The 438,005-nt window shown below is 68.6% G+C and carries 416 protein-coding genes, 1 tRNA gene, 6 pseudogenes and 1 riboswitch; of the genes and pseudogenes, 233 read left to right on the plus strand and 190 right to left on the minus strand.

All coding sequences use genetic code 11. The features are described 5' to 3' along the window. Window positions 1-559: transposase (locus tag ACFYTS_RS13335; protein ID WP_387303842.1), on the plus strand; the 559-nt coding region annotated here is incomplete at its 5' end. A gap of 75 nt (window positions 560-634) precedes the next feature. Then, window positions 635-766 (plus strand): annotated as a pseudogene (locus ACFYTS_RS13340) (transposase); the annotation flags it as partial. A 389-nt stretch (window positions 767-1,155) separates the two neighbouring features. Here ACFYTS_RS13340 and ACFYTS_RS13345 read toward each other — a convergent pair. Continuing rightward, the gene (locus ACFYTS_RS13345; protein ID WP_387304655.1) at window positions 1,156-1,386 is read right to left on the minus strand and encodes a hypothetical protein; all 231 of its coding nucleotides are present in this window, start codon (window positions 1,384-1,386) and stop codon (window positions 1,156-1,158) included. Window positions 1,387-1,504: 118 nt separating this feature from the next. Next, window positions 1,505-1,828, minus strand: a complete 324-nt coding sequence (locus ACFYTS_RS13350; RefSeq protein ID WP_357289035.1) for a hypothetical protein — start codon at window positions 1,826-1,828, stop codon at window positions 1,505-1,507. Window positions 1,829-2,535: 707 nt separating this feature from the next. Here ACFYTS_RS13350 and ACFYTS_RS13355 point away from each other — a divergent pair. Beyond that, window positions 2,536-5,817, plus strand: coding sequence for a protein kinase (locus tag ACFYTS_RS13355; RefSeq protein ID WP_387303845.1), 3,282 nt, complete (start codon window positions 2,536-2,538; stop codon window positions 5,815-5,817). A gap of 240 nt (window positions 5,818-6,057) precedes the next feature. Here the strand turns inward: ACFYTS_RS13355 and ACFYTS_RS13360 are convergent. From ACFYTS_RS13360 to ACFYTS_RS13375, 4 genes and pseudogenes are all read right to left on the minus strand, one after another. After that, a pseudogene (locus ACFYTS_RS13360) lies at window positions 6,058-6,816 on the minus strand (LysR family transcriptional regulator); the annotation flags it as partial. A 445-nt stretch (window positions 6,817-7,261) separates the two neighbouring features. Continuing rightward, complete coding sequence (locus tag ACFYTS_RS13365) at window positions 7,262-7,891, minus strand: AAA family ATPase (RefSeq protein ID WP_387303848.1); 630 nt, start codon at window positions 7,889-7,891, stop codon at window positions 7,262-7,264. Window positions 7,892-7,972: 81 nt separating this feature from the next. Then, window positions 7,973-8,785 (minus strand): inositol monophosphatase family protein, encoded by an 813-nt coding sequence (locus ACFYTS_RS13370; RefSeq protein WP_387303850.1) that lies wholly within the window; start codon window positions 8,783-8,785, stop codon window positions 7,973-7,975. Next, window positions 8,782-9,642, minus strand: coding sequence for a DUF5919 domain-containing protein (locus ACFYTS_RS13375; protein ID WP_387303852.1), 861 nt, complete (start codon window positions 9,640-9,642; stop codon window positions 8,782-8,784). The genes ACFYTS_RS13370 and ACFYTS_RS13375 overlap by 4 nt, the downstream gene beginning before the upstream one ends. 188 nt (window positions 9,643-9,830) lie before the next feature. On the opposite strand from ACFYTS_RS13375, the gene ACFYTS_RS13380 reads away from it, so the two are divergent. From ACFYTS_RS13380 to ACFYTS_RS13475, 20 genes are all read left to right on the plus strand, one after another. Next, entirely contained in the window at window positions 9,831-10,061 is a 231-nt protein-coding gene (locus ACFYTS_RS13380) for a helix-turn-helix domain-containing protein (RefSeq protein WP_387303855.1), read from the plus strand. 145 nt (window positions 10,062-10,206) lie between these two features. Further along, on the plus strand, window positions 10,207-10,506 hold the full coding sequence (locus tag ACFYTS_RS13385; protein ID WP_387303858.1) for a hypothetical protein: 300 nt from the start codon (window positions 10,207-10,209) through the stop codon (window positions 10,504-10,506). Window positions 10,507-10,900: 394 nt separating this feature from the next. Further along, the gene (locus tag ACFYTS_RS13390) at window positions 10,901-11,545 is read left to right on the plus strand and encodes a hypothetical protein (protein ID WP_387303860.1); all 645 of its coding nucleotides are present in this window, start codon (window positions 10,901-10,903) and stop codon (window positions 11,543-11,545) included. A 3-nt stretch (window positions 11,546-11,548) separates the two neighbouring features. After that, complete coding sequence (locus ACFYTS_RS13395) at window positions 11,549-12,406, plus strand: hypothetical protein (RefSeq protein ID WP_387303863.1); 858 nt, start codon at window positions 11,549-11,551, stop codon at window positions 12,404-12,406. Then, complete coding sequence (locus ACFYTS_RS13400; RefSeq protein ID WP_387303866.1) at window positions 12,403-12,699, plus strand: hypothetical protein; 297 nt, start codon at window positions 12,403-12,405, stop codon at window positions 12,697-12,699. The genes ACFYTS_RS13395 and ACFYTS_RS13400 overlap by 4 nt, the downstream gene beginning before the upstream one ends. After that, window positions 12,696-13,094: a hypothetical protein gene (locus ACFYTS_RS13405; protein ID WP_387303867.1), complete on the plus strand. Its 399-nt coding sequence runs from the start codon at window positions 12,696-12,698 to the stop codon at window positions 13,092-13,094. The genes ACFYTS_RS13400 and ACFYTS_RS13405 overlap by 4 nt, the downstream gene beginning before the upstream one ends. Then, window positions 13,091-14,038: a hypothetical protein gene (locus tag ACFYTS_RS13410; protein WP_387303871.1), complete on the plus strand. Its 948-nt coding sequence runs from the start codon at window positions 13,091-13,093 to the stop codon at window positions 14,036-14,038. Before ACFYTS_RS13405 ends, ACFYTS_RS13410 begins: the two co-directional genes overlap by 4 nt. Further along, entirely contained in the window at window positions 14,035-15,105 is a 1,071-nt protein-coding gene (locus ACFYTS_RS13415) for a hypothetical protein (protein WP_387303874.1), read from the plus strand. Before ACFYTS_RS13410 ends, ACFYTS_RS13415 begins: the two co-directional genes overlap by 4 nt. Continuing rightward, entirely contained in the window at window positions 15,102-17,117 is a 2,016-nt protein-coding gene (locus ACFYTS_RS13420; RefSeq protein WP_387303876.1) for a hypothetical protein, read from the plus strand. Before ACFYTS_RS13415 ends, ACFYTS_RS13420 begins: the two co-directional genes overlap by 4 nt. Window positions 17,118-17,158: 41 nt before the next feature. Beyond that, window positions 17,159-17,668 carry a hypothetical protein gene (locus tag ACFYTS_RS13425; RefSeq protein WP_387303879.1) on the plus strand — a complete coding sequence of 170 codons (510 nt, stop codon included), beginning with the start codon at window positions 17,159-17,161 and terminating at the stop codon, window positions 17,666-17,668. A gap of 35 nt (window positions 17,669-17,703) precedes the next feature. Further along, entirely contained in the window at window positions 17,704-18,072 is a 369-nt protein-coding gene (locus ACFYTS_RS13430; protein WP_387303881.1) for a hypothetical protein, read from the plus strand. A gap of 37 nt (window positions 18,073-18,109) precedes the next feature. After that, window positions 18,110-19,570: a hypothetical protein gene (locus ACFYTS_RS13435; RefSeq protein ID WP_387303884.1), complete on the plus strand. Its 1,461-nt coding sequence runs from the start codon at window positions 18,110-18,112 to the stop codon at window positions 19,568-19,570. Between the two features lie 3 nt (window positions 19,571-19,573). Continuing rightward, a complete protein-coding gene (locus tag ACFYTS_RS13440; RefSeq protein ID WP_387303886.1) occupies window positions 19,574-19,966 on the plus strand; it encodes a hypothetical protein in 393 nt (130 codons plus the stop codon). 6 nt (window positions 19,967-19,972) lie between these two features. Then, window positions 19,973-20,341, plus strand: a complete 369-nt coding sequence (locus ACFYTS_RS13445; RefSeq protein ID WP_387303889.1) for a hypothetical protein — start codon at window positions 19,973-19,975, stop codon at window positions 20,339-20,341. Between the two features lie 56 nt (window positions 20,342-20,397). Next, window positions 20,398-21,354, plus strand: a complete 957-nt coding sequence (locus ACFYTS_RS13450; RefSeq protein WP_387303891.1) for a toprim domain-containing protein — start codon at window positions 20,398-20,400, stop codon at window positions 21,352-21,354. 41 nt (window positions 21,355-21,395) lie between these two features. Continuing rightward, window positions 21,396-21,812 carry a hypothetical protein gene (locus ACFYTS_RS13455; RefSeq protein ID WP_387303894.1) on the plus strand — a complete coding sequence of 139 codons (417 nt, stop codon included), beginning with the start codon at window positions 21,396-21,398 and terminating at the stop codon, window positions 21,810-21,812. A 176-nt stretch (window positions 21,813-21,988) separates the two neighbouring features. Continuing rightward, on the plus strand, window positions 21,989-22,945 hold the full coding sequence (locus ACFYTS_RS13460) for a helix-turn-helix domain-containing protein (protein WP_387303897.1): 957 nt from the start codon (window positions 21,989-21,991) through the stop codon (window positions 22,943-22,945). Next, entirely contained in the window at window positions 22,942-23,736 is a 795-nt protein-coding gene (locus tag ACFYTS_RS13465; RefSeq protein ID WP_387303899.1) for a DUF5131 family protein, read from the plus strand. Before ACFYTS_RS13460 ends, ACFYTS_RS13465 begins: the two co-directional genes overlap by 4 nt. After that, a complete protein-coding gene (locus ACFYTS_RS13470) occupies window positions 23,733-23,960 on the plus strand; it encodes a helix-turn-helix transcriptional regulator (RefSeq protein WP_387303902.1) in 228 nt (75 codons plus the stop codon). Before ACFYTS_RS13465 ends, ACFYTS_RS13470 begins: the two co-directional genes overlap by 4 nt. A gap of 32 nt (window positions 23,961-23,992) precedes the next feature. After that, the gene (locus tag ACFYTS_RS13475; RefSeq protein WP_387303904.1) at window positions 23,993-25,291 is read left to right on the plus strand and encodes a tyrosine-type recombinase/integrase; all 1,299 of its coding nucleotides are present in this window, start codon (window positions 23,993-23,995) and stop codon (window positions 25,289-25,291) included. A gap of 43 nt (window positions 25,292-25,334) precedes the next feature. On the opposite strand, the gene ACFYTS_RS13480 is transcribed toward ACFYTS_RS13475, so the two are convergent. Then, window positions 25,335-25,408, minus strand: a tRNA-Pro gene (locus ACFYTS_RS13480). 160 nt (window positions 25,409-25,568) lie between these two features. Then, window positions 25,569-26,246, minus strand: coding sequence for a TetR family transcriptional regulator (locus ACFYTS_RS13485; protein ID WP_387303907.1), 678 nt, complete (start codon window positions 26,244-26,246; stop codon window positions 25,569-25,571). A gap of 71 nt (window positions 26,247-26,317) precedes the next feature. Between ACFYTS_RS13485 and ACFYTS_RS13490 the strand changes: the two genes are divergently transcribed. The 3 genes from ACFYTS_RS13490 (at window position 26,318) to ACFYTS_RS13500 (ending at window position 29,820) form a co-directional block, all read left to right on the plus strand. After that, window positions 26,318-27,646 carry a lipase family protein gene (locus ACFYTS_RS13490; protein WP_387303910.1) on the plus strand — a complete coding sequence of 443 codons (1,329 nt, stop codon included), beginning with the start codon at window positions 26,318-26,320 and terminating at the stop codon, window positions 27,644-27,646. Window positions 27,647-27,691: 45 nt separating this feature from the next. Next, the gene (locus ACFYTS_RS13495; RefSeq protein WP_387303912.1) at window positions 27,692-29,281 is read left to right on the plus strand and encodes a GMC oxidoreductase; all 1,590 of its coding nucleotides are present in this window, start codon (window positions 27,692-27,694) and stop codon (window positions 29,279-29,281) included. A 380-nt stretch (window positions 29,282-29,661) separates the two neighbouring features. Then, a complete protein-coding gene (locus ACFYTS_RS13500; protein ID WP_357084279.1) occupies window positions 29,662-29,820 on the plus strand; it encodes a hypothetical protein in 159 nt (52 codons plus the stop codon). Window positions 29,821-29,955: 135 nt separating this feature from the next. Here the strand turns inward: ACFYTS_RS13500 and ACFYTS_RS13505 are convergent, their stop codons facing one another. Continuing rightward, on the minus strand, window positions 29,956-32,160 hold the full coding sequence (locus tag ACFYTS_RS13505; RefSeq protein ID WP_387303916.1) for a protein kinase: 2,205 nt from the start codon (window positions 32,158-32,160) through the stop codon (window positions 29,956-29,958). 219 nt (window positions 32,161-32,379) lie between these two features. On the opposite strand from ACFYTS_RS13505, the gene ACFYTS_RS13510 reads away from it, so the two are divergent. Then, complete coding sequence (locus ACFYTS_RS13510; protein ID WP_357278036.1) at window positions 32,380-32,877, plus strand: hypothetical protein; 498 nt, start codon at window positions 32,380-32,382, stop codon at window positions 32,875-32,877. A 45-nt stretch (window positions 32,878-32,922) separates the two neighbouring features. Here ACFYTS_RS13510 and ACFYTS_RS13515 read toward each other — a convergent pair whose 3' ends face one another. Then, window positions 32,923-33,522, minus strand: coding sequence for a TetR/AcrR family transcriptional regulator (locus tag ACFYTS_RS13515; RefSeq protein ID WP_357084294.1), 600 nt, complete (start codon window positions 33,520-33,522; stop codon window positions 32,923-32,925). Window positions 33,523-33,674: 152 nt separating this feature from the next. Between ACFYTS_RS13515 and ACFYTS_RS13520 the strand changes: the two genes are divergently transcribed. The 6 genes from ACFYTS_RS13520 to ACFYTS_RS13545 all read left to right on the plus strand — a co-directional run bounded on the left by ACFYTS_RS13520 (window position 33,675) and on the right by ACFYTS_RS13545 (window position 40,637). Further along, complete coding sequence (locus tag ACFYTS_RS13520; protein WP_387303919.1) at window positions 33,675-34,517, plus strand: alpha/beta fold hydrolase; 843 nt, start codon at window positions 33,675-33,677, stop codon at window positions 34,515-34,517. Further along, the gene (locus ACFYTS_RS13525) at window positions 34,514-36,889 is read left to right on the plus strand and encodes a glycoside hydrolase family 3 C-terminal domain-containing protein (protein ID WP_357278030.1); all 2,376 of its coding nucleotides are present in this window, start codon (window positions 34,514-34,516) and stop codon (window positions 36,887-36,889) included. Before ACFYTS_RS13520 ends, ACFYTS_RS13525 begins: the two co-directional genes overlap by 4 nt. Before the next feature lie 349 nt (window positions 36,890-37,238). Then, a complete protein-coding gene (locus tag ACFYTS_RS13530) occupies window positions 37,239-38,105 on the plus strand; it encodes a hypothetical protein (RefSeq protein ID WP_357278028.1) in 867 nt (288 codons plus the stop codon). 70 nt (window positions 38,106-38,175) lie between these two features. Beyond that, window positions 38,176-39,195 carry an AraC family transcriptional regulator gene (locus ACFYTS_RS13535; protein WP_387303922.1) on the plus strand — a complete coding sequence of 340 codons (1,020 nt, stop codon included), beginning with the start codon at window positions 38,176-38,178 and terminating at the stop codon, window positions 39,193-39,195. 414 nt (window positions 39,196-39,609) lie between these two features. Further along, window positions 39,610-40,227, plus strand: coding sequence for a hypothetical protein (locus tag ACFYTS_RS13540; RefSeq protein ID WP_387303924.1), 618 nt, complete (start codon window positions 39,610-39,612; stop codon window positions 40,225-40,227). Between the two features lie 185 nt (window positions 40,228-40,412). Beyond that, window positions 40,413-40,637, plus strand: coding sequence for a hypothetical protein (locus tag ACFYTS_RS13545; RefSeq protein ID WP_387303926.1), 225 nt, complete (start codon window positions 40,413-40,415; stop codon window positions 40,635-40,637). Between the two features lie 78 nt (window positions 40,638-40,715). On the opposite strand, the gene ACFYTS_RS13550 is transcribed toward ACFYTS_RS13545, so the two are convergent. The 9 genes from ACFYTS_RS13550 to ACFYTS_RS13590 form a co-directional block, all read right to left on the minus strand. Continuing rightward, window positions 40,716-41,714: a phosphatidylinositol-specific phospholipase C gene (locus tag ACFYTS_RS13550; protein ID WP_357278020.1), complete on the minus strand. Its 999-nt coding sequence runs from the start codon at window positions 41,712-41,714 to the stop codon at window positions 40,716-40,718. A gap of 61 nt (window positions 41,715-41,775) precedes the next feature. Continuing rightward, on the minus strand, window positions 41,776-42,480 hold the full coding sequence (locus ACFYTS_RS13555; protein ID WP_387303929.1) for an FHA domain-containing protein: 705 nt from the start codon (window positions 42,478-42,480) through the stop codon (window positions 41,776-41,778). Next, a complete protein-coding gene (locus tag ACFYTS_RS13560; RefSeq protein ID WP_387303932.1) occupies window positions 42,480-43,769 on the minus strand; it encodes a VWA domain-containing protein in 1,290 nt (429 codons plus the stop codon). The genes ACFYTS_RS13555 and ACFYTS_RS13560 overlap by 1 nt, the downstream gene beginning before the upstream one ends. Further along, on the minus strand, window positions 43,766-44,869 hold the full coding sequence (locus ACFYTS_RS13565) for a PP2C family serine/threonine-protein phosphatase (protein ID WP_387303934.1): 1,104 nt from the start codon (window positions 44,867-44,869) through the stop codon (window positions 43,766-43,768). Before ACFYTS_RS13565 ends, ACFYTS_RS13560 begins: the two co-directional genes overlap by 4 nt. Then, entirely contained in the window at window positions 44,866-47,346 is a 2,481-nt protein-coding gene (locus ACFYTS_RS13570; protein WP_387303937.1) for a tetratricopeptide repeat protein, read from the minus strand. Before ACFYTS_RS13570 ends, ACFYTS_RS13565 begins: the two co-directional genes overlap by 4 nt. Further along, window positions 47,343-48,524 carry a hypothetical protein gene (locus ACFYTS_RS13575; protein WP_387303940.1) on the minus strand — a complete coding sequence of 394 codons (1,182 nt, stop codon included), beginning with the start codon at window positions 48,522-48,524 and terminating at the stop codon, window positions 47,343-47,345. Before ACFYTS_RS13575 ends, ACFYTS_RS13570 begins: the two co-directional genes overlap by 4 nt. An 8-nt stretch (window positions 48,525-48,532) precedes the next feature. Further along, entirely contained in the window at window positions 48,533-49,492 is a 960-nt protein-coding gene (locus ACFYTS_RS13580) for a glutamate ABC transporter substrate-binding protein (protein ID WP_357278174.1), read from the minus strand. A 5-nt stretch (window positions 49,493-49,497) separates the two neighbouring features. Beyond that, complete coding sequence (locus tag ACFYTS_RS13585) at window positions 49,498-50,760, minus strand: hypothetical protein (RefSeq protein WP_387303943.1); 1,263 nt, start codon at window positions 50,758-50,760, stop codon at window positions 49,498-49,500. Between the two features lie 386 nt (window positions 50,761-51,146). Further along, the gene (locus tag ACFYTS_RS13590; RefSeq protein ID WP_387303945.1) at window positions 51,147-51,842 is read right to left on the minus strand and encodes a TetR/AcrR family transcriptional regulator; all 696 of its coding nucleotides are present in this window, start codon (window positions 51,840-51,842) and stop codon (window positions 51,147-51,149) included. A 96-nt stretch (window positions 51,843-51,938) separates the two neighbouring features. Between ACFYTS_RS13590 and ACFYTS_RS13595 the strand changes: the two genes are divergently transcribed. Beyond that, the gene (locus ACFYTS_RS13595) at window positions 51,939-54,119 is read left to right on the plus strand and encodes an MMPL family transporter (RefSeq protein ID WP_387303948.1); all 2,181 of its coding nucleotides are present in this window, start codon (window positions 51,939-51,941) and stop codon (window positions 54,117-54,119) included. A 135-nt stretch (window positions 54,120-54,254) separates the two neighbouring features. Here the strand turns inward: ACFYTS_RS13595 and ACFYTS_RS13600 are convergent, their stop codons facing one another. From ACFYTS_RS13600 to ACFYTS_RS13615, 4 genes are read right to left on the minus strand one after another with little or no spacing between them, the layout of a single operon-like run. Next, window positions 54,255-54,833 (minus strand): hydrolase, encoded by a 579-nt coding sequence (locus tag ACFYTS_RS13600; RefSeq protein WP_387303951.1) that lies wholly within the window; start codon window positions 54,831-54,833, stop codon window positions 54,255-54,257. A 33-nt stretch (window positions 54,834-54,866) separates the two neighbouring features. Then, window positions 54,867-55,313 carry a MarR family winged helix-turn-helix transcriptional regulator gene (locus ACFYTS_RS13605; protein ID WP_387303954.1) on the minus strand — a complete coding sequence of 149 codons (447 nt, stop codon included), beginning with the start codon at window positions 55,311-55,313 and terminating at the stop codon, window positions 54,867-54,869. Window positions 55,314-55,350: 37 nt separating this feature from the next. Then, on the minus strand, window positions 55,351-56,379 hold the full coding sequence (locus ACFYTS_RS13610; protein WP_387303957.1) for an alpha/beta hydrolase: 1,029 nt from the start codon (window positions 56,377-56,379) through the stop codon (window positions 55,351-55,353). Continuing rightward, window positions 56,268-57,272: a helix-turn-helix domain-containing protein gene (locus tag ACFYTS_RS13615; protein ID WP_387303959.1), complete on the minus strand. Its 1,005-nt coding sequence runs from the start codon at window positions 57,270-57,272 to the stop codon at window positions 56,268-56,270. Before ACFYTS_RS13615 ends, ACFYTS_RS13610 begins: the two co-directional genes overlap by 112 nt. A 124-nt stretch (window positions 57,273-57,396) precedes the next feature. On the opposite strand from ACFYTS_RS13615, the gene ACFYTS_RS13620 reads away from it, so the two are divergent. The 6 genes from ACFYTS_RS13620 (at window position 57,397) to ACFYTS_RS13645 (ending at window position 62,256) form a co-directional block, all read left to right on the plus strand. After that, window positions 57,397-57,882: a methylated-DNA--[protein]-cysteine S-methyltransferase gene (locus ACFYTS_RS13620; protein ID WP_357277990.1), complete on the plus strand. Its 486-nt coding sequence runs from the start codon at window positions 57,397-57,399 to the stop codon at window positions 57,880-57,882. After that, complete coding sequence (locus tag ACFYTS_RS13625; RefSeq protein WP_387303962.1) at window positions 57,882-58,601, plus strand: 2OG-Fe(II) oxygenase; 720 nt, start codon at window positions 57,882-57,884, stop codon at window positions 58,599-58,601. Before ACFYTS_RS13620 ends, ACFYTS_RS13625 begins: the two co-directional genes overlap by 1 nt. A 2-nt stretch (window positions 58,602-58,603) precedes the next feature. Continuing rightward, window positions 58,604-58,882, plus strand: coding sequence for an Ada metal-binding domain-containing protein (locus ACFYTS_RS13630; RefSeq protein ID WP_387303964.1), 279 nt, complete (start codon window positions 58,604-58,606; stop codon window positions 58,880-58,882). 154 nt (window positions 58,883-59,036) lie between these two features. Then, complete coding sequence (locus tag ACFYTS_RS13635; protein WP_387303966.1) at window positions 59,037-59,693, plus strand: TetR/AcrR family transcriptional regulator; 657 nt, start codon at window positions 59,037-59,039, stop codon at window positions 59,691-59,693. Window positions 59,694-59,843: 150 nt separating this feature from the next. Then, complete coding sequence (locus tag ACFYTS_RS13640; RefSeq protein ID WP_357277981.1) at window positions 59,844-60,905, plus strand: alpha/beta fold hydrolase; 1,062 nt, start codon at window positions 59,844-59,846, stop codon at window positions 60,903-60,905. A gap of 25 nt (window positions 60,906-60,930) precedes the next feature. Next, a complete protein-coding gene (locus tag ACFYTS_RS13645; protein WP_387303967.1) occupies window positions 60,931-62,256 on the plus strand; it encodes a lipase family protein in 1,326 nt (441 codons plus the stop codon). Here ACFYTS_RS13645 and ACFYTS_RS13650 read toward each other — a convergent pair. Further along, window positions 62,187-63,446, minus strand: a complete 1,260-nt coding sequence (locus ACFYTS_RS13650) for a PucR family transcriptional regulator (protein ID WP_387303970.1) — start codon at window positions 63,444-63,446, stop codon at window positions 62,187-62,189. The genes ACFYTS_RS13645 and ACFYTS_RS13650 overlap by 70 nt on opposite strands. Before the next feature lie 186 nt (window positions 63,447-63,632). Beyond that, window positions 63,633-64,802 (minus strand): epoxide hydrolase family protein, encoded by a 1,170-nt coding sequence (locus ACFYTS_RS13655; RefSeq protein WP_357277974.1) that lies wholly within the window; start codon window positions 64,800-64,802, stop codon window positions 63,633-63,635. Window positions 64,803-64,902: 100 nt separating this feature from the next. Between ACFYTS_RS13655 and ACFYTS_RS13660 the strand changes: the two genes are divergently transcribed. Then, entirely contained in the window at window positions 64,903-68,202 is a 3,300-nt protein-coding gene (locus tag ACFYTS_RS13660) for an AAA family ATPase (RefSeq protein WP_387303972.1), read from the plus strand. Between the two features lie 3 nt (window positions 68,203-68,205). On the opposite strand, the pseudogene ACFYTS_RS13665 reads toward ACFYTS_RS13660, so the two are convergent. Then, window positions 68,206-69,156, minus strand: a pseudogene (locus tag ACFYTS_RS13665) (sigma-70 family RNA polymerase sigma factor); the annotation flags it as partial. Window positions 69,157-69,297: 141 nt separating this feature from the next. Here ACFYTS_RS13665 and ACFYTS_RS13670 point away from each other — a divergent pair. Continuing rightward, window positions 69,298-69,702 (plus strand): SgcJ/EcaC family oxidoreductase, encoded by a 405-nt coding sequence (locus tag ACFYTS_RS13670; RefSeq protein WP_387303975.1) that lies wholly within the window; start codon window positions 69,298-69,300, stop codon window positions 69,700-69,702. A 72-nt stretch (window positions 69,703-69,774) separates the two neighbouring features. On the opposite strand, the gene ACFYTS_RS13675 is transcribed toward ACFYTS_RS13670, so the two are convergent. The 6 genes from ACFYTS_RS13675 to ACFYTS_RS13700 all read right to left on the minus strand — a co-directional run bounded on the left by ACFYTS_RS13675 (window position 69,775) and on the right by ACFYTS_RS13700 (window position 76,199). Next, window positions 69,775-70,293 carry a L,D-transpeptidase gene (locus ACFYTS_RS13675; protein ID WP_357277967.1) on the minus strand — a complete coding sequence of 173 codons (519 nt, stop codon included), beginning with the start codon at window positions 70,291-70,293 and terminating at the stop codon, window positions 69,775-69,777. A 225-nt stretch (window positions 70,294-70,518) separates the two neighbouring features. Further along, window positions 70,519-71,682, minus strand: coding sequence for an MlaD family protein (locus ACFYTS_RS13680; RefSeq protein WP_387304617.1), 1,164 nt, complete (start codon window positions 71,680-71,682; stop codon window positions 70,519-70,521). A 146-nt stretch (window positions 71,683-71,828) separates the two neighbouring features. Then, complete coding sequence (locus tag ACFYTS_RS13685) at window positions 71,829-73,079, minus strand: glycosyltransferase (RefSeq protein WP_387303977.1); 1,251 nt, start codon at window positions 73,077-73,079, stop codon at window positions 71,829-71,831. After that, the gene (locus tag ACFYTS_RS13690; protein WP_387303980.1) at window positions 73,076-74,347 is read right to left on the minus strand and encodes a condensation domain-containing protein; all 1,272 of its coding nucleotides are present in this window, start codon (window positions 74,345-74,347) and stop codon (window positions 73,076-73,078) included. Before ACFYTS_RS13690 ends, ACFYTS_RS13685 begins: the two co-directional genes overlap by 4 nt. 25 nt (window positions 74,348-74,372) lie before the next feature. Next, window positions 74,373-75,359, minus strand: a complete 987-nt coding sequence (locus tag ACFYTS_RS13695) for an LLM class flavin-dependent oxidoreductase (protein WP_387303983.1) — start codon at window positions 75,357-75,359, stop codon at window positions 74,373-74,375. Between the two features lie 141 nt (window positions 75,360-75,500). Further along, window positions 75,501-76,199: a hypothetical protein gene (locus tag ACFYTS_RS13700; RefSeq protein ID WP_387303986.1), complete on the minus strand. Its 699-nt coding sequence runs from the start codon at window positions 76,197-76,199 to the stop codon at window positions 75,501-75,503. A gap of 97 nt (window positions 76,200-76,296) precedes the next feature. Between ACFYTS_RS13700 and ACFYTS_RS13705 the strand changes: the two genes are divergently transcribed. Continuing rightward, entirely contained in the window at window positions 76,297-77,481 is a 1,185-nt protein-coding gene (locus ACFYTS_RS13705; protein ID WP_387303989.1) for an acyl-CoA dehydrogenase family protein, read from the plus strand. Window positions 77,482-77,502: 21 nt separating this feature from the next. Then, on the plus strand, window positions 77,503-78,579 hold the full coding sequence (locus ACFYTS_RS13710) for an acyl-CoA dehydrogenase family protein (RefSeq protein ID WP_387303991.1): 1,077 nt from the start codon (window positions 77,503-77,505) through the stop codon (window positions 78,577-78,579). Between the two features lie 190 nt (window positions 78,580-78,769). Here ACFYTS_RS13710 and ACFYTS_RS13715 read toward each other — a convergent pair whose 3' ends face one another. Further along, a complete protein-coding gene (locus tag ACFYTS_RS13715) occupies window positions 78,770-81,661 on the minus strand; it encodes a BTAD domain-containing putative transcriptional regulator (RefSeq protein ID WP_387303994.1) in 2,892 nt (963 codons plus the stop codon). Between the two features lie 230 nt (window positions 81,662-81,891). Here ACFYTS_RS13715 and ACFYTS_RS13720 point away from each other — a divergent pair, with 230 nt between their 5' ends. The 5 genes and pseudogenes from ACFYTS_RS13720 to ACFYTS_RS13740 all read left to right on the plus strand — a co-directional run bounded on the left by ACFYTS_RS13720 (window position 81,892) and on the right by ACFYTS_RS13740 (window position 88,179). After that, the gene (locus ACFYTS_RS13720; RefSeq protein WP_357277944.1) at window positions 81,892-82,044 is read left to right on the plus strand and encodes a hypothetical protein; all 153 of its coding nucleotides are present in this window, start codon (window positions 81,892-81,894) and stop codon (window positions 82,042-82,044) included. Window positions 82,045-82,383: 339 nt separating this feature from the next. Then, the gene (locus ACFYTS_RS13725; protein WP_387303997.1) at window positions 82,384-83,928 is read left to right on the plus strand and encodes an MFS transporter; all 1,545 of its coding nucleotides are present in this window, start codon (window positions 82,384-82,386) and stop codon (window positions 83,926-83,928) included. Window positions 83,929-84,165: 237 nt separating this feature from the next. Continuing rightward, window positions 84,166-85,341, plus strand: a complete 1,176-nt coding sequence (gene tuf / locus ACFYTS_RS13730; protein ID WP_387304000.1) for an elongation factor Tu — start codon at window positions 84,166-84,168, stop codon at window positions 85,339-85,341. 127 nt (window positions 85,342-85,468) lie between these two features. Further along, window positions 85,469-86,625: pseudogene (locus ACFYTS_RS13735) on the plus strand (acyl-CoA dehydrogenase family protein). 120 nt (window positions 86,626-86,745) lie between these two features. Further along, window positions 86,746-88,179, plus strand: a complete 1,434-nt coding sequence (locus ACFYTS_RS13740; protein ID WP_387304003.1) for a DUF222 domain-containing protein — start codon at window positions 86,746-86,748, stop codon at window positions 88,177-88,179. A gap of 343 nt (window positions 88,180-88,522) precedes the next feature. Here the strand turns inward: ACFYTS_RS13740 and ACFYTS_RS13745 are convergent, their stop codons facing one another. Further along, window positions 88,523-89,338 (minus strand): SDR family oxidoreductase, encoded by an 816-nt coding sequence (locus ACFYTS_RS13745; protein ID WP_387304006.1) that lies wholly within the window; start codon window positions 89,336-89,338, stop codon window positions 88,523-88,525. A gap of 10 nt (window positions 89,339-89,348) precedes the next feature. Then, window positions 89,349-89,486: a hypothetical protein gene (locus tag ACFYTS_RS13750; protein ID WP_387304009.1), complete on the minus strand. Its 138-nt coding sequence runs from the start codon at window positions 89,484-89,486 to the stop codon at window positions 89,349-89,351. A gap of 300 nt (window positions 89,487-89,786) precedes the next feature. Here ACFYTS_RS13750 and ACFYTS_RS13755 point away from each other — a divergent pair, with 300 nt between their 5' ends. Beyond that, entirely contained in the window at window positions 89,787-90,743 is a 957-nt protein-coding gene (locus tag ACFYTS_RS13755; protein WP_387304012.1) for an AraC family transcriptional regulator, read from the plus strand. 4 nt (window positions 90,744-90,747) lie between these two features. Here ACFYTS_RS13755 and ACFYTS_RS13760 read toward each other — a convergent pair whose 3' ends face one another. The 3 genes from ACFYTS_RS13760 to ACFYTS_RS13770 all read right to left on the minus strand — a co-directional run bounded on the left by ACFYTS_RS13760 (window position 90,748) and on the right by ACFYTS_RS13770 (window position 94,457). Further along, on the minus strand, window positions 90,748-92,475 hold the full coding sequence (locus ACFYTS_RS13760) for an amidohydrolase family protein (protein WP_387304014.1): 1,728 nt from the start codon (window positions 92,473-92,475) through the stop codon (window positions 90,748-90,750). 177 nt (window positions 92,476-92,652) lie between these two features. Beyond that, window positions 92,653-94,065 (minus strand): DUF1254 domain-containing protein, encoded by a 1,413-nt coding sequence (locus ACFYTS_RS13765; RefSeq protein WP_387304016.1) that lies wholly within the window; start codon window positions 94,063-94,065, stop codon window positions 92,653-92,655. 116 nt (window positions 94,066-94,181) lie between these two features. After that, a complete protein-coding gene (locus tag ACFYTS_RS13770; RefSeq protein ID WP_357277923.1) occupies window positions 94,182-94,457 on the minus strand; it encodes a hypothetical protein in 276 nt (91 codons plus the stop codon). A 200-nt stretch (window positions 94,458-94,657) separates the two neighbouring features. Here ACFYTS_RS13770 and ACFYTS_RS13775 point away from each other — a divergent pair, with 200 nt between their 5' ends. Continuing rightward, on the plus strand, window positions 94,658-95,314 hold the full coding sequence (locus ACFYTS_RS13775) for a lysophospholipid acyltransferase family protein (protein WP_387304019.1): 657 nt from the start codon (window positions 94,658-94,660) through the stop codon (window positions 95,312-95,314). A 12-nt stretch (window positions 95,315-95,326) separates the two neighbouring features. Here ACFYTS_RS13775 and ACFYTS_RS13780 read toward each other — a convergent pair whose 3' ends face one another. The 6 genes from ACFYTS_RS13780 to ACFYTS_RS13805 all read right to left on the minus strand — a co-directional run bounded on the left by ACFYTS_RS13780 (window position 95,327) and on the right by ACFYTS_RS13805 (window position 102,681). Further along, the gene (locus ACFYTS_RS13780) at window positions 95,327-95,734 is read right to left on the minus strand and encodes a RidA family protein (RefSeq protein WP_387304022.1); all 408 of its coding nucleotides are present in this window, start codon (window positions 95,732-95,734) and stop codon (window positions 95,327-95,329) included. Then, complete coding sequence (locus ACFYTS_RS13785; protein WP_387304025.1) at window positions 95,722-98,274, minus strand: SDR family NAD(P)-dependent oxidoreductase; 2,553 nt, start codon at window positions 98,272-98,274, stop codon at window positions 95,722-95,724. The genes ACFYTS_RS13780 and ACFYTS_RS13785 overlap by 13 nt, the downstream gene beginning before the upstream one ends. Window positions 98,275-98,302: 28 nt before the next feature. Next, complete coding sequence (locus tag ACFYTS_RS13790) at window positions 98,303-99,838, minus strand: flavin-containing monooxygenase (protein WP_387304028.1); 1,536 nt, start codon at window positions 99,836-99,838, stop codon at window positions 98,303-98,305. 31 nt (window positions 99,839-99,869) lie between these two features. Beyond that, window positions 99,870-101,234, minus strand: a complete 1,365-nt coding sequence (locus tag ACFYTS_RS13795; RefSeq protein WP_387304032.1) for an ABC1 kinase family protein — start codon at window positions 101,232-101,234, stop codon at window positions 99,870-99,872. Window positions 101,235-101,382: 148 nt separating this feature from the next. Then, on the minus strand, window positions 101,383-102,189 hold the full coding sequence (locus tag ACFYTS_RS13800) for an amino acid-binding protein (protein WP_387304035.1): 807 nt from the start codon (window positions 102,187-102,189) through the stop codon (window positions 101,383-101,385). A 156-nt stretch (window positions 102,190-102,345) separates the two neighbouring features. Further along, complete coding sequence (locus tag ACFYTS_RS13805) at window positions 102,346-102,681, minus strand: TfoX/Sxy family protein (RefSeq protein WP_357084480.1); 336 nt, start codon at window positions 102,679-102,681, stop codon at window positions 102,346-102,348. A 116-nt stretch (window positions 102,682-102,797) separates the two neighbouring features. On the opposite strand from ACFYTS_RS13805, the gene ACFYTS_RS13810 reads away from it, so the two are divergent. Beyond that, window positions 102,798-103,886 carry a glutamate--cysteine ligase gene (locus tag ACFYTS_RS13810; protein WP_387304038.1) on the plus strand — a complete coding sequence of 363 codons (1,089 nt, stop codon included), beginning with the start codon at window positions 102,798-102,800 and terminating at the stop codon, window positions 103,884-103,886. Window positions 103,887-103,944: 58 nt separating this feature from the next. Here ACFYTS_RS13810 and ACFYTS_RS13815 read toward each other — a convergent pair whose 3' ends face one another. From ACFYTS_RS13815 to ACFYTS_RS13830, 4 genes are all read right to left on the minus strand, one after another. Beyond that, window positions 103,945-104,487 (minus strand): DUF4333 domain-containing protein, encoded by a 543-nt coding sequence (locus ACFYTS_RS13815; protein ID WP_387304041.1) that lies wholly within the window; start codon window positions 104,485-104,487, stop codon window positions 103,945-103,947. 137 nt (window positions 104,488-104,624) lie between these two features. Then, window positions 104,625-105,251, minus strand: coding sequence for an MBL fold metallo-hydrolase (locus tag ACFYTS_RS13820; RefSeq protein ID WP_387304044.1), 627 nt, complete (start codon window positions 105,249-105,251; stop codon window positions 104,625-104,627). After that, window positions 105,251-106,336, minus strand: a complete 1,086-nt coding sequence (locus ACFYTS_RS13825) for an S-(hydroxymethyl)mycothiol dehydrogenase (RefSeq protein ID WP_357277906.1) — start codon at window positions 106,334-106,336, stop codon at window positions 105,251-105,253. The genes ACFYTS_RS13820 and ACFYTS_RS13825 overlap by 1 nt, the downstream gene beginning before the upstream one ends. Before the next feature lie 124 nt (window positions 106,337-106,460). Next, on the minus strand, window positions 106,461-107,357 hold the full coding sequence (locus ACFYTS_RS13830; RefSeq protein WP_387304046.1) for a LysR family transcriptional regulator ArgP: 897 nt from the start codon (window positions 107,355-107,357) through the stop codon (window positions 106,461-106,463). A 134-nt stretch (window positions 107,358-107,491) separates the two neighbouring features. Here ACFYTS_RS13830 and ACFYTS_RS13835 point away from each other — a divergent pair, with 134 nt between their 5' ends. Beyond that, entirely contained in the window at window positions 107,492-108,046 is a 555-nt protein-coding gene (locus ACFYTS_RS13835) for a LysE/ArgO family amino acid transporter (RefSeq protein ID WP_387304620.1), read from the plus strand. A 10-nt stretch (window positions 108,047-108,056) separates the two neighbouring features. Here the strand turns inward: ACFYTS_RS13835 and ACFYTS_RS13840 are convergent, their stop codons facing one another. The 3 genes from ACFYTS_RS13840 to ACFYTS_RS13850 all read right to left on the minus strand — a co-directional run bounded on the left by ACFYTS_RS13840 (window position 108,057) and on the right by ACFYTS_RS13850 (window position 111,047). Continuing rightward, window positions 108,057-108,896, minus strand: coding sequence for a hypothetical protein (locus ACFYTS_RS13840; RefSeq protein ID WP_357277901.1), 840 nt, complete (start codon window positions 108,894-108,896; stop codon window positions 108,057-108,059). A 105-nt stretch (window positions 108,897-109,001) separates the two neighbouring features. Further along, entirely contained in the window at window positions 109,002-110,012 is a 1,011-nt protein-coding gene (locus ACFYTS_RS13845; protein WP_387304048.1) for a Gfo/Idh/MocA family oxidoreductase, read from the minus strand. A gap of 30 nt (window positions 110,013-110,042) precedes the next feature. Beyond that, a complete protein-coding gene (locus ACFYTS_RS13850) occupies window positions 110,043-111,047 on the minus strand; it encodes a LacI family DNA-binding transcriptional regulator (protein WP_357277895.1) in 1,005 nt (334 codons plus the stop codon). A 229-nt stretch (window positions 111,048-111,276) separates the two neighbouring features. Here ACFYTS_RS13850 and ACFYTS_RS13855 point away from each other — a divergent pair, with 229 nt between their 5' ends. The 10 genes from ACFYTS_RS13855 (at window position 111,277) to ACFYTS_RS13900 (ending at window position 121,792) form a co-directional block, all read left to right on the plus strand. Then, on the plus strand, window positions 111,277-112,188 hold the full coding sequence (locus ACFYTS_RS13855) for a TIM barrel protein (protein WP_387304051.1): 912 nt from the start codon (window positions 111,277-111,279) through the stop codon (window positions 112,186-112,188). A gap of 16 nt (window positions 112,189-112,204) precedes the next feature. Beyond that, window positions 112,205-113,200, plus strand: coding sequence for a sugar ABC transporter substrate-binding protein (locus tag ACFYTS_RS13860; protein WP_387304054.1), 996 nt, complete (start codon window positions 112,205-112,207; stop codon window positions 113,198-113,200). A 20-nt stretch (window positions 113,201-113,220) separates the two neighbouring features. Next, on the plus strand, window positions 113,221-114,279 hold the full coding sequence (locus tag ACFYTS_RS13865) for an ABC transporter permease (RefSeq protein ID WP_387304056.1): 1,059 nt from the start codon (window positions 113,221-113,223) through the stop codon (window positions 114,277-114,279). Further along, a complete protein-coding gene (locus ACFYTS_RS13870; RefSeq protein ID WP_387304059.1) occupies window positions 114,276-115,058 on the plus strand; it encodes an ATP-binding cassette domain-containing protein in 783 nt (260 codons plus the stop codon). Before ACFYTS_RS13865 ends, ACFYTS_RS13870 begins: the two co-directional genes overlap by 4 nt. After that, complete coding sequence (gene iolC / locus ACFYTS_RS13875; protein WP_387304062.1) at window positions 115,055-115,993, plus strand: 5-dehydro-2-deoxygluconokinase; 939 nt, start codon at window positions 115,055-115,057, stop codon at window positions 115,991-115,993. Before ACFYTS_RS13870 ends, iolC begins: the two co-directional genes overlap by 4 nt. Next, on the plus strand, window positions 115,984-116,877 hold the full coding sequence (locus ACFYTS_RS13880) for an aldolase (RefSeq protein WP_357277880.1): 894 nt from the start codon (window positions 115,984-115,986) through the stop codon (window positions 116,875-116,877). Before iolC ends, ACFYTS_RS13880 begins: the two co-directional genes overlap by 10 nt. An 85-nt stretch (window positions 116,878-116,962) precedes the next feature. Further along, complete coding sequence (gene iolB / locus ACFYTS_RS13885) at window positions 116,963-117,853, plus strand: 5-deoxy-glucuronate isomerase (RefSeq protein ID WP_387304065.1); 891 nt, start codon at window positions 116,963-116,965, stop codon at window positions 117,851-117,853. Next, window positions 117,850-119,700 carry a 3D-(3,5/4)-trihydroxycyclohexane-1,2-dione acylhydrolase (decyclizing) gene (gene iolD, locus ACFYTS_RS13890; protein WP_387304068.1) on the plus strand — a complete coding sequence of 617 codons (1,851 nt, stop codon included), beginning with the start codon at window positions 117,850-117,852 and terminating at the stop codon, window positions 119,698-119,700. Before iolB ends, iolD begins: the two co-directional genes overlap by 4 nt. A 164-nt stretch (window positions 119,701-119,864) precedes the next feature. After that, window positions 119,865-121,370 carry a hypothetical protein gene (locus ACFYTS_RS13895; RefSeq protein ID WP_357277872.1) on the plus strand — a complete coding sequence of 502 codons (1,506 nt, stop codon included), beginning with the start codon at window positions 119,865-119,867 and terminating at the stop codon, window positions 121,368-121,370. Next, a complete protein-coding gene (locus tag ACFYTS_RS13900; RefSeq protein WP_387304071.1) occupies window positions 121,367-121,792 on the plus strand; it encodes a GNAT family N-acetyltransferase in 426 nt (141 codons plus the stop codon). Before ACFYTS_RS13895 ends, ACFYTS_RS13900 begins: the two co-directional genes overlap by 4 nt. Window positions 121,793-122,219: 427 nt before the next feature. On the opposite strand, the gene ACFYTS_RS13905 is transcribed toward ACFYTS_RS13900, so the two are convergent. Together ACFYTS_RS13905 and ACFYTS_RS13910 are read right to left on the minus strand one after the other, a co-directional pair. Beyond that, window positions 122,220-122,567: a hypothetical protein gene (locus ACFYTS_RS13905; protein ID WP_357277867.1), complete on the minus strand. Its 348-nt coding sequence runs from the start codon at window positions 122,565-122,567 to the stop codon at window positions 122,220-122,222. 2 nt (window positions 122,568-122,569) lie between these two features. Then, the gene (locus tag ACFYTS_RS13910; protein ID WP_387304074.1) at window positions 122,570-122,743 is read right to left on the minus strand and encodes a hypothetical protein; all 174 of its coding nucleotides are present in this window, start codon (window positions 122,741-122,743) and stop codon (window positions 122,570-122,572) included. Between the two features lie 141 nt (window positions 122,744-122,884). Here ACFYTS_RS13910 and ACFYTS_RS13915 point away from each other — a divergent pair, with 141 nt between their 5' ends. From ACFYTS_RS13915 to ACFYTS_RS13925, 3 genes are all read left to right on the plus strand, one after another. Beyond that, the gene (locus tag ACFYTS_RS13915) at window positions 122,885-124,288 is read left to right on the plus strand and encodes a helix-turn-helix domain-containing protein (protein WP_387304077.1); all 1,404 of its coding nucleotides are present in this window, start codon (window positions 122,885-122,887) and stop codon (window positions 124,286-124,288) included. A gap of 7 nt (window positions 124,289-124,295) precedes the next feature. Then, on the plus strand, window positions 124,296-124,778 hold the full coding sequence (locus ACFYTS_RS13920) for a hypothetical protein (RefSeq protein ID WP_387304079.1): 483 nt from the start codon (window positions 124,296-124,298) through the stop codon (window positions 124,776-124,778). A gap of 210 nt (window positions 124,779-124,988) precedes the next feature. After that, a complete protein-coding gene (locus ACFYTS_RS13925; protein ID WP_387304081.1) occupies window positions 124,989-125,276 on the plus strand; it encodes a hypothetical protein in 288 nt (95 codons plus the stop codon). A gap of 59 nt (window positions 125,277-125,335) precedes the next feature. Here ACFYTS_RS13925 and ACFYTS_RS13930 read toward each other — a convergent pair whose 3' ends face one another. Then, a complete protein-coding gene (locus ACFYTS_RS13930) occupies window positions 125,336-125,581 on the minus strand; it encodes a hypothetical protein (protein WP_387304084.1) in 246 nt (81 codons plus the stop codon). 172 nt (window positions 125,582-125,753) lie between these two features. Between ACFYTS_RS13930 and ACFYTS_RS13935 the strand changes: the two genes are divergently transcribed. From ACFYTS_RS13935 to ACFYTS_RS13970, 8 genes are all read left to right on the plus strand, one after another. Then, on the plus strand, window positions 125,754-126,563 hold the full coding sequence (locus ACFYTS_RS13935) for a DUF4184 family protein (RefSeq protein WP_387304087.1): 810 nt from the start codon (window positions 125,754-125,756) through the stop codon (window positions 126,561-126,563). Window positions 126,564-126,717: 154 nt separating this feature from the next. Then, window positions 126,718-127,029, plus strand: a complete 312-nt coding sequence (locus ACFYTS_RS13940; RefSeq protein ID WP_387304090.1) for a hypothetical protein — start codon at window positions 126,718-126,720, stop codon at window positions 127,027-127,029. A gap of 262 nt (window positions 127,030-127,291) precedes the next feature. Next, window positions 127,292-128,611: a glycosyltransferase 87 family protein gene (locus tag ACFYTS_RS13945; protein WP_387304093.1), complete on the plus strand. Its 1,320-nt coding sequence runs from the start codon at window positions 127,292-127,294 to the stop codon at window positions 128,609-128,611. Window positions 128,612-129,019: 408 nt separating this feature from the next. Next, on the plus strand, window positions 129,020-129,613 hold the full coding sequence (locus ACFYTS_RS13950) for a hypothetical protein (protein ID WP_387304096.1): 594 nt from the start codon (window positions 129,020-129,022) through the stop codon (window positions 129,611-129,613). Window positions 129,614-129,717: 104 nt separating this feature from the next. Next, complete coding sequence (locus ACFYTS_RS13955; RefSeq protein ID WP_387304098.1) at window positions 129,718-129,933, plus strand: hypothetical protein; 216 nt, start codon at window positions 129,718-129,720, stop codon at window positions 129,931-129,933. 20 nt (window positions 129,934-129,953) lie between these two features. Next, a complete protein-coding gene (locus tag ACFYTS_RS13960; RefSeq protein WP_357278161.1) occupies window positions 129,954-130,529 on the plus strand; it encodes a VOC family protein in 576 nt (191 codons plus the stop codon). Window positions 130,530-130,555: 26 nt separating this feature from the next. Next, window positions 130,556-131,416 (plus strand): alpha/beta fold hydrolase, encoded by an 861-nt coding sequence (locus ACFYTS_RS13965; RefSeq protein ID WP_357277843.1) that lies wholly within the window; start codon window positions 130,556-130,558, stop codon window positions 131,414-131,416. A gap of 142 nt (window positions 131,417-131,558) precedes the next feature. Next, window positions 131,559-131,915 (plus strand): hypothetical protein, encoded by a 357-nt coding sequence (locus tag ACFYTS_RS13970; protein WP_357277840.1) that lies wholly within the window; start codon window positions 131,559-131,561, stop codon window positions 131,913-131,915. Between the two features lie 15 nt (window positions 131,916-131,930). Here ACFYTS_RS13970 and ACFYTS_RS13975 read toward each other — a convergent pair whose 3' ends face one another. The 4 genes from ACFYTS_RS13975 to ACFYTS_RS13990 form a co-directional block, all read right to left on the minus strand. Then, entirely contained in the window at window positions 131,931-132,605 is a 675-nt protein-coding gene (locus tag ACFYTS_RS13975) for a response regulator transcription factor (RefSeq protein ID WP_357277838.1), read from the minus strand. Continuing rightward, window positions 132,602-133,831, minus strand: coding sequence for a sensor histidine kinase (locus ACFYTS_RS13980; protein ID WP_387304103.1), 1,230 nt, complete (start codon window positions 133,829-133,831; stop codon window positions 132,602-132,604). Before ACFYTS_RS13980 ends, ACFYTS_RS13975 begins: the two co-directional genes overlap by 4 nt. Before the next feature lie 109 nt (window positions 133,832-133,940). Next, the gene (locus tag ACFYTS_RS13985) at window positions 133,941-136,151 is read right to left on the minus strand and encodes an MMPL family transporter (RefSeq protein WP_387304106.1); all 2,211 of its coding nucleotides are present in this window, start codon (window positions 136,149-136,151) and stop codon (window positions 133,941-133,943) included. A 125-nt stretch (window positions 136,152-136,276) separates the two neighbouring features. Then, the gene (locus tag ACFYTS_RS13990; RefSeq protein ID WP_357277828.1) at window positions 136,277-137,077 is read right to left on the minus strand and encodes a hypothetical protein; all 801 of its coding nucleotides are present in this window, start codon (window positions 137,075-137,077) and stop codon (window positions 136,277-136,279) included. 270 nt (window positions 137,078-137,347) lie between these two features. Here ACFYTS_RS13990 and ACFYTS_RS13995 point away from each other — a divergent pair, with 270 nt between their 5' ends. Both ACFYTS_RS13995 and ACFYTS_RS14000 read left to right on the plus strand, forming a co-directional pair. Beyond that, entirely contained in the window at window positions 137,348-138,457 is a 1,110-nt protein-coding gene (locus tag ACFYTS_RS13995) for a serine hydrolase domain-containing protein (protein ID WP_387304109.1), read from the plus strand. Window positions 138,458-138,576: 119 nt separating this feature from the next. Continuing rightward, complete coding sequence (locus ACFYTS_RS14000) at window positions 138,577-138,903, plus strand: hypothetical protein (RefSeq protein WP_357277823.1); 327 nt, start codon at window positions 138,577-138,579, stop codon at window positions 138,901-138,903. Window positions 138,904-138,967: 64 nt separating this feature from the next. Here ACFYTS_RS14000 and ACFYTS_RS14005 read toward each other — a convergent pair whose 3' ends face one another. Beyond that, window positions 138,968-140,023 carry a ParB/Srx family N-terminal domain-containing protein gene (locus ACFYTS_RS14005; protein WP_387304112.1) on the minus strand — a complete coding sequence of 352 codons (1,056 nt, stop codon included), beginning with the start codon at window positions 140,021-140,023 and terminating at the stop codon, window positions 138,968-138,970. Window positions 140,024-140,286: 263 nt separating this feature from the next. Between ACFYTS_RS14005 and ACFYTS_RS14010 the strand changes: the two genes are divergently transcribed. Then, window positions 140,287-142,239 (plus strand): MFS transporter, encoded by a 1,953-nt coding sequence (locus ACFYTS_RS14010; protein WP_387304114.1) that lies wholly within the window; start codon window positions 140,287-140,289, stop codon window positions 142,237-142,239. A gap of 4 nt (window positions 142,240-142,243) precedes the next feature. Here ACFYTS_RS14010 and ilvD read toward each other — a convergent pair whose 3' ends face one another. Further along, the gene (ilvD, locus tag ACFYTS_RS14015; RefSeq protein ID WP_387304117.1) at window positions 142,244-144,097 is read right to left on the minus strand and encodes a dihydroxy-acid dehydratase; all 1,854 of its coding nucleotides are present in this window, start codon (window positions 144,095-144,097) and stop codon (window positions 142,244-142,246) included. A gap of 113 nt (window positions 144,098-144,210) precedes the next feature. On the opposite strand from ilvD, the gene ACFYTS_RS14020 reads away from it, so the two are divergent. Continuing rightward, the gene (locus tag ACFYTS_RS14020) at window positions 144,211-144,807 is read left to right on the plus strand and encodes a TetR family transcriptional regulator (protein ID WP_357277814.1); all 597 of its coding nucleotides are present in this window, start codon (window positions 144,211-144,213) and stop codon (window positions 144,805-144,807) included. Here the strand turns inward: ACFYTS_RS14020 and ACFYTS_RS14025 are convergent. Both ACFYTS_RS14025 and ACFYTS_RS14030 read right to left on the minus strand, forming a co-directional pair. Then, the gene (locus tag ACFYTS_RS14025) at window positions 144,804-145,001 is read right to left on the minus strand and encodes a hypothetical protein (protein WP_387304119.1); all 198 of its coding nucleotides are present in this window, start codon (window positions 144,999-145,001) and stop codon (window positions 144,804-144,806) included. The genes ACFYTS_RS14020 and ACFYTS_RS14025 overlap by 4 nt on opposite strands. Next, window positions 144,980-145,858, minus strand: coding sequence for an NAD-dependent protein deacetylase (locus tag ACFYTS_RS14030; RefSeq protein WP_387304122.1), 879 nt, complete (start codon window positions 145,856-145,858; stop codon window positions 144,980-144,982). Before ACFYTS_RS14030 ends, ACFYTS_RS14025 begins: the two co-directional genes overlap by 22 nt. Before the next feature lie 125 nt (window positions 145,859-145,983). Between ACFYTS_RS14030 and ACFYTS_RS14035 the strand changes: the two genes are divergently transcribed. After that, window positions 145,984-146,775 carry an SDR family oxidoreductase gene (locus tag ACFYTS_RS14035; protein ID WP_387304124.1) on the plus strand — a complete coding sequence of 264 codons (792 nt, stop codon included), beginning with the start codon at window positions 145,984-145,986 and terminating at the stop codon, window positions 146,773-146,775. An 18-nt stretch (window positions 146,776-146,793) separates the two neighbouring features. Here the strand turns inward: ACFYTS_RS14035 and ACFYTS_RS14040 are convergent, their stop codons facing one another. Then, on the minus strand, window positions 146,794-147,798 hold the full coding sequence (locus ACFYTS_RS14040; protein WP_357277806.1) for a pyridoxal-phosphate dependent enzyme: 1,005 nt from the start codon (window positions 147,796-147,798) through the stop codon (window positions 146,794-146,796). A gap of 115 nt (window positions 147,799-147,913) precedes the next feature. On the opposite strand from ACFYTS_RS14040, the gene ACFYTS_RS14045 reads away from it, so the two are divergent. Further along, entirely contained in the window at window positions 147,914-148,777 is an 864-nt protein-coding gene (locus ACFYTS_RS14045; protein WP_387304127.1) for an SDR family oxidoreductase, read from the plus strand. A gap of 22 nt (window positions 148,778-148,799) precedes the next feature. Continuing rightward, window positions 148,800-150,104, plus strand: coding sequence for a phytoene desaturase family protein (locus ACFYTS_RS14050; protein WP_387304129.1), 1,305 nt, complete (start codon window positions 148,800-148,802; stop codon window positions 150,102-150,104). 18 nt (window positions 150,105-150,122) lie between these two features. Here ACFYTS_RS14050 and ACFYTS_RS14055 read toward each other — a convergent pair whose 3' ends face one another. After that, on the minus strand, window positions 150,123-150,788 hold the full coding sequence (locus ACFYTS_RS14055) for a TetR/AcrR family transcriptional regulator (protein ID WP_357277799.1): 666 nt from the start codon (window positions 150,786-150,788) through the stop codon (window positions 150,123-150,125). A gap of 70 nt (window positions 150,789-150,858) precedes the next feature. On the opposite strand from ACFYTS_RS14055, the gene ACFYTS_RS14060 reads away from it, so the two are divergent. Beyond that, window positions 150,859-152,277 carry a cytochrome P450 gene (locus ACFYTS_RS14060; protein WP_387304134.1) on the plus strand — a complete coding sequence of 473 codons (1,419 nt, stop codon included), beginning with the start codon at window positions 150,859-150,861 and terminating at the stop codon, window positions 152,275-152,277. A gap of 4 nt (window positions 152,278-152,281) precedes the next feature. On the opposite strand, the gene ACFYTS_RS14065 is transcribed toward ACFYTS_RS14060, so the two are convergent. Continuing rightward, entirely contained in the window at window positions 152,282-153,286 is a 1,005-nt protein-coding gene (locus ACFYTS_RS14065) for a hypothetical protein (protein ID WP_357277794.1), read from the minus strand. A 123-nt stretch (window positions 153,287-153,409) separates the two neighbouring features. On the opposite strand from ACFYTS_RS14065, the gene ACFYTS_RS14070 reads away from it, so the two are divergent. Further along, window positions 153,410-154,201, plus strand: a complete 792-nt coding sequence (locus tag ACFYTS_RS14070) for a 3-oxo-5-alpha-steroid 4-dehydrogenase (RefSeq protein ID WP_357277792.1) — start codon at window positions 153,410-153,412, stop codon at window positions 154,199-154,201. Here ACFYTS_RS14070 and ACFYTS_RS14075 read toward each other — a convergent pair. The 3 genes from ACFYTS_RS14075 to ACFYTS_RS14085 form a co-directional block, all read right to left on the minus strand. Then, window positions 154,198-155,469 carry a sensor domain-containing diguanylate cyclase gene (locus ACFYTS_RS14075; protein WP_357277790.1) on the minus strand — a complete coding sequence of 424 codons (1,272 nt, stop codon included), beginning with the start codon at window positions 155,467-155,469 and terminating at the stop codon, window positions 154,198-154,200. The genes ACFYTS_RS14070 and ACFYTS_RS14075 overlap by 4 nt on opposite strands. A 33-nt stretch (window positions 155,470-155,502) precedes the next feature. Continuing rightward, entirely contained in the window at window positions 155,503-156,312 is an 810-nt protein-coding gene (locus ACFYTS_RS14080) for an SAM-dependent methyltransferase (protein ID WP_357277787.1), read from the minus strand. Between the two features lie 170 nt (window positions 156,313-156,482). Next, window positions 156,483-157,262, minus strand: a complete 780-nt coding sequence (locus tag ACFYTS_RS14085) for a M50 family metallopeptidase (RefSeq protein WP_387304139.1) — start codon at window positions 157,260-157,262, stop codon at window positions 156,483-156,485. 115 nt (window positions 157,263-157,377) lie between these two features. Here ACFYTS_RS14085 and ACFYTS_RS14090 point away from each other — a divergent pair, with 115 nt between their 5' ends. Then, window positions 157,378-158,211 carry an SAM-dependent methyltransferase gene (locus ACFYTS_RS14090; protein WP_357277783.1) on the plus strand — a complete coding sequence of 278 codons (834 nt, stop codon included), beginning with the start codon at window positions 157,378-157,380 and terminating at the stop codon, window positions 158,209-158,211. Here the strand turns inward: ACFYTS_RS14090 and ACFYTS_RS14095 are convergent. Further along, window positions 158,208-158,633 (minus strand): SRPBCC family protein, encoded by a 426-nt coding sequence (locus tag ACFYTS_RS14095; protein ID WP_357277780.1) that lies wholly within the window; start codon window positions 158,631-158,633, stop codon window positions 158,208-158,210. The two genes, ACFYTS_RS14090 and ACFYTS_RS14095, sit on opposite strands and share 4 nt — an antisense overlap. 59 nt (window positions 158,634-158,692) lie before the next feature. Further along, the gene (locus ACFYTS_RS14100; RefSeq protein WP_387304142.1) at window positions 158,693-159,373 is read right to left on the minus strand and encodes a TetR/AcrR family transcriptional regulator; all 681 of its coding nucleotides are present in this window, start codon (window positions 159,371-159,373) and stop codon (window positions 158,693-158,695) included. 114 nt (window positions 159,374-159,487) lie between these two features. On the opposite strand from ACFYTS_RS14100, the gene ACFYTS_RS14105 reads away from it, so the two are divergent. Together ACFYTS_RS14105 and ACFYTS_RS14110 are read left to right on the plus strand one after the other, a co-directional pair. Further along, window positions 159,488-160,639, plus strand: a complete 1,152-nt coding sequence (locus tag ACFYTS_RS14105; RefSeq protein ID WP_387304145.1) for a lipase family protein — start codon at window positions 159,488-159,490, stop codon at window positions 160,637-160,639. A gap of 205 nt (window positions 160,640-160,844) precedes the next feature. After that, entirely contained in the window at window positions 160,845-161,231 is a 387-nt protein-coding gene (locus ACFYTS_RS14110; RefSeq protein ID WP_387304148.1) for an anti-sigma factor, read from the plus strand. Here ACFYTS_RS14110 and ACFYTS_RS14115 read toward each other — a convergent pair. Continuing rightward, window positions 161,200-162,669 (minus strand): bifunctional phosphatase PAP2/diacylglycerol kinase family protein, encoded by a 1,470-nt coding sequence (locus ACFYTS_RS14115; protein WP_387304151.1) that lies wholly within the window; start codon window positions 162,667-162,669, stop codon window positions 161,200-161,202. The genes ACFYTS_RS14110 and ACFYTS_RS14115 overlap by 32 nt on opposite strands. Before the next feature lie 131 nt (window positions 162,670-162,800). Then, on the minus strand, window positions 162,801-162,956 hold the full coding sequence (locus ACFYTS_RS14120; RefSeq protein WP_357277768.1) for a hypothetical protein: 156 nt from the start codon (window positions 162,954-162,956) through the stop codon (window positions 162,801-162,803). A 234-nt stretch (window positions 162,957-163,190) separates the two neighbouring features. Between ACFYTS_RS14120 and ACFYTS_RS14125 the strand changes: the two genes are divergently transcribed. After that, complete coding sequence (locus tag ACFYTS_RS14125; RefSeq protein ID WP_357277765.1) at window positions 163,191-163,961, plus strand: RNA polymerase sigma factor SigF; 771 nt, start codon at window positions 163,191-163,193, stop codon at window positions 163,959-163,961. Window positions 163,962-163,984: 23 nt separating this feature from the next. Here the strand turns inward: ACFYTS_RS14125 and ACFYTS_RS14130 are convergent, their stop codons facing one another. The 4 genes from ACFYTS_RS14130 to ACFYTS_RS14145 are packed head-to-tail and all read right to left on the minus strand — an operon-like array spanning window position 163,985 to window position 167,682. Next, a complete protein-coding gene (locus tag ACFYTS_RS14130; RefSeq protein ID WP_357277763.1) occupies window positions 163,985-164,407 on the minus strand; it encodes a hypothetical protein in 423 nt (140 codons plus the stop codon). A gap of 34 nt (window positions 164,408-164,441) precedes the next feature. Next, the gene (locus ACFYTS_RS14135) at window positions 164,442-165,356 is read right to left on the minus strand and encodes a DoxX family protein (protein WP_387304155.1); all 915 of its coding nucleotides are present in this window, start codon (window positions 165,354-165,356) and stop codon (window positions 164,442-164,444) included. 25 nt (window positions 165,357-165,381) lie between these two features. Beyond that, entirely contained in the window at window positions 165,382-167,382 is a 2,001-nt protein-coding gene (locus tag ACFYTS_RS14140) for an aconitate hydratase (RefSeq protein WP_387304158.1), read from the minus strand. 9 nt (window positions 167,383-167,391) lie between these two features. Next, window positions 167,392-167,682 (minus strand): hypothetical protein, encoded by a 291-nt coding sequence (locus ACFYTS_RS14145; RefSeq protein WP_357277755.1) that lies wholly within the window; start codon window positions 167,680-167,682, stop codon window positions 167,392-167,394. A 434-nt stretch (window positions 167,683-168,116) separates the two neighbouring features. Between ACFYTS_RS14145 and ACFYTS_RS14150 the strand changes: the two genes are divergently transcribed. Both ACFYTS_RS14150 and ACFYTS_RS14155 read left to right on the plus strand, forming a co-directional pair. Continuing rightward, a complete protein-coding gene (locus ACFYTS_RS14150; RefSeq protein ID WP_387304161.1) occupies window positions 168,117-168,920 on the plus strand; it encodes a hypothetical protein in 804 nt (267 codons plus the stop codon). A gap of 157 nt (window positions 168,921-169,077) precedes the next feature. After that, window positions 169,078-169,290 (plus strand): hypothetical protein, encoded by a 213-nt coding sequence (locus tag ACFYTS_RS14155; RefSeq protein ID WP_357277751.1) that lies wholly within the window; start codon window positions 169,078-169,080, stop codon window positions 169,288-169,290. A 22-nt stretch (window positions 169,291-169,312) separates the two neighbouring features. On the opposite strand, the gene ACFYTS_RS14160 is transcribed toward ACFYTS_RS14155, so the two are convergent. From ACFYTS_RS14160 to ACFYTS_RS14175, 4 genes are all read right to left on the minus strand, one after another. Next, window positions 169,313-170,071: a lytic transglycosylase domain-containing protein gene (locus tag ACFYTS_RS14160; RefSeq protein ID WP_387304163.1), complete on the minus strand. Its 759-nt coding sequence runs from the start codon at window positions 170,069-170,071 to the stop codon at window positions 169,313-169,315. A 5-nt stretch (window positions 170,072-170,076) separates the two neighbouring features. Then, window positions 170,077-171,036 (minus strand): hypothetical protein, encoded by a 960-nt coding sequence (locus ACFYTS_RS14165; RefSeq protein ID WP_387304166.1) that lies wholly within the window; start codon window positions 171,034-171,036, stop codon window positions 170,077-170,079. A 267-nt stretch (window positions 171,037-171,303) separates the two neighbouring features. Beyond that, window positions 171,304-171,576: a hypothetical protein gene (locus tag ACFYTS_RS14170; protein WP_357277744.1), complete on the minus strand. Its 273-nt coding sequence runs from the start codon at window positions 171,574-171,576 to the stop codon at window positions 171,304-171,306. A gap of 178 nt (window positions 171,577-171,754) precedes the next feature. Then, a complete protein-coding gene (locus ACFYTS_RS14175; protein WP_357277742.1) occupies window positions 171,755-172,378 on the minus strand; it encodes a carbonic anhydrase in 624 nt (207 codons plus the stop codon). A gap of 129 nt (window positions 172,379-172,507) precedes the next feature. Between ACFYTS_RS14175 and ACFYTS_RS14180 the strand changes: the two genes are divergently transcribed. Continuing rightward, a complete protein-coding gene (locus ACFYTS_RS14180) occupies window positions 172,508-173,836 on the plus strand; it encodes a cryptochrome/photolyase family protein (RefSeq protein ID WP_387304169.1) in 1,329 nt (442 codons plus the stop codon). Between the two features lie 27 nt (window positions 173,837-173,863). On the opposite strand, the gene ACFYTS_RS14185 is transcribed toward ACFYTS_RS14180, so the two are convergent. Then, window positions 173,864-174,532, minus strand: a complete 669-nt coding sequence (locus ACFYTS_RS14185) for a PAS and ANTAR domain-containing protein (protein ID WP_387304172.1) — start codon at window positions 174,530-174,532, stop codon at window positions 173,864-173,866. A gap of 189 nt (window positions 174,533-174,721) precedes the next feature. Between ACFYTS_RS14185 and ACFYTS_RS14190 the strand changes: the two genes are divergently transcribed. The 6 genes from ACFYTS_RS14190 to ACFYTS_RS14215 all read left to right on the plus strand — a co-directional run bounded on the left by ACFYTS_RS14190 (window position 174,722) and on the right by ACFYTS_RS14215 (window position 181,264). Further along, window positions 174,722-174,967 (plus strand): CsbD family protein, encoded by a 246-nt coding sequence (locus ACFYTS_RS14190; RefSeq protein ID WP_387304174.1) that lies wholly within the window; start codon window positions 174,722-174,724, stop codon window positions 174,965-174,967. 218 nt (window positions 174,968-175,185) lie between these two features. Continuing rightward, on the plus strand, window positions 175,186-175,386 hold the full coding sequence (locus ACFYTS_RS14195; RefSeq protein ID WP_387304177.1) for a hypothetical protein: 201 nt from the start codon (window positions 175,186-175,188) through the stop codon (window positions 175,384-175,386). Continuing rightward, window positions 175,383-175,847: a DUF6328 family protein gene (locus ACFYTS_RS14200; RefSeq protein ID WP_387304180.1), complete on the plus strand. Its 465-nt coding sequence runs from the start codon at window positions 175,383-175,385 to the stop codon at window positions 175,845-175,847. The genes ACFYTS_RS14195 and ACFYTS_RS14200 overlap by 4 nt, the downstream gene beginning before the upstream one ends. Before the next feature lie 30 nt (window positions 175,848-175,877). Then, window positions 175,878-176,996 carry a glycoside hydrolase family 15 protein gene (locus ACFYTS_RS14205; protein ID WP_387304183.1) on the plus strand — a complete coding sequence of 373 codons (1,119 nt, stop codon included), beginning with the start codon at window positions 175,878-175,880 and terminating at the stop codon, window positions 176,994-176,996. A 164-nt stretch (window positions 176,997-177,160) separates the two neighbouring features. Further along, window positions 177,161-179,053, plus strand: coding sequence for a potassium transporter Kup (locus ACFYTS_RS14210; RefSeq protein WP_387304623.1), 1,893 nt, complete (start codon window positions 177,161-177,163; stop codon window positions 179,051-179,053). Window positions 179,054-179,167: 114 nt separating this feature from the next. Further along, window positions 179,168-181,264, plus strand: coding sequence for a catalase (locus ACFYTS_RS14215; protein ID WP_387304185.1), 2,097 nt, complete (start codon window positions 179,168-179,170; stop codon window positions 181,262-181,264). A 24-nt stretch (window positions 181,265-181,288) separates the two neighbouring features. On the opposite strand, the gene ACFYTS_RS14220 is transcribed toward ACFYTS_RS14215, so the two are convergent. Both ACFYTS_RS14220 and ACFYTS_RS14225 read right to left on the minus strand, forming a co-directional pair. Further along, window positions 181,289-181,612 (minus strand): hypothetical protein, encoded by a 324-nt coding sequence (locus tag ACFYTS_RS14220; protein ID WP_387304186.1) that lies wholly within the window; start codon window positions 181,610-181,612, stop codon window positions 181,289-181,291. 206 nt (window positions 181,613-181,818) lie between these two features. Continuing rightward, entirely contained in the window at window positions 181,819-181,974 is a 156-nt protein-coding gene (locus ACFYTS_RS14225; protein WP_387304188.1) for a hypothetical protein, read from the minus strand. Window positions 181,975-182,292: 318 nt separating this feature from the next. Between ACFYTS_RS14225 and ACFYTS_RS14230 the strand changes: the two genes are divergently transcribed. Both ACFYTS_RS14230 and ACFYTS_RS14235 read left to right on the plus strand, forming a co-directional pair. Beyond that, window positions 182,293-182,859 (plus strand): type 1 glutamine amidotransferase domain-containing protein, encoded by a 567-nt coding sequence (locus ACFYTS_RS14230; protein ID WP_387304190.1) that lies wholly within the window; start codon window positions 182,293-182,295, stop codon window positions 182,857-182,859. A gap of 84 nt (window positions 182,860-182,943) precedes the next feature. Continuing rightward, a complete protein-coding gene (locus tag ACFYTS_RS14235) occupies window positions 182,944-183,330 on the plus strand; it encodes a hypothetical protein (protein WP_387304192.1) in 387 nt (128 codons plus the stop codon). A 5-nt stretch (window positions 183,331-183,335) separates the two neighbouring features. On the opposite strand, the gene ACFYTS_RS14240 is transcribed toward ACFYTS_RS14235, so the two are convergent. After that, entirely contained in the window at window positions 183,336-183,785 is a 450-nt protein-coding gene (locus ACFYTS_RS14240; RefSeq protein ID WP_387304194.1) for an STAS domain-containing protein, read from the minus strand. Window positions 183,786-184,148: 363 nt separating this feature from the next. On the opposite strand from ACFYTS_RS14240, the gene ACFYTS_RS14245 reads away from it, so the two are divergent. From ACFYTS_RS14245 to ACFYTS_RS14295, 11 genes and pseudogenes are all read left to right on the plus strand, one after another. Beyond that, entirely contained in the window at window positions 184,149-184,319 is a 171-nt protein-coding gene (locus tag ACFYTS_RS14245) for a hypothetical protein (RefSeq protein ID WP_357277676.1), read from the plus strand. Between the two features lie 147 nt (window positions 184,320-184,466). Continuing rightward, the gene (locus ACFYTS_RS14250) at window positions 184,467-185,333 is read left to right on the plus strand and encodes a lysophospholipid acyltransferase family protein (protein ID WP_387304196.1); all 867 of its coding nucleotides are present in this window, start codon (window positions 184,467-184,469) and stop codon (window positions 185,331-185,333) included. Window positions 185,334-185,712: 379 nt separating this feature from the next. Beyond that, on the plus strand, window positions 185,713-187,452 hold the full coding sequence (locus ACFYTS_RS14255; protein ID WP_387304198.1) for a fatty acyl-AMP ligase: 1,740 nt from the start codon (window positions 185,713-185,715) through the stop codon (window positions 187,450-187,452). A gap of 35 nt (window positions 187,453-187,487) precedes the next feature. Further along, window positions 187,488-187,769, plus strand: a complete 282-nt coding sequence (locus ACFYTS_RS14260) for an acyl carrier protein (RefSeq protein WP_357277669.1) — start codon at window positions 187,488-187,490, stop codon at window positions 187,767-187,769. Continuing rightward, window positions 187,766-190,153, plus strand: a pseudogene (locus ACFYTS_RS14265) (type I polyketide synthase); the annotation flags it as partial. The gene ACFYTS_RS14260 and the pseudogene ACFYTS_RS14265, both read left to right, overlap by 4 nt. Before the next feature lie 253 nt (window positions 190,154-190,406). Beyond that, a pseudogene (locus ACFYTS_RS14270) lies at window positions 190,407-190,694 on the plus strand (phosphopantetheine-binding protein); the annotation flags it as partial. A 99-nt stretch (window positions 190,695-190,793) separates the two neighbouring features. Continuing rightward, window positions 190,794-192,032 (plus strand): aminotransferase class I/II-fold pyridoxal phosphate-dependent enzyme, encoded by a 1,239-nt coding sequence (locus tag ACFYTS_RS14275; RefSeq protein ID WP_387304626.1) that lies wholly within the window; start codon window positions 190,794-190,796, stop codon window positions 192,030-192,032. Next, window positions 192,029-192,796, plus strand: a complete 768-nt coding sequence (locus tag ACFYTS_RS14280; protein WP_387304200.1) for a thioesterase II family protein — start codon at window positions 192,029-192,031, stop codon at window positions 192,794-192,796. Before ACFYTS_RS14275 ends, ACFYTS_RS14280 begins: the two co-directional genes overlap by 4 nt. A 178-nt stretch (window positions 192,797-192,974) precedes the next feature. Beyond that, the gene (locus ACFYTS_RS14285) at window positions 192,975-193,382 is read left to right on the plus strand and encodes an STAS domain-containing protein (RefSeq protein WP_387304202.1); all 408 of its coding nucleotides are present in this window, start codon (window positions 192,975-192,977) and stop codon (window positions 193,380-193,382) included. After that, on the plus strand, window positions 193,370-193,669 hold the full coding sequence (locus ACFYTS_RS14290; RefSeq protein ID WP_387304204.1) for a DJ-1/PfpI family protein: 300 nt from the start codon (window positions 193,370-193,372) through the stop codon (window positions 193,667-193,669). The genes ACFYTS_RS14285 and ACFYTS_RS14290 overlap by 13 nt, the downstream gene beginning before the upstream one ends. Beyond that, window positions 193,666-193,959 carry a DUF1330 domain-containing protein gene (locus ACFYTS_RS14295; protein WP_357277660.1) on the plus strand — a complete coding sequence of 98 codons (294 nt, stop codon included), beginning with the start codon at window positions 193,666-193,668 and terminating at the stop codon, window positions 193,957-193,959. Before ACFYTS_RS14290 ends, ACFYTS_RS14295 begins: the two co-directional genes overlap by 4 nt. Here ACFYTS_RS14295 and ACFYTS_RS14300 read toward each other — a convergent pair. After that, window positions 193,936-195,288, minus strand: a complete 1,353-nt coding sequence (locus tag ACFYTS_RS14300; RefSeq protein ID WP_387304206.1) for an MFS transporter — start codon at window positions 195,286-195,288, stop codon at window positions 193,936-193,938. The two genes, ACFYTS_RS14295 and ACFYTS_RS14300, sit on opposite strands and share 24 nt — an antisense overlap. Window positions 195,289-195,455: 167 nt before the next feature. Between ACFYTS_RS14300 and ACFYTS_RS14305 the strand changes: the two genes are divergently transcribed. Then, on the plus strand, window positions 195,456-195,989 hold the full coding sequence (locus ACFYTS_RS14305; protein WP_357277656.1) for a hypothetical protein: 534 nt from the start codon (window positions 195,456-195,458) through the stop codon (window positions 195,987-195,989). A 33-nt stretch (window positions 195,990-196,022) separates the two neighbouring features. Here ACFYTS_RS14305 and ACFYTS_RS14310 read toward each other — a convergent pair whose 3' ends face one another. The 3 genes from ACFYTS_RS14310 to ACFYTS_RS14320 all read right to left on the minus strand — a co-directional run bounded on the left by ACFYTS_RS14310 (window position 196,023) and on the right by ACFYTS_RS14320 (window position 197,686). After that, entirely contained in the window at window positions 196,023-196,940 is a 918-nt protein-coding gene (locus ACFYTS_RS14310) for a 2-hydroxyacid dehydrogenase (protein WP_387304208.1), read from the minus strand. Window positions 196,941-197,048: 108 nt separating this feature from the next. Next, a complete protein-coding gene (locus ACFYTS_RS14315; RefSeq protein WP_357277651.1) occupies window positions 197,049-197,201 on the minus strand; it encodes a hypothetical protein in 153 nt (50 codons plus the stop codon). Between the two features lie 11 nt (window positions 197,202-197,212). Beyond that, window positions 197,213-197,686 (minus strand): hypothetical protein, encoded by a 474-nt coding sequence (locus ACFYTS_RS14320; protein WP_387304210.1) that lies wholly within the window; start codon window positions 197,684-197,686, stop codon window positions 197,213-197,215. A 135-nt stretch (window positions 197,687-197,821) separates the two neighbouring features. On the opposite strand from ACFYTS_RS14320, the gene ACFYTS_RS14325 reads away from it, so the two are divergent. Beyond that, entirely contained in the window at window positions 197,822-198,013 is a 192-nt protein-coding gene (locus tag ACFYTS_RS14325) for a hypothetical protein (protein ID WP_357277647.1), read from the plus strand. Between the two features lie 15 nt (window positions 198,014-198,028). Here the strand turns inward: ACFYTS_RS14325 and ACFYTS_RS14330 are convergent, their stop codons facing one another. Beyond that, window positions 198,029-199,048: a zinc-binding dehydrogenase gene (locus tag ACFYTS_RS14330; protein WP_387304213.1), complete on the minus strand. Its 1,020-nt coding sequence runs from the start codon at window positions 199,046-199,048 to the stop codon at window positions 198,029-198,031. 54 nt (window positions 199,049-199,102) lie between these two features. On the opposite strand from ACFYTS_RS14330, the gene ACFYTS_RS14335 reads away from it, so the two are divergent. After that, entirely contained in the window at window positions 199,103-199,684 is a 582-nt protein-coding gene (locus tag ACFYTS_RS14335; protein ID WP_357277642.1) for a TetR/AcrR family transcriptional regulator, read from the plus strand. A 212-nt stretch (window positions 199,685-199,896) separates the two neighbouring features. Here ACFYTS_RS14335 and ACFYTS_RS14340 read toward each other — a convergent pair whose 3' ends face one another. Continuing rightward, complete coding sequence (locus ACFYTS_RS14340) at window positions 199,897-201,228, minus strand: PLP-dependent aminotransferase family protein (RefSeq protein WP_387304216.1); 1,332 nt, start codon at window positions 201,226-201,228, stop codon at window positions 199,897-199,899. 63 nt (window positions 201,229-201,291) lie between these two features. On the opposite strand from ACFYTS_RS14340, the gene ACFYTS_RS14345 reads away from it, so the two are divergent. From ACFYTS_RS14345 to ACFYTS_RS14370, 6 genes are all read left to right on the plus strand, one after another. Continuing rightward, the gene (locus tag ACFYTS_RS14345) at window positions 201,292-201,777 is read left to right on the plus strand and encodes a PaaI family thioesterase (protein ID WP_357277637.1); all 486 of its coding nucleotides are present in this window, start codon (window positions 201,292-201,294) and stop codon (window positions 201,775-201,777) included. Window positions 201,778-201,954: 177 nt separating this feature from the next. After that, complete coding sequence (gene ligD, locus ACFYTS_RS14350; RefSeq protein ID WP_387304221.1) at window positions 201,955-202,926, plus strand: non-homologous end-joining DNA ligase; 972 nt, start codon at window positions 201,955-201,957, stop codon at window positions 202,924-202,926. Window positions 202,927-202,996: 70 nt separating this feature from the next. Further along, window positions 202,997-203,440 carry a pyridoxamine 5'-phosphate oxidase family protein gene (locus ACFYTS_RS14355; RefSeq protein WP_357277632.1) on the plus strand — a complete coding sequence of 148 codons (444 nt, stop codon included), beginning with the start codon at window positions 202,997-202,999 and terminating at the stop codon, window positions 203,438-203,440. A 193-nt stretch (window positions 203,441-203,633) separates the two neighbouring features. Continuing rightward, a complete protein-coding gene (locus ACFYTS_RS14360) occupies window positions 203,634-205,040 on the plus strand; it encodes an amino acid permease (protein ID WP_387304223.1) in 1,407 nt (468 codons plus the stop codon). A gap of 165 nt (window positions 205,041-205,205) precedes the next feature. Continuing rightward, window positions 205,206-206,597 (plus strand): FAD-dependent oxidoreductase, encoded by a 1,392-nt coding sequence (locus ACFYTS_RS14365; RefSeq protein ID WP_387304225.1) that lies wholly within the window; start codon window positions 205,206-205,208, stop codon window positions 206,595-206,597. Window positions 206,598-206,887: 290 nt separating this feature from the next. Continuing rightward, on the plus strand, window positions 206,888-207,058 hold the full coding sequence (locus ACFYTS_RS14370; protein WP_357277623.1) for a hypothetical protein: 171 nt from the start codon (window positions 206,888-206,890) through the stop codon (window positions 207,056-207,058). 4 nt (window positions 207,059-207,062) lie between these two features. Here the strand turns inward: ACFYTS_RS14370 and ACFYTS_RS14375 are convergent, their stop codons facing one another. Continuing rightward, window positions 207,063-207,413 (minus strand): hypothetical protein, encoded by a 351-nt coding sequence (locus tag ACFYTS_RS14375; RefSeq protein WP_357277620.1) that lies wholly within the window; start codon window positions 207,411-207,413, stop codon window positions 207,063-207,065. Between the two features lie 409 nt (window positions 207,414-207,822). On the opposite strand from ACFYTS_RS14375, the gene ACFYTS_RS14380 reads away from it, so the two are divergent. Continuing rightward, window positions 207,823-208,482: a LysE family translocator gene (locus tag ACFYTS_RS14380; protein ID WP_357277618.1), complete on the plus strand. Its 660-nt coding sequence runs from the start codon at window positions 207,823-207,825 to the stop codon at window positions 208,480-208,482. A gap of 205 nt (window positions 208,483-208,687) precedes the next feature. Here ACFYTS_RS14380 and ACFYTS_RS14385 read toward each other — a convergent pair whose 3' ends face one another. Next, the gene (locus tag ACFYTS_RS14385) at window positions 208,688-209,464 is read right to left on the minus strand and encodes an SDR family oxidoreductase (RefSeq protein WP_387304228.1); all 777 of its coding nucleotides are present in this window, start codon (window positions 209,462-209,464) and stop codon (window positions 208,688-208,690) included. A gap of 59 nt (window positions 209,465-209,523) precedes the next feature. Here ACFYTS_RS14385 and ACFYTS_RS14390 point away from each other — a divergent pair, with 59 nt between their 5' ends. After that, the gene (locus ACFYTS_RS14390; RefSeq protein WP_387304231.1) at window positions 209,524-209,883 is read left to right on the plus strand and encodes a winged helix-turn-helix transcriptional regulator; all 360 of its coding nucleotides are present in this window, start codon (window positions 209,524-209,526) and stop codon (window positions 209,881-209,883) included. 37 nt (window positions 209,884-209,920) lie between these two features. On the opposite strand, the gene ACFYTS_RS14395 is transcribed toward ACFYTS_RS14390, so the two are convergent. Then, window positions 209,921-211,927 carry an APC family permease gene (locus ACFYTS_RS14395; RefSeq protein WP_357277611.1) on the minus strand — a complete coding sequence of 669 codons (2,007 nt, stop codon included), beginning with the start codon at window positions 211,925-211,927 and terminating at the stop codon, window positions 209,921-209,923. Window positions 211,928-212,101: 174 nt separating this feature from the next. Here ACFYTS_RS14395 and ACFYTS_RS14400 point away from each other — a divergent pair, with 174 nt between their 5' ends. Continuing rightward, on the plus strand, window positions 212,102-212,878 hold the full coding sequence (locus ACFYTS_RS14400) for a GntR family transcriptional regulator (protein WP_357277609.1): 777 nt from the start codon (window positions 212,102-212,104) through the stop codon (window positions 212,876-212,878). Window positions 212,879-212,959: 81 nt separating this feature from the next. Here the strand turns inward: ACFYTS_RS14400 and ACFYTS_RS14405 are convergent, their stop codons facing one another. Next, window positions 212,960-213,253 carry a hypothetical protein gene (locus ACFYTS_RS14405; RefSeq protein WP_357278156.1) on the minus strand — a complete coding sequence of 98 codons (294 nt, stop codon included), beginning with the start codon at window positions 213,251-213,253 and terminating at the stop codon, window positions 212,960-212,962. A 133-nt stretch (window positions 213,254-213,386) separates the two neighbouring features. Continuing rightward, window positions 213,387-213,578, minus strand: a complete 192-nt coding sequence (locus ACFYTS_RS14410) for a hypothetical protein (RefSeq protein WP_357277606.1) — start codon at window positions 213,576-213,578, stop codon at window positions 213,387-213,389. 386 nt (window positions 213,579-213,964) lie between these two features. Here ACFYTS_RS14410 and ACFYTS_RS14415 point away from each other — a divergent pair, with 386 nt between their 5' ends. After that, on the plus strand, window positions 213,965-214,195 hold the full coding sequence (locus ACFYTS_RS14415) for a DUF397 domain-containing protein (RefSeq protein ID WP_357277604.1): 231 nt from the start codon (window positions 213,965-213,967) through the stop codon (window positions 214,193-214,195). Window positions 214,196-214,281: 86 nt separating this feature from the next. Next, window positions 214,282-215,169 carry a helix-turn-helix transcriptional regulator gene (locus tag ACFYTS_RS14420; RefSeq protein ID WP_357277601.1) on the plus strand — a complete coding sequence of 296 codons (888 nt, stop codon included), beginning with the start codon at window positions 214,282-214,284 and terminating at the stop codon, window positions 215,167-215,169. 130 nt (window positions 215,170-215,299) lie between these two features. Here the strand turns inward: ACFYTS_RS14420 and ACFYTS_RS14425 are convergent, their stop codons facing one another. The 3 genes from ACFYTS_RS14425 to ACFYTS_RS14435 form a co-directional block, all read right to left on the minus strand. After that, window positions 215,300-215,548 (minus strand): hypothetical protein, encoded by a 249-nt coding sequence (locus ACFYTS_RS14425; RefSeq protein WP_213554958.1) that lies wholly within the window; start codon window positions 215,546-215,548, stop codon window positions 215,300-215,302. Window positions 215,549-215,859: 311 nt separating this feature from the next. Continuing rightward, window positions 215,860-216,213, minus strand: coding sequence for a hypothetical protein (locus ACFYTS_RS14430; RefSeq protein ID WP_387304238.1), 354 nt, complete (start codon window positions 216,211-216,213; stop codon window positions 215,860-215,862). A 114-nt stretch (window positions 216,214-216,327) separates the two neighbouring features. After that, complete coding sequence (locus ACFYTS_RS14435) at window positions 216,328-216,984, minus strand: hypothetical protein (RefSeq protein WP_387304240.1); 657 nt, start codon at window positions 216,982-216,984, stop codon at window positions 216,328-216,330. A 94-nt stretch (window positions 216,985-217,078) separates the two neighbouring features. On the opposite strand from ACFYTS_RS14435, the gene ACFYTS_RS14440 reads away from it, so the two are divergent. Both ACFYTS_RS14440 and ACFYTS_RS14445 read left to right on the plus strand, forming a co-directional pair. Beyond that, window positions 217,079-217,912, plus strand: coding sequence for an acyl-CoA thioesterase domain-containing protein (locus ACFYTS_RS14440; RefSeq protein ID WP_357277594.1), 834 nt, complete (start codon window positions 217,079-217,081; stop codon window positions 217,910-217,912). Window positions 217,913-218,148: 236 nt separating this feature from the next. Continuing rightward, window positions 218,149-219,498, plus strand: a complete 1,350-nt coding sequence (locus ACFYTS_RS14445; protein ID WP_387304242.1) for a lipase family protein — start codon at window positions 218,149-218,151, stop codon at window positions 219,496-219,498. A 116-nt stretch (window positions 219,499-219,614) separates the two neighbouring features. On the opposite strand, the gene ACFYTS_RS14450 is transcribed toward ACFYTS_RS14445, so the two are convergent. Continuing rightward, on the minus strand, window positions 219,615-221,165 hold the full coding sequence (locus ACFYTS_RS14450; protein ID WP_357278154.1) for an acyl-CoA carboxylase subunit beta: 1,551 nt from the start codon (window positions 221,163-221,165) through the stop codon (window positions 219,615-219,617). Between the two features lie 221 nt (window positions 221,166-221,386). Here ACFYTS_RS14450 and ACFYTS_RS14455 point away from each other — a divergent pair, with 221 nt between their 5' ends. The 3 genes from ACFYTS_RS14455 to ACFYTS_RS14465 all read left to right on the plus strand — a co-directional run bounded on the left by ACFYTS_RS14455 (window position 221,387) and on the right by ACFYTS_RS14465 (window position 223,577). Further along, a complete protein-coding gene (locus ACFYTS_RS14455) occupies window positions 221,387-222,766 on the plus strand; it encodes an AarF/ABC1/UbiB kinase family protein (RefSeq protein WP_357277589.1) in 1,380 nt (459 codons plus the stop codon). Window positions 222,767-222,878: 112 nt separating this feature from the next. Beyond that, a complete protein-coding gene (locus ACFYTS_RS14460; protein WP_357277587.1) occupies window positions 222,879-223,115 on the plus strand; it encodes a hypothetical protein in 237 nt (78 codons plus the stop codon). 111 nt (window positions 223,116-223,226) lie between these two features. Continuing rightward, window positions 223,227-223,577, plus strand: coding sequence for a hypothetical protein (locus ACFYTS_RS14465; protein WP_357084789.1), 351 nt, complete (start codon window positions 223,227-223,229; stop codon window positions 223,575-223,577). Between the two features lie 105 nt (window positions 223,578-223,682). Here ACFYTS_RS14465 and ACFYTS_RS14470 read toward each other — a convergent pair whose 3' ends face one another. Beyond that, window positions 223,683-223,913: a hypothetical protein gene (locus tag ACFYTS_RS14470; protein ID WP_357277582.1), complete on the minus strand. Its 231-nt coding sequence runs from the start codon at window positions 223,911-223,913 to the stop codon at window positions 223,683-223,685. 260 nt (window positions 223,914-224,173) lie between these two features. On the opposite strand from ACFYTS_RS14470, the gene ACFYTS_RS14475 reads away from it, so the two are divergent. After that, complete coding sequence (locus ACFYTS_RS14475) at window positions 224,174-224,605, plus strand: hypothetical protein (RefSeq protein ID WP_357277580.1); 432 nt, start codon at window positions 224,174-224,176, stop codon at window positions 224,603-224,605. Window positions 224,606-224,626: 21 nt separating this feature from the next. Here the strand turns inward: ACFYTS_RS14475 and ACFYTS_RS14480 are convergent, their stop codons facing one another. From ACFYTS_RS14480 to ACFYTS_RS14500, 5 genes are all read right to left on the minus strand, one after another. After that, window positions 224,627-227,635, minus strand: a complete 3,009-nt coding sequence (locus ACFYTS_RS14480; protein ID WP_387304246.1) for an alpha-mannosidase — start codon at window positions 227,633-227,635, stop codon at window positions 224,627-224,629. 142 nt (window positions 227,636-227,777) lie between these two features. After that, window positions 227,778-228,662: a DUF4231 domain-containing protein gene (locus ACFYTS_RS14485; RefSeq protein ID WP_387304249.1), complete on the minus strand. Its 885-nt coding sequence runs from the start codon at window positions 228,660-228,662 to the stop codon at window positions 227,778-227,780. Beyond that, a complete protein-coding gene (locus tag ACFYTS_RS14490; RefSeq protein ID WP_387304252.1) occupies window positions 228,659-232,963 on the minus strand; it encodes a TIR domain-containing protein in 4,305 nt (1,434 codons plus the stop codon). Before ACFYTS_RS14490 ends, ACFYTS_RS14485 begins: the two co-directional genes overlap by 4 nt. A 160-nt stretch (window positions 232,964-233,123) precedes the next feature. Next, window positions 233,124-233,789: a respiratory nitrate reductase subunit gamma gene (locus ACFYTS_RS14495; RefSeq protein ID WP_357277572.1), complete on the minus strand. Its 666-nt coding sequence runs from the start codon at window positions 233,787-233,789 to the stop codon at window positions 233,124-233,126. 114 nt (window positions 233,790-233,903) lie between these two features. Then, window positions 233,904-234,383, minus strand: a complete 480-nt coding sequence (locus ACFYTS_RS14500) for a pyridoxamine 5'-phosphate oxidase family protein (RefSeq protein ID WP_387304255.1) — start codon at window positions 234,381-234,383, stop codon at window positions 233,904-233,906. Window positions 234,384-234,508: 125 nt separating this feature from the next. Between ACFYTS_RS14500 and ACFYTS_RS14505 the strand changes: the two genes are divergently transcribed. Next, entirely contained in the window at window positions 234,509-236,458 is a 1,950-nt protein-coding gene (locus tag ACFYTS_RS14505) for a GMC family oxidoreductase (protein ID WP_387304258.1), read from the plus strand. A gap of 45 nt (window positions 236,459-236,503) precedes the next feature. Here ACFYTS_RS14505 and ACFYTS_RS14510 read toward each other — a convergent pair whose 3' ends face one another. Further along, window positions 236,504-237,109, minus strand: a complete 606-nt coding sequence (locus tag ACFYTS_RS14510; RefSeq protein WP_357277564.1) for a TetR family transcriptional regulator — start codon at window positions 237,107-237,109, stop codon at window positions 236,504-236,506. Between the two features lie 108 nt (window positions 237,110-237,217). Here ACFYTS_RS14510 and ACFYTS_RS14515 point away from each other — a divergent pair, with 108 nt between their 5' ends. The 16 genes from ACFYTS_RS14515 (at window position 237,218) to ACFYTS_RS14590 (ending at window position 250,968) form a co-directional block, all read left to right on the plus strand. Beyond that, a complete protein-coding gene (locus tag ACFYTS_RS14515; protein WP_387304261.1) occupies window positions 237,218-238,459 on the plus strand; it encodes an alkane 1-monooxygenase in 1,242 nt (413 codons plus the stop codon). Continuing rightward, window positions 238,459-238,638, plus strand: coding sequence for a rubredoxin (locus ACFYTS_RS14520; RefSeq protein WP_357278151.1), 180 nt, complete (start codon window positions 238,459-238,461; stop codon window positions 238,636-238,638). Before ACFYTS_RS14515 ends, ACFYTS_RS14520 begins: the two co-directional genes overlap by 1 nt. A gap of 1 nt (window position 238,639) precedes the next feature. Then, window positions 238,640-238,825 carry a rubredoxin gene (locus ACFYTS_RS14525; protein WP_357084824.1) on the plus strand — a complete coding sequence of 62 codons (186 nt, stop codon included), beginning with the start codon at window positions 238,640-238,642 and terminating at the stop codon, window positions 238,823-238,825. Beyond that, a complete protein-coding gene (locus ACFYTS_RS14530; RefSeq protein ID WP_387304265.1) occupies window positions 238,822-240,072 on the plus strand; it encodes an NAD(P)/FAD-dependent oxidoreductase in 1,251 nt (416 codons plus the stop codon). The genes ACFYTS_RS14525 and ACFYTS_RS14530 overlap by 4 nt, the downstream gene beginning before the upstream one ends. A 302-nt stretch (window positions 240,073-240,374) precedes the next feature. Further along, on the plus strand, window positions 240,375-241,202 hold the full coding sequence (locus tag ACFYTS_RS14535) for an MlaE family ABC transporter permease (RefSeq protein ID WP_387304268.1): 828 nt from the start codon (window positions 240,375-240,377) through the stop codon (window positions 241,200-241,202). Then, window positions 241,202-242,071, plus strand: a complete 870-nt coding sequence (locus ACFYTS_RS14540) for an ABC transporter permease (RefSeq protein WP_357277557.1) — start codon at window positions 241,202-241,204, stop codon at window positions 242,069-242,071. Before ACFYTS_RS14535 ends, ACFYTS_RS14540 begins: the two co-directional genes overlap by 1 nt. 3 nt (window positions 242,072-242,074) lie before the next feature. Then, window positions 242,075-243,103 carry an MlaD family protein gene (locus ACFYTS_RS14545; RefSeq protein ID WP_357277554.1) on the plus strand — a complete coding sequence of 343 codons (1,029 nt, stop codon included), beginning with the start codon at window positions 242,075-242,077 and terminating at the stop codon, window positions 243,101-243,103. Further along, window positions 243,100-244,107 (plus strand): MCE family protein, encoded by a 1,008-nt coding sequence (locus tag ACFYTS_RS14550; RefSeq protein WP_387304271.1) that lies wholly within the window; start codon window positions 243,100-243,102, stop codon window positions 244,105-244,107. The genes ACFYTS_RS14545 and ACFYTS_RS14550 overlap by 4 nt, the downstream gene beginning before the upstream one ends. Continuing rightward, entirely contained in the window at window positions 244,107-245,117 is a 1,011-nt protein-coding gene (locus ACFYTS_RS14555) for an MCE family protein (RefSeq protein WP_387304630.1), read from the plus strand. The genes ACFYTS_RS14550 and ACFYTS_RS14555 overlap by 1 nt, the downstream gene beginning before the upstream one ends. Continuing rightward, on the plus strand, window positions 245,118-246,041 hold the full coding sequence (locus ACFYTS_RS14560) for an MCE family protein (RefSeq protein ID WP_387304273.1): 924 nt from the start codon (window positions 245,118-245,120) through the stop codon (window positions 246,039-246,041). It begins immediately after the preceding gene. Continuing rightward, entirely contained in the window at window positions 246,038-247,048 is a 1,011-nt protein-coding gene (locus ACFYTS_RS14565; protein ID WP_387304276.1) for an MlaD family protein, read from the plus strand. Before ACFYTS_RS14560 ends, ACFYTS_RS14565 begins: the two co-directional genes overlap by 4 nt. Beyond that, complete coding sequence (locus ACFYTS_RS14570) at window positions 247,049-247,999, plus strand: MlaD family protein (RefSeq protein ID WP_387304279.1); 951 nt, start codon at window positions 247,049-247,051, stop codon at window positions 247,997-247,999. A 14-nt stretch (window positions 248,000-248,013) separates the two neighbouring features. Beyond that, window positions 248,014-248,625, plus strand: coding sequence for a hypothetical protein (locus ACFYTS_RS14575; protein WP_387304281.1), 612 nt, complete (start codon window positions 248,014-248,016; stop codon window positions 248,623-248,625). Further along, a complete protein-coding gene (locus tag ACFYTS_RS14580) occupies window positions 248,565-249,287 on the plus strand; it encodes a TetR/AcrR family transcriptional regulator (RefSeq protein ID WP_387304283.1) in 723 nt (240 codons plus the stop codon). Before ACFYTS_RS14575 ends, ACFYTS_RS14580 begins: the two co-directional genes overlap by 61 nt. Further along, complete coding sequence (locus ACFYTS_RS14585) at window positions 249,284-249,961, plus strand: TetR/AcrR family transcriptional regulator (protein ID WP_387304286.1); 678 nt, start codon at window positions 249,284-249,286, stop codon at window positions 249,959-249,961. The genes ACFYTS_RS14580 and ACFYTS_RS14585 overlap by 4 nt, the downstream gene beginning before the upstream one ends. Then, complete coding sequence (locus ACFYTS_RS14590; protein WP_387304289.1) at window positions 249,958-250,968, plus strand: HD domain-containing protein; 1,011 nt, start codon at window positions 249,958-249,960, stop codon at window positions 250,966-250,968. Before ACFYTS_RS14585 ends, ACFYTS_RS14590 begins: the two co-directional genes overlap by 4 nt. On the opposite strand, the gene ACFYTS_RS14595 is transcribed toward ACFYTS_RS14590, so the two are convergent. After that, a complete protein-coding gene (locus ACFYTS_RS14595; protein ID WP_357277532.1) occupies window positions 250,965-251,573 on the minus strand; it encodes a TetR-like C-terminal domain-containing protein in 609 nt (202 codons plus the stop codon). The genes ACFYTS_RS14590 and ACFYTS_RS14595 overlap by 4 nt on opposite strands. Before the next feature lie 126 nt (window positions 251,574-251,699). Between ACFYTS_RS14595 and ACFYTS_RS14600 the strand changes: the two genes are divergently transcribed. Then, window positions 251,700-252,281: a TIGR03086 family metal-binding protein gene (locus ACFYTS_RS14600; RefSeq protein WP_387304292.1), complete on the plus strand. Its 582-nt coding sequence runs from the start codon at window positions 251,700-251,702 to the stop codon at window positions 252,279-252,281. On the opposite strand, the gene ACFYTS_RS14605 is transcribed toward ACFYTS_RS14600, so the two are convergent. Beyond that, window positions 252,265-253,122 carry a cyclopropane mycolic acid synthase family methyltransferase gene (locus ACFYTS_RS14605; RefSeq protein ID WP_357277527.1) on the minus strand — a complete coding sequence of 286 codons (858 nt, stop codon included), beginning with the start codon at window positions 253,120-253,122 and terminating at the stop codon, window positions 252,265-252,267. The two genes, ACFYTS_RS14600 and ACFYTS_RS14605, sit on opposite strands and share 17 nt — an antisense overlap. Before the next feature lie 421 nt (window positions 253,123-253,543). On the opposite strand from ACFYTS_RS14605, the gene ACFYTS_RS14610 reads away from it, so the two are divergent. Together ACFYTS_RS14610 and ACFYTS_RS14615 are read left to right on the plus strand one after the other, a co-directional pair. Continuing rightward, entirely contained in the window at window positions 253,544-254,242 is a 699-nt protein-coding gene (locus ACFYTS_RS14610) for an expansin EXLX1 family cellulose-binding protein (protein ID WP_387304295.1), read from the plus strand. A gap of 84 nt (window positions 254,243-254,326) precedes the next feature. Beyond that, the gene (locus ACFYTS_RS14615) at window positions 254,327-255,247 is read left to right on the plus strand and encodes an alpha/beta fold hydrolase (protein WP_387304298.1); all 921 of its coding nucleotides are present in this window, start codon (window positions 254,327-254,329) and stop codon (window positions 255,245-255,247) included. Window positions 255,248-255,269: 22 nt separating this feature from the next. On the opposite strand, the gene ACFYTS_RS14620 is transcribed toward ACFYTS_RS14615, so the two are convergent. Continuing rightward, the gene (locus tag ACFYTS_RS14620) at window positions 255,270-256,670 is read right to left on the minus strand and encodes a wax ester/triacylglycerol synthase family O-acyltransferase (RefSeq protein WP_387304301.1); all 1,401 of its coding nucleotides are present in this window, start codon (window positions 256,668-256,670) and stop codon (window positions 255,270-255,272) included. A gap of 268 nt (window positions 256,671-256,938) precedes the next feature. Between ACFYTS_RS14620 and ACFYTS_RS14625 the strand changes: the two genes are divergently transcribed. After that, window positions 256,939-257,586 (plus strand): cutinase family protein, encoded by a 648-nt coding sequence (locus ACFYTS_RS14625; RefSeq protein ID WP_387304303.1) that lies wholly within the window; start codon window positions 256,939-256,941, stop codon window positions 257,584-257,586. Between the two features lie 246 nt (window positions 257,587-257,832). On the opposite strand, the gene ACFYTS_RS14630 is transcribed toward ACFYTS_RS14625, so the two are convergent. The 3 genes from ACFYTS_RS14630 to ACFYTS_RS14640 all read right to left on the minus strand — a co-directional run bounded on the left by ACFYTS_RS14630 (window position 257,833) and on the right by ACFYTS_RS14640 (window position 261,965). Continuing rightward, window positions 257,833-259,893, minus strand: coding sequence for an SDR family oxidoreductase (locus ACFYTS_RS14630; RefSeq protein WP_387304305.1), 2,061 nt, complete (start codon window positions 259,891-259,893; stop codon window positions 257,833-257,835). 337 nt (window positions 259,894-260,230) lie between these two features. After that, the gene (locus ACFYTS_RS14635) at window positions 260,231-260,482 is read right to left on the minus strand and encodes a hypothetical protein (protein WP_387304307.1); all 252 of its coding nucleotides are present in this window, start codon (window positions 260,480-260,482) and stop codon (window positions 260,231-260,233) included. A 160-nt stretch (window positions 260,483-260,642) separates the two neighbouring features. After that, the gene (locus tag ACFYTS_RS14640) at window positions 260,643-261,965 is read right to left on the minus strand and encodes a GDSL-type esterase/lipase family protein (protein WP_387304310.1); all 1,323 of its coding nucleotides are present in this window, start codon (window positions 261,963-261,965) and stop codon (window positions 260,643-260,645) included. A gap of 403 nt (window positions 261,966-262,368) precedes the next feature. Here ACFYTS_RS14640 and ACFYTS_RS14645 point away from each other — a divergent pair, with 403 nt between their 5' ends. Both ACFYTS_RS14645 and infA read left to right on the plus strand, forming a co-directional pair. Continuing rightward, window positions 262,369-263,139, plus strand: a complete 771-nt coding sequence (locus tag ACFYTS_RS14645) for a GNAT family N-acetyltransferase (RefSeq protein WP_387304313.1) — start codon at window positions 262,369-262,371, stop codon at window positions 263,137-263,139. Next, window positions 263,136-263,369: a translation initiation factor IF-1 gene (gene infA, locus ACFYTS_RS14650; RefSeq protein WP_357277505.1), complete on the plus strand. Its 234-nt coding sequence runs from the start codon at window positions 263,136-263,138 to the stop codon at window positions 263,367-263,369. Before ACFYTS_RS14645 ends, infA begins: the two co-directional genes overlap by 4 nt. 46 nt (window positions 263,370-263,415) lie before the next feature. Here infA and ACFYTS_RS14655 read toward each other — a convergent pair whose 3' ends face one another. The 11 genes from ACFYTS_RS14655 to ACFYTS_RS14705 form a co-directional block, all read right to left on the minus strand. Continuing rightward, window positions 263,416-264,276: an amidohydrolase family protein gene (locus ACFYTS_RS14655; RefSeq protein ID WP_357277502.1), complete on the minus strand. Its 861-nt coding sequence runs from the start codon at window positions 264,274-264,276 to the stop codon at window positions 263,416-263,418. A gap of 80 nt (window positions 264,277-264,356) precedes the next feature. Next, on the minus strand, window positions 264,357-265,535 hold the full coding sequence (locus ACFYTS_RS14660; protein WP_387304317.1) for a glycosyltransferase: 1,179 nt from the start codon (window positions 265,533-265,535) through the stop codon (window positions 264,357-264,359). Window positions 265,536-265,548: 13 nt separating this feature from the next. Further along, window positions 265,549-266,841, minus strand: coding sequence for a glutamate-1-semialdehyde 2,1-aminomutase (locus ACFYTS_RS14665; protein ID WP_387304633.1), 1,293 nt, complete (start codon window positions 266,839-266,841; stop codon window positions 265,549-265,551). A 19-nt stretch (window positions 266,842-266,860) separates the two neighbouring features. Next, window positions 266,861-268,165: a GNAT family N-acetyltransferase gene (locus ACFYTS_RS14670; protein WP_387304319.1), complete on the minus strand. Its 1,305-nt coding sequence runs from the start codon at window positions 268,163-268,165 to the stop codon at window positions 266,861-266,863. Further along, on the minus strand, window positions 268,162-269,490 hold the full coding sequence (locus ACFYTS_RS14675; protein WP_387304635.1) for a glycosyl hydrolase family 28-related protein: 1,329 nt from the start codon (window positions 269,488-269,490) through the stop codon (window positions 268,162-268,164). Before ACFYTS_RS14675 ends, ACFYTS_RS14670 begins: the two co-directional genes overlap by 4 nt. 77 nt (window positions 269,491-269,567) lie before the next feature. After that, window positions 269,568-270,869 carry a Wzz/FepE/Etk N-terminal domain-containing protein gene (locus ACFYTS_RS14680; RefSeq protein ID WP_357277495.1) on the minus strand — a complete coding sequence of 434 codons (1,302 nt, stop codon included), beginning with the start codon at window positions 270,867-270,869 and terminating at the stop codon, window positions 269,568-269,570. Beyond that, entirely contained in the window at window positions 270,860-272,236 is a 1,377-nt protein-coding gene (locus ACFYTS_RS14685) for a hypothetical protein (protein WP_357277493.1), read from the minus strand. Before ACFYTS_RS14685 ends, ACFYTS_RS14680 begins: the two co-directional genes overlap by 10 nt. A gap of 87 nt (window positions 272,237-272,323) precedes the next feature. Next, a complete protein-coding gene (locus tag ACFYTS_RS14690; RefSeq protein WP_387304322.1) occupies window positions 272,324-273,328 on the minus strand; it encodes a glycosyltransferase in 1,005 nt (334 codons plus the stop codon). Next, entirely contained in the window at window positions 273,325-274,608 is a 1,284-nt protein-coding gene (locus ACFYTS_RS14695; RefSeq protein ID WP_357278140.1) for an oligosaccharide flippase family protein, read from the minus strand. The genes ACFYTS_RS14690 and ACFYTS_RS14695 overlap by 4 nt, the downstream gene beginning before the upstream one ends. A 484-nt stretch (window positions 274,609-275,092) precedes the next feature. Further along, entirely contained in the window at window positions 275,093-276,286 is a 1,194-nt protein-coding gene (locus ACFYTS_RS14700) for a glycosyltransferase family 4 protein (protein ID WP_387304325.1), read from the minus strand. After that, the gene (locus tag ACFYTS_RS14705; RefSeq protein ID WP_387304638.1) at window positions 276,283-277,344 is read right to left on the minus strand and encodes a glycosyltransferase family 4 protein; all 1,062 of its coding nucleotides are present in this window, start codon (window positions 277,342-277,344) and stop codon (window positions 276,283-276,285) included. The genes ACFYTS_RS14700 and ACFYTS_RS14705 overlap by 4 nt, the downstream gene beginning before the upstream one ends. 343 nt (window positions 277,345-277,687) lie before the next feature. On the opposite strand from ACFYTS_RS14705, the gene ACFYTS_RS14710 reads away from it, so the two are divergent. From ACFYTS_RS14710 to ACFYTS_RS14720, 3 genes are all read left to right on the plus strand, one after another. After that, window positions 277,688-279,295 carry a serine/threonine-protein kinase gene (locus ACFYTS_RS14710; RefSeq protein WP_387304328.1) on the plus strand — a complete coding sequence of 536 codons (1,608 nt, stop codon included), beginning with the start codon at window positions 277,688-277,690 and terminating at the stop codon, window positions 279,293-279,295. Window positions 279,296-279,440: 145 nt separating this feature from the next. After that, window positions 279,441-280,832, plus strand: a complete 1,392-nt coding sequence (locus tag ACFYTS_RS14715; protein WP_387304330.1) for a polysaccharide pyruvyl transferase family protein — start codon at window positions 279,441-279,443, stop codon at window positions 280,830-280,832. Further along, the gene (locus tag ACFYTS_RS14720; protein WP_387304333.1) at window positions 280,829-281,668 is read left to right on the plus strand and encodes a glycosyltransferase family 2 protein; all 840 of its coding nucleotides are present in this window, start codon (window positions 280,829-280,831) and stop codon (window positions 281,666-281,668) included. Before ACFYTS_RS14715 ends, ACFYTS_RS14720 begins: the two co-directional genes overlap by 4 nt. 120 nt (window positions 281,669-281,788) lie before the next feature. Here the strand turns inward: ACFYTS_RS14720 and ACFYTS_RS14725 are convergent, their stop codons facing one another. Together ACFYTS_RS14725 and ACFYTS_RS14730 are read right to left on the minus strand one after the other, a co-directional pair. Next, window positions 281,789-282,415 (minus strand): MspA family porin, encoded by a 627-nt coding sequence (locus ACFYTS_RS14725; protein ID WP_357277481.1) that lies wholly within the window; start codon window positions 282,413-282,415, stop codon window positions 281,789-281,791. A 243-nt stretch (window positions 282,416-282,658) separates the two neighbouring features. Then, entirely contained in the window at window positions 282,659-283,780 is a 1,122-nt protein-coding gene (locus ACFYTS_RS14730) for a class I SAM-dependent methyltransferase (protein WP_387304336.1), read from the minus strand. 14 nt (window positions 283,781-283,794) lie between these two features. On the opposite strand from ACFYTS_RS14730, the gene rfbC reads away from it, so the two are divergent. Next, on the plus strand, window positions 283,795-284,364 hold the full coding sequence (rfbC, locus tag ACFYTS_RS14735; RefSeq protein ID WP_387304339.1) for a dTDP-4-dehydrorhamnose 3,5-epimerase: 570 nt from the start codon (window positions 283,795-283,797) through the stop codon (window positions 284,362-284,364). Here the strand turns inward: rfbC and ACFYTS_RS14740 are convergent. Genes ACFYTS_RS14740 through ACFYTS_RS14755 form a run of 4 tightly spaced genes read right to left on the minus strand, consistent with a single transcriptional unit; the run spans window position 284,348 to window position 288,070 of the window. Further along, window positions 284,348-285,376: an NAD-dependent epimerase/dehydratase family protein gene (locus ACFYTS_RS14740; RefSeq protein WP_387304342.1), complete on the minus strand. Its 1,029-nt coding sequence runs from the start codon at window positions 285,374-285,376 to the stop codon at window positions 284,348-284,350. The genes rfbC and ACFYTS_RS14740 overlap by 17 nt on opposite strands. Window positions 285,377-285,378: 2 nt before the next feature. Then, entirely contained in the window at window positions 285,379-286,029 is a 651-nt protein-coding gene (locus ACFYTS_RS14745) for a PIG-L deacetylase family protein (RefSeq protein ID WP_387304345.1), read from the minus strand. After that, window positions 286,026-286,808 (minus strand): glucose-1-phosphate cytidylyltransferase, encoded by a 783-nt coding sequence (locus ACFYTS_RS14750; RefSeq protein ID WP_387304348.1) that lies wholly within the window; start codon window positions 286,806-286,808, stop codon window positions 286,026-286,028. The genes ACFYTS_RS14745 and ACFYTS_RS14750 overlap by 4 nt, the downstream gene beginning before the upstream one ends. Before the next feature lie 5 nt (window positions 286,809-286,813). Further along, entirely contained in the window at window positions 286,814-288,070 is a 1,257-nt protein-coding gene (locus ACFYTS_RS14755; RefSeq protein ID WP_387304350.1) for a methyltransferase domain-containing protein, read from the minus strand. Window positions 288,071-288,589: 519 nt separating this feature from the next. On the opposite strand from ACFYTS_RS14755, the gene ACFYTS_RS14760 reads away from it, so the two are divergent. Both ACFYTS_RS14760 and ACFYTS_RS14765 read left to right on the plus strand, forming a co-directional pair. Beyond that, window positions 288,590-290,101 (plus strand): sugar transferase, encoded by a 1,512-nt coding sequence (locus tag ACFYTS_RS14760; RefSeq protein WP_357277467.1) that lies wholly within the window; start codon window positions 288,590-288,592, stop codon window positions 290,099-290,101. Window positions 290,102-290,213: 112 nt separating this feature from the next. After that, window positions 290,214-294,686 (plus strand): caspase family protein, encoded by a 4,473-nt coding sequence (locus tag ACFYTS_RS14765; protein ID WP_387304354.1) that lies wholly within the window; start codon window positions 290,214-290,216, stop codon window positions 294,684-294,686. Between the two features lie 7 nt (window positions 294,687-294,693). On the opposite strand, the gene ACFYTS_RS14770 is transcribed toward ACFYTS_RS14765, so the two are convergent. Continuing rightward, a complete protein-coding gene (locus ACFYTS_RS14770) occupies window positions 294,694-295,149 on the minus strand; it encodes a nitroreductase/quinone reductase family protein (protein ID WP_357277463.1) in 456 nt (151 codons plus the stop codon). Window positions 295,150-295,223: 74 nt separating this feature from the next. Then, the gene (locus ACFYTS_RS14775) at window positions 295,224-298,499 is read right to left on the minus strand and encodes a BTAD domain-containing putative transcriptional regulator (protein WP_387304358.1); all 3,276 of its coding nucleotides are present in this window, start codon (window positions 298,497-298,499) and stop codon (window positions 295,224-295,226) included. A 101-nt stretch (window positions 298,500-298,600) separates the two neighbouring features. On the opposite strand from ACFYTS_RS14775, the gene ACFYTS_RS14780 reads away from it, so the two are divergent. The 3 genes from ACFYTS_RS14780 (at window position 298,601) to ACFYTS_RS14790 (ending at window position 301,397) form a co-directional block, all read left to right on the plus strand. Next, on the plus strand, window positions 298,601-299,275 hold the full coding sequence (locus tag ACFYTS_RS14780; RefSeq protein WP_387304361.1) for a hemerythrin domain-containing protein: 675 nt from the start codon (window positions 298,601-298,603) through the stop codon (window positions 299,273-299,275). A gap of 92 nt (window positions 299,276-299,367) precedes the next feature. Beyond that, complete coding sequence (locus tag ACFYTS_RS14785) at window positions 299,368-300,594, plus strand: cytochrome P450 (RefSeq protein ID WP_387304364.1); 1,227 nt, start codon at window positions 299,368-299,370, stop codon at window positions 300,592-300,594. Window positions 300,595-300,668: 74 nt separating this feature from the next. After that, complete coding sequence (locus ACFYTS_RS14790; protein WP_357277454.1) at window positions 300,669-301,397, plus strand: TetR/AcrR family transcriptional regulator; 729 nt, start codon at window positions 300,669-300,671, stop codon at window positions 301,395-301,397. A gap of 69 nt (window positions 301,398-301,466) precedes the next feature. On the opposite strand, the gene ACFYTS_RS14795 is transcribed toward ACFYTS_RS14790, so the two are convergent. The 3 genes from ACFYTS_RS14795 to ACFYTS_RS14805 all read right to left on the minus strand — a co-directional run bounded on the left by ACFYTS_RS14795 (window position 301,467) and on the right by ACFYTS_RS14805 (window position 306,184). Then, complete coding sequence (locus ACFYTS_RS14795; RefSeq protein ID WP_387304368.1) at window positions 301,467-302,273, minus strand: tyrosine-protein phosphatase; 807 nt, start codon at window positions 302,271-302,273, stop codon at window positions 301,467-301,469. A gap of 136 nt (window positions 302,274-302,409) precedes the next feature. Continuing rightward, entirely contained in the window at window positions 302,410-304,677 is a 2,268-nt protein-coding gene (locus ACFYTS_RS14800) for an MMPL family transporter (protein WP_357277449.1), read from the minus strand. A 115-nt stretch (window positions 304,678-304,792) separates the two neighbouring features. Then, on the minus strand, window positions 304,793-306,184 hold the full coding sequence (locus tag ACFYTS_RS14805) for a threonine/serine exporter ThrE family protein (protein ID WP_387304641.1): 1,392 nt from the start codon (window positions 306,182-306,184) through the stop codon (window positions 304,793-304,795). Between the two features lie 137 nt (window positions 306,185-306,321). Here ACFYTS_RS14805 and ACFYTS_RS14810 point away from each other — a divergent pair, with 137 nt between their 5' ends. The 3 genes from ACFYTS_RS14810 to ACFYTS_RS14820 all read left to right on the plus strand — a co-directional run bounded on the left by ACFYTS_RS14810 (window position 306,322) and on the right by ACFYTS_RS14820 (window position 311,212). Beyond that, a complete protein-coding gene (locus ACFYTS_RS14810; RefSeq protein ID WP_387304371.1) occupies window positions 306,322-308,229 on the plus strand; it encodes an acyl-CoA dehydrogenase in 1,908 nt (635 codons plus the stop codon). Window positions 308,230-308,376: 147 nt separating this feature from the next. After that, window positions 308,377-310,515 carry an MMPL family transporter gene (locus ACFYTS_RS14815; RefSeq protein ID WP_387304374.1) on the plus strand — a complete coding sequence of 713 codons (2,139 nt, stop codon included), beginning with the start codon at window positions 308,377-308,379 and terminating at the stop codon, window positions 310,513-310,515. A 22-nt stretch (window positions 310,516-310,537) separates the two neighbouring features. Next, window positions 310,538-311,212 (plus strand): phosphatase PAP2 family protein, encoded by a 675-nt coding sequence (locus tag ACFYTS_RS14820; protein ID WP_357277442.1) that lies wholly within the window; start codon window positions 310,538-310,540, stop codon window positions 311,210-311,212. Here ACFYTS_RS14820 and ACFYTS_RS14825 read toward each other — a convergent pair. Together ACFYTS_RS14825 and ACFYTS_RS14830 are read right to left on the minus strand one after the other, a co-directional pair. Then, entirely contained in the window at window positions 311,181-312,074 is an 894-nt protein-coding gene (locus tag ACFYTS_RS14825; protein WP_387304377.1) for a nuclease-related domain-containing protein, read from the minus strand. The genes ACFYTS_RS14820 and ACFYTS_RS14825 overlap by 32 nt on opposite strands. Before the next feature lie 83 nt (window positions 312,075-312,157). Next, window positions 312,158-313,843 (minus strand): GMC oxidoreductase, encoded by a 1,686-nt coding sequence (locus ACFYTS_RS14830; protein WP_387304380.1) that lies wholly within the window; start codon window positions 313,841-313,843, stop codon window positions 312,158-312,160. A gap of 131 nt (window positions 313,844-313,974) precedes the next feature. Here ACFYTS_RS14830 and ACFYTS_RS14835 point away from each other — a divergent pair, with 131 nt between their 5' ends. From ACFYTS_RS14835 to gcvP, 7 genes are all read left to right on the plus strand, one after another. Beyond that, entirely contained in the window at window positions 313,975-314,592 is a 618-nt protein-coding gene (locus tag ACFYTS_RS14835) for a CDP-alcohol phosphatidyltransferase family protein (RefSeq protein WP_357277434.1), read from the plus strand. Between the two features lie 57 nt (window positions 314,593-314,649). After that, on the plus strand, window positions 314,650-315,054 hold the full coding sequence (gene gcvH, locus ACFYTS_RS14840) for a glycine cleavage system protein GcvH (protein WP_357278132.1): 405 nt from the start codon (window positions 314,650-314,652) through the stop codon (window positions 315,052-315,054). A 186-nt stretch (window positions 315,055-315,240) separates the two neighbouring features. Continuing rightward, window positions 315,241-315,708, plus strand: a complete 468-nt coding sequence (gene garA / locus ACFYTS_RS14845) for a glycogen accumulation regulator GarA (protein WP_213555026.1) — start codon at window positions 315,241-315,243, stop codon at window positions 315,706-315,708. Between the two features lie 44 nt (window positions 315,709-315,752). Further along, window positions 315,753-316,538, plus strand: a complete 786-nt coding sequence (locus ACFYTS_RS14850; protein ID WP_357085015.1) for a MerR family transcriptional regulator — start codon at window positions 315,753-315,755, stop codon at window positions 316,536-316,538. 67 nt (window positions 316,539-316,605) lie between these two features. After that, complete coding sequence (locus ACFYTS_RS14855; protein WP_040807814.1) at window positions 316,606-317,079, plus strand: bifunctional nuclease family protein; 474 nt, start codon at window positions 316,606-316,608, stop codon at window positions 317,077-317,079. Between the two features lie 205 nt (window positions 317,080-317,284). Continuing rightward, window positions 317,285-317,851 carry a MerR family transcriptional regulator gene (locus ACFYTS_RS14860; protein ID WP_387304385.1) on the plus strand — a complete coding sequence of 189 codons (567 nt, stop codon included), beginning with the start codon at window positions 317,285-317,287 and terminating at the stop codon, window positions 317,849-317,851. 51 nt (window positions 317,852-317,902) lie between these two features. After that, a riboswitch (glycine riboswitch) is annotated at window positions 317,903-317,998 on the plus strand. 160 nt (window positions 317,999-318,158) lie between these two features. Continuing rightward, window positions 318,159-321,005, plus strand: coding sequence for an aminomethyl-transferring glycine dehydrogenase (gene gcvP, locus ACFYTS_RS14865; RefSeq protein WP_387304388.1), 2,847 nt, complete (start codon window positions 318,159-318,161; stop codon window positions 321,003-321,005). Between the two features lie 307 nt (window positions 321,006-321,312). On the opposite strand, the gene ACFYTS_RS14870 is transcribed toward gcvP, so the two are convergent. The 4 genes from ACFYTS_RS14870 to ACFYTS_RS14885 form a co-directional block, all read right to left on the minus strand. Then, a complete protein-coding gene (locus ACFYTS_RS14870; RefSeq protein WP_357277424.1) occupies window positions 321,313-321,723 on the minus strand; it encodes a hypothetical protein in 411 nt (136 codons plus the stop codon). A gap of 90 nt (window positions 321,724-321,813) precedes the next feature. Then, window positions 321,814-323,415 (minus strand): hypothetical protein, encoded by a 1,602-nt coding sequence (locus ACFYTS_RS14875; RefSeq protein ID WP_387304391.1) that lies wholly within the window; start codon window positions 323,413-323,415, stop codon window positions 321,814-321,816. A gap of 292 nt (window positions 323,416-323,707) precedes the next feature. Beyond that, the gene (locus ACFYTS_RS14880) at window positions 323,708-323,974 is read right to left on the minus strand and encodes a WhiB family transcriptional regulator (RefSeq protein ID WP_357277419.1); all 267 of its coding nucleotides are present in this window, start codon (window positions 323,972-323,974) and stop codon (window positions 323,708-323,710) included. 57 nt (window positions 323,975-324,031) lie between these two features. Beyond that, window positions 324,032-324,577: an HNH endonuclease gene (locus ACFYTS_RS14885; RefSeq protein WP_387304395.1), complete on the minus strand. Its 546-nt coding sequence runs from the start codon at window positions 324,575-324,577 to the stop codon at window positions 324,032-324,034. Between the two features lie 17 nt (window positions 324,578-324,594). On the opposite strand from ACFYTS_RS14885, the gene ACFYTS_RS14890 reads away from it, so the two are divergent. Further along, on the plus strand, window positions 324,595-324,852 hold the full coding sequence (locus tag ACFYTS_RS14890) for a hypothetical protein (protein ID WP_387304398.1): 258 nt from the start codon (window positions 324,595-324,597) through the stop codon (window positions 324,850-324,852). Further along, window positions 324,849-325,661: an amidohydrolase family protein gene (locus tag ACFYTS_RS14895; RefSeq protein WP_357277414.1), complete on the plus strand. Its 813-nt coding sequence runs from the start codon at window positions 324,849-324,851 to the stop codon at window positions 325,659-325,661. The genes ACFYTS_RS14890 and ACFYTS_RS14895 overlap by 4 nt, the downstream gene beginning before the upstream one ends. Before the next feature lie 25 nt (window positions 325,662-325,686). Here the strand turns inward: ACFYTS_RS14895 and ACFYTS_RS14900 are convergent, their stop codons facing one another. The 3 genes from ACFYTS_RS14900 to ACFYTS_RS14910 form a co-directional block, all read right to left on the minus strand. After that, window positions 325,687-326,268 carry a hypothetical protein gene (locus ACFYTS_RS14900; protein WP_387304401.1) on the minus strand — a complete coding sequence of 194 codons (582 nt, stop codon included), beginning with the start codon at window positions 326,266-326,268 and terminating at the stop codon, window positions 325,687-325,689. A 28-nt stretch (window positions 326,269-326,296) separates the two neighbouring features. After that, complete coding sequence (locus ACFYTS_RS14905; RefSeq protein ID WP_387304404.1) at window positions 326,297-326,611, minus strand: hypothetical protein; 315 nt, start codon at window positions 326,609-326,611, stop codon at window positions 326,297-326,299. Window positions 326,612-326,877: 266 nt separating this feature from the next. Then, complete coding sequence (locus ACFYTS_RS14910) at window positions 326,878-328,095, minus strand: cytochrome P450 (RefSeq protein WP_387304407.1); 1,218 nt, start codon at window positions 328,093-328,095, stop codon at window positions 326,878-326,880. Window positions 328,096-328,195: 100 nt separating this feature from the next. Between ACFYTS_RS14910 and ACFYTS_RS14915 the strand changes: the two genes are divergently transcribed. The 3 genes from ACFYTS_RS14915 to ACFYTS_RS14925 are packed head-to-tail and all read left to right on the plus strand — an operon-like array spanning window position 328,196 to window position 329,801. Next, complete coding sequence (locus tag ACFYTS_RS14915) at window positions 328,196-328,621, plus strand: hypothetical protein (RefSeq protein ID WP_387304410.1); 426 nt, start codon at window positions 328,196-328,198, stop codon at window positions 328,619-328,621. Continuing rightward, window positions 328,615-328,842 (plus strand): helix-turn-helix transcriptional regulator, encoded by a 228-nt coding sequence (locus ACFYTS_RS14920; RefSeq protein WP_357277401.1) that lies wholly within the window; start codon window positions 328,615-328,617, stop codon window positions 328,840-328,842. The genes ACFYTS_RS14915 and ACFYTS_RS14920 overlap by 7 nt, the downstream gene beginning before the upstream one ends. After that, on the plus strand, window positions 328,839-329,801 hold the full coding sequence (locus ACFYTS_RS14925) for an NAD(P)-dependent alcohol dehydrogenase (RefSeq protein WP_387304413.1): 963 nt from the start codon (window positions 328,839-328,841) through the stop codon (window positions 329,799-329,801). The genes ACFYTS_RS14920 and ACFYTS_RS14925 overlap by 4 nt, the downstream gene beginning before the upstream one ends. A gap of 124 nt (window positions 329,802-329,925) precedes the next feature. Here the strand turns inward: ACFYTS_RS14925 and ACFYTS_RS14930 are convergent, their stop codons facing one another. Next, a complete protein-coding gene (locus ACFYTS_RS14930; RefSeq protein ID WP_357277396.1) occupies window positions 329,926-330,582 on the minus strand; it encodes a TetR/AcrR family transcriptional regulator in 657 nt (218 codons plus the stop codon). A gap of 89 nt (window positions 330,583-330,671) precedes the next feature. Here ACFYTS_RS14930 and ACFYTS_RS14935 point away from each other — a divergent pair, with 89 nt between their 5' ends. Continuing rightward, window positions 330,672-332,174 carry an MFS transporter gene (locus tag ACFYTS_RS14935; protein ID WP_357277393.1) on the plus strand — a complete coding sequence of 501 codons (1,503 nt, stop codon included), beginning with the start codon at window positions 330,672-330,674 and terminating at the stop codon, window positions 332,172-332,174. A 297-nt stretch (window positions 332,175-332,471) separates the two neighbouring features. On the opposite strand, the gene ACFYTS_RS14940 is transcribed toward ACFYTS_RS14935, so the two are convergent. Continuing rightward, window positions 332,472-332,975 (minus strand): hypothetical protein, encoded by a 504-nt coding sequence (locus tag ACFYTS_RS14940; protein WP_387304416.1) that lies wholly within the window; start codon window positions 332,973-332,975, stop codon window positions 332,472-332,474. 139 nt (window positions 332,976-333,114) lie between these two features. Beyond that, on the minus strand, window positions 333,115-335,307 hold the full coding sequence (locus tag ACFYTS_RS14945) for a malate synthase G (RefSeq protein WP_357277388.1): 2,193 nt from the start codon (window positions 335,305-335,307) through the stop codon (window positions 333,115-333,117). A gap of 184 nt (window positions 335,308-335,491) precedes the next feature. Here ACFYTS_RS14945 and ACFYTS_RS14950 point away from each other — a divergent pair, with 184 nt between their 5' ends. From ACFYTS_RS14950 to ACFYTS_RS14960, 3 genes are read left to right on the plus strand one after another with little or no spacing between them, the layout of a single operon-like run. After that, window positions 335,492-336,238 carry an SDR family NAD(P)-dependent oxidoreductase gene (locus ACFYTS_RS14950; RefSeq protein ID WP_387304419.1) on the plus strand — a complete coding sequence of 249 codons (747 nt, stop codon included), beginning with the start codon at window positions 335,492-335,494 and terminating at the stop codon, window positions 336,236-336,238. Beyond that, window positions 336,235-336,876 carry a TetR/AcrR family transcriptional regulator gene (locus ACFYTS_RS14955; protein ID WP_357277384.1) on the plus strand — a complete coding sequence of 214 codons (642 nt, stop codon included), beginning with the start codon at window positions 336,235-336,237 and terminating at the stop codon, window positions 336,874-336,876. Before ACFYTS_RS14950 ends, ACFYTS_RS14955 begins: the two co-directional genes overlap by 4 nt. Before the next feature lie 2 nt (window positions 336,877-336,878). After that, a complete protein-coding gene (locus ACFYTS_RS14960; protein ID WP_387304422.1) occupies window positions 336,879-338,168 on the plus strand; it encodes an acyl-CoA dehydrogenase family protein in 1,290 nt (429 codons plus the stop codon). Between the two features lie 185 nt (window positions 338,169-338,353). Here the strand turns inward: ACFYTS_RS14960 and ACFYTS_RS14965 are convergent, their stop codons facing one another. From ACFYTS_RS14965 to ACFYTS_RS14980, 4 genes are all read right to left on the minus strand, one after another. Continuing rightward, a complete protein-coding gene (locus ACFYTS_RS14965) occupies window positions 338,354-339,076 on the minus strand; it encodes a PaaI family thioesterase (RefSeq protein ID WP_387304424.1) in 723 nt (240 codons plus the stop codon). A 292-nt stretch (window positions 339,077-339,368) separates the two neighbouring features. Further along, window positions 339,369-340,370, minus strand: coding sequence for an adenylate/guanylate cyclase domain-containing protein (locus ACFYTS_RS14970; RefSeq protein WP_387304427.1), 1,002 nt, complete (start codon window positions 340,368-340,370; stop codon window positions 339,369-339,371). A gap of 47 nt (window positions 340,371-340,417) precedes the next feature. Continuing rightward, window positions 340,418-340,990 (minus strand): DUF305 domain-containing protein, encoded by a 573-nt coding sequence (locus ACFYTS_RS14975; protein ID WP_387304643.1) that lies wholly within the window; start codon window positions 340,988-340,990, stop codon window positions 340,418-340,420. An 83-nt stretch (window positions 340,991-341,073) separates the two neighbouring features. Then, window positions 341,074-342,651 (minus strand): LVIVD repeat-containing protein, encoded by a 1,578-nt coding sequence (locus tag ACFYTS_RS14980; protein ID WP_387304430.1) that lies wholly within the window; start codon window positions 342,649-342,651, stop codon window positions 341,074-341,076. Between the two features lie 265 nt (window positions 342,652-342,916). Between ACFYTS_RS14980 and ACFYTS_RS14985 the strand changes: the two genes are divergently transcribed. The 5 genes from ACFYTS_RS14985 to ACFYTS_RS15005 all read left to right on the plus strand — a co-directional run bounded on the left by ACFYTS_RS14985 (window position 342,917) and on the right by ACFYTS_RS15005 (window position 346,940). Continuing rightward, a complete protein-coding gene (locus tag ACFYTS_RS14985) occupies window positions 342,917-343,534 on the plus strand; it encodes a DUF4232 domain-containing protein (RefSeq protein WP_387304433.1) in 618 nt (205 codons plus the stop codon). A 98-nt stretch (window positions 343,535-343,632) separates the two neighbouring features. After that, on the plus strand, window positions 343,633-344,769 hold the full coding sequence (locus tag ACFYTS_RS14990) for an NAD(P)/FAD-dependent oxidoreductase (RefSeq protein ID WP_387304435.1): 1,137 nt from the start codon (window positions 343,633-343,635) through the stop codon (window positions 344,767-344,769). A gap of 186 nt (window positions 344,770-344,955) precedes the next feature. Further along, complete coding sequence (locus ACFYTS_RS14995; protein ID WP_387304438.1) at window positions 344,956-345,603, plus strand: hypothetical protein; 648 nt, start codon at window positions 344,956-344,958, stop codon at window positions 345,601-345,603. Continuing rightward, window positions 345,600-346,322 (plus strand): alpha/beta fold hydrolase, encoded by a 723-nt coding sequence (locus ACFYTS_RS15000; protein ID WP_387304441.1) that lies wholly within the window; start codon window positions 345,600-345,602, stop codon window positions 346,320-346,322. The genes ACFYTS_RS14995 and ACFYTS_RS15000 overlap by 4 nt, the downstream gene beginning before the upstream one ends. 33 nt (window positions 346,323-346,355) lie before the next feature. After that, entirely contained in the window at window positions 346,356-346,940 is a 585-nt protein-coding gene (locus ACFYTS_RS15005; protein WP_357277361.1) for a DUF1353 domain-containing protein, read from the plus strand. On the opposite strand, the gene ACFYTS_RS15010 is transcribed toward ACFYTS_RS15005, so the two are convergent. Then, a complete protein-coding gene (locus ACFYTS_RS15010; protein WP_387304444.1) occupies window positions 346,840-347,382 on the minus strand; it encodes a DUF6817 domain-containing protein in 543 nt (180 codons plus the stop codon). The two genes, ACFYTS_RS15005 and ACFYTS_RS15010, sit on opposite strands and share 101 nt — an antisense overlap. Window positions 347,383-347,525: 143 nt before the next feature. On the opposite strand from ACFYTS_RS15010, the gene ACFYTS_RS15015 reads away from it, so the two are divergent. After that, window positions 347,526-348,026: a hypothetical protein gene (locus tag ACFYTS_RS15015; RefSeq protein WP_357277359.1), complete on the plus strand. Its 501-nt coding sequence runs from the start codon at window positions 347,526-347,528 to the stop codon at window positions 348,024-348,026. Window positions 348,027-348,081: 55 nt separating this feature from the next. Here ACFYTS_RS15015 and ACFYTS_RS15020 read toward each other — a convergent pair whose 3' ends face one another. Beyond that, window positions 348,082-349,179: an acyl-CoA thioesterase domain-containing protein gene (locus ACFYTS_RS15020; RefSeq protein ID WP_387304447.1), complete on the minus strand. Its 1,098-nt coding sequence runs from the start codon at window positions 349,177-349,179 to the stop codon at window positions 348,082-348,084. On the opposite strand from ACFYTS_RS15020, the gene ACFYTS_RS15025 reads away from it, so the two are divergent. Continuing rightward, window positions 349,117-349,836 (plus strand): hypothetical protein, encoded by a 720-nt coding sequence (locus ACFYTS_RS15025; RefSeq protein ID WP_387304450.1) that lies wholly within the window; start codon window positions 349,117-349,119, stop codon window positions 349,834-349,836. The two genes, ACFYTS_RS15020 and ACFYTS_RS15025, sit on opposite strands and share 63 nt — an antisense overlap. Window positions 349,837-349,936: 100 nt before the next feature. On the opposite strand, the gene ACFYTS_RS15030 is transcribed toward ACFYTS_RS15025, so the two are convergent. The 5 genes from ACFYTS_RS15030 to ACFYTS_RS15050 form a co-directional block, all read right to left on the minus strand. Beyond that, window positions 349,937-351,775: a C39 family peptidase gene (locus tag ACFYTS_RS15030; protein ID WP_387304453.1), complete on the minus strand. Its 1,839-nt coding sequence runs from the start codon at window positions 351,773-351,775 to the stop codon at window positions 349,937-349,939. 369 nt (window positions 351,776-352,144) lie between these two features. Continuing rightward, window positions 352,145-353,041, minus strand: a complete 897-nt coding sequence (locus tag ACFYTS_RS15035) for a 3-methyladenine DNA glycosylase (protein WP_387304645.1) — start codon at window positions 353,039-353,041, stop codon at window positions 352,145-352,147. Beyond that, window positions 353,041-354,105 (minus strand): hemolysin family protein, encoded by a 1,065-nt coding sequence (locus tag ACFYTS_RS15040; protein WP_357277347.1) that lies wholly within the window; start codon window positions 354,103-354,105, stop codon window positions 353,041-353,043. Before ACFYTS_RS15040 ends, ACFYTS_RS15035 begins: the two co-directional genes overlap by 1 nt. Continuing rightward, window positions 354,098-355,474, minus strand: coding sequence for a hemolysin family protein (locus ACFYTS_RS15045; protein ID WP_357277345.1), 1,377 nt, complete (start codon window positions 355,472-355,474; stop codon window positions 354,098-354,100). Before ACFYTS_RS15045 ends, ACFYTS_RS15040 begins: the two co-directional genes overlap by 8 nt. A gap of 362 nt (window positions 355,475-355,836) precedes the next feature. Next, complete coding sequence (locus tag ACFYTS_RS15050; protein WP_387304455.1) at window positions 355,837-357,273, minus strand: GuaB1 family IMP dehydrogenase-related protein; 1,437 nt, start codon at window positions 357,271-357,273, stop codon at window positions 355,837-355,839. Between the two features lie 95 nt (window positions 357,274-357,368). Between ACFYTS_RS15050 and ACFYTS_RS15055 the strand changes: the two genes are divergently transcribed. Beyond that, the gene (locus ACFYTS_RS15055; RefSeq protein WP_357277340.1) at window positions 357,369-357,809 is read left to right on the plus strand and encodes a nuclear transport factor 2 family protein; all 441 of its coding nucleotides are present in this window, start codon (window positions 357,369-357,371) and stop codon (window positions 357,807-357,809) included. A 294-nt stretch (window positions 357,810-358,103) separates the two neighbouring features. On the opposite strand, the gene ACFYTS_RS15060 is transcribed toward ACFYTS_RS15055, so the two are convergent. The 6 genes from ACFYTS_RS15060 to ACFYTS_RS15085 form a co-directional block, all read right to left on the minus strand. After that, window positions 358,104-360,050 (minus strand): DEAD/DEAH box helicase, encoded by a 1,947-nt coding sequence (locus tag ACFYTS_RS15060; RefSeq protein ID WP_387304458.1) that lies wholly within the window; start codon window positions 360,048-360,050, stop codon window positions 358,104-358,106. Next, window positions 360,043-360,984 (minus strand): M48 family metalloprotease, encoded by a 942-nt coding sequence (locus ACFYTS_RS15065; protein ID WP_387304461.1) that lies wholly within the window; start codon window positions 360,982-360,984, stop codon window positions 360,043-360,045. The genes ACFYTS_RS15060 and ACFYTS_RS15065 overlap by 8 nt, the downstream gene beginning before the upstream one ends. A 43-nt stretch (window positions 360,985-361,027) precedes the next feature. Further along, window positions 361,028-361,429, minus strand: coding sequence for a BlaI/MecI/CopY family transcriptional regulator (locus ACFYTS_RS15070; protein ID WP_357277332.1), 402 nt, complete (start codon window positions 361,427-361,429; stop codon window positions 361,028-361,030). 78 nt (window positions 361,430-361,507) lie between these two features. Next, on the minus strand, window positions 361,508-362,299 hold the full coding sequence (locus tag ACFYTS_RS15075) for an ABC transporter ATP-binding protein (protein WP_387304464.1): 792 nt from the start codon (window positions 362,297-362,299) through the stop codon (window positions 361,508-361,510). 37 nt (window positions 362,300-362,336) lie between these two features. Further along, window positions 362,337-363,350, minus strand: coding sequence for a FecCD family ABC transporter permease (locus ACFYTS_RS15080; protein ID WP_387304467.1), 1,014 nt, complete (start codon window positions 363,348-363,350; stop codon window positions 362,337-362,339). Window positions 363,351-363,721: 371 nt separating this feature from the next. Beyond that, entirely contained in the window at window positions 363,722-364,759 is a 1,038-nt protein-coding gene (locus ACFYTS_RS15085; RefSeq protein WP_357277325.1) for an iron ABC transporter permease, read from the minus strand. A 133-nt stretch (window positions 364,760-364,892) separates the two neighbouring features. Here ACFYTS_RS15085 and ACFYTS_RS15090 point away from each other — a divergent pair, with 133 nt between their 5' ends. Both ACFYTS_RS15090 and ACFYTS_RS15095 read left to right on the plus strand, forming a co-directional pair. Next, window positions 364,893-365,597 carry a hypothetical protein gene (locus tag ACFYTS_RS15090; RefSeq protein ID WP_387304470.1) on the plus strand — a complete coding sequence of 235 codons (705 nt, stop codon included), beginning with the start codon at window positions 364,893-364,895 and terminating at the stop codon, window positions 365,595-365,597. A gap of 210 nt (window positions 365,598-365,807) precedes the next feature. Further along, entirely contained in the window at window positions 365,808-366,845 is a 1,038-nt protein-coding gene (locus ACFYTS_RS15095) for a helix-turn-helix domain-containing protein (protein WP_387304473.1), read from the plus strand. Between the two features lie 3 nt (window positions 366,846-366,848). On the opposite strand, the gene ACFYTS_RS15100 is transcribed toward ACFYTS_RS15095, so the two are convergent. The 3 genes from ACFYTS_RS15100 to ACFYTS_RS15110 all read right to left on the minus strand — a co-directional run bounded on the left by ACFYTS_RS15100 (window position 366,849) and on the right by ACFYTS_RS15110 (window position 368,905). Further along, window positions 366,849-367,808: a helix-turn-helix domain-containing protein gene (locus tag ACFYTS_RS15100; RefSeq protein ID WP_387304476.1), complete on the minus strand. Its 960-nt coding sequence runs from the start codon at window positions 367,806-367,808 to the stop codon at window positions 366,849-366,851. A gap of 750 nt (window positions 367,809-368,558) precedes the next feature. Continuing rightward, a complete protein-coding gene (locus ACFYTS_RS15105) occupies window positions 368,559-368,705 on the minus strand; it encodes a hypothetical protein (RefSeq protein WP_387304479.1) in 147 nt (48 codons plus the stop codon). Then, the gene (locus ACFYTS_RS15110; RefSeq protein WP_387304482.1) at window positions 368,702-368,905 is read right to left on the minus strand and encodes a hypothetical protein; all 204 of its coding nucleotides are present in this window, start codon (window positions 368,903-368,905) and stop codon (window positions 368,702-368,704) included. Before ACFYTS_RS15110 ends, ACFYTS_RS15105 begins: the two co-directional genes overlap by 4 nt. Before the next feature lie 531 nt (window positions 368,906-369,436). Between ACFYTS_RS15110 and ACFYTS_RS15115 the strand changes: the two genes are divergently transcribed. The 12 genes from ACFYTS_RS15115 (at window position 369,437) to dmpG (ending at window position 380,384) form a co-directional block, all read left to right on the plus strand. Beyond that, a complete protein-coding gene (locus tag ACFYTS_RS15115) occupies window positions 369,437-370,270 on the plus strand; it encodes a helix-turn-helix domain-containing protein (RefSeq protein WP_387304485.1) in 834 nt (277 codons plus the stop codon). 164 nt (window positions 370,271-370,434) lie between these two features. Then, a complete protein-coding gene (locus ACFYTS_RS15120; RefSeq protein WP_387304488.1) occupies window positions 370,435-370,638 on the plus strand; it encodes a cupin domain-containing protein in 204 nt (67 codons plus the stop codon). Window positions 370,639-370,761: 123 nt separating this feature from the next. Beyond that, window positions 370,762-371,151 (plus strand): PaaI family thioesterase, encoded by a 390-nt coding sequence (locus ACFYTS_RS15125; RefSeq protein ID WP_379104935.1) that lies wholly within the window; start codon window positions 370,762-370,764, stop codon window positions 371,149-371,151. Window positions 371,152-371,279: 128 nt separating this feature from the next. Continuing rightward, window positions 371,280-371,582 carry an urease subunit gamma gene (locus ACFYTS_RS15130; protein WP_357277307.1) on the plus strand — a complete coding sequence of 101 codons (303 nt, stop codon included), beginning with the start codon at window positions 371,280-371,282 and terminating at the stop codon, window positions 371,580-371,582. Window positions 371,583-371,588: 6 nt separating this feature from the next. After that, on the plus strand, window positions 371,589-371,900 hold the full coding sequence (locus tag ACFYTS_RS15135; protein WP_357277305.1) for an urease subunit beta: 312 nt from the start codon (window positions 371,589-371,591) through the stop codon (window positions 371,898-371,900). Further along, window positions 371,900-373,621: an urease subunit alpha gene (locus tag ACFYTS_RS15140; protein ID WP_357277302.1), complete on the plus strand. Its 1,722-nt coding sequence runs from the start codon at window positions 371,900-371,902 to the stop codon at window positions 373,619-373,621. Before ACFYTS_RS15135 ends, ACFYTS_RS15140 begins: the two co-directional genes overlap by 1 nt. 183 nt (window positions 373,622-373,804) lie before the next feature. Further along, window positions 373,805-374,665, plus strand: coding sequence for an alpha/beta fold hydrolase (locus ACFYTS_RS15145; RefSeq protein ID WP_387304493.1), 861 nt, complete (start codon window positions 373,805-373,807; stop codon window positions 374,663-374,665). Between the two features lie 2 nt (window positions 374,666-374,667). Beyond that, window positions 374,668-375,693 carry a VOC family protein gene (locus ACFYTS_RS15150; RefSeq protein ID WP_387304496.1) on the plus strand — a complete coding sequence of 342 codons (1,026 nt, stop codon included), beginning with the start codon at window positions 374,668-374,670 and terminating at the stop codon, window positions 375,691-375,693. Continuing rightward, window positions 375,690-377,603 carry a bifunctional 3-(3-hydroxy-phenyl)propionate/3-hydroxycinnamic acid hydroxylase gene (locus ACFYTS_RS15155; protein ID WP_387304499.1) on the plus strand — a complete coding sequence of 638 codons (1,914 nt, stop codon included), beginning with the start codon at window positions 375,690-375,692 and terminating at the stop codon, window positions 377,601-377,603. The genes ACFYTS_RS15150 and ACFYTS_RS15155 overlap by 4 nt, the downstream gene beginning before the upstream one ends. Continuing rightward, a complete protein-coding gene (locus ACFYTS_RS15160; protein ID WP_387304502.1) occupies window positions 377,600-378,418 on the plus strand; it encodes a 2-keto-4-pentenoate hydratase in 819 nt (272 codons plus the stop codon). The genes ACFYTS_RS15155 and ACFYTS_RS15160 overlap by 4 nt, the downstream gene beginning before the upstream one ends. After that, window positions 378,415-379,371, plus strand: coding sequence for an acetaldehyde dehydrogenase (acetylating) (locus ACFYTS_RS15165; protein WP_387304505.1), 957 nt, complete (start codon window positions 378,415-378,417; stop codon window positions 379,369-379,371). Before ACFYTS_RS15160 ends, ACFYTS_RS15165 begins: the two co-directional genes overlap by 4 nt. Then, window positions 379,368-380,384, plus strand: coding sequence for a 4-hydroxy-2-oxovalerate aldolase (dmpG, locus tag ACFYTS_RS15170; RefSeq protein ID WP_387304507.1), 1,017 nt, complete (start codon window positions 379,368-379,370; stop codon window positions 380,382-380,384). Before ACFYTS_RS15165 ends, dmpG begins: the two co-directional genes overlap by 4 nt. 2 nt (window positions 380,385-380,386) lie before the next feature. Here the strand turns inward: dmpG and ACFYTS_RS15175 are convergent, their stop codons facing one another. Further along, complete coding sequence (locus tag ACFYTS_RS15175; protein ID WP_387304510.1) at window positions 380,387-381,025, minus strand: TetR/AcrR family transcriptional regulator; 639 nt, start codon at window positions 381,023-381,025, stop codon at window positions 380,387-380,389. 91 nt (window positions 381,026-381,116) lie between these two features. On the opposite strand from ACFYTS_RS15175, the gene ACFYTS_RS15180 reads away from it, so the two are divergent. Then, window positions 381,117-382,241 carry an amidohydrolase family protein gene (locus tag ACFYTS_RS15180; RefSeq protein ID WP_387304513.1) on the plus strand — a complete coding sequence of 375 codons (1,125 nt, stop codon included), beginning with the start codon at window positions 381,117-381,119 and terminating at the stop codon, window positions 382,239-382,241. Between the two features lie 65 nt (window positions 382,242-382,306). After that, entirely contained in the window at window positions 382,307-382,978 is a 672-nt protein-coding gene (locus ACFYTS_RS15185; RefSeq protein ID WP_387304516.1) for an O-methyltransferase, read from the plus strand. 4 nt (window positions 382,979-382,982) lie between these two features. Here ACFYTS_RS15185 and ACFYTS_RS15190 read toward each other — a convergent pair whose 3' ends face one another. Then, window positions 382,983-383,525 carry a PadR family transcriptional regulator gene (locus tag ACFYTS_RS15190; RefSeq protein WP_357277280.1) on the minus strand — a complete coding sequence of 181 codons (543 nt, stop codon included), beginning with the start codon at window positions 383,523-383,525 and terminating at the stop codon, window positions 382,983-382,985. A gap of 89 nt (window positions 383,526-383,614) precedes the next feature. Between ACFYTS_RS15190 and ACFYTS_RS15195 the strand changes: the two genes are divergently transcribed. Then, window positions 383,615-384,022, plus strand: a complete 408-nt coding sequence (locus tag ACFYTS_RS15195; protein ID WP_357278127.1) for a nuclear transport factor 2 family protein — start codon at window positions 383,615-383,617, stop codon at window positions 384,020-384,022. A gap of 4 nt (window positions 384,023-384,026) precedes the next feature. Then, window positions 384,027-384,437, plus strand: a complete 411-nt coding sequence (locus ACFYTS_RS15200) for a YchJ family protein (protein ID WP_387304519.1) — start codon at window positions 384,027-384,029, stop codon at window positions 384,435-384,437. A gap of 138 nt (window positions 384,438-384,575) precedes the next feature. On the opposite strand, the gene ACFYTS_RS15205 is transcribed toward ACFYTS_RS15200, so the two are convergent. Both ACFYTS_RS15205 and ACFYTS_RS15210 read right to left on the minus strand, forming a co-directional pair. Next, window positions 384,576-386,927 carry an arylsulfatase gene (locus tag ACFYTS_RS15205; protein ID WP_357277275.1) on the minus strand — a complete coding sequence of 784 codons (2,352 nt, stop codon included), beginning with the start codon at window positions 386,925-386,927 and terminating at the stop codon, window positions 384,576-384,578. A gap of 216 nt (window positions 386,928-387,143) precedes the next feature. After that, on the minus strand, window positions 387,144-387,812 hold the full coding sequence (locus ACFYTS_RS15210) for a TetR/AcrR family transcriptional regulator (protein WP_357277272.1): 669 nt from the start codon (window positions 387,810-387,812) through the stop codon (window positions 387,144-387,146). 127 nt (window positions 387,813-387,939) lie between these two features. Between ACFYTS_RS15210 and ACFYTS_RS15215 the strand changes: the two genes are divergently transcribed. Next, complete coding sequence (locus ACFYTS_RS15215; RefSeq protein WP_387304522.1) at window positions 387,940-389,436, plus strand: MFS transporter; 1,497 nt, start codon at window positions 387,940-387,942, stop codon at window positions 389,434-389,436. Here the strand turns inward: ACFYTS_RS15215 and ACFYTS_RS15220 are convergent. Next, complete coding sequence (locus ACFYTS_RS15220) at window positions 389,433-390,272, minus strand: hypothetical protein (protein WP_387304525.1); 840 nt, start codon at window positions 390,270-390,272, stop codon at window positions 389,433-389,435. The genes ACFYTS_RS15215 and ACFYTS_RS15220 overlap by 4 nt on opposite strands. A 114-nt stretch (window positions 390,273-390,386) precedes the next feature. Here ACFYTS_RS15220 and ACFYTS_RS15225 point away from each other — a divergent pair, with 114 nt between their 5' ends. Next, window positions 390,387-391,283 carry an SDR family NAD(P)-dependent oxidoreductase gene (locus ACFYTS_RS15225; protein ID WP_387304528.1) on the plus strand — a complete coding sequence of 299 codons (897 nt, stop codon included), beginning with the start codon at window positions 390,387-390,389 and terminating at the stop codon, window positions 391,281-391,283. Here ACFYTS_RS15225 and ACFYTS_RS15230 read toward each other — a convergent pair. Further along, on the minus strand, window positions 391,272-392,249 hold the full coding sequence (locus tag ACFYTS_RS15230) for a zinc-binding dehydrogenase (RefSeq protein WP_387304531.1): 978 nt from the start codon (window positions 392,247-392,249) through the stop codon (window positions 391,272-391,274). The two genes, ACFYTS_RS15225 and ACFYTS_RS15230, sit on opposite strands and share 12 nt — an antisense overlap. A 167-nt stretch (window positions 392,250-392,416) precedes the next feature. Here ACFYTS_RS15230 and ACFYTS_RS15235 point away from each other — a divergent pair, with 167 nt between their 5' ends. The 4 genes from ACFYTS_RS15235 to ACFYTS_RS15250 all read left to right on the plus strand — a co-directional run bounded on the left by ACFYTS_RS15235 (window position 392,417) and on the right by ACFYTS_RS15250 (window position 394,794). Beyond that, entirely contained in the window at window positions 392,417-392,638 is a 222-nt protein-coding gene (locus ACFYTS_RS15235; protein WP_357277261.1) for a hypothetical protein, read from the plus strand. Window positions 392,639-392,699: 61 nt separating this feature from the next. Then, window positions 392,700-393,332, plus strand: a complete 633-nt coding sequence (locus ACFYTS_RS15240) for an urease accessory UreF family protein (RefSeq protein WP_357277259.1) — start codon at window positions 392,700-392,702, stop codon at window positions 393,330-393,332. Window positions 393,333-393,398: 66 nt separating this feature from the next. Continuing rightward, entirely contained in the window at window positions 393,399-394,154 is a 756-nt protein-coding gene (ureG, locus tag ACFYTS_RS15245) for an urease accessory protein UreG (RefSeq protein WP_387304535.1), read from the plus strand. Then, on the plus strand, window positions 394,144-394,794 hold the full coding sequence (locus ACFYTS_RS15250) for an urease accessory protein UreD (protein ID WP_387304649.1): 651 nt from the start codon (window positions 394,144-394,146) through the stop codon (window positions 394,792-394,794). Before ureG ends, ACFYTS_RS15250 begins: the two co-directional genes overlap by 11 nt. A 155-nt stretch (window positions 394,795-394,949) precedes the next feature. Here the strand turns inward: ACFYTS_RS15250 and ACFYTS_RS15255 are convergent, their stop codons facing one another. From ACFYTS_RS15255 to ACFYTS_RS15280, 6 genes are all read right to left on the minus strand, one after another. Then, entirely contained in the window at window positions 394,950-395,261 is a 312-nt protein-coding gene (locus ACFYTS_RS15255) for a hypothetical protein (RefSeq protein WP_387304538.1), read from the minus strand. Window positions 395,262-395,449: 188 nt separating this feature from the next. Continuing rightward, window positions 395,450-395,740, minus strand: a complete 291-nt coding sequence (locus ACFYTS_RS15260; protein WP_387304541.1) for a hypothetical protein — start codon at window positions 395,738-395,740, stop codon at window positions 395,450-395,452. Window positions 395,741-395,769: 29 nt separating this feature from the next. Continuing rightward, window positions 395,770-396,093, minus strand: a complete 324-nt coding sequence (locus ACFYTS_RS15265; protein ID WP_387304543.1) for a hypothetical protein — start codon at window positions 396,091-396,093, stop codon at window positions 395,770-395,772. A gap of 120 nt (window positions 396,094-396,213) precedes the next feature. Continuing rightward, window positions 396,214-397,665, minus strand: a complete 1,452-nt coding sequence (locus ACFYTS_RS15270) for an NAD(P)/FAD-dependent oxidoreductase (protein WP_387304546.1) — start codon at window positions 397,663-397,665, stop codon at window positions 396,214-396,216. A gap of 217 nt (window positions 397,666-397,882) precedes the next feature. Further along, the gene (locus ACFYTS_RS15275) at window positions 397,883-398,761 is read right to left on the minus strand and encodes a tat pathway signal sequence (RefSeq protein ID WP_387304548.1); all 879 of its coding nucleotides are present in this window, start codon (window positions 398,759-398,761) and stop codon (window positions 397,883-397,885) included. A 121-nt stretch (window positions 398,762-398,882) separates the two neighbouring features. Continuing rightward, the gene (locus ACFYTS_RS15280) at window positions 398,883-399,089 is read right to left on the minus strand and encodes a hypothetical protein (protein ID WP_357277243.1); all 207 of its coding nucleotides are present in this window, start codon (window positions 399,087-399,089) and stop codon (window positions 398,883-398,885) included. Window positions 399,090-399,267: 178 nt separating this feature from the next. On the opposite strand from ACFYTS_RS15280, the gene recC reads away from it, so the two are divergent. The 5 genes from recC to ACFYTS_RS15305 all read left to right on the plus strand — a co-directional run bounded on the left by recC (window position 399,268) and on the right by ACFYTS_RS15305 (window position 410,904). Continuing rightward, complete coding sequence (gene recC / locus ACFYTS_RS15285; RefSeq protein WP_387304551.1) at window positions 399,268-402,618, plus strand: exodeoxyribonuclease V subunit gamma; 3,351 nt, start codon at window positions 399,268-399,270, stop codon at window positions 402,616-402,618. Window positions 402,619-402,667: 49 nt separating this feature from the next. Then, complete coding sequence (locus ACFYTS_RS15290; RefSeq protein ID WP_387304554.1) at window positions 402,668-406,459, plus strand: UvrD-helicase domain-containing protein; 3,792 nt, start codon at window positions 402,668-402,670, stop codon at window positions 406,457-406,459. Beyond that, a complete protein-coding gene (recD, locus tag ACFYTS_RS15295; RefSeq protein WP_387304557.1) occupies window positions 406,456-408,417 on the plus strand; it encodes an exodeoxyribonuclease V subunit alpha in 1,962 nt (653 codons plus the stop codon). Before ACFYTS_RS15290 ends, recD begins: the two co-directional genes overlap by 4 nt. Window positions 408,418-408,561: 144 nt before the next feature. After that, window positions 408,562-409,404, plus strand: coding sequence for an alpha/beta fold hydrolase (locus ACFYTS_RS15300; RefSeq protein ID WP_387304560.1), 843 nt, complete (start codon window positions 408,562-408,564; stop codon window positions 409,402-409,404). A gap of 45 nt (window positions 409,405-409,449) precedes the next feature. Continuing rightward, window positions 409,450-410,904, plus strand: a complete 1,455-nt coding sequence (locus ACFYTS_RS15305; protein WP_387304563.1) for a flavin-containing monooxygenase — start codon at window positions 409,450-409,452, stop codon at window positions 410,902-410,904. A gap of 10 nt (window positions 410,905-410,914) precedes the next feature. Here ACFYTS_RS15305 and ACFYTS_RS15310 read toward each other — a convergent pair whose 3' ends face one another. Beyond that, window positions 410,915-411,652 carry an ankyrin repeat domain-containing protein gene (locus tag ACFYTS_RS15310; RefSeq protein ID WP_387304566.1) on the minus strand — a complete coding sequence of 246 codons (738 nt, stop codon included), beginning with the start codon at window positions 411,650-411,652 and terminating at the stop codon, window positions 410,915-410,917. 198 nt (window positions 411,653-411,850) lie between these two features. Here ACFYTS_RS15310 and ACFYTS_RS15315 point away from each other — a divergent pair, with 198 nt between their 5' ends. Next, entirely contained in the window at window positions 411,851-412,351 is a 501-nt protein-coding gene (locus ACFYTS_RS15315; protein ID WP_387304568.1) for a DUF2199 domain-containing protein, read from the plus strand. Here the strand turns inward: ACFYTS_RS15315 and ACFYTS_RS15320 are convergent. Next, window positions 412,305-413,273 carry a DMT family transporter gene (locus ACFYTS_RS15320; RefSeq protein WP_387304570.1) on the minus strand — a complete coding sequence of 323 codons (969 nt, stop codon included), beginning with the start codon at window positions 413,271-413,273 and terminating at the stop codon, window positions 412,305-412,307. The two genes, ACFYTS_RS15315 and ACFYTS_RS15320, sit on opposite strands and share 47 nt — an antisense overlap. Window positions 413,274-413,501: 228 nt before the next feature. On the opposite strand from ACFYTS_RS15320, the gene ACFYTS_RS15325 reads away from it, so the two are divergent. Continuing rightward, entirely contained in the window at window positions 413,502-414,761 is a 1,260-nt protein-coding gene (locus ACFYTS_RS15325) for a glycosyltransferase (RefSeq protein ID WP_387304573.1), read from the plus strand. Window positions 414,762-414,832: 71 nt separating this feature from the next. Here ACFYTS_RS15325 and ACFYTS_RS15330 read toward each other — a convergent pair whose 3' ends face one another. Then, window positions 414,833-415,534: a TetR/AcrR family transcriptional regulator gene (locus ACFYTS_RS15330; protein WP_387304575.1), complete on the minus strand. Its 702-nt coding sequence runs from the start codon at window positions 415,532-415,534 to the stop codon at window positions 414,833-414,835. Window positions 415,535-415,623: 89 nt separating this feature from the next. On the opposite strand from ACFYTS_RS15330, the gene ACFYTS_RS15335 reads away from it, so the two are divergent. The 3 genes from ACFYTS_RS15335 (at window position 415,624) to ACFYTS_RS15345 (ending at window position 419,361) form a co-directional block, all read left to right on the plus strand. Next, entirely contained in the window at window positions 415,624-417,195 is a 1,572-nt protein-coding gene (locus ACFYTS_RS15335; protein ID WP_387304578.1) for a succinic semialdehyde dehydrogenase, read from the plus strand. Between the two features lie 34 nt (window positions 417,196-417,229). Then, on the plus strand, window positions 417,230-418,057 hold the full coding sequence (locus ACFYTS_RS15340) for an SDR family NAD(P)-dependent oxidoreductase (protein ID WP_387304580.1): 828 nt from the start codon (window positions 417,230-417,232) through the stop codon (window positions 418,055-418,057). Between the two features lie 413 nt (window positions 418,058-418,470). Next, complete coding sequence (locus ACFYTS_RS15345) at window positions 418,471-419,361, plus strand: SAM-dependent methyltransferase (RefSeq protein ID WP_357277210.1); 891 nt, start codon at window positions 418,471-418,473, stop codon at window positions 419,359-419,361. A 164-nt stretch (window positions 419,362-419,525) separates the two neighbouring features. On the opposite strand, the gene ACFYTS_RS15350 is transcribed toward ACFYTS_RS15345, so the two are convergent. Then, the gene (locus tag ACFYTS_RS15350; RefSeq protein WP_357277208.1) at window positions 419,526-419,741 is read right to left on the minus strand and encodes a hypothetical protein; all 216 of its coding nucleotides are present in this window, start codon (window positions 419,739-419,741) and stop codon (window positions 419,526-419,528) included. A gap of 241 nt (window positions 419,742-419,982) precedes the next feature. Between ACFYTS_RS15350 and ACFYTS_RS15355 the strand changes: the two genes are divergently transcribed. Then, a complete protein-coding gene (locus ACFYTS_RS15355) occupies window positions 419,983-420,570 on the plus strand; it encodes a suppressor of fused domain protein (protein ID WP_357277205.1) in 588 nt (195 codons plus the stop codon). 27 nt (window positions 420,571-420,597) lie between these two features. On the opposite strand, the gene ACFYTS_RS15360 is transcribed toward ACFYTS_RS15355, so the two are convergent. Then, the gene (locus ACFYTS_RS15360; protein WP_357277203.1) at window positions 420,598-420,756 is read right to left on the minus strand and encodes a hypothetical protein; all 159 of its coding nucleotides are present in this window, start codon (window positions 420,754-420,756) and stop codon (window positions 420,598-420,600) included. Window positions 420,757-420,774: 18 nt separating this feature from the next. Here ACFYTS_RS15360 and ACFYTS_RS15365 point away from each other — a divergent pair, with 18 nt between their 5' ends. Then, window positions 420,775-421,428 carry a hypothetical protein gene (locus ACFYTS_RS15365; protein ID WP_357277201.1) on the plus strand — a complete coding sequence of 218 codons (654 nt, stop codon included), beginning with the start codon at window positions 420,775-420,777 and terminating at the stop codon, window positions 421,426-421,428. A gap of 21 nt (window positions 421,429-421,449) precedes the next feature. Here the strand turns inward: ACFYTS_RS15365 and ACFYTS_RS15370 are convergent, their stop codons facing one another. Beyond that, entirely contained in the window at window positions 421,450-421,764 is a 315-nt protein-coding gene (locus ACFYTS_RS15370) for a hypothetical protein (protein ID WP_387304586.1), read from the minus strand. Further along, complete coding sequence (locus ACFYTS_RS15375) at window positions 421,742-422,125, minus strand: hypothetical protein (protein ID WP_357277196.1); 384 nt, start codon at window positions 422,123-422,125, stop codon at window positions 421,742-421,744. Before ACFYTS_RS15375 ends, ACFYTS_RS15370 begins: the two co-directional genes overlap by 23 nt. A 163-nt stretch (window positions 422,126-422,288) precedes the next feature. Between ACFYTS_RS15375 and ACFYTS_RS15380 the strand changes: the two genes are divergently transcribed. The 6 genes from ACFYTS_RS15380 to ACFYTS_RS15405 all read left to right on the plus strand — a co-directional run bounded on the left by ACFYTS_RS15380 (window position 422,289) and on the right by ACFYTS_RS15405 (window position 427,710). Further along, complete coding sequence (locus ACFYTS_RS15380; RefSeq protein ID WP_387304588.1) at window positions 422,289-423,173, plus strand: helix-turn-helix domain-containing protein; 885 nt, start codon at window positions 422,289-422,291, stop codon at window positions 423,171-423,173. Window positions 423,174-423,175: 2 nt separating this feature from the next. Next, window positions 423,176-423,388 (plus strand): DUF397 domain-containing protein, encoded by a 213-nt coding sequence (locus tag ACFYTS_RS15385; RefSeq protein ID WP_379277075.1) that lies wholly within the window; start codon window positions 423,176-423,178, stop codon window positions 423,386-423,388. Window positions 423,389-423,577: 189 nt separating this feature from the next. Continuing rightward, window positions 423,578-424,762 carry an SPFH domain-containing protein gene (locus ACFYTS_RS15390; protein WP_379103840.1) on the plus strand — a complete coding sequence of 395 codons (1,185 nt, stop codon included), beginning with the start codon at window positions 423,578-423,580 and terminating at the stop codon, window positions 424,760-424,762. Between the two features lie 748 nt (window positions 424,763-425,510). Continuing rightward, on the plus strand, window positions 425,511-426,692 hold the full coding sequence (locus tag ACFYTS_RS15395; RefSeq protein WP_387304591.1) for a hypothetical protein: 1,182 nt from the start codon (window positions 425,511-425,513) through the stop codon (window positions 426,690-426,692). A 25-nt stretch (window positions 426,693-426,717) separates the two neighbouring features. Further along, complete coding sequence (locus ACFYTS_RS15400) at window positions 426,718-427,218, plus strand: hypothetical protein (RefSeq protein ID WP_387304594.1); 501 nt, start codon at window positions 426,718-426,720, stop codon at window positions 427,216-427,218. Between the two features lie 267 nt (window positions 427,219-427,485). Further along, entirely contained in the window at window positions 427,486-427,710 is a 225-nt protein-coding gene (locus tag ACFYTS_RS15405) for a hypothetical protein (RefSeq protein WP_387304597.1), read from the plus strand. A 608-nt stretch (window positions 427,711-428,318) separates the two neighbouring features. Here ACFYTS_RS15405 and ACFYTS_RS15410 read toward each other — a convergent pair. Next, on the minus strand, window positions 428,319-428,603 hold the full coding sequence (locus tag ACFYTS_RS15410) for a hypothetical protein (protein ID WP_387304600.1): 285 nt from the start codon (window positions 428,601-428,603) through the stop codon (window positions 428,319-428,321). Between the two features lie 358 nt (window positions 428,604-428,961). Here ACFYTS_RS15410 and ACFYTS_RS15415 point away from each other — a divergent pair, with 358 nt between their 5' ends. Next, window positions 428,962-429,258, plus strand: a complete 297-nt coding sequence (locus ACFYTS_RS15415; protein ID WP_357277179.1) for a hypothetical protein — start codon at window positions 428,962-428,964, stop codon at window positions 429,256-429,258. A 135-nt stretch (window positions 429,259-429,393) separates the two neighbouring features. Here ACFYTS_RS15415 and ACFYTS_RS15420 read toward each other — a convergent pair whose 3' ends face one another. Further along, window positions 429,394-431,154 (minus strand): leucine-rich repeat domain-containing protein, encoded by a 1,761-nt coding sequence (locus ACFYTS_RS15420; RefSeq protein ID WP_387304603.1) that lies wholly within the window; start codon window positions 431,152-431,154, stop codon window positions 429,394-429,396. A 509-nt stretch (window positions 431,155-431,663) separates the two neighbouring features. On the opposite strand from ACFYTS_RS15420, the gene ACFYTS_RS15425 reads away from it, so the two are divergent. After that, window positions 431,664-433,031: a flavin monoamine oxidase family protein gene (locus ACFYTS_RS15425; RefSeq protein WP_387304605.1), complete on the plus strand. Its 1,368-nt coding sequence runs from the start codon at window positions 431,664-431,666 to the stop codon at window positions 433,029-433,031. A 240-nt stretch (window positions 433,032-433,271) separates the two neighbouring features. Further along, complete coding sequence (locus tag ACFYTS_RS15430) at window positions 433,272-434,645, plus strand: alpha/beta hydrolase domain-containing protein (RefSeq protein ID WP_387304608.1); 1,374 nt, start codon at window positions 433,272-433,274, stop codon at window positions 434,643-434,645. 250 nt (window positions 434,646-434,895) lie between these two features. On the opposite strand, the gene ACFYTS_RS15435 is transcribed toward ACFYTS_RS15430, so the two are convergent. The 3 genes from ACFYTS_RS15435 to ACFYTS_RS15445 form a co-directional block, all read right to left on the minus strand. Further along, window positions 434,896-436,302 carry a selenium-binding protein SBP56-related protein gene (locus ACFYTS_RS15435; protein WP_387304611.1) on the minus strand — a complete coding sequence of 469 codons (1,407 nt, stop codon included), beginning with the start codon at window positions 436,300-436,302 and terminating at the stop codon, window positions 434,896-434,898. A gap of 674 nt (window positions 436,303-436,976) precedes the next feature. Beyond that, entirely contained in the window at window positions 436,977-437,156 is a 180-nt protein-coding gene (locus ACFYTS_RS15440) for a transposase (RefSeq protein ID WP_387304652.1), read from the minus strand. Between the two features lie 375 nt (window positions 437,157-437,531). After that, window positions 437,532-437,807 (minus strand): hypothetical protein, encoded by a 276-nt coding sequence (locus ACFYTS_RS15445; protein WP_387304614.1) that lies wholly within the window; start codon window positions 437,805-437,807, stop codon window positions 437,532-437,534. Window positions 437,808-438,005: the final 198 nt, after the last annotated feature.

The raw sequence follows: 438,005 nt of genomic DNA on the forward strand, positions 1-438,005 counted from the left end.
ACCCGGAAGAACTCATCTTTCTGCTGCTGCGTGTACTTCCTGCCACCCATGGACACACCTTCCGAGGGGTGTTGCCACGACTGCTGGAATCCAAGCCGGTGAAGGCAAGCTGTATTTGTGTGCGGTCAAGGACGTGTTCTCCAACCGGATCATCGGCTACTCGATCGACTCGCGGATGAAGTCCCGGCTCGCGGTCACCGCGGTGAACAATGCTGTCGCCCGACGCGGTGAGGTGGCCGGTTGTGTTCTGCACACCGACCGCGGATCTCAGTTTCGCTCAAGACGATTCGTCCACGCGCTCAACCGTCATCGCATGGTCGGATCCATGGGCCGCGTCGGCGCGGCCGGCGACAATGCCGCCATGGAGAGCTTCTTCAGCCTGCTCCAGCGCAACGTCCTGGACCGGCAGCGATGGGATACCCGCGAGCAATTGCGGATCGCGATTGTCAGCTGGATCGAACGCACCTACCATCGCCGACGCCGACAGGCCCGGCTCGGCCGGTTGACCCCGATCGAATTCGAAACCATCATGTCCCCAGCAGCCCGACAGGCTGCTTAGAGCTCCTAACAGGTTCGGTCGTTTGGCGTCGGGTTGCGTTGCAGTGCAGGATGTTTCGTTGTGGCAGCACCCTGGATCGTGGATGACGAGTTGTGGGCGGTAATCGAACCGCTACTGCCGGTGAAACCGGCCGGGACACCGGGACCGCCGCAGATGGACTCCCGACTGGTCCTGCAGGGGATCTTGTTCGTGCTGATCACTGGAATGGACTTGTCACTGTCGCTGTCGGAGAAGAAGCTCGGCTGGACGCGGTCGAAGTCGGCACCGGTCGGCGGCAGACCGTCTCGTGGACTGTGTTCAACCACCTCATGCGACAGGCGCGTCCGCGATATGCAGGGGTAGTCCAGTCGCCATTCGACCAATTCTGTTGTGCGACACGCCGATAGCAGAGAATTTCTCGGAGGTTGGGCATACTTCGGATGTCGAGGCTCGTCGCGACCGTAGTGGTGGGCGCGGCGGAATCCTTGCCGGGAATGAGTTTTCGCCCAGCTGCGCCGGGATCGAGTGCCGCGGCGGGACCGGCACGTGATTGTGGGGTGGTGGATGGCGTTGGGTACTGCGGTGCCACCCAGCAACCCGGCAGGCGAACCGCTCACTCACTCGCGAACACGCGCATCAGGTGAGCCGCGGCCGGCCGCAGGCATTCGGTTACGCCACCGGTGGTAGGCCCCGCCGGTGACCAGCAGGATCCGGTACGCGGAAACCAGAATCATCATGACCGCCATCAGCGCGGCGTCGAATATCGCGATCGGAGCCCGGGTGATGCGCTTGAAATTGCGGCGCAGCATGGTCGCCGAATTGGCCAGTGGCGTGGAAATGGTGTTCATCGTGCGACGGTCTCCATGGCGTGCCCGGTCAGGGCAAGGAAAACTCAGGGGTGCGAACGGAAGCTCTTCGGCCTCGACTCGTTGCGGCGGGCGGCCGGGGAAATCACTGACAGTCCGGTCAGGTGCGGACTTCCTGTACTGCGGCCCCGGCTCGGACCTCGAGGATGGCGAGCAGGACCATCCGGCACACGGACATGCCCGACAGGTGTCCAGGCAACGTCAGCACTGTTTGCGCCTTGGCTCGGCGGCATTCCTGCACGAGATCGACGAATGCCGGGGGCAGTGTGGCGCTCTGCGGTGCCGGCTCGTGGAATACGGTGCCCAGCGCATACCCGAGTGAGCTGGCGGCGGCCCTCAATATGCTATCGCTGGAATTCGTGTCGCGATCACTCAGCAGGTCATCGCGCACGTATCCATAGGCAAGAGGCAGCAAAGCAGTCATCGAAAGCACCGGGCTTCCTGGTCGGTAGGCCACGAGAGGGTTATCTCCAGCGGCCGGGAGGGTGTGTCATCTGGATCTGTCAGCCCGGGGGCGGCATGTGGGCACCCTGTGTGCGGACGCGGCTGATGCGCTCACGGGAGTGGGCGGGTTGGAAAGACCACGGAGGCAATGCCCTCCGGTTGCTGGGCATTCGGCGGGACCATGGAAACTTCCGCGATCGGTCTGGTGGATTTCGCTTCAGCATCGTCCGTGCGGAGTACCGTCACGACGGTTGAATAGCCGGGGGGACATACCTATTTCTGGCCGAGCGGGCCTCCATCGGTGCACGCGAAACAAGCAGCAAACGACCGCCTACGACGAGGGACGCCGAAGCCCATGACGGCCCGATCGGCGAATGTGCGCGAGACCGCCGGCAGGTCAGCACCGCGCGTAGCGTCGGCGGTCGCGTGTAACCGAGAGTCCTCAGCGGCCGACGCGGGCAGCGGTTGTCGGTTGACAACGGGCGGGTGCGAGTTGGTTGGCGGCCCCGGATTTGTGCCGCCACGCAGGCGAAACCGCTGCGATAGACATACACGATGGGCATATGTTTGTTTTCGCTCAACTAGTTCGGCCCCGAGGCCGGTGAGGATACGCTGGACGTTAACGACGAGTTCACATGGTGATGCTCCGCGCCGTGTCGCGCCTTACCGGCGGGTGGTATGTAGCTGATGAGTGAGGATGCTCAGTTCTGGACGGTCCGTGACGTGTTCGATTCGGTGACGGAGGAATTGGCCGCGGCCGGGTTCGAGGATGCGGAGGAGATCGGGCGGGGCGGTTTCGGTGTGGTGTATCGCTGCACGCAGGAGGAGCTGGATCGGTCGGTGGCGGTGAAGGTTCTGACCTCCGATCTGGATGCCCGGAGTCGGGCGCGTTTTTTCCGGGAGCAGCGGGCGATGGGCCGGTTGACGGGGCATCCGAATATCGTCACGATGCTGCAGGCGGGGGCCACGGCCAACGGGCATCCTTTTCTGGTGATGCCGTATCACCCGTTGGGTTCGCTGGATGCCCGGATCCGCGACCAGGGTCCGATGCCAGTGGAGGCGGTGTTGTCGATCGGGGTGAAGATCGCCGGGGCTTTGGAAAGTGCGCACCGGTTGGGCATCCTGCATCGGGATGTGAAGCCAGGCAATATTCTTTTGACCGATTATGGTGAGCCCGCGTTGACCGATTTCGGTATCGCGCGTATCACGGGCGGGTTCCGCACCGAGACGGGCGCCGTGACCGGGTCGCCGGCGTTCACGGCTCCGGAGGTGCTCGAGGGTGACGCTCCCACTCCCGCGGCGGATGTCTACGGGTTGGGCGCGACCTTGTTCTGTGCGTTGACCGGGCATGCGGCGTTCGAACGGCGCAGCGGGGAGAACGTGGTAACCCAGTTTCTGCGAATCACCACCCAGCCGGTGCCGGATCTGCGTGAGCACGGCATTGCTGAGGACATCGCCGCGCTGATGGCGGCGGCGATGAGCCGCGATCCTGCTGAGCGGCCGTCAGCGCAGGCGATGGGGGAGGCGATCCGGCAGGCACAGCGCCACCACGGGTACGCCGTGGAGGAGATGGCGTTGCAGGTCGAACCGGCCCACGAGCGCGGGGACTCCGGCCGAGTCGCGTCGGGGTGGCGTGCGCCGAGGTCAGCGCCTTCGCAGGGTGCGGGCGATCTGCCGCCGGAGCTGACCAGTTTCGTCGACCGCCGCACCGAGGTGACGGAGGTGAGGAATCTGCTGTCCTCGGCGCGACTGGTGACATTGACCGGGATCGGCGGCGTCGGCAAGACGCGGCTGGCGCTGCGTTCCGCGGCGACGGTGCGCCGGGAGTTCGGCGACGGGGTGTGGCTGGTCGAGCTGGCCGATGTGTCCGACCCCGCGTTGCTGGTCGAGGTGGTGGCGGTCGCCCTGGGGTTGCGTGATGATTTGGCACGGCCGTTGCCGCAGGTGGTGTTGGAGTTCCTGGCCGATCGCGAGTCGCTCTTGGTGCTGGACAACTGCGAGCACCTGACGGAAGCGGTCTCGCGGTTGGCCGATACGTGGTTGCGGGCGTGTGCGAATCTGCGGATCCTGGCCACCAGCCGTGAACCGCTCGACGTCGGCGGAGAGGTGGTGCTGCGAGTGCCGCCGCTGCCGGTCCCGGATCCGGAGCGGGAGCCGTCGTTGCGAGAACTGCCCCGCTACGACGCGGTGACCTTGTTCGCCGACCGCGCTACTGCGGCGGTGCCAGGCATGCAGCTCTCCGACGGCGACAAGGCAACGGTGGGCCGGATCTGCGCGCGGCTGGAGGGGTTGCCGCTGGCGATCGAACTGGCCGCCGCACGGGTCCGCACGATGTCGCCCGAGCAGATCCTGGGCCGGCTCGACGACCGGTATGCGTTGTTGACCCGCGCCAATCGCAGCGCGCCGACACGGCAGCAGACGCTGCGGTGGTGTGTCGATTGGAGCTACCGGCTGTGCAGCTCGGTCGAGCAGCGGTTGTGGGCGCGGCTGTCGGTGTTCGCCGGTGGTTTCGAACTCGACGCCGCCGAACAGATCTGCGGCCCTGACCTGGATACCGAGGGTGTTCTGGATGTGCTGTCCTCGCTGGTGGACAAGTCGATCCTGATCCGGGTCGAGACGCAGGGTGTGGTGCGGCTGCGGATGCTGGAGACGGTGCGCGACTACGGGCAGCAGAAGCTCCAGGAAATCGGCGAGTACGCCGATCTGTGCCGGCGGCACCGCGACTGGTACCAGGATCTGGCGCTTACCGCGGACGACCAGTGGATCAGCGACCAGCAGCCCTACTGGATAGCCCGGCTCGACCGCGAACTACCGAATCTGCGCGCCGCACTCGAGTACTGCCTGGCCGAGGACACCGACCAGGCGGCCGCAACCGCACTGCGGACCACCGCCGCACTGGCGGGGTTCTGGACTTTCCGGGGCCTGTACAGCGAAGGTCGCCATTGGATTGAGTGTGCCCTCGCCCACCCCGCCCGACAATCCACCCCCGACCGGGTCAAAGCGCTCCACGCTGGTTGCGCCATGGTGGTGATGCGAGGCGATGTGCCGGCGGCGGCCGCGCTCGTCGAGGAAGGGCGTCTCCTCGCCAAACAAGATCCCACCCCGATGACCCAGGCGCTGATCGACAGCTCCGACGGTGGGGTGGCATTTTATCGCGGGGACCTTGCCCTCGCGACCTCGCGCCTTGAACGCGCCGTCGAGATGCTCGATTCCGTTCGACCCGGATTCGCGTACTTCGCCTCTTTGCTCGCGCTCGGTTTGGCGCATGGACTCGCCGGTAATACCCAACAGGCGGCCGATTCCTACCGGCGGCTGATTTCCATCGCCGAAGCGCGTGGCGAAATACTCTTCCGTTCGACTGCGTACTATGGCCTGGGCACTATCGCCTGGCAGCAAGGTGACCGGTCCCAGGCAATCGAGCTGCTCGAGAAAGCACTGACAGTCAACCGGCGAATAGGCAGCCCGCCCATCGCTGCGGTGAGTCTCGAGGCATTGGCCTGGGCTGCGTGCGCCGATGGCGATGCCGAGCGCGCGGCGGTACTGATGGGAGCCGCGCAGGAACTCGACCGATCCCTCGGTCGCGTCGCGAGCATCGTCCCGATTGTGCCGCAGTATCACGACGAATGTCTCCGGCTGACCCGGTCGGCCCTCGGCGCCCGCAGGTTCGATGTGGCCGTTCGCAGCGGCCGGGCGATGGGGATGGACGCGGCCGTCGCGTACGCGCTCGGCGAACAACCGGCCGTCGCTTCGCCGCCAACGGGTCAGGGTGTGGCTCTGACCAAGCGTGAACGCCAGGTCGCGGAGCTCGTCGCCCGAGGCCTGACCAACAGACAGATCGCCACCGAACTGGTGATCTCCCAACGCACCGCTCAGGGCCACGTCGAGCACATCCTCACCAAACTCGGATTCACCTCCCGCACCCAGATCGCGGCATGGATCGTAGAAGGTGCTAAACGGCAGAATCCGTGATCGCTGCTCCGTGGCTTCGGCTTTGCGCGGACGCGGTGGCTTGTATGCAAAAGGCGCAGCGGGATTCGACCGCCTCGAATTGGTCAGGCGGATATCGCGGCCGACGCACGTATGTGTTGCCGGTCCCGGCGACGGGGTGTCTCGGGCCGGGCGAGTAGGTCGGATTCTCGTCGCGGACCCGGCGTGCAATGTCGAGGAAGGAGCGCACCAGAGTGTTCTCGTGCCCGGCGCGCGCCAGCTCACGGCGACCTCGTTCGGGGCCGCGTCGGTCACCGGGACCAGCCGCACGCCGGGGAACTTGATCCAGGCGGCGCACGGCACGGTCATCGCGATGGCGGCTCCGGTGGCCACCTGCTGCAATTGCTCCAGCAGCGTCTTCGTGCGGTAAGTTACTGGTGCCGGACGGCCGGCGCGATGGGAGTCCAACTGCCAGAAGGCGTTCCAGGTCGGGTCGGTGGCCGCCGAGGAGAGGATCGGCTCATCGAGCAGTTCCGCCGCCACGACCTCATCGCGGTCCGCCAGGCGGTGGTTGGTGGGCAGCATGACCATCAGCGGCTGCTGGAACAACGACTCGAACCACAGCCCGATGTCGTTGAACGGCCGCCGCACGAACGCAACATCCGACTGGCCGCTTGCCAGGCCCCCGACGGGGTCTCGAAGGTGAAGTGGTTCAACTAGGCTGACCTCGGGATGGTGCTTCCGGAATGCGGCCAGAATCGGCTCCGTCAAAGTCAGGGCAGCCCCCTCGAGGCAGCCCAGTAAGAGCCGTCCGCGCTCACCGCGATGGATTGCGCGAGCCTCTTCGAGCCCGGAACCCAAGCTGGTCAATGCGTCCCGGACATATCGCAGAAACGCCGCACCAGCCGCCGTGAGCTCCACCTGCCTGGTGGTCCGTGAGAACAGCGTGACGTCCGTTTCGTGCTTGAGCTGTTTGATCTGCGTGCTGAGGCCCTGCTGCGACAGGTGCAGCCGCTCGGCTGCCCGAGTGAAACTCAACTCCTCCGCGACCGCGCATTTCGGGGGCTACGGGTTCAGCATGGGGCGCTATCGATGCCAGCCGCGCAGCATCGGCCATCGCTGTCCACACCGAAGTCCGCTCGGCATCATTGTGATGATCAGGATCCGGATCTGATGAAACCGCCACCGGCTCGCGGGGTCGGTCGGGTCGCGCCCCGCACGCCGAAGGCGCTGGCGCCGTGCGTCGTTCATACAGGGTTTGACGTCGACCAAGGCGAGGCATTGCAACGGACACGTAGGTGTTCGCCGTTGGCGCGGGCCTTGCTCCGACTTGCGCCTGGATGTCCAGTTCTGCGACCGGCGCTCATGCTGAACTGGCACGTATCTGGCATTCAAACGCGCCGGTGCGCAAGTGTGCAGGTCAGGATGTGCCCTCGGCAGGATTCGAACCTGTGACGCGCCATCGTTGATGCGCGCTGGCTGGTGTTCAGTGGTTTCGGACGACGTAGTCAACTACTGCCCGGGCCGAATCTTCGATGCCTGAATCGAGGATATTTGCGCGGTAGGTCTGCCAGTCAGCCAGCTTGCCGGTATCTCTCGCCGCGGCACGCTCGCTCATCCGCTCGCGGATCTGGTTGGGATGAGCGGAGATCCAGACTGTGCGGATCGGTGGCGGGGTTATCGAGACTCTGGAGCATATGTGGTCGGAAAGGGAGAGGCCGCGGCCCATGGCCGCCTGGACATGCCCGATGAAGGGAGCGTCCACGATCACAGGAACATGGCTGGCGACAATGAATGCCTGGTGGATGAAGGCTGAATAGATGTGGGGGTTGACGACTCGCATGTAGGTGGCGCTGTCCCTGTCGAACGGATCGCCAGTGAGCTCAGCCATGACTGATTCTTCGAGATCCGGTGCGAACGCGTCTTTGTCGATAATGACCGCATTAGCGATATCCGCGAGGTACCGAGCGGCTGTCGACTTGCCGGAAGCCGGGAAGCCGCAGACGACAGTCACTCCCGCTTGTGCGTGTTCTGCGAGTTGATCAAGGGCCGCGCTCATCTGCAACGGTGCCTCAGCAGGTAGGGCCTGAACCGCTAGTCTGCGCGTCGGATTCATCGCTCCTCCAACCCTTCGCGGGGCTACGGGACCCTTAGCTCGGGTCTAGCCCAGTCTTACAGAGCCACTTGGCCGCCGCCATCAGCGGTCCGAATCGGTAAGCGCAGCACCAACCAGATCGAGGAGTGCAGCTGAGACGCCGGGAGCGGCTGCGACGGTGTGAGCGGAACGGGCGTCATGGTGCTGGCCGTCGGAGTCAGTGACGTGAGCGCCGCCTTCTCGTGCGATGACGACTCCCGCGGACATGTCCCATGGCTTGTTGCTGAGCAGGACGCACGCGTCCGTCCTCCCTTCTGCCACCCAGGCGAGGTCGAGCGCGGCCGAACCGAACATGCGTACTCGTTCGACCTGGGCCGCCAGCGCCGTTGTCAGGGTGAGGCGGTGTCGGTTCTTCACCGATGCGTTGTCGCCCACTGCGTAGTCGCCGATCGACACGATCGCATGCGGAAGTGATTGGGTTTCACTGGCTTTGATGCGGTGGTCATTGCAGAAGGCGCCCTGACCGTCAATGGCGTAGTACTCCAGGTTCAGGAAGGGAGCCGTGATGACTCCAAGAATCGGAGCATCGTGCCGGGTGAGCGCGAGCGATACGGCACACAGGGGTATGCCATGGATGAAGTTTGATGTCCCGTCGATGGGATCGAGCACCCAACGGAGTTCCGGCGCACCATGTTCCGGAGTGTTTGGCTCCTGCTCTTCACCCAGGAATCCGATGTCTGGCGCGGCTCGGCCGAGGTATTCCCGGATAGATCTTTGTATGCGCAGATCAAGATCCGTAACGAAGTCTCGGTCGCCTTTGGTCTGAACGCTACCAGGGCCGCTGGTGCTCAGCAGGCGGCCGCCTTCAGCAGCTGCTGCGCGGGCAACCGCCAGTAGATCCTCCAAGCCATTCATTCGATCGCCCTCTCATTGCCGCCTGACCACATAGCTTCGAAGACCCCTGAGAACGTCCCGTACAGGCCGGCAGCGCCAGAATTACGGGAAACGAACGTCGGGGATTCGACGCCCCGCGAGGTGGGCAGATATGGCTGCATCACGCAGATCGTCGAATCGATGATCGTTATGTTGAAGCGAATGGGCTGATCGTAGACCCGGATCAGGAGTGATCCAGGAGTCTGGGCAGTGACCCGCCGCCGGACTCGCTCCAACGTCTGGATGTTGGCATCGGTCAGGTTAGTGAGGAGGCCCGGAGCATGGCCCTCTTCGACTTCGCGGGCTCGGATCGATTCCCCCGCCGGATCTAGGAATAGGCAGCGGATAACCGTTCCATTCTCAAGGAGTCGGAGGATATCGGTATCGGAATACTGCTGGCAGAGCATGTTCAGAGAGAGGCCCGTCAAGTCTACGGTCCGGGCCGTCTTGAAGAGTTCCTGCGGCGGCATCGCGCGGAGGAAGTCGAGCCTTGTAGCGTAGACCGCTTCCACGTCGGCGAGGTTGTGTTTGTTCTGTTGCTTCGCCGCGTGTGCGACAGCATGCGGCTCTCGTATGAGGTCCTCTGGATTGCCCGAGTACTGCTGGAACAGCTCGGCAGTAGACCAGTTCGGGAACATTGCTTGCAGGATCCGGCAGTGGTCCGGATACGGCAGGCTTGAGATTTCTCCGGAGAGCCATCGGTAGAACTGTGCCTTCTTCGGGCCGAACCCGACGAGGGCGGGATCGATTCTGTGGGCGAGCTTGTCGTACTCGCGATTGAAGGCCGAGACCGTTTGAAGGTGGCGCTGCTGGAGCAGTGCCTTGAGGACGGTGCCCATAATCGTCTGCCTTGCAAGAGATTTCGGAGACTGAGTGCAAGTCTAGCACGGTCAGGAGACACAGAAGAGACCTTTGGGGACATCGCTGGGATAGGTGAGACCTAGCAGGAGACGCGGCGAGACAGGGTCGAAAAACACCCTGGGTGGACAGGTTTTCCGGAGTTTTCCACCCAGAGGAGTGATCCCAGTTGGCCACCAAACGCCAGTCCGCTGCCGACATCCGCAGCGAGCGTGGACTGATCAGTCTGAAGAGGGCTTCGTCCCTTGTCGACGTTGACCGCAAGACGATCCTGAACTGGATCGAAGCCGGACTTCTGCAGGGCTACAAGCTGAACGGCAGCATGTGGCGCGTCAACGCCCACGAGGTTCTCGCACTCGTCCATCCGGTGATCGCTACTGATGCCGACGGTGTGGCATGAGGGCCCGTACCGCGCTGATCGCTTTCGTCGCGATGGCCATGATCTATGCCCTGGTCAGGCATCCCGAAGTCGTGCTAGTTCCGGCTTTCCTGGTCGGCATCTGCATGCTCGTGCGGCCGCGCCACGGTTGGCTGCGAGGCCGGCGATGAACAGACATCAATACGCACGGCAGCAGCTCGGCGTCGCGGCCTATGGCCAGCCCGAGTACGACGCAAACGGATTGCTGCTGAACGGTTTACAGGCATTGCCGCTGCGGTGGTGGTTGCCGCTGTTCTTCGCATTGGTGGTTTTCGCCGCTGGGATTGTCGTCGGGATTCAGTTGGAGAAGCAGACACCAACCATGCCGGCATCGGTGAACGTATGCCGCGCCGACGAGGTGGACCGCATCGACTGCATACACATGACCGCTGTCATGCCGCCCACTTCGGTGGGGGTGCCGCGATGAAATGGACTGCCGTGTTCGGTACGAAAGCCGTGCTGGCGGCAGAGAACGACCGTCTGCGCCGCACGCTGGTTGAGAGGGACAGCCGAGTCGCCGAGCTATCGGCTGCGCTTGACGACGCTTTGGACCGGGAGCAGCTGCATTCGCTGTCCGCACCGCACGAGCGGTTAACCCCCGCCGCTGTGCTGGACCGCTGTGGACAGCAACGCGCCGAGCATCTGCAGCGGGCCGTGGCGCCGCCTGTACACGCGGCGGATCGCGGAAGTGCGACACAGGTCGGAGTGCGGCCCTGGATGCCAGGGCTGGACGCTAACGCCGCCGGGCGTGGTGTCTGTGATCGGAGGCGATCGCGATGAGCGTCGAGACCACAGTGTCTGTCCCGCAGCCGGATCCGGTGTTGACCGCCGATGCGGCGCGAGAATTGACCGACACCATCCGGGTGCAGGTCGCGCAGGTGTGGGACCTGGTCCGCCAGGCGTATCTGGGTCGCGCGTGGGAGGTCCTCGGACACGCCAGCTCGGATGCATACTGCGCGGCTGAATTCGACGGGGCGCAGCTGCGGATCCCGCGCGAGGAGCGCTCGGAGGTCGTTGCCTCGCTGCGCGATATCGGGATGAGCAGTCGCGCTATTGCCGCCGCGACCGGATTGAGCCAGCGGACCGTGGCCCGGGAGCTGGCCGCAGGTGAGCCAAATGACTCACCTGACTCGGTGGTCGGTTTGGACGGCAAGGTGTACCAGCCGAAACCCATTGACCGTGAGCTCGATACCGCCAACGCCAACGACGATCAAGCCGAGCGTGGCAGCGAAGTGCCTCCGACACCGCGTCGACGGCGTCCGATCACCGAGTCGTTCGATGTCACGCGCGGCGAGTTGCTGACCAGAACCAACACCTTGGCCAAGTTGGCGGCAGATGCCCGGTTCGATCGGCACGCCGAGCAGTTGTCGCACCGGTTCCGCAGCGATCTGCTGCGTGCGCGTGACGCCCTGCAAGCGGTCATCGACCGCCTTCCTGACCTTTCCGACCGTCCCGAGGAGGGATGAGCCATGCATCTCGTCGACCCCGACCAGCCCGACAACCCGCACTCGGTGGTGAGCACCCAGATCGAGGCGGTCGATTCCGCGCAGGCGCGGCGCTGGTTGGAACGCAACCCGAACAACCGGCCGATCCGGCAGGCGCGCGTGCAGCAGTACTACGACGACATGATCTCGGGCCGTTGGCGTTTGAACGGTGAAGCGATCAAGTTCGGTCCCGACGGAGAACTCCTCGACGGGCAGCACCGTCTGCAGGCGATCGCCCGCACCACGGGGATGAGTTTCCCGATGCTGATCGTGCGGGGACTCTCACGCGACACCCAGGTCACCATGGACCAGGGCGCGAAACGCACCCCCGGTGATCAGCTCACGCTCACCGGTATAGCCAGCCACAACATCACCGTCGTCGCTGCCGCGCTGCGGGTCTACATGATGTGGATGGAGGGCAATCTCTTCGGCGACGCCAGCCGCGGGACCAGCCAATCCACCACGAAGGTCGTCGAATTCGCCAACGCCTACCCCGAACTGGTGGCGATCGCCGACCGGTACACCAGCCTCGCCCGCCGATTGAAGGCCCGCCCCGCGGTCGCCTGCGCGGTCGCGATCCGGCTCACCGAGATCGACCCGGACGCCGCCGCGGAATTCGTGCGGCTGTGGGACAGCGGTGCCGGCCTGGGCGCCGATTCCCCGATCCTCGCGTTGCGTGACCGGCTGGACACGATCCGAACGACACGAGTCCGGGTCAGCGACCGCGACCAGATCGGACTGATCGTGTCGGCCTGGAATCTGTGGCGGCGCGGCCGCGCGGTCACGAAACTGCAGCGCCCCAAGGGCGGATTCTCCGCCGAGAACTTCCCGGAGCCGAAATGACCATGCGCGCAACAGATCCGGGCCATGAAGCGGAGCTGCAGGCCGAGAAGGAACGCCTCGAAGTCGTCCAGGACATGCTGTCGGACATTCTCGACGCGGCGTGCACGGTCAAGGCCGGCAAGAGCCACCTGCACTGCGAGGCCGAAAACGACAAGATCCGGCACTGGGCCACGGTGCATGAATCGGTGCGCCGCGACCGCGATGCCGCCGCGGACGCCTACTACGACCTGCGGTACGGGCCCAAGTTTGTCGCGAATGTCCGTGTCGACCGTGATCGGCGGCGGTCGCGATGAATGCCCGCTTCCACGATCCCGAAGGCACCCGGTACGGCCTGCCCACCTATCCGTGGCGGTCGGCACCGACTCACCTGCGGACCAAACGCCAACTCGCCCAGCAGAATCAACGGCCCGGCGACGAGTACCAGGCGCAAATGCTGGGAAAGGGCCGCTACGGCCAGTTACAGGCATACCTGTACGACCAAACCCAGGCCGTGCCGAAACGGGAACCGAGTGCGGCGCAACTGGAGTCGCTGCGCATCGCCCGCTGGGTGCGCTCGGCGAACGCATGCGAGCGGCGCGGCATCGACGCCACCGACATGCGGGAGTTGATCTCCAAAGCCCGCGCCGATCTGGCCGCCCGCCGGCCGTCGCGTTCTGGCGTGGAGTCCGACCGGAGGCGGTCGCGATGAGCGCCGGGTGCGGGTGCGGTGACGGCGCAGGCCAGGTGACGCGGCGCGGGATGTGCAAGCTGCATTACGACCGGTTGCGCACCCGTCAGATCGCTTATGGCCGGTGGAATCCGCGTGTGCCCGGGGATGCGGTGCGGGCTCATATCGAGACGCTGGGTGCGGCGGGTGTCCGGCCGGGACAGGTCGCGCACCTGGCCGGGCTAGGGCATTCGACGATCAGCCGCATCCTGGCCAACCCGGGTGGCCGTGTCAGTGACCGTATTCAGGCCGCGATTTTGAAGGTCGCTGTGCCCGAGCACGCTGGCGATGTCACTGCCGACAACGCGTTGGTTCCGATTCTGGGGGCGCGTCGGCGGGTGCAGGCTCTGGTCGCGGCCGGTCATCCGGCCTCGCGGATCGCTCGCGAGATCGGGGTGGCGCCCAACAGTGCCACGATGGCGGCCCTGGTCGGCAAACGCACCGACGGCCAGACGTCCGGGCGTTCGATCACCGCCGAGCGGGAACGCGCGGTGCGGGCGGTGTTCGACCGCTGGCAGTGGGTGCCGGGCCAGTCGGCGAGGGCGCGGGCCATCGGCGCACGCAATGGCTGGCCGTTGCCGCTGGAGTGGGACGAAACCGCGATCGACGACCCGCACAGCCGCCCCGAAAAGGCGCGCTGGACACCAGCATCCGCGCGTGAGGAACGCCGCGATCACGTCGACCGCCTGACCAGCCAGGGCTTGACCGCCCCCGAGATCGCCGAGCGGCTCGGGATCAATATCCGACTCGTCGAGCGAGACCGCGCCCACCACCGCGGGAGCACGGACACCGAATCGACTGCCCCGGAACCGACTTCGCGGGACGAGGTGCAAGCAATGGGCGAGGTGGCCGCGAAAGCCCGCGTCGACATCGCTGCACGCCGCCAGCCCGCGCGCCGGCGCGGGGGATTGGAGCGAACCCGATGAACCACAACACGAGGAACAGTCGCTACGCCGGGTTGGAACGTCGACACCGGCCGCAGATCATCGGTGGCCTGCGCGGCACGGGGCTGACCTACACCCAGATTCGTGAATTGCTCGGGGTCAGCCTGCGCCAGGTCGAAACCGTTTTGGGTGAGGCGCAAGCCTTGCGGGCGAGCGGGTTCCGTGCCAAAGAGATCGCCGCTGAACTCGGTGTGCCGCCGGGGTCGCTGGGGCGGATTCTGCCGTCGCGTCGGCAAGCCGCGATCACCGAGCGGCAGTCGCAGGTGTTGCGGGCGGTGTCGGACATGCGCGGCATGCAGGTCGACGTTCTGGCTCAGTACCTCAACATCCTCGAATCCAGCGCGTACGCGATCGTGCGGGAGCTGATCGCCAAGGGCCTGTTGTGTGAGCTGGAAAAGGTACAGCGCGGCCGGGCGTGGGTGTACGCGCCGCCGCGCGTGCAGGCCCGCTATCTGGGGTGGCGGCCGGCGGAGTGGACCCCGCCGCTGATGTTCGCCGAGCACTATCGCGCGGTCGCGCAAGCCCGGATCATGCTGGTCGGCAACGATGCGACCGCGTTCATCTCCGAACGCGCCCTGCACCGTGAAGCCGCCGTCGCCGCCCGCCTCGCTGCCGAGAAGCGGCGCGGCACCGCGGTGTTGGAGTTCTCCACCGGCATTGACCCGCTGCCTGGGCGCCCGCATTTGCATGACGGCCGGTTCCTGGGCGTGGTGGGTGGCAATTACGGCTGGTGGGCGTTGGAGGTCGAGCTCAGCGTCAAGGACAAGGCTCACATGGATACCGCGTTGCAGGGCGCGATCCGTGCCGCGCGTGCCGCGCACCCCTACACCATGGTCGGCCTGCTGTACCTGTGCCGCACGGCCGCGGTCCTCAACAACGTCGAGGCCGCCGCTGGGAGGCTCCCGGCCGAACTCGCCGCGCTGCCACTGGATCTGCAGATCCAGGACTTCGACAAGCAGTGGAAGGCATTCCTGGCCGCCCGTCGGACGGTGCGCGAGGCAAAACGGCAGCGCCACACCATCTTCGAAATCTCCAAGGAAGCATCATGAGCCCCACCGACTGCACCCCACTGATCACCCCCACCGACTGCGGCCCCGTCGCCGCCGTGCCGGCCGCTGAACCCGCGCCGACCGTGAACCTGTTCGCGCCGAACACCCCCGAGGCCCCGCCGGGAACCCCGCCAGCGGTGCACGCGGTCACCGACCCGGTCACCCACTGGTCGGGCCCCGACCTGTCCCACGCCGGCGCGACGGTGGAGACCGCACTGGTGTGCGGGGCGGCCCTGGCCGCGATGCTCGTGCTGATCGTGGCCGTGGCCGCGACCAAACCCGTTGAACCGCACCGACTGCGGAACTTCGCCGCCGCCGCATGGGCGCTGCCGCTGACCTCAGCGCTGGCCGGCGGGTCGTGGTCGACACCGTTGAGCCTGTTGTGGGACGGCGCCGAACACCTCGCCCACGGGCAGCTGGGCGGGTTGTCGATGATGCTGGTCCTCGGGCTGCCGTCGACGATGTTGGTGGCGTCGCTGTGGTGGGCGCATTTCCTGATCAAGACCGAGACCGTCGGGTTGAAGTCCCTGCGCACCACCAAACGCGTCCAGGACTCTCTGACCGCGCGCCGCCAGCAAGCCTCGGCGAACGCCGCGAAACGCGGTGCGCCGCTGCACCGCGGACACGACATCGTGCTGGGCGCCCTCGCCAACACCGTCAGCCACAAGGCGCCCGGGGTGTGGCGGACGCTGGCCAAGCGGCACGAGCCGTGGCTGTCGGTCGCGCATTCCGATGCTCGCAAGCAGCAGGCCATGTTCGGCACGACCGGCAGCGGCAAGACCGTGCTGATGGAACGCTACGCCGCCGCCTTGTTCGACTACGAGTGGCGGGCCTGGCAGAAGTGGTCCGGGGTGCCCGCGATGGCGGGCAAGCATGCCCGCCCGCTCCTGGTGATGATCTCGTGCAAAGGCGGCGAGGACGACCGCGAACTCGGGGTGAGCCTGCGTGAATCGATGCTCGCCCAAGGCGTGAACCCGAAGCGGATCGCGCTGGTGGGGGTGCCCGGGATGGACACCCTCGACGCGTGGGACAAGACCCCGGCGCGGGACCTGCGAGCGATGGTCGCGGCGCTGCTGGCCGCGACCGGCGAGGCCACCACCGCCGAAGGGCAGCACTTCGAGGGCATGCAAACCCGCATCGCGTCGCTGGTGGTGGACAACCCGACCGGCAAGCCCCGCAACCACGTCGAGTTCCTGAACCTGCTGGTCGAGGACAACCTCAAGAAGGCCTGGAACTACGCCCCGGACGTGGTGCGCCAGATCGATGCCATGCAGGCCGAGAAGGTCCCTCAGCTCGACGACGCGTTGATCAAGTGCACCAACCTGTTCGAAGAGCTCAAGGACTCCAGCGGGCGCATGGTGTTCGACGACGGCGTCGACATCGACGACCTCGACGTGCTGTTCATGACCGTGCCCGCACTGGACAAGGACGCCGCCCGCGCCCAGGTCGCCATGACCTTGCGGCTGTTGATGCAGCGTGCCGGGCGAACCGCGAAACACCTGCGGCGCAGCGTGATCCTGTTCATCGACGAACTGTCGGCGCTGACGACCAAGCACGGTTCCATTGGGATCGAGGACATCGCCGAGCGCGGACGTTCCCAGAAGATCGCGATGGTCTTCTGCGGCCAGAGCCCCGAATCGGTCGCCCCGGATGCGTGGTCGCTGGGACGGCTGCTGAAGACCTGCGCCGGCGGAGTGTTGCTCGGCTACATGGAAAACGCCGGCGAACTGTGTAAACACGCTGGATCGGTGCCGGTCATGTTGCCGTCGCGGCACCTGATCAAGGGCCAGCGCCACGGCGACGAGGGCCAGGTGTCGGTAGGGGAGAAGTGGCTGGTCGACCCCGACCGGGTCCGCCAGTTCAACACTGGTGACTTCGTGTTCTTCAAACGCGGCTACGCCCGCTTCGGTCGGGTCGTGCCCCTGAACAAGGCCGAACAAACTCCCCTGCCCGGAACCTCGCCCGCCGCAGCCCTGCACGTCGGCGACGATCCGACCCCGGCTACCGCATAACCCTCACCCGCCTGAGTGAATCCGATTGGAGCACAACCACTATGCGCATCTTCCGCGACCACGACCATGACGGCGACGGAGAGCACGACGACGAGCAGCCCCGCAAGAACCTCAGCCGCGACGAGATCGCCGCCCAGGCCGAGGACATGGTCGACGCGATCTCCGACTTCCTCTCCGATGCCGCCGGCGCCGCGGACCGGCTGTCGCAGTCCACACCGGCCGCGCGACCGGTCACGTCGACCGCCACCCCGGGGCCGGCCACCGCGGCCGCGCCCGCCGAAGCCGTCCAACCCGCACCGACCCCGGTCGCGAAACCGCATACCCGCGGCCAGATCTGGCGTGCGAGCGCGGCGGGCTCCTTCGTTGTGGTCGGCCTCGCCGCGACCGCGGCCTGGGGCCAGCCTCCCGAGGTCGGTGTCCCCGTCGTGCTCTACGGGCTGGGCTGGATCGCCTACCTGAGCTGGAACGCCGCGCGGCGTCCCTCCCCGTCGCTGGCGCTGGCCGCGTTCACCGAACACCGCGCCGCCCGGACCCTGCGCAACACCCACTGACCCCGCACCTTCGCGGGCCCCAGGAAAGGAAACGAATGTTCAAGTACCGGAAAGAGCCGGTCCTGCCCATCCCCAGCGAGCTGTACGACGAGATCGGCCAGCTCGGCGACCGCGTGCGCGGCTTGCGCGAGGACATCGCCCGAATCCGCGGCCAGTACGCGCTGTTGGTGCAGTCCCCGACCTCGCTGAGGGTCGACGACCTCGGCCCGCCGACCGATCCGCGGGAGGCCGCCATCCTCACGCACCAGGGGTTGCGGGTCATGGACCGCGACCTGGAAACCGTCGAGAAGGGCATCAGCTGGGTGCGCGGCCCCGCGAGCCGGATCAGCCTCACCGGCGCCGCAACCGATCACCGCGAACAGCAGATCGCCGCGCAGCGCCCGCCCATCGAACGCACCCGATAGCCCAACCCCTGCATCCCTGAAAGGAATTCATCACATCATGTCCGAAATCGATGAGATCGCCCAGCAGACCGGCCGCACCTTCCGCGACGTGCTCAACGTCGCGGGGCAGTGGCTGCGGACGCTGCGTGGTGCCGACGGCCGTGCCCCGAAGCTGAACCGTAAGCAGCGCCGCGAGTTGGCCGAGCAGATCATGGCCCAGGTCGGCGCTGAGAAGGTCAACGCCGCCTACTACACCAAGCGGGTCGCCGACTACCGCTCCGAACACGCCATCGCCCAATTCCAGCGCGAGAACGACCCGCTCCACACCGACCAAGACACCGCCGCCGACACCGAGCGCCTGGACGCGATGCGGCTGCGGATCGAGGAAAGCCTGGGCACCTCGGCGCTCAGGATCGAGCACCGCGGGCAGGTCGTGATGGCGTTGGACCGCGCCGCCCGCGCCCCGTACACGATGGACGCGTCCTTCAACGCGGTGTTCACCCCGATGACCGACCGCGACCGCCGTGAGGCGCGGGTGGCGGCGGTCGAATCCGAGCAGTGGGTCAGCGCCCGCACCCAGGAATGGGACCGTCGGGTGGCGTCGATGACCGTGGACCAGCCCGCCCGGCCGACCCAGGCTCCGCAGCTGGATCAGCCGCAGCCGCCGGCGCCGCGGTCGGTGTCGCCCGTTGCGCAGGAAGTCGCGATCGATCAGGACTTCGCCCGTGCCAATGCGATTCAGCAGATCCGGCACGTGCAGTACACCTGGCTGCACGACAAGGCCAGCGGTCGCGCCCGCGACCCCTACGGGGAGATCGCGCGCCGCCAGGCCGCCGAGCAGGCCCAGCGGGCGGGGATGACGACCGAGCAGGTGCGGTGGGAATTCGCCAACGCCGAGGCCAATTCCCGCTGCCAGGTGTCGCTGACGGCCAGCTCGCCCGATGGGTCAGCGCAGGGCATGCGCGGCTACTTCGCCACCGAGGCCGAAGCCGCCGCCTGGACCCACGACACGGTCCGGTTCAACCAGTGGACGCCGGGAACCTCGCTGGCCGTGCGTGCCCGCGAGACCGGCCGCCGGCACCCCTTCTACATCGCCGAGGGCAACCAGATCGACATCGGCGCCAGCGTCGAGGACTGGCACCGCGACCTGAACCCCGACAAAGCCCAACCCCCCGACAAGGACAGAAAGGTCGAAAAGACCGGCACCGGAACCGGTTCCGATGATCTGGAGCGGCGCGTGTCGATGCTGCAGCGCGGCCTGGACGCGGTGACCGCCGACCGCGACTACCACAAGAAGGATCTCGAATCGGTGCGCGGCCAGCTGGACACGGTGAAGAACGCCCAGCTGGGCCTGAACCAGGAGTTGCGGGATCTGCGGGGCGATCTCGACACCGCGCGCGCCGACCGCGACCGGTACCGCGGTGAACGCGACGAGGCCGTCGACAAGCTCCGCAGCGTCCGACACGAGCAGCAGCCGACCAATGGTGCGGACAAGCCGCGCCCGCAGATGAGCCGGTGACCTATGCACAGCGAACACGAGGAAGCGATGCGGGCGGACTTCTCCGACCGTGCCGCGATCAGCCTGAACGCTTTGGCGCCCAGGGTTTCCGGCGAGCAGGTCGAGGAGATCGGTCGCCGCGTTGCTGAATACGACCAGCGGTGGCAGTCGGGTCCTCACGCGCAGGAATGGGCTTTCCTGCACGCCGCCTACAACGACTGGCGTGACTTCCCCGAGGACATGCGCGTCTTCGTCGAGGACTTGCGCACCAATCCGACCGTTTACGCCGAGTACGGGCCGTCCGAGGTGCAGATGCGCAGCTTGGACCAGGCCCACAACATCGCCCGCGAAGAGCGCTGCGTCATGCAGGCATTGAAGCCGTCCATGCAGCGCGAGCCGATCAGAAGGGACCGGTGACCACCCATGCAGTCCGAACACGAAGAAGCCATGCGGTCCGACTTCCGGGAACAGGCGGCGCTGCAACAGCGCACCTACCAGGCGGGAGTGACCGAGTCCGAGATCGGGGAGTGCTTCAGCAAGGCCCGTGAGATCCACGGCCGGTGGAACGACGGCCCGCACGCCGGCCAGTGGCAGTACCTCACCGGCGCCTACGAGGACTTCCGCGACCGTCCCGACACCATGGACCGGTTCCTCGACAACGTCGAGCACAACCGTGCTCAGGGCTGGGACGGCGGACTCGACGAGGTCCAGCACCGAAGCCTGCACCAGGCCAAGGCCCTGACCGAACCGCATCGGGTCCGCCCCCGCGGCCAGATCCAGCGGAAGCGCTGATCGGCATGAATCACAATCCGGCTCAAAGGCGTTCATGGCAGCTGATCACCGCTGCCTTGACCGCCACGATGGGGCCGGGCCGGGACCGGGCACGCTGGACAGTGTTCCTGTGCCCGGTCCACGAGGCCGACGGCCAGCACCACAACCCCTCCCTCGGCGTCCGCTACGACCCCGCCCAAGGCAAAACCATCGTCCGCTGCTTCGCCCACTGCGACGACAAAGACGTCCTCGACAAGGTCGGGCTCCGCGTGCGCGACATGTGGGACCGACTACCCGAACGCAACCCGAACCAGCCCTACCACCGCGGGCAACGCCATGCGCAATCCCGAGCCCAGCAGGAACACCAGCAGCGAGTGTCATTGGTGGACAAGGCTATCGACTACGCGCGGCTGCCGATCCCGTCCAAACCCGACCTCGGCGACGCGATCGGACCGACGGAGAACGTGTGCGGCTACCTCTACCGCCGCGCTGACGGCGGTGAGGAAGGTGTGGTCGTGCGGCACAAAACCCCGCACGAGCACGGCGAGAAGAAGTCCTTCACCCAGACGCACTGGACCGGGAACAGCTGGGAGCCAACAGGTTTCGCGCCGATCCCGTACCGGCTGCCTGAGCTGCTCGACGGCGTGCAGGCCGGCCGCGAGATCTATGTGGTCGAGGGCGAGAAGGACGTCGGCCGCGCGATGGACGCCGGCCAGGTCGCCACCTGCAACGCCATGGGCGCCGGCAGTTGGACACCCGAGCACGCGAAATGGCTGCACGGAGCGGGCCGGGTAATCGTGGTCGCGGACCGTGACCGCCCCGGCTATCACCACGCCGCCAAGGTCGCCGAAACCCTGCACGGCCACGTCGGTGAAGTTCGTGTGCTCCAGGCCGCCGCAGGCAAGGACCTGTCCGACCACCTCGACGCCGGCCACGGCTTCGAGGACTTGGAGATGGTGCCTTACCTCGACCGCCACTACCGGCAGCCGAGGTCGGGCCCGCACCAGCAGCGGCAGGTCACCCGCAGCCGCTGACCTACACCTATCCCTGATTGATCACAAAGGAGAAAACCGTCATGACCAGCACCAACTTTGGACAGCGCTTCACTGCCGCCGCCGCGAAGATCCCCTCGGCGTTCGGCAAGAACAGCACGCCCGGCACCACCGTCTACGGGCGTATCACCAAGATCGGTGAACAGCCGAAGCTCAAGTACGGCGGCGCCCCGGGCGAGGTCGACACCGACGACCACGGCAACGCCATCCAGCAGTTGTTCATCACCATCGAGACCCCCAACGGGCCGCGCAACCTGTACCCGACCAGCCGCATGGAGCAGGCGATCGGGCAGGCGATGAACGCCTCGGGCGCAACCAGTTTCGACGTCGGCGCCACCGTGTCGGTCACCTACACCGGACCCGACCCCGACAACGACAAGGCCCGCCTTTACACCGCCGTCTACACGCCCGCGCTGGGTGCGAACGGTGGTGGTCGGTGACTGGCAACGACGCCGGTTCGATCGTGGGGCGCGCCAATGACGTTGCGCCCCAAGGCACACCTCGCGTCAGCACTGTCGCACCACCGGCAACCAACCAGCACGGACGCGACACCGCCCTATCCGCGCCCTGCCCAGGCAAGGGCGAGGCGCCCGCGACCTCTAGTGAGGAGGCGATCATGACAACCGCCCGCGACAGCCGCGACAGCATGTCGCAGCAGCCGCGCGACACCCGTCGCACACGCGACACCGATGCGACAGACCGCGGCGGCAAGGTTGTCGCATGGGCCGGATTCATATTCGGATCGGTGCTATCGATCGTGATGAACTGGCTGCACACGTGGTTACCCGCCGCGTCCAAGCCACACGGCTGGTCGCCGGGAGCGTGGCCGCAAATCGGTTCCGCCGTATGGCCTGTCACGCTGTTGCTGGCCGTCGAAGCTCTCTCGCGAGTCCGATGGCGACCCGGTTTGGCGTGGGCGCTGGCCCGCTACGGCGGTGTCGGCACCGTCGCCGCCGGCTCGGCGCTCATCTCCTACGGCCACGTCCACGACGTCCTGCAAAGCTGGGAGTACGGCACCGTCGGCTCCGCCGTCGGCCCCCTGGTGCTGGACGGACTGATGGTCGCCTGCGGCTTTGCCCTGCTCTCCGAATCCAGTTCCCCTGTCGCCGGCAGGGATACGGCACTCAATCCTCCGATTGTGGTCGATATTTCCACGCACACCGCGCCGGGCAGAGCTTCGGCTGTGGAGGTTGGCGAACCGTCCGCCGCATCCGTCAACGCGGTAAGCCATCAAGGCAGCCCTGAAGCGTTAGCTGGGGATGGTTTCGGGTCGGAATTGCATGCACGACACCAGGATGCGACGCCGCGACAGCCCGCCGCGACGGGCGCGACACCAGGCGACAGTCCTGCGACAGCCCGCGACAGTGACGATCCGATCACCCGCGACGAGCGCATCCTGGCGCTGCATGCCGCGGGTCGTTCCACACGCGAGATCGCAGACGAAATCGGTGTCCATCACTCCACTGTCGCGCGAGTCGTCGCACGCTACGGCAGCAGCGACACCACCCGCGACACCCTGTCGGGATTGCGACTGATCCAAACTCCTGCAAACGGTGAGGAAACCGCGTCATGACCGGTATCGAGTGGACCGAGGTGACCTGGAACCCGGTCACCGGCTGCGACCGCATCAGCAGCGGCTGCACCAACTGCTACGCACTGTCGATGGCCAAGCGGCTCAAGGCGATGGGTGCGCCGAAATATCAGATCGACGGCGACCCCCGCACCTCCGGGCCCGGGTTCGCGATCACGATTCATCCTGCGGCACTGGACATACCCCGACGCTGGCGTTCAACGAAGGTGGTGTTCGTCAACTCGATGTCGGACCTGTTCCATGCCAGAGTCCCTGAAGCGTTCATCCGCGACGTATTCGAGGTGATCACTGCGACGCCACAACACACCTACCAGGTACTGACGAAACGGTCCTTACGAGCCCGTCGCTTGGCCGAGAGGCTGGCCTGGCCGTCCAACCTATGGATGGGTGTCTCGGTAGAGGATCAAGACACACTCATCCGCGCCGAGCATCTGCTCGAAATACCTGCAGCTGTGCGGTTTCTGTCCTGCGAGCCACTCTTGGGGCCCGTCGACCTCACCGCGGTAATGCGCCGTCAACACAATGGAATCGGGTGGGTCATCGTCGGCGGTGAGTCCGGCCCTGGCGCCCGCCCGGTCTCTCCGGAGTGGGTACGAGGGCTACGAGATCACTGCGTCACCGCCGGCGTGCCGTTCTTCTTCAAGCAATGGGGCGGACACACCCCCAAACAGAATGGCCGCAGCCTCGACGGCATGGTCTGGGATCAGTTCCCTGTCAATCCGCCCGCGACCCAACTAAGCGATACCCGAAAAGCGATGGGAAGAGAGTCATGAACGCCGAGATGCGGATGCCGGACTTAGAGGCATCGAAGTGGTACACCACCGAAGAGGTTGCCATTGTCTTGAAGGTCGATCCATCCAGCCTGCGGCGGTGGCGCACGGCTGAACCGCCGCAAGGTCCACCCTTCGTACCAATCTCCGAGCGCGTAATCCGTTACAGCGGCAGCGACGTACTTTCCTACCTAGTGAATCGGCGCGTCGACCCGACCGCGGCGTGATGAACACACCCATCGATATCGTGCCGCTCGGCGTGCCCATCACCGGGTACGTCGAGCAACGCGGGAAAGCCGGTCGGTGTCGGGCGCGGGTGCGCTGGACCGATCCAGCGACCAAATCACGCGTGTCCAAGTCCGAATCGTTCGACACGGCGGAGGAGGCCGAAAGCTGGATCGAGCGGGTCCAGCAGGCAGCAGCTCGTGGCGTGGACCCGCGCATGGCAACGGCGACGCTGGCCGAGTACGGCGATCTGCACTGGGACACCGCGATGCGCGGCCTCGAGCCCAAAACCCTCGATCCCTACCGCGCCGGGTGGCGACTGCGAATCGTGCCGACCTTGGGCCATATTCCAGTCACGATGATCACGAACGGTCTGGCTGACCGGGCAGTGACCCTCTGGATCACCAACGGCAGCGGCCGGTCCACGATCAAGAACACCCTCGCAGTCCTGGGACGCGTGCTCGACCAGGCCGTGCGCGACGAGGTAGTTGACCGGAACCGCGTCGATGTGACGGGCTGGCAGGCTCAGCTCGACAAGCACGAGGATGAACTCGACAATCCGCGAGCACTCGCGCTACCGGACTGGGATGCGCTCGAAACCCTCGCCGCAGCCTTAGTCGCCGCGTCGGCCGGACACTATCGAGGGTGGGGCGATGCCGTCATGTTCGAGGCGTGCACCGCGACCCGCATCGGCGAGGTTTCCGGTTGCCGGGTCCGCGACATCGACACCGCCGAGTGGATGTGGACCTTGCGCCGCCAGACAACCCCGGGGCCCGGCGGTCTCAAAGACAAAGGTACGAAAGGGAAGAGGGTGCGACGCATCCCGATCATCGGCCATATTCGGCCGCTGGTGCTGACCCACATCAACGACTCCCGTGACCGAGTCGGTCGAACCCACCCGGAGGCCAGCGAACGTGAGTTGCGTGAGGCGCTCATGGACGCGCGGTTGTTCGTCGGTCCACGCGGTGGCCGGATCGCTACCGGTGTTCTGCGGGATGCGACGCATTGGGATGATGTGGTGGCGCGGTTGGGATTCGAGCATCTGCGCCGGCACGACCTGCGGCACACCGGACTGACCTGGTTCGCCGACGCGGGCGTGCCATTGCATCGGCTGCAGCAGATCGCCGGGCACACCGACCCGCGGATCACCCAGCGTTACCTGCACCCGGACGTCAAGGCCCTGCAGGACGACGGAGAGCTGCTCGCCCGCTTCCTCACGCTGCCGAACGCGGGACCGCAGATACCCGAGCTACTGGCCAGGATGGGACCCGACTATCCGCGAGCCGACCCAAGTGGCCCCAGACTGGCCCCAAATCTGTGGGTGGTCGAATAACAGAAAATCCCCTCCGGCCGAAGTCGGAGGGGATTTTCTTACGTCGGGCTGACAGGATTTGAACCTGCGACCACTTGACCCCCAGTCAAGTGCGCTACCAAGCTGCGCCACAGCCCGTTGCATTTGCTCTCGCTCGTGCTCGTGCTCTCGCTCGTGCTCGTGCTCTCGCTCGTGCTCGACGAGATTACCCCACTACCCCCCTGAACATCCAAATCGGCTGGTTATCGGCGTGCGGGAGGGGGTTGCTGGGGGTGCTGCCGGGCGGAGTGGGGTGGGCTCAGGGTTGTTCTGGCGCAGGGGAATCCGTGGGGGTGCGGACGAAGGGGGCGGCTACGTCGGGGGAGAGGGGGTAGGGGGTGGTGGCTTCGCGGCGGGTGAGGGCTTCGGCGGCTTCGGGTTCGTTGTTGGTGGTGAGGCGGTGGATGGCTCGTTCGAGGATGGGGAGGACTTCGGGGACCTGGAGGGTGCCGTCGGCGCATTGGGCGAGGAGGGAGGAGGTGAGGTTGGCGAGGATGACGGCGATATCTTCGAGGTAGCGGGGGGTGGCGCCGGCGAGGACGGCGGCGGCGATGGGGAAGACGGCGTCGAGGCCGTGATTGTCGAGGCGGTGGCGGGCGGGGCCGGTGCGGGCGCGGTGGTAGGCGGTGAGCATGGCGGGGTGGCGTTCCCACGGGTCGAAGACGTGGCGCATGACCCGGAGCAGGCCGTCGCGGAGGGGTTCGCCGGGGGGCGGGGGTTCCATCGGCAGGTAGGTGTTGTCTTCCATCCAGGCTTCGATGGCGGAAACAAGCAGGTCATCGCGGGTGGGGAAGAACTTGTAGATGGTGGTGAGGGAGACGCGGGCGCGGCGGGCCACCTCGCGGAGCTGGACGGCGTCGTGGCCTTCGGACTCCAGGAGGGTGCGCACCTCGAGGAGGATTCGTGCCCGTATTACCTCTTCCGTCTCCTTGGCCATGCCGCTACAGTAACGCCGTTACTCGAGTAACCCGGTTACTCGGGGTGTGACTTCCGTGGAGAAAGAGCACTATGCCTCGTCAGCAGTACTCGCCCGTCCCGGCTGCCCGGCGGCCGATCAGCTACCTCAAAGTCGCCGTCGCGGCCCTCTCGGTCGTGGCCGGTTGCGCCGCGGTGACGCCCGCCGTGGCCGAACCGGTGAGCGACTTCTATTACCCGCCACAGCAATTCGATTCGGCGCCCGGCGCGGTGATCAAGACCGAGGGCATGTCGGTGCTGCCCGCGCTGCCCGCCGCCGACGGGACCTGGCCGCTGGCGGCGCAGCGGGTCATGTACACCTCCCGCACCCAGGACGACACGCCCGTCGCCGTGACCGGCACGTTCATCGATTCCAGTCGCCCGTGGCAGGGGCAGGGCCCGCGCCCGACGGTGCTGATCGCGCCGGGCACGGTCGGGCAGGGTGACCAGTGCGCGCTGTCGCTGGCCTTCCCGACCGGCATGTACGCCAGCCTGACCCCGCCGACCTTCTCGGCGAACCAGGAGGTGCTGGCCGCGTTCGCCTGGAACGCGCTCGGCGCGCGGGTCTTCGTCACCGACTACATCGGGATGGGCACGCCCGGCATCCACACCTACGCGAACCGGATCGAGGAGGCGCACGCCGTGCTCGACGCCGCCCGCGCCGCGAACCGGCTCACAGGCACCGGGGCGGACACGCCGCTCGCGTTCTGGGGGTACTCCCAGGGCGGCGGGGCGAGCGCGGCCGCCGCCGAGATGCAGCCGAGCTACGCGCCGGAACTGAACCTGAAGGGCACCTGGGCGGGCGCGCCGACCGCGGATCTGTCGGCGATCCTGGACCGGATCGAGGGCAGTCTGATCGGCGGCGCGGTCGGGTTCGCGCTCAACGGCTTCCTGGACCGGTACCCGGACCTACGGCCCGAATTCAATTCTCGGGTGACGTCCGCCGGGCAGGGTCTGCTCGATGAACTGTCGAACGCGTGCATCGGCGATGTGATCGCGCTGCATCCGTTCCTGCGCACCAACGCCTTCACCGTCGATCAGCGTCCGCTCGTCGACCACATGCGCGAAATCCCGTCGATCCAGGACATTCTGCGGCAGCAGCGGATCGGATCGCTGACCCCGGCCAGTCCGGTGCTGATCACCAGCGGCGTCAATGACGACACCGTCCCCTACGGTCAGGCCAAGCAGTTGGCGAGCGATTGGTGCGCCGCGGGTGCGACGGTCAGCTTCCGGACCAATGAATTGCCGCCCATCCTGTCGGGCGCGACGATTCCCAATCACTTCGGACCGGAATTGATCGACGGTTTCGGCACCAACAATGCGATCGGCTATCTGATGGACCGGCTCAACGGCACACCGCTCTCGGGTTGCGCCTTCGCCTGAGAATTCCCGCCGCCGTTCCCTTCTCGCCGATCACCTAGGTGTCCCATGTCTGAAATATCGCGTCGCTCCCTGCTGTCCGGAGTCGCCGCCACCGCCGCCCTGCTCGCGACCGCACCCGCCGCCCGCGCGGGCATCGCCGCCCGGATCAACCGGGTCGAGCTCACCCGGGAGGAGCATCGGGTCATCGTCATCGGCTCGGGGTTCGGCGGCGGGGTGACCGCGCTGCGCCTGGCCGAGGCCGGAGTGCCGGTGCTGCTGCTGGAGCGCGGTATGCGCTGGCCGACCGGTCCGAACGCCACCACGTTCCCCAATGCCACCGCGCCGGACAAGCGGATGCTGTGGCATCGGTCGAGTCCCGAATTGTTCGGCAGGCCGGTCGTTTTCGACAAGTACACCGGCTTGGTGGAGGCGGTGCCCGGCGAGAACATGACGGCCCTGTGCGCGGCCGGGCTGGGCGGCGGATCGCTGGTGTACCAGGGCATGTCGTTGCAGCCGACCGAGGCGGTGTTCAGCACTCATTTCCCCGGCGGGCTGGACTGGGCGGAGCTCGACAGCGTCTACTACCCCCGGGTCGCGCGCATGCTGGGCTTGGCCGTCGCACCCGACGAACTCGTCGAGACGCCGAACTACAGGGCCGCCCGGGTTTTCGCCGAGCACGCCCGCGACGCGGGGCTCCCCGTGTCGAAGATCCCCATGCCCATCGACTGGAATTACGCGCTCGCCGAACTGCGCGGCGAGATGGCAGCGTCTTACACCAACGGGGCCGGCTCCCTCGGCGTCAACAATGGCGGCAAGCACACCGTCGACGTCACCTACGTGGCCGCCGCCGAGGCCACCGGCCGGGTCACCGTGCAAACCCTGCACGAGGTCACCGATATCGAGCGCGCTCCCGACGGCCGCTGGACCGTGCACGTGAACCGCACCGACACCGCTGGCACGGTGCTGGAGAACAAGATCCTCACCACCGATGCCCTGGTGCTGTCGGCGGGCAGCCTCAATACGACCCGCTTGCTGGTGCGCGCGGCCGCCAAGGGCCAGATCCCCGATCTGCCCGACCAGCTCGGCCGGGGCTGGGGCACCAATGCCGACCGCATCTACGTCTGGACCGCCCCCACCGAGGAATTCGGCCTCGCTCAGGGCGGCCCCGTCGTCTACGGCAGCCTGAACTGGGACGACCCGGACGGCGCGCACACCGTCATCCAAGCCTCCATCCCGCCGTTGTCGGTCGACGCGCACAGCACCATGATGGTCGGCTACGGCGTCAGCACCGGCCGCGGCGAATTCCGCTATGACTCCGCCGCCGACACCGCGACCCTGCACTGGCCCGCAGACGGCGACGCCACCATCCAGAACAACCACATCGGCCCCGCCGTCCAGCGCATCGCCGGTCCGTCGAGCACCCTGCTCGACACCAACCTCGCGTTCCCCTCCACCTGGCACCCCCTCGGCGGCGCCGGCATGGGCGCGGTCTGCGACCTGGACGGCCGGGTCCTCGGCCAATCGGGTCTCTACGTCCTCGACGGCGCCCTCATGCCCGGCAATACCGCAGCCTGCAACCCGTCGATGACGATCGCCGCCCTCGCCGAGCGTGCCCTGGATCGACTGGTGAAAACCGATGTGGGGCATGTGATCTGACGGGCCAACGACCAATCCCTCAGCCTCACTATCGTTGATGCGCGTTTCGGAATGGGAAGAATTGCGCGCTACCGTCGCGTCGGAAACTTTCCACCGGCGATTCGATAAGTGGTCTACTTGACGCACCCCGGCGAAGGGGAACTCAAACATCCACGCCGACAATCGGAGTCGAGCATGTTCCGCATACCGATCGAGGGCCATGAAGCGGTGACCATCATGACTAACGCGTACGCGCGGGACGTGTTGCGGGTACACGAGGGGTGCCCGATGTCAGTGTGCGCCAGGAAACGTCAGGCAATTGCCGTGATCAATGCGGCGGCGCGGGGGACGGGGGTGCAGTCGTGAGGGTGATTTCGCACGACGCGCCCGACTATCCCGTCATGAATTTGCAAGCGGCGCAGCGGGGTTTGACCGTGCATCAGGGGTGTGGTGAGAGTTGCGATGCGCGGCGGTACTTCCAGGGACTGGTACCCCGGCTCGAGACGATCGCCAAGGAGATCGAGTCGATGCGCGGGCGGACCAGTTGGAACATCTGGTAGCCGCCCGTACGCGGAGCGGTCACCGACGTGAGCGGTGAATGATGGTCAGGGCGAACAGGAGTCAGGCCCGCGCCGATCCGGAGGACCTGACCCTGCCCGATCCGCCCGAAGCCGCGCGGACGGCTGACCAGAGGTTCAGCCGGCCGCCGGGGTCGTCGAGCTGACCGGGCTGGAGGAGGTGATGGTGTAGGCGCCGACGGTGATGGTGATCGCCTGGTCCGGGGTCACCGAGGCGCCGGCTGCCGGGTTCTGCGCGATCACCTTGCCGTCCTTGGTGGAATCGTTGGTCGTCCCGGTGGATTTCGCGACGCTGCCGTGCCAGCCGAGAGCCTGGAGCGCGGAGGTGACGGCGGCGGGGGTGAGACCGATCAGGGCGGGCACGGTGATGGTCGTGGTGGTCGAGGGACCGGTGGACACGGTCACCTTGACGGTCGAGCCGACCGGCTTCGCGGTCCCGGCGGCCGGGGAGGTTTCCAGGACAGTGCCTTTCGTGCTCTTGTCCTCGCGCTGAACCTGTTCGACGACGAACCCGTCCTTCTCCAGGCGTGCCTTGGCCTGCGTGATCGCGGACCCGATCACATCCGGTACCGGAACCGTTTTCGGCTGCTGGGATGTGATCGGAGGCGGCGTGTACGGGGCCGCCGTGGTCGGCTGCGTGTAGGGCGCGGTCGTGACCTGCGGAACCTCCGTGGTGGTGGTCGGTTCGGTCGTGACCGCCCCGGTGGTCGTCGCCGTGATGGTGGGCGTGTTCGAGGCCGCCGCATTGCCCGGTCCGGGCCGACCGTCGCCCGCGTGCACCAGCAGGTACCCGAGGACCGCCACGGTGACCACCAGGGCCGCGGCCAGCAGGATCCGGCCGGGGCCGCGGCGCTTACCGGGAACGCTTGCGCCCGGCCCTGTCCCGGTACCCGGGTCGGGCCCGGTGCGAATGCCGATACCGGGAACATCATGACGCCCGCTCACATCGGACGGCATGGGTCCGGTCCCGAAGCGGGTCGGCGCGGGCCCGGCGCTGCTCGAACCGGGTGCGGGCCCGGTGGTCTCGCGCAGGGGTGCGGGTCCGGTCACCAGCCGAGTCGGCGCGGGACCCGTATGGGGACGCGTCGGCGCGGCACCGGAAGCGACCGGACCGGAACCGGAATTCACCCGGGCCGGCGCCGGTCCGGTACCCGGATTGACCGGTGCGGGACCGGTATTGACCCGGGTGGGTGCGGGTCCCGTATTCAGGCGCGCCTGGTCGGGCCCGGTAGTGAGCCGAGTGGGCGCGGGCCCGCTGTCGAGGCGAGCCGGCGAGGGGCCGCTGTTCACGCGTGTCGGCCCCGGACCGCTGTTCAGTCGAGTGGGTTCCGGCCCCGGCCGCGTGGTGGCGGGACCGTTGCCCGGCCGGATCGGAATCGGCAACGGCGCCGGAGGCATCGTGGTGGCATTGCGCTCGGGTTGTCCCGCAGCGTATCTGGGCCCGCTGACGTGCACCGTCCCGGCCGGGGCGGTGCGATGCGTCCCCGGCCGGCGCAGCATTCGCGAGGCCGCCCAGGCGAGATGCGTGCAGGTGTCGAAGCGCCGTTCCGGGTCTTTGGCCATGGCGCGGGCGATGAGCTCGTCGAAACCCCGTGGCAGCGTGGGGTTCCGGTCCGAGGGCAACGGCACCGGCTCGTAGGCGTGCCCGTAGATGATCTGCCCGACGTTCTGCCCGGGGTAGGGCGCCTCTCCGGTCAGCATGTGGAACAGCGTGCACCCCAGCGAGTACACGTCGGCGCGCCGATCGGCCTCCCCGGGCCGGGTGAGCCGTTCCGGGGCCGCGTACTGGAAGCTGGCCAGGATCTCCCCGTTCTGGGTGAGCTGCCGGCTCTCGTCGAGGGATTTGGCGATGCCGAAGTCGGTGAGCACGGCCCGTTCCGGACGCCCGTCCGCGAGCAGGATATTGGCCGGTTTCACGTCGCGGTGCAGGATGCCGGTGTCGTGGGCGTGGTCGAGCGCCGCCGCGGTCTCAGCGATGATGCGCACGGCCCGCGCCGGATGCATGGGTCCCGCGCGCAGTGCCCGCGCCACGTCGCTGCCGTCGACGAAGGTCATGGAGATCCACAGCCGGTCGTCTTCCTCGCCGCGCGCGTAGACGGTGACGATGTTCGGATGCTGCAGGCGCGCAACCGTATCGGCCTCGCGCTGGAACCGGGCCCGGTGTTCGCGTTCGCCGCCGGGCAGGGTCAGCAGTTTCAGGGCCACGAATCGTGGCAGGTCGCGGTCTCGGGCTTGATAGACCGCGCCCATTCCGCCGGCCCCCAGCTTTCGCAAGATCTGGTAGCCGGCGAAGTTCTCACCGGGTTCGAGCGTGCCTCCCACGGAGGTGATATCGCGATAGACGTCCGCTCCGAAACGTTCGGCGTGTCGCGCTCGCGCGAGTCGGGCTTTTCGATCATGGTCCTGACGTTGGGTCGCCGGACGTGGCAATGACCTTGTAGTCTTTCACAATTCGGTGGGCGGCCCCGGCTACTGTCTGGGCTGTCTTGCATCCACCGGGTACTGGAAGCAACCGGTCAACAGTAAAGGGGAACGCCGGACGTGGACGTGGGAGCAGTGGCGGCGGCCGCGCAATCGGGTCGCAGCAGCGAAGCCATCGTCGCCGACACCGAGCAGCAGGTCATCGAGATGCTCACCAACATCGGGCGCTACTACCAGGCGATGTACAACCTCGGCGACATCCGTTCGCCGGGTGCGGAGTTGCGTGCGGCCTGCTCGAAACTGCTGACCGTCGCCAACTGGCTGGACACGGCCCGCGACGATCAGTACCAGGACGCCCCGACGTCCGAACCGGGCGCGCCCGCGCCGGAGCAGAACCGCTCGCTGCCGCGGGTGGTCGCGGATTTCCTCGCCGAGCACCCCGAGCAGACCTGGACCCCCGCCGAGGTGATCGCGGCGTTGCAGGGTCGCGGCGTGGAGCTGCCGATCAGCGCCCGTCATCACGTCGCGGTGGCGCTGGGCCGAATGGCACAGCGCGACAACAGCAATGTTCGCAAGCTGGACCGCGGCAAATACCAGTACGCGGCGGACTCGGCCTAGCCCGATGCGCCGCTTCCGGCACCTATGCCGGATTTGTCTGCGCCCCTACGAGATCCAGGCGATGAGCTCGTCGATGTAGGCGCGGAAGAGCGTGGCCATGTCGACCCGGTCCGGGTCGACCAGCCATTGCAGTTGCAGGCCGTCCATCATGGCGAAGACCTGCCGGGCGACCGCCGCGGGGTCGATGTCGGCGCGCACGCTGCCGTCGGCCTGCCCTGCCTCCAGCGCCGCGCCCAGATAGTCCTGGAGTCGCCGGTAGCGGTTCTGGGCCCACCCGTGCGCGGGATGATCGACGGTGACGGCCTCGCTGGTGAGAACCGTGAACAGTCGAACCAGACCCGGCACGTGCGTGTTGTGATCCACCAGCTGCGCGAGGCGCACGAGGGCGTCCTTGCCGCGCAGCTGCTGATCGAAGCCCAGCCGGTCGTAGTCGAGGCGGTCGCGGTAATCGAGGACCGCGGACAGCAGCGCCGCCTTGTTGGGGAAGTAGTGCAGGACCCCGGGCTGGGACAGGCCGCAGCGTTCGGCGATCTCGGCGATGGAGGTGCTGCGATAGCCGTTGTCGGCGAAGGCCTTCAGGGCCTCGTCGATGATCTGCTCGCGGCGGTCGTCGCCCCGGCCGCGGCGTCGGGGGTGGGGCGTCATGTGGTGGGACACTAGTCAAGTGTGTTGAGCAGGCAAAACCCGTCTATGGTAACGAAACGGTAACGTTACCTAATGACCACTCGGTAAACGCGGCATCCGCTGGCACACTCGGGGCCAGCCGTACAAGGCAGTACGAGGGAAGGGATCGCCGGATGAGTCAGGCCCTGATCACGCCGTTCACACTGCGGGGAGCCGCTGGAAAACTGGCCGCCTGGGAAGCCGCGCCGCCCGCCGGGACCGCATACCGCGGCACCGCGCTGCTGGTGCCGGGCTTCACCGGCTCGAAGGAGGACTTCGAGGAGATGCTGCCGCTGCTGGCGGACGCCGGCTACCGGGCCGTCGCCTACGACCAGCGCGGGCAGTGGGAGTCCGAGGGCCCCGACGAGGTCTCGGGCTACACCCTGGCCGATTTCGTCGGCGACCTCCAGAGCGTGGTCGACCAGATATCGCCTGACGAGCCCATCCATCTGGTCGGGCACTCCTTCGGCGGCTACGTCTCCCGCGTCGCGGTGATCGAACGCCCCGAACGGTTCCGCACCTTCACCCTGCTCGCCTCGGGCCCGTCCTCGGTGGAGGACATCAACTTCCCGCCGCCGCTGCTGATCGCGCAGCTGGTGGAAGCCGGTGGGCAGGAGGTGATCTGGCAGCAGATGAGCGCGGTCATGGCGCAGGCCGACCAGCAGCCCTCGCCGCAGCGTCAGGAGTTCCTGCGCGAGCGGATCCTGGGCACGAAGCAGGCCAATATCGTGGGCATCCTCACCTGCATGGCCGAGCCGCCGGTGAAAGATCCCGCCGTGCTGCGGGATTCGGGCGTGCCGCTGCTGGTGGCCTACGGCGACACCAATGACCTGTGGGCGCCCGAGGTGCACGCGCGCTTCGCCGCCCAGCTGGGCGCGAAGACCGCCGTCTACCCCGGCTCCGGTCACGTTCCCAACGAGGACGTCCCCGACCGGGTCTGCGCGGACCTGGTGACCTTCTGGAAGGAACGAGCATGACCGACGCCATCGACGACCTGCTCGCGAAACTCGATCTGCCCGCCAAGATCCGGCTCGTCTCGGGCGCGGGCTTCTTCCGCTTCGCCGGTGACGAGAGCATCGGCCTGGCCGACATGCCGGTCTCCGACGGCCCGTCCGGTGTGCGCGGCGAGCACTGGGACGAGCGCGACCCGTCGGTGAGCCTGCCCTCGGGCACCGCCCTGGCCGCCACCTGGGACCGCGACCTGCTCACCGACATCGGCGCGCTCATCGCCGCCGAGGCACGCCGCAAGGACGTGTACGCGGTGCTGGGCCCGACCATCAACCTGCACCGATCCCCGCTCGGTGGACGGCATTTCGAATGCTTCTCCGAGGATCCGATGCTGACCGCCGAGATGGCCGACGCCTACGTGCGCGCGGTGCAGGCGCACGGGGTGAGCGCGTGCCCCAAGCACTACGTCGCCAACGACTCCGAGACCGAGCGCTTCACCGCCGACGTCATCGCCGACGAGCGCACCCTGCGTGAGCTGTACCTGTACCCGTTCGAGCGGTCCGTGGAGGCGGGCGCGTGGATGGTGATGGCGGCCTACAACTCCGTCAACGGCACCACCATGACCGAGAACGACCTGCTCGACGAACCTTTGAAGGGCGAGTGGGGTTTCGACGGCGTGGTGGTCTCGGACTGGACCGCCGTGCGCTCGACCCTCGGCGCGGCCAAGGGCAACGATCTGGCCATGCCCGGCCCCTGGGAGCTGTGGGGCGCGCCGCTGGAACAGGCCGTGCGCGACGGCCGGGTCCCCGAATCCGCGATCGACGACAAGGTGCGGCGCATCCTGCGCTTCGCCGAACGGGTCGGCGCGTTGAACGGAACCCCCACGCCCGTCCCGGCATTCACCGACGAGCGGTCCCGGCAGCTGGTGCGCGAGGCCGCCGCGCTGGCCATGGTGCTGGCGAGCAATGACGGCACCCTGCCGCTGCGCGCGCCGGCCCGGGTGGCGCTGCTCGGCTCCGCCGCCGCCGAACCGCGGTTCATGGGCGGCGGCAGCGCGACCGTGATCCCGGCGCACACCACCTCCCCGCTGGAGGGGCTCTCCGAGGTGCTGCCGGTGGTGTACACCCCCGGCGTCCACCTGAGCGAGAGCATGATTCCGATCCCGTTGGACCTGGTCACCGATCCGGAGACCGGCGAGCCCGGGCTGTCGCTGCGGTACCTCGGCGAGGACACCGTGCTCGGCGTCGAACACCGCACCGCGGGCAGCCTCATGCTGTTCGGCAACCCGAACGCGGTGCAGGCCAAGGCCATCGAGCTGCGCGGGCGGCTGCGCGCCGACGTGGCGGGGGAGTGGCGCATCGGCTTCGCGGGCGTGGGCGCGCTGACCCTGGCGCTGGACGGCGAGCAGGTGCTCGAGGAGACCGTGCTGCCCGACGGCGCCGATCCGGTGGAGATGCTGCTGAATCCGCCGCAGCGCTTCGTGACCCGCACTCTCGCCGAGGGGCAAGAGGTCGAAATCCTGGTGCGCATGGCGCCCGGCGGCGGCTTCCCCGCCATGGGCATCACCTGCGCGGTCGGCCGCCCGCGCCGCTCCGACGACGACGAGTTCGCCGCCGCCATCGACCTGGCCCGCACCAGCGATGTCGCGGTGGTCGTGGTCGGCACCACCGAGCAGATCGAATCCGAGGGCTTCGACCGCACCACGCTGCGCCTGCCCGGCCGCCAGGACGAACTGGTCGCCGCCGTCGCCGCGGCCAACCCGCGCACCGTGGTGGTGGTGAATTCCGGTTCCCCCGTGGAGATGCCGTGGCGCGACGATGTGGCCGCGGTCCTGCTCACCTGGTTCCCCGGACAGGAATTCGGTGCGGCGCTGGCCGACGTGCTGACCGGGGCCGCCGAACCCGGCGGCCGCCTGCCGACCACATGGCCCGTGACGATGGCCGATGTCCCGGTGCTGGACACCAAGCCCGGGCCGGACAACGCGCTGCCGTACTCCGAGGGCATTCACATCGGGTATCGGGCGTGGCTGAAATCCGGTGTGGCCCCGGCTTATCCATTCGGCCACGGCCTGGGCTACACCACCTGGGAGCTCGACGAGCTGACCGTATCCGGCCGCACCGCCACCGTCACCGTCCGCAACACCGGGGCGCGCGCCGGTCGTCAGGTCGTGCAGGCGTACCTGTCGCGTGCGGACAGCGCCGTCGATCGCCCGGTGCGCTGGCTCGCCGGATTCGCGGTGATCGAGGCGGGCGCCGGTGAATCCGTCAGTGCCACCATCGAATTGCCGAGACGCGCGTTCGAGCACTGGACCGCCGACGGCTGGGCTGTCGAACCTGGTTCCTTCACCCTGCACGTCGGCACCTCGGTGACCGCGCTGCCGCTCACCGCCGACATCGGCTGAAAACACGCATCCACCCCAGAGGTCCGGCCGTTCGCGGCCGGACCTCTGACACTGAGTGCCGGCGATTCCGAAGGGCTATCGGTCGGGATGCATTGTTGACAAGATCATGTAATATCTGGCGAATCGAAAGGGGCTGCACAGCAACCCTTTTTGCACTCTTGATCGACTTCAGGGCGGTAGGGGGTATCGGGGGAAATCGACTTCAGGCTTCGAAAATGTCGAAGCGCAGGGGCAGCTCGTCGACGCGGTGGGGGCGTTGATGGCGAGACGCAGGGGCCGGCTGCGCGCGACGTGGTGACCACACGGATTCCGCAGTATCGACTGCCGCTCGCACCAAAGGAATCTAGCGATGTCCGAAAACTTCCCGGATCATCCCTCGGCCCTTTCCTCCACACCCACCGACCTGTCCCTGCTGTTGCGTCCGGCCCCGCCCGGAGGGCCGACCGACATGGTGCGCATGCATCCGAGCAACGGCTACCTGCTGTGGGCCGACCTGCCGCCCGTGCTCGTGCTGGGCAGCTCCGGCGGCTCCGGCGCGACCACCACCGCGCTCGGCATCGCGGGCGCGGCCGCCTACGACTACGGCGAGCACTCACCGGTGGTCGTGGACGCCACCACCACCGGCGGTGACCTCGCCGCGCGCGGGTGCGACACCATCGACGCCGCCGGCACGGTCCAGTCCTGGCTGAACATGGCGCACCGCAGCCTGCCGTCAACGGTCATCGACAGCTGCGGCGAAAACAGCTCCGGCGTAGGCGTTCTGCCGCGCGGGCCCGAAGCGCTGCCCCGTCGCGAGACCTACTCCTCGGTCCACCGCGACCTGGTCGAGGCGGGATGCCTGCCCGTGTACGACGGTGGCGCGCCGGTCACCAGCCGCGTGGTCGCGCCGTTGCTGAGCGATTCGCGCATCTCGCTGGTGATCACCCTGGCTGCCCGCCCCGATGCGGTGAACCGGCTCAAACCGGCGCTGATCTGGCTCGACGACAACTACAGCCAGTACCACCTGGCCGACGCGGTCATCGTGGTCACCCGCCAGCACCCCAAGGACGGGCCGCTGGTCACCGAGCACGTGCGCAAGTATCTGGGCGATGTGGTCCGCGCGGTCGCCGAGATTCCCTACGACACGCACCTGGGCTCGGGCGGCCCTGTCACCTGGCGGCGGCTGGCCCCGCCGACCCGCGCCGCCTACCGGCAACTGGTCAATCTACTTCGATAGCCGCACAAAACCATTCGGTTCGTTTACCGGGTCGGCCCGGCAGTGCGAGGGTAGCTGGCACGATTGCCCCATGAATGCCTACGACGTGACGGTGGGTGGCCCGCGCATCTCGACCGCCGGGGCGTCCGCGAAGGAAGCGTTCGATCTCTGGGCGTCCATCCTGAGCGAATCGATGATGAAATGCTCGATGGAACCGCTCTCGGACGGACCGTTCCACGGCGTACTCGATCCCTGCGTGCGCTCCGAGCCGATATCGATTGCCCGAGTGGCGAATTCGGACACCCTCGTGCGCCGCACCCACCGCCACATCGCCGCCTCCGACGAGCCGCACGCGCTGGCCTGGCTGACCACCGCCGGCGTCTGTGACGTCCGTTGCGGCGCAACCTACCTGCGCTCCCCGGTGGGCACCATGGTCCTGGTCGACGGCGAGCGGCCGCAGGAGGCGATCACCACCGAGTACGAGGGCATCGTGATCCGGGTCCGGCGCGACCTGCTGCTGAGCGCCGCGGGCTTGCGTGACGACGAATTCCCGCTGGCCAGAAGGTTGCAGCCGATCGGGCACGAAGCCTTGGTGATCGACTTCTTCCGGCGGCTGGTGCACCTGTCGCCCGAGGCCCTGGGCACTACGGCCCTGTTGAACTCCGGCATCGGGCTGCTCGCGGCCGGACTGGCCCTGGGCAGCGACCAGCTGCCCGACGAATCGGCCACGAACGCCCTCCTACGCCAGCAGGTGATCGCCTTCCTGACGGCGCACCTGGGCAACCCGGAGCTGACGCCCGACCGGATCGCCGTCGCCTGCGGACTCTCGCGGCGCAAGTTGTTCCGGCTCTTCGCCGATATCGACGGCGGCCCCATGATGCTGCTGCGCCGCATGCGCGTCGAGCGCGCCCGCGAACTGCTGGTCGCGGCCCCCGACCGCACGATCGCGGCCATCGCCGACGCCTGCGGCTTCACCGGCGACCGCAACTTCTATCGCGTGTTCCGTGCCGAGACCGGTCTGACTCCCCGCGAATACCGCGACCACGTGCTGTCCGTGCGCCCGGCGGCGAATCCGCCGGTGAGTGTGCCGCTGGGTAGCTTCTCGGCGTAACGGCCTGTCGCCGATCGTATGTCATGCGTCGTCGCTGGCGTGTCACTCGTTGTCGGTATCGATGACCATTAGATTGCTGGGTGGCTGCTGATGGGTTGCGGAGTGTCAGCTTGACCCCCGTTTTGTCCGGCATCGGAATAATCGACACGAGGTCGGAGCCGGAAAAGTGGCTCGACGCCGCCGGTCGCCTCTGATCTATTCCTGTGCACTCACAGCCGATAATCCTCTCCGCGCCAATTGATCTGGGTGTCCGAACGGTCCGATAGCATCGAATGGTTGCTCGGGTACGCGCCATCCGTTCGATCGTCGCGATTCGGCAGGTAGGTGGGATGCGGGTGAGTTCAGGTGCGAAGTCGTGTATCCGCTGCGGTGGCCGCCTGGCACGCCACAACACCGGCGAGCTGTGCGGCCCCTGTGACCGGGGCCGCGAGCGGCTGCCGCGGCTGGAACCGTCCCTGTGGCGTCGCCGCCGAATCCGGCAATCCCGCGATCGCGATCGAATTGGCGCGGGCGGCGCTGCGCAATTCCGCCGAGCTGCCCCGGCTGCGCACACTGGCGCTGCAATTGGCGCACGGGCACGCGCTGCGAAAGGCGGGAAGCGAATCCGATCGGGCCATCGGCCAGGCGTGGGAGGCCACCGCCGATCCCGCCGCGGGGGATGGTGATCTGGCCGGCTATTGCACACCGGAATTCATTCGCATGGAAGCCGCGAACAGCTGGGTGCACCTGGGCAAGCCGGAAGCGGCGGTGGAGACCTTGCTGAAAGCGCTGCCGCTGTGGCAGATCGAGGATCGCCGCGATCTGGGGCGGGGTCTGGCGCTGCTGGCGGTGGCGCAGGCGCGGACCGGTGCGGCCGATCAGGCGCTGGAGGCGGCGGCCCGGCCCGCGCTCGCGATCGCCTCCGAGACGCACTCCAGCCGGACCCTGCGGCAATTGCACCGGCTGCCCGGGGAATTGGCCGGTTCCGGGGGCGCCGGCCAAGCGCGGGAATTGCGCACTATTCTCCATCGCACGCTGCGTGCGCAGCGCTGATAATGCGAGGTTGATTTGCTGAAAGGTAGCGGAATGTCGGACTCGGATGTCACCCGAGGTCGCACCGGCTGTCGCCAGACGTCGGTCGAGGTGACCTTTGCGTTTCGGTGACCATTCTGACATGCAGAAACTGTTAACGTTGATCTTGTTCGAATGCATCTCACGAGACATGGATTCGAGGACAGATGAAGAATGCTGGTAAGTTGCCATCCCTGGGTATCGCCGCCCTGCTGCTGACCTTCATCGGGCTGCTGCTCATCGGGCCCGTGGCCGCCGGATTCCTGATCCAGGCGACCACGGGCGGTCCGGCCGACCTCGCCACCTTCGCCCCGCTGGTCGGCATGGCGCTGGTCGTCGCCTTCGCGCTGGGCGCGGGGATCTGGATGTTCTGGACGCTGCTACGGCGCTGAGATCGATTGCGGGATCGGAGATCCGCCGCCACCACGGCCACCACAGTGGCCGCGGTGGCGACCGCCGGCGAGATCGCCTCAGGCGAAGTTCTTTTCGATCAACTGGGTGACAACCGACGGGTAGCGGTCGGGGAAGTCCATGGGCACGATGCCGTAGTGCGCGGCCTGGCCGCGGTGCGCGGTGAGGTAGGCGTCGATCTTCGGCATGATGGCCGCGGCATTGTCCTTGGGCCAGGCGTTGTCGGCGAAACTGGTGAAGTTGATGTACTCGACGGTGTTGGCGGGATCGGCGGCGGCCTTGTCGAAACAGTCGCGGACGTAATCGAATTTGTCGCCGCCCGACGAGCCGAAGTTCGAGGAGCCCGAATCCAGTCCGGCCAGGCCCTTGTTCTTGTACCGGTCCTGCAGGTAGATCCGATCGGTGCTGAACACGCCGTTGTCGCCGCCGGGCCACTGCAGACAGCCCAGGGAGTTCGCGAACTGTGCGATGAGCACGATCCGGCCGCGCGCCTCACCCAGTGCGGGGAAGCGGTTCTCCAGCCAGAACAGCGAGCGGTAGCCCTTGGCGTCCAGGTAGCCGTTGAAGATGCGCTCGAAGTTCGAGCCCACGTCGTTGTTGGTGCCGTCCTCCTTCTTGACCCGCATGATCAGGACCTCGCCCGGATTGCGGGCCAGGAAGGTCCGGCACTGATCGAGCACGGTGTCGAAGGTGATGCCCTGGTAGAAGCCGCTGTGGTAGACGCCGAAGGAGTCGGCGGTGTGGTCCTGCAGACCGTTGCAGCGCATGTCGAGGAAGCGGATGCCGTGCGCGAACTGGTCGGGCAGCGACCAGTTCTGGGTGTGGGACCATTCGGTGCCGTTGGCCGGATCGGTGGCGCAGGAGTCGTGGGTGCCGGGAATGGTCAGGCGCGGTAGCGGCGTGGTGTCGGCCAGCGCCGACATCCACGCCTGCGGCGCCGCCGCCACGGTCCGGGCGTGCGGAATCGCCTGGGCCGCAGCACCGGTCAGGCCGGTGGCGACCGTGCCGGCGACGGCGGCCAGGGTGGTGCGGGCGAAGTCTCGGCGCGTCAAGCTCATAGAGCGGGGAGCCTAACCTGGACAACGGTCCAAGATCACCGAATTGCCCGAATCGGCCGGGTCAGTCTTGTTCCGTGCTCAGGGTGATGGTCGTCCAGCCGCCCACATGGATGCGATCGCCGTCCCGCAGGGGGATGGCGGTCTTGGGCGCGATCGGGGTCGGGCTCTCGTTGATGCAGGTGCCGTTGGTGGACCCGAGATCGGTGACGGTCAGGGTGCCGCCACTGATGTGGAGGATCGCGTGCGACCGCGACACCGCGATATCGGCGGGCGCGACCGACAGATCGATATCCGGGTGCACCCCCTGCGAGACACTGCGCTTCCCGATCAGGATATTGGGCCCCCGCAACGGGATTCGGCGATCGGGGTAGTAGTCGGGGAAGTCGACCCGGTCCAGGTCCGGACCCTTCTGGGCCTGCATGCGCGCGTAGTGCCCCGGATCGGCGGTCACCGTTGCCACCCAGACCGGCCCGCCGTTCGGGTTCTCCCGGGTCTCGCCCTCGGTCTGAGCGGTCGACCCCTCGGGCTCCCCGACCGTCCCCGCCGACTGCTCGTGCCCGCCCGTCGCGGTCGGCGCGGTTGGTGGCGGCGGCAGTGCCGAATCGTGCCCGCAGTTCTCACAGAACCGTCCCTCCGCGGGCACCCCGCAGGACGGGCACAGCGCCGGAGGCGGTGCGGCGGTGGCCGACCCGTCCCCGACCGGCGCACCACAGGTGTCGCAGTAGTCGCTCGCGGTGGTCTCGTGCCCGTCGGTGCAGAACGCCATCACGGCTCCTTGCGGACGCGGGCCGTCTTCGTGGAACGCACGTCGAGGGCCATCTCGTCGGCGGGATTGACCTTGTTGCGCAGCCGGATGGTGCCGGTGCGCTCGTCGACCACATCGACCACGCTGAGCAGCAACTTGGCGGTGTTCTCATTGCCGGACTCGGTGGCCAGGTGGTACGCGCGCTGGAGTTTGGCGGTGGCCGTGGCGAAGTCGCCCTGCTTGCGCGCGGCCAGGCCCTCCTGCACGGTCTGGGCCAGTTCGGCCTGGCCGGTGTAGTGGGCGACACGGCGGCTGATGATCGCCGACTTGTCGGTGTCGGTGGTCCAGGCCGCCTTGACCAGACCCTGCCCGAGGATCTCGCCGTCGGCCAGCACGCTCACCCGCGCCGTCAGCTTCTCCCGACCGGCCGCGGCGGGCTCGACGTCGAGCTGCACGTGGTAGTCGCGATCCTCCGCGCCCCACGAACCCAGCGCGTACTCGCCGATCTGCGGACCCGCCTCGACCCGGCGCGCGGTGAGGTCCTCGATGAACGGCGCGACCTGCTTGATGAACGCGATCCGCGCGCCCACCGGCGTCCACACCCGCAGCGTGAGCTCCGGAATCGCCTTCTCCATGGAGGTTTCCATCATGGCCGCGAAATCCTGGGCCAGCTGGTCCGCGGTCTTCACGATGTCGACGGTGCCGTGCAGCGCGGAGGCGATGGCGCGCAGCTCGTTCGGCTCCCAGTCCGCGCCGACGCCGCGGCAGTCGCAGGTGAAGACGCCCGTCGACAACTGGATCTCCTCGGCCAGCCGCTCCGGCGTCTCGTGCTCGTTGCGGCCGTCGGTGAGCAGGATCGCGTGCACCATCGCGCCCGGGTGCTGCTTGGCGATCAGCCGCGACAGGCCCAGCCAGGTGCCGATGGCGGTGCCTCCGTGCGGGGACAGCTTGTCCAGGGCGCGACGGGCATTGGCGCGCTCCTGCCGGCTCGCCACCGCGGACGCGCCGCTGTGCGGGAACACCACCTGCGCCTTGTCGGTGCCCTCCACGATCGCGAACCGGGTGCCGTCGGGCATGACGTCCAGGGCGGCCAGGGTGGCCTGGCGCGCGCCCGCGAACTTGCCCGCGCCGCCCATCGAGCCGGAGGTGTCGATGATCAGGATCTCGACCCGGGGCGCGGGCGCCACCGACACCACCAGATCGTCGGTGGCCTCCACGGTCACGATGGCGTCGACCGTGCGCGCACCCTCGGCGAGGAATTCGTTCTGGTCGACGGCGACCGAAAGGCCTTGGTTCTCAGCGGAAGTCACGGGGTGTCTCCTGACGGTGCTAGGGACGGGACGGGGACGAGCGCGACGGTGATGTTGTCCTTGCCGCCCGCGCCGAGCGCGTGCTCCACCAGGGCGCGCGCCGCGAGCAGGGCGGGCTGCGAGCCGGTGAAGCGGGACAGGGCCGCCGCCTCGGGAAGGTAGTTCCACAGGCCGTCGCTGCACAGCAACAGGACGCCGGGTTCGCTGGTGCGCAGGGTGCGCACGCAGCTGGGGGACCACTGGTGCTCGGAATCGGCGCCGAGCCAGCGGGTGAGCACGTGCGCGTGCGGGCCGTCCATGGCGGTGGCCGCGTCCAGCAGGCCGTTGTCCACCATGGCCTGGGCCAGGGTGTCGTCGACGGTGAGGCGTTCGGAGTCGTCGCCCGGGCGCAGCCAATAGGCCCGGCTGTCACCGACATTCGCGACGGTGACGGCCGCGCCGCCGTCGGGCTGGAACTGCACGATCGCCGAGACATAGGTGCACGACGGGGACTTGCCGTCCGGGGTGCCCACGGCCGTGACCGCGTCGGCGGCGGCGGTGAGCCCGGCCAGGGCGCACTCCTCGGCGGACCGGTCGGCCGCGAGTGCGGCCAGGGTGGCGTCCAGGCCCGCGCGGACCGCCGCGCCGGAGGCGGCCTGCGGATCCTCGGAGGTGGACACCCCGTCGCAGACCGCGATCACCGCGGTGGCGGGACGATCCGGTGACGAGCTGTCGAGCACGGCCGCGGCGACCGCGTCCTCGTTGCGGGCATGCAGCAGACCACGGTCGGTCACCAAGCACGCCGCGCCCAGATCCGCTTCGAAGCGATCGCGCTCCGGGCCCAGCTCACCGCAACTGGCGCAGTAGCCGTCCGGATCGAATGCCGTGCCCCCGCAGCCGTGGCAGTCGGGCGCGGGACCCGCCGCGAAGCCGGTGCCGTCCCCGCCCTCGCGGCGCGCGGTGCGGGCCGCGTGGGCGACCGGCACCGTGGAGCCGGAACCGGGCCGGAACTCCTTGGGCGGCAGTGCGATCAGCCGGACCCCCAGTTTGCTCCCGCACGCCTCGCAGAAGCGGTCGGTGTCCGCGGCGAAGGTGCCGCAGCTCGGGCAGCGGGCCGTCACAGCAGCGTCCTCGGGCGCACGGCATTGGCCTGTTCCACCAGGGCGATGCGCTCCCACATGTCGTCGGTCTCGTGCGCGAGATCGCGATAGCAGCGTTCCAAACCGGTCCGTACCCCTTGTTGATCGAGCGCCACCCCCAGCAGCGGGGAGTGGTCGGTGGGCACCCTGCCCAGGCGCAGCCAGCGCAGCGCCGCGTCCAGGACTCGCAGCCGGGCCTGTGCGGCACGGCGTTTCGAGTCCAGGGTCAGCTTGCCGATCCGGGCCCCAGCGTCGCGCATGAGTTGTTCGGTGAGCTCGGCGGGATCGTTCACGGCCAGCAAGGTCTCGACGGCGGTGACACCCGCTTCGGTGTGCACCGCCGAAGCGGCGTCGACCTGATCCAGCACCGCGACCGCGCCCGGGTTGTCACCGGCCGCGCGGCGTGAGCGGGCAGCGCCGAAGGCCGCGCTGGTGAAGGTGCGGTCGGTACGCCACACCAGGTCGTAATAGGTTTCCGCGCGGGCCGCGTCGGCGGTGGCGCCGTCGGCGGCCAGCAGCTCGGCGGTGACGGCCAGGGCCAGCTTCGGGGCGGCCTCACCCGGCAGCGCGCTGTAGAGGGCGTCGAATTCGGCGGTGGCGGCGGCCCAATCGCGTTGCAGCAGGCGGGCCTGACCCGCGAACCAGGTCAGCCGCCAGTCCCCGGCGAGCGTGGACTCCACCTCGTCGAGGCGGCGCAGGGCGTCGTCGGCGTCACCGAATTCCAGTGCGGCGCGGATCAATCGGAGCGGGATCTCGACCGACTCGGCCTGGCCGGTGACCACCGACTGGAGGCCCGCGTTGATCTCACGCTCCAGGTCCTCGGGGGTGACCGCGCTGGTCGAGGCGAGCAGGGCGGCGCCGCTGTCGCCCGGATCGATCAGCGGGACCGGTAGCGCGGCGATGATGTCGCGCGGGTCGTCGGGCAACTGGTCACCGACGCCGAACACTCCGCGCGGCGGGCCGAACCGGGTGGACAACCCCGGCCGGGGCCGCCCGTCGTCGCGAGCCAACACCTCGCGCAGCACGCCGGTGAGCTGATCGCCCATCTCGGTCATGGAGGTGAACCGCGCGTCGGGGTCGATGTCGGTGGCGCGCAGCAGGAATCGGTACAGCGACTCGTGGCGGGCCATCAGCGGTTCGGCGTCCGGGCCGGGCAGCGGGCCCAGCTCGTTGTTCACCGGCGGGATCCGCATGATCAACGCCGCCAGCGTGCGGCCCACCGTGTACACCTCCGACGCCACCGTCGGACCGGTCTGCGCGATCTCCTGGGCCTGGTAACCCGGTGTGCCGTAGATGGTTTCGGTCTGATCGTGCAGGCCGATCACCGCGCCCAGGTCGATGAGCTTGAGCTGCTCCTCGGTCTGCATCACGTTGTCGGGCTTGAAATCGCAGTAGGCCAGGCCGCGATCGTGCAGGTACTCCAGGGCGGGCAGCATCTCCAGGATGTAGGCGATGGCGCGCGCGGGTCGCAGATACTGCTGATCGGCGGTGCGCTGCTCGCGCAGGATCTGCTTGAGCGACTTGCCGCCCACGTACTCCATGACGATGTAGCCGACCGGCTTGCCGTCGGGGCCGGTGTCCTCGGCGAAGTTGTAGATCCGCACGATGTTCGGGTGATCGACCTGCGCGAGGAACCGCTTCTCGGCCACCGCCGCCCGCATGGCGTCGGCGTCACCGGTATTGAGCAGGCCCTTGAGCACCACCGGGCGGTTGTCGACCTTGTGGTCCACCGCCAGGTAGATCCAGCCCAGGCCGCCGTGCGCGAGCGGGCCCAGCACCTGGTACTGGCCGCCGACCAGATCGGCGCTCGACAGCTTGGGGGTGAAGGAGAAGCGGGTGCCGCAGTGCGCGCAGAAGCCCTCGGCGCGGCCCGGCTCGCCATTGCGGCTGCGGCCGACCGGGCGGCCGCATTTGCCGCAATCACGGTGGTGCTCGGGCACTTCCGGGTCAGCGAGAACCGCTTCGGTGGGATCGCGGCGGGGGACCGAGGGGACCTTCACCATGCCCGCGCCGAGGCGGCCGCGGCTCGCGCCGGACGAACCGGAGCGGCCGGTGCGGACCGAGCGCCCGCTGCGGGAGGCCCGGCTGGTCGCCGTGGATCCGGTGCCGGTGGTCGCGTTACCGGCCTGCGCGGTGGTGGTCAGCGCCGAGACCGGAGCGGGCGCGCTGCCGCAGACATCGCAGTAGCCGTCGAGAATCGTTCCCGTGCAACCGGGTTCGGTGCAGCGGTCCGACGCCGCGCCGCCCGCGCCGGTGGCGGGGGCGCCGGTCGGGCTGCCCCCGGGCGCCGAGCCCGCAGCGCCCCGGGCCGAGGTTCTCGCCGCGGCCCCCGAACCTCCCGCAACGCTGGATCCGCCCATGCCACTCTCCATGGCCGCCCCCGGGCTCGGGGCGGTGCCGCAGACGGTGCAGTATCCGTCCTCGATGGTCCCGGTGCAGCCGGGCTCGGTGCAGTTCATGATCGCCTCCCCGATTTCTGCGCGATGAGCTGGCGGTAGTCCGTGATGGCGCGGGTGACCGCGGCCAGGTCGCAGGGCCGGCGCGCCAGCAGTCCGGCGGCGATGCGACTCGAGGCCAGCACATCCTGTTCCTCGCTGACCCCCAGGCGCGCGGCCTTGGCGCGATAGGAGCTGAAGCGTCCCTTCAGTTCCATTCGCCGGTCGAGCAGCCCCTGTGCCAGTTGCTCGTTGTGGGTCGCGGTGTCGAGGGCGGCGGCGATGCGCTGGCGCAGCTCCCACAGCGCGGCCGGGGTGGGCTGCTCGGCGTCGAGCGCGGTCAATTCCGCGCTGTAGACGGAACTGTCGTCGGCGTGACGGGGCAGTGGCGCGGCCAGGATGATGCTCTCCACTTCGGCGCGCGCGTGGTCGGCGCGCTCACAGGTCTTGCGCAGCACGTCGATCAGCGTCCGCACGCGTTCGACCGCGGTGTCCCAGTCCGCGGACATGGCCCGCAGATCGGCCAGGACGGCCGCGGCCTCGCGCATGCGGCGCGACAGCTCGGTCAACCGGCGGTCCAGGGCGTCCGGCGCCAGCGCGAGGGGATCGGTGGCGACCTGCACCGACAGTTCGTCGAGATCGACTGCCAGCGACCGCAATTGCGGCATGGTTGAGCCGACCCGGTCCAGCTCCGCGCGCAGCGGCGCGACCTCGGACATCACCCGGTCGTTGACCGCCTCCACGGCTTCGAGCACCCGCACCACGACCGGGAAGGCCGCGTGCATGCGCTCGAGCAGCTCGGCGATCCCGATCAGCTGGACCTGCTCGCGCGGCCCGCCCAGCGCGCGCTGCGACATGGGAATCGCGGTGCGCGCCAGCTCGATCGGCTGCCCGCGCAGCAGCCGGGTCAGCTCCTCGCGGTCGAGGGCGTCCAGTCGCCGGCGGGCCCGCGCGGACCGCGCGCGATCCAGCACCGTGCCCAGGCGGCCGAAGTCCTCCCACAGCAGTTCCAGGGCCGCGCGGGCCGGACCCCAGCGCTGCTCGGTCACCCCGGTGGGCGGGAATCGCCGCAACAGGACCAGACCGGGATGCTTGTCCAGTTCCACCAGGGTCGCGGCGATGATCTCGATCTCGCGGGCCCGTTCGGCGATGTCGCGGTCGATCTCGGCGACGCTGAGAATGTGCCCCGGATTCGGTTGCATGGCCGAACTCAATCGCTGTACTTGGGCGCCGGGGGACCGTTGGAGGGCCCGAGCACGCTCAGCCGCTTGTTGTAGAGCCGCTGCCAGGTGCCGTCGTTGCGCACCCGCTCCAGCACGCCGTTGACGAAGCGCACGAAATCGGTGGCCTGCTGCTGGATTCCGATGGCGTAGTTGTCCGAGGCCATGGCGTCGCCGACCACCTCGAGATTCGGGTCCTGGATCTTCAGGCCGTACAGCAGCGGCAGGTCGGTGCTCGCGGCGTCGACCTCGCCCTGTTGCAGCGCGGTCAGGCAGTCCAGCCAGTTGTCGATGCCGATCACGATGGGGCGCTGCGGGAGCGCGAAGACGGCGTCGAGGGTGGTCGAGTTGGGGATGCCGCACACCTTCTTGCCGCCCAGGTCGGCGGCCGAGCGGATGCCGGAGCCCTTGGTCACCAGTACCCGCTGGTCGGTCTCGAAGTAGACCGTGGAGAACTGGATGTCCTTGCGGCGCGCGCAGGTCGCGGTGAAGCTCTGTACCACCATGTCGACCTGGCCCTTGGTCAGCGCCTGCACCCGGTTCGCGGTCTCGATGGGCTTGAGCTCCACCCGGTCCGGATCGCCGAACAGGTCCCTGGCCACCTCGTGCGCCAGATCGATGTCGAAGCCCTCGATCTCGCCGGTCGCCGGATTGCGGTAGCCGAACAGGAATTCGTTCTGGTTCACCCCGACCCGGATCTTGCCGTTGGCGACGATGGCCGCCATGGTCGATCCGGCCGGCATGGAACCCGGCTGCGGCTGCGGGCCCTGCGGTCGCAGGCTCGCGGTCGGGTTGCAAGACTGGTCGATCCGCTGGTTGGGGCCCGCGGTCAGCACCTTCGCGCCCGCGGGCAGTCGATTGTCGGGAGGCAGTTGGAAGGGCGGGGCCTCCGGCGTCGAACCGCACGCGGCGGCCAGCAGCGCCACCGCCGCCAGCACCATGATCCGCATCCGCTTCACAAGAACTCCTTCAACCGTGGCCACACCCCGACGACGATCGAGCCCGCCGCCGCCAGCAGTAGTGCCAGTGTGCCCAGGGGGCTCAGGGTGAGAGCGTTTCCGGCCGTGTTCACATCGTCGCGCACTTCCTGGCGGGTGCGCTCGAGTTCGGTCTTCAAGGCGGCGTCGAGAGCGGCGAACTGGGCCGCCGATCCGGTGCCGTCGGCCTTCACGGTCTGGTCCACCGCGCCTCGATAGTTGTTGCTCAGATAGGCGGCCACTTCCTTCTGATGGCCGTCCTGCCAGCCGGAGAAGGCCTTGGACGCGGGCGAGTCCGCGCTCACCAGGTCGCCCAGATCCGCGCGCAGCTTGGCGCTGCCCGCGGCGAAGCGGTCCTCGCTGGTCTTGCTGTCGCTGCGGGTGATCAGTTGCAGGGTTTCCTCGGTGCGGGCCTGCTGGGCCAGAATCCGGGCCTGCGCGATCTTCTCGAAGCGGGCGGTCGCGCCGGTATCGATCGACGCGGAGGCCGCGATGGTGGTGGTCAGAATCCAGAGCAGGGCGATCACGGTGAGGCCCGCGGCGGTGACCACGCCCGGATTGATCCAGCGGTTGGTGCGGTTCACCAGCAGCCAGGAGCCGTAGCCGCAGGCCGCCAGCAACAGCACCAGCAGGCCGACGCTCCACAGCGGCAGGCCGGTGATGGCGCGCTGGTCGCGGTGCAGCTGGTCGAGGCGGATGCCCTCCAGTTCGGCCGCGTTCGTCAGCAGCGAGCCCTGCATGAGGGCCGAGGCCTGGCGCAGGTAGGCGGAACCGACCGGCAGACCCTGGCGGTTATTGGCGCGGGCCGCCTCGACATAGCCGGTGTAACTGGGCAATTCGGACGAGATCTTGGCGAGGATCGTGCGGGTCTCGTTGTCCGAGGCGCCGGTGGTGGCCTCGGCCAGGGCGGCCGCCGCGTCGGTGAGCGCGTTCTCGTAGCGCATCCGGACCTCGGGCGACTCGATGCCGCCGGACAGGTACGCGGTGGAGGCTGCGGCGTCGGCGGTCGACAGCGCCACGTAGAGGCGTTGCGCGGCATTCGCCAGCGGCTCGGTGTGCGCCAGCACGGTGTCGTGGCGAGAGAGCTTGGCGCTCTGCTGATTCGCCGTCACCAGGCCGCCGATCAAGGCGAGCAGGGCGAGGGCCGCGCCCACCGTGCCGATGACACCCGGTGCGGTGCGCGCCAGGCGTCGCGTCCATTCCGCGGCATTGCGAATGGTCGCCGGTAAGCGACTCCTCAACTCCGATTCCCCCGTTCGACCGGCCGGTTCTCCCCGTATGGCCAGATCGTACGGGAGTGATCGCACCCTGTCGATCGAGTTCCAACCGGTTGGAATTCGATTGTTCGGGAGCCGATTTCGAATGTCTGCGCATTCGTGACCGGACCGTGAAATCAAGATTTCACCGCGGGTAATCGCCGGGAAACGTTCCGGCGCAACAGGCGATTCACCCGATGTGACTCAGACACCTTATGTCACAACGTCATCAGTTTCGGACGATGCCACCGTATCCCCATTCGCGCAATCCCCGACTTCGAATATCGGGAAGCGGATGAGTTTCCAGGCATGGCTGACTTTCGTGCCGCCGATGCCGATGCCGATGCCGCCGCCCGGCGAACCGCGCCGGTTCAGGCCGGAAGGGCGATGTGCGGGTCCTTCGAGCGGTAGGGCTCGGCGTGGGGGCCGGTGGCCAGGCCGCGCAGGACGGTCGCGATCGCGTGATGGATGGCCGCTTCCCGGTCGGCGTCGGTCGCGTCGACCAGAGGGGCGTCGATGAGGAGCGTGGCCAGGCCATGGACCGCCGCCCAGGCGGTGAATTCGGCGCCGGGGCGTTGGCGGGGATCCATGAAGCCCACGGTGACCAGGGCGTCCAGTCCGACGCCGATCAGCTGGAAGATCGGGTCCTCGGTGACGTCCTTGTCGATGTCGAGGTCGGTGGTGCAGAAGGCGGTTCGGAACAGGCCGCGTTCGCGGTCGGCGTACTCGATGTAGGCGCGGCCGGCGGTCGCCAGCCGGGCGATGGCGGTGGCGGTCGGGTCCGGTTGCTGCGGAACGCTTTTCATCGCTGTGTCGAGGGCCTCGAACAGGGCCTCGGCCGCTCGGTCGTGGACCGCGGCCAGCAACTCCTCCTGCCCCTTGAAGTGGCGGTAGGCGGCCGTGGCCGTGACGCCGACCGCGCGGGCGGCGGCGCGGACGGTGACGGCGGTGGGTCCGCCGATCTCGGCGAGTTCCGCGCTGGCGCGAACGAGGGCGTTGCGCAGGTCCCCATGGTGGTAGGGGGCCTCGCGAGCGGGTCGTTGCGGCGCGTCTTCAGTGATGGCCACGACATTGATGTTGACACCTGTACAGATTCGGTGGCAAGTTAACACCCATAAAGTTCACACCCGTCAACATTTATGTCTGTACGAGGGGAATCAACCATGAGCGCAGTGCTGGGGAGGATCGGCGACTTCGCCTTCCGACGCCGTGGCCTGGTCGTCTCGATCTGGATCGCGCTGCTGATCGCCGTCATCGGCGGCGCCGCCGTCGGGGGCGGCCACCTCGACGACCGGTTCACCGTGCCGGGGGCCGAATCGCAGCATGCGCTGGACGCCTTGGCCGAGACCGCGCCGGGCGCGGCGGGGGCCACGGCCCAACTGGTCTTCACCGCGCCGCCGGGTCACCTCATCTCGGAAGCGCCCTACCGCGCCGCCATCGCGCACACCCTGGAGACCGCCGGAACCGCGCCGGGCGCGGTCGGGGTGACGACGCCGCAGCAGGCGGGAACGACCTCACCCGATCAGCGGACCGCGATCGGGATAGTGTCCTTCACCGGTGACCGCTCCCAGGTGAGCGACGCCGCCCGCACCACCGTGGAGCGGTCGGCGGACTCGGCGCGGGACGCCGGACTGGACGTATCGGTCGGCGGCACCGTGTACGGCGTCGGCCAGATGCAACCTGGTCTCACCGAAGTCCTCGGTCTGGGTGTGGCCGTGCTGGTGCTGCTCATCACCTTCGGATCGCTGCTGGCGGCCGGGATGCCTCTGCTCTCGGCAATCTTCGGCATCGCCGTCACGGTGGGCGGGATGCTGGGGGTGGCCGCGGTCGTGCCGGTGTCCTCGACCGCCCTGACGCTGGCGCTCATGCTCGGGCTGGCGGTCGGGATCGACTACGCGTTGTTCATTCTGTCGCGGCATCGATCGCAGCTGGCCGCGGGGCTCTCGCCCCGGGAATCGGTCGTGCGGGCCGGCCAGACCGCGGGTAGCGCGGTCGTTTTCGCCGGAACCACGGTGATCATCGCGCTGGCGGCGCTGAGCGTCATCGGGATTCCGTTCCTGACCGTCATGGGTCTGGCCGCCTCGGGCGCGGTGCTGGTCGCCGTCGCGGTGGCGATCACGCTGCTCCCCGCGCTGGCCGGATTCGCCGGTCCTCGGCTGACGCCGTCGGCCGGGTCGCGGGCCGAGCGCCGGGCCGCCACCACCGGTGCGAACAGTCTGGGTGCGCGCTGGGCTCGCCTGGTCACCGCGCGGCCGATCCTGACGGTGGCGGCGGTGTCGGTGGCGCTTATCGTGCTGGCGATTCCCGCGGTCTCCCTGCGAATGGCGCTGCCCGACAATGGATCCGCGGCCGCCGCGACCGGGCAGCGACAGGCCTACGACACCATTGCCGAGAAGTTCGGTCCCGGATTCAACGGCCCGCTCGTGGTGGTCGTCGACGCCAGCGGTGATGCCGGAGCGGCCGCGCGGGTGGCCGAGACCGTGCGCGGGCTGCCGGACGTCGCCTTCGTGGCGCCGCCGCAGCCGACGCGGCGGACCGGACAGTCGCTGGTTCTGGTCGTTCCGGGCAGCGCGCCGGAATCCCGGCAGACCGCCGACCTCGTGCACGCGATCCGCGACCAGGCGCCCGCCGCGGTCCCCGACGCCCGGGTGGCCGTCACCGGTGACACGGCGGTCACCATCGATGTCTCGCAGCGGCTTTCGGCGTCGCTGCTCCCGTTCCTCGGCGTCGTGGTCGGATTGAGTCTGCTGCTGCTGGTCGTGGTGTTCCGGTCGATCGCGGTGCCGGTGAAGGCGGCGCTGACCTTCCTGCTGTCGGTCGCGGCCGCGCTCGGGGTGACGGTGGCGGTGTTCCAATGGGGTTGGGCGGCGGATCTTCTCGGTGTCGCCAAGACCGGACCGGTGGTCGCGTTCCTGCCGATCATCCTGGTGGGTGTGCTGTTCGGGCTGGCCATGGACTACGAGGTGTTCCTCGTCTCCGGAATTCGCGAACAGTGGCTGCGCGAGGGCGACGCGACCGGGTCGATCGTGGATGGCACCCGGCACAATGCTCGGGTGGTCACCGCGGCGGCCACCATCATGGTCGTGGTCTTCGCCTCCTTCGTGCCCACCGACGACGCCATGATCAAGCCCATCGCCTTCGCGCTGGCCGTGGGTGTGCTGGTGGACGCGTTCGCGGTGCGCCTGACCCTGGTCCCCGCCGTGCTGGCCCTGCTGGGCCGGGCCGCGTGGTGGCTGCCGCGCCGACTCGACCGAATCCTGCCGGAATTGAATATCGAAGGGCCGCAGGAGAATCAGCCGGTGCGACGCGAGGAGGAGCGCCTGCCCGAGCCGGTCTCGGTTTGATCGAGCGGAGGGTCAGGCCGACTGCCACAACTCGATGCGGTGGCCTTCGGGATCGGTGACCCAGCCGAACCGGCCGACGCCCTCCTTGCCGGGCCGGGGATAGTGGAGGTGACTGCCACTCCGGGTGGATCGGCTCTACCGAATCGGCAGGGTGTTCAGGATTTCCTCGGTGGTGGCGGTGACTCCCAGGCGGGGGAAGATCTTCTCCACCGAGTGAGCGTGGGAGACGGGGTCGCGGTCGGAGGTGGCGTCGGTGGCGATCACGACGTTGTAGGCGTGCTCGTGGGCGGCGCGGGCGGTGGATTCGATGCCGATGCTGGTGGCGATGCCGCCCAGGACGACGGTGGTGATGCCGCGGCGGCGGAGTTGGAGGTCGAGGTCGGTGCCGTGGAAGGCGCCCCACTGGTGCTTGGTGATTCGGATGTCGGAGGGGCAAGGGTCCAGGTCGGGGAGGATCTCGTCCCAGCCCGGGGGCGGGGTGAAGGCGCCGGTGGGTTGCATGGTGCGGCCGGGCGGCATGTCGGAACCGTCGGGGGAGAAGGAGACTCGGACCAGGACCACGGGGAGGCCGGCCGCGCGGAAGGCCTTGGCGAGGGCCGCCGAGTTGGCGACCACATCGTCGGTGGGGTGCGGCTGGGTGGGGGCGGCCACGACGCCGCGCTGCAGGTCGATGAGGACCAGGGCGGATGTCGGGTCGAGGAGAGTGTCCGTCACAGCGGGATCCTTCGGTGGGAGTGGGGGATCGGTTCAGTCCTCGACCAGGCGGGCCAGCAGCGGGATCGCGGCGATCAGCGAATCCTGTTCGGCGGGGGAGAGTTTGGTGGTGATGGCGGTCGCCAGCCAGTCCTCCTTGGCGTGGTGGGCCAGGCGCAGGAGGCGTTCGCCCTCGGCCGACAGGGACAGCAGGATCTGCCGTTGATCGGTGGGATGCGGGGCGCGGGTGACCAGGCCGCGGTCTTCGAGGGCGGCCAGGGTGGTGCGCATGGACTGCGGGCGCACGCGCTCGGAGCGGGCCAGGTCGGCGACCGAGAGGGGGCCTTCCTGGCCGAGACGGCTCAGGGCCACGGCCTGGGAGGGTGTCATCTCGAAACCGGCTCTCGCCGAGCGGAGATGGCGCAGCAGCCGACTGGCCACGACGCGGAGTTCACTCGCGGCGGCCGTGACGTCGGCCGATGGACCGGCTTCTGCGTTCACCCTCCCAGGGTGGCACAAGGTAGGAAGACTTGCAAGTTTACCTGTCGAGTGTGCTGCGGGTGGCGATCGAGTCGGACAGGCGGGTGCGGAGGAAAGCGGTGATATCGGTGCGGGCGGCCTTGGCCTGCGGCACCAGCCCGGGCATGGCGATGAAGGCGTGCGGCGCGCCCGGGTATTCGGACAGTTGGACGGGGATGCCGAAATCGCCGAGACGCTCGGCGTAGCGGCGGCCCTGGTCGGCCAGCGGGTCGAGGGTCGGGATCACGACCAGCGCGGGCGGCTGGCCGGTGAGGTCGGCGTACAGCGGCGAGAGCGGGCGCGGGTCCTCGCCCGGCGGGACGGCCAAGCGCCGGAACAGTTTCAGCCGCGGCAGATTCAAGGTCGGGGTCTCGGCGTAGCGGGTCATCGTCGGGTAGTCGAACATGGTGTCGGTCAGGTCGAAGGCCGGGTTGATCAGCACCTGCGCCAGCAGGGGCAGGCCGGTCGCCGCGGCTCGGATCGCGGTCAGAGCGCTGATCAAGGCGCCGCCGCTCTCGCCCGCGAGAATGACGCGCGCCGGGTCGATACCCCATTCGCCGGGCTGATCCAGGATGTGCCGCAACACATCCCAGTCGTCGTCGACGGCGGCGGTCAGCGGGGTGTCCGGCGCGATCAGGCGATGCTCGACGGAGACGATCACCGCGGGCAGCTCGGCCGCGAGATGGCTGTTGCCCCAATCGCATTGGGCCGCGGTCCCGGCGAAGCCGCCGCCGTGCACATGGAGGACGAGCGGCAGGGCGCCCGCGTGCTCGCCGACCGGACGGTACACCCGGATCGGGACCGTGCGATCGGGGAACGTCACCTGCTGCCATTCGATGCCGGTGCCGCGCGCCGGAAGCCCGGTGACCACTCGCATGAACTTCGAACCCGCCAGCCGATTCGCCCCCGCCACGTGGGCGGTCAACTCCTCAGGCGTCAGGGCCTCCCAGTCCGGGTCCTTGCGTAACGAGTGCAGGATGCGGATTCCGCGCGGTGGCTGGTCGTACTTGCCGGGCCGGGTCTGGTTCTCGCCGTCGTGTCTGGACATGGATCCCAGCATCGGCGGGTTTCGTCGGCGTGTATTGAAGAAATGTTCCCGGAGCGACTCAGCGCGCGACCGCCCGCCCACGCGACCGGGTCGACCGCCAGCCACGGCGCGTCCGCGAGAGCCGTCGGCGTCAGGCCCGCGAAAGTCATCGTCTCCCGGCTGAAATGCGATTGATCGGCGTATCCGCTCTCCGCCGACACCCGCGCGGCGCTGCTGCCCGCGGCGAGCCGATGGGTGGCGTCGTCGAATCGGACCAGCTGTGCGGCCCGCTTGGGCGTCAGGCCGATCTGGGCTCGGAATCGCGACCACAATCGCTTGCGACTCCACCCGATCTCGTCGGCCAGCGCCTCGACGCGAATCTGCCCGCCGCTCAGGATGATTCGCCGCCAGGCGTAGCTCACCTCCGGGTCGACGGCAGGTCCGCTGCGTTGCCGCGCGGTCAAGGCGTCGTCCAGGATCGCGAATCGTTGGTCCCAGGAACGGCTCTCGTGCATGCGCTCCCGCAGCAGCTCGACCTCGGGACCCCACAGTTCGTCGAGCCCGATCACGCCACCGGACACCTCCGGCGAGCCGCCCAGCGTCGCGTACGCCACCAGCGGCGAGAGCCGCACCTGCAGCAGATCCACGTTCTGCGCCTGCCCGTACACCCCGATCGGGCACAGACCCACCACGCCGCTGCCCGTGGCCCGGCTCCCGCCGGCGTCCTCGGCCATCACCATGTCCCCGAGGTCGATGAACATCGTCACCGCCGGGAACGGCACCACCGGCAGATGGTCCGGGCCCGACGCGCGCGCCCGGAACCCGGCCATGCTGACCCCGGGGCAGCGGCCCGGCAGTGTCGGGACGGTGACATCCACCAAGGTCCCGGCGACAACGACCGAATCGGCAGCCATGGGCCCATGGTACGAGTCGCCCGTGCCGAGGCCGGAAACGCGATGGCCGATTCCCGCCGGTCATCCCTGATCGGCTGGGCCAGAGTGGGAAGCGGACACGAACGAGACGACGCAGGAGGAAGCGATGAGCGTGTACACGACAATGGCCAGCCCGGTCGGCGAGCTGCTGCTCGCGGGCGAACGGCGCGGGACCGGGGTGGAGCTGACGGCGGTGTCGATGGCGGGCAGTAAAAGCCTTCTGGTGGAGGGTGACTGGGAGGCCGACGCGGACGCCTTCGCCGACGTCGTCGACCAGCTGACCGCGTACTTCGCCGGGGAGCGGGACAGTTTCGACCTCCGGATGGGCGGCCGCGGCACCGATTTCCAGCGCCGGGTGTGGCAGGCCCTCGACCAGATCCCGTACGGCGTCACCGTCACCTACGGGGAGATCGCGAACCGGATCGGCGCGTCCCGGGCGGCGGTGCGCGCGGTGGGCTCGGCCATCGGCGCGAACCCGCTGCTCATCGTGCGTCCCTGCCACCGCGTGATCGGCGCCGACGGATCGCTGACCGGCTATGCCGGGGGCATCGAACGCAAGCAGCTGCTGCTGGAGCTCGAGCGGGCCGCGTGATGACCGCCGTCATCCGCGGTGCCGCGGCCGGGGTCGCCGATCAGGACTGGGCGGCCCTGGCCGGTGAGCTCGACGCGTACGGGCACGCGCTCACCGGGTCACTGCTCACCGCCGGCGAATGCCGCGCGCTCGCGGCACTGTACGACGTGGACGACCACTTCCGGTCGACGGTCGACATGGCCCGGCATCGGTTCGGCTCCGGCGAGTACCGCTATTTCACCCACGACCTGCCCGAGCCCGTGGCGGCATTGCGGGCCGCCCTCTATCCGATGCTGCTGCCCATCGCCCGGGACTGGGCCGCCCGGCTGGGACGGCCCGGCACTTGGCCGGACCGGCTCGAGGACTGGATCGCCCAGTGCCACCGGGCCGGTCAGACGAAGGGGTCGCAGATCCTGTTGCGCTACGGACCCGGCGACTGGAACGCCCTGCATCGGGACCTGTTCGGGGACATGGTGTTTCCGCTCCAGGTCGTGATCGGGCTGGATGTCCCCGGGGTGGACTACACCGGCGGCGAGTTCCTCATGGTCGAGCAGCGGCCCCGCGCCCAATCGCGCGGCGCGGCGATGGCCTTGCCGCAGGGGCACGGTCTCGTCTTCACCACCCGCGACCGTCCGGTCCGCAGCTCCCGAGGCTGGTCGGCCGCGCCCATGCGACACGGCGTGAGCCTGGTCCGATCGGGGCGGCGACGCACCCTCGGCCTCGTCTTTCACGATGCCTGACCATGTGCGAGACCGTGCGTGACAGGGAGTACGTCCTGCTCGGGGTCGACGGCCGCCCGTACCGCAGCCGCACGCCCGGTGTCCTCGGTGGCCACCGCCGCCTGAAGATCTACGGCCGTCTCGACTGCCCGGCCGCCCTGCGCGCCCTGGCCCGCGGCGGCTACGTATCCCATCGCGTGTTCTTCGCCGACGAGCCGACGGCCATCGCGGCCGGTTACCGACCGTGCGCGGTGTGCTCCCGGCCCGCCTACCGGGAGTGGCGCGCCGGCCGGGCCGGGTGAGCCCGTCCGTCTCGACAAACGATCAAGACCAGTCGGTACCTATACGCTGGACCCCATGTTTGCCGCCGTTCTCCGCCAGGGAATCATGGACGAACCGCTGTGGTATCGGCCGGACCGTTAGTCGCTCGGTGACGTGGAAACCTATTCTGGGGACGTGAGTGTGGAAACCATCGGTGAACCGGGACCCTTGCCGCGTGGCCGGCACGGGCTGACCCGCGAGCAGGTGGAGGCCTCGCAATACCGGCGCTTGTGCACCGCCGTCCTGGAAGCGGTGGGCGAGCTCGGCTTCGCGGCCACCACCGTCGCCGATATCGTGACCCGCGCCCAGGTGGCGCGCCGCACCTTCTACTCCGTCTTCGGCGGCAAGGACGAATGTTTCGCCGCCGCCTACGATCTCGCCGTCGGGGCCGCGCTGGAACAACTGAAGGACACCGTCACCGGGCTCGAAGGCGTGACCTTCGCGGACCGGGTGCGGATCTCCTTCGAGATCTACCTCGGCTTCCTCGCCATCCAGCCCGGCGCGGCCCGCGCGCTGTATGTCGAAACCCTCGCCGCCGGACCGGGTCTGGTGGCTCACCGGCTGCGCGTGCACGACCGGTTCGCCGACTACATCATGGCGGTGGCGCGGGTCGGGGTGCGCGACGGCGATCTGGTGGCCGAACCGGATCGGGAGATGGTGGACATGCTGCTCGGCGGGATCGACGACCGGGTGCGCGCCTGCCTGCACACCAAGGGCGCCCAGGCGCTGCCGGAACTGGTCCCGCTGTTCACCCGCACCGCCGTCGCCATCGCGAGCACCCCCGCGCCCTGACCGCTGTTCCCCGCCACAATCCCCGGGCGGCCCGGACCGCACACGCTGTCACCTGGCACAATGCCGGTGACACGGGCGGTGGCCCGCTCCTACGGTCGCAAGGGAATTCGACGCGTTCGGTCGGGTTCGCAGGACCGTAGGGGAGAGTTCATGAGACCGACCATCCGTACCCGCGGCAGCGCCGTGTTCGCCACCGTCACCGCGCTCGCCGTGGCCTTCGCCACCGGCGTGGCCAGCTCCGAACCCGAGGCCGCGCCCGATGCGGGCAGCTCCTCGGGCTCGGCGGTGGTCAGCACCGCCACCGACACCATGGGCGTGGGTCCGGAGATGTCGGCCTATCTGGCCGCTTTCGCCTACGGGCTGACCCACCCGGACGCCGCGCCGCCGGGCGCCAACGACTGGAACTGCAAGCCGAGCGCCGAACATCCGCGGCCGGTGGTGCTGGTGCACGGCACCTGGCTCAATACCTACGACAGCTTCGCGTTCCTGTCGCCGCAGGTCGCGCGGGCCGGATTCTGTGTCTTCGCCTTCAATTTCGGCCGGGAGACACCCCTCGCGGGCGGCGGCATCGGGCCGATCCTGCCGGGACGCTTCGGTGTCGGGCCGATGGGGGATTCGGCGAAGCAGCTCGCGGGGTTCGTGGATCGCGTCCTGGCCGCCACCGGCGCGCCCGCGGTCGACGTGATCGCGCATTCCCAGGGCGGGCCGGTCACCAGCCAGTACCTGAAATTCGAAGGCGGACAGGGCAAGGTGCGCAAGGTCGTCAGCTTCGGTGCGACCAGCCACGGCACCTCGCTGCTCGGCATCGCCACGCTGGGGCGGGTGATCACCAACCTGGGGGTGAACATTCTCGGCTTCTATCAGCCGTTGATCGGCCAGGCCAATACCGAGCAGGTCGTCGGCTCGCCGTTCTACGCCAGGCTCACTGCCGACGGCGACACCGTGCCGGGCGTCGAATACACCGCAGTCGGCACCCGCCACGACGAGATCTCCAACCCCTACGAGTGGACCTTCCTCACCCCCGGCCCCGATGCGAGCGTGGAAAACATCACGCTGCAACAGGATTGCCCCGAGGACGTGTCCGACCACCTGACCGTCATGTACTCGCCGCGGGCGGCCTCGATCGCCCTGCGCGCCCTCGACCCGGTCGCGCACCCGGCCCTGGTCTGCACCTTCAACCCCTGGATGATCGGCGGCAGCGGCCACATCTAGCCGCTGCGGAACGGAAAGGACGACGATGACGATCGGCGATGCGATCGAAACGAGCAGTGTCACAACAGAACCGGAGGCGGTCGGCGGAAGACCGCTGCTGCCGGGGGAGGATCCGTTCTATCGATCGCCGATCGACCCGGCGTCCGTCGCGCCGGGCACCATCCTGAGGTCGCGGCCCGTGCGGCTGGCCCTGTTCGGACGCATTCCGCAGCGCGTGCGAGCCTGGCAACTGCTGTACCGCAGCACCGATCTCGACGGCGCGCCCGAGGCGACGGTCACCACCGTCCTGCTGCCCTGGGACGCCGACCCGGCCGTGGACCGGCCGCTGGTGTCGTTCCAGTGCGCCATCGACGCGGTAGCCCCGAAATGCTTTCCCTCCTACGCTTTACGGCACCGCGCCCGCGCGCTCGGCGCCATCCCGCAGGTGGAGTTCCCGCTCATCGCCGCCGCCCTGGCCCGCGGGTGGGCGGTGTCGGTGCCCGACCACGAGGGCCTCAACGGCCACTTCGGTGCGGCCCGCGAACCGGGCCACCGCGCACTCGACGGCTTGCGCGCGGCCCTGCGCTTCGAGCCACTGGGCCTGGGTCCGCGGACCCGAATCGGGTTGTGGGGCTACTCCGGTGGCGGACTGGCCACCGTGTGGGCCGCGGAGCTGGCGGCGAGCTACGCGCCCGAACTCGATATCGTCGGCGCAGTCGCGGGGTCACCGGTGGGCGATCCCGCCGAGGCGTTCGTCCGGCTGAACGGCTCACCGTTCGCGGGTTTCGCCATGGTGTTCACCTCCGGCCTGCGCCGCGCCTACCCGGCACTCGACGGCTGCGTGCGCGGCCTGGTGTCGGAGGAGTACCTGCGGCTGCTCGACGACGCCGAATCCATCGCCACCTTTCCGCTGCTGGCCCGCTATGCCGGGCGAAACGCCAACCGGCACATCCGCGGTGGGCTCGGCGCGCTGCTGACCCGCCCCGAGATGCGGGCCGTCCTCGACGACATCCGCCCCGGCGCCCAGGCTCCCGCCATGCCACTGCTGGTCGTGCAGGGCGTCAACGACGAGGTGATCGCGGTCGCCGACGTCGACGCCCACGTGCGGCGCTACCACGAGCGCGGCGCCCACGTGCGCTACCTGCGCGACCGGCTCAGCACGCATCTGCCGTTGCAGTTCATCTCCATTCCCGTGATGGTGGACTGGCTGGCCGATCGCCTCGCCGATCGCCCGCTACCACCGGCCGAGGTGCGCACCGTGTGGTCGGTCGCCGCCTCCCGGCGCGCCGTGCGCGAACATGGTCACTTGGCGGCACTGGTTGCGACCATGGTGTCGGGCCGCCCGATCCGCACCCGATCGGACTTCCGATAACTGCGCGCCACCAGCGCCGACCGCAGATACCACAGCCCCGACGGCTGCGCCGGATCGAATCCGGTCAGCTGCCCGATCCGCTTGAGCCGATTGTCGACGGTATTGGTGTGCACGCCCAGCAAGCGCGCCGTATGCCGTCGACTCAGGTCGTTGCCGATATGGCGGCGAAGGGTTTCCAGCAGTTCGGGATGCGCGTCGAGCGGATCGAGCAGGGTGCCGAGGTATTCGCGGGCCGGGCCGGGACGGGTCAGCTGGTATTCCATGGCCAGGTCGTCGAAACGGTGCAGGCCGGGTACGCATTCCAGGCGATGCACCATGTCGAGCAGTTCGTGCGCCTGCTCGGCGGCCTCGGGAATGCCTGGCGTCTCCGCGTGGATCACCGTGGCGGTGACCGGAACCTGTGCGGCCGTGGACAATCCGGAGATCAGGTCGGCCAGTTCGTCGCCGGTCGCGGCGGTGGCGGGCAGCAGCACGGTGCCGCCGTCGGCGCTGAGCAGCGACAGCGCCCGGCCGTCGCCGCGCCGCGCCAGCTCGGACTGGATGCGCCGCAGCTTGCGCCGCGCCACGACCTCGCCGTCCACGCGGGTGTCGGATTCCCCCGGATGCGGCGGGATGCTCAGGGCCAGTACGTGATACGACTCGTCGATCTCGATCCCGCCCGCGCGGGCCATGGTGGAGGCGGGATGCCCGGCCAGCAGTGCGGAGGCCACGGTGTGCACCGCCGTGTGGTGTTCGGCCACCACCGCGCGGTGCTCGCGCACATAGGCCACCGCGAAGGTCGAATCCACCATGGCCAGCACCTCGAACAGGCGGCGCGCGGTCACCGCGAGCCGGGCGTAGTCCTCGGGGCCGGTGGCGTCGACGATGAGATCGAAGCCCAGGGCGAAGCCGTCGTGCACCGCCCGGTGGATGGTGCCGATCGGAATGCCCTCGCGCGCCCAGTCCGCGCCCGCGCGTTGCAGCCGTTCGATCTTGGCGCTCACGTCCCGGCCCTCGAGGACGCCGGCGGCCAGTTCCAGGCAGGTGCGGGTGACGGTGGTGACCTCACCGCGCAGCGCGTCCCCGGGCAGGGTGCCGCAGCGGGCCACGTGTTCGGCGAAATGCGCGACGAGGGCGGCCGAGAGACCGCGCGCGTCGCGCAGGGGTCCGGAAATCGGTGCCGCCGTGAGGGGTTGCGTTGCCTTGATCATGCGCGTTGCCTCCACAGCAGTCTGGGAACGCTGGCGTTCCTACTGGACCGTAACTGTAGCCGGGGTCACGTTTCGCGGCAATATGCGTGACCGGTCCTCACAACGGCGAATACCGCACTGCGCGTTGGGGCGACAGTGCGGTCATCGCGGCGGCGGTGGGGCCCAGGATGTCCGGCCGCCGCTGGATCAGCTGGTCAGGCCCGCGAAGAACGCTCGGATGTCACCCACGAGCAGGTCGGGCACCTCGAGCGCGGGGAAGTGGCCACCGGAGTAGAACTCCGACCAGTGCACGACATGGTGAGCCTGCTCCGCGAATCGCCGAATCGCGTAGTCGCCGTTGGCGAACACCGCGACACCGGTCGGCACCGTGCCCTTCGGATTGGGCATGAACATGGTGTGGTCGTGAAAGCGCTCGAAGTAGTAGTCGGCGACGCTGCGCGCGGTGTCGGTGAGCCAGTAGACGGCCACCGTGGTCAGGATCCGGTCGCGGTCGATGGCCTGCTCGGGCAACTCGTGACGCTCGTCGGTCCACTCCTGGTACTTCTCCACGATCCAGCCCAGCTGTCCCGCGGGCGAATCCGCCAGCAGCTGCGCCAGCGTGTGCGGGCGGGAACCGGCCAGGTTCATGTACGCCGAGCCGTCGTCCTGGAAGCGTTTCATGCCCGCCAGCCGCTTCCGGTCGGCGTCGCCGAGCGCGGCCATATCGGCCGGATCGCCGGTCGGGAAGGTGACCAGGGCGTTCACGTGCACACCGATCACATGGTCGGTGTGCTCGCGGGCCAGGCGCGGGGCCACGAACGCGCCGTGGTCACCGCCCTGCACGCCGTAACGGTCGTAGCCGAGGCGCGCCATCAGCTCGGCCAGAGCGGCGGCGACTCTGCCGTCGTGCCAGCCGGTTTCGGTGAGCGGGCCGGAGAAGCCGTGCCCTGGCAGGGTCGGGATGACCAGGTGGAAAGCCGGGGCGTCGGGGTCGCCGTGGGCGGCCGGATCGGTCAGCGGGCCGATCAGGTCCAGGAAGTCGGCGGGCGTGCCGGGCCAGCCGTGGATCAGCAGCAGCGGGGTCGCGTCCGGGCGGGCCGAGCGGATGTGCAGGAAGTGCAGGCGCTGGCCGCCGACCGTGGTGGTGAATTGCGGGTGCGCGTTGAGGGCGGTCTCGACCGCGCGCCAATCGAACTTCTCGGCCCAGTAGGCGGCGAGCTCGCGCAGGTAGGCGGTGGGCACGCCGCGCTCCCAGCCGATGCCGGGGATCTCGTCGATCCACCGGGTGCGGGTCAGGCGGTCGCGCAGGTCGTCGAGGTCGGCCTGCGGGATGTCGATGCGGAAGGGGTGGATGGCGCGGTTCTCGGTGTCGCTCATGCCATCGAGTTTTCCGATAAAGACCGGGTGGCCACATCACGACAATTCGTTATTTTGTGTCCGGGCTGGGCGAAATGCGAAGGTGCGGCATGATCGTGGCGTGGTGAGTTTCCCCGGCAGCAGTGTCCTGGTCGGTCGGGCCGCGGAGGTGTCCGCGGTGGTCGAGGCGGTCGGTGATGCCCGCACGCAGACCGTGCTCATCGCGGGGGAGGCCGGGATCGGGAAGTCCCGGCTGGTCGTGGAGTTCACCGAGCGACTCGGCGGCGACGCGCTGGTACTGCTGGGCCGATGTCCCGAACTCGGCGCCGCGGGTGTCGCCTACGCGCCGTTCCTGACCGTGCTGCGCGGACTCGTCAAACGACTCGGCGGTGAGGCGGTGGCGACGCTGCTGCCGCCGCATCCGGCGCTCGCCAACTGGCTTCCGCAGCTGGCCGTCCATACCGGCGGCGCGGCGCCCGAGGCCGATCGGATCCGGCTGTTCGGTGAAATCCTCACGCTGCTGGAGCAATTGGCGATGGCGCGGCCGGTGGTACTGGTACTCGAGGACCTGCACTGGGCCGACGACGCCAGCCGGGAGCTGCTCACCTTTCTGGCCGCCAATCTCGCCGACGCCAATGCCCTGCTGGTGGGCACCTACCGGCCGGGCGAGGCGGGGCCGCTGCGCGGACTGGTCGCCGAACTGCGCCGCAACCCGGGCGTGCACGTCCTGGAACTGCATCCGCTGACCCGGCACGAGGTCGGCCGTCAGCTTGCCGCCCTGCTCGGGCGCGAACCCGGAACCGCGCTCATCACCAAGGTTTTCGACCGCAGCGGCGGCAACCCGCTGTTCGTGGAGGCGCTGGGCCAGTGCCCCGACGAACTCCCCGCCGACCTCGCCGACCTGCTCCTCGGATTCCAGACCGGTCTGTCCGCACAGGCGCGCGCCGTCGTCGCCCCCGCCGCGGTCCTCGGCTCCCCGATCCATCACGACCTCCTCGCCGCGACGGTCGACCTCCCTCCTGACGAACTACCCGGCGCCCTGCGTGAACTCGTCGACCGCCACCTGCTGCTCACCACCGACACCGGCTACGAATTCCGCCACGGCCTCATCCGCCAGGCCATCTACGACCACCTGCTCCCCATCGAGCGCACCCGTCTGCATACCCGCGCCGCCGCGGCCCTGCACGCCCGCGGCGACGCCCTCGACTCCGAATCCCACGCCGACCTCGCCCGCCACGCCCGCGCCGCCGGGGACCTCGACCGGGCCCTGCGCGCCTACTGGTCCGCCACCGCCGGAGTCCCCGCCACCCACCCCGAACGCCTCCGCCTCCTCGAACAAATCCTCGCCCTCTGGGACCGGGTCCCCGCCCCCACCGAGGTCCTCCCCACCACCAAACTGTCCGTCCTGGAACAGATCGTCGACGTCGCCGTCGCCTGCGGAGCCACCGAACGTGGCATCGCCGCCGCCGACGCGGCCCTCGCCCTACTGGCCCCCGCGGCCGCCGCCGCACCTGCCACGCTGCCGGTGTGGAGCCAGGACGCCGCCGCGGTCGGCGAGCTTGTGTCCGTTCACGTGGATGGTGGGACAGTCGCGGGCGAGGACGGCGAAATCGACTATGCCGGTGCCGATTCCGAGCGCTCGGCCCGGATGTACCGGCGGCGCGCCTATCTGCGTGCGACCACCGGGACCGGCCCGGGAGCGGACCTCGAGCGGGCGCTGGCGCTCATGGCCGAGACCCCGGACAGTCTCGAGAGAGCTGAGGCGTTGGTGCAATCGGCTGCCGCACGGGTGTTCCAAGGCGACGCGGCCGGGTCGGCGGCCCGCGCGCGCGAGGCCTTGGCCATCGCGCGGCGGCTCGGCGCGGACGCCTTGGTGGCGCGGGCGCACGCGCACCTGGGACTGGCGGGCGCTGCGGCCGCCGGGGGCTCCCTGACGGCCGACGCCGCCGATGACGGGGACGTCCTGCCGGAGGGGGATGGGCTGGCGCAACCTTTTTCTCGGAACACCGGCGAGGGGGCGATCGAGAGCTGTGCGCGGCCCGGGGGTGATGCGCTGGTCGGGAGTGGTGCGCGCCCCATTGGTGGCGGCCCGGGGGACAGCGTTGCGCGGCCCGCGAGCGATGGCCTCGCCGGGGATGGTGTGTGGCCTGGGGGTGATGCGTCGGCCGGGGACGGTGCGCGGTCCGGCCGGGATCTCGGGGCGGGCGGGCGCGAGCGGGTGGCCGGCGCGGCCAGTGAAACAGATTGGGCGCTGGAGCATTTCGCGCAGGCGCATCGGGCGGCGGCGCTGGCGGGGGATGCGCGGATCGTGGTGGATGTGGCTACGTGGGAGTCGGCGGTGCTGGTGGGGGCCGGGCGGTACGAGGCGGCGATCGCCGCGGTGCGGCAGGGGTTGCGGGCGGCGCACGAGTCGTTCCGGTTCGCGGAGTCGGCGCCGATTCTGTTCGTGAAGTGGGGGCAGGCGCTGGCGGCCCTGGGGCGGTGGGACGAGGCGCGGGCGGTGGTCGACGAGACCCAGCTCGCGCAGTTGCCGCCATTGAGCAGGGCGGCGTTGCTGGTGTGCTTCGGACGGATCTCCTTGGCCACCGGGGATTTCGTGGCGGCCAGGGAAGGGGCGGTCACCGCCGCGCGGCTGCTGGGGGACAGTCGGTGGGCGGCGCAGTATCGACTCGAACTGGCGGCTTTGAACTCCACACTGGCGTTGGTGGGAGACGACGAGGGCGCGGCGGCGACGGAGTTGATCCGGGTACTCGAAGGCGGCGACGGGGTCGGGACGCTGTTCGCGCATCCGCACGAGGCGTGGCCGCTGGTGGTGCTCGGTGCTCGAATCACCGGAGCGCCACCGGAATTGCTCGCGCTGGGGGACACGCTCCCGACGGCGTCGCCGGTGGATGCCGCCCAGCGTGCCGCGTTCACCGCGCACCTGGCGGGCACCGCGGCCCGCTGGTCGGAGGCCGTCGCGGCGTGGCGCGGTGTCGGACGGCCCTACGATGTGGCCATCGCCCTGCTCGGTCTCGCGGAAGCGGCCGCGGCCGAAGGCAATCGGATCGAGGCGGTGTCGGCGCTGCGAGAGTGCCTCGACGTCGCCGCCGCATTGGGCGCGGTCCCGCTGGCCGCAGCCGCCGCGGCGTTGGCCGAGCGGGCCCGCCTCCCGCTCGAAGGATCCGCCGAGCGTGCCCCGAAAGTCAAGAGCGGCACCATGTCCGGGCGCTCCGGCCTGACCGCGCGTGAGCTGGACGTCCTGCACCTGGTCGCCAAGGGCCTGAGCAATCGCGCACTGGCGGCGGAATTGTTCATCAGCGCCAATACCGCCGGGGTGCACGTCTCGCGGATTCTCGCCAAGCTGGGCGTCTCCAGCCGGACCGAGGCCGCCGCCTTCGCACACGAGCACGGCCTGCTGACCGCCGGTGACGACGACTGAGCGTCAGGTCAGCCGGGGCGGCATGCCGAACAGGTCGAAGATCTCGTCGAGCTGGTAGACGATCAGATTGGTGATGAGACCGTCGCGCACGGTGAAGACCTGCAGGGTGTGCCGCTCGTACCCGTCGCCGTCGCGGGAATAGGCCGCCAGTCCGGGCTGGCCGTTGGCCCACACCGGCTCCAACCGCCAATCGGAGCCCTTCCATTCGAACACCCGCGCCATGAACCCGACATACGCCGCGCGGCCCAGGTACCAATTGAGCATGGGCGGCATTTCCATGATCACGTCATGGGACAGCAGCTTCTCCAGGGCGCTCAGGTCGGCATTGCGGAAGGCGGTGACATAGTTGTCCACCACGGCGCGCTGCTCGGCCCGCTCGGTCACCTCGTCCTCGCTAATGCCGTTCTGGCCCAGAGTTTTCCGTGCCCGCTGCAACGCGCTGTTCACGGCCGCCGGGGTCATGTCGAGAGCCTGCGCCACGTCCGCGGCGGGCCAGTCGAGCACCTCGCGCAGCACCAGCACCGCGCGCTGACGCGCGGGCAACTGCTGCATGGCGGCGACCAGGGCGAGCCGCAGACTGCCCTGCGCCACCGCGGCATCGGAGGGGTCGCCGAGCAGGACATCCGGAATCGGTTGCAGCCAGGGGATTTCCCCGCCGTGCACGAGTTCCTCGCGCGGATCGTCGCCCGGTGCGTGCCCGAGGCCCGACGGCATGGGCCGCCGCCCACGCTGTTCGAGCGCGGTCAGGCAGGCATTGGTGGCGATCCGGTACAGCCAGGTCCGCATCCCGGCCCGGGTCTCGTCGTAACTGTCGCGGGAGCGCCAGGCCCGCAGATAGGTTTCCTGCACCAGATCCTCGGCGTCCTGCACCGACCCGAGCATGCGGTAGCAATGGGCCAGCAATTCGCGCCGATATCGGTCGGTGCGCGCCGCGAAGTCGGCGTCCGCCATGCTCTCACTCCTCGAAACCCGGCCCCCACCGGTCGAAACAGGGCCCTGCCGAACTTTCTACACCGCGAGCGATGAATCGGGCGCACCTCGCCGGTAGGTACTCGTGAGCCGCCACACCGGGCGGCCGTCGACCGAGGAGTAACCATGAACGACACCGCCGTCCGCGAGACCACCGACCGTGACGCCGTCCTGACCGTCCTGAAGGACCTCTACGTCGCCTGGGCCGCCAATGACGCCGACGCGTTCGTCGCCGACTACGACCCCGACGCCACCTCGATCCTGCCCGGCGTGTTCCGCAGCGGCCGCGCGGCGGTGCGGGACGGCATGGCCGCCGGATTCGCGGGCCCGCTGCGCGGTTCCAGCGTCCTGGACGAACCCCGGCAGGTCCGGTTCCCGGCCCCCGACACGGCCGTGGTGGTCAGCCGCGCCGCCATTCTCATGGCCGGTGAGACCGCGGCCCCGGCCGACCGCTGGGTGCTGGCGACCTGGACCCTGGTCCGCCGGGAGAACCGCTGGCTGATCACGGCGTACCACAACTGCGCCGCCTGATTCGTCGCCCGAAAAGACCGGTGGCACACCGGCACGGGAGGTCCCGCGCCGATGTGCCACCGGAAGGCGTTGCTACGGAACAACTTCCACGATGTCACCGGGGTTCAGGTAGTTGAAGAACTCCCGCGCGCCGTCCGGGGTCATCCGGATACAGCCGTGCGACTTCTTGTCGACCGGTCCGATGTGGAAGGCGATGTCGCCGTTGAAGAAGACCGCGTACTCCATCGGGGCGTTGTGCATCGTGCTCCAGTGGAACGGCTTCTTGAAGGCGACGTGGAAGACGCCCGGCGGAGTCTCGTAGCCGGGCATGCCGTGGGAGATGGGGGTGGGGCCGAAGATGACCTTGCCGTTGTCCATCAGCCACGCCTCGTTGGTGCTGAGCTTGAGGCAGGCGCGCGTGCCGGCCGTCGCGCACGGCGCATTGACATCGCCGGGGGCGATGCCGGGGATGATCGCCGGAATACCGGGCACGTCCGGTCCACCGGGCCACAATGGTTCGGCTTGCGCGGGCGCGGCCGCGAGTCCTGCGGCGGCCACACCGGCGAAGACCGCCGATCGCGCCGCCAAGCCGAGGGAACTTCTGCTGCTCATCGCGTTCGACCCTCTCCTAGCCTTGCCCACCGCCCTGTTCGAACTCGCCTGCCAGGGCGAAGGGACTCTTCCGTTGACACAAGCACGGGACCAAGGGGTACCGGTAGATCATTCTGACTGGTGCCGAGAGCGATTCGCGGGACAAAACGCGTCAAGCGCGCCGACACGCCCGTTCGAAATGCACGGCACGCCGAATCCGCCCCGCTCCCGGGCGTGGCGGCGGGCTCATTTGACCGGGGGCAGCGTGCGCTCCTGCGGGTCGACGCCGGTCGGCCGGTGCGCGCCATTGTTGGGAATGTTCGGGCGCGGCGCGTTGGCGGACCCGCGAATCTGCTGGTCGTCGGGCGGATTGTTGCAGTAGTTCCAGCGTCCGAAGGTGCGGTCGGTGGCGATGGTCGCCGCCAGCGCCGGCACCGGGTACTGGCACCACGGCCGGCTCCAGATGTCGAGGATGGTGTAGAACTCGCCGTCGTGCGCGGGCACGCCCATGGCGGAGGTGCCGATGACGAGGGCCGGGAACAGCGCCCGGACCGCGGGCAGCCGCAGCAGCGCGGCCTGCACGATGGCCCGCATGGTGGTGGCCAGGCTCTGGATCGGATCCATGTTCCGGTCCAGGGTGGCGTCCAGGACGGCGATCTGCTCGGGCGCGCGATCGAGCAGTCCGCGCAGTTCGCCGTCGGCGGCGCGGGCCTGTTCGACCAGGATCGACGAATTGCGGGTCACCGTGGCCAGATCCGGCTGGGCGTGCGCGGTGGTTCCCGCGATGACCTGCAGGTTCTGTAGCAGGCTGACGGTCTGCGGGAGCCGGTTGTCCAAGCCGGTCGTGGCCACGCTCAGACCCTCGATGAGCCCGCGCAGCTGATCGGGTCCGCCGCCGAGCGCGATGTCCATCTGATCGAGGATCACCCCGATCTTGTCCGGATCGATCGAGGCGATGAGCTCGTTGCTGTCGGTCAGCGTCTGCCACACCGGCGTCGGGGTGCTGATCTTGCTCGGGTCGAACCGCACCACCTGCCCGTCGTGCAGGTACGGCGGCGCGTCGGTGTGCGGCCGGAAATCGATGTACTGCTCGCCCGCGGAGGACAGCGCCGCCACCGCGATCTCGGTGTCGGCCGGAATCCGGTACTTCTTCTCGATGTCCGCCGTCGCCGCGATTCCGGCCCCGCCGTCGATGATGTCGACCGACCGGACCGAGCCGACCCGGAACCCGCGCCAGGTCACATCGTTACCGGCCTGCAAACCGCCGGAGCGATCCAGTTGCACGGTGACCGAGTAGGTGTTGCCCGGTCTCTGCACCCGCGCCACGGTGATCAACAGATATGCGGCTCCGACCGCGAGTAGCACGATCAGAGCCAGATTCGAGTAGAGCAGTTTGTGTCCGCGCAGCACGCTCAAGAGGCCCGCCTCCACCGCTGAATAGCAGCCAATAGGGTTCGATGCACAGCAACTACCAGGCGAAACTGCGCGCTATCTAACCACAGTCGGGCCGCTGGACCCGGCGGGGGCGGGTGGTCCGGGCGGGGCGAGTTACAACGTCACCCCTTCCGCAGCGCGCCCAGGTGCGCCTCGATGGCCTTCACGGCCTGGCCGACCCCGTCCTCGGCGGCGATCCGGGCGGCCAGCCGAGTCGCGTTGTCGCGCAGCGCGGTATCGGTGGTGGCGCGGCGGAGGGCGTCGGTGAGCCGGTCCTCGGACATCTTCGCGTACGGGATGGTCGCCGGGCTCACGCCCAGATCGATGAGGCGCTGCGCCCAGAAGGGCTGATCGGCGTAGACGGGCGCGCCGATGGCCGGGACGCCGGCGCGCAGGCCCGCGGCGGTGGTGCCCGCGCCGCAGTGGTGGACCACCGCCGCCATGCGCGGGAACAGCCAATCGTGCGGGGCCTCACCGATGGTCAGCACGTCGTCGCCGCTGACGTCGAGGTTGAGCCAGCCGCTCTGCACGACGCCGCGCACGCCCGCCCGGCGCAGGGCCGCGGCGATGATCCGGCCGGTGCGGGCGGTGCCTTCCTTGCTGTCGGCCATGCTGCCGAAGCCGATGAACACCGGCGGCGGACCGGCGGCCAGGAAGTCGGTCAGTTCGGTGGGCGGTTTCCAGCCGTCGGGGCGCGGCGGCCACCAGTAGCCGGTGACCTCCAGACCCGGCCGCCAATCGGCCGGGCGCGGAACGACACTGGGGGAGTAGCCGTTGAGCATCGGCCAGCCCGCCGCGGTCCGGGCCCGGCGCAGGTCGTACACCGAGATCGGCGGCAGCGCGAGTTCGCGGCGGAAGAAGGCGACGGTGCTCGCGTAGAAGCGGTCGTTGAACCAGGCGCCGAACTCGGCGGCCAGCCGGTTGCCGCGCGCGCCGAAATCGTGAGCGCCGTACGCGGAAGGCGCGTGCTCGGCGGTGGCGGACAACGGCTGGAACCGCAGCCCGATCGAAGGGACGCCCTTGGCCTCGGCCAGTGCCAGGCCCGCGTACTCCGTCGGCGGCGGCAGCAGCAGGACATCGGCGGGCTCGTCGATCAGCGCGCGGATCATGCCCAGCCCGAGGCTGCGAACTCCCTTGGGGGAGGAGAACTTCCAGCCGGCGGAGAGCCGATTGACATCCGGATCGGTCATGTCGATGTCGATATCGTGTGTCATCTCCCGGAATTCGAGCCCGCATCCGGTGATCTGCTCCGCGAACAGGGTGTGCGCGGCCACCACCACCTCGTGTCCCGCGTCGCGCAGCCCCACGCCCAGCCCGGTCAGCGGCGCGATATCGCCGCGACTGCCGATGCCGACCAGAATGATCCTGCTCATCGGACCTCCACACTCTCGATAATGGTGAGCCAGCGGGTGACGATGGCCCGCATCCGGTCCGCGCCGATCCCGCCGTCGGGGGAGTGCACCGAATAGTGCACCTGCTCGACGCCTTCGGGCTTGCTGGTGCCCAGGAACAGGCTCATGTCGAACATCTTCAGCCGGGCCTGCTCCCGCGAATGCGCGTCGGGAATCCACACGCCCACGTCGCCGAGGAAGTTGAAATAGAACTTCGGCGAGTTGAAAGTCAGGAAATGCGACCAGCTTTCGGGGTGATGCCAGCGCAACAGCGTGAAATCCTCCGGGTGCGTGGGATATCCGTCGAGGGCGTCGTGCAGCCGGTCGGTCAGGGTGCCGGTGGCGGGGCGCAACAACCACGGGTAGTCGTCGGAGATCCAGGCCACCGTGCGCGACAGATCGGTGCCCGGCCGCAAGCGGCTGTAGCGGCCGTGCTTCTGCACGGTGATGGGCCGGGCCACGCCGGTCGCGTCCTCGATGGCCAAACCCAATGTGACGAGCAGGATCCGGGTGTAGCTGGCCCCGAGCGCCGCGGGCAGTTCGACCAGCAGCCGCTGTGCCAGCGCGCCGTCGATGACGCCGTCGAAGTGCGCCGACTTCGGGGTTGCGGGCCGGTCCAGGGTGGTCGGTTCGATATCCGAGGCGGCCAGCCAGTAATCGCGTTCGCCGACCCGGGTCTTCGCGTACTCGTCGAGGAATTCCGCCCACTCCGATCCGGTGATCGGTTCCGGCGGCAACGCGATCTCCTCGCCCGCCTCCCATTGCCGGGCGTAGGTGGCGATGTCCTCCCACAGGACCCACATCGAGATGCCGTCGATGGCGATGTGGTGGGCGGTGAACAGCAGGATGCTCACGTCGAAGGAGCGGGTGAGCAGTACCGCGGTGACGATCTTCCCGGCGGTCGGGTCCAGCCGTAGATTGGCCGCGGCGGACTGCTCCTGGATCAGGGTCGTGAGCGCCTCGGGGTCGAGGTCCTCGATGTCGATGGCCCGCACGTCGACGCGGCCGGGGTCGATGACCCCGCCGGACTCGGGCTCGATCTCGCAGGAAGCGTTCTCGCCGTAGCTGTATCGGCTGCGCAGCGATTCGTGGGTGTCGATCAGGGTGTTGATCAGCTTCCGCGCGTCCTCGAGGCCCATGCCGACCGGGACCGGGCAGGGGATGGTGACGCCGAAGACGGCGGGATTCTCGTCCCAGGTCAGGAATTTCCTGGCGGCGGCCGTCAGCCGCCCGGGGCGCAGATCTGTCATGAACTTCCTCTTGCCGGTTGTCGGGTCATCGAACGGTGGTGAGGGACAGCACGTCCTCGCCGAGCAGGCGCAGGCTGTCCCAGCCCGCCTCGATCGGCAGGCCGCCGATCAGCGGGTTCATCAGGATCTCGGTGCGCCCGTCCGCGATCTGGTCGCGCAGCTGCGCCGGGGTGAGGATCTCCAGATAGCCGTGGGCGCGCAGAGACTCGACCGAATCCGGCACGGCGTCGTGCGGGCGGTGAATGCCCTCGCGGCCCCACGACGCGTACTCGCGGATCTCGGTGAGAATGTGCGGGGCGAAGTCGTGCCAGGCCCGATCCGGGTCCTCGTGCAGCAGGGTGTGGCGGCTGTCGGGCTCGGGTTTGTGGATGTAACCGCTTGTGCCGCAGCGGATCAGTTCCCGCTCGTAGAGTTCCTCCACCTCCGGCGCGGGCAACGGCAGCGCCAGCCCGAGCCCGAAGCGCGCGGCCCGCCGCGCGGTCGCCGGGCTCATCCCGGCGACCAGCAGATGCGGATGCGGCTTGCTGAACGGCTTGGGCGTAACCTCGAAGGACTGCCCGCCTCGCTGCACCGGCTCGTCCCGCCAGGCCGCGAGCATGATCTCCAGCGCCTCGTCCATGAGCTTGCCGCGCCGCGCGAAATCCCGTCCGAGCGCGGCATATTCGGCCGGTCGGTACCCGATCGCGGCGAGAACGGTGAGCCGCCCGCCCGCCAGATTGTCGAGCACCGCCAGATCCTCGGCCAGCCGCACCGGGTCGTACAGCGGCACGATCAACGCCCCGATGCTGATCCGGATCCGCTCGGTACGCGCCGCCACCGCCGCCGCCATCAGCAGCGGCGCGGGCAGCCACCCGGTGCCCGACCCGTGGTGCTCCTCGACATTCACCACCGCGAACCCGACCCGCTCGGCGTACTCGGCCATCGCGAGCGCGGCCCGATACCGCTCGTGATTCCCGGCCCGAGGGTCGTCGACATTGGTCATATTGAGCTTGAGCGCCGCCACCACGTTCATGCCAAGCAATATCGAATGACCCGGTGCCCCAGGACAACCTGCGGAGAAGCCCCAGTCGGGTGCCGTGCCCTGGGGTGGCACCACCGGCAGAGGTGCCCGGTGTCGCGCTGCCACCGGTGGGGGTGCTCGACGGTGTGAGAACTACTCCCGGGGTTCGTCGAGGAGGCCGAGTTGGGCCGCGCGCACCCCGATCTGGAAGCGACTGCGGACCTCGAGGCGGGTCATGAGGTCGGCGATGTGGCGGCGGTAGGTGCGCAGGGACATGTCGAGGCGACGGGCGGCTGTCTCGTCGATGAGGCCCAGGTTGAGGGTGTTGAGGACCGCGCGGGCGGTGGGGCTCAGTTCGATGGGGTCGGTGGGGACGCGGCCGGCGAGGCCGTGGCCGGATTGCCAGCTGAGCAGGGCGAATTGGTGCAGGGCGCGGAGCAGGGCGGGTTCGCGGACCAGGTAGGCGTAGGGGTGGTCGGCTCCGGCGCCGCTCCACAGCACCGCGACGGTGCGGTCGAGGATCAGGACATTGTGGAAGTCGTTGTCGGTGACGCGGATCTGCGCGCCGAGCGAGGATTGCCGCAGCAGGGGTTGGTGGTCGCGGATCTCCAGATAGTCGGGGGAGTAGAGGAGCCGGACCTCCTTGCCCGCGGCCAGCAGGTCGTCGACGACCACCTGACCCAGGCGGAGGTGATCGGTGGAGTGGGTGGGGTTGGAAACCGCCACCACCGCCTCATGCCGGGCGTAGCGGAGCAGGTGGTGGACGTCCTGGTCCCAGTGCCCGTCCTGGCTGAACCGGACGATCCCGGTGGCCAGGTGCCCGGTCGCGCCGGTCGGCTGTCGCTGCATCACTTCCCCGATCCTGGCAGGTGACCGGGGGTTTCCCCGGAATCTGGCAGCTTCCTGCCAGTGGGGCGGATCCGGCCCGGCCGATTCCTACCTTCCATTTATGCACATCAGTTTGAGCGAAGATCAGCACCGTCTGCGCAAGCGGCTGCGCGAGTATTTCGCCGACCTCGCCACCCCCGACGTGCGGGCGGCGCTGCGGTCGGGGCCGGGCGGGGAGCACGGCGACGGAACGGTCTACAAGGAGGTGGTGCGCCGGCTGGGCGCGGACGGCTGGCTGGTGCTGGGATGGCCGGAAGAGCATGGCGGACAGGGACGTTCGATGCTCGATCAGTTGATCTTCCTGGACGAGGCCGCGGCCGCGGGCGTGCCGCTGCCGTATCTGACCGTGAACACCGTCGGGCCGACCATCATGCGCTACGGCACCGAGGAGCAGAAGGCCTGGTTCCTGCCGCGTATCGCGCGAGGCGAACTGCACTTCTCCATCGGCTATTCGGAGCCGAACGCGGGCACCGACCTGGCGTCGCTGCGCACCCGCGCGGTGCGCGACGGCGACGAGTGGGTGGTCAATGGCGAGAAGATGTGGACCAGCCTCATCGAATACGCCGACTACATCTGGCTGGCCGCGCGCACCGATCCGGCGGCGGGCAAGCACGCCGGGCTGTCGATCTTCATCGTTCCGACCGCGGCGCAAGGGTTCTCGTGGACGAAGGTGCACACCATGGCCGGTGTCGGAACCAGCGCCACCTACTACTCCGACGTGCGGGTGCCCGCCGCGAACCTGGTGCACGGCGAGAACCGCGGCTGGGCGCTGATCACCAATCAGCTCAATCACGAACGGGTGGCGCTGGCCTCGGCCGCACCGCTGGAGGAGTCGCTGCGCCAGGTCGTCGCGTGGGCGCGCGCCACCACGCTGCCGGACGGGACCCGGGTCATGGACGCCGAATGGGTGCGCCTGCACCTGGCCCGCGTGCACGCCAACACCGAGTACCTGAAGTTGCGGAACTGGCGGACCGCCTGGGCCGCCGATCGCGGTGAACTCGGCCCGGCGGACGCCTCGGCCACCAAGGTGTTCGGCACCGAATTCGCCATCGAGGGCTACCGGCTGCTCATGGAGGTGCTCGGGGCCGCGGCCGTGCTGCGCGCGGATTCTCCGGGCGCGCTGCTGCTCGGACGGCTCGAACGGTTCCATCGCACCGCGCTCATCCTGACCTTCGGCGGCGGGATCAACGAGGTGCAGCGCGACATCATCGCCAAGAACGCCCTCGGGCTGCCCGTCACCCGCTGACCTGAACACTGGAGCAGAACAATGGATTTCGAATACACCGAGGCGCAGCGGGACCTGTCGGGACTGGCCCGCGAACTGCTCACCGACTGGGCCGGCAGGCATCCCCGCCCGGACGACACCGGGTTCGACGCGCAGCTGTGGGGCGCGATGGCCGGTGCGGGACTGCTGGAGGCGGCGCTGCCCGAGCAGGTGGGCGGCGGCGGGTACGGGCTGCTCGAACAGTGCAGCGTGCTGATCGAGATCGGCCGGACCGTCGCCCCCGCACCCTATGCCACGAGCATCGCCGTGGTCGCGGCGGTGCTGGCCGAATTCGGCGACAACGCGCAGGTGCGGCGATGGCTGCGGCCGATGCTGCGGGGTGAGAGCACACTGACGCCCATACTCGCACGCGACTTCTCGTCCTTCGAGGCCGAGCGCGACGAGAAGACCTGGAGGGTCCGGGGTTCGCAATCGGTGGTCGCGGCGGGAGCCTTCGCCGACGGGTACCTGATCGAGGCTCGCGCCGGGGCGAACTCGGTTCTGCTGCTGGTGGAGCGGGAAGCCGAGGGCGTCACGGTCACCCGGCAGCACGCGGTGAACGGCACCGACGCGGCCCTGCTGGAACTGGATGCGGTTCTGGTCCCGCGGGCCGCCGCGATCTCAGCGCTCGAAGCGCCCGCGTGGGCCCGGCGCCGCGCGGCCTTGGCCGTCTGCGCCCACCAGCTGGGCGTCCTCGAACGGGCGCTGGAGATGACGGCCGAATACGCCCGCACCAGAAAGCAATTCGACAAGCCGATCGGCGCGTTCCAGGCGGTGCGGCAGCGCCTGGCCGACGCCTACATCGATGTCGAGGCGGTACGCCTGACCCTGTGGCAGGCCGCCTGGCGGGAATCGCACGGCCTGACAGCGGAATCCGAGATCGACGTGGCGAAGTTCTGGGCGTCCGAGGCCGGCCACCGCGTCGCGCACACCGCCGTCCACGTGCACGCCAGTACCGGCATCTACCTCGACTATCCGATGCAGCGCTACTTCACGGCCGCCAAACGAGCCGAGTTCGAATCGGGGACGGCCACAGCGCACCTGCGCGACCTCGGTCTGGCCCTGGATGCCCCGGTGTGATCGCGGGCAATGCGGTGGAGCCGTCGCCGCGGTGGGCGACGGCCGTCCGACCCGCATGAACCGAATGCGCACCCCTCGTGACGCATGCGGCCATGACCTCATCGCGCGCGGGAACCCCGGAGGTTGCAGCTCCGGGGCACCCGCGTGGATGCAGGTTCCCACGGGCCGATAAAAAGCGAATAAACGTTCTCTATGACTGATCCGGCCCTGGTGAGAACAGGGTCGCGGGCGTCGGGGCGGGCAGTCCGGCACGTCGGAAGATCTCGGCGGCGTCGGCGTGCTCGTGGGCGGCGGCCTCGGCGTCGCCGGTGCGGGCGCTGGCGCGCAGGAACAGGGCGCGGGCCCGGTCCAGGGGGTCGGCGGCCTTGCTCAGCAGCCGCAGGGCCTGGGTCGCCTCGGATTCCGCGGCGGCATCGTGCCCGGCGCGCAGGTGGATCTGGGCCAGCCGGGTGCGGGCCCAGCCTTCCCACAGGCGCACCCCGTTGCGGTGGGTCATGCGTACCGCGTCGGCCGCCAGCTCGAGCGCGAGCTCGTGGTCGCCGAGCATGGACCGGGTGGCCGCCAATTCGTGGGTGGCCCAGCCCAGTGCGACCGCGTTGGACGACTCCTGGGCCAGCGCGATGGCCCGCTCGGCCACCCCGACCGCCTCGGCGTACTGCCCGGATTCGCACAGGGTGCGGGTGGCCAGCGCCAGAATCCAGGCTTCCAGCGAACGATCGTCGAGGGCCCGGGTCCAGGCGATGGCATTGGCGTAGTGCCGGTGCGAGTCCTTGGTGTTGCCGACGCGCCGATCCGCCACCCCGAGCAGGATCTCGGCCAGCACCTGCAACCGCCGCTCGGCGTCGTCGGCGGGCTGCGAGATGGGTTGCAGGAATTCGAGACTGGCCTCGACCTCGCCGAGCCCGATCTGCATCATGGCGCCCAGCGCCACCCGCAGCCGCCGGGCGCTGGCGTGGTCGCCGTCCCGGATCGCGGTGTCCAGCAGGGCTTTCAGGCCGTCGGCGAGTTCGCGGGCGCGGCTGCCGGTGTCCATCAGCTCGGCCATCACCCAGGCCAGATCCGCGGCCAGCGCCACCGCCCGGCCGCCCAGCCGGGCCGCTTGCCGGTGCAGCGCGATGATCACCGGGCGCTCGATATCGTTCCAGGACTGGCCTTCCGCGCCGCCGGCGAAGGTGTGGCCCGGGACCGTGGTGGGCACCAGCAGCAGGGTGGTGTTGCTGTAATCCAGTGCGCCGAGCAGGTTCTTGGTGGTGGCCAGGTAGTAGTCCAGCAGGCGGGTCACGATCTCGGCCTCGCTCTCACCGGCGTCATGGCTCGCTGCGGTTCCCGCCAGGCGCGCGGCGAACAGGCGCAGCAGGTCGTGGAAGCGGTAGCGGCCGGGCGCGGGCGTCTCCAGCAGGCTCAGATCCACCAGGGATTCGCACACCAGCTCGGCCTGGGGCACCGGGACGCCCAGCAGCGCGGCGGCGCCATCCACCGGGAAGTCGGGCACGTCAGCGCGGGCGAGGGTGCGGAAAGCCCTGGCCTGCTCGGTGTTCAGCTGGCCGTAGCCCAGCCGGAAGGCGGCCTCCAGGGTGAGGTCACCGGTCTGCAGCACCTCCAGCCGCTGGTTCTCGTCGGCCAGCCGCGCGACCAGGGAGGCGATGGTCCACTGCGGGCGCACCGCCAGCCGCGCGCCGACGATCCGCACCGCCAGCGGCAGGCACGCGCACTGCTCGATCACCGCGAACGCCGCATCCTGTTCGGCGGCAACGCGTTCGGCCCCGAGGATGCGGGTCAGCAGGGTCATCGCCTCGGCGGGTTCGAGGACGTCGAGGCGGGTGCGGCGGACCGCGGGCAGTTCGGTGAGCGCGGAGCGGCTGGTGATCAGGACCGCGGTGCCGGGGGTGCCGGGCAGCAGCGGCGACACCTGGGCGGCGTCGCGGACATTGTCGAGGACCATGAGAATCCGCTTGTCGCTCAACAGGGTTCGCAGGTGCGCGGCCCGGTCGTCGACGCCCGCCGGGATATCGCCCTCGGCGACCCCGAGGCCGCGCAGGAACCCGCCCAGGGCATCGCCGGTGGGCAGCGGGTCGGGGTCCACGCCGCGCAGGTTCACATACAGCTGGCCGTCGGGGAACCGGTCGCGCACCTGGTGCGCGATGTGCAGGGCCAGGGTGGTCTTGCCGACCCCGCCCATGCCGCCGACCGCCGAGATGGCCACCGCCGGTCCGCCGCCGGTGAGCTGGCCCGCGATCTGCTCGGCCACCCGGGAGCGGCCGGTGAAATCGGCGATATCGGGCGGTAATTGGGCGGGGGCGAGCCGGGTGGGGGCCGGGCGGCCCACGCTCGGCAGGTCGGCGCGCAGGATGCGGGCGTGCACCTCGCTCAGTTCCGGGCCGGGTTCCACGCCGACGCCGTCGACCAGGGCGCGGCGGGCGCGGCCGTATTCGTCGAGCGCCTCGGCCTGTCGGCCGCAGTGGTAGAGCGCGGTCATGAGCAGCGCGCGGAAGCGTTCCCGCAGTGGATGTTCCTCGATGAGCGGGCCCAGTTCGGCGACCGCCTCGGCGCTGCGGCCGGTTTCGATGTCGAGGGCGAGCCGGTCCTCGAGGATGGACAGCCGCCACTGCTCGAGCCGGGCGCGCTGGCGTTCGGCGTAGGGGCCGGGCAGTCCGCCCAGCGCCGCGCCCTGCCAGCGGGACAGCGCCGACTCGAGGGTGCCGCGGGCGCTGTCGGGGTCGTCGTGCCGCAGTCGTTCGGCGGCGGCGACCTGGCCCGCGACATCGTGAATGTCGGTGCGGCCGGGCGGTAGTCGCAGCACGTAGCCGTCGCCGACGGAGACCAGCAGGCTGGAGGGCCCGCGATTGGCGCGGTCGGGTTCGAGTTCGCGGCGGAGTTTGGCGACGTGGGTGCGCAGCGCGGGGACGGCGCGCAGCACCGGGTCCTCGCCCCAGATGCCCTCGACGAGTTCGGCGGCCGTGACCGCCTTGCCCTCGCGCAGCAACAGTGCGGCGAGCACCGCCCGCCGTTGTGGCGGGCCCAGATCCAGGGGCGTGTCCCCGCGCCATGCGCGGACCTCGCCCAGTACCGAGAACCTCAGCAAACCGACCTCCCCGTTCGGCAGTCTAGAGGGGCCGGGCCGACGCCGATCAGCCGCCTGTCCTGCACCGATCCTCACCTTCCGCCGTCCGGGAACCGGCCGCGCCGCCGCGAACCGCCTCCATCCTCCGCGCCACCGTGCCGATTGGTGGGCCATTGGCCGGTTCCAAGCCGCCGGACCGACTCTGATCGTGGGCGACGAACCGGACGCCCACGAATCCCTGGAGGCATCCCATGCGGTTGAAGTCCGCCGCCGTCATCGCCGTATGCGCCCTGTCGCTGGGAATGGCCGCCTGCCAGGCGGCGCACACGCCCACCGGTCCCGGCGGCGTCGGCACGCCCGCGGTGACCACCGGCCCGATGGTTGACCAGCAGCGCGGCCGCTAGCACTTCGTGGCCACCTCCGATCGGATGACCGACGGGAGACCGACATCCACATCGAGGTGAACCGTCGCAGGTCAGGGTCGAGGTCGAGGGCACCTGCAAGGCCCGAACCGGCCCGCCACCCCGGCGAGCCTGCACCTGTCCCGCAGGGCCAGATGACCCCCGATGCGGCAGCCACCATCGACGTCATCGCCCCGTGGTCGGAGCTGGAGGGCGTGTTGAAGCCGGGTACGCCGGCGACCCTGTCGAGCTGATCGACTGTCGCCGAACCGATATCGCACGGCCGTCCGCCACGCCGATCGAAACCGGACGCCCGCTATCGGTGCCCCGTAACCTGGGGAGGTGGCAATCGGCGACACGTCGCGCGGTGCGGCGCGGCCCGGAATCGCGTTGGCCACGGTCACCGCGGTCCTGTTCGTGACCTTCCTCGACACGACCGTCGTCAGCGTCGCGCTGGCCGACATCCGCTCGGATCTGAGCACCGATGTCCAGCTGCTGCAATGGGTCGTCAACGCCTACACGCTGGTGTTCGCGAGCCTGATGCTCGCCGCCGGATCACTCGGCGACCGGTGGGGTCGCAAACGGGTGATGGTGATCGGGCTGGTGATCTTCTGTGCGGGGTCGGTGATTTCGGCGCTGGCGGCGAGCGTGCCGGTGCTGATTCTCGGGCGCGCGGTCATGGGCCTGGGCGCCGCCGCCTCCGAGCCCGGCACGTTGTCGGTGCTGCGGCAGGTCTTCCCGGAGGCCCGAACCCGCGCGAAGGCACTGGGGGTGTGGGCGGCGGTGTCCGGGCTGGCGCTGGCCGCGGGGCCGGTACTCGGCGGGGCGCTCGTCGGCGCGTGGGGGTGGCGGTCGATCTTCTGGTTCAACCTGATCATCGGTGTCGTCGTGCTGGCGGCGGCGCTGCGGTATGTGCCCGAGAGCGCGGATCCGCAACCGGGGCAGATGGATTGGCTTGGGTCGTTGCTCGGTGCGATCTTCCTGGGCGCGGTGATCTTCGCGGCGATCACCGGGGAGAGCCGGGGGTATGACGCGCCGCCGGTGATCGCGCTCTTCGCGGTGGGGGCGGTCGCGTTCGTGGCGTTCCTGATCGTCGAGACGCGAGTCCGCAACCCGGTCTTCGATTTCCGGTATCTGCGGCTGCCGCCGGTGCGCAGCGCGCTGGTGGTCGCGTTCGCGGTCTACTTCGGGGTCTTCTCGATCTTCTTCTTCACCGCGCTGTATCTGCAGGTGATGATTCACTATTCGGCCGGGCGGACGGCGGCGGTGTTCGCGCCGATGGCGGTCGCCATCGTGGCGGGGTCGCTGGCGGCGGGGTTCTGGGTGGCGCGCAGCGGGGCGCGGATGCCGATGATCGTGGGGTGCGTGCTGGGGGCGGGCGGGATTCTGCTGACGCGGCATTCGCTGGACGGCACGGTCGAATTCACGCCGCTCGCGGTCACGCTGGCGGTGGCGGGGCTCGGGTTCGGAATCGCGGTGGTGCCGTTGACCTCGGCGGTCCTGACCAGAGTGCCCGCCGAGCAGTCGGGAATGGCCGCGGCGGCCACCAACACCATGCGGCAGGTGGGCGCGGCCGTGGGCGTCGCGGTACTCGGGTCGCTGGTCAACGGGTTTCTCACCGCCGATCTGCGCGCTCGCATGACCGAATTGGGGCTGCCGGACAACCTGCAACCGATCGCGATCGACGCGGTGGAGCGCGGCCGCATTCCGGCCGGCGTCGACTTGGCGACAGCGCTGAAGTACGCCCCGCACGTCAACGAGGTCTTGCAGACCGCCACGGTCGCCTTCCATCACGGACTCGATGTGGCGCTTCTGGTTTCGGCCATCATGATCCTGGCCGCGGCGGGGTTCGTGGCCGTGAGCCGTTTCGGTCCGGTGCGAAAATAACTGGCGCGAATCAGCTTCGGCCGGGCAGCATGTGTCCCATGTTCCCGCAGTCCATCGCCGCATACCCCGCAGTCGCGGGTGCGATGGCCGCGCTCCACCTCCCTGCGCTTGCCCTGCAGGCATCCGCATTCGACGGCGCACGACGCTGACCTTCTCCGGGACGTCCCGGGACCTCAGACGGGGAAGGTCGGCTCGCTGCTGAGGTCCCCCTCGAACATCCCGGATGGAGAATTCATCATGGCCAAGCAGGCCTATGTCCGCACCAAGCCGCACCTGAACATCGGCACCATGGGTCACGTCGACCACGGCAAGACCACGCTGACCGCCGCCATCACCAAGGTGCTGGCCGAACGCGGCGGCACCGCTTTTGTCCCCTTCGACCGCATCGACCGGGCGCCGGAGGAGATCGAGCGCGGCATCACCATCAATATCGCCCACGTCGAATACGAGACGGCGACACGGCATTACGCGCACGTGGACATGCCGGGGCACGCCGACTTCGTGAAGAACATGATCACCGGCGCGGCCCAGCTCGACGGGGCCATCCTGGTGGTGTCGGCGGACGACGGCGTGATGCCGCAGACCGCCGAGCACGTGCTGCTGGCGCGGCAGGTGGGCGTCGAGCACATCGTGGTCGCGCTCAACAAGTCCGACGTCGCCGACGGCGAACTGCTGGAGCTGATCGAGCTGGAGGTGCGAGAGCTGTTGTCCGCCAACGGCTACGACGGCGACGGCGTACCCGTGGTGCCGGTGTCCGGGCTGCGGGCGCTGGAGGGCGACCAGCACTGGTCCGACCAGCTGGTGCGGCTGCTCGACGCCGTCGACGAGTACGTGCCCATGCCGGAGCGCTACCTCGACGCGCCGTTCCTCATGCCCGTGGAGAATGTGCTCACCATCACCGGCCGCGGCACGGTGGTGACGGGTGCGGTGGAGCGCGGCGTGGTCCGGATGGGCGACAAGGTCGCGGTGCTCGGCTACGGCGGCGCGATCCAGGCCATGGTCACCGGCGTAGAAACCTTCGGCCGCACCATGGAATCGGCCGAGGCCGGTGACAATGTGGCGCTGCTGCTGCGCGGTGTACAGCGCGGTCAGGTGGCGCGCGGCCAGGTGGTCGCGGCGGTGGGGAGCATCGCCGTGCACACCGGGTTCACCGCGCGCGTTCGGCTGCTGACCGCCGCGCAGGGCGGTCGGCGCACGCCCATCGCCAGCGGCTACCGCCCACAGTTCTTCGTCCGCACGGGCGACGTCTCCGGGCAGGTGACGCTGCCGGAGGGGCGCGCCATGCCGGGGGACACCGTCGAACTGGCGGTGACCTTGGACCGCGCGGTTCCGCTGGAGCCGGGGCTGGGATTCGCTGTGCGCGAGGGCAACCTGACGGTCGCCGCGGGCACGGTGCTCACGGTCGACGGGTAGGCGTCGCGTGAGAGTGGTCGAGGGCGGATCGAATCCGTCCTCGACCACCGCTCACCCGATGTCGAGACACCCGGAATTGGCCGGGATTCTCTGGTCCCGTGCCACGCCCGTCCTCAACCATGGGTCCATGGAACGAGGGCACTACGGTGACGATCATCTGGCATTCGCCGAGCTGGCGAGGGGATTCGTGCGCAAGGAGGTCGCGCCGCACTACCTGGGATGGGAAGAGGCCGGGATCGTGCCGCGATCGGTGTTCGCGCGAGCCGGAGACCTGGGGCTGCTCGGATTCGCGGTGCCGCAGAGCTACGGCGGGCTGGGAGTCACGGACTTCCGGTTCAACCAGATCCTCATCGAGGAATTCATGGAAGCCGACTGCGCGGGAGTCGGCCTGAACTTCGCGCTGCACAATGACATCTGCACGCCGTACCTGGTGGATCTGACGACCGAGGAACAGCGGGAGCGGTGGCTGCCGGGATTCGTGGCGGGGACCCGGATCGCGGCCATCGGCATGACCGAACCGGGCGCGGGATCGGATGTCGCCGGAATCCGCACGGCGGCAGTCGATATCGGCGATCACTTCGTGGTGAACGGGGCGAAGACGTTCATCACCAACGGCATCAACGCGGATCTGGTGATCACTGCGGTCCGGACCTCCGCCGAACGCCATGCCGGGGTGACCGTGATGGTGCTCGAGCGCGGCATGGAGGGCTTCGAACGCGGCCGCAACCTGGACAAGCTCGGTCTGCACTCGCAGGACACCGCCGAGCTGAACTTCACCGATGTCCGGGTGCCCAAGGAGAACGTGCTCGGGGATGTGGGGCGCGGATTCACCTACCTGATGCGGAACCTCCCCAGGAACGGATGCAGATCGCCGTCGCCTGCCTGGCCCGGGCCCGGGCCGCCTTGCGGACGACCATCGAATACGTCGGGGAGCGTGAGGCTTTCGGGCAGCCGATCGGGGCATTCCAGAACACCAAGTTCACGCTCGCCGACGTGGCTACCGAGGTGTCGGTCGCGGAAGCGTTCATCGACAAATGTGTGCTGGAATTGAACGCGGGGCGGTTGACGCCTGCGGACGCCGCCAAGGCCAAACTGTGGGCCTCGGAGATGGAGTTCCGGTGCATCGACCGGTGCCAGCAGTTGTTCGGAGGGTACGGGTATATGCGTGAATACCCGATTGCGCGTATGGCTGCCGACGCTCGGATCACTCGGGTGTACGGGGGGACTTCTGAAATCATGCGGGAGATTGTCGGCCGGGATTTGCGTCTTACCGAACGGTCGTAATTGTTGAGCTGGAGTCTGAAAAGCCGTGTTATACATGGCTATTCGAGCTACGGGCGGAGGTGAAATTGATAGAATAGTGGCATGAAATTGGGCGGGCCGATTCTCGGCGAGGACATCACGGTGGGCGATGCCACCGGTGTGGTGTTCGATGCTGTAGACGTCCTGCTCAATGACTCCCTGGATCCGATATCGGATGAGGATCTCGTGGAACTGATGCGGGATTGGGAGACCACGCGCCGCCGGATGGCCGCATTCGAGCACAAGCTGGTTCGGGAGATCGATACTCGGAACCTGCCCGAAAAGGCTGGAGTGAAAAGGGTTTCGAAGTACCTCGAACAGACTCTTCGCCTCGGTCACGCCGAAGCGTGCGCGCGGGTGCGTGCCGCGGAACAGCTCGGGATGCGTCAGACCGGCGGTGAGGTGTTGGAGCCTCGGCTGCCGTGGACCGCCGCCTACCAGCAGATGGGCATGGTGTCGGCGGATTCGGCGCGGCGGATCGCGCAGATCATGGACCGCATCCCCGCCGAAACCGACGTCGAGGACCGGGATCTCGCCGAATTCGAGTTGGCAAGCTTCGCCGCACAGTCCACGCCGGATGACCTGCCCAAGATCGGTGACCGGATCCTCGGTTACCTCGACCCGGATGGGCGCTTCACCCGTGAGGTCGATCGGCAGCGCCGCCGTGGCGTGACGCTCGGTAAGCAGGGGGTGGACGGCATGTCGGTGATCACCGCGCAAGTCACGCCCGCGCTGCGCGCCGTGCTCGACCCGATCTTCGCCGGCTTGGCACGGCCGGGCATGTGCAATGCCGATGACGTTGAAAGCCCCTGGACCACAGAAGGACTCGCCGACGAAGCCCTCGCGGGGTTGGAGCGTGCCGCCGCTCGTGATCCGCGTACGGCCGCGCAGCGCAACCATGACGCGCTGTTGGCGTTCCTGCGCCCCGAAATGGGACCGGAGTACACCGGCCGGCACCGGGGCCTGCCGGTCTCCACGATCATCACCATCTCGCTCGCGGAAGTCGAGGCCGCCGCCGGTGTGGCCACCACTGCCTCAGGTGGGACTGTGCCGCTGGAAGAAGCCTTGCAGCTCGCGCAGAAGTCCAAGCCGTTCCTGGCGATCTTCGACCATGCGGGACGCCCCCTGCACCTGGGGCGCACGAAACGCCTCGCCAACGCCGCACAGCGCATGGCCTTGATCGCCACCGAACGCGGGTGCACCCGCCCCGGCTGCAATGCGCCCGCCACTCTGACTCAGGTTCACCACGTCACCGAATGGAACAAGGGCGGCAAGACCGACATCGAAAACCTGACGCTGGCCTGCGATGCCTGCCACGCCCTCATCCACGACGGACCCGGCGGCTGGAAAACCGTTGCTATGCCGAAGGATTCCGAATACGCAGGCCGCACCGGTTGGATACCACCAGTGCATATCGACCCGAGTCGAACCCCGCAGGTCAACGACCGCCATCACGCGGGCGAGCTGATGGCCGCTTCCCTCGCGCGCCTGCGTGACCGCACTCGCCCACCGGTCAAGTGGTGGTCACGCCCCTAATGCCCGTTCCAGCCTCACCACAGGTGGGGCCCTTCGGGCTGCGTCCACCACCGATGCTCATGCCCCGCAGGCGTACGCAAAGCCAATCGGGAGCGTGGTCGCCTCGCCTGCCCTCCCGCACCGGGGCTGACGCCGAGCCGGGAGCCGTTACCCGCCGATCCCAGCCCACGGACTGCACGGATCACCTTCTACAGAAAAGCCCAACCCCATCCCTTCGTCTTCTCCGGGACGACGCGCGGCCGAGCCGTGAGTGGGGCTGGTAGGTGAGGGGGCCTCGCAAGCTCGGCCACCCTCTCCCTTCTCCAGGCGTCTTTTGTCCTTTGTTCTCTTCGTCTTTGGTCTCTTACCGTTTGAGCCCTTGAGCCGCGGCAATCACGCGCTCCATAACGCCTCGCGGCAGTACCCGGCGAACAGCGAACATCAACGGCGCATTGCTGCCCACCGCGTAGAGCGGCTTCGGCCGATCGGAGCTGGCCGCCGCCACAATGGTTTCCGCAACCCGCACAGGCGAAATGCCCTTGCTCATCTGAGCATCGAGACGAGCCATGAATTTCGTGAAGTCGGCCGCATGCGGCGACCCATCGGCGATGTACTTGGTCCGGCGCTCACTCAGCCCCGTATCGATCTGGCCGGGCTCGACGGTGGTGATCCACACCCCGAACGGAGACTCCTCGAACCGCGCCGCTGTCGCGAACCCGCGCAAGGCAGCCTTGGTCGCCACATAGGACGAGCGGTAGGGCATCGGGAAGCTGCCGAGCATGGATCCGACCATGACGATCCGCCCGTACCCACGCTCACGCATGCCGGGCAAGACAGCTTGGATCAACGCCACAGCCCCGAAAACATTGAGCTGGAACAGTCTTTCGATAGCCTCGCGCGGCAGGTCCGACAGCGGCCCGGCCTGGCTCTCCCCGGCATTGTTGATCAGCACATCGATCGCCCCGAGCTCGGCCGTGAAGCGTTCGATCGACTCCAGGTCGGTGATGTCGAGCGCGCGGTACTCGACGCCGGGCGCGCGGTCGGCCTCGGTGAGGGCATCGGGATTGCGGCTGGTGCCGATCACCTTGTGTCCGCGGGCCGCGAAGGCCGCGGCGGTGGCCTTGCCGATGCCGGAGGACGCGCCGGTGACGACCACGGTGCGGGTCGATGAGCTGCTCATACCGTGCACGTTATCGGGTGCGTCGACAGCGCGCTTGGCGGCGTTCGGAGGCGTATTCGCCGGTAACCGAGCGGATGCCGAGCCAGATACCGATGCCGAATGCGGGGGCCGCGAGCATGGGAAGTAGCAGGATCGCGGTGGAACTCATGGTGGGCAGACCTCGATTGCTGGTCGTCGTCCGAACCGGTTGTGGGTGAATCGCACCGGCGCATCGGCTGTTACGTGACGAATCGTGTTCCGCGCGTCGCGCGCATCACCGCTGGACGATCGAATATGTCGGATGCGCCACACCGGGCGGTCTCTCGTTGATATGTTGCGCCAACCCGATGGGGAACAGACATTTGGGTCGGGAGTAGTCGAAGAGGACAAAGCGCACATGCTCGACTGGGATCTAGCCAGGCACACGTCTGGCGTGCACATTCTGACCCGGCTCGCCAATGAGAGAGGGATGCCGGCGGGGGAGTGCCTCGCCGGAGCGGGTCTGGCGCCTGAATCGGTGGCCGAACAGACCACGGAAGTGACGGCGCGGCAAGAACTCGCGGTGGTGCGGAATCTCCTCGCCAGGTTCGGCCGGGAACCGGGACTGGGCGTGGAGGCGGGGACGCGGTATCACGTCTCGCTGTCGGGACCCTGGGGTCTGGCGCTGTTGGCCAGCCGGACCATGCGGGACGCGATCGTGGTGTCGCCGGGATACGCCGAGCTGGTCTTCGCGTTCGGGCAGGTGACCTTCGAGGAAGTGGACGGCGAAGGGCGGCTGCGGTTCGACGACCGGGACGTTCCGGAGGACGTGCGCGGCTTCCTGGCCGAGCGGGTCCTGGCCGGAATCCAGATGCTCGGCCGTGAGCTGTACTCGGTGAACGTGCCGGTGCGCCGCGTCAGTTTCCGGCACGCCGCACCGCCCGATACCAGCCGCTACCGGTCTGTTTTCGGCGTCGAGCCGCTCTTCGGAACCAGCGTCGACGAACTCGCCTTCGACTCGTCGTTCCTGGACGTCGTCCTGCCGCAACCGACCGAACAGGCCCGCAGCACCTGCGAGCAGATGTGCCAGGAACTGCTGGCGCGCCGCTATGTCCGCTCCGGTTTCGCGGCCATCGTGCGCGGCGTCCTCATCCGCGATCCGGGTGTGATCCCCGATCAGTCGGCCGTGGCTGCCGGGCTGTTCGTCAGCCCGCGCACCCTGTCGCGGCGGCTCAACGAGGAGGGCACCTCATTCCGCGCCCTCCTCGACGAGGTGCGCCAAGCCCTCTCGGAGGAACTGCTGGACCGCACCGACATGACCACCGAACAGGTGGCGGCCCGCCTCGGCTACGCCGAGGCGGCGTCCTTCATCCGCGCCTTCCGGCGCTGGCAGGGCTGCCCACCGCAGGAATACCGCGCCCGCGGGCGTACCCCGGAACTCGTCTAGGGCCTCACCCTTGCGCGGCCAGGAAGCTGCCCGCGTGCAGGGTGGTGCCGAATCCCGGTGCGAATTCACCGTATTCGTAGACGACGCGGCCGCCGACCACGGTGGCCGCGACCGTCCGGTCATTGCGATTGACCATGCGCTGCAACCCCGTGACCCCGGGGAACGGCGCCTCGGCGTACGCACTGGACGTGCCGTCGAACCCTGCCGGATCGACGACCGCGATATCGGCGCGCCCGCCGACCCGCAGGCGCCCGGCGTCCAGGCCGTACCAATCGGCGAGTTCGCCCGTGAGCCGGTGGATCGCGGTCTCGATCGGCAGGAACCCCCGCTGATGCGCCCGCTCCAGCATCCGCACCCCGAAGTTGTAGAACGCCATATTCCGCAGGTGCGCACCGGAATCGGCGAACCCGACCTGCATCATGGGTGAGCGCTGCAACCGGTCGAGCACCTCCTCACGGTCATTGGCGATGACGGTGCGCCACCGCAATGCCGGGCCGTGCTCCACCGTCAGATCCAGCATGGCGTCGGCCGGATCGATGCCGCGTTCGTCGGCGACCGCGCCGAACGACTTCCCGACCACGTCCGCCTCGGGGCAGGCGACGATCACCGCGTCGTAGAGGTCGCGGTTCCAGACCCGCGGCCCGTACTTCTTGGCCAGATCCTTGCGGAACCGTCGGCGGTAGTCCTCGTCGGCGAGAAGCTCGCCGCGCTTCATGGCGTCCCGGATATTCAGCGCGGCGCTGCCGGAGCCGAACTCCTCGAACACCACCAGATCCACGCCGTCGGCGTACACCTCGAACGGCACCGGCAGATGCTGCCACCGGAAGCGGGCTCCGCCAACGGTATTCGCGATCCACGCCGACGCCATCGCGGCCCGCGCGGTGGTGCGGTCGGCCTTGACGTCCATGCCCGCGATGAGGGTCGTCTTGAGCGGCGCGCGGAACCGGCCCGCGCTCTGCGCGAAGTACTTGACCAGTTCGGTGCGGGTGGTCAGGTTCGGGGTGCTCTGATGCACCCGGCCGCGTCGCCGCAGCACGGCGTTCAGCGCCCGGTACTCCCGCCACGTCGCGTAGGTGGACGGCAGCTGCCGGGTCGGGAACCGCACGCCCTCCAGTTTCGAGAACGAGCTGCGGATCGTGGACAGCCCCAGGAATCCGGCGTCCAGCGCCGCCTCCAGCATGGCGCACATGCGTTGCAGCTCAGCGGGTGTCGGCCGGGCCTGCGCGTCCACGGACCGGCCCAGGCCCATGACCGTCACGCGCATGTCCGAATGTCCCAGGAAGGCGGCGACATTCGCGCCGAGCGGCCGGTCGGCGAGCGACTTCCGGTACGACCGCGGGTCGTCCCAGTCCTTGTGCTCCTTGACCGCCGAGTGCACCGCGTCCCACGGCAGCGCCTCGACGCGCGCGAACAGGTCGGCGCAGTCCTCGGCCTCGGAGTACACCGTCGACAGCGAGCAGTTGCCGAGCACCACCGTGGTGACACCGTGCCGCACCGATTCGCCCAGGCCGGGACTGCCCAGCACCTCGGCGTCGTAGTGGGTGTGCACGTCCAGCATGCCGGGCATCACCCATGTGCCGGTGGCGTCGACCGTCCGCTCCCCATCGGGCAGCCCGCCGCCCTCGATGACAGCCACCTTGCCGTCGGTCACCCCGACATCGGCCCGCACCCCGGGCGCACCCGTCCCGTCGTACACCGTGCCCCCGCGAATCACCAGATCGAACCGTGTCATCGCAGTTCACCCCCGTGGATCGGTCCCGCCACGTGGCGGGTGGTTCGTACACGTTACAAGTGCAGTATCCGCCCGCGGATGGTCACTGTGAAAGGAACGACGGTGGCCGGGCGAGGCTCGAGATCGAGTCCTCGCCCGGCACCGTCGTCACTCTTTCCTGCCGTCGAACGACCAGGCCTAGGCCTTGGTCACCTTCGGCGGGGTCCAGCTGCCGTCGGAAATGGCCTGCTCGGGCCAGTAGGTCCGCAGGATCATCTCGAAATCGCCGGGCGGAGTGGGGAGCCAGTTGGCCTCCTTGTCCGCGCCGGGCGACGTCTGCTGGAGGTAGAGCGTGATCCCGCCGTCCGGGTTGCGCACCAGGTTCGGCAGCATCGGCGAATTGATCAGGTAGCGGTTGATCGGATTCTCCACCAGCAGGATCTCCGGCAACTTGTACATGGTCACCGACCAGAACGCCTTGACCGGCGGGAGCTTCCCGTCGGGGAAGGTGAGGGTGTAGTTGTTGGCGCCGTTCAGCTTGGCGCCCGTGGTGTCGTTGGTGAGCGGGAAGTACATGGCCTCCGCGCCCGGCAGACCCAGGATGCCCATGACCGCACCGGCGAACCGGTACAGGTAGTTCCCCTTCAGCTGCTCGGCGGACCCGAACAGCTGACCGGAGTTCACCTTGCCGGTCTCCAGCTCGTTCTTCTGGAAGTTGTGCAGCTCCGACCAGGCGTCGGCCATGCCGTCCTGGAACGCCTTGCGGTCATCGGCACCCAGCTTCGCGGGATCGAAATCGCCGTCCGGGCCGATACCGATCTTCGCGAACCGGTCGCGCAGCTCCTTCTCGTTCGGCTGGACCGGCGCGTACTTCAGCGTGAAGTTGAGGACCTTGAAGAAGTCGAGGGAGGTCTGCTCCTCCTCCGGTGTCAGCGGCTGGATGAAGTCGACCGCCGGCGCGGCGGCCGGCACCGCCTTGTTCTCGAACGATGACAGCGGCTTCACCTGGTACTCGGACTGGATCTTCGTGACGTTGTCCAGATCGGCCGGATCGAACAACTGGGTCCGGTACAGCACCATCGAGAAGTCGGTCGCCGAGGTGATGACCTTGTCCACCCCGGCGGGCTTGTCGCCCTTCCAGCCGGGACCGGCGAGCAGGTATGTGCCGCCGCCGTTCCCGGTGGTCCGGCTTCCGAGCAGGTCATAGACATAGGTGTAGTTGTCGATGAACTGGACCGAGTAGTAGCGCTTCTCCTCGATCGGGGGCACGGTCAGCACCAGCGGCTCGGTCCGCAGGTCAGCGACCAGGAACGAGTACGGTGTGTCCGAATTGGGCGTTTGGACCGCAGTGTCCGCCGGGGTGAAAACCCTGGCGATGCTGTGCAGCTGGTTCCAGCCGCCCATGTACTGGCTGCTGTTCTTGTCCACCACATACGAATTCTCGATGCGGTACATGTCGACCATCGGAAAGCCGTAGGTGTAGGCCTCCTTGGCTATCGTGCGCACCTCGTCCGAACCGGTAGCTTTGTCGTCCGACTTGGTTCCGCAACCGGCGGCCACCGCGGTGACCGCCGCGACGAGACAAACGGCTGAGACCTTCCAGAACCTCATTCGCTCTCCCACAGGTCATGACTCCATTTCGCCGGAGCCGACTCCGGCATTCGGAGACGCTACCGAGCGGAATGACCGGGGAGTCGAATATCTGTGGGCGTGGCGAGGCAACCACTCTAGGGCGTCGATGCGCCGCAGAACGGTTCACAGGATGCCGGAGCATCCGGCACGGTGCTGGTGGGCTCGTCGAAATAGGCGAGGCTCACCAACATTGCGACAGTGATCCCGAAGAACAGGACTGCCGCGGAAGCGATCGCCACCCATGCCCAATTGAGTCTCGGGAATGTGATGACCGGGGTCCCGTCATCGGCCACGACGAACAGCACCGCCGCGCTTGCCGGGGGTCGACGCAGTTGTAGCAAAACGGTGTTACGCCACCAGTTTCCGACCATGGCAGCACACGACCTCCGCAGAAGTTTCGGTGTGATATTGCCGTGAGTACAGCAACCACCAGGCTACGCGCAAAATGCCTTGATAGCCATAGGCTATTTCTCGAAAAACACGGTTGCGGCTGAGTAGTTCTGCGGTGTTCTCCGATCGGTCACCGAACGAGGATGAAAACCGTTGTCACAACCATTGATCCGGGAGGGCCATGAACACCGATGCGCGACGACCCCGTGGACTGGGCAAACGGGCCTGGCTCACAACGCAATTGGTCCGCCGGACGCTGCGCGCCCTGGCCTGGTCCCGCTTCGTCCAAGTCACCGTGCTCAACCGCGATCGGGTGCCCGCGACCGGTCCGGTGATCATCGCGAGCAACCACATCTCCCTGCTCGACGCGGTCTTCCTGTGGGGTGCGCTGCGGCGGCGCGCGGTGGCCATCGCCATGGCCGAGCTGTGGACCTGGCCGGTCGTCGGACGGCTGGTCCGGCTGCTGGGTCATATTCCGGTGGTCCGGCGCGACCCGGACTCCGGGCGCACCGCGGTGAGCCGCGCAGCGCAGGTGCTGCGGTTCGGCGGCGTGCTCATCATCTACCCGGAGGGCCGCCTGGTCCCGGCCGGCGAGCGCGAACCGTACAAACCGGGCGTCGCGACGCTGGCCATGGCGACCGGTGTTCCGATCATCCCGGTCGCCACCACCGGCACCGACGGCGTGCTACCCATGCGCCGGGGCGGCGCCCGCCGCAGATTCAACCGCCACCATCCAGTTACCATCCACTTCGGAACACCCATCGACCCTGCCGAACTCGACGACCCCGAGAAACTCCTGGACGTTCTCCGGCACGAAATCGAGGGTATGCGCGGCTGAAAGACGATGCGCTCAAACCGTTTCCGGCACGATCGCGTCGGCCTCGATTTCGACCAGCAGCGCGGGGGCGATCAGGCTGCTCACCTCGACCATTGTCGCCGCCGGGCGGATCGCTGCGAAGACTTCGCCGTGCGCCTTGCCGACCTCTTCCCAGCGGGAGATATCGGTGACGAAAATCCGGGTGCGCACGACATTCTCGGGTGTCGCGCCGACTTCCGCCAGCGCGGCCACAACTCGGCGCAACGCTTCACGAGTCTGCTCGGCGATATCGTCGCCACCCACCGCGCCGCCGTCCGAATCGACCGCGGTGGTCCCGGCGACCGATATCCACGGGCCGACCCGGACCGCGCGCGAATAACCGACGATCGGCTCCCAGTGCGCGCCGGAGGAAACATTCTGTCGCTGCGTCATGCGCCCCATTGTGCATCGATGATCGCCGGAAGTTGTTGCCGCCGTAGCTTGCCCGCGGTGGTGCGCGGCAGTTCCGGGACGAAGACGATGTCACGCGGCACCTTGTACCCGGCCAGCGTCGTCTTGATGTGCCGCTGCAAGGTGCGGGCGTCCACCCGCGCCCCGGGCTCCAGCACGACCGCCGCGACGAGCCGCTGCCCGAAATCGTCGTCGGGCACCCCGACCGCACCCGCGTCGGCCACCGCCGGGTGAGCCAGCAGCGCCTCCTCGACCTCCTGCGGGAAGACGTTCTCACCGCCGGAGACGATCATGTCGTCGGAACGGCCGTCCACGAACAACCTGCCCTCGGCATCGAAATGGCCGAGATCGCCGGAGTCCATGTGCTTTCCGACCATCTCCCTGGTCCGGCCGTCGCTGTAGCCGTGGAACATGCTCGGGTTCTTGTTGACGATCCGGCCGGTGACGCCGGCGGGCAGTTCGCGGCCGTCGCCGTCGACGATGCGGATGTCCACGATCCCGGCGAGCGGGCGGCCCACGGTGCCGGGCGCGGCCCGCAGATCGGCGGGCGTGGCGAAGGTTCCGACGCCGGTCTCAGTGGAGGCGTAGCCGTTGAACAGCACCTCGCCGAACTCGTCCTGGAACGCGGTGGCCAGCCACGGCGGCAGGGGAGCGGCCCCGCACACCATCATGCGCAGGCTCGACAGATCGTGGCCGCGCCGCACCTCGGGCGGCAGCGCCATCACCCGGCCGAGCATGGTCGGCACCACGCACACGATCTGCGCGCGATGCCGCTCGATATCGGCGAGCAGGGTCGCGGCATCGAAACGCTCGTGCACGACCACGGTCGAACCGAGCAGGAACGCACCGGCGGTGGCCAGGAACCCGTAGGTGTGATGCAGCGGCGGCGCGATCACCATGGGCTGACCCAGCCGCGGGATCGGCGCGACCCGGGCGAGATCGCCGACCGCCAGCAGCATGCGTGGGCTCGAAGATCTGAGTGTGCCTGCGCCGAAGGTGCGCGGCGCGCCTTTGGGTACCCCGGTGGTCCCGCCCGTGAGCAGGATCAGCGCGCCCCCGGACGCGGGCTCGCGCACCGGTGGCCCTCCCGCCGCCACCAATTCCGCCACCGTCGGCAGGCCACCGGCTGCGCCACGGACCACCACGCGCCGCCCGTGGTACCCGGCCTTCTCGATCTCGTCGTGGAATTCGCCGTCGTAGAGCAGCAATTCGACGCGTTCGCGATCGAGTACCTCACCGATCTGCGGCCCGGCGAAACCGTAGTTCAACGGCACCAGATCCGCCGAGAGCCGCGCGGCCGCGTACGCCGCCAGCACGAATCCGCGATGGTTGCGGCACAACACACCGACTCGCTGCCCATGCCCGATCCGCCAGCGGGATCGCAGCGCCGCCGCCAGCGCCCGCACCTGCCGGTCCAGCTCGGCCGCGGTGATCGGGCCGTCGTCGTCGATCATGGCGGGCCGGTCCGGGAACCGCGCCGCGAACAGCGACAGCACCGTGGCCAGCCCGACCCCGTCGCGTAATGCCATGGCCAGCTGGGGAATCCGGGCCGGAGGCAGTTGCTCCAGCACGCCGCTGGCCGGAATCCACCCGGCCACCGTGACCGCGTCGTCGAGCAGATTGACCGTGCGTTCCAGGCGGCCGAGTGGACCGGCCCAATCGACCGGACGGTTGTTCCCGTTCCCGGCCTTCGCGTACAGCGTCAGCATGCGTTGCGCCGCCGGGGAACTGTCGAGCGCGTACGACAGGGGCGCGCTCACCCGCTCCCACCACGGGCGAATCGCCAAGGGGCGGTCCACGATCGCCCGGCACACCAGACTCGCCGCCTCCTCGGTCGACATGCTCGGGGTGTAGCGGTAGATCCGGAAGGGGCCCAGCATCTCCGAGCGCACCAATTGCAGGTGCACCGCGGTGACGTCGATGCCGTCGGCCCGCAATTCCGGTGCGGCGCCGCGCATCCAGGAATTGAATGCCGCCTTCGAGGCGATATAGGCGGTCCAGCCCACACCGGGCCCGTGCACCCCGGCCGTGCTGATGTTCACGATGTGGCCCTGCCGCCGGGCCCGCATGGACGGCAGCAGGCTCATGACCAGCCGCGCGGGGCCGAGGAAGTTGATGCGCGCGGTGTCGTCGATATTGTCCCAACGGTCCAGGGAATCGGAGAGCCAGCGGCGAATCGACTTGCCCGCGTTGTTGACGAAGACGTCCACGCGCCCGTGATCGGCGAGCACCCGCTCGATCAGCGCGGCGCAGGCATCGGTGTCGGACAGGTCCGCCGGATAGGCGTACACCCGGCCCGGGAAACCCGCCGTCTCCGTGCACAGTTCCTCGAGCCGGGCCGCCCGGCGGGCCACCGCGAGCACGGTCGCCCCATTGGCGGCCAGCCGCAGCGCGGTGGCGCGCCCGACGCCCGAGGAGGCCCCGGTCACCAGGATCACGGAACCGGTGACAGCCGGTGCGAGACGGCGGTCGCTGATGCCGTAGCCGGCCGCGCCGAGCGCGATCCGGACCGATTTCGGCAGTTCGATCATGGGCACGGATCCTCGAGAGCGGGAACGGTCAGGCGGTAAGACGGTCGAAGTCGTAGTCCGAGAACGGGAATCGGTGATGCGCCCGGCGCGCCGAGAAGAACCCGGTGGGCCGGATGTACGTCGAGTCGCCCTGCGAATTGCGGTAGTAGGTCGGCACGTGCGCGTTCAGTTCGGCCAGGTAGTAGCGCATGGCCGCGCCGTGCCGGTAGACGCGGCGGTGATAGGCGTCGTGCGCGTCCTGGCGCACGGCCACACAGGTCGCGCCGCGGCGGCGCGCCTCGGAGATGGCGCGCACCGCGTGGGCCGCGGTCATCTCCACGAACGCGTGCCAGCCGCTGCCGGTCCACGAATACGGGCCGACCAGGGTCCACCGATTGGGCAGGCCGGGCAGCGCGACGCTCTCGTAGGCCTGCAGGCCGTTCTCGGTGAAGTACTTGCCCAGATCCAGGCCGTCGCGGCCCACCACCAGGCCGGGCGTGTAGGTCTCCGGATCGGAGAAGACATGATAGCCGGTGGCCAGCACGATCATGTCGAACTCGCGCTCGACGCCGTCGGTGGTGCGCAGGCCGTGCGCGGTGAACCGCTCGATCGGGGTGGTCACCAGGTCGACATTGTCGCGGTTGAAGGCCGGCAGGTAGCCGGTGTTGAGGGTCGGGCGCTTGGCGATCGGGCCGTAGTCCGGGGCCAGGCGTTCACGAATCTCCGGATCCCGCACCATGAGTCGCAGCAGGCCGCGATAGCCGCGGATGGCGGCGGCGTCGATCGCGCGCAACGCGGGGCGGACCACGGGGAGCGGCGTGCTGGACATGGTCCGCAGTGCGGCGTCGACCGCCACCAGCGCCGCACCGTGCACGCCCGCCTGCACCCCCGGGACGCGCAGCGCCAGCCGGACGGCACGCGGGATCCGCGGATTCGGTTTGGGCAGGCACCAGACCGGGGTGCGCTGGAAGACCGCGAGGCTGCCCACCTCGCCCGCGATGGCGGGGGTGATCTGGACCGAACTCGCGCCGGTGCCGATGATCGCGACCCGCTGCCCGGCCAGGTCGTAGCCGTCGTCCCAGTCCGAGGGGCGCTGGATCCGGCCGCGGTAGCCGGTGAGTCCGGGAATCCCGGGATCCACCTTGGGACTGACGAACGCGCCCACCGCGCTGATGACGAACCGCGCGGACAGTGCGCTGCCGTCGGCGAGCCGCAGCGACCAGCAGTGCCGGTCCTCGTCCCACTCCTCGGCGGCCACCTCGGTTCCGAACCGCAGATGCGGGTACAGCCCGAAGCGACGGGCCACCTCGAGGTGATACCGCTTCACCTCCGCGCCGGAGGCGAACAACCTGCTCCAGTCCGGATTTCGCGCGAACGAGTACTGATACGCCAGCGACGGGATGTCGACTTCCAGTCCGGGGTAATGGTTTTCGTGCCAACTGCCGCCGACCTCGTCGGCGCGCTCCAGGATCACGAAGTCGCGCACCCCCGCCCGCTTCAGCTCGACCCCGGCGGCGATCCCGCCCGGGCCCGCACCGATCACCACGACCTCGTGGTCGGGAGCTGAAAGCCGCTCTGCGCCCATCACTCCAGGGTAGATCTGTCTGGGACAGTGATCAAGGGGTGGGTGCGCAGCGATCCATCACCGCGCTCAATTCCGGTGACCAGCGCAGGATCTCCGCTCGCATCGGACCTGTGGTGCCCAGCTGGGCGACCAGCCCGAGCAGGGTGATCAGCGCGCGCTGGAACGGCATCAGGTAGGCGGGGACGCCGAGCTGCCGGTAGGCATTGTCGAGCTTGGGGCTCAGGGCATCCCGGGTGCGGCCACGCAACCAGTCGGTATCGACTCGGAACGTCTCGTGGCGCAGCAGTTCGGTGAACGGCAACAGCTTCGCGGCCAGCGCCGCGCTGTCCAGGCCACGCTGCGCGTCGGTGAAACCGTGCCGCTGAGTCACGGCGTCCAGGTCCGCCGGGCCGCCATGAATGAGTGCGTCGGCCAGATCGTGCACCAGCGCCGGGAACTGCGCGGGCGGCCAGACCGGGCACGCCCCGAAATCCACCACACCCAGACGGCCGTCGGGCAGCGCCCGGAAATTGCCCGGATGCGGGTCGCCGTAGAGCAGGCCCGACCTCGGCGCGGACGACCAGAAGAACCGGACCGCCAGCATGCCCACCCGATCCCGCTCGGCCCGCGAGCCGGTGGTGATCAAGCGCGACAGCGGAATCCCGTCCAGCCACTCCGAGACGATCACATCCCCGCGCTGGGCCACGACCTGCGGGACCACGAAATCAGGATCGCCGGCGTAGGCGTCCGCGAAGCGCTGCTGGTTCCGGGCCTCGGCCTCGAAATCCATTTCCGCGCGCAGGCATTCGGCGAGCTCGTCGACCACCGCGCGGCCGTCGACGTGCGGGGCGAACACCGACGTCAGCCACGCCAATCCGCGCAACTGCCGCAGATCGCTGTCGACCGCGGCCCGCGCGCCCGGATACATCACCTTCACCGCCACCGGACGGCCGTCGTGCCAGACCGCGCGATGCACCTGGCCGATGCTGGCCGAGGCCGACCGTCGATCGTCGAACTCGCGGAAATTGTCTCGCCAATCCGGACCGAACGATTCCGCCAGCACCAGGTGCACCGTGCGCGGCAGCATGGCGGGCGCGGCATCCTGGAGGCGGCCGAGCGCGATCCGGTACGGCTCGGCCAGCTCGGCGGGTAGCGCCAGCTCGTAGACGCCCAGGATCTGCCCCAATTTGGCGGCGCAGCCCTTCAACTCGCCGAGTACGTCGGCCATGTGCTCGGCGGTGCGGAGCTGGATCTCACGATCGATCTCGCCGGCGGAGCGGCCCAGCGCGCGCCGGCTCGCCCCGGCCACCTGCCGTCCGGCGAAGGACAGCGGCACCGCCGCCAGCTTCGCCGTGCGAACCGTCTTGCGGGCGGGCGGATTCCCGCCGACATCGATCCCTGCCCGTCGAACACTCATCGATCAACCAACCCCTCGAGCGCGTTTCGAGCGAACGCGCACGAGGGAGTCTGCCATGAAGTGAAACTGCGCGGTATGAAAATCGGAGTGGCTCGGTTCGAGGGGCCGAAAGCTGGATTGCGCGACGGGAATCCGCAGGTCGGGGTGGTTATGGCTGGCGGGCGGCGACCACCGCGAGGTCGATGAGCCGGTGTGCGCGGGCCACCTCCGCGGGCGTGAACGGCTCGCCGGTGCGCAGGAAGGTCATGGCCGCACGGTCGGATTCGGCCTCGACTTCGAGCAGTGTGCCGCCGGGCACGCGGGCCGGATCGGGATCCGGAAGGTATTGCGCGCCCAGCAGTTCCGCGATCGCCAGCGGCAGCTCACCCGGATCCGCGGCCACCCGTCCGGCCAGGCCCAGTGCCCGGGTCTGGCCGTCGACCAGGGTCAGCGCCGACGCGGGCCAGATGCCGATCGCCACGCCACCCGCCTTGGCGACCGCGTGGGTCAGGCGCTGCGGCAGCACCTCCGCGGGGGTGGACACCACCAGTTCGTCGAGTACGCCGTTCTCGAGATGGTGCACGTGCATGGCGAGGATATTGGCCCGCCGGTCGGCCAGCTGCTTGGCCAGCAGTTCCAATCGGCCGGGCTTGTCGTCCAGGCGCACGCGGATGCGCCAGAGTCGCTCGGCGCTGTCGAGGCGGTGCCGGTGCCGCAGTTCCGGGGCGTGCAGCCAGCGGCTCAGATACCGCATCGCCCCCGGCTCGACCACCCAGATGACCAGGATGGTCGCGGTCACCGCCAGGATCGCCACCGTCGCCAGATACGGCAGCTCGAGATGGATGACCAGGGCGTGCAGGGCCAGTTCGACGGGAAGGACCGCGGCGAGCTTGGCCAGGGCCAGCCGGGTGCGGGTGGGATGGGGCAGACGACCACAGACCTCGCATGCCAGTGCATGTATCTCGGTTTGCCTCATGTTCACCACAGTGCGCGACGCAGGTTTCCGCACTGTGGTGCGGTGTAAAGACGGCATGACAAGTCGCAGCGAACCCGTTGTGGCAGCTCACAATTGGGTGAAGTCAAACACACCGGCGTCCGCGCTGTGCCGTGGGGCACAGTGTTTGCCCCTGTGCTATTTCGGCGGCAGTGTCTTGGCGTAGCCGACCCCGAGGCGCACCCACTCGTCGAGCGCGTCGTCGTCGGTGACCGTCTCGGCGGTGACACGTAGCCACCCGGTCATCTTCTTGCCGCCCATCTCCATCGGCTCGACCGCACCGGCCCGCAGCAGGTCCCCGGCGGTGTCCGGGTCGGCGCGCACCAGCAGCCCGCCCTTGCCGCTGGCCGCGACGGCCATATTGCCGCCCACCAGAAACGCCAGGCCGCCGAACATCTTCTTCTCGACCACGTGGGCCACCTCGGGTCCCAGCGCGTCGCGGATCCGGTCGGCCAGCTCCTCGTCGTATGCCATGACGACAGTGTGACCCCGCCCACCGACAATCCCGGGCATCCTGGACACTGGTAGGGGTGACCCGGAGAGACCGCTCCGACAGGTGTGGACCCACGCTCGGGAGGTATCCACCCGATGTGGAAGCCCCGCCTACGGTCGGTGTCGAAGAGGAGTTCCTCCTCGTGGATCCGCGCACCGGAGCGCCGGTCGGCCGGAATGCCGACGTCGCCCGGACCGCGGCGGACCTCGGCATGGACCTGCAACTGGAAATCATGCGCTGCCAGGTCGAGACCACCACCCGCGTGCACACCACCACCGACGACCTGCTCCGGGAACTGCGGGAACTCCGGCGCTGCGCGGCCGCTTGCGCCGAGAAGAACGACGCGTTGCTCCTGGCCGCCGCGGTACCGCCCTCGGTCCCCGAGGAGCTCGCCATCACCGGCACCCCGCGCTACAGCCGCATCGCCGAACGGTTCGGCAGGCTCGCCCGCGAACAAGGCCTGTGCGGCTGCCACGTGCACGTCGCCGTCCCCGGCCTCGCCGAAGCCCTGCGGGTCAGCAACTTCCTGCGCCCCTGGCTGCCGGTACTGCTGGCCCTGACCGCCAACTCCTCCATCTACCGCGGCTGCGAGACCGGCTACGCCAGCTGGCGCAACATCATGTGGCGGCGCTGGCCCAGCGCCGGTCCGCCGCCCTACTTCGCCTCGGTCGCGGAGTACGAGGCGGCCGTGGAGTCCATGCTGGCGCTCGGCGTGATCCTCGACCGCAAGATGATCTATTGGGACGTCCGCCCCTCCTCCACGTTCCCGACGGTCGAGGTGCGAGTCAGCGACGTCCCCGCCACCGTCGAGGAATCCGCCCTCCTGGCGACCCTGGTCCGCGCCGCCGCCATGACCGCCCGCACCGCCGAACCCCGGCCTCCGGTCCCGGAACCCGCACTCCGCGCGGCCTATTGGCGCGCCGCGCACGAAGGCCTGGACGGCACCGTGATCGACCCCGACACCGGCCGCCCGATCCGGGTCCCCGAGCTGCTCGACCACTTCGTCGCCCTCGTCCAGCCCGCCCTGGAACACCTGGGCGACCTGCCCTTCGTCACCGACACCATCGCCGCTCTGCTGTCCCGCGGCAACGGAGCGCGTCGGCAGCTCAACGCCTTTCGCGCCCGCGGCGACATCTCGGACGTGGTAGCCGAACTCGCCGACGCGACGCTGTACACGTGCAGGTAGACCCGACGGACGACCGGCGTTCGGGTACTCGGGCTGGGGTCGATTCGGATTACGGGGTTTACGGCAGGGGCTGGTCGTCGACGATCATGTCGTAGTTGACCTTGGTGCCTTCCACATTGGTGGTCTTGGCGGTGAAACCCCAGCGGGTGCCGTCGTTCTCGGTCACGACGCAGCGGATGGAGGCGCCGGTGGCGCCGCGCAGCAGGCCGTTGCAGGTGGAGGACTGCGGGGACATGCCGAACTTCTGGCGGTAGGTGTCGGAGATGGTGGCGGCCACGTCGTCGGGGGCGACATAGGCGTCGGCGAAGGTCAGGTCGTAGTAGACGTCGCTGCCGTCGACCTTGGTGACCTTGGTGTCGATCACCCAGTTCTGGCCGTCGGCCGCGGTGGCGGTGCAGGTCTGGGTGGCGTCGACCTGCGCGGCCAGACTTCCATCGCAGGACACCGATTTCGCGGCCTCGTGCGCCTTGTCCTTGTAGAAGCTCGAGGCCTTGGCCTGGACATCGCTCTTGCTCACGGACGAGGAACCGGTGGACACGGAACAGCCCACCGCGAGCAGGGGAAGGGAGGTCAGCGCCAGAACGGCTGTCAGTTTTCTCATGGACAACTCTAGGCGCGGATTCGTCCGGGAAATCGTGAAAACGACAAGCGCTCCGCCGCATTGGGGGCGGATTAGGGGCTCGGGCAGTGATCCGGTCCGGTCTGTAGGGCGACCGGCCCGGACCACTGCCCGACGGATCAGCCGACCCGGGCGCGCCATTCCTCCAGCTGCGGGAGTTCCGCGCCGATAGTGGTGGATTCGCCGTGGCCGGTGTGCACCAGGGTCTCCGGCGGCAGCGTCAGCAGCCGATCCGCGATCGAGTCCACGATGGTGCCGAAATCGGAGTACGACCGGCCCGTCGCACCCGGACCGCCGTGGAACAGCGTGTCACCGGTGAACACCGCACCCAGGTCAGGGGAGTAGAAGCAGACCGAACCCGGCGCGTGGCCCGGCGTGTGCAGCACGTGCAGCTCGGTGCCGCCGACCGCGATGATCTGCTTGTCCGCCAGTTCGCCGTCGGGGCTGATCTGCGGGTGGGTCTGCTGCCACAGCACCAGGTCCAAGGGGTGCATGAGGATCGGAGCGCCGGTGGCCCTGGCCAATTCGGGGGCGACCCGGACGTGGTCGTCGTGCGCGTGGGTGACCAGGATGGCCTTCACCTCGCGGGTGCCGATCACGTCGAGAATGGCCTCGACATTGTGCGGGGCGTCGATGACGACACACTCCAGATCGTCGCCCACCACCCACACATTGTTGTCGACGTCGAAGGTCTCGCCGTCGAGGGAGAAGGTCCCGACGGTCACCGCGTGGTCGATGTGCGCCATCAGAACACCACCACCGAGCGCAGCACGTCACCGTGATGCATCTTGGTGAAGGCGGCCTCCACCTCGTCGAGCGCGATGGTCTCCGAGACGAACCCGTCCAGGTCCAGACGGCCCTGCTTGTAGAGCTCGATCAGGTACGGGAAGTCGCGCGAGGGCAGGCAGTCGCCGTACCACGAGGACTTCAACGACCCACCGCGCGAGAAGAAGTCGATGAGCGGCATCTCGAGCGTCATGTCCGGGGTCGGCACCCCGACCAGCACCACGGTGCCGGCCAGATCGCGCGCGTAGAACGCCTGCTTCCAGGTCTCCGGGCGGCCCACGGCGTCGATCACCACGTCCGCGCCGAAGCTGTCGGTGAGTTCCTGAACCCGTTCCACCGCATCCTCTTTGGCGGCGTTGACGGTGTGGGTGGCGCCGAAACCGGTGGCCCACTCCAGCTTCCGCTCGTCGATGTCGACCGCGATGATGGTGGTCGCGCCCGCCAGCTTGGCGCCCGCGATCGCGGCATTGCCGACACCGCCGCAGCCGATGACCGCGACCGAGTCACCGCGGCTCACGCCGCCGGTGTTGATGGCCGCGCCCAGGCCCGCCATCACGCCGCAGCCCAGCAGGCCCGCGGCGGCGGGGGACACGCTCGGGTCCACCTTCGTGCACTGCCCCGCGTGAACCAGGGTCTTCTCGGCGAACGCGCCGATGCCGAGGGCCGGGGTGAGCGGCGTGCCGTCGGTCAGCGTCATCGGCTGGGCGGCATTGAAGGTGTCGAAACAGTACTGGGGCTTGCCCTTCCGGCAGGCCCGGCACGAACCGCAGACCGCGCGCCAGTTCAGGATGACGAAATCGCCGGGCTCCACATCGGTGACGCCCTCGCCCACCGATTCCACGATGCCGGCGGCCTCGTGCCCCAGCAGGAACGGGAATTCGTCGTTGATGCCGCCCTCGCGGTAGTGCAGGTCGGTGTGGCAGACGCCGCAGGCCTGCACCCGGACCACGGCCTCGCCGGGACCCGGGTCCGGGATCACGATCTCGGTGACTTCGACGGGCGCGTTCTTGGAGCGAGCGACAACGCCGCGCACAATTTGGGACAACGAAATTCCTTCCTGGCTAAACGCAATGCCTTCGACTATTGCATCCGGTTCCGCCCACGTCATCTATTACCCCGGGTCACGCACAATGAATCCCCTTGTGTCCGATCACAAGAACAGTGTCCTATCACAGCAGCGATTGCTCCGCGGCCTCGGCTATGGTCGCGGCGACGACTGTCAGGGCGGGTGAATCCAGTCGCCATTGCTGCCAGTACAGCGGCACATCCACGAAAACCTTGTCGTCCAGTGGAACCAGGCCGTCCTCGGGACGAATCATCAGGTCGGGGATCATGCCCCAGCCCAGTCCCGCGCGCACGGCGTCGTTGAACGCGGCCGAGGACGGGATGTAATGACGCGGCGGATCCACCGGCTTGCGAGTGTAGTGGCGCACCAGCCGGAACTGCAGATCGTCCTTGCGATCGAAGAGCACCACGGGCGCGTGTGCGAACGCCTTCGCATTCGCGCCGTCGGGAAACCAGGTGCGGGCGAACTCCGGGTGGGCCATCGGGCGATAGCGCATCGCTCCCAGGCGCCGCACGATACAGCCCTGCACGGGTGCGGCGGTGGAGGTGATGGCCGCCATCACGGTGCCGTCGCGCAGCAGGCGGGTGGTGTGCTCCTCGTCCTCGCGATGGATCTCGAACGAGAGCCCCGTCACGCCGGGCTGGATCGCGTTGGCGCGGCCGAGCGCGGCCACCACCCAGGTGTGCAGTGAATCGGCGTTCACGGCGATGGGAATGACCACCGGCCGATCGGCGGGCTGATGCGCTTCGCCGAGTTCGCGGGCGGTGTCGCCGGTGAGCAGCTGGATCTGCCGGGCCAGGCGCAGTACGGCCAGCCCGGATTCGGTGGGTTGCACCGGTTTGGTGCGTTGCACCAGGATGCGGCCCGCGGCGTCCTCGAGCGCCTTGATGCGCTGGCTGATAGCCGAGGGTGTGACATTGAGTTTGCGGGCGGCCGCGTCGAAGGTACCTTCCCTGATGACCGCGTCGAGGGCGCGCAGTTGGTCGAGCTGCAGATCCACAGTAAGAGATTCTAATGGCACCTCAGAATCTTTAGCTGGCCTGGTGCTGGACGGTTGCCTACTTTCGAAGGGTGAACGCATCATCGGCGGCCCTGGCGGCCATCTCAGGACTCGGCTTCGGACTCTCCCTCATCATGGCGATCGGCGCGCAGAACGCCTTCGTCCTGCGACAAGGGATCCGTGGCGAACACGTCCTGCCGGTGGTCGCGGTGTGCATCGGCTCCGATGTGGTGCTCATGACACTCGGCGTCGCGGGCTTCGGCGCGATCGTGAATTCCGCGCCGATGGTGATGACCGTCGCGAAGTACGCGGGCGCGGCCTTCCTGCTGGGCTACGCCGCGCTCGCCGCCAAGCGCGCGCTGTCCGCGTCGGCGCTGTCGGCGGGCGGCGGCGCCCCGATCGCGCTGGGCGCGGCGATCGCCACCTGCCTGGCCGTCACCTGGCTCAACCCGCACGCCTACCTGGACACGGTGGTGCTGCTGGGCTCGTTCGCCAGTACCTACGCCACCCCGGACCGCTGGTTCCTGACCGCGGGCGCCATCGCGGGCAGCCTGATCTGGTTCCTGTCGCTGGGTTTCGGTGCGCGCCTGCTGGCCCCGGTCTTCGCGAAGCCGAAGGCGTGGCGGGTGCTGGACTCGCTCATCGCGCTCGTGATGACCGGGCTCGCCATCGGTTTGCTGGTGAGCTGACCGACGGCGGTCAGTACACCTGCTTCCACACCCCGATCGGGCTGTTGCTGTTGTCGGCGGGCAGGCAGTAGACGGCCCGGCCGCTCGAGGACTGGGCGATGCCGTCCTTCTTGAGATTGCAGACCTGGCCGGGCTCGTGCTTGCCGGTGGTCAGGGTCCCGGGGCTGTCCCACACGTACGACGGGGTCGAGCCGCCGCCGGGGCGGCGGGTGCAGACCAGCTGGCTGCCGCCGCTGCTGTAGGCGAAGCTCCCGGCTTCGCCCACATTGCACGGGGATCCGAGCGCGGGCCGGGTGATGGGCAGCCAGTGCGGGCTCGCCCCGCCGGTCGCGTCGCAGGTCAGGACGGTGCCGTCGGAGGTCGTGGCGGTCATGCCGACCTGCTCGCAGGGCATCTGGATGCCGACGACCGGACTGACCGTGGTGGTGGTCGTCGAGGTCGTGGTGGTGGTGGTCGTGGTCGAGCTCGTCGTGGTGGTCGTCGTGGTCCGCTCGGGCGCGGTCGTGACGTCGGCCTGCTCGGCGGCGGTGGTCGTGGTGGGCCGGGCCGAGGTCGTGACCAGGACCCGCGTCGGGCCCGGGCCTTTCGCGGCATTCGGTGCGGCGTCCCAGCCGCTGTGCCCGGAGACGAGCAGAATCACGATGGCCACCAGGGACACCGCGATGGTCGCCGTCAGGCCGATGATCGCGTACCGCGTGGCCGGCGAGCCGCCCAGCAGGCCCGCGAGGCCGCCGGAGCGGCCCCCGGACGGCTGATCGGGGCCGTCGTGCACGGCCTCGAAGACCATGGTGTCCTGCGTCCACAACTCGTCGTGCGGATCATAGCCGGGTGGTATCGAATTGCCGTTCATCCCAATAACTCTCGCTCGGTGGTCCCGCTGTTCTCACCGGGCAAACAAAGAAGTTATACGGGGATGCCGCCGGGCGGTAGCCGGAGTTTCCACGGCGGGGATCGGTCAGCGTCGAATGTCGGCCAGCCGGACCGGTCTGCCCTGGTGCCGGGACAGTTCGCAGGCCTCGGCGATGTAGAACGCCTCCAGGGCGTCCGCGGGCGGGCACGGATTGGTCACCTGCCCGGTGATCACGCCCACGAACGTCGCGAGCTCCTCGACGTAGGCGCCGTGGAAGCGGTCCATGAAGCCCGGATAGACCGGCAGCGCCGAGGGCGGGTAGCCGGGTTCCACCGAATGCAGCGGCGCGCGCTCGTCGAGGCCGACGATGGCGTTGCCGGTCGAGCCGAGCACCTCCAGCCGCACGTCGTAGCCCGCGCCGTTGTAGCGGCTGAGCGAGACATTGGCCAGGCAGCCGTCGTCGAGGCGCAGCACCACAGCGGCGGTGTCGACATCGCCCGACTCGGCGAAGAACTCCTCCCCGCGATTGGCGCCGGTCGCGAAGACCTCCACCACCTCGCGCCCGGTGACCCAGCGGATGATGTCGAAATCGTGGACGCCGCAATCGCGGAACAGCCCGCCCGAGCGCGGAATGTAGTCCGCGGGCGGGGGCGCGGGGTCCAGGGTGGTGGCCCGCAGCGTGTGGATCCAGCCCAGATCCCCGGCGGCGACGGCCGCGCGGGCGGCCCGGTAGCCGGCGTCGAAGCGCCGCTGGAAGCCGATCTGGACCGGGACCGCGGAGCGCTCGAGGCGTTCGACCACCCGCAGCGTGCCCAGAATGTCGGCGGCGATGGGTTTCTCGCAGAAGACCGGGATGCCGCGGTCGACGGCGGCGGTGATCAGGGCCGGATGCGAGTCGGTGGCGGTGGCGACGACCAGGCCGTCGATCCCGGTGTCGAACAGCGCGTCGATGTCGGGCGCGTACTCCAGCCCGAGCTTGTCGGCGGTGGCGCGGGCGCGCTCGGCGTCCGCGTCGGTGACTATGACCCGGGCCACGCCGGGCAGGGTCGCGAGGGTCTCGGCGTGGGAGGTTCCGATGCGGCCGGTGCCGGCGAGACCCACAGTGATCGGGGACATGGCGAAGCTCCTGTCAGTCGCGGTGCGGGGTCAGTCTCGGGGTGGTGCGGTGGTCGAGCGGACGACCAGGGACGGCTCGAGGCGCTGGCGCACCGGCTCGGTGCGGCCTTCGCGCAGACGTTCGGTCAGTGCCGCGACGGCCAGTCGCCCGATACGGCTGCGCGGCTGGTCGATGGTGGTGAGCGCGACATGCCGCAGTGCCGCGAGCGAGGTGTTGTCGTAGCCGACGATCGACACGTCCTCGGGCACACGCAGACCCGCCTCTTCGAGCGCGGCGGCCGCGCCCACGGCGTTGAAGTCGTTACCGCATACCAGTGCGGTGGGAAAGGTGCTGGGGGAGAAGATGTTCAGTAGTTTTCGGACGGCGGCCGCGCCCGCGGTGTCGGTGTGCTCGCTGGGGACCACCATGGGTTCGAGGCCGTAGCGGGCCATGGCGGCGGTGTAGCCCTTGCGGCGCGGCGGGGCCGCGAAGGCCGCGCCGCCGTCGAGGTGCACGATGCGCCGATGGCCCAGCGTGACAAGGTGATCCACGGCCAGCGCCGCGCCGAGTTCGCCGTCGTCGTTGACGGTGTCGACCGCTGTGCTGGTGGAGGTGCGCGAGACCAGCACCACCGGGCAGCGCGCGGCCGCGTCGCGGATGGCGGCGGCGGGCAGCACCGGCGACAGCAGGATCACCCCGCCCGGGCGGAAGGCGAGCAGGCTCTCCAGGGCGGCGCGTTCGCGGCCCGCGCTGCGGCGACCGGTATTGAGGATGAGCTCGAGCCCGTCTTCCTGGGCGGCCTGGTCCATACCCTCGACCACATCGGCGAAGAAGGGATTGCGCAGGTCCGACACCATGACGCCGACGATGTTGGAGGTGCGGCTGGCCAGCGAGCGGGCCATGGCGTGCGGCTGGTAGCCGAGTTCGGCCGCGGCCGCCAGCACCGCGTCGCGCCGGTGGGCGCTGACCTTGGGGGAGTTGCGCATGACCAGCGACACCAGGGCCCGGGAGACGCCGGCGCGGGCGGCGACATCCTCCATGGTGGGTCGGGTCATGCGACGCACGCTACCGCGTGGCCGCGGGCCGGGGCAATAGAGCGCTCTAATCGGACTTTTCAGTCACCTTCAGTTCTCATGATTCTCCCTGCAAGCCAGTGTTTTCCGAGCTTGCTCGCCACTTCTCGGCGCATGTCGGGATCTTGACACCCGAGTGAGCCGGGTTACATTGTTGGAGCGCTCCAATAGCGAGCCTCACGATGGCCAACGACGGGTCTGGGAAGTGCCGATGACCGAACCGCTCCATCCCTTGCGTCCATTACGAATCGCCGCCGCGCCGATCTCCTGGGGAGTCTGCGAGGTCCCCGGCTGGGGGCACGTCCTCGACCCGGCCACCGTCCTGGCGCAGATGTCGGGCCTCGGCCTGTCCGCCACCGAATTCGGGCCGCCCGGATACCTACCGGACGATCCGCTCGAACTACGGAAGACCCTGCGCGACTACGGTATTGCGCCGGTCGGCGGCTTCCTCGCCCTCACCCTGCACCGCGAACCGGGCCGCGCCCTGGATATCGCGCGTTCGGCCGCCGGACGATTCGAGGCCGCCGGGGCCGAGGTGCTGGTGCTCGCCGCGGCGACCGGGGAGCACGGCTACGACGCGCGCACACCCCTCGACGATCGCGAGTGGCGCACGCTCCTCGATACCGCGGCCGCCGTCGGTGACATCGTCGTCGAACACGGCCTGCGCCCGGTGCTGCACCCGCACGTGGGCACGCACGTCGAGACGTCCGCCGAGGTGGAACGCTTTCTCGCCGACTCCGATCTGGACCTCTGCCTCGACACCGGGCACCTGCTCATCGGCGGCACCGACCCGGTCGAACTGGCCCGCCGCCACCCCGAGCGCATCGGGCACATTCACCTCAAGGACGTCCGCGAGGCGATGGCCGCCGAAGTACGCTGCGGCACAGTCGAATACAGCGAGGCGGTCAGGCAAGGTCTCTACGTTCCGCTCGGCGCGGGCGATGTCGACATCACCGCCCTGGTCCGCGAGGCGCACGCCGGCGGTTACCGCGGCTGGTACGTGATCGAGCAGGACACCGCGCTGCGCCCCGGCGAGACCGCCGAGGTCCCGACGGCGGCCGCGCGCCGGAGTCTGCGACACCTGGCCGGGATCGCCGCCGGTCTCGCCTCGGCTCGGATCTAGTGGGGAGGCGACGACGATGTCCGCATTCTCCCGTCCACGCCGCCCCCACTGGCTGCGCCTGACGCCGTGGCTGGCCGCCGCGGCCGTGCTCGCCGCCTGTAGCGGCCCCGGTACCGACGCCACCGGTCCCGGCGCGGCGCCCGTCACGGTCGGCACCGTGCGATCGGTGGCGGTCGTGACGCACGGCTCGCCCGGTGACGCCTTCTGGAACGTGGTGAAGAACGGCGCGGAGGCCGCCGGGAAGGATCTCGGCATCCGGGTCGAGTACAACTCGGCGGGCGATCCGACCCAGCAGGCCAAGCTGATCGACAATGCCGTCGCCCAGGGCGTCGACGGACTGGTGGTGTCCATGGCCAATCCGGACGCGCTGCGGCCCTCGGTGGAGAAGGCGGTGGCCGCGGGCATCCCCGTGGTGACCATCAACTCCGGTGAGGCCGAGAGCACGAAGTTCGGGGCGATCGGCCACGTCGGCCAGAGTGAGCGCCAGGCCGGTGCGGCCGCGGGCAAGCGCCTCGCCGACGCCGGAAAACACAAGATGCTGTGCGTGATTCACGAGGCGGGCAATGTCGGGGCCAATGAGCGTTGCGCGGGCGCGATCCAGGGCTTCGGGTCGGCCACCACGCTGCAGGTAGACATCAACAATCCGACCGATGTGCAGTCCCGCATCAAGGGCGCGCTCGAAGCCGATCGTTCCATCGATGCGGTGCTGACGCTGAACTCGCAGATCGCGGCCCGCGCGGTGGACGCGGTGAAGGAGTCGTCGGCGACCACGACGGTCGCTACCTTCGACCTGAATTCCGATGTGGTGAGCGCGATCCGGGCCGGAAGCCTCTTGTTCGCGGTGGACCAGCAGCAGTACGAGCAGGGCTATCTGCCCGTGGTCATGCTGAAGCTCTACAAGTCGAACCTCAATACCGTGGGCGGCGGGCATCCGGTGCAGACCGGGCCGGCGTTCGTGGACAAGACCACCGTCGATGCCGTCGCCGCGCTGGTCGGCCAGGGCACGCGGTGAACGGGCCGGGAGACGCCGACATGACCACGACGACAACGACATCCGAGAATTCGGAGACCGCGGTGGCCCCGCCCGATCGGCTCGCCATCCTCAACCGGCTGGTGGTCCGCCCCGAGGTGGGCGCGTTGCTGGGCGCGGTGGTGGTGTTCGTGTTCTTCACCATCGTCACCACCAAATTCCTCAAACCCCTGGGTATTTCGACGTGGCTGGACGACGCCTCCACGCTCGGCATCATGGCGGTGGCCGTCGCGCTGCTCATGATCGGCGGGGAGTTCGACCTGTCCACCGGCGTGATGACCGCCTCCACCGCGCTGATCACCGGGCTGCTCGCGGTGCACGCGGGCTGGAACGTGTGGTTCGCGCTGGCGGTGTCGCTGGTGTTCGCGCTCGCGGTGGGGGCGCTCAACGGCTGGGTGGTGATGCGCACCGGGCTGCCGAGCTTCATCGTCACGCTGGGCACCTTCCTGGCGTTGCAGGGCTTGAATCTCGGCGTGACCCGCTGGGCCACCGGCACCGTGCAAGTGTCCGGCGTGCGATCGGCGGACGGATATCAGTCCGCCGGTTGGGTTTTCGCCTCCACCACCAAGATCGGTAGCGCCAGTATCCAGGCGTCGGTGGTGTGGTGGATCGTGGTGACCGCGGTCGCGGCGATCGTGCTGACCCGCACCCGGTTCGGGAACTGGATCTTCGCGGTCGGCGGCTCGCTACCCACCGCGCGCGCGGTCGGTGTGCCCGCGACCCGCACCAAGATCCTGCTGTTCATGACCACCGCGTTCGCGGGCTGGATCGTGGGCGCGTGCAACCTGCTGCGGTTCGCCAGTGTGCAGGCCAATCAGGGTGTGGGCCTGGAGTTCCAGTACATCATCGCCGCCGTGATCGGAGGCTGCCTGCTCACCGGTGGTTTCGGCTCGGTGGTGGGCGCGGCCGTGGGCGCGCTCATCTTCGGCATGGCGCGGCAGGGCATCGTGCTGGCGGGCTGGAACAGCGACTGGTTCATGTTGTTCCTCGGCGTGCTGCTGTTCTCGGCGGTGCTGGTCAACAACGCATTCAAGAAGCGAGCCGAAAGGGTACGCCGATGACCGTGCCATTGATCGAAACCGTCGGCATAGGAAAGAGTTACGGCGGCGTGGTCGCGCTGCGCGATGTGTCGACGGTGGTGAACGCGGGCGAGGTCACCTGCGTGCTGGGTGACAACGGCGCGGGCAAGTCGACGCTGATAAAGATCCTGGCGGGCGTGCACCAGCACGACAGCGGGGAACTGCGGATCGAGGGCAGTGAGCTGCGATTGTCCTCGCCCCGTTCGGCTTTGGACCTCGGCATCGCCACCGTGTACCAGGATCTGGCGGTCGTGCCGCTGATGAGTGTGTGGCGCAATTTCGTGCTCGGCTCCGAACCGGTCAAACGCTACGGGCCGTTCGAGCTGCTGGACCGCAAACGCGCCCAGGACATCGCCCGAGAAGGGCTGGCGGACATGGGGATCGACATTCCCGACCTGGAACAGCCCGTGGGCACGCTCTCCGGCGGTCAGCGGCAGTGCGTGGCCATCGCCCGCGCGGTGCACTACGGGGCCAAGGTGCTGATCCTCGACGAGCCGACCGCGGCGCTGGGCGTGAAGCAGGCCGGGGTGGTGCTGCGGTACGTGGTGCAGGCCCGCGACCGTGGGCTGGGGGTCGTGCTGATCACCCACAACCCGCATCACGCCTACCCGGTCGGGGATCGGTTCCTGCTGCTCAAACGCGGGTCCGCGCTGGGCGGTTACGAGAAGTCGCAGATCGATCTCACCGAGCTGATCCGGTTGATGGCGGGCGGCGCGGAACTCGAGGCGCTGCAACACGAATTGGAGCGGGTGGTGCCGTGACCGAGCTGGAGGCCCTGACGATCGGCCGGGTCGGCGTCGACCTGTACCCCGAGCAGAGCGGGGTGCCGCTCGCACAGGTGCGGACCTTCGCCAAGTTCCTCGGCGGCACCGCCACCAATGTGGCGGTGGCCGCCGCCCGGCTGGGGCGGCGGACCGCGGTGCTGACCAAGGTCGGGCCGGACGGATTCGGCGACTTCGTCCGCGACGCGCTGGAGGGGTTCGGGGTCGCGTCCCGGTATGTCGGGACGGCGGCGGGGCTCCAGACGCCGGTGGTGTTCTGCGAGCTGAACCCGCCCGCGGACCCGCCGCTCCTGTTCTATCGGTCGCCCATCGCACCCGACCTCACCCTCACCGAGGACGAGATCCCCTGGGATGTCGTGGATTCCGTGCCGTTGCTGTGGGTGACCGGCACCGGCGTCAGCGCCGAACCCGGCCGCACCACCCAGCGCGCGATCCTCGAACGCCGGGCCCGGCGCGGGCACACCGTGCTGGACCTCGACTATCGGCCCATGTTCTGGCCCGACGTGGACACCGCGCGCGCCGAGATCGGCTGGATGGTCGATCACGTGAACGTGGTGGTGGGCAATCGGACCGAGGTGCAGGTCGCGGTCGGCACCGCCGATCCCGACGAGGCCGCCGACCGGCTGCTGGCGCGCGGGGTGCGGCTGGCCGTGGTGAAGCGCGGCGCGGAGGGCGTGCTCATCGCCACCGAATCCGAGCGCTGGACGGTGCCGCCGTGCCCGGTGCGGGTGCTGTGCGGCCTCGGCGCGGGCGACGGCTTCGGGGGAGCGCTGATCCACGGGCTGCTCGCGGGCTGGGACCCGCACCGGGTCGCCGCCTACGCCAATGCCGCCGGCGCGCTGGTGGCGTCCCGGCTGGCCTGCGCGGACGCCATGCCGACCGCCGCCGAGATCGAGGAGATGCTGTGCACCTGAACGACGCGCGCTGGTACGACCTGCTGCGTACCCGCGCCACCGACCCCGAGGCCATCCGCCGCGCCTACGCCGACCGGCGCCGCCGCCCGAACCTGCTGTCGGGCACCGGGACCCTGTTCCTGGTCGCCGCCGACCACCCGGCTCGGGGAGCACTGGGCGTCGGCGCGGACCGCACCGCCATGGCCGACCGCCGCACCCTGCTGGAACGACTGCTCATCGCCTTGGCCGACCCGGCCGTGGACGGGGTGCTCGGATCACCCGACATCGTGGAAGAGCTGCTGCTGCTCGACGCCGTCCACGACAAGATCGTCATCGGGTCCATGAACCGGGGCGGGCTGGCCGGTGCGGACTGGGAGATCGACGACCGTTTCACCGGATACGACGCCGAATCCTTGGTGAAGTACCGCCTCGACGGCGGGAAAATGCTTCTGCGCCTGGTGGATTCGGATCCCGGCACCATCCCGACCCTGGAAGCGTGCGCCCGCGCGGTGTCCGAACTGGCCGAGCACGGGCTCATGGCCATGGTGGAGCCGCTGCCGTACGCCCGGGACCACAGCGGCGCGCTCGCCATGCACAAGGATTCGGCCTCGCTGCAACGTGCGATCACGGTCGCCTCCGGACTCGGGGTCACCTCCGCGTACACGTGGCTGAAGATTCCCGCACCCGACGATGTCTCGGTGCTCGACGCCACCACCTTGCCCGTTCTCGTGCTCGGTGGCGCGCCCTCGGATGATCCCGAATCCGACCTCGCCTCCTGGGCCGCGGCGCTGCGTCACGATGTCGCGCGCGGGCTGGTGGTCGGCCGCAGCCTGCTCTATCCGCCCGACGGGGACGTCGCGGGCGCGGTGCGGGCGGCGGCTCGTGTATTGGAGGCGGCGCGATGAGCGATCCGCGCGGTGCAATGCCATGGCCCGCAGCCGGTGTCGGCGTACCGGCCGCTCCGATCGGCGACGTGAGGGCGGGGCGGAGATGACGCCACTGCATCGCCGGGCCGGAACGCTGGCCGACGGCGGCGATCCCGTGCTGGTGACCCCCGAGGACGCGGGCTGGTCCTACGCCGGGCTGCGGGTGTTGCGGCTGGCGGCGGGGGAGCGGCGGGTGATCTCCACCGGGGAGTTCGAGGCGTTCGTGCTGCCGCTGGCCGGGGCGTGCACGGCGCGGGTGGACGGGATGACCTTCGAACTCGCCGGGCGGGATTCGGTGTTCACGCGGGTGACCGATTTCGCGTATGTGCCGCGCGACGCCGAGGTCGAGCTGTCCACGACGGACGGTCTGGAGGTCGCGCTGCCGATGGCTCGGTGCGGCAGGCGGCTGGAGCCGAAATACGGTCCGGCCGAGCAGGTTCCGGTCGAGGTGCGCGGCGCTGGTCACGCCACCCGTCAGGTCACCAACTTCGGGACGCCCGGTGTGTGGGATCACGCCGACAAGCTCAATGCCTGCGAACTGATCACCCCGGACGGGAACTGGTCCTCGTATCCGCCGCACAAGCACGACGAAGCCTCCGCGTGCGAGGTCGTCAACGAGGAGATCTACTACTTCCGTATCGCGGGGCGCGACGGAATCACCACGAGCCCCGAAGGTTTCGGGTTCCACCGCACCTACACCCCGGGCGGCGCGCTCGACGAGAACGTGGCCGTCCGTGACGGCGACGTCTTCCTGGTGCCGCACGGCTACCACGGTCCCTGCGCGGCCGCGCCCGGCTACCCCATGTACTACCTGAACGTGCTGGCCGGTCCCGCGCCCGAACGGTCCATGGCCTTCTGCGACGACCCCGCGCACGCCTGGGTGCGGGCGAGCTGGGCGTCGCTAGCGGCGGACCCGCGGTGCCCGGTCACCTCCCACGAAGGACGGCTCGGATGAAGCTCACGACCGCGCAGGCGCTGGTGGCCTGGCTCGTCGCCCAGCGCTCGGAAACCCTCGAAGGCGTCGAAGTGCCGCTGTTCCCAGCCGCTTTCGGCATCTTCGGGCACGGCAATGTGCTGGGCCTGGGCACCGCGCTGGCCGAGCATCGCGACGCGCTCCCGTTGTGGCGCGGGCACACCGAGGAGGGCATGGCGTTGGCGGCGGTCGGGCTGGCCAAGGCCACGCAGCGGCGGCAGGTCGGGGTCGCGACCTCGTCGATCGGGCCTGGCGCGCTGAACATGGTGACGGCCGCCGGTGTGGCGCACGCGAATCGGCTGCCGGTGCTGCTGCTGCCCGGCGACACCTTCGTGAGCCGGGCCCCCGATCCGGTGTTGCAGCAGGTGGAGCATTTCGGGGATCCGAGCGTCACCGTGAACGACGCGTTCCGGCCGGTGAGCCGCTACTTCGACCGGATCACCCGGCCCGAGCAGCTGATCGCGACGCTGCCGCAGGTGGCGCGGGTGCTCACCGATCCCGCCGACACCGGTCCGGTGGTGCTGGCCCTGCCGCAGGATGTGCAGGCCGAGACCTACGACTTCCCCGACGCGCTGTTCGAGCTGGTGGTGCACCATGTTCCGCGCCCGCGTCCCGATCGGCGTGCGGTCACCGAGGCCGCGCGAGTGCTGCGCGACGCGCATCGTCCGCTGCTGGTGCTCGGCGGTGGCGTGCGGTATTCGGGCGCGGGTGGTCAGGCGCTGGAATTCGCTGAGCGGCACGGGATTCCGGTGACCGAGACCACCGCCGGGCGCACACTGGTGCCGCATGACCATCCGCTGTTCGCCGGTCCGCTCGGGATCACGGGCTCGGCCTCGGCGAATGCGCTGGCCGCGGCGGCGGACGTGGTGCTGGCCGTCGGCACTCGTCTGCAGGACTTCACCACCGCGTCGTGGACGGTGTTCGCGCCGGAAGTCCGTCTCGTGCACATCAATACGGCGCGGTTCGACGCGGTCAAGCATGGGGCGCTGGCGGTGGGCGGGGACGCCGACGCGACGCTGCGCGATCTCGGACCGGAACTGGGGGAGTGGTCTGCCGATCCTGACTGGACCGCGCGAGCTGCGGCGGTCCGATCCGACTGGGACGCGCATATCGACAAACTGCGCGCGCCCACGCCCGGGACGCCCAGCTACGCACAGATCGTCGGCGTGGTGAACGAACTCAGTGAGGCGTCGGACTATGTCATGACCGCATCCGGCGGCCTGCCCGGCGAACTCATCGGCGGCTGGCGCGCGCCCGGTGGGCTGCCGACGATGGACGTCGAATACGGGTTCTCCTGCATGGGATACGAGCTAGCCGGAGCGTGGGGTGCGGCCCTCGCGCGCACCGACACCGGAGGACTGGTCACCACCCTGCTCGGCGACGGCTCCTACCTCATGCTCAACTCCGAACTGTTCTCCGCCGCCTTCGCCGGTCACCCGTTTGTCGCGGTGGTGTGCGACAACGACGGGTACGCGGTCATCGCCCGCTTACAGGAAGGCCAGGGCGGCACGGCGTTCAACAACTTCTACGCCGACTGCCGCACCACTCACGCCGCCCCGCCGCGCGTGGACTTCGCCGCGCACGCGCGTGCGCTGGGCTGTTCGGTGTTCACCGCCGTCGAACTCGGCGACTTCCGCGACGCCTATGCCGCTGCCAGGGCAGCCGCCCGAACGGAGTCCCGGCCCGCTGTCGTCGTAGTCCGGACCCAGCCGTCCACCTGGACCGAAGCCGGCGCGTGGTGGGAAGTCGGTGTGCCGCACCATCTCTCGGGCCGCGCCGAGTACGACCGGGTGAAGCCCGGGCAGCTGCGCTACACGCATCCGGCCTGATCGCGGGCGCGACGCGCCGGTCACCCGAAATCCGGGCATACCGGCGGTCGCCCGACCCGCGTGCACGATTTATGGCAGACTCGGCGCAAACACGCGGTCGGTCGATGGGCGATCAACGGTTGTATTGATCGAGGTAGTACGGGGTACGGGATTTGAAGGTCGCAATGGATCTCAGCGCCATCGAGCGGCAAGTGGCCGTGGATCGCGGGGCAGCACGGGATCGGACGCTCGAGGCGGAGCTGGCCCTGGCCACCTCGCTGTGTGAGCTGGCCCGGGCGCTGATGGCGACCAAGACCGACCCGGATTCGCGGGATCGGTCCGCGTCGGCGCTGGAGCCCGCGCAGGAGGCGGTGCTTCTCCGCTTGCGCTGGCTCACCTCCGGGCACGTGACCGCCCCCTTCGCCGCCGAGGTGACCGAGGCATTGCGCCTGTTCGAGCAGGCCGCCCGCACCATCGGCCACCGCGAGCTGGCCACCTCCACCATCCGCAACGCCTGTCAGGCGTATCGGCATGTGGCGCAGCACTATCCCCTCGCCGCGGGGGCGTCGGCCGACGCGCTGTCCAAGTGCAGCGTGTGGCTGTGCCGCCTCGACCCCAAGGCCGCCGTCGCGGCCGGCGAGGACGCGGTCCGCATCCGAGCCGGGCTCTTCGCCGCCGATCCGGACCAGGCCAACCGCTACCTGTCCACCCTGAACACCCTGCTGCGCACCCTCATGGTGGGCCGCCAGCGCAAACAGGCCCTGGCCATGTACCGCGAGTGCTACGCCAAGGTCACCTCCGCGGGCATGACGCAGCGGCTGCGCGAAATCCGGGTCGAGGACATCGGATTCACCGGCAAGACCGTCACCGCCCTGCGCAAACTCGAATGCGCCACCCTCGAACGCGCCGGCTACCTGACCCAGCAGCAGATCCTCTACCAGACGGCCGGCGATCTGGCGACCATCGAGGAGATCAACTGGCAACTGGCCCTGGTCGGCCTCAAACCGATCGCCGCGGGCGCCCTGCCCGACCAGCCTTCCAAGCCGGTCGAGATCAGCACCGCCTTCGGCGCCCTCGGCGTCCGCTGCTCCTCCCGCAACGCCGTCACCCTGGTCCGCGCCGCGATTCTCGCCGCGTACACCGCCGACGGCGCCCAACCGGTCCAGAGCTCCGCCTACCTCGGCGTCGACCAGAAGCACTGGAGCACACCCGAACCCGAACCCAACCGCGCCGAACGCCTCGGCGAGGACGTCGTCCTCATCGAGAAGGTCTCCGAACACTGGGTCTCGGTCAAAAGCCTGAATTGGGAAGTGGCGCCCGTAGGCCGCCACCCCCTCGCCCTGCGCCTCTCCCAGGAATGGCCGGTCGTCAGCGTCACCACCACCGAGCAGATGTCCTACGAACTGTGCTGGTACGAGGGCGGCGCCGCCACCCAATACGCCTGCCTGGGCCTCCCCGCCGCCCAAATCCCCCTGGAAAAGCCGTTGGCCCCCTTGGACTTCAAGGCCCTCTCCGACTACGGCGCCGACTACGCCTCCGAAACCCAGGTCCGCTCCGCCTTCGGCAACACCACCATGTTCACCAAACTCACCTGCCTCCCCGGCAGCGGCATCCGCCAAGCCGCCGAAGCAGGCCCCCTCTCCGCCCACGGCACCAACACCTTGTACTTCCGCAACGCCACCGAATCATGAACGAGCCCAACGGCTACGAGATCGCGGTCGACACCGACCGCATCAACGCGGACCGAGTCCACCACTGGTTGTCCACCGACGCCTACTGGGCGCTGGGCCGAGAACACGACATCGTCGAGCGCGCAATCCGCGGCTCGATCAACATCGGCGCCTATGACAACACCGGCGACCAGGTCGCCTACGCCCGCATCGTCACCGACCTGGCAACCTTCGCCTGGCTCTGCGACGTCTACGTGGATCGCGACCACCGAGGCACCGGCCTCGGCCGCGCTCTCGTCACCGCGGCCCGCGACCACCTCGCTCCCTACAAACTCAAGCGCATTGTCCTCGCAACCCAAGATGCCCATGGCCTCTACAACCGGCTGGGCTTCGCTCCCCTCCCTGATCCAGAACACTGGATGGTCCTGTCCGCCGAAGGCTGAGCGTCTTCTCCGTCCCTTTCGGCCGTCTTCAGGCAATCCAGCCGGGCTTGTCGTCGACCCAAATGTCTGGGCGCGGAATATCGCCGCGACTGATCCGGAGCCAGAGTCCGGCATGGGTGATCCCGCGAACACGGCACATCGTTACCGTGTCCGCCGCAGTGATCGTACGTTCGGGCCAACGCCATGCGGGCGGCACCGGTCCGGATCCGGCAACGACGATCGGTGACCACGCCTGGATCAATGGAAGAGTCCACCCTGGCCAACGGCCGACCGTGACGACTGGAGGCGGTACCCAGTACGGGCCGTGGACGCGCCATCGCTGGAGTCGGTCGTATGGCATCTTCCGCGAATCGGCGCAGGCCCAGGAAGCAACGCACGCCGACATCGTGAAAGCTGCGCGGCGCTGATACCGGGAGGAAAGAGTCTGTCACCACCGTGACCGCATCTCCGCAGCCGCGTCCGGCGGAATGATCCATCTGGCATAGGTGTCGTGCGGATCAACGGTGATCAAGTCGACAACCTGAACCAATTCATGGGGCACGGATCCTCCGAAGTGCTCCAGGCTTGGCACGACCACCGCTTCAGCGTGCATTCGGCCCACGACGTTGATCAGCCGCCGGATCGGGTCTTCGATGTGCTCGCTGAACACGACGGTTTTCGCCACGGCATAGCCCAGTCGGCTGGCGATGCTGCGGTTCTGCGCTTCGTCCCACGGTTGGCGGGCCCCGGAAACGTCGCTGCGCAAATAACCGATAGCTGTGGGTATTTCGAACATGGTCACCACCGCCCAGCCGGTTCGTATCCGCCTTCGTTCTCGGCGGCGAGGCGCGCTCGAATGTCGGCGACGCTGGCCCCGCCGCGGTGCTGCGCCGGACGGTCTGTGCGGCTGGATGATAGAGCTGCCGTGAACATCACCGTGGCAGCGAGGATGAGGGCGAGGACGAAATCCATTGGGGCTCCTCTGGGTCCGCTCAGTCATTCTCTTAGTGTTGTAATCAGCGTGTCTGAGGGTTCGCCGAGATTGAAGGTGACACTGGTACACGCGGGTATACGCTCGGTTCACGCATCTCCCGCACCTGCGAGGTAATCGGTATGCATGAGGCATGGACAGGTGCCGACGCGACCGCGTTGCGCAGAGCCTTGGGTGTTTTCCAAGCCGAGTTCGCCGAGCGCACCGGCGTTGCGTTGAGCACTGTCAAGAAGTGGGCCCGGCGCGGGATGACCGTCACGCTCCCGTCGTTCTTCGCCGAGTTGATGGAAACCCATCTCACGCGGGCCACTCCGCAGCAGCGTGCGCGATTCGTGGCGGCCAAACAGGCCAGTATCACGATCGTTCTCCCCTGCGATCCGGACGATCGGGCGGATTCCTGTGCCGTGCAATGGGAAACGGGCATGTGGACCGCCGATTGCACGGCCATCGCCCACGACCTCACAAGAGAGGACCTGATGTTGGATCGTCGCCAGGCGGCCCGTGCGCTGGTCGGGGTAGTCGTCGGAGCCAACCTGCTCGAGCCCCTCGAACGGTGGCTGCTGTACGGGAGCGACCGTGCAGCCACGCCTGCCGGGATGACGAGGTATCGCGTGGGGATACAGGAAGTTGAGCAGTTGGAGAATGCCGCACGGGTATTTCGCGAATGGGATGACCAGTACGGCGGAGGTTTGCGCCGCAAAGCCGTGATCGGTCAGCTCAACGAGGTCAACGACCTGCTCACTCACACTCAACCGCCGGAGATCCGCCGTCGCCTCACGGTTGTGCTGGCCCATCTCGCCGAGACAGTCGCGACGATGTCTTGGGACTCCGGACAGCAATCGACGGCCCAGCGCTACTTCGTGCTAGCCGTCAGGGCGGCGCTGGCGGCGGGGGACTCGCCTTTCGCCGCAAACTCTCTCGCGGGTATGGCCCGACAACTCCTGTACCTCGGTCGTGCCGCTGATGCCCTGGAGCTTGTGCGCCTCGCCCAGGACCAAGCGGCGACCGCGACACCGGCGGTCCGCGCGATGCTCCGTACCCGAGAAGCATGGGCATACGCCCATCTCCATCGCCCGTCAGCGTTTCACCATGCCTGTGATCGGGCGCAAGAGGCCATTGCCGAGGCCTCCCCGCCGATCGACCCCTATTGGATCGGCTACTTCGACGACTCGGAGATGGCGGGCACGATCGGCGGGCGATTGCTCGAAATGGCGCTGTGCACACCGGAATTCGCGAGCGAGGCGGCCGAGCAGATCAGCCGGGCTATCGCGTTGCGGCAACCGAACCGACTGCGCAGCGCCGCACTCGACCAACTCGGTTTGGCGGAGGCCCGGCTGATCCAGGGCGAACTCGAGGAGGCATGCCGTCTCGGGCACGCCGCGCTGTCCACGGTAGAACAGACCGCCTCCGACCGAGTCCGAGTCAAGTTGCGGGAGATATTCGCACGTACCGAACACGTGGCAAACGTCCGCACGGTGGCGGAGTTGCGGGACAGGATGCGCGTGCTGGTCGCCGACCCGGTATAGAAGGGGCATGACTCGTATCGGCGTGACCGGGCACATGAACATCACCGAGGACTCGGTCCCGCTGATCTATTCGGAGATAGCCCGGCTCTTGGCGGACGCTGGAGACCCGACCGAACTGATCGGAATCAGCTGCATCGCCCGCGGGGCCGACAGCGTGTTCGCCCAGGCAGTCCTCGACGCCGGTGGGCGATTGGAAGTGGTTCTACCATCGCGGGATTACCGTCAGCGCAAGGTCAAGCCGGATCATGCCGAACTGTTCGACACCCTGACGTCTCGCGCGGTTACCGTGCATGTGATGGAGTTCGACGAGGCAGGCAGGGAGGCCTACGAGGCCGCCAACGAAGCGCTCGTAGGAACCTGCGACCGGTTGATCGCGGTATGGGATGGGCAACCCAGTGAACAGGGTGGCACGGGAACAGTCGTCGAGCTCGCCAGGCAGAAGGCAGTCCCAGTCGACATCGTCTGGCCAGACGGCTCGGCCCGCAACTGACTGTCGGCCGGTACTTGTCGCCGAACACCCTCTCTAGAGCCAAGTTGCGTACGCTTCAGGCTCAGTCGCCACCGGGGCTGGCCGGTCACGTTCTACTCCACTCTGGAGTGCGCGGTGACTGGAGCATCAACGCGGCTACTTGCATGGCACGCCCGATTCAGGTACCTGGCCTGAGCTGCCACCGGTCTTGTCTTGGGGCAGACTGTGCGCATGGTGGTGGATCCGATCGAGCTGGAGGGTGAGCGCGGGCACTTGCTGGCGCGGCTGAGCGAGCTGCGCCGCGCGATCGCGGAACTATCCGACGGATACGCAGCTCTACCGGAGTCAGGTTTGATCATCGACACCGTCGGTGCCGGGGCACTGACGACTCCGGGCTACTGTGTCGCCGGTGCACGGGAAGTGCTGGAGGAAGTGCTGATCGAGCTGGACGCCGCCGCTGACGCAATGGATCGAGCAGGCCAATACACGGCTCGATTGCGCGGCGTCGTGTTCGACTGAGCAGGGTCCACGACACCTGCTCCCGTCAGAATTGATCAGCAAACACGTCTCCGCCGAACTCATTTCGGCGGGGTGGCAGAGCCGCTGACCGGAGCCGGAGTCGGTGGGGATTCCTGCGGCAGGGGTTTGATCACAACCGGGAACACCATGCGACTCCCGACCGGCCCGGGCGAGGGCTCGTCGGGAAACAGCACAACGCCGGCGATGATCAGCAGTGCCGCTGCGGTAATGCCGAGGATCGGTCGCACGAGGCTTGGCCACAGCTCCCACGCCGACCGCGCGAACGATCCGGATACGTCAGGCATGTCCGCTCCCTACCGCGCTGGAGCCTTCATCGATCAGTCGCCGGGCAGGCATCACCCGTTACAGTTGGAGCTGGTGTCGCCACGCGTGAATCGCCATAACCGGCATCAAGATTCGACGGCGTCAGTGGCCGTGTCCCCGACCCGGTTGAAACGCCAGTGGATAGACTAGGCCGTGCCGCTTACCTTTCCGTCGCATGCGTTGGCAGTCATCCCGTTGAAGATGCGATGGCCGCGTCATCTGGATGGTGTCGCGTTGGTGGTCGGTGCGGCGGTTCCCGATGCCTCGTATCCGGTGGCCGGGTTCTTTTCGATGCCGGAGACGCACACGCTTCTTGCGCTGCTGTGGTGGTGTCTGCCGATGGGAATCGTCGCGACGTGGGTGATTCGTTGGGGTGCCGCGGATATCGCCGCCCATCTGCCCCGGCTCGGGGCTTTCGACCTGCCCGCTTACGGCGTTCTCGGTGCTGTCCGATATCGGTGGTATGTCACGGGCTACTCGATTCTGATCGGCGCGGTGACCCATATCTTCTGGGACGGATTCACGCATGATCCGGCCGGTGGGCATGGCTGGGGAGTCGCCACATTCCCCGTGCTCTTGCAGCCGGGCCCGTTCGGCAGGCCATGGTGGTACCTGCTGCAGCAAACATCGACCTTCGTCGGTGGGGCACTCGCGGTCGGTCTGTTCTACTACATCGGTCGCCGCGGACTGCTGCGAGCCTGGCACGGTGACCCACCGCCCTCCCGGCGCGCGCCGAAGCGGTTCTGGCCGGCGGCCGGACTTGTCGCCGCGCTCAGTGTGTTGCTTCTTCCACTGATGCCCTTGGCATTTCAGCCGTTCGTGGTGGGAGTCCGGTTGCTCTATGTCGGGGCGCTGTCGTTGCTTGCGGGCGCAGTGTCGTTTCGCCTGTTCGATCCGGAACCCCGCAACACCGACCTCGCCGACACCGGCACCGGCAACCCGGATCCTTGTTCGATCTTGTAGATTCCGGCCCGATCGAACCTGACGGCAACGAGCACGCACATGAAATACCCGCTTGTGCCGCAACCTGTGCGATCACTGACGCAGTCGGTCCGCTCGACGGATCGCGTGTGTACAGCGGCGGCGATATGGTCCTGCCATGACACCGAATTGGGCCGTGGGCGACGAATGCCAATTGCCGGCGACCGCTGCCATCTGGCTCACCAACGATCCGCAGCCAGGGCTGGTCCTCGTCGAGTTCGTCGACGCCCACGGTCGTCCTCACTGGCTGGTCGACAAGTGCGCCATCTTCGGCGCAGACCTGTTGCCGACATCGACTTACCCACGCCCGACCAGCATTCGATGTTCGATCGACGCGATCAACGGCGACATCGCTACGGTCCGCCCGTGGTGGACGATCAGCTGTGGCGGTCTCTCCTTCCTGTTCGACGTTCCGGCAGACGTACTCGTTCCGATGACGGCGGGCTGACGGTGAGCCTCGGCGATGGCTGGACCGTACCGAATCGGAGCCGGCCAACCAGGTGTCCGACCTGCTGCGGTGACGAGTTCGTGACGACCGGCTATATCGCGCACTACTCGCATCGGTTGGGCCACTTCTTGCCGATTGCGCTGCGATAGTGCGAGATTGAGCCGGTCGCGGAATCGAGTGAATTCGGAAGTTGCTGCGCGTCAACGGTTACGGTGGGTGTCGTTAGCGTTCCTTTCAAGTTGCGCGCGTTTGGGGGCTGTTCATGCAGGATCGAGATAGAGGCGTATCGGCGCGGTGGGCGGCGGTCGCGTTGCTGGCCGGTGTCGCCGCATTAGCCATTCAGGCGGTGGTGATTCCATTGCGGGCGTCGCCGCAGTTCGGGCTGTTAGCCAACCAGGGTGATCTGGAGATCTACCGCAGCGGCGCACTGCAGGTACTGCATGACGCATCTCTCTACGTTGCGCCGGTCCCGCCGGGAGGATGGTTCACCTACCCTCCGTTCGCCGCGATCGTCTTTGTCCCGTTAGCCCTGATGCCGCTCGTCGTAGCGCAGCTGGTGGTTTTCGTAGTGTCTGTTGTGGCGCTGTGGGCCACTCTGTGGCGAAGCTGCCGCGTGCTCGGGTACCGCGGTGACCTCAATCTGGCGGTTGCCTGTATCGGATTTGCGTTGATGGCCGCGGAATTGGAATCGGTACGAGGAACACTCTGGCAGGACCAGATCAATCTGATCCTCATGGCGATGGTTGTCTGGGACCTGACCCGTTCATCGACGGCACGATTCCGTGGATGGACAGTCGGCCTGGCAACCGGGGTGAAACTCACCGCTGTGGTGTTTCTGCCCTACCTGATCCTGACTCGCCAGTGGCGAGCAGCAGCGTCGGCCACCGTCATGGCGGCCGCGACGGCAATCCTGGCCTGGTTCATCATTCCGGCCGACTCTGGTGAGTACTGGCTGCACGCAGTGCACGACGTCGACCGCATCGGGCCGGTCACCCATCCGTTCAATCAATCCATCAACGGTGTGCTCGCGAACTTGTGGGCGCCCTCGACACCACCCACCGTTTCGTGGCTGCTGCTCGTCGCCGTTGCCGCTGCACTCGGATACGGCGCCGCTGTGAAAGCTCAGCGCGCCAACCAGAGCCTGACCGCCATCGTCATTGTCGGCCTGATCGCCTGCATGGCCCCGCCGCTCGCGTGGAGTCATCACTGGGTATGGATCGCCCCGCTGCTGATCGTATTACTGCACAACACGATTCGGGCACATCAACACCGTGCAGCCTGGGCGGCGGCGACTGCGGCGGTGTTCGCGGCGGGATCCATGTGGGGCGTCTCATGGGTCTACGCCGAGATCGAACACCTGGGGCTGACAGCCGCGCCGGGCTACATCCCCGCGATGACAGCCGCGGTCGACCAGATGCCGAATTGGGTTCGAGCCATCGTCTGCGGTGCACCGCTGGTGATCTACTTCGCGGTGGTCACCGCGATCCTGATACGCAAGGAGCAAGGCGGACCGGACACAGCACCATCCTCGCGCGCGCCTTCTCCTCACCTCGGCGAACGACTGCCGGTAGACAGAGAGTGAGAGGGTCGGCAGGATTCGAAAATATGGCGCACCACCGTGCTCGACCACTCGGGCTTGCCCGTCCGGTTGCCTGCGGATATCGCGTTCATACCGCTGTTCAGTCCGGGATCACCCGCTCACCCCGGGTGGCCACGACACGGAGAGCCACCTGCAAGGGCATCCAGTGTTCGTCGAGTGGCTGGGGCACTAGGGCCTTGCGGCTGCTGTCACAGGGAAGAAGTCGTGTCCGACAAGATGTTTGCCAGTCAGTACATCTTGGTCACCGGTGGAGGCGCGGGGCATCGGGCGTACTGCGGCACCGGCATTCGCCGAGCAGGGCGCACCGGGTGTGATCAGCACGGCGGACGCGTTCGAGTAGGCCGCGGCCGAGCATGCGCAGCACTTCTGCTGAAGGCGAGCGCGAGCTGAATGGGCGGTACTGCGTTTGCGGCGGATTTGCGCCTCTGCCATCATCTGCCGATGAAGAAATCGAAGGCTGTGGTGTTCGGTGCCGCGGTGGTGCTGTCCGTGGGAATTGCCGGTTGTAGCGCGGACCAGGCGTCATCGTCGAAGGAGACCTCGGTCGCGCCGACCAGTGCGGCCTCGTCACCTGTCGCGAGTGATTACGCGAAGCTGCTCATCAAGCCCAGCGATATCGACTCCGACTGGACGTTGAAGACCTCCAAGGCGGAGCCGAACGGCATCACCGGCGTCTACGGCAACGGTGCGGGGACCGAGAAGATCAGCACCGCGGTCATTGTGCGCGAGAACGCCGCAGCCGCTGCCGCGGCGGCGAAGAATGATGTGGCGCAGAAGGCGGGTGCGGCCTTCACGCCTATCGATATCGGTGTCGACGGCGGCATCATGAATGGCCCGGGTGGATCCACCGTCGTGGTGTTCGCCGAGGGCGGAGCCTTCGCGATCATCGAATTCAACAGCAAAACCGGTGAACACGTCCCGGCCGAAGTAGCGATCGCGATCGCTGAGAAGCAGGACACCGCCATCAAGAACAGCGTGAAGTAGCGGCTCACGGTTTCACCGGGTTCCGCTGCCGGAATGCCGACAGCGGAACCCGGGACGGCGGAGTTATCGGTCTCGATCGCTGCGGCGGTTACCGTGTCCTTGCGGTGCTCAACGATACTCAAATGGCGCGGGCGCTCGAGCCCGCCCCGCTCCGCAGTGAGTTCGCGGCCATGCTGACGACACGTTTTGTACCAGAGGTCACCGCAGTGTCCCTCGATGGGCGGACGCTGCTGAACACGACCGTATGGGAAAACGGCACTGTCAGCACCATCGCCATCCGCCCGGAGCTGGTGTCGCCGAAGGCATCTTCCCGAAGCTGAGGTGTCCACACCGTGTGAAGATGCTCGCCGTGGATGCCCCCACACTCGTTGACCACAGGTCGCCCGGGGTCGTCGTGACCGCCGCCGCCGACCCCTGGATGGCGAGCGAACTCGCCGCGCTTCACTCGCGGGGCGGGGTCCAAGTGGGTACTGGGCTGTGCTATGCATGGTGGTGGCGTTGCCCTTGCGTGACGCGGGGCTGGAAGTTCGGGGGAGCTATGACCGCAATAGCGAAGTTCGGTGCGATCGCACTCGACAGCCGCGATCCGCGTGGCCTCGCGCAGTTCTATCGCGCACTGCTGGATTTCGACCTGCGTTACGAATCGGACGAATTGGTTGTGCTGCAGGGCTCGAAGGTGACGTTGACGATCGAGCGTGTGGCCGACCATGTTCCACCGGACTGGCCCGGCAACGGGGTGCCCAAACAGATGCACCTCGATCTATTCGTGACCGATCTCGATTCCGCGGAGCAGGCCGCGATCGACTGCGGCGCAACCAAACCCGACTTCCAGCCTGCCCCCGATCGCTGGCGGGTACTCATCGACCCGTCGGGCCATCCCTTCTGCCTGACGGTCCCGGCCTACAGCAACCAGTGATTCGGCGCAGGGACTGCGGAGGTCGGATGGCGGCATCGGCTCGTGAAGGTACCGGTGAATCCGTGCTGCTATTACACGGATTCACCCTGTCTCACCATGTCTGGCGACCGGTGGTGACCGAGTTGGCTCCGGACTATGACGTCCTCGCGCCAACCTTGCCCGGCCATTGGGGCGGATCGCCCCTGCCCTCGCGCGATGCCGGTGTATGCGGGATCGCCGAAGGCATCGAAAGGCAACTCGACGCAGTCGGCTGGGACACCTGCCATATCGTGGGGAACTCACTCGGCGGACATATTGCCTTCGAACTCGAACGCCGTGGGCGCGCACGCTCACTGGCCGCGATAAATGCCGGCATCGGAGCGAAACGGTTCGACGCCAACGGAATCCGCGTTGCCGCCATGTTCATCCTGCAATACCGTCTCGTTCTCGCGACCCGCATGCTCGGAGACGGAGTCGCCACCAACCCTCGGTTCCAGAAGCCTGTGCTGGTCAGCAGTGCACACGACCTGTCCGCGGTCGACCCTGTCGACGCGGCTGACATGCTGCGCGCCATCGCGCACTGCTCGACCTACCTGCCTTCGATCCGCGCATTCGCGCGTGACGGTCTTGTCGTGGACCTCGACCAGGTCCGCGTGCCCACCTCGATCCTGGTCTCCGAATTCGATATCTACCCCAACCACGCACCGCACATTCGCCGGATCCTCGACCACCTCCCCGGCCACATCCGTGAGGTGACACTGCCCGGCGTCGGACACATCCCAATGCTCGAAGCACCCTCCCAGATCGCGAACGCACTACGGGAGCACTTCCGCTTCGCCACAGCGAATACGTCCCCGACCACGACCATCACCACCGCTGATCGCCCTCCACAGCGATCTCAGAGGTAGACACTCGGGCCCAGCGGCTGACGCCTCCGGATGGCACGTTCATGTCGCTACGGTTGCTGTCGATCGCTACTGGACTCGCTGAAATGGTCTCCCGGCGTCGCGGCCGACACGAGGGGAGATACGTGGACACCCAGGAGTTTGCGTGACCAATGGGATGATCGTTCTGACCGTGCTCAATGGTGTGGTGTCGCTGATAGGGATCGGCTTCGCCGTGGTAGCCGCGTTACGTCCGTCGGCGATGAGTCATGAAGCGAATCCTAGTGCGGGAGAACGGTTCTACGCGTTGGTGTATGCGGCGCGGGCGGTGCCGTTGGGGCTGCTGGCCGGCTCGGTTCCGTTCTTCTCCCACGGTCCGCTCAGCGCGCTCGTCCTGGCGGTCGCCGCGGTCGCGCAGGCCGCGGATGCCGCGATCGGGGCTCGGCGGGGAGAACCCGTCATGGTTGCCGGGCCGGTGTTCGCCTTTGTGGTGCATGTGATCACCGCGATCGCGGTTTCCTGACGCGCTGTTGCGGGGTCAGGGGCGGGGTGGTTCGACTCGGACCAGGCCGGATTGGAAGGCGAGGACGACGAGTTGGGCTCGGTTCTGGACGCCGAGTTTCGACATGGCGCGCTGGACGTGGGTGCGGACGGTCAGGGGGCTGACGTACATTTTTGCGGCGATTTCCTCGTTGGAGAGGCCTTCTGCGACCATGGCGACGACCTCGCGTTCGCGGGCGGTGAGGACGTCGAGGGAATCGGCTGCGGTGATGCGGCTTTCGGGGCGGGAGAGGTAGCGGGCGATCAGGGTGCGGGTCGCGGTGGGGGAGAGGAGGGCGTCGCCGGCGGCTACCGCGCGGATGGAGCGGAGGAGTTCCTCGGGGCCCACGTCCTTGCCGAGGAAGCCGCTGGCTCCGGCGCGGAGGGCTTGGGCCACATACTCGTCGAGTTCGAAGGTGGTGAGGATCATGACCCGGGTGTCGCGCAGGGCGGGGTCGGCGCAGATCTCCTGGGTGGCGGCGAGGCCGTCGGTGCCGGGCATGCGGATGTCCATGACCACGACGTCGGGGGTGGTAGCTTGCGCGAGTTCGACCGCCTCCCGGCCGTTTCCGGCGATGCCGACGACTTCCATGTCCTCGGCCGAATCGATCAGCAGGCGGAAGGTTCCGGCCAGCAGGGCTTGATCGTCGGCGAGCAGTACCCGGATGGTCATGGCGTCGCGTCCTCGTCGTCGGGGGTTGTCGGTGGTTCCAGGGGAAGTTCGGTGGTGACTTCGAAACCGCCGCCGGGCCTTGGGCCGGCGTGCAGGTGGCCGCCGACGGAGACGGCTCGCTCGTTCATGCCGATCAGGCCGTAGCCCGGGGCGGCCGAATCCTGGTCGCCGCGAACGGCGCCGGATCCGCCGTCGTCGCTGACGCTGATCGTCAGCAGCAGACGCGAGTAGACCAGTCGCACCGTCGCCGTCGCGGTGCTCGCGTGCTTGGCGACATTGGTGAGCGCCTCCTGGATGATCCGGTACGCCGTCAGGTCCGCGCCCGGCGACAGTGGACGCGGCACCCCGGTGATCGACAGCGACAGTGTCAAACCGGTTCTCTCGAAAGACGTGAGCAGTTCCGACAGTTGGGCCAGACCGGGCGTCGGTTCGAGCGGCGCGTCGGAGTCGTCCTCACGCAGCAGACCGACCGTCGCCTTGAGCTCCCGCAGCGCCGCGGACGTGGTGCCCGCCAGTTCGTCGAGCATCTCCTGCGCCTGATCGGGTTGGCTGCGTAACAGGTAGGCGGCCGTGGAGGCTTGCGCATGCGCCAACGCCATGTGGTGCGCGACGATGTCGTGCAGTTCCCGCGCGATCCGCACCCGCTCCTCGCCGACCCGCTGCCGCGCCTCCTCCTCCCGCGTGCGTTCGGCCAGCTCCGCCCGTGCGTGCAGGGCGGCCAGATAGTTGCGCCGATTGCGTCCGGCCTCGGCGAACGCACCGGCCAACAGGTCGCCGGCGATCAGCGTGATGCGACCCCCGGTGAGCAGCGGGCTGAAGTCGTGCACCAGCGAGGCGATCAACAGCGCCGTGCCCGCGACCAACGGCGCGAGCTTGGCGGTGCGGGCATTCGGATACCACAACCCCAGCGAATACATGGCGACGAAGGCCGCACCCGCGGTGAGCACCGACACCTCGAAACCCAAGGCGCCGATCGCGATACCGCAGGCCGTCGTGATCGCCAGCACCGCCCGCGGAAACTCCCTGCGCCACAACAGCGCCAGCGAGGCGGCCGCCGACAAGGCGAACACCCCGGGCGAAATCGCCCGGACCGCCACCGGGCCCTCGCCATTGCCGTGATCGATGAACCGGCTCGCGTAGGTGGCGAGCGCGCACAGCAGAATCGCGACCACCACATCGACGACCCGGCGGTGCCGGCGCGGCCACTGTGACCATTCGGCGGTCATCGGCACTCCTTCTCCTCGTCGAGAACACTAATCGGCTGGTCCCGCCGTGACCGGTAGGCCGCCCCACCGGGACGGCCTACCGGTCACTGTCGCGGATCCGGCCCGCGGTTCAGGCGCGAGCGGATTCGAGCTCCCGCTCCGGCTCGACGGCCGGTCGCCGGTTCAGGCTCTCGCCTTCAACATCGACGTTCGGCAGGATCCTGGCCAGCCATCCCGGCAGCCACCACGCCCGGTCGCCGAGCAGCGCGAGCACGGCCGGGACCAGCGTCATGCGGACGATGAAGGCGTCGAAGAAGACGGCCGCCGCCAGCCCGAGACCCATCATCTTGATCATCGGTTCGCCGCCGCCGATGAACCCGGCGAACACCGCGATCATGATGGCCGCTGCGGCCACCACCACCCGGCCGCTGTGCCGGAATCCGGTCACGATGGCCTCGCGGGCGCTCTCACCGTGCGCGAAGGCCTCCCGCATCCGGGTGACGAGGAAGACCTCGTAGTCCATCGCGAGCCCGAACACCACGCCGATCAGGAAGATCGGCATCATGCTCATCACCGGACCGGTCTGGTGGACGCCGATCAGCTCGGCCAGCCAACCCCACTGGAAGACCGCGACGATCACACCGAAGGCCGCGCCCACCGACAGCAGGAAGCCCAGGGCCGCCTTGATCGGCACGGCGATCGAACGGAACACGATCATCAACAGCAGGATCGCGAGCCCGACCACCACGGCGAGATACGGGAGCAGGGCGTCGGACATCTTCTGCGAGACATCGATATTCATCGCGGTCGCACCCGTGACGAGCATGGTCGCGCCGGTCGCCGCCCGCAGACCGCCGGCCTCGCCGCGCAGGGTGTGCACGAGGTCCTTGGTCGCGGTGGTCGAGGGGCCGGTGGCGGGCACCACGGTGATCATGGCGGTGTCACCGGCCTGATTGAACATCGCGGGAGACACCGCCACGACGCCCTCGGTCGCGGCCAGCGTGCTGGTCGCCCGTTCCACCGCGGACTGCGGGTCGCTGACATCCTTGACATCCAGTGCGACGGTGAGCGGCCCGTTGAAGCCGGGCCCGAAGCCCTCGGCGAGCGCATCGTAGGCGCGGCGCTGGGTCGTCGACGTCGGCTGCGACTCCTCACCCGGCATACCGAGTTCCAGACTCGTCATCGGCAGCGCCAGCGCACCCATGCCGACCAGCCCGATCAACAGCACGGCCACCGGACGGCGGACGACGAACCGCGCCCAGCGCGTGCCCATACCGGGCTTGTCCTCCTGCAACGACTCGGCGGGCAGACTGTCCCGATCCTGCTGTCGCTTGCGGAAAGCCTTGGGCAGCACCGCGTTCTGGAAGAAGCCCAGCAGTGCGGGCAGCAGCGTCAACGCGATCGTCACGGCGACGGCGACGGTGCCCGCCGCGGCCAATCCCATGTCGGTGAGGGCCGGAATCCCGACCACGGCCAGTCCGGCGAGCGCGATCACCACGGTGAGCCCGGCGAAAACCACCGCGGATCCGGCGGTTCCGACGGCACGCCCCGCGGCCTCCGTCGCGCTGTGTCCTTCGGCGCGTTCGGTGCGGTAGCGGGACACGATGAACAACGCGTAGTCGATGCCGACCGCGAGCCCGAGCATCATCGCCAGAGTCGTTGTCGTGGTGGACATCCCGATGGCCACGATCGCCGCGATCCCGACGCCGATCCCGACCAGCGCGGTGATCAGCGGCAAGCCCGCCGCCGCGAACGCGCCGAAGGTGATCATCAGCACGATGGCCGCGATGGCGATGCCGATGGCCTCGGTCGCCCCGGCCATCTCCGGCTCCGCCTGGAGCGCGGACCCGCCGATCTCCACGGTGACCCCGGCGGCCTTACCGGTGTCCACCGCGTCGGTCAGCGCCGTCTTCGTCGCCTCGGTGAGGTTGTTGCTGGTGTCGCCGTAGCTCACGGTCGCGTAGGCGGTGGTGCCGCTCTCGCTGACCGCACCCGTCTGGAACGGGTCGAGCACGCCCTTCACCTGCGTGCCGCCCGAGACGTCGGCGACGATCCGCTCCACCACCGCCTTGTTGGCGTCGGAACCGATCTGCTGCCCCTCGGGCGCGACGAACACGATCCGCGCCTGCGCCCCATCGGATTTGGTGCCCGGGAACCGTTCGCCCAGCAGATCGAACGCCTGCTGGGACTCGGTCCCCGGAATCGAGAACGTATCCGGTGGCGCCGGCGGCGCGCTGGCGGCGCCCGCCACCAGCGCCGCCATCAGCCCCACCCACAGCAGCACGACGAGCCGCCGCTTCTCGAACGCCAACCGGCCGACCCGGTACAGGAATTTCGCCATGCGGCCATGCTCGTTCGACGCCTCTGTAGTCGGCATCGTCCCGGTGACGGCCGTCCGGTGTACTGCGAACGCAGTACCTGCACCCGCTCAGTACTCGATCCGCAGACCCCGGCCGGGCGGACGGGTCAGGCGCAGGGCTGTGTTCCGGCGGCGGCTACCTGGAGCCAGATGTCACCGGCGTAGCCGGGGAGGATGATGCCGGAGCTGAGGAAGGGCTGCTGAGCGCCGGTGTCGTACCGGCCGGCGAGGTGGTGGTAGCCGGCGGTGGTGGGGGTCCACGTCATCGTGACCGAGTTGCCGGTGATCGTCGTGGTGCCGGTGGCCTTCGCGTTGTCCTCGAACCACGCGTTGCGGGTGGTGTTTCCCGCGCTGAGGCTCTGCAGGACCGACGAGCCCGACGACGCTGCCAGGGAGGCCGGGATGGTGGACATGGTGACGGTGAGGGTGCAGCCGACCTCGGGGGTGCCGTGGACCGTCGTGCACGCGGTGTCGCAGGCCTGGGGGTCGGTGCTGCCGGAGCCGCCGACCTGGACGGTCGCGGAGGCCATATCGGTGTACGGAGGGAGGCTCACGTCGCTGTTGCCGTAGCCATAGCCGAGGACGTGGGTGCCGGGGGTGAGAGGGGTCCACTGGAAGGTCCAGGTGGAGGTGGTGCCCATGCAGGGCTGGCCCGCGATGCTCGACTTGCCTTTCCAGTCGGAGCGGACGGTTACACCGTTGGAAGTGTCGGAGAGGCCCGCACCGACGCAGTCGGAGACCGGGATGACGACATTGTAGGTCTGGCCGACCTGGAAGTTGCTGCCCTGCACGGTCATTCCCGTGCCGGTGACGTCGGCGTGGGCGGCCGGTCCGGCGGAGAGCGCGGTCAGGGCGGAGGCGGTGGCGGTGATTCCGGCCGCGGCGAGGGTGCGGACTGAGGTACGCATGATGCGGGGATTCTCGATTCGGCAACGCTGATGAGAGCGGGATGATTGTTTGCGAATAGCACTGTTCACCGATCGGCGGCGGGCCGCATGCCCCGGGTTTTCGGGGCGGTGATTCGGGCCCGCGACCGCGCCGCGCGGGTTAGGGATCGGGGTCGTGGCTATGGGTCGGCTACCGGCGTAGATTCTGGTGAACGCTGCTCCGCCCGTCTTCTTCGGCGAAGGGACCCGGTGATGAGTGTGTCCGCTCGATGGCGAGCAGGTGCGGGGCTGATGGTCGCGCTGAGCCTGATCGTCGGTGGGTGCGGGTCGGATCGGGGCTCCGGCAGTCCGGCTCCGCCTTCGAGGGAAGCCGAGCGGATCACCGATATCGTTCGCGCGAAGCTCGGCGAGTTCGATCTCACCGCGGCGGTGTTCGGGGCCTGGCGCGACGGCGAGGAAGTGGTCGTCGGCGCGGTGGGGGAGTCGCCGCTCGGTGTTCCCGCGACCAGCGATATGCAGTTGCGGGTAGGTCAGCCGATGGAGCCGATGCTGTCGACCGTGCTCTGGCGGCTGGACGGGAACGGCACGCTGAGGCTGGACGAGCCCATTGCCCGATGGCTGCCGAATTTCCCACGTGCCGAACGCATTACTCCGAGAATGCTCGCGAACAGCACCTCGGGAATCTCCGACTATGTCACCGATCCAGAATTCCTGAAACGATTCGGCGACAACCCGTTTCGCACCTGGAATGCTCGAGAACTATTCGACCTGGCCAATGCCCGCCCACCGCTGTTCGACCCGGGAACGAGTTTCGCCTACGCCCACAGCGATCTGGTCGTACTCGGCGAGGTCCTGCAGAAGGCGTCGGGAAAAACCTTGGGCGAGTTGATATCCGACTACGTCCTGGATCCGCTCGGCATGAAGAAGAGCAAGGTGATGCTCACCGCCCAGGTCGACGAGCCGATCCTGCACGGCTACACCGACGAGCGAAAGATCTTCGAGGACGCCACCTTCTGGAATCCGACGGCATTCCTGCACAGCGGCAATATGAACTCCACCGTCACCGACGTCGGCCGCTGGGTCCGCGCCCTGGGCAAGGGAGAACTGCTGCCCGCGGACCGGTTTCAGCAGATGATGGCCCCCTCCACCGCCGGACTCGGTCCGCTCACCGCCCAGAAGTACTTCGCGTTCGGCGTCCCGCACATGGGCGACTGGCTGTTCATGAACCCGTCCTACGGCGGCTACAACGGAGTCGCGTTCTACGACACCAGGACCGCCACCACCGTCGTCGTCTACGCCACCCTCGGCGCCACCGCGAACGCCGACACGAACAACGCGATTCCCATCGGCACTGCCATTGCGACCCTTCTGGTCCCGGACCGCCCGCCCCCGATTCCCTGATCGAACAGTGCAATTCCGAATAAAGGACAGTCCTCCGAAGTAATCAATTGTTTTGTTTCCGTAACACGTAGCACCTGAATGCGATTTGCTTGAGGACAACACCAATTCAGGAGGTTGGAATGCTGTCTGCGAAGCGGCTTGCTGCCAGTGCCGTCGTCGCCACCGCAGCCGCGGGCATGGTGCTCGCCGGTGGTGGAACGGCCCAGGCCGACGATGTGCCGGTGTGGCAGGCGAATTGCCACCTGTACAACATCTTCAACACCGGCGGAATGTCCAATTGCGAGTTGCCGACCTGGCATCAGGTGAAGCTCACCTGTGTCGCCTGGCCCGTCCCGTTCACCTACTGGAAGTACGGGCCCATGCAGTACGGGCAGAACCAGTCGTGGGCCAGCTGCGACTCGTTCAACGCCTTGGTGGGTGTCGAGATCATTCAGGCCTACCCCTGATCGAACGAAAGACCTCGGGATCGCGTCGGACGATCCCGAGGTCTTCGTCGTCGCTGTCCGGTGATCAGCGGCCGGTGCGCAGGCGGTACTCGATCGCGTAGCCGAGCTTGCCGGGCTTGGCGTCGGAGTACGGCTTGGCGATCTTGCCGAACTCACCCTTGTCCTCGGGGCTGCCGCCGTTCCAGGCCGGGAGCACATCCAGCTGCGAGGCGGTCTTGCCCTCGGCCACCACGGTGTTCGGGCCGAGCGCGACCTGCGCCTGGGTGACGGTCTTGAGCGCGGCCAGGTAGGCGGGGAAATCGTTGCGGTTCCAGTCGCCGCCGACCTTGTTGTCGCGCATCCACGCGCCCCAGTAGAACTCCTCGAAGGGCAGGGTGCCCTCGTGGAAGCCGATGTCGCGGGCGAAGTACATCATGGAGCGGTACTTGTCATCGGCGAAGTTGGCCAGGCCCACCGACTTCGGGAGCTGGTGCTCCTTGATGGCGTTGCCGTTGATGTCCTCGAGCCAGGTCCAGCCGTTGGCCTTCATGGCGTCCCAGAACTTGCCGTCGGGCAGGGTGCTCAGGTTGCCGAGCACGCGCAGCCGCACGTGGGTGTCCGCGCCGCCGTCCGGGGTCTCGAAGAACGAGGTCAGGGTGTGGTGGCCGTCGGTGAGGTACAGCCGGCCCTGGGGGCCGATCACCACGGTCTTCATCGGCGCGATGGAGTCGGGGGTCTCGGAGCCGACCGCCACCTTGCAGGTGAACGAGGAGGAATCCTTCAGCCGCGCGGCCGGGCTCACGGTGGCGGCGGCGACCTGGCCGTTGGCCTCGCACCAGTCGTCGAACTTCTTGTTCACCGCGTCCTTGCCGAGCGTGTAGCGGCCCAGCTTGTAGAACACCTCGTCGTAGCCCAGCGACGGCTGGGTCGGCAGCACATCACCGATGCGGACGTCGACCAGGTCGTCGGTCTTGGCGCACAGGTAGGCCGCGCCGGGGGTGGACCGCTGGTCGTGGTCGCAGAAGGAGGGCCGCTCGCCCGGGTCTCCGGGAGCGGCGACCGCGACGGCGCTGGTCAGGGCCATCAGCACGCCCGCGAACGCGGCGACCAGGCGGCCCCGCGCGACGGTGGTGTTCGACATCGAATCCTCGAATTCATGCAGTGATACAAGCCGCATTACGGTGACCAGCGCCGATGACCGGCCCGCGATGCCCCGACAGCCAGATGCTGTTGTCTCGGCCAACAATTGGTGAACGGGCGCCACGCGGGGTGTGCGGCCGCTGAGTCCGATAACAGTGATCTGAGTCACTCATGGCCGCTACCCTGTTGTCACCCGGTTGCTCGTGCCGCGAACCAAGGGCCTGTGGCTGCGCGAAACGCCGTGGAGAGAAAGGCGTCTCGAACATGAGTAGTACACCGACCGTTGTGCCTCCGGCCGCGGAATTCCCCCCGCCGACGCTGGTCACCGGACTCTGGCGGCGCAAGCTCCCGCACTATCCGGAAACGCCCGCCCGGTCCTGGTATCTCTTCCTCGTCGTCGTGGTGTCCGTCGCGCTGTACTACCAGCTGTTCGTGTCGGGAGCCGTCGGCAACCAGCTGATCGCCGATTTCCACCTGACCTTCCGCTACTTCGTCGGGATCTTCATCATCGGCGCGGCCTTCGGCGCCGTGGCCTCGGTGGTGACCGGCGTCCTGGACCGCTGGGGCCGCGCCAATATCGTCGCCTACGGCACCGTCGTCACCTCGCTGCTGACCCTGTTCGCGCAGCCGCAGTGCACGACCAAGGAATCCTTCCTGGCCATCTACTGCATCATCAGCATCGTCGAGGGCGCGGTGCTGGTGGCGACGCCCGCGCTGGTCCGCGACTTCTCCCCGCAGCTGGACCGCGCCTCGGCCATGGGCTTCTGGACCCTGGGACCGGTGCTGGGCGCGCTCGTCACCACCGAGATCTCCACGCACACCCTCGACGCGCACCCGGACTGGCAGTACCACTACCGGCTCGCGGGTGTCATCTGTCTGGTGATCTCCCTCGTCGGTCTGGTCGGGCTGCGCGAGCTCAGCCCCCGGCTGCGGGATCAGATCATGGTGTCGCTACGGGACAGGGCGTTGATCGAGGCGCGGGCGCGCGGGCTGGACGTCGAGGCGCTGGAACGCAATCAGTGGAAGCAGATGATGCACCTCGACATCGTCGGCTCGGCGCTGGCCATCTCGATCTTCCTGGCGTTCTTCTACACCATCGTGTCGTTCCTGCCGGTGTACATGGCGACCAACTTCGGGTTCACCGCCGCCCAGGCCAACGCGCTGGGCAACTGGTATTGGATCGCGAGCGCCTTCTCGCTGGTGATCACCGGCATCGTGTCGGACAAGATGAAGGTCCGCAAACCGTTCATGGTGTTCGGCGCGATCATCAGCATCATCGGGACCTACGTGTTCCTCGGCTACACCGACCGGCCCGGCACCGACTACTACACCTTCGCGATCGTCATGAGCTTCACCGCGGTCGGCACCGGCATCGCCTACTCCACCTGGATGGCGAGCTTCACCGAGACCGTGGAGAAGCGGAATCCGGCGGCCACGGCGGTCGGGCTCGCGGTGTGGGGCGGCGTGCTGCGCACGGTGGTGACGTTCGTGCTGCTGGGGCTGCTGCTGGTGGTGACCGCGGCGGGCACGCTGGTCAACTACGGGCCGCGGTTGCAGACCATCAACGCCAAGTACCACGAGGAGATCGCGACCATTCAGACCGTGGGCGAGGACACGCTCACCGCCCTCGGCAAGAATCCGAACGACGTCGATGCGCAGGTCGCCGCGCTGGTGAAGCTGACCGGGGATTCCCCGGCCAACATCAAGACCACGGTCGAACTCAACGCCAAGTACCCCGAGGAACTGGCCACCTTGCAGGCCATCGATCAGAAGGTGCTGGTCAAACTCCTGACCGACCCCAATGACCAGGCGGCCCAGGCCACCGCGGTCGGGCAGGTCGCCCAGAAGTTCGGCATCCCGCCGGATCAGGCCGGAGCCCGGATCGCGGCGGCCGGGAAGGTGCCCGTCGATCAGCTGGCCGTGGCCTCCCAGACCGGTCCGGCCCTGACCGCCGCGAGCGCCAAGCTCAAGGCCGTGAGCGCGATCCCCGCCGACGACCTGGCCTACCTGTCCGAGCACGGCAAGGAAGTGCAGCAGGCGCAGAAGGACTCTCCGAAGCAGTGGAAGACCTGGTGGTGGATCTGCCTGATCGCCCAGATCTGCTTCATCCCGTTCGTGTTCGTCATGGCCGGGCACTGGAGCCCCCGGAAGGCCGAGGAGGAGGCCGCCGAACACGACGTGGCCGTCCAGCGCGAGCTGGCCACCCTGCCGCAGTGAGTCCTCAGCCGGGGAGCAGCGTGGTGTCGCGCACCGCTCCCCGGTCCGCCGAGGTGGCCAGCAGCGCATAGGTTTTGAGCGCCGGGGAGACCTGCCGTTCGCGGTGCCGCGGCCGGTAGCCGCCGGTCGCCTCCACTTCCGCGCGCCGCCTGGCCAGTTCGGCGTCGGGCACGTCCATGGTGAGAGTCCGGGACGGGATGTCGATCGTGATCGAGTCGCCGTCGCGCACCAGCGCCAACGGGCCGCCTGCCGCCGCCTCGGGGGAGATGTGCCCGATCGAGCAGCCCGAGGAACCGCCCGAGAAGCGACCGTCGGTGATCAGCGCGCATTCCCCGGCCAGGCCCAGGCCCTTCAGGTACGACGTCGGATACAGCATCTCCTGCATCCCCGGCCCGCCGCTGGGACCCTCGTAGCGGATGACGAGCACATCACCGGACGTGATGCGGCCGGACAGGATCGCCTCGACGGCGTCCTCCTGCGACTCCACCACCAGGGCCGGACCGGTGAAGGTGTGCATGTGCGCGGCCACGCCCGCCGACTTCACGACCGCGCCGTCGGGGGACAGGTTGCCGCGCAACACCGCCAGCCCGCCGTCGCGGGAGAAGGCGTGCGCCACATCGTGAATGCACCCCCGGGCCGCGTCCACGTCGAGGGAATGCCACCGCTCGGACTGGGAGAAGGCGGTGGCGGACCGCTTGCCGCCCGGCGCCGCGTGGAACAGTTCGAGCGCCGCCGCGGAGGGCCGGCCCCCGCGCACGTCCCAGTCGTTCAGCCACGCGCCGAGTGAATCCGCATGCACCGCACGCACATCGCGGTGCAGCAGCCCCGCCCGATCGAGCTCGCCCAGCAGCGCGGGGATACCGCCCGCGCGGTGCACGTCCTCCATCAGGTACTCGCCGTTGGGAGCGACTTTGCACAGGCACGGCACCTGCAACGACATCTTCTCGATGTCGGTGAGCGTGTAGTCCAGCCCGGCTTCGTGCGCGGCCGCCAGCAGGTGCAGGACGGTGTTGGTGGATCCGCCCATGGCCAGATCCAGGGCCATGGCGTTGTCGAAGGCGTTGCGGGAGGCGATGTTCCGGGGCAGGACCCCCGCGTCGTCCTCGTCGTAGTAGCGGCGGGTCAGCTCCATCACCGTGCGCCCGGCGTCGCGGTACAGCTCGGCGCGGGCGGTGTGGGTGGCCAGGGTGGTGCCGTTGCCGGGCAGGGCCAGGCCCAGCGCCTCGGTCAGGCAGTTCATCGAGTTGGCGGTGAACATGCCCGCGCAGGATCCGCAGGTGGGGCAGGCGTTCTCCTCGATGAGCGCGAGGTCGGCGTCGGAGACGTCGGGGGAGACCGCGTCGGCCATGGTGGTGATGAGGTCCAGGCGGCTGCGCACGGTGCCGTCGACCAGGACCGCGCTGCCGCCCTCCATGGGTCCGCCGGAGACGAACACCGTCGGGATGTTCAGCCGCAGCGCGGCCATCAGCATGCCCGGGGTGATCTTGTCGCAGTTGGAGATGCACACCAGCGCGTCGGCGCAGTGCGCGTTCACCATGTACTCGATCGAGTCGGCGATCAGGTCCCGCGACGGCAGCGAGTACAGCATTCCGCTGTGCCCCATGGCGATTCCGTCATCGACGGCGATGGTGTTGAACTCGCGGGGGATGCCGCCCGCGGCGCGCACCGCCTCGGACACCATCCGCCCGACCGGCTGGAGATGGGTGTGGCCGGGAACGAACTCGGTGAAGCTGTTCGCGATCGCGATCACCGGCTTGCGGCCGATATCGGCCGACGGAACTCCGCTGGCCCGCATGAGCGCGCGGGCCCCCGCCATGTTCCGACCGTGTGTGACCGTGCGTGAGCGCAACTCGGGCATGACGCCACCTCCTGCTTCGCCTCGACCATCCGCAACCAAACGGTTGCAACTGAATGGTTGGAGTTTGCCACAGCCGCGAGCCCAACCGCAACCATCCGGTTGGAGATGGTTGGATGGACGCCATGGCGTGGGATACCGAGAGAACCAGACGACTGCTGCTCGAGGCGGCCGTTCACGAGTTCGCCGAACGCGGACCCGACGGCGCCCGGGTCAATGCCATCGCGACCCGTGCGGGCATCAACAAGGAACGCATCTACCAGTACTTCGGCGACAAACGGGGCTTGTTCGAAGCGGTCCTCACCGACCAGCTGGAACAGCTCGCCGCCGCGAGCCCGCTGTCAGCCGACAAAGCCGGGGACCTGGCCGAGTACGCCGGGCATGTCTTCGACTTCCACCGCACCCACCCCCAGTTCCTCCGCCTCATGTATTGGGAGGGCTTGCAGCCGCAGGAGGGCCGCCTGCCCGCCGAATCGGCGCGGGCCTCCCACTACGCGGAGAAGGTCGCCGCGCTGGCCGTCGCCCAGCGGGACGGGACCCTCCCGGACGAGGTCGCCCCCGGCTACCTGCTGTACGCGGTCGCGGCCCTGGCCGCCTGGTGGTTCGCGGCCCCGCAGGTGGTCCGCATGATCCTGGGCCCGGACACCGATGACCCGGACGCACTGCGGGCGGCCCTGGTCAGCCTGGTGCGACGGCTCGAGGTGCGGAACTAGCCCAGCACCAAGCCCGGCGGGGCCGTGATGACGATGAGATCCGTGCGGCCGCGTGCCTTGCCGCCGACCAGCGCCGCCGCGAGCCTTGATCGCCGACCGGCAGCGGCGACGGTTGCCTCGACATGTGCCGTGCGTCGCGCGATATCGGCTGCGGCACCATCGATGCGGACCTTCAGTGCTGCGCGAATGCCCATCGAGGGTGAACAGTTCGGTCCGGCGCGAGCGCGTCGGCGAGGGCGGTGAGGACCGGGGCGCAACCGGTGTCCAGGGTCAGGGCCGCGAGATCGTCGGCGCGGGTGCGGCCGCGATTGAGAATGATGACCGGGCGACCGGACTTGGCGGTGCGGCGGGCGAACCGCAGGCCCGACATGACCGTGAGCGAGGAGCCGACGACCAGCAGGGCATCGACGTCGTCCACCAACTCGAACGAGGCCGCCACGCGCGGCTTGGGGACGGATTCGCCGAAGTAGACGATGTCGGGCTTGAGGAGCCCGCCGCAGCTCAGGCAGTCGACCATGCGGAAGGACGCGGTGTCGGCCACCACGGCGTCGGCATCGGGGGCGACCTCGAGACCGTCGAGCGGAACCGATTCGGCGAAGCCGGGATTGGCGGCCTCGAGTCGCTCGGCCAGGGTCATGCGGGAGGTCAGCGCCGCGCAGGACAGGCAGCGGACGCGGGCGTAGACGCCGTGCAGGTCGATCACCCGGCGATGCCCGGCCTTGGTGTGCAGCAGATCCACGTTCTGGGTGAGCAGCCCGGTCACGATGCCCGCGCGCTCCAACCGGGCCAGCGCGTGATGCGAGGGGTTCGGCCGGGCCGCGTCCATGCGCCGCCAGCCGACGTGATTGCGGGCCCAATACCGTTGGCGGAACACCGGATCGCCGACGAACTGCTGATAGGTCATCGGGGTCCGCGCCGGCGCGCCGGGGCTGCGGTAATCGGGGATGCCGCTGTCGGTGGAGATGCCCGCGCCGGTCAGCACCGCGACGCGGCGGCCGGAGACCAGCTCCAGCAGTCGCTCGAACCGCTGCGGGGAACCGGAACCGGGCATACGGCAAGCCTACGACTCGCCCGCGCTGTGCCGCCGGTCACGTCGTGTCACACCCGCGGGCCCCGCGTCGTCATCAAGGCAGGACGCCACCACAGCGGCGGCGCGAGACGAGGGAGATGGTCATCATGGCGAAGACGGTTCTGGTCACCGGCGGCACGGGCACCCTGGGCAGCCTGGTCACCCCGCTGCTGCGGCAGGCCGGGCTGGGTGTGCGGGTGCTCAGCCGCAGCGCGCACGAGGCGAAGGACGGCATCGAGTTCGCGGCCGGCGACCTGGAGACCGGCGCGGGCATCGCCGAGGCGGTCGCGGGCGTGGACACCGTGCTGCACCTGGCGGGCACCACCAAGGGCGACGGCGACAAGACCCGCGTCCTGGTCGACGCCATCAATGCCGCGGGGGCGTTCCCGCACCTGGTCTTCATCTCGGTGGTGGGCGCGGAGCGGGTCCCGGTGGAGAGCGCCATCGACCGGCAGGTGATGGGCTACATGGCCTCGAAGCGCGACGCCGAGCTGGTGGTGGAGAACTCGGGCCTGCCGTGGACCACGCTGCGCGCCACCCAGTTCCACGACCTGCTCTTCACCATGGTGTCGGCCATGGGCAAGATGCCGGTGGTGCCCGCGTTCGACTTCCGCTTCCAGCCCATCGAAACCGGTGAGGTGGCAACGCGATTGGTGGAACTGGTGCAGGGCGAGCCCGCCGGACTGGTCGCCGAGATCGGCGGCCCGCGCACCTACACCATGAAGGAACTCGAGCGCAGCTATCTGGCGGCGACCGGCCGTCGCCGCCCGGTGTTCACCGTGAAGGCCCCCGGCAAGGCGGCCCGGGTGTACGCGAAGGGCGCGAACCTGACCCCCGAGCACGCCGTGGGACAGCGCACCTGGGAGGACTTTCTGGCCGCCAAGCTGGCCACCGCATGAGGGACGCGAAATCCGTTGTCAGCGTGGTCCGTTGGTGTTGAGATACACCACCGGACCGTGGCCGAACCGGCCGTGCGCGTTCATGTCCAGCAGTGCGGCCATGGCCTTGGCGGTGTAGACCGGCTCCAGGGTCATGTGCTCGCGATCGGCCGAGAGCGCCTGCGCGGTAGCGGCTTCCGGCATCGGATAGCCGTAACCCGGGCCCAGATACTCGGTGACGATATCCAGATTGCCTGCGGGGGAGATGTTCTCGGGGATGCGCGCGCCGCGCGAGCGCAGTAGCTTCGCGCATCGTCCGGCCAGCGCGGTCAGCGTCGGCTCGTCGAGCCGCAGTGTGTCGTTGACGACCACGCCCACCACATGGGTCTTCAGCCCCGCCAGCCGCAATCCCAGCGACAGCCCCGCCGCCGTCCCGCCCGATCCGACCGGGATCACGATGTGACTCGGTTCCGGCAGTTCCCCGGCTCGCACCTGCTCGGCCAATTCCAGTGCCGCCTCGACGTATCCGAGCGCGCCCACCGCCGACGACCCGCCCGCCGGAAGGAAATACGGCGGCCGGATCCCGGTGAAATTCCGGGCCAGCAGATACGGCGCGCTCAGGATGGTCCGGGCCTTGGAGTGGGTGAAGTGCAGCTCCGCTCCCGAGGCCCGCAGCCGCGCCAGCTGGGCGCGCACATGGTCGTCCTCGGGCTGATCGATCAGCGCCAGAACGGTTTTCAGCCCGTGCTCGCGTCCGTAGAGCGCGGTGGCCAGCCCCCAGTTGGTGCCCAGCCCGCCCACGGTGACGATGGTGCTGCGGCGCTGCCGCAACGCGTCGGGCAGCAGCCATTCCAGTTTGCGGACCTTGTTGCCGCCCCAGCCGCCGTCGCCGAACACGCTGTCGTCCTTGAGCCAGATCTCCGCGCCGCCGGAACAGGCGGTGTCGAGGGCGTCCAGTCGCCGGACCGGAGTCGGGGCCGTGCCGAGTCTCAGGTACGGCAGGGTCGCCTCGAGTTCGGGGTGGAGGCGGTACAGGTGCGGCATCACCACTCCAACTTATCGATTGTCCAGTTACTCGACGAGTGTGGCGGGTAGCACAGGGACGGCGCATCCCTGCTGCTAACTTCTGGAAAGCTATTAGATTCGGCAAGGAGAATTCATGCCTGGTGTAACCGATCGCGTCATCATTGTCACCGGAGCCGGTGGCGGTCTGGGGCGCGAGTACGCGCTGCTGCTCGCCCGCGAGGGCGCTCAGGTCGTGGTCAACGACCTCGGCGGCGCGCGCGACGGCTCGGGATCCGGGCACAATATGGCCGACGCCGTGGTCGAGGAGATCCGCGCGGCCGGCGGCACCGCGGTCGCCAACTACGACAGCGTCGCCACCGAAGAGGGCGCGAAGGCGCTGGTGCAGACCGCGATCGACACCTTCGGCGCGGTGCACGGCATCGTGAACAACGCGGGCATCCTGCGCGACATGAGCTTCGTGAAGATGACCCCCGAGGCCTTCGAAGCCGTGCAGCGCGTGCACCTGTTCGGGTCCTTCTACGTCACCCACGCCGCCTGGCCGCACTTCCGCGAGCAGGGCTTCGGCCGCGTCGTCATGGCCACCTCCACCTCCGGCCTGTACGGCAACTTCGGTCAGGCCAACTACGGAGCCGCCAAGATGGGTCTGGTCGGCATGATGAACACCCTCGCCATCGAGGGCCGCAAGTACGACATCATCGTCAATGCCGTGGCGCCCATGGCCGCCACCCGCATGACCGCCGACATCGCCTCGGAGGCCATGCTCGAGAAGCTGCCGCCCGCCCAGGTCGCCCCGATCGTGGCGCACCTGATGGGCGAGGACTGCACCGACTCCGGCATGGTGCTGGTGGTCGGCGGCGGCTCGGTGCAACGCGCCCAGTTGTTCGCGAACAAGCCCGTGTTCTTCAGTGAGGTCCCGAGCGTGGATCAGGTGCGGGAGAATTGGAGCCGTATTACTGATATGTCCGACGCTCAGCCCGGGGTGAACCCAGCGGGCTGAGCCTGCTCTGAGGAGCCTCGCCATGAGCGAGAACGCGTGGGACGCACTGGTTGTCGGAGCCGGAGCGGGCGGGCTGTGCGCGGCCGCCCGGCTCTCGCACCGGGGCTATCGGACCCTGGTGGCCGAACGTCTCGACCGAGTCGGCGGGCGGGCTTCCACCGCCGAGCTCGACGGATTCACCATCAACACCGGCGCTGTCGTCATCGAACTGGGCGGCATCACCGAACAGACCTTCGAGGAGGTCGGGGCGAAATTCGAAGTGCGCCCGGCGGATCCGCCGATCCTCTACCGGATCAACGGCCGCGACGTGGACGTCTCCAGTGGCGGCTGGGGACTGCTCATCTCCCAGCTCACCCGGCACGGCGCCCAGCTGCTCGGCGGGTCCGCCCGCGCGGAGGGGGAGTTGCCGGATCGGGAGCTGTCCACCGCCGACTGGGTGCGCCGTTATACCAAAAACGACGCGGTGCAAGGCATCTTCCGCAATATGTGCGGCTCCATCTTCGCGGTCGGCTCCGAGGAGCTGCCCGCGCGGGTGTTCCTCACCTACTTCACGCGGAAGGCGGCGTTCAAGAAGTTCGGCTTCTGTCCCGAGGGCACCATCGGTATCTGGAAGGCCCTCGCCGAGGTGGTGGAGCGCAATGGGGGAGAGGTCCGGCTCGGCAGCGAGGTGCGGCAACTGCACGTCGAGGGCGATCGGATCACCGGGGCTCGCATCAGTCACGATGGCGAAATCTCGGATATCGCTTGCTCTTTCGCGGTCAGTGACATCGGGCCGTCGGCCACCATGGATCTGGTCGGCCCGGAGCACTTCCCGTCGGACTATGTCGGCCGCGTGCTCCAGCGCGACTTGCCCTGCGCCATGATCTCGGTCAACTTCGCCAGCCGTGAACCACTGATCGACGCGCCCGGGCTGCTCAGCTTCGCCCGCACCCGGCGGCTGTGCTACGTCGCCAATTTCACCGCGACCTGCCCGGAGATGGCGCCCGAGGGCTGGCATCTCTACGTCGGTGCGGGCGTGCCCAAACCCTCGGTCGGCAACTTCGACGCCGAGGCCGAGACCGCGCTCGTGCTCCAGGATCTGCGCGAGGAGATCCCGGGCTTCGAGCGGGCCCGCATCCTGTCCATCGCCGTCGCCCGCGACGACTGGCCGCCCCAGCGGGCCGTCGCCGGATACGACCTACCCCACGACACCCCGATCGCCAATCTCTGGAATGTCGGCGACGCGGTCAAGGAGTACGCCAACGGCGGCATCACCGCCTGCATGGAGACGGCGAAGATCGTGGTCGAGGAGATCGTCGACAGCGGATTCGGTCGGTCCGGAACCTGAGAGCTGATTTCGCGGCCCTCAGTCCGGCGCTGACGTCTCGGGGAGGCGGGACCGCATGCCGGGCAGCCGATCCACCATGGCCACAACGTAATCCGCGACGATGCCGATCAGCACCGGTCGCTCGACCTTCAGGCCGCCGTCGAGCCACACCAGGATCAGCTCCGCCGCGCCGCCGGTGATGAGCTGCGCCAGGGCGGTCAGAGCGGTGTCGTCGCCTTCGGGGATGTCGAGCAGCACGCGGGTCTGCTCGATGAGCAGCCCGGCCACCTGCCGCATGCCCTCGAAGCGGCGGCGCATGAGCAGCTCGGACCCGTAGGCCTGGGCGAAGGCGATATTGGCGCGGCGCGGATCGTCGGTGACGCCGACGATCAGCGCCGCCACCCCGGCGCGGAGTTTGGCCTCCGGGTCGCCGGGGGTGTCGGTCATGGCGGTGCGCGCCTGTTCCAGGGCCTCGCCCTGCACCTCGTCGAGCAGTGCGGTGGCCAGCGCGTCGAGGTCGGTGAACGATTCGTAGAAGAAGCGCGGCCCCACCTTCGCCTGTTCGCACACCCCGCGCACCGTGAGGGCGGCCAGCCCCTGCGTGCCGACGATGTCGAGGGCCGCGTCCAGCAGCCGTCGCCGGCGCTGTTCGCGCCGCTCGTCGGTGGTGGTGCCGCGATAGGTCCCATTGGCAGCTCGCGTCACCCTGTCAGCTTGGCACAGAAATCGGGAAACGACCGTTTACGGAAACTAACGTTTCCGCTACCGTGGAGGCATGGCTGTACGAAAAGCCGTGGTGAATCATCGAATCCAGTGCCGGGCCGCCGGATTGCTGGAGCGGTACCCCACCGTGCCGCAGGCGCTCGCGCCCCCGCCGCCCGGCAGCGGGCTGAAGCCGGTGATGGGGGATTACGGTCCGCCCGGCATCGGCCATCTGCTCAGCACCCTCGCCGATCCGCTGAACTTCAGCCGGGACCGCATGCGCCGTTACGGCCCGGTGCAGTGGATGGGCGTGTTCGGGCGGCAGGTGGTCGGCGTCGTCAGCCCGGCCGCGACCGAGGAGGTTCTGCTCGACCGCAGGCGTGTGCTGTCCGCGCAACGCGGCTACGAATTCGTGATCGGCCCGTTCTTCCGCGGCGGAATCCTGTTGCGTGACTTCGAGGAGCACGCCTACCACCGCCGCATCCTGCAGCAGGCCTTCACCCGCCCGCGTCTGATCGGCTACCTCGGGCTCACCACCCCGCGCGTCGTGCGGGGCGTCGACTCCTGGCGGCCCGCACCGGATTTCCGGTTGTACGACCACGTCAAGCGGCTGTTGCTGGACCAGGCGACCGTGGTCTTCGCGGGTGCGGAACTCGGCCCCGAGGGCACGCGGCTCTCCCGCGCCTTCGAGGACGCCGTGCACGGTGGCCAGGCCATCATTCGCACGAACATGCCGGGCGGGGTGTGGAGCCGGGGCCTGCGCGGGCGCAAGCTGCTCGAGGACTACTTCCGGCGTGAGCTGCCCGCCAAGCGGGCAGGTTCCGGCGAGGACCTGTTCAGCGTGCTCTGCCATGCCGAGACCGAGGACGGTGAATCCTTCTCCGACGCCGACATCGTGGACCACATGATCTTCGTGATGATGGCCGCCCACGACACCAGCACCCTGGCCATCTCGATGCTGGCCTACGAGCTGGGCCGGAACCCGCGGTGGCAGGAACGGTTGCGCGAGGAATCGCGGATGCTGGGCAAGCCCACGCTCGACTATGCCGACCTGGACCGGTTGCCTGCGCTGGAGATGGCCTTCCGCGAGACCCTGCGCATGTACGCCCCGGTCGGGCAGATGGTGCGAGAAGCCCTGGAGGACACCGAGATCGCGGGATATTTCATCCCCAAGGGCACGCTGATCATGGTCGGCCCGTACTCCATGATGCGCAATGCGGAGTACTGGCACGATCCGGATGTCTTCGATCCCGAACGCTTCGATCCCGGACGCGCGGAGGACAAGTCGCACCGCTTCGCCTGGCCGCCCTTCGGCGGCGGCGCGCACAAGTGCATCGGCAAGTACTTCGGCAGCATGACGGTCAAGGCGACCATGCACCGCATGCTGCTGAACTACCGGTGGAGTGTGCCGGACGGCTACGAGGTGCCCCTCGTGCCCAGTACCGGCCCCACCCCCGCGGACGGACTGCCGATCCGCCTCAGCCGCCTCTGAACGCTCACCGCACGTCGCGCGGAATCCCGAGCTCGATGTCCAGATAACGCAATTCCGGATCCCGGCGGCGGCCGTTGCGGAAGGCGCGGAACACCAGATCCTGCGGATGCCCGACGGTGAACACCTCGGTGAAGGTCGTCACCGTCCGCCGCGGCGCGCCGCACAGGCTCGGATTGAATCCTGCCTTGGCCAGCGGCCCCTCCCAGATCAGCGCCGCCCCGCCCGGCACGCTGTGCGGGGCGAAGCTCCAGCCCAGCTCGCGCATGCGCCGGTCGAACTCGCTCGCCCCGAGTCCGGCCACGTCCCAGCCGCTGGCCTCGTTGAAAAGCTGCCTGCCGTGCAGGAATTGGACGAAGCACGGGTCCGGGCCGGGGTGCGGGGTGCTGAGGTTGATGACGCCGTCCCAGGGCAGGGTGGTCAGCGCCCAGGCCAGCCGCGCCTCGAAATCGTCCCAGTCCGTGCACACCACGGGCTTGCCCCGTTCGCTGGGGCGGTCGGCGGGCAGGCCGTAGCTGCCGGCGCCGGGCGCGTCCATGCTCCAGGTGGCGAAGCGCAACCGGCCGCCGTCCATCCCGAGCCCGTCGCGCAGCACGGTGACCACCGATTCGGCGACGCCGCGGCGGTGGTCGACCGATTCCCCGCGCTGCCAGCCGGTGCTCCACTCCCGCGCCAGGCGGGGCTGCTGGTGCACGCGCTGCATGGCCCGCCACTGCGGATCCGGTGCGGTGGCATCGGATTCGGACGGCACCGGGACCGGATCCCAGGTGCCGTCGGACTGCTCGCCGATCACACGCAGTAGCCGGTCGGCGTCGTCGGCGTCGTCGGGGACCGCGACCAGCACCTCGATCTCGGTGCCCTGTTGTGCGAAATGCGCTCGGCGGCCGGTGAGTTCGTCACGGACCTGGATGAAACGGGGATTCCATCCGAGTCCCGATTCGTCCGCGTCCTCGTCCTCCTCGAGAAAATACGGCATCCACTGAATCAGCACATCCCATCCCTGCGAACCCACCTTGCCTCCCTCCGGGGTTCCAGCCAACCTACCCGCCGGGCACCGTCCGTGCCCGCCGGTGGGTACCGGTCGAGCTCGGGCTGTGGTAGAACCTGTTCTAGTTTTTCACCTGAAGGGCCACGAATGAACTGGTATACCGGCAATACCGTCTACGACACCGTGCTGACGATCGCATTCGGTTTCGCTGCCTTCGTCCTGATCGGGGGCCTGTTCCAGCAGAGCCCGTACGGTCGGTTCGCCACCGCCAAGCTCGGACTGAACCTGAACCCGAAACTCGGCTGGTGGTTGATGGAGATTCCGGCCACCGTGGTCTTCGCGGTCGCGTACCTGAGCGGGCCGCACCGTTTCGAGCCGACTTCCCTGGTGCTGGCGGCCATCTGGATTCTCCACTACGCCAACCGTGGCTGGTTCTTCCCCCTGTCGATTCGCCAAGTGCCCGGCAAGACCAGCAGTTTCAACATTTCGGTGCTCGGCATGGGCATGTTCGTCACCGCCATGCACGGCTACCTCAACGGCGCGCTGTTCAGCCACGACTACTTCGGCCAGTACGGCACCGGCTGGCTGACCGACCCGCGCTTCATCATCGGATTGGTCATCTACCTCTGCGGTTTCGCGCTGCTCACCAGTTCCGAGTGGATCGTGCGAAATCTTCGCGACAAGAACAATCCGGGCGCAACGGAATACAAGATTCCGTTCGGTCTGGGCTTCCGATTCGTCACCAGCCCGACCTATCTCGGCGAGCTCATCGCCTGGGCCGGGTTCGCCATCCTCACCTGGGCGCTGCCGGGCGTGGTCATCTTCCTGATCACCTTCGGCAACCTGGTGCCGCGCGCCTTCGCCACCCACACCTGGTACCGCGAGAAGTTCTCCGACTACCCGGCCGAGCGAAAGGCCCTGGTGCCGTTCGTGATCTAGCGACCGTGCCGCAGCGCCTTGTCGCGGTACATGGCGGTGTCCACGGCGTGCATGAGCTCGTCGATCGCGGTGGAGTCGGTATCCACCAGCGCGGTTCCGATACTCGCGCCCACCCGCACCGACAGTCCCGCCACATCGAACGGGTCGGCGAGCGCGGCCAGCAGGTCCCCGGACACCGAGTCCAATTCCTCCGGGCCCGAGCAGCTTTCGACCAGCACGATGAACTCGTCGCCGCCCAGCCGGGCCGCCACCCCGTGCGGCGGCGCGGCCTGGCGCAGCCGCTGGGCCACCTCGCACAGCACCTGATCGCCCGCGGTGTGGCCGCGGCGGTCGTTGACCTCCTTGAAGCCGTCCAGGTCCAGGTAGCAGACGCCCACCTGGCCGGTGGCGGCCGCGAGCCGGTCGAAGAACAGCAGCCGGTTCGGCAGGCCGGTCAGCGAGTCGTGGTGGGCGTCGTACCAGAGCCGGTCGGCCAGTTCCTTGCGGTCGGTGACGTCGACGGTGACGCCGACCAGGAAGCGCGGCTTGCCGTCGCTGTCGCGGACCACCGTCATGGACAGGTCGATGATGGTGTGCGAACCGTCGGGTTTGGTGTGTTCGGTCTCGAAGCGGAAGCGGTCGATCTCACCGGACAGTAAACGCTGGAACAGACCGAACGCCTCGCCGATATTGATCGGGCCCAGTATGTCGGCCACCGGGCGGCCCGGCATCTGCCCGGCCGGGACGCCCAGGGTCTCGGCCATGGCGTTGTTGACGTCGACCACCTGCCCGGTGGTGATGTCGACCGTGCCGATGCCGACCGACGCGCCCTCGAAGATGGCCTGGAAGCGGGCTTCGGACAGCTGCCTGCGGGCGTCGGCCTCGCGCGCGGCGGTCAGCGCCGCGGTGAGGGTCGTCTCCTGTTCCGACAACGCCACACTGCGCAGTCCGGCGGTGAACTCGGCCGCGAACTCGGCGGCCAGCTCGATCGCTCGATCGCGCACCGGCCAGTAGTCCGCGCAGCCGGGGTCCGGGCAGGCGTCGGTCACCAGGTCCTTGCACAGCACCAGGACCGACCGGTGCACGGTCAGTGGATCCCGATAGTTGGCGCCCACCAGGGCGCGGGCGGCCTCCCGGGCCACCGACATGTCCTCGGTGCCGCGTACGGCCGCGATCAGCCGGTCGCCGAAACCGTCGAGCAACTGCTCGACCTGCGCCCGGGTGATCGTCGGCGCCACCGCGCCCTCGAGAGCGTCGGCCCATCGGACCGCCAGCTCGTGTGCTCCCACCGCCTACCCCCTGCCCCTGCCTCGTGCCCCTGCTCAGGCCTTGTGGCCCACACCCGCCAGACCGAGCGACCGGCCCGGCGCTTCGTGCTGGTCACGGTCGGATTCCGGCCGCCACAACGGCAATTCCACCACACCGGGCTCGATCGGCTCCCACTTGCCGAACAGGGCCGCGATTTGCTCGCGGGTCCGGAACTGCAGGCCGATCTTGCTGACGTCGCGCGAGTTCTCCACCAGTTTGGCGGCGTCGTCGGGGCGAGTGGCCGAGGTGAGGTGCGACAGGGCCAGGTAGCTACCGGCCGGCACCGCGTCGTAGAGGGCGTCGACCTTGTCGACGGGGGTGTAGTCGTCGCTCATCAGGTGCAGGACCGCGATGAGGAGGACGCCGACCGGTTGGTCGAAATCGATGACGCCGGTCCCGCGGGCCTGGGCCAGCAGCGCGTCGGGCTCGCGCAGATCGGCCTCGATCGCGGCGGTCCGGTCATTGCCCTTCAGGATGGCGCGCGCGTGCGCCACGGCCACGGGGTCGATATCGGCGTAGAGCACCCGGCACTCCGGGTCGATCGCCTGCGCCACCTCGTGCACATTGCCCGCGGTCGGGATGCCCGACCCGATGTCGAGGAACTGCCGCACGCCCTGGTCCACCAGGTACCGCACCGCGCGGCGCAGGAACGCCCGATTGCTCAAGGCCAGTCGCGGCAGGTCCGGGACCAGCGCTTTACCCGCCTCCGCGGCCTGTCGATCGACCTCGAAGTTGTGCGAGCCGCCCAGCAGCGCGTCGTACATGCGCGCCGGGCTGGCCCGGTTCATGTCCACGCCTTCGGGTGCCCATTCCGGTCTGTCCATCCCCAAACCCTCCTAGCCGCAACGGTCGAACGCCCGCCGGTGGTGCGAGCGGGCCGAGATCCGGGCAAATCCGGTGTTTCCGATCACCCGGACGGTGCAAACCGAATGGTAGTCCCCGTTGGCCAGAATCCTTGCAGCGATACCACTCTCGCCCTGAGGTGGGAGAATGCTCACCCGGCGGTTGACGCCGCGCAGGTGCTGTGCGTGAGCGGCGGCACACACACCCCCGACACGTCGGCCAGCAGCAGGCGCGCCCCGAGGACCAGCGAGCACAGCGCAATCGCGCCGAAGGCCAGCACCCACAGCAGACCCGGGATCCTGGTCAGGTGCGCCAGCTGGTCGGCGTCGGAGTTCGGCTCGTGCGCGCGATTGCGCTGCAACTCGACCACCGGGCGCACCGCGGCCAGCAGCAGGAACCAGGACGCCGCGTACGCCAGCGCCGCCTGGGTGGTGTCACTGCCGAACCAGGACACCGCGAACACCGCGCCGCCGGTCACCAGCAGCGACAGCAGGCCGTACCAGTTGCGGATCTTGAGCAGCAGCACGAGTAGCAGCGCGATGGTCAGCCACAGCATGAGGGTGATGCGGTGCGCGCCCAGCAGCGCGGCGTAGGCCAGCCCCAGCAGCGCGGGCGCGGGATACCCGGCCGCCATGGTCAGGATCATGCCGAGCCCATAGGGTTTCCCGCTCGACACGGTGAGTCCCGAAGTGTCGGAATGCAATCGGATGCCGTTGAGGCGGCGGCCGGTCAGCAGTGCGGTGAACGCGTGTCCGCCCTCGTGGGCGATGGTGACCGCATTGCGCAGAATGCGCCACGTCGGACGGAACACCACCAGTATCAGCGCCACCACGCCGGTGCCCACCACCAGCTGCCACGGCGGCGGGGTCTGCGTCGTGGACAACCGGTCCACGATGGTGCTGCCGCGCTGAACGAATTCCGCTGTATCCACGGCCGCACCCTACCGATTCGGCGCGGACCCGGCGATCCGGTCCCAAATCATCGCGTATGCGACAGACTTGCTGTGGGCCGGGGCCGGAGTGAATCGATTGTCAGGGGAGCGTGAGATGTCCGAGTCAGTGCAGAGTTACCCGAGTGCGGCACCGGTTGGGGTGGACACCACACGCGCCAGCATCGCCCGTGTCTACGACGCCGCGTTGAACGGCAAGGACAATTTCGAAGTCGACCGCGCGGTCCTGGACCAAGTGCGCGAGGTCGCGCCCGGGGTCGCCGAATTGGCCTGGGCGAACCGGGATTTCCTGATCCGCGTATGCCGCTTCCTGGCCAAGGAAGCGGGCATCGACCAGTATCTGGACCTCGGTTCGGGCCTGCCCACCGCCGAGAACACCCACCAGGTCGTGCAGCGCGTGGACCCGGGTGCCTCGGTGGTCTACGTGGACAACGACCCCATGGTGCTGGCGCACGCGCGCGCCCTGCTGGCGGGCAATCCGCGCACCACCATCGTCGAGGCCGACATCTTCCGTCCGTTCGAGGTGGTCAAACATCCCGAAGTCCGTGAGGAACTGGACTTCAGCCGTCCGATCGCGCTGTTCCAGATCGGCACCCTCCATCACTACGCCGCCGACGATGTCGCCGCCGTCATGCGCAGCTACCTGGACGTGCTGCCCTCCGGCTCGTATGTGGCCATCGCCCACTTCCTCGACCCGGAGACCGCCGAATACAGCGACCTGGCGCGCAAGATGGAGGAGAAGTTCGTGCACAGCCCCATGGGCTCGGGCCGCTTCCGCACCCGCGACGAGATCCAGGCCCTGTTCGGCAATCTCACCATGATCGAACCCGGCCTGGTCCTGTGCGACGAATGGTGGCCCGACGGCCCGCAGCTCACGCCGCTGAGCTCGGTCCGCCACTGCATCGCCGGCGGCGTCGGCTTCAAGCCCTAGACGGTCGAGAGGCGGTCGGCGAGGATGCCCGCGCGGGCCAGCTGGACCTTGCGGGCCTGGCCGGAGGCGAAGGCCATGAGGCCGAACGGGGTTCGCAGGCGCAGCTCGTCGTCGACGCGGGTGCCCTCGGCGGTCGGGGTGAGGTCGAAGCGGTAGCCCATGCGGACGCCGCCGGGGCTGTCGACCTCGCCCCACACCGCGCTGCCGGGGGTGCCGAGCAGGGCGACGCGAATGCGGTTGTCGTGCTTCAGGCCCAGGAAGCGGAAGCGTTCGACGGCGAGGTAGGAGCCCTCCTGGACGTCCTCGACGGCGACGACCAGCGGGGAGAGGCCGATGTAGTTCTCGGGCCGGATCAGGTGGTCGTAGACGGCCTCGGGGGAGGCGGGGACGGTGAAGGTGTTACGGATGATCTTTTCCGGCATGCCCGCACTCTAGCGGTCACCCGCGGCGGGGGATCGGGGCCGGAACCGGTCGTGCGGCATCACGATTCGGCGGGGCCGGTCTGGGCCAGCAGGCCGTCGACGCAGGCTCGCAGGCCCTGGCCGTAGGTGTCGCGGGCGGCGAGGGCGGGCCAGCGTTCGCCGATCGCGGCCAGGCGGGGAACGCGGTCGGGGTCGAGATCGCCGAAGGCGGTTCGGCCGGAAGCGGCGGGGCTGCCGCGGCGCTGGGAGTGGGTGCGGACCAGGATCTCGCCGACGGTGTAGTACCAGATCGAGCGGAAGATGTAGGCGGCCTGCTCGGGAGTGCGGCCGCTGGATTCGGCGGCCGCGAGGATGGATTCGACGGTCCACAGCGCGGATTCGTCGAGCAGCCCGACGAAACCGTCCACGGTGAGGACTTCCGCGGCCCAGGGCCAGCTCGCCAGCAGGTCGTGCATGGCGGTGGCGGCCGCGACGATCCGGTCGCGTGGATCCGGGGGCAGCTCCAGGCGTTCGGTTTGCTCGGCGTAGTGGTTGAGCAGCAGGACCAGCAGATCCTCCTTGTCCTGGACGTGGCGGTAGACCGTGGTCGCGCCGATTCCGGCCTCGGCGGCCAGGCCGCGAATGGTGAGCCGCTCCCAGCCGTCGCGGTCGATCAACCGGCGGGCCGCGGTCAGGATCTCCGTGCGGGACGTGACGGGCGGTCGGCCGGTGCGGCCGGAGGAGGCGGTCGGTCGGGGCATGTCTGCCATCATGCCCTGTTCCGCTCTCGACAGCGTGACCTGCGGATGCTACTTTCGGAACGTGTTCGCAAAGTCATCGGCGAGCGTCGGCGACTCATCTCGGAGGAGCTTCCCGTGCGATACCTGATCCTGGCGGCGATCGCCGCCCTGTCCTCGGCCGCGGCGACCGGATCGGCTGTGGCGCAACCGGACACCGGAGGAGCGCCGGGCGCGGTGGTGTCGTCACGGCCCCTGAACGCCGGCGAGCTGATTCCCGGCGCGGCGAGCGGGTATCGCATCACGTACCGGACGACGGGCCAGAACGGCGAGCCGGAGGTGAGCGGCGGCACGATCTACGTGCCCGAAGGCGCGACCCCGGCGAGTGGTCGGCCGGTGGTGTCGTGGGCCCACGGAACCAGCGGCATGACGGTCGGCTGCGCGCCCACCATCAACGGCGGCATAGCGGACAAGTTCGACGAGACACCGCAGCTGTCAACGTATCTGGCGCACGGCTACGTGGTGGCCGCGAGCGACTACATCGGCCTGGGCGCGGACGGCGTCTATGAATATCTGGCCGGGCGCGCGGCGGGCCACGCGGTTCTCGACATCGTGCGCGCGGGCCACGCCGTGGATGCCGGGCTGTCCGAATCCTTCGTGCTGGCCGGGCATTCCATCGGGGGGCAGTCGGTGCTCGCCGCGGCCGGGATGTCCACGGGCTACGCGCCGGAACTCGATCTGCGCGGCACCCTCGCCTACGCGCCGACCAGCAATGTCGAGGACATCATCGCCCTGCTGAGCCGTCCGGGCGTGCCCGTGCTCCCCGGACTCGACGGCCTGCACGCCCGGCTCGTCATGATCCTCGCGGGCCTCGGCCACGCCCGCCCCGACCTCGGCGTCACCGGCTATCTGTCGCCGCACGGCCACGATGTCCTCGCCATCGCCCGAGCCGGAAACGATTGCGTGAGTTCGCTGGAAGTGGCCGTCGCGGGCAGGTCCGTCGGCGAGCTGTTCACCATATCCCTGCCCGACCCGGTGATTTCGGCGCTGCGCGACTACTTGTCGGTGCCCGCCGTGGGATATCGCGCTCCGGTGGTCCTGCTGCAGGGTGGATCCGACACCGTCCAGCCGGTCCCGACGACCGTGCTGTTGCAGCAGCAGCTCCAATCGGCCGGCACCGACAGTCAACTGGTGCTGCACGCCCCGGCCAACCACTTCACCATCTTGAAGCTCGGCGACCCCGAGGCGCAGACATTCCTGGCGCGCGTGCTCCCGCGTCGTCAATCCTGATCGTCAGGGAGCGAGCGGCGCGAAATTCTTTTCCATCCTGTGACTCTTGTCGGTTTCCCTCCGGCATCATCGGGTAAGCGAACGATGACAGCGAGAAAGATCGCTAATGGGGTGGTGAGTGATGATGGAACCGCCACAAGGTGATGGCAAGTCGCGCATACGCACCGAGAGCTTGGCCCGGGAGTCACCGCCACTGTCGGGTGACGTGGGTGTGCGGGTGCACGCTGACGCCGGGCACCTGGAAATGCTGCGCGCGGTAGCCGAGACCATCATGCTCACAGCCGATTTCACCATCGACGTGGCCATCGATATGCGCGTCGCGCTGGATCAAGTGGCCACTACGCTGATCGTCGCCGCCGTCCCCGGGGCCGTTCTCGACTGCGAATTCCGGTACGACCGGCTGTGCATCCGGATTCGTGTGACATCGGTGGTCGGCAGCGGCGGCGGACTGATCGAGCACAGTTTCGGCTGGCATTTCGTGGAATCCCTGACCGATTCGATCACGGTGGATGCCGACGAATTCGACGTAGTACAGCGCGGATACCCGGTGGTCGTGGAATTCACCCGGTTCCGAGGCGCGCAGCCGGTATGAGGCGATAGACCGTGAGGCGCCCGGCCACCGTCATGTGGATCCGGGTGGCCGTGCCGATCACCTCACCGTCGGCGGCGAGGGGTTCGCGGGAGGCGAGCCGGACGGTCAGCTCGGGTCGGCGGCATTCGCCGTAGAGGCGGGTGCGCCCCACGGCGGCGAGCCCGGCCGCCAGCACGATCCGGACACGGGACCACGGCCGGTCGGCGCGGAGCCATCGGACGTCGAGCAGCCCCGCGGCGAGATGGTCGCGAACGGCCGGGGTGGAACGCCGCGGATGATAGGAACCGTTGCCGAAGAACAGGACCCACACCCGACGGCGGTCGCCGTCGACCTCCACCGTGAGGGGCCGGGCCCGGCGCACCGCGGCCACCGACGCGGTCGCGAAGGCGAGCCGCCGCCCCCATCGCGGCCGCCATTTCCGCCGCAGCCGCACCATCTCCGGGTAGGCGCCCACACTCGCCACGTTGAGCACGTGCCGGGTGCGCTGTCCGTCCTCGTCGTCGAAGCGGACGCGCGCGACGTCGACGTCCACGGCATCGCCGGATTCGACGGCCGCGGCCGCCTCGGCCGTGTCGCGGACACCCAGATCGCGGGCGAAATGATTGCGCGTGCCCGTGGGAAACACCGCCAGTGGCAGACCACGCCGCAGGGCGACCGTGGCCGCCGCCGCGAGCGTGCCGTCGCCGCCCGCGACACCCAGTGCCGTCGGCCGCGGAGTGCAGGCGCGGAACGCCAGTTCCAGTCGCCGGGCGGGATCATCGCCCTGGTCGGTGCGGACCAGGGTCGCCGCCGGCAACAGCGTCGCGAGCTCCTCGCAGGGATCGACAGAAGGATCACCCGCGACAGGGTTGACCAGCACCAGCAGACCGTGCCCGGCGGGCAGCGCGGGCGTGCCCTGATGCCGCTCGCGGGCGGTGGCCCGAACCGGGGCCGGCCACCAGTGCCGGGTGGTCAGGGCGACGGCCGAACCGATCAGCGCGCCCGCGAGCGCATCACTGCCCCAGTGCACGCCGGTGTGCACCCGCGAGTAGGCGACGAGCCCCGCCAGCGGGATGAGACCCGCTGCGGCCCGCGGACTTTCGACCGCGACCGCCGTGGCGAAGGCCGCCGCCGCGGCACTGTGGCCCGAGGGGAACGATGACGAGGCGGGCCGCGGGGCCGATCGCCGATGCGCCGGCAGCAGGTCGGCGGCCGGCCGGCGGCGCGCGATGATCGGCTTGAGACCACCGTTCACGATCGCCTCCGTGGCGGTGAGGGCGGCGACGCCGCGGATCGCGGCCCGCCGGTGCTCGCCGCCGCGGGTTCCCAGCGCGAGTGCGATGACCAGCCAGAGGGCGCCGAAATCAGCGGTGCGGGTCAGCCGCAGCAGGCCCGAATCCAGCGGGGAGGCGGGCAGGCGGGCGACGGCGGCGGTGAGGGCTCGGTCGACGCTGCCCACGCGCTGGAACCGTCGCGCGAGGCCGGTCGTCGGGTACGACAATGGCCCAGCGGACGAATCCGCTGGGCTCACGGTGATGTGTCGGATGAAATGCACGCTGATGCAGGGGAGTTCACCGAGGATGGCCGGGACTACCAGTAATGAGCGCGTCCGCCGATCGGGCGTCCGGCCGCGCCGAGCAGCCAGGCGACCGCGCCGACCACCATCAGGATGACCCCGATGGTGGTGAGGATCGAGAGGCCGAAGATAATTCCCAGGATCAGCAATACGAGGCCCAGGATGATCATGGTTATTCCTTTGCGAAGATGGTTGTGATAATCCCGCAGTTCCCGCAGATCCGGCCGTCAAACGTGCTGAAAAACTGGCGTGATGCGCCCGTTTTCGAGATTCATACTGTGGCAATACGTCTCTGACCAGGTCTATCAGGGAGGTTGTGGTGAACGCCGTGAAAAGATGTTCCCCCGGCGCCCGGTTTGGGTACACCATTGTTATGCAGTTCAGCCGAATACGGGGTGATTCCGATGACGGGTGACAGCTATGACGATATCGAGCCGCTGTTGAAACAGCTTGCCGTCGCCGTGGAAAACGATGCTCCCGAGCGAAAGGCATTGCGCGAGGAGGCGATCGATCGGTGCCTGCCACTGGCCGACCACATCGCGCGCAAATTCTCCGGTCGCGGAGAGGCGTTCGAGGATTTGGTGCAGGTGGCCCGGCTCGGGCTGGTGCAATCCATCGACCGGTTCGACGTCGAGCGCGGGTCGCGGTTCCTGTCCTTCGCGGTGCCCACCATCATGGGTGAGGTCAGACGCTATTTCCGGGACAGCACCTGGGCCGTGCGCGTACCGCGCCGGGTCAAGGAGACCCAGATCCGACTGGGCGCCGCCGTCGAAACCCTCGCCCAGCGCCTGGGCCGCATGCCCAAGGCGCGCGAACTGGCCGCCGAACTGAAGGTGGACCAGTCCGAACTGACCCAGGCCTTGCTGGCCTCCAACGCCTACCAGAGCTCCTCGCTGGAAGCCGCGTGCCCCGACGACGGGGAGAACACGCCGCTGGCCATGCTGGACGCGCTGGGGGCCGAAGAGACCGGCTACGAATACGTCGACCAGTACCTTGCCGTCGGCCCGCTGATCGCGGAACTGCCCGAGCGGGAGCGGCGCGTGCTGACCATGCGCTTCTTCGACTCGATGACCCAGTACCAGATCGCGCAGCGGCTGGGGGTCTCGCAGATGCAGGTGTCGCGCATCCTGGCGAAGACCCTCGGCCGGCTACGCGCCGAGGCGCTGGCCATCTGAGCGCCGAGGCGCGGGCCATCTGATCAGAATCCCGCCAGGCCCGAGGCCAGATCCGGCATCCGGATCGCCTGCACCGCCGCGTCCCGCACATCCGGGCACGCGGCGGTGGTGGTCTGGTCGATGACCGAGCGATTGCGCATCACGGCGATGTTCACGCCATTGTTGCGCAACGCCCAATCCTGCACGGTGACATTGAATTTCAGCCGCGCCTCGATGGGATCCTCCGCGCGCCACTTCTCGACCTCGGGTCGGATCATGTCGCACAACTGCTTGGCGGCGTTCGCGGAGATGGTCGGCGATCCGGAGTCCTTCGGCGATCCGGAGTCCTGATGCGGCGAACCGGTTCCCGGCACGCCGGGCTCGGTGCTGTTCGAGCAGCCCACGGCGAGCGCGGCCGCCGTCACGACCACGCCCAGCCAGCGGGCGAGTGAATGCTGAGATGCCATGACGGCGGGCTCCTTCCAGTGCGCCCGGTCGCTGTCAGTGTGCCCGGTCGGCGGCGGTGCGGGCCGCGTCCGCGAGCCGCTCACCGCGCCGCTTGGCCTTCGCGGCGAGGTGACCGCCCTGATCGCGGGCGGTGTCGAGAAGCTGGCCGCCGCGATCGGCGGCGACGTCGCCCCATTGTGCGCCCAGTTCCCTGGCCGAATCGGTCAGCTGAGCGCCGCGATGCTGCACGACATCGGCCAGTCGTTCACCGCGATCGTGCAGTGCCGCAACGAGTTCGGGTCCGTGTTCGCGAGCGGATTCCGCGAGCTGTGTGCCGCGGTGCTGGGCGATATCGGCCAGTCGCTCGCCGCGGTCGTGCAGTGCCGCGGCCAGTTCGGGTCCGCGTTCGCGGGCGGTCTCCGCCAGGTGTTCACCGCGGGTTCGCACCGCCGCGGCGAGTTCGGGTCCGTGGACCTTCGCGGCGTCGGCGAGCCGGTTGGGGGCGGAGTCGTCGGCCTGGAGCTTCTCCAGGGCCCGGCGGCCACGCCAGCCGAGTGAGGGTTTGCCTTGCCGGTCGGTCGAGGCGATGAGCAACCCGCCGAGCAGGCTCACATCCTTGAGCAGCGCGTTGCGTCGGGCCGAACGCCGTTCGGGGTCCTCCTCGGTCCAGAACCCCGGTTCGGTCAGGGCCGACGGGATCACGGTCGCGGCGAGCACGGCGGTGGACAACCGGGGCAACTTGCCCAGGGCCAGCAGCGCACCGCCGCCGACACGGACCGCCGCGTTGATCCGGACCAGCGTGGCCGGATCGTCGGGCAGATAGGCCGCGAGCTTGGCCGGCAACCGCTGCTCGCCCCGCCGCACCGCCTCGGTCGCGGTCTTGATCCGGGAATCGGGATGGGTGAGCGTGTCGATTCCGTCGGCGACGAAAGCGGTCGCCAGCAGGGGGTGGGCAATACGTCGCAGCATGGTGATTCCTTTCCGGAAGGCTGTCTCAGCAGGCGCTGATGTCGTCGCTGTTCCCGGCGTCCTCGTCCTCAAACGTGAGGCCGCGCGCCGCCAGCCGGGGGATGAGGCCTCCGGCCAGGACGTCTCGCACCTGACGTGGCGAAAGCCGGTGTCGCACGGTGAAAGTGGATTCCTTGCTCATATCGAGCACCTCGAGCGTGGTGACGCGGGCGATGGCGTGCAGATCGAGCAGTCCCAGCACGTCATCGCGGTCGATGCGGTCGTAATCGGCGGGATCCTCGAATTCGAGGGCCAGGACGCCGAAGTTGGCCAGGTTCTGCCAATGGATACGGGCGAAGGATTTGGCGATGACCACCCGCAGACCGAGGTAGCGGGGCGTGATCGCCGCGTGCTCGCGCGAGGACCCCTGACCGTAGTTCTCGCCCGCGACGACGAAGTGTCCGGTATCGGAAACCCGCTGCGCCCGTTCGGGATAGGTCTCGTCGATCGGGGTGAAGGCGAACATCGCCAGCTTGGGAATATTGGATCGGTACGGCAGGGCGCGGGCTCCGGCGGGGGAGATCGCGTCGGTGGAGATATCATCGCCGAGCTTCAACAGCACCGGCCCGACGATCCGATCCGGCAGCGGCGTCAGCTCGGGCAGGCTGGAGATATTGGGCCCCTTCACCGGCCGCACCAGCCGTGCCCGCTCCGGCTCGAGCGGGGGAACCAGCATCGCCGTATTGACCGAGGCCCGTACGGGCAGTTCGAGTTTCGGGTAGTCCATGCCGACCGTGCGCGCCCACTCCCGCGGATCGGTGATCACGCCGGTGAGCGCGGAAGCGGCCGCCGTCTCGGGCGAGCACAGCCAGACCGAGTCCTCCCTGGTGCCCGAGCGGCCCGGGAAGTTGCGCGGCATGGTCCGCAGCGAATTGCGGCCGGCGGCGGGGGCCTGGCCCATGCCGATACACCCCAGGCACCCGGCCTGGTGGATGCGCGCACCCGCCTCGACCAGGTCGGTGACCGCACCCATCCGGGTCAGATCCGTGAGGATCTCCCGCGACGTGGGGTTCACGTCGAGACTCACCTGCGGAACGGTCTGCCGTCCGGCCACCATGGCCGCCGCCATGGCGAAATCACGCAGGCCCGGATTGGCGCTGGACCCGATCACCGCCTGTGCGATCGCGGTGCCCGCCACCTCGCGCACCGGCACCACCGCGCCCGGCGACGATGGTTTCGCGATGAGGGGTTCGAGCGTGGACAGGTCGATGGTCTCCTCGATGTCGTACTCGGCGCCGGGGCCGGCGGCCAGCTCGACCCAGTCGCCCTCACGGCCCTCCGCGCGCAGGAACGCGCGGACGGCCTCGTCGCTCGGGAAAACCGTGGTCGTGGCGCCGAGTTCGGCGCCCATGTTCGCGATCACATGCCGGTCCATCGCGGACAGTCCCGCCAGGCCCGGCCCGTGGTATTCGATGATGCGCTCGATCCCGCCGCTGACGCCGTGGCGGCGCAGCATTTCCAGGATCACGTCCTTGGCCGAACACCACTGCGGCAGTTCGCCTTCGAGTCGAACGCCCCAGATCTTCGGCATCCGCAGGTGCAGCGGCTGACCCGAGATGGCCAGCGCCACTTCCAATCCGCCCACGCCGATGGCGAGCATGCCCAGCGAACCCGCCGCCGGCGTGTGCGAATCGGATCCGGCGAGCGTCTTGCCCGGGACCCCGAAACGCTGCATATGGGTGGGGTGGGAGACGCCGTTTCCCGCCTTGGAGAACCACAGGCCGAAGCGCTGGGCGGCCGTGCGGAGATACTCGTGGTCCTCGGCGTTCTTCTCGTCGGTCTGCAACAGATTGTGGTCGACGTACTGGACACTCACCTCGGTGCGTGAGCGATCGAGGGCCAAGGCCTCGAGCTCCTGCATCACCACGGTGCCGGTGGCGTCCTGGGTCAGCGTCTGATCGATCCGAATCGCGATCTCGGTGCCCGGCGTCATCGCACCCGCCACCAGATGCGAGGCGATCAGTGTGCGCGCCAGATTGCCGGACATGGCGATCGATCAGCTGTTGGCGGCCTGGGGTCCGACGACGAAGGTGGCATTGCCCGTGGCGTCCAGGCCCGCGTCGAGGATCTTGTCATCGAAGAACTCCGCGGACCGGCGGTCCATGTAGACCCGCGCGCCCTCCGCGGTCAATACCTCGTCATCCTCGGACGGCCCCTCCGCGACCGCGAGCCGAAAGCTTTCGGCGTCATCCGGCGTGGTGATCCGTAGTCCGGCGTCGCGCGGGGCGCCTTCCCCGGACGTGATACCGCGTACCGCCTCGACGGCAGTGGGGGTGAGCATCAGCATAAGGTCTTCCTTCCGCTGTCGTGAGCGCCGGACGGACTGCCGGCAGTCGGTCGAGTAACCCGATATGCGGGACCGAAACGTGCGAGCGGTGGCAGCGGATCAGGAATCGGCGCCGGCGGCACGGGCGGTGGATGCGGATCAGGTGGCCGGGGGATCGGCGGGCCCGGTGAGGGCAGGGGTGCCGGCGGCTCGGGCTCGGGGATGGGTTCCCCCGGCTCCAACGGTGGGACCGGTTCCGGCGGTCGCACCGGAGGAGCCGGGGCACCGTCCGACTCGATACCGGATCGGACGCTCTGGGGTTCCATACCGCACGCTTACCCCGACAATCGCGATGTATTCGGTTCCGGGCATGGTCGTGGAGATGATGGCGATCATGGATGATTCGTCCGATAATCCGACCAAGCGCCCATTTTCGGCAGGAGGCCGGTGCGGACATGACCACGAAAATTTCTCGGCGCCGCACCGTCCTCGCGATGGTCGTGATCCCGGCGGCGGCCGGGCTGGTGGGCTGTTCCGGCGGGGGTGGGCCCGCCGCCACCACGACGGCCGCGCCGGGCCGTGCGTCCACGACCGCCGCTCCGGGCAGTTCCGCACCGGGGACCTCGGGGCCGGCCGCCACGACGACACCCGCGGCCGCGGAGTTCCCGTATCAACCGCTGTGGCCGTTCCGCGACAGCGCCGAAGCCGCGGCCTGGCAGCGGGACGCCGGGTCCGGGCATCAACCCTGGCATCTCGATCCCGCCGCCACCGCGCAGTCCTTCACCCAGCACTACCTCGGGTTCTCGAGCGTGGACAAGATCGTGAAGGTGGCCACCGACGGGGACCAGTCGCGGGTCAGCGTCGGTTTCGACAATCCGAACGGTGTGCCTGTCATAGCGGCCGTCGTGCATCTGGCCCGGATGGGGCACGGTGACACCGCGCCGTGGGAGGTCGTCGGCACCGACGACACCACCCTCCATCTGACCACGCCGCGCTACGGCAGCACGGTCTCGTCGCCGGTGGCCGTGGGCGGCACCATTACCGGTGTGGACGAGAGCATTCGGGTCCGGATCCTGCGCTCGGATCGGGATCAGCCCGTCGGTGGATCCGCTCCGATTCCCGCGGGCGGTACCGGATCGCCCTGGAGTGCGACGGTGTCCGTTTCGGATGCCTGTCCGGCCACGCTCACCATCGTCGCGGCGACCGGGGGACACGTCGCCGACGTCGAACGGTTCGCCATCACAGGCGTTCGCTGCTGAGTCGCTACGAAATTTGCTGTCGGAGAACTGGACTCACGGAACTATTCGGGCGGCGATGTGCCACCGGGCCGACTTTGCGTGCCTAAGTTGATCTTTCGCGCCACATTCTCGAGGCGGGTGCATCAGAATTGGTGGTCCCTCTTCGAAAGGTTGACTCGTGCCCAAGCACTTGATCACGGTGGCGGCGATAGCGATGGTGGCGGCGGCGATCACGGGATGCGGCGATCACCGCAGCACCCCACTGGTCCCGCCGTCACCGACCAGCGCGGTACCCGTCCTCGGCGGTGGTCGCCTGCCGGATGTGATCGACATGCCCACGACGACCCCGTCCTCGAACGGCCGGACCACTACCACCGCCAAGGCCGGCTGACGGTTCCGTTCCGGTCGCTCGGCTACTTCTGGTAGCCGAGCGCGGTGCTGCGCACTTGATCGACGTACACGGCGGAGTGGTTGTACGCCAGGATGGCCTGCCGCCAGCCGTGAGCCGTGGCCAGATCGCCGCCCGCCGCGCACAGGTAACGACCGGCCGCGAGGGCCGCGTCGTCGATATTGTCCGGACTGCCCGAAAGGTCGCCGGTGGCAGCCGGTTTGCCGGCCTTCAGCATGGGGGCGAGGGTGTTGTAGCCGGCGGCCGCGTGGACGCCCCAGCGGTTCCAGGTGTCGGGGATGAACTGGAACGGGCCCATCGCGCGCGCGTACACCGTATGACCGGCTCGGGTGGTGGCATGGAGGTCGGTGATCCGCGCATTGCCCCCGGTGCCGTCCAACGCGATCCCTCGGATCGGTGGGCGCACCGATCCGTCGGTGGCGATGGTCGCGCCGCCGAAACGGGCGTGATTGCTTTCCACACGGGCGATACCGGCCAGCGTCACCCAGCCGAGATGGCAACCGGGCTGGGCCTTCGACATGACCACTGTCGCATAGCCGTACGCCTGCAGGGCTCGCATCGGGATGCCGCTCGTTTCGGAACGCGCACGCGCCCACTCGCGGAGCTGGTCGAGCGGCGACTCGGCCGCGTCGAGGCGAATCGCCGGGATCGACTCGGTCGCGCGCGGCGGCAGCGGATCGGGAGTTCCGTCGGAGGCGTCGCAGCCCGCGAGGATCGCGGCGGCCGCGGCCACCAGCAGCGCCGGACGCGCTTTCATCGCCATCAGTGCTACTTGGCCGGGACGGGCTTGGGCGTGGTCGGAGCCACCATGGTGGTCGTCGGCGTCGGCCGGTGCGTCGTGGTCGGCGGTTGCGCGACCGTCGGACGCGCCGAGGACGGAACCGGCTTGGGCGCGGTCGTTTTGGTGACCGTGGTCGACGTCGGGGTGTGGCGCGGTGTCGTCGGCTTGCCGGACGGGGTGGTCGTGCGGACCGTGGTAGGGGTGGTCGTCGTCCCCTTGGCGGGTGTCGGGGTGTGTGCGACCGTGGTGGTCGTCGTCGCAGGAACCGGGGTGGTGGTTGTCGCCGCGGTAGCGGGGACCGGGGTCGCGGTGGTGGTTGTCGCTACGGTGGCAGGGACCGGGGTCGCGGTGGTGGTTGTCGCCGCGGCGGCGGGGACCGGCGCGGTCGTGGTGGTTGTCGTTGCCGCGACGGGGACCCGCGACGCCGGGTCTGTGGTCGTGGTGGTCGGCGAAGGGATCGCGGTCACCGTGGTGAGGCCGGGCGTCAGCGTCGTGACGACGTCGGTCGGCGGGGAGACCTGCGCCGAAATGCCCAGACTCGCACTCACATTCACGTTGATGGTCGGACCCGGCGACGGGCTCGTGGTCGGAGTGTCGATCGTCGTCGTGACCGGCGTGCTGGTTGCGGGGTCGGTGGTGTCGGGGCTCGGCGTCTCGGTCCCGGGCACGTCTCCGCTGTCGGGGGTGTCCGCCACCGGCATGTCGTCCGGCACGGTCCCGTCCTCGGGCGTCTCGGTCACGTCCGCGAGCTCGGTGACCGGCCCGAGCTCGGTGGCCGGGTCCGCCTCGGTGGAGGTATCGGAGACCTTCGACGACGCCACGACCGTGCCCGCCCGTTCGTTCTGCGGCGTATCCGCCGTGATCGCGACCCCGCCGACCGCGAGCGCGATCAACGCCATGGTGGCCGCTGTATTGGGCAGATACCGGCGCGCGTCGCGCATCGTCACCACGAATCCTCCTGGAACATCACCGACCCGGCCGCTGCCAGGACCGGCATATCCTGGAGGCGCCTCGTAGCGCCGAACCCAATGTTCCGGAGCTACAGGATGTTCCACGGGTGAACAGATCGACACACTCGAATGATCAGGTGCGCGAATGCATCTGAATTACGCCTGTTCCACCTTGATCCACCAGGTCTTCGCCTCTGAACGATCGAGCCGTGGGAATCGATGCGTGAGCGAAAACCGTGGTGGATTGGGCGCTCTGGGGAATCGCTACCCGGAGGTCGCGTTGTCGCCCTCGCGGGCGGCGGCCACGGCGGCCTGGTGGGCGGCCTCGGCGAGTTCCTTGGAGTCGGCGGGGACGGGGCTGCCCGCCACCGTGTACCACTCGCGGATTTCCTTGTGTTGCACCGTGACCAGTGCGAGATTGTCGGTGTCGGACCAGAAGGTGCGGAGGGTGATCTCACCGTCGAGGGTGCCGGCTTCCTCGGTGCGGATGCCGCCGGGGCCGGTTGTCACGGTGGTGGTCCAGTCGAGCTTTGTCATTGTTGAGCCCTGCTGTACAGGTGTCGGCTATCGCGGGAGAGTGTACGCAGAAAAAGGCGGTGCTAATCCGGAAATCGAATGCGGAATAGCGCCGCCTGTTTCCTGCGGTGATTACGGCGAAAGCCTCAGGACCCGTTGTTATTTCAATGCGGAATTGTCGATTTCCGCACGGCCGAACTCAGGGCTGTTCGCCGATATTGCCGATGACCTGGTTGAGGTGGGCGCGGCCGTCGCTGAGCTGGTAGGTGACGCCGGCGATGGCCAGGCGGCCCGCGTCGACGGCCTGCGAGATGATCTGCGAGCGCTCCATGAGAACCCGCGCGGTCTCGGCGACGTGGCGGGCCTCGAGCTCGTCGACGGTGCTCAGGCCCTCGCGGCGGCCCAGCAGGATCGACGGGGTGACGCGCTCGACGAGGCTGCGGATGAACCCGCCGGGCACCGCGCCGCCGTCCAGCGCGTCGAGGGTGGCCTTCACCGCGCCGCAGCTGTCGTGGCCGAGCACCACGATCAGCGGCACGTTGAGGACCTGCACGCCGTACTCGATGGAACCCAGCACCGAGGAGTCGATGACGTGGCCCGCGGTCCGGACCACGAACATGTCGCCGAGGCCCTGGTCGAAAATGATCTCGGCGGCCACCCGGGAGTCACCACAGCCGAACAGGATGGCGGTGGGGTGCTGGCCGGCGACCAGCTCTTCGCGGTGACCGGCGCCCTGCGAGGGGTGGACCTGACTGCCGGACACGAAGCGCTCGTTGCCGTCGCGGAGCGATTTCCAGGCACTGATCGGATTTGAGTGAGGCATATGTCCGATTCTGCACGCTGATCATGATCCGCGTCGACCGGCCCTGCGTTGCGGGGCGGGCGAGCCGGGCCGCCGGACCGTACTGTCGCTTCGATCAGGCAACCATCGATCAGGAGGCGGGGCGCGGGCATGACGACGTCGATCGTGTTGTTCACCAGGGATCTGCGGGTCCACGACAATCCGGCGCTGGCGGCCGCGTGTCGCGAGGACAAGTCGGTGGTTCCCTTGTTCGTTCTGGACACCGACCTGCTGGCCCGGGTCGGGGACGCGGCGAACCGGCTGCGATTCCTGTGCTCAGCGCTGAGCGAGCTCGACGACGAGCTGGGTGCGCGGGGCGGGCGGCTGGTGGTGCGGCACGGACGGGTGGTCGATGAGGTCGCGCGGGCCGCGCGCGAGGTCGGGGCGGACACGGTGCACCTCGCGGCGGACGGCACCCCGTACAGCCGGAGGCGGGAGGACGCGCTGCGGGAACGGCTTTCGTCGGCCGGATGTGAGCTGCGTGTGCACGGCAGCTCGATCACCGCCGTGGATCCCGGTGCGATCCGGCCGGATACCGGGCGCGGGCATTACGCGATCTTCACGCCGTACTTCAACCGTTGGCTGGAGACGCCGCTGCGTCGCCCGGTGCCGCCGCCGGTCACCGTGACGGTCCCCGAGGTGGAGAGCGATGCGATCCCCGGCGCGGCCGATCTCGACGCGGGTCCCGGGTCGCCGCGGCTGGCGGTCGGTGGCGAGACGACTGGTCGAAAACTGCTCGAGCAGTGGTTGTCCGGCCCGGTCCGCCGCTACGAGGACGAGAAGGACATCCCCGCCGCCGACGGCACCTCCCGACTGTCTCCCTACCTGCATTTCGGCTGCCTGTCCGTCACCGAGATCGTGACTCGCACCCCCGCCACCGACCCGGGCGCCCTCGCCTTCCTCCGTCAGCTCGCCTGGCGCGACTTCTATCACCAGGTCCTGGCCGACGAACCCCGCGTCGCCGTGGCCGACTACAAGACCACCTCGGCCGAGCCCTGGCGGTCCGATCCCCGTGGCGTAGCGGCCTGGCAGGCCGGGCGGACCGGTTACCCCATGGTCGACGCGGGCATGCGGCAACTGCTCGCCGAGGGCTGGATGCCGGGCCGGGCCCGATTGATCGCCGCCAGCTTCCTGGTCAAAACCCTCCGCGTGGACTGGCGCATCGGCGCCGAACACTTCGAACGCTGGCTGGTCGACGGCGATGTCGCCAACAACCGGCTGAACTGGCAGTGGATGGCCGGCACCGGCACCGACACCCGCTCCAGCCGTGTCCTCAACCCCCTCCGCCAGGCCGACCGATTCGACCCCGAGGGCGACTACGTCCGCCGCTGGCTGCCCGAACTCGCCCAGCTGTCCGGCGCCGAGATCCACCGCCCGTGGCGGGCGGGCGTCCTCGCCGCCGACTATCCGCCGCCGATCGTCGAATTCAACGGGATGTGAGCGCGATTCGGCGCGGTGGCGGTGGGTTCATTCGGGGATGCGTTCGTGCATGGTCAGCAGGATGTGGTCGAACGCCGACACGGTGCCGGGCTGCGCGGGCGGAATATTGGGCAGTTCGCGCAGGAGCTGTTCGGCCAGGGCGCGGAGCTTGGTGTTGGTCTCCTGGGACCGCCAGACCAGCAGTTTGAAGGCCTGCTCGTCGTTGATGCGGTACATCCGCATCAGGATGCCCTTGGCCTGCTCGATCACGGCTCGCGCCTCCACCATCTCGGGCATCCGTTCTTCGAGCGCTTCGCGCTGGGCGCTGATCAGAGTGCCTGCCAGATCGATGTAGAACCCCGTGGTGCCGACGGCGCGACCCTGGTCGAGGATGCGGTCGGCGACCACCATGACATGGTGTTCGTTCCCGTGGGTGTCGATGAACCGGTGTCGGCTCGAGAACGGCTCGCCCAATGAGACCGAGCGGGTGATCGCCTCGGCGACCTTGCCGCGATCGTCGGGATGTTTGTGCGCGAGAAGGAGTTCGGTGGTGGGTTCGATCTCGCCGGGCGTATAGCCGTGCATGCGATACAACTCGGCGGACCACTCCCAGCGGCGGGTGGCGAACCAGAACCGGAAGCTACCCGTCCGTGGTCCCGGATACGCGCCCGCGGCCCACACCAGCGATTCCGCGGGAAGTTCGGCCGAAGAGTCCATCACCCGATTATCCGCCTCGCGGTGTTCTCGTGGTGGGGCGATGCGGGTGAGATCAGGATCGCTGCATCGCGGCGTCATGGGGCGGATGCCGGGGGTGCACCGAAACAATTTGGCTGACAGCCCGTTTCGGGTCAGGAACCCCGGGTAGGTCCCGAATGTCCCTGCAATCGATATACGGAGGTATATCCCATGTCAGAGCACGAGAAGAGCGGTCCTCGGGAAGGCGCCGAAGGCGTGGTCGAGGGCGTCAAGGGCGCGGCCAAGGAAGCCGCGGGCAAGGTCTTCGGCAATGAGGGGCTGCGCGAGGAGGGGCGGGCTCAGCAGGACAAGGCCGAGGCCCAGCGCGACGCCGCCAAGCGGGAGGCCCAGGCCGAGAAGGAGCGCGCCCGGGCCGAGGCCGAGGAGCAGCGGCAGCGCGCGCAGCAGCACCGCTGATCCGATTCATACGTAACCACATCGAAATCCCCTGGCTCGCAGCGCAACAGGCCAGGGGATTTCCCCTGTGCGCCCACGCTCGCGGAACGGCGTCGATTGCCCCGTTAGACGGCCGATTGTCGGGGTATTCGCCCGTCAGGAGAAGGTGATGAGAAATGAGAACTTTCACGAATGACCGTCGGGTGTGGCGTGGCCGCCGCCGTACGGGTGCGAGCAGCATGCTGCTGCTGGTGGTCGTGATCTGGCTGATCATCGGAGCGGTGGCCGCCGGGCAACGGCATTATTACGACAGCGCGCCGAGCAACTGCGCGAGCGCCGGAACCATCGCGGTCACGATACTGGCGGGTCCGCTCAACTATCTCGGCATGAACCCGAAGATCGCCGACTGTCATGTCGATGTGCCGCAACCCAGTTCATGAATGACCGGCACGAAACCCCCACCGAACGGCTGGATCGCAATTGGGACAGCCTGATGCAGGAATTGCACGTCGTGCAGACGGGTGTGCAATTGCTGACCGGTTTCCTGCTGACCCTGCCGTTCCAGGCGCGATTCACCATGCTGTCCGGCGTGATGCGGGTGGTCTACCTCGTGGTGGTGGCCGCATCGATCGGCGCCACGATCTGCCTGATCGCGCCGGTCGCCGCGCATCGAATGCTGTTCCGGCGGCACCGGCTCGAGAATGTGGTGACCGCCGCGCATCGTTACGCGATCGTGGGCCTGAGCCTGCTCGGTGTCGCGCTGACCGGGGTGGCCGTACTCATTTTCGACACGGTCGGCGGCACCGGGCCGGGAGTCGTCGCCGGAATTGTTTCCGCCGTACTCTTCGTGGCCATCTGGGTATTGCATCCATGGCACGAGCATCGCGGTAGGAGCGCTTGAACCTGCCATCGCATGTGTCGGGCTCAACTGGTGTTCGCCGCCGCCCACCACGACCATCTGCCTGCCGAATACCGGTCAGCGGTCGGTCTTGCGGTGGAAGCCATTGCCACACATCGTGATCGGCGTGACGCCTGGATCTGGGAGATCGACGACGAGCACTGGGCGCACTCGGGGCTGATCTGCGCCGCCGGGCTGCGGGCGGTCGCCGGGTCGCCGGACACCGGAGCCGACAGCGCCGTCTGCACCGCCTTGGCGGACGCGCTGGTCTCGCGGGTGGCGAAGACGAGTGTGCACCCCACGGGCCGCTGGCAACGGTCGCCGCAGCATCCGGAAGTGGATGCCGCACTGCTCCTGCCGATCATCCGCGGCGCCGTGCCGCTGGGTGATCCGCGAGTCAGGGCCACGGTGTCCGCGGTCGCGCGCGAATTGTCCAGCGACTACTATGTATACCGGTATCGCGACGGCGAGAACCCGCTCGGCGACAACGAGGGTGCTTTTCTGCTGTGCGGCTTCGCGATGGCGATCGCGACGGCCGATCTGTCGCTGCCCGTCACCGCGGCCCGCTACTTCGAACGCAACCGCGCCGCCTGCGGCACACCGGGCCTCTTCGCCGAGGAATTCGATGTCACGCAGCGCCAGCTGCGGGGCAATCTACCGCAGGCGTTCGTCCATGCCTTACTGCTCGAAGCCTCCAATCATCCAGCTCTGCAACGGGAATGGGCGAACCTCGGACCAGGCGACGGTTCAGGCCCGGCCGAGAGCGTGGGCGAGCTGCGCTTTCGACATTCCCGAGCGGCCCTTGATGTTTCGCTGCTTGGCCTCGTTGTACAGCTGGTCCTTGGTCAGGCCCTTGGGTCCGCGCCGACCCGAACGCTCGCCACCACGCTGTTGCGGGGACTTACCCTGCAAGGATGTCCGGCTGGCGGTCTTGGTCTCGCCCGCGCGGGCCCGGTTCTTGTTGACCGTGCGCGCACCGATCTCCCGCGCCCGGGCCGGGCTCTCGCCGCGGTCCTCGGCGGAGTCGCGGACGTGCTCGTACTGACGTTCCTCTTTCTTCGTCCATTCCTGGGGCATGGCACTGCTCCGATGCTGTGTCTCCGCTCTCTGAGCGGGTACGCCGAAGGCATCAGCACTCGGCGAGGAGGGTAGGGACATGACCGCAGTACCCCGAACCGGCGGACCGAACCTATCGATCGGGATCGATCCGGACCACGATCGGGCCAGGTGACGGTATGTCCGAGCGCCAGGAATCGACGGTCTCCGATGACCCGGGGTCGGCCGGGCAGTCCGGTGCGTCGGGCGGACGCGGTTCGATGCGGGACGCGCTCCGGCCGGGTCTGCTGATCGGGGCGGTGGGGGTGGTGTTCGGCGATATCGGGACCAGTCCGATCTACACGCTGCGCACGGTGTTCGACCCCTCGGACCCGCATCCCGTGCCGGTGGAACCCGCCAATGTGTACGGGGTCGTGTCGCTGGTGTTCTGGTCGGTGCTGATCATCGTGACCGTGACCTATGTGCTGCTGGCCATGCGCGCCGACAACGACGGTGAGGGCGGGATCATGGCGCTGATCACGCTGGTGCGGCGCTTCGCCGCGCGCGGCCGCCGACCCGCCGCGATACTGGCCGCTCTCGGAATCTTCGGCGCGGCACTGTTCTTCGGCGACAGCATGATCACTCCCGCCATCTCGGTGCTGTCCGCGGTGGAGGGGATCGAGGTGGTGGAACCGTCTCTGGCCAAGGCGGTCGTGCCGGTCACGGCTCTGATCATCGTGCTGCTGTTCATCTTTCAGCACCTCGGCACCGAGTCGGTGGGCCGGTTGTTCGGGCCGGTGATGGTGACCTGGTTCCTGGCGATCGCGGCATGCGGCATCGGCGGGATCTGCCGGCACCCGGCGATCCTGAAGGCGCTGTGGCCCGGCTACGCGCTCGGCTTCCTCGCCGGGCATTTCGCCGTCGCGTTCTTCGCGCTGGCCGCCATCGTGCTGGCGGTCACCGGCGCGGAGGCGCTGTACGCGGATCTGGGGCACTTCGGCCGCCGATCCATCACCACCGCTTGGCTCGTGCTGGTGCTGCCCGCCTGCGTGCTCAGCTATTTCGGGCAGGCCGCCCTGATCCTCGGGACCCGCGCCCACGTGGCGAGCCCGTTCTTCCTGCTGGTCCCGCAGTGGGGCCGGCTGCCCATGGTCGCCCTCGCCACCGCGGCGACGGTCATCGCGTCGCAGGCGGTGATCACCGGCGCGTACTCGGTGGCCTCCCAGGCCGCGCGCATCGGCTACCTGCCGCGGCTGCGCATCGCGCACACCTCGGACTCGACGCCCGGGCAGATCTACGTGCCGTGGGTCAACTGGCTGCTGCTGGTCGCGGTGCTCACCCTGGTGCTGGCCTTCCGTAGTTCTACCGCCCTGGCCTTCGCCTTCGGTATGGCGGTCACGTGCACGATCACCATCACGACCCTGCTGCTCGGCTACCTCGCCCACGCGAAATGGCAACTGCCGCTGTGGCTCGTCGTGGTGGTCTGGACGCCACTGCTCACGGTGGACCTGCTGTTCGTCGCGGCCAACCTCACCAAACTCCTGCACGGCGCCTGGCTGCCGCTGCTGATCGGCCTGGCAGCCTTCGTGGTCATGACGACCTGGCAGCGCGGGCGCGGCGTGGTGGCCGCCGAACGCGACCGCCTGGAAGGCTCCCTGCGCGAGTTCGTCGACGACCTGTGGCACGACCCCTCACGATTGACGATCGTCGACGGCACCGCCGTCTTCCTCAGCCGCGGCAAGGACACCGTGCCGCTGGCCCTGCGCGCCAATGTCGAACACAACAACGTCCGCCACCGCCACACCGTCATCGCCTCGGTGGAAACCGAACCCGTCCCTCGAATCCCACCGGACGACCGCGTCCGCGTCGACCACCTCGGCTACCGCGACGACGGCATCGTCCACGTCACCGTCCGAGTCGGCTACATGGAAACCCCCGATGTCCACGCCGCCCTGGCCGCCCTCGACACCGACGAGGCCGAAGGCGAACTCGACCTGGACCATGCCTCCTACTTCCTGTCCGAAGTAGAACTCCGCGCCGCCGACAACCCCGCGATGTCCCGTTGGCGCACCAGGCTGTTCATCGCCACCAGCCACCTCTCCGCGGACGTGGCCGACTACTTCCGCCTGCCTCGCCACCGCACGGTGACCCTCGGCGAGCGCATCGAGGTCTGACCGGCCTCCGGCGCGGACATGTCGCGGGCGGGTGTGTGAAACCGCTCGGGTCGGGTAAGCGGGCGATACGCAGACATCCGGGTTTCCGGCCATCGAGCGGAGGAAGGTCGCCATATGGACAGTGAGAGGAACGACAAGCAGCGCCAGCTGGATTCGTATCGCGTCGCGCGAGACAGGGGCTACCTGACCACGCAGCAGGGCGTCCGGGTGGACGGCACCGACGACACGGTGAAGGTGGGCGATCGTGGCCCGGCCCTGCTGGCCGACTTCCACGCCCGCGAGAAGATCACGCACTTCGATCACGAGCGGATTCCCGAACGCGTCGTGCACGCGCGCGGAGCCGGGGCCTACGGGCGCTTCCGGCCGCACACCGGATGGCTGGGCCGGTTCACCACGGCGCGGTTCCTCACCGATCCGACCGTGTTGACGCCGGTGTTCGTGCGGTTCTCCACGGTCGCGGGATCGCGCGGATCCGCCGACACCGTCCGCGACGTGCGCGGTTTCGCGACGAAGTTCTATACCGCGGAGGGCAATTACGATCTGGTCGGCAATAACTTCCCGGTCTTCTTCATCCAGGACGGCATCAAGTTCCCCGACTTCGTGCACGCGGTGAAACCCGAACCCCACAACGAGATCCCGCAGGCCGCCTCGGCCCACGACACCCTCTGGGACTTCGTGGCACTGCAACCGGAGACCCTGCACGCGATCCTGTGGCTCATGTCGGACCGGGCCCTGCCGCGCAGCTATCGGATGATGCAGGGCTTCGGCGTGCACACCTTCCGGCTCGTCGACTCCGACGGGCAGTCGACGTTCGTGAAATTCCACTGGAAACCCAAACTCGGCGTGCACTCACTGCTGTGGGACGAATGCCAGCAGATCGCCGGGCGCGACCCGGACTTCAATCGGCGCGATCTGTGGGACTGCATCGCCGCCGGGCAGTACCCGGAATGGGAGCTCGGGGTGCAGCTGATCCCGGAGCATCGGGAATTCGATTTCGACTTCGATCTGCTGGACGCGACGAAACTGATTCCGGAGGAATACGTTCCGGTGCGACCGGTCGGGACCATGGTGCTCGATCGCAATCCGGACAACTTCTTCGCCGAGACCGAACAGGTCGCCTTCCACACCGCGAACCTGGTGCGCGGCATCGATTTCACCGACGATCCGCTGCTGCAACTGCGCAACTTCTCCTACCTGGACACGCAGCTGATCCGGCTGGGCGGGCCGAATTTCGCGCAGCTGCCGATCAATCGGCCGGTGGCGGACGTGGTCAACCACCAGCAGGACGGCTACGGACAGCACGCCATCCCGCAGGGCGAGGCGGCCTACACCGAGAACACGATCGGGGGCGGCTGCCCGGTCCTGGCCGGGGACGGTGCGTTCCAGCACCATTCCGAGTCGCTGTACGGCGCCACGGCCCGGGCGCGCGGTGCGAAGTTCCGCGAGCACTACGCGCAGCCGCGCATGTTCTGGCGCAGTATGTCCGAACCCGAAGCCGATCACATCGTGGCCGCCTTCGCCTTCGAACTCGGCAAGCTGACCCGGCCCGAGATCCGCGAACGCGTCCTCGAACACCTCGCGCGCATCGACGCCGATCTGGCGGTCCGGGTGGCCGCCGAACTCGGCATGCGGGTTCCGGGTGTGTCGTACAACGGGGAGGTGACCGCGTCCCCGGCGCTGTCGCAGTCGAGCTTGCCCGGGGAGGGCATCGCCACCCGCAAGATCGCCGTGCTGATCGCGGACGGCGTCGACGCCGACGGGCTGGAACGGGTGAGTTCCGCGCTGCGAGCGCGCGGCGCGGTGCTGGAAACCCTGGCGGCCCACGGCGGTGAGGTCGGCGCCGAGGGCGGCGGGACGGTGCCGGTGGATCGTTCGCTGGCGACCGTGTCGTCGGTCCTGTACGACGGTGTCCTGGTCGCGGGTGGTCCGGACGCGGTCGAATCGCTGGGCGGTGACGGTCCCACGGTCCACTTCGTGCTGGAGGCCTACAAGCACGCCAAACCGATCGGCGGATTCGGGGCGGGCGCGGCGCTGCTGCGGACCATCGGACTGAGTCCGATACCGCCCGACGACGGACTCGGCAATGTCGACGGCGTCGTGGTCACCACGGCGTCCGGTCAGGACATCCCGGCGCGATTCGCCGATGCCTTCGCGGAAGTTCTGGCGCGGCACCGGGTCTGGCGACGCGCCACGCGCGCCGTCCCCGCGTGACCTTCCGATCACGAGACTCGGTCGCTACTTCTTCGGGACGAGGATGCCGGTGAGGTCCGCGTCCCGGATCGGGGTGTCCGGATTGCGTTGCGCCTCGCACATCACGGTGATGGCCGCGATGGACGCGTCGACGGTGTCCGGCGCGGCCGACGAGGTCGCCTTCGTGTCCTGTTCGAGGTATTTGCGGACGGTGATCCGCTGCTTCGCCTGGTCCTGCTGGGTGAATTCGCTGCACGGCGTGCTGCCGCCCTTGTTGACGACTTCCTTGGCCTGATCGCATGCCCCCGCGAGGGGAATCAGCAGTGCCGCGGCCAGGACGGTCACGGTGCGAACGGTGTGTCCGGTCATGGGGAACACTTCCTCGTATTTCGGTCACCCTTATGTCGGTTGCCCGGTCCCGTGCGCCCGAAGCAACCGCCCCGATTCGTCGAAACGAACTGTCGGGCAGCTTGTTTCCGTACAGCGATCGCGGAGCGCGACTGTACCGAGTCCCCGGCCCGTGGCAGTGTGGGCCGGGGATTTCGGTTCCGCGACGCGTTTCGGGGATCGTCCGATCACCAGTAGTGCGCGCGGCCGCCGATCGGCCGTCCGGCCGTCCCGAGCAGCCACAGGACTGCGCCGATGAGCAGCAGAATGACACCGATGGTCGTGAGGATGCCGATCCCGAGAACCAACCCCAAGATCAGCAGAATGAGGCCCAGGATGATCATGACTATTCCTTCGTGGAAAGCGGCTATGGCCCTCACGCAGTTCCCGGCGAATCGGACCTCAAACGCTGATCAACTCGCGGGATCACCGGCGTGGTGGAAGCGTCCGATCTTCGTGCGCGCGGATCGGCTCCGCGCGACCGCCGGACGGGTTGAAGCGGCTGCGCGCGGGTATTGCGAACGGTGTCCAGACCAGATGGTCTGGCAGGCATTACTTCCGGACGGCAGTCGCGGTCCGTACCGGCAGCATCGTCGACGGCGACGGTGTCTCGACGGCGAGGTTCGCGCTCGAACCGTGATACCAAGGGAGAGGAGAGATCGGTGTCAGCAGAACTCGATGGTGTTCGCGTCCTGATCGTCACTTCCAATACCGGGGTCGAGCGGGACGAACTGGTCATTCCCCGAGATCAATTACGCGCTCGCGGCGCATTCGTGACTCACGCGGCCGCGGAGGATATCGACGTGCAGACGTTTCGGCACGACCTGATCCCATCCGAACCCGTGCGGCCCGACCTTGCACTGAGTGAGGTGGATCCCGGCTCGTTCGACGGCGTGGTGATCCCCGGCGGCACCGTCAATGCCGACAAACTCCGAACCAACGCCACGGCAAGGGAACTCGTTCGATCGCTGATCGCGGCGGACCGCCCGATCGCGGCCATCTGCCACGGCCCCTGGCTGCTCGTGGAGGCCGCGGTGGTCGCGGGTAAGACGCTGACCTCGTATCACTCGCTGCGCACCGATCTGGTCAACGCCGGGGCGACCTGGGTCGACCAGCCGGTCGTCCGCAGCGACGCCGAAGGCTGGACGCTGATCACCTCCCGCCGACCCGACGACCTCCCCGCCTTCGTCGACGCGATCGCCGCAGAATTCTGCGTACGCACATCCTGACGGTGGTCACATCGCCTATAGCCCGCGGCGGCCGGGGTTTCGCCCACCCGTGATGTCGAAATCGAGCGAAAGAAGGGCACAGCCATGGTCCGTCTGCTCGCGATTCACGACAGCGCCGAGGAAGAAGTGGTGCATCCGGTCGCCAAGCGCGCCAGGTTCGGCGCGGAGGAGATGGTCGACCTCAGCGTCCATCATCCGAATTTCCAGGCCGAGCTCGCCGATTTCGCCGACGCGGTCGCCGATCACGCGGCACACGAGGAGGCGGAGGAATTCGTCCTGTTGCGTCGCCAGTATTCGGCGACCCAGCTCCAGCGCACGGCCGGATCCGTGCGTGCCGCCGAGGCGGTGGCCCCCACCCGGCCCCATCCACACACGGGATCCTCGGCCGCGGCGAACCTGATCGCCGGACCGCCGCCAGCGGTGTTCGACCGCGTACGAGACGCGGTGCGCGACTGGCGAACACACGGCTAGCCAGGTCAGGCCGGGTGCCCCGGCACGAGGTCCTCGACCTCGTCGTAGCGCATGGACGGTGGCTCGGCGCCGCCCGACCGGCAGACATCGAATTCCGATGCCAAACCGACTACTTCCAGCACTCGTGTGACGCAGTACGAGCCGTCGAGACAGAGCGCGCAATGCCGGCGATCGGCGAAATCGCGGGCCGCGATCAAGGCGCCGATCCCGGCTATGCCGAAGAAAGTCACCGCGGTCATGTCGATGACGGTCGATCCGCCGATGCCGACACTGTCGAGCAGTGCCTTCTGAAAGGCGGGGGCGGTCAGGGCATCGATCTCGCCACCGATGGTGCAGACGTTCGTATGGTCCGCGATCGCGGCCGAGGTGGTCATGAGAACAGGGTTCGTTGGACGGTTCATTACCATCACCTGGGTTTCGGGGCGCATTGGAAGAACGCCGTTCGCGGTCAGCACCCTGCATGGCCGCGAGTGACCAGGCTTTTTCATAAACCCTGAACAAATAGTACTCCCGGGGGATGGTGGGGAGCCGGTAACGACCCGGTCACCTATTCGCCGCGATCGGCACCGACCGGTTGAGAAGACGGACCCATTGGTATGCGCTGAGATGTCGGCGCAACACACAACCCCGACGGTTGAGCCGATACGAGGGTCGCGCCCCACGTGTACTACCGCGACGCTGGGGCGAGACCCTCGTCCACCGGAAACCCGTGCACGTGGGGCGATCCCGGATCGGTTCGGCCACGCGGGCCGCGCGCTGCGGCCCGGTTGTTAGCAGTGGGTAAATCCGGGTACGCGGCCGGTAGGAGGTGCGAAAGAATGATTATTCCGCTAGTGGTGCTCCTGCTCGCAGGGATTGTCTTTGCGGCCGGTTTCGCACTGAATGCCTTATGGTGGGTCGCCGCGGCGCTCCTGGTGGTGTTTATCTTCGCGTTCGGCTTCCCCCGTGCCGACGAGGCGGAGGCGCACAGACACTGGTTCCGATGGTGACTACGAAGCAATTCCGACGAGTTCCCATAGGATCGAGCCGATCACGCTTTCCCGTGCTCCACACCCCACGTTTGCAGTTCCCGCAACTAATCGAACGGTGGTTCACAACATGCGGATTCGGAAGCTCGCCGTCGTCGCGGTCCTCGCGTGATACTCGGTGATCTGGCGCCGGGCAATCTCGTCGCGGGTGTCCGTGGCGCTGCCGATTTCGCGCGTCGCCGCCTCACCGGCGACTTCCATCGCGACGAGTTCGGCCTCGACGAGCATCTCCTGGAGTCGCTGATTCTGCCGGTGCTGCGGCCGCTGTCGCAGCGGTGGTTCCGGGTCCAGGTCTCCGGCATCGAGAATCTCCCGGACGCCGAGGGCGCGCTGATCGTGGCCAACCATGCCGGGGTGCTGCCGCTGGACGCGCTGATGCTGCAACTGGCCGTGCACGATCGTCACCCCGAGCATCGGGCGCTGCGCCTGCTGGCCGCCGACCTCGTCTTCGAGCTGCCGATCGTGAGCGGGCTGGCGCGCCGGGCGGGGCACACGCCGGCCTGCCCCGAGGGCGCCGAGCAGCTGTTGCGCACCGGCGAGCTGGCGGGGGTGTTCCCCGAAGGCTTCAAGGGCGTCGGAAAGCCGTACAGCGCGCGATACAAGCTCCAGCGTTTCGGGCGCGGCGGCTTCGCCTCGCTGGCCCTGAAAACCGGTGTGCCACTGATTCCCTGCTCGATCGTCGGGTCGGAGGAGATCTATCCGAAATTGGCCGACCTCGCGCCGCTGGCCCGGCTGCTCGGGCTCCCGTACTTCCCGGTGACGCCGCTGTTCCCGCAGCTGGGTCTGCTCGGGTGCGTACCGCTGCCGTCGAAGTGGTACATCGATTTCGGCCGCCCCATCCCCACCGCCGACTATGGCCCGCAGGCGGCTGACGATCCGATGACCATGTTCGAGGTCGCCGATCAGGTTCGCGAGACCATTCAGCGGATGTTGTACAAGCAGCTGACCGTGCGCCACAACCCGTTCATGGGGTAGTGATAGGGCGGTGAGCCCGGTGCGGCAGTACCCGCCGGCGCCGGATTCGGATTCTCTGCCGAGCCGCCCGGGATCGGCGCGGGGCTTTGACACGTGCAGGTTGTGAATTGCCCCGAAATCTCTGTTTCTCCTGAATTGTGTTGTGTCCTAGTGTCTGTCGATATCGGCCTCGCCATGCCCGGGGAGATCCCCTGAGGTGTGGCCACCGCTCTGCCCGCTGGTGACGCGCACCCTCGGACTCGGCGTGAACCCCAGAGGGTGGGTTCGTCCCACTCCCTGGGTGGCTATTTGCCGGAGATTTGCACGCACATCATTGCTGGCAGGGCACGGTCCGAAATGTTCCCCCGACGACAGAATCCGCCAGCCAGGAGTTCACCGGATGCATTCCACCTTCGTCGCCCACCTCCGCGGCCGAGCCGAGGCGCTCGGCGATGCCAGGACCTGCACCTACTTGCGCGAGGCCGGTCGCGAGCTGGTCGAGGACGTCTCGACCTACCGCGAGCTGGACCGCGATGCCAGGGCCCTGGCCGACTGGCTGACGTCGCGCGCCGAGGCCGACCGACCGGTCCTGCTGCTGTATCCGCCGGGTCCGGAGTTCCTGCGCGCCTTCCTCGGCTGCCTGTACGCGGGGGTGATCGCGGTGCCCGCGCCGGTCCCCACCGACGCGCGCAGCATGCGGCGGGTGGCGGGCATGCTCGCGGATGCCGGCGCCGGACTCGTCCTCACCGCCACCGCGCTGCGCGAACCCGTGGCCGGGTGGCTGCACGCCCAGAACGGATCGGTCGCCGTCGTGGCCACCGACGCGGAGTCCCTCGGTGATCCGGAGGCCTGGGCGATGCCGGGCATCACCGGCGAGACGATCGCTTTCCTGCAGTACACCTCGGGTTCCACGAGCGAGCCGAAGGGCGTGGCGGTGTCGCACGCCAACCTCATGCACAACGAGGCGGCCATCACCGAGCGAGCCGCCGTCGTCGACACCGACGTCGTCGTCGGGTGGTTGCCGCACTTCCACGACATGGGCCTGATCGGGATGCTGCTGCAACCGCTGTACGCGGGCGCGAACCTGGTCTTCATGTCGCCGGTGACGTTCCTCAAGCATCCGGTCCGGCTGCTCGAAGCCGTCGACCGCTACCGCGGGAACCTCATGGCGGCCCCGAACTTCGCCTACGAACTGCTCGCGCGCCGGGTGACCGACGCGCAACGCGCGGGCCTGGATCTCTCGTCGCTGCGGGTGGCGCTCAACGGCGCCGAACCGATCCGGGCCCGCACCATGGACGCGGTGATCGAGCACCTGGCCCCGGCAGGTCTCGCCCCGACCGCGTTCCTCCCCGCGTACGGCATGGCCGAGGTGACGCTGATGGCGACCGCGGCGCGGCCCGGCATGCCACCGGTATACCTCGACGTGGATTCCGCGGAGCTGGAACACAATCGGCTGGTGCCCGCCCCGCACGGCACCCGCCTGGTGGGGTGCGGCGCGGCGGTCACCGGCATCGACGTCCGGATCGTCGACCCGGGCACTCTGAAGACCCTGCCCGACGGGCAGATCGGCGAGATCTGGCTCGGCGGACCCAGTGTGGCACAAGGCTATTGGAATCGGACCGACGAGACCCGGGACCGCTTCGCCGCCCGCACCGAGGGTCTGGGGCCCTATCTGCGGACCGGCGACCTGGGCGCGCTTCGCGACGGCGAGCTGTTCATCACCGGACGGCTCAAGGACCTGATCATCGTGAACGGCCGCAACCTGTATCCGCACGATATCGAGGAGGCCGTGCGCGACACCCATCCGGCGGTGGCCGACGCGCCCGGGGTGGTGCTGTCGATCGACACCGACAGCCAGGAGCGTCTGCTGGTCGTCCAGGGCGTGCGCACCGCGCAGCTGGGCGAGCTGCCCATCGCCGAGTTGTCGTCCCGCATCAAGGCGGCGGTGGCGCGCGGGTTCGAGCTGCCCGCGCCGAACGTGGTGCTCGTCGAGCACCGCGCGGTCCACCGCACCACCAGCGGCAAGGTGCAACGCAATTCGATGCGATCCGCGTTCCTGGACAACACCGTCGACGGCGTGCTGCACGAGGAGATCGAACCGTCGGTCCAACTGCTGCGCACCAACGTTCTCGCCCGCTGACCCGACCGCGATCGAAACCTCAGGAGACACCACCGATGAGACCCTTTGCGCCCGCTCGCCAGGACGCCGTCGTCGTGGACTGGCTCACCGCCCGGGTCGCCGGGTACCTCGGCCGATCCCCGCGTGATATCGACCCCACCCTGCCGCTCGCCGAACTGGGCATGGACTCGGTGTCCGCGGTGAGCCTGTGCGGCGAGATCGAAGTCGAATGGGACCTCGCGGTGGATCCGACGATCGTGTTCGACTACCCGACCATCCTCGAACTCGGCGGCTACATCACCGGCCGAGTCGCCGAATTACCCGGGCCGCAGGCATGAACGACGCGATCGCCATCGTCGGAATCGACTGCCGCTTCCCGCAAGCGCCGGACCCCGAAGCGCTCTGGGCGTTGCTGATGGCGGGCGGGGACGCGATCACCGAGGTTCCCGGCAACCGCTGGCGTGCGGCCGATTTTCATGATCCCGCGGGCGGCCCGGGCCGGGTCAACAACCGCACCGGCGGATTCCTCACCGACGCGGACGCATTCGACGACGACTTCTTCGGCATCACGCCGCGCGAGGCCGAGGCGATGGACCCGCAACAGCGGCTGCTGCTGCAGGCGGCGTGGCGGGCGTTCGAGGACGCCACCCTGGACCCGCGCGGGCAGGCGGGCTCGAACACCGGCGTGTTCGTCGGGGTCATGGCCAACGAATGGGCCACCGTGCGGATGCGCGACTACGAGCGCATCACCCCGCAGATCGGTTCGGGCAACGGGTATTTCATGACCGCGAACCGGCTCAGCTACCAGCTGGATCTGAAGGGGCCGAGCATGGCGGTCGACACCGCGTGCTCGTCGTCGCTGGTCGCGATCCACCAGGCCTGCGTCGCGTTGCGCGCCGGTGAATGCGATCAAGCGCTGGCCGGGGGCGTCAATATCGCGGTGACGCCCGCGCTCAACGTCTTCTACACCCAGGCGGGCCTGTCCGCGCCGGATGGGCACTGTAAACCGTTCAGCGGCAAGGCCGACGGCATCGGCCGCGGCGAGGGCGTCGCGGTGCTGGTGCTGCGCAGGCTCGCCGACGCCCAGGCCGCGGGGCTGCCGATCTATGCGCTGATCACCGGCAGCGCGGTGAACAACGACGGCCGCAGCAATGGGATCACCGCGCCGAATCGGTGGGCCCAGCAGCACGTCGTCGCCGAGGCGTACCGGCGGGCCGGGGTGGACGCCGATCAGGTCGCGTTCCTCGAGGCGCACGGCACCGGGACCGTGCTCGGCGACATGATCGAGATCAAGGCGCTCGGCGCGGTGCACGCGGCACGGGCCGCGACTCCGTGCGCGATCGGCTCGATCAAGGGCAACCTCGGCCACACCGAAGGGGCCGCCGGAATCGCGGGAGTGATCAAGGCGGCGTTGAGCCTGCACCACGGCACCGTCCCGCCCACCCGGTACGCGGCCGAGGCGAACCCGGGGCTGCGCTTGGCCGAGCACGGGCTGCGCCTGCTCGACGAGCCGATGGCCCTGCCGGAGGGGCGGATACACGGCGCCGTCTCGAGCTTCGGCATGGGCGGCACCAACGCGCACATGCTGCTGACGAGCGCTCCGCCGGTCACACCGGCGTCTGCGGCCGATGGCGGCGGCGTGCTCACCCTGTCGTCGAACGATCGGGAAGGATTGCGGCGCAACGCTGTTCGCCTCGCCGATCGGATCGCGGGGGAGTCCGGTCGGCTGAGTGAGCTGTGCTGGTCGACGAATCAGGTGAAGTCGTCGGGGCGCCACCGGCTGGCGCTGGTGGCGCGGGACCGGGAGAGCGCGGTGGCCGCGCTGCGTGAATGCGCCGCGGACCCGGTCGTCCTCGACATGAACTCCGGTGCCGCCCAGCGGTTGTCGATCGGCTGGATGTTCACCGGGCAGGGCTCCCAATATCCCGGAATGTCGCGCGCGCTGTACCGGGCTTCCGCGGTGTACCGGCGCGCGCTCACCGAGGTGGACGAGCGCATGGCGGTTCACCTGCACCGCTCGATCGCCGATCTGCTGCTCGGCGACGATGATGGCAGCGTGCATCGCACCGAGTTCGCGCAGCCGGCGCTGTTCGCGGTCGAATACGCGCTGTCTCGGACGCTGCTCGCGCTAGGGGCCGAACCCGCCTGGCTGCTCGGGCACAGTGTCGGCGAGTTCGCCGCGGCCGCGATCGCCGGGGTGTTCTCCCTCGACGACGCGTGCCGGCTCATCACCGCCCGCGGGCGGCTCATGCAGAATTTGCCGGGCGACGGCGCGATGCTGGCGGTGCGCGCGACGCCTGAGACGGCCGCCGCATTGATCGCGCACGAGCCCGATGTGGCGCTGGCGGCGATCAATGGTCCCCAGGACGTGGTGGTTTCGGGTGCGGGCGACGCGATCGAGCGCCTCGGCGCGGTGCTGACCGGCCGCGGCGTCGGCGTCCGGCGGCTCACCGTCTCGCACGCCTTCCACTCGCCGCTGATGGCGGGCATGCGGGACGAGTTCGCCACGGTCGCACGGGAATGCGCCTACCAGCCGCCCGAAATCCCGATCTACTCGACGCTGCGCGGCCGTCTGCTCGACGCCGGGGAGCCGATGGACGCCGCCTACTGGACCGACCAGCTCGAGGCCACCGTGCGCTTCGCCGACGCCGCGGCCGCCGCGCTGGCCACCGAGCCGACCCACCTGATCGAGGTGGGCCCGCAGCGCACGCTCGCGACCCTGCTCGGCCGATCGGCCGACGGTCCCGGTGCACGCGCCGTGCGCCGGACCGCGAGCCTCGGGCGACGAGCTGGCCGAGACCATCGCGGCGCTGTATCGCGATGGTCTCGACCCGGATTGGGACGCGCTGTACGAACCCGGCGATCGGATCCGGCGGCGCGTCGGCGGCTACGACTTCGACACGACCCACCGCTACTGGACCCGGATCGACTCCACGCCCGCCCCGTCACCGACACCCCCGCTCGAGGACACCACCATGGACCAACTCATCGCGCTGTTCCGGGAACAGAACGCCCTGCTGTCGGCCGCCGCCGGAGGGTCCGTCGCAGCCCCGGCGCACCCGGCCCGGCCCCGCGCCCTCACCGTGCCCGCCCACAGCGGCGCGAGCCCCGATGCCGCGGCCGTGGTCCGCGCCGAGTTCGCACGGGTGAGCGGATTTCCGGTAGCCGGGCTCACCGGCGATCAGACCATCAGCGGCGACCTGGGATTCGACTCGATCATGATCGCCGACCTGTTCGGTGGAATCGCCCGCCGCATACCGGGATTCACCATCACACCCGAGTGGTTCACCCCGGCGACGACGATCGCGGACGTGATCGGGCTGGTGGCCGCGCCGTCGCCGGCGGAGCCCGCGGAACCGCTCGTGCCGGAGCCCGCCCCGGGCGTCGAACCGCAGTACCGCATCGCGGACTTCCCGGAGGTGCGGGCGATCTTCGACCGGATCGGGCTGGCCGAGCAGCTCGGCGTCAGCAACCCGTACTTCCTGATCAATGACGGAGTCACCCGCGACACCTCGGTGATCGGGGGACAGGACGTCCTGAACTTCTCGAGCTACAACTACCTCGGCATGTCCGGCCACCCCGCCGTCACCACCGCCGTGTGCGACGCGGTGACGCGCTACGGCAGCTCGGTCTCCGCCAGCCGCCTGCTCTCCGGCGAGAAGACGATCCACGCCGAACTCGAGCGCGAGCTCGCCGCCCTGCTCGGCACCGAGGACGCGATCACCTTCACCAGCGGACACGCCACCAATGTCACCGTGATCGGGCACATCGTCGGCCCCGGCGACCTGATCGTCCACGACAGCCTGGCGCACGACAGCATCCTGCAGGGCTGCAAGCTCTCCGGAGCCACCCGGCGGCCGTTCCCGCACAACGACCACGCCGCCCTCGACCGTGTACTCGCCGACATCCGCGGCCGCTACCGGCGGGTCCTGATCGTCATCGAGGGCGTGTACAGCCAGGACGGCGACATCCCCGACCTGCCCGCGATCATCGAGGTGAAGCGGAAACACAAGGCGCTGTTGATGATCGACGAAGCGCACAGCATCGGCGTGCTCGGCGCGACCGGCGGCGGCATCGGCGAGCACTTCGATATCGACCGCGCCGACGTGGAGCTGTGGTCCGGCACCATGTCGAAGGCGCTCGCGGGCTGCGGCGGCTATGTCGCGGGCAGCGCCGAACTGGTCCGATTCCTGAAATACACGACCCCCGGATTCATCTACAGCGTCGGCATCACCCCGGCCAATGCCGCGGCCTCACTGGCGGCGATCCGCCAGCTGCGGGCCGAACCCGAGCTGCCGCGGCGACTGCGCGAACTGTCCCGGCTGTTCCTGACTCTCGCCCAGGAAGCGGGCATCGACACCGGCGACAGTCAGGACACCCCGGTGGTGCCGTGCATCATCGGCGACTCGATGCGGGCGCTGGCCTTGTCGAATGCGTTGCTGCGCAGGGGCATCAACGCCAACCCGATCCTGTATCCCGCCGTCCCGGAGGACAAGGCCCGGCTGCGGTTCTTCATCACCGCCTGCCACACCGAGGAACAGATCACCTCCACGGTGAAAATCCTCGCCGAGGAGCTGGAGACCCTGCGGGCGGCGGGGTGAACGGGTACCTCGACCCCGTCGCCGCGGCGGATCCGGAGTCCCTGCGGCTGTTCTGTTTCCACCACGCAGGCGGCGGGTCCTCGCCCTACCGTGGCTGGCAGCGCGCGCTGGGCCCGCACATCACGGTGCGACCGGTACTGCTGCCGGGCCGCGAACGACGCTGCGCGGAGCCGCGATTCAGCGAAATCGAGCCATTGCTCGCCGACCTGGACGCTCGGCTGGACGAACACCTGGCCGCACCGCACGTCTTCTTCGGGCACAGCATGGGTGGGCTCATCGCGCACCGGCTCGCCTGCCGCCGACAAGACCGGGGCGCGACATTGCCTGCCGCACTGATCATTTCCGGGTGCGCGGCCCCGCACCTGCCGTGGCCGCTGCCCCCGGTCGACGCGCTCGACGACACGGCGCTGATCCGATTGCTGACCGACCTGGGCGGGCTGCCCGCACCGATCCTCGAGGTCCCGGCGCTGCTCACGGCCGCGCTGCCGGTGATCCGAGACGATCTCCGGGTCTGCGCGGACGCTCGAAACGACGCCCGCCCTCCGCTACCGTGCCCGATCCACGCCTTCGGCGGCGAAGCCGATCCGCTGGTCGATGAACTCGACCTGGCCGCCTGGCGTGAGCACACCACGGTCCACAGCGAGGTACGCATCTTGCCGGGCGACCACTTCTCCCAGTTCGACCGCACCGACTCGCTGTTCGATCGGCTACGACCACTGCTGCGGCACTACGCGACGCCCGGTCCGGTGCCGCCGCACGCATAGACCCTGATTGCGCGGCAGCGGCGGGACAGATCACAGGTGTATCTCGCGAACGGAGCGGGTACCCCATGCTCACGGTTGAAAACCACCAGCCCAGCCTGTGCCCTGCGGCATGGGTGCTTCACGATGCGACGGCCTCAGGCGGGGCACGTCACATGAAACGGACAAGGATCTGATCCTGATGCCGACTTCATTCATCGTCGCTGGTGGACCGGCGATCGTCGAGCGGCGCGGACAGCACTCGCTGCTGGGAGTCACTCACAGCGCACCATCACCGTCCACGACGGTAGTGACCGCTACTGGCGAGATCGACTACTGCAACGTCGGAGAATTCCGCGAACACCTCGGCTACGCGATCTCCACGAGTACTCGGCTCGTGGTGGTCGACCTGTCGCGACTGACCTTCCTGAGCATCTCCGGGCTCCAGGCCATTCTGGATGCCGACGACCGCGCCCGCGGCCGCCGGCGAGTCCTACGGGTGGTCACCGGAGCGCGATGCGTGGACCGGCTGCTGGAGGTCTGTTGCCAGGACACCGAGCTGGAAATCGCGCGGACGATCGCCGCCGCGTGTACACGATGGCCCGGGTAGCGCGAACTCCGCTGCGGCACAGGGTTGAGGCCTCGTATCCCTCACTGCGCACCGATCTGATCAACGTGGGTGCGTCCTGGGTCGACGAGCCCGTCGTCCACAGCAACGCCGCGGGCTGGACGCTGATCACCTCCCGCGATCCGGGTGATCTCCCCGATTTCATCGACGATCGCCGCGGAATTCGGCGTGCGCACATCCTGAACCGGGCGGCCAAGGCGCGAGACCGCGGTCTGCGACCGGTACGCCCCTTTGCCGCACGCGGCGGGATGGCTACGGTGGCCGCATGACCGTCTATGCCATCGCTCAGTTGAAGTTCACCGACCGCGACGCCTACAACCGGTATCAGGCGGCGTTCATGGATGTGTTCCAACGCTATTCGGGAACGCTGCTCGTGGCCGATGAGGCGCCGCGGGTCGTCGAAGGGGAGTGGGACCGGGACAAGGTCGTGTTGATGAGTTTTCCCGATGAGGCGTCTTTCCGGGACTGGGCGGAATCGGATGACTATCAACGGATCTCGGAAGATCGCCGGGCCGGCGCAGAGACGGCGGTGGTGCTAGTGAAGGCCATCCGGGGATGACAACCGTATGCTGACTCGTCCGGTCAGGGCGGTGATGATCGCGGCCAGGATGGTCGCCGTGGCGGCGGCCATCGCGGTGGCGGTCCAGCCGAACCAGCCGACCGCCGCGGCGCCGAACGCGGTGCCGAGGCTGCCGCCGATGAAGTAGACGACCATGTAGGCGCTGTTGAAACGGGCAGGGCTGGTGGGGTCGATGGCCAGGACCGTGCTCTGATTGGCAACTTGGGCGGCGAACAGTCCGGCGTCGAAGAGGCCGAGGCACAACAGGGTCAGTGCCGTGTTCGACAAGGTGACCGCGAGGATCGCCGTACTCGCGATCGCCAGCGGCAGGCCGAGCAGAATCACCTGGCGTGCACCGATGCGATCGGTCCAGGTTCCCGCGATTCGGGTGGCGATAATGCCGAGGATCCCGGCGACGGCGTACAGGCCGATCCGTTCGGGGGAATACGAGAACGGCGGCTGGGACAGGGCCACCGCGAGTCCGGCCCAGATCGCGCAGAAGGCGAAGAACCAGAGGGAGCCTCGGATCGCCGCCAGGCGCAGCGCCGGATGCCGGGTGAACAGCGCGGGCATTCCGCGCAGGGTCGCGAGATAGCCTGCGGTGGCGGTGCCCGCCGCCGCGGGCAGCGAGACGCGGGCGGCGACGGCACAGCCGACGCACGCCGCGGCGAACACGAGCAGCATTCCCCGCCACCCCACGACATCGGTCAGCCAGCCACCGACGATTCGGCCCGCGAGGATGCCCGCCGAAATGCCGGCCGTCACGATGCCGAGCACGGTGGCCCGCTTGTGCGAGGCCGCGAATCTTCCAGCGACCGAACTCAATTGCGCGCCGATCGAGGATCCCGCCCCGACGAGCCCCACCGCGAGGCCCAGCGGCCACGGCGAACCGACTGCCGCCGTGGCGGCCAGAACCGCGGCCAGCGCGGCGAATTGAACCGAGACCACCGCGCGCGCCGCGTACCGATCGACCAGCGGCACCAGCAACGCCAGTCCCACCAGGTATCCGATCGGCCCGCACGCCAAGGCCGTGCCCGCGGCGGCCGTCGAAGCCTGAAGTGACTCGGCCAACTCGGCTATCGCGGGATACAACGGATACATGCTCGCGGTCCCGAGCGCGGCCGCGAAGGCCATGAACCACACCGTGGGTGTCCGCAGCACCCATTCCCGCGAGGACGGAATGACGTCGAGTTCCATGTCTCCGACGCTAGAAACACCGTGGTCATGCTTCCGGCGGAAATCGGACCCCATAGCTGCCGCGACTCCGGCCGGGGGCGGTCCGCCCAGCGAGAACCGCAGGTCGTCGTTGTCCGCTGCCACATCGAACATGACGATGCGTTGACCTTGACGTTCGTTGGTTCATGGCGTATCCCTCTGGGTACAGCTACCGATGTAAGCGGTACGACGGCGCGTGGGGAGAGGTGGTCCAGGTGTCGATGCGTCCTTCGTGGTCGACGCGGCTGTGGCGAGTGCGCCCATGGAACTCCAGTCCGTTGATGCGTGTGTCGGATCGGGCGGAGGTGGTGCTGCGGGCGTTGGCCGTGGTGGTGGTGGCCGCGGCGGTGCCGGTGGCGGGGGCGGTGGGGACCGTCAGTTATACGGGGGCGCAGGCCCGGATCGTGGCGCAGGACTCGGGGAAGGTCCGGGTGGTGGCCACGGAGACCGCGGATGCGGTGCGGGTGCCGGATTCGGATCGGTACGCGACGCATCAGGTGCGGTATCAGGCGCCGGTGCAGTGGGACAGTGGCGGGAAGATCGCGACCGCGACCGTGGATGTGCCGGGACCGCAGGCCGCGGGGGCCACGGTGACATTGTGGACCAAGAACGGGCAGCCGACCATCGCGCCGTCGCGGCCCGGGTCCGCGGCCGCGGAGGGGATCGGGACCGGGCTGGCGATACTCGTCGAAACCTGGTGTGCCGCCGCGGCGACCGTGTGGTTCACCGGGACCGTGCTCGATGCCCGGCGGTATGCGCGCTGGGAGCGGGAGTGGCGCGGCATCAATCGGCCGATCGGCAAGGACACGCTGTAACCCGCATGACGCTCGGGTTCGTGTTGTGCCAGTTCAGTATTCGCCGCTGACGAGGTTCTCCGGCGGCTCACCCGCGAGGTAGCGCGCGATTTCGGCGGTGGCGATGGTCCAGCCGCGCTCCAGATTTCCTGTGCTGCTGCCGCCGACGTGCGGGGTGAGCAGCAGGCCCGGTGCTTCCCACAGCGGGTGGTCGGCGGGCAGTGGTTCGGGGTCGGTGACGTCGAGAATGGCACGCAGGCGGCCGGATTGCAGTTCGGCGAGCAGGTCGTCGGTGCGGACCACGGGGCCGCGGGCGGCATTGACCAGGATGGTGCGGTCGGCCATCCGGGACAGAAACGCGGCGTCGACCATGCCGATGGTGTCGGTGGTGACCGGAACCATGAGGATGACCGCGTCGAAATGCGGGAGCAGCGCGGGAAGTTCGTCGACGCCGTGGACGCCGGCGCGGGCTCGCGTACCGACCAGTTCGACCGTTGTGCCGAAAGGCAGCAGCATGCGCTGCATCTCGGTGCCCAGGTCGCCCGCGCCGACGATCAGGACGCGCTTGCCGTGCAAGGTATCCGTGCGGTGCTGAATCCAGCGGTGTTCACGCTGGGCGAGCGCGAATTCGGTGAATTCCCGGTAGACGGTGAGCAATCCGGTGATCGCCCACTCCGCCGTGCTGGCCCCGTGCGCGCCGCGGCCCGTGGAGATCCTGACGTGCTCGGGCAGCCGTCCGACCCAGGTTTCCGCGCCCGCCGTGAGCAGCTGCACCAAGCGCAGTTTGGGCAGCGCGCGGGCGAGTTCGAGATTCTCGGGGCGGCTGGCCAGGAACGCGGGCACGAACACCTCGGCCTCGTCCGCCCCGGCGGGGAGCGGCTCGCCCAGCGTGTAGCGCAGCGGCCGCGCCCCGGGCAGCCGGGAAATCGCCGCGAAGCCGTGTTCGTCGGGCACCAGCACCGTCACCGTCATGAAACCGACGCTAGCCGACCGGGTGGGATCCCGGTCGGCGTGGTGGCACCGGACCTCGGTGTCCGGTGGATGACACAAGTACGCGAGTCGGTGATACGGGTACGCGAGTCAATAGCGCGGGTGCGCGAGCCAGCGGGCGGGCGCACCCATCAGCCACTGGATCAGGGCGACGGCCATGGCGATGATTCCGAGCGAGGACAGGGCCGGGGTGGCGAGCAGCCAGCCGGCGTCGAGCAGCGCCAGGCCGAGCACGACGAACATTCGGAGGGTTCCTATTTGGCGGCGGATTCTGTCGGTGCGGGGGACCCGCTCGGGCGACCGAGGAAACGGTTGACCGACCAGTTCGGCTTCGAGAGGGCACGTTTAGGCGCCACCTTGGCCAGGGGAACCACCGGCTTCCGAGGTGGCTCCACGTTACCCGCGGGCTTGGAGGTGGGTACAGGTTTCGTGAGTTCCTTTCGCGCGGTGGCCATTTCCCGTCGCGACTGACGCAGCTCGCGCCGCGCCACCTGGCCGCGCCGTGAGGTGGTCCAGATTCCGGCCAGCAGCAGGATCGTTCCGGCCGCGCCGGCCGCGCCGATCATCATCCCGTACGCGAACAACAGTCCGCTCGAGCCGTGGTAGGTGTGATCGAATACGGTGAAGCCGTTGGGAAGTGCGTGCGAGTCACCGCTGTTGGCCGCGACCCCGGCCACACCCACGGTCACAGCACCCAGCAGAGCGATGAGCCCGATGATTGTGAACATATCGGGGCAATGCCCGCTGTCACGCAGGCCAAACCCCGAATCGGCAGGTTGTCCGGCGAGTCCTGCCCGTTTGTCCGCCGAATCCGTGGCTATGCCTGGAATGCGAACTCACGCACTATGAACGGGAGCGAACCGATGTCGACCTACACCTACGAAATGCCGCACTTCGCCTCCGAGGCGACCCTCGCCGAACGCGCCCTGCGCGGCATGGACTCCACCAGTGCGGTCACCGTCGATCGCGCGGCCGAGACCATCTCGGTCACCTCCTCGCTCACCTACGGCGAGGTCCTCGACGCCATTCGAGGCCAGGGCTTCTCGGCCAAGTAGCGCCCGGCCCGGCCATCAGCGGGTGACCACCAGTTTCATCGGTGTCTCGAGCAGAGCGTCGATGGACTCCTCCCACCCCGCGGTGCGGGTGGTGACGATCGAGGGATCGAACCTGCCGGCGACGACCAGGTCGAGAACGGCCGGAATGGCCGGGCGGGCGTGGGCGCGGCCGGTGTGGAAGGTGCAGCAGCGCGAGTACATCGCGAGCAGCGGCAGCTCGACGTCCTCGCGTTGCACGCTGACGCTGGTGCAGGTGCCGTCCGGGCTGGTGGCGTTGATCGCGGCGCGCAGCGCGGTCGCGCCGCCGCACGCCTCCACGGTGACAGGGAATCGCCCGACTCTCGCGTCGGGTCCGGCCTCGACGGCTTCGGCGCCGAATCGCGTTGCGATCTCCAGCCGTTCGGGTTCGGTGTCGACATACACAACCCGCGACGAGCCCAACGCGACCGCCAATCCGGCGGCGTAGAGGCCGATCGACGCCGCTGCGGGCCCGCCGAGCACCAGCACCTCCGCCCCCGGCTCGGCCGAGAGCCGCGGTCCCACAGTGCGATACGCGTCGGGAATGTTGTCGCTGGCGCTGGCCACCGCGGCGGGGTCGATGCCGTCGGGGAGCGGAACGAGCATGGCGTCGGCATGCGGAACCACGGCGAGGTCCGCCCAGAGGCCGCCCCAGTTCAGCCCACCCATCGCGCCGAGACCGAAGGTCGACATCATCGGGTGGCTCGCGCAGTTGCCGGTCCGCCCGCGCCGGCATGGTTCGCAAGTGCCACAGGAAATTTGGAACGGCACCACGACCCGGTCGCCGACCGCGACCGTGCGTACGTCCTCTCCCACCGCCACGACTTCCGCGACACCTTCGTGGCCGAAAGGGAACGGACCGGGCAGCGGGAAACCACCGCGCAGCACGGCCGGATCGAGGTCGCAGGTCGCCAGCGCCACCGGCCGAACCAGTGCCTGGTCCGGATGGTCGAGTGTCGGTTCGGGGCAGTCTTCCCAGCGCAGGCGTCCGGGACCATCCAGCATCAATCTCCGCATGGACTAGAGTTTCGCTAGAACGTTCTTTCTAGTCAAGGGTGTGTGGAGGGCAGGATGTCGGATTCCAAACGGCGGATCGTGGTGGCCGCGGCGGAGTTGCTGGCCCGGCGCGGGTATCACGGATTCGGGCTCAAGGCGCTCAGTGGCGCCGCCGGTCTGCCGTACGGCTCGATCTATCACCATTTTCCCGGTGGGAAGGAGGAGATCGCGGTGGCGGCGATCGCCGGGACCGGGAACCTCGTCGGACGGATGATCCGGCAGGCGCCGGACGACGTATTCGCCACGACCACAACGCTGTTCGGCTTCATGGCCGCGAAACTCGCCGACTCGGACTGGACCGATGGCTGCCCGGTCGGCACTCCGGCGCTGGACGGGGGCAGCGACGTGGAGACCGTCCGTGCCGCCTGCGCGTCGGCGTTCGATGCCATGGAATGCGGATTCGCCTCACTCCTGGCGGATCTGGGATTGCCCGAGGCGGACGCGGCCGGGTTGGCGGTGACCGTGGTCGCGGCCTACGAGGGTGCGACCCTGCTGGCCCGGGTGCGCCGATCGGACGAACCCCTCGACATCGTCGCGGCACAGCTGGCCCGGCTGATCCGTGCTTCGCTGCGGGAGGCTGGAATCGGCGGGCGCTGACGACCTGCGCACGGACTCGCCGGAAGCCACGAAACGGGCACCGGGTCCGGGGGAGCGGTGGACGGCGGGCGGTGGGAGATGCGTGTGCCCGGCTCCGTACCCCAGCGAGACCCGGACCGGCTCATCGCATTCGGCGTCGGGGGAGTGGTGGCGGACCACACCGCGAGCCGGATCGAGAGCACTCGCCTGCCGACCGACTCCCCGGCGCACCGTCAGCCGGGTGGCACCGAGTCCAGGACGTCCCGCAATTCGGCGAGTACGAGCGGAAGCTCTTCCAGCGCGGGCGATCCCAGGGCGATGCGCAGACCGTGCGGGACGTGCTGGGTGACGGCGAAGACGTCGCCGGTGCAGACCCGGACGCCGCGGCGCGACAGTTCGGCCGCGATGCGGTCCATGCGCTGGTCGGGGTCGATGGGGAGCCAGGCGAAGAACGAGCGCGGATGGGCGATCGGCCGGAGGTCGCCCAGTTCCCGGCGTAGGACATATTGATGGTCTCCGGCCGCGCGGCGGCTCGCGTGTTCCAGGGCGTCGACCGTGCCGTCGCCGATCCAGCGCACCGCCACGGCCGTGACCAGGCCCGGCGGGCTCGCCATGGTCGCGCGGAGCAATCGTCCGAGCGCGGGTTCGGCGCGCGGCGGGATGACCAGGATGCCGAACCGCAGACCGGCCGCGGCGCTCTTGGACAGACTCGAGACCCAGAACGTGCGCTCGGGAGCCATGGTGACCAGTGGCGCGGGTGCGGGGTCGGCGAGGAAGGCATAGGCAGCGTCCTCGATCAGGAACAGATCATGGTGCCGCGCAATCGAAACGAGGCGTTCGCGCTGCGCGCGGCCGAGGACCCAGCCGAGCGGATTGTGCAGGGTCGGCATGGCGTAGACGGCGCGCACCGGTCGTCGCGCGCACAGCCGGTCGAGGGCGTCCAGGTCCGGGCCGTCGGCGACGGCCGCGATCGGCGCGACATCGACTCCGTGGGCATGGGCGAGCAGCTTGAAGCCGGGATAGGTGAGCTCGTCCGCCGCGACCACGTCTCCGGGTGAGAACAGCGCGCGGACAACGAGATCCAATCCGTGCTGTGCCCCATGGGTGAGCACGACGCGCGCGGGGTCGGCGGCGATTCCGCGTCGATCCAGGAACTCCGTGACTATCGCGCGGTCGTGCGGCCGCCCACCCGGAGGCTGTTGGCGCAGCAGGGCGTCCAGGTCGCCGCCGCCGGCGAGGTCGCGCAGTGCGGTGCGCAGCAGTTCCGCGCGGCGCGGCGACATCGGTTGCGTGAAGGCCAGATCCGCCCACACCGTGTCCGCGCCCGCCCCGTATTCGGCCGACGCCAGCCGCACCGATCGGTCCCGCACGAAACTGCCCCGGCCTGGCTCGCCGACGACCAGTCCGACACGCTTGAGCTCGGCGAATACCCGGGTCGCGGTGGCCACCGCGATGCCGTGCCCGGCCGCGAGCTCCCGATGGGTCGGCAGCCGCTGCCCCGGGGCCCAGCGTCCCGCGCGGATCTGCGCCGCGAGTTCGGCCGCGACCTGCTGATACGTGCGCATCACCCGACTGTACCTAGGACAATTTCTTGATCGTCCTATCTGACCGGTCCTACCGTCCCGTCCATGACGATCTCGCCGACCGAACTGCCGGTTCTGGACTACCTGCACGCCCAGTTGGCCGGAACCCTGGCCGAGGGCCAGACCTGCCAGTTCCGGTATCCGACAGCGATTTCCCGCACTCTCGGGATCCGCCTGACCGCGGTCGTCCTGGGCCGGGCGGTCGTCGAGATCGATACCGATCCCGCGGTGCACGGCAACCAGCAGGGCACGGTGCACGGCGGGCTGCTCACCGAACTGGCGGACGCGGCCATCGGCACCGCGCACTCCACGGTGGTCGGTCCCGGCGAATCGTTCACGAGCATCGATCTGCGGGCGGTCTTCCTGCGCCCGGTCTGGCGCGACACCCTTCGCGCGCACGCATACCCGACGCATTCGGGCCGCACCATCACGCACTACCGGTGCGATATCACCCGCGGTGACGGCAAATCGGTCGCCACCGTCACCAGCATCGTGACGACCCTCTCCGGTGAGCGTTCGACGGGGCGGTGACGGATTCTGTGCGCCCATCGATCCCCGTGCCTCCGCCCCGCGAAATGAGGGTGGCCGAGTTGGCGGACCATAACGAACCGGGCGTCCCCGGCGTGCCGCGGCGGGGGGAAGGCAACTCGATAGCAAACTCCCCAGCATGTCCCGTTCGCCCGGATATCGGCGCGGATAGCGGCCCGCGTGGCCGCCTCGGTCCGCCGCGGCCCGTCGCCCATGCTGGCGACCGGGGGGCCGCCGCCGGGTGGGCCCGGGTGGGCGGTGGAGATGAAGTGGGACGGAGTCCGCATCATCGCGATCCGCGAGGCCGGGGATTGCACCCTGCTCAGCCGCAACGGCAATGACGTCAGCGCGGCCTATCCGGAGATCGTCACGGCATTGAAAGACTTGCCCGGCAAGGGATCTCTGATCTTGGACGGCGAGATCGTCGCGCCGGACCGCGAGGGAGCGCCCTCGTTCGGGCGGCTGCAGCGGCGCATGCACGTGGTGCGGCCGGGGGAGCAGCTGATCGCCGAGGTCCCGGTGCGGTTCTTCGTCTTCGACGTGCTCGGGGTGGACGACCTCGACATCACCGGCGAGACCTACCTCCAGCGCCGTGAGCGGCTGGCCGGCTTGCCGCTGAACGAACCGCTGTCGGCGCCGCCGCACTGGCTCGATGTGGACGCGGCACAGTTGCTGGAGGTGGCGCGGGAACACCGGATCGAAGGCGTCGTGTCCAAACGGACCGATTCGGTGTACCTGCCCGGCCGCCGGTCCCCGGCCTGGATCAAGACGCCGCTGCGGCAGAACACCGAGGTCGTGGTGGCCGGGTGGACGCCGGGCGCGGGCGCGTTCGGGACCACGTTCGGCTCGCTGATCATGGGCGCGCACGACAAGACAGGCCGGCTCGTCTACCTCGGCAATGTCGGCACCGGCTTCACCCAGGCCGCGCGCCGCGTCCTGCGCGGCGCCCTCGACGGGATCACCGTCTCCGCAGCCCCTTTCGACCCGCCGCCGCCGGAAGCGAAAGGGGCGGGCTGGCACTGGGTGGATCCGATCCTCGTCGCCGACGTCGAATATCGCGAATACTCCGGCGAGCGCCTGCGCATGCCCAGCTGGAAGGGGTTGCGCACGGACAAACCGCCCGCCCTGGTCTCGGTCCCGCCATTGCGCTGACACCGCGGCGAACCTCGCGATGGGGCAAGGCAATTGGCGTTATCGGCGCCGATCGACCACAATCGGAGGGATGGGCGGCGTAGGGGCACGGAAGCTACGCGAGCTTTCGGCTGCCGATTCACTGAAACGACTGGCGGGCGCGCACTACGGGCGAATCGTTTACTCGCGCCGGGGACTTCCGATCATCCGGCCGGTCAATCACATCGTCGAGGAGGATGTCGTCGTGGTGCGCGCGCACCTGGGCGCCAGCCTGCTGCGCGGTGACGGTCAGGTGGTGGCGTACGAGGCCGACTCGTTCGACGAGCACACCCGGCAGGGCTGGAGCGTGATCGTCACCGGGGTGGCGCGGGTGGTCATGGATCCCGAACAGGTGCAGCGCTACGAGACGCTGCTGGACCCGTGGATCAATATGCCGATGGACCACGTCATCCGCATCGAGGCCGAGATCGTCACCGGTCTGGAGCTGATCGACGAGGGCGACTGGACCGAGACCCAGCGCCCCTCGCCGCGCTGACCGCCACTGCGGCCACCCCGCACCGGGCCGACCCGACACCACGCGCCGTGGTGACTGTGCGCCGCGGACCACTCCGGTAGCGTGACACGCCGTTGGATCGAGCGCCGCAATTCGTCGGCAAGCTCGACGCGGCCGGTGTCTCGCAGGTGCGAACAGGGGGGTTCCGGCCGCCGGCACGCGGAAGGAACACCATTTGACAGCCTCGGAACGGCAGCTACCGGACACCGGCGCCGCATCCACGGACGAGGGATACTCGCGCGGCCTCTCACCGCGCACCATTCAGATGATCGCCATCGGCGGCGCGATCGGCACCGGCCTGTTCTACGGCGCGGGCGGCGCGATCCAGAAGGCCGGTCCCGCGCTCGTCCTCTGCTACCTGGCCGCCGGTCTGGCCATCTTCGTGATCATGCGGGCGCTGGGCGAACTGCTCACCTACCGCCCGGTCGCGGGCAGTTTCGCCGAGTACGCGCACGAATTCCTGGGCCGCTTCGCGGGATTCGCCACCGGCTGGACCTACTGGGCGGTGTGGGTGGCCACCTGCATGGCCGAGATCACGGTGGCCGGGAAGTACGTGCAGTACTGGTTCGACATCCCGCAGTGGGTGACCGCGCTGGTCGTGCTGGGCATCATGTTCGTCGCCAACCTGGTGTCGGTGCGACTGTTCGGCGAGGGCGAGTTCTGGTTCTCGACCATCAAGGTGACCGCCATCGTCACCATGATCGTGCTCGGCCTGGGCGTGCTGGTCTTCCACTTCGGCCACGCCACCAACCCGACCGTTACCAACCTGTGGAACGACGGCGGCGTGTTCCCCAACGGTTTCGGGCAGGCGCTGCTGGCCCTGCAGATCGTCGTCTTCGCCTATGTCGGCGTGGAGCTGGTGGGCGTGACCGCCGGTGAGGCGCGCGACCCCAAGCGGACCCTGCGCAAGGCCATCAACTCGCTGCCATTGCGGATCGGCCTGTTCTACATCGGCGCGCTCGTGGTCATCATGTCGGTGTCGAGCTGGCGCACCTTCCACGCGGGCCGCAGCCCGTTCGTGGAGGTCTTCGAGCAGATCGGCATTCCGGGCGCGGCCGGGATCATCAACTTCGTGCTCCTCACGGCGGCGCTGTCGTCCTGCAACTCGGGCATCTACTCGACCGGGCGCATGCTGCGCAGCCTGTCACAGCGTCAGGACGCGCCGTCCGCGCTGGCGAACCTGAGCGGCCGGTCGGTCCCCGCGGTCGGAATCGCGGTCTCGGCGGCGGTCATGGTGACCGGTGTCGCGGTGAACTACTTCTCGCCGGACAAGGCGTTCGGCTACATCACCTCGGTGTCCACCATGGGCATCATCTTCGTCTGGGGCATCATCCTGGTCTGCCACCTGATCTACCGGGTCCGCGTCAAGCAGGGCGTGCTGCCGGGCAGTGACTACCGGCTGCCGGGAGCCCCGATCACCACGGCACTGGCGCTGGCGTTCCTCGCGCTGGTCGTGGTGCTGCTGTTCTTCACCGAGGACGGCCGCAGCGCGCTCGTGGTCGGCGCGGTGTGGGGTCTGCTGGTGTGCGCGGCCTACCCGTTCATGTCCCGCAAATCCGCGGAAAACGCTGTCCACCAGTAACTCCGGACGGGTCCGAGACGCCGCCCGCCCCGCCGCCCACCGGTGGCCGGGCGGGCGGCGTCGTTTCGCCCCGGTCTCATTCCCTCTGCGAGGTAACGAAATCCGGGCATGCGGAGCACGCGGCGGGCGTAGCTTGCTTGGTGCAGGCTAGTTCCAGGGGTGAACATGAACGATCCGCGACGCTACGTTGTCATCGGCGGGGGACTGGCCGGACTGGCCTCAGCGGTCTGGCTCGCCGAAGCCGGGAAACAGGTCACGCTCCTGGAACGCCGCGGACGGCTCGGCGGGCGCACGCACTCGCTGGAAGTCGCGCCGCTGCGCGACATTCCCGACAACGGCCAGCACGTGATCGCCAGCGGGTACGAGCATCTGTTCCGGTACCTGACCAGCGTCGGCACCCGGCAGTACGTGAGCTTCCCGCAGCAGGGCGTGCTGCGCTGGCCCGGCGGGCGCACGGCGATCCTGGGTACCGCCGGATTTCCCGCCGTGCGCGCCCTGCTCGGCGCCCACCCCGACGCGAGCGCCGCCGACCGGGTGCGCGCGGCCGCCGCCACCGTCAAGATGGGCTGGCAGAGTCTGCGCCAGCCCGGCGATCTGGCCGACCTCACCACCGACCAGTGGTTCCGCCGCCTCGGCATGCCCGACACCGCCCGCGAGGCGCTGTGGGACTGGCTGGCCCTCGGCATCGCCGCCGAACCGGTGCGGCAGGAATCGGCCAAGGTGTTCGCCGACGTACTGGCCACCGGAATCCGCTTGGGCGTCAAGCGGATGCGGCCGGTCACCATCGGCTACCCGACCACCGACCTGGACACCCTGTTGGTCTCCGGTGCGCAGCGGGTCTTCGACCGGCACGGGGTGGACGTGAAATACCGGGCGGTGGCGCGCCGCATCCACATCACCGACGGCGCGGTCACCGGCGTCGAATTGGCCGGGGGCGAGGTGCAACCCGCCGACGCGGTGGTGTGCGCGGTTCCCAACTCCTACATCGGCGGACTGCTCGACGAGCTGCCCGAGCACGACCGCATCTATTCGGCCGCCGACAAACTCGGGTACACCCCGATCGTCAGCACCAACCTGTACCTGGACCGCCCGCTCGGCACCAAAGCCGCCATGGAGGCCCTCATCGGCGGGACCGGCGTCATCGACGAGGTCTTCGACCGCCAGCGCATGCACGGGCGCGGGACGCTGAACGGCTGGCTGTACTGCCTGACCACCAGCGGCGCGTACGAGCAGATCCACAAGCCGCACCACGAGGTGGTCGACGAGCAGATGGCGCTGCTGCGTCGCTACTACCCGGCCGCCGAGGACGCGAAAGTGCTGCACGCGCAGGTGGTTCCGATGCCACGGGCCACCTTCTCGCAGGTGGTCGGCACCGACGGGTTGCGGCCGGACCAGGCCACCTCGGTGCCCACGCTGGTGCTGGCGGGGGATTGGACCCGAACCGACTGGTCGGCCACGATGGAGAGCGCGGCCCAGAGCGCCTCCAGGGCCGTCGACCTGCTGCTCGCCCTCCCCGGCGTCCGGACCCAGAACCGGCGGAAGGTCATGCGGCGCTGAAGCGGCGAACCATCACCCGCGTTCGGCTCGCGACACGGGCTCGCGGAAGTAGTTGAGGATCAGCCGGGTGAGGTCGGCGAGAAAGCGCTCGCGCGGGATGGGCGGCCGATATTCGACAGCACCCGCGCGCGGACCCGCTCGGTCACCTCGGCGGTATAGCGCTCGATGACCGCGGCCACGATCGCGTCCTTGTTCGGGAAGTACTGATACAGCGAGCCCGGACATTACTGCCCGGTCCACGCCGATCGGGGCTCGGACCCGATCACCAGATTCCGCCAGCTGACCGGGTTTTGACACCATGGCACACCCGCGCCCGCATGATCCGCCGCGCCCGCCACATCGACCCCATGTGGGACCGCAACACCAGAATCGCGCGCTACCTCGCCGCCCGTGCCGGAATCCACGGCACCCCGTTCGACCACCACGACAGCACCGTCGACACCGCGCGCCGCCCGGTCTGATCGGTCAGCCCTGGGAGCCGACGATACCCAGATACACCACCATCAGCGTGAACAGGAACCAGCCCACACCCTGCCAGATCGGCCACGCCCGCCCGGCCCGCCACGCCCGGTACGCGAGCACCAGCGCGAGGATGCCGCCGGCGAGCAGGACCCCGCCCGGCACCAGGCCCACGACCACCTTCGAGGTGCCGTCGCACAGCACCGACCCCGCGTTCAGGCACCGATCCCGGGCCGAGGCCCACACCAGCACGATCACGCCGCCCGCCACGGCGATCCCCAGCACGCTCAGCACGTAGCGGGTCGCGTGCCGCAGCATCTCCGGATCGTTCCACCGCTTCTCCACGTCATTGACCATCGCCGCACCTCCTCACCCTGGCGTTACCCGTTCCGCGCTGGATACCACCATGATCGTCCCCGCGACGGCGGCCCGGCACGCCCGGCCGGCCGATTCCGCTGCCGCGATGCCTGACCGAGATCGAGTCGGCGGTGTAGTCGGCCATGGGCGATCGGGTAGGCATCGTCTGGGCACTGGGCACTGGGCACTGGGCACTGGGCACTGGGCACTGGGCACTGGGCACTGGGCACTGGGCGCGATGGGTCTCTTGCGGCGGCAGTGTCATCCTGACCGCATGGGAGGCCCCGGATGCTGGGACCTCGCAGGGCGTCGGCGTGTACGCGGCGACATGCCGATCAGGGGTGCGAAGTACGGCATTCTGGCGAAAACCGCTGGCCGAGGCCACTGGGTCGTATGTCAGCATCGAGGCATGCCCCACTGGATTCAGGTGCTGCCCGCCTTCGCCCTCGCCTCGCTCATCCTGGCCGCGCTGCCCGGACCGGCCACCGCGCTGTTCCTGCAGCGGTCGGTGCGCGACGGCCGCGCCGCGGGGCTGGCGGCCGTGGTGGGCAATGAGATCGGCATCTTCGGGTGGACGGTCGCCGGAGGCGCGGGACTGTCGGCACTGCTGGTGGCCAACCAGGTCCTGAACCTGGGCATCCATCTGATCGGCGCGCTCGTGCTGATCTGGCTGGGCGTCCAGGCCTGGCGTGGCACCCGCGGTGATCGCGGGGCCCGCGCCGACGACGCCTTCGGTGCGGCGCTGACCGCCGCGCTGCCCGGCGGCCGCACGCCCGCGGCCGCCTTCCGCGCCTCGCTGATCTCCATCGCGGCCAACCCCAAGGCCGCGGTCTTCGGCCTGACGATCCTGCCGCAGTTCCTACCCAGCAGCGGCCCGGTGTTGCCGACGGTGTTCATCCTGGCCGCCATCCAGCTGGTCATCGACACCTCGTGGTGCGTCGGCGTCGTCCTGGCCGCCGACCGCGCCGGAACCTGGCTGCGCCGCACCGGCATTCGCCACCGCATCGAACGCGCCCTGGCCGCGATCCTCGTCGCGCTCGGCCTCGGCCTGGCCGCTGACGCCCGCTGACCTGACCCCGCTCGCGCTCGACTCGGCTCGCACCTGAACGGGACCGCGCTCCGGCAAACCCTGTGCCCCGCGCGCCCTGTGCCCCGCGCGCCTCCCGGACTCGCACCACAGTGCGACCGGCGGGCCCTCGAGGTGGGCGCGGCACGCGGCCACCGGGGTCCCGATGGTGCGCCGCGGGTTGCGGCCGTGCGCTGCTGCGCGCGGGTCAGCCGCGGGAGGCGGCGGGTGTGGTCGGCTCCGACAGGAAGTCCTGCCCGCCGACGTAGACCGTGTGACCCAGCGGCGCGTCGAGGGTGGTGGCGTCGGCGACCGCGGTGGCGAACTCCTCGACCGTCGGCAGATCGCCCTGGTCGCGACGCTCGGTGACCGCGTCGGGGTCGCGCCGTTCGAGCAGGCGCACGATGATGGTGCCGTCGATCATGTCGCCGGACACCACGGTGAAACCGATTCCGCGGTCGGCGAATTCGCCGGTCATGGCACGCAGCGCGTCCTCACCGGCCCGCTTGCTCGCGGCGATCTGCTCGTAGCCGGGCGGGGCCTGGCGGGTGGGGGAGAAGTGGGCCTGGTGGCTGGTGACGAACACGATCCGGCCGCCCGCCGGGAGATGCGGCAGCGCGAGCGCGGCCAGCCCGGTCTGGGCGTCGCGGTTGAGCAGCATGGCGTAGTCGGGCGCGGCATCGCGCTCCAGGCCGCCGGAAGCGTTGAGCACCAGCACATCCAGGCGGCCGAACTCCGCGACCACACCCTCGACGAGCGCCCGCGCGCTCTCGGGATCCGCGATGTCCGCGCCCGCCACCGAGGCGCTGCCGCCCGCGGCCGCGATCTCGGCGGCCAGCGTCTCGGCGCGCTTGCGCTTCTCCCGGTAGTTCACGACCACGTGGTCGCCCCGGCCTGCCAGCACCCGCGCGGTCTCCGCGCCGATCCCGCGGGAGGACCCGGTGATCAGCACGATGCGCCGTTCGGTCCCTGTCGTCGTAGTCATGCGCGACCTCCATCCTCCAGAGTGCTTCTAATTCAGAAGCACTACATTGGTACTTCGAAATGAGAAGCGCAAGTCAGCCACCGCCCGCCAACAGCCGCGCCGACGACTCGGCCGCCCCGCTCCTGGCCGCCATGGACCTGCTCGGCCAGCGCTGGATCCTGCGCGTGATCTGGGAATTGGAGCCGGGCGCACTGGGCTTCCTGGAACTGCGCCGCCGCATGGGCAATTGCTCGTCGAGCATGCTGTCGGTGCGCCTGCAACGGCTCGCCGACGCCGGGGTCGTGCTCAAACGCCCCGACAAGTCCTACGAGTTGACCACCGCCGGTACGGAGTTGGGCCGCGCGCTGGAAGACGTGTGGGAGTGGTCGGAGCGGTGGGCCGACAACCTCGAGGGCACACGCGACACCGACGGCGGGTAAGGGCGCCGCACACGCGAGGCCCGGTGGCGCCGGACGATCAGGCCCGGTCGCCCGACCCGGTGATGCCGCGCCGGATCTCACCCGGCATGTGCTCCTCGCGCGGTGTGGCGCGGAAGCGCGACGAATGCAGCTGCCAGGGCACGCTCGTCACCATCACCCCCGGCTCGAACAGCAGCCGCGCCTTGAGTCGCAGTGAACTCTGGTTGTGCAGCAGGTTCTCCCACCAGCGACCCACCACGTACTCGGGGATGAACACGCTCACCACATCCCGCGGCCGCGACTTGCGCTGCCGCTTGATCTCGTCGAGCACCGGCCGGGTGATCTCCCGGTACGGCGATTCGATGACCTTGAGCGGGATGCCGACCCCGAAGCTCTCCCAGTCCCGGGCCAGATCGCGGGTATCGGCGTCGTCCACATTGACCGTCACCGCCATCAGCGTGTCCGGCCGGGTGGCGCGCGCGAACTGCACCGCCCGCTGGGTCGCCTTGTGCCAGCCCGACACCAGCACCACCGCGTGCACCCGCCCCGGCAGCATCTCCAGCTCGTCCGGATCGATCGCGAGTTCGCCGCGCACCGACGTGTAGTGCCGGTGGATCAGCCACATGATGGCCACCAGGATCGGCATGGCGATGACCACCAGATACGCGCCGTGGGTGAACTTGGTGATCATCACGACCACCAGCACCACGCCGGTGAAGCACGCGCCGAAGGCATTGATGAAGCGCGCCCGGTGGATTCGCAGCCGCTCGCCGGAGCTCTGCGCGGTCCGCAGCTCCCGGTTCCAGTGCCGCACCATGCCGGTCTGGCACAGTGTGAACGAGGTGAACACTCCCATGATGTAGAGCTGGATGAGCCGGGTGGTGGACCCGTCGAAGGCATAGATGAGCGTCCCCGCCGCCACCGCCAGCAGGATGATGCCGTTGGAGAAGGCCAGCCGGTCGCCGCGGGTGTGCAGCTGGCGCGGCATGTAGCGGTGTTGCGCGAGAATCGAATTCAGCAGCGGGAAGCCGTTGTAGGCGGTGTTGGCGGCCAGGATGAGGATCAGCGCCGTGGTGACCATCAGGTAGTAGAACGCGAGGCTGTTGCCGCCGAACACGGCCGCCGAGATCTGCGCGATGACGGTCTTCTGCGCGTCGTTGTGGCAGTCCCCGGCGAATCCGATGATGTCGCAGGTGTTCTCGGTGACCCGGGTCTTGGTGATCATCGCCAGCGCCGTCACCCCGGAGAACATGGCGATGGCGATGACGCCCATGGCGGTCATGGTCCGCGCGGCATTGAGCGCCTTGGGCTTGCGGAAGGCGGGCACTCCGTTGGAGATGGCCTCCGCGCCGGTGAGCGCGGTGCAGCCGGAGGAGAAGGCCCGCAGCAGCAGGAAGGCGACCCCGACGGTGGACAGCCCCACCTGCTCGGCGTGGATCTCGTAGTGGGCGCTCTCGGCGACCGGGGTGTGCCCGAGCAGGGTTTGTCCCAGCCCGACCACGATGAGCGCGAACACCCCGAGGACGAACCCGTAGGTGGGAATCGCGAAGGCGCGGCCGGACTCTCGCACACCGCGCAGGTTCATGGCGGTCAGGAAGACGATGAACCCCAGATCGATGACCACCCGGTAGGCGTTCAGATCGGGCACCGCCGAGATGATGTTGTCCACGCCGGCCGACACCGACACCGCCACGGTCATCACGTAGTCGACCAGCAGCGCGGCCGCCACCACCAGGCCGGGCAGCGCGCCGAGGTTCTCGGCCACCACCTCGTAGGAGCCGCCACCGGACGGATACGCCTGCACCACCTGCCGATACGACAGCGCCACGACGGCCAGCAGGACCACCACGCCCGCCGCGACCACCGGTGTCAGGTGCAGGTATGCCAGCCCGCCCAGGGTCAGGATGAGCAGGATCTCCTGGGTGGCGTAGGCGACCGAGGACAGCGGGTCGCTGGCGAAGATCGGCAGCGCGAGCCGCTTGGGCAGCAGGGTCTCGCCGAGCCGATCGCTGCGAAACGGCCGTCCGAGCACGAGTCGTTTGGCTACGTCGATCGGTGAAACCACGCTCCGCAGCCTAGGTCTGAAAACCGGGAGAATCGGAACCCCATGCCGTAGAGAATTCGTAAAGATACCGGACTGTCCGGCCCCGCTGCCTGCGGATTCGAAGACTTGTGCGGTTGATCGAACAACCACCTAGACTGTCTGGGACGTAATCGAGGGATTTGGAGAGGTGACACGATGGGAGACCGGACGGTCGTCGCCGACGTTGCCGACGAATTGGCGCGCCGCGTGGCATCCGGGGAGTACGAGCCCGGTGGTCTGATGCCGTCCGTCCGCCAGGTCGCCGAGGAGTTCGACCTCAATCGTGCGACAGCGCAATTGATTCTGGGCCGGCTGGAATCCTACGGCTTCGTGGACGCCCACCGCGGCAAGGGATTCGTGATCCGCGATGTCCGCGCCGAGGGCGGCGTGGACGTGTACGGGCGGCTGTTCCGGCTGTCCATGCCGGAACCGGAGATCGCCGCGGAGATGTTCGGCAATATCGTCGACGAGGAACGCGGGATCGCGCTCGAGGCGCTGCTCGCCTACACCGGCAGCGAGCGCCCGCTCGATCCGGCCGAACTCAAGGCCGAGATCGACGAACTGGAAACCCTTGCGCGCGGCACGGACCCGGATCCGTACCGGATGCTGAGCATCGAACTCGGGCTGCTGCGCCGGATGCTCACCGCGCTCGGGCTCTCGGTGCAGCGCTCGGTGCTCAACTCGATCGGCGAGATGGTGCTCGAGGTGCCGGCAGCGGTCGAGGCGTACTTCGCGGTCTCCCCGGATCTGCACGTGCTGGTGTGGCGGGCGCTGGTGGCGGTGTGGGAATCCGACGCCGGTCCGAGTCAGGCGCAGCTCGCGCTGTTCGAGGATCTGTTCGGCATGTACCACCGGAAAGTGGTGGCGCGCTTCGAGGAACTGGTCGGTGCGGCCGGATCCGGCGCCGCCGGTGTGGTGGCCGCGACCGCGTGAGTTCGGGCCGACGGGTCGGTCTCGTCTCAGACAACCCCTCTTGGCAGAATTCTCGACGATTTTCAGCGCCCGAATTGGGAGCTATTGACCGATTACCGCGTTCATGATGGTGCCCGCGCTCGTCGCCACAATGCCGCCGACGAGCGCCCCGGCCACCTGTTTGGGCGACTGTAAACCGCTGCCGCTCCACTTTTCCCACGCGAAGCGACCGCCCGCGTAGGTGATGGCGAGGACTCCGGAAAGCAGCACGAACCAGGTGAAGTACCGGACCAGCCGCATCAGCTTGTCGGCCGCGGGCGGGGTCTCGGGCGTGGGATCGACGATCTGCGCGTGCTGAATCTGGGTCAGCAGCTCGTGGGCGGCAATAAGAAACATCTCGGCGCTCTTCCACGTGGGGGCAATTCACCCTCAGGGGTACTCGCCGGACCCACTGTCACGCAAGGGAAGTCGCGCTCTTGTTCGTCATCGGGCATCGACGCGAACGCAATAGTGCGCGCGCCCGGTACGGTCAGTCCACGTCGTTGTCGGCGGACAGGTACGCTATGGCCGCCAGATACTGCCGGCAGGCGAAGTGCTGGTCGTGCGCGCGGAGGAGGGCGCGGGCCTGGCGGTAGGTGAGGGTGCGTGGTTCCGCCTCGCAGTCACCGGATTGGTCGCCGCGAGCGACGGCGTCGGTGGTACGGACGAGCATCTGCGTCATGGGATGCCTCTGGCCGAGTGGGGGATTGGTGCACCGAGTTTAGGAGCTCGGATCGTGCAGATGCAAGCACATCTGCACGCTCGTTGCGGGTCTCGGGGAGAGATTCCGGCGTCACGTGACCTTTCGGGCATGGGGTCCCGGAAACAATCGGGCGAACGGGACGAACTGACCCGAATTCTCTGTCCCCCCTTCGCAACTTCGCTCCTGAGCATGGGTTCCAAGATCAAATCTGTTGTGTTGCAAAGGATGTGCATGCTCGAGGCCATCGATCATGGGCTACCTGCGTGCTATCGTCGTGCTTGCGGTTGCAACTGTAAGTACATCTGATCGAACAATTGCAAGTACTGGGACCACCGTCTGCGGGCGGTACTGGCAAGGAGTCTGAAATGACGGACATCTCGGCAACCTCGATCGATCGCTCGAATCTCTTGTGGCGCAAGAGCACCTTCAGCAATCCCAGTGGGAACTGCGTGGAACTCGCCCCGCTCGCCAATGGGCAGGTCGCCGTGCGCAACTCGCGCGACCCCGAAGGCTCGCTGATCGTGTACACGCGCCCGGAGATCGATGCGTTCCTGCAAGGCGCGAAGAGTGGAGAGTTCGACGACCTCGCGCGCTGAGCGGTAGCATTGGCAATCGGCGCGGTGGTTCGCGACTAGCCGTTGTGAGTCCACTGCCGGCAAACCCGAGCATCGGAGTGGACCTCATGATCGCAGAACCCCTTGCCCACCTGCAGGCGGATTCCGCTGTCGCCGAACGCGGCCCGACCGCACTGCGGATCGCGGTGGGCAGCCAGCTACGAAAGCTGCGGGAGTTCAACAAAATCACGCGGGAGGCCGCGGGTGAACACATCCGCGGGTCCCATGCCAAGATCAGTCGCCTGGAACTCGGGCGCACCGGATTCAAGGAGCGCGATATCCGGGATCTGTTGACGCTGTATGGCGTTGACGATCCCGGTGAGCGCGAGCAGTTCCTGGACCTGGTGCGCAAGGCGAATCAGCCGGGCTGGTGGCACCGCTACAGCGATCTGCTGCCTTCCTGGTTCGAAACCTATCTGGGGCTCGAGCACGCGGCGAAGTCCATCCGCACCTACGAGGGACAGCTGGTTCCGGGTCTGTTGCAGACCCCCGACTACGCTCGCTCGATCGTTGCCCTCGGGCACGATGTGGATGGGGAGCGCCGCGTCTCGCTGCGCCGGCGTCGGCAGGAGCTACTCACCCGCGATGGCGCGCCCAGCTTCTGGGCCGTGCTCGACGAGGCGGTCCTGCATCGTCCCGTGGGCGGGCCGGGCGTCCTGCGCGGTCAGATCGAGTACCTCATCGAGATCTCCAAGCGCCCGAACGTCACCATCCAGTTCCTGCCGTACGGGGCGGGTGGCCACGCGGCTGCGGGAAGCTCGTTCACCATGCTTCGCTTCGCCGAGGCCGAACTGCCCGACATCGTGTATCTGGAGCAGCTCACCAGTGCGCTGTATCTGGATCGCCGTGAGGACCTCGAGCTGTACCGGCAGGTGATGGATCAGCTCAGCGTGCAGGCGGAGCCGCCGGAGCGTTCACGCAAAGAGCTGGCGAAGATTGCCGAGAAGCTCGACTGAGCGCCGCGCGGGGCCATCAGGACCCGCGCCGGCTGCCCTGCGGATACCCCGCAGACGGATAAGGGGCCCCTCACGGGGCCCCTATCAGCGTGCCGCGAACCGGGCGGGTCTGCGGCACGGCCGGATTCGGTTACTGCCTGATGAAGCTGGAAGCGATCCGCCAGAACGCCTCCGGCTGCATATGGTGCAGATCCCAGTCGTTCACCATGGCGTGTGCCGTGGTGACGATCCGCTCGATGTCGAAATCATACCGAGTGGCCGCTCCAGTGGATTCGACCTGGCGAATGACGAAAGCGGTTGCCGTCTCACGTGAATAGGTTTGCTCCGGCTGACTTCTGTCGGCAAACCCGAGTCGGCTGAGGTTGATTGGCTGGTTCATTCGAACGCCCCTGACGCCAGGCCGACGGCTGACCGTGGGCGAAGAATCGCCGGTGATTCACCGCTCGGCTCTCTGGTTGTCCCCTATTGGTGCCTTGCAACGACGAGTCTATGACCGTGCGTTGCGCAGATGCAAGTACATCTGCAACATCGAATTCGCAGTGTCAGAGTGCTTTTCGGGATGCTATGAGTTTGCGAAACGATGGTTGGCGAAAGGTTGTAATGGGCCCCGAACAGGGCTTTCCCAGTACTTCCGATCGAAAGTTCCGGAGGGAAACGCCTGTTCCGCTTTATCCAGGAATTCGCTGAAGATCAATTATCGCCGTGATGAGCCCTGTCCTGGGCCTTCGCAGCTTTGATCCGATCTTGTTCGAGGACCATCAGGCCGATTCCGAAACGCAGGCAGAGCGCCCCGATGAGCCCGCACAGCACGCTCCAGACGAGCTCACCGTACCCGGCGGTCGTCAAAGTCAATGCGATCGACACGATTCCGGAGGCGGTCAGAATCGGGCCCGGCAGATTCTGGATGGCCCTCGGCCGATAGGGGGTCTCGTCCGGCGGCCGGCCGGTGCCACCCGGCCGATTGCGGGTGCCGCCACGAGGAATGTGGTCGCCGCCCGGCGGAATGTGGGCGACGGGGTAGGCGTACGGAGTGACAGGCAACATCACTGTCCTTTCTCCGGAGGTAATGCAGAACCGATAACAAGCGGATACCCGGACAGGTTCGGCCGAATCACGCGGTGTCGCCCCCTGTACGCAACCACCGCGGCCGCGCGGCGATCACAACAGGCCCGCCCGCACACCGTCGTGGCCGTCAGTGATGCCCAGATCGTCCAGCAGGCCGAGAAACGCGCGTGCGTAGGGTGCGGCCGTGGTCCCGGTCCTGACGAGCTCCCAGTCGACCTGTGCGCGCAACTCCCGGGCGATGTGCAGCAGCCGGGTGAAATCCAGCCGCTGCGGATCGGCCACGGTCAGTTCGTCCACCAGGAAGTCGGCCACCGTCACCACGGGCGCCGCGATCGGCCCGATGGGCAGCCGCTCGGCGCGTGCCAGCAGCGCGTCGGTGACGGGGCGGCGATCGGTGCCGAACACCAGATCCAGCCGCACCCCGCCGTCGTAGAGCGTGGCCCGCTCGGACTCGGTCCCCGGTGGCGGCCGCAGGCCCGCGGCCGACAACAGGAGCACCCCGCGCGGCAGGTCCGACGGGCGCAGCAGCACGTCGACCTCCGGAGGCGTCTCGGTCACCGGACCGCCGCGGGCGTACACCGCGCACTCCCCGGTGAGGGCGCAGGGAATGTCGTTGTCCTGCAGGGTCTGTACGGCGAGGGTCAGGGTGCCGAGTAGCCGGTCGATGGCGCGGACCATGTCGATGGCGTACCCGTGCCCCGGCCCGCTGAATCCGTGAGTCGACCACCCGCCCGACGGGGACTCGATCACCCACCCAGCGGGCCCCGGATTGAAACGGGTTTCACGCCTGTGTTAGCTCTGGGAACAGTGGATTGATCGATTCGAGTGGACGGGAGCCGGTGCCGTGGTGGATGTGCCCGCGTATTTCGACGAGGTGGACGGCGGGTTCTTCCCGACGTCGTTCGCGGCCAGCCAGTGGTCCTCGGCGCAGGTGGTCGGGCCGGCCCTGACCGGCCTGCTGGCACGCGAACTCGAACGGACCCAGGCTACCGACGGTTTCGTGCCGGTGCGGCTGACCGTGGACCTGTTCAGCGCCGCCCGCTTCGAGCACACCACGACGCCGGTCGTGCGGGTGCGCGACGGCAAGCGGATCCGGGTCGCCGACGTGAGCGTGGTGCAGGGCGGCACCATCGCCGCGCGCGCCACCGCCGTGCTGCTGCAGCCGTCCGAGCAGCCGCCGGGGGAGCTGTGGCGGCGAGAGCGGGAACCGCAGCCGCCTTCGCGCGACATCGCCCCGCCCTCGGCGCTGCCGCAGACGCCGCTGTTCAACAGCGGCGAGGACTCGCCGGTGTGGAACTCGGTGCCCACCGACCATGAGAACGCCGACCGCAAGCGCACCTGGCAGAACCCGATCCGGGTGGTGACCGGGGAGGAGCTGAGCCCGTTCGTGCGGGTCGCGGTGGTGGCCGAGGCGACCAGCATGATGACCAACTGGGGCGACAAGGGCATCGGGTTCATCAATACCGATATGACGCTGGGCCTTTCGCGGCAGCCCGAGGGCACCGAGATCGGCGTGGAGGCCGACAGCCACTTCAGCGAACACGGCCTGGCGGTGGGTGTGGCCACGCTGTTCGACCGGATCGGGTCGTTCGGCAGCTGCATGGTGACCTCGGTGTCCAACGCGGGCCGCCAGATCAGCAACGCCCAACTCGACATGGTGATGCGCAAGCGGCTGTAATCCGCCGGCGCCCTCGGCAATCGGTCCGCGAGATCGCGGATCGATGACAGGATGGGCGTGACACGCGGTCCGGTCAGGGCACGGACCGGTCTCGAACCAGCGTCGAACCGACCACTCCCGAGTGTCACAGTGGTGTGTCCCCGTAGGCTTCGCGGACCACCGACTGACCGATCCGTGGGGGTATTGTGCGGAGTCGCTTCCGAAGACTGGCCGGTGCCTTGACGATCGGCTGCTGCGTGATCGTCACGTACTGCGCCGCACCGGGTTTCGCGCAGCCACCCGAACCTGGAACCGCACCGAACCCGCCCGGCATCTCCCTGCCCGACATCCAGCATTGGATCGACCAGCTGCTCCCGGCGCCCGCCCTCCCCCCGGCCCCCGTGGAGTCCCCGTTGGTCGACACTCCGGAGCTGGCACCGGATCTGGCGGCGCTGCGGGCCGCCACCATGCCCGCGCCGATCGGCGATCCGTTCATCGACGACTGGCCCGCCGGGCTCGACGCCGTGGACCCGGGCGGCATGGTCGCGGTGCGCGACGTAACCGCCACGGCCGCACCCACTCTGATCGTGCCGGTGCGGCAGGTGCTCCAGTTCAAATACCGCACCAACGACTCTCACGACGAGCCGTCCTACGGGATCGCCAGTCTGGTGCTGCCGGACGGGCAGTGGACCGGGCCGGGACAGCGGCCGGTGGTGGTCAACAATCTGCCCATCGACGCGCTGGGCCGCGACTGCAACCCGGGATACACACTCGCGCACGGGTTTACCCGGGCCGCCAATCTGACCGGCTATGCCCTGCCCACCACCCAGCTGGCGCTGCTGCGCGGCTACGGCGTGCTCATCACCGACCACGAGGGCCCGCGCATGGCCTACGCCGAGCCGACCGTGGCCGGGCACGCCATCCTCGACGCCATCCGCGCGACCCGCGGCTACCTGCCGGATGAGCTGGGGGAGAGCAAGTTCGGGATGATCGGGTACTCCGGCGGGGCCATCGCCACCAACGGCGCGGTGAAGCTGATGGCCGAGTACGCCCCCGAACTGTCGGAGGTGGTGGTCGGCGCGGCGCTGGGCGGGGTGCCCGCGGACTTCAGCATCCTGGCGCACTCGATGAACGCCAATCTCGCCTCGGGGGTGTTCCTGGGCGCGGTGTTCGGGATCGGCCGCGAGCGGCCCGAGATCCTGGCCCGGATGAACCATCTGGCGCAGTGGGTGACGACCTCGCAGCTGATCAACAGTCAGTGCAGCGAGGTGTTCGCGCTCCCGGGCGTGCTGCAGCTGCCCATCGACATCGCCGCCAATATCCCCGATCCGCTCGACAGCGATCTGGCGCACGAGATCTACGGCATCACCCGCATGGACGGCAGGAAGTCACCCGTGCCGCTGTTCATCTTCAATGGCGAACAGGAATTCTGGGTCCCCGCCGAAGGCGCGAAGAACCTCTACCGCGAGCAGTGCGACCTGGGCGTGCCCGCCGTGTACCGCAGCGTCCTCGGCGAACACTTCATCGGCGCCTTCACCGGCTACCCCGAATCCCTGACCTGGCTCGACCAGAGATTGCAGGGCATACCCGCGCCCAACGAGTGTTGAACGCGGGCAGCGCTTCTCACCATCAGCGAGAACCAACGCTTCCGGGGAAGCCCCCGGAGGCTCGTGGAAGGGGTTTCAGGGGAAGCCCCTGAGAGCCCCCGAGAGTTGGGTCTGCGTCACATCGGGAAGAGGTTGTGCTTGCGCGGGTTGGGCTTGCGGACCGCGTTCTTGTCGCGCAGCAGACGCAGGGCCTTGCGGATCTCGAGGCGGGTTGCCGAGGGCTCGATGACCGCGTCGATGTAGCCACGCTCGGCCGCCACCCACGGGTTGTCGATGAGCGCGTTGTAGAAGTCGACCATCTGCTGGCGGACGGTCTCGCGCTGCTCGGGCGGGGTGGCCGCGAGGGTCTTCTTGCCGGTGACGGTCACCATGCCGTCGGCGCCGATGACCGCGATGCGGGCGGTCGGCCACGCCAGGTTGACGTCCACGCCGAGCTGCTTGCAGCCCATGACCGCGTAGCCGCCGCCGTACGCCTTGCGGGTCACGATGGTGACGATCGGGACCGTCGCCTCGATCAGCGCGCGGAACATGCGGCCACCGCGCTTGATGACGCCGTTGCGCTCCTCCTCGACACCGGGCAGCACGCCGGGGGTGTCGACGACGTAGACGAGCGGAATATTGAACGCGTCGCACAGGCGGATGAAGTACGCGCCCTTGTCCGAGCAGGCCGCGTCGAGCGCGCCGCCCAGCACCATGGGCTGATTGGCGATGACGCCGACCGGGCGGCCGTCCACGCGGGCGAACCCGGTGATCAGGTTCTGCGCGGCCGCTTCGCCGACCTCGAGGAAGGCGCCGTCGTCGAAGATGCGCAGCAGCACCTCGTGCATGTCGTAGCCCTGGCGATCGGAGTCCGGGATGATCCGGTCCAGTTCGCGATCGGAGTCGGTGATCTCCGGCTCCAGACCCGGGTTGATGACCGGAGGCTCCTCGATGCAGCTGCTGGGCAGGTAGCTGAGGTACTCGCGGGCCCAGTTGAGCGCGTCGACCTCGGTGCGGGCCACGTGGTGCAGCAGGCCGTTGCGGGCCTGCACGGCCGCGCCGCCCAGTTCCTCGGCGCTGATGTCCTCGCCGGTGATGCCCTTGATGACCTCGGGGCCGGTAACGAACATGTACGAGTCGTCGGTGGCGACCAGCACGTCCATATTGACCGGGCCGTACACCGAGCCGGCCGCGCACTTGCCGAACATGACCGCGACCATCGGCACGAAGCCCGACAGGTCCTCCTGCAGGCGGCACATGGTGGCATACCAGGCCAGGGCGGTCACGCCCTCCTGGATGCGGGCGCCGCCGGAGTCGTTGATCACCACGACCGGGCAGGCGTTCTTGTACGCGAACTCCATGACCAGGCGGACGCGGCGCCCGAAGGTCTCGCCGACCGAACCGCCCTGCACCATCGAGTCGTGGGAGATGACCACGACCGGGCGGCCGTCGATCAGGCCGCGACCGGTGACCACGCCGTCGCCGTAGAGCGCGTGCGACTGGCCCGGCGAGCGCATGAGCGCGCCCATTTCGACGAAGCTGCCCGGGTCCAGCAGTAGGTTCACCCGTTCTCGGGCGCTGGCGACGCCTTTGGCAAGTCGTTTCTGGATACCCTTCTCACCGGTCGGTTCCTCGGCGATCTCCAGGAGCTTGCGCAGTTCCGCCAGCTTTTCCGCTGTACCCGTCATTACGTAGGTCTCGCCTTTCACCTTCAATGGCCGGGCTCGATCGGTGCCCGCGTAGAGCCGGATCACGACTCGACCGCTCACGGTACCGTGCCCGTCCCCTTCCTAACCAGCGAACGCCGGGCGATGTGCCAGGTCTCGCGCCGGTCGAGCTTCGGTCTCGAGCCGCGCCAGGCCCCGCCCGTGGCGCGAAGTCCGCCGCCGTCAGCGATACACTGCCGCCCGTGAGCTCACCTATAACTGTGCGAGCGGGGACGCCCGAGGTGATCCGGCCGGACCTGGATACCTTCGGATTCTCGGAGTGGCGGCGGACCGCGGTCGTCGGCGCGGTGCTGGGCGGCTCGGTGGTGGCGAGCGTGCTGCGCGGGGGCCTGCGCCCGGCCAAGCGCAAGCGCGCCGCGGCCGAGGGCGTGGTCAACGGTTTCGAGACGCTCGGACCGATGTTCGTGAAGCTGGGCCAGCTCATCGCGTCCTCGCCCGGCGCCTTCCCGCGCGAGCTGGCCGACGCCTGCCTGCGCTGCCTCGACGACGTCCCGCCCTTCGCGGCCGCGGACGCGCGCGCCATCATCGAGGCCGATCTGGGCAAGCCGATCTCGGAGCTGTTCCTCGAGTTCGACGACGAACCGCTCTCGGCCGCCTCGATCGCCCAGGTGCACGCGTGCGTGCTGCCCGACGGCCGGCCCGCGGTGGTGAAGGTGCAGCGGCCCGAGATCGCCCGGCGCATGATCGTGGACCTGCGCGCCGCCATGCGGCTGGCGCGCACCCTGGAGAAGCGGTCGGAGAACGCCCGCGTCGCCAATACCCAAGCGGTGGTGCGGGATCTGTACGAGGCCACGGTCGCGGAACTGAACTTCCTGATCGAGGCCGAGAACCAGGCCCGCGCCCGCGAGCATCTGTCGGCCTTCGGTGACAACACCCAGGTGGCCGTGCCCGAGGTGTATTGGGACTTCTGCGCGCCCCGGGTGCTGTGCATGGAGCGCATGCGCGGCATGCCGCTGGACCGCTTCGACGACATCCGCGAGGCCCACCCGGAACCGGAACTGCTGATCCGCCGCCTGGTGAAGGCGTGGATGGAATCGGTTGCGGTGCACGGGGTCTTCCACGGCGATGTGCACGCGGGCAACCTGTGGCTGCTCGACGACGGCCGGGTGGCCATGCTCGACTTCGGCATCGTGGGCCGGATGGAGGCCGAATGGCGCGAGTTCGTGCGCGCGCTGTTCTACGCCAGCTCCATCGACAACGACTTCCGGCCGGTGGCTCGCGCGCTGCGCGCCCTGGACCTGGTGGCCGACGACAGCGGCGACGACGCCACCATCGGCCGTCAGCTCGCGACGGCGCTGGGTCCGGTGCTCTCGGGCAGCCTGGACAAGCTGGATCTGGGCCTGGTCTCGGCGCGCCTGCTGGAGTTCGGCAAGCGCCGCGGCGCGTCCGGCCCGCAGCAGCTGGTGCTGATGGGCAAGCAGCTCGGCTACTTCGAGCGGTACGCGGTGGCGCTCGCGCCCGGGTGGAAGCTCGGCCGCGACCTGTACCTGTTCCGCAATATCTTCCCCGCCGAGGTGGCCGCCAAGGCCGCCGCGGAGAACATCACCCTGCCGACCGACTGACAGCGAACCCGCTCGGGCTGTCGGCGCATTGTCGGCGGCCTGTCAGCGGCGGCCGTCATCGTTCTCTCGTAGCCGGAAACACCAGTTCCGGCGCCGGAGAAGGAGAACGACGATGTCGAACAAGAACGTGCTCGCGGACCTGATCTCGGGCCATCTGACCGGGGCCCGGACCCGCGCCGAGCGCAGCATGCGGGCCGCCTCGGTGGCCCGCGCCGGGGCTCTGGCGAAGGCCGCCGCCGACCAGCAGGCGATGCCGTCGCACGTGACCCGCGCCGAGGTCAGGGAATTGCGCGCCGGGGCGCGGGCCCAGGCGAAGCGGTTGGTCGCGGATCTGACCGCCAGGGCGTGAACCCCCGCGCGGGCAAGCCTGAGAGAAGCGTCAGGAAACCCTCAGGCTACGACCAGATTCGCCCGGCACTGTGGATGGCAGACAGTGTCGGGCGAGCGTGCGAGGTGCGGAATGGTCGAATTCGAGGTCACCGGAACCACTGTGACGGCCCGGGTCACCGGTGCGCACAAACTGCTCGCGCTGCGCGACCACGTGAGCTTCGACCTGGCCCAGGTCACCGCGGTCGCGCCCGCCCCCGTGGATCTGCGCCCGCCGTGGCTGCGGACGCCGGGGACGTTCTTCCCGGGCGTGATCGCCGCGGGTATCTTCCGCGGCAAGGGCCGCAAGGAATTCTGGGACACGCGTTTCGACGGTCAGGGCGTGCTGATCGAACTGGCGGGCGCGGATTTCACGCGCCTGGTCGTGGATGTCGCCGAGCCGGTCGCGGAGTTGCGGCGGCTGTCGTCGGCCCTGGCGGCCTGAATTCCCCGTCAAAGCCGAATCGCTCGTGCCGCGGACCCGATTTCCGGCGGGCGCGGCACGAGCTGGTCGGGGTGGACTTTTCGGGGGTAGTGGCGGATGGGGATATCAGGGGGTCGGGCAGAGGAAGGCACCGGCGGGCGGCGGGGCGGGGACGATCCGCTCCGGCGCGACCGCGGCGGGTCCATTGCCGGCCGGGGCGTTGGGTGCCACCGCTCCGGGCGCCGAACCGGGCGTCCCGACGTCGCCGGATCCCCATGCCGCGGACGGGTTCATGGTGAATACGGCCGCACAAACGAACGCACTGACGAGCAGGCCGATCGCTTTCTTTTGCGTCATGTCGCACCACGCTACAACCAGCTCAACAAAATTCGTGGTATTGCCGGATCGCCGGAATGTCGCAACCTGCTGATCGTGTACACGGTTGGGTGAATTCCACTGTGGCACAGACAAACTAATCGGTCGGAACGGCGTGTTTTCGGACTATCGTGTTATGGACTGTGCTAGACCACGTTTCGGTTACGAACCGGCGTGTCCGGGGGTGTTTCGTCCGCTTCTATTGTGGACTGCCGGAAAGACCCGACCGAGAGGGACGCGCAATGGCTGCTGGACCTGGTTCGAGGATCGCCGTCGCGGCGGCGCTCACGCTGGCGGTTTCCGCCGTGATGACCGCGAACGCGCCGATCAGCGGGGCCGCGGGCACGTGCGGATCGAGCCTGGGGGATTACCGCGGGGAATTCGCCGTCGAGGGTGAACCCGGGACCGTGCTGAGTTTCGACGGAGCGGGCGGTCTCACCTTCCGCAGCGCCCGGTTAGGAAACGGTGAGGGTCTGTACGCGGTCATTCCGTCGGGCGGATTCACCGCCACCCTGCGCATGGCAGACAGTGGTGAAGACGCGGCTCGGCCGGAGAATTCGACCTCGATGGTCAAGAGCACGACCCTCCTCTGTCCGACTCAGGGAACGCAGGTCGGGAGTTTCCGCTCACTGGATCAGAGCAGCCGCCGGTTCGATTATGTGAGGTCGTCCTGAAAATCCGGTGGCGGCAATGATTTACCGAGTGAATCGGAGCGTGACGAGCTGGAAAGGCCGCAGGCGCAGTCGAATTCCCGCATCGGCGGATTCCATGACGTTTTCCTCGGGTAATGGCCGCTCCAGTAGGTCGCAGCGGCGATAACCGGAGTACTCGAAATCCGGTGTGAGCAAAGCGGTTGTGCGACCGCCGCCCGCTTCGTAGAGCCGGATCACGACATCGCCGGAACCGTCCTCGGCCAATTTGACGGCACTGGTCACCACGTCGTCATTGTCGACGGTGAACAGCGGTGCCACGGGTTCGGCGACGCCCGGGGTGACCGGCGGCAGATTGATCCGGTATCCGGAGCGCACGGCATCGGTGATCGAGGCGCCCGGCAGCAGCGCGTGCCGGAAATGGTGTGCGCCGTGGTCGGTCTGCGGATCGGGGAACCGCGGCGCGCGCAGCAGGGACGCGCGGACGGTGATGGTGGTGCCGCCGTCGGGCCGCACCGCGCGGGTCAGATCGTGGCCGTAGGTGGAGTCGTTGACCAGGGCTACGCCCCAGCCGGGTTCGGCCAGGTGGATGAAGCGGTGATTGCAGGCCTCGAACTTGGCGTACTCCCAGCTGGTGTTGGTGTGTGTGGGCCGGTACAGGTGCCCGAACTGGGTTTCGGAGGCGTAGCGGTCGGCGTGGATGTCCAGGGGGAAGGCGAGTTTGAGGAACTTCTCCGTCTCGTGCCAGTCGACCCTGGTGGCGATCTCCAGCGCGCCGGTGTCCGGGCGCAGGGCGAGGACCTGCTCGACGGTGGAGGAGCCGAAGGAGCGGCCGATGCGGATGGCGACGTCGGTGGTGGCCCCGGACTCCGCCACCAGGAAGTCCACCTCGGTGAGGTCGGTGACGGTATTGCGATAGAACTGGTCGACGTCCCACGCGTCCCAGGAGTTCGGGTAATCCTGGTGCAGCTGAAGCAGATTCGCGGCCGCACCCGGCGGCAGGGTCTCGCGCCGCTGCCCGAGGTCGTAGACCGACACGACCAGTCCGCGCGCGTCGATCTCGACGCGCGTCCGGTCGTTGGCGAGCACGAACCCGCCGTCCGGCCGCTCGGTCACCGTGGCGCCGCGGCCGGGCACCACCGGTCCCGCCCCGCCCGCCGGGACACCCCGCCAGGCGTGCGGGGCGGGGTTGAAGACGTGGGAGCCGGACCGTTCCCCGCCCAGCGCCCATTGCGCCCGCTCGATGATGGCCGAGAGTTCGGCGGCCACCCGCGCGTAAGTGGCCTCGGCCTCCCGATGCACCCACGCGATGGACGAGCCGGGCAGGATGTCGTGGAACTGGTGCAGCAGCACCGTCTTCCAGAGCCGGTCCAGGTCGGCGGTGGGGTACTCGAAATCGGTGCGGACGGCCGCGGTGGCGGCCCACAGTTCGGCTTCCCGCAGTAGGTGCTCACTGCGCCGGTTGCCTTGTTTGGTCTTGGCTTGGCTGGTCAGGGTGGCGCGGTGCAGTTCCAGGTACAGCTCGCCCACCCAGACGGCGGGGTTCGCGTACTCGGCCTCGGCGGCGGCGAAGAAGTCGGCGGGCCGCTCCCAGGTGACCTTCGGTGAGCCCTCGAGGTCACGCAGGCGGGCGGCGCGCGCGATCATCTCCCGGGTGGTCCCGCCTCCGCCGTCGCCCCAGCCGGTCGGGGCGAGGGACCGGTTGGCGCGGCCCTTCTCCTTGAAATTCTTGGCGGCGTGGGCGATCTCGCGGCCCTGCATGGAGCAGTTGTAGGTGTCGACGGGCGGGAAGTGTGTGAAGATCCGGGTGCCGTCGATGCCCTCCCACAGGAAGGTGTGGTGCGGGAAGGTGTTGGTCTGGCTCCACGAGATCTTCTGGGTGAGCAGCCATTTGGATCCGGCGGCCTTGATGATCTGTGGCAGTCCGGCGGCGAAGCCGAAGGTGTCGGGCAGCCACGCCTCCTCGTTCTCGATGCCGAATTCCTCGAGGAAGAACCGTTTGCCGTGCACGAACTGGCGGGCCATGGCCTCGGAGCCGGGCATATTGGTGTCCGATTCGACCCACATGCCGCCCGCGGGCACGAATCGTCCCTCCGCGACCGCTTGCTTGACCCGGGCGTACACCTCGGGCCGGTGCTGTTTGAGGAAATCGTATTGCGCCGCTTGGGACATGGTGTAGATGAAGTCGGGTTCCGCGTCGAGCAGCGCGGTCATATTGGCGGTGGTCCGCGCGACCTTGCGGACGGTCTCGCGCAGCGGCCACAGCCAGGCGGTGTCGATGTGGGCGTGCCCGACCGCGGAGATCAGGTGCGCGGACGGCACGGCCGGGCGCGCGAGCACCTCGGTCAGGCAGGCGCGGGCGGCGCTCGCCCCGGCGTTGACGTCCTGCAGGTCGATGGCGTCGAGGGCGCGTTCGATGGCCCGTACGATGTCGTAGCGGCGGGCGGGGTCCTCGGGCATCTCGTGCATGAGCTCGCCGAGCACCTCGAGATCTTGGACCAGCTGCCACACGTCGTCATCGAAGACGACGAGATCCATTCGACCCAAACGGTATTGGGGATCGGTGCCCGCGGTGGCGAGGTCGCCGAGCCCGGTCGGCCCGAAGAACGGGATGATCGGGTTCGACGCCGCCTCCACATGGAACAGCACCTGTTCGCCGCCGCGCGCCGGGGCGGCGATGCGCACCCACTGATTACGCGGATGCAGCCCCTTCACCGGTGTTCCGTCGGGCCGGTACACCAGACCCTCGCACTGGAATCCGGTCTGGTTCGCGTCGAACCCGAGGTCGATGATGGCCTCGACGGTGCGTCCCGCCCACTCCGGCGGGACCGTGCCCTCGATGGTCAGCCAGCTGGTGCCCCAGGGTGCGCCCCACGGGGTGCCCGGCGCGGTCGGCGTGCGCGGCGCGGCGATCCCCTCGGCCACCGGCACCGGTTCGCCCGGCGCTTCCCAGATCGACACCCGCATTGGCGTCGATTCCGGGTAAACGGCGGGTTTGATGCGGTCGAGCACCCGCCCGAGCCTGCCCTCGATCAACCGGCGGTCATCGTGCATAACGGTGGCTCCCATCGGGCGTGGGTGGTGACCGGCGAACCGTTTCTCGCCCGACTCTAGCGGCCTCGAAGCCCGCCTCCGGGAATGATCGGGCCGTCGGCGCGGGCAGTACGGCTCCGTTGCCTCGATAAGCGAATGCCGATCAGGAACCAGCGGTGGACCCCTCGGTCCACTTGGCCATCCAGGCGGTGTTCTCGGTGGCGATCACCGATTCGCAGGCGGAGACGAACGCGGGCCAGTCGGCGTGGACTCCGGCGGCCCAGTCGTCGGCGAGAGCGCGGAGGCGGTGGGCGGTGGTGAGGTAGGTCATGGCGAGGTAGTCGTAGCGCTGCGCGGTCAGGTAGGCGGCGACATTGGCGGTGGCCGTGGTCAGGACCGCGACCCAGGGGGCCAGGGCGGTGGGGCCGGTGCCGGAAGCGATGGCCGCGGCGGCCGCGACGAGCGCGGTCACCATACCCAGCGCGATCGCGAACCGGCGCCAGCGCGTCGCGTACCGCGTGTATCGGCGGGCCGTCGGCCGGTAGTAGTCGATCTGACCCTGGATTCGTTGCCGGACATATGCTTCCGGTGTCAGAGCGGGCGGCGGCGGGGTCGGCTGCGGCGCGCCGTTGTCGACGTAAGGCAGCAGATCCGCGGCGGCGGTGACGATTTCGGTCATCTGGTGGCGCAGGGCATCGATGCTGGTCCCGGCGCCCGCGCGGAACTCGAAGATCAGTCGTTTGATGCCCTCCGACGTGGCCCGGGCCCGCGTCCACGCCCGGACGGCATCCGGGGTCAGGTACTGGAATCCGACGAAAGCGGCCAGGGCCAGGCACACCGCGCCGACCGCCGCGACGCAGGTCCGTGCCACACCGCCCGAATGCGCCACCGTCGCAGCCGCGGTCGTGCACAGCGCGCCGATGGTGCTGGCCGTGAACGCCGTGATCCGCGCGCGATCGAGGCGGCGCTTGAGCCGGCAGGCCGCCTGTGACCAGCGCAGCCGGTCGGCCCAGAGTTCGGCGACGACTTGATCGTCGGTCCCGCTCATGTACCGGCGTCCGAGGCGACCGGCAGGCTGTCGCAGGCCTTGCGGTAGGGGATATCCGGGGACACCCACTCGTTCCACTCCTTGTGGCTCATATTGGCGGTGAGTTTGTCGCACAACCGGTCCGGCCAGGCGGCGGGACCGGGCCAGAGATGGATGTTTGCGTGTCCGTCGGCGCTGAACGATGATCCGACTGTCGCGAGCCGGCGGTCGTCGGGGCTGACGGCGAGTGACCTGATGGTGTCGGCCGGGCCGACCATCGGTCGGCCGACCGGAAGCCCCGATGTCGCGTCCCAGATCCGGACGGACTTGCCGGACCCCGCGATCACGTATCTGCCGTCGGCGCTGAACGATATGGCCTCGATGGCTCCCTTGGGATCGGCGATCGAGTCACTGATCAGCTTCCGGGAATCAGCGTCGAACAGCCGGATGGACTCCGGGCTCGCCGAGGCGATTCGCCGGCCGTCGGGGCTGTACGTGAGGAATTGCGGAGTGTTGGTGTCGGAGATCGGCTCGCCGACCTGATGATGGGTGTCGGCATCCCAGACCTTGATTTTGCCAAGTCCGCCATTGGTGATGAGGTGCCGGCCGTCCGGGCTGAAAGCCACGGCGTTGACAATCGAATGCTCGTCGATCGGTGTGCCGATCTGGTTTCCGGTTCTCGGATCCCACAACATCACACTGAGATCGAGCCCGAAGGAAGGGGACGTCAGGTCGTAGGCCTGGAAGCCGTCGGTCAGAAGATTGGCCGGCACCACTCCGCCGACAGTGGCCAGCCGGGTTCCGTCCGGACTCAGCACCGAGGCGCCGACCGTCTTCTGCGCGCCGATCTCCCGTTCGGCCACAGGTGCACCGGTTTTCGCGTCGAACGTCGCGATCGTGTAAACGGGGATCAGATCAACGAAAGCGACAGCGATCCGATCGGTCGGTCGCTTGTATGCCGTCTCCAGGGTAATGATGCGGGTGCCGTCGTGGCTGAAGACCGCATTCACAGGTAACGCGTCGTCCCTCCTGATGCTCGAGACGAGGGCTCCCGTCGCGGCGTCCCAGATCCGAATGACGCCGGGCAGACTCGAACTCGGATCATTCCGGGCACCGGCGGATACCAGGCGGGTACCGTCCGCGCTGTAATGCACCGACATCACCGATGTGTCGCCCGCTGCGATCACCGTCCCGATGGTGGCCGCGGTGTCGGCGTTCCACACCCGGATGGTTTCGTCGCCGCCTGACAGCACTCCGTGTCCGTCGGCGGTGAAGCCGACGCCCTTGACGCTGCCGTGATGTCCGGTCATGGGGGTGCTTGTCGGCTGCCGAGATGCGACGTCCCACAGCCGAATCGTTCCGTTCGAGCTGCCGGAGACGACATTGCGCCCATCCGGGCTGAATCCGATCGCATTCACCGCATCGTCGTGACCGCTGAGCGCAGCCCCTGCCGGCTGGAGGGTTGTCGCGTCCCAGAAGCGCACGAGATTGTCGTACCCGCTGGATGCGATGAGGCCACCGGCCGGAGCGACAGCGACAGCCAATGCGGTCTTGTCTTCCTGGTCCGGGGTCTGCGCGACCGTCGTGCCGGATTCGGTGTCCCAGAGTCGCAGGCCGGAATTCGTCGTGGTGACGATACGGTTCCCCTCCGGCAGAAAGGCGATACGCCAGGCCATGTCAGTGAGTCGCATCGTGCGAAGCTGTTGTCCCGCAACGACATCCCATATCTGGATCGCGCCCGGGAACACGCTTGCGGCCAGATGACGTCCGTCCGGGCTGAATGCCACCGCTACGACCGCCCCGTTTCCGGTCTTGAACGGGCCGGCGATTTGCGAACCACTCTGGATGTCCCATATCTGGACCGTTCCGTCATTGTCCGCGGCGGCGAGTCGGCGACCGTCCGCGCTGTAGGCCAGGCCGTTCACGGCACTCTTGTTGTTCGTGGTGAGTGGCGGGCCTGTGGTCTGGCCGGTAACGCTGTCCCGTAGTTGTACCGTCGCCCTGCTCGCCGACGCCGCATGCCGCCCATCGGGACTGACGGTGAATGCCGTGACAGCGTCATGTGCTGGTGTACCGAGTATTTTCATCTCGGCAGATGTCGTCGAAAGCGCGTCGAGGACCGCGCCGTCGTCGGCATGCGATCCGATCCGGCGCGCGGCGAGGATCTGTTGGATGGCTCGCGTGTCACCACCGGGCCGGATTCCGGCGAGCATGGCTTGCCCTTCGGAGACCAGGCGCAGGGCGGTCGCTTCGTGCAGCCGCCGATCGGCCTCGTTCTGTGCCAGCGTGGTTCGTACCGCGAAGAATCCGGCGACCAGGGCCGCGATGACGGTGAGTGCCAGGACCGCCCGCAGGATGTGCGTCCGGCGGCGGAGCCCATCGGCGTAGGCGCGGGCGTCGTTCAGCTCCTTCTCGCGCCGTTGCTGTTCGGCTGCGATTTCGGCATCCTGCCGCTGCCGGGACGCGGCGAGGTACTCGCGCGCGCAGGCCAGCCGATCGGCGAAACCCGGAGTGGCGGCGACCTTCTCGGCCTCGCTCAGCCGGGTGCCTTCGATCAGCCAGGCGTCGTCGCGCCCGCTGCTCTCCCATTCGGTGGCGGCGCGGTCGAGACCGTCGGCGGTCCGTAGATCGGCAGCTTCCTCGCGCAACCATTGGGCGAGGGCGGGCCATTCGCTCAGCAGGCTTTCCAGCGCGACCTCGATGGTGGTCTCGCCGCCGCGTTCGTCCTGGACCAGGAGGCGGTGGTCGACGAACGCGGCGATGAGCGGGCGGCTGGCGGCGGGTAGATCGGTCAGTCGGGCGATGCGGCGCAGCGGCTGATCATTGTCGGAGGCGATGGTGGCGAGCCAGGGCACGAAGGCCGCGCGCAGGTGTGCCAGTTGTTGTTGTCGCTCCGAATCATCCTGGGCGAGTATGGAATCGATTTCCGACTCGACCACGTGCGCCATTCCGCCCATCGTCGTGTAGTCGGCGCTGGTCAGTTCGCCGGCGGCGGCGTAGTCGAGGTACAACCGCCACAGCGTCAGGGACAGCAGTGGCAGTGGGTTGGCGCTGTCCGCGCAGTCGGCGAGCAGTCGTTCCACGAGATCCTCGCGCACCGTGAGCGGACTGCCCGCGGCGGTGGCGCGCTCCGCCGGACCCCGGACGACCTCGGCGAACCGCGCGGGTTGCAACGGGCGCAACTCGTCGAATACCACGCTCTTCACCGCGGCGAGGGCGGGTGAGGTCTGCAGCGGTTCGTAGCGATCGGCACGAATGGTCAGTGCGGCAATGATATCCAGGCCGTCGTCGACCAGATGGGCGAGAATCGACTGGAACAGCCCGGCTTCGCGTCCGGCCTCACTGCCGAACAGTTCCTCGGCCTGATCCACCGGTAGCACGATCGTCGGAGGCACGGTGTCGCTGGAATCGGGCGTTCCCGCCGTGGCGGCGTCCTGTGCCTCCCGCAGCCAGGTGGCGACCCGAGTGAGGTCGGACGCGCAGGCCGCCTTGATCGCACCGAGGGTCGGTTGCGTGAGCCCCAACCGCCGGCGCACCGCGTAGAGGGATGCGGCCAGGCCGACCGGGCCGGTGACCGCCGCCCGTTCGGGGCGCACGATGTCGAGCACCAGGAAGTGCCGGTCGTCGCGCCGCAAGCGGGGGAGTAGTCCGGCCCGCAGGAACGACGATTTGCCGGTGCCCGACGGGCCGAGGATGACGAACAGGTTCTCCACACGGGAGGTCCGCATGCCGCGCAGCATGTCCAGGCCGCGCACGATTTGCGCGTCCCGGCCGAAGTACACCGCCGCGTCGACCGCGTCGAACGGGGCCCACCCCCGATAGGGCGCCCGTCCGGGGTCGCCGGTCGGCGGCCACTCGAAATATTCGGCTCCGATACCCGCTTCCCGCAAACCCCGCCACAGCCGTCGCAGTCCTTCGGTCGCGAATTCGACGGGCGGGCCCCCGGTGACGGGTACCGCCGTGGCCGGTCCGGCGGGGAACAGGTCGAATTGCTGCCACTCCCGGGTCGATTCTCGGCTCACGAATGGTTCCAGGCGGGCGGCGAAGATCCGTTTGTTGAGGTTCTCCGCGGTCCGTAGCTCGGTGCGGCATTCCGGCGAGGAATCCCAGTGCTCCGACAGCAGGCAGATCACTGCCTCGCATCGGGAAGTGGCTCGGACCAGGGCGTCTTTCCATCGGACCCCGGGTGCGATCCCCGTGTCGGGATCCAGATCGAGGAAGATCTCATCGGCCAGGGCGGGGTCCTGCGCGACGAGCCAGGCCTTCAGCGCAATGGCCTGCCGGTTGTCCCGGCTGGAATGGCTGAGGAAAATGCGCGCCATTTCCCGAGTGTCGCCGCTTCTGTCGGTGGCGTCATGAGTACCGCATTACTCGGATCCAAGGTGATATCCGCGCACATACGAACAAATCGATCTGCCGTGCTCAAAACAGGGGCTCTGAGAAATAGGAGCTATCTCCCGGAAATCTCGATGGTGGGACGGATCAGACCGTGGGCGCGGACCGATAGGGGGCGGGGACCGCCTGCCGCAGCAGCCGCAGGACGGGTACGGACAGGATCCCGGAGAGCCGCGTGTACGGCCAGATCGCGATGATCGCCACCACGATCAGCCCGCGCGCCTGATAGAGAAGCGGCGCGTGATCCATGCCGGAGGGATTGGGGTGCAGGCTCAGTAGGGAACGTGCCCAGGGGAACAGGGTTTCGGCGGCGCGGTAGCGGCCATCGGTGGCGCTGCCGTCGAAGGTGACCAGTACGGCCGACAGGAGCGCGGCGCTGAGCAGTGGCAGCGTGAGCCGATCCAGGGGTGTGACCCGGTGCCGCACGTCGGCGGAGATCAGGGGCGGGATCAGGATCAGTGCCACTCCGGCGACGGTGACGGGCGCGGCCACGATCTGTACCGCCGATAGCAGGACCTGGATGTCGTGTTCGGGCCGTGTGTGTGGCCCCGCCGCGAGCATCTCGGCCACCCGCACCGCGAACACCACCGGGAAGCCGATGCGCACGGCCGCGATCCCGATCCGCTGGGCCTTGTCGATGTGCGGGCCGTACAGATAGCCGCGGAAGCCATCGCGCCGATACCGCCATAGATGTCCGACCGCACACGACACGACAGCGGCGTACGGCAGCACCACCCAGATCGCGATGATCATGCCTTCACCCCACATTCGGTCGGCACCCGACAGCACTGGCCGAGCAACTGTCGCATGCCGGCGTGCGCCGGAGAAAGTGTCGAATCGTGCCAACTCCGCGATCCGGGCAGCGGGCTATTGCCAGAGGTGGGACATCATGTGCGGGTACCGAACCGGCCGGTAGTCGGTGAAGGTGATGTCGCGGACGTGAGAGAAGTCCGACCACAACAGTTTTCCGCCGGGGAGCCGCGCCGGGAATCGCACTCGCGCCCGTACCCGCCGCAGTTCGTCCTCGGTCGCGGCGCGTGTGGGACCGGCGGTTCCATAGAGCCGAACTCCGGGTGGCGACGGGAAGCGCGCGGTCAGCAGCGCACGGAACCAGAACGGTCCCCGGCCGTCCACCGCCAGCAGGCAGACCCGCGGATCGCGATCCAGGTTGCGGCCCAGCGCCTCGGCGTACTGGTCGAAGTAGAAGCCGGTCGTGTCGTCGCGCAGGAACACCGTGCCGATCGGTGCGATGGACGGCGCGCCATCGGGGTCGGTCGAGGCGAGGGTGCAGTGGGCGGTGCGAGAGACGGTCTCGCGGATGCGATCCCAGTTCTGTTCGAGGGTCAAGACCGGTCCTGTTCGCTAGGGCTGGTGGAACGATTCGAGGGTAGGCGGATTCGCCGGCGCGGCATGTGAGGGCGGTGTGCCGCAATTGCCGGGACAGGGGCGGGTGGGTAGCGCATGATGGCGGCATGGGTTCAGATGCGGCGCGGCGGGCCGTACTCGAGATGGTGTGTGACACTTTCGCGCCGGGGAACGGGGGTGAGGTGGTGGCGGCTTCCGCGTTGGGGGTCGTCGACACGGTCACCGAGTTGCTCGGGCGCAATCCCCGGGAGGCGGAGCGGCGGCAATTCGAACTGCTCATGCGCGTGTGGGATTCGCGGGTGTTCGGGGCGCTCAATGGGGCGGGGTTTCGCAAGTTCTCGCGGCTCGGCGCCGCGGAGCGGGAGCGCATGCTGCTCGGGATGGCCAACTCCCGGATCGAGCAGAAGCGGGCGCTGTTCCAGGCGTTGAAGGGGGCCGCGGTCACCTCCTACTACCTGACGCCGGGGCCGACCGGGGTGAATCCGGTGTGGGACAAGATGGGCTTCCCGCCCGCGTTCGGCCCGGTGGAGGGCGCGAAACGCGGGCTCAGCCCGGAGCGGCCGGACTCCGACACGACCGTCGTGTGCGATGTGGTCGTGATCGGGTCGGGTGCGGGCGGCGGGACGGCCGCGGCGGTCCTGGCCCAGGCGGGCCTGGATGTCGTTGTGCTGGAACGCGGCGACTACCTCGACGACCCGGACTTCGGCATCGGTGAGAAGGAAGGGTTCCTGAAGCTGTACGCGCCGGGTCCGGCCGCCACCGCCGAGGGCCAGCTGAGTCTGGTGGCGGGCAGCGCGCTGGGCGGCGGCACGGTGGTCAACTGGACCACCTCCTTCCGCACCCCGGACGACGTGCGCGCGGAGTGGGCCGGGCTGGGCGCGAGCCAGTTCGCCGAGCAGGAGTACACCGACGCGCTCGACGCGGTGGTGTCCCGGCTCGGGGTGAACCTCGACCATTCGCCCGCCTCGCGCCGCGACGAGATCCTCGAACGTGGCCTGCGCAAACTGGACTGGCACGTCGAGCCGCTGCCCCGCAACGTCCGCGATTGCGATGCCGGAATCGAATGCGGGCGTTGCGGTTTCGGCTGTCGCATCGGGGCCAAGCAGTCGGCGGTCAAGACCTGGCTGGCGGATGCGGCCGCGGCGGGCGCGCGCCTGTTCGTCGGCACCGACGTGCGGCGCATCGAGGTCAGCAATGGCACCGCCACCGGCGTGGAAGCCGTGACGGCGGATGGGCATTCGGTGTGGGTGCGGGCCCGCGCGGTGGTGGTCGCCGCCGGGGCGATCCAGACCCCCGCCCTGCTGCGCCGCTCCGGACTGACGAATCGTGCCATCGGCGACTATCTCCGACTGCATCCGGCCACCGCGGTGTTCGGCGTCTTCGACGAGGAGATCCGCCCGTGGGAGGGCGGCCTGCAGACCCGATACTCCAAACAGGACCGCGACCTGGACGGCCACGGCTACGGCGTCATCTACGAGACCGGGCCCATGACCCCGGGCCTGTCGGTGGGCTTCCAGGCGTGGACCGGCGCGGCCGCGCATCGCGACCGCATGCTGAAACTGGCGAACACGGTGGCCGTCGGCGTCATCACCCGCGACCGCGACCACGGCTCGGTGGAGACCGATAAGCAGGGCGAGGCCGTGGTGCGCTACCGGCTCTCGGCCCGCGACGCCGCCCACATGCACACCGGAATCGTCAATGCCGCAAGCATTCTGGAGGCGGCGGGCGCGCAGCGGATCTTCTCCGGGCATCAGGCGGGCGTCGGCTACGCGCCGGGCGTCGAGGGCAGCCACGAGGACTTCGCCGCCCGGGCGGCGGCCGCCGGCTACGCGCCGGGCCGCTGCTCGATGGGCGCGCTGCACATCATGGGCTCGGCCCGGATGGGCGGTTCGGCCGCGGATTCGGCGACCGATCCCGACGGCGTCACCTGGGAGGTGCCGAACATCGTGGTGGCCGACGCCTCCTGCTTCCCGACCTCGTCGGGGGTGAACCCGATGGTCAGTATCGAGGCGATCGCGTACATGAACGCGACCCGCCTGGCGGCGCGGCTCGCCTAGCCCGATTCGGGGGCGCGGCAGGCTGTTTCGCGTGCCGCGCCGTCCTCACAGCACCGAGCCGTAGGCGCCGACGATCACCTTGTTGATCTGCCCCACGGCCCGGTCGATCGGCCCGGTCGGCTGGAACAGATGACTCAGCGCGAGCCGGACCAGCACCTCGGTCATCGAGGTCAGTTCGGCGTCGCTCATCGCGGGCAGTCCGTACTGCGACCGGATGCCCGCCGAGAGCGCGGTGACCGCGCGGCCCAGCACCGGCTCGGTCTCGGTCATCAGCACCGGCAGCAGGGAGCTGTCGGTCTCCGATCGCCCGGCCAGCACCGCCTTGATCAGCGTGTTGTCGGCGCCGGTCCGCAGCGTGAATTCGGCCGCCGCGGTCATCCCGGTCGCGACCTCGGTCGGATGTGCGGCGAGGCATTCGGAGATGCCCACCAGGAAGGTGTCGACCTCCTGCTGGATCACCACTTCGGCCAGCTCGTGCTTGTTGGCGAACTCCTTGTAGAGCACCGGGCGGCTCACGCCGACCTCTTTGGCGAGCCGCGACATGTTCACCGCGCCCCAGCCCTCGGTGATGACGATGCGCCGGCCCGCTTCGATGATCCGCTCGCGCAGCAACAGCCGCATCTCGGTCTGGAAGTTCGGTGCTTCAACCACGTCCCGATCGTACATGGGCTCAACTTTCGTCTCGTCGTTGACAGACTGGATCACAGTGTATCTAATGAATACAGTTCTTGAGAAAGTGTAAACGCTAGGAGTACGGCAATGACGACGTCTCATTCTCGAGCCGGACGCGGTAGCGAGCCGGAGGCCACGGCCCGCCCGCAGTGGCGTGACCGCAAGCGCTATCTGTGGCTGCTCGGTCTCGTTCCCCCGACCGCCCTGTTCCTGGCGATGGCTCTGGTCTGGGCCTTCAACGAGTTCGGCTGGACCGCGGTCTCGCCGGTGTGGTGGTGGATCGGCCCGCTGATCGTGTACGTCCTGCTGCCGATCCTGGACCGCTTCTTCGGCCCGGACGGCCAGAACCCGCCCGACGAGGTGATGGAGTACCTCGAGAACGACAAGTACTACCGGTACTGCACCTACGCCTACATCCCGTTCCAGCTGCTGAGCCTGACCGTGGCCTGCTACCTGTGGACCGCGAGCGACCTGTCCTGGCTGGGCGTCGACGGCGGCCTGGGCCTGATCTCCAAGCTGGGCCTGGCGCTGAGCATGGGAGTGATGGGCGGCGTCGGCATCAACACCGCGCACGAACTCGGCCACAAGAAGGACGAGCTCGAGCGCTGGCTGTCGAAGATCACCCTGGCCCAGACGTTCTACGGCCACTTCTACATCGAGCACAACCGCGGCCACCACGTCCGCGTCGCCACCCCGGAGGACCCGGCCAGTGCCCGCTTCGCGGAGACCTTCTGGAGCTTCCTGCCGCGCAGTGTGTGGGGCAGCCTGCGCTCGTCGTGGGAGCTGGAGGCCAAGCGCCTGGAGCGGCTCGGCAAGCGGCCGTGGACGATCCGCAACGACGTGCTCAACGCGTGGCTGATGTCGGTGGTGCTGTTCGGAGCGCTGGCCGTGGCGTTCGGCCCGGCGGTGCTGCCGTGGCTGGTGATCCAGGCGATCTACGGCTTCACCCTGCTGGAGACGGTGAACTACCTCGAGCACTACGGCCTGATGCGGCAGAAGACCGCCAGTGGCCGTTACGAGCGCTGCACCCCGGAGCACAGCTGGAACTCCGACCACATCGTCACCAATATCTTCCTGTACCACCTGCAGCGGCACAGCGACCATCACGCGAACCCCACCCGCCGCTACCAGATCCTGCGCAGTATGGACGGCGCCCCGAACCTGCCCAGCGGTTACGCGAGCATGATCTCACTGGCTTACTTCCCGCCACTGTGGCGCAAGGTGATGGATCACCGCGTGCTCGAGCACTATTCGGGTGACATCACCCGCGCCAACGTCCAGCCCCGCAAGCGCGCCCGCGTGCTCGCCCGGTACGGGGTGGCGGCGTGATGGCCTCCTACCGCTGCCCGATCTGCGATTACGTCTACGACGAGGCGAAAGGCGCGCCGCGCGAGGGCTTCCCGGCGGGTACCGCCTGGTCCGCCGTCCCGGACGACTGGTGCTGCCCCGACTGCGGGGTGCGCGAAAAGATCGACTTCGAACCGGCTTCCGCTCAGAAGGGACACTGACATGAGCACCGACTTCAAACTCTTCCGCTGCCTGCAGTGCGGCTTCGAATACGACGAGGCGCTGGGCTGGCCCGAGGACGGCATCGAGCCCGGCACCCGCTGGGACGACATCCCCGACGACTGGTCCTGCCCGGATTGTGGTGCGGCCAAGAGCGATTTCGAGATGGTCGAGGTCAGCCGCGCGTGAGCGGGCGCATCGTCATCGTGGGCGCGGGCGTGGCCGGGGCCACCGCCGCGCGCACCCTGCGCACCGAGGGCTACACCGGGGAGATCGTGCTGCTGGGCGCGGAACCCACCGCGCCCTACCGGCGGCCGATGGTCTCCAAGGAACTGCTGGCCGGCGCGGTCGAGGACCGGCGGTCGCTGTTGCATCCCGCCGACTTCTGGGCGGGCAACGACATCGACCTGCGGGTGGGCGTGCCGGTCGAATCCATCGATCCCGGACCGGGTCTGGTGTGGTTGGCCGACGGGACCGCGATCGGCTACGACTCGCTGCTGCTGGCCACCGGCGCCGTGTCGCGGCGGCTGGCGGTGACCTCGGATCGATCCGTGGTGTCCGACGCCGCGTTGCCGGTGCACACCCTGCGGGGCCGGTCCGAGGCCGAAGCCCTGCGGGCGACGCTGGAGCGGGATCCGTCGTTGCTGATCATCGGGGCCGGGCTCATCGGCTGCGAGGTCGCCGCGACCGCACGGGGTCTGGGGGCGGAGGTGACGGTGCTCGACGCCGGAACCACGCCGCTGGAGCGGGTCGCGCCCGCCGTCGTCGGTGACTACATCCGAAAGCTGCACGCGGACAACGGGGTGGCCATCTCGACCGAGGTGCGGCTCTCGCACCTGGCCTACACCGGCAACGACGTGGTCGCCGTGGCCGAGGACGACCGGATCTGGACCGCCGCGGCGGTGCTGGTGGCGATCGGATCTGTCCCGGACACTCGGCTCGCTGTTACCGGTGGGCTGGCCGTGGACGACGGTATCCGGGTGGACGAGCGGTATCGCACGTCGGCCCCGGGGGTGTTCGCCGCGGGTGACGTGGTGAATCGACTGGATCCGAAATCGGGCCGGTACCGCCGCGAGGAGCATTGGAACAGCGCGCAGGCGCAGGGTGCGGCGGCGGCGCGATCGATGCTCGGATTGCCCGCTCTGACCGCGGAGGTGCCGTGGGGCTGGTCGATGCAGTACGGCCGGAACGTGCAGTTCGCGGGCGTGATTCAGGCCGATGACGAGCTGATCGCGCGGGGGAGCGCGGAGTCCGGCGACGCGACCGTGCTGGCGCTGCGCGACGGCCGCGCCGTCGGTGTGGTCGCGATCGCCCGCCCGGCGGAGTTCCGGGTCGCGCGGGACCTGATCGGCCGGGGAGCGGTGCTGGACGCGGGGGCGTGCGTCGACGAATCCTTGCCGCTGGCCGAGGCGATCGTACTGTCCGGACAGTCGTGAGGGCAGACGCCCGCAGTTGAGCTAACACCTCGCTATATCTGAAATGCCACTGGACCAACCGAATGGTCCGGTGGCATTTCGCATTTGCCCACTCATTGCTGAAATGTGCTGGTAAGGCATGCTATTCGCGCGGCGCGCGTATCTTTCTCCGCTCTCGCGACCCCTGTCAAGGCCCTGGTTATTTCGGTGAAGACTGACACGTCAGTCCGAAATCTGTATTACTGTCTCGGTCAGTCGGAACCGGGTCAACAGAGGGACCGGTCGGCATCGACCAAACAGTAGGGGCTGTGGGGTGGTGAACATTGGTCGAGAAAGTTGTCCGGGGGCCGGAATCACTATGGCAGGCAATCGAATTCGTACTCTCAGGGCTGCGCACGTTTGGCCGCACCATTCAGCTGGCGATCGCGGCATTCCGGTTCCTGATCCTCGATATCATCACACTTCGCCATCCTTGGCGTGACACCCTCCAGCAGGGCTGGTTCATCGTCAGCGTGACCGCGATTCCCGCTGTGCTGGTGTCGGTTCCGTTCGGCGTGATCGTGGCGGTCCAGGTGGGGAGCCTGACCCAGCAGGTCGGCGCGAGCTCGGTGTCCGGCGCGGCCGGCGGCCTCGGCGTCATCCGGCAGGGCGCGCCCATGGTGACCGCGCTGCTGCTGGGCGGCGCGGCGGGTTCGGCCATCTCCTCGGACCTGGGCGCGCGCACCATTCGCGACGAGGTGGACGCCTTGCGCGTCATGGGAATCGACCCCGTGCGGCGGCTGGTCGCCCCGCGGCTGGCGGCCATGATCGCGCTGACGCCGCTGCTGTGCATGCTGATCATCTTCATGGGCGTGTTCACCGGTTACGTGATCGCCGTCGGCTTCCAGGGCGTGACGCCCGGCTCGTACCTGTCGGCGTTCGCGGCCTTCGCCAAGATGAGCGACCTGTGGGTGGCGATCGTGAAGTCGATCCTCTTCGGCGTCATCGTGCTCATCGTGTCGTGCCAGCGTGGTCTGGAGGCCACCGCCGGACCCAAGGGCGTGGCCAATGCCGTGAACGCGGCGGTGGTGATCGGCGTGATCGCCGCCTTCGGCGTGAATCTGGTGATCACGCAGCTGGTGTCGATGTTCATCCCGACGCAGGTGGGCTGATGACCCAGGTACCGGCGAAGTACACCCCACTCGGGACCGCGGGGCGGGCGATCGGCGCCTCGGCGCAGGCGCCCGTGTCCCTGGTCGAATCCCTCGGTCACCAAGCGACTTTCGTCTACGAGGTACTGGCGGCCATCCCGCACACGCTGCGGGTGTACCGGCGTCAGACCATGCTCATCCTGTCCGACATCACCTGGGGCTCCGGCTCGCTCATCGTCGGCGGCGGCACCGTGGCGGTGCTGGCTTTCCTGGGCATCGCGGTCGGCGGGTCCATCGGTGTGGAGGGCTTCACCGCGCTGAACATGGTCGGAATGGGCCCGCTGACCGGGTTCGTCTCCGCCTACGCCAACACCCGCGAGATGGCGCCCATGGTGGCGGCCATCGGTTTCGCGGCGCAGGCGGGCTGCCGGATGACGGCCGAGATCGGGGCCATGCGCATCTCCGAGGAGATCGACGCGTTGGAGGCCATCGGCATTCGGCCCATGCCGTTCGTGGTGACCACCCGTGTGATCGCGGGCGCGATCACCATCGTGCCGCTGCACCTGCTCACCCTGATCCTGTCGTACCTGTCGTGCGCGACCGTGGTGAACGTCCTGCACGGGCAGTCCTCGGGCACCTACTACCACTATTTCGACGCTTTCTTGCAGCCCGGCGACGTAGTCGCCTCGCTGATCAAGGCGACGATCTTCGTGGTCACCATCATTCTCATCCACGGCTACCAGGGCTTCTACGCCTCGGGCGGGCCGGAGGGCGTGGGCCGGGCCTCGGGGCGCGCCATTCGCGCCAGCCTGGTGCTGGTGGTCATCCTGGACATGATCCTGACGATCGTGATCTGGGGCCTGGATGTCGGCATCCGGATCTCGGGGTGAAACATGGCCGTCTTCAAGGATCATTCCGGCCGTAGCGCCGGACCGTGGCTGCTGCGATTGCGCGGCCTGGTGGTCGCCGTCGTCCTCGTCACTGTGACGATTGTCGTGAGTTCTTATGCCCGAGGCTCTTTCGCGGATCGGTTCGAGGTCACCGTCGATGCGGCGACCCTCGGCGAGGGGCTGGCGCCCGGAGCGGAGGTGAAATTCCGCGGGTACGCGATCGGGACGGTGTCGACCGTCGAGACCGTGGGCTACGGGCATCAGCGCATCGGATTGCGGATCGACCGGCGACAGGCCGACGCGCTGACCGACGATGTCACGGCGCGGTTCACCTCGTCGAACGTGTTCGGTTCCAGCGCCATCGAATTGGTGCCCGGCACCGACGGCAAAAGGTTGCGTGAGCACGCCGTGCTCCAGATCGGGGCGGGCGCCACCAATGCCACCGTCGCCGGAGTGTTCCGGCGGGCGGCGCGCCTGACCCAGGTGCTGGATTCGGCGGCCGTGCACCGGCTGTTCGATCTGATGCTCGACAATGCCGCCGGCATGGGCCCGGTCCTGCGGTCGTTCTTCGAGACCGCGCGCACCCTGGCCGACGGACAGCAGAACAGTCTCGCGCACTACCTGCGCATCGGCGGCGACATGACCGGCGCGTTCGGGGACGTGACGCCCGCGGCCGGGCACGCCATCCTGGCGGTGCTCGAGCAGAGCGCCTACTTCGGGGATCCGGAGAACCGGGCGCGCACCAACCGTTCCACCCACGGCGTCGACGACGCGGTGCTGGTGGGCATCTCGAATCTGCTGCAGCAGAACAACCCGGAGCTGGAGAAGGTCCTCGACGGCATTCTCGACGTGGCGGTGCCGATCAGCGTGTCCGTGGGCTCGGTGGCCGCGGCCCACAATCGGGTCCCGAATCTGCTGCGGGCCATGGACGGGGCGTTCCCGGTGGTCGACGGCCGGGTGCGGCTGCAGGTCGAGCTGATCGCGAAAACCATGCCGTACCTGGCGGATTCGCTCGGGGGAGGGGCCAAATGAGCGAGGTCACCAGGTCGGCCCTCAAACTGGTCGCGTTCCTGCTGGTCGTGGCCGGGTGCACCACCTTCATCGTGACCGCGCTGCGGACGCCGATCCCCGGCGACAAGGTCACCTACGACGCGGTGTTCACCGATGTGTCGGGCCTGTTCGCCGGGGACTCGGTGCGCATGTCCGGTGTCGCGGTCGGGAAGGTGGAGACGGTGTCGCTGGACGGCAGCCGGGCACGGGTGCACTTCACGGTGGACCGGGAGCGGCCGGTGTACGACAACACCAAGGCCGCGGTGCGATACCAGAACCTCATCGGTCAGCGGTACGTCGTACTGCTCACCGAGGGGCCGGGGCGCACGAAAATAGCTGCCGGGACGACGATCCCGGTCGAGCGCACCATCCCGAGCTTCGATGTGTCCAAGCTGTTCAACGGCTTCAAGCCGATGTTCGAAACGCTCGATCCCGCGCAGCTCAACCGGCTCGGCACCAACCTGCTGCGCGTCATCCAGGGTGACGGGTCCGGGATCGGGCCGGTGCTCGCGGACGTGGACACGCTCACCAAGCACGCCCGTAACAGTGAGGCCGTGATCGTGCTGCTCATCCGCAATCTGGGCGTGGTCGCCGACGCCATCGGCGGCAAGTCGAAGGCGGTCGGCGACCTGGTGCAGCAGCTCTCGGGCATCCTGCACCAGTTCACCGCCAAGACCCAGGCCATGCTGAGCGCGGTCGACACCGCGAAAACCCTGCTGGCGCCGGTGGTGCCGCTGCTGGAGGAGACCCGCGACGCCTACGACACCGCCTACGGTCCGGTCGACGGACTGCTCCGGCGGCTGGTGCCCCAGACCGACGAGCTGACCCAGATCCTGGCTCTCGCACCGCAATTGGTGACCGGGCTGAATCAGACGGTCCCCGGGCAGGGGTTCAAGCCGCGCATCACCTGCTCCCACGGTGAGGCCGCGCTGCCCGCGGTAGCCGGTGTCATCCTGTCCAACCAGAACCTGGTGGTGTGCAACTGATGAGAGCGTTGATCGCCCGGATGGGCGAGCTGATCCGGGACGTGCTCACCGGTCGCGGGGACCAGAACACGCAATTGCGCTGGGGTATCGCCGGTGTCGTGGTGTGCGTGATCGCGCTGGCCGTCGCGGGCGCGGTGTACGTGATCCCGTTCGGGCAGCGCACCTACGTCGCCGACTTCCGGATGTCGGGCGGGGCCCGGCCGGGTGACGAGGTGCGGGTGGCGGGGATCAATGTCGGCAAGATCCGTGCCGTGGACCTGGTCGGGGATCACGTGGAGGTCGCTTTCACCGTGAACCGCGATGTGCGGGTGGGGGACCGGTCGGCGGTGGAGGTCAAGATGCTGACCCCGATCGGCGGCCACTACCTGGCGCTGGCCCCGGCTGGGGACAAGGACCTGGCGTCGAAGCACATCCCGCCCGAGCGCACCACCACCCCGTTCGAGCTGAGCGACATTCTCGACCAGGGCACCCCGGTATTCGGCAAGGTCGACGCCACCACCATGCGCGACACCATCGGGCAGCTGAATTCGGCGCTGGCGCAACAGCCCTATGCACTGCGCGGGGTGATCGGCAATGCCAACGAGCTCACCGGGCTGCTGGCCGAGCGCACCGATCAGCTCAACAGCGCGCTCACCGTCTCCGACGAGTACATCGCCGCCATCGCCGACGACAAAGCGCTGCTGGCGGATTTCGTGAAACAGCTGGGTACCGTGGCCGACCGGCTCGGCAACCGCAAGAACGACATCGTCAGCATGTTCGCCCTGCTCAAACGGTTCCTGATCGTGCTGCACCGGCCGCTCATGGCCTATGACGGCATCGAGCCGTCGGTCACCCAGTTCGAGCAGCTGTTCTCCAAACTCATGGAGGACCCGAACCGGCTCGACACCGTGATCACCGGAATGCGCGAGGTGATCAACCGGCTCAGCGGGCTGCTGGGCACTCAGGTGCAGGTCAAGGACCCGGCCGCCGGCGTCCGGCTGTGCATTCCCTTCGAAGGCAAGGCGTGCTGAATGAACTGGGGCAGAACAGCACTCGCCGCCGGCGTCGCCGTCGCGGTGGTGGCGGCCGGCGCGGTGGGGGTGTCGTGGGCGACGACCGTCCGCGATCCGAAGCAGAACGTGTGCGCCGAGTTCACCGACACCGTCGGACTGTACGAGGGCAACAGTGTGACCATGCTCGGGGTCGAGGTCGGCACCGTGTCCAAGATCGAGGCGCTGGGCGACCGTATGCGGGTCACCTTGAGCGTCAAGGACTCGGTGAAACTGCCCGCCGATATCGCGGCCGTCACCATGTCGAGTTCCATCGTGACCGACCGGCACGTGGAGCTGACCAAGCCGTACACCGGCGGCCCGCGATTCGACACGGCGACATGCATTCCGATGGAACGGACCAAGACGCCCATCGGGATCAGTGAGGCGCTCGACGCCATGGGCACACTGGCCGGTGATCTGACCGGGGGTGGCGCCGGTAAGCCGGATTCGCTGCTGGATGACACCCTGACCGCGGCCGATAGGGCGATCGACGGGACCGGGCAGCAGTGGAATCAATTGCTGCAGCGGCTGTCCGCGGTCGTCGGTGATCCCGCGCAGAAGGACGCCGCGTTCCGGCGGCTGGTCGACAATCTGGATCAGCTCACCACCATGTTCGTGACCAACTGGCCGGATATGACGCAGGTGCTGAGCAATCTGCGCAACGGTTTGCAGTTGATCGGGCAGTTCTCGGCCGAATTCTCCGGGGCGGTCGATATCGCGGTCGAATTCCTGCCGGTGATCGCGCGCAATGCCGGGAAATACGATCAGCAGATCTACAGCCTGCTGGATGTGGTGCTGCCGCAGGCGCACACGTTCGTGCAGCAGCATCAGGGCGACATCACCTCGCTGCTCACCGCGCTGCCGCCGCTGGCCGCGCAGCTACCGCAGGCGGGTGCGAAATGAGGCGCGCGGTCGTCCGGCTGCTGCCGGTGGTCACCGCCGCCGCGCTGGTTCTGACCGGCTGCGGGGTGAAGGCCACCGATATCCCGATTCCCGGCACCTACCCCTCCGGCGACACCTATACGGTGCGCATCGAATTCGGGTCGGTGCTGAATCTGCCCGACCGCGCCAAGGTGATCTCCGACGGTGTCGAGGTCGGCATGCTCGACCACATCGAGCTGATCGGGACCACCGCGGTGGCGACGGTGAAACTGCACACCGACGCCGAACTGTCGAAGTCCACGACGGCGGAGTTGCGGCAGTCCACCATTCTCGGCGACATCCATATCGCGCTGGAAGCGCCCAAGAACGCCGGCGGCACACTGCTCGGCAATGGCGATGTGATTCCGGTGTCGCAGACCATTCCCGCCACCAATGTCGAGGACATTCTGCGGGCGCTGTCGAACATCATCACCGGCGGACGATGGTCCGACATCCAGAAACTGGTGACCGACGTGAATGCCGCGTTCCCGTCGGACCCGGCCGAGTTGGACCGGGTCAACCAGGCGGGCCGGGCCGCCCTGCACGATATGGCCACCCACACCGACGAGCTGAATCGCATTCTCACCTCGGCGCAGCAGATCACCGGGAAGCTGGAATCCGGTCGCGGGGCGGTGGATCGGATCCTCACCCTCGGACCGGATCGGGCCGCCGGACTATCGGATGTGCTGCTGGCGGTGGTGAATCTGATCATCAGCGGCGGTCCGCTCGCCAAGAACGCCGGCGACCTGGTGCTGCCGCATCTGGGGGACTTGCGGTCGATCGTGTCGGTGCTCGCGCCGACCGCGGTGACGGCGGGGTACGCGGACCTGACCCTGGCGGCCAACCTCGACACCGTCCACACGCTGCTGAAGGAGAAGATCATTCCCTTCCTGAACGCGCCGGATGTGAAGGTGCGCAATGTGTCCGCCGCCGACGCGCAGGCCGATCAGCTGATCGGCACGCTGCGCGGGATCGGGATGGTGCCCTGAATGAAGCTCTCACTGTCCGGGCCGGTGTCGATGGTCATGCTGCTGGTGCTGACCTTCGTGTGCGGCGGCTACATGGCGGTCGGGGTGCTGAATCTGGATCCGCGCCGCCAGAACAACACCGTCACCGTGCTGCTCGACGGGTCGGGCGGGCTGATGAAGACCTCCCAGGTGACGCTGCGCGGCCTGCCCATCGGCAAGGTGCGTGATATCGGTGCGACCTCGCGCGGGCTGGCGGTCACCCTCGAATACGACGCCAAGTACCGGATTCCGGTGGACAGCGTCGTGCAGATCGCCAACCTGTCCGCGGCGGGGGAGCAGTTCCTCGACTTCCGGCCGACCGGGACCGCGGGGCCGTTCCTGCGCGACGGCAGCGTGGTGCCCAACCGGCAGGTGCGGGTCGCGACCACTGTCGGGGACGCCCTCGCCAAACTGGATGCCCTGACCGCGCAACTGGATCCGGCCAAACTGCAGAATCTGGCCACCACCGTGGCCGCCGGGTTCGAGGGCCGTGACGCCGAGGTCGCCAACCTCACCAAGGCGCTGGTCGGCACCGCGAATCTATTGCGGGACAAGCGCGAAGCCATCGGGCGGCTCTACTCGAACGTGCAGACCCTCGGTGACAAGTTCGACGGGCGCGCACCCATGCTGAGCGCGGCCGCCGGGGATCTCACCACCGCGCTGCCCGAGCTGCTGCACATCATCGCCGCGTTCCAGAACTACTCCTACATCGGCGAGCGCATCTTCGACGATCCGATCGGGCCGCTGGTCACCAAGATCGACGAATACTTGCGGCTGATCGGACCCGACCTCGGGCAGATCGCCACCGTCCTGAAACCCGCCACCAGCGTGATCAAACCGCTGCGCGTGGACGCCGGATCGATCGTGGACCTGCTGTCCACCACGTTCCCCGGCGACGGCGCGGCGCACGTGGGCATCGAGATTCCTCGCTAGAGAGAAGGCAGACCGTGACCGAGACCGAGCAGACCGAGGCCGACAAGCCCGACACGGGGGAGACCGTCGAGGAATCTCCGAAGGCCGTGTCCCCGAAGGGGATCGGTGAACGACTCAATCCGTTCGTGGTGGCGGCCGCGGCGCTCTTCGCGATCGCGGCCGTGGTGCTGGGGGTGCTGTGGCACAACGCCTCGGGCGACTACGACGCGCTGAAGTCCCGCGACGCCGATCGTGATCGCGCCGCGCAGGTGGCCAAGGACTACACGCTGCGCTCGCTCACCTACGACTACCGCAACCTGCCCGCCTTCTTCGACGGCGTACAGCGCGGGGCATCGGATCCCCTGCGCGACAAGTACACCCAGTTCCACGACGCTCTCGCCAAGATCATGACCGATGCCCAGGTGGTGGCCGCCGGTGACGTGGTGGGCACCTCGGTGGAGGCCAAGGGCAACGACCAGTACGCGGTCACCGTCTACGCCACCCAGCGCACCCAGAACGTGCAGCAGCCCGACCCGGCGACGGTGCCGAACCTGTTGGTGGTGACGGTGGCCGGGCGCGACGGCGAGTGGCTGGTGACCGATTACGGCCCCAAGGACGCCGGTGTGAAGGGCGGGGCCGCGAAATAGCCCCGGCACGCATCGGCCGCCCGCCGCAGCGCGAACTCCCCGCGCGCCGCCGCCGGGAGATCATCGAAGCCGCCTACGAGGTGTTCACCGCGCACGGCTACGAGGCCACCGCCATCTCCGAAGTGGCCGCCCGCGCCGGCATCGGCCAGGGCACCGTCTACCGCTACTTCGGCAGCAAACGCGAAATCCTGGACCACGTCATCGATCTCGGCATCGAGAAGGTGACCGACGCCATGCGACTGCACACCGTGTTCGGCGCGGCCGACACGGTGGACGACCTGGTGGCCGCGGTCCGCGCCGCCGTGGCCCGTCTTTACGACCTGCTCGAACGTCAGCCGCGCGTGCTGCGGCTGCTGGTGGTCGAGGCCGGGGCCATCGATCCCGAACTGGCGCACCGCCTGCTCGGCCTGGAGGCCCTCACCGCCTCCCTGATCGCCGCCGAACTCACCCGCGGCCTGGAGGCAGGATGGATCCGTCCCGACATCGATCCGGAAGTGCTGGGCCACACCATCCCCACCCTGGTCGGCCCGTGGCTCATGCGGGAACTGCTGGGCGCGGGCAATCCGGCCATCCGCGATCGCAGCATGACCGCGGTCCTCGCCTACCTCGACCGAACGCTGCGCCCCCTGCGCCCGCCGGCACCCCCGAGCCCGCCCCCATGACCGCCGCCCCGGCCCCCGACCCGCACCGCGACCGACCCCGCCGGTCCCGAGCCGACCGCCGCCGAGCCGAATTGATCACCGCCGCTTACGAACTGGTCGTCGCCCGAGGCTTCCGCGCCATCTCCGTCGACGACATCGCCGCCGCGACGGGCGTCAGTCACGGCACCTTCTACAACTACTTCCCGAACAAACGCGCCATCCTCGACGCCGTCATCGACCACAGTTTCCGCCACATCCGCGACCTCCTCCTGGGCCCCGAAGGCGACATCATCCCCACCACCTTGGATGCCTTCTGCGACCGCTACGCTCGGGTCATCGACCGCTGCTACGACCTGGTCGCCACCGAACCCGGCCTGGTGAACTTCTTTCTCCTGGAAGCCTCCTCGATCGACGACGCCGTCCTCGACCGCTGCCTCCACAACGCCCGCGCCTACGCCGCCGAATCGGTGGCCCGAATCCGCGAGGGCATCGCCCACGGCTACCTCGACCCCACCCTCGATCCCGCCATAGCCGGCGAAGTCCTCCTCTCCCTCCTCGTCTACGCCCTCCTCTCGGCCCTCCGCGCCGGCGCCGACGGCCTCACCCAACCCCGGGTCCGCACCCAACTCGTCGCCTTCCTCCGCACCGCCTTCGGCGGCCCGGATCCTCCTACCACGGTAGCTTCGGGTTCATGATCGGCGACGACATCGAAGAGGCCGCGCGGTGTTTCGCGCGGGCGGCGCATGGTGGCCAAACATACGGTGGGGCACCGTATTCGGTTCATTTGGCGGCGGTTCGGGATGTGCTGGACGACTTCGGGTTCTCGGGGGATCTGGGGGTGGCTGCGTGGCTGCACGATGTTCTGGAGGACACGGCGGCTACCGGGGCGGAATTGGAGGGGGCGTTTGGTGTGGGGGTCGCTGAACTGGTGTGGGCGGTGACCGGGATCGGGGGGACGCGGGAGGAGCGGAACGAGGACATCTATGCCAAGATCGCGGGCTGTCCGTCGGCGGTGATTCTGAAGCTGGCGGATCGGATCGCGAATGTCGAAGCCAGTGTCGGGACGCGGTGGTTTGCGATGTATGCATCCGAACAGCAGGCATTTCGGGCACACCTCGGGTCGATTCTCGATGGGGAGAAGGCCGTTGGTCAGATGTGGGCCAGGCTTGAAGGGGTGCTTGCGATGACCAGTCGTGAAGCGACGGTGCGGCAGGTGCTCGAGCGGTGGCGGGGGCGGGAGGCGCCGGATGGGGACTCGATCGTGTTCGGCGACGGAACGTTGGTGACGATGTCGTTGGTGCGGCGCAGGTTTCAGCAGCCTGGGGGCGGGGTTTCGAAGCCGGATGAGTGGTTCTGGCAGGAGCATTTCAGGGCTAGCGCTTGGTCGGCGGTGGAGTGGATCGACGTGGATGCGACGTTCGATTCGGCTGTGCACGGTGGGAGTCGGGCGATGGTGGGGGAGTCGGCGTCGAACGGGAGCATCGGATGGGTTGCGCTGACCGACGATGACGAGGAGAACACGCTGCGGTGGGTCGCGGTGTCGGGAACCTCGAACCCGTTCCACCGGGTCACCCTCGATGCGGACTTCGTGGTCGCTACCACCACCCTGGAACTGACCTGGACCTTCCCCCGGAACGCTCCGCAGGACGTGACGATCGCCCCCGCTGACCCCGCTGTGTTGGCCGCTATGCGGCGCCGCTAGGTCGGAAGGGTGTTGGCGCGGAAGGCGGTCAGGAGCATGGTGGTGAGGTTGTCCAGGTAGGTGGGTTCGGGGGGGATGCCGGTGATGGTGAGTCGCCAGTAGAGGGGGCCCGCGAGGAAGTCCAGGGCGAGGGGGATGTCGAGGTCGTCGGGGAGTTCGCCTCGGGTGATGGCGCGGTGGAGGAGGGCGGTGGCGCGGTCGCGGCGGGTGGTGGCGATGCCGGTGGTGAGGGTGGCGGCCAGGGCTGGTTCGCGGGCCGCTTCGGCCAGGAGGTCGGGGATGATCTTCGAGGCGAGGGGGTGGCGGAGGCCGGCGGCGGCCGCGGTGAGGAAGGCGTGGAGATCGCCTCGGAGTGTTCCGGTGTCGGGGGTGTCGGCGGCGTCGACGGCGATCTTGGTGATGAGGTCGGTGGCCATGGCTTGCTTGGAGGGCCAGCGGCGGTAGACGGCCGCCTTGCCCGCGCCCGCGCGGCGGGCCACGGCCTCGATGGAGAGGCGTCCATAGCCGACCGCGGCGAGCTCCTCGAAGAAGGCGGTGGTGAGCGCCTCGGTCAGGGCGTCCTGCAGGACCGGGCCGCCGGACGTGCGACGCGGGGGATGGGGCATGCGAGACACGCTAACACGAGACGGAACGGTTGCGTATCGCCTTGACCGGCGGTACCGTTCTCGGCATAGACGAGACGGAACCGTTCCGGCTCGATGGATTGAATCCGCCGACCGAAAGACACCACCATGAACACCGTGGCCCCCACCCTCGTCGATCGGATCCACGACGCGCTCGACGCCACCGGCGCCATCGTCGCCGGGATCGGCGACACACAGCTCGGCCTGCCCTCGCTGTGCCCCGGCTGGGATGTCGGCTTCGAACTCAACCATCTGGTCGGCGGCCTGCGCGTCTTCGCCGCCGAACTCACCCACACCGATCCCGGCGGCGACCACCACGACGACTGGCTCGGCACCTGCCACCGCACCGCGTACGCCGCCGCCGCGCACCTCGACCGCGACGCCTGGTCCCGCCCCGGCGCGCTGGACACCACCGTCCGGCTCGGCTTCGGACCGATGCCCGGCCGCATGGCCGCCCTGATCCACCTGACCGAAATCCTGGTCCACGGCATCGACCTGGCCGTCGTCACCGGGCAGCGGCGCCTCATCGACGAGCGGCAGGCCGACTACCTGCTCACCGTCATGCGATCCATGGACTTCGACGCCTTCCGGCGCCCCGGCATGTTCGGCCCGGCGCGGCCGTCGTCCGCCGACGCGCCCGCTCACGACCGGCTGCTGACCTTCCTCGGCCGGTCTACTTCTGCAGCGTGAACTGCATGACGTCGAGGTGCCCCGCGCGGAAGTAATGGGCGCACCCGGTCAGGTACTTCATGTAGCGCTGATAGACCTCTTCGGAGGTGAGCTCGACGGCCTCGGCGTGGTGGGCCGCGAGGGATTCCGCCCACAGGTCAAGGGTTTTCGCGTAGTGGGGGCGCAAGGATTGGATTCGGGTCGTGCGGAACCCGACCGCCTCGGCCTCCCGGGGGACGGTGTCCTTCTGGGGGAGCTGGCCGCCGGGGAAGATCTCCCGTTTGACGAAGATGTGGAACAGGGCGTCCTCACGGGTCACCGGAATCTCGGCGGCCCGCAGGTCGGCGAGGCTGTGGCCGATGATGGTGTGCAGCAGCATGCGGCCACCGGGGGGAAGCATGCGGTGGCAGCGGGTGAAGAACTCGGGGTAGCGCTGTTTGCGAAAGTGTTCGAACGCCCCGATGCTGACGATGCGGTCGGCGGTGCCGTCGAATTCCTCCCAACCTTGCAGGCGCACTTCGGCTTCGGAGATGCCCAGATCGCGTAGTTCGGTGCGAACGTACTCGAATTGGTTGCGGCTCAGGGTGAGTCCGATGACGCGGACCCCGTACGTGAGTACGGCGCGGATCATGGTCGAGCCCCATCCGCAGCCGACGTCGAGCAGGGTCATGCCGGGTTCGAGCCCCAGCTTGCCGAGCGCCAGATCGATCTTGGCCAGTTGGGCCTCCTCCAATGTCAGGCCCGCGCGTTGGAAGTAGGCGCAGCTGTAGGTCTTGGAGGGGTCGAGGAACAGCGCGTAGAAGTCGTCGGACAGGTCGTAGTGAGCCTGGACCTGCCGGTAGAAGGGCGCGAGCTGGGCCATGGCATCTCTCCCCGGGTGTGGTGACGTCGGAGATATGGACATCCGGACATACGTAGCGGTCGGGCCCGGGGTTCTACATCGCGGACACACCGCCAACACGCCGCGCTTTTCATTCCGAAATTGCCATTCGACCTCAGCGTAGCGGCCCCGGCTGCTTTCCTGAAGGGGAGTGCAGCATCGAGTCAGCAAACACAATTCGGAGGGTTGGGGACCGGCCATGCACCGCACCGGACACGAAGAGGTCCATCCTGGCAGGCCGTGGTTGTGGACGATTCTGGTGGGAGCGGTGGTGGTGGGACTGGCCGCGTGGTGGGTCAGACCGCAGTCGTTGAGCTGCAGCACTGCCGCGCCGACGCCGACGGTCGTCACGCTGTCCGCCGCACCCGCACCGAGCGCGGTTACTCCTCAGCAGATTCGAACCGTGGACGCGTCACCGCCCCTGGAGCAGGTCGAGGCCCGGTTCTACGACTTCGGTCCGGGCGTCGCCTGCTCACTGCCGGATCTGCCGCCGGACGGCTATTACGTCGGTGTCCCGACCAGCCGATACGAGGGTTCCGCCCCCTGCGGCTCCTACGTCGACATCGACGGCCCGCTGGGCAGCGTCCGTGCCCAGATCGTCGACCGTTGCACCGGCTGCGGCCCGGACCAATACGACTTGAGCCGTTCGGCTTTCGAGGCGATCGCCGATTCCGTCGACGGCGTCGCACCGGTCAGGATCAGCATCGTTCGCGACCCGAACCCCGCGCCGGAGCTGTTCTACCGCGTCCAGCAGAGCTCCTCGACCAGCTGGATCGGAATCCTGTTCTCCGGCACCGGCAATCCTCTCGCACAAGTCGCCTTGCGTCCGGATTCCGGCGGCGACTACCGCCCGATGCGCCGGGGCTACGACAACTACTGGACCGTGTCGGGCATCGGCAGGGGCCCGTTCACCGCCCAGGTGACCGACATCTACGGCCACGTCGCGTATGTCCCCGGGGTCGCGATCGAGCCGGGGCAGTTGCGCCGCACCGGAATTCAGCTCTACGACATCACTGCCGAGCCGTCCCCCGCCCCGTCCGAGCCCCCGGCCCCGGTGGTCGTGACCACGGTGGTCGCCGCCCCCGCGCCCTGCACGCCGTAACCCGCCGCCGCGCCCGCGGTATGGCATCATCGAGTGAAACGTGTTCCAGTTCGACCGCCGCGACGGTGTGCCGGGAGGCCCTCGATGACGAACCCCAGCTCGGATCCGACCACGACTGCCGCGCCGCGCCGCGGTCGCCGCCTGTCACCGCGCATCTCCCGGCTGACCGAGGTGCCGCAGGGCGAGATGGTGGAGCTGCCCGGCCGCGGCGCCACCTACGTGGTGGACCTGCCGGGCCCGGCTGCGGACGCGCCGACGGTGCTGCTGCTGCACGGCATGGCGACCACCGCCATGCTCAACTGGTTCCCCTCGCTGCGCGAGCTGAACGCCCACTACCGGGTGGTCCTGTTCGATCAGCGCTGGCACGGTCACGGAATCCGTTCCGAGCGTTTCGATCTCGACGATCTGGCCGACGACGTGATCGCGGTCGCCAACGCGGTGGGCGTCGAGCGCCCGATCCTGGCGGGCTACTCCATGGGCGGCGTGGTGGCCCAGCTGGCCGCGCACCGGCACCCGGACCGGGTGGGCGGGCTGGTCCTGGCCGCGACCACCTACCGTTTCCAGGAGAAGTGGCGTGAGCGCGCCTTCCATCGGGGCTGGTCGGCGACGGCCGCCTTGTTCTCGGAGTGGTCGTTCCGCCGGGCGGAGCTGCGCCGCGACAAACTGCCCACGCTGCCGGAGTCCTCGTGGCCGGTGGGCCGAATGGATCGCTGGGCGATGGCGGAACTGCGGGCCACCAGCGGCTGGGCGCTCGCGCAGGCGCTCGCGGTGCTGGGGCGTTTCGATGCGTCGGAATGGCTGCCGACGCTGAAGATGCCGACGGCGGTGGTGATCACCACGCGGGATCGGGCGCTGCCCGTCTTCCGTCAGCTGGAGATGGCGAAAGCGATTCCGGGAGCGGAGATCTTCCTCGCCAAGGCGGGCCACGCGGCCTGCGCACTCGAGGCGGACGTCTTTGTCCCGGTGTTCCTCGAGGCCGTGCAGTCGGTGGCGGAGCGGCTCTAGACGGTAGCCACTCGGTTCGGGCTCAGCCCTTTTCGCGCGCGGCCTTGAGCAGCGCGGTGATCACCTCGGGGACGGCGTCGGCGATCTTGTCCACATCGGGGACCAGTTCCTTGCAGGCGATGAAGCCGAAGTCCAGGTGGCCGTTGTTGGAGATCACGGTGGCGGTCAGGCCCGCGCCGTGGAACACCGGTCCGAACGGATACATCGACGACACCCGCACCCCCAAGAAGTACATCGGGAAGTTGGGCCCGGGCACATTGGAGATCACCAGGTTGTGCACCACCGGGTGGTGATCAGCCAGTTTGAGCGACGAGTACGCCCGCGCGGCGAGCTGGAAGGTGTTGGGCGGGGCGTACTTTCCCCAATCCTGGAGGAAGTCCGCGCCGATCAGGTTGTGCTCCTCCTTGGCCCCGCGATTGTCCTCGGCGATGGCCAGCACCCGCGCGACCGGATCCTCGATCTCGGTGTAGAGCCGCGCGAAGATGGTCGACACCTTGTTGGTGCCCTCCTCGTGGCGTGAGGTGTCGTGGGTGGACACCGGAACCGAGGCCATGAGCGAGGTTTCGGGCAGTTCGTCGTGCAGTTCGAGGTAGCTGCGCAGCGCGCCGCCGACGACGGCCAGCACCACGTCGTTGACCTTCACCCCGAAGGCGGTCTTTATCTCCTTGATATCCGACAAATCGGTCTGTTCGAAGGAGATGGCCCGATGCTGGGTGATTGCCCGATTGAACGGCGTGCGGGGCGCGGTGAACGGCAACGGCATACCGCGACCGCCGGATTCGCGCCGCCGCTGCACCAGCCCGCCCAGAATGCCGACCGTCTTGGGCACCATGCCGACCATGCCGAGGCGCCCCGGCAGGTTCAGCAGCGCCTCACCGGCGAGCTGCAGATCGGTGGGTTCGGCCTCGGCGGGGGTGTCCTCGGCGGGCGGGGTGTAGGTCACGCCCGGCTGCATATCGCACAGGTGCATCATCATGTTGGTGCCGGTGATGCCGTCCACGATGGCGTGGTGGTACTTGGAGACCACCGCCACCCGGCCGTGCGGCAGGCCCTCCACCACCCACATCTCCCACAGCGGGCGGGCGCGGTCGAGGGGGCGTCCGGCGATGTCGGCGGCCAGTTCGGCCAGCCCGCGGTCCCCGGCTCCGCTGGGCAGCGCCAGCCGCCGCACGTGGTAGTCGAGGTCGAAGTTCGAATCCCGTACCCACACCGGATGATCGAGGTTGAACGGGACGGCGTGCAGCCGCCGCGTCATGGCCGGGATGAGATGCAGCCGCCGGCCGAGTTCGGCCTTGAACGCCTCGTGCTCATAGGTGACCCCGTCGGCGGCGGGGTCGAGTATCAGCAATGCGCAGACGTGCAGGAGTTGGGTGTCTGTTTCGAAATAGAGGAAGCTCGCGTCGAGCCCGGTAAGTCGTTCCATACCAACACACTATGAGAACCAGTTGTATTTTGCGTGCGGTTCGCGGTGTGCTCCGGATCCGGTCCGAGGCCGTTTTGTTGCCCCAAAGTTGCACGTAGATAACAAGTTTCATGATGAAACGGTTGGGTACCAATCAGGTGTCTCTCCAGTGGAATTCGTTGCCGCCCTTCCGGAGCATTCTTACCGTGGGTCACATGGTCCGGTGATCGTTCTCTAGTCAATGACAAGAGTCACCGGACTTCTCACAACGATGTGAGAGGTGAGGACGATGGGCGACCGGAAGGTGCTGCTGCCGAGAAGATGGCGTACGGCATGGGGTGTCGCGATCATGCTGACGATCGCAGCCGCGTTCGTGCCACAACCGAGGTCCCACGCGCAGGGCTGCGCCGAGGTGGACGTCGTAGTGGCCAGGGGCACAGGCGAACCCGGCTGGCTCGGCGATCAGATCGGCGACCCCCTCTTCGGTGTCCTGCGGGATCGGCTGCCCGTCTCGATGTCCGCCTACCGCGTGAACTATCCCGCCGACTACAGCTTCGACGTCGGCGCGGGCAGCGCGGATCTGGTGCGGCACTTGACCGTTCGCGCCGCCGTCTGCCCCGGTCAGCAGTTCGTCCTGGTCGGCTACTCGCAGGGGGCGGCGGTCGTGCAGGCCGCGCTGGGCACCGGCGTGGTGTCCTGGTACCCGGGCCGCGTCCAGCTGCCGGGCTATCTCGGTGACCGGGTGGCGGCGGTCCTGCTCTTCGGCGACCCCGTCCGCGGCCTGGGCTGGAATGTGCCCGGCGAGTTCCTGTCCCGCACGGGGGACTGGTGCGTGGGCGGCGACCCGGTGTGCGGTTCCGGCCTCAACGCCGACGCGCACGTCGCCTACGGCAGTGATCTGGTGGCCGCGGCCAATTTCGCCGCGAACCACATCTGACCCCGGGGAGGGGAAGGGCCCGGCTCCCGGGCGGTCTCGGCGGACCCGCCCGCGAGACCCCGGAGCGGGGCCCGGGTACCCGCGGTTCGCGGGGCGTCGGGTGTCACGGCACTCGGGGCCTCATCCCACTGTGAGCCGCGGGTATCGCACGAGTCGGCCCGGTGCGCTGTCCCGCACCGGGCCGAACTCTGTGTGGTGCTGTTCACCCGGCCGATCGGACATGAATACCGTTGCCGGGCAGAGTGATTACCAGTTGAGGCCCGGAATCCGGTTGGTGATCCGGGCCGCGGGAGCGGGCAGGCCCATGAGCGGCTGAACGATCGGGGCCAGCGCCAACAGCGGACTGCGGGAGTCAGGCTTGACGGTGGTCTCCGCCGCGCTCTCACCACTCGCCGTGGTGGATTCGGCGTCCACCGCCGGGTGCCCGGTCTTCGGCTGCGAGCGCGCCGCCTTGGACTCGCCGAACATCCGGTAACCCTGGTGCAGGATGGCGCGTTTCACCGACGGCATGACCGTGTCCACGAACTGTGCGAAGGTGCCGATCGGGGTGTCGATGCGGTTGGGCCGGTGCTCGAGCGCCCGCACCACGATGTCGGCGGCCTGATCCGGGCTGTGCACCGGGATCGACTTGTACAGGTCGGTCGGCGCGATCATCGCGGTCCGCACCAGCGGCATGCGCACCGAGGTGAAGGTGATTCCGGCGTCGGCGTTCTCGACCGCGGCGATCTCACTGAAGTTGTCCAGCGCCGACTTGCTCGCCACGTACGCGGCGAAACGCGGCACCTTGGTCTGCACCGCGATCGAGGAGATGTTCACGAAGTGCCCGAAGCGGCGCTCCCGCATGGACGGCAGCAGCGCCAGGATGAGCCGCACCGCGCCGAAGTAGTTGACCGCCATGGTCCGCTCGAAGTCGTGCATGCGGTCGGTGGAGTTGAGCACCGAACGGCGGATCGAGCGCCCGGCATTGTTGACGACGTAGTCGACGTGCCCGTGGTCGGCGAGCACCTGCTTCACCAGCAGCTCCACCGACTTCTCGTCGGTGATGTCGCAGACATACGCCTGCGCCGCACCGCTGTCGGCCCGCACCGCGGCGGCCGCGGCCTCGAGGTCCTCCTCGGTGCGCGCCACCATCAGCACGGTCGCGCCGCGCTTGGCGACGGCGTGCGCGGTGGCCAAACCGATGCCACTGGACGCGCCGGTGATCAGCACGACCCGGCCGCCGAGGCCGCCGTGGTGGCGGCGGGCGCGGTCGGGGTCGAGATGGGTGCGCCAGTACGACCACAGCGTCTCGGCGTAGTCCTCGAAGGCCGGGACCTCGATACCGGTGCCGCGCAGGTGGGCTCGGGTGGATTCGGAGACGAAGGTCGACTCGAAGGCGGTGTGCGGGGCGACCTCGGCGGGAATGCCGAAGCGCTCCAACAGGAAATCGCGCACCGTGGGCACGCCCGGCAGGCCACCGAGGGCGTGCAGCGCGGTGTGCGAGCCCGGAACGGTGCCGATCGCGGTGGGGGCCCCGGCCGCGCGCGCCAGCGCGTTGTAGATCTCGGTGAAGGGCTGCGGTTCCGGGTTGGTCAGGTGGAAGGTGCGGCCGATCAGGCCCGGCTTGGCGATGAGTTCGAGCATGGCCGCGACCACGTAGTCGACCGGAACGATATTGGTGGCGCCCAGATCCGGGATCGGGACCGGCAGCTCCGACGGCAGCGCGCCCAGTCCGGCGATGGCGGGGAAGAAATAGTAGGGACCGTCGATCTTGTCCATCTCGCCGGTGCGGGAATCGCCGACCACGATGGCCGGGCGGTACACCCGCCAGCGCAGGTCAGCGGCCTCGCGCACCATCTTCTCGGCCTCGAACTTGGTGCGGTGGTAGGGCGAATGCAGGCCCTGGCCCAGATCGAAGTCGTCCTCGAAGAACTTGCCGCGGTGATCGCCCGCGACCGCGACCGAGGACACGTGGTGCAGGACCGCGCCGAGCTCGCGGGCAAGCGCGATCACCGAGGCGGTGCCCCGCACATTGGCGGCGTAGGTGACCTCGGGGTCGGCGGTCATGTCGTAGACCGCGCCGAGGTGGATCACGTGGTCGGCGCGGGGCGCGTCGTCGATCAGTCCCAGGTCGGGCGCGGTCAGGTCGCCGACCAGCGGGAACACGCGGTCTTCGGCCCCCCAGCCCGCCGCCATCTCGCGCAGCTTGGCCACCGAGGCCTCCCGCGTCAGTGCGTGGACCACGGCTTCCGGGTCGCGTTCCAGCAGTCCGGCGATGAGCCGCCGACCGAGGAATCCGGTTCCGCCCGTGACGATGTAGGAAGTCATCGTCCCCTCCTTATTACGAACCTGTTGATACCCAACGGGGTTCGTCCGACATGCGTCGGTGGATGCGGACGTTGTGTGATCGGCCCCCTAGCAGAATGTCGGGCCGAGGTAGGAACACCATCGTGCCTAACTGGTCGGTAACTTTACGGTTCCGCGAATTGCCATTCAAGCCGAATAGCCGTTCCGGCCCTGTGTGACTGGTCACCTCGGGGCTATTCGAGTTGGTGTGTGTAACAAAGGGTTTGATGTAACTCGGAGGCGCACTCGGCAATTCACAGGCAACTGGTCAATTGTCCTGAGCGGCCGCTCACTTGTTTCGATTGCGAATTGATTGCGGTTATTCGTTGACGCAACGGACGTCGCCGTCGGCGGCTTGGGTCACGATCGTGAACGGCGGACACTGGCGGAGGTTGCCCCACTCGCCCTGGATGCACGAGTCGTAGGTGTGCGGATCGGAGGTCGGCACGCGGTCGCCGGAATGGCAGCCCGCGCTCACCGGAGTCGCTCCCGCGGAGCCCGCGCCCAGCAGGGGCGCGCTCAACGCGATACCGGTGACAACAATCCCGGTCGCCACTCGACGGCGATTCATCGACCTCCACCTTTCCTCGGTGTTACTCATCAGTAGGTACCGAGTTCAGTATGACGATCGGTCTACTACGGAGTGAAGCCGACAAGAGTCACACTTGCCGCGACCGGGGAACGGCCGCCGTCCCGCCATGATTCGAGTCACACGGGAGGGCGGTGCGGGGTCAGCGGCAGCGGCCGCGAAAGACGCTCAGATCGATGGCCTCGGCCATGGCCTGGTAGCCGGCCGGGTTGGGGTGCAGATTGTCGGCGCCGGCGTAGCGCGGCGCGAGGACATCGGGGTCGGCGGGATCGCGCAGGGCGGCGTCGAAATCGATGACGCTGTCCGACAGGGTCTGGGCGCGGATCCACGCGTTGACCCGCTGCCGCACCGGTCCGGCGAGGGGCAGGGTGGCGATGCCGTCGGAGAGCGCGTTGCCCGCGGGCATGATCGTGCCGAGGTGCACGGCCAGCCCGGCGGCGTGCAGCTGCGCGATCAGGTCGGTGTAACCCGCGACCAGCTGGTCGGCATCGACGCCGATCGGGACGCCGAGATCATTGATGCCCTCGAGGATGATGACGTCGGTGACTCCGGCCTTGGCGATGGCGTCGCGCTGCACCCGGCTCACGCCCGACGGACCGAACTGCGGGATCAATCCGTCTCGGGTGACCCGGTTTCCGCTGATCCCGGCGTCGACCACGGTGAACGGCAGGCCCGCCTGGTCGATGCGGCGTTGCAGGAAGTCGGGGTAGCGGACATTGCGGTCCACCACGCCCGGGTCCTGCGGCACACTCAGGTAGGTCGCGCCGACATAGCCGTCGGTGATCGAATCCCCGAACGCGACAATGGTCGACGTGGTGCCGGGCGCCTGGACGTCGAGGCCCGACAGGAACGGCATCGAGGTGGTCGGCAGCGGCAGCGCCGCGCCGGACGGTTCGTCGGTGGCGTCGCCGGCGAGCGGCAGGCTGTAGTAGCTGGTGGCATTGGCGTTGAAGTGCTCGGTCGGCAGCACCGCCAGCCCGGGCGCGTACACGCTCACCGCCAGCGGTTGAAAGGCCTCGAACGTCAACTCGATCGGATCGCTGACCACCTCACCGCCCGCGGGCACCGTGACGCGGGAACTCCCGTCGAAGCTCACCTCCCGCAGCGTCTCGCCGCGAATCGCCGCCCCGGCGGCCTGCTCGGCAATGGTGACGTGCGCGAATTCGACCGGTACCGGCCGATTCTGGTTGCTCAGATGAATCCGCAGAACGGATCCGCCCAGGTGCGGTGTCGCGACCAGCCGGAACGTCTGTCCGCCCACATGCGCCTGCGGCACCATCGACGGATCCACCGCCCCGAAGGCGTCCGAGGGCGCGGCCATCCATCCGCTCACCCATTGCGGCGCATCGCATCCCGGTGTCTCGGCCCCGGCCGTACCTCCCGGTCCGCCGACCGTCATCGCGGCCACGACCGCGACCGACGCCGCGACACCGGCATTGCGCACACCCCACCCACGAGACGCCATAGCGACCACCATCACCCGACCGAACTGGACATTTCGGCCAACGTATCGGTCGAAGATCAACCGCGTGGCCGATTCCGGGGATTGATTGTCAGTGTGCGGTGCCCTCTCGATCGCCGGTCGGGGCCGGGTCCGGTCGCAGCGCGCCGAGGCGGGCCGGGTCGACGAGCAGTGCGATGGCGGTGACGCGGTCGCCGGGGGCCGGAACAACCGCAGGTAGAAAATCGGTGGGCAGGTGGGGGAGTGTTCTGTTAGCGTGCTGACCACCGTGACATCAGGCGAGGAGGTGAGACCCGTGCAGACAGTACCGATGTGGGGGCTCCCCCTCGTGGTCGCGGATGGGCGAACGAACTAGTCGTCGCCGGGAGCGCCTCTCCGCGTAGGCAATCCCGAAAGGTGACGACCGATGAACACCAATTCTGTAGATATCCGCCGGGTCGAATCGACTCGGTGGGAAGCCGTCGAGAACGACAGGGTGGTCGCGTGCGGCGAAGTTTCCCGACGGCCCGATGGGCGGTTGTTCGCCAGCATCGACGCGTGGCACGACGACGTCTTCGATCAGATCGCGGCGGCCATGCTCGCCACCCTGCGACGGCCACTGCACACCGTGGTCGACGAGGCCGACGACGGACTGCTGTCCCGTTGGGGGCGAGCGGGTTTCGTGACCCGGAGGCGGGAGTGGGAGTACTCGGTGCCCACTGCTCCCGCGACCACCGGACTGGGGGTTGTGACACCGCCCCCGGACATCACGGTGGTACCCGCGGGCAGCGCGGAGGAGGAACCACTGCGCATCGTGGACCGGTTCATTCGCGACGAAGTCGAATCGACGATCGGCTGGCAGGAGATGCCCGCCGAGATCCTGTGCGGGCCCGGCGGTGACACCGTGGTGGATCCGAAGCTGTACGTGGCCGCCGCACAGGCCGATCGCTACGTCGGACTGCTGCGCGTGGTCCAGGTGACGCGCTTGCCGCGCATCGGATTGATCGCCGTGCGGTCCGATGCCCGGCGTCGCGGTATCGGCCGGGCCATGCTGTCCCAGGCGCTGGGCGCGTTGCACGATCGCGGAATATCCACCGCGACAGCCGAAGTGAACGAGTCGAACGGCCCGGCCCTGGCACTGTTCGACAGTGTCGGCGCGCGCCGGGTCGGCGGCAACCTGGAACTGGTGCTGCGATGACGAATCCGGGCCGGAAAGGAAAGGGCATCGAGATCCAGGGCACCGTGGTCGAATGCCTGCGCAATGCCACGTTCACGGTGGAACTGCCCAATGGGCATCGGGTCCTGGCGCACATCAGCGGCAAGATCCGGAAGAACTACATCAAGATCCTGCCCGAGGACCGGGTGCTCGTCGAGCTGAGCCCCTATGACCTGAATCGGGGGCGAATCCTGTTCCGGTACAGGACCTGACGGGAGAGCGGGGCGGCGCTCGGTCGCCGCCCCGTCGACTCCGGGTCTATTGCGGCCGATAGGTGTCCAGGGCGTTGGTGCGGTAGAAGTACTCCGCCTCCTGCTCGGTGGCATCGGTGGTGACGGCCTGATCGATGGTGGTGACCAGTTCGGTGTAGGTCCCCGCCATCGAGTCCACCGGCATGTTGGAGGCGAACATCAGTCGCCGCCAGCCCCACAGCGCCACACTCGATTCCAGCCAGTACTCGACCGTCGGCCAGGACAGGTCGCGGCAGATCAGTCCGAACCCGGACAGTTTGCACAACCACTGGGTCTCCTTGGCGGCCAGGGAGATCGCGTTGTGCCAGGCGGTGCGGGCCTCGGAGGAGCGGCCCTGCGGGAAGCCCAGATGTTCGAGCACCACCCGCAGATCGGGGTAGCCCGCCAGAAAGTCGATCCAGTCCAGGATCTCGCCGGGCTGGGCGACCAGATCGAAGACCGCGTCGTGCTCCTGCAGCCAGCCCACGATGGTGTCGGCGGCGGGCGTGTTCGGCGACAGCCCGGCGAAGGCCCGGATGCCGCGCAGCCGTGGGGTGCGGGCCTGCTGGTCGAGGTGATCGATCAGTTCGTCCGTGGGCAGGGTCGGGTCGATGCCGCCGACCAGGGCGAACGGCCGCGGATCGGCGTCGGCGATGCCGTCGGCCCACCGGGTTTCGGCCAGGTACGCGTGCGGCGCGGTGGTCGCGGACACGTGCACCAGTCCGTCCACCCGGATGCCGCCGAGGCCGCGGTCGAAGTCGGCCGGTAGAAAGTTCTGCGCGATCTCGGGTTTTCCGGCATCGACGAACCTCGCCAAACTCGGGTACCAGGCGTGTGCGCTGGTGTCCCACAGGTGCATGTGGGCATCGACGAGGGGGACGGTGGGCATGTTGGCTACTCCTGGACCATGATGACGCCGCCGCTGACGCTATCGAGCGCGATGGCTTTTGCAGATCCATGAATAGTCGGTCAGCGGGAATTGCGCGACACAATGTCGGCGATTCGGGTGCGGAACGTCTCCGGGGAGAAGGTGGCGGCATGCTTGCGGATGGTGTCGGCGTGATAGGCGGCCGGGTCGAAATCGCGCATGGCGCGCGCGAATCCGTCGGTCACCTCCGCGTCGTTCCCGGCCGGGACGTGCTCGCCGGAGATGCCGGGCACCACGGTGTCCAGCGCGCCGCCCGCGCCGACCGCGAGCACCGGCGCGCCGCAGGCCATGGCCTCCACCGGGACGATGCCGAAGTCCTCCACGCCCGGCATGAGCAGCGCGCGGCAGCGCTGGTACATGTCGAGCAGGACGTCATCGGGCGCCGCGCCGAGGAAGGTGGTCTCCGGGCCCGCCATCGCCTCGAGCTGCTGGCGGTAGCGGCCGCCGCCGAGGATGACCAGCCGCACCCCGGCCCGCTGGGCGGCGGCGATGGCGAGGTCGGGTCGCTTGTAGGGGACCAGGCGGCCCGCGAAGAGGAAGAAGTCCTCGCGCTCGATACTCGGATCGGGGGCGAAACGGGCAACGCGCACCGGCGGATTCACCACCGACGCGGGCAGGCCCCACCAGTCGCGGACCCGATCGGCGACCGCCTGGGAATTGGCGACCACGTGCGCGAGCCGGGGCGCGGCCCGCAGTTCGTTGCGCCGGGCCAGCGCGCCCAGTCCGGTCAGCACGGCCTGCCCGGCCCGCCCGCCCGCCTCGCGGGCCCGGAACGCGCTGTCCCAAGCCCAGCGGGCCGGACTGTGCACGTACGCGATGACCGGTGCGGCGGTGGCGAAGGCGGCCTGGGTCGCGAAGGCGTGATGGCTGACCACGACCGCGTCGTAGGCGTTGTCGAGCGGGAGGGCGCGAAAGGCCCTCGGCGCGAACGGGAGCAGCGGGGCGTGCGAGCGTCGCCCGCCGGCCGCGTAGGCCCGCGACAGCCAGGTGTCGCGCACCAGCTCGCTCGCCGGCGTGGACAGCGCGCCCGGGCCACCCGTGCCGGAAGTCCCGGGGCTCAGTCCCGCGGCCTCCAGCAAAGTGCGGGTGCACCGCGGGTCGGTGATGGGCGCGAAAACCGGTGCGCCGGGCCAGGTCTTCATGAACTCCGCGACCACCGCCTCGGAGCCGCCGTATTCGGTGAAGCGTTCGTGGACCAGCGCGATCCGGGGTGCCGACATCAGAACTCCTCGATCAATCCGCGAGCCGGCGCGGTGCGGCCGTGCGCCGCAGTGCCGGGGCCACCGGCCGCCCGGCGAGCAGCCCCGCGACCGTGCCCTGCTCGAGCGCCTTGCGGTAGGTCGTGGCCGCCGACTGACAGGCGTCGACGGTGTGGTCGATATCGGCGGCTGTGTGGGCGGCCGAGTTCACGAAGGACTGGCCCAGCACCCCGCGATCCAGCAGCTCCTGCAGGAACAGCGTCCGGAAAGGTTGCGACGGAACGCCTTCCGGGTCCCGGGTGAGGAACACCAGGCACGATGGTCGGCCCGCCACCTCCAGATGGTCGGCGATGCCCAGATCGGCGGCGATGGCGTTCACCCCGGCGGCCAGGCGGCTGCCGGAGGCCTCCATGCGCGCCACGGGATCACCGTCGCGGTAGGCCTGGACGACGGCCCGGAAGGCCGCCAGCGACGCGGTTTCCGGCCCGTGCGTGGTGGACAACAGGAACACCCGGTCCGCGTCGGTGCGCAGACCGCCGAGTTCCATGTATTCGCGCTTCCCGGCCAGCGCCGAGAGCGGGAAGCCGTTGGCCATGGCCTTGCCCCAGCACGACAGGTCCGGCACCACCCCGTAGAGCTGTTGCGCCCCACCGGCCGACCAGCGGAACCCGGTGATCATCTCGTCGAAGATCAGCAGGCAGCCGTACCCGTCGCACAGGGCGCGGACGCCTTCGAGGAAGCCCGGCGCGGGATCGGCCAGGGCCGTGGCCTGTTCGAGGACGACGCACGCGATGTCCTCGCCGCGCAGCACGGCTTCCAGCGATTCCAGGTCGTTGTACCGGAACTTCACGGTCGGGGCGGCCGGGATCCCCGCGTTCATCTCCGTCACGCCGATGAACCAGTCGTCCACCGAGAAGAACGGCTGATCGCAGATCGCGACCTTCTCCCGCCCGGTCGCCGCGCGCGCCAGCCGCACGGCCGCGGTGGTCGCGTCGGAACCGTTCTTGGCGAACTTCACCATGTCCGCGCCCGGCACCAGACGCAGGAAGTCCTCGGCCGCCGCCAGTTCCAGCTCGGTGGGCCGCGAGAAGTTGACGCCGTCGGCGATGGTCCGCGCCACCGCCTCGACCACCGGCGCGAAGCCGTGGCCCAGGGTCACCGAGCGCAAGCCCATGCCGTATTCGACGTACTCGTTGCCGTCGGCGTCCCAGACCCGGGCGCCGTTGCCGCGCACCAGGATCGGGGCCATGTCCTCGGGATACTGGTCCGCGCCGCGGGCGTAGGTGTGCGCGCCGCCCGGCACCAGTTCGTGCAGGCGGGCCTGCATCGCATTGCTGCGCCGGTAGTCACGCACGGTGATCACCCCCGGCGGTGATGGCCCACAGGTCGTGGTCGCCGCGGTGTCCGTCGAGTCCGGTGTAACTGCGCATGGTTCCCTCCTTGTGCAGGCCCGCGTCGGCGGCGACGGCGGCGGACGCGGTGTCCGCGGCCGCCACGGCCGTGCTGACCCGAAACAGTCCGAGCCGGTCGAAGGCGTAGCCCAGCAGTGCCCGGATGGCGGCCGTGCGCACGGCGTCGTCGGCGCGGGCGGGATCGGCCCACAGCTGGATCCGGGCATTGCGATCGAACAGGTCGAGGTCGAACAGCCGGGCGGTGCCGGCGTAGGCGCCCGCGACGTCGAGGACGAACAGCAGACCGGCGGGGGAGCGGACACCCGCTGCGCTGAGGGCGATTTCACGTAGCCACGCCGTTCCGCTGCTACCGATTCCGTCGGCGGCCACGGGTCCCGCGTTACGCACCGCGGCGGCCCGCATCGGGCCGTCGGCGGGCCGCGCCGAACGCAAGACCACCCCGTCGTGACCGGGCAGCCGCAAGGTCACCGGCCGGGCGGGCAGCAACTGCCGCGCGGCTCGCCACGCCTGCCCGGCGCGATAGCGGGCCTGGACGCCGAAAACCATGGCGGTATCGGGCATTACCGGGTCGGGCAGAGTGTCCTCGGGCCTACCGGGCGGCGCGGGCGGGGTGCGGTGTTCGAGGGTCCGTTCGGTCCACATCTCGGTGAAGCCCTTGGGCGGGATCTCCGCCCGCGTCATCGACCACAGATCGTGATCGGCGCGCGCCCCGCCGACATCGAAGTGCAGCCGCATCCGGCCCTCGCGCACGAACCCGATCTGCACCGCGCCACTGGTGGCGGCCGCGTTCCCCGGCGAGATGGGCGCGTTCACGCGCTCCAAACCGAGTGCGTCGAAGGCGAAGTCGAGGATCAGGCCCGCCGCGATGCCGCCGAAACCGCGCCGCCCCAGCCGCGCGTCGATCCAGATCCCCATCTCGCCCTGCTTGGCCCGATCGTCGATATTGCCGATCTCCACCTGCCCGGCGAAGCGGCCGTCGATCTCGATGACGGTGGCCACCCGATGGCCGGTGCGGGCATTGGTGGCCGCCTCCAGACACTCACGCACCCAGGCCTTCTCGGTGTGCCTTTCGGCCCAGCACAGGGGCGAGGTGTGCCAGAACGGTTCCAGGAAGGCTCGATCCCGCAGCCGGAGCGCCCGCCACTGCGGGAAGTCGGTGTAGCGCGGCAGCCGCAGCAGCAGGGTGCTGCCGTGTAATCGCGCCGGTCCCAGACGCAGTGCCGTCGGCGGCCCGCTCACGAGTGTGGCCGCTGCTTTCCCAGCGACGTGGTCTTGACCGCGCCGTCGGTCCCCACCGACATCCGCCAGTACACCCCGGCCGAGTCCTTCAACACGATTCCCCCTTCGCTGCGATCGGAAAGATAAGCCCCACTGTTCAATACGGCCGACAGCACGGTGCCGTCGCGGTCCTGGACCTGGAAGATGTCGGTGCCGGGCTGGAAGGCCTGTGCCACCGTGGTTCCGGCGAAGCGGGCCCCGTGGATCGCCCCGCGCCCGATCACGTGCCAGCCGTCGGGGAAGGACTTGGGGTCCACGTCCTCGAACGACCCGGAGATCAGGTTGATGGCGGTGCCCTCGGACACGCCCTTGGGATCGACCCGCACCTCGATGGGCGGTGCGTCCAGATCCGGATCGAACTGCACATTGGCCAGATACGGCTGGCGGCAGCGGATCAGGTCCAGGCACACCTTGCGCGCGGCCACCTTGCAGTTGACCAGACCGAACTGGGCGGGTCCGCCGGCCGGGCCGCCGATGGCGAGCGCGGTGTCGGCCCCCTCGAACCACACATTGGTCAGCCACCAGTCATTGGCCGGGCCGTCGACGAAGACGTGCTTGTCGGTGGTGCGGGGGTCGTTGTCGGAGACGAATTCCACATTGGCCATGGCCAATCCGGCATTGTGATCGCCGCCGGTGCCCAGGACGCCGATGCGATTGTTGGTGAGCTTCGACGAGGTCACGTAGTTCTGGATGCAGGAGGTGACGATCCCGTAGCCGAAATTGTTGATGTCGGAATTGATGACGGTGGTGCCGCCGGTATTGCGGTCCAGCACCAGTCCGCGCTGCTCCTGGAACCGGGGCGCGTTGTCGCTGAGGTGATTGCCGCGCAGCACCACCGAATCGAAGGTGCAGCGGAAGCACTCCGACAGCCGCACGGCGGTGGCCCTCGGGCCCGAGAAGTAGAAACCCAAGCGGGAGAAGCGGACCCGCTGTTTGCGCTGCAATGCGATGAAGGTGTCGTCGCCGTCGTAGCTGATGGTGGTCACATCCGCGCCGTCGCCCAGCACTGTCGCGTAGTCCGACAGCGCCGGGAAGCGGGTGAGCACATACTGACCGGCCGGAATGTAGAGCACCAGCGGACGCCCGCTCACCGCCGCGGCCTTCTCGAAAGCCTCGGTGTCGTCGGCCTTCCCGTCCCCGACCGCGCCGAAGTCCTTCACATTGCGGGCCGAGGGCTGATCGGTGACGTGCGGGGACCGGAACTCGGTGCCGTCCCCGGAATCCCCGCTCGAGCACGCTGCCGCCACCGGCAGGACGACCGCGGCCCCCAGCCCGGCCATGAGCATGCGCCGTCGCCGCACGCCGCTGCTGGTGTTCGCCTCGCCGTCCGGTCCCGCCTGGTCGGACCCCCCGCCGCCCTCGATCACCGCTTCACCAGATCGAGGGGATGGCGGACCAACTCTCCGACGCTCTTGTGCGGCCGCGAGAACACCACGGTCCCGATCATCCGCTTGTTGTCGTGGCCGAAGGTCGCCACCGCGCCGCGCACCTGATTGGAGGTGGTCTGGCCGAGTTCGATCACGCCGATGGTGCCGTCACAGCGCCGCGCCAGCGCGATGGCGTCGGCCGCCGCGGTCACCGGCGCGCACTCCACGATGATGTGGTCGAACTCGCTGCGCAGCTTGGACATGATGTCGGCGAACCGCTCCGAGTCGAGCAGGTCGGGGGTGCGGAAATCCACGCCGCCCAGCGGCAGTACATTGATCCCCACCTCGGGCCAGGGCATGACCGCGACCGAAGGATTCCCGTTGCTGCGCAACAGTTCCGAGAGCCCGGCCGCCGCGGCCGCGGGCGTGCGCCGGGTGGACCCGTGCCCGGTGGTGTCGGCGTCGACGAGCACCACCCGCGCGCCGGTGTCGGCGAAGGTGCGCGCCAGCCCGATCGCCACGTCCGGTTCCGAATGCGGGGACAGCGAGGTCAGTAGCAGGCTTACCAGTTCGGGATCCTCGGTGAGCCGGGTCCGCAGCCGCCGGAGCTCCCCGGCCGCGCCGGGCCGTCCGTCGTCCACGATGCCCAGGATCGGCACCGGGAGAAAGGCTTCCAGCTCGGTGGAGGTGCGCACCCGCCTGTCGAGCTTGTCGCGCACCACCGCCGCGCCCACGCCCAGCATCAGCCCGGCCAGCACGCCGAGGATGTAGAAGCGCTTCTTCTGCGGGGCGCTGGGCTGGGTCGGGGTCTGCGCCTTGTCGATCACCTCGGCGCGGGCCGCGGGCGCCGCGTCGGTCTGGGTGACCTCGAGCCGCGAGACCAGCGCCCGGAACTGGGAGACCACCTCGTCGGTCAGGGCGCGCGCTCCGGCCGCGGTGGAGTCCTTCACCGTGATGACGATGATCGTGGTGGCCGGGGGTGAGACCGCGGAGATGCGGCCGCGCAGATCGTTCACCGAGGCCTTCAGGCCCAGCTGGTCGTGGACGTAGGTGGCGACGGTGACGGAATTGGCCAGGTCGACGTACGAGCGCACCCGCTGCTGTGCGGCCAGCCCGCCCTGATAGGAGTCGTTGACGGAGGTTCCGGTCGCCATGGACACATACACCGAACTCGTCGCCGTGTACTCGGTCGGCAGGGTGCTCGCGTACCCGTAGGCCGCCCCCGTGCAGATCACCACCGCGGCAACGATTATCGGCCAGCGCCGCCGCAGCAGTCGCCAGTAGTCGATCAAACCCATTGCGCTGTCCTCGTTTTCCCGGATGGAACACCGACCCCCGGCGGCTGCTCCACTCGTCTTCGGAATTCACCAACAACCAGATACGCCGTCCAGGCCAGCACCACGGCCTGCAGGTATTTGCCGAGCATCTCGACGGTGCCGAGGATGCCGCGCTCGAACAGCACGGGCACCTCGATCACCGACAAGCCGAGAATGGCCATGGCCAGGTACTTGCTGTAGAGGGCCCGGATCCAGATCAGCAGCAGCACGAACGTGATCGTGACCCCGACCGCCACCCCGAGGTAGCCGCCCAGCACATAGCCCTCGTTGATATTGCCCTCGGCCAGCGACACCTCCACCGTCGACATGTCCACCGACCCGCCGCGCACCTGCTCGGCCCAGGCCGCGCCGGAGCGGAACTTCTCCGCGCCCAGCAGCTGGGTGGGAATCAGACTCTGGAAGGCGTGCACCGCCACCTGCTGCGGCGTGAGCCACGAGTGGGGGCCCGCGAACCAGGCGTCGGTGGCGGCCTCGAGCAGATCGAAGCGACGCAGCATGCTCAGGAACGGGTGCACCACCGCCGGATACTGCGCATCCACCTGCGCCGCTTCGGCTTTGGCGGCGGAATCGGTCTTGAGCGACTGCAGCCAGCCGAAGCCGCCCAGCGCCAGCGCGATGATGCTCAGCACGCCGACCACAGTGCGCCTGGTCCAGCCGGTCATGGCGAAGCGCACGGCGATGGCCAGGGCGGCGCCCATGATCGGCGTCTTGGACTGCACGGTCGCGGTCCACAGCAGTTCACCGCCGACGAGCGCGCCGACCACCAGCAGCGTGGTGCGGCCGGAGTCGCTGCGGAAGAACACGATCAGGCCGACCGCGCCCAGGGTGGCCAGAATGGTGACCAGGTTGATCAGCGGATTAGGGCTCTCCAGTTCACCGGCCTTGCCGGTGGAGCCGGTCGCGTAGGCGGCCAGCCGGCCCAGGGTGCCGACGCCGTAGAGCAGGAACAGGGTCTGGGTGAAGACCGGATCCCCCGCGAAAGGCGCTGTGCGCGGGGGAATCCGCGGCGGCCGCGACCGAACCCACAGGACGTAGGCGATGATCAGGCCCGCGTAGAACCACAGGCCGAAGATCACCGGCTGCAGCACCGCCGCGATGCCGTCGTCGTAGCCGTACTCGTACAGCCGCGGATCGGGCACATTGTCGCCGAACCCGGGTACGGGTTCGACCCACAGCAGCACCACCGGCCGCGCGATGAACGACAGCGACCAGTGCGCGGTCTGCGCGATGAGGAACACCCGGGCGACCCCGGGCAGGAACATCGCGGCCACGACGATTGTCGCCAGCGCGGCGGCGACCAGGAATACGGCGAACTGAGCGGAGGTCATCACTCTCCCATCACCCCCTTATGTCCGCCGGGCGGGTCGCGGCGTTACCCGCTTGCGGGAAGGTCTTTTTCGCCCGGACCGCGCGGTTCATGCCAGGGCGTCGACGATCTCGCGGGCGCGGTCGGCGTAGCTGTGCGCGCCCGTGACGATGCGGTGGTGCCCGGCCTCGGCGACCTTGGCGGCCTGCTCGGGATACTTGGTGCAGCGCCGCAGGATCTCGCGCAGTTCGGCGGGGCCGGAGAACAGGTAGCACTCGGCGTCGTCCTGGAGCAGTTCGGCGTGCTCGTCGGTGCGTTCGCCGACGAAAAGCCCACCCGCGGCGGGGACTTCGAAGGTGCGACAGGTGTGGGTGTCGCGGTTGTCGGAGTTCAGCAGCACCAGGTTGGCGGTGACCGCGGCGACGGCCGCGGAGAAGTGCTCGCCGTAGACCGCGCCGCCGACGTCCGCGCCGGTCTGCCACAGCGCGCGCACCCGCCGCCAGCCGGGGCCGCGCAGCAGCATGTCCCCGTGATGTTCACGGGCCAGCGAGACCAGGAGGTCTTCACGATCGGGCCGGACCGCGCCGATGAAGCCGAGCAGGAATCGGCGCACCGTGCGGCGGGCGGTGATGTGGTGCAGCGCCGGATCATAAGCACTACGAACGAATTTCACGTGCCGCGCGCCACGGGCGGTGAGCTCGGGCACGTTGTGCCACTTGGTGGTGACGATGAGGTCCCATTCGGACTCGTGTGCCAGGTATTCCGGGCTGGTGTTGTACGGATTGGAGACGTCATCGGGGCTGTAGTGCACATGCAGACCGGCGCGGGCGCCGAGCAGCCGCTGCTGATCCAGGTGCACGGACTTGAACGCGAACAGCACATCCGGCGCGAATGTCTGTGCGGCGCTGTCGATCTCGCGGTGCAGGGCCTCGACATCCCAGGGTGCGCGGCGGTGGGCGAACTTCGAGTACACCCACGGCGGCGACAGGCGGGCGGGCAGCGTCACCGCGGTGGTGTCGATGACGACCACCTCGTGTCCGGCCTGCCGGAATCCGTCGGCGAGGGAGCGCGCGTTGCTGCCCACCCAGTCATCCCCGACGAAGAGAACCTTCACGCCACATCCCCTTTGGTCAGCAGTGCGGTGGCCGGTTCGATCGGCCCGTCCCGCCGGGCCCGTTCCCGGACCATGAGCCAGCGCACCCGGATGATGTACCACAGCGCGACACCGAATTCCGCGGAAACGGTGCCATAGACCAGGCTCCACACCGAGCCGGTGCGCATGGCCACCACCAAGGCCGTCGCCGCGACGCAGGTGCCGATGATCGCGCCGATCAGCACGCCCATGGTGTCCTGCTTGACCGGCAGGACGGCGGTGGTCACATACGAGGTGATGGTGGTGGCGGGCAGAATGAGGATCTCCACGCGCAGCAGCGAGATCGCGCCGGTGAAGTCGTCGGTGTAGATCAGGTGGATCAGGGTCGGCGCCAGGATCCAGACCGCCACCACCGCCAGGCAGGCCAGGGTCACGCAGCCGACGATCATCTGAATCTGATTGCGCCAGAACTGATCGTCGCCGCTGCGCCGGGCCATGCGCGGCAGCAGGGCGAAACCGATCGGGTCCAGGGTGGACTGGATGGCGCGGACCAGGCGGTCGCCCGCGGAGTACAGGCCCAGCGACGCCGCCTCGAGCACCGCGCCGTAGACCGCGGCCGAACCCTGACCGTAACCGGTGACCAGCAGCCGGGAGGTGAAAATCGGTGCGGCCATCCGCAGTACGGCCGTCACGCCGTAGGGCCGGGCGGGCGGGCCGAACCGGCGGAAGGAATCCCACCAGGTCAGCGAGACCGTGGCGATCGAGGAGATGAGCAGGCACAGCACGGCCATGGACGCGCTCGGGAAACGGGGTAGCAGCCCGACCAGCAGCGCCAGATAGGCGATCCGCCCCACGCCCTGATACATGGTGGAGGTCCCGAACCTGCCCTGGCCGATCAGGAGCCAGTCCTCCGACACCGACCAGAAGCCGCCGGCGAACAGCCCCAGCAGCACCATGTGCAGTTTGGGGGAGACCCCGACGGTCATGGTGGCCAGCAGGGCCGCGCCGATGATGGTCAGGGTGGTGGCGCGGATGGCGAGATAGGTGCCGCGCAGGCGGTTCACCTCGCGGTGGCCCGGATCATCCTCGGGGACCTTGGCGGCCAGGAACGAGGTGACGCCGAGGTCGACCACCAGCGAGCCGATGAAGTACGAGGACATGCCGATGGCCAGCAGGCCGGTGCCGTGCGGGCCGAGCATGCGGGCCAGCAGCGGGACCGTGACCAGGGTGATGACGTATTGGCCGTACTTGCCGAAGGTCACCAGGCCGATGTCGCGGATGATGCCGCCGATGCCGCCCAGGCCCGAGGACGGTTGTCTACGGTGTTTACCGGTGTCGGTGGAATGATCCGCGGCGGAATCGGATTCGCCGTCGGCGGGGCGGTACGCGCCCGACGCGTCGCGCTGCGGGACGATGACGGGCAGCCGGACGGTCGGTGGTTCGACCGGGTCGCCGTAGAAGGTGGGGAGCACCGGTCCCCGCGAGGGGGCCGCGTAGCGGGCGGCGCGGGTCTCCTCGAACGACGCCCGGCCGAACGCGGGCCCGCGGTCGAATCCGCCCGGGCCGCGACCGGTTCCGCTCTCGTGCCCGGGCGCGCCGGCGCGGGCGGGCCGGTGTGCGGCCGGGCCGTGGTCGCGGCGTGATTCGTCATGTTCGAAGGCGGTGGCCTGGTGGTCGCCCTCGGGGATGCGGTGCCGCAGGTGGCGGCGCTGCCGCAACCGGCCCAGCGTGCCGAGACTCTCGATCTGCACGGTGGGCGGGTCGTAGGGGAACGGGTCGGTCGGATCATCCACGACGCCACCGCTTTCCGGGCAGGCCGGTGAGGAAGTTGGTGACAGTCCGGGCCGAGGCGGCCACGTCGAAGTCCCGCGACCGCAGTCGCGCGGCGTCGGCCAGCTTGGCGCGCAGTTCCCGATCGGCGATCAGGCGGTCCAGGGCGCGGGTCAGTTCGGCGCGGTTTCCGGCGGTCACCAGCAGGCCGTTCACGCCCGGGTCGATGATCTCCTCGGGGCCGCCCGGCCGGGTCGCGATGACGGCGCAGCCCGCCCGCATGCCCTCGACCACGACCTGCCCGAATGGCTCGGGCAGCACCGAGCAGTGCACGAGGATATCGGCGTGGCGCAGATAGGATTCCGGGTCGTCCACGTGGCCGGTGAAGGTCACCGGCAGGCCGAGGGCGGTGGCGTGCATCTCGAGTTCGGCGCGGTAGGACTGCTCGTCGAAGAACGTACCGCCGACCAGGAACACCTCGCGCGGCAGGGTTCTCACATCGGCGAGGGCGCGCAGGAACAGATCCTGGCCCTTCCACGGGGCGAGGCGGCCGACCACGGCGATGACGGTCTCGGTGGCGGGACGCTGACCCTGCGGGCGCGCGTCGCCGAGGATCCCGGAATCGCCGGCGAATTCCACGGATTCGTCACCGGCGGGAAACTCGACGCCCGGGTAGGCGACCACGGCCCGGCGGCGCCAGGTGTAGAGCGAGGCCAGGGTGCCGCGGCTGTTGGCGATGACGCCGCGGGCAACCACCCAGCCCAGCACCCGGATGATCAGTGCCAGCGCGCGGCCGAAGTAGTCGCGGGAGACCCGGTCGTGCACATGCCACACCAGCGGCACCCCCGCCCGGCGCGCGGCCACCGCGCCCATGAGCATCGCCTTGGTGCTGCCCGCGACCAGGACCGTGGCCTCCAGTTCGCGCACGGTCGCGCCCAGGGTCCAGCCCAGGCGCAGCAGGCCCGTCGCGCCGACCAGCAGGCTGCGGACACCGGCCTTGTCGATGGTCATGGTGCGGGAGTCGAAACCATTGCGCACGACGCGGGTTTCGATACCGCGCTCGGCCATCAGCCGCAGCATCGGGCCGTCCTCGGTGTACACCACGGCGGTGGAACCGGCCGGCATGGCCGAGACCAGGCGCAGGGTCGCCAGTTCGGCCCCGGAAGGCGCCGCGGTGTGTGCCAGGAAGACGGCCTCGAACGCGTTCATCGAGCGGTGAGCTCCGCGTACAGGTCACGGTGCCGCCGGGCCGCGACGGCCCACGAGAACGTCTCGGCATGGGCGCGGCACTGTTTCGGATCCGGCCGCACACCCTCCAGCGCCGCGACCAGCCGGGCCGCGAGCGCTTCGGCATCGCCCGGCGGGACGATGAGCGAGGGGTCGAGGTCCCGGACCGAATCCGGCAGGCCGCCACAGTCGGAGACGACGGGCGGGCGTCCGGCGGCGAGGGATTCGAGGGCGATCAGGCCGAAGCCCTCCAGAGCCAGCGACGGCACCACGGTGAGATCGGCCCGGGTGTAGAGGTCGGTGAGCTCCGCGTCCGGCACCGTGCCGGTGAACCGGACGGGGGAGTGCGCGTCCTCGCCGAACAGGCTCCTCGCCAGTGCTCGCAATTCGGTCTCGGCGGTTCCGGTTCCGGCGATCACCAGCCGCGCGTCCGGATGCCGGGCGGCGACCGCGGACCAGGCGCGGAGCAGGACGTCGATGCCCATGCGCTTCTCCAGCCGCCGCACACACAGCACGATCCCGGAGTTCGCCTCCGGCTCGGTGGCGGTGAAGCGGTCCAGATCGACGCCCGGCGGAATCACCCGGACCTTGTCCGCGCGGATGCCGTAGTCGCTGACGAGCAAACGCCGGAAATGGTCGGACAGCACGATGAATCGGTCGGCGCGGGCGTAGCGCGAACGCTCGACGAGGTACTTGGCCCGGACCGCGCGCGGACCCTCGCCCGCCATGCGACTCTCGGCGGCCCACGGTCCGTGGAAATGGACCACCAGTGGGTTTCGCACCGCGGCCGGACCGTACAGGCAGAAGTGCCGGTCGATCACGGTGTCGCGGGTGAGCGCGTCCCGATCCAGGAACGCGGTGCGGGCGCGATCGAGGGTGGAGCCGCCCGTGGGTCCCCAGGAGTGCGCCCCGGCGGGTGCGTCGCCGAAAGCTCGTGCGCTGAGCGCTATTCCGCTGTCGCGGGCGAGCGCCTGATAGAGATCGGTGAAGTACCGATTCAGTCCCCCGTGAGCGGCCTTGAACCACTCCGACCCCGTCATGAACACCCGAATGGGCCGTGTCAAAACCCTCACCCCCGGGTCCGTCACCCACATTCGGACCGACATCCCGATCCGAACGCTCTTGCAGCGCAAGTGTATGCCAATTCCGGGGGTGGAGGAGGGTTAACGGACGGCAATCAATCAACTGACCAGTCCGCATGGTGAGAAGATTCAAATCCTGCCGGGGCGGGCCGGAACGAATGTCGAATTATGTTGTGACACAAAATAAGTAATTCACTTCCATTCGGAAAAGTATGTCGGGTGATTAACGCCCGCGTCGCCGAACGGGATCTGGGTTACGGTGATCGGCGGGAATGATGTGGTCGGAGAGGGCAGGCAGGCTGTGGGGCGCACACTCGCGCAAGGGCAGGTATTCGCGGGGTACACCATCGAACGGCTGCTCGGCGTCGGCGGAATGGGCGAGGTGTACCTCGCCAAGGACCGCGACCTGCCCCGATCGGTCGCACTGAAACTGCTGGCCGCGGGCAAGGCCGACGATCCCGAGGTGCGGGCCCGCTTCCTGCGGGAAGCCGATACCGCCGCGCGGCTGTCGCATCCGAACATCGTCGCGGTGTACGCGCGGGGCAACGACGACCACCGGCTCTGGATGGCCATGCAGTACGTCGAGGGCACCGACGCGGCGGCCATCCTGCGCGACGGCCCGGTGCGCCCCGACCACGCGGTGCGGATCATCCGCGAGACCGCGCGGGCGCTGGACCACGCGCACCGGTCCGGTGTGCTGCACCGCGACGTGAAACCGGCCAACATCCTGCTGGCCTGGGGGACCGAACAGCAGGTCTTCCTGGCCGATTTCGGGATCGCGAAAGCGGTCGACCACACCAGCACGCTCACCCGCACCGGTGAGATGTACGCCAGCTTCCAGTACGCCGCCCCCGAACAGTTCGAGCTGCGTGGCGACACCGACCACCGCGCGGACGTGTACGCGTTGGGCTGCACGCTGTTCCACATGCTCACCGGGCAGCTGCCGTATCCGGGGGAGAGCACGGCGCAGCTGGTCGCGGCCCACCTGGGCGCGCCGATTCCGCGGCCGAGCCAGGTGCACGGCGCCGTGCCCCCGGCCTTCGACGCGGTCATCGAACGCGCGCTGGCGAAGAACCGCGACCACCGCTTCGGCACCTGCGGCGAACTGGCCGCCGCCGCCGAAGCGGCGCTCACCGCCACCAATAGGGCGCACGGGCCGTGGATGCGGCAGGAGGTCCCCGTCACCTTCACCGGGGCGACGACCCAGCCCGGCCCGGTCGGGCAGCCCGGCTCCACGCGGGAGCGGTTCGAGCAGATGCCGACCCGGCTCGATGCGCGGTCGGGACCGCGCTATCCGATCGTGGGTGGCAGTGGACCGCGCGAAATGGATCGTGCCGCACATCGGTTCGCGACAGGTACGCCCGCCGCGCCCGCCTCGGGTCGCGGTCGCAAGCGGCTGATCGCGGCCTTCGCCGTCGCGCTGGTGGTGGCCGGCGGTGTCGGCCTCGGATTCGGCACCGGCGCGTTCCGTTCCGTGGCCACCGGCGGTGGCAGCCCGGACGGTCGGACGCCGGTTCCCGCGGCCGCGTCGCAGGAGGCCGCGGTCCAAACCGCCTGTGACTACGGCAAGCTCATGAGCTCCTACGACTACGGCGATGGCGACGGCTGGCAGGCCAAGGTGATCGCGGGGGCGACCGGCCAGTGGAAGTCGCAGGCCCAGACGCTGTTGCCGACCATCCGGCTGCTGCTCGAGAACGACGCCGAACACACCTGGTCCGACACCGCGGCGTGCACGGTGACCTCCGGCGGCGGCACCCACTACGAGCTGGCGGCGGACATCACCGAGCTGACCGCCGCCACCAAGAACACCCCCGACAAGGCCAAGCATCAGAACATCACCATGTCGATGGATTACGTGGACGGAAAGTGGCTGTGCAGCAAGTGGGTCAGCCCCTTGTTTCCGAGCTGACCGAAATGGTCGTGCGCCCAGTTATGATCTTGCGGGCGAATCGATTTGGCGCTGCGCGGGCCCTTCGCTCCTGTAGCGCGAAGGACCGGCCGTGCGATAGATTCGCACCGGATTCGTGCTCGGAACGGGCGTCGGAAGGAATCGCGTGGGGAACTCTGGCGCGGGGGATGGTGCCGGGACGTTGAAGGTGCTCGTCGACAACGGCGAGTACTGGCTCCGCAATCGCGGTGACATCGCCATGATGGTGATGACCGTGGAACGACTGCGGGAGCAGTGGCCGCACGCGCGCATCGGCATGCTGACCGACGAGCCGCACATCCTGCGCGGGGTGCTGCCGCAGGCCGAGCCGGTGGTGGCGCACGCGGGCGGGCCATGGGGGCGCGACGGGCTCGCGGGACGGCTCGAGGAGACCGCCGGGGTACACGTGCTCGGCCCGGCGGCGCTGCGCTGGCGATCGGCCACCGAGGTGCCCAAACACTATCTACGCGGCGTGAAGAACTGGGCACGCAAGGAAGTGCACGCGCTCGCCACCGGAGCGCCCGAGCCCGAACCGGCCGGCCTTCCGGAACTACCGCCGGTGCCGGCGGCGCTCGCCGGAGCGGACCTGGTCATCGCCCAGGGCGGCGGGTACATGACCGATGTCGACCTGTATCAGGCGCATCGCACCCTCAACCTGCTCGAAGCCGCTCAGCGCCACGGCATTCCGAACGTCATGATCGGGCAGGGGCTGGGCCCCATGCGCGATGCCGACCTGCTGCGCCGCGCGGCCGAAGTGCTGCCGGGGGCGGACCTCATCGCCCTGCGCGAGGGTCGGCGCGGGCCCAAACTGCTGGCCGAGCTCGGCGTGCCCGAGGACAAGATCCTGGTCACCGGCGACGACGCGGTGGAGTTCTCCTACCGGCTGCGCCGCCCGGGCATCGGCACCGATCTGGGCCTGTGCCTGCGGATCTCGGACTACTCCAAGGTGACCGATTCGGCCCGCGACACCCTCGGCGAGGTGTTGCGCCGCGAGGCCGCCGCCCTGAATACCGCGCTGGCCCCGCTCATCATCTCCGAATACGACGACGAGGACCGCCGCCACACGCTGCCGCTGCTCGAGGGCGCCGCCCGGACCCGCCCCGTCATCGGTCGTGCGGGCACCGCCCAGGACGTGGCGCGACAGGTCTCGCGCTGCCGGGTCCTGGTGACCAGCGCTTACCACCTCGCGGTTTTCGCGCTGTCCCAAGGTATTCCGGCCGTGGCTGTAACGGCCTCGCAGTACTACGACGACAAATTCTATGGGTTGGCCGACATGTTCGACGCCGCCACGGCCGCCGGACTGCGCATCGTGCACCTGGACGTGGACAATCTCGACGCCGAATTGACGCGTGCGATTCGACAGTTGTGGGAGTCCGCGCCCGAGCTGCGGGATACCCTGCAGCAGAAAGCAGTTGAGCAGATCGACGCCGGCCGTGCGGGCCTGGATCGGGTGTTCCGGCTCGTGGCGGGAGGTGAGGGCTCACCCGGCGAACGGGCCGAACCAATTCAGGGGGAATGATGAAGAACCTTTCGGTGTGCGTCCCGGCCTACAATTCCGGCCGCACCCTCGAGACCACGCTGCGCTCGATCCTGGACCAGGACACCGACATCGAGGTCGTCGTCCTGGACAATGCCAGCACCGACGACACCGGCGCCATCGCGAAATCCTTCGACGACCCGCGGGTGGTCATCCACCGCAATCAGGAAACCCTGCCCATCGGCGAGAACTGGAACAAGGCCGTCTCGTTGACCTCGGGCCGCTTCGTCAAGGTCGTCTGCGCCGACGACATCCTGCTGCCCGGCGCGCTGGACCGGCAACTGGACATCATGGCCGACAACGGCATCGCCATCTGCTCCTCGAAATTCCAGGTCATCGATGAGAACGGCCTCGTCGAGGAGAGCGACCTGGGCCTGCCCGACCTGCTGGGCCGCCGCGACGCCCGCGCCCTCATGCGCACCATCGTGCACCGCGGCCCCGCCGACTTCGGGCCCACCGCCGCGGCCGTCTTCCGCCGCCAGGACTTCGACCGGGTGGGCGGCTTCCGCGGCGACCTGGTCTTCCCCATGGACGTGGACCTGTTCGCCCGCGTCTGCGCCTTCGGCGACTTCTTCGGCACGCCGGAAATCCTGGCGGCCTGGCGCAATTCGAGCTTCAACCTGTGCAGCCGGACCTCGACGGTCAGCAAGCTCACCGAGATGCTGCGCTTCCATCACCGGCTGGGGTCGGAGTACCCCGAATACGTGGGCCGCGGCACGGTGCTCGGTGGGGACTGGCGGCTGGCCCGCGCCGCCGCCGAACGCGTCCGTGTGCGCACCGTCGCCACCGCGCTGCGCCGCCCCGATCTCCTGCACTGAGCGGGGACGAGGCGCGCGGACAACGTTGCGTCGCACGATGATCCGATGATGCGTCGCACCGTGATCCGATCCACGGGTCCGGGCGGTCGCGAGGCGCGAGACCGCCCGGACCCGGGGGCATCAGATGCGGGCCAGCGGGCCGTAGGCCACCACGGTGTCACCGGAACTGCTCACCAGGCGCACGAACGGGCGGATGGTGGTGGTGCCCAGCACACCGGTCACGGTGCCGTGGAAGCCGGACATCATGATGCAGCCGTCGGTGCCGGAGACATCGCCGCCCGCCACGTCGACCGACTGGATGCCGGGGCCGAAACCGACGTCGAGCTGCACGCCCAGGGTCGGGATCAGGTTGTAGACGTCGACCTTGGGGCCGTCCCCGCCGATCTCGAGCTCGAGGCCCGGGGTCTGGTACTGGAACGAGATCTTGCCCGACAGGGTGGCCGGATAACCCACCTGGTAGCCCATGGTGAGGTGACCGCTCCACCGATCGCCGGCGGGCAGTGCCACGTTGAAACAGGCCTTGCCGCTGTGGAACCACTCGCGGGTGAGCGGATTGCCGTCGAGCGGCGGCACGAAATCGATACGGGTGTCCGCCGACAGGGCCTCGACGGTCCGGCCCTGCTGATCGACGACGAAATTGTCGCCGTCGATGGCGGCGTCGGACGCGCCGCCGCTCAGGACGACGCCGATGGTGCCCGCGATCGCGACGGCGGCCGTGCGCGAAAGCACGGTCTTGGTGTTGCGCATGATTGTTCCCATTCCCTCATCAGGTGTTGCCGCGTAATTGCGTACGCTCGCTTGATGATTCCCCTGTGTACCCAGGGCGCGGATGGACGTCCACCCGTCCCCCTCGACCGGTGATCTACCCCACGCCGAGACTATTCCACTCGATTACTCTGTGTGCGGCCGCGATCGCATGATCGCGCTCACGGACCGACGAGTCGCGTGCCCGGCGCCCTCATGCCGCCGCCGGACGAGAGTTGCTGGGTTTCATAGCGATTCCCGCACGTCGATCACCCACTTCCCGTCGAGTTCGGGCCACCGGGAGGAAACCTCGGGGAGCAGGTCCGGCAGCGTCAGCAGAACCCGATCCGGCTGCGCCGCAACGAGTTCTGCGGGCGAGATGATCGGGATGTCGGTTCCGGGCATGCGGCGGCCCTGCTTGCCCGGGGAGGCGTCGGCCACCCCGGCCAGCAGCCCGCGGCGCGCGCCCGCGAGATGAAGCAGGGCGACCGCGCGGGAGGCCGCCCCGTAGGCGTAAACGATTCTGCCGGAAGCATTCTCCGCATCCAGCCAGGCACGCAAGGCGTGCGCCTGGTGATCGGCGGCCGACTGGAGCCCGCGCACCACGGCCGGGTCCGCGACAGCCGCCTCCGCGACGCGAATTCGGGCGATGGCCGGGTCGGCGTCGGCGGGGGCGTGAACCGCGGCCACCAGGACGGTGCCGCCGTAGAGCTCGAATTCCCACGCGGTCACCGCGGCCAGGCCCACGGACCGCAGCAGGGCACGCAGCGAGTCCATCGAGTAGTAGGCGAAATGTCCGTGCCGCAACGCGTTCCACTGCCCCTGCTCGACGATGGCGCGCAGCGAGTGGAACTGCACCAGCAGCACCCCGCCCGGCGCCGTGGCCGCCGCCCGCCGCGCGAAGGCCGCGCGCTGATCGGGTTCGTGCATGATGCCGAAGCAGTCGACCACCACGTCGGCGGGGTCCTGGGTGATGGAGTAGCCGCGGTCGGTCAGCAGCGGCAGCCAGCTGCCGCCGTGCGGGCTGCCGAACTCGCGCACGGTGCCGCCGCCGGGCAGCCAGCCCCCGGCGGCCACCCGGGACACCGCGTCCGCGGCCTGATCCCGCAGCGCCCGGGGTTCCACGCCGCGCGGTTCGGCGGTGACCGTGTCGTCCTCGGCCAGCTGCGCCAGCCCGCAGCCGGCGCACTGGTCCATGGCCAGCGGATGCGTCGCCTCGTCGCCGCCGGATATCGAGTCCAGACTCGGAAAGTCGTCCGCCGCAGGCATTTTCCCGAGATCGAGCACCCGGAGCAGCGGGCCGTGCCCGCAGCCGCGGCATCCCCGGGCCGGTTCCGTCCACGCGGCCTGCTCCTCCGCCCCGGTCATGGCAGCATGGCCTGGTGCGTATCGAAGCGACCGACCTCGCCGACGTCCTGCTGCTGATCCCGCAACCCTTCCGCGACGATCGCGGGCTGTTCACCCGCACCTTCGACGCCGAGGAATTCGACGAGCACCTGGGCCGGCCGGGCTCGGCCGCGAGCTTCGTGCAGGACTCGCAGTCGCGCTCGCGCCGCGGCGTGGTGCGCGGAATGCACGGGCGCTCCGGCCGCGGCGAGGCCAAACTGGTGCGGTGTGCGCACGGCGCCGTGCACGACGTGCTCATCGACATCCGGCCCGAGTCGCCTACCTTCGGCGCGCAGCAGGGGTTCCTGCTGGACGACGACGACTTCCGGCACCTCTACGTGCCGCCGGGCTTCCTGCACGGCTTCCAGGCCCTCACCGAGGTCGCCGACGTCTGCTACCGCATCGACCGCCCGCACGACCCGGCCGAGGACCTGGGTGTCGCCTACGACGATCCCGACCTGGCCATCGCCTGGCCGCAGCCGGTCACGGTGGTCTCGGAGCGGGACGCGGGTGCGGGATCGTGGCGCGAGCTGCTCGCCGCCCATCACCTCACACCCCGGTCCTGATCCGGCGCAGTTCGTCGTCGAGCGCCCCGGCCTCCTTGAGCGAGGTCAGGTGCGCCAGGCGCGTGAAGCGCCGGAAGAAGGCCTCCGAGGTGAGCCCGCGCGCGATGTACTCGCGATACAGCTCGGCCGCGCCATCGGGAATGCTCCAGCGCGCCTCGAAACCCAATTCCTCGCGGGCGTAGCCGAAATCGACGCGGTAGGACCGCGGATCCGCGCCGCTCTCGCCGGTGATGGCCAGCGTGGACTCCGGGACCACGTCGACCACCGCCCGCGCGATCTGCGCGACCGTCAGATTGTTCGTCTCGGCGCCCACGTTGTAGGCACGGCAGTGCACGGCCTCGATCGGGGCGTCCAGGCAGGTGGCGAAGGCGAGCGCGATGTCCTGCGCGTGCACCAGTGGCCGCCACGGCGTGCCGTCGGAGAGGACCTTGACCTCGCCGGTCAGCACCGCGTACCCGACCAGGTTGTTGAGCACGATGTCGGCGCGCAGGCGCGGTGAGAAGCCGAAGGCGGTGGCATTGCGCAGGAACACCGGGGAGAAGCCGGAGTCGGCGATGGCGGCCACATCGTCCTCGACCCGCACCTTGGACTCGGCGTACGGGGTGAGCGGACGCAGCGGCGCGTCCTCGGTCACCAGGCCGTCACCGGCCGCGCCGTACACCGAACACGTGGAGGCGTAGAGGAATCGGCGCACTCCGGCCTCCTTGGCCAGCCGGGCCAGCCGCACCGAGGCGTGATGGTTGATGTCGTAGGTGATCCGGGGCGCCAGCGCGCCCAGCGGATCGTTCGACAGCGCCGCCAGATGCACCACCGCGTCGAACCCGGCGAGCTGATCGACGGTCACCTCGCGCAGATCCACGTCGATGGCGGGCGGCGAGGGCGGAGCGTCGCCCAGTACGCAGTCCGCGAAATAGCCGGTGTCCAAACCGGTCACATCGTGCCCGGCCTGCTGCAGGAACGGCACCATGACCGTCCCCAGATACCCCTGATGTCCGGTGACGAGCACCCGCATGACTATGCACCTCCGAAAGTGATGGTGGCCTTCTCGAGCAGAAACGCCTCGGCGTGCCGGGCGCGGCACTGCACCCCGCGCAACCGCGACAGGGCCAGGAAGGACTCCTCATCGAACCAATCCCGATTACGTTGCGAGGGATAGTGTTTCATCAACAAAGCGGCCTTGGTCTCGGCCAGCCCCGCGGCCAGCGGATGGAACACCGCGGGCTGCGGAGTGTCGGTCTCCCACTTGAGAATTTCGTAGCCGAGTACCAGATGGTCGCGAAACTCGCCCGGAGCCAATTCGGCCAGCAGCCGGTGGTCCTGGTGGGCGTCGCCGCGATGCGGGGCGAAGACCACCTGCGCCGCGCCGTCGCGGGCCAGCGCGGCGACCGCCTGCTTGGCCCGCGCCCAATGCGCGGGGGCGTAGCCGTCGGGAATGTCGAGAATGGTGAGGTCGAGTTCCGCTGCGGGACAGAAGGATTCGAGCGCGCCGCGTTCCTCCTCGGCCCGCTCGGTGCCCGCGCCGGTCAGCACCAGCGCCCGCACCCGCAGACCGGGGCGCGCCTGCGCCAGCGTCAGCAGGGTGCCACCCATCCCGATGGCCAGATCATCGCAATGGGCGGCCAGTAGCGCGATCTCGGTGATCGCGCCGGTGTCGAAATCGATCATGCGCCGGGACGCTCCCACACCATCCACGGGCGATCGCCCTGCTGATAACCGGTGTCGAGTTCGGCGCGTTCCTTGAAGGTGTCGGCGGGCTTCCAGAAGCCGTGATGCTGATACCCGAACAGCCGGCCCTGCCCGGCCAGCGCGCCGCAGGCGTCCTCCACCAGGTCCCCGCCGGGCGGCAGGTGGTCGAAGATCTCCTGGGTCAGCACGAAGTAGCCGCCGTTCTCCCAGATCGGCAGCTGCGAGACCGGGGTGATGTTCTTGACCTCGCCCGCGGAGTTCACGTCCACACAGTGGAAGGAGGACTGCGGCGGCACGATCATCATCGACGCCGCCGCCCCGGAATCCTGGAACTGCCCGATCATCTCGTCCAGCGGGGCGTCGGTCAGCACGTCGGCGTAGTTGGCCAGGAAGTACTGCTCGCCCTCGAGGTGGCCGCGCACCCGGCGCAGCCGCTCACCGATCGGCGACTCCACCCCGGTGTCGACGAAAGTGATGGTCCAGTCGCTGATGTCGGACTGCAGCAGCTCCACCCTGCCGCCGCGGATGACGAAGTCGTTGGACACCGACTCCTGATAGGTGAGGAAGAAGTTCTTGATGTGGGTGGCGCCGTAGCCCAGGCACAGTACGAAGTCCTTGTGCCCGAAGTGCGCGTAGTAGCGCATCACGTGCCAGATCAGCGGGCGCGGGCCCACCATCTGCATGGGCTTGGGGATGACGTCCTCGGTTCCGTTGCGCATGCGCATGCCGTAACCGCCGCAGAACAGTACGACCTTCACGAGCTTTACCTTTCGGCAGGTGTGGATGCGGCGGCGTCGTCGAGCGTCGCATGATGAAGATGGGGGAGTGGGTAGACGATCTCGCCGCCCCACTCGAGGACGTGACGCAGTTGCGCGGTGATCTCGCGCTCGAGATTCCACGGCAGCACCAGCACCACATCGGGGCGATCGGCGTCGATCCGCTCCGGTTCGTGTATCGGGATGCGGGTGCCGGGCGTGAACCGCCCGTGCTTGTAGGGGTTGCGGTCGACCGTGTACTCCAGCAGGTCGGTCCGGATGCCGCAGTAGTTGAGGAGGGTATTGCCCTTGCCGGGGGCGCCGTAGCCGACGACCCGCTTGCCGGAGGCCTTGGCGTCCAACAGGAATCGCAGCAGATCCTGGCGCACCAGTTCGGTATCGGGGCGCAGCTCCAGGTAGCCGGCGACCTCGTGCAGCCCGGCGTCGGTCTCGAGGCGCAGGACCTCGGCGACTCGATCGGTGGGGGTGCCCACGCCCTGCGGTCGAGCCCAGACGCGCAGGGAGCCACCGTGTGTGCCGATCAGCTCGCAGTCGACCACCTCGAGCCTGGCGGTGGCCAGGGCGCGCTGGGCGGACAGCAGTGTGTAGTACTGGAAGTGCTCGTGATAGATGGTGTCGAACTGGGCCAGCGCCACCAGGTTCAGGGCGTGGTGCACCTCGATCGACAGCCAGCCGTCGTCGGCCATGAGCGCGCGCAGCGAGCGGGTGAAGCCGAGCAGATCCGGGATATGGGCATAGACATTATTGGCCACCACCAGATTTGCCGGTCCGTGCTCGGCCACCACCCGGGCCGCCAGCTCCTCGTCGAGGAAGCCCGTTTCGGTTGGTACGCCTTTGTTCCGCGCTGCCGCACCGACATTCACCGACGGCTCGATGCCCAGACATGGGATGCCTTCGGCCACCGCGTGCTGCAGGAGATAGCCGTCGTTGCTCGCCACCTCAATTATGAAACAATTGTCGTTCAGTTTTAGCTGTTCGATTGCTTGGTCGACGAAGAGTTTTGCGTGCCGGACCCAGCTGTCCGAGAATGATGAGAAGTAGGCATATTCGGTGAATGTCTCTTCCGGGGTGATCAGAGCCGGAATTTGCAGCAGCAGACAGTTTTCGCAGAGCCGCAGATGCAGCGGATATGTCGCTTCCGGCAGGTCCAGCTCGTCGGCGGTGAGAAATTTCTCGCAGGGCGGCGTGGCGCCCAGGTCAAGAACGCTGAGCAATCGATTCGAATCGCAAAGACGGCATTGCACGAAGTTTCCCCATCTTTCACCGAGTCCGGGCCGCCCGCGCTGCGCCGGATGACCTGTGGGTCGGCTCGGTCCGGCCTTACGTTACAACAGGATTGCGTGGTACTCAGGGGCCCGACGATGGACCGATAATGCCAAAACAACTGAAAATTTGCGACCCGCAGAACCAGGCGTCCGCTCGGCAAACCGTCAGGCCTTGCGCCGCAAGGGTTTCGACCAGCTCACACCGTGTGGCTTGCGTAGTTCAACCTGCGATTTTGCGAATAGGGGAAATAGGGGGGTGGGTGGGGGAACCGGTCAGGTTCCTATCCGTTACTTTCCGGAAACGTTGAGGCCGTACGTGATTGGGGGTGTATGACATCCGGGGTGTGTAACATTCGCCTTCTGGCCGCCGAAAGACTCGGCGGCATCATCGGTTGTCATGGTCTGAAAGCCCTTGGGAAACCGGCGTCAGCCTGGTCGTGGAACTGATCAGCGGGGATCGGAACCGAGTTCTCCCGTGGGGGAGGTGCGTTCGTCTTCATGTCATATGAAATCTCTGCCGGTCGCGCCGTGCGCGTGTACCGGCCACCACGTACCGAGCCGCGCTCGGATCGTGAACGCTGGCAAGCGGATTACGCCAGTCGGCTATTTATCAGCGACCTATGCGTAGTGATCCTATCCGTCGGTTTCGCTCAGTGGATTCGTTTCGGCGGATCCGGTGCCGAGCCCCCGTTGGCGTCCCAACTGCCGCTCGAGGTTCGTTACACGATGGTGTCCGCCGTGCTGGCGCTGGCCTGGTCGGTGACGCTGACGCTCAGCGGCACCCGCTCGCCTCGCGTGATCGGAAGTGGCACAGAGGAATACCGGCGCGTGGTGTCCGCCTCACTCAAGCTCTTCGGTGGAATAGCTATTGCATCGCTATTGCTGCGCGTGGATATCGCTCGCGGGTACCTCGCCATCGCCCTGCCGCTCGGCATGGTGTTGCTCATGGTGGAACGGCGGATCTGGCGGCGCTGGGTCGCGGGCCGGCGCGCTCGCGGCGCCTACCGCACCGCCATGCTGGTGGTCGGCAGTCCCGAGGCGGCGCGAGCGATGGTGTCGGCCTTCTCGCTGGACCGCGACTCCGGCTATCAGGTGATCGGGGTCTGCACCCGCACCGAGGCAGCGCTGGCGGAATCGGTGCTCGAGGTCGGCGGACGGGAAATCCCGGTGGTGGCAGGCGATCACGATGTCATCGACGCCGTGCGGCGCACCGGGGCGGACACCGTCGCGGTGACCGCTACGGACAATCTCGGGCCCGCCGACTTCCGCCGCATGGCATGGGAGCTCGACGAACTCGGTGCCGAGTTGATCGTGACGCCCGGCCTGGTCGACATCGCGGGCACCCGGCTCACCCACCGGGTGGTCGCGTCCATGCCGATGCTGCACGTGGAGAAGCCGCAATACGACCGGGCGAAGTCGATTCGCAAGGGCGTGTTCGACTTCTGCTTCGCCGTCGCCGCCCTGCTGGCCATCGCGCCCGCGCTGGCCATGATCGCGCTCGCGGTGAAGCTGTCCAGCCGCGGCCCGGTCTTCTACCTGTCCGAGCGGATCGGCCGCGACGGGCAACCGTTCCGGATGATCAAGTTCCGCAGCATGTACGCCGACGCCGAATCGCACATCAACGCCCTCATCGACAGCAATGGCGGCAACCCGCTGTTCTTCAAGGTCCGCGACGATCCGCGCGTCACGTCCGTCGGCAAGGTGATCCGCAAGTACTCCCTCGACGAACTACCACAGTTCTTCAATGTGCTGCGCGGTGAGATGAGCATCGTCGGCCCCCGGCCGCAGGTACGGCGGGAGGTCGACTCCTATGACGGCGTCATGCGACGGCGTTTGCTGGTGAAGCCGGGCGTCACCGGGTTGTGGCAGGTGAGCGGGCGCTCCGACCTCGCGCCCGAGGACGCCATGCGCCTGGACCTGTCCTATGTCGAGAACTGGTCCATGGTGTTGGACCTCCTGCTGATCGCGAAGACGATCGGCGCGGTGACCCGCGGCGAGGGCGCGTACTGAGGCAAGCGACCAATACGTAAGGCGCGCATCGCATCCAGCGGTGCGCGCCTTTTCGATTCATCCCATGGCAGACTCTCTGGAACAGTGACGTATGGGGGAAGGACACGGGAGGATGACGCTTCCAGATCCGGAAGCCTCGCGCGCGATCCTCATCGGAACCGCGCGCTACACCTCGGATTCCGGCTTCGAGTCCTTCCCCGAAGTAGAGCGCAGTCTGCTCGACTTCGCCGAATTCCTGCGTGGCGAAACGGGACTGCCGGCGGATCACATCGATGTGGTTCTCGATCCCGGCGACAGCACGACCATCGCGGCCCGGGTCACCGCCGCCGCTCGCGCCGCGACCGGGCTGCTGCTCGTCTATTACGTCGGCCACGGGGTCGCGGTCGACAACCAGTTGCATCTGACCCACACAGGTTCGCGCTCGGCCGACGCCGATGTCACCGCGCTGCCGTATCCGGTGCTGCGGTCGCGGATCAAGTCCAACGCGCGCGGCCCCGTCGTCGTGATTCTCGACTGCTGCCACAGCGGAAGAGCCTTCGGCCGTGACGTTCTCGCCGGGGAGGGCGAGCCGTTGCGGGAGGCCACCGATATCGACGGCGCGTTCGTTCTCACCGCGACCGACGAGAAGACCACGTTCGCGCGAGCGACCGGGGGTGGCGGCCGCACCGCCTTCACCGGCATGATGCTCGACACCCTGCGCGCCGGGGTGCCGACGGCCGACCGGTACCTCACCATGACCGTCCTGTTTCGCGAACTTCGCACGCGGCTGCCGGCCGCGAGCATGCCGAAACCGAAGGCGCTGGAACGAGGCACGGCGGGACGAATCGCGCTGGCCGCCAATGCCGGATGGACCGGCCGCACCGAACCCGCCACGCTGCCCGGCATCGGCGATACCCCGTATCGGGCCACGATCCGCGACATCGCGCCCGCGGAGGGCCTGTCCGATCGCGACGCGGAGTTGGCCGAACTCGCCGACTTCTGCACCGGCGACGAGGCGTACCTGTGGTGGCGGGCCGGACCGTGGGCGGGCAAGACGGCCCTGATGTCCTGGTTCGCCCTGAATCCGCCGCCGCGGGTGCGGGTGGTGGCCTTCTTCATCACCTCCCGCATGGCTGATCAGGACGATCATCGGGCGTTCACCGACGCCGTGCTGGAACAGCTCTCGGCGCTGCTGCCGGATCAGGCCGCCACCGTGGCCAGCGCGACCGGGAGCCGGGACGGGCTGCGCCGCCACATGCTCGCGCTGGCCGGCGAACGGGCAGCGGAGGTCGGGCACCGGATCGTGCTGCTGGTGGACGGGCTCGACGAGGATCGCGGCCGGACCAGTATCGCCTCGCTGCTACCGAAGAACCCCGGACCCGGACTCCGGGTCCTCGTCTCCGGGCGTCCCAATCCCGCACTCCCGCTGGATGTTCCCACCACACATCCGCTCCGGCACTGCCGCCGCCGCGAACTCGGACCGTCGGCCAAAGCCTTCGACATCCGCGATGCCGCGCAGCTGGAACTGCGGGGGATTCTCGAACGCTCCGACGCGGACCAGCAGATTCTCGGACTGGTGACCGCGGCGCGCGGACTGACCCGCGCCGAGCTCGAGGATCTGACCGGGTGGCCGCCGTTCCTCATCGAGACCATCCTGTCGGGCGTCACCGGACGCACCTTCCGGGTCCGGTCCAGCCGGTTCGGGTCCGACCACGTGTACCTGCTCGCGCACGAGACCCTGCAACGCGAGGCCGAAGCGACGCTGGGCCGTGCGCTCCTCGCGGAATATCGAAACCGGTTCCACGCCTGGGCCGACCGCTTCCGCGACCGCGGGTGGCCGGTGGAGACGCCGACGTATCTGCTGACGCGATACTTCTCGATGCTGCGCAGGCACGGCGACATGGTGCGGATGACCGAACTCGCCCTGGACACCGCGCGCCACGATCGGCTCCTGCTGCTGTCCGGCAGCGACCAGATCGCGCGGACCGAGATCGCTACCGTGTCGGGTGTCTGGCTCGAACAGCGGGATCCGGACCTGGTCGCGGTCGGCGAACTCGCCCTGCGGCGGCACCGGCTGACTCGGCGCGGGCGCGATATTCCCGCGAAATTGCCCGCGGCACTGGCCGACATGGGTGAGGTCGTGCGCGCGCGGAGCCTGGCGGACGGCCTGCTGGACCCGCGCCGCCGCCTGCGCGCCCGGATCGGCGTCGCCTCGACTCAGTTTCTCCGGGACGATCCGCCACACAATCGGGCCGTGATCGACTCGCTGCGGGAGTCGGAGACCTCCGTGGTGCGCGACGCGGATCTCGCTCGCCTCGTCGACGCCCTGATCGCCGTCCCCGATATCGAGAGCGCCGAACTGCTGGCCGACGAGATCACCACTCCCGTGGAACGGGTTCGGATACTCGCGCAACTGATTCCGGCCTGGCGCTCACTGGGTCGTGCGGACGCGATCTCGGCGGCGAAGACCGAGATCGACCGCCACGTGGTGTGGGCGCGCGCCGCGGAACGCGACGAGGTGCTGCGGTCCGCGGTGCGCGCCTTCGCGGCGCTGGACGAGCACGACCGCGTCGAGGAGCTGAGCGGAGCCGCCGAATCCGTCGGGGTGCGGGTGGTCGCCGTCGCGGCTGTCGCGCGTTCCCTCGTCTCGCAGGGGGACACCGAATCCGCTGCCCGCCACCTGCGGTCGATCCGGTCCGAGCTCGCGCCGATCAGCAGCAAAGTGGTCCGGTCGCACGCGCTGGCCGCCATCGCCGACGATCTCGTCGCGGCCGGGTTCGCCGAAGTGCTGCGTGCGGAGGCCGATGCCGTGCTGGTCGACGTCGAGGCCTGGCAGGCCCAGCTGGAGGCGTCGGACACCGGCTTCGACGCCGCGTTCAACGACGCGATCAGCGGGATCGCCGACTATCCCTGGGGTCATATCGAGGCCGCGGTCGTGCAGCTGGCCGAGTGCCTCGTCGCGCTCGGGAACGCCGACCGCGTGGTCGCGCTGGCGCGCCGATTCACCCGGGGGACAGGCGGACTCGAGGTGGCGGTCCGAGCGGTGACCGCCCTGCTCGCGGCGGATCGGACGGCCGATGCCCGGCGGCTCGTCGCGGAGATCGAGCTCCGCGCGTACCAGAGCATCGACCCGCGCGAGCGTGATCTGGTCCTGTACGCGATGGTGCGGGCGCTGGCGGTCGCCGGGGAATGGACGCGCGCTGTCGCGGTGGCCGATCGGATCGACGGCGACGACCACCGGATCCTGGCCTTCACCTATCTCGGGACGCGGTCCGCCGAATCCGCGCCCCGCGGAGGCGTTTTCCTCGAACGAGCGATGAGCGCTATGCGCGTCGGCACCGCGCTGCCGAACGGCGGCTACCTGCGGACCGACCGGTCATTTCTCACCGTGCTCTTCGCCACCGACTGGCTCGGCTCGGCGGCGCGGGAGTCGAGCACCCCGCTGGCCGACGTGGTTCGCGCGCTGCTCGCCGGGGCGGCGGTCGAGCGGGTGCGCGAGCTGACCGATCACCTCACCCTGATGTACCACGGCTCGCTCGATCCGGTGGACGGGCTGGCCCCCGGGCTGGGCCGCCTCGCGGTGCTGCTGGCCGAGACCGGTCAGCTCGCTCTGGCCCGCGAGCTGATCGACGGAATCACCCTGCTCCCCGTCTGGTTGACCTCGCGGATGAGCGCGGGCGCGGGCATCTGGAGCGAACCCGCCACCGTCGCGGAGCTGATCGACGATGCCGAGGAAATCGCGGTGGCGCTGCGGATCATGGTCGAGGAAGGCGGCAGCGAACTCGCCGCCCTGGTCGCCGCGCTGGTGCGCGAGGACGCCGACCGGGCCGCGGCCGCACGCGATTCACCCGACCTGCTGACACATCGTGTAGTGAGCGCCCTGTTCTCGGCGGCCCTCGGCGATGCCGACGCGGTGACCAGGCTGCTGACGAGCCGGTGGATGACCGCGCTCGGCGAACAGCGGGTGCTGTCGTTGCTCGCGAGTTCGATCGCCCGCGCAGGGGCGGTGGACCGGGCGCTGGCGGTCGCCGAACAGCTCACCGACGACCTCGCCCGATCCGTCGCGTACCGGGAGATCCTGGCCGCGCAGGTGAAGGCGGGACGCGAGCCCAACGTGCTGACCCGCCGCCATTCGATTCCGGTGATCGGAGAACGCATTCATGCCATGGCACAGGTGATTCCGGCGCTGACCGACGGTGACCGATCGGAGCGCTCGAAGACGGCGCTCGCCGCCGCCACCCAGCTGCTCGCGCAGCTCCCCCCGGACGAGGTACGGGACCGCGCGGCCGCCCGGCTGGTCGATGCCGCCCTCGCCATCGGCGAACTCGACCAGGCCGTCGAACTGGCCCGCGGCACCACCCGCGACCTGCGCGGGGAACTCCTCACCCGGATCGCCGACGGTCTGGTCCGCGCCTACCCCGACGTACCGCCCGCCGACCAGGGCTTCGCTCGTCGCCGTATCCGCCGTCTCCTCGCCGAGGCGTGGAGCGTGGCCCCCTGGTCCTCGGTGCTGGACACCGTGGCCCGGTTCGATCCGGTCCTACTGGTCGGCATCACCGACGAGGCCCTGCGACTGGACTCCCTGGAACGCGTGACCACTCGGTGAACGTCGATCAATGTCCGGCGCGCGGGGTCAGTTCGACGACGGGAATCACTCGGGCCGTGCGGTTCTGGTAGGTGGCGTACCCGGGGTAGGCCTCCAGGATCTGGGGCCAGCGGGCCTCGCGTTCGGCGGCGGACAGGACACGAGCCGTCATGGACTGCGAAGGACCATGCTGGAACGACACTTCCACCGACGGGTTGGCGGACAGGTTGTGGAACCAGGCCGGCGAGATGTCGTCGCCGCCGCGTGAGGCCACGAGCAGGTAGCGGGGTCCGTCCACGATCGGGACGGTCAGCACGACGGTGTGCGAGCGGCCGGTGCGCCGGCCGGTGGTGGTGAGGGTCAGGGTGGGCATGTTCTTGAAGCGGGTGCCGAACCGGCCGCCGCTGAGGTCGAGCAGGCGGCGGTGCAGCGTCGTCGAGGTCTTCAGGAACAGTTCGGTGGCGGTGCGGTGGAGGTCGGGCACGGCGGGCTCCTCGGGTCGGTGGGACGGTCGGGAACAACGATCGAGCCACCCACTAGTAGACGACCAGTGACCGGTCAGTGGCCGAGGCGCGCCCGGGCGGCGGTCATCCACCCGGGGTTTCCGCACGCCTGCGCGATGGCGAGGGCGTCGCGGTGGTGCTCGGCGGCCAGAGCGGCCTCACCGCGCCGCGCCGCCAGATCGCCGAGCACGGTATCGACGGGACCGACGACATACGCGCCGGTGTCGGCGCCGCCCAGACGACCCCGGTAGACCATCAGATCGGTGTAGGTCGCCGCCGCCACCCGGGGCGTGCCCAATTCCGCGACCACCATGCCGCGCAGGGTGAGGAAGAACGAGCGGAACCGGTCGTGCCGGATCGGTTGCGCTCGGCGCCAGGCCGATTCGGCGGCCGCACGATCGCCGGCGGCCAGCAGGACCAGCACGTGGAAGTCGACGACGGCGTCCAGCGACACCGCGTCGGCCTGCTCGATGAAGGTCGTGAACACCGGCGCCAGCTCGGCCAGCCGCCCGCGGCCCAGATGGACCGTGAAAATGGCCATCAGCACGATGCCGTCAGCATTGAGAATGCCCGCGCCGGTGAGCAATTCACCGGCGCGGAAATACTGGCGCTCGGCGTCGTCGGGGTCACCGGCGGCCAGCGCCAACAGCCCGCGAGCCATCGTGTTGGCCAGCTGAGCCTGCCGCCATTGATAGCGGTCGGCCGTCACCGTGGTCGCCTCGAGATGCTCGCGGGCCGCGGCCAGATCTCCGACGGAGGCGGCGGCTTGCAGCGCGATGGTGTGGCCCAGCAGCTGATACGTGTGATCGCTGGTGCGCTGCCCGATCTCGATCAGCTCGGCGCCCAGCCCGCCACGATCCGGGGTGTCGTACAACGAGGCCCGAGCCTGGAGCACCGGTGCGAGCAGGGTGTCGTCGCCCAGCTCACGGGCGATCGCCTCGGCCTCGGCCGCCGCCGGGCTCGCCTGTTCGCCTGCCTCGCCGCCGATCTCGTCGACCAGCGCCACCAGCAATCGGCAGCGGTCGGCCGGGGACAGGCCGGGCAAGCGCAGCGCGTTCTCCAGCCGGGCGACGATCGGGTGCTCGACCACGCCGTACTGCCGGTTCATCCACGGCGTCGGCGCGTCCCAGGCGGTGAAGGCCCGCACCACCAGGTCCGGGCGATCGGCATCCTCGGCCAGGCGCACCGCGTGGTCACGGGCGGCGCGCGCGGCGAGCGCGGACCCCGCGGAGAGGTGATCGTGACCGGCTCTGCCCAGCAAGGCGATTCGCTCGTCGACGGTCTCGTCGCGGGGGAGTCGCTCCAGCGCGGCGACCGCGCGCTCGTAACCGGTCGCGGCGACGTCGTAGGCGAAACGCCGCTCGGCTCGCTCGGCGGCGGCCACCGCGTAGCGGGCGGCTCGCCGCGCCGTCTCCGGGGTCACCGATTCGCCGAAGTGGTGGGCCAGGGCGGTCAGATCGTCCGGGGCGATCTCCTCGAGGGCGGCCCCGATCCGGCGATGCCAGCGGTCGCGGCGCACCCGTGACAGATCCCCGAGCAGGGTGTCGCGGACCAGGACGTGGGTGAAACGGGCGCGGCCACTGGCGGGTTCGTCGAGCAGACCGGCCACGCTGCCCGCCTCGACGGCGTTGAGCACGTCCTCCTCACCGACCTCCGCGGCCCGCAGCAGCACCGCGAGATCGAACTCCCGGCCGATCACCGCGGCCAGGCGCAGCAGCGCCACGTCGGTCTCCGGCAGGCGGGACAGTCTGCGGCGCAGCACATCTCGCACGCCCTCGGGGACCTCGGACGCGGCGACCAGCTCGCCTTCGCTGCGCAGCAGGCGTGCCGTCTCGGTGAGATAGAACGGGTTGCCGCCGGTGCGTTCGTGCAGCGTCGCCAGCACCGAGTCCGCCGGGGCGCTGCCGGTCAGCGCGGTGACGAGCCGGGCGCTGTCCTCGATGTCGAGGCCGCGCAACTGGATTCGCGCACGGATCGTGGTCGCGACACCGGCCAGGGCCTGCGTCAGCGCGGGTGGCGCTTCGTCGGGCCGGTAGCCGATCACGACGAACACCGGCGCGTGGGTGGCCGCCGCGGCGAGCAGGGCCGCGGTCTCGGCATCACAGCGATGGACGTCGTCGAAGAGAATCGCCAGCGGTCCCCCGGCCGCGACGGTGGTCAGATAGTCGCACACCGCACGGTGCAAGAGGAACCGGCCGTGCGCGCGGTCGGCCTCGGGTGCGCCCGCGGCGTCGGTGAGCAGGGGAGCGAGAGCGGGCGTGAGCCCGGCGGGGTCGTGCTCGGCGGCCAGAGCGCGCAGGATCTCGACCCACGGCCACGCCGAAGGCGCGGCCTCGTCCTCGGGGCAATGACCCAGCACCACGCGATAGCCCCCGCCGCGGAGGTCCTCGCGCAGGCGGCGCAGCAGCGAGGACTTGCCACTGCCCGCCTCACCCACCACGGTCGCCGTCCGCGGACCGGGAGACGCGGCGGCCGCGTGCAGTGTCGCGAGTTCGGTTGCCCGACCGAGGAACTCGGGGGCGACCGGGCCCGGAACCGGATCGCGTGGCGGCGCGGGGACGGCGATCGTCTGCTCCTGCACGGGGATTCGCTGGGCGAGGATGTCGGCTTCGAGCCGGGTCAGGGCCGGTCCCGGATCGATGCCCAATTCCTCGGCGAGCACCTCGCGCGCCTGCCGCAGCGCCGCGAGCGCGTCGGCTTGGCGGCCCGCGCGATACCGCGCCAGCGCGGTGAGCCGCCACGCCTCCTCCCGCAACGGATGCTCCCGGCACAGCACCTCGGCCTTGGCCGCCGCCAGCGCGGGTTCATCCTGTTCGAGCAGTGCCACGGCGAGCTGTTCCCGCGCGCTCAACCGCAGCTCCTCGAGTCGCACGGCTTCCGCGCTCGCCCAGGATTCCTGCGCGAACGCCCCGTACGCCGGACCCTGCCACGCGGCCAGCGCCCGCTCGAGCGCGCGTCGGCGTTCGCGCGGATCGTCCAGTCGCGCAGCCGCGTCCAGGTCGGCGCCGAACGCCCAGGCGTCCACCTCGGCGGTGTCGAGTCGCAGCGCGTACCCGGGAGCGCGGCTGATCAGCACCGTCGCCGGTGTCCGCGGTGCGCGATCCGGTTCCAGCAGTCGGCGCAGGTTGGAGACGTACGCCTGGAGTGAGCCCAGCGCCCGGGGCGGCGGCTCGCCGCGCCACAGGTCATCGATCAACCGATCGACCGGCACCACGTCGCCCCCGGCGACCAGCAGTCGCGCCAGCACCCCGCGTTGCCGCGGCCCGCCGAGATCGAGTTCCCCGCGCTCGCCGGTCGCGGTCAGTGCACCGAGTACCCGAATCCGAACCATGATCGCGTAAGTCTAGGACGGCCGCCCCTAGTACGCCTCGAGTCGATTCCAAGCGCGCCGAAGCATTCTCGGCGCAGTCACCGACCTCGACAGGAGCAGCCATGAGCATCGACATCGCGCAGGCCCGGCCCGACACCTACGACATGGTGGTCGTGCACAATGCCTTTCGCCGCCACTTCCGCGCCCTGCCCGCCCTGGCGGCCGGCGTCGCCCCGGGCGATATCGAGCGCGCCCGCGTCCTGGCCGACTTCCTGGCCGAACTCGGCACCGGGCTGCACAGTCATCACACCGGCGAGGACGAACTGATGTGGCCGCTGCTGCTCGAACGCGCCCCGATGGCCGCCGCCCTCATCCTGCGCCTCGAGGAACAGCACGAACGCATCGCCGAACTCTCGACCCGCGCGCAGCGCGACGCCGCCGAGTTCGCCACGGCCGCCGAGCCCGCCGCACGAGACCGGTTCGCCGCCACCGCCGCCGCGCTCGCGGCCGCGTTGGACGAGCACCTCGCCGAGGAGGAGACTCACATCCTGTCGGTCGTCGAGCAGGTCATGACCGTGTCGGAGTGGCGGGCGCTCGGCGAACGCGGGCGCGCGCACATGCCCAAGGATCGCCAGCTGGTCTTTCTCGGCTTCCTCCTGCACGCCGCCTCGGCGCCCGATCGGCGCAAGGTTCTCGCGGAGCTCCCGCGCACCGCGCGCCTGGCATGGCGGCTGCTCGGCCGCCGCACGTTCGACCGGGAATATCGCCAGGTCTACGGCACCGAACCGAACTGGTGACAGATCAAATGAACGCTATTTAGTAATACGTGTTCACAAACCGGCCTGTGGTGTGGTTCACTCGACGTCGAACGTGTTCCAAAGGAGGTTCCGTGTCCGCGCCGTCCATTCCCAACGGTTTCGACTTCACCAACCCCGACCTGCTGGCCGAGCGCCTGCCGGTCGAGGAGTTCGCAGCTCTTCGCAAGCAAGCCGCTCCGTTCTGGGTGCCGCAGGCCGATGGCCTGACCGGCTTCGACGACGGCGGCTACTGGGCCATCTCCCAGATGGATGACATCAAGGAGATCTCCAAGAACCCCGAGCAGTTCTCCTCCGAGGAGAACACCGCGGTCATCCGCTTCTACGGCGACATCGCCCGCGAAGAGATCGAGGTGCAGCGCTACCTGCTGCTGAACATGGATCCGCCCAAGCACACCAAGCTGCGCCGCATCATCTCCAAGGGCTTCACCCCGCGCGCGGTCGAGTCGCTGCGCAACGCCCTGCGCGAGCGCGCCGAGCGAATCGTGCACGAGGCCAAGAAGAACGGCTCCGGCAACTTCGTCGAGCAGGTCGCCTGCGAGCTGCCGCTGCAGGCCATCGCCGAGCTCATCGGCATCCCGCAGGAAGACCGTCGCAAGATCTTCGACTGGTCGAACCAGATGATCGGCTACGAGGACCCCGAGTTCAACGGTGACCACAAGGTCGCCACCGCCGAGGTCATGGGCTACACCTACAACCTCGCCGAGCAGAAGCGCGGCTGCCCGGTGGACGACATCGCCTCCACCCTGCTGCAGGCCGACCTCGAGGGCGAGTCGATGGCCTCCGACGAGTTCGCCTGGTTCATGATCCTGCTGTCGGTGGCCGGCAACGAGACCACCCGCAACGCCACCACGCACGGCATGAAGGCGTTCGTGGACAACCCGGATCAGTGGGAGATCTACAAGGAGCAGCGTCCGCGCACCGCTCCCGACGAGATCGTCCGCTGGGCCACCCCGGTCATCGCCTTCCAGCGCACCGCGACCGAGGATCTGGAGCTGTCGGGTGCCTCGATCAAGAAGGGGCAGCGCATCGGAATGTTCTACAGCGCGGCCAACTTCGACGAGAAGCACTTCGAGGACCCGTACAAGTTCAACGTGCTGCGCAACCCCAACCCGCACGTCGGCTTCGGCGGCACCGGCACCCACTACTGCGTGGGCGCCAACCTGGCCCGCCTGCAGCTGGATCTGATCTTCAACGCGATCGCCGACGTGATGCCGAACATCCGCCAGATCTCCGAGCCGGTCCGCCTGCGCTCCAGCTGGCTCAACGGCATCAAGAGCTGGGAAGTCGCCTACGAGTGAGCGATCAGGCCCCGGACGCGGTAACTTTTGATACCCCATCCGGGGCCCTGTTCGTTTCTACATTGGAGTCAACCATGAGTGAACCTCGCCGACGCGGACGAGCGCCGGCGGTCAGCGACGCCGATATCCGCCGCGTCGCGCGGTCACTGCTGGTCGACCACGGCCCGGACGCGATCACGCTCCGGGCCATCGCCCGTGAATTGGGCATCACCGCCCCCGCGCTGTACCGCTATTACGAGTCGCGCGACGACCTGGTCGCCGCCGTCCGCACCGACGTCTGCCTCGACCTGGCCACGGATCTCGAGGCGTCGGTGGAGGGCCTGCCCGACGATGCCGGGGTCCGCTTCTTCGCGATCTGCCGCGGCTTCCGCCGCTGGGCGCTGAACCACTCGCGCGAATTCACCCTGGTCTTCGCCTCCCCGGTCGCCGCCGGAATCACCAGCGCCATGCAGCAATTCGGCGAACCGGTCGGCCGCATCTTCCTCGGGGCCGCGGGCCGTCTGCTCACCGACTACCAGGTCGTGACCACTCCCACCGAGCTGATCCCGCCGGAACTGCGCGACGACCTGATCACCTTCCAGACGGAACTGCTTCGCGTGCTGGCGGATTCGGGCCAGAAGTTCCCCGCCGAGAAACTCGACCTCGGCGTCAGCTACGTCATGATCCAGTTCTGGGCCCGCCTCTACGGTCACGTCACCCTCGAGGTCTTCGGCAACTACCCGATCCAGATCTCGCACCCCGACGTGCTCTTCGACTCCACCCTGGCCGATATCGGCCGCGGCATCGGCCTCGTCGCGCGCTGACCCGGTGTCGCGAACCGTGGTGGCCCGCAACCGATCCGGTGACGGGCCACCGGGGCAATCGCGTCTCGATCAGGCCAGCATCTTGGCCTTCAGCGCGGCGATGTCGGCCGCGGTCAGCCCGAGGCCAGTGCTCACGTAGTTGGCGAAGCTGCCGTAGGACTTGTTCGCCTGGGCGAAGGCCGAGTCGAGCTCGGCGGCGGTCACGCCGTTGTTCACGTCGCCGGGGGCGGCATCGCGGTAGTAGCTCGACAGCATGAAGTCGTAGTACACGGTGTCCTTGTCGACACCCAGCAGGGTCAGCAACACCGCGCCCGCCCAGCCGGTGCGGTCCTTGCCCGCGGTGCAGTGGAACAAGACCCCGCCGTTGTTGTACGCGATATCGCGGAGGACGTCGGCGAAGCCCGCGTTCGCGCCCGGCGAGGTGATGAACTGCGGGTACGCGTTCGCGGCCGACGACGCCGTGCTCAACCCCGCCAGCGGCGAGGCCCCGCCCATGATGTCGTCGTGGTGTTCGGCCGCCCCGGCGGGGACCTTGTCCGCGCCGTTGAGCAGCTGTTCGTAGTTGGTGCGCAGATCGTGCACCGAGACCACATTGTGCGCGGCCAGCGCGGCCACATCGGCGGTGGTCGCCGAACCCAGTGCGGCGGTGCGGAACACCAGATCGGTGCGGACGGTGTGACCGTCCGCAGTCCGATAACCGCCCACGTCGCGGGCATTCTGCACACCGGAGAGGTTCAACGAGCGCGCGGCCGGATCGAGCAGCACATTGGCGGTCGCCACCGGCGGATCGACCGCGAGTGCCAGACCCGGCGAGACCCCGAAGGTCAAGGCGGCGGCCAAAATCGCGGTCGCACCGAGCGTGCGAGGTCGAATCATGAGGCATTCCCTTCGATAGAACGTCCCGGCACCCGCCGGTGCGTACAACACCGGGCCAGGACAGCCGGGAGCCTAGCTGACACTGTGTCTATCGAATGGATACTTTGTTAGCGAATATCGGGTGTGGCTGAAAAGGTCAGACGCTGAGGCGCGAACCTCCTGCCGCGCCGACCATTTCGGCCACCGGGGGCTCGGCGGGGGTCGGTTCGTCCTCCAGGATCGGTTCGCTCAAACCGATGCGCTGCTGGATGCGCTTCATCCAGGCCGGGGCCCACCAGCAGCGGTCGCCGAGCAGCTTCATCACCGCCGGGACCAGCATCATGCGCAGCACGGTGGCGTCGATGACGAGGGCCGCGATCATGCCGTAGGCGATGTACTGCATGAGGACCAGGTCGGAGAAGGCGAAGGCGCCGGTGACGACCAACAGGATCAGCGCCGCCGCGGTGATGATGCGGCCGGTGTGGGCGGTGCCGGAGCGGATCGCCTCCTCGGTGCTCGCGCCGCGGGCGCGGGCCTCGACCATCCGCGACAGGAGGAAGACCTCGTAGTCGGTGGAGAGGCCGTAGATGATGGCGATGATGAGGAACAGGATGTTCGCCTGAATCGGCTGCGGCGTGAAGTTGAGCAGCGTCGCGCCGTGGCCCTCGGTGAAGATCCAGGTGAGGATGCCGAGGGTCGAGCCCAGGCCCAGCACGCTCATCAGGGCGGCCTTGAGGGGCAGCACCAGGGAGCCGAAGGTCAGGAACATCAGGATCGTGGTCGCGGCCAGGACCAGGGCGATCATCAGCGGGAGACGGTCGAGCAGCGCGGCGATGGTGTCGTGCTGGACCGTGGGGACGCCGGTCACCATGAGGGTGGTGCCGTCGGCGGTCTCCAGATTGCGCAGGAAGTCGATCGTCTTGTCGTACTTGCTGGAATCGACCAGATACGCCTGGGTCTTGTAGATCGTCGGATCGGTCTGGGACCGGGTCGGGATCTCGAAACCGGAGGGCAGCAGACCGGGAGCGAAGCTCGCGCGCTCCACCAGCGGGCCCACCTCGGTGCTGTCACCCGTGACGATGATCAGTTCGATCGGGTCGGATTTGCGCAGCGGGAAATAGGTGTCGATCTCGTGCTGAGCCACCCGCACCGCATTGTCCGGCGGCAGATACTTCTCGCTGAAACCGCCGAACGCGATATTGCGCACCGGCAGGATGAGCACCAGCAGGCCGAGGATCAGCAGCGCGGTGATCTTGCGCGGATGCCGCATCACCCAGGCGGTGCAACGGCCCCAGAAGCTCTGCTCCACATCGCGGGCCGCGTCGGCGCGCCGGAATCGCTCGATCCCCAGGGCGTTCACCCGCGGGCCCAGGATCGCCAGCATCGCGGGCAGAATCGTGACGGCCGTGAACGCGGCCAGGCTGACCGTGGCGATCGCGCCGTAGGCGATGGACTTCAGGAAGCCCTGCGGGAACAACAGCATCCCGGCCAGACTCGCGACGATCATGGTCGCCGAGAACACCACCGTGCGGCCCGCCGTCGTCACCGAACGCCGCACCGCGGTCGGGGTGTCGTACCCGGCGGCCACTTCCTCCCGGAAACGGCTCACGATGAACAACGCGTAGTCGATGGCCAGGCCCAGCCCGATCATCGAAACGACCGGAGCGACGAACGAATTCACTTCGGCGACATTGGTGATCCCTCGCACGATGCCGTTCGCGCCCAGAATCGTCAGCACACCGATCATGAGCGGCAGCGCCGCCGCGACCACGCCGCCGAAGATGAAGAACAACAGGATCGCGACGGCCGGGATCGCCAGCAATTCCATGCGATGGGTGTCGGCCGAGATGGTGTCGGTCAGCGCCGTCCCGATGGGTTGCAGCCCACCGACCTTCACATCGATGCCCGGCACCGCGAACGCGTTCTTCACCTGCACGTAGTGCGCCGACAGTACGTCACCGGTCTCACCCTTGAGGGCGATGGAGGCGACCGCGCGCGTCTTGTCCTTGGTGGCGAGGCCCGACTGCGAGCCCAGGGTCGTGGTCACCCCGGGCCAGTAGGTGGCGTTGACCGCCTGCACGGCGTCGGGGAACCGCGTGGTGAGGGAGTTGAGACTGTCCACCACCGGCTGATTCACGGTGGGGTCGTCGACGGTCGTCCCGTCCGGAAAGTGATAGATGATGACCATGTCCGCGGCGTGATTCGGCCCGAAGGCGCCCGCGGCCAGCTCCGCGGCCTGCACCGACTCCGAATTCGGGTCGTCCAGACCACCCGCGCTGAGGCGACCCTCGAACCCCAGCGAGTACGCGCCGAGGGCCAGCAGGGCGGCCGCGACCGCAGCCAAAACGAGAAAGCGATAGCGGGCGACGAGTTGTCCCCATAGCGCGAAGACATCGCGTTCGCGCGGGCGGCGGCTCGTGGTCATACTGCACGGTAACAGGCATGATCAGAATTAATTAAAAGCCTTGTCTGGCAATACAATTAGAATTACGAGAAACGTGATTTCATGATAGATAAAAGGTATTTATCGAGGTCGCGAATCAACCGGCCGCGAGCCGGGGGCGGCGCAACGAGCCCATGCGGCGGATGATGCGCGGACGCCGCAGGTCACGGGCTATCCATTCACCCAGGGTGACGCCCGCGGCCAGCGCCAGACCGACCGCGAACGCGCTGAACAATTGGTTCAGCCCGATCAGCAGTTCGTCATTGAGCAGCGCGTACAGCCCGCGATAGACCTTCAGACCCGGCAGCAGGGGAGTGATGCCCGCGACCGCCACCACCAGCGGGGGCGTCAGCGCGCGCCGGGCGAGCAGGCCACCGGCCAGACCCACCACGGTGGCGGCCACGCCCGAGGAGACGACCGGCCCGAATCCGAAATGCTGGGCCAGCAGATAGACCACGGTGGCAGCGCCACCGCTGAACGCGGCCGCCGCCAGCGCCCGCTGCTCGGCGTAACAGGCCAGCGCGAACGCCCCGGACGTCACCGCACCCGCGAACAGCTTGAGCGGCAGATTGGTCAGATCGCGGGTCGAGACCATCTCGACCGTCGGCACCGTCGCCTCGAACACCTCCGCCACCCGCAGCGTGAGCGCGATCCCGGCGATGATCCCGACGGTCATCATGATCACTTCCAACATGCGCGCCGACGCTGTCACCGGCGCCCCGGTGATCGCGTCCTCCACCGCGCCCACCAGTTGTAAACCGGCCAGCAACACCGCGATTCCGGCCGCGATGATCAGCGCCGGATCCAGTCGCAGCCCGGCCGCGAAGGTGGACACCAAGACCGCGGGCGCCGCGGCGATGACGCCACCCATCATGTGCTGGAAGAAGAACGGCAGCCCGCGCCGGTTCAACAGCCGGTTGGTGCGGTCGATGAGCATGGTGGTCACGAAACTCAGCAGCCCGATCAGCCAGCCGCCGTTGAGCAACAGCGCCACGGCCGCGGCCATCAGCGCCCAGCCCAGCGTCGCCGACCAGCGCGGGTACGGATGCGGCGCGGAGGTGATCTCGTCGAGGGCGGAGAGCGCGTCCTGCGGCGGCACCAGTTCGCTGCGGATGCGCCGGGTCAGCCGGTCCACCGCGGCGAGCCGGGTGAAGTCCAGCGACCGGTAGTGCACGACCCGCATGGTGGTGGCGGGCGGCAGCCGGGTGCCGCGGTCGGCGGAGATACGGATCGAGTTGTAGGTGACGTCGATATCACAGTGGGACAGACCGTAGGTGGCGGCGATGAACTCGATCTGGGTGGTGGTGTCCATCACCGCGGTGCCCGATGCCAGCACGACTTCCCCGACCCGCTCGGCCAGATCCAGCACCTCGGTCACGGTCGCGTCGTCGGTGAGATCGATCGGCTGGACCGGGGCGGGCGCCTCCACGACGGTGTCCACGGTGGCGCGCTGATCAGCGACGACGTGATCGGAGACGGTGGTGAGCAGGCGGCGCCACCACCGGGTGCGCGGCCCCGCGGGCAGACCCGGCGACTCGACGGCCACCTCATTGCTCACAGTAAGAAACGTACACGGGCGATCGAGATCACCAGGATGAGCACAGCCGTGGCAGTAGTGTTTTGGCTATGGCGACGAGCGGCGTTTCGATCTCCGAAGAGCTACGCACGGCACTCGACGGCCCCTGGCGGGAGGTTCGTCAACGGGCCCGCGCAGTCCTCCACGACGACCGCCTCTTCGGCGATCCGAGCCTCGATCTGAAAGCAGCGCGGGCTCGCGTGCTGGACCAGATGGGGCTGGTCTCCTCCTTCGGCTGGGTCGAACCCGGCTTCCGCCACCCCGACGGCACCCCCGGCGACGCGGGCGCGATCGTCACCGCGCTCGAGATGCTCGCCTACACCGACCTGTCGCTGTGGGTGAAAAGCGGTGTGCAGTGGGGACTTTTCGGCGGCGCGGTCGAGAATCTGGGCACCGAGCGGCACCGCGAGTACCTCGACGAGCTGATCCCGCTGCGCCTGCTCGGCTGCTTCGCCATGACCGAGACCGGCCACGGCAGCGATGTCGCCAACCTGGAGACCACCGCCACCTACGACCCGGCCACCCGGGAGTTCGTGGTGCACAGCCCGACTCCCTCGGCCCGCAAGGACTACATCGGCGGCGCGGCCGAACACGCCCGCATGGCAGCGGTTTTCGCGCAGCTGATCACGGGCGGGCAGAGCCAGGGCGTGCACTGCTTCCTGGTCCCCATCCGCGACGAGGCGGGCGGTGACCTGCCCGGTGTGACCACCTCCGACTGCGGCTACAAGGGCGGCCTGCCGGGTGTCGACAATGGCCGAATCCTGTTCGACCAGGTCCGGATTCCGCGCGAGAACCTGCTCAACCGGTATGCCGACGTGGCCGAGGACGGCACCTACAGCTCCGAGATCGAGAACCCCAGCCGCCGCTTCTTCACCACCCTGGGCACCCTGGTGCGCGGGCGGGTCAGCGTCGGCGGCGCGGCGGCCGCCGCGGCCCGGGTCGCGCTGAGCATCGCGGTCCGCTACGGCGAGCAGCGGCGGCAGTTCGCCGACCCCGACACCGGGGAGGAGACGGTGCTGATGGACTACCGCAGCCATCAGCGCCGCCTGCTGCCGCTGGTAGCCCGCTCCTACGCACTGGCTTTCGCGCAGAACGACCTCGTGTACCGCATGCACCTGGTGCAGACCGGGCAGGAGACCGACCCGCGCGCGCGGCGCGCGCTGGAGAACCGGGCCGCCGGCCTCAAGGTGGCGCAGACCCGTTTCGCCACCGCCGCCATCCAGGAATGCCGCGAAGCCTGCGGCGGCGCGGGCTATCTCACCGAGAATCGCCTGGTCACCCTCAAGGCCGACACCGATGTGTTCGTCACCTTCGAAGGCGACAACACGGTCTTGACCCAGCTGGTCGCCAAGGACCTGCTGACCGCGTACGCCGACGAGGTCCGCGACCTCGACGCGCTCGGCTGGGTGAAGTTCGCCGCCACCATGGCCCGCGACGTGGTGCGTGAGCGATCCGGTGTGCGGCAGATGATTCAGCGCCTGCGCGACCGCGGCGACGACACCGTCGACGAGGGCGACCTGTCGCGGCGCTCGATCCAGTTGCAGCTGTTCGCCGATCGCGAGGACTACCTGGTCCGTACGGCCGGACACCGGTTGCGCGCCCGCGCGAAGGAGACCGGGCCGTTCGAGGCCTTCAACAACGCGCAGGACCACATCCTGGCCGCGGGGTCGGCGCACATCGAGCGCTTGGTGCTGGAGGCCTTCATCGACGGTATCGCCGGTATCGAGGATCCGGAGGCGCGGGCGCTGGCCGACACGGTCTGCGATCTGTTCGTGTATTCGACCATCGAACAGCATCAGGCCTGGTACATCATGCACCGGTTCATGTCGGTGGAGCGGGCCAAGTCGGTGCGGCGCGGGGTGAACGAACTCGTGGACCGGCTCCGGCCGCAGGCGCTCACCCTGATCGAGGGCCTGGGCGTCCCGGAAGGCCTGCTGCGCGCCGCCATGCTCGGCTGAATCCTCTCACCGCACCGACCCTCACACTGTCGTCATTTTCAGGATTTGATCGGAACCGTCCACCCGAATCGCAACGCTGCGAGGGGAAATCGTGATCCTGGGATATCCACGGCCGCACGCCGAGCGGGCCACACGATGATCGACACATTGATCGCACCGGCACTGCGCACGCCGAAATTGGTGCTGGCCCTGGTCGCCGTCGCGTTCGTGCTGTGCGGGGCGCTCGGCACACAGGCCGGCGCACGACTGTCCAACGGCGGCTTCGTCTCCACCCACTCCGAGTCCGAGCAGGTGGCCGGGGTACTGGAACGCGACTACGGCAGGTCCGGCATGCAGCTGGTGCTCACCGTCGAATCACCCCGCGGCGCACAGGATCCTGCGGCCGTGGCCCTCGGCGAGAACATCGCGCAACGGCTCCGGGGCGACTCGCGCGTCTCCGCGGCCGTCTCGCCGTGGACCGATCCGACGCTGACCAAGACGCTGCTCAGCAGGGACGGCACGATCGGGCTGATCGTGGCCACTGTGCGCGGCGACGAGAACACCGCGCCCGGCACGGCCCGCGACCTGGCCGACGAATTCACCGGCGCCCACGGCGACATCACCGTCCAGGCCGGGGGACAGGCCATGATCTGGAACGAGACGAGCGAGCAGACCCAGAAGGACCTGGGCCTGGCCGAGGCCATCGCGCTGCCGCTGACCTTCCTACTGCTGGTGTGGTACCTCAGAAGCCTGGTGGCCGCGGCCATTCCGTTCGCCACCGGCGTGGTCGCCATCGCCGGGGCCAGCGCGGTGCTGTACCTGCTGACCTTCGTGATCGAGCTGTCGGTTTTCGCGCTGAACATCATCACCGCCCTCGGACTGGCGCTGGCCGTGGACTACTCGCTGCTGATCATCGGACGCTATCGGGAGGAGATCGCCGCCGGCCGCGACCGCACCACGGCGCTCACCGTCGCCATGCGCCGCGGCGGCCGCGCGGTCGCCTTCTCCGGGCTCACCGTGGGCATCGCCCTGGTCGGAATGGTGTTCTTCCCCATGGGCTTCCTGCGGTCGATGGCCGCGGCCGGGCTGGCGGTGGTGGCGCTGTCCATCGTGCTCGCGCTGACCCTGGTACCCGCCCTGCTGATGGTGCTCGGCGACCGCATCAACCGGAAACCGTTGCGCGAGGCCGCACCCGTCGAGGACAGCGTGCTGTACCGGGTGGCGCGGGGCGTGCAGCGCCGCCCCGCCCTGTGCGCGCTGCCGGTGCTCGCGCTGCTGCTGATCCTGGGCGCGCCGATCGCGGATCTGAAACTCGGGTTGCCCGACGACCGCGTGCTGCCCGCGACGCTGTCATCGCACCGGGTCGGTGATCTGCTGCGAAATCGGTTCGACGACAACGCGACCGGCGCGGTGCACATCATCGTGCGCGCGCCGGGCAACGCCGTGAGCGCCTACGCGTCGGCGTTGTCGCGGGTGCCCGGCGTGGAAGCCGTCATCGCCCCGTCCGGCACCTACGCCCACGAGCGGATGATCGCCCCCGGCGACGCCGCCGCGACCGGACCGGACTCCGTCCACCTCACCGTCGCCACCCGCCTGGACCCGTACTCCGACCGCGCCCAGCGCCAGCTCGACGCCTTGCGCGCGATCGACGCCCCCGGGCCGGCGCTGTTCGGCGGCGCGGCCCAGCAGACCGCGGACGCGGCCCACGGTGTCGCGCAAGGCGTCCCGAAGGCGCTGGCCTGGATCGGCATCGTCACCTTCGTGCTGCTGCTGTTGCTCACCGGCAGCGTGGTGCTGCCGCTGAAAGCACTCGTCCTCAATGTGCTCTCGCTCTCGGCGACCTTCGGCGCGCTGGTCTGGATCTTCCAGGACGGCCATCTGGGTGGGCTCGGCACCGAGGCCGTCGGATACACCATCGCCACCATGCCGGTGCTGTTGTTCTGCGTGGCCTTCGGACTGTCCATGGACTACGAGGTCTTCCTGCTGGCCCGCTTCACCGAGGAGTGGCGCCGTTCGGCGAAGACCCGCGCGGACAACGACACCGCGGTCGCGCTGGGCATCGCCCGCTCCGGCCGCATCGTGACCGCGGCGGCCCTGCTCATGGCCGTGGTCTTCGCGGGGATCGCCGCCAGTCAAGTCACCATGAACCGGATGCTGGGCGTGGGACTGGCGCTGGCGGTGCTACTGGACGCCACCCTGGTGCGCATGGTGCTGGTCCCGGCGTTCATGCGGGTCATGGGCACCGCGAACTGGTGGGCCCCGCCCCGGTCGCGGCCGCTGCTGGAACGGGCCGCGCTGCGCGACTGAGCGCGGCCGCTATCGTGCAGACGTGAGCAGACCGATCACCCCCGTCCCCGAGCTCCCGGCGGCCCGGCCCCACCCGGCCACTCTGCCCGCCGTGATCCTGGCGGGGGTGATCGTCACCGTGCTGGTGCCGTTGACCTTTCCGTCCGGTGGCGGCTCGACGAGCGCGGACCTGGCCCTGGAGAACGGCATCCACTCGGCGCTCGACGCCCACACCTGGGTGTACCGAGTGCTGGTGTTCCCCAGCAACAGTCCCGTCGTGCTGACCCTGCTGGCCCTGTCCGCCGCGTTGCTGGCCTACCGGCGGTTGTGGTGGCAGGCGGGTTTCGCGCTGATCGCCCCGGAACTGGTGGTGGCGGTCAATACCTATGCGCTCAAACCGTTCTGGGAACGCAAGCTCGAGCACTATCTGGCCTACCCGAGTGGGCACACCGTGCAGTTGGTCGCCGTGGTGACCGCGTTCGCGCTCGTGACCGAATCCGCGCGGGTGCGCCGGGGCACGGTGATCGTCATGGTGGTGGTGCTGCCCGCCGTCATGATCGGCATGGTCGGTCTCGGATACCACCATCCGACCGATGTGGTCGGCGGCACCGCGGCCGCCGTGGCGCTCGTGGCCGCCCTCTACCTGCCGTGCCGCTACCTCGCGGCAACCACGGCGGGGCGGGTGGCTAATACAGCGACGCCGCCCCCGCCAGAATGAACCACACCACCCACAGGGCCGCGATGATGAAGCCCAGGGTGAGCATCACCCGCATGACCCCGCGCCCCACCTCGATCCGGTCGCTGCGGCGCGGATAGAGCTTCCACGGGCTGAACCACGGCGAGGGCATGACGAACCCCCGGCCCGCCGAGGCGTGCTCCTGCTCCAAGCGGGCCTGCTCCAAGGCGTACGCCTCGGCCTGCGCCTGCTGGGGGCCACCGTGCCACAGGGTCGGATCCACCGGGCCCAGGAAGCCCTCGTTCAGCAGATCCTGCGGTGCGGGCAGGTACGGCAGGATCCCCAGGCCGCGGAACGCCCACGCCACGTCATTGGCCGACCACTGCGGGCGCCCCCGCGACAGCAGACCGGTGAAATGGTCGCGCAGCCGCCGCTCGTCGCCCAGCAGCACCTGGAAACTCGGATCGTTCCACAGCTGGGTGACCTTCAGATTCGACCCCGGCGGCGGCACCACCAGCACGATGCCGTGGATGACCCGCTGCCCGAGTCCCCGCTCGGCCAGCCAGGTCTGCAACGCGAAGGTGTGATCGCGGGACTTGTCCAGGGGGCTGCGCTTGTCGCTGCCCTCGAAGGTCACGATCCGGTCCCCGACCCGCCACGGGCCGTTGACCGGCACCTGCAGCTCGCCGTCGAGACGCTCGGCCAGCGCCTCGGCCTCGATCACCACGCAGCTGGTCGGCGTCCACACCACCGCGTCGAAGGGATGCAGCTTGTCGCCGTGGAACAGAGTGCAATTGACGGTCGCGACACCCTGGGGGTCGGTGCTGCCCTTCCAGGTTCGCAGCCAGTCGATCAGCATTCTCTCGGCGTGCGTGCCGGCGGCGTTCTGCACTCGGACGAGCATCGGCTCTCACCTTCCTCGTCGGATCGGTACCGCGAATGGTACGGGCACAACAGCCCAAACTACCGCCGGGCGCGCCGCCGCGCTCAGTTCCGGTGGTCCGCCGGGAAAATCGGCAGCCGCAGTGCGCCCGGAGCGAACTCCGGCACCGCCGCCGACTTCGGTGCGACCGGGCTGATCCGACGGTACGCGGCGCCCAGCGGCGGCCGCGGATCGACCTCGTTTCGGTTGGGCCAGAACGCCATTGCACGCTCGGCCTGCGCGGTGATGGTCAGCGACGGGTTCACGCCCAGGTTCGCCGTCACCGCCGAACCGTCGGCCACGTGCAGACCCGGATGGCCGTACACGCGCTGATACGGGTCCACCACACCGCTTTCCGGCCCTTCGCCGATGACACAGCCGCCGATGTAGTGCGCGGTGGTGGGGATGTTGAACACGTCCATCGCCAGCATTTGCACATCGCCGTCGACGCGCTCGCCGAAGCGGCGGCCGACCTCGTGGGCCAGTGGGATCCAGGTCGGATTCGGCTTGCCCATACCCTGTTTCGTCTTCAGCTGCCCCCAGCGGCGGAACGAGGTCAGCGAATTGTCCAGCGACTGCATCACCAGCAGGATGACCGAGCGCTCCGAGGCCCGCCGCGCGTTGAGGCTGCGCGCGAACACCACCGGATGCAGCACCATGGCCAGCAGGAAGCGCAGGAACCGGAACGCGCCGCCGTCGACGATCGGCACCGACAGCGGGAACAGGCCGTTCTGTCCCTTGCCGTAGTGACAGACCTCGACGTGGGTGTCGGGCTCGGGGTGGATGGAGGAGGTGATCGCGATGCCCTCGGCGAAATCGTCGCGGGACTTGCTCACCACATTGAGAATCGCCTCGGAGTTGGAGCGGGTCAGCTCACCCAGCCGCGGCGAGAGGTTCGGCAGCACGCCCTCGTCACGCATCTTGTGCAGCAGCTTCTGGGTGCCCAGCGCGGCCGCCGCGAACACCACCTGCTCGGCGGTGAACACCTTGCGGCCCTTGCGGACCCAGCGGTCCGACCGCTGCGTCTCGATGGCGTAGCCGCCGCCGGTCATGGGCCGCACCTTGGTGGCCGTGGTGAGTTCGAACACGTGCGCACCGGCCTGCTCGGCCAGGTAGAGGTAGTTCTTGGGGGTGGTGTTCTTGGCGTTGTGCGGGCAGCCAGTGAAGCAGCGCGCGCAGTGGATGCAGCCGTTGCGCCGCGGGCCCGCGCCGCCGAAGTAGGGGTCCTCGACCTCCTCGCCGGGGGCGGACTCGTTGAAGAACACGCCGACCCGGGTGGGGTGGAAGGTCTCGCTCACGCCCAGATCGGCTGCCACCGAACGGATCACGTCGTCCGCCGGGGTCATGCGCGGGTTCTCGGTCACGCCGAGCATGCGCTCGGCCTGGTCGTAGTAGGGCGCGAGCTCGGAGCGCCAGTCGGTGATGTGGGCCCACTGGCGGTCGGTGTAGAAGGCCGGGAGCGGCTCGTAGAGGGTATTGCCGTAGATCAGCGACCCGCCGCCCACGCCCGCCGCCGAGAACACCGCGCACTTGCCCAGCACGCTGATCCGCTGGGTGCCGGTCAGGCCCAGGCGCGGGGCCCAGATCGCCTTGCGCACATTCCAGTTCGTCTTGGGGATGTCTTCGGCGTTCCAGCGGCGGCCGGACTCCAGCACCGCCACCCGGTAGCCCTTCTCGCTCAGGCGCAGCGCGCTCACGCTCCCCCCGAACCCGGAGCCGATCACGACGACGTCATAGTCGAAGTCGGGCATGGTCATTCCTCTCGCGGTCCCAACCAGATGTGAGAAGGATTGCACACAACTCTCTCACGGAGTAGGTCCGCGCCCGGCGCGGCGGCGTGCCCGGATGGTGATGGCGCGCCGATTGGGGTAGGACGGGGACTGTGACAACCGAGCGGAACACCGAACCGGTGTACAGCGACCGCATCCTGACCGTGCCCAATGTGCTCAGCTTGGTGCGGCTGATCGGCGTGCCGGTGTTCCTGTGGCTGCTGCTGGTCGAGAAGGCCGACGGCTGGGCCTTCGCGCTGCTGGTCGCCAGCGGTTTCACCGACTTCCTCGACGGCAAGCTGGCCCGGCTGTTGGATCAGTCGTCCAGATTGGGCGCGATCCTGGATCCGCTGGTCGACCGGCTGTACCTGCTGGCGACGCTGGGCGGCTTCCTGATTCGCGGCATCCTGCCCTGGTGGGTGGTGCTGATCCTGGTCGCCCGCGACGGCATCCTGACCCTCACCCTGGGCATCTACAAGCGCCGCGACCTGCCCCCGCCCGAGGTCATCTACCTGGGCAAGGCCGCCACCTTCGCGCTCATGTCGGCGCTGCCCTGGCTGCTGGCCGGGCAGATGGACTGGGCCGCCGCGGGTTTCGGCCGCGCCTTCGGTGGGGCATTCTTGATCTGGGGCACGGCGGTCTACGTCTGGACCGGAATCCTGTACCTCGGCAAAGCCCTCGCCGTGGCCCGAGCGATACCGCCCGTGCCACACCATGATCACTCCCGATAGGGTGTGCGACGGACGGATCGACGACGATCCCGAGAGGAACCGCCCGTTGAAAGGACACTGCCAGTGACCGCAGTACCCGAGGATTTGCGCTACTCCGAGGAGCACGAGTGGGTGAGCAAGGTGGGTCCGACCCGGGTGCGGGTGGGCATCACCGACTACGCGCAGTCGCAGTTGGGTGACGTCGTGTTCGTGCAGCTGCCCGCGGTGGACTCCGAGGCACCGGCCGGTGAGAGCATCGCCGAGATCGAATCCACCAAGAGCGTGTCCGACATCTACGCCCCGCTGGCCGGGAAAGTCGTTGCGGTGAACGATCTTCTGGATGCCGAGCCCGAGACCGTCAACTCCGACGCCTACGGCGACGGGTGGCTGTTCGAGCTCGAGGTCGACTCCGCCGAGGCGCTCGAAGCCGGCCTGGGCAAGCTGCTCGATGCCGCAGGTTATCAAGGAGTTATCGGAGGCTGAAGCAGCCTTCACAGTTCTACCTGCACGGGTACGCCCTGGCAGGGTACGGTCAATGCCAACAGAAGTGCGCGCAGCCGGTGCCCGGAATTTCCGGAACCCACCCGAGGCGGGGAGCGGCCGGAGCGCCGCATCGCTGAGGGCATCAATTGCTTGCATGGATTATTCGGTTCGAGGAGGAGAGCAAGGGTGAGCGAGAACAAGGACCCGGGTTACCAGGAAACGGCAGCAGAGACCACTTCGGTGTTCCGTGCCGACTTCCTGAACGAGGTCGACACGTCGCGCACCGAGCAGACCGGCGAGCAGCCGGTGCAGGGGGTGGAGGGTCTGCCCGCGGGCGCGGCCCTGCTGGTGGTCAAGCGTGGTCCGAACGCCGGTTCGCGCTTCCTGCTCGACCAGCCGACCACCTCGGCGGGACGCCATCCCGACAGTGACATCTTCCTGGACGATGTCACGGTCAGCCGTCGCCACGCGGAATTCCGCCAGGACGACGACACCTTCCAGGTCGTCGACGTGGGCAGCCTCAACGGCACCTATGTCAACCGTGAGCCGGTGGACTCCTCGGAGCTGCAGAACGGCGACGAGGTCCAGATCGGCAAATTCCGTCTGGTCTTCCTGACTGGTCCGCGACCGGCGACGAGCGACTCGGCGCTATAGGGCCGAGCGGAATGACTGGCGCAGCGCAGTGGACGCGCGGAGGCATGTCGATCGGCTCCGTGCTGGATCTCCTGCGTCCGGATTTTCCGGACATCACCATCTCCAAGATCCGATTCCTGGAATCGGAGGGCCTGATCAGCCCGGAGCGCACGCCCTCGGGATACCGCCGCTTCCATGTGGCGGATGTCGAGCGCCTGCGCTTCGTGCTGACCGCGCAGCGGGACCAGTACCTGCCGTTGAAGGTGATCAAGGAACAGCTCGAAGCGATCGACAGTGGGGCGGCGACGCTCGGAGTCCGGGAAGCACGGGCCCGGGCGAACGCCGTGGGAGGCATCGTGCCCGAATCCCGAGGTATTCCGGAAACCCCGGATGCCTTGTCCGCCAACGGGGGCGGCCGGCTGCGCCGGTTGAACGCCGTGCCCGGTGAGGTGTCGCCCGAGGAACTCCGGTTCGACCACGAAATCCGGATCACCCGGGCGGATCTGCTCGATCAGGCCGGCATCGACGAGAAGTTCCTCACCGAACTGATCCGGGCCAATCTGATCACCCCCGGCGCGGCCGGGTACTTCGACGGCGATGCCGTCACTCTCGCTCGCACCGCCAAGGCGCTGAGCGAATTCGGTTTGGAGGCAAGGCATCTGCGTGCCTTCAAGCTGGCCGCGGATCGTGAGGCCGCCATGGTGGCCCAGATCGCCGCGCCGATCGCCAAGAGCCGCGACGCCGATGCCCGCGCTCGCGCCGAGGAGACGGTCCGGGAATTGGCCGCACTGTCGCTGACGCTGCACACCTGCCTCGTGAAGACCTCGGTGCGCGCTTCCCTCGGAGGCTGAAATCTTCGCCTAGACTCGGTAATACAGCCGGGTTGGGCGGCCTGGTGAGGATCTGGGAGGCAGTGCGATGAGCGAAATGCGTGTGATCGGCATCCGTGTCGAACAGCCACAGAATCAGCCCGTGCTGCTGCTGCGTGAGGTGTCCGGGGACCGGTACCTACCGATCTGGATCGGGCAGGCCGAGGCCACCGCGATCGTGCTGGAACAGGAGGGCGTCACGCCCATCCGCCCGCTCACCCACGACCTGATCAAGATCCTGATCAAGGAGCTGGGTCACACCCTCAAAGAGGTGCGGATCGTGGATCTGCAGGAGGGCACCTTCTACGCCGACCTGGTCTTCGAGAACGATCTGCGCATCTCGGCGCGGCCCTCGGACTCGGTCGCCATCGCGTTGCGGGTGGGCTGCCCGATCTATGCCGAGGAGCCGGTGCTCGAGGAGGCCGGGCTGGTCATGCCCGACGAGCGCGAGGACGAAGTCGAGAAGTTCAAGGAGTTTCTCGAATCGGTATCTCCGGATGATTTCAAGGCCACGGACAGCTGACCAACTGCTGACCGGGCAAAGCATCCGAAATGAGACATTTCCTAGTCTCTACCTCAGCTTTAGGGTGAGAAACACGCACTCGGCCATGCTTTTACGGTGCCGATTTTGCGGCCACAATCAGGGGAGTAGCCTCGATTGTCAGTCCAACGCTCCAGAGTCGATCAAGAGCCCAGCCCTGATAGGCGCGCAGTAAGGGAGTAAGTCAGTGGGAGATCAACCGCAACCTCGGGATGTGGTGCAGCCAGGGCTGTTCCCCGATGACACGGTGCCCGACGAACTCGTCGGTTACCGCGTGCCCAGCGCGTGCCAGGTGGCCGGAATCACTTACCGGCAGCTCGACTACTGGGCCCGCACCGGACTGGTCGTCCCCTCCATCCGCAGCGCCACCGGATCCGGCAGCCAGCGGCTGTACTCGTTCAAGGACATCCTGGTCCTCAAGATCGTCAAGCGGCTGCTCGACGCGGGTATCTCACTACAGAACATCCGCATCGCCGTGGACCACCTGCGCAGTCGCGGAGTCGAGGATCTCGCCGGAATCACCCTGTTCAGCGACGGGACCACGGTCTACGAATGCTCCTCCGCCGAAGAGGTGGTCGATTTACTGCAGGGTGGCCAGGGCGTGTTCGGCATCGCCGTGAGCGGCGCCATGCGCGAGCTCACCGGCGCCATCGCCAACTTCCCGGCCGAGCGCGCGGAGACCGCGTCCACCACGGATCGCCCCGAGGACGAGCTCTCGTACCGGCGCAAGGCGCGGATGAGCAAGACCGGTTAGTCCGGTCGGCAACATTCTTGTAACCTGCGGCCGCTTAGACTGACAGTGCGTCGCAGCCGTGCGGGAGAGTTCCGGGGATAGTCTCGGACGCCGAAGGAGCAGCACCTCCCCGTCAATCTCTCAGGCACAAGGGACCGTGCGGAGTATCGACGCCTCTGGAAAGTGATGGCCGCGTGCCGTCCGCCCATGGTGAAAGGTCACCGGTCGCCAGACCGGGGTCCGAATCTCTCAGGCATCGAGGACAGAGGGGGAGGGCAGACGACACGTCGACCCCATGGTCGACCCCCGCCCACCCCTTGGAGCAGCCGTGATCTGGACTCGATCCTTCGCCGACCGCCACATCGGCCCCGACAGCGGCGAAACCGGCCGCATCCTCGAGACCGTGGGCGTCGAGTCGCTGGACGAACTCGCCACCAGGGCCGTACCCGCCAGCATCCTGGACGCCCCCGAGGGCAATGGCCTCACCGTGCTGCCCGACGCCGTCTCCGAACACGAGGCGCTGGCCGAGCTTGCGGCACTGGCCAATTCGAACACCGTCGCCACCTCCATGATCGGGCTCGGGTACTACGACACCCTCACCCCGCCGGTGCTGCTGCGCAACCTCGTCGAGAACCCGGCCTGGTATACCGCCTACACGCCCTACCAGCCCGAGATCAGCCAGGGCCGCCTCGAAGCGCTGCTCAACTTCCAGACCATGGTCGGCGATCTCACCGGCATGGAGGTCGCCAACGCGTCCATGCTCGACGAGGCCACCGCCGCCGCCGAGGCCATGACCCTGCTGCAGCGGGCCAACCGCAAGTCGAAGTCGGAGCGGCTGCTCATCGACACCGACCTGTTCCCGCAGACCCGCACCCTGCTCTACACCCGCGCCGAGCCGCTGGGCATCGAGATCGTGGAGGCCGACCTGGCCGACGGCGGGCTGCCCGAGGGCGACTTCTTCGGCGTGATCGTGCAGCAGCCGGGCGCGTCCGGCCGGGTCGTGGACTGGGCCCCGGTCATCGAGGCCGCCCACGAGCGCGGCGCGCTGGTCGCGGTGGGCGCGGACCTGCTCGCGCTGACCCTGATCACCCCGCCCGGCGAGCAGGGCGCGGACGCCTGCTTCGGCACCACGCAGCGCTTCGGCGTGCCGCTGGGCTTCGGCGGGCCGCACGCGGGCTACCTCGCCGTGCACACCGCGCACGCGCGGCAGCTGCCCGGCCGCCTGGTCGGCGTGTCCGTCGACGCCGACGGCAATCTGGCCTACCGGCTCGCGCTGCAGACCCGTGAGCAGCACATTCGTCGCGAGAAGGCGACCTCCAACATCTGCACCGCGCAGGTGCTGCTGGCCATCCTGGCCGGCATGTACGCCTCCTACCACGGCGCCGACGGGCTGCGGTCGATCGCGCGCCGTGTGCACGGACACGCGCAGTGGCTGGCCGCCGGTCTCGGCGACGCGGTCGTGCACCAGACCTACTTCGACACCGTCCTGGTGAACGTGCCCGGCGGCGCGGAATCCATCGTGGCCAAGGCGAAGGGCGAGGGCATCAACCTGCGTCTCGTCGACGCCGACCACGTGGCCATCGCCTGCGACGAGGTCACCACCGACACCCACGTGGTCGCCGTGCTCGACTGCTTCGGCGCGGAGGTCCCGGTCGGTCCCGAGGGCGCGCTCTTCCACGGCAGGCAGCGTCCGCACATCGAGGTCCGCACCTCCGAGTACCTGACCGCGCCCGCGTTCACCAAGTACCGCACCGAGACCGCCATGCTGCGCTACCTGCGCGCGCTCTCGGACAAGGACATCGCGTTGGACCGCAGCATGATTCCGCTCGGCTCCTGCACCATGAAGCTCAACGCGGCCGCCGAGATGGAGGCCATCACCTGGCCCGGCTTCAACCGGGTGCACCCGTACGCGCCGGTCGAGGACGCGCCCGGCCTGATCAAGCTGATCGAGGACCTCGAGGGGTGGCTGTGCGCGGTCACCGGCTACGACCGGGTTTCCTTGCAGCCCAATGCCGGTAGCCAGGGTGAGTACGCGGGCCTGCTCGCGATCCGCCGCTACCACCTGGATCGTGGTGACTCCCACCGGGATACGTGCCTGATCCCGTCCAGCGCGCACGGCACGAACGCCGCGTCCGCGGCCATGGTCGGCATGCGGGTGGAGATCGTGAAGACCAGCCCCAACGGCGATATCGACCTCGACGACCTGCGCGCCAAGATCGCCGATCACGCCGAGCGGCTGGCCTGCATCATGATCACCTATCCGTCCACGCACGGCGTGTACGAGCACGAGGTGGCCGAACTGTGCGGCCTGGTGCACGAGGCGGGCGGCCAGGTGTACGTCGACGGCGCGAACCTCAATGCTCTGGTCGGCCTGGCCCGTCCGGGCAAGTTCGGCGGCGACGTCAGCCACCTGAACTTGCACAAGACCTTCTGCATCCCGCACGGCGGCGGCGGTCCCGGCGTCGGCCCGGTCGCGGTGCGCGAGCACCTGGCCCAGTACCTGCCCGGCGACCCGCTGGTGAAGGGCTCGCACGCGGTGTCGGCGGCCATGTACGGGTCGGCGTCGATCCTCCCGATCACCTGGGCCTACATCCGCATGATGGGCGCCGACGGCCTGCGCCGCGCCACCCTCACCGCCATCGCCTCCGCCAATTACATTGCGCGCAAGCTGGACCCGCACTTCCCGGTCCTCTACACCGGTGACAACGGCATGGTCGCCCACGAGTGCATCCTGGACCTGCGCGAGATCACCAAGCGCACTGGCGTCACCGTCGACGACGTCGCCAAGCGCCTGGCGGACTACGGCTTCCACGCCCCCACCATGAGCTTCCCGGTCGCGGGCACCCTCATGGTGGAGCCCACCGAGAGCGAGAACCTCGAAGAACTCGATGCGTTCATCGCGGCCATGATCGCCATCAAGGGCGAGATCGACCAGGTCGAAGCCGGTGTCTGGCCCGTCGAGGACAACCCCCTCCGCGGCGCCCCCCACACCGCCGAATGCCTGGTCGGCGACTGGGACCACCCCTACACCCGCGAAACCGCCGTCTACCCGATGGGCGTCAAGCACACCCGCGCCAAGGTCTGGCCGTCCGTCCGCCGCATCGACGGCGCCTACGGCGACCGCAACCTGGTCTGCTCCTGCCCGCCGATGGACTCCTACACCGACGCCGAGTGATTCGCCGTAGCTGAACCGGCAAGCGCCCCATCGGTTTCCGGAACCGGTGGGGCGCTTGCCGTTTCGGCGCGTCCTGCACGAGGTCGTCGTGATCGTGTCGTTGGGATAGGGCTGTCCGCGATCCTCGAATCCCACTTCCAGTGGGAGGAACGCCGCATCACGGCCGCTCTGGACGAGCTCGCCGCTGCCGGCCACACCGGCAGGGAGCTGTTCGGCACCGCGGCACGAGATAGCTGAACAGGCAAGCGCCCCATCGGTTCACGGAACCGATGGGGCGCTCGTCGTGGTGGCGCAGGGGTGAAACGGGTCAGGCGTGGACCGGCTTGTAGGTGGAGATCGCCCAGATCACCACGACGTCGAGGGCGATGATGAGCAGCGACCAGGCCGGGTAGTAGGGGATCCAGAGGAAGTTCTCCACGATGGACAGAGCCGCCAGCACGAGGGCGGCGGTGCGGCCCCAGGTGGAGCCCTTCAGCAGGCCGATCGACACGATGATCTGAATGATGCCGACACCGATGTGGATCCAGCCCCAGCCGGTGGTGTTCATCTTGTAGATGTAGTCGTAGCCGACGACCAGCAGGTCGTCCGACGCCACCGCGGAAATGCCCTGCAGGACCGAGAGCACGCCGATGACGAGCAGCAGAATGCCGGCACCGATGGTCGTTCCGGCGGCCAGGCCCTGCTTCAATGTGGGTTCGGGACCCGTACTGTGTGTCATCCGCCGAATATGCCACGAGTTAGCTGGCGGATCCGGACATTACGGCCATGTGTTGCCGTGCTGTTGCCCGGCCCGGATCCGCCCGCTGGGTCAGGGCGTCGTCAGCGCCTGCGAGACCGCCGTGCCGAACGGCAGATCCGCGGTGGTGCCGACTTTCGTGTAGGTGCCGCCGGTGCGCTGGGTGAGCGTTTGCAGGGTCTGGGTGCCCGCTCCGCCGACCACGATCACGTCGATGCGCACCGGATGCGCCGGATCGGTCGCGGCCGCGATATCGGCGAGCAGCTGGTCACCGGTGACGGGGGAGTCGTCCTCGGGGCCGTCGGTGATGAGCAGGATCGAATTGGTGCGGGCGGCGGCGTAGTTGGCGAGCACGCTCTTGTAGGCCGCCTCCAGGGTGGGATAGGTGCGGTCCTGCTTGGACTGGCTCGCGGTCACCGTGGTCAGGCCCTGGGCGAGGGCGTTGCGCTGGGCGTCGGTCAGCGGCGCGGTCGGGGTCACCACCTTGTGCGCGTTCGCGCCGTCGAGGTTCTTGGAGTACTCCCACACGCCGAGCCCGAACTCCGGCGGCATCACGGTCATGGTGGACGACAGCGCGGCCACGGCATTGCCGAGCCGGGTGCCGAAGCCCTCGGCGGTGGACATGGACGAGGAGACGTCGAGCAGGACCGTCGCCTGCACGCCGAGCACCGGGTGCGCGAGGATCTGATTCACCTTGTCCAGGACGGGTTTCGACGGCGCCTTCGTGGTCGCGGGGGCGGCCGCGCCGAAACCGTTGTCGGTGAACAGTTTCGACTGGTCGGGGGCGCGCAGGAAGTCGGCGAACAGGCCGGCGATGAGGTTCTGGGTCTGGTCGACCCAGCGGCCGGTGAGCTGTGCGGCCGGGAAATCGGCGACCGGGCCCGCGTCGTCGGGCCGGAAGGCGACGAGTCCCGCGTGCGCGCGAATCTGCTGCTCGGTGGCGGGCACGGCGTGCACCGGCCCGGCGGCATCGGGCGCACCGGCGAGATCGGCGAGCGCGCTCGCGGCGTCCTGCACGGCGGGCGCGCTCGCGGCCAGACCGGAGATCGCGGAGACGACCTGTCCGGTGGCGACCGCCTTCTCGTCGAGCGGATCGGTGCCGGAGACACCCGAACCGACCGCGGCCGCGACAGCGACCGTCGCGTCACCGCCGGGCATGGCCAGGCGCAGCTTGCCCCACGCGGGCAGCCCGGCATCGGCCAGCGAACCGGTCTGCAACCTGGCCAGATCCGCCCAGTGCGCCTTCGAGGTATCGAGGGCGTGGCGCAGCTCCTCGGGCACGGCCAGCACCACCGGGCTCACCGCGACCGGGGCCGGAGTGCCCGCGATCAAGCCCGGCACCCGCATCTGCTCGACCGATCGCGAGGACTGCGGAATCCAGAGCGCGGGCTGCGGCCCCAACGCCGGGTCCCACTTGTTCGCGACGAACGCCGCCACCATCGCCGCCGACGGCTGCGCGGTCACCGCCACCTGAGCGCAGTGATCGCGCACATGCGGCGCGGTGGCATTGAACCGATCCGCGGCGGCCTTCACCGGCGTCAGAATGTCCGGGTCGACGGTCACCGCCAGCGTGGCGGTCCCCTCCACACACGACGACGCGGCCCGGCTGTCCTTCTGCTTCGACCGATCCGACAACCATGCCCAGCCGACGACGGCCAGCCCTAGCACAATCACCGCGACGACTGCGATAACCGGTCCTTTGCTGACACCTCGTGACCCGCCCGCGGCGCGATGAGTACCCACGAGCGCCCATCCTATGTTGACGCCCACCACCCCACCTGTTCCAGCCGGTAACGCCCATCCCGCGACCGGCACGAAAACGGGCGGCCACCTCGGATCACCGAGATGGCCGCCCGAGCTGCCGACCCCCCACATCGGGGGCTCGGGGGCAGCGCCCCGCCGTCCCCGAGAGTGCGGGGCGAAGCCCGGCCGCGGGGAGGCGGAGGCCCGAGTCCCGAGCGTCGGGTCAGTCGCGGATCATCTTGCCGCGGTCGTACTCGTGCCCGCCCCAGACACCGGACTGGCCGGTGCGGGCCGCGAAGTCACCGCATTCGCGGCGGATCGGGCAGCCCGCGCAGATGCCGCGGGCGTAGTCGAAGTCCTGCGACGGGTACGGGAACCACGCCTCGTGGTTCGGGTCACCCTTGCAGGCCGCGCGCGCCCAGTAGTCCTTCGAGTCGGAGATGGGGAGCAGATCCGCCAGGGTCTGCTCCTGCAGTGCGGTGTTCGTCATCGGATCTCGCTCCTTTCATGTCCGATCACGCGTGATGGGTGTGTTTCGTGCGTCGAGTCAGGACGCGGCCAGTTCCTTCCAGATCTGGCGCTGGGCCCGTTCTCTGTCTTGGGGGGCCTTGGGCTCCCACAGCAGGCGCATGCCGGCCTCCGCGGGAGTCCGGTCCGCCTTGTACGTATTGCAGGGACCGCACGCGGCGATGAGGTTGGCCCAGGTATTGGGCCCGCCCCTCGACCGCGGGCGGATGTGGTCCACGGTGCGGGCCCAGCCGGAGCAGTACCCGCAGCGGTATCGGTCGCGGCGCAGCACCGCGGGGAGGGTGGCGCGGCTGTCGTCGTCGTGCGTCAGGATCCGGTGCTCGAGGTAGACGTAGCGGGTGAGCCGGATGGTCTCCGGCAGCGCCACCTCCACGTGCCGCGAGCGGATCGGGAAGTGCGGCTGCCGTTCGGCGACGGTCTCGGCGGCCCCGCCGAGCAGTAGCACCACCGCGCGCTCGGCGCGGATCGTGGTCAGCGCCTCGTAGGAGGCGTTGAGCAGTAGCACTCCGGCGTGTATCCAATTGTCGGTGGTTATCTCCGGGTCTTCGGCATGACGGAACAGCATGGGGGTCACCATGTTTCGTGAAAGGGATCGAGCGGGAAAAGGGATTCGGCCGGTTACGAATGGGCCCGGAGACGGCCGAAGCCCCGGTACTGTTCGTCGATACTCGGATTCAAAGCCGTCTCCCCCTTCCTGCTGGTCACGACCGTGTCGGTCGGCTGATCTTCGATGAATCACATGGTGGCACAACGACGCTGCGTTGTCGGCTGATTATTTTCGCCCCCGGTGCATGGACAACGATCCGCGACGGCCGTTTGTTCCCCACACTGGAAACGTGACGATCGACGCTTGGGCTCAGCATCCGACGGAGCGTTTTCTCGCGCGCGACATCTTCGATTCGCTGCGGCGGTGGACCGGGGGAGCGATCCCCACCGGGGAGATCCCGTTGCAGGCGACGCTGGCGGCGATGGACGCGGCGGGCGTCGACCGGGCGCTCATCTCGGCGTGGTGCGCGCCGGAGGGCACGCTCATCTCCAATGACGAGGTCGCCGCGTGGGTGGCCGAGGCCCCGGACCGCTTGACCGCCGTGGCCTCGGTGGACCTGCGGAGGCCCATGGAATCGGTGCGCGAGCTGCGGCATCGGGTCCGCGACGAGGGCTTCGTGGCGGTCCGCGTGCTGCCGTGGTTGTGGGAGGTGCCGCCGACCGATGCCCGCTTCTATCCGCTCTACGCCGCCTGCGTGGACCTCGGGATCCCGTTCTGCACGCAGGTCGGGCACACCGGTCCGCTGCGGCCCTCGGAGCCGGGCCGCCCGATTCCGTATATCGACCGCGTCGCCCTGGACTTCCCGGAGCTGACCATTGTGTGCGGTCACATCGGCTATCCGTGGACCGAAGAGATGATCGCGGTGGCTCGCAAACACGAGAACGTGGTGATCGACACCTCGGCCTACACCACGAAAAGGCTGCCGCCCGAACTCGTCTCGTATCTGAAGTCCGCGAGCGGGCGACGCAAGGTGCTGTTCGGCACCAACTATCCGATGATCCTGCCCCAGCACGCCCTCGACGGTCTGGACGCTCTGGGCCTGGACGAGGAGACCCGCGAGCTGTACCTGGACGGCAACGCGCGCCGCGTCTTCGGGCTCTGACGCGGCGCGCGGGGGTCGTGCGATATCAGGCGGCGGGTGCCGGACCGGCCACCGAGCCGTGGGTCCCGGTGTGCTCGACGGGCAGCTGGTCGTCGAGTGGAATCCAGTCCTCACGCCGCTGCGCGATCCGCCCGCCGGAGACGGCGATGGCCGTGGCCGCGAGATCGACGGCCAGTGTGGTGTCGTCCTCGGCCATGGCGAGGATCGACAGGCTCAGCAGTTGCGCGGTCCGGCTCGGTCCCGGCGTGGGGGCGAGCTGGTCGATGGTCGCGGCGGCCGGGCAGCCCGTCGACAGCATGATCGCGGCGGCCAGGAACTCGACCGGGGTGGACGCTGTCAGATGTGCGCCCCGAGCCGCCGCGCTGATCAGGCTGTGTGGCGTCGGGAGGCCTTGGGGCAGCGGCAGACTGGGGACCGCGCCCCAGCGGTGCAGCGGCGGGAACATCTCGAAGTCGGAGCGGCCCAGCCAGCGGCGGTGGCACAGCTGGGCGAGCCGCTGGGCGGTGTCGCGTAATCGGGTCTGCTCGGCCTGGAAGCTGAGCGTGATCTGCCTGCAGGGCAGCAGCGCGATCGGGCGGTTGACGGAAGGAACAACGACTACGTTCATGAGGCAGCTCGTTCTCTTCGCGGCGGGATCAACCCTGCACGTCGGCCGGCATCGGGGTGGTGCGGGTGCGGCGCCAGGCCGCGCCGAGGAACAGCGCCGAAATGGCGAACATCGCCATCAGGATGAGCGTCGCGAAGAACAGCGTCACGCCGGCCCCGAGGCTGCGGCCGCTGTGGTACCAGATCGCGGCGGCCGCCAGGACGGGACCACTGGTCAGGAGTGCTGGCATTAAAGACAGCAAACCAATAGCAAATAATGTGGATGTCGACGGGGACCGTTTGACCGCATCGAACCACTCAGCCAGTCGCTGGCTTTTTCTCACCGGCGTTGCTGTCCCGACCATTCTTGCGACACCTCCACATCGTCCGAAAATGCGGTCCCACCAGTACGGCCTGAGTGACGTTAACGCATCGAACGGTTTCGGAAGGCGGACTTTTATCGAAAGGTGACCACTCGGTTTGTTCTGTCTCGGACGTTTGACCGCGTTTTCTCAGCTTGCCTTGGTATTCGCCACTTATTAGCCCTGGTCGACCGACCAGTTTTGTGACGCACGTCGCTCTCGCCGTGGGCGAGTCGTGGCACATCTCGGCTCCGGGTGGATGCGCGGGCCTAGAGCTGGACGGGAAGCTCCTTCAGGCCGTGCATGAGGGTGCTCGGATGCCATTCCAGCTCCTGTGCCGGGCGCGCCAGACGCAGATCCGGGAATCGGGAGAGCAAGGCCGAGAAGGCGACTCGCGCTTCCAGGCGGGCCAGGGGGGCGCCGACGCAGAAGTGGATGCCGTGGCCGAAGGCCAGATGGCCGCCGGTGTCGCGGGTCGGGTCCAGGGCGTCGGGCTCCTGGTAGCGCTCCGGGTCGCGGTTGGCGGCGGGGAGTGCGACGAAGACGAATTCGCCTGCGGGAATGTCGGTTCCGGCGATGGTGACCGGTTCGGCGGTGTGGCGGACGGTGCTCATGTTCACCGGCCCGTCGAAGCGCAGGAACTCCTCGATGGCGGCGGGAATCGCCTCCGGATCGGTCTGCAAGGCGCGCAACTGTTCCGGATTGCGCAGCAGTGCGAGGGTGCCGTTGGCGATCAGGTTCACGGTGGTGTCGTGGCCCGCGATCAACAGCAGCGTGGCCATTCCGACCAGTTCGGTCTCGGTCAGGGTGTCGCCGTCGTCGGCCGACAGCACCAGCGCCGACAGCAGATCCGATTCGGGCTGCTCCCGTTTCGCCCGCACCAGCCCGGTCAGGTAGTCCGCCATGGCCGCCGCGGCACTGGCCCGATTCTCCTCCAGCCCCGCCACCGCGACGAGCGCCCGAGTCCACTCCTGGAAATCGTCGCGATCCCCGAGCGGCACCCCGAGCAGCTCGCAGATCACCGTGATCGGCAGCGGTTCCGCGAACTCGTGCAGCAGATCCACCTCGTCCCGGCCCGCCAGCGCGTCCAGCAGCCCATCGGTGATCTCCTCGATCCGAGGCGCCAGCTCGGCGACCCGCCGCGGCGTGAACGCCCGGGTTACCAGCTTCCGCAGGCGCGTATGCCCCGGCGGGTCGGTGCTCAGCATGTGGGTCAGCACCGCCAACTGCTTCGGGTCCGACGGTGGCACACCGCGTTTCCGGCTGAGCAGCTCGTCGTTGACCGCCGCCGCCTTGCGCAATCGCGGATCGTTCAACGCGGCCCGCCCGGCCGCGTAGTCCAGCACGACCCACCGCACGATCCCGTCCGGGAATCGCACCTGCCGCACCGGCCCGTCCTCGCGCCAGCGGCGGTAGTGGGCGTGCGGGTCGGCGAAGAATTCCGGACCGAGCGATTCGATACGGTCCAGGGCTTCGAGATCGGCCATGGTTCCGACACTAGCGGATGGAATCGGTTGCGGCGAAGGCTGTTTCGCGACAATGTAAAGAAGTCTGTACATGCTGTCGTGTTTTCTTTACACTGATCGCATGCCTTACGAGGAAAAGCGAACCTGGATCCTGGGTGTCGTGGCCGTCGTCTCGTACGCGATCTACCTGATCATCGTGCTGGTGCGGGCGCGGCACGCGGCGCTGGTCGAGGTCGCCTATGTCGCGCCGATGCTGTGGGCGATCGGGGGTTCCATCGTGGCCTCGATCGTGGCTACCATCGCCGTCGCTATCGGGTCCCGCGATCGCGACCGGCGCGATCAGCGCGACCGTGAAATCGACCTGCGCGGAACGCATGTCGGCCAAGCATTCGTCGTTCTCGGCGCCATCGCGGCGCTGGTGCTGGCCCTGGCCGACGGTGACACCTTCTGGATCGCCAATGTCATCTACCTCGGATTCACGCTGTCCGCGGTCGTCGGCGCGGCCGCCAAGCTGGAGGCATATCGGCGGGGGATGCGGCCATGGTGAAACCCACGAAGGTCACCAACAACATTCGCGCCCTGCGGTTCTCGCACGGCGAGATGACCCAGGCCGAGCTGGCCGACCGGCTCGGCGTGACCCGTCAGACCGTCAACGCCATCGAACAGGGCAAATACTCGCCGTCGCTGGAGATGGCGTTCCAGATCGCCCGGGTGTTCTGCGCACCGCTGGACGAGATCTTCGAATATCCGGAAGAGGATGAGTCGTGAAAGCTATCACCCAGGACGCCTACGGCACCGTTGATGTGTTGTCCTACAGTGACATTCCCACCCCGCAGGTGGGTCCGGACGGGGTTCTCGTCCGGGTCCGGGCCGCGGGTGTGGACCCCAGCGTCTGGCACATGATGACCGGCGAACCGCTGGTCGCCCGGCTCGCGCTGGGCCCTCGCAGACCTCGGGAGCGAGTGCGCGGCTGGGACGTCGCGGGCATCGTCGAAGCGGTCGGCCCGCAGGTCACCGCATTCGAGCCCGGAGACGAGGTCTTCGGGACGGTCCCCGGTTCGTTCGCCGAATTCGCCGCCGCCCCCGCGGCCAAGCTGCAACGCAAGCCCGCGAACCTGAGCTTCGAACAGGCTGCGGCGCTGCCGATCTCGGGTACGACCGCACTCACCGGCTTGCGCGACGCGGGCCGCATCGAAGCCGGCCAGCGCGTGCTGATCATCGGCGCCTCCGGCGGTGTCGGTCACCTGGCGGTCCAGCTGGCCAAGCACTACGGCGCGGAGGTGACCGGTGTGTGCTCGGGCGCGTCCGCGGGCTTCGTCACCGGGCTCGGCGCGGATCATGTCATCGACTACCGGACCGAAAAGCTCAGCGGCCGTTACGACCTCATCCTCGATATGGCCGGAAACCGCCCGCTGGCGTTGTTGCGCTCCCTGCTGACCGAGACCGGCACCCTGGTCCTCGGCGGTGGTGAGGGCGGCGGCCGCTTCTTCGGCGGCCTGGGCCGTTCGGTGCGCGCCGAGTTGCTCTCGCCCTTCGGACGGCAGCGTCTGCGCGCCCTGCTGGCCCTGCCCAAGCCCGAAGCCCTGGCCACGCTCGCCGAACTCGCGACCGCGGGCGCGGTCGTCCCGCACATCGACCGCACCTACGCCCTGTCCGAAGCGCCCGCCGCCATCACGCACCTGGCCGCCGGCCACTCGCGCGGCAAATCGGTCATCGTGGTCAGCTGACTCGAAAACGCCCGATCGGCTCCGGCCATGACTCTGCCCGGCGCACAGGTGAATCAGCAAGGTCGGCGGACAGGCGCGGGGCCGTGGTCCTGATAGATGCCATACGGGGCATCTATCGGGCGGGTCAGTCCAGTCGGCCGTAGATCAGGCGCAGGATCGCTTCGGTGAGGTCGTCGAGGCCGCGAGCCACCTCGTTCGGGGGCGCCGCGGACAACTGCGACAGCCGGCCGTCGCGCATCAGGGTGACGAGAGTCGCCAGCGTCGCCGAGTCGATGCCCTCGGGAGCGAGGCCGGCCGCGCGGTCGCGCTCGATCTTGGCGGCCAGCGCGCTGGTGAATCGGTTCTGGATGGTGGCGATGAATTCGGTCAGTGGCGGGTAGTTGTTGTCGTACCCCTCCAGTGAGCAGACCAGGATCGTGCTGTTGTCGTGCCAGATCGCGGCCGTCCCCGCGAGTTGGGTGCGCAGGAGTTCGCGCTGCGGGCCGGCGGACGGCAGCCAGACGTGGGTCTTGGCGTAACCGTCGCTCACGTCCTCCATCAGGCGCGCGAGAACCGCGTGTTTGGACGGGAAATAGAAGTAGAAGCTGGTGCGCGAAATGCCTGTCGCGGTGGTGATGTCGTCGACGGTCACGTTGGCCATCGGCTTCTCGGTCAGCAGCCGGCGGGTCGCGTCGAGGATCTCGGCCTCGCGCTGATCACCCTTCGACACGGCGCCGCGGCGGCGCAGTCCTTCGGTCGTGACACGGGTCTGGTTCACCTTGCGTCCGCCCTGCTGCGCCATGCGTTCACCCTATTCGAGTTCCATTCCTGCAATGGACGTGTCGTCTATCATAATCGACACTGTGTCGATTCCGTCGTAGGGTTTCACGAATGACCTCCCCGCTCGAGCATCGGCGTTCCCCCTCGCCGACCGCGATCGTGCTGACCATGGCCAGCACCGTGTTCCTTCTGGCCATGGCCCAGACCCTGCCGGTGCCCGCGCTGCCGCAGATCGGTATGCAGCTCGGCGTCTCGGCGACCACCGTCGGATGGGTCACGACCGCGACCATGCTGGCCGCCTCGGCGCTGACGCCACTGCTCGGGCGATTGGGTGATGTCTACGGACACAAGCCGGTCATCCTGGCGACGCTGGCGGTGACGCTGGCCGGCAGCTTGATCGCGGCCTCGGCGCACAGCATCGATCTACTCATCGTCGGAAGGGCCTTGCAGGGGGCCAGTTTCGGACTGTTCCCGCTCGCGATCAGCGTGCTGCGCCATGAACTTCCCGCCGAACGCCTGACCGGTGCGCTGGCCGTCACCGCGTCCACGCTGGGCGTGGGCAGCGGTGTCGCGCTGGTGGCCACGGGTCTGCTGACGCAGGGCGGCGCGGATTACCGCCGCATCTTCTGGCTGTGCGTCGTGCTGACGGTGGTGGTGCTGGCGCTGGCGTTCTTCACCCTGCCGCGGCGCGCGGGCCAGGGCGGTCGCGTCGACTATGTGGGCGCCGCCGTCCTCGGTGTCGGTCTGGTCTGCTTGCTGCTGCCGATTTCCCAAGGCCACGAATGGGGTTGGGGCAGTGCCCGGGTGATCGGACTGTTCATCGCCGCGGTGGTCGTGCTGGCCGGGTTCCTGGTGCTGCAGTCCAAGCTGCGTTCGCCGCTGGTGGCGACCTCGCTGCTGGCGCATCGCCCGGTCGCGGTGACCAATCTGGCCAGCTTCTGCGTCGGTTTCGCGATGTTCAGCGTGTTCCTCGGGGCGACCTACTTCGTGGCGACGCCGCGGGCGCTGGCGGGCTTCGGTTTCGACGCCTCGGTACTGCGCACCAGCGTGGCCTTCATGCTGCCGGGTGCGGTGGTCTCGGTCGTGATGGGCCCGATCGCCGGCCGCCTGGTCGGGCGGATCGGGGCACGCTACGTCCTGTTGCTCGCCAGCGTCATCGGCCTGTTCGCACTCACCGCTCTGGCGCTGCTGCACACGACCAGCTCGGAAGTCGTTGTCGCACTGATCATCGCGAACGCCGCCATCGCCATCGCCTACGCCGCCATGCCCGCTCTCCTGGTCGCCAATGTGGCGCCGCACGAGACCGGCATCGCCAACTCGATCAACTCGATCATGCGCACCGTCGGCGGCGCGATCGGCAGCGCACTGGTCGTCACCATCCTCACCAGCGACACCCTCGGCCACGCCCTGCCCAACGGTGCGGTGATCGCGCTCCCGGCCGAAGGCGCCTACCGCATCGCCTTCCTGACGGGTGCGGCCTTCTTCGCGGTGGCAGCGCTGCTGGCCGGCTTCGGCCTCGGCCACACCGGCCGCCGCCTGACCCCGCACGAGGTCGAGGAGGACGCCGCCTTGGCCTCCGCCGGCGAATTCGCCACCGCCTCCGCCGCCCTCTGATCCGAAAACGCCCGAACCCCTCCGCCGTCCGTACGGTGGAGGGGTTCGCGCTGTCGTCCGCGCGGTCTTACAGCGGGATCGGGCCCGCCGAGCCCGAGGTGAACCACGACACGGTCGCGTTGACGTGGGTCAGGATGACATTGACGATCTCGAGAACGGCAGAACCCATCGATAAATCCTCATGCTCGGGGTGATTGACGCTGCGCAGCGTATCCGACCTGCTCCGAAATGGGGAATCCCCGGTCGACGAGGGCCGACCGGGGATTCCGTTGCAGCTCAAACGAAGTCGATGCGCGATCACATGCCCGCGGAGCCGCTGAAGATCGGTAGCACGGCAGCCGCCGAACCCGACGCGGAGCCGGAGTTCACGGCGCTGCCGATGATGCCGCACGCGCTCGACACGGCGGATCCCGGCGAGAACGAGATGTCGGGATACGTCGACGGATTCTTCGGGCAGATGCTCACATTGACCGAACGCGAGGAGACGCCCTGGGTGACCGTCAAGGTGTACGCGCCCACGGCCGGTGGGGTCCAGGTGATCTGCGCGAACCCATTGAGCCCGTCTGCGCTGGTGTACGGGGTGTCCTGACCGATAACGGTGCCGTTGACCGTCAAGGTCACCGGGCTGAGCCGGTCGGCCCCCTTGGTTGTGATCGATACGTGGCAGGGCACCGCGGGTGTCCCGCAATCGACGCCGAAATTGTCGATGGCGGCATGGGCGGTCGGGGTCAACAGCAATGGCAGCGCGAGCGCCGGCGCGCCGAGCAGCCCGGCACGAGCGATCCGCGAGGAGTTGATCATCGCCGGATCATATTTGGAATCAATGCTTTTCACACCTGGCCCGGCTGCCCCGGATTCCGGGGGCAGGCTCGGGAACAGGGAATCCCCGGGCGACCGTGGTCGACCGGGGATTCCGTGCCATGCGCCGAGCGGCTGATCCCTACACGCTCTTGTTGAACGCCTTGGCCTCGCGGCGGCGGCGGTGCAGGATCGGCTCGGTGTAGCCGTTGGGCTGGGTGGTGCCCTCGAGGACCAGTTCCTTCGCCGCCTGGAAGGCGATGGAGGCGTTGAAGTCCGGAGCCATGGCGAAGTACGACGAGTCGCCGGCGTTCTGGCGGTCGACGACGGGGGCCATGCGCTCGAGCGAGGCGATCACGTCGGCCTCGGTGACGATGCCGTGGCGCAGCCAGTTGGCCATCAGCTGGCTGGAGATACGCAGGGTGGCGCGGTCCTCCATGAGGCCGATGTCCTTGATGTCGGGCACCTTCGAGCAGCCGACGCCCTGGTCGATCCAGCGCACCACGTAGCCGAGGATGCCCTGCGAGTTGTTGTCCAGCTCCTGCTGGATCTCCTCGGCGGACCAGTCGGTGTTCGGGGCGAGCGGGATCTCGAGGATCTCGTCGACGGTGGCGCGCGGGCCGCCCTTGGCGATCTCGGCCTGCCGCTTGAACACGTCCACCAGGTGGTAGTGGGTGGCGTGCAGGGTGGCGGCGGTGGGCGAGGGCACCCAGGCGGTGTTGGCGCCGGACTTCGGGTGGCCGATCTTCTGGACGAGCATCTCGGCCATCAGATCCGGCATGGCCCACATGCCCTTACCGATCTGCGCCTTGCCGGGCAGGCCGGTGGCCAGACCGGTGTCGACGTTCCAGTCCTCGTAGGACTTGATCCACTGCTGACCCTTCATCTCGGCCTTGCGGACCATCGGCCCGGCCTCCATGGAGGTGTGGATCTCGTCGCCGGTGCGGTCCAGGAAGCCGGTGTTGATGAACACCACGCGATCCTTGGCGGCGAAGATGGACGCCTTCAGGTTCACCGTGGTGCGGCGCTCCTCGTCCATGATGCCGACCTTGAGGGTATTGACCGGCAGGCCCACGACCTCTTCGATACGGCCGAACAGCTCGTTGGTGAAAGCCACCTCGTCCGGGCCGTGCATCTTCGGCTTCACGATGTAGATCGAGCCGGTGCGGGTGTTGCGCAGCGCGGTCTCGTCGCCGGCGGCGTTGAGGGCGTGCTTGGCGATCAGAACGGTGATCAGGCCGTCCATGATGCCCTCGGGGATCTCGTTGCCCTGGCCGTCGAGGATCGCGTCGGAGGTCATGAGGTGACCGACGTTGCGCACGAACAGCAGCGAACGGCCGTGCAGCACGAGCTCGCCGCCGTCGATCGCGGTGTAGACGCGGTCGGGGTTCATGGTGCGGGTGAAGGTCTTGCCGACCTTGGTGACCGTCTCGGCCAGATCGCCCTTCATCAGGCCCAGCCAGTTGTGGTAGCAGAGGACCTTGTCCTCGGCGTCCACGGCCGCGACCGAGTCCTCGAAGTCCATGATCGTGGTGACCGCGGACTCCAGCACCAGGTCCTTGACACCGGCGGTGTCGGTGGAGCCGATGGGGGAGGACGGGTCGATCTGGATCTCGATGTGCAGTCCGTTGTGCTTCAGCAGCACCGAAGTCGGGTTGGCCGGGTCGCCAAGGTAGCCGACGAGGGCATCGTTGTCGGCCAGGCCGATCTCGGTGCCGTCCTCGAGGCCGACCACGAGCTCGCCGTCCTCGATCGAGTACTTGGTGGAGCCGACGTGCGAGCCGGTGATCAGCGGCACCGCGTCGTCGAGGAAGTTGCGGGCCCACTCGATGACCTTGTCACCGCGGACCTTGTTGTAGCCCGAGCCCTTCTCCGCGCCGTTGGCCTCGGAGATGGCGTCGGTGCCGTACAGGGCGTCGTAGAGCGAGCCCCAGCGCGCGTTCGCGGCATTGATGGCGAAGCGGGCGTTCATCACCGGCACGACCAGCTGCGGTCCCGCCTGGGTGGCGATTTCGGCGTCCACGTTCTCGGTGCCGATCTGGAAGTCGGCCGGTTCGGGACGGAGATAGCCGATCTCGGTGAGGAACTGCTTGTAGGCAGCCTTGTCGTAGCCTGCGCCCGGGTTCGCGCGGTGCCACTCGTCGATCTTGGCTTGGATGTCGTCGCGTTCCGCCAGCAGTGCGCGGTTGCGGGGGGCGAGGTCATTGATGACGGCCTCGGCACCCGACCAGAACGCGGCGGAATCAACTCCGGTGCCGGGGAGGGCCTCGTTCTCCACGAAATCGTGGAGCACCTTGGCAACCTGCAGCCCGCCGACCTGAATCCGCTCTGTCATCTATTGCCTCATTTCGAGAAGCCGGGTGGAAAAAGTACGCCCGTCATATTACTCGCGGTTACTGGGCGGTATTCCCCGGCCCTCGCGGTGCGGGCCTCGGCCGATGGGGGTTGATTGTATCGATCGGTACATTTAATGTACTGGTTGGAACATTTTCCGGGGGCGCGACGCGAAGGTGCGATTCATGGGAAAAGCCTTGTCGGGCAAGGTCTCTGTGGTAACAGGCGGCAGCCGCGGGCTCGGGCGGGAGATGGTGCGCGCGTTCGCGGCCGCCGGATCCGACGTCGTGATCGCCAGCCGCAAGCTCGACGCGTGCGAGGAACTGGCGCGGGAAGTGCGCGACGCCACAGGGCGGCGCGCCCTGGCCGTGGCCTGCAATGTGGGCGATTGGGGGCAGTGCGAGTCGCTCGCCGAGGCAGTCCATGCGGAGTTCGGGCGTGTCGACGTATTGGTGAACAACGCCGGGATGTCGCTGCTCTATCCCAGCCTGGACCAGGTTTCCGAGGCCATGTTCGACAAGGTGATCGCCACCAATCTGAAGGGGCCGTTCCGGCTTTCGGCGCTCATCGGCGCGCGCATGGCGGCGGCGGGCGGGGGATCGATCGTGAATATATCTTCGGTCGAAGCCGCTCACCCCGAACCGCTCGCGGTGCCGTACGCGGCCGCGAAGGCCGGGCTCGAGGCGCTGACCGGGGGTTTCGCTCACACCTACGGACCGGCGGTGCGGGTCAACACGATTCGCTGCGGGCCCTTCGACACCGATATCGCCCAGGCGTGGCCCGCGGAGATGCGCACCGAACTCGCGCGGCACACCGCGCTCGGCCGCCTCGGCGTTCCCGCCGACATCGTCGGGGCGGCGCTGTTCTTCGCCTCCGACGCCTCCGCCTACTGCACCGGCGCGACCCTCGCCCTGGACGGTGGATTCCGGTGACCGCCGCCGTGCCGGCCCGCCGCCGCGGCCGCCCGCCCGCCGCCGCGGCCGGGCCGGGGGAGACGAGGGAGCGGATCGTGGCCGCCGCGCTGGAGTTGTTCGCGGAGAAGGGCTTCCACGGCACCGGCGTCGCCGAGATCGGGGATCGTGCCGGGGTGCAGCGCGGGGCGCTGTACTACCACATCGGGTCCAAGGAAGAGCTGCTCTGGCAGATCCTCGGCGACTACACCCGGCTCATGCTGGGCGAGGCCGAGCAGATCGCGCACGGCCCCGACCATCCGGTCACCAAGCTGCGCAGGCTGATCCACTCGCACGTGGTCATGATCATCGAGAACCGCGCCGCGGTCGCCATCCAGCTGCGCGACGTGTCCGCGCTCAGCGGTGACCGGGCGCGCGAACTCCAGGACCTGCGCGACCGCATCCAGAACCTGTGGCAGCAGGTCATCGACGCGGGCACCGCGGCGGGCGTGCTGCGCACCGCCGACCACGTGGTCACCAATGGCGTGCTCGGCATGCTCAATTCGGTGACCTTCTGGTACCGGCCCGGCGGGCAGCACACGCCCGACGAGATCGCCGGCATCCTCTGCACCACCGTCCTGGACGGACTCATCCAACCGCGCAAGACCACGAAAGGCTGACCATGGCTTGGGATTTCGGCACCGATCCGGAGTATCAGAAGAAACTGGACTGGGTCGCGGAGTTCGTCCGGACCGAGGTGGAACCCCTCGACCTGATCTACCCGAACCCGTACGACCGCACCAACCCGGAGATCCGGTCGCTCATGCAGCCGCTGCAGGAGAAGGTGAAGGAGCAGCAGCTGTGGGCCTGCCACCTGGGGCCGGAACTCGGCGGCCCCGGCTACGGTCAGGTGAAGCTGGCGCTGCTCAACGAGGTGCTCGGGACCTCGCAGTGGGCGCCGCTGGTGTTCGGCTGTCAGGCGCCGGATTCCGGGAACGCCGAGATCCTCGCGCACTTCGGCACGCCCGAGCAGAAGGCGAAGTACCTGCGGCCATTGCTCGACGGCGAGATCGGGTCCTGCTACGTCATGACCGAGCCGACCGGCGGGTCGGATCCGACGGCGTTCCAGACCCGCGCGGTGCGTGCGGGCGACGAGTGGGTCATCAACGGCGAGAAGTGGTTCAACTCCGCCGCCGAATTCGCCACCTTCCACATCGTCATGGCGGTGACCGACCCGGACGCGCCGCCGCATCAGCGGCTGTCGATGTTCATCGTGCCCGCCGACACCCCCGGCCTGGAGATCGTGAAGAACTTCACGGTGCCCGGATTCAGCGAACACGAAGGGCACCTGCGGTTCACCGATGTCCGCGTCCCCGCGGACTCGCTGCTGGGTGCGGAGGGGCTCGGATTCATCGTGGCCCAGACACGTCTGGGCGGCGGCCGCGTGCACCACGCCATGCGCACGGTCGCATTGGTGCGCAAGGCCTTCGACATGATGTGCGAGCGCGCCGTGTCCCGCCCCATGGGCAAGGGCAATCTCGGCGGCAAGCAGATGACACAGGAGAAGATCGCCGAATCCTGGATCGAGATGGAGCAGTTCCGGCTGCTGGTGCTGCGCACCGCCTGGCGCATCGACCAGGAGCAGGACTACCGCAAGGTGCGCCACGACATCGCCGCCATCAAGGTCGCCATGCCGAAGGTCATGCACGACATCGCCCAGCGGGCCATGCACCTGCACGGCGCCCTCGGCGTCAGCACCGACCTGCCGTTCACCGACATGATGACCTACGCGCAGATCATGGCCATCGCGGACGGACCGACCGAGGTCCACAAGATCACCTTGGCCAAGGAGGTCCTGAAGGCCTACGCCCCCGCGGATCCGGTGTACCCCAGCGGCTATCGGCCGATCCTGCGCGAAAAGGCCCGCCGGCTGGTCGCCGACCGCCTCGAGCACACCATCGCCAACCTCTGACTACCCATCGAGTGGCACATCCTGGCGGGCGATTCGGACGAATTCCCTCCAGGATGCGCCGCTCGGCGATCAGCCGGCGGAGGCGGGTTCGTCGATGATGTGGACGTAGGTGTCGATGTAGGTCGAGAGGAGTAGTTCGACCGCGGTGATGAATTTCGTGGCGTTCGCGGCCGGCGGGTGCCGGATCAGCCCTGCCGGGGCTCGATCCAGAGGGCCTCGGAGACGGCGCACAGGTCGCCGTCCGCGGTCGAGAGTGTCACTCCGACAGTGTGTTTGCGGCCCTCGCGCCCCACCACCCAGGCATGGGAGATGTAGTCGTCCCCGGCGTACAGCGGGCGGAGCTGGGTCGCGCTGAGGGCGGCGGTGAACGCGCCGCTACCCATGCCGGAGAAGGCGAATGCGGCACGACCCCCGGGGCAGTCGAGCGCCGACCAGACCACCTCGGGTGGGAGTTCGCCGGACTCGTCGGCCAGCCCGGCATCGGGGGTCCAGGCGGCGGCCATCTGCTCATGTCCGGGCAGTTCCGACGGGAACAGGCGCAATCCGAGGCCGGGCGCGCAGGCCAGCCCGCAGCCGTAGCAGTCGGTGACCGTGCGATCGCCCGACAAGCTGAGCTCGACAGCCGATTTCGCCGCCGCCCACGACGGCGCGGGACGCGGGTCGAGGGTGAGTGCGGTGGGTGCGGCCTCGACCAGCAGGGTGTCGTCGGTGGCGGTGAACGCGGCGTGGCCGTGCTCGGGCCGCGACAGCAGGATCGGGGTGCCGACGGTGACCGCCCGCCGGAAGTCGACGCGCACGGTGTCCGCGCCCGACTGGGCGGCCAGCAGGCCCGCGAGATACCCACCGAACGCGATCTCCGGATAGCCGTGGATGTGCGCGGGGATGGTGAGCGCTTGCGCGTGGGTCATCGTCGAAGCCCCACCTTTCCCGGCCGCCATGGCCGATCGGTCAGAACTGACGATACCCAGGCCGGGATCGCGCACTGCCGTGAGATTTCGCACCCCGATGATGGCGCGCAGCCGGGTCGTCGCCGAGCAGCGGCCCGCCGATACCGCAGCGAGAGACGGGTGTCGGGGCAGCGGACAATCGTGGGTGGGCGGAGGCCGATGAGGGCGCGGCCGATCGATCTCGGGCTGACCGGGCGGCGGCGGGTGCGACAGCCCGGACGGGCGGCCGGGGCGGACCTGGCGGCGTCTGGGACTATCGACGCTTGCGCTCGCGGACGACGTGGGAGCGCAGGCGGGAGATGCCTTTCACGCGGACGCTGCGCAGGTGGCGCAGCGTCAGGTCGGGATCGGTGTCGAGTTGGGCGGCCGCGCCGTCGTCGGCGAGGACCGTGCCGGGGCGGGCCACGCCGGTGAGGCGGGCGGCGACATTGACGACGGTGCCGTAGAGGTCGCCGAAGCGGGTCAGGACCGGGCCGTAGGCCAGGCCGACGCGGAGCTGCGGCATCTCCGGAATCGTCTGGGCCGCACGGGCGATCGCCGTGTGCATGGTCAAGCCGATGCGCGCGCCATCGCGCGGATGCTCGGCGGCGAACATCACTTCGTCGCCGACGTTCTTGATGACCCAGCCGCCGTGGGCGGTGATCACCTCGGTGGTGGTGGTCTCGAAGGCGTCGAGCAGTTCGGTGAGTTCGTTGGGGTCCAGGTGCCGCGACAGTCGGGTGTAGCCGACCATGTCCGCGAACCCGACCAGCAATGGCCTGGTGGCGGTGCCGGATTCGTGGGTGCGGCTCAGGGCCGCGGCCAGGTGCCGCTGCCAGGCGTACTCGTGCAGTTCGGCCAGCACCGCGATGGCGTGCGCGGTGGCGTCACGGCTTTCCTCGGGCGTCGTGCCGTCGTCGGCGGCGAGGCGGCCGCCGACCTCGCGGGTGATCAGATCGGCCTGCCATTCGGCCAGGCGCGCCATCGCCTGGCCCATGGTGCGAGCGGCCGCGACCTGGCTCTGCTCATTGGTCAGCGAGGCCGCGCTCAGGGCCGCGAAAGCGCGGACCGCGGCGACGTCGTTGTCGGTGAACGCCACCTCGTCGTCACTGGCGGCGGCCGGGAAACCCAGGGCCACCCACAATTTCCGGGCCTGCTCGACGGGCACTCCGGACAGTGCGGCGACCTGCGTGCGGGTGTACCGGCGCGGCCCGCCCAGCAGCGACCGCTCGACCACCGCGTCGACGATCTCGGTCGACCCACCGGATTCGATCATGCGGTCAGTACAGCACACGACGCGGCCGCGAGGGGCGGTCGGGAATCTCACGACAGCGGTTGGGCATTGCGCTGCGCGAGCATGATCGTCATCAGGCCCGCTTCCTGCGACTGCGACGCGATCATGCCGCGCGCGGACTCCTTCACCGGACCCGAGGAGACCAGCTGATCGGCCGCCTTCGCCATGGCCACACCACCGCGGTGATGCCGCAGCATGAGCTGCAGGAACAGCACCTCGGCGTCCTTGCCGCGGGCGGTCGCGAGGGCGTCGAGTTCGGCCTGGGTGGCCATGCCGGGCATGGACGCGCCGCCCGCCATCGCCGAATGATCGTGCGCCGCCGCCGAATCCGTGGTCATCCACGCCATCGGATGCGCGGACCGCAGTGCGGCGTTGGCCAGGCGCCGCCAGCCGAGCAGGGTACCGATCTCCATGCGCTGGGCATCGGCGATCTGCTGGGCCAGCTGTCGAACCATGGGGTCGACGCCGGAGTCCAGGCGCTGCACCATGATCAGGGCCTGCTCGTGGTGCGCGGACATGTCCTGACTGAAACCGATCTCGACCGGGCTGAGCACCGGTGCGGCGGAACGGCTCTCGGGAATCACCAGGGGCCGCAGCAGCATCCCGGCGGCGAGCAGGACGAGGGCGAGCACGGCGATCGCGAGCGGTCGCCGCACCCGATCCCGCGGTGGCGTCGCGCTTTCCGTCACGACCCCACCACGGAGTGCTGGTCGGCGGGCGGGGTGTACACATCGTCGGCGAGCTGCAGCACCATGAACCCGTTGTCATTGCAGGTGGCCCACAACTGGTTGCCGTGCCACTCCGGCGGCGAGAAGCACCAGTCGGTGGACAGGTCGCCGAAGGCCAGCATGCCGGTGCGCGACGAGAGCGCCTGGTTCGGATCGAACTTGCCCTCCAGCATCGCCCGCGCGGCGGACGGGAACTCCATGATCGGCGGGCCGATCAGTGAGGCCAGCGCGTGCGGCGAGTTCCACAACTCCAGGTTGCGGCCCTTGCGGGCGGGCGGGTTGAAGTAGCCGATCTCCTTGATGTGGAACGGATCCCGCACGTCGAACACCCGAATGCCGGACTCCTCCCAGGCGCAGGCCAGGGCGGTCGGGTCGTTGGGGCGGTCGGCGGCGCAGTAGTGGGCGTCGTAGGAGAACACCGAACCGCCCATGGCCGAGGCCATCGCCGAATCCTGGTTCTCGGGCAGGTTGATCTCCAGCTTCAGCTTGGCCGCCACCGACGGATTGGTGTCGTCGGAGACGTCGATGAGCTTCACCCCGCCCGCGCCGCCCTCGTCGACGGTGAACAGATAGGGCTTGCCGTCGTAGGTGACCGGGATGCTGTGCTGGGTCGCCCAGCCGTCGGTCCAGAACACCCGGCCCAGGTGCGGGACCTGCGGATTCGGGTCGCGGCGTTGCACGGCGCTGATGTCGAGGACGGTGAAGCCGCCCAGGGCGGACAGGTACATGCGGTTGCCGTCCGGGCTGATGCCGAACCCGTGCGCCTCGATGCCGGTGAGGCCCTGCCAGATCACGTGCGGGTTGGTCGGATCGGTCAGGTCGACGGCGCTGACGAAGCCGGGGGCGATGCCCGAGGCCCAATAGGTGCGCCCGTCGGGGGAGAAGCCGCCCTCGTGGGTCGTGATCGGCAGCGGCATCAGCAGATTCGTGCCCGGGCCAGGGTTCAGCAGCCGCGGGTGCGCGCAGTCGGAGATGTCGTACACCGACAGGAATCCCGCGCCGATGCCGACCGGAACGCCGGTGCCCACCAGCAGTTTCCGTTCGGCGTTGACCTTGAGCGACTCCCAGGTGCCCGCGAGCATGGCGGGCTCGGTGAGGCTGCCGGTCTCCACCGGATTCGCCGGATCCGACACGTCCAGCACCTGCACGCCCTGGGCGGGCCCGAGGATATTGCCCGGGAACAGCGACCCCGTGTAGGAGCAGTGGTCGTAGGTGGTCGAGGTGATGCCCGCGCCCTTGCCGACGTACCCGCCGACGAACGAGATGTTGCATCGATACCCCAGCGTGCTGCGCCCGCTGTTGCGGTCGTCGGCCGGAACGTCGCCCTGCATACCGGTTTCCGGCAGCGAGTCCGGTCCGCAGTCGGCGCGCGGCACCGACGTCCGCCCGACATCCAGGAACTGCTGCACCTGATTGGCGATATCGGACTGCAGATCCGCCGACGCCCCGTGCATGGGCAGCACGGCCGCCCCCATCAGCGTCACCGCCAGCACCGCGGCGGCCTTGGACCGCCGGATACTCGTGAACCGCCCCATCGCGGTACCCCCGTCTTCTCGCGTGCTCGACCGACAGTGACCGGAGGCACAGGCCACTGTGCAATGTGGTCACGGTTACATCGCGAACGCTAACTCATAAACTGACCGCTCGGTAGATCCAGAGCGAAAATTGTCTGTGACAGTCGCTGCCAGTGGGCGGTCGGGCTCGTCGAGCGGGTCCGAAAACCGTTGCCGCAGCGGTTAACAGAGCCGGTCGGCCAGTCGATCTCGAAAGGCTGCGATGATTCGACGACGGAGGTGGGCGATGCGCTCTGCTGGATTCACGATGCTCTTGGCCTGCACGGTGATTGCGGGCGTTACCGGCTGCACCGATGGAGCCACCCCGACCGCGACGCCGAGCTCGGCGACCCCAGCCGTCTCACCCGGTGCCGGAAGCCCGAGTGCCGGAAACCCCGGCGCCGCCCCGACGGGCAACTCCGCGCCCGCCACCGTCCCCACCGACACCCCGATCGCTGCCTGTGCCCCCGGCCAGGTCGACGTCACCGCCACCGGCCTGGGCGCGGCCATGAGCCACCACGGCATCACCCTCACCTTCTCCATCGCCAACCCCGCCCAGGCCTGCACCCTGAAGGGCTATCCCGGCCTCGACCTCACCACCTCCACCGGCGAGGTCGTCCACGCCGAACGCACCACCTCCGGTTACATGAGCCCGCAACCCACCGGCGACCCCGAACCCACCGTCGTCGTCAAGTCGGGTCACCCCGCCGAAGCCATCGCCGAGTCGGTGGCCTGCGGCGTCTACGGCAAACCCGATCCCAAGGTCGTCAAAACCCAAGTAACCCCGCCCAACTCGACCGACACCCGGGTAGTCGACGAGGCCCTCGACACCTGCAACCTGAAGATCCACCCGGTCACGGCATAACCCACGGGCTGCGCCGACGGTCGGTGGCGACCCGCCGGCGGTCATATCCCCGCAAATCTCGAGCACACGGCGGACGAGATCGGGCGCATACTCGAACGATGCACACCGTTCTGATCCTCGGTGCGGGATTCGGTGGGCTCGAACTCGCCGCGGGTCTGTCCGGGTCCGCGCCGGACGAGGTCCGGGTGACATTGCTGGATTGTGCCGAAGGCTTCGTCTTCGGCTTCGCCAAGCTGGACGTGCTATTCCGGGGTCGCACCGACGACGAGGTCCGGATTCCCTACGACACCATCGACCTTCCGGCCGTGGAGTTCCGGCGCGAAACGGTCACTGCGATCGACCCCGCTCACCGCACTGTCACCACCGATCGAGGCGAGTACGCGCCGGACACGCTCGTCGTCGCGCTGGGCGCGGAGTACGACTGCGCCGCCACCCCCGGATTCGTCGACGACGGACACGAGTACTACTCGCTCGCGGGTGTCCACCGGCTGCGGCGACGCCTCGACGCCTTCACCGGCGGCACCATCCTGATGTCGATCCTGAGCGTCCCGTTCAAGTGCCCGCCGGCGCCCTACGAAGGCGCGCTGCTGCTGCACGAGGAGCTCGTGCGCCGCGATCTGCGCGATGCGACCCGCCTGCGACTGATCACCCCGATGGACTCACCCATTCCGGTGTCGCCGAGCTCCAACACGGCGATCCTCGGCGCACTCGCCGACCGTGGCATCGAGTACACGCCCGGAACCCGGGTGCGTGCCCTGGCCCCGGCGACCCACACCGCGTCGACGCGCGCCGGGGACCTGCCCTACGACCTGTTCATCGGCATTCCCCGGCACCGGGTTCCGGAGGTCGTGCAGGTTTCCGGGCTGACCGCGGGGGGAGTGGACGGCTGGATCCATGTCGACGCGGCCACCCTGGCCACCCCCTACCCGGGGGTGTACGCACTGGGCGACTGCGCCGACGTCCCCGTGCCCCGGGCGGGCGTATTCGCCGAGACGGCGGCGCGAACCGTCGCCGCCGACATCATCGCCCACCTGCACGACCGTCCGCGCGACGGAAGGTATCTGGGACAGGGCACGTGCCACATCGAGTTCGGCGGGGGCCTCGTCGGGAAAGTGGAAGCGGACTTCCTCTCCGGCCCGGCGCCCGTCGCCCCATTCCTCGGGCCATCCGCCGAATTCGCCGAGGAGAAGGCCGAATTCGCGGCGGCGCGGCGGCGGCGCTGGTTCGGTTCCTGAGGCCGCGGGACCGGCGCGGCGGGCATTGAGCCCGCCGGCTTCGTCCGGTCCGGAAACTTGGAAAAGCGGTGTGACCGCGCCTTTTTCGGTCGATCGGCATAAATGCGTGGTGGATCGGCGGCATTGGGTTCTACCTTCGTGATCGGCGGTGGGAGAGACCGCCGATCTGCACTGGGGGAGAACTTCATGACCGACACCTTGTTCGCTGACGTTTCCACTTTTCAGGCGCCCGTCGACGACGACTATCCGTACGAAGTCCTGTCGTTTCGCAGCAATGACGGCACATTCCGCGACGACCACTTCGCGCACAACTATCGATGGGCCACCGCCGCAGCCGATTCCGGGCGACTGGCGTGCTTCATCGTCTATTTCTATTGGCGTCCGAATTGGCACGAGACGGTGCGGACCTGCATCGACATGGTCGCCGAGGCGGGGGGACCGCATCCGCGGATGATCGTGATGCTCGATGTCGAACAGGGCGGCAATCCGTCCGGCGACCAATCCGACGGAATCAATCGCGCCTATTGGGCGGCCGCCGACTTCCTCGGTGATCCGCGCCGGGTCATCGGGTACGCCAATGCCTCCGATTTCGCGTCCCTGTGGCCCACCCGTCCCGAGGGGCTGCGCGTGGTGGCGGCGGGATACGGCAACGATCCGCAACTGCCGGGGCAGGTCGCGCATCAATACACCGATGGGCAGGGGTGGGGCGGTGGACTGCCGGAGGGCTGCGACCCGTTCGGCCCCTGCGATATGAACAGTGCCGACGGTTTGTCGCCCGACGAGTTGGCCGCCGCCTGCGGAATCGGCACCGAGCGTTCCGGAGTGCGGTCATGATCGACGTTCTCATGGTGCCCGGCACGTTCTGCCCGCACGGCGGCGACAACATCAGCGAGGAGTTCCTGCGCGACCTGGACCCCGCGGAATTCACCACCCGCATCGTCGACTATCCCGCCGAGTACGGCAGTCCCGGCACCTACGCCGACAGTCGCGCGGCGGGGCGCGAGGCGCTGCTCGGCGCGATCGGCGCCAGCCCGAATCCTGTTGTGCTCGGCGGATATTCGCAGGGCGCGCACATCGCTGGCGATGTCGCGGCCGAGATCTCGGCCGGACAGCATCCGGAACTGGATGTGCGCGGCGTGGCGTTGATCGCCGACCCTTCTCGCCCACGCGGCCGGTGCGTCGGCATCGACCCGGGCGGGTGGGGGATCTCCGGCGAACGCGACACCGGCCTGCCGACCTGGTGGGTCGCCGCCGCCGGCGACCCGATCACGTCGCTCCCGGCGGGAAACCCGTTGCGCAGCTTGGCCGATATGACCGAGTTCTATTCGCTGAGTTCCCCCGAAGCCGCGACGCGCTGGGCTCAGCACATGATCGACACCGCGACGAATCGCAGCATGCAGCCGTGGTGGAACCTCGATCGATGGCAGGACTGGGGCGGCGCGCTGGCGTGGATGAAGGGCTACCTCACCGACGGCCGGCACACCACCGCCTACCTCGCCGAAGGCCACTGCAAAGCGCTCGCCGGCGCCCTGAACCAGGAGCTGCCCCGATGACCGATCGCACCGAATCGCGCCGAGGAGGATTCGATGCCGTTCCTCGGTGAACACGCCGTGGTCGTCGAGGAGGTCGACGCGGTCAGGTGGCGGTTGCAAGCACCGCTGACCTACCGCGCCGCCACCGACACCTTCAGCGTGCCGGTCGGCTTCATCACCGACTTCGCTTCTGTCCCACGGCCGCTGATCTGGCTGATTCCCCGCTACGGCGCGTACACCCGCGCCGCGATCCTGCACGACTACCTGTGCGAGGTCGCACCCGTCGGCCGCTCCGACGCCGACGGCATCTTCCGCCGCATGCTCCGCGAATGCGGCGTCACCACGCCTCAGCGCTGGATGATGTGGGCCGCCGTCCGTTTCGGCGGCCGCATGGCGGGTGCCGGACCCGGGGAATGGCTGCGCTTCCTCCTGATCGCGGCCCCCGCCGCGGCATTCCTGGCAGTCCCGTTCCTCATCGACTGCCTGTTCCTGCTGCTGTTCCGGCTCTGTACGGCAACCACCACGGAAACACCTCGGATCACCGTGGCCCGAAGTGGTTTCGCCACGCTTGCAGGGCCGCCGGAGACAGGTGATCCGCGACGCGCGCGAACAGCTGATACAGAGAAGCTCCGTGCATAGCCGCGAGTTCGGTGTTGTGCACCATGACATCGAACTCGTTGGCGGCGGTGATCTCCAGGAACGCGTGTAGCGCGGCGTCGTCCACGTCGTGTTCCCGGCCGGTGAACCGGTCGGTGAACACGGTCGGCGTCGCGCCCAACCGCGGATACACCGCGGACCGGTCACAACTGCCGTAGAGATAGACCAGTTCCTCTGCCCGCGAACCGATCAGGGCCGCCAGCTTCGCCCGCTCGGACACCTCGAGCAGCGACCGATCGAATCCGTCGGTGCCGTACATCGCGTGACACAGCCCCGCGTACCGGACATCGGTGTCCGCGCCCCACTGCGCCAGCAGGTCGGCGACTCGCGCGAGATGCGTCATCAGCGTGCCCCCGGGGTGCGGAATCCCGTCCGCGCCCAGATCACGCAGGAAACGCTCGACCTGTTCCCGTGCAATCGCCACCGCTCCAACCTACCCGCGATCGGTCGCGATGATCGGCGGCAATCATGAGGGTTCGGACTGAAAGTGCTCCCTCGACTTGTTCCGGGAGCCTCTCGCGGTCATCTTGTGTGACAGAAGTATTCGGAATGTGTGAAGGATGTGTAGTGAAGCTCCGTCAGAGTGGACGTTTCGCCGTGGTGGCGTTGGCTGTCGTGACCGTGCTCGGTCTGTCGGCATGTGGCAGTGGTGAGAAGCACCCGGGCCACACGCCCGCCAAGTCTTCGACGTCGAAAACGGCCTCCGGACAGGCATACCCGCCCGCCCCGTCCGCCACGGAGCTGAACACCGCCATGCAGAAGGTCCTCGACCCCGCCGTCCCCGACGCCGAGAAGCTCGACCTCATGCAGGGCATGCAGGCCGACCCGAGCCTCCCGACCCGAATCATCGAGGCCTACAAGCAGAACAACGCCTCCATCACCGTCACCAACGTCGTCGACCTCGGCAACGGCACCCTCACCGCCGACGCCCAGGCCGCCATCGGCGGCGGCGCCCCCCAGCAAGCCGTCGTCCCCTTCGTCGCCGAAGACGGCAAATGGAAAGTCCAGAAGGACTGGATCTGCAACCTCCTGTCCCTCGCCAACCAAACCTCCCCGGCCTGCGGCTGAGGCAGCGGCTCGGACCGAGTGGACTGCGGCGCGACCACCCGCGGCGGCGGTGCGGCTAGAAGCGCACCTGTCGTCGGGTGTTCGCGACCGCGGTCACCGAAGAGACGCCGAGAGGGCCGAATTCGTCGTACAGTGTCGCCGAACCGACCGCGATGCCGTCGGCCGAGTGCTGACCGTTGGATTCCAGACCCAATCCGTCGGACACCGGCATCCGGAACAGGTTCATGGTGACGTCGACGTTGATGAACGGCACGCTCTTTCCATCCCAGTTGCTGACGAAGCTGGTGGCTTCCGCGAGCGTGGCGACTCGGATGAAGGGCGTGGCCTTCTCCCCTCGAACCGCGGGGAGCATCGTCGGGGTCCACAGTCTCTTGCGAGCGTCGTTTCGGTGGTCGGAAAAGTCAGCCGACCAATCGCTGGGATGATCCGCGCTGCTCAGCATCGGTGACATCGACTCCGCGCCGGAGCTCGCCGCGCCTGGGCGAGAGAATTCCACACCGGGTGTCCAGGCTCGACCTGCTGCTCGGTCATCCTCCCGAGGTCGAACGAACAGTCCGGATGCCCGTATCACCACATCGTCGGACTGCGTAAGTTCCAAGTGCACCAACGCGACTCGCGTACTCGACCGAACCAGATCGACCCGGGCATGGACCGAGTCGAAGGTCGTCATCTTGACGAAATCGATGGTGAGACGGCACCCGGCTGGTTCGAACGGGCAATAGCGTTCGAGCTCCCGGGCGGTCAGCGCGGTCAATCCCTGCCCGCCGATCGTGTTCTGCCCCCACGGCCCGCGAGCCGCTTCGAGTGGATCGAACCCCTGGTCCGCCGCGTCGAAGAACCCGGTGTTCATCTCCCCGCCCTGTGACATGTTGCGCCCCTCCCTCTTTCGCTCACGCATCGTGATCCCGCCCGATGCTAGAACGAGTTCCCACTTCGGGTCGAGCGTCGGCGCGAGGCTGAGCAGATCCTGGGGCGCAAGCTGCCGACACGGCCCGAGCAGGCCAAGTCGACCACGTAGCTGCGCTGGCGGGCGGCTACGGGGGAGGTTCTCACCGGAGTTCGCCGCGTAGCGGGCGGTAGTCTCGCGCGCGTGTCGATGCACGAGATCGAGGATCTGGTCGAATGGTCGGTTCGGGTGCTGGATGCGCGGCATCCGGGGGCGGATCGGCGGGTTCGGGATTGGTTCGGGGAGTTGTACTCGTTTCAAGGCGGGTACGACTGTTCGTTCACGCAGTTCAGGGTGATGGAGATCTTGCTGGCCCGGGACTACTGCTTTCGGTTCGAGGTCGTTGCGCATCCGGATTATCTGGAACGTCGTGAGTTCTTCGATGGGTTGGAGGAATTCACGGCGCTCGCGGATATCGCGGTGGATGACGATGAGGACGGGTCGGGCCTGGACGCGTGGCTCGAGGAGGGGTATGTGGATCCGCCGCATCTGTATTGCGATGCGGGGACGGCATTGTGGCGGCGTGCGGTGGAGGTCGGGCTGATCGCGGGGATCGGCGCCGAACCGCTTCGGCGCGTGGCGTTGGCCGACGTGGTTCGTGAGGTCGTGCTCGCGGCCGAAGCCGAGGGGGAGATCTGGGTGATCGCCACGTGGCACGCGTTGGGGCCGGCCACACTGCTGCCGGACTTCTATACCGAAGAGCCTTGGGAGATGCCCGCGCTCAGCGAGATTCGGGCGATCGCGTTGCGGACCGGCGCGACGACAATCGAGTTGCCCTCCGGGCTGCGCCCGCCGCCGGAGTACTACGAAGAAGACGAGCTCGAAGCATGGTGGGCGGGTGCGGCGCAGGACCTCCCGCGATGACTGCTGAGTGACAGTGAGTTTCACCGGGTAGTCGCTGTCGCGCCGGGGCGGACGTCGCCGCTGACGGCCGCCCCGCTCGAGCAGTACTACGCCGTGCGCGTCAGGACGCTTTGGTCGCCTTTCCGATCTCGGCGACGCCGTCGACGAGAGTGTGGCCGCCCAGCTGCGGCCAGCCATTGCCGGTAATGCCCATCAGCTGGATCTCGAGGTCCCTGACCTGGTCGGCGATCCGGGCGGGGAAGGAGACCTGGGTTGCGCCGGGAGGAGGTGCGAAGCCGTCGATGGTCAGTTTCTGGCCGATGGCGGCGACGCCGTCGACGAGAGTGTGGCCGCCCAGCTGCGGCCAGCCATTGCCGCCCACACCCATCAGCTGGATCCACACGTCCGGGATCTGGCCCGCGGCGCCGGTCGGGAAGGGCACGTTGGTCGCACCGGTGGGAGCGCCGAAGCCGGTGATCTTCAGCTTCTGGCCGATGGCGGCCACACCGTCGACGAGGGTGTGGCCACCGAGCTGGGGCCATCCCGTCCCCGGTGTGAAATCGTCGCCGTCGCCGAAGAACTGGATCCACACGTCTCGGATCTGAGCGTCGACGCCTGCCGGGAACGGCACGTTGACCGCGGTGGTGGGGGCCGCGAAGCGCGTGATCTTCAGCTTCTGGCCGATCGCGGCGAATTCGTCGACGAGGGTTCGTCCGCCCAGCTGGGGCCATCCCGTTCCGGGCATGTTGTCGCCGCCGTCGCCGAAGAGCTGGATCCACACGTCTCCGATCGGCAAGGTGGGCATCGGGGCCGCGGTGGCCGAGGTATAGCCCTTCGGTGGGATCAATGTCGCGAGCTGGTCGAAGCCGATCCAATACCCGTACGGGCTGAATCCGCTGTCGGCGACCCACACCGCACGCGGGAACGCGCTGTCGTAGCCCATCAGCGCGATGTAATGGAACACTTCACCGCCGCCGTATACGGGTGATACCGAACCCTTGACGCCTTGCGGGTAGTTGTTCGGCGGGGCGTCGATATTCGCGACCACGCCGAAGCCGGCGTCGATCGAATTGACGATGTCCTTCCACAACCGATCCTTCTGGGCGCCGGTCGGCGGATCATCGTGCATGTACGTGTCGACGTACTTCGCGGCGGGCAGAATTCTGTTCAGCACCGGTGTGATCAGACCGACGTAATCGGTCCCGTTCTCGGTGGTCCCGATCTCGGTGGCCAAATATTGTTCGGAAAGGTTCACTCCACACGAATTGCATACGATCTGGGTCGCGGCGGGACCGCACCAGAAGAACCTCTCCTGCGGGACGATCGACCTGTCGTAGGGGAGTTCCTTCTCCGTCGGTTCCCCACTCTGCGATACCGAAGCCAGCCGGTCATAGATGTCCTGGGCGTCGGACATGCGTTCGTCGTAGCGATCGGGGAACGCCGATCGCTGCACCTCTTGGGCATACGAACCGGGTGAATCCGGACCGTTGTAATCCAGCCTGGCGAGTCGCTCGTAGAACAGCCCTGCCGACGTGGTCGGGTTCATACAGGTCGCGCAATCAGCCCACCAGTACTCGCCGTTGTCGCCCTGCCGGATCTGTTGCTGGAACACACCCACCGAGAAGCCGTCGGTCCCCACCGCATCGTGTTCGAGCTGCATGGACTCCGGCACCGCGGGATTCGCGTAGATCGTCAGGTTCGACTCGACCAGCCCTGTCGCCAGTGCGATCACGATGCCGCGCTGACTGATTCCACGTCGCTGCCCCTCCGCGATGATCGCCTGGGCGACTTGATCCCGTGTCATAGCTGTGCGCCTCCCATTTCGAGAGCAGATGCGCACACTTCGAGAATTCGCGTGATCGCGAAAAGATTCGGTCGCGCGCGTCGCCGAACGAGCATTATGAATAAACGGCGTGTCGCATATTCCGTTTATTGGGCTGCGTTCGAGGTGGGGCAGCACCTCGGAGCCCCGGCAATCCCCCCCGTCGTTCGTGAACGAGGCCAGTTGGTCTTCTAATTGGGCGCGGGCACGCGCGGACGACAGCAGGAACTGTCGAAGATGACGACGAGTGTGGCCGATCCGCCGACCTGGGACGGATACGTGGCACTGTTCCTGTCAGATGCGCCGACCAGGTGCCCTATCCAACCCTGCCCCCCAAATTCCTTAGCCGTCCGAACCTGTAGTCTAATTTGCCAATCGGCCAGTGTGCAGTCGAGATTTCCTGATAATAGTGCACGTCAGCGCCATTCGGAAGCGGGACTAAACCGTCACACCGGTCACGAATATCATTTGTTTGCAAACACATCGAATCCGGGACGCCATTCGCGCCTATCTGCTCAGCAGGTGTCTGGCGGCGTCCAGCAGGCGGGTGCGCAGGAGTTCCGATCGGGCCGCGATGTCGGCTTGCCCGCGGACGTATTCGGCTCGGCCGGAAGGTGTTTCGATGCGAATGGGCTCGTAGCCGTAGTCCAGCAGGTCGTAGGGACTGGCCTTCATGTCGAGCTCGCGGGCGGCGCAGGCCAGTTCGAAGGCGTCCAACAGCAGGTCGGAGCTGATCAAGGGGGTCAGCTTGAAGCCCCACTTGTAGATGTCCATATTGGCGTGCAGGCAGCCGGGTTGCTCGCGGGCGATCTGGGAGTCGCGGGTGAGGGGTTCGATATTGAGAGGGACGGCCGCGGGGGTGAAGAAGCGGAAAGCGTCGAAGTGGGTGCAGCGGATCTGCATCGATTCGACGACGGCGTCGGTGCCGGCGGAGCCCAGGCGGAGGGGGACCTGCTGGTGGCGGACGTCGTCGGTGCGGTAGACCATGGCCCACTCGTGGAGGCCGAAGCAGGACAGCTGAGCCGGACGGGAGGCGGTCGCGGACAACAGGGAGACGACGAATTCGACGGTGTCGCGGCGCTTGTCGAGGAAGGCGGGATCGGCGGTCCAGCCGGTGACGGACGGTCCGCCGGGGGAGTCCACCGAGATCTGGTGGTAGCCGCGCGATCCCGTGTACTCCTCGGCATCTGTCAGCGCGACACCGAACCCCGGATGCCAGCGTTTCAGCTGGGCGGGCTTGTTGCCGTAGTAGGTGAACAGGAAGTCGATCACCGGGTGCTTGGTGCCCGCCGCGCGGCGGTCGAGGTACGGGCCGAGCAGCGCGTCGACGCGGGCGCGGTGGGCGGCCGCCCGGTCCCGCCAAGCGGGACCGGACAGCACGGGGGAATCGATGCGGGTGTTCATCATTCGGCGAGACGGTGGGTGGCGTCGCGGACGGTGCCCACGAACTCCTCCACCAGATCCTCCAGGGCCACGATGCCGACGGTATTGCCGCGGCTGTCCACCACCCGACCCAGGTGGGAGTTGGTACGGCGCAGGCGGGCCAGCGCCTCGAACAAGGTGGTGCCCATGCTGACGGTCGGCAGCGGACGGATATCGGTGCGCGGGATCGGAGTGCCCGGGCCCGCGTCCTCGTCGGCGGTCAGGTCGAGCACATCCTTGACGTGGAGGTAGCCGACCAGCGAACCGTCGTCCGCCCGAACCGGGTAACGCGAGAATCCGGTCTCGGCGACAGCGGATTCGATGTCACCGAGGGTGGTTCCGTCGCCGCGCAACGGCACCGAGCGGGCCTTGGCCAGCGGCACCATCACATCGGCGACGATCCGATCGCTCGAGCCCAGCGCCTGCGTGAGGCGGCGATGCTCCTCCTCGTCCAACAGCCCCTCGGAGCGCGATTCACCGAACATCTCGGCCAGCTCGTCCGACGACACCGTCGAATCCAGCTCGTCCTTCGGCTCGATCCGCAATGCCCGCAGCGAGATATTGGCGGCGAAGTTGTAGACCGCGATCAACGGCTTGGCCAGCCGCAGCCACATCAGGTGCAGCGGAACCAGCAGCAGCGCCATCCGTTCCGGACCGGCGAGCGCGATGTTCTTCGGGATCATCTCGCCGAGCAGGATGTGCAGGATCACCACGATCGTCAACGCCAGCGCGAACGAGATCGGATGCAGCAGCGAATCCGGCACACCCAGCAGATCGAACGGCTGCTCCAGCAGATGCGCCACCGCGGGCTCACCCACCCGGCCCAGCAGGATCGAGCAGATGGTGATGCCCAGCTGTGCCGCCGCCAGCATCATCGACAGGTTCTGGCCCGCCTCGATCACCGTATTGGCGCTGCGCTTGCCCTGCGCCGCCAGTGCTTCGAGCCGGTCACGGCGCGCGGAGATCAACGCGAACTCCGCGCCGACGAAGAACGCGTTGCCCAGCAACAAGAGGAACGTCAACAGGACGGCGTACAGGTCACCCATGAGTCTGCTCCCAGATCGCGAGGGCCTCGGCGTCGATCGGCCTGATCAGGACGCGGTCGATGCGGCGGCCGTCCATGCGCTCCACGGTGGCGATCCAGCCGCCTCGAGTGTGGGTGTGCTCGAGCTGGCTGTTGCCGGGTTGGGGCAGCAGCACCTCGTCGCCGGTTTCGGGAATCCGGCCCAGACGGGTCAGGACCAGGCCACCCAAGGTTTCGTATTCGCCCTCGGGCGGGTCGTATCCGGTGGTGCGGGACACCTCGTCGATGCGCATCAGACCCGAGCAGTTCCAGCCGTTGGCCGTGCGGCGCACATCGAGCTCCTCCTCGTCGTGCTCGTCGCGCACGTCGCCGAGGATCTCCTCGATCAGGTCCTCCATGGTGACGATGCCCGCGGTGCCGCCGTACTCGTCGACCACCAGCGCCACCTGCATACCGTCGCGGCGCACCCGCTCGAGCACCTCGTCGCCGTCCAGGCTGGCCGGCACCACGGGCACCTGCTGCGCGATGGACTTCAAGGTGATCTGGCGGCGATCCTTCACCGGATGCACGAAGGTCTGCTTGATGTGCACGAATCCGAGCGTGTTGTCGAGATCGCCGTCCACGACCGGGAACCGCGAGTACCCGGTTTCGCGCGCGGCGTCGATCAGATCGGCGAGAGTGCAGTCCTGATCGAGGGTTTCGATGGTCATGCGAGGCGTCATCAACTCCTCCGCGGTGCGGTCGCCGAACTGCAGCGACCGATCCACCACCTGCGCGGTGCGCTGATCGAGCGCCCCGTGCAGCGCGGAAGTTCGCACCAGCGAACCCAATTCCTGCGGTGAGCGGGCCGACCGGAGTTCCTCGGCCGGTTCGATGCCGATCCGGCGCACCGCCCAGTTGGCGGCCCCGTTCAGGAAATTGATCATCCACTTGAAGACGGTGGAGAAGGCGATCATCGGGCCCGCGGTCCAGCGCGCGGTCTCCAGCGGGGAGGCGATGGCGATGTTCTTGGGCACCAGCTCGCCGTAGATCATCGACAGCGAGGTCGCGATGATCAGCGCCAGCGCCAGGGAGATGCCCTTCGCGGTCCCGTCGCCCAGCCCGAACACGCTCAGCATCGGCTCCAGCAGCCGGGCCAGCACGGGCTCGGCGATGTAACCGGTGATCAGGGTGGTGATGGTGATGCCCAGCTGAGCGCCCGACAACTGGAACGAGAGCGTGCGATGCGCCTGGCGCACCTGCCGGGCCCGGCGGTCGCCGTCACGGGCGTGGGCCTCCACGGTGGAGCGTTCCAGGGCGGTGAGCGAGAATTCCGCGGCCACGAACAAGGCCGTGCCGGCGGTCAGAGCGATGAATCCGAGCAGACTGAGAATGGTGAGCAGAACCGACACGGTCAGCACCACCCGGCCGTTTCCGAAGCCGGTATTGCGGGGAAGCCGGGTTTGTCACCCGGCTCGGTAGAGGAGCCCTCCTGTGAAGCGCCCTGGGACGCGGGTGACAACTGGTTCCTTTCGCAGGGGTTGCTGGCGGAGATACGCCACGGATACCCAGTTCCTGGGTCCGGTCAGGCTATGTTACCGGGCGGCTTCGCCGGTTTCCGCACAGCGGGGCCGTATCACAGTGGACGGTCGCCGGGAATCATCCCGCGGCGACCCGGCGGTGACCCGCCGAACGGGTCCGCGCACAGGAAACCCGGCGGATCCGAGCGGACCCGCCGGGTTCGGGTTGTGCAGTACTAACTAACGGGGAACGATCACCAACCGGACGGCAGCGGGCGGCCCTCGGCGAACCCGGCGGCCGACTGGATGCCCAGCACGGCGCGCTCGTGGAACTCGCCGATAGTGCGCGCGCCCGCGTAGGTGCAGGAGCTGCGCACACCGGAGGTGATGTGGTCGATCAGGTCCTCGACACCGGGACGCTCGGGATCCAGGCGCATGCGCGAGGACGAGATGCCCTCCTCGAACAGCGCCTTGCGGGCCCGGTCGAACGCCGAGTCGGTGGCGGTGCGGGCGGCCACGGCCCGCTTGGACGCCATGCCGAAGGACTCCTTGTAGCGGTTGCCGTCACGGTCGGTGCGCAGGTCGCCGGGCGACTCGTAGGTGCCCGCGAACCAGGAGCCGATCATCACGTTGGCCGCGCCGGCCGCGAGCGCCAGGGCCACGTCGCGCGGGTGGCGGACGCCGCCGTCGGCCCACACGTGCTTGCCGAATTCCGCTGCGGCCGTGGCACATTCGGCCACCGCGGAGAACTGCGGGCGGCCCACGCCGGTCATCATGCGGGTGGTGCACATGGCACCGGGGCCGACACCGACCTTGATGATGTCCGCGCCGGCCTCGATCAGATCGCGGGTGCCCTCGGCGGAGACCACGTTGCCCGCGACCAGCGGCACGCCCAGATCCAGCGCGGCCACCGAGGCCAGCGCCTCCAGCATCTTCTGCTGGTGGCCGTGCGCGGTGTCCATGACCAGCACATCGGCGCCCGCGTCGACCAGGGCCTTGGCCTTGCCCGGGATGTCGCCGTTGATGCCGACCGCGGCCGCGATGCGCAGCCGGCCCGCGGCGTCGGTGGCCGGGGTGTAGATGCCGGTACGGATGGCGCCGGTACGGGTCATCACGCCCGCGAGGGTGCCGTCGGCGTGGACCAGCACGGCCAGGTGGGCGTGCTTGGCCTCGAGCAGATCGAAGATGTCGCGCGGCGAGGCGTCGGCCGGAGCGCTGACGAAGTTGGCGTCGGCGACGGTGCTCAGGCGGGCGAAACGGTCCACATCGGCGCAGGCCGCCTCGGTGACCACGCCGACCGGCTTGCCGTTCTCGACCACGACGACCGCGCCGTGGGCGCGCTTGTGGATGAGGGCCAGCGCGTCGGAGACCGACTGCTCGGGATCCAGCACGACAGGGGTGTCGGCGGTGAGCGAGCGGCTCTTGACGAAGGCGATGGTGTCGGCGGCCGCCGGGATCGGAAGATCCTGCGGCAGCACCACGATGCCGCCGCGGCGGGCCACGGTCTCGGCCATACGGCGGCCGGCGACGGCGGTCATGTTCGCGACCACGAGGGGGATGGTGGTGCCGGTCCCGTCGGAGGTGGACAGGTCGACATCGAAACGGGACGCCACATCCGTCCGGCGGGGGACGAGGAAGACGTCGTCGTAGGTCAGGTCATAGGGCGGGGTCTGCCCGGGAAGAAACTGCACGTTGGACCATGGTAGCTGAACGCTGTGCGTTCGCCAGCGACTTGCCAAGAAATTCCGATTGCCGCGCGAATCGGGGTGTCCTAGCGTTCGCGAGCGTGACCGATCTTGCGGCGCTCGCCGATCGACTGGACGTCGGCGACACCATCACCAAACTCTTCGTCTACTGCGACCAGGCCCGCTGGGCCGACCTGCGCGAGTCGGTGCTCGCGCCGGAGGTGTTCTTCGACAACGGTTTCGGCGGTCCGGTCGGGCCGCAGCCCGGCGGCGACATCGTCGACGCCTGGGCCGCCGGTCTGGGTTCGCTGGACGCCGTACACCACCAGGCGGGCAACCAGCTCGTCGAGATCACCGGCGATACCGCGCTGGCGCACGCCGACGCCATCGCCGTGCACGTCAAGAACGACGCCACCGGCGGCACCACCCGCTGGTTCGTCGGCAGCTACGTACTCGGGTTGCAGCGTACTGAAAAGGGCTGGCGCATCGACCGTTTCGAATACACGGTGAAGGTCATCGACGGCAACGCCGACTTGATCTGACCGCCGAGCGCGGACGCGGTGCGGACGGGCGGGCCTCGCGAGCCGGTTCCGCACCGCATTCGCCGGATCGCTCTCGATCAGCTTGGGGCGCAGTGGCTTCGAACGGATGGCACCGACTGTCGTTGGCCCGCCACGAGAGTCGTGAACACGTCCGATCAGAGCCGCCCGGATGGTTTGCTAAGAATTTGCTAGGCCCTGTTTTGGTTCCCTGGAGATCTCAATCTCGTCGGATTTGCCGGAAACGCCGCTCGATTCGCCTGCGCGTGTCGTAGGAACCTACAACCGTGTCGCCGCTCAGCGGGACGAACGCCGGGCAGCACCCGGCTTGCGCTTCTTGTTGTGCGTGCGGCTCTCGCCCTGCGGCCGCTGCTGCCGGAACCGCGGCTGCTCCTTGTCGGCCTTCCGCTCGGGCGCGGGCGGGGCCGAGGGATCGGCGATCGGACGGCCGCTCGGGCGGCGGGCTCCCGTGATCTCGACGAGCCGGCGATCGCCCGGCCGCACCTCGACATCGGTGAGGGTCACCGAGGCGCGCTCCGCCAACCGGGCCGCCTCCTCCCGGTCGTCCGGGGTGACGATGGTGACGACCGTGCCCGACGCGCCCGCCCGCGCGGTCCGGCCGGTGCGGTGCAGATAGTCCTTCGGGTCCGCGGGCGGATCGACGTGCACGACCAGCGAGACATCGTCGATGTGCAGCCCGCGCGCCGCGACATCCGTGGCCACCAGCACCGGCGCGGTCCCGTCGGCGAACGCGGCGAGCATCCGGGTGCGCTGGTTCTGTGCCTTTCCGCCGTGCAGCGCGACCGCGCCGATCCCGATCTCCCGCAGCTTGCGGGCCAGCTTGTCCGCCCCGTGCTGGGTGCGCACGAACAACAGCGTCCGACCCGGCCGCGCGGCGATTTCGCTGACCACCGCCCGCTTGTCCGGCCGCCGCACATGCAGCGCGTAGTGGGCGATATCGGGTCCAGCGGCTACCCTCCCGAACCCGCCGCCGACCGTGCCGCCCGTGGCGGTAGCGCCTACCGCGCTCGAATCGGTTGCCGCCGCTGTCGAACCGGTACCCGCCTCGGCAGCGCTTGTGCCCGGAGAGCCCGCTCCCAGCAGGGCCGAGGCTTCACCCCGCGGGGCCGCGCCTGTGCCCGTGGCCGGGGTGCCCGGCGTGGTAGGACCCGGGTGCTGCGCGGTCGAATTCGCGCCCAACGTCGAATTCGTCCCGAATGCGGCCGAATCCGTGCCCGCCGGCGCGGTTTTCGCCGTGGTCGCGCCGATCGCGTGGGTGGCGGGCTCGCGGAGGTACTTCTGCACCAGCCCGTCGATCGACTCGTCCAGCGTCGCCGAGAACAATAGCTGCTGCGCGTCATCGGGCACTTTGTTCAGCAGGGCCGTGAGCTGCGGCAGGAAGCCGAGTTCGGCCATGTGGTCGGCCTCGTCGACGGTGACGACGCGAATATCGGCCAGCTGCACGGCTTTCCGCCCGAGCAGATCGGTCAACCGGCCCGGCGTCGCGATGACCACGTCCACGCCGCGCGCCAGCCGCTCCTCCTGCTTCTTGATCGGGAGCCCGCCGACCGCGGTGGCCAGGCGCAGGCCCAGCGACAGCGCGGGTTCGTCCAGTGCCGCTTCGATCTGGATCGCCAGTTCCCGGGTGGGCGCGAGGATCAGACCGCGCGGCCGCTTGGGGGCGCTCGGCGCACCGAACAGCCGCACCAGCATCGGCAACCCGAACGCCAGCGTTTTGCCCGACCCCGTGGCGGCCCGGCCCAGCACGTCGCGGCCCGCGAGAATGTCGGGAATGACCGCGGCCTGAATCGGGAACGCCGTATCCATCCCGCCCCGCCGCAGCGCCTGCACCAGCACCGGTGGCAGACCGAGATCCGCGAATCGGGTCGGGCTCGATCCCGCCGCACCGCTCGCGCGGCCTCCGCGTCCGGCACTGCCGCCGACATCGCCTGCCGTTCCCGCGGGCCCGGCCGGCATCTCCGCGGGGGCCGTGGATGCCGGTCGTGCCGTGCTGGATGCCGGGTCGGCCGCGGATGTCGGGTCGGTGTGGATGGTGTCCTCCATAGCTGTTTTCGGTGGGTCGGCAGGAGCTGTGCTCGGCATCGCCGCGGGTCGGTTTCGGGTGCCGCGGCGGGTGGACGAGGTGTCGAGGGTGGCGTCGCGGGAGCCGGGTGCGCCGCCGGGCACGGCGGCGCCGTCCGCGCCCGAGTCGGATTCGCGGGCGGGCGGAGCGGGTTCAGGCACGGCTGACCAGGCGGCTGACCTCGACCAGCCAGGGAATCGCGACGGCGAGAGTCGGCACGACGAGGATGGCGGCGGCGGCCAGGTAGGCGGCGGCGGCGATGCGCAGGTCGCCGATGGGACCGGCGAGGCGCTGGATGCGGATCAGTGTGCTGGGTCCGCCCGCGGCCATCGCGCCCTGTGGCGCGGGCGAATTCGAGCAGGCCACCAGGGCGCGGGCCAGCGGGGTGGGGCCGGTGACCTTGACCGCGGAGTCGTCGGCCAGCAGTTCGATGAGCAGTTTCACCGAGTCCAGGGCGGACTTGGAGCGGACCACGCGGGGGAAGGCCTCGTGCGCGGCGGTGAAGGCTTCCAGCACCAGGTCGTGGCGGGCCCGCAGGTGCGAGCGTTCATGACTGACGATGGCGGTGAGTTCCTCGTCGGTCAGATTGGTGACCGTCCCCTGGCTGAGCACCACGCGACGGCGTAGCCCGGGTAGGCAGTAGGCGATCGGCTCGGTGGCCGCGAGCACCCGGATATCGGCCGATTTGCGTCGCACGCTGGACTGATCGAGCAGGTCGACCAGCATGCGGTGGCGGGCGCGGCGGCGGCGGGTGTGGATGCCGACTCGGATCACCGACCAGATGAGCCGCGCCCCGATCAGCAGTGTGAGCGCGAACACCAGCACCAGGCCCAGCCACAGCGGCAGGCCGAGGACGTCGATTTCCTTGCTGGGCGTGGTGGTCGGCCGGCCGTCGGGGCCGGGGACCAGCAGGCGGGAGGCGATGGCGAGGCCGGAGCCGAAGGCGCTGAGCACCGCGGCCAGCGCGATGGCCTGCCAGAGCACCAGGGCGGCACGGGGACTGCGGAAGGGCCAGGTGGCCCGGGAGAGCAGCGCTGGTACCGGTCCCGCCAATAACAAGGCGAGACCGGCGAATACCGGCGCTGTCCAGTCCATGTCCTCAGCTCACTGCGTTGTGGGGCTCGGGCCGAGGGTACAGCTAAACGGACTCGGGTTTGTCCTTGCGCGCCACCTCGGTGGCTTCGAGCTTAGCGAGTGCGGCGCGCAATGCGTCAGCCTCGTCGGCGCCGACCTGCTCGACGAAGTGCACGAGCGCGGCGCGGCGGCTGCCCACCTCGTCCGCTTGCTGCAGCGCGTCGAACATGAGGCTGGCGACGAGTTCGTCGCGGGTGTGCACGGGCGCGTACCGGTGTGCGCGATCGTCGCGCTGCTGGACGACCAGGTTCTTCTTCGCCAAGCGCTGTAGAACGGTCATCACCGTGGTGTACGCGAGTTCACGACGCTGAGCGAGGGCTTCATGGACCTGCCGGACCGTTTGCGGTTCGTCGGCCGACCACAACTGGTCCATGACCGCTTTCTCGAGTTCACCAAGACCTGCCATCCCACAAGCTTACGGAGACAACGACAGCAATGCGTACTACAGGTCGTCGTAACCGGCGGGTTGCTGGTGTGGGATTCCTCATACGATGATGTGACGGTTGCCGATCGGCACGATCATGGGCCGCCCGGACACCGGATCCTCGAGCACCTCGGCCCTCAGATTGAACACCTCGAGCAGCAGTTCGGCATCGATGATGTCGGCCGGGGCGCCCTGGGCCTCGATGCGCCCGTCGCGCATGACGATGAGGCGGTCGCTGTAGCGGATGGCCAGGTTCAGGTCGTGCAGCACCATGACCACGGTCCGGCCCAGGTCGTCGTGCAGGCGGTCGACCAGGTCCAGCACCTCGAGGGCGTGGGTGAGGTCGAGGTAGGTGGTCGGCTCGTCGAGCAGCAGGATGTCGGTGCCCTGGGCCAGGGCCATGGAGATCCAGGCGCGCTGGCGCTGGCCGCCGGACAGCTCGTCGAGGGTGCGGCCCGCGAGGTCCGCGATGCCGGTCTGTTCGAGGGCGGCCAGCACTTCGGTCTCGTCGTCGGCGGACCACTGCCGCAGCCAGGACTGGTGCGGGTGGCGGCCGCGGGCGACCAGATCGGCGACGGTGAGGCCCTCGGGCGCGACCGGCGTCTGCGGCAGCATGCCGACCACGCGGGCGATGTCCTTGGTCTTCATGGTGGCGATGGCCTTGCCGTCCAACAGGACCCGGCCCGCCTTGGGGCGCAGCAGCCGGCCCAGGGAGCGCAGCAGGGTGGACTTGCCGCAGCCGTTGGGGCCGATGACGGTGGTGATGAGCCCGGGCTCGATGTCCACCGACAGTCCGTCGACGATGATCCGCTCGCCGTAGCCGAGGGTGAGGGATTCCGCAGCGAGAGTCACAGTGCCACCTTAGAAGTCACGGGAGCCGACGTCGAAGTCACAGTGTCGCCTTCCGGTTGGTGCGAACGAGCAGATACAGCAGGAACGGTCCACCCACGGCCGCGGTGACCACACCGACGGGCAGCGACACCGGAAACGCGGTGCGCGCGAGCAGGTCCGCGCCGACCACGGCGATGGCCCCGACCAGCGCGGACGCGATGACCGGTTCACCGGGAGTGCGCAGCAGCCGCCGCGCGATCTGCGGCGCCGCCAGGCCCACGAATCCGAGCGGGCCGACCGCGGCGGTCGCCAGCGCGGTGCAACCGACCGCGGCGGCGATGAGGATCGCCTGCTGGGTCTGGATGCGGACGCCGAGGATGCGGGTGGTGTCGGTGCCGAACCGCAGCGCGGCCAGCGTACGCGCCGATCCGGCGGTGACGAGCAGCGCGAGCCCCAATCCGATCGAGGCGGGGATCAGGCTCGACCAGTCGGCCATGTTCAGCGACCCGGTCAGCCATTGCTGGGCGTGCGCGGCGTCGGTGAGCGTCGCCCGCGTCAGCAGCCAGCTCACCACCGACAGCAGCGCCGCGTTGACGCCGATCCCGATGAGCACCAACCGGAATCCCATCACCCCGGCATCCCCGGACGCGGTCCGTCCCCAGGCGAGCAGATAGATGAGCACCGCGGTCAGCAGCCCGCCCGCCAGCGCCGCCCCCGAAACCCCGAGCGCCGCAGCCGTCCCCGTCCCGGCCCCGCCGAGCCCGACCAGCACCGCGACCGCGCCGACGCTCGCACCGGAGGTGATGCCCAGCAGATCCGGGCTGGCCAGGGGGTTGTGCAGAATCGACTGCGTCACCGCGCCCGCCAGCCCCAGCGCCGCCCCGACCACCACGGCGGTCAGCGCCCGTGGCAGCCGCGAATCCATGATCACGAACCGCTGCGCCCGAGTCCCGCCGCCGCCCAGCACATCCAGCACCCGCCCGAGCGGAATCCGGAACTCGCCCACCGCGATATCCAGCGCGAACAATCCGAACAGCAAGGCCACCAGCGAGATCACGGTGATCAATGCCATCGGACGCAGCACCGACGAGAATCCGCCCGCCCGCACGGCAGGCCGAACCGCTCGCAATCCGGTCGCGGCGTCTGTGCGTTCGGCGCCTGTTCCCTCCGGCGCGCGTCCGGACGACGGTGCCGTGCGTGCCTGTGACGTGTGCGTATTGCCCCCGTCGGGCGTGGCCGCCGTGCTGCCGCGCGTCTCGCGCGAGTGCACGATCCGCGACCCGGCGTCGTCGATCCCGGCCGCGTTGTGGTGGCTGTCGGCTCCGCCGCGGAAGATGTCGTCCGCTGCGATGGATTCCGGCCGCCGCGTGCTCGTCGACGGGTTTGCCGGCGAGTCGCCCGAGCTCACAGCGTCGGGGGCGGTATTGGGAGGTGTCGGGAGTGTCACAGGCTCACCAGCTTTCGGCGGCGGACGAGCAGGAGGAAGAAGGGTGCGCCGAGGGCTGCGAGGGTGACACCGGCTTGGAGTTCACCGGGGCGGGCGATCAATCGGCCCGCGGTGTCGGCCAGGAGCAGGACGATCGCGCCGAGCAATGCCGAGTAGGGGAGCAGCCAGCGGTAGTCGGGGCCGGTGAACGCCCGGGCCAGGTGGGGGACGATCAATCCGAGGAAGGCGATGGGGCCGACCGCGGCGGTGGCCGTGCCCGCGAGCAGGACGACCGCCGCCAGGCCGAGGGCGCGGCTGCGGGTGATGTCGACTCCGAGGCCGCGGGCCACGTCGTCGCCGAGGCCGAGCAGGTTCAGGGTCGGGGCGCAGGTCAGGGCCAGGATGACGCCGACCGCGAGGAACGGCAGGACCTGCCGGAATGTGGTGGCGTCGTGCCCGGCCACGTCGCCGACCACCCAGTAGCGATAGGTGTTGAGGGCCGTCCCGTCCAGTAGGACAACGATATTGGTCATGGCCTGCAGGAACGCGGTCACGGCCGCGCCCGCGAGGACCAGGCTCAGCGGGCTCGCCTTACCGCCGCCGAGGGCCGAGATGCCGAAGACGACCGCGCCCGCGAGCAGTGCGCCCGCGAACGCGAACCAGATGTACTGCGCCGGGCTGGTCAGCGCGAGCAGGTGGATGCTCAGCGCAGCGAGGAACGCCGCGCCCGCATTGATGCCGAGTAGTCCGGCGTCTGCCAGGGGGTTTCGGGTGTAGCCCTGGATGAGCGCCCCGGCCATGCCGAGCGCGAGCCCGGTGATGAGGGCCAGTCCGGTTCGGGGGAGCCGCAATTCGCGCACGATCTGGGCGGCGGTGTCGGTGGCCGGGCACGAAAGCGGGAGTCCGCCAGGGCAGGTGAGCGCGTCGTAGACGGTTCCGAGACCCAGATTGCGGGTACCCAGGGCGATGCTGGCGGCCAGTGCGCCGAGCAGGAGCACTGCGAGAACGAGAAGTCCGGACAGACGTCGCCGTCTGGTGGTGACTACGGCGGGCACGGTGACGAACTACTCCTGACAGGTTCTAGGTCGATAAGTCTGGTAAGCCTAACCTATCTTCCTGTACGCGTTGTCCATGCTCCACGCCTTTGGTCCCCACATTGGCCGAATAGTCGATGAATGAGGAGGTTCGATGCTCGAACCCGTAACCGTGTGCCCGCCGCGCGATTCCAGGCTCGCCTTCGGGACGGCCTGCCACCGTCTGCGCGCCCTGCAACCCGACCACCCGCGTGTCTACGCCGTCGCCGCCATGGTCGACCAGGGCAAACGCAGATGGTGGCGACTCGCCGACGGCATCCGTGAGGGCCGCATCGAGCTGATGTACCGGCGCCACGCCGCGGAGATGAGCAATGCCGACATCGCCGCCGAGGTGGTGGCCACCGCGCTGATCCACGCGGTGGTGGGCCGGGTGATGGCCATGGTCGTGTCGGAGGGCCGCGCGTGGGATCCGGGCCTGGAGAACCTGTGGATCCACACCGACAACGACGGCGGCATCGACTGGGCCGGGCTGTCCGACACCACCATTCGCGTGCTGGACGGCGACCCGCTCGCCGGTGAGGATGGTGTGGTGGCGCTGCCGTGCGAGCCCGCGCTCTACGTCTGGCTCGCGCACCGCTGCCTGCCCGCGCTGACTCTGATCCAGGAGGCGATGACGCACTGCTCCGGTCTGGGTGTGCGGCGCTTCTGGGGGCTGGTCGCGGAATCGGTGGTGGGTGCGGCGACCTACGTTCCGGCCCTGGCCAATACGTCCTCCTCCGAGGGCGCGCGTCGCGGCCAGGCCATGCTGGCGGCCTTCGAGGATCGTGGTCTACCGGTGCGCCGCGCCTGCGTCAGGTAGACCAGTTCGGCCGTTCGAACCGCTACGCCACCGGTTTGCTGTAGCCGCCGACTCGGCGACTTACCGCACTCGCCGGGGTCGCGCAAGTAGACTGTGCGGCAAACAATCTTGATGCATTGACGGTGCAATTCATGCGCCGGGGCGGAGGCCGGGCGGGCGATCTGCACGATGGTGTGCTGCCCACTTGCTGCTGCTACTGTTCCGACCGCGGTGCGGGCATCCCGAGGGGTGCCCGCACCGCGTCGTCGGATCGAACTGGTGGAGGCGTGGATGGCGGTCGTGTTCGATACCGCGGCACTGGCCCGGCACGAGCGCGCGGACGCCTTGGCCGCTGTCGCCTCGGAGACCGTGGCCGCCGCCGATGTCCGCTTCGCCGATCGCGGCGGGGCCCACGGCCGCTTGGAAGCCTGGCTGTTCGGGCCGGTGGAAGTGTTGCGGGCCGAGACCACGGGGGTCGATGTGCTCCGGACTCCCAAGCATGTCCGGACCACTCCCGCGGGCCTGTTCTCGGTGACCCGGCAGATCGGCGGCACCCGCATCCACGAACATTTCGGCATTCAGGAGGTGCTCGCGCCGGGGGACTGCGGAGCCATCGACCACGACAACCCATTCGTGTCGGTGATGCGCGGCGCCTCGATCAGCGTGAGCCTGCGCATGTCGGTGGACGAGCTGGAACTACCGGGCGACGTCGTGCGCACCGCGGCGCTGGGTCTGCGCCGCAGCCCGCTGTGCCCGCTGGTCTCGTCGTTCATCGTCGACCTCATGACCCGCGCGGACACGATCGAGAACGACCCGGGCGCTGCCGATCTGGGGCGAGCCGGGGTGGATATGGTGCGCGCACTGGTGCTCTCGGCGGCCGGAACCGAACCGGTGGAAGGGATCGGGGCGGGGCTGCCCGCCCCGCTGCTGCTGCGTCAGATGGAGACCTACCTGCGCTTGAATCTGCGCCGTCGCGACCTGACCGCGGCGGAAGTCGCCGCCGCGCACCATATCTCGGTGCGCCGGATGTATCGGCTGTGGTCGGAGCAGGGAGTGTCGATGCAGCAGTGGATCATCGGTGAACGTTTGGAGCTGACGCGTCGCATGCTCGCCGATCCCCGGCACACGGAGCGCACCATCGGCTGGATCGCGCGAGCCGCGGGATTTCGCGACGCGAGCCACTTCACCCGCCGCTTCCGCGCCGCCTACGGCGTCGGCCCGAGCGAATGGCGGGCCGAGGCGCGGCGTGTCGGCGGGTCCGTGAGCTAGCGCTCAGGCGGTCGCGGCGGCGTAGCGCCAGTCGCGCGGGGTCATGCCGTACGCCGCCCGGAACCGGCGGGTGAAGTGTGTGGCGTCCCGGAAGCCGACGGTGTGCGCGATGGCGCTGATGGTGCGCCCGCCGTGGGCCGGATCCACCAGCAGGGCGCGCGCGGCCGCGAGCCGTTCGCCGATGATCCACTGCTCCAGGCGAATTCCGGCGTTCGCGCACAGCCGGTAGAGGTAGCGGGCGGACATGTTGTGGGCGGCGGCGATCTGCTCGACCTTCAGGTCGGGGTCGTTGAGGTGGCGGCGCACGTAGTTCTGCACCTCGCGGACCACGGCCTGCTGGTGGACGGGGGTCTCGTCACCGGTCGCGGGTCCGGAGGCGGACAGCAGCAGCGCCCGCACCATCTCGACGCAGCACTGGCCCAGCATGACCGCGGCCGGATCGCGTTCGAGCGCCTCGGCGCCCTCGATGAGTTCGGTGATCTGCCCGGCGATCATGTCGTGCAGCGGGCTGTGCCGCAGCCGGCCGGTGGCGGCGGCGAGGGTCTCGCCCGACACTCCCAGCCGATCGCGCGGGACCGCGATGCACCAGGATTCGCCCAGCCCGTCCCAGCCGACTTCGAAGGGCGTGGCGAAATCCCAGAGGGCGCATTCGCCCGGCGAGGTGACGGTGTGCCGGCCGTTCTGGTAATGATGCCGGACGGCCTGCTTCTGCAAGACCACCGCGACCGCGGACGAGGGTGTTCGCAGTACCTGCGCGGGCGTCCGGCGGACCCGGACGGCCGAGATCTGGATCCGGTGCAGGGTGGCCACCCCGAGCCGCCACTTCTCGTGGCGGGTGACGATGCGTTCCGGTGGATCCAGCAGTTCCGCGTCCACCTGCAGGGCCACCGACTTAGCGAGGTCGGTGACGAGGCCGTGCCGATTCTCGATCGGGCACGACTCCGCATCCAAAAGGACAGCCATCTCAACTCCCCTCGGAACTCGCCCCCACTCGAGTTCCAGCTTCGTGCTGAACATTACGAACGGCCTGATTTTAGAAAGTTCCAGGCCAACTCCCCGCATGCGCGGAGCGGCCATTACGAGGAGTGCAGTGCTGAAAAGTCAGGCAAATAGAACTGGACGGTCAAGTGACCAGTGATTTCGTCACCCTGACTCGCCTCTGTGTGCCATTCGCACGGCACACAGAGGCGACAATCGTGCGCCCACAGCAAATTTGCGAGCGCCACCACCCGTGTCGGTTTCCGGTTCACGACCTCGGCCGGTCGGAGCGTTATCGGTGCACGGCAGGCAAGATTCGCGGCACTCAGGGCCGACAATGTGTGACACGCATGTTCGCGATGCTCGGCACCGATGGGCGCCCGCGAGGCACTCAGAGCACGATCTCACCGACGCCGGGGGAAGCGCTGTGAGGATTGCGCGGAGTCCAGGAGCCGACCCGACACGCATGGTGGGGCGAAGGCACAGGTGCAGACCCCGTCCGAGATAGACGATTTCGACCCCCGTGCCCCTGTCGCTTGCAGGCCGGTCGTCGGACCTGGGCGGGTGGCGCGGGTGGGCAGCCACGTGGGCGGGGACGTTCACCGCGACCATCGCCCCCCGAGTACTTTTCCGGCGAGGAGCCGGGTCCGTCGACCCCGAGCCGAAGCGCGGACCCGATCCCGGACACGCCTCGGCCCCCGCGTCGGATCGTTCGGCGGCGGGGGCCGGGTGCTGTCAGCGTGCCGTGTCCACCAACGCGAGGTCGTGAAATCCGTTGGCCGGCACTGTTGCCGGGGTGGGCTCCGCGTCGATCGCGGCGGGCGCGGCGAGTCCGTGCCAGGCCAGCACGCCGCCGGCGAACAGCGCCAGATCCAGTGTCACCGGCCGGGTCCGGGCGAGTTCCTCCCAACTCGGTGCGGGTCGCGCAGCAGGTCGGAGATGCGGCCGTGGCCGCGCAGGGCGGCGACGGCGTCGATGTCGGCGAGAAGCGCGGACAGCCGCGGGTCCTCGGTCAGGGCGGCGAGAGCGCCGGGTTGATACGACCCCTGGCCGGGGAGGACTACGGCGGTACGGGTGCTCATCGAAACTCCTTGGCGGTGTTCGCTTGTTCAGGAATGCGATGGAGATGTGCCGAACGGTCCACACCCGCGGTGCGCTGGCAATCGCGCTGGGCCTACGCCCGGACAACGGTGCGCGACAACTGGTGTCGATGTGCGGGTGAATCCTGGACCGCCAGGGTGCGGGCGTCGATGCCCGTGGCATGGACGCGTTCCACGGATGGTTTTCTCGCGGCCGGCCGCACGATCACCGTGCAGGCGGGTCGTCGTCGACGGCCGGCCGCGTTGTGGAACCGGGCGGCGAGGCGGCTCACTGCGTCGCCCACCCGAATCGACCATAGGGCGCGCCGGAGTCGAAGCCCATGACCGTGAGTGCACAGCAGTCGACTCAGAGTGTCTGCGCGCCAATCCGGTTCCCCACCCGGCGCGGATTCCAAACCGAGTGGTCGCTGTGAGTCGATTGGCTGGCACGCACAGCACCCTTGGTACTCGGTCGTACACATAACTTGATTGGTGTTCGGGGTCACAGCCATAGCTGAAAGGAGCGGGAGACGCATGACGAACATGCAAGGCGTAGCGACGATTTCGATCGCGGATGCACCGGTTGTGCGCGAGCCGGGCCGCCTGACATCGGATATCGACGCCGCGGCCGTGCAACCGCCGAGCTTCGGCGCGGTCCTGCGGCGGTTGCGCGACGAGCGCCGGGTGTCACGCGAACGCCTGGGCATGGCGGCCGGTGTCAGCGCCAGCTACATCACCCACCTGGAACTCGGCCGCCGCGGTCGCCCCACCCAGGCCGTCGTCGAAGCCTTGTGCGGCTGCCTCGACCGGGTCCAGCCGGTCTCGCACCGGTCGCGGCGTTACTTGTACGACCTGGCCGGACTGCCCGACCCCGCCGCCCCGGATGTCGCCGAACTGCGCGCGGCCATCACCCCGGACCGGCTGCGCCGACTCGAGCGACTCGCCCCCGATCCCGCGGGCTACTTCGATTCCCGCTGGCACGTCCTGGCATTGAACGACGCCGCGCGCCGCGCCTTCCCCGGCCTGGCCGAGGGCGGCAACTGGCTCATCTGGCTCCTCGACGACCCTCGCGCCGCGACCGCCCTACTCGACCGCGAAGCCGCCGCCCACGCCTCGGTATCGGTGCTGCGCGCCCGCATCGCCGCCTTCGACGTCCCCGACTGGTCCGGCGACTACCTGCGCGCCCTGGGCCGAAACCCCGAATTCCGACGCCTGTGGTCGCGAGCCCAAGACCTGGACCACCCCGGCGACCGACTCATCCGACTCCGCACCCCCCGTGGCGAGACCCCCTTGGACATGCAGCTCTACGACGTCGAAAGCGCCCGCTACCCAGGCTGGATCCGCATGCTGTGGGGCATGACCGACTGACCCGACCCACCCGAATACAGAGGTGGTGGGCTCTGTCGACCGATCACTCTCGACAGAACCCACCACCGGCAGCGGATCGGGGGCCACCGCAGCCCTCGGGGCCTCCCACGATCCTGACGCCGAAACTGAGTATAGGTCAGGCTTACCTAACTCGCAAGCGCCTGTTGTTGCGCCTCGATCGCAACGGCCCCGCCTTCGCTGTCTTCGTCGGGCCGTCCGAGCGGCCGATCGGTGGTGCGATCGGCGGGATCTCCGAGACGCTGAACACGGGCGATTCCATCTTCTTTCAGGCCGACGCGGATCACGGCTTCGCGAACCGGACGAACGCTCCCTGCGAATACATCATGATCATCTCGCGCAGATCGTGATCGGCCGCGACTGCCGAGCCCGGGGTCCCCGGTAGCGGGTGGGTCGCGGGGATGTGCAAATGTGTGCATATGAGCGACGACTTCTCTTCGATCAAATCGCTGGCTGATGTGACGCCCGAGCTGATGAACAAGCTCAGCGAGGGAACGTTCACCGACCTCATCGGGTTGAAGTTCACCGAGTTGAGTGGGGACGGGGTGGCGGCGGAGTGGGTGGTGACGCCGCAGCTGTATCAGCCTGCCGGGATCGTCAACGGCGGCGTGTACTGCACGGTGATCGAGACGCTGGCGAGTGTGGCCGGCGGGGCGTGGCTGGGTGACCGCGGCACCGTGGTCGGCGTGAACAACAACACCGACTTTCTGCGGGCGGTGCGCGAGGGGAAGTTGAGCGGGGTGGCGACGCCGATCCATCGGGGGCGCTCGCAGCAGTTGTGGCAGGTCGTCATCACCGATGAGCAGGAGCGGACGGTGGCTCGCGGGCAGGTGCGGTTGCAGAACCTCAGTCCGCAGAACTGAATCGGGCGCAACCGGATTCGGTGGTCCGGACGCGGGGACGGAAAATCGTATATCTCCGAAACATGCTGGTAACGCGGGTCGTGCCAGAATGACCGACGATCCGTCCCCGTGATTGCCGAGGAGCCCGCATGCGACTGACGCCGCACGAGCAGGAACGCCTGCTGTTGAGTTACGCGGCTGAGTTGGCGCGGCGGCGGCAGGCGCGCGGGTTGAAACTCAATCATCCCGAGGCGATCGCGCTCATCACCGATCATGTGCTCGAGGGTGCGCGGGACGGGCGCACGGTAGCCGAGTTGATGGCTTCCGGGCGCACCGTGCTGACCCGCGACGACGTCATGGACGGCATTCCCGAGATGATCCACGATGTGCAGGTCGAGGCCACCTTCCCCGACGGCACGAAGCTCGTCACCGTCCACCACCCGATCGGATGACGCGCGATGATTCCTGGTGAATACCTTTGTGCCGAGGGCACGATCGAGCTCAACGCCGGCGCGGATCGCGTCGAACTCGAAGTCGTGAACACCGGTGACCGGCCGGTGCAGGTCGGCTCGCACGTGCATTTCCCGCAGGCCAACTCCGCGCTCGAGTTCGACCGTGACTCCGCGCACGGCCACCGTCTCGACATTCCGGCCGGTACCGCGGTGCGGTTCGAACCCGGTCTGGGGCAGCGGGTTTCGCTGATTCCCCTCGGTGGCGACCGCGAAGTGCACGGAATCAGCCTCACCCCTCCCGGAAAGCTGGATGCCTGATGGCCGAACTCTCTCGCGCCCGATACGCCGAACTGTTCGGGCCCACCGTCGGCGACCGCATCCGGCTCGCCGACACCGACCTGCTCATCGAGATCACCGAGGACCGCAGCGGCGGACCGGGGCTCGCCGGTGACGAGGCCGTGTTCGGCGGCGGCAAGGTGCTGCGCGAATCCATGGGCCAGGCCCGCGCCACCCGCGCCGAGGGCACCCCGGACACCGTCATCACCGGCGTGGTGATCGTCGACTACTGGGGAATCATCAAGGCCGACATCGGTATTCGTGACGGCCGCATCGTCGCCATCGGCAAGGCCGGGAACCCGGACACCATGAGCGGTGTGCACCCGGACCTGGTGGTCGGTCCGTCGACCGAGATCATTGCCGGCAATGGCCGCATCGTCACCGCGGGCGCCATCGACTGCCACGTGCATTTCATCTGCCCGCAGATCCTCGACGAGGCCATGGCGGGCGGCATCACCACCCTGGTCGGCGGCGGCACCGGCCCGGCCGAGGGCTCCAAGGCCACCACCGTCACCCCGGGCGCCTGGCATCTGGCCCGCATGCTGGAGTCCACCGACTCCTGGCCGGTGAACATCCTGCTGCTGGGCAAGGGCAACACGGTGCGTGAGGACGCGCTGTGGGAGCAATTGCGCGGCGGCGCGGGCGGTTTCAAACTGCACGAGGACTGGGGCACCACCCCGGCCGCCATCGACCGCTGCCTCACCGTCGCGGACGCCTCCGGCGTGCAGGTGGCCTTGCACTCGGACACCCTGAACGAGGCGGGATTCGTGGAGGACACCCTGGCGGCGATCCGCGGCCGGGCCATCCACTCGTATCACACCGAGGGCGCGGGCGGCGGCCACGCACCCGACATCATCACCGTCGCTTCGCATCTCAACGTGCTGCCCAGTTCCACCAACCCGACCAGGCCGCACACCATCAACACCCTCGACGAGCACCTGGACATGCTCATGGTGTGCCACCACCTGAGCCCGTCCATCCCCGAGGACCTGGCGTTCGCGGAGTCCCGCATCCGCCCCTCCACGATCGCCGCCGAGGACCTCCTGCACGATCTGGGCGCGATCTCCATGATCGGCTCCGACGCCCAGGCCATGGGCCGCATCGGCGAGGTGGTCATGCGCACCTGGCAGACCGCGCACGTCATGAAGCGCCGCCGCGGCGCCCTGCCCGGCGACGGCGCCGCCGACAACAACCGCGTGCAGCGCTACGTCGCGAAATACACCATCTGCCCGGCGGTTACGCACGGCCTGGACGCCGAGATCGGTTCGGTCGAGGTCGGCAAACTGGCCGATCTGGTGCTGTGGGAGCCCGCCTTCTTCGGCGTCCGCCCGCACGCGGTCATCAAGGGCGGCGCGATCGCCTGGGCCGCCATGGGCGACGCCAACGCCTCCATCCCGACCCCGCAGCCGGTCCTCCCGCGCCCCATGTTCGGCGCCGCCCCGAGCGTGACGGCCTCGACCTCCCTGCACTTCGTCTCCGAACAGGCCATCGAGGACGGCCTGGCCGACCGCCTGCGCGTCGACCGGAAACTGGTCCCCGTGGCCAATGTCCGCCGCCGCACCAAGGCCGACCTCCCGAACAACGAGGCCATGCCCCGCATCGAGGTCGATCCCGACACCTTCACCGTCCGCATCGACGGCGAGGTCTGGAGCGAGCAACCCGCCACCGAACTCCCGATGGCCCAGCGCTACTTCCTGTTCTGAGTCACGCTCTTCCCTGGTCTCGGGGAGGGCGAACACCGCATCGAACGCCAATGCCCGATGGGCATTGGCGTTCTTTCGTCTGCGGACACCCCACCCCGCGGTTCTGATGATTTCATCATTTTCTTCTTGACAGAGGAAACGGTCGTAACTGATGATTTCATCAACAACGGTACGGAGGTGGCGATGACGAGCATCGATTGCGAGCTGACCGAACGGACGGTCCGGGTCGGCGGCCGCGAGATCCAGGTCGGCGAGACCGGATCGGGACCGGCGGTCGTGCTGCTGCACGGCGGCGGGCCGGGCGCGACCGGGATCGCGAACTATTCGCGCAATATCGGCGAGCTGGCCCGCCGGTTCCGCGTGATCGTTCCGGACCTGCCCGGATACGGGCGGTCCGAGAAGTGGATCGACCACTCGGATCCGTTCGGATACCTCGGGCGGTCGATCGGAGGGCTGCTCGACGAACTCGGGATCGACTCCGCGCATCTGGTCGGGAACTCCTACGGCGGGGCGGCCGCCCTGCGCCTCGCGCTGGATCGGCCCGACAAGGTCGGCCGCATGGTGCTCATGGGCCCCGGCGGCGTCGGCACCACCCGGACCTTGCCGACCGCCGGGCTGAACGCGCTGCTGGGCTACTACCAGGGCGAGGGCCCCAGTCGCGACAAGCTGCGCCGATTCATCCGGGAGTACCTGGTCTTCGACGGCGGCACAGTGCCCGAGGAACTGATCGAACAGCGCTACGCGGCCAGCGTCGATCCCGAGGTCGTGGCCAACCCGCCCCTGCGCCGCCCGTCGGGTCCGCTGGCGCTGCGGACGTTGTGGCGCATGGATTTCGCCCGCGACTCGCGGCTGCGCGCGCTCGCCCATCCCACCTTGGTGATCTGGGGTGCGAACGACAGGGTCAATCGTCCCGAGGGTGGGCGACTGCTCGCCGACACCATGCCGAACTGCGACCTGTATCTGGCGGCGAACACCGGCCACTGGGTGCAGTGGGAGCGCGCCGAGCTGTTCAACACCCTCGCGGCCGCGTTCCTCGGGGACTGATCATGAGCGAGTTCCTCCGACCCAGCATCGACGGATCGGTATTCGGCGCCGTCCACCTCGGATACATCGTGGTGCGATCCAACCGGCTGCCGCAGTGGCGGCGCTTCGGCGCGGACGCCATCGGCCTGCACGTCGACGAGATCGACGGCGGCGCACTGCGTTTCCGGCTCGACGATCGCGAATGCCGGTTCCTGGTCGAGCGAGGTCCCGCCGAGGACGTGACCGCCATCGGCTGGCAGATCGACGATCACCAGACCTTCGACCGAATCCTGGCCCGCGTCGCCGACCGAGGCGTTCCGATCACCGAGGGCGGTGCGGACGAAGCCGCCTTGCGCGGGGTGGAACGTCTGTGGCGCTTCGCCGGGCCGAAAGGCCTCGCGCAGGAGATCTTCACGATACCGGTGTCCGCTCCGGCCCCGCTGCGCATGCTGAGTTCCGGCTGGGTCACCGGGGAGGCAGGGCTCGGGCACGTGGCCATCGTGTCGCGGGAACCGGAGGCCATGCGCGCCTACTACCGGACCGTCTTCGATTCCCGCCTCACGGATTTCATCGACGAGAACGTGTCCGGCCTGCGGATGAAGATCCGATTCCTGCGGGTCAACGAACGCCACCACTCGATCGCCATCGCCAATATTCGCGGTCTCAAGGTCGACCCGCTGCGAACGCGGGTGCAGCACATCAATATCCAGTCCGCGACCCTCGACGACATGCTCGCCGCGTTCCGGCGGGTCACCGAACAGGGCTTCCGCATGCAGTGGTCGGTCGGCCAGCACACCAATGACCGGGAGCTGTCCTTCTACTGCGTGACCCCCTCCGGATTCGAACTCGAGGTCGGCTGGAACCCGATGGTCATCGGGCCCGAACTCGAATCCACCTGGGAGCCCGCGACCTACCAGGGCATCAGCAGCTGGGGCCACACCCCGGTGGGGGCGACCGTGCTCGACAAGTTCACCCAATTCCGGCAGGCGTTGCGGACCGCCGCCACACCCGAGATCACCGTCCCGCAGTTGACCGGAGGACCCCGATGACAGACACCGGCTACGACGTGGTGATCGTCGGTCTCGGACCCACCGGCCTCACCCTGGCGAACCTGCTCGGGCGGCGCGGAACCAGCGTGCTCGTCCTCGAACGCGAACCCGAGTTCTACGGCATGGCCCGCGCCGTCTACACCGACGACGAGGGCCTGCGGATCTTCCAGACCGCAGGGGCCGCAGACGAACTGGCCGCCGACATGAACGCCGACTCGGTCGTGCAATGGGTGCGCGGCGACGGCCGGATCCTGGCCCAGTTCCAGCGCACCGACCGTCCGCTCGGCTGGCCGATCGTGAACTTCCTGTACCAGCCGTACCTGGAGAACACCCTCGAACGCGCGCTGGACCGATACCCGCACGTCACTGTCCTCCGCGGTCGCGAAGTCCTCGGCTTCGACCAGGACGCCGACGGAGTCACCGTCGAGCACGGGCGGTGCCACGGGACGGGATATGGCAAGAACCCCCGCGACACCGACCGGCAGACCGCCGAGAGCGTCCGCGCGCGTTTCCTGATCGGCTGCGACGGTGGCCGCAGCGTGGTGCGCACGGCGCTCGGAATCGACATGAGCGGCACCAGTTTTCCCGAACGCTGGCTGGTCGTGGACCTGAAGGCCCGCGACGGCGCGAACCCGTTCGCGCACCTGCCGTACTTCGACTTCGTCTGCGACCCGGCCCTGCCGATCGTGTCCTGCCCGCAGCCGGGCGGCCACCACCGCTTCGAGTTCATGCTCACCGACAGCCAGACCAAGGAGGACATGGAGAGCCCGGATACGGTGCGCCGCCACATCTCCCGCTTCGTCGACCCCGACCGGGTCGAGGTCGTGCGCAATCTCGTGTACACCTTCAATGCCGTGGTCGCCGACCGCTGGCGCGACGGGCGCGTCCTGATCGCGGGCGACGCCGCCCACATGACGCCGCAATTCATCGGCCAGGGCATGAACTCCGGTGTCCGCGACGCGGACAATCTCTCCTGGAAGCTCACCGCCATCCTCGAACACGGTGCGGACCACCGCATCCTGGACACCTACGAGACCGAGCGCCGCCCGCACGCCAAGGCGATGATCGACCTGTCGGTCCTCAACAAACACCTGGTGTCCCTGGGTAACCCGTTTCTCGCCGCAGTCCGCGACCTCGGGCTGGCCACGGCCGTGCGGCTGCCGGGGGTGGGCGGCTGGATCCGCGCCGCGAGGATGAAGCCGACACCCCGATTCCGGCGTGGGGCATATCTGGGACTGCCGCGGCGGGGTTGGCGCGGCACCGAGGGCACGCTCGCGCCGCAGCCGATGGTCCGCACTCACGACGGCCGCGCCATCCGCTTCGATGAGGTGCTGGGCCTGGGCTTTTCGCTGCTCGGCTACGGCGTCGATCCGCGGGCGGAGTTGAGCGCCGACGAGCTGGCCGCACTGCGGGCCGTGGGCACCCGATTCGTCATGGCTTTCCCCCGCGGCGGGCGACCGCAGGGCCACCCCGGTGAGTGGAACCGGGAGGACGTGAACCTCGCCGACATCGAGGACCACACCGGCGCGCTGACGAGATGGCTCGCCAAGGGCGGTGCGCGGCGTGGCAGCGTGACCTTGCTCCGGCCCGACCGCTTCGTTTTCGGCACGGTCGAGCAAGGCCGGGCCGGGGAGCTCGTGGCCGCGCTCCGCACGCAACTGTTCGCAGTGGGGGGCGGACCCGCCGAGCCGCCTGTCACAGAACCGGACGTCCCGCCCGAGGATTCGCCGATCCGGGAATCGGCGCACTCCGGCGGGGCCGGGCCACGTAACCCGTTGGGTGCGGCGGACGACCGATCACCGCGCGCGTCGCAGCGGACCAGGCCGGAGAGCGTGCGCCGCAATGACATGGACAGCGCGCACGCACCGGATGGGGCGGGCGTGCTGCTCGGATCGGAGGAGAGCCGATGACAACGATCGCGGTCGAGTCGGACCGGGTACGGGCGGCCGCCGAGCGGCTTTCACGCGCCGTGACCGGTGGCGAACCTGTCGCTCCGGTGCGGGATCTCATCGGGCACGACGATGTAGCGACCGCGTACGCGGTGCAGCGCATCGGAGTTCGGGAACGGGTGGCGGCGGGGGCCCGGGTGGTAGGGCGCAAGATCGGGCTCACCGCGCCCGCCGTGCAGCGGCAACTGGGTGTGGATCAGCCCGACTTCGGGGTGCTGTTCGACGACATGGATGCCGGTGCGACGCCGGCGGGGCGGCGACCCAGGCTGCTGCAACCCAAGATCGAGGCCGAAGTGGCCTTCGTGCTCGGCACGGATCTCGACGCGGAGGATCTGGACGTGGCCGGCGTGCGCGGGGCCGTGGACTACGCGGTCGCGGCGCTCGAGATCGTGGACAGCCGGATCACCGGCTGGGACATCACTTTCGCCGACACCGTCGCCGACAACGCGTCGAGCGGCTGGTACGTCCTGGGCGGAGAGCGTCTCTCGCTCGGGGAGTTCGAGCCACGCGACGTCGTCATGAGTATGACCGTCGACGGGGAGATCGTATCCACCGGAACAGGTTCCGCGTGTCTCGGCGATCCGCTCAACGCCCTGGCCTGGCTGGCGCGAACCGCACGCGACTTCGGGGAACCGCTGCGCGCGGGGGAGACCGTGCTGTCGGGGGCGCTGGGACCGATGGCCGCGCTGCGGCCCGGCGCACGGGTCCGATCCGAACTGTTCACCGGCACCACGCTGCTCGGTGCCGTCGACTTCACACTGGAGGAGGAGCAATGAGCCGCACCAAGGTAGCCGTCATCGGCTCGGGCAATATCGGCACCGATCTGATGATCAAGGTGCTGCGGTTGTCGCATTCGTTGGAGATGGCCGCCATGGTGGGCATCGATCCGGCTTCCGACGGGCTGGCCCGCGCGGCGCGACTCGGTGTTCCGGTCACCGCGGACGGTGTGGACGGGCTGACCGCCATGCCGCACTTCGGCGAGATCGACATCGTCTTCGACGCCACGTCCGCCGGTGCGCACCACACCAATTCGGCCGCGCTCGCACCGCACGGCAAACGCCTGATCGATCTGACACCGGCGGCGCTGGGCCCCTTCGTGGTCCCGGCGGTCAATCTGGACGCACACCGGGAAGCGATGAACGTGAACATGGTGACCTGCGGCGGACAGGCGACGATCCCGGTCGTCGCCGCGATCTCCCGGGTGACCGCGGTGGCCTACGCCGAGATCGTGGCCTCGATCGCCTCGAGATCCGCGGGTCCGGGTACTCGCGCGAATATCGACGAGTTCACCGAAACCACCTCGCGCGCCATCGAAGACGTCGGCGGCGCGGCGCGCGGCCGGGCACTCATCGTCCTCAATCCGGCCGAGCCGCCGCTGATCATGCGCGACACCGTGCTGGCGCTCATCGACGATCCCGATTCCGAACTCGAAGCGGCCGTGCGGGACTCGATCACCGCCATGGTGGCCGAGGTCGCGGCCTACGTGCCCGGCTACCGGCTCAAACAAGACGTCCAGATCACGCCGCTGGCCCCGGACACCGCGCGGCGCACGCTGACCGGGAATGCCCCCGTCACCCACCAGGTGTCGGTCTTCCTCGAGGTGGAGGGCGCGGCCCACTACCTGCCCGCCTACGCCGGAAACCTCGACATCATGACCTCGGCCGCGCTGCGGGTCGCCGAACGCTTTGCCACGACCGCGATCACGCCGACCCCGGAGCCCGCCCGATGACCGGCCTGTACCTGCAAGACGTGACCCTGCGCGACGGCATGCACGCGCTCCGGCACCGCATCGGCCCGCGGACCGTCGCCGCCATCGCCGCCGCCCTGGACGCGGCCGGAGTCGACGCGGTGGAAGTGGCCCACGGCGACGGCCTGCACGGCGGCAGCCTCACCTACGGCCCCGGCAGCCACACCGATCGGGAATGGCTGGAAGCCGCCGCGGGCGCGCTCACCCGTGCCAGGCTCACCACGCTGCTGCTGCCCGGCATCGGCACCGTCGCGGACCTGCGCCGCGCCCACGACCTCGGGGTGCGTTCGGTCCGGGTGGCCACCCACTGCACCGAGGCCGATATCGCCGCCCAGCACATCGCGTGCGCCCGCGACCTCGGGATGGACGTCTCCGGATTCCTGATGATGAGTCACCTGAACAGCCCCGAGGGGCTGGCCGGGCAGGCGAAACTGATGGAATCCTATGGCGCGCAGTGCGTCTACGTCACCGACTCCGGCGGTCGCCTCACCATGAACGGCGTGCGGGACCGGGTCCGTGCGTATCGCGATGTACTGGACGACGCGACCGAGATCGGCATCCACGCGCACCAGAATCTGTCTCTCGCGGTGGCCAACAGCGTCGTCGCGGTGGAACAGGGCGCTACCCGGGTCGATGCCTCCCTCGCGGGTCTCGGTGCGGGCGCGGGCAATACACCCCTGGAGGCCTTCGTCGCGGTCGCCGACCTGTCCGGGTGGGAGCACCGCGCTGATCTGGACGCGCTCACCGATGCCGCCGACGATCTGATCCGTCCGCTGCTCGAACGACCGGTGCAGGTCGATCGCGAGACCCTGACCCTCGGCTACGCGGGCGTGTACTCGAGCTTCCTGCGGCACGCCGAACAGGCTTCCGGCACCTATGGCGTCGACGTGCGGACACTGCTGGTGGAGGCAGGACGCCGCGGCCTGGTGGGCGGCCAGGAGGACATGCTCGCCGATATCGCCCTCGACCTGATCGCGGAGGACGCGCGGCGATGAACTCAGAGCTGCGGCTGCGGGGGCAGCTCGCCGGTGGTCAGCTTCTGCGCCGCGCGCTTGGTCATGCCGAACATGCGCAGCACGTGGAAGGTCATCTCGTCGGTGAGCGTGCCCGCGTCGGCTTCGGGCCGCGCGTCGAGCATCTGGAGCAGACCCAGCAGCGCGCCGCCCGCGGCCATCACCGCCATATCGGGATCCATCGGCTCGAAGCGGCCCGCCTCCTGGGCGGCCACGATGTCGTGCCGGGCCCGCGGAGCCAGACCCTCGTCGCGCAGCAGGATGGAGGTGCCGGAGTTCAGGATCACCCGGACCCCTTCGGGCAGTTGCCGTTGCAGGCGGCCGGTCATGCGGAAGCTGACCGCGAACACCTCGGCGGGGTCGGTGTAGAGCGCCACGATGTCGTCACGCATCTCGCTGTAGATGTTCAGCGCGGCTCGGACGGCCTCGTCGAAAAGCTCTTCCTTGGAACCGAAGTGGTTGTAGAAGGAGCCGAACCCCACATCTGCGGCCTCGGTGATCTCCTGGATGCTCACCGAGGAACGGCCCTCCGACAGGAACTTCTGCGCCGCGCCCACCAAGGCGGCGCGAGTGCGTTCCCGCCGCCGATCGGTGCGGGTCCGCGCCTCCGGTGCTGCGGCCATGCGCTCCCTCGTTCCCCTCGGCACTGTTACCCGAATCGTATCTGACGAAAATATCAGAAGCGATTTCGATCATTATCGAAAGGCGAACCCCGTGACGAACTCTCGACCGGCACTCCGAACCGACCTCACCCGCCGAGCCGCACTCGGCGGCGGTCTGGCCGGCCTCGCCGCGGCCGCCCTGCCCGCAGGTCTCGCCACACCGGCGCGCGCCGAGCAGCCCGCACCGGCCGGGACCTACCGCATCGACCTGCACGCGCACTTCCTGCCGCCGGACTATCGGGCCGCGCTGCTCGAGCACGGCCACCTCACCATCGGCGGCTACCCGACCCCGGACTGGTCGCCCGAGCAAGCCATCGGCTTCATGGACTACTACGGCATTCAGGCGCAGGCGCTTTCGGTGTCCGACCCGGGCGTGTCGTTCCTGAGCGGCCGGGACGCCATCGACATGGCCCGGTACTGCAACACCTACGCCGCCGGACTGTTCACCGTCCACCCCACCCGGTTCGGCGCGTTCGCGGTCCTGCCGATGCCCGACCTCGCCGCCTCGATCGCGGAGGCGATCCACGCCCTCGACGAACTGCGGCTCGACGGCGTGATCCTGCTGTCCGCCTACACCGGCGTCTACCTCGGCGATCCCCGCTTCGAACCGCTGATGGCCGCTTTGAACCAGCGCAACGCCTACGTCTTCGTGCACCCGGCGGCCATCCCCGACAACGCCAAACCCGCCCTGCCGCTGCCGGACTTCCTCGAGGAGTTCACCTTCGACACCACCCGCGCGGCCACCATGATGATGGTCACCGGCATGACCCAGCGCTATCCCGGCATCCGCTTCCAGCTCGCCCACGCCGGTGGCGCCGTGCCGTTCCTGTCCCATCGCATCAGCGTCGCCTCCCAGTCGGTGCTGGGCCGACTGTGGCCCGAGGACCTGCCGAAACCCTCCATCCTCGACACCCAGCACCAGATCTCGCGCTTCTACTACGACACCGCACTGAGCGGTTCGGCCGCCGCCATGGCGAGCGTGCTCGCGGTCACCGGCCGCGACCACATCGTCTTCGGATCCGACTGGCCCTTCAGTGCACTCACCCTGCCCCAGATCGGATCCCACGACCCGGCTCCGGGACTGTCCGCCCTCTTCGACGCCGACCAGCGTATGGAGATCGAACACCACAATCCACTCCGCCAACTCCCACGGCTCGCGGACGCGGTCAATTCCTGAACGTGAAATTGTCAGCGTGAGCACAATGCTGGGCGGGTGCCCGAACCCCTGGCAGACTGCGAGGTATGACGACTGCCGACTGGGCCGATGTTGATCGCTACCTCGTCGAAACCCTGGTGGGGGACGAGGATTCGGGGGCGTTGCGGGCCAACGCGGAGGCGGGGTTGCCCGCCATCGATGTGTCGCCGCCGCAGGGGAAGTTCCTGTATCTGCTCGGGAAGTCGGTGCGGGCGCGGCGGGTGCTGGAGATCGGGACGCTCGGCGGGTACAGCACCACGTGGCTGGCGCGGGCCGTGGGGAAGTCCGGGCGGGTGGTGACGCTCGAATTCGAGCCGCTGCACGCGGAAGTCGCGCGCGAGAACCTGGATCGGGCCGGGGTGGGGGATCGGGTGGAGATTCGGGTCGGCGCGGCGCTGGACTCGCTGCCCGAGCTCGAGGCCGAGCGGCCCGAGCCGTTCGATCTGGTGTTCATCGATGCCGACAAGGTCAACAACACCAACTATGTGCGGTGGGCGTTGCGGTTGACGCGGCCCGGATCGGTGATCGTCGTCGACAATGTGGTGCGCAACGGCGCGATCGCGGACGCGGATTCCGGGGACGCGGCGGTGCGGGCCGGCCGGGAGGTCGTCGAATTCATCGCCGCCGAGCCGCGATTGGACGGGACCGTGGTGCAGACCGTCGGCGGCAAGGGGTGGGACGGATTCGCGTACGCGGTCGTGATCGGCGACGACGACTGACCGGTCACGGCCGCGGATCGGGGTTCGCGGCCAATTCCTCCCAATAGTCCACGTACGCCTGCTCGTGCATGATGCCCAGGCGCAGGATGCGGGCCCGCGAGGTGGCGCGGACGCTGTCGGTGGGGTCGATCTCGTCGTAGAGCGCCCGGTACATGTCCAGCCAATGCCGGTGTTCGGCAACCTGATTGCGGGCCAGCGCCACCACGTCGCCGGGTTCGCCCAGGTCGGCGAAGAACAGTTTCAGCTGGGCGGGGTCGCGGGTCTCGGGCTGGGGTGAGGTGGGATCGCCCAGCCAGCGGGTCAATTCGGCGCGCCCGGCGTCGGTGAGGTGGAAGATGCGCCGGCGGCGGCCGGACTCCTCGGTCTCCTCGCGGAGCAGGCCCTGATCGGCCAGGCGCGGGGGGACGCGGTAGAGCTGCGCGTGGGGGATGGGCCAGAACTTGTCGACGCTCTCCTCCAGACGCGCCTTGATGTCGTAGGGCGTCAGCGGTCCGTGGCGGGCGATGAGTCCCAGCACGATGTGGTCCTGCGGGCCTAACGCGGCCATTCCGAATCCCCTCTCTCGTTTGACACCGTATCGCCGAGACTATACCTTGGTGTCAGTCATACGGTATCAATGAGACTATTGGAGTGGATATGCGCGACTACGCCATCGACCTGTTCGACCGCTGGACCCAGATGTGGAACGGCGACCTCGCGTTGGCCGACGAGATCATGGCCCCCGCTTTCACCCTGCGCTACGCCCAGCCGGGCGCGGACGCCTACGACAGCGTGCGGGACCGCGCGGCCTTCGCCGCCGCCATCGACACCTTCCGGGCCGAGCGGCCGGGCCTGGAGTTCTCCACGCAGGGCATCCCGGTCGTCGAGATGGACGACACCCGAACCGGAATCATCGCCCGCCCCTACGGCGCCCGGATCACCGCACCGGACGGGACGATCGTGCGCGAACTCAGCGGCACCGACATCCTGCGCGCCGAGAACGGGCAGATCGTGGAGGTGTGGTCGGTGTCCGGCGGGGCCGAAGGGCGCAGCTTCTACGCTTGAGTCCATGTCGAAGCGCCGCGCGAACCGTCCCGCGCCCGAGGCCTGCCCGTGCGGGCTGCCCGCCGCCTATGCCGACTGCTGCGGGCGGCTGCACCGCGGCGAGCGGGCCGCCACCACCGCCGAACAACTGATGCGGTCCCGATTCAGTGCCTTCGCGGTTCAGGACGAGGCGTACCTGCTGCGCAGCTGGGACCCCGAAACCCGGCCCACCGAGGTCGATTTCGATCCGGGCATGCGCTGGGATCGGCTCGAGATCCTCGGCGCGACCGGTGGGGGACCGTTCCACACCGAGGGGACCGTGGAATTCCGGGCGCACTACCGGGCGCACGGGGCGGCGGGAGAACTGCACGAGAACAGTCGATTTCGCCGGGCCGAGGGCAAGTGGGTGTACCTCGACGGCGATATCGAGCACTGACCCCTTGCCGCCCCTGCGTATTCGCACACCGCGTGACTGTGCACGATCGGCAATCGTGCACAGCGTGCCACTACGGCTGCGCTCGGGGCGGCGACCAGCGGAAAGTCCCGACGGGAACACCGGCCCCGAGCGCGCGGCTCAGTCGCGCGAGAACGCGGCGGCCGCAGCCATTTCCAGATCCATGTACGGCTTCCCACTCACGTCCTCGATCACCTGGTGCATGGTTCCGCCGGTGAACGGGAACGGCGAGTGGTACCGGCCCGACACGGACTGGCCGGTGTCCCGGCCGACCCGGACGCCCTCCCCGACCCCGGAGAACACGGTCGGCTGGATCCGCATGTCATCGAGTGAACCCACCGGGTTCTCGTCGATGTAGAGGACGGCCTCACCCGTGGGCGTGTAGTGGTCGGGCCTGGTGCCGTGCCGTTCGTAGCGCACCCCGAGGATGTGATCGCCGAGCGGCACCCGGCAATCGGAGACGATGGCCTGCTCCTCCTCGCCGAGGAAGTTGTAGACGTAACAGAGGTGACCGTCCTGGACGAACAGGGCGTGCCCGCCGAGCCGCCCGCCGTGGGCGAACAGCACGCCCTCCGCGTCCGGGCTGACGATCGTCGTCTCGGCCAGCAGCGCGAACGAACGGCCCAGAATCTCGAGCGCAGCGCCCGGTCCGACCTCCGCACTGTCCGGGTAGTAGACGGCACGGTCCAGGCCCCTGGCGTACGTCGGCCGATAGCGCACCAGCGCGGAGACGATGTCGAGGTCATTGAGCGGCATCCCGTTGTACTTCTCCGCCTCGGAGAACCACAGCGCCTTCAATTCCTCGAGCTTCTCGGGATGCTCCTCGGCCAGGTCGTGCATCTGGCTGCGGTCCTGATCGATATGGAACAGCTCCCAGCGGTCCTTATCGAAGTGTCCCCAACCGGACGGGCAGGCCGCGTGCACGGTGTCGGCGAACCAGCCGCGATGCCAGATGCCGCGCGTGCCCAGCATCGAATAGAACTGGGTGTGCTTGCCGACATCGGCCTCGGCGTCGTCGAACAGGGCCCGGAAGCTGACTCCTTCGAGGGGACGCTGCGGCACGTTCTTCACCGTGTCCGGCGGCGTGATGCCCAGCAGCTCGTAGACGGTGGGGGTGACGTCGCAGACATTGAGGTACTGGTGGCGGATCTCGCCGCGGGCCGGGATGCCCGCCGGCCAGGCCATCAGGCAGGGGTCGGCGATGCCGCCCTCGTGGGAGGCGTACCGCTTGTACAGCTTGTACGGGGTGTTGAAGGCCATCGCCCACCCGATGCTGTAGTGGTTGTAGGTGGTCGGCAGACCCAGCTCGTCGAGCTTGACCAGGCTGTCCTCGATCGTGTCGATGTAGCCGTTGAAGAACTTCATCTCGTTGACCGAACCGTTCGGGCCGCCCTCGCCGCTGGCGCCGTTGTCGGAGAAGGCCACGATGATGGTGTTGTCCAGCTGGCCGGTCTCCTCGAGGTAGTCCAGCACCCGGCCGATCTGGGCGTCGGTGTAGGACAGGAATCCGGCGAACACCTCCGCCTGGCGGGCGAAGAGCCGCTTCTCGTTCTCCGACAGCGAATCCCAGGCGCGCACCGTGTCCTGCGCCGGCCACGGCTTGCCGTCGGCGCTGGTGACATCGCTGTACGGGTTCATGGGCGACAGCTCGGTGTTCTCCGGAATCAGGCCCATGCGCTTCTGGTTGTCGAGGACGATCTCGCGGTACTTCTCGTAGCCCATGTCGAACGTGCCGCGGTATCGGTCGGCCCACTCCTGAGCGACATGGTGCGGGGCGTGCCCGCAGCCCGGGCACAGGTACATGAACCACGGCTTGTCCGGGGCGATCACCTTGGCGTCGCGAATGAACTCGATCGATTTGTCGGCCAGATCCTTCGACAGGTGATACCCGTCCTCCGGCGAATACGGCTGCTCGATCGGGTGATTGTCGTAGACGAGATTCGGATACCACTGGTCGGCTTCGCCGCCCAGGAAACCGTAGAACCGTTCGAATCCGCGCCCCAGCGGCCAGTGCCGCTTCGATGCCGCGAGGTTCTCCTCCTCCAACGGCGTCATATGCCATTTGCCGACGGCGTAGGTGTTCCACCCGCGTTCGCCGAGCACCTCCGAGCACAGGGCGGTGTCGGCGGGGATGCGTCCCGACAGGCTCGGGAATCCGTCGCTGAACTCCTCGATGGTCGCCATGCCGACCGACGACGCGTTTCGCCCGGTCAGCAGTGAGGCGCGGGTGGGTGAACACAGTGCGGTGGTGTGGAATTGCGTGAATTGCACGCCACTGTCGGCGATCCGTTTCATGTTCGGCATGTCGACCAGGCCGCCGTAGCAGTCCCAGGTGGCGATGCCGATGTCGTCCCACACCAGATACAGCACGTTGGGCGCGCCGGGCGGGGCGGTCGGTTCCGCGTACGGTCCCCAATCGGCGACCGAATCACGAATATCGAGGGCGATATGTCCTTCGAACTTCCTGGCCATCATTCACCTCGGGAAAGGAGAATCGTTGGGAGTGATACCCAGCTCCGGCGTGACCGCTGGGAGTTCATCGACGCGTCGGTGATCACGCGGTTCCGGGACTCGGCGTCCGGAAACCGTGCGGATCACCCACCTTTCGCACCCCCCAAAGAGTACCGACCGGAATGTACTTGCGGTGGCGGTTGAACGAGCCCGATACCGAACGGTTTTCGGGGTGGGTCAGAGCGCGGCGCGGGCCGCGAAGCCGTCGCAGAGCGCGGTGAGGCCGGTGTCGAGCAGATGCTCCGGATTCAACAGGGCGGTGTCGCGGGTGCCCTCGAGTCCGGCCAGGGCGGGCGGCACCGGCCAGTGTGGATCGCCGTCGAGCAGCGCGGTCAGGCCTGACCGGTCTTCCCCGTCGCTGTCGCGGCCGTGCAGCATCCGGGCGCTGACCTCTTGCAACGCCACGCCCGCGATGTAGCTCCACACCGACAGCGACATCCGGGTCGCCTCACGGGCGCCCACGCCGAGTTCGGCGAACCCCTCGACCAGCCAGCTCAGCACGATCAGGCTGTGCTCGCCGAAGTTGTAGCGCGGCACCGCGAAGGTGAACAGCACCCACGGATGCTCCTGGTAGAGCCGCCAATCCACCTCGGCGGCGATGCGCACGCGGTCGCGCCAGGTCCAGTCCTGCCCCTCGGCCGGGGGATAGGGATTGCGGCGCGAGACCTCGTCGGTCATGGCGGCGAGCAGGGTGTCCTTGTTGGGGACGTGCCGGTAGAGCGACATGGCCCCGGCGTTCATCCGCTCGGCGATGCGGCGCATGGACAGCGCGTCGAGTCCGGACTCGTCGGCGAGGGCGATGGCGGTGTCGACGATGGCGGCCCGGGTGAGCTTGGCCTCGGTCATCGGACGAATTGTTCCCTTCCGGCGCGGGGTGTGCGTACACTGTACCCGCGCTCGAGCGTACGTTGTACGCCCGGGCGCGTTCCATGGACAGGGCCCGGTGGGCCCCGAGCAGCCCGAAGGATAGGTCATGACGAGTACCCTCGCGCGCCCCGGCGCGAAGACGCCGCGCCGTGCCTGGGCGGGCCTGGCCGTCCTGCTGCTCCCGGTCCTGCTGGTGTCGATGGACATGTCGGTGCTCTACCTGGCCATGCCCACCCTGACCCAGAGCCTGGATCCGTCGGCGACCCAACAGCTCTGGATCCTCGACATCTACGGCTTCATGATCGCCGGCCTGCTCATCACCATGGGCAACCTCGGCGATCGCATCGGGCGACGCAATATCCTGCTGGCCGGGGCCACCGTCTTCGGAATCGCCTCGGCGCTGGCCGCTTTCGCCCCCAGCGCGGGCGTGCTCATCGCGGCGCGGGCGCTCATGGGATTGGGCGGCGCGACACTGCTGCCCTCCTCGCTGGCGCTGATCTCCACCCTGTTCCCCGAGGACCGCTCCCGCGCCACCGCGATCGGCGTGTGGACGGCGTTCTTCGCGGGCGGCTCCGCGGTCGGGCCGATCATCGGCGGCGTGCTGCTGCACCACTTCTGGTGGGGCTCGGTCTTCCTCATCAACGCTCCGGTCCTGCTGGTGCTGCTGGTCTTGGGGCCGCTGCTGCTCCCCGAACACCGCGCCAGCGCGCGCGGCCCCCTCGACTGGGTGAGCGTGCTGCTGTCGATCGGCGGCATCCTGCCGATCGTGTACGCCATCAAGCGCTTGGCGGCCGAGGGCTTCGACCTGCCCGCGGTGGGCATCGGCATCGTCGGCGCACTGCTGCTGACCGCGTTCGTCCGCCGTCAGCGCCACCTGGAGGAACCGCTCCTGGATCTGAGCCTGTTCCGCCGCGGACTGTTCTCGGTGGCCATCGGCTCCAGCACGGTCGGCATGCTCGCCCTGGCCGGGATGAGCTACCTGACCAGCGTGTATCTGCAGTCGGTGACCGGCCGCGACCCGCTGGCCGCGGCGCTGCTCGGGATTCCGGGCGCGGTCGTGGTGTTCGTGTTCTCCATGAGCGGCGCGCGGATCGGGCGCGTGTTCGGCACCAAGACCACCTTCGTGCTCGCCTTGGGCCTGGCCGCGCTGGGCAACCTGATGCTGCTCGGGGTCGGCGTGAACGGCGGAATCGGCTGGTACGTGGCCGGATCCGTGGTCGCGGGCGCGGGCTTCGGCATCGCCTTCACCCTGGTGTCGGAGGTGGCGGTGTCCTCGGTGCCGCCGGAGCGGGCCGGTTCCGCGGTCGGAATCTCTGAGACCAGCTTCGAGCTGGGCAATGGCCTGGGCCTGGCGCTCCTGGGTTCGCTGGCCGCGCTGGTGTTCCGGTCCGGCGGGAACTTCGGGTCCACGCTGGGGGAGACCGTCGCCGAGGCGGGGGACGATACCGCCCGGATCGATTCGGCGCGCGAGTCGTTCGTGACCGGCATGCACGTCGCCACCACCGCCGGCGCGGTCCTGCTGGCCGCGATGGCGGCGATCGCGTTCTTCGCCAGGACCGGGACACCCGCGAAAGAGGCTGCGGTGAAAGCCGCTTCGCACTAGCCGAACAGACCGGTCCACACCTCGGTGATCCGGGCGCGCCAGGGCATGATCACCCGCTGATACAGCCGGCGCACCGGGTCGGCGAGGGCTCGCCACGCCCGGGCGACGGCCGCGAACAGCGGACGCAGCACCGTGCGATGCAGCCATCGGCACGGCGCCAGCACCGTGACCGCGACGACGGCGGTGGCCACCCGCCAGCCGAACACGATCACCGCGATGACCGCGTAGACGAGAGGGCGCAGCACCCAGCGCCACAGCTGCTTCGCGGGCCACACGATCAGCCACTCGACCAGCGGCTCGATAAAGGCGGTCACCAGCCAGCGGCCGCCGGGGCGCACCACATACCGCCACAGTGCTGAGAGTGGTATGGCGACAAGCCATTTCCAGGTCGTGGTCACAGCCCGCACGATGCCCTCCACCAGGGGGTTCACGATCGTGCGGAACAGCCACGGGATGCCGGGCTTCAGCACTCTTCGCCACAGCCATTCCTCGATAGCGCGCTGGATCGGGCGCAGGAAGTACGCGAGCAGGAACGCCCCGATCGGCGTGAGCACCATGCCGAACAACAGTTGCTGGATCAGCAGATGCCACAGGTAGTTGCGCACGAAGTCGCGCAGCGGCCGGAACACCCAGTCCCGGAACAGGATCGCGAGCGGCTTCGCGAGATGGTCGGCGAACAGCCGGAACGCCGCCGCGATCAGCCGCGGCACGCGGGTGATCCCCTCCCACAGCAGCCGCGGCGGCACGAACACCACCAGCACCACCGCGCGGGCGCACCAGCCCCAGAATGTCACCTGTTCCGGCGTCGGCCGCTCCGGTGTTCGAGTGGTCGTCATCGGTTTCCTTCCCCCGGGATATCGTCCTCATCCTGGTGCAGGAATCCGCATTGCGGCCAGGGTATTTCCACTCATTCGCGATCACATACCGGTCCGGCGGTTAGGCTCGGAAACGTGGCTGAGCACGACGCCCCGAACCAGCCGGCCGGGCCGAACGGCCGACCGCTGGCCGAACGCGTGGCGACCAGAATCTTCTACCCGACCTCCCGGCCGCGCGCGAAAGCCCTGCGCGAGGCGGTGTCGGGCACCGTGATCCTGGTGACCGGGGCCTCACACGGCATCGGCAAGGCGGCGGCCCGGAAGCTGGCCGCCGCGGGTGCGACGGTCCTGCTGGTCGCGCGGTCGCGCGAGGACCTCGAGGACGTGGCCGCCGAGATCACCGCCGCGGGCGGGATCGCGCACGTCTACCAGTCCGACATCACCGAATTCGACGCCGTCGAAGAGCTGGGCCGCCGGGTGCTGGCCGAACACGGCCGGGTGGATGTGGTGATCAACAACGCGGGCCGCTCGATCCGCCGCCCGATCGACGAATCCTATGACCGCTTCCACGATTTCACCCGCACCATGGACGTCAACTATCTGGGCCCGGTGCGGCTGCTGCTGACCCTGCTGCCCGGTATGCGCGAACGCGGCCGCGGGCACATCGTGAACATCTCCACCTGGGGTCTGCGCATGCCGCCCGCGCCGCGCTGGGCGGCCTATGGCGCCTCGAAGGGCGCGTTCGACATCTGGCTGCGGACGGTGGCCACCGAGATCGCCGCCGACGGCGTCACCACCACCTCGGTGTACATGCCGCTGGTGCACACCCGCATGAGCGCGCCCACCGACTTCTCGGGAGTGCCCGGGCTGACCGCCGACGAGGCGGCCGACCTGGTCTGTCACGCCGTGGTCGCGCGGCCCCTCGAGATCTCGCCGTGGTGGACCGGCCCGGTGCAGGCCTGGACGGATCTGCGACGCGGGGCCGCGCAACGGTTCATGGAACGCGGCCTCGGGCGGCGGTCAGGGGGCTAGTACCACTTTGCCGGTGGTCGCCCGGGTCTCCAGGGCGTGGTGCGCGGCCGCCGCCTCGGCGAGCGGGAAGGACCGCACGGCCGGACGCAGCCGGCCCGCCGCGGCCTCGGCCAGCGCGCGAGTCTCCAAGGCGCGCAAGCCGCCTCCGCGCTGCAGCATCGGCGGACCGAGCGTCACCTGCGAGGTGATGCCGCGCGCGGCCAAGGCCTGCTCGTCGAGTTTCACTTCCCCGCCGGACCAGCCGAACACCAGGCGCACGCCGCCGTCGGCGAGCAGATCGACCGCGGTGCGCGCGATCTCGCCGCCGATCCCGTCGAACAGCAGGGTCGCGGGCCGCTCCCCGTATTTGGCGCGCACGGCCTCGGGCCAGGACGGATCGAGATAGTCCAGCGCGAGATCCGCGCCGTTCTCGTACACCTGATCGGTCTTCACCGTCCCGCCCGCGAGCCCGATGACGGTCGCGCCCGCCGCCACCAGATACTGCACCAGCAGGGTGCCGATGCCGCCCGCCGCGGCCGGAACCAGGGCCACGGTCTCCGGGCCCACCTCCGCGAAACTCAGAATGCCCAGTGTGGTCCGGCCGGTGCCGATCATGGCTACCGCCGATGCCGCGTCGAGGCCGTCCGGAATCGGGTGCAGCCGTTCGGCTTCGGTGACCACGAGCTCGGCGTAACCTCCCGGCGCCTGCCCGATGTGGGCGACAACCGCGCGCCCGAGCCAGCTTTCGTCGACGCCGGGCCCGACCCGGTCCACGGTCCCGGCGATCTCGCGGCCCGGAATCGTCGGCAGCTCGGGCAAGGGCAGCGGGCCGCCCGCCACGCCCTGCCGCATCGAGGTGTCCAGCAGGTGCACCCCCGCCGCGCGGACCGCGATCCGGACCTGCCCGGCCCCGGGTTCGGGGTCCGCGACGCTCTCGTACCGCAGGTTCTCGGCGGGCCCGAACTCGTGAAGACGGATGGCGTGCACGGCGACTCCTCTACCTCGTTGACGTTCTGCCCGCCCAGTCTGCGACCTCAACTATTGTTCAGGTCAAGTCACGCATTTTGAAACAAACACCGTTCACACCTGTGGAACGTGGGTTAGTCTCGCTGCGATCACATCCGGTGAGGATGCTGTGTGAGAAAGGGAAATTCATGAAAAACGTTGCACTGAAAGCCTTTGCCGTCGCCGCCATCGCCTCCGGCATCGGCGCCGCCCCGGCCATGGCCGCCCCGGTCGAGTTGGTGCCCGTCACCGACACCGGCGCCGCCCCGGTCGCCGGGCTGGTGCCGATGACCGGCTCGGCCGGGCTGTCCAACTCCATCACCTGTGCGCTGCAGAGCATCTCGGCGGCCATGCCCTGCCTGCTCACCTAGTCGACACCGCCGCTCCGGGTGCCGCTTAGGATCGACCCATGCGACACCCGGACGTGCGCCGATGAGCCTGGCCACCCTGCTGACCCTCGCCGACTCCCGGCTGCCGATCGGCGGGCACGTGCACTCCGGCGGCGTCGAGGAGGCCATCGCCTCTGGGCTGCTGCGCGACGTGCCCAGCGTGGAACTGTTCCTGCGCCGCCGCATCCGCACCTCGGGGCTGGTGGCGGCCTCGCTGGCCGCGGCCGTCTGCGCGGGCACCCTCGACCCGCGGCGCGCCGAACTCGAGGCCGACGCGCGCACCCCGTCCCCGGCCGCCCGCACCGCCTCTCGCGCCCAGGGCCGTGGCCTGCTGCGGCTGGCCAAACAGGTCTGGCCGCACGCCGAGTGGCGCGCGCTCGGCACGCGTCCCCATCTGTCCACCGTGTTCGGCGTGGTGGGCACGGTGTGCGAGGCCACCCCGGCGGACATCGCGGCCGTCACCGTCTACACCACCATGACCGGGGCGGCCACCGCCGCACAGCGCCTGCTCGCCCTCGATCCGGCCGCCGTCGCCGCCTGCACCATTCGCCTCGCCCCGGTGTGCGACGCCACCGCCCGCGCCGCCACCGAATCGCTGGCCGCGCTGTCCGACCCGCTGCAGGACGTGCTCGCCGAACGACACCCCCGCCGGGACATGCCGCTGTTCGCGTCGTAGCCGGTCACAGGCCAGGTAACACCCGGTTTACGTGACTGGGTCAGGATGGGGGTGAAAGGAGCGCACATGCCACCTCACCTCATCGACGGGGAACCGCACGATCACAGTCACGACCGGCCCAAGCGGGAGCGCACGCCCGGGGAACCGGTGCGGATCGGGATCGGCGGTCCGGTCGGATCGGGCAAGACCGCGCTGACCGCGGCCCTGTGCCGGCAGCTGCGCGACGAGCTGTCGCTGGCCGTCCTGACCAACGACATCTACACTACCGAGGACGCCGACTTCCTGCGGCGCAACGCGGTGCTGCCGGACGAGCGCATCACCGCCGTGCAGACCGGCGGCTGCCCGCACACCGCCATCCGGGACGACATCACCGCCAACCTCGACGCCATCGACGACCTGATCGAGGCCAACCCGCCGCTGGATCTGATCCTGGTGGAATCCGGCGGCGACAACCTGACCGCCACCTTCTCCTCCGGCCTGATCGATGCCCAGATCTTCGTGGTGGACGTGGCCGGCGGCGACAAGGTGCCGCGCAAGGGCGGCCCGGGTGTCACCTGGTCGGATCTATTGGTCATCAACAAGACCGATCTGGCCCCGATGGTCGGCGCGGATCTGTCGGTCATGGAACGTGATTCGACGACCGTGCGCGAGGGCCGCCCGTTCGTGTTCACCTCCCTCACCGAGGACCCGGCCGCGACGCCGGTGCTGGCGTGGGTGCGCGAGCAGCTGCGGCTGGCCGCCGAACAGGATGCGGGCGTTGCCCATTCGCTCACCGCGGGCGGTGCCCATTCGCTCACCGCGGGCGGTGCCCATTCGCACTGAGCTCCGCATCACCGCGGCCGCCGGGACGCTGCCGCGCATCCACGCGGTCGGCGGCCTGGCGGCGCGGCACACGGGCCCGGACACGGTGCACCTGATCGGCACCGCCGCCACACCGCTGGGCGGCGACGTCCTGGACATCACGATCACGGTGGGCGCGGGCGCGCGGCTGCGGGTGCGGTCGGTGGCCGCGACCATCGCGCTGCCGGGCCGCGAGACCCGGAAGTCGGTGGCGCACTGGCGTTTCGAGGTGGCCGCGGACGGAGACCTGGACTTCGATCCGGAACCGACCGTGGTCGCGGGCGGCGCGGAGCACGACACGTTCACCACGGTGCGCCTGGAAGACGGTGCGCGGCTGCGACTTCGGGAACGGGTGCAGATCGGCCGCGCGGGGGAGGACCACGGTCACTGGACCGGGGAATTGATCGCGGATGTCGGTGCGATTCCGCTGCTGCGGCACCGACTGGAACTGGGTTCCGAGGCGATCACCGATGACGCGCTGTCGGGGCCGCGGGCACTGGAGAGCGTGCTCACCTATCCCGACGATCGCCCGGCCGATACGGCGGGCCTGGATCAGGCGCTGCTGCCACTGGCCGCCGGTGGCACGCTGTTCACGCGGACCGGTCGACTGCTGACGGCCTGACCGGCGTATCGGAAACGGCTGTCGCGCACGAACTTCGATCCGCCGCGGAGCCTTCGGGTCACGGCGGGTCGCGTTCACGGCGGGAACCGACCTCACCGCTGGTTTCCGCCGCGTGCGCACATCTACCTGGTCAAAGCGGCCTCGTCGGGGAGGGATCAGTCGCCGACGACGCGGGGCGGTGCGTTGAATCCGTTGAACGCGCCGACGGCGGCGCCGAGCTGGAGGGAGCTCTTGGTGTCATTCGGAATGTGCAGGCCCTCATAGGGATTCACATTCGGGGAGGCCGCGGCCGGCCACTGGGCCCTGGGCGCGTCGCCACGCTGCGCCACCGGAGCGACCTCGGACGGGGCGGCGTTGGCGGCACCGGATCCGACGATCGCCATGACTAGCGGGACCGCACCCGCCGCCACCACGTTGCCGACCTTGTTCCGGTGCGGGTTGAGCGCTCGGTGCTTACCTGCGGCCATACATGACCTTTCTGGACAGGGGGAACATCGGGACGACCGACATTCGAACCCGCCGACCACCTGGATTGGTGAGGAAAGGGACGGCCGAAAATCCTTGCGATAACCGAAAATTAGCGGATTGAGCGGGTTTCGACGAGGCAAGAGGCCGGAATCCCTGGTAACGGATTCCGGCCTCGCTAGCTCGGCGATCACTCCTGGACGGACGCCTCTTCGGCGCTCGGCGCGTCCACCGTGGTGGTGTCGTCGGCACCGGTCGCCCGGTCCACGACGGCGCCAGGGGTGGCCGGAGCCAGGTAGCCGTTGACCGCGCCGACGGCGCCACCGATCACGGCCCCGACAGTCGCCGTCGGCATCGCGATCAGGCTCGCGATCAGGCTCGCGCCCGCGGCCGGGCCGAAGACCCAGCCCGCCGGTGCGAACGGCGTGGCCGCCACCGCGCCGATGACACCGCCCGAACGCCGGTGGTGGCGGACCCGCACGGGGAGGACGACCTCGGCGGCGGGCTCGATCAGTTCGTCCGGGGCGACCTCGGCTGCGGTGGCGGCCAGATAGGTGTGCGCGCCGTGGCCATGGCCTGCGGCACCGGCACGGCCAGCTTGCCGAACGGGGTGTCGATGACCACGCCCGGCTGGGTGTCGGTGCCGTCCGGCAGCATGGCGCCGGGCTGGTTGTCGACCACCGCCGGCTGGGTATCGTCGGGCGAAACCGGTTCCGCCGCACTGGTTCCGGCGGCGGCGAGGGCGGCGACCAGCGGCAGCGCGCCCGCGACCGCCAGTGTGCCCAGGCGCCGTCGCGGCGGCGAAACAGTATCGACCGGTTGGCGTTTGCCCATGAATGACCTTTCTTCCGAATATCGACAGACGTCGAACATTCGGATCCGGCTGGTGCCCGGATTGGTCTGGACACGCCGCCCAATCAGCCCCTCATTCGTAAGGACGGCCGGGCCGGGCTGTCAGCCCGCGCGCTGTTCGGTGGATTTCGCCGATTCGGAATTCGCGACGGATTTGCCGTTGCCGGAAGCGTTTTCGGCCGCGCCGATCTGTTTGGCCAATTCCAGTGCCTCGGCGGGATCGTCGAGCGCCTCGAGCGCGAGCCGCGCGAACACCCACTGCTCGGTGGCCGCCATCTGACCGCGGTGGCGGCCCAGGAACGACACGAACCACTCCAGCACCGTGACGAACCGGCTGCGGAAGCCGACCAGGTACCACAGGTGCAGACCCAGCCAGGCCAGCCACGCGAAGAAGCCGCTGAACTCCAGCTTGCCCACCTGGCAGACCGCGGAGAACCGCGACACCGTGGCCATCGAGCCCTTGTCGAAGTACTTGAAGGGCTTGCGGCCCTCGACCTTCTGCTTGCCCTCGGTCTCGGCCTTGATGGCCTTGGCGGCGTAGGTGCCGCCCTGGATCGCGCCCTGGGCCTGCCCGGGCACGCCCGGCACCGACATCAGGTCGCCGACCACGAACACGTTCGGGTAGCCCTTGATGGTGAGGTCCGGTTCGACGATGACGCGCCCGGCCCGGTCCACCTCGGTGCCCTTGGACTTGTCGGCGAGGATCTTGCCCAGGCCGCTGGCCTGCACGCCCGCCGACCACACCTTGCAGGCGGATTCGATGCGGCGCTCGGAGCCGTCCTTGTCCTTGACGGTGACCCCGCGCGCGTCGACATTGGTGACGATGGCGTTGAGCTGTATCTCCACGCCCATCTTCTCGAGCCGCTTGTGCGCCTTGGCGCCCAGCTTGGGGCCCATCGGGGCGAGCACCGCGCCCGCGCCCTCGACCAGGATGACGCGTGCGTCGCGGGTGTCGATATTGCGGAAGGTGCCGTCCAGGGTGCGGTCGGCGAGTTCGGCGATCTGCCCGGCCAGCTCGACGCCGGTGGGGCCGGCGCCGACCACCACGAAGGTCATGAACCGGTCGCGGGTCTCCTGGTCGGTGGCCAGTTCGGCCTCCTCGAAGGAGCCCAGGATGCGCGCGCGCAGTTCGAGGGCGTCGTCGATGGTCTTCATGCCCGGGGCGTAGGTGGCGAAGTGGTCGTTGCCGAAGTACGACTGCTGCGCGCCCGCGGCCACGATGAGGCTGTCGAAGGGGGTGACGTAGTCCCGGTTGAGCAGGCGCGAGGTGACGGTGCCGCCCTCGAGGTCGATATCGGTGACCTCGCCCATGATCACCTGCGTGTTCTGCTGCTTGCGCAGCACGATGCGGGTGGCCGGGGCGATCTCGCCGACGGACAGGATGCCGGTCGCGACCTGGTACAGCAGCGGCTGGAACAGGTGCGTGGACGTCTTGGAGATGAGTGTGATGTCGACGTCGGCCTTGCGCAGGTGCTTGCAGGCGAACAGTCCACCGAACCCGGACCCGATCACCACCACCCGATGGCGCTGTGCGACGGAATTCTCGGCGTTCATCTAGTTCCTGCTCCTCGCCAGACGGTGAAACTACGACAACTCACGCACAACGGTAATGCAGTGTGAGTAGCGCAGCCCAATCAGGACCGACCGAAAACAGACCTTCCAGACAGCTCACTCGAAAATACAATATGGACGGTCGTTCAGTGCGGATTGGCGTGAGGCCCGCGGCGGGCGGCCGCGAAGGCCGCCCGCGCTCGTGATCGGGTGAGGTGGCTCAGCGCCCCTGGAAGAGCAATTGCGCCACGCGCGTGGTGGTTTCGGAGCCTTCGAGGTAGCCGCCCTGGTTGCCCTGCTCGGTCATGATCGCCAGGGTGTAGCGCTCACCGGGACCGGCGAAGCCGACCGAGTTGACCACCCAGCCGCCCTGCTCGTCGGACCAGCCGTTCTTCAGACCCGGGTTCATGGCCGCGCCCGCGCCCCACACGCCCCAGTGCTGGTTGGTGTCGACCCGGCGCATGCGGTCGAGCAGGTACGCGCGGTCGTCGGGGTGCATGCGGGTGAGGATGTTGTCCATCAGCCGATCCAGGTCGGCGGGCGAGCACTGCTGGAAGCCCCAGTCCGGAAACAGCTTGATCTGCTCGATCGAGGTGGTCGGCGGCAGCGGGACCAGCCCGACCATGCCGTTGGCCCGGAAGGCGTTGTTGAACGCCATGCGGTCGAAGCCGGCGAACTTGTTCCACAGGATGTCGGCGGCATTGTCGTTGGAGGTTGCCAGCATCGACTCCATGAGCGCGCGGTCGTCGGGACCGAGCGTGATGGCGCCGACCCGGGCGCGATTCAGCAGATCCTCCGCGATCGCCAGCTTGATGGTGGACGCGGTCCAGAAGTTGGTGTCCGCGTTGCCATTCCGGTAAATGCCGCCGGTGACGCGGTCGCGCATCACATAACCGGTGACGCCGGGGCGGGTGGCGAGATAGTCGTCGACCGCGGCGATGCGTCTGCTCATATCCGCGTCGAATCCCGCGATCGGGCCCTGTGCGTGCGCGGGGACCGCGCCGGCGACGGGAATGAGGACGGGCGCGGCCGGAATCAGGGCAGCGGCCGCGAGGACACAAGCGGAGGAGGCCACGCGCCGGGCCTTGGGGGAACGCACGAGGGATCACAATAGAGGGGACAATGCCCGATTCGCACGTCTTGCAGGTGATCGGGTTGTCTGTTATCGAATCGACACTGTCACACGGATTTTCGTGTACGGCTCGCGAGTTTCATCCGGATCAGCGGAAAGCCGCCCGTAGCTCTTCGATTCCGCGGCCATTGAGCCGGTAGCAGTGCTCGAAGGCCTCGGTGTGGCGGTCCCGCGGCCAGGACTGCAGCACCACGCCGCGTCCGTAATGTCGGGAGTTGACCAGCTCCCAGCGCTCTCCCACCCGTCGCACCGTGAACCCGGTTCTGGGCACCAGGGGAATCACCGACGCAGACATGTACGCGGACCAGCCTTTCAGCGAGAATTGAGAACCACCCCGAAAGGCACTGTCGCATACCACACTCGAATTTCGCAGTGACGCGCCCTAGCAAATATCCGGCATGTGGCAGGTGTCACCCGGCGAGCCGCGCAGCTCGGTGTTTGCATGTCGTTCGCCGACTGTATAAACACAGGTCGTGCACATTCACCGGGCGGAACGAGCGGACACGCTCGCCGACGCGCTCGCCGGGCTGCTGATCGAACCGCTCGGCGATCCGTTCACCCCGGAAGTCGTCGCGGTTCCCGCCAAGGGGATCGAGCGCTGGCTCACACAGCGGCTGGCCACGGTACTCGGCGCGGGTGGTGACCCCGACCCCGGTGCGGCTGGTGGGCTCGGTACCGACGGGATCTCGGCCAATATCGACTTCGCGGATCCGGCGGCGCTGGTGTCGGCGGTCCTCGCCGAGGCGACGGGAGTGGATCCGGAGCAGGATCCGTGGTCGCCGGAGCGACTGGTCTGGACCTTGTTGCCGGTCCTCGACGACGTGCTGTCCGAACCCTGGAGCGCGGTGCTCGCGCGCCACCTCGGCCACGGCGACGCGGGCGGGTACCGGGTGGGACGCCGGTACGCGACGGCGGCGCGGATCGCGGCGCTGTTCGACAGCTACGGCACCCAGCGCCCGGCCATGATCACCGAGTGGGCCGCGGGCGGCGACACCGACGGCGCGGGGCACGCGCTCCCGGCGGATCTGGTGTGGCAGGCGATGCTGTGGCGGCGGGTGCGCGGCGTGGTCGGGGTGCCCAGTCCCGCCGAGCGGCTGGCGGCGGCGTGCGCCCGGCTGCGGGCCGAGCCGTCGATCGTCTCGGTGCCGGAACGGATTTCGCTGTTCGGAGTGACACGGCTGACCACCGATCAGCTGGAGGTGCTGTCGGCGCTGTCGACCGGTCGGCAGGTGCACTTGTGGTTGGTGCACCCCAGCCCGGCGCTGTGGACCAAGCTCGCCGACGCCGAGGTGATCCCGAATTCCGCCGTGCGCGTCCGGCATCCGCTGCTCGCGGCGCTGGGCCGGGATGTGCGGGAGCTGCAGGAGCGGCTGGCGGGCTACGACCACATCGACACCTATCACCCGGGACCGGACGAGATCGGGCCGCGCACGCTGCTGTCGGAGCTGCAGGCCGCGGTGCGTCAGGACCGCTGGTCGCTCATGCCCGACCCGGGCCTGGTGGACGGGACGGTCACCGTGCACTCCTGCCACGGGCCGTCTCGGCAGGTGGAGGTGCTGCGTGACGCGCTGCTGAGCGTGTTCGCCGCCGATCCGACGCTGGAACCGCGCGACGTCATCGTGCTGTGCCCCGACGTGGAGAGCTACGCGCCGCTGGTGCGGGCGGCGTTCGGACAGTGGTCCCTCGACGGGGCCGAGCCGGGGCATCCCGCGCACGGGCTGCGGGTGCGGCTGGCCGATCGCGCCCAGCGCGCGGTCAATCCGGTGCTGGATGTGGTGGGCACGCTGCTGGAGCTGGCCGACGGCCGCGTCACCGTGACCGAGGCGCTGGATCTGTGTGCGACCGAACCGGTTCGGGTGCGCTGCGGATTCGACGACGACGATATCGAGCGGCTGCGGGAATGGGCGGCCGAGACCGGGGCGCGCTGGGGGATCGGGCAGCGGCAGCGGCAGGCGTTCGGGCTGGGCGACTTCCCGCAGAACACGCTCAATGCGGCGGTCGACCGGATCCTGCTCGGGGTCGCGGCGGGCGAATCCAGTGAGGACTGGCTGGATCTGGTGCTGCCGCTGGACGACGTGGACAGCAATGACATCGACCTGGGCGGCCGGTTCGCCGAATTCGTGGACCGGCTCGCGGTGTGCCTGCGCGACCTGCGCGGCTCCACCCTGGACGAGCCCGCGGGCAGCGCGCGGCCCGCGTCGGAATGGGCCGCGGTGCTGGGGCGCGCCCTGGATCTGCTGACGGAGGTGCCGTCGGGTCAGGGCTGGATGGCGGTGCAGGCGCGTCGCGAACTGGCGACGGCGCTGGAACCGGCCGGTTCGATTCCCTTGCGGCTCAGTGATATCGGCGCGCTGCTCACGGCGCGGCTGGCCGGTCGGCCCTCGCGCGCCAACTTCCGCACCGGGGAGCTCACGGTGTGCACCATGGTGCCGATGCGGTCGGTGCCGCACCGAGTGGTGGTGCTGCTGGGTCTCGACGACGAGGTGTTCCCGCGCGCGGGCGGCGTGGACGGGGACGATGTGCTGGCACGGCACCGATGCCCGGGGGATCGGGATCCGCGCAGCGAGGACCGGCAGCTGCTGCTGGACGCCATCATGGCGGCGGGGGAGCGACTGGTGTTGCTGCACACCGGATCCGATCCGGTCTCCGGCGCGCACCGACCGCCCGCGATCCCGCTGGCCGAGCTGCTCGACACCGTGCGCGCGCACATCGGCGCGGGGGCGATGGATCAGGTGGTGACGCGGCATCCGTTGCAGCCCTTCGATCGCCGCAACTTCCGGCCGGAGAATCCGTTCAGTTTCGACACCGTCGCGCTGGCGGGTGCGGTGGCGGCGGGTCGTGCACCGGAGCCGCGGCCACTGTTCCTGCCGACCACGCTGCCGGGCCGCGAGCCCGGGGATGTGGAGCTGGCCGATCTGGTGTCCTTCGCCGAGCATCCGGTGCGGGCATTCCTGTGGCAGCGCTTGGGAATTCGCGTGCCCGAGGACGAGGAGGAGATCGCCGACCGGCTCCCCATCGAACTCGACGGGCTGACCAAGTGGAATATGGGCGAGCGCATGCTGTCGGCGCGGCTCACCGGCGTGGATCCCACGGTGTTGCGGGCCGCGGAGTGGCGGCGTGGGACGCTGCCGCCGTTCGGGATGGGCGCGGCCGTGCTCGACGAGGTCGAGGGGACCGTCGACCAGCTGGTGCGGGTGGCGCGTCCGTTGCACGAGATCCCGTCGCGCACCATCGATATCGCGGTGGATCTGGGTGACGGGCGTCGTCTGACCGGCACCGTGCCCGACGTCCACGACGACGCGCTGCTGCGCACGACGTTCTCGCGGTTGGCCCCGAAGCATCGGATGGCGGCGTGGATTCGCCTGCTGGCGCTGGCCGCCACCGGGACCCATCAGTCGTGGCGCGCCATCACCATCGGGCGCGGGAAGCACCATCGTCCGGCCTGGCAGTCGACGCTCACCGCGCCGCCCGCCCCCCTGGCGCGGGGTCTGTTGCGGGAACTGGCGTTGTTGCGCGACGAGGGCCTCACCGAACCTCTGCCGATCGCGCCGTCGGCGTCGGCCACCTATGCCGAGCGCCGTCTCGCGGGCGCGTCGCCCGAGGACGCGCTGCATGCGGCGAGCCAGGACTTCGACGATCGCTTCGGTGAACACACCGACCGCTACTTCCGGCACATTCTGGGCCGGTCGCCGCGGTTCGATCAGCTGACCGAGGCCGCCGCGCCCGCGCTGCCGGGAGTCGAATCCGAACCGACCCGTTTCGGTGAGCTGGCGCGTCGTCTCTGGAATCCCCTGCTGACCAACGAGAATCAGGGTCAGCCATGACCACCCCGAGGAGGACTCTCCTGCCCGTGACCGTCCCCGGGAGCCCCGCATGACCGACGACCTGTTCTCGTTCACCGATCCGGATCTGGCCCCGCGCCCCGCGCGGCGAAGGCTGCTGCGGGCGGACCCGGCGGTGGAAGAACCGCGGCGTCCGGAGGGCGCGCCGGCTGATTCCGGCGCCCCGGATCTGTTCGACACGGCCGAACCGACACCGCTGGGTGGGCTGGACTCGGGCGCCGACGCGCGCGAAACGGTCGCCGAGGCGGCCGATTCCGGCGGGCCGCAGGGGCTGTGGGCCGCCGCTCCCGAGGCGACCGGTCGGCAGGAGTCGCAGCCTGCCGATCCGTCCGGGGCGCGCCACGATTCGGATACCACCGGTGCGAGCGTCTCGCTGCGCTCGGGTGATGACTCCGCGGGACAAGGGTTGTGGGACGACGGTTCGGCGGCATCGCGATCAGCGCAGGGAACGGTGTCCGGGGACGGCGCGTCCGGAACCACCGCCGCATCAGGGGCTTTCGCGGATTCGGCGAACCGGTTCGAGCTGACCGGGCCGCTGCCGACGGGGACGACCGTCCTCGAAGCGAGTGCGGGCACCGGAAAGACGTACGCCATCGTCGGATTGGCGGTTCGATTCGTCGCCGAGCTGGGCGTGGATGTCTCGGAGCTGCTGCTGGTGACGTTCAGCCGGGCGGCGACCCAGGAATTGCGGGAGCGCACCCGGGATCGATTCGTCGCGGTGGCGGCCGCGCTGGCCGAACCGGAGCGGGCGCTCGCGTCGAACGACGAGCTGATCCGGCATCTGGCACAGGGCAACCCGGGCGAGATCGCGACCAGGCGGGAGCGGCTGCTGACGGCGCTCTCGGACTTCGACGCGGGAACCATCGCCACGACCCACAGCTTCTGTCAGCGGATGCTCGACGAGCTGGGGCTGGCGGGGGAGCAGGACCCGGGGGTGCGGCTGGTCGAGAGCGTCGCCGATGTGGTGTCCACGGTCGCCGACGACCTGTATCTGAGCCGGTACGCGCGCGGCGGATCGGTGTTCGGTCCCGCCGACGCGCAGCGACTGGCCACGGCCGCGGTCGGCGACCCGCACGCGCTGCTGATGCCGGAGGCCGAGGGCGACGACGATCCGGCGGCCGAGCGGGTGGCGTTCGCGTCGGCGGTGCGGGTGGAAACCGCTCGCCGCAAACGGCTTTCGGGACTGCGGGACTTCGACGACCTGCTGGTCCTGCTGCACGAGGTGCTCGCCGACCCCGAGCACGGCCCGCGCGCCTGCCGGCGGATCCGGGACCGGTATCGGGTGGCGCTGGTCGACGAATTCCAGGACACCGACCCGCTGCAGTGGGACATCCTGCGCCGCGCCTTCCACGGGCACGCCACCCTCGTGCTGGTCGGCGACCCGAAGCAGGCGATCTACGCCTTCCGCGGCGCGGAGGTGCTCAGCTACCTGGACGCGGTGGCGCACGCCGACAGCAAGCGGGAACTGACCACCAACCGGCGCAGTGACGCGGGGCTGCTGGCCGCCCTCGAGCACGTGCACGGCGGTGCGGCCCTGGGGCACAAGGAGATCACCGTGCACCGGGTGGCGGCGACGCGCCCGTTCTCACGGCTGTCGGGTGCGCCCGAGCGGGTGACGCCGCTGCGGCTGCGGTGCCTGCCGCGCAGTGGGGCCGGACCGCTCAACAAGTCCGGGTATCCAGCGGTGGGCCGGCAGCGGGAGCGGGTGGCCATCGATGTGGCCGCCGATATCGTCGGGCTGCTCGGGTCCGGGGTGCGCATCGATGCCGGGACTCCCCGCGAAAGGGGCATCGGGCCCGGCGATATCGCGGTGCTGGTCCGCAATCGCGCGCAACTGGAGATGGTGCGGACCGAGCTGGAGGCGGCCGGGGTCGCCTCGGTGCTGGCCGGCGGCGCGAGCGTGTTCGGGACGCCCGCGGCCACCGAATGGCTGTGGGTGCTGCGGGCGGTGGAGCAGCCGCATCGCGGGGACCGCGTGCGGCTGGCGGCCGGGACGGTGCTGCTCGGGGTGAGCGCGGCCGAGATCGACGCCGGGGGACCCGATCTGGTGGGTCGGCTCAGTGCGGATCTGCGCGACGCGGCCCGGCTGTTCGCCCGCGCCGGGTTCGCGGCGGTCGCCGAGAAGCTCAGTGCCGAAACCCGATTGGCGCCGCGTCTGCTGGCTCTCGAAGGCGGGGAACGGCAGCTCACCGACCTGCGGCAGATCGCGCAGCTGCTCGACGACGCGGCCTTGCGTGAGGGTCTGGGACTGTCCGCGCTGACCAGGTGGCTGGCCGACCGCGTGCGCGATCCGGCCTCCGGGAGCGTCGCCGATCGGAGCCGTCGGCTGGATCGCGACGCCGCAGCCGTGCAGGTGGCGACCGTGCACGCCAGCAAGGGGCTCGAATTCCCGGTCGTGTACCTGCCTTTCGCGTGGGACGCCGCGAAGCTGCGCAATCCGCCGACGCTGCTGTTCCATGACGAGCAGGGTCGCCGCGTCCTCGATGTGGGCGGCTCCGAAGCTCCGGGCTACAACTCCCGGCGTCTGCGCGCCGAAACCGAGGAGCAGGCCGAGGAACTGCGGCTGCTCTACGTGGCGTTGACACGGGCGGGCGCGCAGGTTGTGGCGTGGTGGGCGCCGGCCTACGACACCCAGACCGCGCCGCTGCACCGCATGCTGCTGGGGCGCGAACCGGGCAGCCCCGCCGTCGCGGACAAGGTGCCGGTGCCCGCGGATTCGGTAGTGCTGGAACGGATCCGGGAGTGGGCGTCGACCGCGGAACCCGGGGTCATCGCCGTCGAGCCGGTGCGGGAGATCGCCCGTGCCCGGCTGCCGCACGACGACACGGCCACGGCCTCCGAGCCATTGGCCGCGGCCCGCTTCGACCGGGTGCTGGATCAGGCGTGGCGGCGGACGTCCTATTCGGCGTTGACCGCGGGCGCGCACGACGCTCTGCCCGCCGCCGATCTGCCCGAGGGCGGCGGTGTCTCCGACGAACCGGCTGATCCGGCTGTGCTCGCCGACGATCTGAGCGCGTTCGCGGGAGCCGCGCCCTCGCTGATGAATTCGCTGCCCTACGGCGCGGAGTTCGGCACCCTGGTGCACGAGGTCCTGGAGTACGTCGACACCGACGCCGCCGACCTGGCCGCCGAGATCCGGGCCCGCTGCCTGCACGCGGTGAACGAGCAGATGTTCGACGCGGACCCCGACGTGTTGTCGGGGGCGCTGCTGGCGGTCATGCACACGCCGATCGGGGACGGGACGCTCGCCGGGTTCTCGGCGCGGGATCGGTTGAGCGAACTCGATTTCGAACTGCCGCTCGCCGGCGGCGACGATCCGGTCGCAGCGCGGGTGACCGTGCCGCGTATCGCCGATCTGCTGCGTCGGCACCTGCCCGCCGACGACGTGTTCGCGCCCTACGCCGATCAGCTCGCGCACCTGGACGACACCCCGTTGCGCGGGTACCTGACCGGCAGTATCGACGCCGTGTTGCGGACGGCCGGGCCGCGATTCCTGGTCGTCGACTACAAGACCAACCGGCTCGGCGTCGGTGATCTCACGGTGGCGCACTACACCCGCGAGCGCATGGCGGCGGAGATGATGCGCTCGCACTACCCGCTGCAGGCGATTCTGTATTCGGTTGCGCTGCACCGATATCTGCGGTGGCGGCTGCCCGGCTACGATCCGGCGCGACACCTGGGCGGCATCCGGTACCTGTTCGTGCGCGGCATGATCGGGCCCGACACCCCGGACGGCTGCGGCGTATTCGACTGGCATCCGCCCGCCGCCCTGGTGGAGGACCTGTCGGCGCTGCTCGCCGGTGACACGGGAGTGGTGCGATGACCTCGATTCAGTTGGCGCAGCGCGGCACCGGGCTGCTGCAGGTGTTCAATACCGCCGGGGTGCTGTCGGCGGCGGACGTGCACGTGGCGTTGCGGCTGGCGCGGCTCGGCGGGGAACGGTCCGAGGCGGTCGTGTTCGCGACCGCGCTGGCCGTGCGCGCCGTGCGCTCGGGGTCGGTGTGCCTGGAAGTGCGGCGCATGCACGAGATCGGCGTGGACGCTCAGGACACCGAGGAATCAGCCATCGATCCGGCCACACTACCCTGGCCGGACGTGGACAGGGTGATCGCGGCCCTGCGGGTGAGCCCGCTGGTGACCGGAAGCCCGGCCGGGCCGCTGCGCCCGCTGCGGCTCATCGACCCGTCCGGCGGTAGGGACTCCGGCTCGCGTGGCGGTGGTGACTCCGGCCCACGCGGCGGTGGCACCGGGGCGCACTCGGGCGGCGATACAGGTCCGCTGCTCTACCTCGACCGGTACTACCGGCAGGAGGAGACCATCCGGCGGGTGCTCACCGAGCGGGCCGCCTCCCACCCGATGGTGGACGCGGAACTGGTGCGCCGCGAACTGGATCGACTGTTCCCGGATCACAGCGGGCCCGGCGAACCGCCCGACCGGCAACGTTTGGCGGCCGCGCTGGCCACCACGCAGTGGACAACGGTGGTCGCGGGCGGGCCGGGTACGGGCAAGACTCACACGATCGCTCGGGTGCTGGCGCTGCTGGTGGCGCATCAGCAGGCCGTGCCGGGCGCGCCCGCGCTGCGTATCGCGCTGGCCGCCCCGACCGGCAAGGCCGCCGCGCGCATGCAGGAGGCGGTGCGTGAGCAGGCCGGGGAGATCGGCCTGCCCGAGCTGACCGCCGCCACCCTGCACCGGCTGCTGGGCTGGCAGCGTGGAGGCGCGGGGCGGTTCAAGCACAACGAGTTCAATCGGCTGCCGTACGACGTGATCGTGGTGGACGAGACCTCCATGGTGTCGCTGACCATGATGAGCCGACTGCTGCCCGCGGTCCGCCCGGACGCGCGGCTCGTCCTGGTCGGCGACCCGGACCAGCTGGCATCGGTCGACGCGGGCGCGGTGCTCGCCGACCTGGTGGCCGGACCTGTTCCGGGACAGGCGAATCCGGCGCTCGAACGGATCCTCGGCGGGGACTTGCAGGCGACGGCCGCGCATCCGGACGCGCTGTCCGGGCGGGAACGGGAACGGCTGCGCGGCGGCATCGTCCGATTGACGCGCGGTCGCCGCTTCGGAGGGCGGATCGCGGAGCTGGCGGTCGCCATTCGCGCGGGTGACGCCGACGGGGCGCTGGCCCTGCTCGCCGATGGCGGTGACGAACTGTCGCTGCACGCGCCCGACGACATCGCCGGCGTGCGCGCGGATGTGCTGCGGGCCGCCCGCGAAGCCACCGACGCGGCGCTGACGGGAGACGCAACCGCAGCTCTCACCGCCCTCGAATCGCATCGTCTGCTGTGTGCGCACCGGCAGGGCCCGGCCGGTGTCGAACGCTGGGACCGGCTGGCCGCGGGCTGGGTGATCGGGGCGGGGATCAGCGCCGATCCCGGTGCCGGGCACTGGTATCCGGGGCAGCCGCTGCTGGTCACCGCCAACGACCACGAGGCGCGGATCTACAACGGCGACACCGGTGTCATCGTGCGCGCGCCCGACGGGACGCTGCGTGCGGCGCTGCAGCGCGGCACCGAGCCGTACCTGGTGCATCCGACCCAGTTCCCCGGGGTGACCACCGTGTACGCCATGACGATTCACCGCAGCCAGGGCAGTCAGTACGACACCGTGTCGACGGTGCTGCCCGGCCCCGAATCGACGCTGTTGACGCGAGAGCTGCTGTACACGGCTGTGACCCGGGCCCGGAAGCACGTCCGGATCCTCGGGACCGAGGAATCGATCCGGTCGGGCATCGCCCGCCGCGTCCTGCGTGCGAGCGGCCTGCGTAATCGGGAGTGATCCGGGGCCGGGACACGCTGCGGGGGTGCGAAGTTCTGCCGGGCGTGGGCGTGGCGGCCGGGGCGGCGTAGCGTGGGCGGTGCTCGATGCCGCTGTCGCCGTGGTCCTTCTGAGCAGGGCGGCCCGACGAGGGGAGGGCTTGTGATGGTCGATTTCGAAGCTGAACCGAGCACGGACTCCGTGGTGTCGGAGGACGGGACCCGGATCGCGTACCTGAGCAGGGGCAGCGGGCCCGCGGTGATCGTGGTTCCGGGAGTGCTGGCCCTCGCGAGCGGGTACGAGCAGTTCGCGACAGCCCTGGCCAGCGAGTTCACCGTGCACACCATCGAGCGGCGGGGGCACGGGGAGAGCGGGCCCCAGCGCCCCGGGCACGGGGTCGAGGACGATTGCGCGGATGTGCGAGCGCTCCAGGACAAGACGGGCGCGGCGTTTCTGGTCGGGCACAGCTACGGGGGATTCGTGGCGCTCGAGACGGCGCGGCAGAACACGGGGATCGCGAAGGTCGCGGTGTACGAGCCGGGACTGTCGGTGAACGGGTCCATGCCGCTGGGATGGATGGACGCCTACGAGAAATACCTCGCCCAGGGCAAACCCCTCGAGGCCTTCATCGAGTTCCTGCGGGCCATCGGGCCGGATGCCGTCCGGAATACACCGCGGTGGATGTTCCGGCGCATGATGCCGGTCATGATGAAAGCGCCCGAGAAAGACGAGGTCATCGCGCAGTTGCCGCAGAATCTCGTCGAACATCGGCAGTACGCGCGGTTCGACAATACGTATCGGAATTACGCGGAGATCAGCGCCGAGGTGCTGCTCGTCGACGGGGACAAGGACCGGCGGGCATGGACCGCCTCCGACCAGGAGCTGCTCGCCTCGGTGATCCCGCGGTGCGAGCGCGTCACCGTGCCCGGACTGGACCACTTCGGCATCGACAAGGGAGCGCCGGACCGGGTGGCGGGCGTGATCGGCGAATTCTTGTCGCGTTCGTAGCGGCATCGGGCACTGCGCCCGCGGCGTGAAGAATACGCTGGGGGAATGGCCACTACGCCGGAGCACGTCGACATGCTCATTGTCGGGGCCGGGTTATCCGGCATCGATGCCGCCTACCATGTGCAGCGCGCCTTTCCCGGGCGCACCTACGCCGTGTTGGAGGCACGGGAGGCCAGCGGCGGCACCTGGGACCTGTTCCGCTATCCGGGCATTCGCTCCGACTCCGATATGTTCACCCTCGGCTATCGATTCCGTCCGTGGCTGGGGGAGAAGGCCATCGCCGACGGCGACGACATTCTGGCTTACCTGCGCGACACCGCCGCCGAGAACGACATCGACCGCCACATCCGATACCGGCATCGGGTGGTGCGGGCCGAATGGTTCTCGCCGCGCAACCGCTGGACCGTGACCGCCGACCACGACGGGGAACCGGTCACCCTGACCGCGGACTTCCTGTTCAGCTGCTCGGGCTACTACCGCTACGACGAGGGCTACACCCCGGATTTCCCGGGCACCGAACGCTTTCCGGGCCCGATCATCCATCCGCAGCATTGGCCGGAGTCGGTCGACGTGGAAGGCCAACACGTCGTCATCATCGGCTCGGGCGCCACCGCCGTCACCCTCGGTCCCGCGCTGGTCGAGCAGGGCGCGCACGTGACCATGCTGCAACGGTCGCCGTCCTACATCATCTCCCTGCCCGCTCGCGACGGCCTGGCCGACCGCGCCCGCAAGTTCCTGCCCGCCCGCGCCGCGTACGCGGTGGCCCGCGCCAAGAACGTCGCCCTGAGCACCGCGATGTACCAACTGTCGCAACGCTATCCGACCCGCATGCGGGCCTGGATCCGCGGCTGGCAGCAACGCTGGCTCCCCGAGGGTTTCGACATCGACACCCACTTCAACCCCAGCTACAAGCCGTGGGACCAGCGCTTGTGCCTGTCACCCAACGGCGACTTCTTCCGCGCCATCCGCCAGGGCAAGCTCGACCTGGTCACCGACCGCATCGCCACCTTCACCGAAACCGGCGTGCGCCTCGAATCGGGCCGCGACCTCGACGCCGATATCGTCATCACCGCCACCGGCCTCAACCTGATCCCCTTCGGCGGCATCGCCCTCGCTGTGGACGGCCACGACGTCAACCTGCCCGACACCATGGCCTACAAGGCGATGATGCTCTCGGGCATCCCCAATTTCGCCTTCATCATCGGCTACACCAACGCCTCCTGGACGTTGAAGGCGGACCTGGTGTGCGAATACGTCGTCCGTCTGCTCCGCCACATGGATGCCGAGGGCTACACCAAGGCCACCCCGATCCGCGACCCCGCCGTCGGCCCGGCCCCCTTCCTCGATTTCGAGCCGGGCTACGTCCTGCGCTCCCTCGACATCCTCCCCAAGCAGGGCACCCGCGCCCCGTGGAAACTGCACATGAACTACCTCCGCGATCTCCCCGCCCTGCGCTTCGGCAAGATCACCGACCCCGCCATCCACTTCGAACGCGCCTAGCCGCTCGGGGTCACGTGGGTTTCACCATCGCCGCGATCTCACTGAACCCGCGCCGCACCGCGTGGTCATAAGCCGTGCGCCCCTTGGCATCACGAATCGAGACGTTCGCGCCATTGTCCACCAGCGCCCGGACGATATCGCGATACACGGCACTGCCATTGCCGTAGTAGACGGCTTCGAGGAGTGCGGTCCAACCGAGATCGTTCACGTGATCGATGTCGATATCGGTCTGCCGCAACACTTCTCGCACGTAGTCGAGATGCCCCTTCTCCGCGGCCGGAATCAGCGCGTTCCCGCCGAACCGATTCCGCAACGTCAAATCCGGCTGCGCGGGCAGCAGCAATTCCATCATCGCGACACTGCCGGTGACCCCGGTATTCACCCAGGGACTCTCCCCGCGATCGTCCTTGGCGTCCGGATCCGCCTCGAATTCCATCAGCACCTTGGCCACCGGCAGATTGTCATCCAGCACAGCGATCATCAATGGCGTCCGCCCGGACCCATCCCGAGTCTCCACCTGCGCCTTCTGATTCAACGCGGCCCGAACTCCGTCCGCGTCCCCGCCCTTGGACGCCCTGAGCAAAGCCTTGTTCGCCTGCTCCACCGGCATGCCGGCCGGCCCCGAACCATTGTTGTCGGACATCATCACCGATCCGTTCTGCGTCTGCTGACCAGTCTCCGCGCCATCCTTCGCCCCCGGCTCGGCCGAGCAGGCGGCGACGAGCACCGCCCCGGCCACCACCGCCACCCCGACCCGGACTCCCCGAGCACGACCACGCCACCACGAGGTCCTCATCACCACTGCTCCATCCGTCGACCGAATTGCCTCCCCTCCCATGCTCCGCACCCCCACCCACCCCCGAATCGGTGCACCGGCTCCTTCTCCCACCGCCATCCAGTCGAGGCTCTCGTCAACCGATCGGCTGACCGCGCCTACGCTGCCGTTGTGACCAGCTCAACTTTCACCTGCACCAGCTGCGATGAACTCCACGACGGCCCGCCGCTCAGCTTCGCGTTTCCCGCCCCGGCCTATTGGAACGACGAAGTGGCCGAAGCGCCCGGCAGTGTTCTGGGTGAAGAGCAGTGCGTCATCGCCGGCGAGCACTTCTTCGTCCGCGCCCGCATCATCCTGCCCATCCTGGACAGCGACGACGAATTCGTCTGGGGCGTCTGGATTTCCGTCAGCGAACAGAACTTCCACCGCATGTCCGAACTATGGAACGACCCCGCCCGAGTCGACGAACCACCCTATTTCGGCTGGCTCTCCACCCAAATCCCGATCTACGCCCCCACCACCATCAACCTGAAAACCAAACTCCACACCCAGCCACTCGGAACCCGCCCCCTGCTCGAACTCGAACCCACCGACCACCCCCTCGCCGTCGAGCACCGAACCGGCATCACCCGCGCCCGAGTCCGGTCGATCGCCGAACAACTCCTCCACTGACACCGCCGACCTGCACCGCTGTCGCGCCGATCAGCATGATGACCGCGCCGATGACCTGGGCCGGGTGGAGGGACTGGCCCAGGAGCAGCCACGCCAGGACAGCGGCGGCCAGAGGCTCCACCACGGCGAGCACGCTGGCCGCGATCGGAGACAGCTCGCGCAGGGCTCGGAGCCCGGCCAGGTAGGGCACGGCGGTGCCGAAGGCGGCGAGGATCAGCAGGACCAGCCACGCGGGCAGCTGCCGGTCGCCGAGTGCGATCGGGGCTGTGAGCAGGCCGGGAGGGAACGCCCACGGCGGGGCGATCACGGTGACCGCGACAGCTCCGACGGCCAGTCCGGTCGCGGTGAGCCCGGACGGGTCGGTTCGGCGGGCGCCGTATTCACCGAGCAGAAAGTAGGCGGCCGAGCACATCGCCGAACCGAGGCCCGCCGTGAGGCCGACGATATTCAGCCCGGCGGACTGCCAAGGTTGGGCGACAACGGCCAATCCGGCAATGGCGAATCCGATTCCCACCCAGACCGACCCGCGCAGGCGCGCACCCCGGGCGGTCCGCATCCACAGTGCGACGAATGCGGGGGCGAGGTTGACGAGAACGATCGCCACCCCGACCGGGATTTCGGCCACCGCGACGAAGAACAACAGCTGAACGCCCCCGACACCGAGCAGTCCATACGCGACCGGTAGCCAGAGATCCGACCGCGAGAACCGGAGCGCGTGCGGACGAAACCAGGCCACAACCGGCACCAGCAGCACCGCCGCCAGGACGATTCGCGCCGACGTCACCGCCGCCGGGCTCCAGCCGGCCACCATCATGGCCTTGGCCAACGGACCCGAGCCGGCGAACAACACCCACGACAACAGGCCCCATCCGGTCGCCTGCACTCGGATCGGAATCCGGCCCGCCCTCTCCGTGACTGCCACCGCTGGATTGTGAATCCGGCACCGCGAGCCCGGCCAGCGGATTTCCAGGATGGTCTCTGTGTGCGGATACCCCCGCCAGGGGTACCGGCGGTGGGCGGTGGACGGGCCGGTGGTGGTGGGTTCCGCGTGCACGCATGACTGGGGCGTTCGATCAGTTGCCAAGTGGGAGTGCGCATTCGATATTCGAGGGGTGAAGTCGATCGGGTCTCGTCGGGCAGGAGTTGACGCGTGAGCAAGTTGGTTATTGCGGCGATGGGGACCCGGGGGGATGTGGCGCCATTGCTGGATGTGGCGTTGCGGTTGCGGGATGCGGGGCATGAGGTGGTGGTTGCCGCGCATTGTTTGTTCCGGGAGTTGATCAGCGAGGCGGGGCTCGAATTTCGGCTGATGGGGGCCGACGTCAAAGTGGACGAGTCGGATCCGTTCAATGTCGATCTGAGCGGGCACGAGGATTTGGTGGTGCCGGAGAAGCTGGCCTGGCCGGAGGGGCAGCGGTTCCTGGGGAACGGGTTGATCGAGGCGCTGATCGACGAGCCGATGGATGCGCTGCTGCTCAGTCCGATCACCGAGTTCTCGGGATTCCAGCTCGCCGAGGCGAAGGGGATTCCGGCGATCGGATTGCGGCTGTTCCCATTGTCGGCGACCACGCAGCATCCGCCGAGTCTGGTCGGGGACAAGGACTTCGGGGGGTTCCGGAATCGGCTGACGGCCAATGTCGGGGCGTGGGTGTTCGACACCGTCTATCGCGGGCCGGTCGCCGACTTCCGGCGGGACCTGGGGCTGCCGAAGGTGTCCGCCCGCGAGTTGCGGCGACGGCGCACCGCGTCGGAATGGCCCGTGCTGCACGGCTATTCGCCGAGTGTGTCGCCGCGGCCCGCGGACTGGCGTCCGGGGCTCGAGGTCACCGGCTATTGGTGGCCGCCGCGGCCTCTCGACTGGGAGCCGCCCACCGAACTCGTGGACTTCCTCGAAGCCGGACCGCCCCCGGTGTTCGTCGGATTCGGCAGCACCACCGAAGGTCGCGATCGTCGCGCCGAATTCTCGGAGCTGCTGAACGAGACGCTGCGGCGGTTCGGCGGCCGCGCACTCGTGCAGACGGGCTGGATGAATCTCGACATCAGTGGTGACGACGTCATGACCATCGGCAGCGTGCCTTACGACTGGCTGTTCCCGCAGGTCGCCGCCGCGATTCACCACGGTGGCGCCGGGACCTCCTCGGCCAGCCTGCGCGCGGGCATGCCGTTCGCCGCCGTCCCCGGCCAGGCGGACCAGGGCTTCTGGGCGCGGCGGATGCGGGAACTCGGCGTCAGCCCGGCGACCATCGCGCAGCAGCAACTCTCGGTCGACGGCCTGGTCTCCGCCCTGCACGCGATGACCACCGACAGCTTCTACCGCGACAACGCCACCCGGCTGGCGGAACGGATCGCCCAGGAGGACGGCGCGGGCACCGCGGTCAAACTCATCGAAGCCCACCTCGGCGCACACTGAACCGACTCGAATCCGTTCAGTTCGTACGTCATTCGATCGCCGGTCCGGGCGATCGCACGGCCTGGCCCTGCTCAGGCTGATTCGAACAGCCCGGGAACGGTGAGCGCGTACTCCACGTCCTGGCGGGTGCCGAGCATGGTGAGTACGCCGCGAATCATGGTCAGCCGGGCGGCATCGATGGTGGCCTGGTCGGGTTCGCCGTGTGGGGCGGCAGCCGAGATGCGGAAGACGACGTATTCGCAGGTGTGCAGCGCGGTATCGAGTTCGAGGTCCGTGGGGGCGGGCCGGCCCAGCCCGGTGATCTTGTTGCGCACCAGAACCCGGATGTCGTCGACCACCCGATTCCGATACTCCGACACCGGTGAGCTCGGATCGTGCAGTTCGGCGAACAACGGCGCCAGCATCGAGCCGTGCCCGCCCGCCCAGTGCAGATACGCCTCGATCATGTTGATGCCGAGCTCGACCGGCTCCTCGGTCCGTTCCAGGGCCGATCGGATACCGCCGACGAGGTCGTCGTTGGAGACGGTGAGCACCGCGTGCAGGGGCTCGGTGGCATTCGCGAAATACCGGTAGAAGGTCGGCCGCGCGATCCCGGCCTGCTCGATGATGCGGGCCACGCTCAGCCCGCGGGACCCGTGCGCGGCGAACACCTCGGTGGTTGCCAGCACGATGCGGGCGCGCACCTGGTCGGCCTGCTGTTCCGTCTGCGGGGGGCGGCCGCGGCGGGCGGGGGTGGCCTTGTCCGCCGGAGGGCTTGACATCGCATGCGTCACGTCTATTAATCTAACACTGGTGTTCATGTAACACTGGTGTTCAGTTAATAGTGAGCTCCACCGGATACGACTCTTCGAGAGGGCGACCAATGACGACTGCCCCGCAGCTCGCCGCCGCCGATGCGCTGCCTTTTGACCTGGTCCAGCGCCTGCTCGGCCATGCCGTCGCGGGTGGTGCGCCCTCGGTCGAGGTGTTCGCGCCCGCCACCGGCGCCAAGATCGCCGACCTGCCGCAATCCTCGGTCACCGATATCGAGGCCGCTTTCGCCACCGCGCGCGCCGCGCAGGCCGAATGGGCGAAGGTGCCGGTCGGGGAGCGGGCCGCGCTGCTGCGCCGCATCCACGATCTGGTGCTGGCCGAGCAGGACACCATCCTCGACATCGTCCAGCTCGAGACCGGCAAGTCCCGGGTACACGCCTTCGACGAGGTGTCCGATGTCGCGGTGAACTCCCGCTACTACGCCGCCGAGGGCAAATCGATTCTGGCGCACCGCAAGCCGCGCGGCGTGATGCCGGTGCTGACCCAGGTGGAGGTGCGCAACCGGCCCAAGGGCGTGGTCGCGGTCATCTCGCCGTGGAACTATCCGCTCGCGCTGGGCGCCTCCGACGCGCTGCCGGCGTTGCTCGCCGGTAACGCCGTCATCGGGCGGCCGGACAATCAGACCGCTCTGACCCTGCTGTGGGCCATCGACATCGCTGAGCGGGCGGGCCTGCCCAAGGGGCTGTGGCAGGCCGTGCTCGGGCGTGGCGCGGTCGTCGGCACCGAGGTCATCGCGCGCGCCGACTACGTCGACTACACCGGGTCCAGCGCCACCGGCCGAACCATCGCCCAGCAGGCGGGGGAGCGGCTGATCGGCTACTCGCTCGAACTGGGCGGCAAGAACCCGCTGCTGGTGCTCGAGGATGCCGATGTCTCCGCGGCCGCCAAGATCGCGGTGCGCGCCTGCTTCGCCTCCGCCGGGCAGCTGTGCGAGTCGATCGAGCGAATCTACGTGCACGACAAGGTGTACGACCAGTTCGTCCGCGAATTCGTCGGACACACCAAGGATTTGACGCTCGGCAAGACCCTCGATTTCGGCTACGAGATCGGGTCGCTGACCTTCCCGCGCCAGATCGACAATGTCGCCAAGCATGTCGATGACGCCGTCGCCCAGGGCGCGACCGTCCTCGCCGGCGGCAAGGCGCGCCCGGACCTGGGCCCGTACTTCTACGAGCCCACCATCCTCGAGGGCGTGCGCGAAGGCATGACGGTCTACCGCGAGGAGACCTTCGGACCGGTCGTATCGCTGTACCGCGTGCACAGCGACGACGAGGCCGTCGCGCAGGCCAACGACACCGCCTACGGCCTCAACGCCAGCGTGTGGAGCCGCGATACCGCCCGCGGTCGCGAGGTGGCCGCCCGGGTCAACGCCGGATCGGTCAATGTGAACGAGGGCTTCATCGCCGCCTGGGGTTCGGTCGCCGCGCCGTCGGGCGGACTCGGCATCTCCGGCACCGGCCGCCGCCACGGACCCGAGGGCCTGCTGAAGTACATCGACACCCAGACCATCGCGGTGCAGCGGGTGCTGCCCATCGCGCCGCTGCCGGGCATGTCGGAGCAACTGTGGGCCAAGACCATGACGCTCTACCTGAACGTCATGAAGACACTGCGGCAGAAGTGATTCCGCCGACCATTCGACAGGGGTACAGAGGGGTATGAAGTCCGTAGCCGGTAAGAAGGTCCTGGTCACCGGGGCCGCCATGGGTCTGGGCAAGTCGTTCGCGCGGCGCGCGGTGGCCGAGCAGGCCGCCGACGTGGTGTTGTGGGACGTCAACGAGACGGCGCTGAAGGAGACCGCTGCCGAGCTGGCGGCCTTGGGCGGCAGCCGGATTCACCATTACGTGGTGGACGTGTCCGACCGTGACGCCATCGCCGAGGCGGGCGCGGCCGTGCGCGCCGAGGCCGGCGGCATCGACGTGCTGGTCAACAATGCCGGCATCGTGCGCGGCAACGGCTACTTCTGGGAGACCGCGAACAAGGCCGACATCGACAAGACGATGGCGATCAACTCGCTGGCCCCCATGTACATCACCCTCGAGTTCCTGCCCGCCATGGTCGCCAACACCGGCGTCGAGGCGCGCGTGCTGAACATCGCCTCCTCCGCGGGCCTGGTCTCCAACCCGCGCATGAGCGTGTACGCCGCCTCCAAGTGGGCGGCCCTGGGCTGGTCGGACTCGGTCCGCCTGGAACTCGAGCAGTCCGGCACCGACCACGTCAAGTTCACCACGGTGTGCCCGACCTACATCAACACCGGAATGTTCGACGGCGCCAAGGGTTTCTGGTTCACCCCGATCCTCGAGCAGGAGGAAGTGGTCGACACCTCCTGGACCGAGATGAAGAAGGGCTCGGCCCTGGTCGTCCTCCCCTGGACCTCCCGCCTCAATCGCGCCATCTCCGGCCTCCTCCCGCTGAAGCTGCGCGACTTCTATCTCAACACGGTGGGCGTCTACCACTCGATGGACGAATTCACCGGCCGCAAGTAGGGATTCGCGCTGAACGGCGAACGCGCTCCGACGCGCCGCATCGACACCACCCGGCCGCCTGGTCCGGGTGGTGTTCGCTATCGGGGCCCGGTGCGGTTCGATACAGAATTCACCCGGGCCGGAGATGCGGCAGACTTCCCATCGTCGAGGATGCCTGAACATTGCTGAAAGTCAGAACTGACGGCTGTTCGGGAATGTGGCGGAGAATCCCGGGTTGATCCCCAGATTGTCGTTGGCCTCATCTTCGTGCCGCAAAGGGATGTCGCGTGCATACGCGCCGGACTTGGCGACGAAGGTGTCTGGTTGGTTGCCGGAGCTTCCGTATCGGCGCAGAATCGACTGGGTTGACACTCGGGCGTTTGGCTCCGCTCGACATAACCCGGACGATCTCTGACACCAGTGGGGTGACCTTGATGCGAACCGAAGGGGATAGCTGGGACATAGTGACGAGCGTGGGCCTGACCGCCCTGGGCGTCGCCGCGTTTCGCGCACTCGAGACGGCCGATCCCGAGCCGATGATCCGCGACGACTACGCGGCGTGGTTCGTCGAAGCGGCCGGTGAATCGCACTTCGCCGACATGCTGGCCGACCCGGAGTCGGTGGGCGAGGTCAGGCGGTTCGGGCATTTCATGGGTGTTCGGACGAGGTTCTTCGACGAGTTCTTCGCCGCGGCGTTTCAGCGGGGTGTGCGGCAGGCGGTGATCCTGGCGTCCGGTCTGGATGCGCGGGCGTACCGGCTGGATTGGCCCGCGGGCGCGGTCGTCTTCGAGATCGATCAGCCCCGGGTGCTGGAGTTCAAGGACCGGGTCCTCGCCGAGCACGGTGCCGTGGCGAAGGCTGATCGCCGCGTGGTGGCGGTCGATCTGCGCGACGATTGGCCGGCTGCGCTCGTCGCCGCCGGATTCGATCCGGGTCAGCCGACCGTGTGGTCGGCCGAGGGGCTGTTGCCGTTCCTGCCGGGTCCCGCGCACGACGCCTTGTTCGAACGCATCGACGCGCTGTCCGCGCCCGGCAGCAGTGTGGCCTCCGACGACTTCAGTCGCGGCTTGGACCCGCAACACTTCGCCGATACGGAGGAGAAGTTCTTCGGCAGCAACCCCTTCGGCGACCTGGACGTCAGTGACCTCCTGTACGACGACGCCCGCGCCGATCCAGGCGACTGGCTGTCACGCCACGGCTGGTCGGTCCACATCACCACGCCTGTCGACCTCGCCGCCGCCTACGCCCACCCGGTCACCGACCTGCCCGCCGAATTGCTCGACCTCATGCGGCAGGGGCACTACTCGCGCGCCGAGAAGCGCTGAACCTGGGGGCAGGCACCGGCACGGAACTCATTCCCGCTGCGGCTCATTCGCCCTATCAATGCCTTCGAAGGCTATCCAGGCGCTCCGGCCGCTGCGGGGTTCAGGAATGGCGGCGGCCCGCTCGATCCAAGCCGAGCGGGCCGTCCGTGGTGTGGCTGTCGGGGTTACGGCCAGCACCAGTCCAGGGTGGCGGAGCCGGGGGTCGGGATGTGGAGGCAGATGTTGATCGAGATGTAGGGGGCGTCGATGTTCTGCAGCGCCGCGGGCTGGGCGGGGGCCGGGGCGGCGGGCTCGGCCGCGGAGGCGGACGGGGCCGCGAGGGTCAGCAGGGGGACTGCGAGTGCGGCTACTGCTGCCGAGCGGGCGATGGATGCCAGCATCTGGGTTCTACTCCTCCAGGTCGCGACTAGGGCGGCGCCAGATGGTTGCTGTCAGTTGCACATGACAGGTCAATTGGGCCGTGAGCGTTACGTTAACATCAGAAAACTGGTTTGCTGAAAAGTCTCTAAGTCACTTGCCCGTGTTGACACTCGCCAGTGTGCCCACACCGCGACGAAGCATGGGCGCCGGCAATTCGACGCACTGCCGGACACTCGTGGCCGGCACCGTAGGCTCGCTGTCGTGGAGCACGACGAAGCCATCGAACGTCATGTCGAACAGCACTTCGGGCCGATCGAGTTCGTGATGCACGAGGTCGGCATGGCGGATCGCGTGCATGTGCTCGTGGTGGGGCCGACGGAACGGCGACCGTACCGGACGCTGGTCACCGAGGGGATGAGCGGACGGCCGATGCGGGTACCGGAGGGGGTGAGCCCCTTCGCCGAGTTGATGATCGGCCTGCCCGCGGATTGGCCGTTGGAGGAGGACGGCGGGTCGTGGCCGGTCCATGTGCTGAAGTATTTGGCTCGGTTCCCGCACGAACGCGAGACGTGGCTCGGCGCATGGCATTTGGTACCGAACGGCAATCCGGTCCAGCCCTATGCCCCGGATACGCCGTTCGCGGGTGTGGTCGTGACTCCGATGCTCGACGTCGAACCGGAAGCCAGGGTCATCGAATCCAGCACGGCCATCAACCTTCTCGCCGTAGTGCCGCTACATGAGGACGAGGTAGCGCTGAAGATCGAGCATGGCACCGACGCCCTCATCGCGACGCTCGATCGAGGCGAGGTCAGTGAGGTGTTCGACCCGGATCGGCCCTGTCTGCTCTGATGCTTCGAGGCCGAGGACGACAGGGGCTCAGCCCTCCGCGGGCCGATCGTTGAGGCGGGCGTGGAGGCGGTCGCGGATCTCGTCGGGGGTGTAGGCGCGGCGTTTGCGTTCGGAGCGCACGATCACCACTCCGGTTGCCGCGACACCCGCGGCGCCTGCCAGGCCGAGCCACTTCCACCAGCGCATGCGCCTAGGCTAGCGGTTGTGTCACGCGAAGCGCTGTCGAGTGTCGGTTTGGATGAAGCGGTCGATCTCACCAGGACCGGTGATCTGTGGCTGTTTCGGGGGCATTCCGGTGCCGACCGGGCGATTCGGGGACTGACCAACAGTCCGGTCAACCATGTCGGGATGGCGGTGGTGATCGATGATCTCCCGGCCCTGATCTGGCATGCCGAGCTCGGTCGTTCGCTGCCCGACGTCTGGTCGGGCAACAACCATCGCGGGGCCCAGCTGCACGACCTGCGGGCCGCGGTCATGCGCTGGGCCAACGTCTATGAGCAGCAGGCGTGGATCCGCCAGCTGGATCGGCCGGTCACCCGGGAGATGGAGGACGCCGCGCTGCGGATGGTGGCGAGGCTGGACGGCATGCCCTTCCCCTCCACCACCGCGCTCGCGGGGCGGTGGCTGCGCGGCCGGGTACCGCGGGCGAAGCGATCGAACCCGCCCGAAACCGCTGCGGGACTGGAGAACGCGTACTGCGCGGAGATCGTCGCCATGACCTACCAGGCCATGGGTCTGCTGCCGGAGAAGCGCCCGAACTGGTACGACCCGGGCCGGTTCTGGAGCGGTGACAACCTGCGTCTGGCCGACGGCTACCACCTCGGAGGCGAAATCGGGGTCAAGGTCCCCGCGGACTGATCCGGAGTCATCCGGAACGGTTCAGTTCATCGGCACGGTGTGATGGTCGAGGACGTCCTCGATCGGGCGGAGGCCGGTGTCGGGGTCCGTGGCCTCGGCGCCGTCGAGGATCGTGTCGAGGATGGCGGCGTGGTCCAGAGTCGCGGGGAGACGGCGGGATTCGCGGGCGCTGACGATGACCGCGTGCAGCACGGTCGCGTACACGCGAGAGCGGGGGACGATCAAGCGCCAGCCGTGGCGTTCACGGTCGCGCAGGCGAGCCTCGATGGTGTCGAGAACGTCCTGGATGACCTGAATCTCGACCAGGTCCGGGTCATCGCACGGCATGGCGACCACCGAAGAACAGTGTGCTGTAGGCGATTGCGGCCACCCGGAGCAGAGTGAGCAGGGACCGCTTGGGCGTCGCCGAGGACCGCTCCGCGCGTGCGTCGAGCACCATGCGCCCGGCGGAGACCAAAGCGGTGCGCGCCCGCCGCCGCACCAGGCAGGTGCCGACTCCGCACCCGAGGTGCAGTTGCATCGCGATATGCGCTTGCGTGGCAGTCAGTTTGCCGGGATCGGAATAGCACGACCACAGCCCGCGCACCGCATAACCGACCACAGCGGTCTGCTCCGCCGCCGGTTCGGCCGCCTGGCGCTTCTCTCGTTCGATCCGGTCGATGATCGCCTGCACCGACCACGGGTTCTTGCTGGACATCGTCACCTACCTGGGGTGTCGTCGTTGTCCGTCAAGGAGACCACCGCTCGATCGGCTATGACATTGTCATTTAGGGATTCTCGTAAAGCAGCCGCAAAAGCCCAGCAGCGCTGTCACTCTGGGATCGGAGCAGTGCCACTCTGACCGAGTCGAGGAGTTTGCGATGCCCGAGGAGAACTCGCGCGCTTCGCTGCCACGTCGGCAGCTCGGGCGGTACATTCGCCGCCAGCGCGAAGAGAACACCCTACTCACGCAGGCCGAAGTAGCGGCTGCGATGCAATGGAGCCACAGCAAATACTCCCGGCTGGAGCGGGGTGAGCCGGGGCGGATACTCGATCGCGATCTCCGTGAACTCGGCAAGATCCTCGAGATCCCGGACGAGAAGACCGACGCCATGATCGAACTCGCCCGGCAGGTGGCCGAAAAGACCTGGTACAACAGTTTCAACGACCTCATTCGGGCCAACTTCGACGTCTATATGCGGATGGAGACCGAGGCCGGATCGATGGAGATCTACCGGCCGGACCTGGTTCCAGGGCTGTTCCAGACCGCCGACTACGCCCGCTCGCTGAACCGGACCTACTTTCCGAAAGACTCCGAGGAAGAGCAGGATCGGCGGATCGACCTGAAGCTGAGGCGGCAGACGATCATCACGCGTAAGCGGTCGCCGATCACCGTCGATCTGGTGCTGCACGAGTCGGCCCTGCGCACCACAGTCGGCAATGACGTGATCATGGCAACGCAACTTCGGCATCTGGCCGACCTCGGCACTCGTCCGAACATCACGGTTCGCGTCGTGCCGTTCCAGGCGGGATTCCCACTCGGAACACCGGTCGGGCCGTTCGCAACGCTCGACTTCAAGCCGGACGTGAAGGGCGTCGCGGAACCGACAGTCATCTATGTCGAGAGCTACACCGGCGATATGTACCTTGAGGGAGAGGCAGATGTCGGCAAATACCGTCGGGCGTTTGCGACGATCCAGCACGTCGCGATGGATGCGGTAACGAGTCGAAACATGCTGCGGCAGTGCGCAAGAAGGGAATCCTGAGGATGAACGAACGTCACCTTGCTGAAGCCGAGTGGTTCAAGAGCAGCCGCAGCTCTGGAAACTCGGAATGTGTGGAGGTCGCGTTCCTCGACGGGGGCATGGTCGGCATCCGGGACTCCAAGAATCCGACCGGTCCGGCGTTGGTGTTCGCGCCCGGCGAGTGGGACGCGTTCACCGCCGGCGTGGCGGGTGGAGGGCTCGGCGCGCCCGCCTGAGCCACGCGGCGAGCGGTAGCCGATGGCTATGGCCTGTGCGGGAAAGTCCGCGCGGGCCTTGGTCGTTCGTGGATCATTAACACTGCTCGTGGTTGGCTCGATAGCCATCTGACGGTGACCGGCGCGTTGCTGTCCTGTGCCATACTCGGCGCGGGCTGCGGTCGCGCCTGAGGGAGGAAAGAGAGCTCGATGGGCCTGTTCGACATGATCCGCGGCGAATTCGTCGACATCATCGAATGGCTGGATGACAGCCGGACCACGTTGGCCTGGCGGTTTCCGCGCTACGAGAACGAGATCAAGAACGGCGCGGAGCTGATCGTCCGGGAGGGGCAGCAGGCCGTCTTCGTGTATCGGGGGCAGCTCGCCGACAAGTACGGGCCCGGGCATTACACGCTGACCACCGAGAACATGCCGATCATGTCCACCCTGCAGGGGTGGCGGCACGGGTTCAACTCGCCGTTCCGGTCCGAGGTGTACTACGTCAATACCCGCGCGGTCACCGATATGCGGTGGGGCACACCGCAGCCCGTCACCGTGCGCGACCCCGACTTCCGGATGGTGCAGATCCGCGCCAACGGCACCGCGAACGTGCGGGTCACCGATATCGAGGTCTTCCTGCGCCAGATGATCGGCACCAATGCCGAGGTCGACGCGGACGTGCTCAGTGAGCAGCTGCGCGCCAATGTCGCACTCGCGTTCTCCGACATGGTGCTGGCCAGCGGGCTGGGCGCCATCGACCTGCAGGGCCGCCAGGTCGAATTGTCCGACAAGCTGCGCGAATTCGTGGGCCAGCGACTGTCCGGCTTCGGTGTCGGGGTCGAGGGCGTCACCATGAGCATCTCGCTGCCCGAGGAGATCCAGCAGGCCATGACCCGCGGCGTCGCGCGCGGTGTCGAGGCCGGCGGGTTCATGAACAATGTCGACCTCAACCGGTACCAGCAGATGCAGGCCGCCGACGCCATGCTCGCCGCCGCCCAGAACCCCGGCGGGGGAATGGGAGCCGCCATGCAGGCCGGCATGGGCGTCGTTCTCGGCGGGCAGATGGCGGGCGCAATGCAGGGCAGCATGCAGCCGCAGCCCGGCTACGGCCAGCCCCAGCAGGGCGGCTACGCCCAGCCCGCGCCGCAGCAGGCCCCGCCGCCGCTGCCGGGTCAGCAGCAGTTCCACTTCGACAATGGCGGCCAGGCCGCGGGCCCGTTCCCGATCGACCAGCTACGCCAATACGTTTCGGGTGGACAGCTGACCCGCGACACCAATGTGTGGGCCGAGGGCATGGCGGGCTGGGCCCCGGCCTCCACCGTCCCGGCGTTGCAGTCCCTCTTCGCGACGCCGCCGCCGCTGCCGGGCACCCCGCCGCCGCTGCCCCCGCAGTAACGGCAACCTCCGCAACCGGATCCGCCCGGCCCACCCGTCGGCCCATGATCGCCGACGGGTCGGTTCGCCGTACCCGAATCCGGTCACCCGCCCGATCGAACGCCCGACAACTCGGTGCGTCCCGAAACTCCTTCCACCGCAACAGCGTGACCATCGAGTCCGCCGCACCGAGTGAGCGCACATGAACGACCACCAGCCCCCACAGCACCCCGCGGGCCCGCCCCCGCTCCCCGGCAGCGACGCCGCCCCGCACACCACCGAACCCCGCCAGTGGACCCCTCCCGTCGCGGCCGACCCCGGCGGCGCGGCGGCGACCCCGTCCGGCCCGCCGCCCCTCCCGGGTGCCGCGCAACCCGGACGGACGATGCCACCGCCGATGCCCGGAGCAGGAAACCCTGTGCCGCCGCCGCTTCCGCCGCGCGATGCGACCGGTGTCCCGCCCATGCCTCAGGGTGCAGTCAGCCCTCCGCCTCTGTCGGGGGCTACAGGTTCCCCCCTGCCGCCGCCGCTTCCGCCGCAGGGGTTGAGCGGTCCTGTCAGCGCCCCGCCCGCCGGTGCGGGCGTGGGAATGGCTGTGCCACCGCCGCTTCCGGGTGGATTCGCGCCGAATGCGCCGATACAGGCCCCGATGGGTGCGATGCCGCAGCCGATGGTTGTGGCTCCGGTGTTCGTTCCCGGGGCGGGCGAGCCCGAGCATGGGGCGGGAGGTGCTGGGCCGCAGGCTCAGCCGGTGGCGCCGGATCGGGCCATGTTGCACGGCACGGAGTTGACTCGGACGTATCCGTGTGCGGCGTGCGGGGCGCAATTGGTGTTCGATCCGGTGGGGCAGGATCTGCTGTGCCCGAGTTGCGGGAACCGGTCGCCGGTGATCGCGCCGAACGTGCCGGTGCAGGCTCGGGAGCTGGGGCCCGCGATGGCGGCGCTGCGGGAGTTGCAGGGGCAGGCGGCGGGGCCGCAAGTGACGGGGGAGTGGGAGGTGAAGTGCCAGAACTGTGGTGGGACCACGGGATTCAATGGCAGCCTCACCGCCACTCGGTGCCCGTACTGCGCTACGCCGATTCAGCGTGATGACGTGCACAACGCGCCCGCTCGGCTGCCGGTGGACGGGGTGGTGCCGTTCCTGGTGGGGGAGAAGCAGGCTCGGGAGCTGGTCGAGAAGTGGGTGTCGAAGCGGTGGTTCGCGCCGTCGAACTTCCGGAAGTACCGGCGGATCGGTGCCTTCTCGAGTCTGTACACCGCGTACTTCACCTATGACGCGGACACTGCGAGCTGGTATCAGGGTGAACGCGGCGACGACTATCAGGTGCGGGTCGGGACCGACGAGGACGGCGATCCGATCTACGAGACCCACACCCGGTGGCATCCGGTGGCCGGTGAGGTCGGCAACGAGTTCGCCGATCTGCCGGTGCTGGCCAACGAGAACCTGAACCGGGACCGGATCCGGTCGCTGGAACCGTGGCCGGTGGAGCAGGCGCGCGCCTACTCGCCGGAGTTCGTGGCCGGGCACCTGTGCCGCACCTACGACAAGGACGCCGAGGAGTCGTTCCCGGAGGCGCAGCAGCGGATCGAGTCGGCCATCGAGTCGAGCGTGCGCGCCGACATCGGCGGCGACCACCAGCGCATCCACGAGCTGAACACCAACTGGAACTGGCTGGCGTACAAGCATGTGCTGCTGCCGATCTGGCTGCTGACGGTCGTCTACATGGACAAGACCTATCAGGTGTACATCAACGGCCTGACCGGGCAGGTGTCCGGTGACCGGCCGTGGAGCAAGGCGAAGATCATCGCCGCGATCCTGGCGGTGCTCGCGGTGATCGTCGCGGTGGTGGTGGCGTTCGCGGTCGCGCGCGGGCATCACACGCCGAGCCATCATCCGAGCGGGCCGAGCCACTCCACCGTCGTGCCGACGCGCCCCACCACCCATCGATGACCCACCGAGCAGAGCGGAACCGACCGTGTTGATCTTCGTAGCCGTCGCGCTGATCCTGATCGCCGCCGTGGCCGCCGGCATCGTCCTGGTGTCGCGCAGTCAGCGCGCCTCGACCGCCACCGCCAACCAGGTGGTGCCGGGCACCCCGACCCGCGCCCCGGCCTCGTGGGCGGGCTCGCACGACCCGGAGCCGCGGCTGCACCGGCGTCTGCGCGACGCCATCCGGGCCCTGCACACCGCCGACACCCTCGACGACGCCACCACGATCGTGTTGCGCGCCGAACTCGAGCAGGCCGCCCTCGCCTGGGACGACCGGTTGGTCGCCATGGCGGCCCTGCCCGCCGCCGCCCTGACCGAGCAGCGGGCGACCGCCACCCAGGCCGTCGAATCCATCGAAGCCGCGGTGGCGCAATATGTTTCGGCCGCAACCCAGCGCACCGCCGCGGAGGTCACCGCGGGGCTGACCGCGGCGCGGGCGCAACTCGAGATCCAGGCCGAGATCCGCAAATCCCTCGAGGCGGGCTGAACCCGGGAAGCGCCGCGCAGTCCCTCGGCCGAGGCGCAGACCGAGTGGCGACCAGACGCGCCGGGCAACCGGAGGGGACCATGACCGACATCGGTGAGGACGCGAAAAGGGCCGCCATTCTGCCCGCCGAGCGTATGTCCACGAGCGAGCTCGCCGACATACGCCTCCACCTCTGGCCCATGCACACCGGTGCGTTTATGCCACCGGAAACACGACGCTATGGGCTCGGACGGTCGTCGTTTGGATTCGGACGTAGGGTGAGGTCCTGTGGAGTCAGACAGCAAGCTGGAGGACCTACGGTCAGTGCTCTCATGCGTTTTCGAGAAGCTCGGTCACGAGAGCCTCACCGAGCCCGACCGGGTCGAGTTGGTGGCGCGCGCCGAGGTCGTTCAGGACCAGATCGACGCGATTCAGGATGTCATCGACGACGAGGAGCGCGGCCGCATGCTGACTACGCCCGTGCCGGAGCCGTCGGGCGATCAGTTGTTCTGAAGCGCCGAACCGCGCGGCTCGCGGCAATGTAGTGCGTGGCCTCAAGGCACATACAGATCTCCTAGATGCACCGACGCCCGCTAGATCCATACGACGATCGGTTTCCGAACAGCCCCAGTCGGGTGTCGACATCACTGCAACGCAACCGTGCGAACACAACCGTGCGATCCGCGCGGCCTGTTCGTTCAGTCCCGAATCAGCAGACGCACCAGGGTCATTCGTCGGTATCTCGGGGTTCCGGAGGGCCGGTAACGACCTCATCATCTGTCGGCCACGATCGCGCACCGACCGGTTGAGAAGACCGACCCATTGGTATGCGCTGAAGTGTCGGCGCAGCACACAACGGAACCCTGACCGCTGAGCCGATACGAGGGTCTCGCCCTACGTGCACTACAGCGACGCTGGGGCGAGACCCTCGTTCATCAGACATCGTGTCCCAATCCGGTTCGAGGCAGGCCAGCAGATTCCGGCGATCCCCGTGCTCCGAGAGCCACTGGCGCGTCAGTTCTTTTCCCATGGTGTGCAGGACCCCGGGCCCGAACTCACCGTCATCGTCCTCGCCGGCGACCAGGCCACCGCACGGGATCGACGCCGAATTCGTATCTCGGCTACCGATTCTGGGGTTCGTATACCGCGGGTCCGATCGCGACGTGTGCGAGAAACGCCGGCAGGTCGATGCCCAGATGCTGGGTGACCTCACGCAGCGCGTTGTCGAGTGCCGCCCGCGTGGACCCCGGCTGGGGGTGCAGTCGCACGAGGGTGCCCGCCCGCCGGATTTCGACGTGGCAGACCTTGTCACCGCGGGCGGACCCGGCGACCGGGCGCGGTGCGCCGATGACGACGTGGGCCTCACTACCGCGGCGGGTGACCCGGCCGCTGATGAACATCTGCACGCGAGCACTTCCTCTTCGAACGACGATTTCCGCCGTGACGGTAAAAATTGCTGCTCGGGCCGGGTGGACAGGAAGAGTCTGCGGGCCGATCCACCCGGCTGCCGAGCACGATGCGCCGCTCGGAGTCGGTGAAGCGGGGCATCGATTCCGGAGTCGTCCACGGTTGACCCCGGTCGGATGATCCGAAATGTGAATGCGGCGCGATAACCGCACCCTGATTCCCGCCGCGCTCAACGATCGGCTCACCCGCACCGCACCGTATCGAGATCCTGGGCTGGAGCGGCCCGAATACCGCGCTGATGGCACGAATCGAGAGTGTCCAGGCACGGGTGGTCACCGAAATCTCGGAAATAGCTAAGTGATCGAGATTGTCGTGCAGAATGCCGATCAGAACCGGCCCGACCGGTCGGTGAACCTTCATGGGGTGGACATGACCGATCTGATGGGATCGACCGCGCACGAACTGCTCGCACAGATCCTCGCGCGCTACGGCAGCCTCGACGTCTTCATCGCCCGTCTGCACGCTCTGCTGGACACACCCACCGTCGTGCGCCCGGCCGCGGTGGTGCCCGTGGCCGGTGGCCGGCACCGGCTCGCAGAGCCCACGGGCACAGTGCCGATGACTACCGGAACCCCACCTCGCCCACGTGGTTGAAACCTGAGGGTCGGGCTACCGAGAGGCAGGCGCAGGCGGGGCAAGCCGTATGCGTCGCTTGTGGTTTGGAGATCCCGCCATCGATTTCTGAACACCCCTGAGGTGGCCGGCAGCCGGCTCGGGCCCGGTGGACCCCTACGACCCGAAGTCGATCCGGGCGCTCGGGTGCGCGGCGGTGATCCGGTCGCGGACCTCTCGGGGGAACCGGTTGCCGTAGAGGTCGGCGGTCTCGAGGTCGGGGAGCGTGTCGAAGTCGGGCGGCAGGTCTTCGAGGCCGTTGAAGGCCAGGCGGACGGTCCGCAGCCGGCGGAACGTCCCGATCCCGGCGAAGTGCTCGGGCTCGAGCCGGCGGCGCTTGCCGTCCCGGCGCCACCTGTCGATCCGGAGTTCCTCCAGATCGGTCAGCTCCATCGCGAACAACTCCCGGAGGAAGGCGTGCCCGGGTTCCGGGCCGCGGCTGCTCTGCCCGCTGAAGCCGAGGACCCGCAGTGCGGGCAGGCGGCCGAGGTTCGGCAACGGGTCGCGCAGCAGGCCGAGGCTGCCGCCGAGGTCGAGTTCCACCAGCCGGGTCAAGCGGAGCAGGCTGTCGGGGACGGTGTCGAAGTTGTTGCAGCTCAGATCGAGACGGCGCAGGTTCGGGAAGGTGGTGACCACCTCGGGGAAGGTCAGCAGGTACCGGGCGGGGCTGCCGGACATCGACACCTCCTCGACGCCGGTCAGGCCGCGCGCAGAGTCGGGGAACACGACGTTGGTGCCGTCGGCGACCAGCTTCCGCAGCCCGACCAGGCCGCCGAAGGTGTCCGGCAGGACGAACCGCGTCGACTCGGGTGGCATCCGTCCCGGCTCGTACTCCGCGTCGGTGCGGACGGACAGCGAGGAGATGTCGAGTTCCTCCAGCGCGGACAGCCGCCCGATGGCGGCGGGCAGGGTGAACTCGACCTCGTTCTCGTCCAGGGACGAGTTGCCGGCGACCCGCAGCACCCGCAACCCGGCCAGGTCGCCGATCGATCCGGGCAGGGCGGTCAACTTGCAGTCGCGCACCGACAGGTGCTCCAGTCCGGTGAGGGTCCCGATCTCCTCGGGCAGCTCGCGGATCGGATTGCGGTCCAGGATCAGGGTGCGCAGCCACGGCATCCGGAGCACCTCGGCGGGGAACGCCTTCAGCTTGCGCCCCGCCAGGTCGAGATGGTCGGCCCGGCCGGCCAAGGCCCGGGACAGCTGGTCGTCCAGCGCCGCGGCCGCCGACCCGCGCGCCGACCGGGCCCCGGGCCGCAGGACCGGCAGCCCGGCACGCAGCCGGTTCAGGAACGCGTCGACGTCCAGGCGACCCTCGTCGTCGACGACCTCGGGCACGAACGCCTCGCCGAGGCCGTTCCCGGCGACGAAGTCGACGTCCCGGTCACAGACGCCGAGGTTGTCCACCCAGCGCGCGCCCGGGGCCGCCAGTGCCATGTGGTGGTCGAAGTCGATCACCCAGGGGGTGTCGACCACCGCGGCCGCCAGGGAGCCGTGGTTGTAATAGCCGTACACCATGTGGGTGAAGGTGCCGTCGTGGATGCAGATCTCGGCGTCGCCGCCTTCCAGCGTCTCGGCCCGGGTGTGGCCGCCGACGTAGAGCCCGGGCGAGTCCTCGTAGAGCGCGATCGGGCCGTTGACCGTCAGGTCACCGGTCACCACGATCAACTCGACATCGCCGTCGCCATCGGCGTCCACACCGCGCAGCTCGGCGACGGCGGACAGGAAATCCCCGTCGAGGGTGAGGTCACCGTCGAAGAACAGCACCGTGGGATCGTCGGGCTCGTCTGCGGCTCCCTCGAACTCGGCGGACAGCACGCCGCCCAGGCGGGCGTCCACGTCGGCGTACGACAAGAGGTCGGGCATGGAAAAGGTCGACATGCGGGAGAGCATATGTTCGTGGCTCGGCTGCGTCGCTCGCTCGACCAGCCGCCGTCACGGGGGCGTTCGAGCCGGGCCCGCGCGGCCGCGGCGACGCCCCCGGAGCGGTCGACGAACGACCCGCGGGCGTGGTCGGTATGGGTTTCGCCCCGCTGGCGCCGTCCACCGGCACGGCGCCGTCATCGATCGCGGTCACCGCGCACTGGGCCTCACCGCCGCTGGTCGGCGACATCGCCCACCGCGAACCGGCCTGCGTCATCCATCCTGGCGCGGACTGCGATACGACCGCGTACCCGAGGACATCACCATCCTCGAGACCAACTGACCTGCCCATCCACCGGGGCACGTCCTCACCTGCGTAGATTTCCTGCGAATCCCGATACTGAGACTGGCGCGCGGCGTACTTTTGGCTATGCCAGACCCTGCGGTCGACGAGCTGGCCCAGTCACCTCACGTGGTGGCGGGGACACGTGGCGCTAGTGCGGAACTTCCGGACGAAGGGGCGACTCATGGCAGCCGATGTCGATTTTTGTGTGGTGGGTGCGGGTTTCGCGGGATTGACCGCCGCGCTGCGGCTGAAGCAGGCCGGCCGCTCGGTCGCTCTGCTGGAGGCGCGTGACCGGGTCGGAGGTCGCACCTTCACCGAGTTCCTGCCCGACGGGACCTGGATCGATCGCGGCGGCGCGTGGGTGGGCCCCGGGCAGGACCGTATCAAGGCCCTGATGGCTGAATTCGGCGTGACCGAATACAAGGAGTATGTCGACGGCGACGCGATGATGATCGTCGACGGCAAGAAGCACCGTTACTCCGGCACCATTCCCTGGGCGATGAGCCCGTGGGCGATCGCCAACCTCGGAGCCGGCCTGTTCGAGGTCGGGCAGATGTGCAAGTCGATCCCGTTCGACGCTCCGTGGGAGGCCGAGAAGGCCAGCGAATGGGACCGAATCTCATTGGGGGAGTGGCTGAGTCGAAACATTCACTCCCATCAGGCGCGCGAGATGCTCGACATGGCGTTCGCCGGCATCTACACCTCGGCCGCCTCGGAGGTGTCGTTGTTGTGGGCGCTGTACCAGATGGGCTCGGGCGGCGGGCCGGTGTTCGTCATCTCCAACAAGGACGGCGCCCAGGACGCCAGGGTGCACGGCGGTATGGGTGCGATCTATGGGCCGATGGCCGCCGAACTCGGTGACGCGCTGCATCTTTCGAGACCGGTGGACCTCATCGCGCAGGACGAGGACGGCGTCAGCGTCCACTCCGAGCGGCTCACCGTCCGTGCTCGGCACGCGATCGTCGCCGTGCCGTTGGCCGTCGCCACGCAAATCGCCTACGAGCCAATGCTTCCCGTCGACCGCACCTTCCTGCACCGGCGCATGCCCAGTGGTGCCGTCTACAAGATCTCGGTCGTCTACGACACCGCGTTCTGGCGCACTGACGGCCTGTGTGGACAGTCGGCCGCGCCCGGCAGCCCGGCCACTCTGACCATCGACGCCTGCACGGACACCGGCACCCCCGGCATCATGTGCGTGATCACCGAGGGTCCCGCGGCTCGCAAGCTCGGGCTACTCGATCCGGCGGAGCGCAAAGCTGTGGTGATCAACGAACTGGTCGACAGGTTCGGGGCGAAGGCCTCGTCCCCGGTCAGCTACCACGAGCAGAACTGGACGGTCGAGCGCTACTCCGGCGGCGGAATGATCAGTCATGCGCCACCGGGTGTGCTCACCGAGTTCGGTCACGCGCTACGCACCCCCTGCGGGCGGATCCACTGGGCCGGGAGTGAGAGCTCGGCGATCATGTGCGGCTGGATCGACGGTGCGGTGCGGTCGGGGGAACGTGCCGCCACAGAGGTCATGGCCGCCGAAGGCGTTGTGGCGAGGTAGGTTTCAGCGCCCGGCCGCCAGCGGGCGATCTCGACCGCGCGGTCCTGGATCGCCACCGCCGCCACGGGCACTGCAGCGCGTTTCGATGGGCGGGATCGATGCGGTCGTATGGATTGCTCACGTGCCGATGTGGGCTACATGCTGGCGGGCTGGCCGGCCGAGCCGGAGTGACCCGCCCGATGCTGGGTCGGCGCGAGTCTGGCGATTGTCCAAAAACCAAGCACTTGTTAGGGTTTCGCGGTGGAGCTTTCCGGTCCGGCGGCAGGTCCGATCAACCTGATCTCAACGTTCTTCCCACTGGCCGATGTCGGTTACATCGCCGAGGAGTACTTCTTGTCCGGCACAGCCGGGTCCTACCGCCTGAGTGGCTCGGCTGGTGACGACGGGGAGTGGGTGACCGAGCCGGACGGCCTTGCACCGTTCACGACCAGACTGGTGGTGTACCGGCCGGTTGAGGGCTACTGCGGAACGGCTGTCGTGGAGTGGCTCAACGCGTCCTCTGGAGCGGACACGCCGCCGATCTGGCTGCTGGCACACCGGCATCTCATCCGGGCCCGGATGGCCTGGATCGGCGTTTCCGCACAGTACGCGCCGATTCACGGCGGCAGCGTCATGGCCGCGGCGGCCGAGGAGGACGACACCTGGAATTCGGTCCTGCTGCCGCCGCTGAAGCAGGCGGATCCGGTTCGGTATGCCGATCTTTCGCATCCTGGCGATGCCTACTGCTACGACATCTACCGGCAGGCGGGAGAGGTGATTCGAAGACTGCAGCCGGGGACCCGGCAGCTGCTCGCGGCCGGGCAGTCGCAATCCGCGGCCGCGCTCGTCACATTTGTGAATGCCATTGCGCCGCATGGCTCGCCGTACGATGCGTACCTCATCGACGGACGGCCGGGCCGCCCTGCCACGCTGACCGGTTCGGTGGACCCCGAGTCGCTGGACGGCGGTACGCGGGTGCGTGCGGATTCGACCGCGCCGGTGCTGGTGCTCCAAACCGAGTTCGAGGTGGTCGGTCTCATGCGCTCGATTGCCTCCCGCCAGCCCGACTCCGACCGGTTCCGGCTCTGGGAACTGGCCGGTGCCGCGCACGCGGACTCATACACCGTCGGCGCATCGTTCACCGACTCGGGTTCTCTGACCGCGAAGGAACTGGTCGAGCGGATGGCTCCGCGCCGCAATCCGCTGGGCGTCGATTTCCCCGAGCCGATCAATTCCGGTCCGCAACATCACTACGTCGTGCAGACAGCCATCGCGGCGCTGTCCCAATGGGCCGACGGCGGACCCGCTCCGGCGCAGGCCGATCGGCTCACGGTATCCGCCGGGGAACTGGTGCTGGACGTCCACGGCAATGCGCTGGGTGGCATCCGCACGCCATGGCTGGACGTACCGCTGGTGGTGCTGTCCGGGCTCGGGCAGGAGGGCGGCGGCCCGGCGATCATGTTCGGCTGCACGCGACCGCTCCCGGGTCCCCCGCCGGCCGACTACCTCGCAGCGTTCCGAGCGGCAACCAACAAGACGGTCGCGGCAGGCTTCCTGCTGGCCGAGGATGTTCCGGAAATCCTCGCCGTGGCAGCCGCGAATCAAGCGTTGAGCACCAAGCAGGCAACCCGGTAGCCATCACCGATCAGTTGGTGGTCACCGTTTTCAACCAGAGCGATACGGGGAGGGCGGTGATCTACCGCTGATCTGCTCCATGGCCGTCGACGAGTCTGCGGATGCGGGTAGGAGGCCGAGATGATCACTGGCCGTTCACTTTCCGGCTGCCAGGTCGGCCGGTTCGAGCGGCGGCAATTCGCGATCTGCAGCACAATGCGGCGAGTGAGCCGTGCCCACATCGGGTCCAGTCGTCGTCGGGGCGGTCCAGCTAGCGGTAGCAGTAGGAATCGGAGGAGGCGTCACCGCCCTGGAGGCGCACCTGGTGCACCCGCAGACCTCGAAAGTCCTCGTCGTGTGGGAAGAACGACTCGTCGATGGTCATTCCGCCGTCGGGATCGGTGTGCAGCACGGCCATCCAGGCGCCGACCCCATCCGGGTAGAACTGATCGTCCCATGCGCCGTAGAGCGAGTTGGTGAGGTAGACCCGCTGACCGTTACGGCTGATCTCGACCATCTGGGGGCCACCCGCGAGCGGCTGGTTCGGTGCGGCCGGGTGGGCGGCGCGGCTCACGATCCCGCCGAGCCGGACGGACGCGGTCTGTTTCGGGCTGGCCGGATCGCGCACATCGAACTGCTTGAGCTCCCCGGTGCCCCAGCACGAGACGTAGAGGTATGCGTCATCAACCGACAGGTCGATGTCGGTGACCAGCGGCGGCACCGCGCCGAACGGTTTCAGTGCCGGTGGCAGCAGGTCGGGATCAGCCGGCTCGGCCGGTATGGTGATCACCTTGTCGACCGCCCACACACCACCGTCGTGGTGCCAACGCCACACGGAGGCCGACAAATCCTCGGTCGAGATCACCACGCCGACGAATCCCCAGGTGGCGTCCGGATCGTGCGAAGGGCGCAGCTCGAGTGCCATCTGGTTCTGTTCCCCGAGATCGACCCGCTGCTGGTGCCGACCGGCGGTGAGGTCCCAGAAGTGGATCGCGTGGCCGTACTTGTTGGCCAGCAGCAACTCCGGCTGCAACCCGTCCTCGATCATGGACGGAGTGCCCCATTCGCTGCTGATCAGGGTGTTCTGGTTGAGATGCCACCAGGCGTCGTACGCGAGGTATTGCGGCCCGCGGTCGGTCTCCCATTGCCGCAACACATCGAACGTGCCGTGATCGAGCAGCGCGATCCCGCCCGGCCCGTCCGATCCGTCTGCCCCACCCAGGCAGGTCATGAAAACACCGTCCGGCCCGCAGTGCAGCGTGTGCGGGCGGGAGTAGCCGGCCTTGGCCGCGAGCTCGGAGCTGTCCACGATCTTGGAAAGGGTGGGCCGACGTGGGTCGGGCTGGGTGTCGAACACGTACAGGTGCGACGAGCGCAGACCCGGCACGATCAGGTAGCGCCGAGCCAGCCCGTCGATGTGGTGGCCCTCGTGCTTCAGCGCGCTGCTGCAGACGTTCCAGCCGAAATGGTGCAGCTCGTTGCCCAGGTGGGGCACCTCGGTCCAGCCCACCACCCTGCCGTAGGTGGCCGAGCCCGGATCCACATCGACCACCGACAGCGCATCCGGCTGCTGCGCCGCCCGGTCGAACGCGACAACGTAGGCGAGCCGCTCCGGCGGCGCGGCAGCCGCCTCCGCTGCGCTCCGATAGAAGGTCGGGTCCAAGTCTGAGTGATCCATTTCCAGCCTCCTTCGTGTCGATAGGCGGAGACTCACGCACGTCGCCCGATCTGGCGGATCCGAGGTGGGGCGACCCGAGTGGTCGCAATGGCGCGGACAGGCAGTAACCAGTCTCGGCCTTTCGACGTAGATCCACCAGCTAGTACCGCAACGACATTCAGGTGAGTGGGTGTCCACGGCGTCGGTAGTGGGATAGGAAGGCTCGATATTGGCTGCGGCGACACCATCTGGACCGGGCCCAGAGGTGGTCTGGCCGGCGGGGGCGGGTCAGGACGACGGAGATGAGCAGGCGGCGGATGTGGTCGAGTCCGGCCTCGCCTTTGGCCTGCTGGAATGCTCCCTCGATGTGCCGGCATGATCCGGCGGTGAAGGCCAGATCGGCCAGCCGGGCGTTGTGCGGCCCATACAACAGGTAGTAGGCGATCTCGCTCGAATTGCTGATGCTGCGCCGGGCCAGCAGCCAGTGCCCGCGTCCCCAGGTCCAGGTGCCCTCGATCTGGCGCCGCGCCCAGTCGAACTCGCGGGGTCCGTGCGCGCCGGCACCGACCGACAGCCGCTACCAGGCCGAGGCCGCGAACTCCGCGACCAGGGTGTCGGCGCGGGTGGTGATCTGCTGGTCGCAGCGAGTGGCCGTCATGTAGAACACGTCACGGGTTTCGAGTCATTCGCGCAGGTTAACCGGCCTGGCCGTAGGCTTCGGCTGCGGTGAACCACGCGAAGGGCACCCCGGCGGCGAGCACCCGTTCGAGCACGGTGATCATCTGCCGGGGTTTGGGGGCGAACTCGACGTCGTCGGGGATACCCGCGTCCCGGCAGCGGTGACAGTCAGTGGTCCAGGATTCGGGCAGATACAGTTCCCGGTCGAGCCCGCGGTTCGGACCGCGCGAATCGGACTCCGATCCTGCCCATCAACGAATCCAACTCGGCCACAACACGATCCAACACCACGCAACAGATCTGCCAGCACCGACTCGTCCAACTGTCGTTGCGGTACCAGCGCGGCGAGTCGGAGATATCCAGGCCGGCCGCGCGGTCGGCGCCGGGCCCACGACCCACACCGAAGAATCGATCACTGGCGGACGCAACGTAATCGGCAGTAGCGGATGTTCCGACAGCATGGTCAGTCTCAATTGGCATCCGCCAAGCGCTGACTGACTCGGTCAGCACGGGTGACAGCAGCGGCGGACGTTCATGACACATGTGTTATCGGCTGCCCCACCGAGCGCGGTTCATGTCGACTTCGGACGCTGGTGACCACACTCGAGTCTGTTGCCTGACTGGTCGTAGACATCAGGAAAAGCGCACGTGCCCAGCCACACCGTGACGCCCTCATCGTTCCACGACACGTCGAAGTGTGCGTCGCCGATCACAGACTCGGCGTAGTCGTCGTCATCGTAGGCAATAGTGAACACATCCCCGGGGCGCATCCAGTAGTCCTCGGGGATCGGCTCCGTCCACACCCGAAGCAACTTGTCGGATGTGTTGCTGAATCTGATCTTTGGCACCCGTGGAGACTAGAGCAGGCACGAAAACTCTTACGGCCACAACGAACCGACCTCAACCGCAACCTACAAGCTCGAGATGATGATGGGCCTAAACGTGCACTAAGGAGCCTGTTGCAGAATCACTTGCCAGGCTGATAGCCCGCGCTTTGAATCACATTCGGGGACAGGAGGGTTGGTGCGGTCGGGTTCTGGTGGTGG

It is taken from the genome of Nocardia sp. NPDC004151, from assembly GCF_042874235.1.
Lineage (GTDB): Bacteria > Actinomycetota > Actinomycetes > Mycobacteriales > Mycobacteriaceae > Nocardia.

Coding starts and splice junctions, on each gene's coding strand:
- ACFYTS_RS15020 (WP_387304447.1), bottom strand. CDS start 349,179: ATGCCGCGCATCCAGCACCCGAACCGACCATTCGACCAGATCCTCGAT.
- ACFYTS_RS14320 (WP_387304210.1), bottom strand. CDS start 197,686: ATGTTCACAATCATCGGGCTCATCGCTCTGCTGGGTGCTGTGACCGTG.
- ACFYTS_RS15140 (WP_357277302.1), top strand. CDS start 371,900: ATGGCCGAACTCTCTCGCGCCCGATACGCCGAACTGTTCGGGCCCACC.
- ACFYTS_RS15345 (WP_357277210.1), top strand. CDS start 418,471: ATGCGAACCGAAGGGGATAGCTGGGACATAGTGACGAGCGTGGGCCTG.
- ACFYTS_RS15290 (WP_387304554.1), top strand. CDS start 402,668: ATGACCGACGACCTGTTCTCGTTCACCGATCCGGATCTGGCCCCGCGC.
- ACFYTS_RS14915 (WP_387304410.1), top strand. CDS start 328,196: ATGCCTTACGAGGAAAAGCGAACCTGGATCCTGGGTGTCGTGGCCGTC.
- iolD (WP_387304068.1), top strand. CDS start 117,850: ATGAAGCTCACGACCGCGCAGGCGCTGGTGGCCTGGCTCGTCGCCCAG.
- ACFYTS_RS15360 (WP_357277203.1), bottom strand. CDS start 420,756: ATGCGCTGGTGGAAGTGGCTCGGCCTGGCAGGCGCCGCGGGTGTCGCG.
- ACFYTS_RS14355 (WP_357277632.1), top strand. CDS start 202,997: ATGGGCGGCGTAGGGGCACGGAAGCTACGCGAGCTTTCGGCTGCCGAT.
- ACFYTS_RS13520 (WP_387303919.1), top strand. CDS start 33,675: ATGAGTCAGGCCCTGATCACGCCGTTCACACTGCGGGGAGCCGCTGGA.
- ACFYTS_RS13500 (WP_357084279.1), top strand. CDS start 29,662: ATGAATTTGCAAGCGGCGCAGCGGGGTTTGACCGTGCATCAGGGGTGT.
- ACFYTS_RS14725 (WP_357277481.1), bottom strand. CDS start 282,415: ATGCGCAACACCAAGACCGTGCTTTCGCGCACGGCCGCCGTCGCGATC.
- ACFYTS_RS13460 (WP_387303897.1), top strand. CDS start 21,989: ATGACAACCGCCCGCGACAGCCGCGACAGCATGTCGCAGCAGCCGCGC.
- ACFYTS_RS14140 (WP_387304158.1), bottom strand. CDS start 167,382: ATGTCCGGCAATCTGGCGCGCACACTGATCGCCTCGCATCTGGTGGCG.
- ACFYTS_RS14565 (WP_387304276.1), top strand. CDS start 246,038: ATGAGGCGCGCGGTCGTCCGGCTGCTGCCGGTGGTCACCGCCGCCGCG.
- ACFYTS_RS14365 (WP_387304225.1), top strand. CDS start 205,206: ATGAACGATCCGCGACGCTACGTTGTCATCGGCGGGGGACTGGCCGGA.
- ACFYTS_RS13640 (WP_357277981.1), top strand. CDS start 59,844: ATGAGACCGACCATCCGTACCCGCGGCAGCGCCGTGTTCGCCACCGTC.
- ilvD (WP_387304117.1), bottom strand. CDS start 144,097: ATGCCCGAGTTGCGCTCACGCACGGTCACACACGGTCGGAACATGGCG.
- ACFYTS_RS13550 (WP_357278020.1), bottom strand. CDS start 41,714: ATGAGCTTGACGCGCCGAGACTTCGCCCGCACCACCCTGGCCGCCGTC.
- ACFYTS_RS13420 (WP_387303876.1), top strand. CDS start 15,102: ATGAGCCCCACCGACTGCACCCCACTGATCACCCCCACCGACTGCGGC.
- ACFYTS_RS14450 (WP_357278154.1), bottom strand. CDS start 221,165: ATGACGGGTACAGCGGAAAAGCTGGCGGAACTGCGCAAGCTCCTGGAG.
- ACFYTS_RS13895 (WP_357277872.1), top strand. CDS start 119,865: ATGGATCTCAGCGCCATCGAGCGGCAAGTGGCCGTGGATCGCGGGGCA.
- ACFYTS_RS13615 (WP_387303959.1), bottom strand. CDS start 57,272: ATGGCTGCCGATTCGGTCGTTGTCGCCGGGACCTTGGTGGATGTCACC.
- ACFYTS_RS14870 (WP_357277424.1), bottom strand. CDS start 321,723: ATGACACACAGTACGGGTCCCGAACCCACATTGAAGCAGGGCCTGGCC.
- ACFYTS_RS14645 (WP_387304313.1), top strand. CDS start 262,369: ATGAACACCAATTCTGTAGATATCCGCCGGGTCGAATCGACTCGGTGG.
- ACFYTS_RS15435 (WP_387304611.1), bottom strand. CDS start 436,302: ATGGATCACTCAGACTTGGACCCGACCTTCTATCGGAGCGCAGCGGAG.
- ACFYTS_RS14255 (WP_387304198.1), top strand. CDS start 185,713: ATGCATTCCACCTTCGTCGCCCACCTCCGCGGCCGAGCCGAGGCGCTC.
- ACFYTS_RS14685 (WP_357277493.1), bottom strand. CDS start 272,236: ATGACCTCCGCTCAGTTCGCCGTATTCCTGGTCGCCGCCGCGCTGGCG.
- ACFYTS_RS13915 (WP_387304077.1), top strand. CDS start 122,885: ATGCATGAGGCATGGACAGGTGCCGACGCGACCGCGTTGCGCAGAGCC.
- ACFYTS_RS14665 (WP_387304633.1), bottom strand. CDS start 266,841: ATGCAGGCCCGCCTGCACGAACTGGTGCCGGGCGGCGCGCACACCTAC.
- ACFYTS_RS13805 (WP_357084480.1), bottom strand. CDS start 102,681: ATGGCATACGACGAGGAGCTGGCCGACCGGATCCGCGACGCGCTGGGA.
- ACFYTS_RS13775 (WP_387304019.1), top strand. CDS start 94,658: ATGAACACCGATGCGCGACGACCCCGTGGACTGGGCAAACGGGCCTGG.
- ACFYTS_RS14555 (WP_387304630.1), top strand. CDS start 244,107: ATGAGAGCGTTGATCGCCCGGATGGGCGAGCTGATCCGGGACGTGCTC.
- ACFYTS_RS14720 (WP_387304333.1), top strand. CDS start 280,829: ATGATGAAGAACCTTTCGGTGTGCGTCCCGGCCTACAATTCCGGCCGC.
- ACFYTS_RS14505 (WP_387304258.1), top strand. CDS start 234,509: ATGGGTTCAGATGCGGCGCGGCGGGCCGTACTCGAGATGGTGTGTGAC.
- ACFYTS_RS14135 (WP_387304155.1), bottom strand. CDS start 165,356: ATGCTGCGACGTATTGCCCACCCCCTGCTGGCGACCGCTTTCGTCGCC.
- ACFYTS_RS14880 (WP_357277419.1), bottom strand. CDS start 323,974: ATGACGAACACCGCACTGCAGGAGCAGACCCTGGCGGATCTGCTCCCC.
- ACFYTS_RS14290 (WP_387304204.1), top strand. CDS start 193,370: ATGGCCCGGGTAGCGCGAACTCCGCTGCGGCACAGGGTTGAGGCCTCG.
- ACFYTS_RS14420 (WP_357277601.1), top strand. CDS start 214,282: ATGATCGCAGAACCCCTTGCCCACCTGCAGGCGGATTCCGCTGTCGCC.
- ACFYTS_RS13470 (WP_387303902.1), top strand. CDS start 23,733: ATGAACGCCGAGATGCGGATGCCGGACTTAGAGGCATCGAAGTGGTAC.
- ACFYTS_RS15350 (WP_357277208.1), bottom strand. CDS start 419,741: ATGCTGGCATCCATCGCCCGCTCGGCAGCAGTAGCCGCACTCGCAGTC.
- ACFYTS_RS15185 (WP_387304516.1), top strand. CDS start 382,307: ATGACGACTGCCGACTGGGCCGATGTTGATCGCTACCTCGTCGAAACC.
- ACFYTS_RS13445 (WP_387303889.1), top strand. CDS start 19,973: ATGCAGTCCGAACACGAAGAAGCCATGCGGTCCGACTTCCGGGAACAG.
- ACFYTS_RS14215 (WP_387304185.1), top strand. CDS start 179,168: ATGGACAGTGAGAGGAACGACAAGCAGCGCCAGCTGGATTCGTATCGC.
- ACFYTS_RS15000 (WP_387304441.1), top strand. CDS start 345,600: ATGATCGACGTTCTCATGGTGCCCGGCACGTTCTGCCCGCACGGCGGC.
- ACFYTS_RS14620 (WP_387304301.1), bottom strand. CDS start 256,670: ATGGAACGACTTACCGGGCTCGACGCGAGCTTCCTCTATTTCGAAACA.
- ACFYTS_RS14920 (WP_357277401.1), top strand. CDS start 328,615: ATGGTGAAACCCACGAAGGTCACCAACAACATTCGCGCCCTGCGGTTC.
- ACFYTS_RS15235 (WP_357277261.1), top strand. CDS start 392,417: ATGAAAAACGTTGCACTGAAAGCCTTTGCCGTCGCCGCCATCGCCTCC.
- ACFYTS_RS14855 (WP_040807814.1), top strand. CDS start 316,606: ATGAGCGAAATGCGTGTGATCGGCATCCGTGTCGAACAGCCACAGAAT.
- ACFYTS_RS13490 (WP_387303910.1), top strand. CDS start 26,318: ATGCCTCGTCAGCAGTACTCGCCCGTCCCGGCTGCCCGGCGGCCGATC.
- ACFYTS_RS14225 (WP_387304188.1), bottom strand. CDS start 181,974: ATGATCATCCTGGGCCTCATTCTGCTGATCTTGGGGTTGGTTCTCGGG.
- ACFYTS_RS14000 (WP_357277823.1), top strand. CDS start 138,577: ATGCTGTCTGCGAAGCGGCTTGCTGCCAGTGCCGTCGTCGCCACCGCA.
- ACFYTS_RS14325 (WP_357277647.1), top strand. CDS start 197,822: ATGTCGACCTACACCTACGAAATGCCGCACTTCGCCTCCGAGGCGACC.
- ACFYTS_RS13370 (WP_387303850.1), bottom strand. CDS start 8,785: ATGAATGGCTTGGAGGATCTACTGGCGGTTGCCCGCGCAGCAGCTGCT.
- ACFYTS_RS13625 (WP_387303962.1), top strand. CDS start 57,882: ATGACCGCCGTCATCCGCGGTGCCGCGGCCGGGGTCGCCGATCAGGAC.
- ACFYTS_RS13515 (WP_357084294.1), bottom strand. CDS start 33,522: ATGACGCCCCACCCCCGACGCCGCGGCCGGGGCGACGACCGCCGCGAG.
- ACFYTS_RS14730 (WP_387304336.1), bottom strand. CDS start 283,780: ATGACCGGGGCGGAGGAGCAGGCCGCGTGGACGGAACCGGCCCGGGGA.
- ACFYTS_RS15280 (WP_357277243.1), bottom strand. CDS start 399,089: ATGTCTGCGTCGGTGATTCCCCTGGTGCCCAGAACCGGGTTCACGGTG.
- iolB (WP_387304065.1), top strand. CDS start 116,963: ATGACGCCACTGCATCGCCGGGCCGGAACGCTGGCCGACGGCGGCGAT.
- ACFYTS_RS14180 (WP_387304169.1), top strand. CDS start 172,508: ATGACGACGTCGATCGTGTTGTTCACCAGGGATCTGCGGGTCCACGAC.
- ACFYTS_RS14980 (WP_387304430.1), bottom strand. CDS start 342,651: ATGGGGCGGTTCACGAGTATCCGGCGGTCCAAGGCCGCCGCGGTGCTG.
- ACFYTS_RS13355 (WP_387303845.1), top strand. CDS start 2,536: ATGAGTGAGGATGCTCAGTTCTGGACGGTCCGTGACGTGTTCGATTCG.
- ACFYTS_RS15340 (WP_387304580.1), top strand. CDS start 417,230: ATGAAGTCCGTAGCCGGTAAGAAGGTCCTGGTCACCGGGGCCGCCATG.
- ACFYTS_RS13350 (WP_357289035.1), bottom strand. CDS start 1,828: ATGACTGCTTTGCTGCCTCTTGCCTATGGATACGTGCGCGATGACCTG.
- ACFYTS_RS13995 (WP_387304109.1), top strand. CDS start 137,348: ATGGTCGCGCTGAGCCTGATCGTCGGTGGGTGCGGGTCGGATCGGGGC.
- ACFYTS_RS15035 (WP_387304645.1), bottom strand. CDS start 353,041: ATGAACACCCGCATCGATTCCCCCGTGCTGTCCGGTCCCGCTTGGCGG.
- ACFYTS_RS14415 (WP_357277604.1), top strand. CDS start 213,965: ATGACGGACATCTCGGCAACCTCGATCGATCGCTCGAATCTCTTGTGG.
- ACFYTS_RS14080 (WP_357277787.1), bottom strand. CDS start 156,312: ATGGACAGACCGGAATGGGCACCCGAAGGCGTGGACATGAACCGGGCC.
- ACFYTS_RS14675 (WP_387304635.1), bottom strand. CDS start 269,490: ATGCTCATGGCCGGGCTGGGGGCCGCGGTCGTCCTGCCGGTGGCGGCA.
- ACFYTS_RS14595 (WP_357277532.1), bottom strand. CDS start 251,573: ATGCCCCATCCCCCGCGTCGCACGTCCGGCGGCCCGGTCCTGCAGGAC.
- ACFYTS_RS14175 (WP_357277742.1), bottom strand. CDS start 172,378: ATGCCTCACTCAAATCCGATCAGTGCCTGGAAATCGCTCCGCGACGGC.
- ACFYTS_RS14590 (WP_387304289.1), top strand. CDS start 249,958: ATGATCGGCGACGACATCGAAGAGGCCGCGCGGTGTTTCGCGCGGGCG.
- ACFYTS_RS14780 (WP_387304361.1), top strand. CDS start 298,601: ATGAGCATCGACATCGCGCAGGCCCGGCCCGACACCTACGACATGGTG.
- ACFYTS_RS13795 (WP_387304032.1), bottom strand. CDS start 101,234: ATGAGTGTTCGACGGGCAGGGATCGATGTCGGCGGGAATCCGCCCGCC.
- ACFYTS_RS15155 (WP_387304499.1), top strand. CDS start 375,690: ATGACAGACACCGGCTACGACGTGGTGATCGTCGGTCTCGGACCCACC.
- ACFYTS_RS14560 (WP_387304273.1), top strand. CDS start 245,118: ATGAACTGGGGCAGAACAGCACTCGCCGCCGGCGTCGCCGTCGCGGTG.
- ACFYTS_RS14390 (WP_387304231.1), top strand. CDS start 209,524: ATGAGAAGCGCAAGTCAGCCACCGCCCGCCAACAGCCGCGCCGACGAC.
- ACFYTS_RS15335 (WP_387304578.1), top strand. CDS start 415,624: ATGACGACTGCCCCGCAGCTCGCCGCCGCCGATGCGCTGCCTTTTGAC.
- ACFYTS_RS14050 (WP_387304129.1), top strand. CDS start 148,800: ATGAGCGAGAACGCGTGGGACGCACTGGTTGTCGGAGCCGGAGCGGGC.
- ACFYTS_RS14470 (WP_357277582.1), bottom strand. CDS start 223,913: ATGACGCAAAAGAAAGCGATCGGCCTGCTCGTCAGTGCGTTCGTTTGT.
- ACFYTS_RS14935 (WP_357277393.1), top strand. CDS start 330,672: ATGACCTCCCCGCTCGAGCATCGGCGTTCCCCCTCGCCGACCGCGATC.
- ACFYTS_RS15395 (WP_387304591.1), top strand. CDS start 425,511: ATGTTGCACGGCACGGAGTTGACTCGGACGTATCCGTGTGCGGCGTGC.
- ACFYTS_RS14570 (WP_387304279.1), top strand. CDS start 247,049: ATGAAGCTCTCACTGTCCGGGCCGGTGTCGATGGTCATGCTGCTGGTG.
- ACFYTS_RS14070 (WP_357277792.1), top strand. CDS start 153,410: ATGAACTGGTATACCGGCAATACCGTCTACGACACCGTGCTGACGATC.
- ACFYTS_RS13425 (WP_387303879.1), top strand. CDS start 17,159: ATGCGCATCTTCCGCGACCACGACCATGACGGCGACGGAGAGCACGAC.
- ACFYTS_RS15100 (WP_387304476.1), bottom strand. CDS start 367,808: ATGGCTGTCCTTTTGGATGCGGAGTCGTGCCCGATCGAGAATCGGCAC.
- ACFYTS_RS14615 (WP_387304298.1), top strand. CDS start 254,327: ATGACGAACCCCAGCTCGGATCCGACCACGACTGCCGCGCCGCGCCGC.
- ACFYTS_RS14220 (WP_387304186.1), bottom strand. CDS start 181,612: ATGACCGGACACACCGTTCGCACCGTGACCGTCCTGGCCGCGGCACTG.
- ACFYTS_RS13645 (WP_387303967.1), top strand. CDS start 60,931: ATGACGATCGGCGATGCGATCGAAACGAGCAGTGTCACAACAGAACCG.
- ACFYTS_RS13975 (WP_357277838.1), bottom strand. CDS start 132,605: ATGACCATCCGGGTACTGCTCGCCGACGATCAAGCCCTGCTGGCCGGA.
- ACFYTS_RS14885 (WP_387304395.1), bottom strand. CDS start 324,577: ATGCTGTTCCGTCATGCCGAAGACCCGGAGATAACCACCGACAATTGG.
- ACFYTS_RS14800 (WP_357277449.1), bottom strand. CDS start 304,677: ATGACCACGAGCCGCCGCCCGCGCGAACGCGATGTCTTCGCGCTATGG.
- ACFYTS_RS13440 (WP_387303886.1), top strand. CDS start 19,574: ATGCACAGCGAACACGAGGAAGCGATGCGGGCGGACTTCTCCGACCGT.
- ACFYTS_RS13685 (WP_387303977.1), bottom strand. CDS start 73,079: ATGAGCAGGATCATTCTGGTCGGCATCGGCAGTCGCGGCGATATCGCG.
- ACFYTS_RS14385 (WP_387304228.1), bottom strand. CDS start 209,464: ATGACTACGACGACAGGGACCGAACGGCGCATCGTGCTGATCACCGGG.
- ACFYTS_RS13785 (WP_387304025.1), bottom strand. CDS start 98,274: ATGATCGAACTGCCGAAATCGGTCCGGATCGCGCTCGGCGCGGCCGGC.
- ACFYTS_RS14600 (WP_387304292.1), top strand. CDS start 251,700: ATGAACACCGTGGCCCCCACCCTCGTCGATCGGATCCACGACGCGCTC.
- ACFYTS_RS13630 (WP_387303964.1), top strand. CDS start 58,604: ATGTGCGAGACCGTGCGTGACAGGGAGTACGTCCTGCTCGGGGTCGAC.
- ACFYTS_RS14810 (WP_387304371.1), top strand. CDS start 306,322: ATGGCGACGAGCGGCGTTTCGATCTCCGAAGAGCTACGCACGGCACTC.
- ACFYTS_RS13800 (WP_387304035.1), bottom strand. CDS start 102,189: ATGAGGCAAACCGAGATACATGCACTGGCATGCGAGGTCTGTGGTCGT.
- ACFYTS_RS13430 (WP_387303881.1), top strand. CDS start 17,704: ATGTTCAAGTACCGGAAAGAGCCGGTCCTGCCCATCCCCAGCGAGCTG.
- ACFYTS_RS13870 (WP_387304059.1), top strand. CDS start 114,276: ATGACCGTGCCATTGATCGAAACCGTCGGCATAGGAAAGAGTTACGGC.
- ACFYTS_RS13595 (WP_387303948.1), top strand. CDS start 51,939: ATGAGCGCAGTGCTGGGGAGGATCGGCGACTTCGCCTTCCGACGCCGT.
- ACFYTS_RS15420 (WP_387304603.1), bottom strand. CDS start 431,154: ATGTCGACCTTTTCCATGCCCGACCTCTTGTCGTACGCCGACGTGGAC.
- ACFYTS_RS14335 (WP_357277642.1), top strand. CDS start 199,103: ATGTCGGATTCCAAACGGCGGATCGTGGTGGCCGCGGCGGAGTTGCTG.
- ACFYTS_RS13855 (WP_387304051.1), top strand. CDS start 111,277: ATGACCGAACCGCTCCATCCCTTGCGTCCATTACGAATCGCCGCCGCG.
- ACFYTS_RS14795 (WP_387304368.1), bottom strand. CDS start 302,273: ATGATTCGACCTCGCACGCTCGGTGCGACCGCGATTTTGGCCGCCGCC.
- ACFYTS_RS14305 (WP_357277656.1), top strand. CDS start 195,456: ATGCGTGTGTCGGATCGGGCGGAGGTGGTGCTGCGGGCGTTGGCCGTG.
- ACFYTS_RS14995 (WP_387304438.1), top strand. CDS start 344,956: ATGACCGACACCTTGTTCGCTGACGTTTCCACTTTTCAGGCGCCCGTC.
- ACFYTS_RS15390 (WP_379103840.1), top strand. CDS start 423,578: ATGGGCCTGTTCGACATGATCCGCGGCGAATTCGTCGACATCATCGAA.
- ACFYTS_RS13385 (WP_387303858.1), top strand. CDS start 10,207: ATGAACAGACATCAATACGCACGGCAGCAGCTCGGCGTCGCGGCCTAT.
- ACFYTS_RS14125 (WP_357277765.1), top strand. CDS start 163,191: ATGACGGGTGACAGCTATGACGATATCGAGCCGCTGTTGAAACAGCTT.
- ACFYTS_RS13985 (WP_387304106.1), bottom strand. CDS start 136,151: ATGGCGAAATTCCTGTACCGGGTCGGCCGGTTGGCGTTCGAGAAGCGG.
- ACFYTS_RS14090 (WP_357277783.1), top strand. CDS start 157,378: ATGTCCGAGTCAGTGCAGAGTTACCCGAGTGCGGCACCGGTTGGGGTG.
- ACFYTS_RS14655 (WP_357277502.1), bottom strand. CDS start 264,276: ATGCCCACCGTCCCCCTCGTCGATGCCCACATGCACCTGTGGGACACC.
- ACFYTS_RS14040 (WP_357277806.1), bottom strand. CDS start 147,798: ATGCCGCACCTGTACCGCCTCCACCCCGAACTCGAGGCGACCCTGCCG.
- ACFYTS_RS14150 (WP_387304161.1), top strand. CDS start 168,117: ATGACCACGAAAATTTCTCGGCGCCGCACCGTCCTCGCGATGGTCGTG.
- ACFYTS_RS13570 (WP_387303937.1), bottom strand. CDS start 47,346: ATGAACTGCACCGAGCCCGGCTGCACCGGGACCATCGAGGACGGATAC.
- ACFYTS_RS13575 (WP_387303940.1), bottom strand. CDS start 48,524: ATGCAACCGAATCCGGGGCACATTCTCAGCGTCGCCGAGATCGACCGC.
- ACFYTS_RS15300 (WP_387304560.1), top strand. CDS start 408,562: ATGGTCGATTTCGAAGCTGAACCGAGCACGGACTCCGTGGTGTCGGAG.
- ACFYTS_RS13990 (WP_357277828.1), bottom strand. CDS start 137,077: ATGCGTACCTCAGTCCGCACCCTCGCCGCGGCCGGAATCACCGCCACC.
- ACFYTS_RS13375 (WP_387303852.1), bottom strand. CDS start 9,642: ATGGGCACCGTCCTCAAGGCACTGCTCCAGCAGCGCCACCTTCAAACG.
- ACFYTS_RS14430 (WP_387304238.1), bottom strand. CDS start 216,213: ATGTTGCCTGTCACTCCGTACGCCTACCCCGTCGCCCACATTCCGCCG.
- ACFYTS_RS15265 (WP_387304543.1), bottom strand. CDS start 396,093: ATGGGCAAACGCCAACCGGTCGATACTGTTTCGCCGCCGCGACGGCGC.
- ACFYTS_RS13690 (WP_387303980.1), bottom strand. CDS start 74,347: ATGACAGATCTGCGCCCCGGGCGGCTGACGGCCGCCGCCAGGAAATTC.
- dmpG (WP_387304507.1), top strand. CDS start 379,368: ATGACCGGCCTGTACCTGCAAGACGTGACCCTGCGCGACGGCATGCAC.
- ACFYTS_RS14035 (WP_387304124.1), top strand. CDS start 145,984: ATGGCGAAGACGGTTCTGGTCACCGGCGGCACGGGCACCCTGGGCAGC.
- ACFYTS_RS14490 (WP_387304252.1), bottom strand. CDS start 232,963: ATGGCGCGCATTTTCCTCAGCCATTCCAGCCGGGACAACCGGCAGGCC.
- ACFYTS_RS13850 (WP_357277895.1), bottom strand. CDS start 111,047: ATGACCCGACCCACCATGGAGGATGTCGCCGCCCGCGCCGGCGTCTCC.
- ACFYTS_RS15090 (WP_387304470.1), top strand. CDS start 364,893: ATGCTCGAACCCGTAACCGTGTGCCCGCCGCGCGATTCCAGGCTCGCC.
- ACFYTS_RS15065 (WP_387304461.1), bottom strand. CDS start 360,984: ATGGACTGGACAGCGCCGGTATTCGCCGGTCTCGCCTTGTTATTGGCG.
- ACFYTS_RS13610 (WP_387303957.1), bottom strand. CDS start 56,379: ATGTCCAGACACGACGGCGAGAACCAGACCCGGCCCGGCAAGTACGAC.
- ACFYTS_RS13670 (WP_387303975.1), top strand. CDS start 69,298: ATGAACGACACCGCCGTCCGCGAGACCACCGACCGTGACGCCGTCCTG.
- ACFYTS_RS15200 (WP_387304519.1), top strand. CDS start 384,027: ATGTCGAAGCGCCGCGCGAACCGTCCCGCGCCCGAGGCCTGCCCGTGC.
- ACFYTS_RS14965 (WP_387304424.1), bottom strand. CDS start 339,076: ATGACCCACGCGCAAGCGCTCACCATCCCCGCGCACATCCACGGCTAT.
- ACFYTS_RS14185 (WP_387304172.1), bottom strand. CDS start 174,532: ATGGACTCTTCGGCCGAACTTCCCGCGGAATCGCTGGTGTGGGCCGCG.
- ACFYTS_RS14475 (WP_357277580.1), top strand. CDS start 224,174: ATGGCTGCTGGACCTGGTTCGAGGATCGCCGTCGCGGCGGCGCTCACG.
- ACFYTS_RS14635 (WP_387304307.1), bottom strand. CDS start 260,482: ATGAATCGCCGTCGAGTGGCGACCGGGATTGTTGTCACCGGTATCGCG.
- ACFYTS_RS13815 (WP_387304041.1), bottom strand. CDS start 104,487: ATGAGAAAACTGACAGCCGTTCTGGCGCTGACCTCCCTTCCCCTGCTC.
- ACFYTS_RS14990 (WP_387304435.1), top strand. CDS start 343,633: ATGCACACCGTTCTGATCCTCGGTGCGGGATTCGGTGGGCTCGAACTC.
- ACFYTS_RS14045 (WP_387304127.1), top strand. CDS start 147,914: ATGCCTGGTGTAACCGATCGCGTCATCATTGTCACCGGAGCCGGTGGC.
- ACFYTS_RS13580 (WP_357278174.1), bottom strand. CDS start 49,492: ATGCGGATCATGGTGCTGGCGGCGGTGGCGCTGCTGGCCGCCGCGTGC.
- ACFYTS_RS13765 (WP_387304016.1), bottom strand. CDS start 94,065: ATGAGGTTCTGGAAGGTCTCAGCCGTTTGTCTCGTCGCGGCGGTCACC.
- ACFYTS_RS13960 (WP_357278161.1), top strand. CDS start 129,954: ATGCTCGCCGTGGATGCCCCCACACTCGTTGACCACAGGTCGCCCGGG.
- ACFYTS_RS13410 (WP_387303871.1), top strand. CDS start 13,091: ATGAGCGCCGGGTGCGGGTGCGGTGACGGCGCAGGCCAGGTGACGCGG.
- ACFYTS_RS13865 (WP_387304056.1), top strand. CDS start 113,221: ATGACCACGACGACAACGACATCCGAGAATTCGGAGACCGCGGTGGCC.
- ACFYTS_RS14910 (WP_387304407.1), bottom strand. CDS start 328,095: ATGGCCGATCTCGAAGCCCTGGACCGTATCGAATCGCTCGGTCCGGAA.
- ACFYTS_RS14825 (WP_387304377.1), bottom strand. CDS start 312,074: ATGCTCGTCCGAGTGCAGAACGCCGCCGGCACGCACGCCGAGAGAATG.
- ACFYTS_RS14260 (WP_357277669.1), top strand. CDS start 187,488: ATGAGACCCTTTGCGCCCGCTCGCCAGGACGCCGTCGTCGTGGACTGG.
- ACFYTS_RS13415 (WP_387303874.1), top strand. CDS start 14,035: ATGAACCACAACACGAGGAACAGTCGCTACGCCGGGTTGGAACGTCGA.
- ACFYTS_RS14425 (WP_213554958.1), bottom strand. CDS start 215,548: ATGAACCAGCCAATCAACCTCAGCCGACTCGGGTTTGCCGACAGAAGT.
- ACFYTS_RS14905 (WP_387304404.1), bottom strand. CDS start 326,611: ATGGTCGGGACAGCAACGCCGGTGAGAAAAAGCCAGCGACTGGCTGAG.
- ACFYTS_RS15110 (WP_387304482.1), bottom strand. CDS start 368,905: ATGAGCACCCGTACCGCCGTAGTCCTCCCCGGCCAGGGGTCGTATCAA.
- ACFYTS_RS15115 (WP_387304485.1), top strand. CDS start 369,437: ATGACGAACATGCAAGGCGTAGCGACGATTTCGATCGCGGATGCACCG.
- ACFYTS_RS13620 (WP_357277990.1), top strand. CDS start 57,397: ATGAGCGTGTACACGACAATGGCCAGCCCGGTCGGCGAGCTGCTGCTC.
- ACFYTS_RS14985 (WP_387304433.1), top strand. CDS start 342,917: ATGCGCTCTGCTGGATTCACGATGCTCTTGGCCTGCACGGTGATTGCG.
- ACFYTS_RS13790 (WP_387304028.1), bottom strand. CDS start 99,838: ATGGGCGCAGAGCGGCTTTCAGCTCCCGACCACGAGGTCGTGGTGATC.
- ACFYTS_RS14300 (WP_387304206.1), bottom strand. CDS start 195,288: ATGTTCGATGTGGCAGCGGACAACGACGACCTGCGGTTCTCGCTGGGC.
- ACFYTS_RS13950 (WP_387304096.1), top strand. CDS start 129,020: ATGGGCGGTACTGCGTTTGCGGCGGATTTGCGCCTCTGCCATCATCTG.
- ACFYTS_RS13745 (WP_387304006.1), bottom strand. CDS start 89,338: ATGAGCAGCTCATCGACCCGCACCGTGGTCGTCACCGGCGCGTCCTCC.
- ACFYTS_RS14375 (WP_357277620.1), bottom strand. CDS start 207,413: ATGGTCAATGACGTGGAGAAGCGGTGGAACGATCCGGAGATGCTGCGG.
- ACFYTS_RS13920 (WP_387304079.1), top strand. CDS start 124,296: ATGACTCGTATCGGCGTGACCGGGCACATGAACATCACCGAGGACTCG.
- ACFYTS_RS14235 (WP_387304192.1), top strand. CDS start 182,944: ATGGTCCGTCTGCTCGCGATTCACGACAGCGCCGAGGAAGAAGTGGTG.
- ACFYTS_RS13750 (WP_387304009.1), bottom strand. CDS start 89,486: ATGAGTTCCACCGCGATCCTGCTACTTCCCATGCTCGCGGCCCCCGCA.
- ACFYTS_RS14485 (WP_387304249.1), bottom strand. CDS start 228,662: ATGAGCGGGACCGACGATCAAGTCGTCGCCGAACTCTGGGCCGACCGG.
- ACFYTS_RS14130 (WP_357277763.1), bottom strand. CDS start 164,407: ATGGCATCTCAGCATTCACTCGCCCGCTGGCTGGGCGTGGTCGTGACG.
- ACFYTS_RS13465 (WP_387303899.1), top strand. CDS start 22,942: ATGACCGGTATCGAGTGGACCGAGGTGACCTGGAACCCGGTCACCGGC.
- ACFYTS_RS14400 (WP_357277609.1), top strand. CDS start 212,102: ATGGGAGACCGGACGGTCGTCGCCGACGTTGCCGACGAATTGGCGCGC.
- ACFYTS_RS15190 (WP_357277280.1), bottom strand. CDS start 383,525: ATGGCCGCGTTAGGCCCGCAGGACCACATCGTGCTGGGACTCATCGCC.
- ACFYTS_RS14945 (WP_357277388.1), bottom strand. CDS start 335,307: ATGACAGAGCGGATTCAGGTCGGCGGGCTGCAGGTTGCCAAGGTGCTC.
- ACFYTS_RS14760 (WP_357277467.1), top strand. CDS start 288,590: ATGTCATATGAAATCTCTGCCGGTCGCGCCGTGCGCGTGTACCGGCCA.
- ACFYTS_RS14310 (WP_387304208.1), bottom strand. CDS start 196,940: ATGACGGTGACGGTGCTGGTGCCCGACGAACACGGCTTCGCGGCGATT.
- ACFYTS_RS14160 (WP_387304163.1), bottom strand. CDS start 170,071: ATGGCGATGAAAGCGCGTCCGGCGCTGCTGGTGGCCGCGGCCGCCGCG.
- ACFYTS_RS13835 (WP_387304620.1), top strand. CDS start 107,492: ATGGCGATCGGCGCGCAGAACGCCTTCGTCCTGCGACAAGGGATCCGT.
- infA (WP_357277505.1), top strand. CDS start 263,136: ATGACGAATCCGGGCCGGAAAGGAAAGGGCATCGAGATCCAGGGCACC.
- ACFYTS_RS14480 (WP_387304246.1), bottom strand. CDS start 227,635: ATGCACGATGACCGCCGGTTGATCGAGGGCAGGCTCGGGCGGGTGCTC.
- ACFYTS_RS13650 (WP_387303970.1), bottom strand. CDS start 63,446: ATGATCAAGGCAACGCAACCCCTCACGGCGGCACCGATTTCCGGACCC.
- ACFYTS_RS15005 (WP_357277361.1), top strand. CDS start 346,356: ATGCCGTTCCTCGGTGAACACGCCGTGGTCGTCGAGGAGGTCGACGCG.
- ACFYTS_RS13710 (WP_387303991.1), top strand. CDS start 77,503: ATGGATTTCGAATACACCGAGGCGCAGCGGGACCTGTCGGGACTGGCC.
- ACFYTS_RS14495 (WP_357277572.1), bottom strand. CDS start 233,789: ATGATCATCGCGATCTGGGTGGTGCTGCCGTACGCCGCTGTCGTGTCG.
- ACFYTS_RS13695 (WP_387303983.1), bottom strand. CDS start 75,359: ATGAACGTGGTGGCGGCGCTCAAGCTCAATATGACCAATGTCGACGAC.
- ACFYTS_RS13845 (WP_387304048.1), bottom strand. CDS start 110,012: ATGTCCCCGATCACTGTGGGTCTCGCCGGCACCGGCCGCATCGGAACC.
- ACFYTS_RS14330 (WP_387304213.1), bottom strand. CDS start 199,048: ATGCGGAGATTGATGCTGGATGGTCCCGGACGCCTGCGCTGGGAAGAC.
- tuf (WP_387304000.1), top strand. CDS start 84,166: ATGGCCAAGCAGGCCTATGTCCGCACCAAGCCGCACCTGAACATCGGC.
- ACFYTS_RS14950 (WP_387304419.1), top strand. CDS start 335,492: ATGGGAAAAGCCTTGTCGGGCAAGGTCTCTGTGGTAACAGGCGGCAGC.
- ACFYTS_RS14285 (WP_387304202.1), top strand. CDS start 192,975: ATGCCGACTTCATTCATCGTCGCTGGTGGACCGGCGATCGTCGAGCGG.
- ACFYTS_RS14380 (WP_357277618.1), top strand. CDS start 207,823: ATGCCCCACTGGATTCAGGTGCTGCCCGCCTTCGCCCTCGCCTCGCTC.
- ACFYTS_RS13555 (WP_387303929.1), bottom strand. CDS start 42,480: ATGGCGTTCTGCACCGACGGGCACGAGACCACCGCGAGCGACTACTGC.
- ACFYTS_RS15135 (WP_357277305.1), top strand. CDS start 371,589: ATGATTCCTGGTGAATACCTTTGTGCCGAGGGCACGATCGAGCTCAAC.
- ACFYTS_RS15125 (WP_379104935.1), top strand. CDS start 370,762: ATGAACAAGCTCAGCGAGGGAACGTTCACCGACCTCATCGGGTTGAAG.
- ACFYTS_RS14295 (WP_357277660.1), top strand. CDS start 193,666: ATGACCGTCTATGCCATCGCTCAGTTGAAGTTCACCGACCGCGACGCC.
- ACFYTS_RS14605 (WP_357277527.1), bottom strand. CDS start 253,122: ATGGCCCAGCTCGCGCCCTTCTACCGGCAGGTCCAGGCTCACTACGAC.
- ACFYTS_RS14520 (WP_357278151.1), top strand. CDS start 238,459: ATGGCCTCCTACCGCTGCCCGATCTGCGATTACGTCTACGACGAGGCG.
- ACFYTS_RS13930 (WP_387304084.1), bottom strand. CDS start 125,581: ATGCCTGACGTATCCGGATCGTTCGCGCGGTCGGCGTGGGAGCTGTGG.
- ACFYTS_RS14900 (WP_387304401.1), bottom strand. CDS start 326,268: ATGAACGTAGTCGTTGTTCCTTCCGTCAACCGCCCGATCGCGCTGCTG.
- ACFYTS_RS15255 (WP_387304538.1), bottom strand. CDS start 395,261: ATGGCCGCAGGTAAGCACCGAGCGCTCAACCCGCACCGGAACAAGGTC.
- ACFYTS_RS14625 (WP_387304303.1), top strand. CDS start 256,939: ATGGGCGACCGGAAGGTGCTGCTGCCGAGAAGATGGCGTACGGCATGG.
- ACFYTS_RS13400 (WP_387303866.1), top strand. CDS start 12,403: ATGACCATGCGCGCAACAGATCCGGGCCATGAAGCGGAGCTGCAGGCC.
- ACFYTS_RS13760 (WP_387304014.1), bottom strand. CDS start 92,475: ATGACACGGTTCGATCTGGTGATTCGCGGGGGCACGGTGTACGACGGG.
- ACFYTS_RS15305 (WP_387304563.1), top strand. CDS start 409,450: ATGGCCACTACGCCGGAGCACGTCGACATGCTCATTGTCGGGGCCGGG.
- ACFYTS_RS14405 (WP_357278156.1), bottom strand. CDS start 213,253: ATGTTTCTTATTGCCGCCCACGAGCTGCTGACCCAGATTCAGCACGCG.
- ACFYTS_RS15385 (WP_379277075.1), top strand. CDS start 423,176: ATGAACGAACGTCACCTTGCTGAAGCCGAGTGGTTCAAGAGCAGCCGC.
- ACFYTS_RS13860 (WP_387304054.1), top strand. CDS start 112,205: ATGTCCGCATTCTCCCGTCCACGCCGCCCCCACTGGCTGCGCCTGACG.
- ACFYTS_RS15175 (WP_387304510.1), bottom strand. CDS start 381,025: ATGGCCGCAGCACCGGAGGCGCGGACCCGCACCGATCGGCGGCGGGAA.
- ACFYTS_RS14210 (WP_387304623.1), top strand. CDS start 177,161: ATGCGGGACGCGCTCCGGCCGGGTCTGCTGATCGGGGCGGTGGGGGTG.
- ACFYTS_RS14120 (WP_357277768.1), bottom strand. CDS start 162,956: ATGATCATCCTGGGCCTCGTATTGCTGATCCTGGGAATTATCTTCGGC.
- ACFYTS_RS14410 (WP_357277606.1), bottom strand. CDS start 213,578: ATGACGCAGATGCTCGTCCGTACCACCGACGCCGTCGCTCGCGGCGAC.
- ACFYTS_RS13755 (WP_387304012.1), top strand. CDS start 89,787: ATGCCGGCGGGGGAGTGCCTCGCCGGAGCGGGTCTGGCGCCTGAATCG.
- ACFYTS_RS13900 (WP_387304071.1), top strand. CDS start 121,367: ATGAACGAGCCCAACGGCTACGAGATCGCGGTCGACACCGACCGCATC.
- ACFYTS_RS14030 (WP_387304122.1), bottom strand. CDS start 145,858: ATGCCCGGTTCCGGTTCCCCGCAGCGGTTCGAGCGACTGCTGGAGCTG.
- ACFYTS_RS14630 (WP_387304305.1), bottom strand. CDS start 259,893: ATGACTTCCTACATCGTCACGGGCGGAACCGGATTCCTCGGTCGGCGG.
- ACFYTS_RS14765 (WP_387304354.1), top strand. CDS start 290,214: ATGACGCTTCCAGATCCGGAAGCCTCGCGCGCGATCCTCATCGGAACC.
- ACFYTS_RS13965 (WP_357277843.1), top strand. CDS start 130,556: ATGGCGGCATCGGCTCGTGAAGGTACCGGTGAATCCGTGCTGCTATTA.
- ACFYTS_RS15040 (WP_357277347.1), bottom strand. CDS start 354,105: ATGGGTGACCTGTACGCCGTCCTGTTGACGTTCCTCTTGTTGCTGGGC.
- ACFYTS_RS15270 (WP_387304546.1), bottom strand. CDS start 397,665: ATGAACGCCGAGAATTCCGTCGCACAGCGCCATCGGGTGGTGGTGATC.
- ACFYTS_RS15160 (WP_387304502.1), top strand. CDS start 377,600: ATGACAACGATCGCGGTCGAGTCGGACCGGGTACGGGCGGCCGCCGAG.
- ACFYTS_RS15220 (WP_387304525.1), bottom strand. CDS start 390,272: ATGACGACCACTCGAACACCGGAGCGGCCGACGCCGGAACAGGTGACA.
- ACFYTS_RS14005 (WP_387304112.1), bottom strand. CDS start 140,023: ATGTCGAACACCACCGTCGCGCGGGGCCGCCTGGTCGCCGCGTTCGCG.
- ACFYTS_RS14315 (WP_357277651.1), bottom strand. CDS start 197,201: ATGTTCGTCGTGCTCGGCCTGGCGCTGCTCGACGCCGGCTGGCTGCTC.
- recD (WP_387304557.1), top strand. CDS start 406,456: ATGACCTCGATTCAGTTGGCGCAGCGCGGCACCGGGCTGCTGCAGGTG.
- ACFYTS_RS15380 (WP_387304588.1), top strand. CDS start 422,289: ATGCCCGAGGAGAACTCGCGCGCTTCGCTGCCACGTCGGCAGCTCGGG.
- ACFYTS_RS13455 (WP_387303894.1), top strand. CDS start 21,396: ATGACCAGCACCAACTTTGGACAGCGCTTCACTGCCGCCGCCGCGAAG.
- ACFYTS_RS13820 (WP_387304044.1), bottom strand. CDS start 105,251: ATGGCGCACATCGACCACGCGGTGACCGTCGGGACCTTCTCCCTCGAC.
- ACFYTS_RS15195 (WP_357278127.1), top strand. CDS start 383,615: ATGCGCGACTACGCCATCGACCTGTTCGACCGCTGGACCCAGATGTGG.
- ACFYTS_RS14020 (WP_357277814.1), top strand. CDS start 144,211: ATGGACGCCATGGCGTGGGATACCGAGAGAACCAGACGACTGCTGCTC.
- ACFYTS_RS14540 (WP_357277557.1), top strand. CDS start 241,202: ATGACCCAGGTACCGGCGAAGTACACCCCACTCGGGACCGCGGGGCGG.
- ACFYTS_RS13530 (WP_357278028.1), top strand. CDS start 37,239: ATGTCCGAAAACTTCCCGGATCATCCCTCGGCCCTTTCCTCCACACCC.
- ACFYTS_RS14550 (WP_387304271.1), top strand. CDS start 243,100: ATGAGCGAGGTCACCAGGTCGGCCCTCAAACTGGTCGCGTTCCTGCTG.
- ACFYTS_RS14545 (WP_357277554.1), top strand. CDS start 242,075: ATGGCCGTCTTCAAGGATCATTCCGGCCGTAGCGCCGGACCGTGGCTG.
- ACFYTS_RS13405 (WP_387303867.1), top strand. CDS start 12,696: ATGAATGCCCGCTTCCACGATCCCGAAGGCACCCGGTACGGCCTGCCC.
- ACFYTS_RS13925 (WP_387304081.1), top strand. CDS start 124,989: ATGGTGGTGGATCCGATCGAGCTGGAGGGTGAGCGCGGGCACTTGCTG.
- ACFYTS_RS14145 (WP_357277755.1), bottom strand. CDS start 167,682: ATGCTGATGCTCACCCCCACTGCCGTCGAGGCGGTACGCGGTATCACG.
- ACFYTS_RS13365 (WP_387303848.1), bottom strand. CDS start 7,891: ATGAATCCGACGCGCAGACTAGCGGTTCAGGCCCTACCTGCTGAGGCA.
- ACFYTS_RS13780 (WP_387304022.1), bottom strand. CDS start 95,734: ATGGGGCGCATGACGCAGCGACAGAATGTTTCCTCCGGCGCGCACTGG.
- ACFYTS_RS15215 (WP_387304522.1), top strand. CDS start 387,940: ATGACGAGTACCCTCGCGCGCCCCGGCGCGAAGACGCCGCGCCGTGCC.
- ACFYTS_RS14465 (WP_357084789.1), top strand. CDS start 223,227: ATGGTCGAATTCGAGGTCACCGGAACCACTGTGACGGCCCGGGTCACC.
- ACFYTS_RS14705 (WP_387304638.1), bottom strand. CDS start 277,344: ATGACGGGGTCGGAGTGGTTCAAGGCCGCTCACGGGGGACTGAATCGG.
- ACFYTS_RS13945 (WP_387304093.1), top strand. CDS start 127,292: ATGCAGGATCGAGATAGAGGCGTATCGGCGCGGTGGGCGGCGGTCGCG.
- ACFYTS_RS14525 (WP_357084824.1), top strand. CDS start 238,640: ATGAGCACCGACTTCAAACTCTTCCGCTGCCTGCAGTGCGGCTTCGAA.
- ACFYTS_RS15130 (WP_357277307.1), top strand. CDS start 371,280: ATGCGACTGACGCCGCACGAGCAGGAACGCCTGCTGTTGAGTTACGCG.
- ACFYTS_RS13495 (WP_387303912.1), top strand. CDS start 27,692: ATGTCTGAAATATCGCGTCGCTCCCTGCTGTCCGGAGTCGCCGCCACC.
- ACFYTS_RS13840 (WP_357277901.1), bottom strand. CDS start 108,896: ATGAACGGCAATTCGATACCACCCGGCTATGATCCGCACGACGAGTTG.
- ACFYTS_RS13720 (WP_357277944.1), top strand. CDS start 81,892: ATGCGGTTGAAGTCCGCCGCCGTCATCGCCGTATGCGCCCTGTCGCTG.
- ACFYTS_RS14660 (WP_387304317.1), bottom strand. CDS start 265,535: ATGTCGGCACCCCGGATCGCGCTGGTCCACGAACGCTTCACCGAATAC.
- ACFYTS_RS14585 (WP_387304286.1), top strand. CDS start 249,284: ATGACCGCCGCCCCGGCCCCCGACCCGCACCGCGACCGACCCCGCCGG.
- ACFYTS_RS14740 (WP_387304342.1), bottom strand. CDS start 285,376: ATGCGGGTGCTCGTCACCGGACATCAGGGGTATCTGGGGACGGTCATG.
- ACFYTS_RS13905 (WP_357277867.1), bottom strand. CDS start 122,567: ATGTTCGAAATACCCACAGCTATCGGTTATTTGCGCAGCGACGTTTCC.
- ACFYTS_RS14850 (WP_357085015.1), top strand. CDS start 315,753: ATGTCGATCGGCTCCGTGCTGGATCTCCTGCGTCCGGATTTTCCGGAC.
- ACFYTS_RS13345 (WP_387304655.1), bottom strand. CDS start 1,386: ATGAACACCATTTCCACGCCACTGGCCAATTCGGCGACCATGCTGCGC.
- ACFYTS_RS14960 (WP_387304422.1), top strand. CDS start 336,879: ATGGCTTGGGATTTCGGCACCGATCCGGAGTATCAGAAGAAACTGGAC.
- ACFYTS_RS14940 (WP_387304416.1), bottom strand. CDS start 332,975: ATGATCAACTCCTCGCGGATCGCTCGTGCCGGGCTGCTCGGCGCGCCG.
- ACFYTS_RS14170 (WP_357277744.1), bottom strand. CDS start 171,576: ATGACAAAGCTCGACTGGACCACCACCGTGACAACCGGCCCCGGCGGC.
- ACFYTS_RS13535 (WP_387303922.1), top strand. CDS start 38,176: ATGAATGCCTACGACGTGACGGTGGGTGGCCCGCGCATCTCGACCGCC.
- ACFYTS_RS13395 (WP_387303863.1), top strand. CDS start 11,549: ATGCATCTCGTCGACCCCGACCAGCCCGACAACCCGCACTCGGTGGTG.
- ACFYTS_RS15210 (WP_357277272.1), bottom strand. CDS start 387,812: ATGACCGAGGCCAAGCTCACCCGGGCCGCCATCGTCGACACCGCCATC.
- ACFYTS_RS15375 (WP_357277196.1), bottom strand. CDS start 422,125: ATGTCCAGCAAGAACCCGTGGTCGGTGCAGGCGATCATCGACCGGATC.
- ACFYTS_RS13675 (WP_357277967.1), bottom strand. CDS start 70,293: ATGAGCAGCAGAAGTTCCCTCGGCTTGGCGGCGCGATCGGCGGTCTTC.
- ACFYTS_RS13485 (WP_387303907.1), bottom strand. CDS start 26,246: ATGGCCAAGGAGACGGAAGAGGTAATACGGGCACGAATCCTCCTCGAG.
- ACFYTS_RS14025 (WP_387304119.1), bottom strand. CDS start 145,001: ATGGGCATTCGCGCAGCACTGAAGGTCCGCATCGATGGTGCCGCAGCC.
- ACFYTS_RS14345 (WP_357277637.1), top strand. CDS start 201,292: ATGACGATCTCGCCGACCGAACTGCCGGTTCTGGACTACCTGCACGCC.
- ACFYTS_RS14340 (WP_387304216.1), bottom strand. CDS start 201,228: ATGCGCACGTATCAGCAGGTCGCGGCCGAACTCGCGGCGCAGATCCGC.
- ACFYTS_RS14700 (WP_387304325.1), bottom strand. CDS start 276,286: ATGAACGCGTTCGAGGCCGTCTTCCTGGCACACACCGCGGCGCCTTCC.
- ACFYTS_RS14975 (WP_387304643.1), bottom strand. CDS start 340,990: ATGCTGCTGCGGCCCCTGGTGATTCCCGAGAGCCGTTCCGCCGCACCG.
- ACFYTS_RS14930 (WP_357277396.1), bottom strand. CDS start 330,582: ATGGCGCAGCAGGGCGGACGCAAGGTGAACCAGACCCGTGTCACGACC.
- ACFYTS_RS14970 (WP_387304427.1), bottom strand. CDS start 340,370: ATGATCGAATCCGGTGGGTCGACCGAGATCGTCGACGCGGTGGTCGAG.
- ACFYTS_RS13980 (WP_387304103.1), bottom strand. CDS start 133,831: ATGACCGCCGAATGGTCACAGTGGCCGCGCCGGCACCGCCGGGTCGTC.
- ACFYTS_RS15070 (WP_357277332.1), bottom strand. CDS start 361,429: ATGGCAGGTCTTGGTGAACTCGAGAAAGCGGTCATGGACCAGTTGTGG.
- ACFYTS_RS14100 (WP_387304142.1), bottom strand. CDS start 159,373: ATGCCCCGACCGACCGCCTCCTCCGGCCGCACCGGCCGACCGCCCGTC.
- ACFYTS_RS14790 (WP_357277454.1), top strand. CDS start 300,669: ATGAGTGAACCTCGCCGACGCGGACGAGCGCCGGCGGTCAGCGACGCC.
- ACFYTS_RS15145 (WP_387304493.1), top strand. CDS start 373,805: ATGACGAGCATCGATTGCGAGCTGACCGAACGGACGGTCCGGGTCGGC.
- ACFYTS_RS13545 (WP_387303926.1), top strand. CDS start 40,413: ATGAAGAATGCTGGTAAGTTGCCATCCCTGGGTATCGCCGCCCTGCTG.
- ACFYTS_RS14745 (WP_387304345.1), bottom strand. CDS start 286,029: ATGATCGATTTCGACACCGGCGCGATCACCGAGATCGCGCTACTGGCC.
- ACFYTS_RS14010 (WP_387304114.1), top strand. CDS start 140,287: ATGAGTAGTACACCGACCGTTGTGCCTCCGGCCGCGGAATTCCCCCCG.
- ACFYTS_RS15165 (WP_387304505.1), top strand. CDS start 378,415: ATGAGCCGCACCAAGGTAGCCGTCATCGGCTCGGGCAATATCGGCACC.
- ACFYTS_RS15205 (WP_357277275.1), bottom strand. CDS start 386,927: ATGGCCAGGAAGTTCGAAGGACATATCGCCCTCGATATTCGTGATTCG.
- ACFYTS_RS13770 (WP_357277923.1), bottom strand. CDS start 94,457: ATGGTCGGAAACTGGTGGCGTAACACCGTTTTGCTACAACTGCGTCGA.
- ACFYTS_RS14460 (WP_357277587.1), top strand. CDS start 222,879: ATGTCGAACAAGAACGTGCTCGCGGACCTGATCTCGGGCCATCTGACC.
- ACFYTS_RS14190 (WP_387304174.1), top strand. CDS start 174,722: ATGTCAGAGCACGAGAAGAGCGGTCCTCGGGAAGGCGCCGAAGGCGTG.
- ACFYTS_RS13910 (WP_387304074.1), bottom strand. CDS start 122,743: ATGGATTTCGTCCTCGCCCTCATCCTCGCTGCCACGGTGATGTTCACG.
- ACFYTS_RS13525 (WP_357278030.1), top strand. CDS start 34,514: ATGACCGACGCCATCGACGACCTGCTCGCGAAACTCGATCTGCCCGCC.
- ACFYTS_RS14095 (WP_357277780.1), bottom strand. CDS start 158,633: ATGCCGGAAAAGATCATCCGTAACACCTTCACCGTCCCCGCCTCCCCC.
- ureG (WP_387304535.1), top strand. CDS start 393,399: ATGCCACCTCACCTCATCGACGGGGAACCGCACGATCACAGTCACGAC.
- ACFYTS_RS14245 (WP_357277676.1), top strand. CDS start 184,149: ATGATTATTCCGCTAGTGGTGCTCCTGCTCGCAGGGATTGTCTTTGCG.
- ACFYTS_RS13435 (WP_387303884.1), top strand. CDS start 18,110: ATGTCCGAAATCGATGAGATCGCCCAGCAGACCGGCCGCACCTTCCGC.
- ACFYTS_RS14830 (WP_387304380.1), bottom strand. CDS start 313,843: ATGCCCGACTTCGACTATGACGTCGTCGTGATCGGCTCCGGGTTCGGG.
- ACFYTS_RS13705 (WP_387303989.1), top strand. CDS start 76,297: ATGCACATCAGTTTGAGCGAAGATCAGCACCGTCTGCGCAAGCGGCTG.
- ACFYTS_RS14060 (WP_387304134.1), top strand. CDS start 150,859: ATGGCTGTACGAAAAGCCGTGGTGAATCATCGAATCCAGTGCCGGGCC.
- ACFYTS_RS15425 (WP_387304605.1), top strand. CDS start 431,664: ATGGCAGCCGATGTCGATTTTTGTGTGGTGGGTGCGGGTTTCGCGGGA.
- ACFYTS_RS14515 (WP_387304261.1), top strand. CDS start 237,218: ATGACGACGTCTCATTCTCGAGCCGGACGCGGTAGCGAGCCGGAGGCC.
- ACFYTS_RS15150 (WP_387304496.1), top strand. CDS start 374,668: ATGAGCGAGTTCCTCCGACCCAGCATCGACGGATCGGTATTCGGCGCC.
- ACFYTS_RS15080 (WP_387304467.1), bottom strand. CDS start 363,350: ATGGCATTGATCACCGTGATCTCGCTGGTGGCCTTGCTGTTCGGATTG.
- ACFYTS_RS13655 (WP_357277974.1), bottom strand. CDS start 64,802: ATGAGCGACACCGAGAACCGCGCCATCCACCCCTTCCGCATCGACATC.
- ACFYTS_RS15240 (WP_357277259.1), top strand. CDS start 392,700: ATGAGCCTGGCCACCCTGCTGACCCTCGCCGACTCCCGGCTGCCGATC.
- ACFYTS_RS14640 (WP_387304310.1), bottom strand. CDS start 261,965: ATGGCGTCTCGTGGGTGGGGTGTGCGCAATGCCGGTGTCGCGGCGTCG.
- ACFYTS_RS14200 (WP_387304180.1), top strand. CDS start 175,383: ATGAATGACCGGCACGAAACCCCCACCGAACGGCTGGATCGCAATTGG.
- ACFYTS_RS14775 (WP_387304358.1), bottom strand. CDS start 298,499: ATGGTTCGGATTCGGGTACTCGGTGCACTGACCGCGACCGGCGAGCGC.
- ACFYTS_RS14195 (WP_387304177.1), top strand. CDS start 175,186: ATGCTGCTGCTGGTGGTCGTGATCTGGCTGATCATCGGAGCGGTGGCC.
- ACFYTS_RS14680 (WP_357277495.1), bottom strand. CDS start 270,869: ATGGGTTTGATCGACTACTGGCGACTGCTGCGGCGGCGCTGGCCGATA.